The organism is Jannaschia sp. Os4 (genome assembly GCF_016820245.1).
In the GTDB taxonomy this organism is placed as follows: Bacteria; Pseudomonadota; Alphaproteobacteria; order Rhodobacterales; family Rhodobacteraceae; genus Jannaschia.
Genome location: NZ_JAFCAR010000003.1, coordinates 370,998 through 800,196, shown reverse-complemented (window position 1 = coordinate 800,196; position 429,199 = coordinate 370,998). Strand labels below are relative to the sequence as shown.

Annotated in this window: 416 protein-coding genes and 3 pseudogenes (1 of these 419 running past the window's edge); 182 read left to right on the top strand and 237 right to left on the bottom strand. The window is 72.2% G+C overall.

The features are described 5' to 3' along the window. Positions 1–89 precede the first annotated feature (89 nt). Complete coding sequence (locus JQC91_RS08885; RefSeq protein WP_203286485.1) at positions 90–392, bottom strand: hypothetical protein; 303 nt, start codon at positions 390–392, stop codon at positions 90–92. A 513-nt stretch (positions 393–905) separates the two neighbouring features. Continuing rightward, entirely contained in the window at positions 906–2,270 is a 1,365-nt protein-coding gene (locus JQC91_RS08875; RefSeq protein ID WP_203286439.1) for a hypothetical protein, read from the bottom strand. A 628-nt stretch (positions 2,271–2,898) separates the two neighbouring features. Here JQC91_RS08875 and JQC91_RS08870 point away from each other — a divergent pair. Together JQC91_RS08870 and JQC91_RS08865 are read left to right on the top strand one after the other, a co-directional pair. Continuing rightward, positions 2,899–5,226 carry an AAA family ATPase gene (locus tag JQC91_RS08870; protein ID WP_203286438.1) on the top strand — a complete coding sequence of 776 codons (2,328 nt, stop codon included), beginning with the start codon at positions 2,899–2,901 and terminating at the stop codon, positions 5,224–5,226. Next, a complete protein-coding gene (locus tag JQC91_RS08865; protein WP_203286437.1) occupies positions 5,223–7,076 on the top strand; it encodes a UvrD-helicase domain-containing protein in 1,854 nt (617 codons plus the stop codon). Before JQC91_RS08870 ends, JQC91_RS08865 begins: the two co-directional genes overlap by 4 nt. A gap of 152 nt (positions 7,077–7,228) precedes the next feature. Here the strand turns inward: JQC91_RS08865 and JQC91_RS08860 are convergent. Beyond that, positions 7,229–7,531, bottom strand: a pseudogene (locus JQC91_RS08860) (transposase); the annotation flags it as partial. Here JQC91_RS08860 and JQC91_RS18125 point away from each other — a divergent pair. Further along, positions 7,482–7,607 carry a hypothetical protein gene (locus JQC91_RS18125; RefSeq protein ID WP_275296986.1) on the top strand — a complete coding sequence of 42 codons (126 nt, stop codon included), beginning with the start codon at positions 7,482–7,484 and terminating at the stop codon, positions 7,605–7,607. The pseudogene JQC91_RS08860 and the gene JQC91_RS18125 overlap by 50 nt on opposite strands. A 757-nt stretch (positions 7,608–8,364) precedes the next feature. Next, a complete protein-coding gene (locus tag JQC91_RS08855; RefSeq protein WP_203286436.1) occupies positions 8,365–8,709 on the top strand; it encodes a hypothetical protein in 345 nt (114 codons plus the stop codon). Positions 8,710–8,773: 64 nt separating this feature from the next. On the opposite strand, the gene JQC91_RS08850 is transcribed toward JQC91_RS08855, so the two are convergent. Beyond that, positions 8,774–9,964 carry a Fic family protein gene (locus tag JQC91_RS08850; RefSeq protein WP_203286435.1) on the bottom strand — a complete coding sequence of 397 codons (1,191 nt, stop codon included), beginning with the start codon at positions 9,962–9,964 and terminating at the stop codon, positions 8,774–8,776. A gap of 408 nt (positions 9,965–10,372) precedes the next feature. Between JQC91_RS08850 and JQC91_RS18120 the strand changes: the two genes are divergently transcribed. Then, positions 10,373–10,651 (top strand): AlpA family phage regulatory protein, encoded by a 279-nt coding sequence (locus tag JQC91_RS18120; protein ID WP_275296985.1) that lies wholly within the window; start codon positions 10,373–10,375, stop codon positions 10,649–10,651. A gap of 71 nt (positions 10,652–10,722) precedes the next feature. Here the strand turns inward: JQC91_RS18120 and JQC91_RS08840 are convergent, their stop codons facing one another. Beyond that, positions 10,723–11,970 (bottom strand): site-specific integrase, encoded by a 1,248-nt coding sequence (locus JQC91_RS08840; RefSeq protein ID WP_203286433.1) that lies wholly within the window; start codon positions 11,968–11,970, stop codon positions 10,723–10,725. A 329-nt stretch (positions 11,971–12,299) separates the two neighbouring features. On the opposite strand from JQC91_RS08840, the gene JQC91_RS08835 reads away from it, so the two are divergent. Continuing rightward, positions 12,300–13,616, top strand: coding sequence for a DUF6538 domain-containing protein (locus tag JQC91_RS08835; RefSeq protein WP_203286432.1), 1,317 nt, complete (start codon positions 12,300–12,302; stop codon positions 13,614–13,616). Here JQC91_RS08835 and JQC91_RS08830 read toward each other — a convergent pair whose 3' ends face one another. The 5 genes from JQC91_RS08830 to JQC91_RS08810 all read right to left on the bottom strand — a co-directional run bounded on the left by JQC91_RS08830 (position 13,617) and on the right by JQC91_RS08810 (position 18,362). Beyond that, on the bottom strand, positions 13,617–13,826 hold the full coding sequence (locus tag JQC91_RS08830; RefSeq protein ID WP_203286431.1) for a hypothetical protein: 210 nt from the start codon (positions 13,824–13,826) through the stop codon (positions 13,617–13,619). It abuts the gene before it with no gap. A gap of 553 nt (positions 13,827–14,379) precedes the next feature. Continuing rightward, on the bottom strand, positions 14,380–14,847 hold the full coding sequence (locus tag JQC91_RS08825) for a hypothetical protein (protein ID WP_203286430.1): 468 nt from the start codon (positions 14,845–14,847) through the stop codon (positions 14,380–14,382). Continuing rightward, the gene (locus tag JQC91_RS08820; RefSeq protein ID WP_203286429.1) at positions 14,844–15,971 is read right to left on the bottom strand and encodes a hypothetical protein; all 1,128 of its coding nucleotides are present in this window, start codon (positions 15,969–15,971) and stop codon (positions 14,844–14,846) included. The genes JQC91_RS08825 and JQC91_RS08820 overlap by 4 nt, the downstream gene beginning before the upstream one ends. Beyond that, positions 15,968–17,038, bottom strand: coding sequence for a DUF4123 domain-containing protein (locus JQC91_RS08815; protein WP_203286428.1), 1,071 nt, complete (start codon positions 17,036–17,038; stop codon positions 15,968–15,970). The genes JQC91_RS08820 and JQC91_RS08815 overlap by 4 nt, the downstream gene beginning before the upstream one ends. 421 nt (positions 17,039–17,459) lie before the next feature. Beyond that, the gene (locus JQC91_RS08810; RefSeq protein WP_203286427.1) at positions 17,460–18,362 is read right to left on the bottom strand and encodes a LysR family transcriptional regulator; all 903 of its coding nucleotides are present in this window, start codon (positions 18,360–18,362) and stop codon (positions 17,460–17,462) included. A 215-nt stretch (positions 18,363–18,577) separates the two neighbouring features. On the opposite strand from JQC91_RS08810, the gene JQC91_RS08805 reads away from it, so the two are divergent. The 5 genes from JQC91_RS08805 to JQC91_RS18255 all read left to right on the top strand — a co-directional run bounded on the left by JQC91_RS08805 (position 18,578) and on the right by JQC91_RS18255 (position 23,597). Next, complete coding sequence (locus tag JQC91_RS08805; protein ID WP_203286426.1) at positions 18,578–19,552, top strand: SDR family NAD(P)-dependent oxidoreductase; 975 nt, start codon at positions 18,578–18,580, stop codon at positions 19,550–19,552. Between the two features lie 74 nt (positions 19,553–19,626). Further along, positions 19,627–20,664, top strand: coding sequence for an aldo/keto reductase (locus JQC91_RS08800; RefSeq protein ID WP_203286425.1), 1,038 nt, complete (start codon positions 19,627–19,629; stop codon positions 20,662–20,664). 85 nt (positions 20,665–20,749) lie between these two features. Next, the gene (locus JQC91_RS08795; RefSeq protein WP_203286424.1) at positions 20,750–20,944 is read left to right on the top strand and encodes a hypothetical protein; all 195 of its coding nucleotides are present in this window, start codon (positions 20,750–20,752) and stop codon (positions 20,942–20,944) included. A 76-nt stretch (positions 20,945–21,020) separates the two neighbouring features. Continuing rightward, entirely contained in the window at positions 21,021–22,196 is a 1,176-nt protein-coding gene (locus JQC91_RS08790; RefSeq protein WP_203286423.1) for an ester cyclase, read from the top strand. A 288-nt stretch (positions 22,197–22,484) separates the two neighbouring features. Beyond that, on the top strand, positions 22,485–23,597 hold the full coding sequence (locus JQC91_RS18255) for a recombinase family protein (RefSeq protein WP_203286422.1): 1,113 nt from the start codon (positions 22,485–22,487) through the stop codon (positions 23,595–23,597). Positions 23,598–23,619: 22 nt separating this feature from the next. On the opposite strand, the gene JQC91_RS08780 is transcribed toward JQC91_RS18255, so the two are convergent. From JQC91_RS08780 to JQC91_RS08770, 3 genes are all read right to left on the bottom strand, one after another. Beyond that, complete coding sequence (locus JQC91_RS08780; protein WP_203286421.1) at positions 23,620–25,788, bottom strand: AAA family ATPase; 2,169 nt, start codon at positions 25,786–25,788, stop codon at positions 23,620–23,622. Next, positions 25,785–26,384, bottom strand: a complete 600-nt coding sequence (locus JQC91_RS08775) for a hypothetical protein (protein WP_203286420.1) — start codon at positions 26,382–26,384, stop codon at positions 25,785–25,787. The genes JQC91_RS08780 and JQC91_RS08775 overlap by 4 nt, the downstream gene beginning before the upstream one ends. A gap of 66 nt (positions 26,385–26,450) precedes the next feature. Then, complete coding sequence (locus JQC91_RS08770) at positions 26,451–26,921, bottom strand: hypothetical protein (RefSeq protein ID WP_203286419.1); 471 nt, start codon at positions 26,919–26,921, stop codon at positions 26,451–26,453. 185 nt (positions 26,922–27,106) lie between these two features. Here JQC91_RS08770 and JQC91_RS18115 point away from each other — a divergent pair, with 185 nt between their 5' ends. Continuing rightward, a complete protein-coding gene (locus JQC91_RS18115) occupies positions 27,107–27,283 on the top strand; it encodes a CopG family transcriptional regulator (RefSeq protein WP_203286418.1) in 177 nt (58 codons plus the stop codon). A 62-nt stretch (positions 27,284–27,345) separates the two neighbouring features. Here JQC91_RS18115 and JQC91_RS08760 read toward each other — a convergent pair whose 3' ends face one another. After that, a complete protein-coding gene (locus JQC91_RS08760) occupies positions 27,346–27,639 on the bottom strand; it encodes a hypothetical protein (protein ID WP_203286417.1) in 294 nt (97 codons plus the stop codon). A gap of 308 nt (positions 27,640–27,947) precedes the next feature. On the opposite strand from JQC91_RS08760, the gene JQC91_RS08755 reads away from it, so the two are divergent. Then, positions 27,948–28,262: a hypothetical protein gene (locus JQC91_RS08755; RefSeq protein ID WP_203286416.1), complete on the top strand. Its 315-nt coding sequence runs from the start codon at positions 27,948–27,950 to the stop codon at positions 28,260–28,262. Then, entirely contained in the window at positions 28,259–29,095 is an 837-nt protein-coding gene (locus tag JQC91_RS08750) for a hypothetical protein (RefSeq protein ID WP_203286415.1), read from the top strand. Before JQC91_RS08755 ends, JQC91_RS08750 begins: the two co-directional genes overlap by 4 nt. Before the next feature lie 378 nt (positions 29,096–29,473). Here JQC91_RS08750 and JQC91_RS08745 read toward each other — a convergent pair whose 3' ends face one another. Continuing rightward, entirely contained in the window at positions 29,474–29,689 is a 216-nt protein-coding gene (locus JQC91_RS08745) for a helix-turn-helix transcriptional regulator (RefSeq protein ID WP_275296997.1), read from the bottom strand. Positions 29,690–29,842: 153 nt separating this feature from the next. On the opposite strand from JQC91_RS08745, the gene JQC91_RS08740 reads away from it, so the two are divergent. Both JQC91_RS08740 and JQC91_RS08735 read left to right on the top strand, forming a co-directional pair. After that, positions 29,843–31,075 (top strand): hypothetical protein, encoded by a 1,233-nt coding sequence (locus JQC91_RS08740; protein WP_203286413.1) that lies wholly within the window; start codon positions 29,843–29,845, stop codon positions 31,073–31,075. Positions 31,076–31,090: 15 nt separating this feature from the next. Continuing rightward, positions 31,091–31,591, top strand: a complete 501-nt coding sequence (locus JQC91_RS08735) for a hypothetical protein (protein WP_203286412.1) — start codon at positions 31,091–31,093, stop codon at positions 31,589–31,591. A gap of 500 nt (positions 31,592–32,091) precedes the next feature. On the opposite strand, the gene JQC91_RS08730 is transcribed toward JQC91_RS08735, so the two are convergent. Both JQC91_RS08730 and JQC91_RS08725 read right to left on the bottom strand, forming a co-directional pair. After that, positions 32,092–32,337, bottom strand: coding sequence for a hypothetical protein (locus tag JQC91_RS08730; protein WP_203286411.1), 246 nt, complete (start codon positions 32,335–32,337; stop codon positions 32,092–32,094). Further along, positions 32,334–33,767, bottom strand: coding sequence for a DUF262 domain-containing protein (locus tag JQC91_RS08725; protein WP_203286410.1), 1,434 nt, complete (start codon positions 33,765–33,767; stop codon positions 32,334–32,336). Before JQC91_RS08725 ends, JQC91_RS08730 begins: the two co-directional genes overlap by 4 nt. Positions 33,768–34,005: 238 nt before the next feature. On the opposite strand from JQC91_RS08725, the gene JQC91_RS08720 reads away from it, so the two are divergent. Further along, a complete protein-coding gene (locus tag JQC91_RS08720) occupies positions 34,006–35,802 on the top strand; it encodes a site-specific DNA-methyltransferase (protein ID WP_203286409.1) in 1,797 nt (598 codons plus the stop codon). Further along, positions 35,802–38,432 carry a DEAD/DEAH box helicase family protein gene (locus JQC91_RS08715; RefSeq protein ID WP_203286408.1) on the top strand — a complete coding sequence of 877 codons (2,631 nt, stop codon included), beginning with the start codon at positions 35,802–35,804 and terminating at the stop codon, positions 38,430–38,432. Before JQC91_RS08720 ends, JQC91_RS08715 begins: the two co-directional genes overlap by 1 nt. A 565-nt stretch (positions 38,433–38,997) precedes the next feature. Here the strand turns inward: JQC91_RS08715 and JQC91_RS08710 are convergent. Both JQC91_RS08710 and JQC91_RS08705 read right to left on the bottom strand, forming a co-directional pair. After that, positions 38,998–39,729 carry a transglutaminase family protein gene (locus JQC91_RS08710; RefSeq protein WP_203286407.1) on the bottom strand — a complete coding sequence of 244 codons (732 nt, stop codon included), beginning with the start codon at positions 39,727–39,729 and terminating at the stop codon, positions 38,998–39,000. Positions 39,730–39,745: 16 nt separating this feature from the next. Further along, positions 39,746–40,408 carry a cation transporter gene (locus tag JQC91_RS08705; protein ID WP_238941381.1) on the bottom strand — a complete coding sequence of 221 codons (663 nt, stop codon included), beginning with the start codon at positions 40,406–40,408 and terminating at the stop codon, positions 39,746–39,748. Positions 40,409–40,499: 91 nt separating this feature from the next. Here JQC91_RS08705 and JQC91_RS08700 point away from each other — a divergent pair, with 91 nt between their 5' ends. Continuing rightward, positions 40,500–40,970, top strand: coding sequence for a helix-turn-helix domain-containing protein (locus JQC91_RS08700; RefSeq protein ID WP_203286406.1), 471 nt, complete (start codon positions 40,500–40,502; stop codon positions 40,968–40,970). A gap of 260 nt (positions 40,971–41,230) precedes the next feature. On the opposite strand, the gene JQC91_RS08695 is transcribed toward JQC91_RS08700, so the two are convergent. Next, entirely contained in the window at positions 41,231–42,187 is a 957-nt protein-coding gene (locus tag JQC91_RS08695; protein ID WP_203286405.1) for a LysR family transcriptional regulator, read from the bottom strand. Positions 42,188–42,314: 127 nt separating this feature from the next. Here JQC91_RS08695 and JQC91_RS08690 point away from each other — a divergent pair, with 127 nt between their 5' ends. The 12 genes from JQC91_RS08690 (at position 42,315) to JQC91_RS08635 (ending at position 58,368) form a co-directional block, all read left to right on the top strand. Beyond that, positions 42,315–44,000 (top strand): glutaredoxin domain-containing protein, encoded by a 1,686-nt coding sequence (locus JQC91_RS08690; RefSeq protein ID WP_203286404.1) that lies wholly within the window; start codon positions 42,315–42,317, stop codon positions 43,998–44,000. Positions 44,001–44,072: 72 nt separating this feature from the next. Then, entirely contained in the window at positions 44,073–45,476 is a 1,404-nt protein-coding gene (locus JQC91_RS08685) for an NAD(P)/FAD-dependent oxidoreductase (protein ID WP_203286403.1), read from the top strand. A gap of 22 nt (positions 45,477–45,498) precedes the next feature. Beyond that, positions 45,499–45,888 carry a DoxX family protein gene (locus JQC91_RS08680; protein WP_203286402.1) on the top strand — a complete coding sequence of 130 codons (390 nt, stop codon included), beginning with the start codon at positions 45,499–45,501 and terminating at the stop codon, positions 45,886–45,888. After that, complete coding sequence (locus JQC91_RS08675; RefSeq protein ID WP_275296984.1) at positions 45,885–47,408, top strand: CvpA family protein; 1,524 nt, start codon at positions 45,885–45,887, stop codon at positions 47,406–47,408. Before JQC91_RS08680 ends, JQC91_RS08675 begins: the two co-directional genes overlap by 4 nt. 4 nt (positions 47,409–47,412) lie before the next feature. After that, positions 47,413–50,493, top strand: a complete 3,081-nt coding sequence (locus tag JQC91_RS08670) for an efflux RND transporter permease subunit (RefSeq protein WP_203286400.1) — start codon at positions 47,413–47,415, stop codon at positions 50,491–50,493. Continuing rightward, positions 50,490–50,969: a hypothetical protein gene (locus JQC91_RS08665; RefSeq protein WP_203286399.1), complete on the top strand. Its 480-nt coding sequence runs from the start codon at positions 50,490–50,492 to the stop codon at positions 50,967–50,969. Before JQC91_RS08670 ends, JQC91_RS08665 begins: the two co-directional genes overlap by 4 nt. A gap of 12 nt (positions 50,970–50,981) precedes the next feature. Further along, a complete protein-coding gene (locus tag JQC91_RS08660; RefSeq protein ID WP_203286398.1) occupies positions 50,982–52,124 on the top strand; it encodes an ester cyclase in 1,143 nt (380 codons plus the stop codon). A gap of 387 nt (positions 52,125–52,511) precedes the next feature. Next, positions 52,512–53,897 (top strand): mechanosensitive ion channel family protein, encoded by a 1,386-nt coding sequence (locus JQC91_RS08655; protein WP_203286397.1) that lies wholly within the window; start codon positions 52,512–52,514, stop codon positions 53,895–53,897. Between the two features lie 116 nt (positions 53,898–54,013). Further along, positions 54,014–54,955 (top strand): alpha/beta fold hydrolase, encoded by a 942-nt coding sequence (locus JQC91_RS08650; RefSeq protein WP_203286396.1) that lies wholly within the window; start codon positions 54,014–54,016, stop codon positions 54,953–54,955. Positions 54,956–55,296: 341 nt separating this feature from the next. Further along, a complete protein-coding gene (locus tag JQC91_RS08645; RefSeq protein ID WP_203286395.1) occupies positions 55,297–56,535 on the top strand; it encodes an extracellular solute-binding protein in 1,239 nt (412 codons plus the stop codon). A gap of 13 nt (positions 56,536–56,548) precedes the next feature. Beyond that, positions 56,549–57,433 carry a sugar ABC transporter permease gene (locus JQC91_RS08640; protein ID WP_203286394.1) on the top strand — a complete coding sequence of 295 codons (885 nt, stop codon included), beginning with the start codon at positions 56,549–56,551 and terminating at the stop codon, positions 57,431–57,433. Next, entirely contained in the window at positions 57,430–58,368 is a 939-nt protein-coding gene (locus tag JQC91_RS08635) for a carbohydrate ABC transporter permease (protein ID WP_203286393.1), read from the top strand. The genes JQC91_RS08640 and JQC91_RS08635 overlap by 4 nt, the downstream gene beginning before the upstream one ends. A 102-nt stretch (positions 58,369–58,470) precedes the next feature. On the opposite strand, the gene JQC91_RS08630 is transcribed toward JQC91_RS08635, so the two are convergent. Then, the gene (locus JQC91_RS08630; RefSeq protein WP_203286392.1) at positions 58,471–60,117 is read right to left on the bottom strand and encodes a sulfatase-like hydrolase/transferase; all 1,647 of its coding nucleotides are present in this window, start codon (positions 60,115–60,117) and stop codon (positions 58,471–58,473) included. Beyond that, complete coding sequence (locus JQC91_RS08625) at positions 60,117–60,623, bottom strand: MarR family transcriptional regulator (protein ID WP_203286391.1); 507 nt, start codon at positions 60,621–60,623, stop codon at positions 60,117–60,119. Before JQC91_RS08625 ends, JQC91_RS08630 begins: the two co-directional genes overlap by 1 nt. A gap of 133 nt (positions 60,624–60,756) precedes the next feature. Between JQC91_RS08625 and JQC91_RS08620 the strand changes: the two genes are divergently transcribed. Both JQC91_RS08620 and JQC91_RS08615 read left to right on the top strand, forming a co-directional pair. Further along, positions 60,757–61,812, top strand: a complete 1,056-nt coding sequence (locus JQC91_RS08620; RefSeq protein ID WP_203286390.1) for a TAXI family TRAP transporter solute-binding subunit — start codon at positions 60,757–60,759, stop codon at positions 61,810–61,812. A gap of 29 nt (positions 61,813–61,841) precedes the next feature. Beyond that, positions 61,842–64,127 carry a TRAP transporter fused permease subunit gene (locus JQC91_RS08615; RefSeq protein ID WP_203286389.1) on the top strand — a complete coding sequence of 762 codons (2,286 nt, stop codon included), beginning with the start codon at positions 61,842–61,844 and terminating at the stop codon, positions 64,125–64,127. 135 nt (positions 64,128–64,262) lie between these two features. Here the strand turns inward: JQC91_RS08615 and cysG are convergent, their stop codons facing one another. From cysG to JQC91_RS08550, 13 genes are all read right to left on the bottom strand, one after another. After that, complete coding sequence (gene cysG / locus JQC91_RS08610) at positions 64,263–65,684, bottom strand: siroheme synthase CysG (protein WP_203286388.1); 1,422 nt, start codon at positions 65,682–65,684, stop codon at positions 64,263–64,265. Continuing rightward, complete coding sequence (locus JQC91_RS08605; protein WP_203286387.1) at positions 65,681–66,643, bottom strand: glycosyl transferase family protein; 963 nt, start codon at positions 66,641–66,643, stop codon at positions 65,681–65,683. Before JQC91_RS08605 ends, cysG begins: the two co-directional genes overlap by 4 nt. After that, positions 66,640–69,234 carry a nitrate reductase gene (locus tag JQC91_RS08600; protein WP_203286386.1) on the bottom strand — a complete coding sequence of 865 codons (2,595 nt, stop codon included), beginning with the start codon at positions 69,232–69,234 and terminating at the stop codon, positions 66,640–66,642. Before JQC91_RS08600 ends, JQC91_RS08605 begins: the two co-directional genes overlap by 4 nt. Continuing rightward, positions 69,231–69,569, bottom strand: coding sequence for a nitrite reductase small subunit NirD (gene nirD / locus JQC91_RS08595; RefSeq protein ID WP_203286385.1), 339 nt, complete (start codon positions 69,567–69,569; stop codon positions 69,231–69,233). The genes JQC91_RS08600 and nirD overlap by 4 nt, the downstream gene beginning before the upstream one ends. After that, positions 69,566–71,989, bottom strand: a complete 2,424-nt coding sequence (gene nirB / locus JQC91_RS08590) for a nitrite reductase large subunit NirB (RefSeq protein WP_203286384.1) — start codon at positions 71,987–71,989, stop codon at positions 69,566–69,568. Before nirB ends, nirD begins: the two co-directional genes overlap by 4 nt. Then, positions 71,986–73,650 (bottom strand): nitrate ABC transporter ATP-binding protein, encoded by a 1,665-nt coding sequence (locus JQC91_RS08585; protein WP_203286383.1) that lies wholly within the window; start codon positions 73,648–73,650, stop codon positions 71,986–71,988. Before JQC91_RS08585 ends, nirB begins: the two co-directional genes overlap by 4 nt. Position 73,651: 1 nt before the next feature. Beyond that, positions 73,652–74,728 (bottom strand): ABC transporter permease, encoded by a 1,077-nt coding sequence (locus JQC91_RS08580; RefSeq protein ID WP_203286382.1) that lies wholly within the window; start codon positions 74,726–74,728, stop codon positions 73,652–73,654. 134 nt (positions 74,729–74,862) lie between these two features. Beyond that, positions 74,863–76,230, bottom strand: a complete 1,368-nt coding sequence (locus JQC91_RS08575; RefSeq protein ID WP_203286482.1) for a CmpA/NrtA family ABC transporter substrate-binding protein — start codon at positions 76,228–76,230, stop codon at positions 74,863–74,865. 275 nt (positions 76,231–76,505) lie between these two features. Then, a complete protein-coding gene (locus JQC91_RS08570) occupies positions 76,506–77,669 on the bottom strand; it encodes an ABC transporter substrate-binding protein (RefSeq protein WP_203286381.1) in 1,164 nt (387 codons plus the stop codon). After that, positions 77,666–78,268: an ANTAR domain-containing protein gene (locus JQC91_RS08565; protein ID WP_238941378.1), complete on the bottom strand. Its 603-nt coding sequence runs from the start codon at positions 78,266–78,268 to the stop codon at positions 77,666–77,668. Before JQC91_RS08565 ends, JQC91_RS08570 begins: the two co-directional genes overlap by 4 nt. 281 nt (positions 78,269–78,549) lie before the next feature. After that, on the bottom strand, positions 78,550–79,758 hold the full coding sequence (locus JQC91_RS08560) for an acyltransferase (protein WP_203286380.1): 1,209 nt from the start codon (positions 79,756–79,758) through the stop codon (positions 78,550–78,552). Between the two features lie 100 nt (positions 79,759–79,858). Further along, the gene (locus JQC91_RS08555; protein WP_203286379.1) at positions 79,859–81,175 is read right to left on the bottom strand and encodes an ATP-binding protein; all 1,317 of its coding nucleotides are present in this window, start codon (positions 81,173–81,175) and stop codon (positions 79,859–79,861) included. Continuing rightward, complete coding sequence (locus JQC91_RS08550; protein WP_203286378.1) at positions 81,172–81,912, bottom strand: response regulator transcription factor; 741 nt, start codon at positions 81,910–81,912, stop codon at positions 81,172–81,174. Before JQC91_RS08550 ends, JQC91_RS08555 begins: the two co-directional genes overlap by 4 nt. Before the next feature lie 203 nt (positions 81,913–82,115). Here JQC91_RS08550 and JQC91_RS08545 point away from each other — a divergent pair, with 203 nt between their 5' ends. After that, positions 82,116–82,679, top strand: a complete 564-nt coding sequence (locus tag JQC91_RS08545) for a hypothetical protein (protein ID WP_203286377.1) — start codon at positions 82,116–82,118, stop codon at positions 82,677–82,679. A 244-nt stretch (positions 82,680–82,923) separates the two neighbouring features. On the opposite strand, the gene JQC91_RS08540 is transcribed toward JQC91_RS08545, so the two are convergent. Beyond that, positions 82,924–83,676 carry a hypothetical protein gene (locus JQC91_RS08540; RefSeq protein WP_203286376.1) on the bottom strand — a complete coding sequence of 251 codons (753 nt, stop codon included), beginning with the start codon at positions 83,674–83,676 and terminating at the stop codon, positions 82,924–82,926. A gap of 54 nt (positions 83,677–83,730) precedes the next feature. Between JQC91_RS08540 and JQC91_RS08535 the strand changes: the two genes are divergently transcribed. Then, positions 83,731–84,189 carry a MarR family transcriptional regulator gene (locus JQC91_RS08535; RefSeq protein ID WP_203286375.1) on the top strand — a complete coding sequence of 153 codons (459 nt, stop codon included), beginning with the start codon at positions 83,731–83,733 and terminating at the stop codon, positions 84,187–84,189. Between the two features lie 35 nt (positions 84,190–84,224). Continuing rightward, on the top strand, positions 84,225–84,713 hold the full coding sequence (locus JQC91_RS08530) for an EF-hand domain-containing protein (protein WP_203286374.1): 489 nt from the start codon (positions 84,225–84,227) through the stop codon (positions 84,711–84,713). A 257-nt stretch (positions 84,714–84,970) separates the two neighbouring features. On the opposite strand, the gene JQC91_RS08525 is transcribed toward JQC91_RS08530, so the two are convergent. Beyond that, positions 84,971–85,921 carry an SDR family oxidoreductase gene (locus JQC91_RS08525; RefSeq protein WP_203286373.1) on the bottom strand — a complete coding sequence of 317 codons (951 nt, stop codon included), beginning with the start codon at positions 85,919–85,921 and terminating at the stop codon, positions 84,971–84,973. 170 nt (positions 85,922–86,091) lie between these two features. Between JQC91_RS08525 and JQC91_RS08520 the strand changes: the two genes are divergently transcribed. Further along, positions 86,092–86,976 carry an AraC family transcriptional regulator gene (locus tag JQC91_RS08520; protein WP_203286372.1) on the top strand — a complete coding sequence of 295 codons (885 nt, stop codon included), beginning with the start codon at positions 86,092–86,094 and terminating at the stop codon, positions 86,974–86,976. Positions 86,977–87,093: 117 nt separating this feature from the next. Here the strand turns inward: JQC91_RS08520 and JQC91_RS08515 are convergent, their stop codons facing one another. From JQC91_RS08515 to JQC91_RS08505, 3 genes are all read right to left on the bottom strand, one after another. Continuing rightward, positions 87,094–87,807 (bottom strand): nitroreductase, encoded by a 714-nt coding sequence (locus JQC91_RS08515; protein ID WP_203286371.1) that lies wholly within the window; start codon positions 87,805–87,807, stop codon positions 87,094–87,096. Beyond that, positions 87,797–88,459 carry a hypothetical protein gene (locus JQC91_RS08510; protein WP_203286370.1) on the bottom strand — a complete coding sequence of 221 codons (663 nt, stop codon included), beginning with the start codon at positions 88,457–88,459 and terminating at the stop codon, positions 87,797–87,799. The genes JQC91_RS08515 and JQC91_RS08510 overlap by 11 nt, the downstream gene beginning before the upstream one ends. Before the next feature lie 102 nt (positions 88,460–88,561). Further along, positions 88,562–89,236, bottom strand: coding sequence for a Crp/Fnr family transcriptional regulator (locus JQC91_RS08505; protein ID WP_203286369.1), 675 nt, complete (start codon positions 89,234–89,236; stop codon positions 88,562–88,564). 82 nt (positions 89,237–89,318) lie between these two features. Between JQC91_RS08505 and JQC91_RS08500 the strand changes: the two genes are divergently transcribed. From JQC91_RS08500 to JQC91_RS08490, 3 genes are read left to right on the top strand one after another with little or no spacing between them, the layout of a single operon-like run. Beyond that, on the top strand, positions 89,319–90,683 hold the full coding sequence (locus JQC91_RS08500) for a hypothetical protein (protein ID WP_203286368.1): 1,365 nt from the start codon (positions 89,319–89,321) through the stop codon (positions 90,681–90,683). Continuing rightward, on the top strand, positions 90,680–94,771 hold the full coding sequence (locus JQC91_RS08495) for an alpha/beta fold hydrolase (protein ID WP_203286367.1): 4,092 nt from the start codon (positions 90,680–90,682) through the stop codon (positions 94,769–94,771). Before JQC91_RS08500 ends, JQC91_RS08495 begins: the two co-directional genes overlap by 4 nt. After that, on the top strand, positions 94,768–97,842 hold the full coding sequence (locus JQC91_RS08490; RefSeq protein WP_203286366.1) for an adenylate/guanylate cyclase domain-containing protein: 3,075 nt from the start codon (positions 94,768–94,770) through the stop codon (positions 97,840–97,842). The genes JQC91_RS08495 and JQC91_RS08490 overlap by 4 nt, the downstream gene beginning before the upstream one ends. A 343-nt stretch (positions 97,843–98,185) precedes the next feature. On the opposite strand, the gene JQC91_RS08485 is transcribed toward JQC91_RS08490, so the two are convergent. Together JQC91_RS08485 and JQC91_RS18250 are read right to left on the bottom strand one after the other, a co-directional pair. Next, entirely contained in the window at positions 98,186–98,668 is a 483-nt protein-coding gene (locus tag JQC91_RS08485; RefSeq protein WP_238941376.1) for a DUF2267 domain-containing protein, read from the bottom strand. A 57-nt stretch (positions 98,669–98,725) separates the two neighbouring features. Then, positions 98,726–99,541: a hypothetical protein gene (locus tag JQC91_RS18250; RefSeq protein WP_343069935.1), complete on the bottom strand. Its 816-nt coding sequence runs from the start codon at positions 99,539–99,541 to the stop codon at positions 98,726–98,728. Here JQC91_RS18250 and JQC91_RS18245 point away from each other — a divergent pair. After that, positions 99,449–100,147 carry an endonuclease/exonuclease/phosphatase family protein gene (locus JQC91_RS18245; RefSeq protein WP_343069934.1) on the top strand — a complete coding sequence of 233 codons (699 nt, stop codon included), beginning with the start codon at positions 99,449–99,451 and terminating at the stop codon, positions 100,145–100,147. The genes JQC91_RS18250 and JQC91_RS18245 overlap by 93 nt on opposite strands. Here the strand turns inward: JQC91_RS18245 and JQC91_RS08475 are convergent. Both JQC91_RS08475 and JQC91_RS08470 read right to left on the bottom strand, forming a co-directional pair. Next, on the bottom strand, positions 100,072–100,908 hold the full coding sequence (locus JQC91_RS08475; protein WP_203286364.1) for a universal stress protein: 837 nt from the start codon (positions 100,906–100,908) through the stop codon (positions 100,072–100,074). The two genes, JQC91_RS18245 and JQC91_RS08475, sit on opposite strands and share 76 nt — an antisense overlap. A gap of 68 nt (positions 100,909–100,976) precedes the next feature. Continuing rightward, complete coding sequence (locus JQC91_RS08470) at positions 100,977–101,372, bottom strand: DUF3775 domain-containing protein (protein ID WP_203286363.1); 396 nt, start codon at positions 101,370–101,372, stop codon at positions 100,977–100,979. Between the two features lie 327 nt (positions 101,373–101,699). On the opposite strand from JQC91_RS08470, the gene JQC91_RS18240 reads away from it, so the two are divergent. From JQC91_RS18240 to JQC91_RS08450, 4 genes are read left to right on the top strand one after another with little or no spacing between them, the layout of a single operon-like run. Next, a complete protein-coding gene (locus JQC91_RS18240; protein ID WP_203286362.1) occupies positions 101,700–102,542 on the top strand; it encodes a universal stress protein in 843 nt (280 codons plus the stop codon). Between the two features lie 9 nt (positions 102,543–102,551). After that, complete coding sequence (locus JQC91_RS08460) at positions 102,552–103,589, top strand: ABC transporter permease (protein ID WP_203286361.1); 1,038 nt, start codon at positions 102,552–102,554, stop codon at positions 103,587–103,589. Beyond that, entirely contained in the window at positions 103,586–104,344 is a 759-nt protein-coding gene (locus JQC91_RS08455; RefSeq protein ID WP_203286360.1) for an ATP-binding cassette domain-containing protein, read from the top strand. The genes JQC91_RS08460 and JQC91_RS08455 overlap by 4 nt, the downstream gene beginning before the upstream one ends. A gap of 1 nt (position 104,345) precedes the next feature. Further along, entirely contained in the window at positions 104,346–105,785 is a 1,440-nt protein-coding gene (locus JQC91_RS08450; RefSeq protein WP_203286359.1) for an MlaD family protein, read from the top strand. Here the strand turns inward: JQC91_RS08450 and JQC91_RS08445 are convergent. Together JQC91_RS08445 and JQC91_RS08440 are read right to left on the bottom strand one after the other, a co-directional pair. Continuing rightward, positions 105,782–105,976: a DUF2892 domain-containing protein gene (locus tag JQC91_RS08445; RefSeq protein ID WP_203286358.1), complete on the bottom strand. Its 195-nt coding sequence runs from the start codon at positions 105,974–105,976 to the stop codon at positions 105,782–105,784. The two genes, JQC91_RS08450 and JQC91_RS08445, sit on opposite strands and share 4 nt — an antisense overlap. Positions 105,977–106,075: 99 nt before the next feature. Next, positions 106,076–106,540: a hypothetical protein gene (locus JQC91_RS08440; RefSeq protein WP_203286357.1), complete on the bottom strand. Its 465-nt coding sequence runs from the start codon at positions 106,538–106,540 to the stop codon at positions 106,076–106,078. Positions 106,541–106,716: 176 nt separating this feature from the next. On the opposite strand from JQC91_RS08440, the gene JQC91_RS08435 reads away from it, so the two are divergent. Further along, the gene (locus JQC91_RS08435; protein ID WP_203286356.1) at positions 106,717–109,398 is read left to right on the top strand and encodes an HAD-IC family P-type ATPase; all 2,682 of its coding nucleotides are present in this window, start codon (positions 106,717–106,719) and stop codon (positions 109,396–109,398) included. Here the strand turns inward: JQC91_RS08435 and JQC91_RS08430 are convergent. The 3 genes from JQC91_RS08430 to JQC91_RS08420 all read right to left on the bottom strand — a co-directional run bounded on the left by JQC91_RS08430 (position 109,395) and on the right by JQC91_RS08420 (position 112,446). After that, positions 109,395–110,801, bottom strand: a complete 1,407-nt coding sequence (locus JQC91_RS08430; protein ID WP_203286355.1) for an amidohydrolase family protein — start codon at positions 110,799–110,801, stop codon at positions 109,395–109,397. The genes JQC91_RS08435 and JQC91_RS08430 overlap by 4 nt on opposite strands. Before the next feature lie 65 nt (positions 110,802–110,866). Further along, complete coding sequence (locus tag JQC91_RS08425) at positions 110,867–111,706, bottom strand: DUF6544 family protein (RefSeq protein WP_203286354.1); 840 nt, start codon at positions 111,704–111,706, stop codon at positions 110,867–110,869. A gap of 59 nt (positions 111,707–111,765) precedes the next feature. Then, the gene (locus tag JQC91_RS08420; protein WP_203286353.1) at positions 111,766–112,446 is read right to left on the bottom strand and encodes a VIT1/CCC1 transporter family protein; all 681 of its coding nucleotides are present in this window, start codon (positions 112,444–112,446) and stop codon (positions 111,766–111,768) included. A 140-nt stretch (positions 112,447–112,586) separates the two neighbouring features. Between JQC91_RS08420 and JQC91_RS08415 the strand changes: the two genes are divergently transcribed. The 4 genes from JQC91_RS08415 (at position 112,587) to sulP (ending at position 116,511) form a co-directional block, all read left to right on the top strand. After that, positions 112,587–113,258, top strand: a complete 672-nt coding sequence (locus JQC91_RS08415) for a Crp/Fnr family transcriptional regulator (RefSeq protein WP_203286352.1) — start codon at positions 112,587–112,589, stop codon at positions 113,256–113,258. Positions 113,259–113,466: 208 nt separating this feature from the next. Then, positions 113,467–114,345: an MBL fold metallo-hydrolase gene (locus tag JQC91_RS08410; protein WP_203286351.1), complete on the top strand. Its 879-nt coding sequence runs from the start codon at positions 113,467–113,469 to the stop codon at positions 114,343–114,345. Then, positions 114,335–114,769, top strand: a complete 435-nt coding sequence (locus tag JQC91_RS08405; RefSeq protein WP_203286350.1) for a TIGR01244 family sulfur transferase — start codon at positions 114,335–114,337, stop codon at positions 114,767–114,769. The genes JQC91_RS08410 and JQC91_RS08405 overlap by 11 nt, the downstream gene beginning before the upstream one ends. A 5-nt stretch (positions 114,770–114,774) precedes the next feature. Then, positions 114,775–116,511: a sulfate permease gene (gene sulP, locus JQC91_RS08400; protein ID WP_203286479.1), complete on the top strand. Its 1,737-nt coding sequence runs from the start codon at positions 114,775–114,777 to the stop codon at positions 116,509–116,511. A gap of 24 nt (positions 116,512–116,535) precedes the next feature. Here sulP and JQC91_RS08395 read toward each other — a convergent pair whose 3' ends face one another. From JQC91_RS08395 to JQC91_RS08385, 3 genes are all read right to left on the bottom strand, one after another. Next, positions 116,536–117,546: a YeeE/YedE family protein gene (locus tag JQC91_RS08395; protein ID WP_203286349.1), complete on the bottom strand. Its 1,011-nt coding sequence runs from the start codon at positions 117,544–117,546 to the stop codon at positions 116,536–116,538. A gap of 67 nt (positions 117,547–117,613) precedes the next feature. Then, complete coding sequence (locus JQC91_RS08390) at positions 117,614–117,907, bottom strand: metalloregulator ArsR/SmtB family transcription factor (protein ID WP_238941452.1); 294 nt, start codon at positions 117,905–117,907, stop codon at positions 117,614–117,616. A gap of 143 nt (positions 117,908–118,050) precedes the next feature. After that, on the bottom strand, positions 118,051–118,401 hold the full coding sequence (locus tag JQC91_RS08385) for a hypothetical protein (RefSeq protein WP_343069932.1): 351 nt from the start codon (positions 118,399–118,401) through the stop codon (positions 118,051–118,053). A gap of 94 nt (positions 118,402–118,495) precedes the next feature. On the opposite strand from JQC91_RS08385, the gene JQC91_RS08380 reads away from it, so the two are divergent. The 13 genes from JQC91_RS08380 to hemA all read left to right on the top strand — a co-directional run bounded on the left by JQC91_RS08380 (position 118,496) and on the right by hemA (position 129,984). Beyond that, positions 118,496–119,236 carry a cytochrome c biogenesis protein CcdA gene (locus JQC91_RS08380; RefSeq protein ID WP_203286347.1) on the top strand — a complete coding sequence of 247 codons (741 nt, stop codon included), beginning with the start codon at positions 118,496–118,498 and terminating at the stop codon, positions 119,234–119,236. 11 nt (positions 119,237–119,247) lie between these two features. Continuing rightward, the gene (locus JQC91_RS08375; RefSeq protein ID WP_203286346.1) at positions 119,248–119,835 is read left to right on the top strand and encodes a thioredoxin family protein; all 588 of its coding nucleotides are present in this window, start codon (positions 119,248–119,250) and stop codon (positions 119,833–119,835) included. Positions 119,836–119,937: 102 nt separating this feature from the next. Continuing rightward, positions 119,938–120,417 carry a sulfur oxidation c-type cytochrome SoxX gene (soxX, locus tag JQC91_RS08370; protein ID WP_203286345.1) on the top strand — a complete coding sequence of 160 codons (480 nt, stop codon included), beginning with the start codon at positions 119,938–119,940 and terminating at the stop codon, positions 120,415–120,417. Between the two features lie 2 nt (positions 120,418–120,419). Beyond that, positions 120,420–120,842: a thiosulfate oxidation carrier protein SoxY gene (soxY, locus tag JQC91_RS08365; RefSeq protein ID WP_203286344.1), complete on the top strand. Its 423-nt coding sequence runs from the start codon at positions 120,420–120,422 to the stop codon at positions 120,840–120,842. 13 nt (positions 120,843–120,855) lie between these two features. Beyond that, a complete protein-coding gene (gene soxZ, locus JQC91_RS08360; RefSeq protein WP_203286343.1) occupies positions 120,856–121,185 on the top strand; it encodes a thiosulfate oxidation carrier complex protein SoxZ in 330 nt (109 codons plus the stop codon). 85 nt (positions 121,186–121,270) lie between these two features. Continuing rightward, the gene (soxA, locus tag JQC91_RS08355; protein WP_238941375.1) at positions 121,271–122,122 is read left to right on the top strand and encodes a sulfur oxidation c-type cytochrome SoxA; all 852 of its coding nucleotides are present in this window, start codon (positions 121,271–121,273) and stop codon (positions 122,120–122,122) included. Positions 122,123–122,203: 81 nt separating this feature from the next. Continuing rightward, positions 122,204–123,907: a thiosulfohydrolase SoxB gene (gene soxB / locus JQC91_RS08350; protein ID WP_203286342.1), complete on the top strand. Its 1,704-nt coding sequence runs from the start codon at positions 122,204–122,206 to the stop codon at positions 123,905–123,907. Between the two features lie 3 nt (positions 123,908–123,910). Beyond that, complete coding sequence (gene soxC, locus JQC91_RS08345) at positions 123,911–125,227, top strand: sulfite dehydrogenase (RefSeq protein ID WP_203286341.1); 1,317 nt, start codon at positions 123,911–123,913, stop codon at positions 125,225–125,227. Then, a complete protein-coding gene (locus JQC91_RS08340) occupies positions 125,211–126,596 on the top strand; it encodes a c-type cytochrome (RefSeq protein WP_203286340.1) in 1,386 nt (461 codons plus the stop codon). Before soxC ends, JQC91_RS08340 begins: the two co-directional genes overlap by 17 nt. Then, positions 126,593–126,916 (top strand): c-type cytochrome, encoded by a 324-nt coding sequence (locus tag JQC91_RS08335; protein ID WP_203286339.1) that lies wholly within the window; start codon positions 126,593–126,595, stop codon positions 126,914–126,916. The genes JQC91_RS08340 and JQC91_RS08335 overlap by 4 nt, the downstream gene beginning before the upstream one ends. A gap of 40 nt (positions 126,917–126,956) precedes the next feature. Then, the gene (locus JQC91_RS08330; protein WP_203286338.1) at positions 126,957–128,234 is read left to right on the top strand and encodes an NAD(P)/FAD-dependent oxidoreductase; all 1,278 of its coding nucleotides are present in this window, start codon (positions 126,957–126,959) and stop codon (positions 128,232–128,234) included. A gap of 98 nt (positions 128,235–128,332) precedes the next feature. After that, positions 128,333–128,758 (top strand): DUF302 domain-containing protein, encoded by a 426-nt coding sequence (locus tag JQC91_RS08325; RefSeq protein ID WP_203286337.1) that lies wholly within the window; start codon positions 128,333–128,335, stop codon positions 128,756–128,758. Positions 128,759–128,760: 2 nt separating this feature from the next. After that, on the top strand, positions 128,761–129,984 hold the full coding sequence (hemA, locus tag JQC91_RS08320; RefSeq protein ID WP_203286336.1) for a 5-aminolevulinate synthase: 1,224 nt from the start codon (positions 128,761–128,763) through the stop codon (positions 129,982–129,984). 15 nt (positions 129,985–129,999) lie between these two features. Here the strand turns inward: hemA and JQC91_RS08315 are convergent, their stop codons facing one another. After that, positions 130,000–130,881 (bottom strand): MBL fold metallo-hydrolase, encoded by an 882-nt coding sequence (locus JQC91_RS08315; RefSeq protein WP_203286335.1) that lies wholly within the window; start codon positions 130,879–130,881, stop codon positions 130,000–130,002. A gap of 278 nt (positions 130,882–131,159) precedes the next feature. Next, positions 131,160–132,689 carry an FAD-dependent monooxygenase gene (locus JQC91_RS08310; protein WP_203286334.1) on the bottom strand — a complete coding sequence of 510 codons (1,530 nt, stop codon included), beginning with the start codon at positions 132,687–132,689 and terminating at the stop codon, positions 131,160–131,162. Positions 132,690–132,820: 131 nt separating this feature from the next. Here JQC91_RS08310 and JQC91_RS08305 point away from each other — a divergent pair, with 131 nt between their 5' ends. Beyond that, on the top strand, positions 132,821–133,471 hold the full coding sequence (locus JQC91_RS08305) for a TetR/AcrR family transcriptional regulator (RefSeq protein WP_203286333.1): 651 nt from the start codon (positions 132,821–132,823) through the stop codon (positions 133,469–133,471). 134 nt (positions 133,472–133,605) lie between these two features. Here JQC91_RS08305 and JQC91_RS08300 read toward each other — a convergent pair whose 3' ends face one another. The 5 genes from JQC91_RS08300 to JQC91_RS08280 form a co-directional block, all read right to left on the bottom strand. Continuing rightward, a complete protein-coding gene (locus JQC91_RS08300; RefSeq protein ID WP_203286332.1) occupies positions 133,606–133,917 on the bottom strand; it encodes a hypothetical protein in 312 nt (103 codons plus the stop codon). Further along, positions 133,904–134,986: a glycosyltransferase family 4 protein gene (locus JQC91_RS08295; protein WP_203286331.1), complete on the bottom strand. Its 1,083-nt coding sequence runs from the start codon at positions 134,984–134,986 to the stop codon at positions 133,904–133,906. The genes JQC91_RS08300 and JQC91_RS08295 overlap by 14 nt, the downstream gene beginning before the upstream one ends. Positions 134,987–135,031: 45 nt before the next feature. Continuing rightward, positions 135,032–136,195 carry a hypothetical protein gene (locus tag JQC91_RS08290; RefSeq protein ID WP_203286330.1) on the bottom strand — a complete coding sequence of 388 codons (1,164 nt, stop codon included), beginning with the start codon at positions 136,193–136,195 and terminating at the stop codon, positions 135,032–135,034. 113 nt (positions 136,196–136,308) lie between these two features. Next, a complete protein-coding gene (locus tag JQC91_RS08285) occupies positions 136,309–137,934 on the bottom strand; it encodes a hypothetical protein (protein ID WP_203286329.1) in 1,626 nt (541 codons plus the stop codon). Between the two features lie 61 nt (positions 137,935–137,995). Continuing rightward, positions 137,996–138,991, bottom strand: a complete 996-nt coding sequence (locus JQC91_RS08280; protein ID WP_203286328.1) for an NAD-dependent epimerase/dehydratase family protein — start codon at positions 138,989–138,991, stop codon at positions 137,996–137,998. A 731-nt stretch (positions 138,992–139,722) separates the two neighbouring features. Here JQC91_RS08280 and JQC91_RS08275 point away from each other — a divergent pair. Further along, the gene (locus tag JQC91_RS08275) at positions 139,723–141,099 is read left to right on the top strand and encodes a glycosyltransferase (protein WP_203286327.1); all 1,377 of its coding nucleotides are present in this window, start codon (positions 139,723–139,725) and stop codon (positions 141,097–141,099) included. Between the two features lie 53 nt (positions 141,100–141,152). Here JQC91_RS08275 and JQC91_RS08270 read toward each other — a convergent pair whose 3' ends face one another. The 9 genes from JQC91_RS08270 to JQC91_RS08230 all read right to left on the bottom strand — a co-directional run bounded on the left by JQC91_RS08270 (position 141,153) and on the right by JQC91_RS08230 (position 150,287). Next, positions 141,153–142,181 carry an ABC transporter ATP-binding protein gene (locus tag JQC91_RS08270; protein WP_203286326.1) on the bottom strand — a complete coding sequence of 343 codons (1,029 nt, stop codon included), beginning with the start codon at positions 142,179–142,181 and terminating at the stop codon, positions 141,153–141,155. Beyond that, the gene (locus JQC91_RS08265; protein ID WP_203286325.1) at positions 142,178–143,407 is read right to left on the bottom strand and encodes a hypothetical protein; all 1,230 of its coding nucleotides are present in this window, start codon (positions 143,405–143,407) and stop codon (positions 142,178–142,180) included. The genes JQC91_RS08270 and JQC91_RS08265 overlap by 4 nt, the downstream gene beginning before the upstream one ends. After that, complete coding sequence (locus JQC91_RS08260) at positions 143,404–144,615, bottom strand: carbohydrate ABC transporter permease (RefSeq protein ID WP_203286324.1); 1,212 nt, start codon at positions 144,613–144,615, stop codon at positions 143,404–143,406. The genes JQC91_RS08265 and JQC91_RS08260 overlap by 4 nt, the downstream gene beginning before the upstream one ends. Next, a complete protein-coding gene (locus tag JQC91_RS08255; protein ID WP_203286323.1) occupies positions 144,612–145,901 on the bottom strand; it encodes a sugar ABC transporter permease in 1,290 nt (429 codons plus the stop codon). Before JQC91_RS08255 ends, JQC91_RS08260 begins: the two co-directional genes overlap by 4 nt. Before the next feature lie 53 nt (positions 145,902–145,954). Continuing rightward, positions 145,955–147,289: an extracellular solute-binding protein gene (locus JQC91_RS08250; RefSeq protein WP_203286322.1), complete on the bottom strand. Its 1,335-nt coding sequence runs from the start codon at positions 147,287–147,289 to the stop codon at positions 145,955–145,957. Then, positions 147,286–148,353, bottom strand: a complete 1,068-nt coding sequence (locus tag JQC91_RS08245) for a LacI family DNA-binding transcriptional regulator (RefSeq protein WP_203286321.1) — start codon at positions 148,351–148,353, stop codon at positions 147,286–147,288. Before JQC91_RS08245 ends, JQC91_RS08250 begins: the two co-directional genes overlap by 4 nt. Before the next feature lie 93 nt (positions 148,354–148,446). Beyond that, positions 148,447–149,355 (bottom strand): MBL fold metallo-hydrolase, encoded by a 909-nt coding sequence (locus tag JQC91_RS08240; RefSeq protein ID WP_203286320.1) that lies wholly within the window; start codon positions 149,353–149,355, stop codon positions 148,447–148,449. A 19-nt stretch (positions 149,356–149,374) separates the two neighbouring features. Then, positions 149,375–149,833: a DUF6691 family protein gene (locus JQC91_RS08235; protein WP_203286319.1), complete on the bottom strand. Its 459-nt coding sequence runs from the start codon at positions 149,831–149,833 to the stop codon at positions 149,375–149,377. A gap of 7 nt (positions 149,834–149,840) precedes the next feature. Then, positions 149,841–150,287, bottom strand: a complete 447-nt coding sequence (locus JQC91_RS08230) for a YeeE/YedE family protein (protein ID WP_203286318.1) — start codon at positions 150,285–150,287, stop codon at positions 149,841–149,843. 70 nt (positions 150,288–150,357) lie between these two features. Here JQC91_RS08230 and JQC91_RS08225 point away from each other — a divergent pair, with 70 nt between their 5' ends. Beyond that, on the top strand, positions 150,358–150,726 hold the full coding sequence (locus JQC91_RS08225; protein ID WP_203286317.1) for a metalloregulator ArsR/SmtB family transcription factor: 369 nt from the start codon (positions 150,358–150,360) through the stop codon (positions 150,724–150,726). 36 nt (positions 150,727–150,762) lie between these two features. On the opposite strand, the gene JQC91_RS08220 is transcribed toward JQC91_RS08225, so the two are convergent. From JQC91_RS08220 to JQC91_RS08210, 3 genes are read right to left on the bottom strand one after another with little or no spacing between them, the layout of a single operon-like run. Further along, complete coding sequence (locus JQC91_RS08220) at positions 150,763–153,060, bottom strand: xanthine dehydrogenase family protein molybdopterin-binding subunit (protein ID WP_203286316.1); 2,298 nt, start codon at positions 153,058–153,060, stop codon at positions 150,763–150,765. A gap of 3 nt (positions 153,061–153,063) precedes the next feature. Beyond that, entirely contained in the window at positions 153,064–154,101 is a 1,038-nt protein-coding gene (locus JQC91_RS08215; RefSeq protein ID WP_203286315.1) for an FAD binding domain-containing protein, read from the bottom strand. Then, on the bottom strand, positions 154,098–154,820 hold the full coding sequence (locus tag JQC91_RS08210) for a (2Fe-2S)-binding protein (RefSeq protein WP_203286314.1): 723 nt from the start codon (positions 154,818–154,820) through the stop codon (positions 154,098–154,100). The genes JQC91_RS08215 and JQC91_RS08210 overlap by 4 nt, the downstream gene beginning before the upstream one ends. A gap of 212 nt (positions 154,821–155,032) precedes the next feature. On the opposite strand from JQC91_RS08210, the gene JQC91_RS08205 reads away from it, so the two are divergent. Next, the gene (locus tag JQC91_RS08205; protein ID WP_203286313.1) at positions 155,033–156,001 is read left to right on the top strand and encodes an alpha/beta hydrolase; all 969 of its coding nucleotides are present in this window, start codon (positions 155,033–155,035) and stop codon (positions 155,999–156,001) included. Here JQC91_RS08205 and JQC91_RS08200 read toward each other — a convergent pair. From JQC91_RS08200 to JQC91_RS08185, 4 genes are read right to left on the bottom strand one after another with little or no spacing between them, the layout of a single operon-like run. Further along, a complete protein-coding gene (locus JQC91_RS08200; RefSeq protein ID WP_203286312.1) occupies positions 155,998–157,107 on the bottom strand; it encodes a CoA transferase in 1,110 nt (369 codons plus the stop codon). The genes JQC91_RS08205 and JQC91_RS08200 overlap by 4 nt on opposite strands. Next, positions 157,104–158,597: a tripartite tricarboxylate transporter permease gene (locus tag JQC91_RS08195; RefSeq protein ID WP_203286311.1), complete on the bottom strand. Its 1,494-nt coding sequence runs from the start codon at positions 158,595–158,597 to the stop codon at positions 157,104–157,106. The genes JQC91_RS08200 and JQC91_RS08195 overlap by 4 nt, the downstream gene beginning before the upstream one ends. Continuing rightward, positions 158,597–159,052: a tripartite tricarboxylate transporter TctB family protein gene (locus JQC91_RS08190; RefSeq protein WP_203286310.1), complete on the bottom strand. Its 456-nt coding sequence runs from the start codon at positions 159,050–159,052 to the stop codon at positions 158,597–158,599. Before JQC91_RS08190 ends, JQC91_RS08195 begins: the two co-directional genes overlap by 1 nt. Before the next feature lie 10 nt (positions 159,053–159,062). Then, complete coding sequence (locus JQC91_RS08185) at positions 159,063–160,025, bottom strand: tripartite tricarboxylate transporter substrate binding protein (RefSeq protein ID WP_203286309.1); 963 nt, start codon at positions 160,023–160,025, stop codon at positions 159,063–159,065. A 124-nt stretch (positions 160,026–160,149) separates the two neighbouring features. On the opposite strand from JQC91_RS08185, the gene JQC91_RS08180 reads away from it, so the two are divergent. After that, positions 160,150–161,022, top strand: a complete 873-nt coding sequence (locus tag JQC91_RS08180) for a LysR family transcriptional regulator (protein WP_203286308.1) — start codon at positions 160,150–160,152, stop codon at positions 161,020–161,022. A 12-nt stretch (positions 161,023–161,034) separates the two neighbouring features. Here the strand turns inward: JQC91_RS08180 and JQC91_RS08175 are convergent, their stop codons facing one another. The 3 genes from JQC91_RS08175 to JQC91_RS08165 form a co-directional block, all read right to left on the bottom strand. Continuing rightward, complete coding sequence (locus JQC91_RS08175) at positions 161,035–161,718, bottom strand: GntR family transcriptional regulator (RefSeq protein ID WP_203286307.1); 684 nt, start codon at positions 161,716–161,718, stop codon at positions 161,035–161,037. A gap of 362 nt (positions 161,719–162,080) precedes the next feature. Beyond that, entirely contained in the window at positions 162,081–163,766 is a 1,686-nt protein-coding gene (locus JQC91_RS08170; protein ID WP_203286306.1) for a hydantoinase B/oxoprolinase family protein, read from the bottom strand. Next, a complete protein-coding gene (locus JQC91_RS08165; RefSeq protein WP_203286305.1) occupies positions 163,763–165,844 on the bottom strand; it encodes a hydantoinase/oxoprolinase family protein in 2,082 nt (693 codons plus the stop codon). Before JQC91_RS08165 ends, JQC91_RS08170 begins: the two co-directional genes overlap by 4 nt. 219 nt (positions 165,845–166,063) lie before the next feature. Here JQC91_RS08165 and JQC91_RS08160 point away from each other — a divergent pair, with 219 nt between their 5' ends. Continuing rightward, the gene (locus JQC91_RS08160; RefSeq protein WP_203286304.1) at positions 166,064–167,122 is read left to right on the top strand and encodes an ornithine cyclodeaminase; all 1,059 of its coding nucleotides are present in this window, start codon (positions 166,064–166,066) and stop codon (positions 167,120–167,122) included. Here the strand turns inward: JQC91_RS08160 and JQC91_RS08155 are convergent. The 7 genes from JQC91_RS08155 to JQC91_RS08125 all read right to left on the bottom strand — a co-directional run bounded on the left by JQC91_RS08155 (position 167,119) and on the right by JQC91_RS08125 (position 174,662). Then, complete coding sequence (locus JQC91_RS08155; RefSeq protein WP_203286303.1) at positions 167,119–167,601, bottom strand: sarcosine oxidase subunit gamma; 483 nt, start codon at positions 167,599–167,601, stop codon at positions 167,119–167,121. The genes JQC91_RS08160 and JQC91_RS08155 overlap by 4 nt on opposite strands. Continuing rightward, positions 167,594–170,542: a sarcosine oxidase subunit alpha family protein gene (locus JQC91_RS08150; RefSeq protein ID WP_203286302.1), complete on the bottom strand. Its 2,949-nt coding sequence runs from the start codon at positions 170,540–170,542 to the stop codon at positions 167,594–167,596. Before JQC91_RS08150 ends, JQC91_RS08155 begins: the two co-directional genes overlap by 8 nt. Next, complete coding sequence (locus JQC91_RS08145; protein ID WP_203286301.1) at positions 170,539–170,814, bottom strand: sarcosine oxidase subunit delta; 276 nt, start codon at positions 170,812–170,814, stop codon at positions 170,539–170,541. The genes JQC91_RS08150 and JQC91_RS08145 overlap by 4 nt, the downstream gene beginning before the upstream one ends. A 4-nt stretch (positions 170,815–170,818) precedes the next feature. Then, the gene (locus tag JQC91_RS08140) at positions 170,819–172,090 is read right to left on the bottom strand and encodes a sarcosine oxidase subunit beta family protein (protein ID WP_203286300.1); all 1,272 of its coding nucleotides are present in this window, start codon (positions 172,088–172,090) and stop codon (positions 170,819–170,821) included. A 110-nt stretch (positions 172,091–172,200) separates the two neighbouring features. Continuing rightward, a complete protein-coding gene (locus JQC91_RS08135) occupies positions 172,201–172,977 on the bottom strand; it encodes a hypothetical protein (protein ID WP_203286299.1) in 777 nt (258 codons plus the stop codon). Then, positions 172,974–173,741: a hypothetical protein gene (locus tag JQC91_RS08130; protein ID WP_203286298.1), complete on the bottom strand. Its 768-nt coding sequence runs from the start codon at positions 173,739–173,741 to the stop codon at positions 172,974–172,976. The genes JQC91_RS08135 and JQC91_RS08130 overlap by 4 nt, the downstream gene beginning before the upstream one ends. A 105-nt stretch (positions 173,742–173,846) precedes the next feature. Further along, complete coding sequence (locus JQC91_RS08125) at positions 173,847–174,662, bottom strand: IclR family transcriptional regulator (protein ID WP_203286297.1); 816 nt, start codon at positions 174,660–174,662, stop codon at positions 173,847–173,849. A 148-nt stretch (positions 174,663–174,810) separates the two neighbouring features. Here JQC91_RS08125 and JQC91_RS08120 point away from each other — a divergent pair, with 148 nt between their 5' ends. The 10 genes and pseudogenes from JQC91_RS08120 (at position 174,811) to JQC91_RS18230 (ending at position 185,588) form a co-directional block, all read left to right on the top strand. Further along, positions 174,811–176,409: a GMC family oxidoreductase N-terminal domain-containing protein gene (locus tag JQC91_RS08120; protein WP_203286296.1), complete on the top strand. Its 1,599-nt coding sequence runs from the start codon at positions 174,811–174,813 to the stop codon at positions 176,407–176,409. A 177-nt stretch (positions 176,410–176,586) separates the two neighbouring features. Beyond that, positions 176,587–177,687, top strand: a complete 1,101-nt coding sequence (locus tag JQC91_RS08115; RefSeq protein WP_203286295.1) for a TRAP transporter substrate-binding protein — start codon at positions 176,587–176,589, stop codon at positions 177,685–177,687. Between the two features lie 84 nt (positions 177,688–177,771). Beyond that, the gene (locus JQC91_RS08110; RefSeq protein WP_203286294.1) at positions 177,772–178,599 is read left to right on the top strand and encodes a hypothetical protein; all 828 of its coding nucleotides are present in this window, start codon (positions 177,772–177,774) and stop codon (positions 178,597–178,599) included. Then, positions 178,599–180,911, top strand: a complete 2,313-nt coding sequence (locus JQC91_RS08105; protein WP_203286293.1) for a TRAP transporter large permease subunit — start codon at positions 178,599–178,601, stop codon at positions 180,909–180,911. Before JQC91_RS08110 ends, JQC91_RS08105 begins: the two co-directional genes overlap by 1 nt. Then, positions 180,908–182,206 (top strand): histidinol dehydrogenase, encoded by a 1,299-nt coding sequence (gene hisD / locus JQC91_RS08100; protein WP_203286292.1) that lies wholly within the window; start codon positions 180,908–180,910, stop codon positions 182,204–182,206. The genes JQC91_RS08105 and hisD overlap by 4 nt, the downstream gene beginning before the upstream one ends. Further along, positions 182,203–183,135, top strand: coding sequence for an alcohol dehydrogenase catalytic domain-containing protein (locus tag JQC91_RS08095; RefSeq protein WP_203286291.1), 933 nt, complete (start codon positions 182,203–182,205; stop codon positions 183,133–183,135). Before hisD ends, JQC91_RS08095 begins: the two co-directional genes overlap by 4 nt. 220 nt (positions 183,136–183,355) lie before the next feature. Then, positions 183,356–183,853: a sulfopyruvate decarboxylase subunit alpha gene (gene comD / locus JQC91_RS08090; protein WP_203286290.1), complete on the top strand. Its 498-nt coding sequence runs from the start codon at positions 183,356–183,358 to the stop codon at positions 183,851–183,853. Continuing rightward, positions 183,853–184,407: a sulfopyruvate decarboxylase subunit beta gene (gene comE / locus JQC91_RS08085; RefSeq protein WP_203286289.1), complete on the top strand. Its 555-nt coding sequence runs from the start codon at positions 183,853–183,855 to the stop codon at positions 184,405–184,407. The genes comD and comE overlap by 1 nt, the downstream gene beginning before the upstream one ends. 82 nt (positions 184,408–184,489) lie before the next feature. Further along, positions 184,490–185,200: pseudogene (locus JQC91_RS18235) on the top strand (acetate kinase); the annotation flags it as partial. A gap of 145 nt (positions 185,201–185,345) precedes the next feature. Further along, a complete protein-coding gene (locus JQC91_RS18230; RefSeq protein WP_343069930.1) occupies positions 185,346–185,588 on the top strand; it encodes a hypothetical protein in 243 nt (80 codons plus the stop codon). On the opposite strand, the gene glpD is transcribed toward JQC91_RS18230, so the two are convergent. Together glpD and JQC91_RS08070 are read right to left on the bottom strand one after the other, a co-directional pair. Continuing rightward, positions 185,585–187,135 carry a glycerol-3-phosphate dehydrogenase gene (glpD, locus tag JQC91_RS08075; protein ID WP_203286288.1) on the bottom strand — a complete coding sequence of 517 codons (1,551 nt, stop codon included), beginning with the start codon at positions 187,133–187,135 and terminating at the stop codon, positions 185,585–185,587. The two genes, JQC91_RS18230 and glpD, sit on opposite strands and share 4 nt — an antisense overlap. Positions 187,136–187,188: 53 nt before the next feature. Continuing rightward, entirely contained in the window at positions 187,189–187,608 is a 420-nt protein-coding gene (locus JQC91_RS08070; protein WP_203286484.1) for a hypothetical protein, read from the bottom strand. Between the two features lie 111 nt (positions 187,609–187,719). Between JQC91_RS08070 and JQC91_RS08065 the strand changes: the two genes are divergently transcribed. From JQC91_RS08065 to JQC91_RS08045, 5 genes are all read left to right on the top strand, one after another. Beyond that, positions 187,720–188,166, top strand: a complete 447-nt coding sequence (locus JQC91_RS08065) for a (2Fe-2S)-binding protein (protein ID WP_238941374.1) — start codon at positions 187,720–187,722, stop codon at positions 188,164–188,166. Continuing rightward, complete coding sequence (locus tag JQC91_RS08060) at positions 188,166–190,391, top strand: molybdopterin cofactor-binding domain-containing protein (RefSeq protein ID WP_203286287.1); 2,226 nt, start codon at positions 188,166–188,168, stop codon at positions 190,389–190,391. The genes JQC91_RS08065 and JQC91_RS08060 overlap by 1 nt, the downstream gene beginning before the upstream one ends. Further along, positions 190,388–190,891: a hypothetical protein gene (locus tag JQC91_RS08055; RefSeq protein WP_203286286.1), complete on the top strand. Its 504-nt coding sequence runs from the start codon at positions 190,388–190,390 to the stop codon at positions 190,889–190,891. The genes JQC91_RS08060 and JQC91_RS08055 overlap by 4 nt, the downstream gene beginning before the upstream one ends. After that, entirely contained in the window at positions 190,888–191,532 is a 645-nt protein-coding gene (gph, locus tag JQC91_RS08050; protein WP_203286285.1) for a phosphoglycolate phosphatase, read from the top strand. The genes JQC91_RS08055 and gph overlap by 4 nt, the downstream gene beginning before the upstream one ends. A 66-nt stretch (positions 191,533–191,598) precedes the next feature. Continuing rightward, a complete protein-coding gene (locus JQC91_RS08045) occupies positions 191,599–192,063 on the top strand; it encodes an NUDIX hydrolase (RefSeq protein WP_203286284.1) in 465 nt (154 codons plus the stop codon). Between the two features lie 173 nt (positions 192,064–192,236). On the opposite strand, the gene JQC91_RS08040 is transcribed toward JQC91_RS08045, so the two are convergent. From JQC91_RS08040 to JQC91_RS08010, 7 genes are all read right to left on the bottom strand, one after another. Beyond that, positions 192,237–192,377 carry a hypothetical protein gene (locus JQC91_RS08040; RefSeq protein ID WP_203286283.1) on the bottom strand — a complete coding sequence of 47 codons (141 nt, stop codon included), beginning with the start codon at positions 192,375–192,377 and terminating at the stop codon, positions 192,237–192,239. A gap of 95 nt (positions 192,378–192,472) precedes the next feature. Beyond that, positions 192,473–193,642: a methionine adenosyltransferase gene (metK, locus tag JQC91_RS08035; RefSeq protein WP_203286282.1), complete on the bottom strand. Its 1,170-nt coding sequence runs from the start codon at positions 193,640–193,642 to the stop codon at positions 192,473–192,475. Between the two features lie 35 nt (positions 193,643–193,677). Continuing rightward, complete coding sequence (gene lnt / locus JQC91_RS08030; protein WP_203286281.1) at positions 193,678–195,159, bottom strand: apolipoprotein N-acyltransferase; 1,482 nt, start codon at positions 195,157–195,159, stop codon at positions 193,678–193,680. Between the two features lie 18 nt (positions 195,160–195,177). Further along, positions 195,178–195,930: a hemolysin family protein gene (locus JQC91_RS08025; RefSeq protein WP_343069929.1), complete on the bottom strand. Its 753-nt coding sequence runs from the start codon at positions 195,928–195,930 to the stop codon at positions 195,178–195,180. A 164-nt stretch (positions 195,931–196,094) separates the two neighbouring features. Continuing rightward, positions 196,095–196,553: an rRNA maturation RNase YbeY gene (gene ybeY, locus JQC91_RS08020; protein WP_203286279.1), complete on the bottom strand. Its 459-nt coding sequence runs from the start codon at positions 196,551–196,553 to the stop codon at positions 196,095–196,097. Next, positions 196,550–196,870 carry a hypothetical protein gene (locus JQC91_RS08015; protein WP_203286278.1) on the bottom strand — a complete coding sequence of 107 codons (321 nt, stop codon included), beginning with the start codon at positions 196,868–196,870 and terminating at the stop codon, positions 196,550–196,552. Before JQC91_RS08015 ends, ybeY begins: the two co-directional genes overlap by 4 nt. Then, a complete protein-coding gene (locus tag JQC91_RS08010) occupies positions 196,867–197,889 on the bottom strand; it encodes a PhoH family protein (protein WP_238941372.1) in 1,023 nt (340 codons plus the stop codon). The genes JQC91_RS08015 and JQC91_RS08010 overlap by 4 nt, the downstream gene beginning before the upstream one ends. Before the next feature lie 325 nt (positions 197,890–198,214). Here JQC91_RS08010 and JQC91_RS08005 point away from each other — a divergent pair, with 325 nt between their 5' ends. Then, on the top strand, positions 198,215–198,574 hold the full coding sequence (locus JQC91_RS08005) for a hypothetical protein (RefSeq protein ID WP_203286276.1): 360 nt from the start codon (positions 198,215–198,217) through the stop codon (positions 198,572–198,574). Between the two features lie 25 nt (positions 198,575–198,599). On the opposite strand, the gene miaB is transcribed toward JQC91_RS08005, so the two are convergent. Continuing rightward, complete coding sequence (miaB, locus tag JQC91_RS08000; RefSeq protein WP_203286275.1) at positions 198,600–199,925, bottom strand: tRNA (N6-isopentenyl adenosine(37)-C2)-methylthiotransferase MiaB; 1,326 nt, start codon at positions 199,923–199,925, stop codon at positions 198,600–198,602. 111 nt (positions 199,926–200,036) lie between these two features. Between miaB and JQC91_RS07995 the strand changes: the two genes are divergently transcribed. Beyond that, positions 200,037–200,900, top strand: a complete 864-nt coding sequence (locus JQC91_RS07995) for a hypothetical protein (RefSeq protein ID WP_203286274.1) — start codon at positions 200,037–200,039, stop codon at positions 200,898–200,900. A gap of 132 nt (positions 200,901–201,032) precedes the next feature. Next, positions 201,033–201,593 (top strand): L,D-transpeptidase, encoded by a 561-nt coding sequence (locus JQC91_RS07990; protein WP_203286273.1) that lies wholly within the window; start codon positions 201,033–201,035, stop codon positions 201,591–201,593. Positions 201,594–201,669: 76 nt separating this feature from the next. Here JQC91_RS07990 and JQC91_RS07985 read toward each other — a convergent pair whose 3' ends face one another. Beyond that, entirely contained in the window at positions 201,670–202,137 is a 468-nt protein-coding gene (locus JQC91_RS07985) for an Hsp20 family protein (RefSeq protein ID WP_203286272.1), read from the bottom strand. Between the two features lie 496 nt (positions 202,138–202,633). Between JQC91_RS07985 and JQC91_RS07980 the strand changes: the two genes are divergently transcribed. The 6 genes from JQC91_RS07980 to JQC91_RS07955 all read left to right on the top strand — a co-directional run bounded on the left by JQC91_RS07980 (position 202,634) and on the right by JQC91_RS07955 (position 207,769). Further along, positions 202,634–203,548: an NAD(P)-dependent oxidoreductase gene (locus JQC91_RS07980; RefSeq protein ID WP_203286271.1), complete on the top strand. Its 915-nt coding sequence runs from the start codon at positions 202,634–202,636 to the stop codon at positions 203,546–203,548. Continuing rightward, entirely contained in the window at positions 203,545–204,645 is a 1,101-nt protein-coding gene (locus tag JQC91_RS07975; RefSeq protein WP_203286270.1) for a class II histone deacetylase, read from the top strand. Before JQC91_RS07980 ends, JQC91_RS07975 begins: the two co-directional genes overlap by 4 nt. Before the next feature lie 91 nt (positions 204,646–204,736). Further along, complete coding sequence (locus JQC91_RS07970; protein ID WP_203286269.1) at positions 204,737–205,474, top strand: CoA transferase subunit A; 738 nt, start codon at positions 204,737–204,739, stop codon at positions 205,472–205,474. 1 nt (position 205,475) lies between these two features. Next, positions 205,476–206,498: a PAS domain-containing protein gene (locus tag JQC91_RS07965; RefSeq protein ID WP_203286268.1), complete on the top strand. Its 1,023-nt coding sequence runs from the start codon at positions 205,476–205,478 to the stop codon at positions 206,496–206,498. A gap of 10 nt (positions 206,499–206,508) precedes the next feature. Next, positions 206,509–207,138, top strand: coding sequence for a 3-oxoacid CoA-transferase subunit B (locus JQC91_RS07960; protein ID WP_203286267.1), 630 nt, complete (start codon positions 206,509–206,511; stop codon positions 207,136–207,138). Continuing rightward, positions 207,131–207,769: a DUF1684 domain-containing protein gene (locus tag JQC91_RS07955; RefSeq protein ID WP_238941371.1), complete on the top strand. Its 639-nt coding sequence runs from the start codon at positions 207,131–207,133 to the stop codon at positions 207,767–207,769. The genes JQC91_RS07960 and JQC91_RS07955 overlap by 8 nt, the downstream gene beginning before the upstream one ends. A gap of 40 nt (positions 207,770–207,809) precedes the next feature. Here the strand turns inward: JQC91_RS07955 and JQC91_RS07950 are convergent, their stop codons facing one another. Next, positions 207,810–208,664: a bile acid:sodium symporter gene (locus tag JQC91_RS07950; RefSeq protein ID WP_203286266.1), complete on the bottom strand. Its 855-nt coding sequence runs from the start codon at positions 208,662–208,664 to the stop codon at positions 207,810–207,812. Positions 208,665–208,729: 65 nt separating this feature from the next. On the opposite strand from JQC91_RS07950, the gene JQC91_RS07945 reads away from it, so the two are divergent. Next, positions 208,730–209,005, top strand: coding sequence for a GNAT family N-acetyltransferase (locus JQC91_RS07945; protein WP_203286265.1), 276 nt, complete (start codon positions 208,730–208,732; stop codon positions 209,003–209,005). Positions 209,006–209,329: 324 nt separating this feature from the next. Here the strand turns inward: JQC91_RS07945 and JQC91_RS07940 are convergent, their stop codons facing one another. Further along, positions 209,330–210,049, bottom strand: coding sequence for an alpha/beta hydrolase (locus JQC91_RS07940; protein WP_203286264.1), 720 nt, complete (start codon positions 210,047–210,049; stop codon positions 209,330–209,332). 46 nt (positions 210,050–210,095) lie between these two features. Between JQC91_RS07940 and JQC91_RS07935 the strand changes: the two genes are divergently transcribed. Then, entirely contained in the window at positions 210,096–210,539 is a 444-nt protein-coding gene (locus JQC91_RS07935) for an NUDIX hydrolase (RefSeq protein WP_203286263.1), read from the top strand. On the opposite strand, the gene JQC91_RS07930 is transcribed toward JQC91_RS07935, so the two are convergent. Both JQC91_RS07930 and JQC91_RS07925 read right to left on the bottom strand, forming a co-directional pair. Then, positions 210,509–211,342, bottom strand: a complete 834-nt coding sequence (locus JQC91_RS07930) for a DMT family transporter (RefSeq protein ID WP_343069928.1) — start codon at positions 211,340–211,342, stop codon at positions 210,509–210,511. The genes JQC91_RS07935 and JQC91_RS07930 overlap by 31 nt on opposite strands. Then, the gene (locus JQC91_RS07925; protein ID WP_203286261.1) at positions 211,339–211,989 is read right to left on the bottom strand and encodes a DUF2161 family putative PD-(D/E)XK-type phosphodiesterase; all 651 of its coding nucleotides are present in this window, start codon (positions 211,987–211,989) and stop codon (positions 211,339–211,341) included. The genes JQC91_RS07930 and JQC91_RS07925 overlap by 4 nt, the downstream gene beginning before the upstream one ends. Before the next feature lie 141 nt (positions 211,990–212,130). Here JQC91_RS07925 and JQC91_RS07920 point away from each other — a divergent pair, with 141 nt between their 5' ends. The 6 genes from JQC91_RS07920 (at position 212,131) to JQC91_RS07895 (ending at position 216,255) form a co-directional block, all read left to right on the top strand. Beyond that, positions 212,131–212,286 carry a hypothetical protein gene (locus tag JQC91_RS07920; protein WP_203286260.1) on the top strand — a complete coding sequence of 52 codons (156 nt, stop codon included), beginning with the start codon at positions 212,131–212,133 and terminating at the stop codon, positions 212,284–212,286. Positions 212,287–212,379: 93 nt separating this feature from the next. Next, entirely contained in the window at positions 212,380–213,297 is a 918-nt protein-coding gene (locus JQC91_RS07915) for a manganese-dependent inorganic pyrophosphatase (protein ID WP_203286259.1), read from the top strand. A 7-nt stretch (positions 213,298–213,304) separates the two neighbouring features. Continuing rightward, a complete protein-coding gene (locus tag JQC91_RS07910) occupies positions 213,305–214,189 on the top strand; it encodes a TIGR01459 family HAD-type hydrolase (protein WP_203286258.1) in 885 nt (294 codons plus the stop codon). A 108-nt stretch (positions 214,190–214,297) separates the two neighbouring features. After that, entirely contained in the window at positions 214,298–214,750 is a 453-nt protein-coding gene (locus tag JQC91_RS07905; protein WP_203286257.1) for a MaoC family dehydratase, read from the top strand. 109 nt (positions 214,751–214,859) lie between these two features. Then, entirely contained in the window at positions 214,860–215,780 is a 921-nt protein-coding gene (locus tag JQC91_RS07900; protein ID WP_203286256.1) for a bifunctional riboflavin kinase/FAD synthetase, read from the top strand. Next, a complete protein-coding gene (locus tag JQC91_RS07895) occupies positions 215,770–216,255 on the top strand; it encodes a YcgN family cysteine cluster protein (protein ID WP_203286255.1) in 486 nt (161 codons plus the stop codon). Before JQC91_RS07900 ends, JQC91_RS07895 begins: the two co-directional genes overlap by 11 nt. A 281-nt stretch (positions 216,256–216,536) precedes the next feature. Here JQC91_RS07895 and JQC91_RS07890 read toward each other — a convergent pair whose 3' ends face one another. After that, positions 216,537–217,229: a pyridoxamine 5'-phosphate oxidase family protein gene (locus JQC91_RS07890; protein WP_203286254.1), complete on the bottom strand. Its 693-nt coding sequence runs from the start codon at positions 217,227–217,229 to the stop codon at positions 216,537–216,539. 98 nt (positions 217,230–217,327) lie between these two features. Between JQC91_RS07890 and JQC91_RS07885 the strand changes: the two genes are divergently transcribed. The 4 genes from JQC91_RS07885 (at position 217,328) to JQC91_RS07870 (ending at position 222,229) form a co-directional block, all read left to right on the top strand. Further along, positions 217,328–218,266 carry an ABC transporter permease gene (locus JQC91_RS07885; RefSeq protein WP_203286253.1) on the top strand — a complete coding sequence of 313 codons (939 nt, stop codon included), beginning with the start codon at positions 217,328–217,330 and terminating at the stop codon, positions 218,264–218,266. Further along, positions 218,263–219,075 (top strand): ABC transporter permease, encoded by an 813-nt coding sequence (locus JQC91_RS07880; protein ID WP_203286252.1) that lies wholly within the window; start codon positions 218,263–218,265, stop codon positions 219,073–219,075. The genes JQC91_RS07885 and JQC91_RS07880 overlap by 4 nt, the downstream gene beginning before the upstream one ends. 173 nt (positions 219,076–219,248) lie before the next feature. Next, positions 219,249–220,796: an ABC transporter ATP-binding protein gene (locus tag JQC91_RS07875; RefSeq protein ID WP_203286251.1), complete on the top strand. Its 1,548-nt coding sequence runs from the start codon at positions 219,249–219,251 to the stop codon at positions 220,794–220,796. Beyond that, a complete protein-coding gene (locus JQC91_RS07870) occupies positions 220,793–222,229 on the top strand; it encodes an aldehyde dehydrogenase family protein (RefSeq protein ID WP_203286250.1) in 1,437 nt (478 codons plus the stop codon). The genes JQC91_RS07875 and JQC91_RS07870 overlap by 4 nt, the downstream gene beginning before the upstream one ends. A gap of 181 nt (positions 222,230–222,410) precedes the next feature. Here JQC91_RS07870 and JQC91_RS07865 read toward each other — a convergent pair whose 3' ends face one another. Both JQC91_RS07865 and JQC91_RS07860 read right to left on the bottom strand, forming a co-directional pair. Beyond that, complete coding sequence (locus JQC91_RS07865; RefSeq protein WP_203286249.1) at positions 222,411–223,061, bottom strand: phosphatidate cytidylyltransferase; 651 nt, start codon at positions 223,059–223,061, stop codon at positions 222,411–222,413. 1 nt (position 223,062) lies between these two features. After that, the gene (locus JQC91_RS07860) at positions 223,063–223,431 is read right to left on the bottom strand and encodes a nuclear transport factor 2 family protein (protein WP_203286248.1); all 369 of its coding nucleotides are present in this window, start codon (positions 223,429–223,431) and stop codon (positions 223,063–223,065) included. A gap of 75 nt (positions 223,432–223,506) precedes the next feature. Here JQC91_RS07860 and JQC91_RS07855 point away from each other — a divergent pair, with 75 nt between their 5' ends. From JQC91_RS07855 to JQC91_RS07830, 6 genes are all read left to right on the top strand, one after another. Then, entirely contained in the window at positions 223,507–225,129 is a 1,623-nt protein-coding gene (locus JQC91_RS07855) for a peptide chain release factor 3 (protein ID WP_203286247.1), read from the top strand. Further along, complete coding sequence (locus JQC91_RS07850; protein WP_203286246.1) at positions 225,126–225,737, top strand: hypothetical protein; 612 nt, start codon at positions 225,126–225,128, stop codon at positions 225,735–225,737. The genes JQC91_RS07855 and JQC91_RS07850 overlap by 4 nt, the downstream gene beginning before the upstream one ends. Positions 225,738–225,844: 107 nt before the next feature. Further along, positions 225,845–226,291: a hypothetical protein gene (locus tag JQC91_RS07845; protein ID WP_203286245.1), complete on the top strand. Its 447-nt coding sequence runs from the start codon at positions 225,845–225,847 to the stop codon at positions 226,289–226,291. 101 nt (positions 226,292–226,392) lie between these two features. Further along, positions 226,393–226,893, top strand: a complete 501-nt coding sequence (locus JQC91_RS07840; RefSeq protein WP_203286244.1) for a hypothetical protein — start codon at positions 226,393–226,395, stop codon at positions 226,891–226,893. Positions 226,894–226,953: 60 nt separating this feature from the next. Continuing rightward, the gene (locus JQC91_RS07835) at positions 226,954–227,568 is read left to right on the top strand and encodes an exopolysaccharide biosynthesis protein (RefSeq protein ID WP_203286243.1); all 615 of its coding nucleotides are present in this window, start codon (positions 226,954–226,956) and stop codon (positions 227,566–227,568) included. A 204-nt stretch (positions 227,569–227,772) separates the two neighbouring features. Continuing rightward, positions 227,773–229,287 (top strand): DEAD/DEAH box helicase, encoded by a 1,515-nt coding sequence (locus tag JQC91_RS07830; RefSeq protein ID WP_203286242.1) that lies wholly within the window; start codon positions 227,773–227,775, stop codon positions 229,285–229,287. A gap of 93 nt (positions 229,288–229,380) precedes the next feature. On the opposite strand, the gene JQC91_RS07825 is transcribed toward JQC91_RS07830, so the two are convergent. The 31 genes from JQC91_RS07825 to JQC91_RS07675 form a co-directional block, all read right to left on the bottom strand. Then, entirely contained in the window at positions 229,381–231,051 is a 1,671-nt protein-coding gene (locus JQC91_RS07825; RefSeq protein WP_203286241.1) for a ribonuclease J, read from the bottom strand. After that, positions 231,044–231,853: a type III pantothenate kinase gene (locus JQC91_RS07820; protein WP_203286240.1), complete on the bottom strand. Its 810-nt coding sequence runs from the start codon at positions 231,851–231,853 to the stop codon at positions 231,044–231,046. Before JQC91_RS07820 ends, JQC91_RS07825 begins: the two co-directional genes overlap by 8 nt. Before the next feature lies 1 nt (position 231,854). Beyond that, positions 231,855–232,550 (bottom strand): biotin--[acetyl-CoA-carboxylase] ligase, encoded by a 696-nt coding sequence (locus tag JQC91_RS07815; RefSeq protein ID WP_203286239.1) that lies wholly within the window; start codon positions 232,548–232,550, stop codon positions 231,855–231,857. After that, the gene (nuoN, locus tag JQC91_RS07810; protein ID WP_203286238.1) at positions 232,540–233,973 is read right to left on the bottom strand and encodes an NADH-quinone oxidoreductase subunit NuoN; all 1,434 of its coding nucleotides are present in this window, start codon (positions 233,971–233,973) and stop codon (positions 232,540–232,542) included. The genes JQC91_RS07815 and nuoN overlap by 11 nt, the downstream gene beginning before the upstream one ends. A 4-nt stretch (positions 233,974–233,977) precedes the next feature. Next, the gene (locus JQC91_RS07805; protein ID WP_203286237.1) at positions 233,978–235,525 is read right to left on the bottom strand and encodes an NADH-quinone oxidoreductase subunit M; all 1,548 of its coding nucleotides are present in this window, start codon (positions 235,523–235,525) and stop codon (positions 233,978–233,980) included. Positions 235,526–235,529: 4 nt separating this feature from the next. Then, positions 235,530–237,620 carry an NADH-quinone oxidoreductase subunit L gene (nuoL, locus tag JQC91_RS07800; protein WP_203286236.1) on the bottom strand — a complete coding sequence of 697 codons (2,091 nt, stop codon included), beginning with the start codon at positions 237,618–237,620 and terminating at the stop codon, positions 235,530–235,532. Between the two features lie 6 nt (positions 237,621–237,626). Beyond that, complete coding sequence (gene nuoK / locus JQC91_RS07795; RefSeq protein ID WP_203286235.1) at positions 237,627–237,932, bottom strand: NADH-quinone oxidoreductase subunit NuoK; 306 nt, start codon at positions 237,930–237,932, stop codon at positions 237,627–237,629. A 205-nt stretch (positions 237,933–238,137) separates the two neighbouring features. Next, positions 238,138–238,752, bottom strand: a complete 615-nt coding sequence (locus tag JQC91_RS07790; protein ID WP_203286234.1) for an NADH-quinone oxidoreductase subunit J — start codon at positions 238,750–238,752, stop codon at positions 238,138–238,140. Further along, positions 238,749–239,144: a carboxymuconolactone decarboxylase family protein gene (locus tag JQC91_RS07785; RefSeq protein ID WP_203286233.1), complete on the bottom strand. Its 396-nt coding sequence runs from the start codon at positions 239,142–239,144 to the stop codon at positions 238,749–238,751. Before JQC91_RS07785 ends, JQC91_RS07790 begins: the two co-directional genes overlap by 4 nt. Next, positions 239,141–239,647, bottom strand: a complete 507-nt coding sequence (gene nuoI / locus JQC91_RS07780; RefSeq protein WP_203286232.1) for an NADH-quinone oxidoreductase subunit NuoI — start codon at positions 239,645–239,647, stop codon at positions 239,141–239,143. Before nuoI ends, JQC91_RS07785 begins: the two co-directional genes overlap by 4 nt. Before the next feature lies 1 nt (position 239,648). Then, a complete protein-coding gene (gene nuoH, locus JQC91_RS07775; protein WP_238941370.1) occupies positions 239,649–240,725 on the bottom strand; it encodes an NADH-quinone oxidoreductase subunit NuoH in 1,077 nt (358 codons plus the stop codon). 31 nt (positions 240,726–240,756) lie between these two features. Next, positions 240,757–241,125, bottom strand: a complete 369-nt coding sequence (locus JQC91_RS07770; protein WP_238941444.1) for a hypothetical protein — start codon at positions 241,123–241,125, stop codon at positions 240,757–240,759. 11 nt (positions 241,126–241,136) lie between these two features. Continuing rightward, positions 241,137–243,119 (bottom strand): NADH-quinone oxidoreductase subunit NuoG, encoded by a 1,983-nt coding sequence (gene nuoG / locus JQC91_RS07765; protein ID WP_203286229.1) that lies wholly within the window; start codon positions 243,117–243,119, stop codon positions 241,137–241,139. Between the two features lie 100 nt (positions 243,120–243,219). Then, entirely contained in the window at positions 243,220–243,618 is a 399-nt protein-coding gene (locus JQC91_RS07760; protein WP_203286228.1) for a DUF5333 domain-containing protein, read from the bottom strand. A gap of 116 nt (positions 243,619–243,734) precedes the next feature. After that, positions 243,735–244,109: a hypothetical protein gene (locus JQC91_RS07755; protein ID WP_203286227.1), complete on the bottom strand. Its 375-nt coding sequence runs from the start codon at positions 244,107–244,109 to the stop codon at positions 243,735–243,737. Further along, positions 244,106–244,495 carry a DUF5333 family protein gene (locus JQC91_RS07750; RefSeq protein WP_203286226.1) on the bottom strand — a complete coding sequence of 130 codons (390 nt, stop codon included), beginning with the start codon at positions 244,493–244,495 and terminating at the stop codon, positions 244,106–244,108. The genes JQC91_RS07755 and JQC91_RS07750 overlap by 4 nt, the downstream gene beginning before the upstream one ends. Beyond that, a complete protein-coding gene (locus JQC91_RS07745) occupies positions 244,492–244,932 on the bottom strand; it encodes a DUF5333 family protein (RefSeq protein ID WP_203286225.1) in 441 nt (146 codons plus the stop codon). The genes JQC91_RS07750 and JQC91_RS07745 overlap by 4 nt, the downstream gene beginning before the upstream one ends. Before the next feature lie 48 nt (positions 244,933–244,980). Further along, positions 244,981–245,481, bottom strand: a complete 501-nt coding sequence (locus JQC91_RS17970) for an MAPEG family protein (protein ID WP_203286224.1) — start codon at positions 245,479–245,481, stop codon at positions 244,981–244,983. Next, a complete protein-coding gene (gene nuoF, locus JQC91_RS07735) occupies positions 245,478–246,773 on the bottom strand; it encodes an NADH-quinone oxidoreductase subunit NuoF (protein WP_203286223.1) in 1,296 nt (431 codons plus the stop codon). Before nuoF ends, JQC91_RS17970 begins: the two co-directional genes overlap by 4 nt. Beyond that, the gene (locus tag JQC91_RS07730; protein WP_203286222.1) at positions 246,773–246,997 is read right to left on the bottom strand and encodes a DUF5337 family protein; all 225 of its coding nucleotides are present in this window, start codon (positions 246,995–246,997) and stop codon (positions 246,773–246,775) included. The genes nuoF and JQC91_RS07730 overlap by 1 nt, the downstream gene beginning before the upstream one ends. 102 nt (positions 246,998–247,099) lie before the next feature. Next, on the bottom strand, positions 247,100–248,476 hold the full coding sequence (locus JQC91_RS17965; protein WP_238941369.1) for a hypothetical protein: 1,377 nt from the start codon (positions 248,474–248,476) through the stop codon (positions 247,100–247,102). Positions 248,477–248,506: 30 nt separating this feature from the next. Next, positions 248,507–250,078, bottom strand: coding sequence for an NADH-quinone oxidoreductase subunit NuoE (nuoE, locus tag JQC91_RS07720; RefSeq protein ID WP_203286221.1), 1,572 nt, complete (start codon positions 250,076–250,078; stop codon positions 248,507–248,509). An 81-nt stretch (positions 250,079–250,159) separates the two neighbouring features. Then, entirely contained in the window at positions 250,160–251,317 is a 1,158-nt protein-coding gene (locus JQC91_RS07715; protein ID WP_203286220.1) for a hypothetical protein, read from the bottom strand. A 40-nt stretch (positions 251,318–251,357) separates the two neighbouring features. Continuing rightward, positions 251,358–252,587, bottom strand: coding sequence for an NADH-quinone oxidoreductase subunit D (locus JQC91_RS07710; RefSeq protein WP_203286219.1), 1,230 nt, complete (start codon positions 252,585–252,587; stop codon positions 251,358–251,360). Positions 252,588–252,668: 81 nt separating this feature from the next. Then, entirely contained in the window at positions 252,669–253,550 is an 882-nt protein-coding gene (locus tag JQC91_RS07705) for a sulfotransferase (protein ID WP_203286218.1), read from the bottom strand. Between the two features lie 79 nt (positions 253,551–253,629). Then, positions 253,630–254,268 (bottom strand): NADH-quinone oxidoreductase subunit C, encoded by a 639-nt coding sequence (locus JQC91_RS07700; RefSeq protein WP_203286217.1) that lies wholly within the window; start codon positions 254,266–254,268, stop codon positions 253,630–253,632. Further along, on the bottom strand, positions 254,268–254,801 hold the full coding sequence (locus JQC91_RS07695) for an NADH-quinone oxidoreductase subunit B (RefSeq protein ID WP_203286216.1): 534 nt from the start codon (positions 254,799–254,801) through the stop codon (positions 254,268–254,270). The genes JQC91_RS07700 and JQC91_RS07695 overlap by 1 nt, the downstream gene beginning before the upstream one ends. Before the next feature lie 232 nt (positions 254,802–255,033). Then, entirely contained in the window at positions 255,034–255,528 is a 495-nt protein-coding gene (locus JQC91_RS07690) for a hypothetical protein (protein ID WP_238941368.1), read from the bottom strand. A gap of 175 nt (positions 255,529–255,703) precedes the next feature. Continuing rightward, positions 255,704–257,323, bottom strand: a complete 1,620-nt coding sequence (locus tag JQC91_RS07685; RefSeq protein WP_203286215.1) for a thiamine pyrophosphate-binding protein — start codon at positions 257,321–257,323, stop codon at positions 255,704–255,706. Between the two features lie 58 nt (positions 257,324–257,381). Then, complete coding sequence (locus JQC91_RS07680) at positions 257,382–258,107, bottom strand: TSUP family transporter (RefSeq protein ID WP_203286214.1); 726 nt, start codon at positions 258,105–258,107, stop codon at positions 257,382–257,384. Next, positions 258,104–258,484, bottom strand: coding sequence for a VOC family protein (locus JQC91_RS07675; protein ID WP_238941367.1), 381 nt, complete (start codon positions 258,482–258,484; stop codon positions 258,104–258,106). Before JQC91_RS07675 ends, JQC91_RS07680 begins: the two co-directional genes overlap by 4 nt. A gap of 45 nt (positions 258,485–258,529) precedes the next feature. Here JQC91_RS07675 and JQC91_RS07670 point away from each other — a divergent pair, with 45 nt between their 5' ends. Then, positions 258,530–259,321, top strand: coding sequence for an acyl dehydratase (locus JQC91_RS07670; RefSeq protein WP_203286212.1), 792 nt, complete (start codon positions 258,530–258,532; stop codon positions 259,319–259,321). On the opposite strand, the gene JQC91_RS07665 is transcribed toward JQC91_RS07670, so the two are convergent. The 10 genes from JQC91_RS07665 to JQC91_RS07620 form a co-directional block, all read right to left on the bottom strand. Then, positions 259,318–260,298, bottom strand: a complete 981-nt coding sequence (locus JQC91_RS07665) for a glyceraldehyde 3-phosphate dehydrogenase NAD-binding domain-containing protein (protein WP_203286211.1) — start codon at positions 260,296–260,298, stop codon at positions 259,318–259,320. The genes JQC91_RS07670 and JQC91_RS07665 overlap by 4 nt on opposite strands. After that, a complete protein-coding gene (locus tag JQC91_RS07660) occupies positions 260,295–261,638 on the bottom strand; it encodes an aminotransferase class III-fold pyridoxal phosphate-dependent enzyme (RefSeq protein WP_203286210.1) in 1,344 nt (447 codons plus the stop codon). Before JQC91_RS07660 ends, JQC91_RS07665 begins: the two co-directional genes overlap by 4 nt. A gap of 118 nt (positions 261,639–261,756) precedes the next feature. Continuing rightward, complete coding sequence (locus JQC91_RS07655) at positions 261,757–262,104, bottom strand: H-type lectin domain-containing protein (RefSeq protein ID WP_203286209.1); 348 nt, start codon at positions 262,102–262,104, stop codon at positions 261,757–261,759. A 92-nt stretch (positions 262,105–262,196) separates the two neighbouring features. Next, positions 262,197–262,637: a F0F1 ATP synthase subunit epsilon gene (locus JQC91_RS07650; protein WP_203286208.1), complete on the bottom strand. Its 441-nt coding sequence runs from the start codon at positions 262,635–262,637 to the stop codon at positions 262,197–262,199. Beyond that, positions 262,637–264,055: a F0F1 ATP synthase subunit beta gene (gene atpD, locus JQC91_RS07645; RefSeq protein WP_203286207.1), complete on the bottom strand. Its 1,419-nt coding sequence runs from the start codon at positions 264,053–264,055 to the stop codon at positions 262,637–262,639. The genes JQC91_RS07650 and atpD overlap by 1 nt, the downstream gene beginning before the upstream one ends. 23 nt (positions 264,056–264,078) lie before the next feature. After that, a complete protein-coding gene (locus tag JQC91_RS07640; protein WP_203286206.1) occupies positions 264,079–264,954 on the bottom strand; it encodes a F0F1 ATP synthase subunit gamma in 876 nt (291 codons plus the stop codon). A gap of 16 nt (positions 264,955–264,970) precedes the next feature. Next, positions 264,971–266,512 (bottom strand): F0F1 ATP synthase subunit alpha, encoded by a 1,542-nt coding sequence (gene atpA, locus JQC91_RS07635; protein ID WP_203286205.1) that lies wholly within the window; start codon positions 266,510–266,512, stop codon positions 264,971–264,973. Between the two features lies 1 nt (position 266,513). Then, entirely contained in the window at positions 266,514–267,074 is a 561-nt protein-coding gene (locus JQC91_RS07630) for a F0F1 ATP synthase subunit delta (protein WP_203286204.1), read from the bottom strand. 660 nt (positions 267,075–267,734) lie between these two features. Then, on the bottom strand, positions 267,735–268,490 hold the full coding sequence (locus tag JQC91_RS07625) for a methyltransferase domain-containing protein (RefSeq protein WP_203286203.1): 756 nt from the start codon (positions 268,488–268,490) through the stop codon (positions 267,735–267,737). Positions 268,491–268,546: 56 nt separating this feature from the next. Continuing rightward, complete coding sequence (locus JQC91_RS07620; RefSeq protein WP_203286202.1) at positions 268,547–269,023, bottom strand: GNAT family N-acetyltransferase; 477 nt, start codon at positions 269,021–269,023, stop codon at positions 268,547–268,549. 225 nt (positions 269,024–269,248) lie between these two features. Between JQC91_RS07620 and gloB the strand changes: the two genes are divergently transcribed. The 3 genes from gloB to JQC91_RS07605 all read left to right on the top strand — a co-directional run bounded on the left by gloB (position 269,249) and on the right by JQC91_RS07605 (position 273,577). Further along, positions 269,249–270,016 carry a hydroxyacylglutathione hydrolase gene (gloB, locus tag JQC91_RS07615; RefSeq protein WP_203286201.1) on the top strand — a complete coding sequence of 256 codons (768 nt, stop codon included), beginning with the start codon at positions 269,249–269,251 and terminating at the stop codon, positions 270,014–270,016. A 140-nt stretch (positions 270,017–270,156) separates the two neighbouring features. Then, positions 270,157–272,490, top strand: coding sequence for an ATP-dependent Clp protease ATP-binding subunit ClpA (gene clpA, locus JQC91_RS07610; protein ID WP_203286200.1), 2,334 nt, complete (start codon positions 270,157–270,159; stop codon positions 272,488–272,490). A gap of 154 nt (positions 272,491–272,644) precedes the next feature. Further along, entirely contained in the window at positions 272,645–273,577 is a 933-nt protein-coding gene (locus JQC91_RS07605) for a M23 family metallopeptidase (protein WP_203286199.1), read from the top strand. On the opposite strand, the gene JQC91_RS07600 is transcribed toward JQC91_RS07605, so the two are convergent. Beyond that, positions 273,574–274,545, bottom strand: a complete 972-nt coding sequence (locus tag JQC91_RS07600; protein WP_203286198.1) for a DUF2125 domain-containing protein — start codon at positions 274,543–274,545, stop codon at positions 273,574–273,576. The two genes, JQC91_RS07605 and JQC91_RS07600, sit on opposite strands and share 4 nt — an antisense overlap. 70 nt (positions 274,546–274,615) lie before the next feature. On the opposite strand from JQC91_RS07600, the gene JQC91_RS07595 reads away from it, so the two are divergent. From JQC91_RS07595 to JQC91_RS07580, 4 genes are all read left to right on the top strand, one after another. Beyond that, on the top strand, positions 274,616–275,149 hold the full coding sequence (locus JQC91_RS07595; RefSeq protein ID WP_203286197.1) for a gamma-glutamylcyclotransferase: 534 nt from the start codon (positions 274,616–274,618) through the stop codon (positions 275,147–275,149). 79 nt (positions 275,150–275,228) lie between these two features. Next, on the top strand, positions 275,229–276,440 hold the full coding sequence (locus JQC91_RS07590; protein WP_203286196.1) for a biopolymer transporter ExbB: 1,212 nt from the start codon (positions 275,229–275,231) through the stop codon (positions 276,438–276,440). Between the two features lies 1 nt (position 276,441). Continuing rightward, positions 276,442–278,814 (top strand): peptidoglycan -binding protein, encoded by a 2,373-nt coding sequence (locus JQC91_RS07585; RefSeq protein WP_203286195.1) that lies wholly within the window; start codon positions 276,442–276,444, stop codon positions 278,812–278,814. After that, a complete protein-coding gene (locus JQC91_RS07580; RefSeq protein WP_203286194.1) occupies positions 278,811–279,428 on the top strand; it encodes a pyridoxamine 5'-phosphate oxidase family protein in 618 nt (205 codons plus the stop codon). Before JQC91_RS07585 ends, JQC91_RS07580 begins: the two co-directional genes overlap by 4 nt. On the opposite strand, the gene JQC91_RS07575 is transcribed toward JQC91_RS07580, so the two are convergent. The 3 genes from JQC91_RS07575 to pgsA form a co-directional block, all read right to left on the bottom strand. Beyond that, a complete protein-coding gene (locus JQC91_RS07575) occupies positions 279,425–279,874 on the bottom strand; it encodes a molybdenum cofactor biosynthesis protein MoaE (protein WP_203286193.1) in 450 nt (149 codons plus the stop codon). The genes JQC91_RS07580 and JQC91_RS07575 overlap by 4 nt on opposite strands. 80 nt (positions 279,875–279,954) lie before the next feature. Beyond that, positions 279,955–280,200 carry a molybdopterin converting factor subunit 1 gene (gene moaD, locus JQC91_RS07570; protein ID WP_203286192.1) on the bottom strand — a complete coding sequence of 82 codons (246 nt, stop codon included), beginning with the start codon at positions 280,198–280,200 and terminating at the stop codon, positions 279,955–279,957. Next, positions 280,197–280,865: a CDP-diacylglycerol--glycerol-3-phosphate 3-phosphatidyltransferase gene (gene pgsA, locus JQC91_RS07565; RefSeq protein ID WP_203286191.1), complete on the bottom strand. Its 669-nt coding sequence runs from the start codon at positions 280,863–280,865 to the stop codon at positions 280,197–280,199. Before pgsA ends, moaD begins: the two co-directional genes overlap by 4 nt. A gap of 99 nt (positions 280,866–280,964) precedes the next feature. Here pgsA and JQC91_RS07560 point away from each other — a divergent pair, with 99 nt between their 5' ends. After that, positions 280,965–281,555: a hypothetical protein gene (locus tag JQC91_RS07560; protein ID WP_203286190.1), complete on the top strand. Its 591-nt coding sequence runs from the start codon at positions 280,965–280,967 to the stop codon at positions 281,553–281,555. Between the two features lie 3 nt (positions 281,556–281,558). Here JQC91_RS07560 and msrB read toward each other — a convergent pair whose 3' ends face one another. The 12 genes from msrB to JQC91_RS07500 form a co-directional block, all read right to left on the bottom strand. Further along, positions 281,559–282,062 (bottom strand): peptide-methionine (R)-S-oxide reductase MsrB, encoded by a 504-nt coding sequence (gene msrB, locus JQC91_RS07555; RefSeq protein WP_203286189.1) that lies wholly within the window; start codon positions 282,060–282,062, stop codon positions 281,559–281,561. Between the two features lie 77 nt (positions 282,063–282,139). Then, positions 282,140–284,008: an excinuclease ABC subunit UvrC gene (gene uvrC, locus JQC91_RS07550; protein WP_203286188.1), complete on the bottom strand. Its 1,869-nt coding sequence runs from the start codon at positions 284,006–284,008 to the stop codon at positions 282,140–282,142. Positions 284,009–284,321: 313 nt separating this feature from the next. Then, on the bottom strand, positions 284,322–285,092 hold the full coding sequence (locus tag JQC91_RS07545; protein WP_203286187.1) for an SDR family oxidoreductase: 771 nt from the start codon (positions 285,090–285,092) through the stop codon (positions 284,322–284,324). Further along, positions 285,089–286,015 (bottom strand): calcium/sodium antiporter, encoded by a 927-nt coding sequence (locus JQC91_RS07540; protein ID WP_203286186.1) that lies wholly within the window; start codon positions 286,013–286,015, stop codon positions 285,089–285,091. Before JQC91_RS07540 ends, JQC91_RS07545 begins: the two co-directional genes overlap by 4 nt. Beyond that, complete coding sequence (locus JQC91_RS07535) at positions 286,012–286,173, bottom strand: hypothetical protein (RefSeq protein ID WP_203286185.1); 162 nt, start codon at positions 286,171–286,173, stop codon at positions 286,012–286,014. Before JQC91_RS07535 ends, JQC91_RS07540 begins: the two co-directional genes overlap by 4 nt. Position 286,174: 1 nt before the next feature. Continuing rightward, complete coding sequence (locus JQC91_RS07530; protein WP_203286184.1) at positions 286,175–286,984, bottom strand: S49 family peptidase; 810 nt, start codon at positions 286,982–286,984, stop codon at positions 286,175–286,177. Between the two features lie 94 nt (positions 286,985–287,078). Continuing rightward, positions 287,079–289,094, bottom strand: coding sequence for a molybdopterin-binding protein (locus tag JQC91_RS07525; protein WP_203286183.1), 2,016 nt, complete (start codon positions 289,092–289,094; stop codon positions 287,079–287,081). Further along, positions 289,079–289,561 (bottom strand): molybdopterin-guanine dinucleotide biosynthesis protein B, encoded by a 483-nt coding sequence (gene mobB / locus JQC91_RS07520; RefSeq protein ID WP_203286182.1) that lies wholly within the window; start codon positions 289,559–289,561, stop codon positions 289,079–289,081. Before mobB ends, JQC91_RS07525 begins: the two co-directional genes overlap by 16 nt. Continuing rightward, positions 289,558–290,133, bottom strand: a complete 576-nt coding sequence (gene mobA, locus JQC91_RS07515; RefSeq protein WP_343069927.1) for a molybdenum cofactor guanylyltransferase MobA — start codon at positions 290,131–290,133, stop codon at positions 289,558–289,560. The genes mobB and mobA overlap by 4 nt, the downstream gene beginning before the upstream one ends. Continuing rightward, entirely contained in the window at positions 290,130–290,393 is a 264-nt protein-coding gene (locus tag JQC91_RS07510) for a hypothetical protein (RefSeq protein ID WP_203286181.1), read from the bottom strand. Before JQC91_RS07510 ends, mobA begins: the two co-directional genes overlap by 4 nt. Then, the gene (locus JQC91_RS07505) at positions 290,390–291,214 is read right to left on the bottom strand and encodes a formate dehydrogenase accessory sulfurtransferase FdhD (RefSeq protein WP_203286180.1); all 825 of its coding nucleotides are present in this window, start codon (positions 291,212–291,214) and stop codon (positions 290,390–290,392) included. The genes JQC91_RS07510 and JQC91_RS07505 overlap by 4 nt, the downstream gene beginning before the upstream one ends. A gap of 41 nt (positions 291,215–291,255) precedes the next feature. After that, the gene (locus tag JQC91_RS07500) at positions 291,256–291,720 is read right to left on the bottom strand and encodes an Lrp/AsnC family transcriptional regulator (protein WP_203286179.1); all 465 of its coding nucleotides are present in this window, start codon (positions 291,718–291,720) and stop codon (positions 291,256–291,258) included. 128 nt (positions 291,721–291,848) lie between these two features. On the opposite strand from JQC91_RS07500, the gene ald reads away from it, so the two are divergent. Genes ald through JQC91_RS07485 form a run of 3 tightly spaced genes read left to right on the top strand, consistent with a single transcriptional unit; the run spans position 291,849 to position 293,994 of the window. Further along, positions 291,849–292,967: an alanine dehydrogenase gene (ald, locus tag JQC91_RS07495; RefSeq protein WP_203286178.1), complete on the top strand. Its 1,119-nt coding sequence runs from the start codon at positions 291,849–291,851 to the stop codon at positions 292,965–292,967. 50 nt (positions 292,968–293,017) lie between these two features. Continuing rightward, positions 293,018–293,698 carry an AzlC family ABC transporter permease gene (locus JQC91_RS07490; RefSeq protein ID WP_203286177.1) on the top strand — a complete coding sequence of 227 codons (681 nt, stop codon included), beginning with the start codon at positions 293,018–293,020 and terminating at the stop codon, positions 293,696–293,698. Further along, positions 293,695–293,994 (top strand): AzlD domain-containing protein, encoded by a 300-nt coding sequence (locus JQC91_RS07485; protein ID WP_203286176.1) that lies wholly within the window; start codon positions 293,695–293,697, stop codon positions 293,992–293,994. Before JQC91_RS07490 ends, JQC91_RS07485 begins: the two co-directional genes overlap by 4 nt. Before the next feature lies 1 nt (position 293,995). On the opposite strand, the gene mscL is transcribed toward JQC91_RS07485, so the two are convergent. After that, a complete protein-coding gene (mscL, locus tag JQC91_RS07480) occupies positions 293,996–294,436 on the bottom strand; it encodes a large conductance mechanosensitive channel protein MscL (protein ID WP_203286175.1) in 441 nt (146 codons plus the stop codon). Between the two features lie 145 nt (positions 294,437–294,581). Between mscL and JQC91_RS07475 the strand changes: the two genes are divergently transcribed. Beyond that, positions 294,582–295,283, top strand: coding sequence for a glutathione binding-like protein (locus JQC91_RS07475; protein WP_203286174.1), 702 nt, complete (start codon positions 294,582–294,584; stop codon positions 295,281–295,283). A gap of 120 nt (positions 295,284–295,403) precedes the next feature. On the opposite strand, the gene JQC91_RS07470 is transcribed toward JQC91_RS07475, so the two are convergent. From JQC91_RS07470 to JQC91_RS07450, 5 genes are all read right to left on the bottom strand, one after another. Then, complete coding sequence (locus tag JQC91_RS07470; RefSeq protein ID WP_203286173.1) at positions 295,404–295,865, bottom strand: YtoQ family protein; 462 nt, start codon at positions 295,863–295,865, stop codon at positions 295,404–295,406. Further along, entirely contained in the window at positions 295,862–296,923 is a 1,062-nt protein-coding gene (locus JQC91_RS07465) for a Stealth CR1 domain-containing protein (protein WP_203286172.1), read from the bottom strand. Before JQC91_RS07465 ends, JQC91_RS07470 begins: the two co-directional genes overlap by 4 nt. A gap of 115 nt (positions 296,924–297,038) precedes the next feature. Then, the gene (pnp, locus tag JQC91_RS07460) at positions 297,039–299,174 is read right to left on the bottom strand and encodes a polyribonucleotide nucleotidyltransferase (protein ID WP_203286171.1); all 2,136 of its coding nucleotides are present in this window, start codon (positions 299,172–299,174) and stop codon (positions 297,039–297,041) included. A gap of 163 nt (positions 299,175–299,337) precedes the next feature. Then, positions 299,338–300,051, bottom strand: coding sequence for a sterol desaturase family protein (locus tag JQC91_RS07455; protein ID WP_203286170.1), 714 nt, complete (start codon positions 300,049–300,051; stop codon positions 299,338–299,340). Positions 300,052–300,061: 10 nt separating this feature from the next. Continuing rightward, a complete protein-coding gene (locus tag JQC91_RS07450; RefSeq protein WP_203286169.1) occupies positions 300,062–300,979 on the bottom strand; it encodes a LysR family transcriptional regulator in 918 nt (305 codons plus the stop codon). Positions 300,980–301,075: 96 nt separating this feature from the next. On the opposite strand from JQC91_RS07450, the gene JQC91_RS07445 reads away from it, so the two are divergent. Further along, the gene (locus JQC91_RS07445; RefSeq protein ID WP_203286168.1) at positions 301,076–302,131 is read left to right on the top strand and encodes a sodium-dependent bicarbonate transport family permease; all 1,056 of its coding nucleotides are present in this window, start codon (positions 301,076–301,078) and stop codon (positions 302,129–302,131) included. Positions 302,132–302,393: 262 nt separating this feature from the next. Here the strand turns inward: JQC91_RS07445 and rpsO are convergent, their stop codons facing one another. Continuing rightward, the gene (gene rpsO / locus JQC91_RS07440) at positions 302,394–302,663 is read right to left on the bottom strand and encodes a 30S ribosomal protein S15 (protein ID WP_203286472.1); all 270 of its coding nucleotides are present in this window, start codon (positions 302,661–302,663) and stop codon (positions 302,394–302,396) included. A 197-nt stretch (positions 302,664–302,860) separates the two neighbouring features. Between rpsO and JQC91_RS07435 the strand changes: the two genes are divergently transcribed. Continuing rightward, positions 302,861–304,081 (top strand): hypothetical protein, encoded by a 1,221-nt coding sequence (locus tag JQC91_RS07435; RefSeq protein ID WP_203286167.1) that lies wholly within the window; start codon positions 302,861–302,863, stop codon positions 304,079–304,081. A 72-nt stretch (positions 304,082–304,153) separates the two neighbouring features. On the opposite strand, the gene JQC91_RS07430 is transcribed toward JQC91_RS07435, so the two are convergent. From JQC91_RS07430 to JQC91_RS07365, 14 genes are all read right to left on the bottom strand, one after another. Continuing rightward, positions 304,154–305,035 carry an alpha/beta hydrolase gene (locus JQC91_RS07430; protein ID WP_203286166.1) on the bottom strand — a complete coding sequence of 294 codons (882 nt, stop codon included), beginning with the start codon at positions 305,033–305,035 and terminating at the stop codon, positions 304,154–304,156. Beyond that, positions 305,032–305,541: a DUF1643 domain-containing protein gene (locus JQC91_RS07425; protein WP_203286471.1), complete on the bottom strand. Its 510-nt coding sequence runs from the start codon at positions 305,539–305,541 to the stop codon at positions 305,032–305,034. Before JQC91_RS07425 ends, JQC91_RS07430 begins: the two co-directional genes overlap by 4 nt. Positions 305,542–305,545: 4 nt before the next feature. Further along, on the bottom strand, positions 305,546–305,911 hold the full coding sequence (locus JQC91_RS07420; RefSeq protein WP_203286165.1) for an NADH-quinone oxidoreductase subunit A: 366 nt from the start codon (positions 305,909–305,911) through the stop codon (positions 305,546–305,548). Positions 305,912–305,971: 60 nt separating this feature from the next. Continuing rightward, positions 305,972–306,370: a hypothetical protein gene (locus JQC91_RS07415; RefSeq protein WP_203286164.1), complete on the bottom strand. Its 399-nt coding sequence runs from the start codon at positions 306,368–306,370 to the stop codon at positions 305,972–305,974. Between the two features lie 135 nt (positions 306,371–306,505). Next, positions 306,506–307,720 (bottom strand): lytic murein transglycosylase, encoded by a 1,215-nt coding sequence (locus tag JQC91_RS07410; protein ID WP_203286163.1) that lies wholly within the window; start codon positions 307,718–307,720, stop codon positions 306,506–306,508. Positions 307,721–307,789: 69 nt separating this feature from the next. Further along, positions 307,790–308,563 carry a crotonase/enoyl-CoA hydratase family protein gene (locus JQC91_RS07405; RefSeq protein ID WP_203286162.1) on the bottom strand — a complete coding sequence of 258 codons (774 nt, stop codon included), beginning with the start codon at positions 308,561–308,563 and terminating at the stop codon, positions 307,790–307,792. Then, positions 308,560–309,429 carry a hydroxymethylglutaryl-CoA lyase gene (locus JQC91_RS07400; RefSeq protein WP_203286161.1) on the bottom strand — a complete coding sequence of 290 codons (870 nt, stop codon included), beginning with the start codon at positions 309,427–309,429 and terminating at the stop codon, positions 308,560–308,562. Before JQC91_RS07400 ends, JQC91_RS07405 begins: the two co-directional genes overlap by 4 nt. Further along, positions 309,426–311,366 carry a biotin carboxylase N-terminal domain-containing protein gene (locus JQC91_RS07395; protein ID WP_203286160.1) on the bottom strand — a complete coding sequence of 647 codons (1,941 nt, stop codon included), beginning with the start codon at positions 311,364–311,366 and terminating at the stop codon, positions 309,426–309,428. Before JQC91_RS07395 ends, JQC91_RS07400 begins: the two co-directional genes overlap by 4 nt. Then, the gene (locus JQC91_RS07390) at positions 311,366–311,983 is read right to left on the bottom strand and encodes a hypothetical protein (protein WP_203286159.1); all 618 of its coding nucleotides are present in this window, start codon (positions 311,981–311,983) and stop codon (positions 311,366–311,368) included. The genes JQC91_RS07395 and JQC91_RS07390 overlap by 1 nt, the downstream gene beginning before the upstream one ends. A 16-nt stretch (positions 311,984–311,999) precedes the next feature. Next, positions 312,000–312,173 carry a hypothetical protein gene (locus tag JQC91_RS07385; protein WP_203286158.1) on the bottom strand — a complete coding sequence of 58 codons (174 nt, stop codon included), beginning with the start codon at positions 312,171–312,173 and terminating at the stop codon, positions 312,000–312,002. A 234-nt stretch (positions 312,174–312,407) separates the two neighbouring features. Continuing rightward, the gene (locus JQC91_RS07380; protein ID WP_203286157.1) at positions 312,408–314,015 is read right to left on the bottom strand and encodes a carboxyl transferase domain-containing protein; all 1,608 of its coding nucleotides are present in this window, start codon (positions 314,013–314,015) and stop codon (positions 312,408–312,410) included. Further along, positions 314,012–314,479, bottom strand: coding sequence for a lysozyme inhibitor LprI family protein (locus tag JQC91_RS07375; protein WP_203286156.1), 468 nt, complete (start codon positions 314,477–314,479; stop codon positions 314,012–314,014). Before JQC91_RS07375 ends, JQC91_RS07380 begins: the two co-directional genes overlap by 4 nt. Before the next feature lie 255 nt (positions 314,480–314,734). Continuing rightward, entirely contained in the window at positions 314,735–315,196 is a 462-nt protein-coding gene (locus JQC91_RS07370; protein WP_238941366.1) for a DUF1622 domain-containing protein, read from the bottom strand. A 62-nt stretch (positions 315,197–315,258) separates the two neighbouring features. Continuing rightward, on the bottom strand, positions 315,259–316,422 hold the full coding sequence (locus JQC91_RS07365) for an isovaleryl-CoA dehydrogenase (protein ID WP_203286469.1): 1,164 nt from the start codon (positions 316,420–316,422) through the stop codon (positions 315,259–315,261). Between the two features lie 108 nt (positions 316,423–316,530). On the opposite strand from JQC91_RS07365, the gene JQC91_RS07360 reads away from it, so the two are divergent. Then, on the top strand, positions 316,531–317,370 hold the full coding sequence (locus tag JQC91_RS07360) for a hypothetical protein (RefSeq protein WP_203286155.1): 840 nt from the start codon (positions 316,531–316,533) through the stop codon (positions 317,368–317,370). Positions 317,371–317,373: 3 nt separating this feature from the next. Here JQC91_RS07360 and JQC91_RS07355 read toward each other — a convergent pair whose 3' ends face one another. The 6 genes from JQC91_RS07355 to glmU form a co-directional block, all read right to left on the bottom strand. Beyond that, complete coding sequence (locus JQC91_RS07355) at positions 317,374–318,543, bottom strand: DegT/DnrJ/EryC1/StrS family aminotransferase (protein ID WP_203286154.1); 1,170 nt, start codon at positions 318,541–318,543, stop codon at positions 317,374–317,376. Between the two features lie 257 nt (positions 318,544–318,800). Further along, positions 318,801–320,051 carry an aspartate kinase gene (locus JQC91_RS07350; protein WP_203286153.1) on the bottom strand — a complete coding sequence of 417 codons (1,251 nt, stop codon included), beginning with the start codon at positions 320,049–320,051 and terminating at the stop codon, positions 318,801–318,803. Positions 320,052–320,158: 107 nt separating this feature from the next. After that, positions 320,159–320,743, bottom strand: a complete 585-nt coding sequence (locus tag JQC91_RS07345) for a hypothetical protein (protein ID WP_203286152.1) — start codon at positions 320,741–320,743, stop codon at positions 320,159–320,161. Between the two features lie 116 nt (positions 320,744–320,859). Then, entirely contained in the window at positions 320,860–321,540 is a 681-nt protein-coding gene (locus JQC91_RS07340; RefSeq protein ID WP_203286151.1) for a DNA alkylation repair protein, read from the bottom strand. 22 nt (positions 321,541–321,562) lie between these two features. Further along, on the bottom strand, positions 321,563–323,368 hold the full coding sequence (glmS, locus tag JQC91_RS07335; RefSeq protein WP_203286150.1) for a glutamine--fructose-6-phosphate transaminase (isomerizing): 1,806 nt from the start codon (positions 323,366–323,368) through the stop codon (positions 321,563–321,565). Next, complete coding sequence (gene glmU / locus JQC91_RS07330; protein ID WP_203286149.1) at positions 323,368–324,720, bottom strand: bifunctional UDP-N-acetylglucosamine diphosphorylase/glucosamine-1-phosphate N-acetyltransferase GlmU; 1,353 nt, start codon at positions 324,718–324,720, stop codon at positions 323,368–323,370. The genes glmS and glmU overlap by 1 nt, the downstream gene beginning before the upstream one ends. A gap of 96 nt (positions 324,721–324,816) precedes the next feature. Here glmU and JQC91_RS07325 point away from each other — a divergent pair, with 96 nt between their 5' ends. Beyond that, positions 324,817–325,482, top strand: a complete 666-nt coding sequence (locus JQC91_RS07325) for an HAD family hydrolase (RefSeq protein WP_238941365.1) — start codon at positions 324,817–324,819, stop codon at positions 325,480–325,482. Positions 325,483–325,665: 183 nt separating this feature from the next. Here JQC91_RS07325 and JQC91_RS07320 read toward each other — a convergent pair whose 3' ends face one another. Further along, positions 325,666–326,430 (bottom strand): MauE/DoxX family redox-associated membrane protein, encoded by a 765-nt coding sequence (locus JQC91_RS07320; protein WP_203286147.1) that lies wholly within the window; start codon positions 326,428–326,430, stop codon positions 325,666–325,668. 64 nt (positions 326,431–326,494) lie between these two features. Here JQC91_RS07320 and JQC91_RS07315 point away from each other — a divergent pair, with 64 nt between their 5' ends. After that, on the top strand, positions 326,495–326,767 hold the full coding sequence (locus JQC91_RS07315) for a metal-sensitive transcriptional regulator (protein ID WP_203286146.1): 273 nt from the start codon (positions 326,495–326,497) through the stop codon (positions 326,765–326,767). A 7-nt stretch (positions 326,768–326,774) separates the two neighbouring features. On the opposite strand, the gene JQC91_RS07310 is transcribed toward JQC91_RS07315, so the two are convergent. From JQC91_RS07310 to JQC91_RS07300, 3 genes are all read right to left on the bottom strand, one after another. Then, positions 326,775–328,121: a glutamine synthetase family protein gene (locus JQC91_RS07310; protein ID WP_203286145.1), complete on the bottom strand. Its 1,347-nt coding sequence runs from the start codon at positions 328,119–328,121 to the stop codon at positions 326,775–326,777. Between the two features lie 116 nt (positions 328,122–328,237). Beyond that, entirely contained in the window at positions 328,238–329,044 is an 807-nt protein-coding gene (locus JQC91_RS07305) for an ABC transporter permease subunit (RefSeq protein WP_203286144.1), read from the bottom strand. Then, a complete protein-coding gene (locus JQC91_RS07300) occupies positions 329,041–329,907 on the bottom strand; it encodes an ABC transporter permease subunit (protein WP_203286143.1) in 867 nt (288 codons plus the stop codon). The genes JQC91_RS07305 and JQC91_RS07300 overlap by 4 nt, the downstream gene beginning before the upstream one ends. Before the next feature lie 62 nt (positions 329,908–329,969). On the opposite strand from JQC91_RS07300, the gene JQC91_RS07295 reads away from it, so the two are divergent. Further along, positions 329,970–330,983 carry an FAD-dependent oxidoreductase gene (locus JQC91_RS07295; protein WP_203286142.1) on the top strand — a complete coding sequence of 338 codons (1,014 nt, stop codon included), beginning with the start codon at positions 329,970–329,972 and terminating at the stop codon, positions 330,981–330,983. Between the two features lie 60 nt (positions 330,984–331,043). On the opposite strand, the gene JQC91_RS07290 is transcribed toward JQC91_RS07295, so the two are convergent. The 5 genes from JQC91_RS07290 to JQC91_RS07270 all read right to left on the bottom strand — a co-directional run bounded on the left by JQC91_RS07290 (position 331,044) and on the right by JQC91_RS07270 (position 334,272). Further along, on the bottom strand, positions 331,044–331,775 hold the full coding sequence (locus tag JQC91_RS07290; protein WP_203286141.1) for a transporter substrate-binding domain-containing protein: 732 nt from the start codon (positions 331,773–331,775) through the stop codon (positions 331,044–331,046). A 27-nt stretch (positions 331,776–331,802) separates the two neighbouring features. Next, positions 331,803–332,576, bottom strand: a complete 774-nt coding sequence (locus tag JQC91_RS07285; protein ID WP_203286140.1) for an ATP-binding cassette domain-containing protein — start codon at positions 332,574–332,576, stop codon at positions 331,803–331,805. Positions 332,577–332,634: 58 nt separating this feature from the next. Next, entirely contained in the window at positions 332,635–333,336 is a 702-nt protein-coding gene (locus JQC91_RS07280; RefSeq protein WP_203286139.1) for a hypothetical protein, read from the bottom strand. Beyond that, complete coding sequence (locus JQC91_RS07275; protein WP_203286138.1) at positions 333,333–333,773, bottom strand: TerB family tellurite resistance protein; 441 nt, start codon at positions 333,771–333,773, stop codon at positions 333,333–333,335. Before JQC91_RS07275 ends, JQC91_RS07280 begins: the two co-directional genes overlap by 4 nt. Positions 333,774–333,840: 67 nt before the next feature. Next, a complete protein-coding gene (locus tag JQC91_RS07270) occupies positions 333,841–334,272 on the bottom strand; it encodes a CAP domain-containing protein (protein ID WP_203286137.1) in 432 nt (143 codons plus the stop codon). A 106-nt stretch (positions 334,273–334,378) separates the two neighbouring features. On the opposite strand from JQC91_RS07270, the gene JQC91_RS07265 reads away from it, so the two are divergent. From JQC91_RS07265 to JQC91_RS07250, 4 genes are all read left to right on the top strand, one after another. Next, on the top strand, positions 334,379–335,086 hold the full coding sequence (locus JQC91_RS07265; protein ID WP_203286136.1) for a type 1 glutamine amidotransferase: 708 nt from the start codon (positions 334,379–334,381) through the stop codon (positions 335,084–335,086). Then, positions 335,076–336,437 carry a glutamine synthetase family protein gene (locus JQC91_RS07260; protein ID WP_203286135.1) on the top strand — a complete coding sequence of 454 codons (1,362 nt, stop codon included), beginning with the start codon at positions 335,076–335,078 and terminating at the stop codon, positions 336,435–336,437. The genes JQC91_RS07265 and JQC91_RS07260 overlap by 11 nt, the downstream gene beginning before the upstream one ends. Continuing rightward, positions 336,437–336,751 carry a DUF1272 domain-containing protein gene (locus JQC91_RS07255; protein WP_203286134.1) on the top strand — a complete coding sequence of 105 codons (315 nt, stop codon included), beginning with the start codon at positions 336,437–336,439 and terminating at the stop codon, positions 336,749–336,751. The genes JQC91_RS07260 and JQC91_RS07255 overlap by 1 nt, the downstream gene beginning before the upstream one ends. 208 nt (positions 336,752–336,959) lie before the next feature. Continuing rightward, positions 336,960–338,228: an FAD-binding oxidoreductase gene (locus JQC91_RS07250; protein WP_203286133.1), complete on the top strand. Its 1,269-nt coding sequence runs from the start codon at positions 336,960–336,962 to the stop codon at positions 338,226–338,228. A 26-nt stretch (positions 338,229–338,254) separates the two neighbouring features. Here the strand turns inward: JQC91_RS07250 and JQC91_RS07245 are convergent, their stop codons facing one another. The 3 genes from JQC91_RS07245 to thyX form a co-directional block, all read right to left on the bottom strand. Then, positions 338,255–338,770, bottom strand: coding sequence for a hypothetical protein (locus tag JQC91_RS07245; protein ID WP_203286132.1), 516 nt, complete (start codon positions 338,768–338,770; stop codon positions 338,255–338,257). Positions 338,771–338,925: 155 nt separating this feature from the next. Further along, positions 338,926–339,102 (bottom strand): hypothetical protein, encoded by a 177-nt coding sequence (locus JQC91_RS07240; RefSeq protein WP_203286131.1) that lies wholly within the window; start codon positions 339,100–339,102, stop codon positions 338,926–338,928. Between the two features lie 185 nt (positions 339,103–339,287). Then, positions 339,288–340,232: an FAD-dependent thymidylate synthase gene (gene thyX, locus JQC91_RS07235; protein ID WP_203286130.1), complete on the bottom strand. Its 945-nt coding sequence runs from the start codon at positions 340,230–340,232 to the stop codon at positions 339,288–339,290. Positions 340,233–340,453: 221 nt separating this feature from the next. Between thyX and JQC91_RS07230 the strand changes: the two genes are divergently transcribed. From JQC91_RS07230 to JQC91_RS07215, 4 genes are all read left to right on the top strand, one after another. Beyond that, positions 340,454–341,335, top strand: a complete 882-nt coding sequence (locus tag JQC91_RS07230; RefSeq protein ID WP_238941364.1) for a DUF817 domain-containing protein — start codon at positions 340,454–340,456, stop codon at positions 341,333–341,335. Positions 341,336–341,485: 150 nt separating this feature from the next. Then, positions 341,486–343,210: a calcium-binding protein gene (locus tag JQC91_RS07225; RefSeq protein WP_203286129.1), complete on the top strand. Its 1,725-nt coding sequence runs from the start codon at positions 341,486–341,488 to the stop codon at positions 343,208–343,210. Positions 343,211–343,313: 103 nt separating this feature from the next. After that, complete coding sequence (locus tag JQC91_RS07220; protein ID WP_203286128.1) at positions 343,314–343,748, top strand: VOC family protein; 435 nt, start codon at positions 343,314–343,316, stop codon at positions 343,746–343,748. Between the two features lie 140 nt (positions 343,749–343,888). Beyond that, positions 343,889–344,338 carry a hypothetical protein gene (locus JQC91_RS07215; protein ID WP_203286127.1) on the top strand — a complete coding sequence of 150 codons (450 nt, stop codon included), beginning with the start codon at positions 343,889–343,891 and terminating at the stop codon, positions 344,336–344,338. 1 nt (position 344,339) lies between these two features. On the opposite strand, the gene JQC91_RS07210 is transcribed toward JQC91_RS07215, so the two are convergent. The 3 genes from JQC91_RS07210 to JQC91_RS07200 all read right to left on the bottom strand — a co-directional run bounded on the left by JQC91_RS07210 (position 344,340) and on the right by JQC91_RS07200 (position 346,587). Then, positions 344,340–344,696, bottom strand: a complete 357-nt coding sequence (locus tag JQC91_RS07210) for an Mth938-like domain-containing protein (protein WP_203286126.1) — start codon at positions 344,694–344,696, stop codon at positions 344,340–344,342. Between the two features lie 18 nt (positions 344,697–344,714). After that, complete coding sequence (locus JQC91_RS07205; protein ID WP_203286125.1) at positions 344,715–345,701, bottom strand: threonine/serine dehydratase; 987 nt, start codon at positions 345,699–345,701, stop codon at positions 344,715–344,717. Positions 345,702–345,765: 64 nt separating this feature from the next. Continuing rightward, positions 345,766–346,587, bottom strand: coding sequence for an alpha/beta hydrolase (locus tag JQC91_RS07200; RefSeq protein ID WP_203286124.1), 822 nt, complete (start codon positions 346,585–346,587; stop codon positions 345,766–345,768). Between the two features lie 119 nt (positions 346,588–346,706). On the opposite strand from JQC91_RS07200, the gene JQC91_RS07195 reads away from it, so the two are divergent. Next, a complete protein-coding gene (locus tag JQC91_RS07195; RefSeq protein ID WP_203286123.1) occupies positions 346,707–347,765 on the top strand; it encodes a serine hydrolase domain-containing protein in 1,059 nt (352 codons plus the stop codon). Here the strand turns inward: JQC91_RS07195 and JQC91_RS07190 are convergent. From JQC91_RS07190 to JQC91_RS07180, 3 genes are all read right to left on the bottom strand, one after another. Beyond that, positions 347,762–348,451, bottom strand: coding sequence for a haloacid dehalogenase type II (locus tag JQC91_RS07190; RefSeq protein WP_203286122.1), 690 nt, complete (start codon positions 348,449–348,451; stop codon positions 347,762–347,764). The two genes, JQC91_RS07195 and JQC91_RS07190, sit on opposite strands and share 4 nt — an antisense overlap. Positions 348,452–348,519: 68 nt before the next feature. After that, the gene (locus JQC91_RS07185) at positions 348,520–348,963 is read right to left on the bottom strand and encodes a hypothetical protein (protein ID WP_203286121.1); all 444 of its coding nucleotides are present in this window, start codon (positions 348,961–348,963) and stop codon (positions 348,520–348,522) included. Between the two features lie 148 nt (positions 348,964–349,111). Next, positions 349,112–349,807, bottom strand: a complete 696-nt coding sequence (locus JQC91_RS07180) for a COQ9 family protein (RefSeq protein ID WP_203286120.1) — start codon at positions 349,805–349,807, stop codon at positions 349,112–349,114. A 107-nt stretch (positions 349,808–349,914) separates the two neighbouring features. On the opposite strand from JQC91_RS07180, the gene rpsU reads away from it, so the two are divergent. Continuing rightward, on the top strand, positions 349,915–350,121 hold the full coding sequence (rpsU, locus tag JQC91_RS07175; RefSeq protein ID WP_203286119.1) for a 30S ribosomal protein S21: 207 nt from the start codon (positions 349,915–349,917) through the stop codon (positions 350,119–350,121). A 174-nt stretch (positions 350,122–350,295) separates the two neighbouring features. Here the strand turns inward: rpsU and JQC91_RS07170 are convergent, their stop codons facing one another. Next, positions 350,296–351,273, bottom strand: coding sequence for an aspartate carbamoyltransferase catalytic subunit (locus tag JQC91_RS07170; protein ID WP_203286118.1), 978 nt, complete (start codon positions 351,271–351,273; stop codon positions 350,296–350,298). A gap of 76 nt (positions 351,274–351,349) precedes the next feature. Here JQC91_RS07170 and JQC91_RS07165 point away from each other — a divergent pair, with 76 nt between their 5' ends. The 3 genes from JQC91_RS07165 to yghU are packed head-to-tail and all read left to right on the top strand — an operon-like array spanning position 351,350 to position 353,428. Then, positions 351,350–352,147 (top strand): uracil-DNA glycosylase, encoded by a 798-nt coding sequence (locus JQC91_RS07165; protein ID WP_203286117.1) that lies wholly within the window; start codon positions 351,350–351,352, stop codon positions 352,145–352,147. Continuing rightward, complete coding sequence (locus JQC91_RS07160) at positions 352,144–352,557, top strand: VOC family protein (protein ID WP_203286116.1); 414 nt, start codon at positions 352,144–352,146, stop codon at positions 352,555–352,557. The genes JQC91_RS07165 and JQC91_RS07160 overlap by 4 nt, the downstream gene beginning before the upstream one ends. Positions 352,558–352,612: 55 nt before the next feature. After that, on the top strand, positions 352,613–353,428 hold the full coding sequence (gene yghU, locus JQC91_RS07155) for a glutathione-dependent disulfide-bond oxidoreductase (RefSeq protein WP_203286115.1): 816 nt from the start codon (positions 352,613–352,615) through the stop codon (positions 353,426–353,428). Here yghU and JQC91_RS07150 read toward each other — a convergent pair. Then, on the bottom strand, positions 353,425–354,291 hold the full coding sequence (locus JQC91_RS07150; RefSeq protein WP_203286114.1) for a LysR family transcriptional regulator: 867 nt from the start codon (positions 354,289–354,291) through the stop codon (positions 353,425–353,427). The two genes, yghU and JQC91_RS07150, sit on opposite strands and share 4 nt — an antisense overlap. Before the next feature lie 137 nt (positions 354,292–354,428). On the opposite strand from JQC91_RS07150, the gene JQC91_RS07145 reads away from it, so the two are divergent. The 5 genes from JQC91_RS07145 to JQC91_RS07125 all read left to right on the top strand — a co-directional run bounded on the left by JQC91_RS07145 (position 354,429) and on the right by JQC91_RS07125 (position 361,317). Then, entirely contained in the window at positions 354,429–355,397 is a 969-nt protein-coding gene (locus tag JQC91_RS07145) for a haloalkane dehalogenase (RefSeq protein WP_203286113.1), read from the top strand. Then, positions 355,394–355,783 (top strand): MAPEG family protein, encoded by a 390-nt coding sequence (locus JQC91_RS07140; protein ID WP_203286112.1) that lies wholly within the window; start codon positions 355,394–355,396, stop codon positions 355,781–355,783. Before JQC91_RS07145 ends, JQC91_RS07140 begins: the two co-directional genes overlap by 4 nt. A 75-nt stretch (positions 355,784–355,858) precedes the next feature. After that, positions 355,859–356,386 carry a molybdenum cofactor biosynthesis protein B gene (gene moaB, locus JQC91_RS07135; protein WP_203286111.1) on the top strand — a complete coding sequence of 176 codons (528 nt, stop codon included), beginning with the start codon at positions 355,859–355,861 and terminating at the stop codon, positions 356,384–356,386. Between the two features lie 87 nt (positions 356,387–356,473). After that, the gene (locus tag JQC91_RS07130) at positions 356,474–357,928 is read left to right on the top strand and encodes an HlyD family efflux transporter periplasmic adaptor subunit (RefSeq protein ID WP_203286110.1); all 1,455 of its coding nucleotides are present in this window, start codon (positions 356,474–356,476) and stop codon (positions 357,926–357,928) included. Beyond that, positions 357,925–361,317, top strand: coding sequence for an efflux RND transporter permease subunit (locus JQC91_RS07125; RefSeq protein ID WP_203286109.1), 3,393 nt, complete (start codon positions 357,925–357,927; stop codon positions 361,315–361,317). Before JQC91_RS07130 ends, JQC91_RS07125 begins: the two co-directional genes overlap by 4 nt. On the opposite strand, the gene JQC91_RS07120 is transcribed toward JQC91_RS07125, so the two are convergent. The 4 genes from JQC91_RS07120 to clpS form a co-directional block, all read right to left on the bottom strand. After that, positions 361,314–361,826, bottom strand: coding sequence for a hypothetical protein (locus JQC91_RS07120; protein WP_203286108.1), 513 nt, complete (start codon positions 361,824–361,826; stop codon positions 361,314–361,316). The genes JQC91_RS07125 and JQC91_RS07120 overlap by 4 nt on opposite strands. A 173-nt stretch (positions 361,827–361,999) precedes the next feature. Next, a complete protein-coding gene (locus tag JQC91_RS07115) occupies positions 362,000–362,809 on the bottom strand; it encodes an SDR family oxidoreductase (RefSeq protein WP_203286107.1) in 810 nt (269 codons plus the stop codon). Next, complete coding sequence (locus JQC91_RS07110) at positions 362,806–363,780, bottom strand: class I SAM-dependent methyltransferase (RefSeq protein ID WP_238941363.1); 975 nt, start codon at positions 363,778–363,780, stop codon at positions 362,806–362,808. Before JQC91_RS07110 ends, JQC91_RS07115 begins: the two co-directional genes overlap by 4 nt. A gap of 2 nt (positions 363,781–363,782) precedes the next feature. After that, on the bottom strand, positions 363,783–364,133 hold the full coding sequence (gene clpS / locus JQC91_RS07105) for an ATP-dependent Clp protease adapter ClpS (protein WP_203286105.1): 351 nt from the start codon (positions 364,131–364,133) through the stop codon (positions 363,783–363,785). Between the two features lie 80 nt (positions 364,134–364,213). Between clpS and JQC91_RS07100 the strand changes: the two genes are divergently transcribed. Then, positions 364,214–364,894 carry an HAD family hydrolase gene (locus tag JQC91_RS07100; RefSeq protein WP_343069925.1) on the top strand — a complete coding sequence of 227 codons (681 nt, stop codon included), beginning with the start codon at positions 364,214–364,216 and terminating at the stop codon, positions 364,892–364,894. A 200-nt stretch (positions 364,895–365,094) separates the two neighbouring features. On the opposite strand, the gene JQC91_RS07095 is transcribed toward JQC91_RS07100, so the two are convergent. After that, the gene (locus tag JQC91_RS07095) at positions 365,095–366,123 is read right to left on the bottom strand and encodes an FAD-dependent oxidoreductase (RefSeq protein ID WP_203286103.1); all 1,029 of its coding nucleotides are present in this window, start codon (positions 366,121–366,123) and stop codon (positions 365,095–365,097) included. Positions 366,124–366,168: 45 nt separating this feature from the next. Between JQC91_RS07095 and mnmD the strand changes: the two genes are divergently transcribed. Both mnmD and JQC91_RS07085 read left to right on the top strand, forming a co-directional pair. Further along, entirely contained in the window at positions 366,169–366,801 is a 633-nt protein-coding gene (gene mnmD / locus JQC91_RS07090) for a tRNA (5-methylaminomethyl-2-thiouridine)(34)-methyltransferase MnmD (protein WP_203286102.1), read from the top strand. Continuing rightward, a complete protein-coding gene (locus JQC91_RS07085; RefSeq protein WP_203286101.1) occupies positions 366,798–367,670 on the top strand; it encodes a DMT family transporter in 873 nt (290 codons plus the stop codon). The genes mnmD and JQC91_RS07085 overlap by 4 nt, the downstream gene beginning before the upstream one ends. Before the next feature lie 21 nt (positions 367,671–367,691). Here JQC91_RS07085 and JQC91_RS07080 read toward each other — a convergent pair whose 3' ends face one another. Continuing rightward, positions 367,692–369,647 carry a lytic transglycosylase domain-containing protein gene (locus tag JQC91_RS07080; protein ID WP_238941362.1) on the bottom strand — a complete coding sequence of 652 codons (1,956 nt, stop codon included), beginning with the start codon at positions 369,645–369,647 and terminating at the stop codon, positions 367,692–367,694. 164 nt (positions 369,648–369,811) lie between these two features. On the opposite strand from JQC91_RS07080, the gene dapA reads away from it, so the two are divergent. The 3 genes from dapA to smpB all read left to right on the top strand — a co-directional run bounded on the left by dapA (position 369,812) and on the right by smpB (position 372,047). Then, positions 369,812–370,684 carry a 4-hydroxy-tetrahydrodipicolinate synthase gene (gene dapA / locus JQC91_RS07075; RefSeq protein ID WP_203286099.1) on the top strand — a complete coding sequence of 291 codons (873 nt, stop codon included), beginning with the start codon at positions 369,812–369,814 and terminating at the stop codon, positions 370,682–370,684. Between the two features lie 61 nt (positions 370,685–370,745). Then, the gene (locus JQC91_RS07070) at positions 370,746–371,504 is read left to right on the top strand and encodes a hypothetical protein (RefSeq protein ID WP_203286098.1); all 759 of its coding nucleotides are present in this window, start codon (positions 370,746–370,748) and stop codon (positions 371,502–371,504) included. Between the two features lie 69 nt (positions 371,505–371,573). Next, complete coding sequence (gene smpB / locus JQC91_RS07065) at positions 371,574–372,047, top strand: SsrA-binding protein SmpB (protein ID WP_203286097.1); 474 nt, start codon at positions 371,574–371,576, stop codon at positions 372,045–372,047. A gap of 33 nt (positions 372,048–372,080) precedes the next feature. Here the strand turns inward: smpB and JQC91_RS07060 are convergent, their stop codons facing one another. Continuing rightward, positions 372,081–372,230 (bottom strand): hypothetical protein, encoded by a 150-nt coding sequence (locus JQC91_RS07060; protein ID WP_203286096.1) that lies wholly within the window; start codon positions 372,228–372,230, stop codon positions 372,081–372,083. A gap of 131 nt (positions 372,231–372,361) precedes the next feature. Here JQC91_RS07060 and JQC91_RS07055 point away from each other — a divergent pair, with 131 nt between their 5' ends. The 6 genes from JQC91_RS07055 to JQC91_RS07030 all read left to right on the top strand — a co-directional run bounded on the left by JQC91_RS07055 (position 372,362) and on the right by JQC91_RS07030 (position 378,492). Continuing rightward, entirely contained in the window at positions 372,362–373,270 is a 909-nt protein-coding gene (locus tag JQC91_RS07055; protein WP_203286095.1) for a LysR family transcriptional regulator, read from the top strand. A gap of 67 nt (positions 373,271–373,337) precedes the next feature. Next, a complete protein-coding gene (locus tag JQC91_RS07050) occupies positions 373,338–373,544 on the top strand; it encodes a dodecin family protein (RefSeq protein WP_203286094.1) in 207 nt (68 codons plus the stop codon). Positions 373,545–373,598: 54 nt separating this feature from the next. After that, positions 373,599–374,456, top strand: coding sequence for a sulfurtransferase (locus tag JQC91_RS07045; protein ID WP_203286093.1), 858 nt, complete (start codon positions 373,599–373,601; stop codon positions 374,454–374,456). Positions 374,457–374,469: 13 nt separating this feature from the next. Beyond that, a complete protein-coding gene (locus JQC91_RS07040) occupies positions 374,470–375,654 on the top strand; it encodes an amino acid aminotransferase (protein ID WP_203286092.1) in 1,185 nt (394 codons plus the stop codon). Positions 375,655–375,758: 104 nt separating this feature from the next. Continuing rightward, complete coding sequence (locus tag JQC91_RS07035; protein ID WP_203286091.1) at positions 375,759–376,343, top strand: queuosine precursor transporter; 585 nt, start codon at positions 375,759–375,761, stop codon at positions 376,341–376,343. Between the two features lie 1,129 nt (positions 376,344–377,472). Further along, on the top strand, positions 377,473–378,492 hold the full coding sequence (locus JQC91_RS07030) for a hypothetical protein (RefSeq protein ID WP_203286090.1): 1,020 nt from the start codon (positions 377,473–377,475) through the stop codon (positions 378,490–378,492). On the opposite strand, the gene pncB is transcribed toward JQC91_RS07030, so the two are convergent. From pncB to choX, 9 genes are all read right to left on the bottom strand, one after another. Beyond that, positions 378,489–379,775 (bottom strand): nicotinate phosphoribosyltransferase, encoded by a 1,287-nt coding sequence (pncB, locus tag JQC91_RS07025; protein ID WP_203286089.1) that lies wholly within the window; start codon positions 379,773–379,775, stop codon positions 378,489–378,491. The two genes, JQC91_RS07030 and pncB, sit on opposite strands and share 4 nt — an antisense overlap. A 144-nt stretch (positions 379,776–379,919) precedes the next feature. Next, on the bottom strand, positions 379,920–380,096 hold the full coding sequence (locus JQC91_RS07020) for a hypothetical protein (protein WP_203286088.1): 177 nt from the start codon (positions 380,094–380,096) through the stop codon (positions 379,920–379,922). 115 nt (positions 380,097–380,211) lie between these two features. Next, positions 380,212–381,435: a S8 family serine peptidase gene (locus JQC91_RS07015; protein ID WP_203286087.1), complete on the bottom strand. Its 1,224-nt coding sequence runs from the start codon at positions 381,433–381,435 to the stop codon at positions 380,212–380,214. A 4-nt stretch (positions 381,436–381,439) separates the two neighbouring features. Further along, the gene (locus tag JQC91_RS07010; RefSeq protein WP_203286086.1) at positions 381,440–382,024 is read right to left on the bottom strand and encodes a hypothetical protein; all 585 of its coding nucleotides are present in this window, start codon (positions 382,022–382,024) and stop codon (positions 381,440–381,442) included. Continuing rightward, the gene (locus tag JQC91_RS07005; protein WP_203286085.1) at positions 382,021–382,578 is read right to left on the bottom strand and encodes a sigma-70 family RNA polymerase sigma factor; all 558 of its coding nucleotides are present in this window, start codon (positions 382,576–382,578) and stop codon (positions 382,021–382,023) included. Before JQC91_RS07005 ends, JQC91_RS07010 begins: the two co-directional genes overlap by 4 nt. 4 nt (positions 382,579–382,582) lie before the next feature. After that, a complete protein-coding gene (gene pncA / locus JQC91_RS07000; protein WP_203286084.1) occupies positions 382,583–383,179 on the bottom strand; it encodes a bifunctional nicotinamidase/pyrazinamidase in 597 nt (198 codons plus the stop codon). Between the two features lie 73 nt (positions 383,180–383,252). Further along, the gene (locus tag JQC91_RS06995) at positions 383,253–384,260 is read right to left on the bottom strand and encodes an ATP-binding cassette domain-containing protein (RefSeq protein ID WP_203286083.1); all 1,008 of its coding nucleotides are present in this window, start codon (positions 384,258–384,260) and stop codon (positions 383,253–383,255) included. Beyond that, positions 384,257–385,156 (bottom strand): choline ABC transporter permease subunit, encoded by a 900-nt coding sequence (choW, locus tag JQC91_RS06990; protein WP_343069933.1) that lies wholly within the window; start codon positions 385,154–385,156, stop codon positions 384,257–384,259. The genes JQC91_RS06995 and choW overlap by 4 nt, the downstream gene beginning before the upstream one ends. A 103-nt stretch (positions 385,157–385,259) precedes the next feature. Beyond that, complete coding sequence (gene choX / locus JQC91_RS06985; protein WP_203286081.1) at positions 385,260–386,192, bottom strand: choline ABC transporter substrate-binding protein; 933 nt, start codon at positions 386,190–386,192, stop codon at positions 385,260–385,262. A gap of 101 nt (positions 386,193–386,293) precedes the next feature. Between choX and betI the strand changes: the two genes are divergently transcribed. The 5 genes from betI to JQC91_RS06960 all read left to right on the top strand — a co-directional run bounded on the left by betI (position 386,294) and on the right by JQC91_RS06960 (position 391,866). Then, entirely contained in the window at positions 386,294–386,866 is a 573-nt protein-coding gene (betI, locus tag JQC91_RS06980) for a transcriptional regulator BetI (protein ID WP_203286080.1), read from the top strand. Beyond that, on the top strand, positions 386,863–388,365 hold the full coding sequence (betC, locus tag JQC91_RS06975; protein WP_203286079.1) for a choline-sulfatase: 1,503 nt from the start codon (positions 386,863–386,865) through the stop codon (positions 388,363–388,365). The genes betI and betC overlap by 4 nt, the downstream gene beginning before the upstream one ends. Before the next feature lie 58 nt (positions 388,366–388,423). Continuing rightward, positions 388,424–390,073, top strand: coding sequence for a choline dehydrogenase (gene betA, locus JQC91_RS06970; protein ID WP_203286078.1), 1,650 nt, complete (start codon positions 388,424–388,426; stop codon positions 390,071–390,073). 61 nt (positions 390,074–390,134) lie between these two features. Next, a complete protein-coding gene (locus JQC91_RS06965; protein ID WP_203286077.1) occupies positions 390,135–391,178 on the top strand; it encodes an ester cyclase in 1,044 nt (347 codons plus the stop codon). Then, positions 391,165–391,866: an alpha/beta hydrolase gene (locus tag JQC91_RS06960; protein WP_203286076.1), complete on the top strand. Its 702-nt coding sequence runs from the start codon at positions 391,165–391,167 to the stop codon at positions 391,864–391,866. The genes JQC91_RS06965 and JQC91_RS06960 overlap by 14 nt, the downstream gene beginning before the upstream one ends. On the opposite strand, the gene JQC91_RS06955 is transcribed toward JQC91_RS06960, so the two are convergent. From JQC91_RS06955 to JQC91_RS06940, 4 genes are all read right to left on the bottom strand, one after another. Further along, positions 391,863–393,092, bottom strand: a complete 1,230-nt coding sequence (locus JQC91_RS06955) for a calcium-binding protein (protein WP_203286075.1) — start codon at positions 393,090–393,092, stop codon at positions 391,863–391,865. The two genes, JQC91_RS06960 and JQC91_RS06955, sit on opposite strands and share 4 nt — an antisense overlap. Before the next feature lie 96 nt (positions 393,093–393,188). Then, positions 393,189–394,604, bottom strand: a complete 1,416-nt coding sequence (gene gndA, locus JQC91_RS06950) for an NADP-dependent phosphogluconate dehydrogenase (RefSeq protein WP_343069924.1) — start codon at positions 394,602–394,604, stop codon at positions 393,189–393,191. Positions 394,605–394,628: 24 nt separating this feature from the next. Continuing rightward, a complete protein-coding gene (locus JQC91_RS06945) occupies positions 394,629–397,187 on the bottom strand; it encodes an HWE histidine kinase domain-containing protein (RefSeq protein ID WP_203286074.1) in 2,559 nt (852 codons plus the stop codon). Further along, the gene (locus tag JQC91_RS06940) at positions 397,180–397,701 is read right to left on the bottom strand and encodes a hypothetical protein (RefSeq protein ID WP_203286073.1); all 522 of its coding nucleotides are present in this window, start codon (positions 397,699–397,701) and stop codon (positions 397,180–397,182) included. The genes JQC91_RS06945 and JQC91_RS06940 overlap by 8 nt, the downstream gene beginning before the upstream one ends. Positions 397,702–397,882: 181 nt before the next feature. Here JQC91_RS06940 and JQC91_RS06935 point away from each other — a divergent pair, with 181 nt between their 5' ends. From JQC91_RS06935 to JQC91_RS06920, 3 genes are all read left to right on the top strand, one after another. Beyond that, positions 397,883–398,734, top strand: a complete 852-nt coding sequence (locus JQC91_RS06935; protein ID WP_203286072.1) for an SDR family oxidoreductase — start codon at positions 397,883–397,885, stop codon at positions 398,732–398,734. A gap of 644 nt (positions 398,735–399,378) precedes the next feature. Further along, positions 399,379–400,944 (top strand): alpha-amylase family glycosyl hydrolase, encoded by a 1,566-nt coding sequence (locus tag JQC91_RS06925; RefSeq protein ID WP_203286070.1) that lies wholly within the window; start codon positions 399,379–399,381, stop codon positions 400,942–400,944. Further along, positions 400,941–401,300, top strand: coding sequence for a DUF2007 domain-containing protein (locus JQC91_RS06920; RefSeq protein WP_203286069.1), 360 nt, complete (start codon positions 400,941–400,943; stop codon positions 401,298–401,300). The genes JQC91_RS06925 and JQC91_RS06920 overlap by 4 nt, the downstream gene beginning before the upstream one ends. Here the strand turns inward: JQC91_RS06920 and JQC91_RS06915 are convergent, their stop codons facing one another. The 3 genes from JQC91_RS06915 to JQC91_RS06905 form a co-directional block, all read right to left on the bottom strand. Next, on the bottom strand, positions 401,301–401,576 hold the full coding sequence (locus tag JQC91_RS06915) for a hypothetical protein (protein WP_203286068.1): 276 nt from the start codon (positions 401,574–401,576) through the stop codon (positions 401,301–401,303). A gap of 6 nt (positions 401,577–401,582) precedes the next feature. Then, a complete protein-coding gene (locus tag JQC91_RS06910; protein WP_203286067.1) occupies positions 401,583–402,680 on the bottom strand; it encodes an SDR family oxidoreductase in 1,098 nt (365 codons plus the stop codon). Between the two features lie 111 nt (positions 402,681–402,791). After that, positions 402,792–403,238, bottom strand: a complete 447-nt coding sequence (locus JQC91_RS06905; protein WP_203286066.1) for a PA2169 family four-helix-bundle protein — start codon at positions 403,236–403,238, stop codon at positions 402,792–402,794. A gap of 168 nt (positions 403,239–403,406) precedes the next feature. Between JQC91_RS06905 and JQC91_RS06900 the strand changes: the two genes are divergently transcribed. Then, the gene (locus JQC91_RS06900) at positions 403,407–403,898 is read left to right on the top strand and encodes a DUF892 family protein (RefSeq protein ID WP_203286065.1); all 492 of its coding nucleotides are present in this window, start codon (positions 403,407–403,409) and stop codon (positions 403,896–403,898) included. Positions 403,899–404,506: 608 nt separating this feature from the next. Here the strand turns inward: JQC91_RS06900 and JQC91_RS06895 are convergent. Genes JQC91_RS06895 through JQC91_RS06885 form a run of 3 tightly spaced genes read right to left on the bottom strand, consistent with a single transcriptional unit; the run spans position 404,507 to position 407,375 of the window. Further along, a complete protein-coding gene (locus JQC91_RS06895) occupies positions 404,507–406,096 on the bottom strand; it encodes a DUF3618 domain-containing protein (RefSeq protein ID WP_203286064.1) in 1,590 nt (529 codons plus the stop codon). Continuing rightward, positions 406,096–406,518, bottom strand: coding sequence for a phage holin family protein (locus JQC91_RS06890; RefSeq protein WP_203286063.1), 423 nt, complete (start codon positions 406,516–406,518; stop codon positions 406,096–406,098). The genes JQC91_RS06895 and JQC91_RS06890 overlap by 1 nt, the downstream gene beginning before the upstream one ends. Beyond that, entirely contained in the window at positions 406,515–407,375 is an 861-nt protein-coding gene (locus tag JQC91_RS06885) for a hypothetical protein (protein ID WP_203286062.1), read from the bottom strand. The genes JQC91_RS06890 and JQC91_RS06885 overlap by 4 nt, the downstream gene beginning before the upstream one ends. 357 nt (positions 407,376–407,732) lie before the next feature. Here JQC91_RS06885 and JQC91_RS06880 point away from each other — a divergent pair, with 357 nt between their 5' ends. From JQC91_RS06880 to JQC91_RS06830, 11 genes are all read left to right on the top strand, one after another. Then, entirely contained in the window at positions 407,733–408,962 is a 1,230-nt protein-coding gene (locus JQC91_RS06880; RefSeq protein WP_203286061.1) for a putative DNA modification/repair radical SAM protein, read from the top strand. Beyond that, positions 408,959–410,416, top strand: a complete 1,458-nt coding sequence (locus JQC91_RS06875; protein WP_203286060.1) for a UdgX family uracil-DNA binding protein — start codon at positions 408,959–408,961, stop codon at positions 410,414–410,416. Before JQC91_RS06880 ends, JQC91_RS06875 begins: the two co-directional genes overlap by 4 nt. A 157-nt stretch (positions 410,417–410,573) precedes the next feature. Then, a complete protein-coding gene (locus tag JQC91_RS06870; RefSeq protein ID WP_203286059.1) occupies positions 410,574–411,443 on the top strand; it encodes a UTP--glucose-1-phosphate uridylyltransferase in 870 nt (289 codons plus the stop codon). A 70-nt stretch (positions 411,444–411,513) separates the two neighbouring features. Further along, on the top strand, positions 411,514–412,296 hold the full coding sequence (otsB, locus tag JQC91_RS06865) for a trehalose-phosphatase (protein ID WP_203286058.1): 783 nt from the start codon (positions 411,514–411,516) through the stop codon (positions 412,294–412,296). Beyond that, on the top strand, positions 412,289–413,710 hold the full coding sequence (locus JQC91_RS06860) for a trehalose-6-phosphate synthase (RefSeq protein ID WP_203286057.1): 1,422 nt from the start codon (positions 412,289–412,291) through the stop codon (positions 413,708–413,710). Before otsB ends, JQC91_RS06860 begins: the two co-directional genes overlap by 8 nt. A 166-nt stretch (positions 413,711–413,876) precedes the next feature. Then, positions 413,877–415,958, top strand: a complete 2,082-nt coding sequence (locus JQC91_RS06855; RefSeq protein ID WP_203286056.1) for an HAD-IIB family hydrolase — start codon at positions 413,877–413,879, stop codon at positions 415,956–415,958. Then, the gene (locus tag JQC91_RS06850) at positions 415,955–417,103 is read left to right on the top strand and encodes a glycosyltransferase (RefSeq protein WP_203286055.1); all 1,149 of its coding nucleotides are present in this window, start codon (positions 415,955–415,957) and stop codon (positions 417,101–417,103) included. Before JQC91_RS06855 ends, JQC91_RS06850 begins: the two co-directional genes overlap by 4 nt. Next, positions 417,100–418,131, top strand: coding sequence for a galactosyltransferase-related protein (locus JQC91_RS06845; protein WP_238941361.1), 1,032 nt, complete (start codon positions 417,100–417,102; stop codon positions 418,129–418,131). Before JQC91_RS06850 ends, JQC91_RS06845 begins: the two co-directional genes overlap by 4 nt. An 11-nt stretch (positions 418,132–418,142) precedes the next feature. Then, a complete protein-coding gene (locus JQC91_RS06840; protein WP_203286054.1) occupies positions 418,143–419,306 on the top strand; it encodes a glycosyltransferase in 1,164 nt (387 codons plus the stop codon). 83 nt (positions 419,307–419,389) lie between these two features. Further along, positions 419,390–420,778, top strand: a complete 1,389-nt coding sequence (locus JQC91_RS06835) for an FAD-binding oxidoreductase (protein ID WP_203286053.1) — start codon at positions 419,390–419,392, stop codon at positions 420,776–420,778. Positions 420,779–420,841: 63 nt separating this feature from the next. Continuing rightward, the gene (locus JQC91_RS06830) at positions 420,842–421,984 is read left to right on the top strand and encodes an alpha-hydroxy acid oxidase (protein WP_343069923.1); all 1,143 of its coding nucleotides are present in this window, start codon (positions 420,842–420,844) and stop codon (positions 421,982–421,984) included. On the opposite strand, the gene JQC91_RS06825 is transcribed toward JQC91_RS06830, so the two are convergent. The 3 genes from JQC91_RS06825 to ileS all read right to left on the bottom strand — a co-directional run bounded on the left by JQC91_RS06825 (position 421,981) and on the right by ileS (position 426,475). Continuing rightward, positions 421,981–422,199, bottom strand: coding sequence for a DUF3253 domain-containing protein (locus JQC91_RS06825; RefSeq protein ID WP_203286052.1), 219 nt, complete (start codon positions 422,197–422,199; stop codon positions 421,981–421,983). The genes JQC91_RS06830 and JQC91_RS06825 overlap by 4 nt on opposite strands. Beyond that, positions 422,196–423,026, bottom strand: coding sequence for a DMT family transporter (locus JQC91_RS06820; protein ID WP_203286051.1), 831 nt, complete (start codon positions 423,024–423,026; stop codon positions 422,196–422,198). The genes JQC91_RS06825 and JQC91_RS06820 overlap by 4 nt, the downstream gene beginning before the upstream one ends. 539 nt (positions 423,027–423,565) lie before the next feature. Next, positions 423,566–426,475, bottom strand: a complete 2,910-nt coding sequence (gene ileS / locus JQC91_RS06815) for an isoleucine--tRNA ligase (RefSeq protein ID WP_203286050.1) — start codon at positions 426,473–426,475, stop codon at positions 423,566–423,568. A gap of 285 nt (positions 426,476–426,760) precedes the next feature. On the opposite strand from ileS, the pseudogene JQC91_RS18225 reads away from it, so the two are divergent. Both JQC91_RS18225 and JQC91_RS18220 read left to right on the top strand, forming a co-directional pair. Continuing rightward, positions 426,761–427,069 (top strand): annotated as a pseudogene (locus JQC91_RS18225) (NAD(P)-binding protein); the annotation flags it as partial. Between the two features lie 134 nt (positions 427,070–427,203). Then, positions 427,204–427,947, top strand: a complete 744-nt coding sequence (locus tag JQC91_RS18220) for an FAD-dependent monooxygenase (protein ID WP_343069922.1) — start codon at positions 427,204–427,206, stop codon at positions 427,945–427,947. Here the strand turns inward: JQC91_RS18220 and JQC91_RS06805 are convergent. Beyond that, on the bottom strand, positions 427,840–429,199 hold the 3' portion of the coding sequence (locus tag JQC91_RS06805) for a DUF2339 domain-containing protein (RefSeq protein ID WP_203286049.1). Its footprint extends 1,409 nt past the window's final position; the window shows 1,360 of its 2,769 coding nt (coding positions 1,410–2,769); its start codon lies off the right edge, out of view; its stop codon occupies positions 427,840–427,842. The genes JQC91_RS18220 and JQC91_RS06805 overlap by 108 nt on opposite strands.

The window sequence follows — 429,199 nt, the reverse complement described above, 5'->3', positions numbered from 1 at the left end:
CCTGCTCGGACCTATCGGGAACATCCCGCCCGCAGAGGCCGAAGCCACCTACTACGACCGGATCGACATGCAGCAGCGAGCCGCGTAACTCAAACCAACCAGCCTCCGGGAAACTCGGGGCGCTTCACCCCGCCGGAAAACTCGCTTAGACTCTCGAAGTCAACCATCGCTCGTGTCAACGGTGCGACGTGGATCGACCATCCGACGGCCCACCGGGGCATCTCATCGGGACCGTCTAGGGCTCTGAGGCGCTGGCTGTGAGGAGGGTCAAGCGGTCCGCTCCGGAACTCAAGTATCCGCGCCTCAAAGGCTTGCCGGGCATCGTGAAACATTCGCTCGAACCGCTCGATCCCGCTTTCGCGTCGGAGGACGATGTCGTGCACCTCGCGCATGGTCGCCTCCACGGTCTGATCCTCCCGCCGAATGTATACCCCGAAGCCGTCCTTGAGCCGTACCCGAATGAGGCGCGTTCAACGACGGAGGTGTTCGGATGACGAGGGCACCGGCATCTCCGTCGGTCACGATCCCAGCCACTTCGACGCGGTCGAGCGGGGGGTCTATGCGATCGAGAAGCGACCGGCGAACCCTGTCCGCCAGTTCGGCGACGGCTGGCAAGGGGTCGATAACCTCGGCGCGGGAAGGGTGGTCTTCCGTCTCCCGTATCCCCACGACTAACGTTCCGCCGTCGGTGTTCGCAAACCCAACCGTCATGCGGCACAGCTCCCGTATGGCTTTCTCCGAGACGTTCCGCTCGCCACGTCGCCATCCGCTTAGACCACCACTCTTCTCCGAGAGATCCTGATTAAAATCGACCTGCGCACCCTCCGGGATCCCATCATAGACGAGCCGATCTATGTCGGCACCGGTGAGATCGGAGATCGGAACGATGAATGGTCCGTTCGGCATTACAACTTTGCCTTCTCGACGACTGCGTCGTCATCCGTGATCCTGAGGATCATCGTCATTGAGCTGAGGACGGCGTCGGCGGGGCATAGGGATTCGAAACGTCCATCCACAAGCCGATGATGGGTTGCGCCAAGCATCGCTTCTTCTAGAAGCGGGATTTCGGCGTTCGGGTTGTGAAACACCTGGATTTCTTGCGTCCAATACTCCTCATACCCCTCCGCGCTGACCTCGACGGCGAAGAATCTCCCCATGGCCGCGTTGGGGTCGGGGTCTTGTTTGAAGCCTCGACGGAAATACCGATGATCAGGGGCGCCATAGCCTGCCGCTACCCCCATCCGATCGAACTTCGATAGCGTGCCGGCGTTGGAGAACATGACTGCCGACACATTCTGTGCATTCGGGAGCGCAAAAAAGTTTGAGGGAATCGTCTTGGTCCCGTATACATGCTCCTCGACCGGGTGGTTCTCGATCATCAGACTGCCGCCGGAGTCGCGGCTGTGCTCGGTCCTCAGGCCATAGAGGTACTCCCATAGCGCAGATTGCGTGTAGACCATGGAACCCGGACCCTCCTCCGTAGCGGGCGCGTGGAAATCCGCCAGCGCGATCACAAACGGTTTTTCTTTGCTTTCGTCACGATCCCAGTACGGGTCTCCTGCAGCGTTGCGCTTGTTCAGTTTCGCCGTCAGCGCGCTTCCGAACTTGATTGCCATGTAGTCGCGTAGAAATGCTTGGAGCTCTTCAGGCGTCCGCGGGTCCGGGTGGTCGGCGAGCGGACCCTGAGCGGACGGCGCAACCGTCGTGGCCTCGACTGTGAAGGCGATGCCCGGCCTGGCGCAGTGGAAATCGGGGGCCTCCAACTGGCGTACCTCTAGCATGAACTCCCTAAACGAAGCCCATAGGAAGAGCTCCCATAGGCGTTGATCGAAACCGTTGGTCTGGAACTCGCGGACGAAGTGCGGGTCCTTCGGCGCCAGCCACAAGGCGAGTTCGGTGATGACCTTTCGCGCCGGAGCGTTGCCCGCGTTGTTGGAGAGCTGAACGAAGTAAGGATGCAGCTTGGCTCGATCGAACGTCGCCGGAACGTGGAACGGGTCAAGCGGGCTGTTTGTCTCGTCGCCCTGCTCGCCGAACTTAGAAACTTCGCCTTGGTCGATGACCTTCGTCATCTCGAGCCACAGCCGACGTTCAGCGACGTCTTTACGTGTCAGGTCAGTACCTAACGCGGCGCAACGGAATCGGCCTATCCGGTCACGGGCGAGGACCATCCAGAGGTAATCTTCATCGATACGGTCGCGTCCGACCATGCCGATTAGGGCCTCGCCATCGATCGACCACCACGACAACTCTTCGCATAGGATCGCCATTGGCGCCCTTGTTCCCATTGATAGGAGGTTGAATCGGGCTCTGCTTATGGGCGCGCAGCGTCTGCCGGCCGTTTTCTCGCGCTCGCGTCGTTGTTTCGCTTCGCCCATCTGGTCCCTTTCTACGCTTCAAAAGAAATTCGTGGACATGACTAAATTTCGGAAATCCAGATGTTGCTCAACATATATGTATTCCCATTAAGCTTGATCGATATGCCCATCGGTAAGCAGAGGATTCATTTGTCCAATGGCCATTCTGCCTCCTTTTCTGAGAATTCTTGCGGCTGCTAGATCGCACCATGTATATTTAACTGCCCTACCTACGGGTTGAATCGTTCAGCAAAACTCCGTCAGCGAACCTCAAGTAGCGAGAAACTCTGCGCAGCGCCACAGCGAAGGTCAGCTTCTCTGCCCGATCGCGCGCCCGGCATGATGTTCAGGGCGGACTACCCAAATCTTGAACAGGAAACGGGGCTGAGGGCACGTTGTATCGCTAGACAGGTGGGTCAGTCTTCGAGCGCTGACAGTTTCTGGTTGCCACCTGGACTTTCTGCATGACAACCATACACCCCAGTGGACCCGCCTGTGAGCGCCCTTCGACGTTCCAGGAAACTGACGCGAGAGAACACCTTTGCAGATCAAATTCGTGGAGGTCGCGAACTTCCGAAAACTCCTTTCCGTCCGGGTCGATTTTGATGCGAAGCAGACCCTCTTCGTCGGCGCCAACAACAGCGGAAAGAGTTCGGCGATGCTCGCGCTGCGCCGGTTCCTAGTGCCGAACCACTGCCCATTCGAGATCCACGACTTTACCCTATGTCACTGGCCCGGCATCAACCGGATTGGCCAATCATGGCTCGAGGCGAATGAACGGGGTGAGACGGTCGATCTGGTGCTCGACCGTTGGGTTTCGTTCCTACCAACCCTCGACCTCTGGCTTGAGGTGGATGCCGGAGAGATGCACCACGTCCGCGACCTGATCCCGACGCTCGACTGGAACGGCGGTCTGTTGGGTGTGCGCCTGCGCTACGAGCCGTCCGACCTGGAAGGCCTGTACAAAGACTTCGTCGAGACCGTGACGGAGGCGGAATCGCTTCGCGCGATAGCGTCGAAGAAGCACGACGTTGCGGGCAACGACCTTCCCCCTCTCAAACTCACGCTCTGGCCGACAGCACTCAACGACTACCTCGCGCGGCGCCTGTCGCGCAGCTTCGGCATCAGAGCCTACATCCTCGATCCCGACGGCCTGCAGGGCGTGTCCGACACAGGCGAAGTGAAGCCGCAGCCTTTGCCGCCGACGTCGCAACCCCTTGATGGGGAGCCGCTGCGGGGCCTCATCAAAGTCCACGACATTCCCGCACAGCGCGGGTTCGGCGGCGACGGGTCGCATGAGGACGACGAGGATATGCCGGTCCCGACATCGGCGCGCCGCCTGTCCGACCAATTGCGGAGTTACTACACCAAACATCTCGATCCGACGAGAGGTCCGACCGAAGGCGACCTCGGTGCATTGCAGGCGCTTGAGACGGCGCAGGATCAGTTCGACGCGCAGCTGACCGAGGCATTTACCGCCGCCTTCGATGAGGTGGCTAGCATGGGTTACCCCGGCGTCGCCGACCCCAGACCGAAGGTTTCGACCCGGCTCCGGGCGGTCGACGGCCTCAACCATGCCTCCGCCGTCACGTTCGAAGTCGACGTCAGCGCGCAAGGCGACGGAGTGGCTCCGGTGCTGCGGCTGCCGGAGACCAACAACGGGTTGGGCTACCAGAACCTGATCTCGATGATCTTCCGGCTCATGGGGTTCCGCGACGCGTGGATGCGGGTGGGGAAGGTCGCGCTGTCCGAACCGACTGCGGTCCTCGAGCCGCTTCACCTCGTCCTCATTGAGGAGCCCGAAGCGCATCTTCACGCACAGGTCCAGCAGGTCTTCATCAACAAGGCATACGAGGTCCTTCGTGCCCACGACGATCTCGGCGATAACTGGCGCCTACACACGCAACTCATCGTGAGCACCCATTCGAGCCACGTCGCGCACGAGGTCCCGTTTGCCTGCCTGCGTTACTTCCGCAGACTGCCGGCCGGCATGCGCGCGCCCATACCAGTCTCGGCGGTGGTAAACCTATCGAGTGTCTTTGGCGACGAGGCGGAGACCGCAAGGTTCGTGACGCGCTATCTCCGCGCTCAGCACAGCGACCTCTTCTTCGCCGACGCCGCTATTCTCGTCGAAGGACCCGCCGAGCGGATGCTGATGCCGAACTTCATCCGGATGCGCTATCCTGATCTCTCCCGTGCCTACGTGACCCTCCTGGAGATCGGCGGCAGCCACGCCCATCGGCTGCGCCCTCTCATCGAGCATTTGGGGCTGCTCACGCTCGTCATTACGGACCTGGACAGCCAGGACGGTACGTCCGGCAAGGCGGCGCCTCCAATTCCCGGCGCGGGCCAGACGACGAACAATGCGACTTTAAGGCAGTGGGTTCCCGAAATCGACGCAATCGACGATTTGCTCATGATCGATGCGCATAGACGTGTGCGAGCACCCGACCATGATCCCCTATTCGCAGTCCGTGTTGCCTATCAGACTCCCGTGGCGGTGGTCCTGCCGGGCGATACGGTTCCAACGACCGCCCATCCCTATACGTTCGAGGACGCCCTCGTCTTCGAGAACCTCGCCATCTTCGCCGCCATGAATGGCTCCGGCCTCGTCGGGCGCTTCCGCGACGCCATCGAGGCCGGCGGAACCGCCACGCAACTCGGAGAGGCCTCCTTCGATGCCCTGCGCAACGGGAAAAAGGCTGAGTTCGCCCTCGACGTCCTGGATGCGATCGCATTCGAGCATCTGGAGGTGCCGGGATACATCGCAGAAGGTCTCGTTTGGCTGCAAGAAAGGGTGAGGAAGAAGCAGATCGAGGTTCTACCGGCGCAGGCGGACGCGGCGTCGGATGGGCATGCCGGGTCATGACGAATATGGTCCCAGATGATCGACACGATGCCGCGGCAGACGAGACGATCCGCGCCTGCCTCGATCTGACGGCGCCGCAGAGCTTCTTCCTCTATGCCGGTGCGGGATCAGGCAAGACCCGCTCGCTCGTCGGCGCCATCGCGGAGTTGCTGGAACGGCAAGGCAGACGGCTTAGCCTCACCAGCCAGAAGATCGCCGTGATTACATATACGAACGCTGCGACGGATGAGATCCGACAGCGTTTGGCATTCGATCCCCGGGTCGAGGTCTCCACCATCCACGCCTTCGCATGGTCGCTGATACGTGGCTATGACCAGGATATCCGGGAATGGGTGCGAGCCGAGCTCGGAGAAAGAATTGGAGCCCTTGAAGATCAGATTCGTAAGGGACGTGCGGGTACCGATACCGCACGGCGACGGGAGCGTGACCTGGAGCGGAGGCGTGCGCGTCTCGCGGGCTTGGGAGTTATTGAGCGGTTCATCTATAGTCCAACCGGCGACAACCGAACGCGTGACGCCTTGAACCACGCGGAGGTGATCGCGATGACCTCGGCGTTCCTCACTGAACGGGCGGGGCTACGTCGTCAGGTCGTTTGCCGCTATCCGGTTCTGCTCGTCGATGAGAGCCAGGACACCGCTGCCCGGCTCATGGACGGTTTGCTCACACTTCAGCGGCATCACCCCCGAGAGATCAGCCTCGGCCTCTTCGGCGACACGATGCAGCGCATTTACATGGACGGCAAACCCGACCTCGCCGACGCGATCCCCGAAGACTGGCAGCGCCCGCGCAAGGCGATGAACCACCGTTGCCCGGCGCGGATCGTCCGGCTCGTCAACGCCGTGCGGGCCGACGACGATGGGCAAGTTCAAGTTGCGCGATCGGACGCAGCGACGGGCCATGTCCGGGTGTTCCTCGTTCCTCCAAACGGCGCAGACGCATCTTCCACGGAGGACGCGATACGGGTTCGAATGGCGGAGGTGACGGGGGACCGGAACTGGCAGGCGGACGGGCGGGCGGTGAAAACACTGGCCCTCGAGCATCTGATGTCGGCGCGGCGGCTCGGTTTCGCCTCGCTTTTCGAGCCGCTCAACCGCATCAATGCAAGTCGAACCAGCCTGCTTAACGGGACGGATCCTAGTCTGCGGTTCTTCACGGGCGACGTGCTGCCGCTCGTCCGAGCGCTTCGCGATGGGGACCGGTTCGCCGTCGCGGCCTGTGTTCGCCGCCATTCTCCGCTTCTGGCACACGAGCGTCTTGTGACGGCGGGCGATCAACAGCGCGACATCCTCTCCGAGGCCAAGGCGGCGTGCGACGGCCTTGGCGCGCTCGTCTCCGGAGCAACTTCCCCAAGCCTTCGCGCTGTGCTGCACCACGTAGCCGCGACCAACCTTCTCACGATCCCCGATGCGCTGCAGCCATTCGCTGATGCCGAGGCCGCCGAACCGGACGAATGGGGTGAGGCGCTCGATGCCTCGCTCGCAGAGGTCGAGGCCTACGATGATTATATCCGGGGCCTTTCGCGGTTCGACACACACCAAGGGGTGAAGGGGTTAGAGTTTCCACGGGTCATGGTCGTACTGAGCGATGACGAAGCCCGAGGTTTCCTGTTTAGCTATGATAAGTTCTTCGGCGTGACGGCGAAAACCGCTGCTGATCTGAAAAAGGAGGCAGAAGGTTCCGAAACCGGCATCGACCGAACGCGGCGCCTTTTCTACGTTGTCTGCAGTCGTGCCCGTAAAAGCCTTGCAATCGTCTACTATACCACCGACTGCGAAGCAGCTCGACGCATGCTGATTGAGCGGGCATGGTTTGAGGCAGAGGAAATCGAGACCTGGCCGCCGAAGTCGTAGGCGACCTGAAACCTCCCGCTTGTGCAGTTTGGTTATCTAGTTTGGCCATCCCGCACCCGCAGCGAACGACCGCTTTCCGCCCATTCTGTCAAAGAAGAAGTGTTCGCAAGCGCGGCAAGTCGTTGGTGATGCTGGCTGATCAGCCCTCCTGCTCAGGGTGTTGCCGAGTCGGGCGGGAAGGGGAAGGTCTTGGCCAGCTTCCGTAGGTTCTGGGCAGTGGCTGCGAGAACAAAATTATCGCTGGCGCCGCATGGTCCGCGTAGTCGGAGCCGTCCGAGCCCGAGGATCCGCTTGAGGTGGGCGAAGAGCATCTCGACCTTCTTCCTGAGCCGCATGGAGATGACGTAGGCGTCGGTCTTGGCGATAGCGCGGGCGACGTCTCGCGCGCCCTCGTGTTCCTAGCGGGTGATCTTGCGGGCATCGGCGTTCGGGCAGCACCTCGCCTTCGACGGACAGCCGCCGAACGTGGTCTACCGCACCGGCACGACGATCATGCAACCCAACCAGCAGCAGACCCGGAGAGTAGCTTAGATCACGTCAGATCCTCTCCAAGGATCGGGGAGCACCTCAGCGCAGTGCGATGCTGGCGTGCGGACTGCGGCGAGGGAGGCGCAGCAAGGAGCCCCGATGTCGTGGCAGGATGCGGAGGCCGACGATCTTCCGCGAAAGACAGTCAGCCCCCCCGCCCCCTGCCCGATCTCTTTACGCAAGCTTAGCAATCCGGTGCGCAACTGCGAAGATCACGCAACCACCGCGGACTGTAACGACCCAACATAGTCTAGGACCGCGTGATGGGTCGGCCAAGCAGCTAGGCCCCACATAGATCTTGCTGCAAAAGATGATTCTGGCCCATTTCGGGCCAGCATTGCGGCCCGACACGACCACCCGTCAGCCCGTCCTTTTCGACCATTGTCCTCGTCAGCAAAATGGCACTGACAGGATGGACAATATGGTCGACAACCGGACGACGACGCCTCCCAAGGATCAGACCGGAGGTTCGGCAGACGACGAATGCTGCACCCATACAGTAGCGGAAGATCAGGAGGACGGCGACTGTCATGCCGAAGCAGCAGTGCGCGAAGAGGTTCGCCGGGCTCTGAGACGAGGCTAAGCGACGCGGGCAGACCTGCTTGAGTTGGCCGACTGGACCGCGGTGGCCGCAGACTGGCATTGGCTGGACGCAGACCGCATCGTGGAGGCCGAGATCGCGCGGGCTCGTCGGATAGCCGAGACAGGGCCAAAGGTGACGGATGACCTCCGCCTGAAACTCGCTCTTGGCTTCTGTAGGATGAAGGGCCTCTTCGTCGGCGAGGACTTCTGCTGCTGCATGGGCTGCGCCCAAGCCGAGCTTCGATCAATCTGGGAAGGGCGATCATCGTGGGAGGACGGACCGATGCCGTACGTCTACTTCCACGAGCAGGACGTCGACCACGTGATCGAAGGCGGCCCGCTCAATCTGGCCTTCGGCGCGATCGGCACGGTGGGCAACGTGTCCGATGCTCTCCGGTTTCTCGGAAGGGACCTGACCTCGACGTTGCGGCAATGCGGGCTGGAGGTGGACTGGTTCGGCGACATCGACCGGCGGATCGCGGTCAGGATGGCTTGGGACCGGCGGGCCCCGGCGCTCGACTGAGGTTCACGACTGGATCGGGCTTAGCCCGATCCAGTCGACTCCGGACGTGGGACGACCGGTCGAACTACTCGGCGGTGGTGATCGATTGGGACTCGAAGAGCTCGGGAAACAGACGCGCCCTCTGCCCGAGCGGGAACGCGATGCGCACGTCAGCCTCCGGACGGATGGAATTGACGATCCCAGCCACTTCGACCGATCGCAGGACGGTCCTCGCCTCCGCCTCCGCTGTCCCGATGACGGACGGCACGGTCCCTCGGGACAAGCCTCCACAACGGAGCAGGTGCGAGACAAGAACTCCCGCCCGTGGGTCTCCCACGGTGTCCTCCACGAGTGCGACGTATCGGTCGTGGAGCGCCTCGCCGTCGAAGACGACGGTCGCATACCTCACCTCGCCCAGCATCACGCGGAGGAACCAGGCACTGAACCGGGTGAGGCGATCGAGAGACAGGTTGCCCCGGCCATCTCTGTCGCCCTGGCGTGGCGTGTCGGCCATATCCATCCGGGCCATGTACTCGCGTGGGTCTTCCAAGCCCCGCGCGAGACCACGCGAGATCGACCAGAGGCTATTTCCACCGATCCCCGCCCTACGGATCATCGCGTGGGTCATGAGGCGTCCCACCCTTCCATTGCCGTCCAAGAACGGGTGGAGGTAGGCGAAGCGATGATGCGCGGCGGGGATCGAGAGAACCTGTCCCACGCGACCAGCGGTCAGGCCGCGGTAGCGCAGAGCGAAGTGGTTCAGAAACGCATGGAGTCGATCCGCCGAGGGTGGGTGATGTCGACCGACGGCAACCTCCTCGCTGCGCAGTTCGCCGGGGACGATCTCGAGAGGATCTTCCCGGTGCGAGACGAAGCGGAACTCAGCAGGCATGGCCTCGTAGAGAAGTCGGTGGAGTTCAAGGACGAACTCGACGGACGTCGGCTCCGGTAGATCGTCCCGATCCGCAAGATCGTCGATCCACTGCTGCACCCGGACATGGGCGGCGCCCTCCTCCGCGAGTGATCTATGCCCGGCGACCTCGCCGACGAGCGCGGCTTCGATGTCCTCGGCAAACGCCTCGTGACCTTCGATTAGGTTCGAGTGGTATGCGTTCGCGATCCGGACGACCCGCTGAAGCTCTGCATGGACACGAGGGTGGACGCCGCGCCCTACCTCGCTCGCCTCCTGACGGATCGCCGACACGAGATCGATGAGGTCCGTCGGGACGTACTCCTCGATGCCGCAGGGCTCGATGCGCGCAGGGGTCTCCATCATGTCGCTGATCCCGCCTCGGTCCGAGCACGTACTATAGTACTCAACTGCGCGTCGATGAAGAGCGTCGGGCGGCGTCTTTGGCCAGTTCTCGCATCGGGATTACAATGACCAGATATCTAGATTTGCGGTGCGACATGGGCGCGAAGTCTCGACGTCACCCAGGCGGCCTGATCGGGATGCGCACGGTGGCCCGCTCACCGATCCGGCATCCTTCCTGAGCGGGATTTGTCGCGCATATTCGAAGCGAGGGAAATAGAGTTAGTCCAGAAGAAATGACCCTACAAGGGACTGGCCGTGCCCACCAAAAAAGATCGAGGTTGCCTCGAAAAACATGGTGGATTTCCTTCCTTCTCAAGTACTCGAGGAATACGTCGAAGTGTACGCAAACCACTATAAGGCTGACGTACGATGTCTCACTGCTCCAATCCTGATGAACTTACACCTGATGGGCTCCCGCGCAGGAACCCTCGTGAGAGTTCAAGTTCACGCTCCAAGATCCGTCTGATCGATCGGTGGAGTGTAATCGACATGCTCGGCATCAGCGAGTCTACGCTCGAACGCCGGATGGTCGATGACGAACTCTTTCCGCGACCACGGCGGATCGGCACGCGCACGATCCGCTGGATCGAAGCCGACGTCGAAGACTACATCCTGAACTTGGAAACCGTGGATCCGTTCGCAGCGTGACGGGCTCACGCCGACCCCGAGAGAGCTTTCGACGATCTCCCGGGGTCAGGCTCCATCTGAACGCCAGAAGCCTACCGCTGAGACATGATCGCCATCGTATCGGCGAGACGTGCAGGCTCCTCACCACCCGTCACGTAGTCGGCCCAAGCCTGCATCATCGGCCGGCGCTCCTCCAGTAGATCGTCACGGAAGTAGGCGTCGACGATCTTATCCTTCTCGTGGGACAGCGCGTACTCCATCACGTCTTGGGAGTAGACGCCTTGCTTGCGTGCCCAAGTCCGGAACGTCGACCGCATGCCATGCCCGGTGATCTCAGGATCAAACTTCTTGATCTCGATCAGCGCCCTGTTTTCGTCGATCACCCCTCCCTTGTTCTTCGGGCGCGGAAAGACCGGGCCGTCGGGATCGTCATGGTGACCTCCCAGCAACGCGAGGTTGTCGAATACAACCGCAAGCTGCGCGCAGATCGGCACACGATGCGGTCGACGCTTCTTCATCCGCTCCCTGGTCGTCGTCCATGTAGCTGTCTCCAAGCAGAGGTCGGACCACTTGGCGGTTCTCACCTCAGACGTTCGCTTGCCGGTCAGGACCATAGCCATGATCATCTGACGAACGTCCTCATTGCAATCATGCGTCGTCAGCCACCGCCAGAACTCCGGAGCCCGCTCCCATGGGAGGGCCGCCATGTGCTTGGTCTGACGTTGAACGGGCCCGAACGCCATTTGCTGATTGAAGACCGCAGGGTTCACCTCCAGGAGTTCGTGGAGGATGGCTAACTCGAAGATCTCGCGCAGACGTCCAAGGGTGCGTCGCGCGGTCTCGTGCTTCGTCCGCCAGATAGGATCGAGCACGCGGATCACGTCACGGCTCTTGATCTCTGACGGGCGGAGGTTCCCGAGGGCCGGTAGGACATAGTCGTTGATCGTCGTCCAGTTCTGGAGGGCATGCTTGCCGTTCGAGAGCCCGCGACGCTTTCGTTCGAACCACACCTTTGCGACATCGCGGAGGGTCGTGTGGTCGGCATCGACAGGTCGGACGGCACTGAACGCAGCTCCCTCGTCAGGGCTGCGGACAACGCTCTCATCAGCAGTTTCGCCTCCACCTAACTTTTCCAGAACCGCCTTCAGCCGAGCATCACGAAGGGAGAGTTCAGGGAACCGCCCGATGGTCTTCCATCGGCTACGCCCATCGACGGTCATGCGGACCTGGAAGGTCTTCGATCCGCCCTTGTTCAAGCGAAGATACAGACCGTTCAGATCGGCGATCCGGTCCGGCCCCGTTCCATAGCTTGCAGCCTCGATCTGCTTCACTGTCAACATGTCTGAACTCCTTCCGCTTGCCCGGAGGAAGGTACAGAACGGGGTTGGCCTGCACTAAGGTCACCTGGCCGCCCGTCGGGGCAGCAGGCGGAAAAAACATATGTAGGATAGACTGTTGTAGGATCCGTGTGAGGGCGGATGACGGCAGCTGCGGTGGATCGCCGGGCTCCTTCGTCTCCGCCACTTTCCTTCTGCGGCGGATGGGAATGTTCCTCCAAATATCAATGAGATGTGGGCGCCGCCAGCTCGGAATCCGGTCGTCAGCCTAGCCATTAGAGCCCAAGTTCGCTACACAATCTGCTACACAGCAGCAGATCACGGCTCCACCCATGCCCAACGCGTCCGTCCCTGGTCTTCACCTCCGGGGGAGCACCTGGCACCTCCGCCGTCGGGTGCCCAAGCGCTTCTTCGACGTCGAGGATCGGCGCGACCTGTGGCTGTCCCTGCACACGGATTCGCGTAGCGAGGCCGAGCGGAAGGCTCGCGAGGTCTGGAACGAGCTGGTGGTTACCTGGGAAGCGCGCCTCTCCGGTGCGCATGGCGATGCTGCGGGCCGCCTTGCCGCCGCGCAGGCGCTCGCCGGGCGGAAGGGGATCGTCTACCGCCCTGCCGCGGACGTCGCTACCCTGCCCCTCGAAGATCTGCTCGGCCGCGTCGAGGGCGTTCGGACGAAGAACGGCATACCCGACCAAGTCGATGCGGACGCCCTTCTCGGCGGCGCTGGCGAGGACGCGCTTTCCGTCTCCGGCGTGCTCGAGGCGTTCTGGCCGATCGCGCGCGACCGGATCATGGGCAAGTCCGGCGACCAGGTCCGCCGGTGGAAGAACCCCCGGGTGCGCGCCTTCGCGGACCTGCAGGCGGTGGTGGGGGACGTCCGGATCGATGCTCTTAGCCGTGACGACGTGCTGCGCTACCGGGATTGGTGGATCGCCCGGATAGAGCGGCAGGAGGTGACGCCGCAGACCGCGGAGAAGGCGTTCGCGGCGATCAAGGGCGTCCTGCGCGCGGTGGTGGACGATCGGCGACTGAAGGCGGACCTGCCGCTGGAGCACCTCCGGCTCGTGGGGGTGCGGAAGCGCGCCGCCGAACGCCTTCCCTTCTCCGCCGCGTGGATCCGCGATCGCCTGCTCGCGTTGGACGCATTCCGGACGGGAAGGCGCGGTGGTCTCAATGACGAAGCGCGAGCGATCTTCCTCGCGATGGTGAACACGGGCGCGCGACCGAGCGAACTCGCGGGCCTCGATGCGGATGCGATCCGGCTCAATGCGGACGTGCCGCATATTTCGATCGAGCCACGCCCGTGGCGGCAGCTGAAGAACCGCGACAGCGAGCGGGTCATTCCCCTCGTGGGCGCCTCCCTCGAGGCGATCCGGCACTTCCCCGATGGGTTCCCCCGCTACCGCGACGATCCCACCTCGCTCAGCGCCGCGGTGAACAAGTCCCTGCGCGCCAACGGGCTCGCGGAGACGGACAAGCACACGATGTACGGACTACGCCATGCGTTCGAGGATCGCCTCCTCGACGCGGACGTGGACGAGCGCATCCGCCGCGACCTGATGGGCCATTCGCTCGGCGGGCGGCAGCGCTACGGCAAGGGTGCCTCTCTTCCGAAGCTTCGGGACGCGGTGGTCCGGATCGCGCTGTGATCACTCCGCGGCCCAACGCGCGACCTCAGCGAGCTGATCCTCGCGGGCCTTCGCCTGCGCATGTTCCCGCTGGAGCCGCTCGAATATCGGCAGGTAGGTCTCGTCGGTAATCACGAGGCGCGCGACCGTCCGCAGCGCCGCCTCGATCCGCACGACATCCGACGCGCGGGACGCGCGGGGGATGGCGGTGGCGATCGAGGTGGACGGCACGGAGGAAGACCGAAGGCAGCGCTGATCCCGGCGTCAGCCTTCAGTCTCTATGACGATGAGTCCGGAATGGAAGGCGAACCGGGGGAGGATGGCGATCTTTCCTTCGGCGCAAGGATTGCGTCCGTCTTTGGAAGAGCGTGCCGCCCCCGGATGTCGGCGCACGTGACCGGTTCTCCGTGCCATGGACTGGGTGCGGCGATCCCCTTTTTGAATGGGATCGAAGGCGCATCATCAAGATCACATGGAGGATGCTGACGGTGAGCCTGTGAACAGATCGGAGGCCACTCGCGTCGAGAACGGAAGCGAACCGCAGTCTCTCCAGCTGGGACATCAAAAGGTGTTCCTTTCGGATCTAGACCCGCCCAGGGATCGTTCCAAGGGGCAGCCAAGCACCCTTGGGGAACATCGGAACCGTTCCAAGCCCCCGTATTGTTGGGCTGCAACCATTTGGAACGGCTACGAGCGCGTCCCCGATGTGCAACCGTCAGTTCCTAGTTATGAATTCGAGCCCTGGTTCTTCGGTGACGGATGTTTGGGCCCGACGCTTCGTATTCTAGTCGGACGATTCGTAGCCTGGCCCCAACACGAGCCGCCCTGCCTCCAGCCGCCCAAGCTGCGTCCATCTCTGCCGCTTGTGCGCCTCCGCCACGGTCTCAGGCAGCGGCGCGTCGCCCCACAGGTAGCCGTCCGTGATGCCTTGTTCGGCAGCGAACGCTTCAATCCGTTCCACCCCGATCGGCCATGGCAGGCCGAAGAGCAGCCCGTCCGGGCGCACTCCAATGACGACGCCGGACGCGGTGGGGGCGTGAAGATAGACGTCGTAACGTTCCTCCGGCGATGCACGCAGCCGTGCCTGCAACACGTCGTGGGTCAGTTCGTCGGCTCCGTCCGTGAACTGTGGCAGTTCGTAGCTCTCCTGCGCGGGCCGAAGATCAAACACCGCCACCGCGGCATCGTAGATGACCCAATCGCGGGGGGCGATCAGCACGGCCATCAGATCCTCGTCGGTGTGTTCGCTCATCGCACTCGGCCCGCGCTGATAAATCGGCCTACATCCAGCAGTTCGTAATAGTAGAACCGCTGCCCGTCCAAGGTGGCCTCGAAGTAGCGCATCCGCGCGGACACCCCGTCGACGGGCTTATAGCGGATGCGAACCATGTCCGCCGACGATCGAACCCGCCCCACGGCAGCGTTAAACTGCGCCTGCAAATCGGCGGCTTGGCTGCCCTTCCAGGACGGTAGGCCGAACTCGCGGGCGTGCCGCGAATAGCTGTGCTGGAACTTCTTCTTGGCGACCGCGGACATCTCGCTCCACGGGCGGGCGTGGCCCACGCCCATGAAGCCATGCATCATGCCGGCCTCTTCGTCGATCATCTCGCGAGGCGTGGGCCGCTGAAGCCGGCGCGGCGGCGGCACCTTCTTTGGCGGCGTGCGTCGGGCGAGGTTCGCCAAGCGCTGCGCCTGCCCGCGCGCGATCCGCATCAGCCCGCGCGGGGTGCTGCGTGCGAGACGCGTGAGCGCGGAGCGCCAGACGAAGACCAGCCCAGCAAGGCTTGCAATCAGCTCGGCCCTCGCCCACCGCGCGGAGACGACCTGATAACCGACATCCTCCCACGTGGCGCGGTCGATCCAGCCGATCTCGAACAGAGCGTCCCAGACGTCGTCGTCGACCTTGTCCGGGTCGAGAGTGCAGAAGTAGTCGAGAACCGGGTCGGCGTCTTGCCCGGTGTAGTCCGGATCGCCCCCGCAGTGGGACAGCCCCCGCTCGGCGATGCGTCGCGCCGCCTGCGCGCGCTCGCGGATCACCGACGTCAAGCCGGGTTGCGCCGCTGCATCGTTCAGCATGACCGGAGTGAGGTCTTCGGCGAAGATGGCTTCGGTCGGCAACTCCGTCATGTGCTGAATGACGGCCGCTTGGTTGACGTGCGGCACAGTGGGGTCGCGGTAGCCGCTCACGCCGATCTTGGCGTATTCGGACTCCCAGCCGTTCTCGATGATGTCGGCTTTGACGTCGATGTAGAACGCGCGGTCCTGCTCGATCCGCACGGCGATCTCGTCCAACTCGTCGGCCCAGATCCGCAACTCTTCGTAGCGCGGGCAGCATGCACAGGGGCAGCCTTGCGAGATGGCGGTCAGGTCGTTCATGCGCGCGCTCCTGCCACGGGCGGCGCGCGAACGCGATGCTCCAACTCTGGCAGCAGCCGGCCCGGATCGTGGCCCTCGCTAAACAGTGCGGCCACGTCAGGTCGCAGCTGCCACGAAGGATCGGCGGCCTCCGCTGTCAGCGCCACACGGACGAACCGGGCCAGGTGCCGTGTGTCCGTCATCAGATGGTCGAGACCTAGCCGCAGCGCTCGCCGCACAACCTCCAGCAGCCGGCAACGGTCCATTTCGGCCCAACTCTCCTTCAGCAATTCGCTCCCAAGGCGCCGCGCGAAGCTCTCAATCCGCTGCTCGCGCATCGCCGCGCGCATTGGGCCGTCGATGACGAAAGGCAGCCGCGCTGCCCCCCGTTCCACCTCGAGCCGGATCAGCTGCGCCCGCCGCAGAAACGGGTCCGTGACGACGATCGACCCTGCAAATGCAAACGCTTCCCAAAACTGCCCCACCGCCGCGGCGCGCGCAGCGAAAACCGTGAGAAGTGTCGGCTCCCAAAATCGCAGATATACCCATGCTGCGCCGCCGGCCCGGTCGTCTTGGACGCGGGTGAACTTGCGCAGGTGCCTGCGCAGTTCGTCCAGCGTCCCCTGCGACCTCAGGAAGATACCAAGCCCCGCGTCCCACATCTCCCACGGCGCGTCGCCCTGGCTGAACAGCTTGCGGGTGAAGCCGTGCCCCTCCTGCAATCGCACTAGGTAGGGGGCCACGTCACGGTAGTCTTCGGCTGCGATACCCAGGAACAGGCAGGCGTAGTCCAGCCCGGACGCCTCCAGCATCTCGGGGAGGCCGGGCACCTTGGCGGCGTCGAGGACGGCGTAGGTGTGGAGCGGCAGGACGGCGCGGCCATCGATGATGCCGGGCTGGCCGAACAGCGCTTCGTGCAGGGAGGGCGGGACGGTGAGCGGCTCGGCCACGCCGAGTTGAGTGCCGAGCGGCTCCACGCCGTCGATGGTCTCGACGCTTAGCGCGGGTGCAGGCGGACCGTCTCGGTCCTCGACCGAGGCACCGGAGAGGTTGGTCCAGTAATCGCCATCCTCAGGGCTGATCGTCATGATGCGTGCTTCACCCGTCTTCTTGCCTCATCCCTGCTCCTGGGATGCGGCAATAGCATGGTGGAGGCCAAACCGAAGGGCCGGGGCGTGCCCCTGAACGGCGGTTCCGCATGCGGAACGTTTCATCAAGTATGGGTCGGTGACGACGGGGATACGTTCCATGAGGGTCGGTTCCGCCCCCGTCACCCGATGACACCCGTCCGGAACTGCTGTGAGCGCGCTCCAGACCTGCACCTGACCGAAACGATCCCGATGCATCCTGCATAAGTGCTCATGCGGAGAGGGACCGTCGGCAATCGAAGCCCGCCCGGCAGAGAGACTTAGTCACAGGAACGATTGCCGCTCCCCCTATCCGTCGATCTTCGGTGTCCACAGGGCGCTAGGCCAAAGTAGCACTAACCTCACATCGTGCTGCAGGCCTCTACGCGCCAGACAATGACGGATCTGCCTTTGCCTGCGCCGCCATCGCTTCGAGGAAGACGCGTAGCTTCGCCGGGCGGAAGGGGCCTGGCAGGAAGACGCCGTGCAATGGAAAGGCCGGACTTTTCCAGTCCGGCAGCACCCGCACGAGCCGACCGTCCGCCAGTGCGTCCTCGCAGGCCCACAGCGGAGAGAGCACCATTCCACGGCCCGATAGCATGAATTCCCGAAAGGCCGACATGCTGTTCACTGCGACGCGGTACCGGCTCAAGGCTACCGTGACCCGCTCCTCGCCCCGGGCGAGGTGTAGCGTCATCTCCGGGGCAGGGCGGTAGAAGACGAAGGGGTGGCGGACGAGGTCTTCGGGGCGCCTCGGCGGGTCGGCCGCCTCTAGGTAGGACGGCGCGACGACGATGGCGCGCGGCACCTCGCCGAACCGGCGGGCGATCAGCGCGCTGTCCGTCAACGAGCCGATCCGCACCGCGACGTCGATGTTGGCCTCGCGCAGGTCGGCGAAGTCGCTGCCGAGGTTCAACTCGACCGACAAGTCCGGATGCTCCGACAGGAGGCGATCGACCACGGGTGTCACGAAGCGCGCGCCGAAATCCGCGGGCGCGGTGACCCGCAGGAGACCCTGCGGCGTGTCGGCGAGGCCGGCTATCTCGGCCTCGAGCGCGACCTGCTCGTCCGCGATGCGGCGGATCCCGTCGTAGTAGGCCTGCCCCGCCTCCGTGGGCCGCGACCGTCGGCTGGAGCGGATCAGAAGCTTGGCCCCCAGACGCTCCTCCAGCTTGGCGATCCGGCGGGTGACCGAGGAGGGGTCCGCCTTCGCCTCCGCCGCGGCGGTCCTGAAGCTGCCGGTTTCCACAACGCGGAGAAAGAGTTGGATGTCGGGGTCGGCCATTCGTTGCAGATATCGCAACGCCAAATTGCCCGGCAAGGTGTCATCCCGCGTAGAACCAATCTCACGACGTGGCCGTTGCTGGGACACTTCGATCGACCCGGCGCGGCGACCGCCATGCCGACGATCCTCGCCCTCCCCGCCGCGTACGACGCGGCCCCAGTCGCCGCTCGGTCGCCGATCCCGGCGCGACCTATCTCGGCTCAAGGAGTCCCCCGATGACCCACGACCTCCCGCAAGACGGCCCCGCCGACCCCGCCCGCCGCCTCGCCCTCGGCGGGGCGCTCGCGGCCACTGCCGCCACTGCGGCCGCGGTCGGCGCGGGCGCGGCCCGCGCGCAGGACGCCGCCCCGTCGGGCCATCTGTCCGGCAAGACCGCCTTCGTCACCGGCGGGGCGCGCGGCATCGGCCTCGCCTCCGCCGAGGCGATGGCGCGGGCCGGCGCGAACGTCGTCCTGTTCGACATCGCGACGCCGAACCTGCCGCACGTGGACTACGCCCTGTCCGGCCCATCGGACCTCGCCGCCGCGCAGGCCTGGATCGAGGGCCTCGGCGCCCAGTGCATGACCTACCAAGGCGACGTGCGGAACCTGTCGGACCTGCAGGACGCCATGAGCCAAGCCGTCGACCTCTTCGGCAGCCTCGACATCGTGCTCGCCAATGCGGGCGTGGGCCACGCGGGCCCCATCGAGGACGTCGCCGCCGAGCGGATCTCGACCCTCTACGAGACCAACGTGGGCGGCTACATGAAGACAACCCAAGCCGCCCTGCCCCATCTGCGGGACGCCGGCGGCGGCCGGATCATCTACATCTCGTCGGGCCTGTCGCGCACGGGCAACCCCATATTCGGCAGCTACGGCGCGACCAAGTGGGCCGTGAACGGCTTCGCCAAAAGCGCGGCCATGGCCTACGGACCCGAGGGCATCCTGTGCAACGTCGTGGCCCCGGGCCTCGTGCGGACGCCCTTCGCCGACAACGCGGCGACGCTGTCCCAGATGATGCCGGGCGTCGAGAACCCCACCTTCGACGCGGTGTCGGAGATGATCGCGCAGGGCAGCACGCTCGGCATCGGCCACCACGAGCCCGAGGACATCGCCGAGGCCGTCCTCTTCTTCACCACCGACGCCGCCCGGCACCTCGCGGGCGAGGTGATGGACGTCTCCTACGGCGACGCGGCCCGCAACGTCGCCTGACGACGGCCACCCAACGCCGCGCGCCGACCGGACCGGTCGGCGCGCACCCCCGCTACCATCCAAGGACATTCCATATGCGCCAACGCCGCCTCGGTCGATCCGGCCTCTTCGTTTCCGAGTTGTGCCTCGGCACCATGACCTTCGGTGGCTCCGAAGGAATGTGGGGCCAGATCGGCCAGTTGGGTCAGGAGGAGGCCGACGCCATCGTCGGCGCCGCCTTCGACGCCGGGATCACCTTCATCGACACCGCCAACGTCTACGCCGAGGGCCGGTGCGAGGAGATCGTCGGGCAAGCGCTCCGCAACGCGGATGTCCGCCGCGACGAGATCGTCGTCGCCACGAAGGTCCATGGGGCGATGGGAGACGGCCCGAACACCCGTGGCGCCTCGCGCGGGCATATCCTCGACCAGGCCCAAGCCAGCCTGAAGCGCCTGCAACTCGACCACATCGACCTCTACCAGATCCATGGCTTTGACCCCGCCACGCCCATCGAGGAGACCTTGGAGGCGCTCGACACGCTCGTGCGGCGCGGCGACGTGCGCTACCTCGGCCTGTCCAACTGGGCCGCGTGGCAGGTCGCCCGCGCCGTGGGCATCGCCGAAGCCCGCCGCCTCGCGCCCATCGTGTCGCTGCAAGCCTACTACTCTCTCGCCGGACGTGACGTGGAGCGCGAGATCGTGCCTATGCTCGCCTCCGAGGGGATCGGCCTGATGACGTGGAGCCCGCTGGCGGGCGGCTTCCTGTCGGGGAAGTATCGCCGCGACGGCGGCGCGGGCGAGGGACGCCGCGCGGACTTTGACTTCCCACCCGTCGACAAGGAGCGCGCCTACGACATCATCGACGCCTTGGAGAAGGTCGCCACACGCCGCGACTGCACGGTCGCGCAGGCCGCGCTCGCCTGGCTCCTCCACCAGCCAGTGGTGACCAGCGTGCTCGTGGGGGCGAAGCGGGTCGAGCAGTTGGAGGATAATGTCGGCGCCACGCGGGTGACGTTGGAGCGGGAGGACCTCGACGACCTCGACGCCGTCAGCGAGCTCAAACCCGAATATCCCGGCTGGATGTTCGAGACGCAGAACGCGAGCCGCATGGCCGAGATCGAGGCGGAGCGTTGAGCCCGCGCTGCCATGGGTCGGGCCCGCACCCCCTTGGTCGATGCTGTCCGGCGGCGGAGGTCCCCTCCAAGGAAGGAGACGACCGATGACCCGATCCGCCCACCTGGGGCTCCTGCTGATGACGATCCTTTGGCTTGGTGCCTGCGGGCCCACGACCCGACCTCCCATCGCCGATCCGGACCGCGCGACCCTCGGTTGCCTCGACCGCGCCACGCAGATCGCGATCCGGATCGAGAACGGCAGCCGCGACGCCGATCGCCTGCAGCCCTGCGCGGACTAGAACCCGAACCACCGCACGTCAGACCGACCACCGCCCTAGCGCTACGATATAACCCGGCATACGAAAGGACCCGCAGATGACCCTTCGCACCACCTTCCTCGCGCTCGCCTGCGCGGCGCTGCCGATCGCAGCGGCGGCGCAGGAGATCACCGGCCCCAACGTCAGCCAGATCAGGACGCACATGGGCGAGATGGCGGTTTCCGTCCGAGTGGCGGAGGGCATGGACCGCGAGGTCACCGACCGCCTGCGCTTCGAGCCTTACCAGCAGCTGATCGACATCTTTACGCGTGGCGACCTCGTGTTCCTGATGCGCCACGGTCCCACGGACTGGTCCAAGCTCGACGAGCCGAACGTCGCCCCGACCGACTGCGCCAATCAGCGCGTCATGTCTCCCGAGGGGCGGGCGAACATGCGCGACATGGGGACCCTGCTGGCGTCGAACGATATCGTGCCCGCGCGCATCGTGGTCTCGGAATGGTGCCGCAACCAGCAGACCGTGGACAGCCTGCTGCGCGGCATGGCGGACGTGGAGCCCGCCATCGCCGAGGCGATACCAGTGGAGACGACGTCGGACCTCAACCTGCTTCTGAGCCTGCAAGGCAGCCCTGACGTGTCCCCGCTGGAGGCTCGCATCTCCGCGTGGGAGGGCGATCCCGAGCGGGACGGCCCGTTGCTCATCGTGTCGCATTACACCAGCATCGAGGAGCTCACCCAATTCCGCGTCTTCGAGGGCGAGGTGCTGATCCTCGACCCGAAGCGTGACAACCTCGTGCTGGGCTACCTGCGCCTGCGTTCGGCGGCGCCCGACGTCGGCCACTTCGCCGATGCGTTGGCCTCTCCGCTGCTGAGCGAACGACAGGCCTTCGACATGGTGGAGCGCTACTACGCGGCGCTGAACGCGGAGGACGAGGCGCAGATGTCGGACATGCTGGCGGAGGACTGGATCGGCTACGGTCTGGCGGCCGGCCCGGACGGCATAGATGCGGGGCAGCTCTTCAATGTGATCGACAGCAACCGCGCGGGCATGAGCGACATGGCCTACGTCGTCGACGACGTCCATGTCTCAGGCGACGTCGTCACAGTGATCGGACAGGTGACGGGCACCCATACCGGCGAGCTGCTCGGCATTCCCGCCACGGGGCGAGAGGTAGCGTTCAAGTCCATCGCGGTGCATCGCGTCGAAAATGGCCAGATCGCGGAGTCGTGGATCACGTCTGACCGCCTCGAGTTACTCGAACAGATCGGGGGGTGATGAAAACCGCTCGGGAACGCTGGCCAATCGCGTTCGACCGACCGGATGTCGTCACGGCTGGCATCAGGCAGTCCATGAAATCTCGTATATCCTAGCACCGACGGTGTGCAGCGTTTCGCGGGTAGTGTCCCAATGGGTATACCTTTGTGGAACCGACAGCTTTCACCGACCGGCCTGAGTCGAATTCCGACCTATAGCCATCATCACTTCGCGGACGAGGCAGTTGTGAGCACTCTCGGATATCTCTGCCCCCTGGACCGAACGTGTGATGGAAGCCGACAGCGGGCCGTGCTTCTCGCCGCCGGGGTGGATCTAATCACCGAGGATCCGTTTGGCCCCGTCTCGGGACGCAAGGGGTGGGCTGACCTCTTGGATCGTCTCGGCGTCGGCGACATGGTGACCGTCGAGAGTGTGCTCGTGCTCGGGCATCGCGGGCGGCTCGACGTCGCGCTTGGCTCAATCGCGCGCGTCCTCGGACGGGGCGCGGGTATCCGGTCGATCGTCGAGGGCATCGATGCTCCGCCCGGCTCGGATGCGGCGGCGGGGCTGGTCGCCTTGGCCCGGTTCGTGGCTCGCCGGCGGACGGACGCGATCACCGCGGGTCAGGTCGAGAGCCGCGCGGAGGGACGGGCGCCGGGTCGTCCCGCCGCCTTGGACACGGAGGACGTGGCGGCGATCCGCGCGGCGCGGTCGCAGCGACCGCCAGTCCCCGTGAAGACGCTTGCCTATGACTACGGCGTCCACCCCAGCACGATCAGCCGCATGGCGGTTGAGGCGGACGAAGCGCCCTTCGCCCCGCGTGGGGCAGGCGCGCCAACCCCGATCGACGTGAAGGGCGCCATCGGCTACGCTTGGACACTGGCAGATGCGGAGACCGCCCATGCGATACGGGCCGCCTTGAGGCGGGCGGGGACGGGGCGTGTCGTGATCGAGCGCCTGCAGCACACCGCCTCCCCGGCCCCGCAGCTCGCCGAGTTGGTCGCATGCCTGCGCCCCGGCGACGTCATTACCGTTCCGGACCTCGCACGCCTCGCACCCCGCCTCCGAGGCTTACTGAATACCGTCGCCGCGATTGAGGACGCCGGCGCTGCCCTCGTCAGCCTTGGTGACGGAATCGACGGACGCACTGCGGCGAGCGCAGGGGCGATCCGCGCGATGCTCGCGCTGCGCCGCCATGCCCCTGCGGCGCCGCGCGGGTCGCGGTCCCGCGGCTTGTCAGACAAGGGTGAGACGGAACTGCTGGACGCCGTCCGGGCCGATCCACTCATCCCCACGGCGACCTTGGCGATGACGTTCGGCATCTCGCCATCCACGGTTCGACGTCTCCTCAAGCGCGCGGGATACAATCGGAGCCCGGGACGCATCCCTGGTGTGCAAGGCTTCGACCAATCGGCGAACTAGTGGCGTCGGCGCTCGGTGGCACCTACCCACACGTAACGACTCCCATGGTGAGGCTGGCGATCCGGTCCGCGTCCAGCTCTCGCTCGCAGCGTAGAGCACCTGCGACACGCCCCAGGAGGTCGAGGTTGTCTTCGAGCACCATCCGCGCCGTCGCCATGCCCCGTGCGAGGGTCGCATCGACCCGCGCCCGGACCTCGGTCGGGAGGGCGCCTCGTTCGTGACGGGCAACCGGCGCGTGGAACAGTCCGCTCTTGCCCAGCCCATATTCCGTCTCGATCCGGATGGCCTCCACCGTGGCGCGTTCCAGATCGGACGACGGCCCGTCCCCGGCCTCGGCGGATCCCCCGAAGCCTATCATCTCCTCCGCCGCGCGACCGGCGAGCAGCATCGCGATGACGGCCTCCACGTCCGCGAGCGTCCGGCGCGGCGGCAGGGGCGCGTCCACGTATCCGCCGTGCGGGTGGAGGCGCGCGAGACGGGACGTGGGAAGGCCGAGCGCCGCGATGGCCACGAGGTGGCCCGCCTCGTGCGCAGCGACGGCGGCCTCCTCGGCGGCGAGGTCGTCGGGCACGACCGCGCGGACGGCCGCGTCGAGATGCTCGACCGCGACCGAGACTCGGTCCCGCCGCGCGCGTCCGAGGGCATCCTTCGCGACGGTCGCCGCGTCGGCGCCAAACAGGCCGGTGAGCCGCGCAGCCGCCGCGTCGATGGCGGACCCCGGGAGGATGCCGAGGCTAACACTCAGGATGGCCGCGAGCCCGTCCCGCGTCGGCAGGCCGATCTCGACGTGGCGGTCGAGCCGCCCGGCCCGCGTCACCGCCGGATCGACGCGGGACCGATCGTTCGTCGCGGCGAGCACGATCACGCCGGGGGTGGCCGCAAGCTTGGTAAGGTCCGTCAGCAACCCGTTGACCACCGCCGTCGAGTAGCGCCGATCGTTGGTGCCCCCGCCCCGCACCGAATAGCTGTCGATCTCGTCGAGGAAGAAGACCGAGGGCGCGTCGCGGATCGCTTCCCAGACCCGACGCCCCATCGCGGCGAGGTAGTCGCCCATATGCCCGGCGGACTGGCACTCCGCGTAGCTCGTGGCGATCAGCGGCAGTCCCGCGCTCCCGGCCACGGCGGCAGCGATCATCGTCTTGCCGCATCCCGGGGGGCCGTGGAGCAGACGCGAGGCCGACACCTCGCCCCAGTCGAGCCGCCCTGCCCTCCAGTCGCGGACGTCCTCCAGCAGCCCGCGCAGGTCCGCGACCGCCTCCGGCTGGCCGTGGACATCGTCCAGTGTCACAAGATCCGTCGGACGAGCCTCCATGGACTTCGTCCGTTCGGCGAAGTCGTGCAGACGGTCGGCCACTTCGAGCGTCGTCGTCGAGCCCGCGAACGCCGCGGCGATCGTCGGGATCGGAAGGCGTCCGAGCGCGTCGTCGGACGGCAGGGCGGCTTCCACCGCGTCCTCGGCCATGCGGCCTGTCAGCGAACATGTCGTTCGGATGACGCCCATCACCGACGCGACCGTCGATGCGGACCAGTCGCTCACCTCTTCCACCAAGGGACGAGCGAAGAAAGGCAGAGCCTCGGCGTCCGGACCGATCACCACGACGGCCTTTCCGAGCTCCAATGCCTCCTCGATGACGGTGTCGAGCCGATGCAGTCGTTTCGGGGACGCATGAACCACCTCGACCTCTTTCGGGTGGGCGACTTCTTCCCATCCCGGCACGCTCCGCAGGGCGCGCAGCGCGAGTTCGACGGCTCCTACCTCGCGATCTGCCGTCTCCTTCGTGTCGAGGTCCTGCCGCAGCAGCGTGATCGTCCCGGGGCGCAGCACCTCGGATGGCAAGCGCCGCCCGAAGAGGTCGCACAATATACCGGCGGCGAGCATGGCGCCCACGGGCACGGCACGTCGCGTCTCGGGATGGCCGCCGACCGGGACAGCGTGGGGGTCGACCCGCCGTTCGACCATCGACGCAATCCGGTCCGTCGACAGGCCTGCGGCGAGGGGCAACGTCTCTTCCCGCTCCGCGTCCGCGTCGAGCAGCGCGGCGGGATCGATGTGGGTGCCGCCCCGCCCGGAGCGCCATGATAGCTTGTCGTCTTCCGTCATCGACCCGAGGTGAAGCGCGAGCAGCCACAGGCGCCGCCAGTCGGCGGGCGAGAGCGCGGGCTGGTCGAGCAGGGGCGACGCCTCAATCATCGGCTTGCCCTCCGGCACCTTTCTTCGAACCGCGCGAACCGCGCCGCTTCCGTGGCCGCCTCGTCGGGCAGGCGCATGTCGAGCTCATCGAAGCAGCGGTCGAGCGTCGCACGAGGGTTTGCGAGCGCGGCCTCCACCGTCTCGTGCCGAACGGTGTAGCGGGAGCGCCACTGCGCCGAGAAGACCACCGCGCCTCGGTCGAGGATGGCGATCGCGAAGATGTCGTAGTCGCCGACCGTATAGGCTCGACGGCCTTGGGGGCTGCCGCGATAGCCGCGCGTGGCGTGGACGGTGTAGCCCCACTTGCCGGGCGAGCAGGTCGTCTTCACCTGCACGGGGATCAGCCGGTCCGGATGCGCGACCAGCCGGTCGCAGGGGAGGCAGTCCGGCACGTCGAGGGGCATGAGGCCGTAGCGCAGGAACACGCTGTCGACGAGCGCCTCCCCTGCCCTGCCGATGACCGAGGCGTTCGCGGAGACGACCTTCGAGGGAATGTCCGGGAAGCGCCAGAGAGGTGCGGCGTCCGGGAACTCCGGGTTGAGGGGATCGTCGAGTTCGGGAAAGTCGAGCCCGCGCGCGGAGAGACGGATCGCCATGGGCAATCCTCCTTGTTCTCGAAAGATGGAGATGCGGAGCAGCGGCCACGCCGCCGCCCCTTGCGATCAGTTCACGACAGCCAGCGCAGGCCGGACAGGCGTTCGCTCGAGATCGTTCGGAACCGCGAACAGGTCGATCACCGTGTCGGCGCGGCGGAGCGCCTGATGGATCAGATGGCCGCCCGGGTAGTCGGCAGCCTCCTTAAGGACCCTCAGCCGCGCTTCCGCCTCGGCCCGCGAGGGCGGCGTCGGCTGCAGAAGCGACCAGAGCCACTTCGCGTAATGACGGAACACCTCGTCGCGGGGGTCCTCACCGCCGACCGGATCGCCGAACAGGTCGAGGAACTGTTCCACTTCTTCGGCGAACGCGCTCCACGCCGGGAGGACGGCGTCGAGGCCCTCGGCCTCCGTCCGGCTCGACAAGAAGAAGAGCCGTGCGGGCACAAGCGCCTGCGCGTGCATACGGCTGCTCCAGCGGATGTCCGAGATACGAGCTTGGCCGCCCGCGCAGGCGGGCGTAGGGCTGATGTCAGCCATGGTCGATCCTCCAGTGATCGAGTTGTGGTCAGGGCGGCGTGGAAGGTCAGAGCTCCGCGTCGTCCGCCTATAGTGATACCATGTTCATTCAATAATGCAACCGAATAGTTGCACTGAGTTCGTCTCGATGGTTTGATCGGTCGTCGGCACCGGTGACCGGGAGCCGTTCTCATGAAGAAGAGCGTATGGCCCCTCCGAAGCGGAACACCCAAGGCATCCAAGTCCGCCTCCACCAAGCAACGCTCAGCGCCCTCGATGAGATGGCCGCGAAGGACCCGGCAGCACCATCCCGACAAGAGTTGATCCGGCGAATCCTAAGGGAGCATCTTGCTACGCACGGGTTCGACGTTTCCGAGCATTAGGCCATTGGTTCTCATTATCGAGGGGGCCGGCCGCGCCGCCCCCCTCGTTCTCTAGACGACGATCACGACGCCAGCCGCGCTTGGAACCCCTCCACGAGGCCCTCGAAGTCCTGCGTGGTGAACTTCACGTCGGGCTCAGCAAGCCGCGCCTGCAGCTGCGTGAGCACGTGCTTCGCGAGCGGCAGGTTCGTCACATGCACCTTGCACGCGGCCCGCACGATGCCCGCCTCCTTCTCCCGCTCCCGCGACGCCCTCGCCGAGGCGGCCGTCTTCGCCTTCTTCGCTACCAACTCGCGCGCGGCGGCCTCCAGGGACACCGCCTGCGCCTCGGCGAAGGTCATCTTCTTGTCCGACATAGTCGTCTCCAAGGTTATCGAGAGCGGGACATCCGCCCTCTAAACACTCAGGTAGACAAACGGTCAGACCGTAGAGGGTTTACGCACCACAAAGTTCGACAGCGACATGAAACGCTTCTCGTCTCGCTGTTCTTCGGTGGCCGTTCCACCATGGTGGTGCCGACCGATCTCCGTTCACCGCGCATTACGCATCGCCCCTGCATAGGTCGTCCGAGCAAGGGCACGCATCGCCCCGGGATCGGGAGGTGCGTGCGGACACGACGGGTAGGACGATGAAGGAGACGACGATGCCGGCACCCACGGGACGAATGAGATGGGAGATCACCGCGACGCCCGCCGAGCGCGCCGCGATCACGCAGGCCGCCTACCATGCGGGGCTGCCGATCGGCGCGGCGATGGCGCAGCTCGCCGAGGGGGTCCGACCGAACCAGCGCGCGGACTGGCGTATCGGGATCGACGCTCTCATGCGCTGCGCGGGGCTTCTCGAGGAGATCGCGGACGCGGTCGCTGCGGCAGAGGACGAGAGCGCTGGCGCGGACCTGGCAGCATCCTTGGATAGGATCGGGATGGAGATCGCCCTCATCGCGCGCCCATGGCTTCGGCGCGAGAAGAATGCCTCATGATCATCACCTTCGCCGACGCGGGCCGCGATCCGCAGGACGATGGCCGCGCCCTCATCCGCTACCTGTGCGACGCCCGGACGACGAAGCGCATCGGCGATGGGACTGTCCCCCTGCTGCGCGACCCGGCGCCCGAGATCCTCCACGGCGATCCGCGCCTCCTTCAGCTCGACGTCGCGTCCGCCCGACACATGCGGAAATACGCCTCCCTCGTGATGTCTTTCGAGACAGATGACATCGACGTCGAAGCCTTCAACGACCGAGCCCCTGCCCCGCGTCGCGCCGTCGATCTGGCGCTCCGGTTCGTGATGGACACGCTCTGGCCCGGCTTCCCGAAGCGCCGGCGCGGTCCGGTCTTGGCCACGACGCACACCCATACCGGGCGGCTGGAGGTCAACGTCGCCTCCGGCTGCACCTTGCCCACGATCCTCGGGATCAAGCGGTGGTGGTCCTACAACCCCCATCCGCCCGGGGCGCTTGCCCGGACCCTCTGGGGCCGCCTGCAGGATCTTCTCAACACAAGGTTCGGATGGGCCGACCCGCTCGATCCCGCCCGCGTCCGCCCCGTCCGCGCGCCGGACTGGATCGAGAAGCAGCGCGCCGAGGCGAGACGCGCCGGCACGACGGCGAATGCCGCCCGCGCGGTTAGATGGTGGGACGCGCTCCTCGACGCCGATGGGCGCGCACCGGCCCATCGAGGGGCGTTCGTGAACCGGGTCTACGCCCTTGTGGCGGCGGAGAACCTCGAAATGAAGGAGGGCCGCGAATGCCTTGGTCCTCCGCGCGCCTGGGGCGGACGACGCGGAGCAGCTCGTCCTCACCGGCCCGCTCGTTGACCCTGCGCCAAGCGCTCCCTCAGCCCTCGCCCTCCGACGAAACGTCGACCGGGACAGGGCCGACTGCTCCGAGGCGGCGTTCCGTGCGATCTGGACACGGATCGCGTGGGCCAACGCGACCCGCTACCGGATCCCCGACGATCATCTGGAACATGCGCGCGGTCGCATGGACGCGCTGATCGACAGACTGCCCGCCGCAGGGCGTGCGATCGAACAGGCTGGTCCGGCTTCCGTGCGGTCCCCTACCTCATCCGAAACGTCGAACGTGCCCACGGAAGGAAGGCTCATACCGCGCACCGACCCCGAGGGTCCAGCCTAACGATCGGGGGACAAATGCCGCTTTCCGGTAGCTCCCGACCCGCCTTACGATTTAGGGCGTCAGTCGGAGGCCCCATCCATCGCCTCCAGAACAGGCTGCAACACCGTCATCGGCGCGACCTCGAGCTCCCGAACCCATGCGCAGAACTCCACGACGTCGAGCCGTCGCTCCCCACCCTCGCACTTCGCGACGTAGCTCTGCGGACGTCCGAGCCTGTCGGCCAAGCCCGCCTGCGTCATCCCGGCCCCGTGCCGCGCATTCCGCAGCGCATCCATCAAAGCCCAGTGCCCCGGCGACCTGAGACTCTTTCCCATTTCCACCCCCATGCGACGTCGGGGGTTGCGATGATCCCATGATCGGATAATCCCATTTCAGGATCACAGGTCGGGAGCGACCGGAGGAGGGACACGATGCGAACTTGGACGGCCTTGGCGGCCCTGCTGCTTTCCACGACGGCGGTTGCGGCGGAGGACTACTATTCGGGTCACTACCACTGCGGCGACGGACCCGAACATGCCTATGTCATCGCGTCGGACGAGGCGTTCAGCATCTATCGCCGCAGCCCCGGCGAACGCGACTACCGGGGGATGGGTTATTCCGGCCCGTTGGCGGCGGGAGAGATCATCTCGGCGACGCGCAACGGCTTCGACGGGACGATCGAGGCGTTCGCGCCGGACGGGTTCGCGATCCGCTGGACGTCGCCGGTCCGGATCGCCGAGGCATGCGACCCGTTCACGGTGTCCGAGCAGCCTGCGCCCCTCGCAACCTATGAAGAGTTGCGCGATTACGCTGCGGTCGCGAAGCCATCCCCCGACGCGGCCCGCGAGATCGACAGCCGCGCCGAGAACCTCGCTCCCGTCGGGCTTCTCCCGCGGCTGGACCAAGCTTCCCTGCCCCGGGCGACATACGATGCGGTCGCGGGCTACTGGGATCGCCATCTTGACCACTACGCCGAAGTCGCACGAACGGCGGACGTCGCCGACGGCGAAGCGGCGGAGACCTTGATGGTGTCCCTACGGGATGCATTCCCCATCGACGCTGGCCCCGGCGGGAACCTTGCGGCCACCCAGCCCTTCCTCGACGCCTTCGGCAGGATCGTCGAGGTCGCCGCGAACAGGATCGAGGCGGCGGGTCATGCCGTCGCGCCCATGACGTCCGTGGATGACGACACGCTCTGCCAGATCGTGGACGACGGTCGGAACCGGACCCGCACGGACGACCTACAGCACCTCTTCGGCCTGCCTTACGTTCACTGGGACCGACAACTGGTCGAGGCGACCATCGCCAAGCTCGAGACCTGCGAGCGCTTCGGGCACCGCAAGGCCGATGCGCTCGCCGACCACTATCCCCGCATCCTCGCCCTCAAGGAGGCGCGCGTCGCCCAAGTCGCTGCGCGGACCGCCGCGGACGACAAGGTGCAGCAGATCGAGGACCGCATCGCGGAGATCGAGGCGCTTCCGCCGACGGCGGAAAGCCACTTCGAGACGCGCGGCTACGCGAACGAGTTCGGACGCCCCCCGCGCGACCCCGCGATCCGCGAAGCGATGGCCCGGTATCGCGAGGTTCTGCACGACCGCCAGCTCGCCTCGATCTCGATCCTGTCCCGGTTCTATGCCGACAACCTCGGCTTCGAGGACGCGGAGATCCTCGCGGACGACTGAGACAGCGCCGCCGTTGTGCGGAACCGTTGCGGCATCCCGGCGGCCTACCGGATCGACCGCCTCACCAACCTGGAAGCGCGTCTAGCCTGCGAGGCCGCCATCAAGGCGGCCGTCGCGCGGCGAAACGAACTTCGATGCGACGCAGCGGTCGCGCCGATGATCGAAGCCGGTGCTCCGGTCGACGAGATGCTGCGCGTCGAGAACCTCGACGGCTCGGACGCCGGGGCTTGGCGGGACTCAACGCTGCGGGAGAAGCTTTGCTTCGCAGTTGAGGAAGGCGGCACGGTCACCTATGAGATGGAGGGCTTTTTCGGCACCAACCATACGTTCACCGTCACGAGTGATCGGCGAGCGGAGGCTTGGACGAAGGTCACACTCAACGAGGCGCCCGATGGAAACGGGTTCGTCATCGACGAGGTCGAGCATGGCGTGGGTGGCAGCCTCGACGACGAAACGCTAGACTTCCGACTGCGGTGCATCGCCAGGCCGGGGAAGCGCGACTGCGAGGGCGGCTGATTGGTAGCACGCATTGCTAGGTTGGAGAGGCGGACAAAGGTCCGCTCCCCTTCCCCTTCGGTCCTGCCATTGAAACCCATATGGTCTGGGTGACTGTTTGGAGGTCCTCGTTCGGCTGTTGTACGTATTTCCCTTATCAACCTACATTCGAGAAGTTGGTCGCCCTGCCTCATCTGCTCGGTACACTGGCCCGAGTGCGACCGGCCTTACCGCCAGAGATGCCCCTTGAACACCATCTCACGTTCCATGGTTGAACAGGAGCGGTTCGAACTAACCGAAGGCTGCTTCCGGCCCTTAGCGGACATTCACCGCCGCACTGCGGCGCCTTCACGACCAGGGTTACTCCAGCAATAACTGCCATGCCTAGATTAGCTGTCCAATATATCCGGAGCAGCATGGAGAATGCGAGGGTAAGCAGCGGCAAGACACTTTGGCGGAGGAGATGGTGCGGAACGCGAATCCCGGAGTGGGCTACGAGAGGGCCGTCGACATCTTAGGCCTTAGACTACGTCCTGTATGCCGACGTCCTGACCCTCGCACAGCTTCGTCATGACCGCGTGGACCATGGTGGCACGCTCGTTGAGGAAGTGGTCGTAGTCATCGCTGCGCAGCGCGTCGGGTGGAACGCAATGTGATCGGAGCCGTCGATCGACCTCATCTACCGGCAGCCCAACCTCTTCGGCACGCTCGGCGACATAGGTGGACGGCGGCTTGCTGGAAATTGTTCGGTTGGTCCGCCAGCTCACCAGGGCACAGTTGAGCGCGCAGAATACCTGGCGCCGAGGTCGCCCTTCAGCCTCCAGCCGCGCCTTTGGGAAAAGGTGGTGGTACTCTCGCCCCTCCAGGCTTGCCGCGGAGAAGCGTTGCTCGTCGGCGAAGTCGTAGCCGCCCGTCCGCAGGGAGGCAGCGAGGATGGCCCGTCCCAGTCGGTCCTTCGTCTTCGGCCAGCCCCCCGTGTGCAGGGCGCTGGCCTCCGGCAGCGGCGTCTGCGCGTCATTAAACAGTGCCGGCAAGGCGTCGTCCCCGTCGCGATGGCGGACAAGCTCCCGATAGTCTGAATCGTGCGCGTGGCCGAGGTCTTGGCGTAGCGCTCGCTGAACGCGCCTCGCCAAAGCGCCCGACGAGCGAGGCGGCGGGCAGCGCCCTCGGCGTCCTTGCCCTCCGGCGCGTCCGCCCAAAAGGCGCCCATAAGCGTCACCAGTGGGTCGGCAGGGACGATCATGTGGTTTACCATCGCTTCGTCAGCGAGGAACCCGACGGCACGCCTCAACCCGCGTTCGACGCGGTCCCAGACATCCACGAGATCCTGCCCGAAGCGCGGCTGCAAGTAGGTCGCTCGGTTCGGTGCGCGGCCCGACAGAACCGCGCCGACGGCCAGCGCGACCTCGGCGGGCTCACCATAACGCGACAGCGTGGCGACGCGCGATACCAGCCGTTCGACGCGCTCGTGCAGGGACGTGCCGGTATCGGCCTCGACCTGGGCCACGACGATGTCGAAGGCTGTCAGCGCCGTGCCTTGGGTGTTCATGCGGATGAACACGTCGAGAGCCGTCTCGCGATTGGTGACCGTGGGCAGAGACAAGAATGGTAGCGAGTAGGTCGAGACGCGCGAGCGTAGATCGGTGATGGCCTCGTTCATTGCCATAGCCCGGTCCATGTCGCCCCCCGACGTCGCCTTGACCCAGGTCTTTGCCTTGTCCGCCCCCGCCTGGCCCGGGCGCAGCAAGTGGACGGGGAAGAGGTCCCGCGCCGCGACGGCATCGTCGTCGTCGCACCAGACCGGGTAACGCTGCTGACCCTTCATGTAGCGTCGGACGGTCTGCACGTCGGGCGCCGCCGGGGCGGTGAGCGAGACGAAATAGGAGACGTCGTCGTAGTCGTCCGAGAGGCTACGCCAGAGCGCCGTCATGCGCTGCTGCCCGTCGAGTAGGTGGTAGGACGCCTTGCCACCCTCGGGCGCACCGACGATGGGACGGGCGTGGAAGGGTGGCGTGTCGCCTACCTCCAGCATCAGCAAGGCGCCGACCGGCAAGGAGGGTCGGCGCAGCACGCTCTCCAGCAGCCCCTCCACCTGCGACCAGCCCCACGCCTCGTAGCGCTGGAAGCGTGGCAGGACGACGGCCCCGTCGGCGATCCAGCCGAACCATTCCTCGATCGTGCGGTTGCGAGCTTCCATGGCGCCGAGATCCTCCGTGGTGTCGACAGGACCTATCGCCAGCGGACGGGCGCATGTCGACCACGGTAGGGGTTCGAAAAGCTATGGCGTCCAACCTGCGGGTGGTCGAAGAATGGCCACGCCGGATTCATGGATGCGTAAGGTCATCCAGTGATACTGGTCGCCGACTCCGGAGAGGGGGTCGAGTAGGGTGGAGCGCAGGCGCCGTGCCCTGGACTTGCGCGGAAGGGAACACACGATGACCGAGCTGAACTTCAAGGGCAAGGAGTTCGTCTACAACCACCACCTCTCCGTGCCCTTCCGTCCGCTGGAGCCGCAGGCGGAGAAGGGGATCGGGCCGGTCGATCTGGACGGCAACCTGATCGTGCAGGGGGACAACCTGCACGCGCTTAAGGCGCTGCTGCCGCGCTATGCGGGCAAGGTCGACTGCATCTTCATCGATCCGCCCTACAACACTGGGAACGAGGGCTGGGCCTACAACGACAACGTCAACGCGCCGATGATCCGGGAATGGCTGGAGGCCAACCCGATCGGGATCGAGGACGGGCTACGCCACGACAGGTGGTGCGCGATGATGTGGCCGCGTCTGCGGTTACTACATGAACTTCTTTCAGAAGGAGGAAGCATTTGGATCACAATTGATGATCACGAACTTCATCGGCTGAAGCTCATAATGGATGAAATTTTCGGGCATGACGCATTTGTAGAGCAAGTGTCATGGCAAAAGAGGTACACGCGAAGTAATAACACAAATGACTTCACCTCCGTAGTTGATTATATCGTTATATATCAGAAATCGCCTGACTTTCAGGTAAACCTTACAAGGCGTGACGATACGACAGACGGGCGTTATGGGAACCCGGACAATGATCACCGGGGGCCTTGGAAGGCTACACCATTCCTGAATCAGGTATCCCCGGAGAAGCGGCCTAACTTGTGCTATCCTATTACAAATCCACACACTGGAGAGACTACAAACCCAACAAAGAAGGCTTGGCGAAACGATCAAGAAACGTATAATCGGCTGTTAGCTGAAGATCGCTTTTGGTGGGGTGCTGATAGAAGGAAACCCATTCCAGACATCAAATCATTCCTCAACGAAGTAAAAGACGGAATGGCCCCTATCAATCTATGGTCTCACGAATTTGCAGGTAATACAGATGCTGCGAACAACGAAATCAAAGCAATATTTGGGGAAAAGGTATTTGATACCCCGAAGCCTGTAAAGTTGATTGAACGAGTGCTTGAACATGCAATATCTCACGACGGAATCGTTCTCGACTCCTTCGCCGGCTCCGGCACCACCGCCCATGCCGTCCTCGAAGCCAACAAGCGCGACAGCGGCAATCGGCGCTTCATCCTGGTCGAGATGGAGGACTATGCCGATCGCCTGACCGCCGAGCGGGTCCGGCGCGTGATCGAGGGCTACGATTTCACTGGCACGCAGCGCACCGAGTTGCTGCGCGAGAAGCTTACTTGGACCAAGCTCAAGAAGGCCGACAAGCTGACCGACGCGGTCGAGAAGATCGAGAATCTGCACGGCCACGAGTACGACGCCGTCAAGAAAACGGTGAAGGACGGCGAGCTTATCGTCACCGGCGAGAAGAAGGTCGAGGAACGGGCCGAGGGGTTGGGCGGGACCTTCACCTACTGCACCCTGGGCGAGCCGGTGGACCTGAACGCGGTGCTGGAGGGCACGGACTTGCCTGCCTGGGACGCGCTCGGCGGCGTTCTGTTCCACATGGCGACGGCCCGAGCCTTTGACGCCTCCACTGCGCGGGAGGCGGACGGGTATCTGGGTGAGGCGGACGGTCGCCACGTCTGGTTGATCTACAAGCCTGACCTCGATTGGCTGAAATCGCCCGAAGCGGCGCTGACGCTGGCCCGCTCCCGTGGTTTCGCCGAGACCGCGCCGGACGCGCGGCATCTGGTCTTCGCACCTGCCCGGTTCGTCAGTCAGGCAATGCTTGATGCCGAAGGGCTGCCGGTGGAGTTCGCGCCCCTGCCCTTCGCGCTCTACCGGATCGAGCGCTGATGTTCCGCGACCTCGCCTACCAGGGCCGCGTGCTGACCGCGCTGGACGCCCATCTCGACGCGCTGACGGTGACGAAGGCGAAGGCGGATAAGGTGGCGGCGCTGGCCGCTGCCGATCCCGATCTGGGCATCGAGGTGCCCGACTACGCCAAGCAGGCGTGGGATACGCTGAAGGCGAACGGCATCCTGCCTCCGTCGCGTGCAGGGATCGACTATTCTCCGCGCCACGATGGTACCGGCCGCCCGGTGCCGAACGCAGTGCTGAAGGTGCCCACGGGTGGCGGCAAGACTTACCTCGCCGTCGCGGGCGTATCGCGGATCCTGAACCGCTATCTGGGGCGCAATACGGGCTTCGTGCTGTGGATTGTGCCTAACGAGGCGATCTACACGCAGACGCTGAAGAACCTGAAAGACCGCCAGCACCCCTACCGCCAGGCGCTCGACGTCGCCGCGGCGAACCGGGTGAAGGTGCTGGAGAAAGGCGACCGCCTCGACCGACGCGACGTCGACGCGAACCTCTGCGTGATGCTGCTGATGCTCCAGTCCTCGAACCGGCAGGACCAGGCGACCTTGAAGATGTTCAAGGACCGCGGCGACGTTCACGGCTTCTTCCCGCCCGAGGGCAACCAGTCCGCCCACAAGGCAGCGCTGGAGGCCACGCCGAACCTCGATGCCTACGATGGGCTGTGGCCGATGGTGAAGGACTCGCTGGGCAACGCCCTACGGGTCCTGCGTCCCGTCGTGGTGATGGACGAGGGGCACCGGGCCGTGTCCGACCTCGCCTACCGGACGCTCTACGGCTTCAACCCTTGCTACGTGCTGGAGCTGACGGCGACGCCGCAGGACGTGAAAGCGCGAGGCGGTGCGAACCCTCAGGGCGCCCGCTATGCGAACCTTCTGGTGGAGGTGACGGGACGCGAGCTGGACCGCGAGGGCATGATCAAGATGCCCCTCAACCTCGATCCCCGGCAGGGCACCGACTGGAAGGCCACGCTGAACGCCTCGCTCGACACGCTGAACCGGCTCCAGAGCGAGGCCGACCGACTACGAGCCGAGACGGACCGCTACATCCGTCCCATCATGCTGATCCAAGTCGAGCGCACGGGCGCCGACCAGCGGTCGAGCGGCCATATCCATGCCGAGGACGTGCGAGAGTGGCTGCTGTCCGCCGGGTTCGACGCTGCCGAGATTGCGGTGAAGACGGCCGAGCAGAACGACCTGAACGCGCCGGAGAACCAGGACCTCTTAGCCCCGACCAACCGAATCCGAGCGATCATCACCAAGCAGGCGTTGCAGGAAGGCTGGGACTGTCCCTTCGCCTATGTGCTGTGCAGCCTCGCGGCGAACTCGAACCTCAAGGCGATGACGCAGCTCATCGGGCGCATCCTGCGTCAGCCTGGCGCGACGAAGACTGGGATTGATGCGCTGGACGAGTGCCATATCGTCACCCACCACGCGACGACCCGGGACGTGGTGGCCGCAATCAGGGACGGGTTGGAAAGAGATGGCCTAGGTGACTTGGTCCTCCAGGTCTCGACCGACGACACGAGCGGGACGGGCAAGGTCTCGCGACGAGTCGACCGGCGCGATACGTTCAAGAGCCAAGCCATCTACCTGCCTCGGGTGCTTTGGGTCGATGGCGGAACGGCGCGGCCATTGGATTACGAGACCGACATCCTGGCCGCGCTCGACTGGCGCGGGTTCGATCCCACCCCGATTGCCGACCGCGTCCCCGACAACCCGCAGGCGGCAGAGAGCCAGTTGCAGCGGATCACGCTGTCTGACGCTGACGGCGAGCTGGTCGACAACCGGCCCGTTGCCGAAAGTACCGAGGTCATGGCCTTCGATCCGGCCTACGCTGTCCGCATGATCTCGGACGTGGTGATCAATCCGTTCGTCGGTCGGGAGGTCGTCAGTAAGCTTCTGATCTCGCTCGAAAGTAGAGGGTTTGACCAGGCAAAGATGGGTAAGTTCTCCGGGCTGATCGTGGAAATCCTGCGCGATGGTCTGATTGCCGCGCGCGACGAGAAGGCCGAGGCGTTCTTCCGGGCTGAGGTTCATGCGGGGCGCATCCAGTTCCGCCTCCGCGCTGACGGCAACAACTGGAAGATGCCCGATACGATCCTGACAACCGAACCCGTAGGCGCACGCCAGCTTATGAGCAATGCAGGCACGGCGCTCCAGAAGAGCCTCTTCGTGCCAATCTACGAGGCCGATCTGAACTCCGATGAGCAGGCCGTCGCAGCTTACCTCGATGGTGAGGACGCTCTGGTTTGGTGGCACCGCAACGAGGCGCGTTCGCAATACGGGCTCCAGGGCTGGAGGAAGAACCAGGTCTACCCAGACTTCGTATTCTCGATCTGCAAGGCCGATGATGCCGACAAGGCGTCCGGAACAACCGGACGGGTCACTGCGCTGGAGACGAAAGGCGACCAGCTCGCCGGCAACCTCGACACGGAGTATAAGCGCAAGCTGCTAGCTTTCCTGTCAAAGCATTTCGCATGGGATGGCACTGCGCCGTCCGGACAGTTCACACTTGTTCCGAACACCGGCGAAACCGTCGATGCGGCCTTGGTGCAGATCAAGGATTGGAAGGTAGAGCTACCAAAGCTTCTCGCCTCCCCCGACTAGACCCCCCACACATGGCCAATTTTGGACACCCCAGAGCGTGCGCGTCTAAGCTGTTATCACACCCGCAGCGAACGACCGCTTCCCGCCCTACCAACAACGGGATTGACCTCTCCTAAGACATTTTTTGCTCCTCGCTGAAGCTCTCGCGAAGGTTCGACGGAAACGTCGAGAAAACCCTAGGCCGCTCAAGACTGTGCTACACAGAATGCTACACAGCCTTCACTGAAGCGGCCCTTCAAACCCATATATATCAAGTTGTTACAGTCTTGCTGCCGTTCCGCCAGCGGATTCGTCTCCGCCACCATCCGTCTGCCTAGATGTATGCGAGCTGCCCTTTGCGTTACGTTATTGTGCGTGCACGCGTGTTCGCGTCGGCTTTGCTAGACATTTCGCTACACGTCTCTGTCTGAAGTTCGCCAACGCCGCATCGCTCGCAGGCACCAGGGTTCCACGCGACAGGCATGTGGATGTGCCCAGCAGGTCCGCTCGATGTGCGTCGGAGGTTCGAGCAGCCCATTCCTGAGCGGCCGCGAGCAAGGTCTCTTGGGACATGGACTTCGCCCTCTCATCCAGCAGTCGCTCGAAAATCGGGAGGTAGACTGGATCGTTCACGGCCAGACGTCCGACGACCCGCAGCCCGGCCTCGATCTCTGCGATCGAGGGCTCGGTCGGTCCATGTTGCGATCGGGGTCGGCCTCGGAAGGCGTGAGGTCTTTGCGGTGGCCGTTGTGCCGAGGCCGAGGTCGCGGGCAATGCCGGTGCGCTGGATATAGGTGTCCCCGCCCGACCAGATAACGTCCGGCGCTTGGAGGCAGGCCGTCCCCGCCCCATAGGCGCAGAGCGAGGACCGCCCGGCGAACTTCCTCTGGAGCACGCCGAGGAACGCCGCGTCGAGGGTGAACCCTTCAAGGTTCACCCAACGGCCGTCCCATTCGATCTCGACCCAGAAGTGCAGGATCTCCTCGGGCGCGATGCGGTAGGCAACCTCGGGCACCACGCCGCGCTGGAGGGCCTTGTGGATGGTGAAGCCGTGCAGGCGGCACGGGACGCCTAATGCCCGCAGCAGCGCCATCAGCAGCGTCGCCTTGGTGTTGGACTGCCCGAAGCCGTCCGTGAGCACGGTCGATGCCGGGATCGCGTCGTCGCGGTTGTAGCCGAAGGCGACTTCGTCGGGCACGACGTCGTAGGCCGCGCCGACCCGATCGAAGCGCGGCAGGTCGGCCCAGCCCCGCGCGGCGATCAGGTCGCGGATCGACGGGTGGTCGTAGTCCAGAAGCGGGGTCGGGCGGAGGAGCACGTGGTTCTCTTGCGCGTCATGAGTGTTGCTCCGCTGTATGTGCCTCGTGGCCGCCAGCAGCGTTGCTCGCCTCTTTCAGCTCGCCCAAGGCCTGCCGCAGGATCGAGACGGAGGCCGACAGAAACAGCACCGACATGACGCCCGCGACTGCGAGGTCAGGCCAGGCCGTGCCGGTGCCGAACACGCCGAGGGCGGCAGCCACGACGGCCACGTTGCCGATGGCGTCGTTGCGCGAGCACAGCCACACCGAGCGCACGTTCGCGTCGCCGTCGCGGAAGCGCAGGAGTAGCAGGACCGAGGCGAGGTTCGCCGCGAGCGCCAGCAGCCCCACCACGCCCATCACCGGGGCGTCCGGCAGGCCCGGCCCGAGCGCGGCCCAGATGGTCGACCCGAACACCCACAAGCCCATCAGCGCGAGGCTCGTGCCCTTGGCCAGCGCCGCCGTGGCGCGCACGCGCAACGACGCTCCCAGCACCGCGAGGCTGATCGCGTAGGTCGCGGTGTCGGCGGCGAAGTCGAGCGCGTCGGCCTTGAGCGCCTGGCTGCCCGCCAGCGCGCCGGCCGTCATCTCGACGGCGAACATGGTGGCGTTGATCGCGATCACCGCCCAGAGCGCGCGCCGGAACGGGGCCGAGGCGTCCTTCATCTCGGGCCCGTGCCCGCAGCATCCACCGCTCATGATCGTCTCCCGAATCTTGTTCGGGACCACAGGTAGGGGCTACAACGGTTGTAGCTTCAAGCCCCGATGTGGACGTGGAGGGAGAAAGACGATGACGGAGCGCTTCACCGTGGGCCAACTCGCCCGCGAGACTGGGATCGCCGTGGGCACCGTGCGGCACTACGAGAAGATCGGCCTCCTGCCGCCCGCCGCGCGCAGCGAGGGCAACCAGCGCCTCTTCGACGCGGCTGCCCGGCGGCGGCTGGGCTTCCTGCGCCACGCACGCGACCTCGGCTTCTCGCTCGACGCCACGCGCGAACTTCTGGACCTCGCCGACCATCCCGACCGGCCCTGCGACCGGGCCGACGTCATAGCGCGGCGGCACCTCGCGGACGTCGAGAGCCGGATCGCCCGGCTGGAGGGGCTGCGCCGCGAGCTGGTCCGCATGGTCGAGGGCTGCGTTCAGGCGAACGAGGGCGGAGCCGTCGCGGAATGCCGCGTGATCGAGACGCTGGCCGATCACGCGCATTGCGCAAGCGATCATGAGGGCAGGGAGGATGATGTCGTCCGGAAGGGGCGCTAGGCGGTTCTCCCCAGCTATACTGGTGCAACGGTTTCATCTGACCAATTCGTCCGACGTGAACGTCCCGCGGTCAACGAGGGCAGTCGGGCTTGGTGGAAGGACTGTTCGTCGGCATGGGAAGCCTCCGTACAGGTCGGGACTTCGTAGAAGATGGACGGGCCATGGCGTCCCAACACGCCCCGATTACGAACGCCTCGTTCCCGTAGGGGACCGGAATCAGCAAGACTGCGCGTGAGCACTGACGCAACTTGGGCGACGCGCTACGGCCGAACCAGGTCTTCCGCGAGCGCTCGTCCGTGCTCCATCAGGATATCGAGGAAGACGGCGACCGCGGGGATCGCCGCGCGACGCGGCGGCATCACGGCCCGGATCTCCATCTGGGGGCCGATCCAATTCGGGAGGGCCCGCACCAGCACCCCCGCGCGGACGAGAGGACCACCATAGACCTCGGGAATGAGGGCCACGCCCGAGCCCGCGGTAAGGATCCCGAGCGCGACGGTCGGATCTCCCACCTTCACCAGCGCTCTGCTTCGGAGGATGCGGATGTTTCCGTGCTCGTCCGAGAGTTCCCAGTCGGCGGAGACACCTTCGACGGCGATGACGATCCGTCCCATTCCTTCGACCGCAGCCACGTCATTCAGGTCGATGCGAGCGGCGGCCGTGCGGTGGACGTAGGGAACGAGCCGCGAGGCGATCAGCTTTCGGGAGACAAGGTAGGGCTGCGGTGGCGAGCCGATCCGTAGGACGAGGTCGAGATCGCCCTCCATCGGATCAGGGCCGTGCCCGGTCACGACGAGCGTCGTGGCGACCTGCGGGTGGAGCTGCGCCATGCGCGCGATCGCGGGCGCAACGATCTTCTGGCCCGACAAGGCCGAGGCGGCGATGCGCAGGGTGCCCTGAGGCGTTCCCTGCGCGGAACGCATCGCCTCCTGCGCGTCCCTCGCGACCTCCAGCGCCCGGTTCGCCACCGGCAGGAGGCCGCGCCCGAGGCTGGTCGGGACCATGCCGCCATGGGTGCGGTCGAAGAGCGGCCCGCCCGCCGCGCCCTCCATCTTGCCGACCGCGCGGGAAAGGACGGATTTCGCGATCCCGTGCCGCCGCGCCGCCGCGCTCATGGACCCTGCATCCGCCACCAAGGCGAAGAGCCGGAGATCGTCAATCGAATAGCTCGACGCGACGTCCGGGTCCGTTCCGGGTGATGAGGCCGATGGGTTCAATGCACGGCTCGCCGTATCCGTTCCTCTCGGGTCGTTCCGCTTCGAGAACGGCCCGTTCGGGTTCCGTCACTATCCGGGGACGGCTTACATCGCAATGTTTGGGCAACCCTGAAACGCGGAGCCCGACATGACCGACCGAGCCGACGAACCGATCCAGATCTTCACGAAGCCCGACTGCCCCTACTGCGCCAAGGTGAAGGACGTCCTCGCGGAGGCGAGCCTCCCCTACGGCGAGGTCGACGTCACGGCCTCCGACCGCAACGCGAACCTCGCGGTCTTTCTCTCCGGCGTCTCAACCGTGCCGCAGACCTTCGTCGGAGACACGCATGTGAACGGCTCCGGCGACGTCTCGGCGCTCCGCGCGGCGGAACGGCTGATCCCGTTGGCGGCCCGCGCGGACGGGCCGATGGATCTGTCGATCCCGTCGGACGCGGCGGTCGGCGAGGGGGCGGAAGACCTCAAGCTGCGCGACGTCATCCCCGAGGTCGACGGGTCGACCTCCGACGTGCCGGAGGACCAGCCGATCCTGCGGATGTACAAGGAGTTCTTCGGCTTCTGGCCGAACTGCTTCTACTACCAGTACCATTGGCCGGAGGTCGCCTACCGCCAGTTCGTCTACTGCCACAACGCCGGCGCCATCGGCGGTGGCAAGAAGGTGACGGGCAGCGAAGTGATGAACGCGCTCGGCTACGCCACGTCGAACGCCCAAGGGTGCAATTATTGCCAGGTCCACTCCGCCTCGGTGGGCGAGGACGATTCCGCCGGCTATGCGAAGGCGATCGACCGGGCCCGGAGGGGCGACCACTCGGGAACCTTCGGGCCCTTCGAGGCCGCCTTGGCCGAACTCGTGGCCCATTCGTCGACAAACGAGGTGACGGAGGACGACCTCGCCCTCGTGCACGGCTATGCCGACGAGGCGCGCTTCACGAAGCTCGGCGCCGACGCCAACGTCGAGGCCGCCTCGATGATCGCCGCCGCGTTCGGCTTCCTCAACGTGTTCAACGACCTTACCGGCGTGAAGGTCGAGGCGGAATGGGCCGAGAAGGCCGAGTCCGGGGCGGGCATCGAGACCGGGCGCCACGGCGCGGACGATGGCCCCAAGGGCAACCTCGACCACGACATCCCCGAGGGCGGCCCCTCCATGGCGCGTATGCTGGCCCATTACGGCAAGGATGCGATCACCGCGGGCGGCCCCGCGCGCTACGCCGAGGCGAAGCTCGGGATGGAGCCCGCATGGATGGCCGAGTGGCCCCTGCCGCTCCGTCCGCTGCACGCGCGCTTCTACGTCGGCGTGATGACCGACGAGGACGCGGGCGACGTGTCCATCGCGCCGGAGCTCAAGCATCTGATGGCGCGGGTCTCCCATGTGGCCAAGGGCAACGACTACCTCGCCGCCTCCGAGGGCTGGCTCGCGTGGCATGCCGCGGGTCGCACCGAGCGTGCCGTCGAGCGCGTGCGTCACGCCTTCGACGCCGCGAAGGATCGACCCGACGCGGAGGATCTCTTCGACGAGGCCGAGCGCGCCGCACTCAAGCTCGCATGGCTTTCGGCGCAGGTTCCGCTGACGACGCCGCGCGCATGGGTCCAGCCCGCCGTCGACGCCTACGACCCGACCGAGCTGGTCCATCTCATCACGGTCTGCGCGATGGCCTCGATGATCCAGCGCTTCTCGGCCATCGCGATGCCGAAGGTGGAGCCGCAGGTCGATGCGTTCCTGCGCGAGCATCGGCTCCCGCTCGACACCTTGGCCATCCGCTATCCGCTGCGCGGCGATCGCGCGGCGGCGGGCGGCGACCTGTCCCAGGTCGCCTGACCCCCGCGCGACCGCCGACGTCCCCTCTCCCCCCGGCGGTCGCGCCTCTCCCTTTCATCCGGAGGTTCCACCATGACCCGTTCGACCCCATTCGACCTCGCCGTGATCGGTGCCGGCTCCGGCGGAATGGCGGCGGCCCGGCGTGCCGCCGAGGCGGGCCTGTCCGTCGTCGTCTTCGAGGGCACCCATGTCGGGGGCACCTGCGTGAACGCCGGCTGCGTCCCGAAGAAGCTGCTCGTCCATGCCGCCCGCATGTCGGACGCCGCCGCCGAGATGCGGCAACTCGGCTGGCGGCACGACGGGGTCACGTTCGACTGGCCCGCGCTGCGGGACGCGGTGATCGGCGAGGTCGATCGGCTCTCGGGCTTCCACGCCGACAGGCTGCGAAAGGCCGGCATCGCGCTCGTCCAGTCCGCCGCCCGCCCGATCGGGCCCGACGCGGTCTGCACCGGTGACAGCGACATATTCAGGACTAACGCGATCCTGATCGCGACGGGTGCACGCCCGATGATTCCGGATCTTCCAGGGGCGGAGCACTGCATCACCTCGGACGATCTCTTCACGCTGACCGCGCTTCCGGAGCGCATGGCGATCGTCGGCGGGGGTTACATCGCCGTGGAGTTCGCCTGCATGCTGGCGCGCTTCGGGGTCGACGTCACGATCCTCGAGCGCGGCGATCGCCTCATCAAGCCCTTCGACGCCGAGGTGTCCGGCCTTCTGCTCGACGCGATGCGCAAGCAGGGCATCACCGTTCGGCTCGGTGCCTCCGTCGATGCGGTCGACCGAAACGCCGAGGGCCTGCGCCTCGATGGCGAGGGAACGGGCGACGATGCCTACGGCGAGGTGCTGATGGCCGTCGGTCGCGCGCCGAACACGGACGCGCTGCATCTCGGGACCGTGGGCATCGAGACCACCGAGCGCGGCCACATCGTCGTCGACGACGACGGCCGGACCTCCGTCCCCTCGATCCGCGCGGTCGGCGACGTCTGCGAGCCCATCGCCCTCACCCCCGTGGCCGTTCGTGGCGCGCGTCGGGTCGTCGATCTTCTCACGGGCGAGGACGATCCGCTGCCGCGTCCCGATCTCGTTCCGACGGCCGCCTTCACCACGCCGGAATGCGCGAGCGTCGGGCTGACGGCCGACGAGGCGCGAGACCAAGGGCACGACGTCGTCGAGCGGCGCACGTCGTTCCGTCCGCTCGCAGCCCTCGTGTCCGGCTCCGACATGGACGTCTTCATGAAGGCGGTGGTCGCGCGCGGCGACGGGCGGCTCCTCGGCTTCCACTTCTTCGGCCCGCACGCCTCCGAGGCCGCGCAGCTCGGCGCGATGGCGCTCCATGCGGGCCTCACCGCGAACGAGCTGCACCTGACCATGCCGCTCCATCCCTCCATCGCCGAGGAGATGATCGGCCTCGGCATGGCCGACGAGCCGCTGCACCAGCGCGTCGAGGACGACGCCGCGGCAAAGGCCGCCTGATCCCGCAGAGAGGAGACTTCCGATGACCACCTTCGAACCCGCCGCCCGGCCCGCGACGTCCAAATGGCAGAACCTTACCCTCTGGGCGTTCCAAGTCCTCGCGGCCCTCGCCTTCCTCGCCGCCGGTGGTTCAAAGCTGATCGGTGCCGAGAGCATGGTGGCCCTGTTCGACCAGATCGGCATGGGACAGTGGTTCCGTTACCTCACCGGCCTGCTCGAGGTCGGGGGCGCGATCCTTCTGCTGATCCCCGCCACGGCCTGGATCGGCGGCGCGCTGCTCGCGACCGTGATGGTCGGGGCGATCTACACGCATGTCGCCCTAATCGGCGGGTCGTTCGTTCCGGCACTCGTCCTCCTTCTCGTCACGGGGACGGTCTGGTGGGCGCGCCGCCCCCGAGGCCCGTCCGCATGAGCCCGTCGGACCTCACCCCCGTCGATGCCGTCCTCTTGGGCGGCATCGCGACGCTCGCGCTGCTCGGGCTGTCCCGTGGCGCGATCCGGAGCTTGGTCGCTCTCGTCGCGACGGCGGGCGTGGCCGCGTTTGTGCTCGTCTTCGGTCCGCGTCTCGCACCACTCGATCCGCCCGCGCCATGGCCCTTGATCGCGCTCGGCCTCTTGGTCTTCGGCGCGTTCCTCCTCAGCCGGATCGGACGGAGCGCGGTCGAGCGCGGCGTCTCCCCAGCGAAGGGGTGGGTCTCGCGCTTGGCCGGCGGTGCGCTCGGCGTCGGCCAAGGCCTCGTTCTGGCCCTCACGTCCGTCACGTTGCTCTTCGCGGGACCGATCCCCGGCGCGATGAGCCAGTTGGATCGCGTCCGGATGGCGACGGCCTATTCCGTCATCCAACAGGTCGCCGTCGAGACGGACCGGATCGAGCTTCCCGCTCCCCTCGCCCGCCCCGAACCGGACTCGGTCGAACCTCCCGCGCGCCCGGTCGTCTGGACCCGGATCGAAGCGGTGGACGGCCAAGCCGAACGTCGCCTGTCGGGCTCCGTCGAAGCGGCTCGGCGCGCGCCGCTGTCCTTCGAGGAATCGGGCCGCGTCGTCGAGGTCGAGGTCTCGACCGGCGACCGCTTCGAATATAGCGATGTCCTCGCCCGTCTCGACGACACCGCGCTGCGCCAGTCTCTCGATCAGGCCGAGGCGAACCGCGTCGAGGCCCAGGCCGCGCTGGCAGAAGCCGAGGCCGACTTCGTCCGCCAATCGACCCTCTTCGACCGCGACGTCGTAGCCGCGGCGGCCGTCGAGAACGAGCGCCTGCGCCGCGACGCCGCCCGTGCCCGTCTCGACGTAGCGATCTCGGCGGTCGAGCGGGCCGAGGATCGCCTGGAGGACGTCGTGCTGCGCGCGCCCTATGCGGGGCGCGTGGCCGAGCGGCGCGTCGAACCCTCGCAGATCGTGACCGCTGGTGAGCCGGTCTTCGACATCCAAGGCCAGGAGGACGGGTTCGAAATCTCGTTCGACGTGCCCGAAACCCTTCTCGGCCAGATGGAGATCGGCGCGCGCGAAGATGTCGAGATCACCGCCCTGCGCGGGCCCGTCACCGGCGTCGTCGATCAGATCGGTGCCCGGGCATCCGGCTCGTCCCTCTTTCCGGTGACGCTACGAATCGAGGATGCCCCCGATGCGCTGCGCGCGGGGATGAGCGCGGAGGTCCGGCTTTCCGTCAACGCCGAAGGCGGGGCGGGCCTCCGCATCCCTGCCACCGCCGTCCTGCCCGGCGAGGGCGACGAGACCCATGTCTTCGTCCACGACGACGCGACCGGGCGGCTGAGCAGAGTCCCCATCGAAATCCTGTCCTTCGAGGGATCCGACCTGCTCGTGGCCGGGGACGGTCTGGACGGATCGGTCATCGTCACCCGCGGAGTCGCCTTCCTCGAGGACGGGGAGCGCGTCGAACTCTTGGGGCGGGACTATGCCCGCTACGACGGGTGACGCGATGCTGACCCGCCCCGCCTCCCGCTATCCCCGCCTCGTCTTCTTCCTCGTCGCCATCCTGATGGCGTTCGGCGCCTATTCCTACCTGACGCTGCCCGCGCAGGAGGACCCCGCGATCACGATCCGCGAGGCCATCGTCACGACACGCTATCCCGGCCTGTCGCCCGAACGGATGGAGCAACTGGTCACGAAGCCCCTCGAAGTGGCGATCAACACGATGCCGGAGGTCGAGGAGATCCGGTCCTCGTCGACCAACGGCTTGTCGATCATCCACGTCGAGGTGGCCGACCGCTTCTTCGAACTGGACCAGATCTGGGACGATCTGCGGGTTCTCGTCGAACGAGCGGCCCCGGATCTCCCCGACGGCGCCACGCCGCCCGTGGTGACGGACGACGTGGGCGACGTGGCGGTCATGACCGTGGCCCTGCGAGGCCCGGACTACACGCTGGCCGAGCTTGAGGAACTCTCCGACCACGTCCGCGACATGCTGGTCGCCGTGCCCGGCGCCAAGAGGGTCGAGGTCAGCGGCCTTCGCCCCGAGCGCATCTACGTCGAGACGCGCAACACGCAACTGGCCGAGCTGGGCATCTCGACGGAGGCGATCATCGGCGCTTTGCGCGCCCAGAACGTCATCCGCCCGGGCGGAGAGATCGACACCGGGGACAAGGCCTTCCTGATCGAGCCCACCGGCGATTTCCGGACCTTGGACGATCTGCGCGATGCGCTGATCCGCACCCCGGATGGCGGCACGATCGCGCTGCGCGACGTGGCCGAGGTGCGCCGGGACTATGCCGATCCGATCCCGCAGGCCGCGTTCTACCAAGGGGAGCCCGCGATCGTGCTCGCCGTGTCGATGCAGGAGGGCCAGAACGTCCTCGCCTTCATCCCCCTTCTCGAGGAGCGGCTGGAGGCCTTGCGCGCCGACCTGCCCGTCGGCACGGCGCTGGACGCGATCACTGACCAATCCGTCCCCGTCGAGCGTGCGGTCTACGGCGTCACGATCAGCGTCCTCCAGACGCTCGGCATCGTGCTGGCCGTGGTCGTGCTGCTGCTCGGCTTCCGCACCGGCTTCATCGTGGGCGCGATCGTCCCGATCGTGATGTTGGCGACCTTGGCGGTCATGGGCTTCCTCGGCCTGCCGCTCGAGCGGATGAGCCTCGCCACGCTGGTGATCGCGCTCGGCCTTCTCGTGGATGGCGGGGTCGTGGTCGCCGAGGACTTCAAGACCCGTCTCGCGCAGGGCGACGATCGCGACGCCGCGTTGGACGGCGTCGGCAAGGAACTGTCGCTCCCGCTCCTCTCGTCGACGGCCACGACGGTCCTCGTGTTCCTGCCGCTCATGCTCGCGGAGCACGTGGCTGGCGAATACACCCGGTCGATCTCCATCGTGATCGCGATCGCGCTGAGCCTTTCTTGGCTGGTGGCGATGACCGTCACCCCGATCCTCTGCCACCGCTTCGCGACGGCACCGGACCCGGACGCCAAGAGGCCGTGGAACGAGCGCATGTTCGACCCGCTGATCGCGAGCTACCGACGCCTCCTCGGCTGGGTCCTGTCGCACCGGCTGATCTCCGGCCTCGTGGTCGTGGCCTGCTTCATTGGAGGCGCGGCAGGCGTCGCGACCGCGCCGAGCCGGTTCTTTCCCGGGTCGGACCGCGCGCAGATCATCACCTATCTCGACCTTCCGGCGGGCGTCACCGCGGACGCGACCGAGGCGCAGGTGCGTGACCTCCTTCCCAGCCTCACGGCCGACCGCTTCGACTGGCTGGAGGACCAGGTCGCCTATGTCGGCTACGGCGGTCCCCGCTTCGTCCTCTCGCTCACCCCAATCGACCCCGCGCCGAACCGCGCGGTGCTGATCGCCAACGTGGATGCCCCCGAGAACGTCGGGCGGGCGGTCGAGGAGCTGCGCGACCACCTGACCCGGGCCCTGCCGGACGTCCAGGCCAGGGTCACGACGATGTTCCTCGGCCCCTCCGACAGCTCGATCCTCGAGGTCCAAGTCAAGGGACCGGATCGCGACCTCCTCTACGCCATGGCCGGCCGGATCGAGATGGCCTTGGCCGAGATCCCGGGGGCCATCGACATTCGCCAGGACTGGGAGAACCGCATCCAACGCCTAGTGGTCGAGGTGGACCAGAACCGGGCCCGGCGCGCAGGCGTGACCTCGGCCGACGTCGCCCGGTCCATGTCGTCCTTCTACTCCGGCCGCGCCGTCACCGAGTACCGCGAGGGCGACGACGTAATCCCGGTGATCGCGCGTGCCTCGGAGGCCGAGCGCACCGATCTCGACCGCATCCGAACGCTCGCCGTCTTCGGCGCGGACGGCACTGCCGTTCCGCTCGCGCAGGTGGCCGACGTGCGGCTCGCCAACGGATATGCCCGGATCGAGCGGGAGAACCTGATGCGGACCGTAACGGTCCAAGCCCGTTCGACCGAGGCCGCCGCCGAGGACATGGCGCCGCAGATCGAGGGCGCGCTCGACGAGCTGCGCGCCGAGCTTCCGCCGAACCACTCCATCGAGTTCGACGGGATTATCACGCAATCCGCGGAAGGGCGCGCGTCGCTCCTCGTGAACATGCCGCTTTGCTTCGGGATCATGGTCGTGCTGCTGGTGGCGCAGTTCAACTCGTTTCGCCGGCCGCTCGTCATCCTCGCGACCGTTCCGCTGATCGTCACAGGCGTGGCCCTCGGTCTGCGTCTCTTCGGGGCCAACTTCGGGTTCATGCCGATACTTGGCATGCTGTCCCTGGCGGGGATCATCCTCAACAACGCGATCGTCCTGATCGACCGGATCGACATCGAGCGGGCCGACGGAAAATCGGGCCATGACGCGATCATCGACGCGGCGGCCCGCCGCCTGCGCCCCATCGTCATGACCACGCTCACGACGGTGCTGGGACTCCTGCCTCTGATCCTGTCGAACGACCCGCTCTTCTACGGCATGGCGGCCGTGATGGCCGCCGGCCTCTTCGTCGGCACGGCGCTCACCCTAGGGGTCGTCCCGTTGCTCTACGCGGCGCTCTTCGCCCGCGACGTCCGCGCCGACTCCACGCCTGAACCGGAAGGAGCCCCGGCATGATGCGCCTTATCGCCCTGATCCTGCTCGCCGCCCCCGTCGCCGCGCAAGAGAGCTACGACGGCACCCCTGATTACGGGAGGGCCATGGTCGAGCGCATGGCCGAAACCGCCGATGCGGATGGGGATGGGAGGATTTCGTATCCGGAGGTCGACGCGTTGGCGAAAGCGGTCTTCCCATCGATCGACGCGGACGGAGACGGCGCCGTGACGCGCGACGAGATGGTCGGCTGGGAATACGGCTTCGCGGACCTCGCCGCATTCCGCGGGCGGGACGAGGCGTTCCGCGCGACGGTCAACGTGGTCTTCGACATCTTCGACCGCGATGACGACGGACGCGTCACTCCATCGGAGCATGTCGCCGCTGCCGCCCATTCCGCCCGCTACGCCGACCGCGACGGCGACGGGACGCTGAGCCGGGAGGAGTACCTCTCTGGCTTCATCTTCAACATCGCGATGCGCAACGCGCTCGTCCGCTGACTGGAGGGTACGATGACACGTCTTCCCACGATGATCGCCGCCACGTTGCTGGCCACGGCCGCGCCAGCGCAGGAGGTGCGCCAGATCTCGACCCACATGGGGGAGATGACCGTCGAGGCGGGCGGGCCGGTCGAGGTCGACGACGCGCTCCGCTTCGAGCCCTACCAGCAGCTCGAAGAGATGTTCATGCGCGACGACGTGGTCTTCCTCATGCGGCATGGGCCGACGGACTGGTCCAAGCTCGACGAGAAGGGCGTGGCGCCCGACGACTGCGCCAATCAGCGGATCCTCAGCCCCGACGGCACGCGCAACATGCGCGACCTCGGCGCGCTGATGGCCGTCAACGACATCCTGCCCGCCGAGATCGTCGTCAGCCAGTGGTGCCGCAACCAGCAGACGCTCTCGGCCCTGCTCGAGGGGATGGAACGGATCGATGCATCCCTGCCCGAGGCGATCCCCCACCGCACGGAGCCCGGGCTGAACCTGCTCCTGTCACTGCGCGGCTCGACGGACGTGTCGCCGCTCCGCGCACTCGTCTCGGGCTGGGAGGGTAGCGCGACCAGGCCAGGCCCTCTGCTCGTCGTGAGCCATTACACCAACATCGAGGAGTTGACGCAGTTCAGGGTCTTCGAAGGCGAATTCCTCGTCCTCGACCCTAAGCGCGACAACTACGTGCTCGGCTACGTTCGCTTGAAGTCGGCCCAGCCCGACGTGGGCCACTTCGCCGACGCGCTGGCCTCGCCCCTCCTGGAGCGCGATCGCGCGACCGACATGGTCGAGCGCTACTACGCCGCCCTCGTCGAGGGGGACGCCGATACGCTGCGTGGCATCCTCTCACCCGAGTGGGTCGATCGCGGTCCCTCACCATCCGTCCCGGACGGAGACACGAGCGGATTCCTGGACGAGATCGCGCGGATCACCGCAGGGCTCTCGGACGCCGACTTCTCGATCGACGACCTCCAGATGTCCGACGACACGATCACCGTGAGGGGGACCGTGACCGGACGCCATACGGGCGACCTCTTCGGCGTGCCCGCGACGGGGCGCGACGTCGCGTTCGGGGGCATCGCGCTGCACCGGATCGAGGACGGCGCCATCGCCGAGAGTTGGCAGATGGTCGACTGGACCACCTTGATGTCCCTCATCCGAGATTGAGCCGGCACGCAGACGTCGAAGATGCCCGCCGAGGTCTGCGAGGTCGGGCCGGGCCGCATCGAACCTTACCGAGGAACCGGCATGAGACCATCCATCCTCCACCGGCGATCGGGGCACTCGAGCTCCGCGGTCCGCAAGACCTTTTGGAGGGTCGCGACGCTGCTCATGATCCTCGCTCCCGCGTTGATTACGACGCCGGTCTCGACGCAGATCCCGGGATTGCCTGGCGCGGCAGGCGAGGAGGCTGTGCAGGCCCCGATCGACCCGCACGGCAGGGAGACGCCGCGCGGTCTCGTCGAGGGCTTCCTCGGCGCGCTTGCGGCAGGCGATCCGAGCAGGTCCGAGCCATACGTCGCCGCGCCCGAAGGGGTTGAGGGTCTCAACGTCTTGCAGCTGCGGCGCGTCCAGGCGGCCTTGGACGTGGCCGGGCATCTCACGGCGACCTCCGAATTGAGCATGGCCGCAAGTGGACGTCTCGACGACGGGCTCGCGCCGAACCTCGAACGCATCGGGAGCCTCGCGGCCCCCGACGGGGAAGACGTGCCCATGCTCGCGGCGCGAGGGCTCACGCCCGAAGGCGGCGAAACGGAGGTCTGGCGGATCTCGGACGAGAGCATCGCGGCGATGCTCGCGCTCGACACGCGCGATCTCATCGACAGCTCACTGGGGGACTGGATCGCCGATTTCCCAGAAGGCCCGACGCTGTTCGGCGCACCGACGCGGGACTGGCTCGTCCTCTTGGGATATGCTGCCTTCGCCTACGGGGCAGCGTGGCTGCTCGTGGCCTTCCGGGGGATCGTCGGACGCTACACCACCGGCGGCGACGGTCGTCTCGGACGCTTCGTCGCCCTGTCAAGCGCGCCGCTTCGTCTCCTTCTGGCCGTGCTGATCTTCACGGCCGGGGCACGCTTCCTCGGCGTCTCCGTCGTCGCCCGCGCCCAGCTCGATTGGCTCGCGGGCCTCGCGCTCTGGCTATCGGTGGCGTGGATCCTCTGGCGCGCGGTCGATGCAGGGGCAGGCGCGCTTCTGGACGGCATGTCCCGACGTGGCCAGGTCACGGCCTTCTCCGCCGTCACCTTCTTCTCGCGGGTCGTGAAGGCCCTGCTCGTGGCGATTTTCGCGGCCATCGCCCTGCGCGCGCTCGGCATCGACATCACCGCGGGGCTCGCGGCGTTGGGCGTAGGCGGCCTCGCCCTCGCCCTCGGCGCGCAGAAGCTCATGGAGAACCTCATCGGCTCGGTGACGCTGATCGCCGACCGCCCGGTCCGGGTGGGCGAATTCTGTCGCTTCGGACCGACCCTCGGAACCGTCGAGGCCATCGGCATCCGCTCCACGCGCATTCGGACGCTGGGCCGGACCGTGGTCACCGTGCCCAACGGAGAGTTCTCGAACCTCCATCTCGAGGACTTCACCCACCGGGACCAGTTCCTCTTCCACCATACGATCAATCTCACCTACGACACCGACGGCCGAACCCTGCGGATGGTCCTCTCCGCGCTTCGCACGATCCTGCATGATGATCCGGACGTCCTGCCCGATCCGGCGCGCGTCCGGCTCACCGCGCTCGGCGCACATAGCAAGGACGTCGAACTCTTCGCCTATGTCCAGGCGGAGGACTGGAACGCCTATCTCGCGATCCAGGAGGAGCTGTTCCTTCGGATCGTGGACGCCGTCGAAGGAGCGGGGGCGGAGTTCGCGTTCCCGACCCAGAACCTCCACCTCGACGGACGCCTCCGGACGGCCGACGACCGTCCCGTCGAGGAGGCGGCGTGATGGCGACGCGGATACGGCACCGGTCCGTCACGTTCGGACCCGGTCAGCTCCGACCGGCCCGCCGGGCCGTCCTCCTCGGCGGCCTCGCAACGTCGGTGACGGCTTGCGGCGGCCGAATGCACTTCGTCGCACCGATCTCCGCATCATCGAACGATGTCACTCCCGTCATGCAGCGCATCCACCTCCTTGCCGCCGATCGCGCGATCGCCGGATTGCGGACCTCGGGAGGACATGGGTTGAGCGCCGCGCTGGTGGACGTCTCGATCCCACCGAACCATCGTCCCGGTCGGATCGAACATGCCCCCGGCGGTGACCCGAACCGCAGCTTCACGATCGCTGCGGCGCGCGATCTCGGCTCGGCAGACGCCTTGGCCGATGCCGCCATCGCCTCCCTCGGACCGGGCGAGGAGGTCCATGTCTTCGTCCACGGCTACAACAACACGGCCGCCGAGTCCGTCTTCCGTCACGCCCAGATCGCCCATGACTACGTCGATGCCGGTGCGGGTGGCGGGCCGCAGATCACCTTCCATTGGCCCTCCGTCGCACGCGCGACCGGATACGTGGCCGATCGCGATGCTGCGCTCGCGGCGCGGACCGATCTCGAAGCGCTCCTGCTCTATCTGATCGACCGCGTACCCGGCCGCGTCACGCTCGTCGGGCACTCCATGGGGGCCTTCCTGTCGATGGAGACACTGGCGCGGATGTCGGCGGCGCGCCCGGGCATCGCCCTGCGGCTCAACGGGATCGTTCTCGTATCGCCCGACATCGGGATCGAGCTGTTTCGGTCCGAGTTGGACCGGGTCGGGCCCCGACCCGACCGGTTCGTCCTGACCGTCAGCCAAGCCGATCGTGCGCTCGGCCTCTCGGCCTTCCTGACGCGACAGACCGAGCGGCTCGGCTCGACCGACGACGTTGGACGCCTCCGCGCCCAAGGGATCACCGTGATCGACCTTACCGACCATGGCGAGGGCGGGAACAACCATTCGACCTTCGCCGCATCCCCTTCTGCGATCCGGCTCATCGGCGGGCTGATCGAGTCTGGGGGGATAGGTCGGTGATCTACTGGAGCAGGTTCGCCCTCCGACGTGAGGTTACGCGACGCATCTGGATCGCGATAGCTGAGGCCCTTCCGATGCGCTGCTTGCGGCCGTCCCACTGACGCGTTGCGCCTGCGTAGTGGACGAGCGGGGAAGACGCGGATCGCGCCCTCCCGAGGAGGCCCTGCGATCCCGTCGCGACGGGGGACGCCGCCGACGACGGCGCCGCGGACAGATGGGCCGGGTGACCGCCGATCCCGGGCCCGCTGCGGCGTCGTTTGTTCTTTCTGCATCAAATCAGCGCGCTATGGTGCCGGGGATGCCCCGCCGCGGAAGCGGCGACCCACGGAAGGAGCCCTGCCATGTCCCGACGCACGATCCCCCTCGCCATCGGTGCCGCGATGGCGGCCTCCGCCGCGTCCGCGCAGGACGCGCCGCTCCAGGTCGCCATGCACTACACGCAGGAGCAGGCGGCCCCCCTGATCGCCTGCATCGAGGCGTGGGACGGCGGCGCGGCGGAGTACCAGCAGATCAGCTATGGCGACTACCTCCAGACGGTGCTGACCGGGCGCCTCGCGGGGCAGTCGCCGGACATCTACAACGTCTACGGCGCGGTCTGGGGCGCGCAGATGGTCGAGAACGGGGTGCTCGCGCCCGTGCCGGACGACCTCGAGGCGTTCGTGCGCGACGGCTACGCGGGCGGCACGGTCGAGGCGGCGACCATCGGCGGGACGCTCTACGGCGTGCCGACGGAGGTGTCGGTCTACATGCTGGTCTCGAACATGGCGCTGCTGCGCGAGACGGGCTTCGACGCGCCGCCCGCGACGTGGGACGAGCTGCGCGAGATGGCCGAGGCCGTGCAGACCACCAACGAGCAAGGCCGCACGGACACGGCGGGCTTCGCCTTCTTCCAGTCCGGGTCGGGCGCGGGGATGGTCCATCCGTGGTATGCCCTGACCGCCTCCGAGGGCGGCGCGCCCTATGGCGCGGACGGCGAGGTCCAGCTATCGTCCGAGGCCGGGCAGGCCGCCTTGGAGCGGATGGCGGGCCTCGTGCGCGACGGGATCGTGGACCCGACCGTGGACGCCTACGACGCCTTCCCCGCCGGGGGCGCGGCGATGATGATCATGGCCAACTGGTACGAGAGCGCGATCGAGGACGGCCTCGGCTCGCTCGACGACGTGGTGGTGTCGGCCATCCCGATGGGCGAGGACTGGCGGACGCTGCAATACGCGTTCTTCATGGGCGTCGACAGCGGGTCCGACCGCCAGGACGACGCGTGGGCCTTGGTGCGCCATCTCAACGAGCCGCGCGACGGCGAGCCGTCCTGCGTGGCGCAGATGCTCGACGGGCTTGGTGCGCTGACGGCCTCCGCCGCCGACACCGCCGCCCTGCCCACGCCGGACGCCTTCACGCAGCCCTACGTGGACGCCTTGGCCGAGGACCGTGTCGTCAGCCAGCCCAACGTGATGCAGGCCTCCGAGATCGAGCGCACGATGGCCCGCACCTTCGAGGAGGTGCTCGCGGGCGAGGCCGAGGTCGGCGCCGCGCTGGAGGACCTCAACGGCGAGGTCGAGGACATCCTGTTCGAGTTCCAGTGACGCCGCCCGTCCGATGAGCGGACGCGACCCAGAGCCGGGGGCCGAGGTCCCCGGCCCCGCCCCTTGGCTGTTCCTCGCGCCGCTGCTGGTCTTCGCGGCGGTCTTCCTGATCCTGCCCTTGGGCTTCTCGGTCTACCTCGCCTTCACGCGGTGGAACCCGCTCGGCACGCCGTCATGGGTGGGGATGCGGCAGTTCGAGTTCCTGCTCACCCGCGACGATGACTTTCTGCGCTCGCTCGCGAACACGTTCGTCTTCGCGGTGGGCTTCGTCGTCCTCGTCGTCCCGATCTCGCTGGGCCTCGCCTTCGTCTTCTCGCGCGCGCGGGGCAAGGCGGTCTGGCGGTCGATCTACTACCTGCCCCAACTGACCAACATCGTGGCCATCGCCTACCTGTGGCAGTTCGTGCTCGACGACAGATACGGGCTGATCAACCGGATGCTGGGCGCGGTCGGCCTGCGCGGGCCGGACTGGCTGACCGACCCCGTGATGGCGATGGTCAGCGTGATCCTCGTGATGGTCTGGTACGACGCGGGCAAGAACATGCTGGTGTTCTCCGCCGCCTTGGAGGGCGTGGACCGGGAGATCTACGAGGCGGCGGAGCTCGACGGGGCGTCGGCGTGGCGGACGCTGCGCTCGATCACGCTGCCGATCATCCGTCCGGCGGCGATCTTCGTGACGATCACCTCCTTCATCACCGGGATGGGCTTCTTCGCCCTGATCCTCGCCATGACCGGGGGCGGGCCGCGCGGGGCCACGGACGTGACCGCGCTCTACGCCTACCGCATGGCGTTCGAGGACCTGCGCATGGGGCGCGCCTCGGCCGCCGCGCTGATCCTCTTCGCCCTGATCGCGGTGCTCAGCCTCGTGCAGTTCCGCCTCCTGCGGGAGCGGGCATGACGATCGCCGAGGGGCAGCGGGCGGGCGCCGCCGCGCAGGCGCGGGTCGTCCGTCCGCGCCGCCACCCGCTGCGGGGCCTCGGCGGCGCCCTGAAGTACGTGGCGCTGGCGCTGGGGGCGCTCGTCACGGTGCTGCCCTTCGCGGACATGTTCGTCGGCGCGCTGCGCTCGCCCGCGGACGTGTTCGCCAACCCGCCGCGCTACTTCCCCTCGGATCCGCAATGGGGGGTCTACGCCCGCGTGTTCCGCGAACTGCCGATCGGGACGTGGCTCCTCAACTCGGTGGTGGTCACGGCGACGATCACGGGGTGCCAAGTCGCCACCTCGACGATGGCCGGCTACGCGCTGGCCCGCTACCGCTTCGCGGGGCGCGCCTCGATCTTCCGCATGGTCGTGGGCGCGCAGATGTTCCCGTTCTTCCTCTTCATCATCCCGATCTTCTTCATCCTGCGCTTCGTGCCGCTGATGGGCGGCAACGACATGGCCGGACAGGGCGGCGCGGGACTGCTCGGGACCTACGCCGCGCTCGTGCTGCCCTTCGTGGTGACGTGGTACGGCGTGTTCCTGATGCGGCAGTTCTTCCTCACGATCCCCGAGGACCTCGCCGAGGCGGCGCGGCTCGACGGGGCGTCGGAATGGGCGATCTTCCGGCGGATCATGCTGCCCTTGGTCAAGCCCGCCATCGCGACGCTGACGCTGTTCTCCTTCGTCTACCACTGGAACGAGTTCATCTGGACGATGACGGTGACCCGCACCGCGCCCGACCTCCAGACGCTGCCCGTGGGCATCTACCTGCTGCAGGGCGCCTTCGAGGATCTCGACCAGAAGTCGCTCCAGCAGGCGGCGCTGGCGATCTCGATCCTGCCGGTGGTCGTCGTCTTCGCCCTGCTCCAGCGCCTGTTCGTGAGCGCGGACATCGCGACGGGCGTGAAGTGACGCAGGTCCAGTGACAAGCTCCGTCGGTGAGGTCGACGACCGGCGCGCGACGGTGGACACGGGCACAGCGGACGCACCGAGGCATACCGAATGCCCCCTCCCCTACCCCTTCCCCCGGGGCTTCAGGTCGGAGAAGGCCTGGCCGACGGCGCGCTCGTACTCGTCCTCGTCCCAGAAGCCGATCAGGATGCCGTCCTTCGCCGCCGTCTTCTGGCGGGCCAGCACGGCGGGGGTCGCGGTGATCCGGGTGTGGTGGCGCGTGGCCCAGTCCAGCAGGGCGGCCTCCATCCGGGCGCGGACGGCGGCGTGCTCCGGCGCCTCGGACCGTCCGATGTCGACCACCTCGTCCGGGTCGGCCTCCAGGTCGAAGAGGATGGGCGCGAAGCCCTCGCAGCGGACATACTTCCAGCGGCCGTCGAAGATCATCGTGGTGCGGGCATCCTCCTGCGGGACGTCCAGCGTCGCCGCCATCTCGGACCAGTGGTAGTCGTGCTCGCTGATCGCGTAGCGGCGGGAGAAGCCGTCCCGCCCATGCAGGATCGGCGTCAGGTCGCGCCCCTCGATCACGTGCGGCTTCGCCTCGCAGCCCAAGGCGGCCATGAAGGTCGGCGCGAGGTCGATCATCTCGACCAGCGCGTCCGAGACCGTGCCGCGGGTCGCGTCGGCCTCGGGCCGGGGGTCGGCCACGATCAGCGGCACCTTCACCGCCATCTCGTGGTAGAAATCCTTATCCCCCATCCAGTGGTCGCCCATGTAGTCGCCGTGGTCGGAGGTGAAGGCGACGATCGTGTCCTCGCTCCGCCCCGTCTCGTCCATCCACGCGAAGAGGCGCCCGAGGTTGTCGTCGAGCTGCTTGATGAGGCCCATGTAGGCCGGGATCACGTGGCGGCGGACATGGTCGCGCGAGAAGCTGCGGCAGACGCGGGCGTCGAGATAGGCGCGCATCAGCGGATGGTCGGTGTCGCGCTCGGCCCGGCTGCGGACCGGGTCCACGATGTGCCGCTCGTCGTACATGTCGTGGTAGGGCGCGGGCACGATGTAGGGCCAGTGCGGCTTGATGTAGCTGAGGTGGCACATCCACGGGCGCCCGTCCCGCTCGGCCTCCTCCATGAAGGCGATGGCCCGGTCCGTCATGTAGGCGGTCTCGGAATGCTCTTCCGGCACGTTCGCCGGCAGGCGGGAGTTCTTGAGCAGCCACGCCGAGAGCAGCTCGCCGTCGTCGTCCAGCCCGGAGTTGGCGAAGTCCTCCCACGGGTTCTCGCTCTCGTAGCCGTGCGCCACGAGGTAGTCGTCGTAGGCGGACCAGTTCTGGCGCTGGCTGTCGGGGTGCAGGCCGTCGTCGCGCTCGAAGGGCTCGAACCCGCATTCGGAGCGGCGCACGCCGATCTCGCTGGCCGGGTCGATGCCGAGCCACGCCATCCCCTCGCGGTCCGCGATCATGTGCGTCTTGCCGACGAGGACGGCGCGGGCGCCCGCGTCGCGAAGGTGGTCGCCCAGCGTCGGCTCCCCCACCCGCAGCGGCATCCCGTTCCACGTCGAGCCGTGGCTGCGCACGTAGCGGCCCGTGTAGGCGGACATGCGCGACGGCCCGCAGACCGGCGACTGGACGTAGGCCCGGTCGAAGCGGACGCCCCGCGCCGCCAAGGCGTCGATATGCGGCGTGTGGAGATGGGGATGCCCGGTGCAGCTGAGGTAGTCGAACCGGAGCTGGTCCGCCATGATCCACAGGACGTTGGGGGTGCGGGCCATCACGCGCCTCCGGTCTCGGCGAGCGGCGGCACGGGGCCTTCGACGAACCGCTCGAAGCGGCCGATCAGGTCGAGGAACGTGTCCATCTCGGCCTGCGAGAAGGTGGCCGCCAGCGCGGCGCGGCGCGCGGACATGGTCCCCGCGGTCGCCTCGAAGGCGGACCGGCCCGCCGGGGTCAGCGCGACGGAGGACGTGCGGCGGTCGTCCGCGCCGGTCGTGGTTGTCACGAGGCCCTTCTTGGCAAGGGACGGGACGGCGCGGCTGACGAGCGCGTGGTCCGTGCGCTGGATCGAGGCCATCTCGGTCACGGTCAGGGGGCCGGCCTCGGCGAGGTCCCAGAGCACGCGCCACTCGGTGATCGAGAGGTCGCCTTTGGCCCGCAGCAGCCGCTGGGCCTGCGTCCGGGACGCCGAGGCGGCCGCCTGCACACGCCCGAAGAGGTTGCGCCGCTGCGCGCGGCGCCGGGCCTCGCACCGTTCGGCGCGGTCTAGCTGATCTGCGGTCATGGGACCTCCCGCCGCCGATAAGAGCAGCCGGAATTTTGCGTGACAAGTCACATAATTTCTGGAACCTTGACGATGGGAGCCCCGGGGGAGCGGGGTGTCCCCGCGCGCCGTCGCGCCGCCAAGGGAGAGAGACATGTTCAAGACAACCATCGCCGGGGCGGTGCTGGCCCTTCTGCCGGCCGCGAGCATCGCGCAGGTCACGCTGACGGCCGAGACGACCTCGCCGGGCTCCACGCCGCACTACATCGACACCACGCTGGCCGCGATCCTCGACGCGGAAGGCGTCGCGGCGATGCAGATCACCGAGGGCGCCACGCTGACCAACTCGGTCCAAGCGGTCGCCGAGGGGCAGCTCGACATGGCGCCCGCGCCGCTGATCCTGCCCTTCCTGCTGTCGCGCGGCGTCGGCCCCTATTCCGCCGTCGGCGCGGAGCGGGGCGCCGAACTGGCGGGCAACCTGCGGGCGCTGTTCTTCTCGGCCCCCTCGGCGCAGCTCTTCGGCCATTACGACAGCGGCGCGATCCAAGGCCTGGGCGACATCGAGGGCAAGCGCATCTACAACGGCCCGCCCCGCGGCGCCGCGTTGACGACCGGCCGGGCCGCCATCCAGCTCCTGTCCGGCCTGCAGGACGGCGAGGGCTACGAGGGCGTGCAGTCGCCGTGGCCCGACACCGTGTCCACGATCACCGGCGGCGCGGTGGACGGCTGGACGCTGCCCGAGGGCCTGCCCTCCGGGCGACAGATCGCCATCGCGGCGGCGGGGGCGACGACGCTCTACGACATGCCGTCCGAACTGCTGGAGAGCGAGCTGGGCCAGCAGATCCTCGCCGCACCCGGCAACGCGCCCTACTCCATCCCCGTGGACGAGTATCGCGCCGCCTACGCGGGCAACGACATCACGATCGTCACGGACGACGACACGTTCGACACCTTCGCCTTGGCCTTCGCCCAGATCGTGCCCGCCACGATGGACGAGAAGCTCGCCTACGAGATCACCAAGGCCTACCTCGCGGGGCAGGAGCGGTTCGAGACCGGCTCGCCCCGCGGCCCCTACCTGTTCCTCAGCTTCGGGGACATCGACGGCCCGAGCCAAGGCGTCTGCGGCGCGGTGACGGTGAAGCTGCACGCGGGCGCGGTGCGCGCCTACGAGGAGGCGGGCCACACGATCGCCGACTGCGTGAAGCCGTGAGCGCCTAGGCGTCCGCGGAGGGTCCGCGCGTGACCGAACCGGCCGAGACGACGTCGACGGGGCAGCGCATCGCGCTGTCCCTCGCGTTCGTGCTGGTGGTGGTGGGCATGGCCAACACCTTGCCGGAGATCGCGGGCCTGCAGGACTGGGCCCGCGGCGCCACCGGCATCCGCTTCCTCCGCGTCTCCGGCTTCCCGACGGAGTATCTCTTCCCGGCGCTCTTCGTGCTGATGATGGTGATCGTCGCCCTCGACGCGAGCCTCTATCGCGCATGGCGCGTCACCCGCCCGGAGCGCGCGTGGCTCGGGGCCGTGCTGGACGCGGGCCTCGTCCTCGCCGCCCTCGCGGGGGCGCTCGGCTACTGGATCGAGATCGACTCGGTCTGCCTGATCGACCAGGTGACCGGCGAGCGCGCGCGCCTCATCGCGGACGCGGCCGAGCGGTCGGTCGGCCTGATCCCCGGCATCACGCTGGAGGCCGAGGTTCCCGCTTGCCGAGCCCGGCTGGGCGTCTGGAGCCTGCCGCTGCTCTTCGGGATCATCGCGCTGTTCTTCGCCTACAACGTCCGGGTCTGGGGCCTGCCGCTGGTGATCGTGGCCAGCACCGTCGTCCTCTACACCGTCGTGACGGCGCTGATCTGGGTCCTCGACCTGAGCGACAACAGCTTCCTGCTGACCAAGCTGGGCGCCGACGGCGGCGACGCGCTGGCCGCCGCCGTCCAGAAGGCGACGAACGTGTTCATCACGCCCGACGGGTTCATGGGCCGGTTCATGGACATCATCATCAACCAGGTCTTCCCCTACGTGGTGCTCGGCGCGCTCTTCGGCTCGTCGGCGGGGGGGACCTCGCTGATCAAGCTGGCGGTGCGGTGGACGCGGGGCCTGCGCGGCGGCCCGGCGCACGCGGCGATCGTGTCCTCGGCCATGTTCGGGACGATCACGGGCGGGCCGGTGACGAACGTGCTGTCAACGGGGCGCCTGACCATTCCGATGATGCGCCGCAACGGGTTCTCGCCCCAGTTCGCGGGCGGGGTCGAGGCGGCGGCGTCGTCGGGCGGGCAGATCATGCCGCCGGTGATGGGCATCGCGGCCTTCGTCCTCGTGGCGCTGACGGCGGTGCCCTACACCAAGGTCATCACCGCCGCCTTCATCCCGGCCATCGCGTTCTTCCTCTCGATCTTCCTCGCCGTGATGTTCCAAGCGCGCCGCGAGGCCGTCGAGCCCATGCGCGACATCCCCGAGGATCTCGTCATGGACCGCCAGGACTGGCGGAACCTGTGGATCATCTTCCTGCCGATCGCGGTGATCCTGTTCCTGCTGCTCGGCAACAAGGACGCCATCGCGGGCGGATGGCTCGCGGCCATCCTGCCGGACCCGGTCGTGCAGACCATCGTCAACGCGGCGGGCGACGCGGTCTCGGCGGGCTGGTGGGCGGTCGCGCTGCTCCTGCCGCTGATGCTGCTGGACCCCGGCACGCGGGCGCGGCCCTCCCGGATCGCCGTCGCCTTGGCCGAGGGCGGCCTGCTGATCTCGCGCCTCTTCCTGCTGCTCTTCGCGGTGTCGATCATCGCCGCCTTCCTCAACGAGAGCGGCCTGACCGGCGAGCTGACCCGCGCGGTGACGTCGTGGCTGGCCCAAGTCACGTCCCTGACGGTCCTTGGCCTCCAGATCCCGATCACCGGCGGCGTCTACCTGATGCTGGCGCTCACCTGCGCGATGCTCTGCGCCATCCTGCTGGGCATGGGGATGCCGACCGTGCCCGCCTACGTGAACGTGGCGCTGCTGCTGGGGCCGTTGCTGGCGCAGTTGGGCGTCAGCTTCTTCACCGCGAACATGTTCGTCTTCTACTTCGCGGTCGCCTCGGCCATCACGCCGCCCGTGGCCGTGGCCGCCTTCGCCGCCGCCTCCATCACCCGGACCGAGCCGATGCGAACGGCCCTCTCGGCCGTCCGGGTCGGCATCGTGATGTTCACCATCCCCTTCGTCTTCGCGTGGTATCCCGAACTCCTGCTGATCCCCGAGGCCGTCACCGTCACCGACGCGACGGGGCGCCGCGTGCTGCTCGACGGCTACACGGGGGAGACCGAGGTCGGCGCCCTGCTCCTGCTGCTCGTGCGGCTGGCGGGGGCCCTCTACCTGATCGCCTCCGCCTTGGCCGGCTTCGACCGGTCCGCCCTCGCCCGCTGGGAGGTCCTCCTCCGATTGGCGGCCGCGATCCTCGTGCTCTGGAAGGTGCCGCTGGTGGTCGCGGTCGGCGGCGCCCTCGCCGTGGGCCTCGTGGCCTTCGACCACCTCGCGAAATCCCGTCGCGCCTAGGGGCCGCCGCCCGGAGGTCGTGCGCCTGAGCTTCGGCCCGACGGTGGGGCCCCTCGACCGAAGGCGCGGATCGCGCGTCCGCCGCCGCTCCAGCCTGTCGAGGGACGGGGGCGGACGCCCCGCACCGCCCCGCTCCTACGCCTCCGCGGCGGCCCGTCGCGCCCGCGCGCATGCGGGCCCGCGCGCGGCCTCGACGTCGGGGGGCGCCGCGACCCGTGGCCCTCGCTTTGGATGGCGCAGCAGCAGCACGGCCGGCGCCTCGACCGGCTCGGCGCCGAGCGAGGCGAGGTCGCAGCGGCGCAGGGTCTCCCGCGGGGTGGAGACGGAGGCCGCGATCTCGACCTCCGTGCCCGCCGGCACGCCCGCCGCCCGCAGGCGCGCCGCGATCTCGCCGGCGCGGCCGGCCGCCATGTAGAGCGCCAGCGTGGTGCCGGGGGTCAGCATCGCGGCCCAGTCCGGATCCGCGTCGCCGGGACGGCTGGTCCCGGTCGCCATCACGAGGCGATCGGTCCGGCCCCGCTCGGTGAGGGGACGCCCGAGGGCCGACGCTGCGGCGGAGGCGGCGGTGACGCCGGGGATGATCTCGCTGGGGATGCCCGCGGCCCGCGCGGCCTCCATCTCCTCGGCGGCGCGCCCGAAGACGGACGGGTCGCCCGACTTCAGGCGCACGACGCGGCGGCCCTTGCGCGCCTCCGCGACGATGGCCGCGTCGATCCGCGCCTGCGGCCACGAATGGGCGCCCGCCGCCTTGCCCGAGAGGACGCGCTCGGCGTCGCGGCGGGCGAGCTCCAGCACGGCCGGATCGACGAGCCGGTCGTAGAAGATAACGTCCGCCTCCTGCAGGCGCCGCACCGCGCGCAGCGTCAGCAGGTCGCGCGCGCCGGGGCCTGCGCCCACGAGGTCGATGCGCCCGCCCGCCTCGGCGCCGGGCCCGCCCGCGCGGATCGCCGCCTTCAGCGCGGCCGCCGCCTCCCGCTCCGCGCCCGCGCGGAAGCGATGCCACGGCCCGTCGAGCGCCCAAGCCCACAGGGCGCGGCGGCGGGCGGGGGCCACATGGCGCGCGGCGGCGCCCCGCAGCCGTCCCATGAGGGCGGCGAAGGGGCCGAGCCGCGGGTCGAGCATCGCCTCGATCTCTGTCTTGATGCGCCGCGCCAGCACGGGGGCCGTCCCTTCGGTGCCGATGGCGACGACCACCGGGTCGCGGTCCACGAGGCTCGGCGTGGTCGCGTCGCAGAGCGCGGGGCGGTCCACGACGTTGACGAGCGCCCCGGCCTCCTTGGCGAGCGCGTGCAGGCAGGCGTCGGCGGCCGCCGAGCCCGTGGCGATGAAGACGAGCGCGGCCCCCGCGAAGGTGGCGGGGGAGACGGGCCCCAGCACGTGCCGGACGCGGCCCGCGGCGACCTCGCCCGCGATCTCCTCGTCGAGGCCGGGGGCCGCGACGACGATCTCCGCCTCGGTCTTGAGCATCAGGCGCATCTTCTGCGCCGCCCCCTCGCCGCCGCCCGCGATCACCACGCGGCGGCCCAAGAGGGTCAGGAACATCGGGAAGGACTTCACGCGGCCTCCGTCCGGGTGCGGCGCGCCCACAGCGCGACCGGGTCCGCGTCGATGCCCGCCGCGTCCAGCGCGAGCGCGGCGGTTCCGAGGACCACCGCCTCGGCGAAGGGGTCGGCGAGGGCGCCGGACCAGAGCGCCGCGAGCGCGTCCGGGCCGTGGTCGTCCTCCGCGAGGCGACGGTGCGCCTCCGCCAGCGGCGGCAGCTCGGCGGCGAAGGGCGCGCCGTCGCGCCGCCCGTCGATTTGCGTGGGCTTGCCGGGATGGCGCTCGAACTCGCCGCCCCCGCCCTTGAGGACGGCGAGGCGCGGCAGCCCGAGGAGGGCCGCCGCCTCGGCGGCGAGCGCGCGGTAGGGCGGGTGGAACACGCCCTGCACCGAGGCGGGCGCGCCGCCCGGGTTGAGCGCGCGCGCCGCCGTGTTGAGCGGCGAGCGCAGGCCCAGAACCGAGCGCAGGCGCAGCAGGTCCACGAGCTGCGGCAGCGCCGCCTCCGCGGGCAGGTAGGCGATGCGGTCGCGGGCGAGGATCGCGCCCGCCTCCGCCACGCCGCGGGCCACGCGGATGCCGGCGTGGGGCAAGGCCGCCCGCACGTCCGCCCGCGCGCCCTGGTGGCTGTTCCAGCCGTGGAGCAGGACCGGCCCGCCGGCCATGGCCACGAGCCGCGCGGCCAGCAGGAACCACGGAGCGCCGCGCGTTCGTCCCGCGGCATAGCTCGGCCAGTCCAGCGCGGGGGCCGGGCCGGGCCATCGGGGCAGCGCGGCGCGCAGCCCCCGCACGAGGCCCGCCACCTCCTCGGCGCTCTCGCCGCGGTAGCGCATCAGCATCAGCAGCGCGCCGACGGCTTCCGGCTCCGCATCCCCGGCGAGGACGAGCCGCATGGCCTCCTCCGCCTCCGCCATCGTCAGATGGCGCGAGCGGCCCGGCCCCCGCGCGAGGGCCGCCACCATGGGCGCGAGGCTCATTCCGCCGCCTCCAGCCGGACCTGCGCGGCGAGGATGGCGGCGATCTCCGGTCGGCAGGAGCCGCAGGACGTCCCGGCGCCCGTCGCCGCACCCGCCGCCTCCACGGTGCGGGCACCGCAGGCGGCGATGGCGACCGACCCGACGCCGAGGCAGGCGCACACCGTCGGACCGGGGTCGGGCACGTCCCCCGCAGGCCGCCCCGCGAGCGGGCTGCCGGCCTCTCCGAGGAGCGCGGCCACGTGGGCGCGCTGGAGCGCGACCGGCTCGGGCGAGACGAACAGCGCGCCGGCGAGCGCGCCGTCCCGCCGGAAGGCGAGGCGGTGGCGCCCCCGCGCCGCGTCGCCGACCGCCGAGAGTTCGGCGTCGGGCAGGCCGAGGAGCGCCCGCGCGGCCCCCTCCCAATCCCCGACCGGATCGAGGCCCGCCAGCTCGGTCTGCCAGCCCGCGCCGACGCGCGCCCGCGCCCAGTAGGCGCCGGGAAGCGCCTCGGGGTCAGGGCGGGCCATCGACACCGCGAAGGCGAACCAGCGGGCGGGCCACGCGCGCGCCTCCACGCGGGCGGACTTCGAGGCGGGCTGGCCGGAGACCGGGTCGGTCACCGGCGGCACCAGCGCCGACACGCAGGCCCGCGCGGAGGTCTCGCCCGACCAGTGGATCGGCGCGAAGGCGTCGCCGGGGCGCACGCGGTCCGTCACGAGGGCCCGCAGGAGCGCCGTTCCTCCGGCCCCGGACACCTCCACGATGGAGGCGGGCGCGATGTCGCGCGCGGCCGCGTCGGCGGGGTGGATCTCGAGGAAGGGCTCCGCCGTGTGGGCCGACAGCCGCGCGGCCGCGCCGGAGCGGGTCATCGTGTGCCACTGGTCGCGCACCCGGCCCGTGTTGAGGCGCAGCGGAGCGCCCGCGGGGGCCGCCGCCCCGGCGCGCACCGGGTGCATCCGCGCGCGCCCGTCGGGCGTGAGGAAGCGCCCGTCCCCGAAGAAGCGGCCCCCGCTGCGCGCGCCCGTCACCGGCCAGTGGACGGGCGCCAGCGCGTCGTAGGCGGCGTCCGTCAGGGCGGCGAGCGCGGATATGTCGAAATCCGAGCCGAGCGCGGCCGCCACGCCCGACAGCGCCGCGTGCTCGCGGAAGACCTGGGCGGGACCGCGGTAGTCGAAGGCCGGGCCGTGGCCGAGCCGCGCCGCGAGCTCCGCGAAGATCGCCCAGTCGGCGCGGGCCTCGCCCGGGGGCGGCAGCACGGCGCGCTGGCGCGAGATGCAGCGGTCGGAGTTCGTCACCGTCCCGTCCTTCTCGCCCCACGCGAGGGCGGGCAGCAGGACATGCGCGAGGCGCGCGGTGTCGGTGCGGGCGGTGACGTCCTGCACGACGACCAGCGGACAGGCCTCGAGCGCCGCGCGCACCGCGCCCGATCCGGGCAGGCTGACGGCCGGGTTGGTGCAGGCGATCCAGATCGCGCGGATCGTGCCGTCCGCCACCCGCTCGAACATCTCCACCGCCTTCGGCCCGTCCGCCTCGGGCATTGCCGGCGCGTCCCAGAACGCGCGCACGGCGTAGCGGTGGGCCGGCTCGGTGAGCGACAGGTGACAGGCGAGCGTGTTTGAGAGCCCGCCCACCTCGCGCCCGCCCATCGCGTTGGGCTGGCCCGTCACCGAGAGCGGGCCCATGCCGGGGCGCCCGATGCGGCCGGTGGCCAAGTGGCAGTTGATGATCGCGCTCACCGTGTCGGTGCCCCGCGCGCTCTGGTTCACGCCTTGGCCGAAGACGGTCACCACCTTCTCCGTGCGGGTCCACAGCGAGAGGAAGGCGCCGAGGTCGGCCGCCGAAAGGCCGGTCTCGCCGGGGGCGGCCCGCGCGGCGTCGAGCGCGGCGTCGAAGCCCGCGACGTGGCCCAGCACCCATCCGGCGTCGACCGCGCCCGCCTCGTGCAGATGGGCGAGGAGCCGCGCGAAGAGCGCCGCGTCGCCTCCGGGCGCGACCCGCAGGTCGAGGTCCGCGATCTCCGAGGTCGCCGTCCGGCGCGGATCGACGTTGACCACGCGCATCCCCGGTCGGGCATCCTTGGCCGCGCGGAGCCTCTGGAACAGGACCGGGTGGCACCACGCGAGGTTGGAGCCGACGAGGACCACGACGTCCGCCTCCTCGAGGTCCGCGTAGAGCCCCGGGACCGTGTCCGCGCCGAAGGCCCGGCGGTGGCCCGCCACGGTGGAGGCCATGCAGAGGCGGCTGTTGGTGTCGATGTTCGCGGTGCCGACGAAGCCCTTCGCGAGCTTGTTCACCACGTAGTAGTCCTCGGTCAGCAGCTGGCCGGAGACGTAGAAGGCGACCGAGTCCGGCCCGTGCGCCGCGATCGTGTCCGCGAACCCGCCCGCCGCCCGCCCCATCGCCTCGTCCCACGTGGCGCGCGCGCCCTCGACCATGGGGTGCAGCAGCCGGTCCTCCAGCCCCACCGTCTCGCCGAGCGCCGCGCCCTTCGAGCAGAGGCGCCCGAAGTTGGCCGGGTGGTCGGGGTCGCCCTCGATCCGCAGGCCGTCCGCCGCGGGCGTCGCGACCACGCCGCAGCCCACGCCGCAATAGGCGCAGGTCGTCCGGGTCATCGCCGCACCAGACGGGCCGCGTCGATCAGGACGCGGCCCCCTTCGACGCGGCAGGGATGGGTGGCGACCCGCCCCTCGTCGGCGCCCCGCGCGGCGCCGGTCTCGAGGTCGAACACCCAGTTGTGGAGCGGGCAGGTCACCGACCGCCCGTGCACGATCCCCTCGGAGAGCGGCCCGCCCGCATGGGGGCAGCGGTCGTCCAGCGCGAAGACCTCGTCCGCCCCGGTGCGGAAGACCGCGACGCAGCCATGTTCGGTCCGCAGCGTGCGCGCGCCCCGCGCGGGGAAGGCGTCGAGCGGGCCGAGGTCGATCCAAGCGGCGTCCTGCACGGTCATTCCGCCGCCTCCAGCGTCAGGTCGGCGGCGGGCGCGTACTTGGCCGCCTTCTCCACCTCCCGCGCCCACGGGTCATGGCGGTAGACCGACTGCGAGACCTCGAACCGCTCGACCAGCGCCGCGCGCTCGACCTCGTCCGCGATGCGCGCGCGCACCCAGTCCATCCCGACCTTGGCCACCCACTTGTAGATGCGGTCCAGGTACTTGGCCTGCTCGCGGTAGAGTTGGGTCACCGCCTTGACGACCGCGATGGCCTCCTCCGCCGTGGCGACGTCGGCCAATCGCTCGGTCTCCTTCACGTCCATCCCCGCCGCGCCGCCGATGCCGACCTGGTAGCCCGAGTCGACGCACACGATGCCGATGTCCTTGCAGGTCGCCTCGGCGCAGTTGCGCGGGCAGCCCGACACCGCGAGCTTCAGCTTGTGGGGCGTCCACGACCCGTGGAGTACCTTCTCCAGCTCGATCCCCAGCCCCGTGCTGTCCTGCGTCCCGAAGCGGCAATGGTCCGTGCCCACGCAGGTCTTCACCGTCCGCAGCCCCTTGGAGTAGGCATAGCCCGAAACCATCCCGGCCGCGTTCAGGTCGCGCCAGATCGCGGGCAGGTTCTCGCCGCGCACGCCCAGCAGGTCGATGCGCTGGCCGCCGGTAACCTTGATCGTGGGCACGGCGAACTTGTCCGCCGCGTCCGCGATGGCGCGCAGCTCGTCCGCCGTCGTCACGCCGCCCCACATGCGGGGCACGACGCTGAACGTGCCGTCCTTCTGGATGTTGGCGTGGCGGCGCTCGTTGACGAAGCGGCTCTGCGGGTCGTCCGCGTAGTCCAAGGGCCAGTCCGCCAGCAGGTAGTAGTTCAGCGCCGGGCGGCAGACGTGGCAGCCATCCACGGTGCGCCAACCCAGTTCCTGCCAGACGGCGGGCATGGTCTTGAGGGACTGCGACTTGATCAGGCGCCGCACCTCCTCGTGGGACAGGTCCGAGCAGCCGCAGATGGACTGCCGCGCCTCCACCTCCGCGCCCGTCGTCAGCGCGATCAGCTGGCTCACCAGCCCCGTGCAGGTCCCGCAGGACGCCGACGCCTTGGTCGCCGCGCGCACCGCGTCCAGATCGGTGGCGCCCCCCTCCACGGAGGCCACGATGGCCCCCTTGCACACGCCGTTGCAGCCGCAGATCTCCGCGTCATCCGGCAAGGCTGCAACGGCCGCCATAGGGTCCGCTTGCGCCCCCCCTTGGTAGGCGGGCCCGAAGATGAGCGTGTCGCGCATCCCCGACACGTCCGCGCGGTCCTTGATGAGGCCGAAGAACCACGCGCTGTCCGACGTGTCGCCGTACATCACCGCGCCGACCACCCGGTCCCCCTCCAGCAGGAGGCGGCGATAGACCCCCCGCGCGGGGTCGCGCAGCACGATGTCCTCGCGCCCCTCGCCCTCGGCGAAGTCGCCAGCCGAGAACAGGTCGCAGCCCGTCACCTTCAGCTTGGTCGACAGGTCGCGCTGCACGAAGCGGGCCTCCTCGCCCGCCAGCGTCGCCGCCACCACCTTCGCTTGGTCGTAGAGCGGCGCCACGAGGCCGAAGACCGCGCCGTCGTGCTCCACGCACTCGCCCACGGCCAGCACGTCCGGGTCCGAGGTGACCATGTGGTCGTCCACGTGGATGCCCCGCCCCACCGCCAGCCCCGCCGCCTTGGCCAGCGCGACGTTGGGTCGGATGCCCACCGCCATCACCAGCAGGTCGCAGGGCAGTTCAGCCCCGTCGTCGAGGCGCAGCGCGCGGACCTGCCCGTCCCGCCCGAGGATCTCCTTCGAGTTGGCCCCGCAGCGCACCGCGATGCCCTTCTCCGTCAGCGCCCGGCGCAGCAGGTAGCCCGCCGCCTCGTCCAACTGCCGCTCCATTAGGTGCGGCATGAGGTGCACCACGGTGACGTCCGCCCCCCGCGCGGCCATCCCGGCGGCGGCCTCCAGCCCGAGCAGGCCGCCGCCGATCACGACGACCTTCCGGCCTTCGCCCATCGCCATCATCCGCTCCGTGTCCTCGAGGTCGCGGTAGGCGATGACGCCGCCGAGGTCGTGGCCCGGCAGGGGGATCATGAACGGGTCCGACCCCGTGCCGATCAACAGCTTGTCGTAGGCGACGGTCTCCCCCGCCTCGGAGGTGACGGTGCGCGCCGCGCGGTCGATCGCGGCCACACGCGTGCCGAAGCGGTAGTCGACGCCGTGGGCCTCGTACCACGCGGCGTCGTGGATCACGATCTCCTCGAAGGCCTTCTCGCCCGACAGAACGGGCGACAGCATGATCCGGTCGTAGTTGCCGCGCGGCTCCGCGTTGAAGAGCGTGACCGCCCATTCACCCGGCTCGCGCTCGAACAGGTGCTCCAAGGCCCGGCCCGTGGCCATGCCCGCCCCGATCACGACGAGGCGCTTCATGCCGCGTCCTCCAGCTCGGCCTTGGGCTTCGGCGTGGCGCCGTGCTCGTACTCCTCGAGGAAGTCGAGAACCTCCTGCCGGTAGGCGTAGTAGGCGGGATGCGCGAGCAGCGCCTTGCGCGAGCGCGGGCGCGGCAGGTCCACGTCCACGACCTTGCCGATCGTCGCCTGCGGCCCGTTGGTCATCATTACCACCCGGTCCGCCAAGAGGATCGCCTCGTCCACGTCGTGCGTGACGCAGATGGCCGTGACCCGCGTCGCGGCCCACACCTCCATCAGCACCTCCTGCAGCTCCCACCGCGTGAGCGAGTCGAGCATCCCGAACGGCTCGTCGAGCAGCAGCAGCTTGGGCGACAGCGCGAAGGCCCGCGCGATGCCCACCCGCTGCCTCATGCCGTTCGACAGCTCGGCCGCGGGCTTGTCCATTGCCGAGCCGAGGCCCACCCGCTCGAGGTAGTACTCCACCACCTCCTGCCGCTCGGCGCGGCTGGCGCAGGGATAGACGCGGTCCACGCCCACCGCCACGTTCTCCTTGGCCGTCAGCCACGGGAAGAGGCTCGGGCTCTGGAACACCACCGCCCGCTCGGGGTCGGCGCCCATCACGTGCCGCCCGTCCAGCTTGATCGCCCCCTTGGAGATCTCGTTCAGCCCCGCCGCCATCGTCAGCACCGTGGACTTGCCGCAGCCCGAATGCCCGATCAGCGAGATGAACTCGCCGCGGTCCATCCGCAGGTCGAAGTCCTCGACCACCGTCAGCGGCCCCTTGGGCGTCGGATACACCTTGTGGAGCTGGCTGAAGGTCAGGAACCGCTCGTCCAAGAGGCCCTCGGTCGCCGCCTTCTGCGCGGCGGGCACGCCGTGGATCGGCGTGACGTTCGGCAGGCTGCGCGTGGCCTCCGCCTTGGCCTCGATCCCGAGGTCCATCAGGTAGCGCGTGACCTCCGCGCGCAGGCGCTTGAACCCCTCGTGGTGGTTCATCGCGCCGCGCTCGCGGGGGCGCGGGATGTCCACCTCGAACGCATCGCCCAAGGTGCCGTCGGGGCGCAGGGCGATGATCCGGTCGGCCAGCACGATGGCCTCGTCCACGTCGTTGGTGATTAGGACGCAGGTCTGGCGCTCGGCGGCCCAGATGCGCTCGATCTCGTCGGCGAGGTTGGCGCGGGTCAGCGCGTCGAGCGCCGAGAGCGGCTCGTCCAGCAGCAGCACCTCGGGCCGCATCGCCAAGGCGCGGGCCACGTTGACCCGCTGGCGCATCCCCCCCGACAGCTCGGCCGGGCGGCGCGCGGCGGCGTGGGACAGGCCCACCATGCCGACGTAATGCGCCGTGCGCGCGTCCACCTCGGCGCGCGGCAGGTCCGGGAAGACCGACTCGACCGCGAGGCGGACGTTCCCCGACACCGTCAGCCACGGCATCAGGCTGTAGGACTGGAAGATCACCCCGCGCTCGGGGCCGGGGCCGGTGATCGGGGCACCGCGGAACGTCGCCTCGCCGGACGTGGGCGCCTGGAGCCCGGCCAGCAGGTTGATCAGCGTCGTCTTGCCGGTCCCCGAGAAGCCCAGCAGGACGACGAACTCGCCCTCCGCGACGTCGAGGTCGATGGCGCGCAGCACGGGGGTCTCGCCGTGGCTGACGCTCGCGCCCTTCAGGGTGAGGATGCCCATCTCAGCGGTCCTTCGTGAAGGTGAAGGCGGCCTGCGCCGCGAACATCAGGCGGTCCAGCAGGAAGCCGATGATGCCGATGGTCAGCACGGCCACCATGATCCGCGCCAGCGACTGGCTGGAGCCGTTCTGGAACTCGTGCCAGACGAACTTCCCCAGCCCCGGGTTCTGCGCCAGCATCTCGGCAGCGATCAGCACCATCCAGCCCACGCCCAAGGACAGCCGCAGCCCCGTGAAGATCAGCGGCAGGGCCGAGGGCAGGATCAGCTTCCGGATCTTGGCCCACGTCCCCATCTTCAGCACCTTGGAGACGTTCACGAGGTCGGGATCGACCTGGGCCACGCCGAGCGCCGTGTTGATCAGCGTCGGCCAGAGCGAGCAGAGCGTGACCGTGATCGCCGAGACGAGGAACGACTTGGCGAAGAGGCCGTCGTTCGTGACGTAGACCGCCGAGACGACCATCGTGACGATCGGCAGCCACGCCAGCGGCGAGACTGGCTTGAAGATCTGGATCAGCGGGTTGAGCGCCGCGTTCGCCGTCCGCGACAGCCCCGCGAGGATGCCCAAGGGCACCGCGATCACCGTGGCGATCAGGAAGCCGAAGAAGACCGTGCCGATGCTCGTCCCGATCTGGTCGTAGTAGGAGGGCGCGCCCGTGTAGGCCCGCTCGACCGGGGCCTCGCCGTTGGCCGCACGCCGCTCGTTGAGCGCGGCCACCTGCTCTTGGAACCGCGCCTCCGACGCGGCCTTGCGCGCGGCGTCCTCGTGCAGGCTCACCGCCTGCTCCCAGACCTGCGCCGGGCCGGGCACCGCGCCCAGCGACGTCTGCACCTGCGGGGCAAGCACCCCCCACGCCACGAGGAAGCCCACGATCGCCAAGAGCGGCACCCCGGCGAGGCGCCAGATCTCGCGCGCCTGCGCCTTAGGGTCGTCGCCCGCGGCGGCGCGCAGCATCGGCGTCAGCCAGCCGAGGCCGGCCACCGTGAGCCATGCGTCGGCGCGGTTGATGCGGGTGAACCACCGGGCGCGGCGCGCCTCGCGGTGCTCGGCTTCGAGGTGGTCGGGATCGACGGCGGTCATGGTCTCTCTCCGGGATTGCTGCGCTGCGGCGGCGGCCGCGCGTATGAACGGGCGTATGTACGGGGGGTGCACGGGGGGCGCCCTCTGCGAACGGTGGTCCGGCGGGGCTTGACCGCCCCGCCGCTCCGCGTCCCTCAGCCTTGGATCTGGTCGCCCACGACAACCTGCTCGCCCTTGAGGCCGATGGTCAGGCTCTCGAGGTAGGCGTTGGGCGCCCGCCCGTCGTAGGCGAGCCCGTCGATGATGTCCTCGGCCGGCGTCGGCGCCTTGTAGCCGTCAGTCTCCCAAGGGAAATCCGCCTCGTCCGCGAGGCCTTGGTCGACCAGCATCCGGGCCGCCTCGAGATAGACGTCGGGGCGATAGACGCGCTCGGCGGTCTCGAAGAACCACTCGTCCGACTTCGGCTCCGCGATCTGCCCCCAGCGGCGCATCTGCGTCAGGTACCAGACCGCGTCCGAGTAGAACGGGTAGGTCGCGTTGTAGCGGAAGAAGACATTGAAGTCGGGCACGTCCCGCACGTCGCCCTTCTCGTACTCGAAGGTCCCCGTCATCGAGTTGGCGATCACCTCGGCGTCGGCGCCGACGTATTCCGGCCGTGACAGCATCTCGACGGCCTCCATCCGATTCGCGTTGTCGTTCTCGTCCAGCCAGATCGCCGCCCGGATCAGCGCCTTGGTCACGGCCAGCGCGGTGTTCGGGTTCTCCTCCACGAATTCGGCGGTCATCCCGAACACCTTCTCCGGGTTGTTCTTCCAGATTTCGTAGTCGGTGATGACCGGCACCCCGATGCCCTTGAACACCGCCTGCTGGTTCCACGGCTCGCCCACGCAGTAGCCGTGGATCGTCCCCGCCTCGAGCGTCGCGGGCATCTGCGGCGGCGGCGTCACCGACAGCAGCACGTCCGCCCCGATCTGCCCCGTGGCGTCCCCGTCGCCGTAGAAGCCGGGGTTCAGGCCCCCGGCGGCCAGCCAGTAGCGCAGCTCGTAGTTGTGGGTGGAGACGGGGAAGACCATGCCCATCTTGAACGGCTCGCCGCGGTCGTTGAACTCCTCGACCACGGGGGCGAGGTACTCGGCCCCGATGGGGTGCTGCGGCAGGCCGTCGGCGTTCTCGGGGATGTTCGGCTTCATCATCTCCCAGACCTCGTTCGACACGGTGATGCCGTTGCCGTTGAGGTCCATGGAGAAGGGCGTGACGATGTGCGCCTCGGTGCCGTAGCCGATGGTCGCGGCCAAGGGCTGGCCGGCGAGCATGTGCGCGCCCTGCAGCTCGCCCGAGATGACGCCGTCGAGCAGCACCTTCCAGTTGGCCTGCGCTTCGAGGGTCACGAACAGCCCCTCGTCGAGGAAGTAGCCCTGCTCGTAGGCGACCGCGAGCGGGGCCATGTCGGTGAGCTTGATGAAGCCCAGCTTCAGCTCGTCGACCTCGAGGTCGAGCATCTGCGCGAAGGCGGGGGAGGCGATGGCGGTGGCCGAGAGCAGGCCGGCGGCGACGTGGCGGATCATGACGGTCCTCGGATTTGGCCCCCCTCGGACTGGCGACGGGGGAAGACGGAAAAGGCCGCGCGACGGCTCCGGCCCGGTCCCTTCGGGACAGGCGAAGCATCGAGCGGCCATGCTCTGGAGAGGCCCGCGTCATGGGACCGGACGCCCCGGCTGGCTCCGTTGCCCGCCCGGCGATGCCCTTCGCTGGCACGCCCCGTGGCTGTGCCGCAAGCAGGGGGCGGCGGACTTTCTGCGCTGCGGCATCGGTCGCGCCGCAAATGCACAATTTCGCGTCACTCTCCCGGCAACGGCTCGAAGACGCGGCCATCGAAGAACGCGTCCGGGCGCAGCGTCAGCATTCCGCGGCGCGAGGCGACGGCCGTGGGCACCGCGAGCGCGCCCTCCACCTTGCTCGACGCGCCGGGCATGTCGGCGGCGAGGTCGCCCACGAGGCGGCGGTAGAGGTCCGAGCGGAACACCCGCCGCCCCGCCGCCTGCGCCGCCTTCCGGTCCAGCCCGTGCCGCCGCGCGAGCCGGTCCGCGATCCACGCCCCTTGGCTGCGCCACGGGAAGGCGGCGGCCCCGGCGTGGAACTCGAGGAAGCCGGGGACGTGCGCCTCGCCCGAGGATCCCGCACGCAGACGTCCCGTGAGGGCGGGCTCGACCATCTCCACCGACAGGCCGAGCGCGCCGTCGCGCGCCATCATCTCGGCCGCCAGCGGCAGGTTGGCCGGCGCCGACAGCCAGCGGGCGGCGCGGTGCAGCGCCCGCATGAGCGCGCTCGCCCGCGCGGGCTGCGCCTCGGCCCAGCCGGTGCGCGCGGCGAGGACCTTCTCCGGCGAGAAGGCCCAGATCGCGCGTCCCGGCAGGATCAGCGCGCCCGCCCCGCGCTCCACCGCGTCCGAGCCCCACGGCTCGCCCACGCAGAAGGCGTCGACCTCGCCGGCCCCGAGCGCGTCGGCCATGAGCGGCGGCGGGACGGTGCGGATGACGATCTCGCCGGGCGCGGGAGGACCGCATCTCTCCAGCAGGTAGTGAACGAGCTCCGCATGCATGGAGAAGGGGAACGGAACACCGATCCGCACCGGCGCGCGCCGCGCCGCGGCCAGCAGCGCGGCGCCGGCCCCGCCCGCGTCGCCGAAGCGGACCGGCCCCATGCGGGCGGCGAGGGCCGGAGACACCCCGATCACGTCGCCGTTGACCGACAGCACCTGGAGCGCCTCGACGGCGCCGGGCACCCCGCCGAGGCCGAGCGCCATGGCCACCGGCATCGGCGAGAGCATCTGCGCGGCCTCCGCCTGCCCCGTGCCGAGCATGTCGCGCAGGGCCGACCAGCTCGGCGCGGCGACGAGTTCGAGCGTGAGCCCCTCGGCCTCGGCCAGCCCGAGGTCCCGAGCCACGACGAGGGGGGCGGCGTCCACGAGGGGGAGATGCGCGATCCGGAGCGGCCGCCTCATCCCAAGAGGTCCGCCGCCGTCACGAGCGCCTGCGCCACCTCGGCGAGCCTCTTGTTCTGGCTCATCGCGGTGCGGCGCAGCAGGGCGTAGGCCTCGTCCTCCGGTATGCCCCGCGCCTTCATCAGCACACCCTTGGCGCGGTCGATCACCTTGCGCTCCTCGAGGGCGCGGCGGGTGGCCTCCAGTTCGGCCCGCATCCGCTGGATCATCCCGAAGCGCGCGATGGCGGCGTCCAGCACCGGCTTGATGCGCTCGCCCGTCAGCCCCGCCACCACGTAGGCCGACAACCCCGCATCGATCGCCGCAGCGGCGAGGCCCTCCTCGCTCTCGTCCACGAAGAGCGCGACGGGCCGCTCCATCGGCGAGGAGGCGAGGGCAAGCTCCTCGATCACGTCGCGCGACGGACTGGCGAGGTCGATCAGGACGAGGTCCGGCGCCGCCTCGGCCACGCGCCGCGCGAGGCCGGAGGTCTGGCCGACGACCACCGCCTCGTAGGATCCGGCCGCGCGCAGGGCGTCGACGATCATCAGGGCGCGGTCCCGGTCGGGCTCGACCACGACGATCCTGAGGTCTCGGGAGGGATCCGGCCGGTCCATCATCCGCTCGGGGGATCATCGGGCGCGCGCGGGGACAAGCCTGCGGCGCGCCGCCCGCGCCCCAAGGCGCGATGGTCCCGCGGCCTGCCCGGCCCTGCAGCGACCTGCCAGCCGTTTCAGCATGGACGGAACAGCCCAGCGCCCGCGTCCGGGCCGAGCCGGCCAGGGTCGGACGAACCGTTGCTTCCCTCGGGGATGCGACGCGGTCCGGCTCGGCGGGGCGCGCGCGTGCGCCGGCCGATGCGAACGGCGCCATGCGAAGCGGACCGCCGCGCCGCGCGGCGTCACCGCCCCCCGTGCCGCATCGCCCGTCCCACCGCCCGCCGCATCCCGGGCAGCGTCCGCTCGAAGACCTGCGCGAAGGCCAGCCCCGCCGCAATGGGGAGCGCGACGAAGAGGACGGCCTTCGCCGGCACGTCCTCGGGCAGGACCGCGTCCATCAGGTGCATCACCGGGTAGTGGACGACGTAGATCGAGAAGCTCGCCCCCGCCCACCAGCGCACGGCGCGGGCGGCGGCGGTGCCGAGGCGCGGCGCGACGCGGGCCATGCCGACGAGGTGCAGCGCGAGCCCTGCGGCCAGCAGGGCGTTCCATGCGGCCTCCTGGGCGAAGTCGAAGGCCTGCCGGTGCCGGACGGGGCCGAGCCAGTGCGGGGTGGCCTGCAGGAGCGCCTCGTCGAGATGGGCCAGCTTGGCCGCGACGAGGGCCGCGACGGGGAGGACGGCGAGGAGGATGGCCGTGGCGCGCCGCGCCGGGATCCGCCCGGCGCGGATGAGGTGCCAGACGCCGAGCCCCGCCAGCCATGTCGGGAGCAGGAGCAGGATCGAGAGGCCGAAAAGCCATCCGAGCGCCGCGAGGAGCGCCGTCCGCACCCGCCACCCCCGGACGAAGAGCGCGATGCCGAGGAGGAGATAGTAGGCCGCCTCGAAGCTCAGCGACCACAGGGGCGCGTTCGAGCCGAGCTGCACCGGCGGCCCCACCCCGCGCCACTGCTGCGAGAAGGTCAGGCCGCGGGCGAGGAGCTCACCCGGGCCGAGGTCGCCGAAATGCGCGGGCCGGTACGCCCCCGGATCGATCGCGCGGCCCGCGGCGTCCAGCGCGAGCGTGAGGACCAGCGCCGGCCCCACGACGCCGAGGAGGCGCGTGAGGCGGTTGAAGGCATACGTTCGCCCCGTGCCGTCGCGCGCCGCCGCCCGCCCGACGACGAGCCCCGAGACCACGAAGAAGGCGATCACCGCGTCGGGGGCGAGCGTCCAGTCCCGGACCCAGAAGAGGGCGCCGTCCGTGAAGCGCCTGTTCCCCGCATGTCCCAGCACCACGACGAGGGCGGCGAGCACGCGCAGGACGTCGAGCCATAAGGACAGGGCGGGCGAGAGGTCGGCGGGCCGCCGCGACGCGCCTCCTCCATCCGGTCCGGCCACGGGGGGCGCGTTCCAAGCGCCGGCGCGCCCCCGTGCCTCCGGGCCGTCGTGCTGTTCCGTCGCGCCCGCCATCAGGGGAGCCTAGGGCACGGACGCGACGCGCGCATGACGGGTGCCGCCGCGCGCCCCTCCTCGGCCGCTCCACGCCGCTGCGGGACGGGATCGTGCCGCCCTAGGCGCCGTCCGCCTCGGCCGGCAGCCTGATCTCCGCCGCCAGCCCGCCGCCCGCGCGGTTGCGCAGCCGCAGGGCGCCGCCATGGGCCTCCGCCACGGCACGGGCGATGGCGAGGCCGAGGCCCGCGCCGCCGGTGTCCCTCCCGCGCGAGGCCTCGCCGCGGCGGAAGGGCTCGGTCATCTCGCCCAAGCGCTCGGGCGGGATACCGGGGCCGTCGTCCTCGACGGCGATCACCGCCTCGGCCCCCTCGCGGTCCAGCCGCAGCGTCGCGCCGCCCGCGTAGCGCAGGGCGTTGTCGACGAGGTTGCCCACCGCACGCCCGAGGGCGACGGGGCGGGCCTGCGCCGCCACGGCAGCCATGTCGCCCACCGCCGCGCCCCGCGCGGCGGCCAGCCGTCCGAGCCACGGCGCGAGGTCGATCCGCTCGGGGGCCTCCGCCTCCCCCTCGCCGCGGGCGAAGGCCAGCAGGCCGTCGGCCATCACCTCCATCTCGCGCAGGGTATCGCCCATCGCGGCGGCCTCCGCGCCGGTCTCCCCGCCCGCCTCCTCCAGCATCTCGGCGCGGATGCGCAGGGACGTGATCGGGGTGCGGAGGTCGTGGCCGAGGGCCGCGACGAGGCGCATCCGCTCGGCGTCCGCGCGGGCGATGCGGGCCTGCATGTCGTTGAAGGCCGCCGCCGCCTCGCGCAGTTCGCGCGCGCCGTCCTCGGGCACGCGGACGGCGCGGTCGCCCCGCCCCGCAGCGCGCGCGGCGGCGGCGAGCGCGCCGAGCGGCCGCGTCAGCTGCCGGACGAACGCGAGGCCGACCGCCAACGTGGCGGCGAGGCCGAGCGCGAGCAGCAGCACCACCGGCCACGCCTCCCCGCGCCGCGGCGGCGGGCCGCCGCGCCACGTCGCGTTGAGCCAGCCCGGCGGGTCCGACAGCGCGAGCGACGCCGCCGGCCCGCCCCGGGCGGACGCGGGGGCGAGGCGCAGGGCGCGCCCTTCGAGGGCCGCCTCGACGCGCGTGCGCAGGCGCCGTGTCCGCCGGTCGCCCGCGTCCGGGGCGACGGCCGGGCGGTCGTCGATGCGCACGCGCAGGCCGCGGCGCGACAGCCCCTCCGCTAGCCGCGCGCGGGTCGCGTCCGCCGCGCCGTCCATGAGCGGGGCCACGGCCAGCAGGCGGGCCAGCACCGCCTCGTCGCGCGCGCGGCCCTCCAGCCGGTCGCGCTCCAAGGCCAGCAGCCCCAGCGCCGCGAGGTTGGCCGCCAGCAGCGCCGCCGTCAGCAGCAGGGCGAAGCGGGCCGCCAGCCGGTCGGGGCGCCACCGCCTCATGCGTCGTCCTCCACGTCGGCGGCCAGCGCGTAGCCGCCGCCCCATTCGGTCACCAGCAGCCGGGGCCGCGCGGGGTCGTCCTCCAGCTTGCGGCGCAGGCGGGCCACGGCGTTGTCGACGGCGCGGTCGTAGGGCTTGGCCTCGCGGCCCTGCGTGACGTCCAGGAGGCGCGCGCGCGACAGCACCTCGCGCGGGTGGGCGAGGAAGACGTCCAGCAGGCGGCCCTCGTGGGAGGTGAGCGCCGCGCGCCGCCCGTCGTCGTGCGCGGCCTCGCGCGCGGCCCCGTCATAGGTCCAGCCCGCGAAGCGCCGCCGCCCGGCCGGGATGGTCGGGGCCGGAGGCGGGGCGCGCCGCAGCACGGCGCGGATGCGGGCCAGCAGTTCGCGGGGGCTGAACGGCTTGACCACGTAGTCGTCGGCCCCGAGTTCCAGCCCGAGGATGCGGTCGGCCTCCTCGGCCATCGCGGTCAGCAGGATCACCGGCACCCCACGCCCCGCCAGCCAGCGCGTCAGCGACAGCCCGTCCTCGCCCGGCATCATCACGTCCACCAGCGCGAGGTCGATCGCGCCCGCCTCGGCCGCCGCGCGCGCGCGGGCCGCGTCGGCGGCGAGCGTCACGCGCATCCCGTGGCCGCGCAGGTAGCGCGCCAGCGGCTCGCGGATGTCGCGCGCGTCGTCGACCAGCAGCAGGTGGGGCCCGGTCTCGGGCGGGGGCGTCCGGGGTGGGGCATCGGTCATCGCGGCTCCTCTCGTCGGGGCCTTCCTAGCCCCTCGGGCGGGGCGCCGCGCGCCCCGTTTGTCGCAGGATGTGTCAGCGCGGATCGCTGCGACAGGTGGCGACACGGCCGTCCTCGCATGGCGGCTCCCGGTGCCGCATCCCGCTCCCACGTCATCCCCGAGCCGGCACCGAGGCCGGCCGCAGACAAGGATCGGAGACAGGAATGAACACCCTCAGCAAGACGATGATCGCCGCCGCGCTGCTCGCCACGGGCGGCGGGGCGCTGGCCCACGCCCAAGGCGCCCCGGCCCCCGGCCCGGCGCCGGAGGCGGCCCGATCCGCCGAGGAGCGGCCCATGCGGGCGGACTTCCGCGGCGACCGGGACGGGCGCGGCGGGCGCGGCGACCACGGCCACCGCCGGGGCGGCGGGCGCGGCGCGATGCTCGGCGCCTTCGGCCCGGCGGGCGGCGCGCAGCTCTTCGAGGCGGTCGACGCCGATGCCGACGGCAGCGTCACCCAAGCGGAGATCGACGCCTACGTGGCCGCGCAGGTGGCGGAGGCGGACACGGACGCCGACGGCGCGCTGGCGCTGGAGGAGTTCGCGCCCGTGTTCTTCGAGCAGATGCGCCCGCGCATGGTCGACGCCTTCCAGCGGCTCGACGCGGACGGGTCGGGCACGGTCACGCAGGACGAACTGGACGACCGGTTCGGGCGGGTGGTCGAGCGGCTGGACCGCGACGGCGACGACGCGCTGACGCTCCAGGACGGCCGCCGCGGCCGGAACTGACGCGGCGGGGGCCGGGCACGCCGCCCGGCCCCTTCCCCCCTCCCCTTCGATTGCGACGCGACCATGACCGGCGCATCCTTCGACGCCCCCGCCCCCCGCCCGTCCGCCCACGGCCCGACTCGCGCGCGCTGCACTGGGCGGCGGCCGCGGCGTTCCTCGGCGCGCTCAAGCACCGATTCCGGGACCGGGACGCGACGCTCGTGCGGATGACCTGCGGACGGGCGGAGCGGAAAGGCCGCGCCCCTCACATCGCCCATGGCGGCACGGCCAGCACGAGGTGGGTGATCGTGGCGTCCAGCGCGTACCACCCCCAGTGCAGGCCGTAGGCCCAGCGGAAGCCGTGGCGGGTCCGCAGGTAGAGGCGGGGGACCACCACGCCGAACAGGGCCGCGGCGAGCGTGAAGCGCGCGACGTAGAGCGGGGTGAAGCCGTCCAACGCCAGCGTCAGGTGGAAGCCCCCGAAGAGCAGCGCCATCAGCAGCGAGATCGCGCGCAGCCGCAGCCTGGCCGCGTCGCAGCGCCGGACCATCGCGGCGATCAGCACCTGCTGGAACAGGATGTCGGCGGACTTGGGCAGGTAGTACCACGCGGAGGCGAACATGAACTCGGGCGGGTCGCGCGGCGCGCGCAGCATCGAGACGTCCGGCAGGAGCGGCAGCACGAAGGTGACGAAGGCCCCGTAGGCCAAAAGGATCGGCGCGAGCGCCCGCGTCTGCGCCGCCGCGTTCGCCCGCGTGAGGCGGTCCGGGAAGGCCCCGCGCAGCAGCGCCAGCGCCGCGCCCGCCCACGCGAGGTAGTAGGCGGCGAAGAGGACCGGCGCCTCGTCGTAGCCGTTGGAGAGGTCCAGCCCGTCCGCCAGCGCGTAGTAGCCCCACGACGAGGCTGACCAGAGCATCGCCACGAGCGCGAAGGTCGGCGCGAGGCGGCGCAGGGACCCCGTCGGTGCGGTGGTGACCGTCGCGTCGCCCATCCCGCCGCCTTCGCCCTTGCCTGCCATCGGACCAATAGTATACGAACTGTCAGCATGGCAACTAACGCGTTCGCGCTTCACATGCTCCTGCACGCCGCGGATCTCGTGGACGACCGCCTGCGGGAGAGGCTCGGGGCGCTGGGCCTGCGCCCCCGGCAGGCCCGCGTCCTCGCCGCCCTGTCGCGGATGGAGCCGATCAGCCAAGTCCGCCTCGCGCGCGAGTTCGACGTCACCCCCGCCTCCATGAGCACGATGACCGCCCGGCTGATCGACGGCGGCTTCGTCGCGCGCGAGGTCGATCCGGCGGAGGCCCGCGCGCACCTCCTGCGGCTGACGGATCGCGGGCGGGGCCTCGTGGACGACATCCACGCCGCGTGGCGCGACGTCGACCGGCTGATCGAGGAGAGGATCGGCGCCGAGGAGGCCGCCCGCCTGACCGCCGCCGCGCGGGCGCTGCGCGACGCCTTGGGCGGCCGGGCGCCGGGGTCGGACGCCCCGCGAGAGGACGACACCACCCTCCACCGCCTCGCCACCGAATGAGGCGGCCCGTCCCGCAACCTACGAAAGGACACGGCATGCTCCGCTTCCTCGCCTCGACCCTCCTGCTCGCCGCCGCGCCCGCCTCCGGCCAGGAAACGGACGCCGCCGCCTCCGTCGATGCCGCCCGCGCGGCCGTGGAGGCGCAAGCGCTCGACCTCGACGCGGACGGCGACGGCCTGATCGGGCGGGCCGAGGTCGCCGCGGCCGTCGCCGCGAGCTTCCCGACCTTCGACGCGGACGGGTCGGGCGACATCGACCCGCGCGAGTGGGAGGAATGGCCCTTCGGCTTCTACGACATGGCCCTCCACCGCGACCGCGCGCAGGCCTATCACGCGGCCTTCGGTCTGGTCTTCGACCTCTTCGACCGCTCGGGCGACGGGCGGCTCGACGAGGCGGAGTTCGCGGGCGCCATGGACCGCGCGCTCGACTTCGCCGACCGGGACGGCGACGGCGCGATGAGCCACGAGGAGTTCCTGCGCGGCTTCGTCCCCAACGTCGCCCTGCGCCACGCCATGCGGGACTGACCCTCGCCCTCGCTGGCGCGGCCGGGCGTCGCCTCGGACGCGGGCCGCCGCCGCTTCGAGGCGACCGCGCGCGCGTCCTCTGCTTCGCGGTCGACGTGGTGGTCGTGACGCCGCAGATCGACGGGAGCCGCGCGGACATGCGCGGCGTCTCCGGGGTCGGGCGCCTCGGCGACTTCCAATGCCGGCTCTGCACGTCAACGCGGGGCCTCGGCCGGGGGCCGTCCCCCGCCCGGGCCGGACGCGGCGGATCGCCCGCCTCAGAGTTGCCAGACGAACCCCGTCTCCTTCTCCGACCGCTCCCACAGCCGCGCCATGACGTCCTTGTCGGTGGCATGCGGCTGGAGCGTGCCCCGACCCACGGGGCCGCCGGTCTCCATGCGTCCCGTGGGCCCATACAGGGCGCGCAGCTCCAGCCCGTCCTCGGTCGCGCACATCACCTCCGGCCAGGCGCCGCGCTCGGCAGACTGGACCAGCGGCGTCTTGGTCATCAGCCACCAGACGGCCCGCGTCAGCCGTCCGCCGCTGGTGGCGATGAGGGACGTGGCGGACGATCCGGGGTGGCAGACATAGACCCCGACGCCCGTCCGGCCCGCCGCCGCCAGCCGATCCTGCAACTCGTAGGCGAACATCATCTGCGCGAGCTTGGACTGCGAGTAGGCGGTGTTGGCCGCATAGCCCTCCTCCCAGTTCATGTCCGCGAAGTTGATCGTCCTCAGACCCATCCGGTAGCCGAGGCTCGCCACCACGACGATCCGGCCCCGCGACGCCTCGATCCGGTCGAACAGCATCCCGGCCAGCACGAAGTGGCCGTAATGGTTCGTGCCGAGCTGGCTCTCGAACCCGTCGGGCGTGAGGCGGCGCTCGGGCACCTGCGCGATGGCCGCGTTGCAGATCAGCGCGTCGATGCGCGGCACGGTGGCCAGCACCTCGGCGGCGGCCGACCGGACCGAGGCGAGGTCGGCGAGGTCCATCCGCACGAAGGACGCCGCGGCGTCCGCGCCGAACTCGGCCTTCAGGTCGGCCACGGCGGCGGCGGACCTCTCGGCGCTGCGGTTGAGCATGACGACGCCCGCGCCCTTCGACAGCAGGATGCGCGCCGCTTGGAAGCCCGCGCCCGCATTGGCGCCGGTGATCAGGTAGGTCCGGCCCGCGCGCGAGCCGAGGCGGTCGGGGGTCCAGCCCTCGGGGCCGAACGGGGTGGTGGTCATCGGGGCGTCCTTTCCGGAGCGAGGGTGCCGCGGGCGGGGCCGATCCCCCTCGCGTCGGACTTGCAGATTTCGCTTAGGTGGATGCCGAAGGAGACGCGATCCTCTCGATCGCTTGCCCATTCGTCTCGGTCGCCTTGATCGGCGCAGCGAGGCGGTCCAGTCTCGCCAGCATGAGCCAGACCGAGATCAAGCGCCTCGTCGAGGCCCGCCTCCCCGAGCCCGGCATGGTCGAGACCGGCGTGCCCGGGATGCGCCTCTTCCGCGTCGAGGAGCCGGTGCGCTGCGCCCCGGCGGTCTACGAGCCGACCGTGGTGGCGATCGTCGGCGGCACCAAGGAGGCCGTGCTGGACGGGACGCGCCACGTCTATGGCGCCGACCGCTACCTCGTCTGCCCACTGCCCCTGCCGGTGGAGGCGGGCACGCCGCTCGCCTCGCCCGACGCCCCGCTCCTGGGGGTGCAGATCATGCTGGATGCGCGGGTGATGACGGACCTCGTGCTGGCCATGGACCGCGCGGGCGGCGGAGCGCCGTCCGGCCCGGCCGCCACGTCGGGCCTCGCCCTCGCGCCCTGGGACGACGCCTTCGCCGAGGCGCTGCTGCGCCTCGTCCGGCTTGCGGACCGCCCGGCCGAGGCCGCCGTGCTGGGCGAGGGCCGGGTGCGCGAACTGTGCCACGCCGTCCTCATGGGCGGGGCCGGAACGGCCGCGCGGCGCGCCTACGGGATCGGCAACGGCATCGCGCGGGCGATCGAGCATCTGGCGTCGCGCTTGGACGAGCCGGTCACCATCGACGACATGGCCGCCCGCGCCCACATGAGCCGCGCCGTGTTCCACCGCCGCTTCAAGGAGGCGACGCGCCAGTCGCCGATCCAGTTCGCCAAGGCCATGCGCCTCAACGCCGCCGCCATGCGGATCGCCTCCGGCACCACCGTGAGCGCGGCGGCGGCGGACGTGGGCTACGCCAGCCCCTCCCAGTTCAGCCGGGAGTTCCGCCGCGCCTACGGGCGCTCGCCACGGGACTGGCGGGGCGCGGGGCAGCCGGGCGCGGTGATGTAGCGCGGCCCCGCGGGTGGCGAACCGGGGCCCGGGCCCGGCGCGCAGGCGGGGCGGCGCCGAGGAGGCAGAAGACGGCGACCGACGCAGGGGCCGCGCCGATCCCTCCGGTCGCCACCGCTATCCGACCAGCCGGAGCCACTCCGCGTTCGGGGCCCGCTCCGTGCGGAGGTCGTTGACCGGATCGTGGCGGTCCGGATGGCCGATGGCGATGCCGCAGACGAGCACCTCGTCCGGCCCGATGCCGACGAGGGGGCGGATCGCGCGGTGATACGGCGCGAAGGCCGCTTGCACGCAACTGCCCCAACCCCGCTCCTGCGCCAACAGGGTCACGTTCTGCACGAACATCCCGAGGTCGATCCACGACCCCTTCTCCAGCCCGCGGTCGATCGTGAGCAGGACGCCGATCGGAGCGCCAAAGAAGTCGAAGTTCCGATCGAACTGGGCGCGCATCCGGCGGACCTCGCGCCGTTCGATGCCGAGCAGCGCGTAGAGCGCCCGCCCGAGGGCCTTCCGCCGCTGGTCGTAGGCGCCGAAGAACCGCTCGGGGTAGTAGCGGTAGTCGTCCCACTCGGCCTTGTGCGGCGCCACGCCCGTGGCGCGGATCGCGGTCGCAACGCGCTCGATGGCGGGCCGCCCGAGGAGGTAGGCCTGCCACGGCTGCATGTTGCCGCCCGACGGCGCGCGGGCCGCGAGGCGCAGGACCTCGATCGCCTCGGCCGTCTCGATCCCGGACCGCGCGAAGGCGCGGGTCGAGCAGCGGGCGGCCACGGCCTCGGCCACGCCGCCGATGCCGCGGGGATCGGCGAGATAGGGGACGGGGTCACAGCGCATTGGAATGACCCACGGCCCGATCGGCCGCCGCCTCCGCGCCGCCGCCGAGGCGGGAGGCCTCCTCGGCCTGCTGCCGCAGGTGCCCGGCGAACACCGCGTAGCCCACCTGCCGATCGACGTAGGACAGCGCCGCGAGGAGCCGACCGGGAAAGTGCGTCCGCCCGCCGAGGCCCACGCGATGGAGGAAGCCTTGGATCCCGAGCTCGCACAGCCCGGCCCGCCGGGCGTCGTCCACGGTGATCGTCAGCCTCCGCCCCCCGAGGAAGATGCGGCGGCGCAGCGCGCGATACTCGTCCCACCGCGAGGCGATGGCCTTGCGCGCCCGCCGCGCCTCCGAGGCCTGTCGAAAGGCGTCGTCCACGCCCTCCCGGTCCGAGTGGAAGGCGAAGCGGTTCCCCTGCAGCCGGACCATCCAGATCAGGAGGCCGGAGTCGGTGATCGCCCGCGTCGCCACGACCCGCTTGGAGCGGTGGGTGACGACATGCTCGGTGTCGATCCAGCTCCGGACCCAGTTGTCGGTGTTGCGCTCCAGCGCCGCGCTTCCGAGGAGGGCCTCGCGGTCGAGGGCCGACAGGCCCGGGCGCTCCGCGAGGAGCTTGGCCTTGAGGGTCTCGACCGGCAGGCGGCGGGCGTCGAAGGGTTGGTCTTGCATCGGATGGCTCCCGGCGTTCGGGGTCCTCCGTGGGCCCCGTCGCGGCCGGAATGGCGTGATGGCCCGGCGGGCGATGTGACGTGCGTCACACCCCCGGACCGTTCATTCGGTGCGTCTGGCCAGCGCCGCCGCGTCGTGGATGCGGATGCGCCGCGCGGCCCCGTCCAACTCGACCAGCCCCTCGGCGGCCCAGCCCCGCAGGATGCGGTTGACGCTCTCGCGCGTCAGGCCGGCATGGGCGCCGAGCGCGCTTTGGCTCAGCCCCTCCAGCACCGCGCCGCTCCGGTCGTCCGGGCGATCGGCCAGTTGTAGCAAGCACCGCGCCAGCCGTGCCCTGCCGGACGGACGGGCGCGCGTCTCGGCGATGGCCGAGGCGTGGCGCAGCTTGGCGCAGAGTTCGGCGATCAGGGCGAGCGCGCCGTCGGGATCGCGCGCGAGGAACGCGCGGAGCGCGCTGCGCTCGATCACCACCCCCGTCACCTCGGTCGAGGCGACCGCGCTCGCGCTGCGCGTCCCCCCGTCCAGCAGGGCGACCTCCCCCACGAGGTCGCCGGGCCCCATCAGGTTGAGCGCGGAGGGCCGGCCCTCCGCGTCCACGACGGTGATCTCCACGCGGCCGGTCCGGACGAGGAGCATCGAGTGGCCGGGCGAGCCTTGGGGATAGATGGTCGCGCCCCGCGCCCAGTGGCGGGGGCGTCCCTCCGCGACGAGCCTGCGCCACGCCTGCGGCGGCATCGTCGCGGCCAGCGTGCTGGCGGTATCGAGGGTCGACGCCATAGGGCCCGGACCATTCGCGCGATGCCCGCGGGGCGCAAGGCTTGACTCGTTGGGGGCGAGATGTGCCCCTTGCGCGGGGGCCTTGGTTTCAGTGATCGCCTACGTTTGTCTGTCGGACCTGCATGCCGGCGCTCCGGCGGGCCTGTTCTCGCCGCGCGACGGCCTGCCCGACGTCGCGGGCGCCCTCGCGCGGGCGCTCGGGGCGCTCCTCTCCGACGGGCGGGGCGAGCCGCGGCTCGTGCTGCTCGGCGACACGATGGACCTCCAGTTCTCCGAATGGGGCACGGCCGCCGGCGAGGCCGCGCGGATCCTGGCCGCGCTCCGGGACGCGGCGGCTTGGCGGGGCGACATCCTCGCGACGGCGGGCAACCACGACCACGCGCTGTGGACCGACGCCCGCCACGGCCTCGAGGTCGAGCCGAAGGCACGGCTCCAGACCCATCCCGTCCACGGCACCCCCGCCTTCGACGCGCGCGGGGCCGGCCGCGCCCGTCTCCTGGACCGCGCCGCGCGGGAGGCCGGCTTCGCGGGGGCGGAACTGCGATACCCCAACGTCGGGCTGCGCGCGGGCGGACGCGCGGTCCTCCTGCATCACGGGCACTTCCACGAGGCCGCCTACCGCGCCGTCACCCGGCTCCGGGACGTGCTGGCCGAGGGTCCGCGACCGCCGCCGACCGCCGCGACCTTGGCGGCCGAGAACGCGGGCTGGATCGACTTCGCGTGGTCCGGATTGGGCGACGCCGCCGGGCTGGGGCGCGAGGCCGAGGACCTGTACCAGCGGCTCCTGACGCCCACGGGCTTCCGCCGTGCGCTGACGCGTTGGTCGGACATCGCGACCGACGCCATCGCGGACCGCGTCCCCGGCGGCGCCCTTCCAGAGCCGCGCGCCGCGATCGGCGCCGCCACCCGCGCGATCCTCGGTGCCACCCTCGGCCGGATGCGCGAGGACGAGCGCCATCACGAGGTCGATGCCCTGCCCCCGGACGGGCGACGGGGGCTGACGTGGTACCTCGGCGCCCCCGTCGCGGCGCAGGTCGCGGAAGAGCTCGACGCCCCGCCCGCAGCGCTGACCTACGTCTGCGGCCACACCCACAAGCCCTATGCCGAGCGCATCGCCGCGCCGGGCCTGCCCGTCCCGGTGGAGGTTCTGAACTCCGGGGGATGGACCCTCAACGGGCCGCGGCTCGACAACGCGGAGGGCGCGGGCGTGGTGCTGATCGACGACGCGATGAACGCCGTGCTGCTCCGCGCGGTCGGCACGCCCCGGAACGGCGTGGCGCCCGAGCCCCGGGTCGAGGGGTTCGGGTCCGGCGACGGGGGGGCGTTCCGAAGGGACGTGGAGGCGCGCCTCGAAGGATCGCGCGCGGCTTGGACCGCCCTCTCGGAGGCGGCGGCGGCCCACTATGCCGCGATCCAAGCCGACCTGCTCGGGCGGACGGACGCGTGAGGGCGGGGTGGCGCCCCCTGTCGCGGCCCTTCGCGGAGATTGGACCGGATCTGGCGGGGCCGTTCGATGCGATCGTGGTCGGCTCCGGCTACGGCGGCGGCGTCGCGGCCTGCCGCCTCGCGCAGGCGAACCGCCGCGTGCTGGTGCTGGAGCGGGGGCGCGAGATCGGGCCGGGCGGCTACCCGGACGATGGCCCCTCGGCGGCGGCCGAGTTCCAGACCCACCTGCACGACCATCCCGAAACGCTGGGACGGGCGGACGGCCTCTACGACGTCCGGCTCGGGCCGGGCATGGCGGCGCTCGTGGGATGCGGGCTGGGGGGGACGTCGCTCATCAACGCGGGGGTGGTCGAGCCGCCGGCCGAGGCGGTGCTCGACGCGCTGCCGGGCGCCCTGTCGGCGGAGGCGCTGACGCCGTGGATGGAGGAAGCGCGGCGAATGCTCGGCGCCGCGCCCTATCCCGAGGGGCGGACGCGGCCGAAGCTCGAGGCGCTCGAGCGCGCAGCCAAGGGGATGGGGCGGGAGGTCCGGCGTCCCGCCATCGCCGTCACCTTCGAGGACGGATGGAACGCCGCGGGCCAGTGGCAGGCCGCCTGCACCGATTGCGGCGACTGCGTCTCGGGCTGCAACTACGGCGCCAAGAACACGGTCCTGATGACCTACCTCGTCGCCGCAGAGGCCGCCGGGGCGGTGATCGCCACCGGCGCGGAGGTGGACCGCCTCGCGCCAGGTCCGGGCGGCGGCTGGCGGGTCGTGGTCGGCCGGGGCGCGGAGGCCCGAACCGTCGAGGCCCCCGAGGTCGTGCTCGCGGCGGGCACCCTCGGCAGCACGGCGATCCTCCTGCGGAGCCGCTCGGACACGCTGCGCTTCGGCGCGCGCCTAGGCGCGGACGTGTCGGGCAACGGCGACATCTGGGCCTTCGCCTACGATGCGGGCCACGCGGGCGCGGGCGATGCGCCCGCCCCGGTCCACCCAGTCGGCGCCGGCTCCCGGTCCTTGCCCACCGGCCCCGAGCGCGAGGGGGAGGCGCCGTGGCGCCCCGGCCCGACGATCACCGGCATGATCGACCTGCGCGACCCGCAGGAGCCCGGACGCGGCGTCGTGCTGGAGGACGGTGCCATGCCCGGCGCGCTGGCGGCGGGCTACGCGATCGCGCTGCCCGCGCTGGCAGCGCTGACGGGCGACCCGTTCCGCCACGGCGACGCCGCGCGTCGGCTGGAGGGCTTGGCCGGGATCGCCGACGCGGCCCGGACCCGTGCCGATCGGATCGCGCGGACGGTGCGCTCCGGTCCCGTCTCCCGCACGCTCCCGCTCCTCGGGATGGCGCATGACGCGGCCCGCGGGCGCGTCGTGCTGGGCGCCGACGGGGCCGCGATCCTCGACTGGGACCGCGCGGGCGCAGACGACGGTGTGGTGCGTTGCAACGCGGCCGCCGCGCGCGCCGCCGACGGCATCGGGGCGGAGTTCCTTGCCAATCCGCTCTGGCAGGACTCGCTGGGACGGCGCGCGCTGACGGTCCATCCCCTCGGTGGCTGCCGCATGGGCGAGGACGGGGCACGCGACGTCACCGACACGGAGGGTCGCGTCAGGGACGGCGCGGGTGGCCTGCACGCAGGGCTCCGGGTGATGGACGGCTCGCTGCTGCCCGGCTCGGTGGGGATCAACCCGCTGCTCACCATCGCGGCGCTGGCCGAGCGGGCGGTCGACGCGATGATTGCCGAGACGCCGGGCCGGATGGCCGCCACGCCGCCCGTGGCGGGCCGGCGCGACCTCCTCCGGGCCGCTCCGCCTCCAGATCCGGCCGCCCTGCTGCGCGCGACGGACTCGGCGCTCGGCCAGATCGGGACCGCCATCCAAGGGCGCATGTACGAACTGGCGGGAATGCTCGTGAAGGGCGCCCTCCGCATGGCGGCGGGGTCGGACATGAACCTCGTCGAGGTGGCCGCCGAGAAACTGAGCGACCCCGCGGCGCTGCGCGATGCGGTCGCGCCCATCACGGCGCATCTGCGTGCCGTCCTCCGTCCCGTCTTGGCAGCCGTGGACGCGGGCGACTGGCCCGAGGCGCTCCGCGCGGCCGAGGCGGGGCTGGGGGACTTCTCGCCGCCCGCCACCCTCGACGAGGTCATGCGGGGCCACCTCGCGCTCATGGTCCCGGGCGACCCGCCCGGCGCCGACCCGTTCGTCCCGCCCCGTACCTTCGAGACCGAGGCGACGCTGAGAGTGCGGCTGCACGCCGACCGCCTCCTCGGGGCGCTCACCCCGCCGGACGGCACGGTCGCGCTGTCGGGCCGCCTCGCCGCGCTGGGTCGAGAGATGGACATCCACGAGGGGGAGATGCGGATCCTGATGCCGGTCCCCGACCGTGTCGACAGGTGGGAGATGACCTACCGGGGCCGCCTCCGCCCGACCGACGGCCCGGACCTCTGGCTGGACGGGCGCAAGACCATCGCCCGCCGCGACGGGGGCGATCCTTGGACCGATCTGACGGACATGGCGGTCACGCTGCGGACCGGCCCGGAGGCGGATGCCCCCGCCCATGCCCGCGGACGGCTGCGGGTGACGCTGCAGGAGGCGATCCGCCAAGCCTCTGCCCTCGAGGTCGCCTACGACCGCGCCGCGCTCGGGCGGCGGGCGGACGAGACCGCCTTCGAGCTGCTGGAACTGGCGCTGTCCGACCACGGCGCGCTCACGGACAGGATCCGCGATCCACGGTTCGGCCCGAGGCTCGCGGCGGTCGCGCTTCATGCGGCCAACGAAGCGGTCGCGGCGACGGACGCGGGCGGCGCCCCATCCGCCATGCTCGCCGCCGCCTACAGGTCGCGCCTGTTCGCCCGCATGGCCGAGGTGGTCGCGGGCGCGCATGGGGGCTTCCACGCCTATATGGCCGAGGTCGTCGCGCCCCGCGCCCCCGCCGCGACGGCGAGCCCGTCCGAGGGCGGGCTGGGGCTGCCCCGCAGCCCGGGCCTCGACCCGCCCGAGATCCACTGGACGCAGGTCGGCCCCGACCGGCACGTGCGCCTGCTGCGCCACGCCCCGCGCCCGTCGCCCGGGGACCGGCCGCCGGTGATCCTCGCCGGGCGCTTCGGCACCAACGCGGCCGCCTTCGCCGCCGACGTCCGAGGGTCCAGCCTCGCCGGCGCGCTGGCGGCGGAGGGACGCGACGTCTGGTTGCTGGACTATCGCGGCTGCGGCGGCATCCCGGCCAGCCTGCTGCCCTTCGACCTCGACGACGTCGCGACGAAGGACTGGCCCGCCGCCATCTCCCGCGTCCTCGCGGTCACCGGGGCCGCGCAGGTGGACGTCTTCGCCCATTGCGTCGGCGGCATGACGGCCGCGATGGCGGTCCTCGCGGGCGAGGCCCGCATCCGCCGCCTCGTCCTGTCGCAGTTGGGGCTCCACGCGATCACGTCGTGGAGCAACCATGCCAAGGCCGATGCCGGCGTGGCGCGGATGATCGCCGAAGGCGCGCCGCCCGAGGTTCTGGCCCTCGCCGCCCGGATGGGCCTGCCGCCCGCGCTGTCGGAGGCCCTGCGGGACGGCCTGGAGGTCGTCGACCCCCGGTCCGGCACCGGCGGCACGTCGCCATCCGGCCTCTCGCAGGAGGCCGACGCGGCGCTGGACGCCCTGCTGTGGACGATGCCCGGGCTGGTCGCGCCGCGCTGCCACAGCCCGACCTGCCGCCGGATCGACGCCCTCTTCGGCCCGAGCTACCGGCACGCGGTGCTGGATGCGCCCACGCACGACCGCATCCGCGAGATGTTCTCGCCGCTCTCCTCCGCGCCCTTCGCCCACGTCGCCCGCATCTTCGAGACGGGGCACGCCGTCGCCGCCGACGGCTCCGAGCGGTATCTCCATGCCGCCGCGCCGGGTCGCTCCGCCCTGCGCGACATGCCGATCCTGCTCCTCGCCGGCGCCCGGAACCGCGAGATGCTGCCCGAGGCGACCCTCAGGACGAGGGCATGGCTGGAGGGGATCGGGAACCGCGCGACGACGCGCCTCGTGCTCCCGGAGCACGGACACATGGACACGATCATCGGCCGCGAGTCGGCCGAGACGGTGTTCCCGCACGTGGCCGGCTTCCTACGATGAGGGATGGGTCCATCCCAGACCTCCGCAGGGCGGCTATCCTCGCGCTCGACGCCGTCGGGTCCACGGCCCTCGCGCGCCGGCTCGGACCCGAGGAGGCGCATGCCCGCCTCAGCGCCCTGCGCGATGCCGCCCGCGCCGCGGTCGAGGCGGCGGGCGGATGGGTCGTGGACGAGGCCGGCGACGGCATCCTCGCCGCGTTCGGGGCCCATGCCGGGGTCGAGAGCGCCGCACTCCTCGCCTGCCGGGCGGCGCTCGACGCGCGCGGGCGGATGGACGGCGCGGCCGGGCTCCAGATACGCATCGGCCTCGCCGAGGGCCCGGTCATGGTCGCGCGCGAGGGTCGTGGCATCGCGGTCGTCGGCGACGCGGTCGTGCTCGCCGCCCGCCTCGAGGCCGCCGCCGCGCCGGGCGAGATCCTGCTCGACCCCGCCCTGGCGTCGGAGGCCGGGGCCGCGATCCGGGTCGAGGCGCGCCAGCCGCTCGACCTGAAGGGGTTCGACGCCCCCGTCTCGCCCGCCGCGCTCTTGGACCTCGCGGGGCCGGACCTGCGCTTCGGTCCCGACAGGGGCGCGCCGCCCCTCGCCGAGCGCGGAACCGAGCTGGCGGAGGGCGTCGCGGCGTTCGCGGGGGCCGCGCGCGGGCGGACCGTGTGGATCGAGGGGGAGGCCGGGATCGGCAAGTCCCGCCTCGCCCACGAGATCGGGCGGCAGCTTGCGGATGGCCGCGCGGTCCTCGTCGGCCGATGCGCGCCGGACGACCTCGGCGCGGACCTCGCGCCTGTCTTCGACCTGCTGCGCGACGCCGCCGGGGCCGCGCGCGGGTTGCCGCGCGCCGTCCTGCTCGAGCGCCTCCTCGCCGAGGAGCCACGCTCCGGCGACGCGGCGGCGCTCGCGGCCTTCCACGAGGCGGGCGGGCGCGCCGCGACCGACCCCGTCGGACGGGCCGAGGCGACGCGCGACCTCCTGTCGGACCTCCTGCGCCGGGTCGCCGCGCGGCGGGACGCCGTCCTCTGGGTCGAGGACGTCCACTGGATCGACGGTGCCAGCCGGACGATCCTGCGCGACCTCGCTGCCGAGCCGATCGACCTGCTCCTGACCGCGCGGCCCGGGACGACCGCGCAGGCGTTCGCCCGGACCGCCGTGGAGATCGCCCTCCACCCGTTGGGCGAGGCGGGCGTGCGCCGGATCGCCGAGGCCGCGGCGGATGGGCCCATCTCCGCCGGGCTCGCCGCCTTCGTCGCCGCCCGCGCCGAGGGGCTCCCCTTCGCCGCGGAGGAGATCGTCCGCGCCCTGCGCGAGGATGGCCGGCTCGCTGTGCGCGACGGCGCGGTCGAGCTCGTCGGCGACCCCGGCCCGGCGCTGACCGGCAACGTGCAGCAACTCGTCCTGTCCCGTCTCGATCGCCTGCCGGACCCCCTGCGCGAGGCGCTGCGCCTCGCCGCCCTCGTCGGGCGGGAGGTCGACGAGGGGGTCGTCTCGGCGGCGCTCGGCTACCCGGCCGGCCTCCGTGGGGCGATGGCGGCGCCGGGCCTCGTGGAACCGACGGGCGACGGTCGGTGGCGCTTCGCCCACGCGCTCGTGCGCGACGCCATCGCCGAAAGCGTCCTGCCCTCGCGGCTGCGCGAGGCGCACGGGCGCATCCTCGACACGCTCACGGCGGTCGAGGGCGGGGACGCGGGCGAGCACGCCGGCCGCCTCGCCGGCCACGCCTTGGCCGCAGGGCGCGAGGCCGAGGGCGCGGGCCATCTCGTCCGGGCCGCCGCGCACCGCCTGGCCGGCTACGCGGTGCGCGAAGCCGTCCGCGACTGCGAGCGCGCCGCCGAGATCGCGGAGGGCGCGGTCGGGGCCCCGGCCATGCTGGACGACGCGCTCTACCGCAGCCTCGCGGCGACATGGCTGCGCGGGCTCGACCACCTCGGGAACTACGCCGCGCTCAACCGCGTCGCCGAGGCGCTCCTGCCCCGCCTCCAGTCCATGGGCCACAGTCCCGAGCTGACGCTCGCGCGCACGCTCGACGCGATCGCCCTCTGCCATCTGCGCGACTATGCCGGCGCCGAGGCCCTCGCACAGCGCAGCCTCTCCGAGTCCGAGGCGGCCGCTGACGCGCACGGCGCGGCTTGGGCCCGCGCCGCGCTCATGCGCCATCACGACGAGACCGGCCGCCCCACAGAGGAGATCGAGCGCCTCGCCGCGCTGATCGCCCCGGTCGCGCGCGCCACCGGCGACATCCATCTCGAGATGACCGCGCTCTACCTCCTCAGCTCGGCGCTGCGGTCGGCGGGGCGGAGGCTGGAGTCCTTGGACGCGATCGCGCGGCTGGAGGCGGTCGAGGCGCGGTGCGGGGACCGGCGCGCGGGTGCCTACGCGGCGTGGGCGCGCGCCCTGCTCCACGCGATCGAGGACGATCCCCAGCGGGTCCGGGCCACAGTCGCCCCGGCGCTGGAGCGCGCGATCCCCGGGTCGGGCGACGAGCGGGTCGGACGGGCCATGGACCTCTACGCGCGCGTCATGCTCGAGGCCCCGGACCGCGTCCTGCCGGAGGTGGACGCCCTTCTCGCCGAGGCCGAGGCGGTCGGGGACATCAACATCGCCCACGCGGTGCTGTGGCTCCGCGCCGTGGTGGACCTGCGCTCCGGACGCCTCCGGGCCGCGTGGCGGCGCATCGCCAAGCTGGCCCGTCTCGTCGAGGCGGCCGGCAACGTGAACCTGATCCGTCAGGTCCTCCTCCTGCGCGGCGAGGTGCTGCTCGCGATCGGCGGCCTTCCCGCGCCGGGGCGGCGCCCGAGCGTGGGACGGCCGGGCCTGCCCGACCTCCTGACCGCCGCGCGGCTGCGGATCGGAGCCCGGCGCCGTGCGGCCGCCGATCTCCGGCGCTGCCTCGCGCTCGACCTCTCGGGCCGGGGCAGCCACGTCGCGCGGTGCGAGATGGGCCTCGCCCGCATCGCCGCAGCCGCCCGCCGGGAGGCAGAGGCCCGGGCGCACCTGCAGCGCGCGCGCGGCGCGGCCGCGACCGAAGGGCTGGACGCGCTCGAGACCGCCGCGACGCGGGCCCTGCGCGATCTGGAGCGGTGATGGAGTCGCGGGGGCGGACGGGCCTCGCCCGTGCCGGTTCGTCGCTCCAAGCGCATCGGCGGGAGGACAAGACCTCCCCAAGGGCAGGTCGTGACGGCGGTGCGCCCCGTCCCTGCTCGACCGCGCATGGCGGCACGGCACGCGGGGGCCGGAGCGGATGCGCGACGGCACCGAGATGCCGTGCACGGACACCTCGGACCATCCCTGCCCGACGACGGACGCGGTCAGCCTGACGCAGACGCGGACATGCCGCGCGGGGCCTCCGCGCCGTGACGGGCCGACCGCGCGCGTCCTGCTGGACGGCGCAAGAACGCGTCGGGACCACCCCCGAGCGAGACGGCGCCTAGCCTCCCGTCCACGTCAGGTCCGCGTCCCACAGGTCGCGCACCCCGCGCGGCAGGGCCGCGCGGGCCTGCCGGAGCTCCCCCTCGGTCATCCGGTTGGCGAGCGTGGCGAAGACGGCGGCGATGTCGGCGTGGCCCCGGTAGCCCTCGACCCGCCCGAGCCGGGCCGCGACCGCCGCCTCGAAGGCGTCCGCCGAGCGGTCATGGACCGGCGTCCGCGCGGGCTGCCAGCCCTCGTAGTACATGCCCCGGATGAGCAGCGGCATCTGCGCCGCGAGGTCGGCCACCTCCGCGTGGGGAAGGCGGTCGCGCAGCTCGGACAGGACGGTGCGCATCAGGCGCATCGCGTCGCGGCTGCTGGGCCATCCCAGCCGCTCGCGCAGCTCGTTCACCCATTCGTGGGTCAGCTGGACGGTGTGGTCGATCACTTCTAGATCCTGCGCGCTCATGGGGTCCTCCATCGGGACGATGGGTCCAGACATACACGCCGCGCGGCGTCCCCTATTGAGCGCGATCAAGGACATGCGCGCGGCGGCGCGTCACCGACGGCGGAAGCGCCGGGCGTTCAGCCGGACGAACTGCACGATCAGCCACGTCGCGGGATGGCGTCCCCGGCCGCGCAGGTAGCCCCAGCCCGCCGCCGCCCCGAGGGCCGCCCCCGCAAGGTTCACGGCGAGGTCGCCCATCGTGTCCGGCAGGCCGGACTTCTGCATCGAGAGGCCGAACCCGTGATCCATCGCGTACTCGAACAGCTCCCACGCCGTGCCCGCCGTGACCGCGAGGCAGGCGGCGATGGCGGCGAGAGCCCAAGGCGGCGCGGCGTAGCGGTCCCCCTCGAAGAGCATGAGGACGAACAGGAACCCCGCGAGGCCCAGCCCCGTGGCCGAGGCCCCGTGGAGGGCGAGGTCCCACCACCAGACGCGCTCGTAGGCGTCGAAGGCCTCGCCCGCGACGAGCGACAGGGCGAGGAAGGCGGCGAAGGCCAGCACGAAGGGCAGCGGCAGGACGATCCGCAACCGGCTCGCGAGGGCGACGGGAGCGGCGGACAGCGCGGCTGCGAGGGCCGCGACCGCCGCCAGCTCGTCCCGGCGCAGCCCCGCGGCGACGGCGGCGAGGAGGACGAAGGCCGCGACCGTCCCGGCGATGACCCGGCGGCGGAGGACGGGGCGCAGGACGGGGCGCGGCCCGCCGGGCTGCTCCGGGTCGCCTCCTACAACATCCGCAAGGCCGTCGGCCTCGATTGGCGGCGCGACCCCGCCCGCATCCTCCGGGTCCTCGGCGGCCTCGGCGCCCATGTCGTCGCTCTGCAGGAGGCCGACCTCCGGCTCGGGGACCGCCCCGCCGCCCTGCCCCACGCCCTCTTGGAGCGGGCGGGCTGGCGCGTCGTCCCCGCGGGCACGGGCGGCAGCCTCGGGCGGCACGGCAACGCCGTCCTGCTCGCGCCGGGCGTGGACGTCGTCGGTTGGGAGGGGATCGACCTGCCGGGGCTGGAGCTGCGGGGCGCGGTCCTCGCCCATCTGCGCGCGGGCGGGCGCGACCTCGCCGTCGCCGCCACCCATCTCGGGCTGCGCCGCCGGGACCGGCGTGCGCAGGCCACCGCCCTGATGCGTCGAATGGAGGGAAGCGGGGCCGTCCTCGTCGCGGGGGACCTCAACGAATGGTCGGCGCGCCGGGGGCTGGAGCCGCTCGACGAGGGGCTGGACCTCGTCTCGCCGGGCCGGTCCTTCCATGCGGCCCGCCCGATCGCCGCGCTGGACCGGATCGGGCTGGGCGGCGGCCTCGCGCTGCGCGGCGGCGGCGTCGGGCGGTCGCCGGAGGCGCGGCGCGCCTCCGACCACCTGCCCGTCTGGGTGGACCTCGACTGGCCCCCGCGGACCGGCCCCGGTCACGTCGAGAACAGGACCGGCACCTCGCTCTCGCGCATCAGCGCGCCGGTCGTCGCGCCCACGAAGAAGTCGTAGGTCCGCGAATGCCCGAAGGCGCCCGCCGCGATCAGGTCGGCGCCTACCTCTGGGGCCTCGCGCATGAGGACGTCCGCCACGCCGTCGCCGTGGCGGGCGCGGTGGGTCATGGTCACGCCGTGGCCGTGCCGGCTGAGCGCGCTGCTGAGCTCCGTCATCGCGGCGTCCCGCAACTCGTCGCGCTCGTCGCCCACGTGGACCACGTGGACGTCGCAGCCGGGCCGGAGCAGCGGCAGCATGTCGAAGGCCGCGCGCGCGGACTCGCGCGTCGCCGCATGGGCGAGGACCACCCGCTTGCCGATCCCGTCCCCCAAGCCCCCCGGCGGGACCAGCAGCACGGGGCGCCCGCCCTCGCGAACCACGCGCCCGAAGGCGTGCCGCTGGTTCGGCCGGTCCACGACCGAGTCCGGACGTGCCATCAGGACGAGGTCCGCCGCCCGCGCGCTCTCGATCATCCGCTCGGAGGCGTCCGCCGCGCCGGAATGGACCTCGCGCCACTCGCCGGTGACGGCGGCCCGGCGGACCGCCTCGTCGAAGACCTTGCGGATCGCCGCGCCCTCGGCCTTCTGGGCCTCGTTGAACAGCTCGAAGGTCGGGCCGGGGACGTACATGCCGATCCCCGGATAGACGATCACCGCCTCCAGCGTGTGGAGGCCGGTCAGATGGGCCCCGAAGCGGTCCGCCAGCGCCGTGCCGGCGGCGGCGAGGGTCGCTCCCCCGGACTGGTCCAGCATGCAGGCGAGAAGGGTCTTGATGGTCATGGCTCGGCCCTCGTCATCGGTTGCCCCGTGAGGGTGGACCCGCGTGCGGATCCGGGCCTTGACCCCCGTCAATAGGCGCCATCCGCCACGAGGTGGTCGTGACCCAACTCCTCCAGCCCGGCGGCGATCAGGTCCGCCGCCTCCGGCTGGCCCAGCACGTAGTCGGCGGTGGGGCCGACGTCGCGCTCGGCGGCCAGTGCCACGGCCTCGGGCCACTCGCCCTCCGCGAAGTCGCCCCGTCCCGTCCATAGGAGCGCGACCAGTTCGTGCCGGTGGTCGGCGTCGAGCGCGTCGATCTCGGCGCGCAGCTCCGCCTCGCGCAGGTCGCCGGGGCCGGTCTCGAACAGGGCCATCGCCTCCGCCTCGCCGCCGCGGGCGCCGGTCCGTCCGGCGCGGGCGCCCCGCGCACGGAGCTGGTCGATGAGCATCCTCAGGAAAGGGGCGGGGATCTCGAGTTCGGTCATGGTCGGGCCTCCGGGCCGGGACCCCGCATGTCCACGCCCCGCGCGGGGTCCGCGCGCGGGACGAGGGCGGCCGAGGCCGCGTCGGCGAAGGCGCCCGCGCCAAGGGAGGCGAGGGCGAGGTTCGCGGTCCGTCCCGGCACCGGGACGAAGGTCGGGTGCGCCGCTGCGACGGCGGCCGCCGCGCGCGGGACGGGAAGGCCCTCGGAACCCTCCGACCGCGGGGCGCCCCCCCATCGCACATGCGCGCCGCGTCCGCGTTGACGCCCGTCAAACGCCCCGCGCGGTGCGGACCCTATCGGTGGGACGACATCCGCGGAGGATCCCGTCGTGACCCCTAAGACCATCCTCGCCTGCCTCACCGACGAGGGCGGCGCCGCCGCCGTCTGCGAGGCCGCCGCCGCGCTGGCCAGGACCGCGGACGCCCATCTGACGGGGCTGCACGCGACGGAGGGGCTCATCCACTACCCGAGCTTCCGCGTGGAGTTGCCGAAATCGGTCTATCGGAAGATCGAGGCCGAGCAGACCGATGCGGCCGGGCGGCTGGAGGCGGCCTTCCGCGCGGCGACCGGCGACCTCGGGCCGCGCGCCGAGTGGCGGCTGCTCTCGGCGATGGGGGAGCAGTCGGCGGACCGCTATGTCGACGCGGCGCGCACCTCCGACCTCGTGGTCATGGGCGCGGCCGAGGACGCGCGCGACGAATATCAGCGCCGCTTCGTGCAGGAGGAGGTGATCCGCCACGGCGGGCGTCCCGTGCTGGTCGTGCCGGAGGGCGCGCGGATGGGCGCGGTCGGACGGGCAGTGGTCGGCTGGCGCGACACGGCGCAGGCGGCGCGCGTGCTGCACGACCTGCGCCGCCTCCTCGCCCCCGGCGCGGCGGTGCAGCTCGTGGCCTATGGCCCCGTCGCCCCGCCCGGACGCATCGCCCGCCCCGACGAGCCGATGGAGGACGTGGCCGCCGCCCTGTCCCGCCACGGCCATGCGGTTGAGATCGCGCGCCATGACGACGTGCCCTCTGTCGCCGCCGCCCTGGAGGAGGCGGCGCACGACTTCGACGCGGACCTCCTTGCGGTCGGGGCCTACGGCCATTCGCGCGCCTACGACCTGCTGCTCGGCGCGGTGTCGCGTGACCTGCTGCGGCAGACGCGCATGCCCGTGCTGTTCTCCCGGTGAGGCCGGCCGATGCCCCCACCCCGCCTGCGCGACCTAATCGGGGACGACGTGCTGACGCTGGATCGGATCGACGCCCTGCGGGACGCGCTGGGGCCGGAGGCGGGGCCGCTGGACCTTTCCGGCCTCGTGCGTGTGGACATGGCGGGGGCGTGGTTCCTCGCCACGCTGGGGCCCGCGCGGCTGACCGGCGCGGCGCCGGGGGTGGCGGCGCTGATCGACCTCGCCGCGGAGGCGATGCCGCCGCCCGCCCCGCCCGCGCCCCGGCGCCCCGCCCTGCCGGACCTGCGCGACGCGTGGCGCCGCGCGGTGGCGGGCCTCGCCTTCTTCGGGCGCGTGCTGGTGCTGGCCGCCACGCTTCCGCGCCATCCGCAGGCGCTGCGCCTTACCTCCACCGTCCACCACCTGCGCGAGACGGGGCTCAGCGCGATCCCCATCGTGGCGCTGATGGCCTTCCTGATCGGCGTGGTCCTCGCCTTCCAAGGCGCGGCGCAACTGCGCCAGTTCGGGGCGCAGGTCTTCGTGGTGGACCTGATCGCCATCTCCGTGCTGCGCGAACTGGGCGTCCTGCTGACGGCGATCATCGTCGCGGGCCGGTCGGGCGCGGCCTTCACCGCCGCGATCGGGTCCATGAAAATGCGCGAGGAGGTGGACGCGCTGCGCACGCTGGGCCTCGACCCGGTCGCCGTCCTCGCCCTGCCCCGCATCCTCGCCCTCGTCCTCGCGCTGCCGCTCCTGACGGTGGCGGCGGACGTGGCGGGCCTCGTGGGGGGCGCGGCGATGGCTTGGGCGGAGCTGGGCGTCACGCCCGGCGTCTTCGCCGCGCGGATGGAGGCGTCGATCGGCGTGGGGCACTACCTCGTGGGGCTGGTCAAGGCGCCCGCCTTCGCGCTGATCGTGGGGCTGACGGGCTGCTGGTTCGGGCTGCAGGTCGGCTCGGACGCCGAGAGCCTCGGGCGCATGACCTCGCGCGCCGTGGTGGTGGCGATCTTCCTCGTGATCGTGGCGGACGCGGCCTTCTCGATCCTCTTCGCGGTGCTGGGCGTATGAGCGTCCTGTCCATCGACGGCCTCGTGACCGGCTTCGGCGACCGTACGGTCCACGAGAACCTGTCGCTGGAGATGCGGCGCGGCGAGATCCTCGGCGTGGTCGGCGGCTCGGGGACGGGCAAGTCGGTGCTGATGCGCGCCGTCATCGGCCTCGTCGCGCCGCGCGCGGGGCGGATCGACCTGCTGGGGACGCGGATGGATGCCGCGTCCGAGGCGGAGCGCCGTGCCGCGCTGCGGCGAACCGGGATCATGTTCCAGGACGGCGCGCTCTTCTCCTCCCTGACGCTGCGCCAGAACGTCGAGGCCCCCATGCGCGAGCGCCTCCCCCATCTCGACCCGCGCACCAGCTCGGGCGCGGCCGAGCTGAAGCTCGCGCTCGCCGGGCTGCCGCCCGAGGCGGCGGACCTGCGCCCCTCGGAGATCTCGGGCGGGATGCGCAAGCGCGCGGGGCTCGCCCGCGCGCTCGCATTGGACCCTGAGCTCGTGTTCCTCGACGAGCCGACGGCGGGGCTGGACCCGATCGGGGCGTCGGCCTTCGACCGGCTGATCCTCGACCTGCGGGCGGCGCTCGACCTGTCGGTGTTCTTCGTGACCCACGACCTCGACAGCCTCGCGGCGATCTGCGACCGCGTCGCGGTGCTGGCCGACAAGCGCGTCGTCGCCGTGGGCACCGTGCCGGAGCTGCGCGCCATCGGGCACCCGTGGATCGAGCGCTACTTCGGGGGGCCGCGCGGGCGCGCGGCCTTCGGCGCCTGAGATGGAGCGCAGCGCCCCCTACGCCCTGATCGCCGCCTTCGTGCTCGCGGGCCTCGCCTTGGGCGCGGCGCTGCTGGTCTGGCTGACGGACTACGACCCCGGGCGTCGCACCGCGCGCTACGCGGTCGTGTTCCCCGACGTGTCCGGCCTCGGGACCGCGTCGGAGGTGCGCTACAACGGCCTGCCGGTGGGCGAGGTGGCGACGATGGCGCTGGACCCCGCGGGCACGGGGCTTATCCGCGTGGAGATCGACGTGCTGGAGGAGGTGCCGCTGCGGACGGACGCGGTGGCGCGCCTGTCGACGCAGGGCGTGACCGGCGTGGCGGTGGTGGCGCTCGAGGGAGGCGACCCCCGCGCCCCGCCGCTGCCCGAGGGGCCGGACGGCGTGCCGGTGCTGACGGCGGCGCGCGGGGCGGTGGAGACCTTGGCCGACGAGGCCCCGGCGCTCTTGGAGGAGGCGCGCGCGCTGGTGGGCGACCTGCGCGCCTTCGCGACGCCCGCGAACGCCGAGCGGGTGGCGCGGGTGCTGGCCGATCTGGAGCGGGCGGCGGAGCGGTTGGGCGAGGTGGGGGCGCTGGCCGCTGACCTCGGCGGGATCGGGCGCGATCTCGCACCCGCGTTGCAGGGATTGCCCGATGCGGTGGCGGAGGTCGAGGCGGCTGCGGCGGAGGCCGGGGCCTTGGCGACATCGCTTCGCAGCACGACCGAGGCGACCCTCCCCGCCCTCGCGGCGCGGGCGGAGGACACGCTGCTCGAGGTGTCCGCCGCCGCCGCGCGGGGCCACGCCGCGCTGGACGGTGCGGAGGACGCGATCGCGGCGGTGGCGGCGGCGGGCCGCACGGTCGCCGACGCTGCGCCGGCCGTGGCCGCCGCGCGGGAGGTCGTGGCCGTCCTGCGCGCCGACCTGCCCTCCGCCCTCTCCGACCTGCGCGGCGCGGCGGGCGTCGTCGAGGATCTCGCCGCCACGCGCTTGCCCGAACTCGCCGACCGCGGCGCCGCGGCCCTCGACGCGGTCGCGGGCGCGGGGGAGGCGGCGCGGGCGACGCTGGACCAAGGCGGCCCGGCCGTGGACGCCGTCGCGGCGGCGGCGCGCTCCGTGGGGACGGCCTCGGACGCGGTGGCCGGCGTCGCGGCGGAGGTGGCGCCCGCCGCCGCGGCCTTGGGCGCGGCGGGCACGCAACTGGCGGGCTCGGTGGAGGAGGTGGCCGCCCAGGCCGCCCCCCTCGCCGGGGAGGCCGCCGCGCTCTTGGGCGAGGCGCGCGCGGCCGCGCGGGCGGCGGGCGCCGCGATCGGGCGGGCCGACGCGGCCATCGACCGCGCGGACCGGACCCTGCCCAACCTCGACCGCGCGCTGCGCGACATGGCCGAGGCCGCCGAGGCCGCGCGCCGCCTCGCCCAGAGGATCGCGCGCGACCCGTCGGTCCTGCTGCTCGGGCGCTAGCGCGTGTCGATCCCGAACGGCTTGTAGAGCAGGCAGCGCGCCGCCGTGCCCGTGGCGAGGAGCACGATGCCCGCGCAGATCGCCAGCACCGCCCACGGGCCGCCCTCCATCGCGAAGCCCCCCGCGTAGATCAGCGCGACCCCCAGCAGGATCCGGACCCAGCGGTCGATCCTTCCAACGTTCGCATCCATGGTCGTCTCCTTCTCGAAAGGCCCCTCCGTAGGGGCGGTCGGGCGGCGGCGCGGCATCCCGGCGGCCTGCCCGGAGCCCGAGGTCTCGACCGCCCGCGCTCAGAGGGGGGTCGCGTGACGCTCGCCCTCCGGGGCGGGCGGCGGCGGGACCGGCTGGCCCAGCGCGCAACGCATGCCGTAGCCCACGAGCCGCATCCACTCGTCGGCATAGTCCTCCGAGAGCCCCGCCACGTAGGCGCGGCGGGCCTCGAGGAGATCGGCCGGCGTCCGGCATCTCTGGAACGCCGCCTGCGCCTCCAAGGCGCGGTGCATGCGCCGGGCGCCGAAGCGGGCCATCTCGGCCTGCATCTGGGCTAGCGAGTCCAGCGTCGTGCCCATGCCCTCCGCGACGGGACGATGCCGCCATCCGGCCGAGGCCGGGGCCACCGCGCTGTCGGGCACCGGCCATGCCGCCGCGCGAAACCAGTCCAGCATGCTCGGCAGGCCGTCCTTCGCGTCGGCCCCGTGGGCCGTCTCTCCGGCTCGGTCGCCGGCTTGGGCGTCGGTCGTCGTCTTCTTGGCCATGTCATGTCCTCCAAGACCGCACCGAACCCTGCGCCGATCTCCGCGGGGTCCGCCTTGACGTCCGTCAAGCGCGCCGCGCGGCGGCCACTTGCGCCGGGTCAAGGCGGCGGCGCGGCGCCCGTGGCTGGGTGCGCCGGATGGCCCGCGACGAGCGGACCGCGACGGAGGGACCGGCGATGCTCGACGATCGGCAGACGGATCCGGCGGCGGCCGCCGGGACGCCCCCGGTCCACGCCCTGCCCCCGGCCGCGGTGCTGGACCGCCTCGACGCGCGGGCCGGGGGCCTGACGTCGGTCGAGGCGGAACCCCGCCTCGCGCGTCACGGGCCGAACGCCGTCGCGCGGACCCGCGGGCGGTCTTGGGTCGCCCGTCTGGCGGCGCAGTTCCACCATGCCCTGATCTACGTGCTCCTCGGCGCGGCGGCGGTGACGCTCGCCATCGGCCACCTCGTCGATGCGGGGGTGATCGTCGCCGTCGTGCTGGCCAACGCCGTCATCGGTCTCGTACAGGAGGGGAGGGCCGAGCGCGCGATGGCCTCGATCCGCGCCCTCCTCGCGCCCCGCGCCGCCGTGCTGCGCGATGGTAGGCGCACGGATCTCGACGCCGCCGCCATCGTCCCCGGCGACGTCGTCCTGCTGGAGGCGGGCGACCGCGTCCCCGCCGATCTGCGCCTGCTGGATGCCCACGGCCTGACCGTGCAGGAGGCGCTGCTGACCGGCGAGTCCGTCCCCGCCGACAAGTCGGTCGCCCCCGCCGCCGCCGACGCGCCCTTGGGCGACCGCTGCAGCATGGCCCATGCCGGCACGCTGGTGGCGGCCGGACAGGGGCGCGGCGTGGTGGTCGCCACGGGGGCCGCGACCGAGTTGGGGCGGATCGGCGCGATGCTGGCAGGCGTCGAGGCGATGCGCACGCCGCTCCTGCGCCAGATGGATCGCTTCTCACGGCGCCTGACGGCGGTGATCCTTGGGCTCGCGGCGGCGCTCATGGCGTTCGGCCTGTGGGTGCGGGGCTACCCGGCCGATGAGCTGCTGATGGCCGTGGTGGGCCTCTCGGTCGCCGCCATCCCCGAGGGCCTGCCGGCGGTGCTGACGATCACGCTGGCCATCGGCGTGCAGGCGATGGCGCGGCGGAACGCCATCGTGCGCCGCCTGCCGGCGATCGAGACGCTCGGCTCCGTGTCGGTCATCTGCACCGACAAGACCGGCACCCTGACCCGCAACGAGATGGTGGCCGCCGCCGTCCGCGTCCCCGGCCATGCCTACGAGGTGGAGGGTGAGGGCTACCGCCCCGAGGGCGCGCTGCGCGAGGACGGGCGCGCCTTGGACGCCGCCGGGCGCGCGCCGCTCGCCGCCCTCGCGCGGGTCGCGGCGCGGTGCAACGACGCCGAGTTGCGGCAGGTCGACGGCACGTGGGAGACGGCGGGCGACCCGATGGAGGGCGCGCTGCTCGCGCTCGCCGCGAAGGCGCTGGGCGGGATCGACCGCATCCGGGGCGGCGGGACGCGCGTGGCGGCGATCCCCTTCGACGCGGCGCACCGCTACATGGCCGTGCTGGAGCGCGAGGGCGCGTGCGCGGAGATCCTCGTGAAGGGCGCGCCGGAGGCGGTGCTGACGCTCTGCCGCGACGCGGGGCCGGGCTGGGACCGCGCGGCCGAGGACCTCGCCGCGCGGGGCCTGCGGGTGCTGGCCTTCGCGCGGGCCGACGCGGCGGCGGACGCGGCGACCCTCGCCCCGGAGGACGTGGAGGGGACGCTCACGTTCCTCGGGCTCGTCGGGCTGATCGACCCGCCCTCCCCGGCCGCCGTCGCGGCGGTGGCGGAGTGCCGGGCGGCGGGCATCGACGTCAAGATGATCACGGGCGATCACGCGGGCACCGCCGCCGCCATCGGCCGGCAGGTCGGCCTCGCCCGGCCCGACGCGGTGGTCACCGGCGCCGAGATCGACGCGATGGACGATGCCGCGATGGCCCGCGCCGTGCGCGGGGCGGACGTGTTCGCGCGGACCTCGCCGGCGCACAAGCTGCGCCTCGTCGCCGCACTGCAGCATGAAGGGCTCGTCGTCGCCATGACCGGCGACGGCGTCAACGACGCGCCCGCGCTCAAGCGGGCGGACGCGGGCGTGGCGATGGGGCGCAAGGGCTCGGACGCGGCCAAGGAGGCGGCCGACATCGTGCTGGCCGACGACGACTTCGCCTCCATCGCCGCCGCCGTCCGCGAGGGGCGGACGGTCTACGACAACCTGCGCAAGGTGATCGCGTGGCTTCTGCCCACCTCGGGGGGCGAGGCGCTGGTCGTGACGGCGGCCCTGCTGGCGGGGACGGCGCTGCCGATCACGCCGGTCCAGATCCTGTGGATCAACCTCGTGACGGCGGTGACGCTGGGCCTCGCCCTCGCGTTCGAGCCGACCGAGGCGGGCACCATGCGCCGCCCGCCCCGTCCCCGCGACGCCCCGATCCTCGACCGCACGCTCGTCTGGCACGTCGTGCTGGTCTCCCTGCTGATGCTCGCGGGGATCGCGGCGGTGTTCGCGTGGTCGCAGGCGCGTGGAGACTCGATGGCGCTGTCGCGCACGCTGGCAATGAACGCGCTGGTCGTCATGGAGATCTTCCAGCTCTTCTACGTCCGCAACGCGCACGGCACCTCGCTGACGTGGCGCATGGTCCGGGGCACCCCGGTGGTCTGGGCCTGCGTCGCGGGCGTGACGGCGGCGCAGGTGGCGGCGACCTACCTGCCGCCCGTGCAGGCGGTGCTGGGGACCGTGCCGGTCGCGCCCGCCGACGGCGCGGTGCTGGTGGGCCTCGGGGCGGCGCTCTTCCTCGTGCTGGAGGTCGAGAAGCAGGTTCGCCTGCGGCTGCGCTAGGGCCGCCCCTCCAGCCCGGCGCGCATCCGGTTCAGCGCCGGACGGTCGAGCAGTTGTCCGCGCAGCACCACCGCCCGCACGTCGCGCACCGCGCCGATGTCCGACAGCGGGTCGCCGCCCAGCAGCACGAGGTCCGCCCGCCGCCCCGGCGCGATGCGCCCATCCTGGTCCGCCAGCCCGAGGAAGCGCGGCGCCGCCGCGGTGGCCGCGAAGAGGGCTTGGCGGGGCGTCATGCCCGCCGCCACGTAGCGCGCCAGCTCGTCGGGCAGCGAGGCGCCGTGGAAGATCCACGGGTTGGCGAACGAGGCGTCCGTCCCCGCGAGGATCGGGACGCCCGCCTCGACCGCGAGCGCGAAGGTCCGCCGGTCCAGCGCGATCGCGGCGTCGGCCGAGGCGCGCAAGTCGTCGGTCATTGCCTCCAGCCGGAAGTCGGGCTCCTCCCATGCGGCGCGCACCGCCGCGGGCAGCGTCCGCATCCGGGGCGCGTCGGGCAGCGGGCGGCGCCCGAGGTAGAAGTCGGCCACCACGAAGGTGGGCGTCACGTGCATCCCCGCCGCCGCCATGTCGGCCAGCAGCGCACGGCAGCGCGCCGCGTCCCACGTGGCCCGCACGGGCGCGTCCTGCCGGGCCATCGCGGCGAGCAGGGCAGGCATGGGATCGTCGGAGGCCAGCGCCGCGCGGGCATCGGCCACGGTCGCCGCCTCGGCGGTCGCACAGCCGCGCGTGACCCGGCCCCAATGCGCGACGCCCGCCTGCCCGGCCGCGAGCGCGTCGCGGATCGTCACCGTCTCGGGAACGTGGCCCACCAGCGGGAGGTCGTGTGCGTCGGCCGCTTCGGCCAAGGCTCGGTAGGTCGCGGGGGCGAGCATCGAGTAGGCCTTCACCGCCGTCCAGCCCTCGGCGGCGATGCGGTCCACGGCGGCCCGCGCCTCGACCGGCGTGGCGGCGAGGAACATGCCCGGCCACGAGCCCGGCGGCGCGTCGACCCATGCGCCCGACACCACGAGGCGGGGCCCCGCGCGGGTGCCGTCCTCCAGGTCCGCCGCGAGGGCCAGCTGATCCTCGACCGGCCAGAGCGCGCCCATGTCGCGGATGCCGGTGACGCCGTGCAGGACGTGCAGGGGCAGCGCGACGTCCGGCTCGTCCGGGGAGCTGAAGACGTGGACATGCGCGTCCCACAGGCCGGGGATCAGCCAGAGGCCCTCCGCGTCGAACGGCTCCGCGCCTTCGGCGGGGAGCCCGGGGCCGACGGCCGCGATGGTCCCGTCCTCGACGCGGACGTCGAGGCGCGCGGCGGTGCCGGCCTCCACGTCCACCACGCGCGCCCCGCGTATCAGCAGGTCGGCCGCGGCGGGCGAGGAGAGCGCGAGGAGCGTCGCGGCGGCGAGGGACGGAAGTCTCATGGGGCAGCTCCGGTCGGGGGAGCCCCGATCGTCCATCGCCGCGTCCGCCGCCGCCTTGACGGGCCTCAATCCGGAGGAAAGCGCAGCGCGGTCACGTCCGCGACGAAGAACGTGAAGTGCTCCGGCGTCCCGAACATGTTCGCCGCCTCCACGTGGGTGGGCACCGTGACGCCGCCGAAGGTCCGAAAGGCCGACAGGGTCGCGCCGAAGGGCTGATGCCGCCAGACGCGCTCGGGGTTCGCGTCGGTCCAGCGCCGGAAGGTCACCCTCCGGGGCCGCCCCGCGGCGGAGAGGGCGAGGTCGACCGACTGCGACAGGGCGCCCGCGCGCATCGTGACTCGGGCGACGTCCGGGGCGGGCGCGCTCCACTCGACGCTCGGGCCGGGCAGGACGGCGGCGGGGGTCCAGATCGCGGCCTCCGCCACCATCCGCCCGAAAGCGGCGCGCGCGTGGTCCGCGTCGCCACCGCGACGGGCCACCGGCACGACGCCGCCCATCCAGAACCGGGTCCACGTGGCCGAGTCCGAGCCCGACAGGACGTAGGGCCCGCCGCGTGCGCGCATGGCCCAGACGAAGCCGTGCGGCGCGGCGTGGGTCTGGGTGGCGCGCATCGCGAGGATCTTCGGCGCGGCCCCGTCGCCCATCGCGAAGGTGCCCGCCATCTCGATCTCCGCGACGGGCCGCAGTGGCGTGCCCGGCGCGATCGCGGCGCGGAGGAACCGCCGCGCGGGCTCGGGGAGGCCGTCGACCATGGCGGGGTCGAAGCGCGACGGCAGGCGCGGCTGGCGCGCGCGCAGGCGCGCGGCCTCGGCGCGGTCGGCGCGGCGGTCCGATGCGCGCCACGCGAGGAGCGCGCCGCCCCCCGCGAGGGCGAGGGAGGCGAGGAGAGGGACGGCCCGTCGCATCCGGTCCTCCCCCGGTCGGCGATCGCCGGGGGCGCGGGGCCCCGGCGCCTTGCGCGCGGTCAATGTCCCCATAACCGGGCGACCCCGTGGGCGATGCCCGCCGCGGCCCCTCCGATCAGCAGGGTCTCGGCGGCAGAGGACCACGCGCGGCGGGGGGACCACCGGCTTCGGAGCGCCCCGATGGCGAGGAAGGTCGCGGCGGTCGCGGCGGCGGAGACCGCGAAGGGGCGCCCCGTCCCGAGGGCGAACGGCACGAGCGGCAGCATCCCGCAGGCGACGAAGGCCGCGAAGACGGCCGCCGCGTCGCGCAGGGGCGCGGTCGCCTGCGGCGCGCCCGCCCCGTCCACGAGGAGGCCGATCCACGCCGCGCGGCTACGCGCGACGGCCTCCGTCGCGGCGGCGAGCGGCTCGCCCGAGAGGCCTCGCGCGGCGAGCGTCTCGGCCAAGCGGGCGCGGGCCGCCGCGGGTCGGTCGTCCACGAGGTCGGCGCAGCGGGCGCGCCGCCGCGCGCCGTCCTCCGCCGCGGCCTTGCCGCCCACGTAGACGCCCGCGGCCATCGAGAACCCGTCCGCGACCACGTTCGCCGTCCCCAGCGCGAGCACGGCCGCCACCGGCAGCCCCGCGCCGGCCACGCCCGCGACGATGGCGAAGGTGGTGACGGTGCCGTCGATGGCGCCCAGCACCGCCTCGCGGAGGTGCGGCGCGGCGGAGGAGGGGCGGTCGGGATCGGTTCGGGCCATCCCCCCGGGCCTAGGCCCACGTCCCGCCCGAAGGTTTGACCGCGGTCAACGCCGCCGCGGCGGGGCGCGCGGGCGCCCTTCGCGTTGACGCCCCGGCGGGACGCGCCGATCGTGACGCATGCCGCCGCAGGAGCGCCTCGATGCCCCAATGGACCGACCGCTTCCCCGGCCTCGCGGGGCTGGACGCCGCGACCCGCGACCGCTTGGTGTCCGACGCCCGGGTGCGCCGCCACCCGGCGGGCACCGTCCTGTTCGGGCCGGGGCGCCCGCCCGAGGACCTGCTGCTGCTGCTCGACGGGCGGCTGCGGGTGCAGCAGGCGACGGAGGGCGGGCGCGAGATCGTCCTCTACCGGGTGCACGCGGGCGAGAGTTGCGTGCTCACGACGGCCTGCCTGCTGGCCTACGAGGACAACGCCGCCGAAGCGGTGGCCGAGACGGACGTGGAGGCCGTGGCGATCCCCCAGGCCGCGTTCGACGCGGCGATGGGCGCCTCGCCCGCCTTCCGCCGCTTCGTGCTGGAGGCCTACTCGCAGCGGCTCACGGACCTGTTCCTCACCGTGGAGGAGATCGCCTTCGGGCGGATGGACGCCCGGCTGGCCGCCAAGCTCCTCGAGCTGTCCGACGACGCGGGCGGCCCGCGGCTGCGCGCGACCCACGCCACGCTCGCCACCGAGCTGGGCACCGCGCGCGAGGTGGTCTCGCGGCAGATGGCGGAGTTCGCCCGGCGCGGGTGGGTGGAGCAGCGGCGCGGCGCGGTGGACCTGCTCGACGCGGACGCGATGCGCGCCTTCGCCGCTCGGAACCCGGTCTGACCGATCGCGCGCGAAGGTGACGAAGTCACCGATCCGGACGACGGGATGCGCTAGGATCGCGGCAGAATCGGAGGAAGCGCCGCATGGCCGATCGACCCCGCCCCGATGCCAGACGGGGCGCCCAGTGACATAGACCGCGTCCGCTTCCTCGCCGCACGGGGCGGCGGCCCGCTGACCGCATGACCGCATGACCGCAAGGAGACCCCCCATGACGCCGTCCATCGACATGACCGTCCACCCGATCGTCGAAGGGTTCTTCGACGAGGCGACGAACACCATCAGCTACATCGTCCGCGATCCCGGCTCGGACGCATGCGCGGTCGTGGATTCGGTGATGGACATCGACTACGCCGCCGGGCGCATCACCCACGACCACGCCGACGCGCTGATCGCCCGCGTGCGGGAACTGGGCTGCAGGCTGGAGTGGATCATCGAGACCCATGTCCATGCCGACCACCTATCCGCGGCGCCCTACATCCAAGGCGCGCTCGGCGGGCGGATCGGGATCGGGGCGGGCATCGTCGCGGTGCAGGAGACCTTCGGCAAGGTCTTCAACGAGGGCACCGAGTTCCAGCGTGACGGCTCGCAGTTCGACCGGCTGTTCGAGGACGGGGACACCTACGAGATCGGGACGATGACGGCGGTGGCGCTGCACACGCCGGGCCACACGCCCGCCTGCATGACCCACGTGGTGGGCGACGCGGCCTTCGTAGGCGACACGCTGTTCATGCCCGACGGGGGCTCGGCGCGCGCCGACTTCCCCGGCGGCGACGCGGGCCAGCTCTACGATTCAATCCAGCGCATCCTCGCACTGCCCGGCGAGATGCGGCTGTTCATGTGCCACGACTACGGGCCGGGCGGGCGCGATATCGCGTGGGAGACGACCGTGGCCGAGGAGCGGGCGCACAACATCCACGTGGCGGGCCGGACCCGCGCCGAGTTCGTCGAGATGCGCCAGGCGCGCGACGCCACGCTCAAGGTGCCCTCGCTCATCATCCCGTCGCTGCAGGTGAACATGCGCGCGGGCGAGGTGCCGACGGACCAGCACGGCAACCCGATGATGAAGGTGCCGGTCAATGGGCTCTGATCCGCAGGGGGTGGCCGCCGCGCGGCTGGACGACCACGTCTCCGTCGGCGCCCAGATCGCGCCCGCCGACGTGGCCGCACTTGCGCGGATGGGGTTCCGCGCGATCCTCTCGAACCGGCCCGACGGCGAGGCGCCGGACCAGCCGCCCTTCGCCGAGATCGCCGCGGCGGCGCGCAAGCACGGCATGGAGGCCGTCCACCAGCCCGTGACGAGCCCCGTGACCGAGGCCGATGCCGACGCCTTCGCCGCCGAGCTGGCGCGCCTTCCGGGCCCGGTCTTCGCGCATTGCCGGTCTGGCACGCGCTCGGCCACGCTCTGGGCGCTGTCCCAGCGCGGCACCCGCCCCGCCGACGAGATCGTGGCAGGCGCGCGAGCGGCGGGCTACGACCTGTCGGGGCTCGCGGACCGGCTCGACAGGGCGTGACGCCCGTGTCCCGCGCCGCGCGCCTCCTGCCCGTGCTCGACTGGGGACGGCGCTACGACCGCGCCACGCTGGCGCAGGATCTCGTGGCCGCCGCCGTGGTGACGATCATGCTCGTGCCGCAGTCGCTGGCCTACGCGCTGATCGCCGGGATGCCGCCCGAGGCGGGCATCTATGCGTCGATCGTCCCGATCCTGCTCTACGCCCTGTTCGGCACCTCGCGCAGCCTCGCCGTCGGGCCGGTGGCGGTGGTGTCGCTGCTCACCGCCTCGGCGGTGGGCGAGGTCGCCGCCCAAGGCACGGCGGGCTACGCCACCGCCGCCCTGACGCTGGCGGCCCTGTCGGGGGCGATGCTGCTGGCGATGGGGCTGCTGCGGATGGGCGCACTGGCGGACCTGCTGAGCCACCCGGTGATCGCGGGCTTCGTCACCGCGTCTGCGGTGCTGATCGCGGCGGGGCAGATGGGCCACCTGCTGGGCATCGGCGGAGGCGGCCATGCCCTGCCCGACATCCTCGCGTCCCTCGCCTCGGGGCTGGAACGCGCCAACGGCCCCACCCTGCTGCTGGGTGGGACGGCGACGGCCTTCCTGTGGTGGGTGCGCGGAGGGCTGGCCCCGCTGCTGGTGCGCGCGGGACTGCGGCCCGCGGCGGCCGCCCTGCTCGCGCGGACCGGGCCGGTGCTGGCGGTCGCGGCGACCACGCTGGCGGCATGGGGGCTGGACCTGCCCGCGCGCGGCGTCGCGGTGGTGGGCGACGTGCCGCGCGGCCTGCCGCCCTTCACCCTGCCCTCGGCGGCGCCGGACCTCGTGGCCGCGCTGCTGCTTCCCGCCGCGCTGATCGCGCTGATCGGCTTCGTCGAGTCGGTCTCGGTCGCACGCACGCTGGCCGCCAAGCGGGGCGAGCGGATCGATCCGGACCAAGAACTGATCGGCCTCGGCGCGGCCAACCTCGGGGCCTCCTTGTCGGGGGGCTTCCCGGTGACGGGGGGCTTCGCCCGTTCGGTGGTCAACCACGACGCCGGCGCGGCCACGCCCGCCGCGGGCGCCTTCACGGCGCTGGCGCTCGCGGGGGCGGGGATGACCCTGACGCCGCTGCTGTTCTTCCTGCCCAAGGCCACGCTGGCCGCGACCATCGTGGTGGCGGTGCTGTCGCTGATCGACCTGTCCGTCCTGCGGCGGACGTGGGCCTACGCCAAGGGCGACTTCGCCGCCGTGGCCGCGACCATCGCGGCGACCCTGATGCTGGGGGTCGAGATCGGGGTGGCCACCGGCGTGGCGCTGTCGCTCGCGCTGCTGCTGGCGCGCACGGCCCGGCCCCACGTGGCCGAGGTGGGCCGCGTGCCGGGGACCGAGCATTTCCGCAACGTGCTCCGTCGCGCGGTCGAGACCGACCCCCGCGTCCTGACCCTGCGGGTGGACGAGAGCCTGACCTTCGCCAACGCCCGGATGCTGGAGGATCTGGTGCTGGCCCGGATGGCCGAGCGACCCGGCCTGCGCGACGTCGTGCTGATGCTGTCGGCGGTGAACGCGATCGACTTCTCGGCGCTGGAGACCTTGGAGGCGCTGAACCGGAGGGTGGCGGAGGCGGGCCTGCGTCTGCACCTCAGCGAGGTGAAGGGGCCGGTGATGGACCGGCTGCGGCGCGGGCACCTGCTGCGCGACCTGTCGGGCGGGGTGTTCCTGAGCCAGCACGACGCGGCGAGGACCCTGTCCGCCCCGGAGCCGCCCACCCTTCGGCGCGCATGACGGAGCCCGGGCCTGCGCGTTGCCTCAGGGGACGGCGTATCCCCCGACCAGCTGCCGCAGGCCGACCCACGCCCCGGCCACGATCGCGCCGAGCGTGACCGGCGCGGACCATGCGAGGACCGAGAACGCGGTGAGGCCCTGCCCCACGCTGCAGCCCATCGCCACGACCGCGCCGACGCCCATCAGGACCGCGCCGCCCATCTGGCGGCGCAGCTCGCGCGGATCCTCGCAGGCCTCCCAGCGGAAATGGCCCTTGATCAGGCTGCCCGCGAAGGCGCCGACGAGGACGCCCGCCACGGAGCCGACGGCGAAGCCCGCCTCGCGGCCCGTGGAGGACATCAGCCACGTCAGCGTCTCGCCCAAGGGGGCGGCGAAGGTGTGGGAGGCGGGCGTGGTCGCCGCGAAGCCCTCGTGCGCGACCCATGCGGTGCCCGCCCAGCCCGTCACGATGCCCGCGGCCACGAGCGTCCCCCAGCCCAGCACGCGCAGCCGCGCGCCGCCCAGCAACGCGGTCGCGGCCAAGGCGAGGCCGAGCCCGAGGCCCAGCGCCGGCGCGGCGAGGCCTTGGGGGGACGCGCCCGCGCCCGCGGCGAAGAGGGTCACGCGCAGCGGCGCGAGGGGCCCCGCGATGGTGGCGTAGGCCGCGACCCCCATGACCAGGACGATCACCAGCGAGCGCAGGTCTCCGCCGCCCACCCGCGCCAAGGCGCCGAAGCCGCAGTTGCCGGCCAGCGCCATGCCGTAGCCGAAGGCGAGGCCCCCGGCGACGGAGGCGAGCGGCATCCACGCGGTCGTGAGGTAGAAGACCTTGCCCGGCGCGAGGACGCCGCCGAGCATCAGGCCCTGCGTGCCCGCCACCGACAGGCCCAGCGCGGCGAGCCACATGCGGGCCCGCGTGCCGTCGCGGCCGTAGAACAGATCCTCGAGCGCGCCCAGCGTGCAGAAGCGCCCGAGCCGCGCGGCGAGGCCCAAGGCCACGCCACCGACGAGGCCCACGATCACGAGCGCGGTCCCCTCCCCCAGCCATTCCAGCATGACGCTCCTCCCAAAGCGGCCGTTCGGCGCAGGATGGGACCTAGGGCGCGGTCCGCGCAAGGGGGTGTCAGGTGCGGGCGCAGTAGAGTTGGTAGACCAGCTCCATCACCTGCCGGGCGCGGCTGTCGGTCAGGGAGTAGAAGATCGCCTTGCCCTCGCGGCGGGGCTGGACCAGCCCCTCGTGGCGCAGGCGCGCGAGCTGCTGGCTCACGGCCGCTTGGCGCGACGACAGCAGGCGCTCCAGTTCGGTCACGGACTTCTCACCGGTGGCGAGGTGGCACAGGATCATCAGCCGCCCCTCGTGGCCCAGCGCCTTGAGGAGCGTCGCGGCCTCGGTGGCGCTGGCGGCCATCCGGTCCATGTCCTCCGCGGTCGCGTCGGGCGTGAGTGTCGGCAGGCTGGTCAGGATCTCGATCCTCGGGTGCGCGCCGGGGCGAGTCCCGGCGGGACGGGACATAGCGCCCCCCACCCCCCCTTCCAAGCCGCCGCCCGGACGCCCCCCGATCATCCGTCGCCGTCCCGCGCGTCGGTGACAAGGCGCTCGGCCATCGGCCAGAAGAACTGGGGGTCGTAGCCCTCGACCCGCCCGATTTCGGCCCCGTCGCGCACGAGGACGAAGGTCGGCGTGAAGACGAGCGTGCTGGCGAACGCCACGTCGTCCGGCAAGGCCGTGATGTCGACGCGGCGGAGCGGCGCGGCGCGGCCCACCTCCGTGTTGGGCCAGCCCGGCGCGGCCTCGGCGTCCCAGCGCTGGCAGTAGATGCAGCCCGCCTGCTCGACCATGACCATTGTCAGGTCCTGCGCGGCGGCAGGGGCCGCGAGGGCCAGTGTGGCGGCGAGGAGGATGGGGCGCACGGGCGGGTCCTTCGGAAGGCGCTGGACAGGACACATCATATGATCTGAATATGTGGCGCGGCAAGCGTCCCGATGCGGGCGCGCGGGAGGTGCCATGTTCGAGATATCCGTCCTGTCGGCCGCATTGGGCGGGCTGATCGTGTTCTTCAGCCCCTGCGTGCTGCCGATCGTGCCGTTCTACCTGTCCTACATGGCGGGGGTCGGCATGGGCGAGCTGCAGGGCGGCGCGCTGGCGCCGGGCGCGCGGCGCCGGGCGGTGGGCGCGGCGGTCATGTTCTCGCTGGGCATCGTGACGGTGTTCGTGCTGCTCGGCGCCGCCGCCTTCGGCCTGAGCCAAGCGTTCCGCGCCGTGCAGACGGAGTTCCGCATCGTCGCCGCGCTGATCGTCGGGATCATGGGGTTGCACTTCCTCGGGCTGATCCGGGTGCCGTTCCTCAACCGCAGCTTCAGCCTCGGCGAGGGCGGCGACGTGCGGCAGATGTCGGTGGGCGGCGCCTACCTCGTGGGGCTCGCCTTCGCTGCCGGGTGGACGCCCTGCGTCGGCGGCGTCCTGACCGGCGTGATCTTCACCGCGAGCCAAGAGGCCAGCGCGTGGGAGGGCCTCGGGCTGATGCTCGTCTTCGGGCTGGCCATGACCGCGCCCTTCGTGGTGGCCGCGCTGTTCGTCGAGCCGTTCCTGCGCTTCGTCGCGCGCTTCCGCCGGTTCCTGCCGTGGGTCGAGAAGGCGATGGGCGCGCTGCTGCTGGTCTTCGCGGCCCTGATCGCGACCGACCAGGTGAACGCCATCGCCAACTGGATGCTCACGACCTTCCCCATCTTCCTCGAAATCGGCTGAAGGAGACTGCCATGATCCGTCGAACCCTGATCGCCGCCGCGCTGGCATTCGCCGCCGCCCCCGTCCCCGCCGCCACGGTGGGCGACGACGGGCTGCACGACGCGCCGTGGATCCGCGAGACGTTCCTCGACCTGCGCGAGGACCTCGCGGAGGCCAACGCCGAGGGGAAGCGGATGCTCGTCGTCTTCGAGCAGCGTGGCTGCATCTACTGCACCAGGATGCACGAGGAGGTGTTCCCCCACCCGCGCATCGAATCGCTGCTCTCGGAGGACTTCTTCGTCGTGCAGCTGAACCTGCATGGCGACCTCGAGGTCGTGGACTTCGACGGCGAATCCCTGTCGGAGAAGGAGATGGCCCGGAAGTGGGGCATCCTCTTCACGCCGACGATGATGTTCCTGCCGCAGGAGGTGGGCGAGGTGCCGGCCCCCCAGGCGGCGGTCGCCTCGATGCCCGGCGCGTTCGGGCGGGAGACCACGTTCGACCTGCTGCACTGGGTGCTGGAGGAGGGCTACGCCGACACGTCGGAGGAGGACTTCCAGCGCTACCACGCGCGCCGCTTCCTCGCGCGGGAGGAGGCGGGCGACCGCCTGTCGGACTAAACATTCAAATACCTGCATTCACGGTTGCGTCATATGCAGACCTTCGCATACCGTGGTGGGCGACGACCGGTTGGGAGGCCGGGCACTGGGAGGAACGACTCGATGAAGGCAATGGTGCTGACGGCTGCGGCCGCGATCCTGTCGACGGCCGCGACGGCCGAGACGATCGCGCCGCTCGACGTGACCTACGGGGAGTATGGCGAGGTCGAGACCTCGCTGACGGGCGTGCCGGGCGACCCGGCGAACGGCGAGGTGGTGATGACCTCGCGCGGCAAGGGCAACTGCATCGCCTGCCACGGCGTGACCGCGCTGGAGGACCATCCGTTCCACGGCGAGGTCGGGCCAGTGCTCGACGGCGCGGCGGACCGCTGGACCGAGGCGGACCTGCGCGGGATCGTGGCGAACGCCAAGATGGTGTTCCCCGAATCCGTGATGCCCTCGTTCTACAAGACGAATGGCTACGTGCGGCCCGGCGACGCCTACACCGGCAAGGCCGCGACCACCGACGAACTGCCCCCGCTCCTGACGGCCCAAGAGGTCGAGGACGTGGTGGCCTACCTGATGACCCTCAAGGAGGAGTGAGCATGCAACTGGACCGCAGGACCTTCCTGGTCTCGGGCCTCGCGGCGGGCGGCGCCCTGCTGCTGGCACCGGGCGCGGCGCAGGCCATGGTCGACGAGGCCGTGGCCGCCTTCACCGGCGGTGCCGATGTCGCAGAGGCGACCGACCTGACGCTGACCGCGCCCGAGATCGCCGAGAACGGCAACACCGTGCCGATCGAGGTGTCCGCTCCCGGCGCGACCGCGATCATGGTGCTCGCCGCCGGCAACCCGAACCCCGCCGTGGGCACGTTCAAGTTCGGCCCGCTCGCGGCGTCGCAGTTCGCGTCCACGCGCATCCGGCTCGCCGGGACCCAGGACGTCGTCGCTATCGCGCAGATGGCCGACGGCTCGTTCCAGCGGGTCTCGCGCGAGGTGAAGGTCACCATCGGCGGCTGCGGCGGCTGAGGGAGGAAGAGACATGGCAGACAACGTCAAACCCCGCGTCCGCGTCCCGCGACAGGCCTCCGCCGGCGAGACGATCACGATCAAGACGCTGATCTCGCACCCGATGGAATCGGGCCAGCGCAAGGACAGCGACGGCAACGTGATCCCGCGGTCGATCATCAACCGCTTCGTGGTCGACTTCAACGGCGAGAACGTGATCGACTTCGCGCTCGACCCGGCGATCTCGACCAACCCGTTCTTCGAGTTCGAGTCGGTGGTGCCCGAGTCCGGCACCTTCACCTTCACGTGGTACGACGACGACGGGTCCGTCTACACCGACGAGAAGGAGATCGCCGTCTCCTGACGGCGGTCCGCGCGCCGGCCCGCCTGCCGCGGGCCGGACGGCTTGGCCTCCGGGAGGGGGGCCGAACGACCAGGGAGGAAGCCACATGACGCGCAAGGCGTTCGTGATGCCAATGCTAACCGTGGCCGCCGCGATGGCCGCCGCCCCCGCCCTCGCGGACGAGACGGCGGACCTCGTCGTCAACGGCGAGATCGAGATGGTCACCCGCACGGCGGCGCCCGCGCATGTCGACGGGCTGAACGAGGTCATCTCGGGCTGGGTGTTCCGCTCGGACGAGACCCAGGACCTGCAGACGGACGACTTCGACAACCCGGGCATGATCTTCGTGGATCAGGCGCGGGACGACTTCGAGACGGCGATGGGGACCGAGGGCCAGTCCTGCGCAGACTGCCACGAGAGCCCCGAGGAATTGGCCGGCGTGCGCGCGACCTACCCCAAGTGGGACGAGGAGCGCGGGCTCGTGCAGACGGTCGAGATGCAGGTCAACGAGTGCGTGACCGAGCGCATGGGCGCCGAGCCCCTGAAGTACGACGGCGGCGACATGACCAACATGGTCGCGCTGATCTCGTCGGTGTCGCGCGGCATGCCCGTGGACGTGGCGATCGAGGGCCCAGCGCAGTCCGTGTGGGAGCAGGGGCGCGACCTCTACTACACCCGCACCGGCCAGCTGGAGCTGTCCTGCGCGTCCTGCCACGAGGACAACTACGGCAACATGATCCGCGCCGACCACCTGTCCCAAGGCCACATCAACGGCTTCCCGGCCTACCGGCTGAAGAACGCCAAGCTCAACTCGGTCCACGCGCGCTTCAAGGGCTGCGTCCGCGACACGCGGGCCGAGACCTACGCGCCCGGCTCCGAGGAGTTCGTGGCGCTGGAGCTCTACCTCGCCTCACGCGGGAACGGCCTGTCGGTCGAAGGCCCCTCCGTCCGCAACTGATCCATCGAAGGCCCGCGTCCCCCAGGGGCGCGGGCCTTTTCGCACCCGGACATATGCAACTTTGAGAATGCGAGGCCCCCGATGATCTCCCGGCGCGACTTCCTCCAGACGGCGATGGCCACGGCGGCCATCTACGGGGCCTCGTCCTACGGCCGGTGGGGCCGCCTCGCCGCGCAGCAGCGCATCACGCAGGACGACCTGCTGGGCGTCTCCCCCTTCGGGAACGTCACGCTGATCCACCTCACGGACCTGCATGCGCAGCTGAAGCCCGTCTTCTTCCGCGAGCCGGAGGTGAACATCGGCGTGGGCGCCAACCGCGGGCAGGTGCCGCACATCACCGGCGACGCCTTCCGCCAAGCCTACGGGATCGCGGACGGCTCGGCCGACCACTATGCGCTGACCTACGACGACTTCTCGGCGCTCGCGGGCACCTACGGGCGCATGGGCGGGCTGGACCGGGTCGCGACGGTCGTGAACGCGATCCGGGCCGACAACCCCGAGGCGCTGTTCCTCGACGGGGGCGACACGTGGCACGGCTCGCTCGTCTGCCACCGCACGCAGGGGCAGGACGTCGTGGACGCGATGGCGCTGCTCAAGCCGGACGCGATGACCTTCCACTGGGAGTTCACGCTGGGCTCCGACCGGGTGCGCGACCTCGTGGGGCAGATCGGCTTCCCGGCGCTCGGGGCCAACATCTACGACGCCGAATGGGACGAGCCGGACGAGGATTTCGCCCCCTACACGACCTTCGAGCGCGGCGGCACCAAGATCGCCGTCATCGGCCAGGCCTTCCCCTACCTGCCCATCGCCAACCCTAACTGGATGTTCCCCGAACTGTCCTTCGGCATCCGCGAGGAGCGGATGCAGGAGGTCGTGGACGAGGCGCGCGCGGGCGGGGCCGAACTGGTCGTGCTGCTGTCGCACAACGGCTTCGACGTGGACAAGAAGATGGCGGGCCAAGTGCGCGGCCTCGACGTCATCCTGTCGGGCCACACCCACGACGCCCTGCCCGAGCCGGTGCAGGTGGGCCAGACCCACGTCATCGCGTCCGGCTCCAACGGCAAGTTCGTCAGCCGCGTGGACCTCGACGTGCGCGATGGACGGATGCAGGGCCTCCGCCACCGCCTGATCCCCGTCTTCTCGGACGTGATCGCGCCCGACCCGGCGGTGACGGCGGCGATCGACGCCAGCCGCGCGCCGTTCCTCGACGAACTGACCCGCGTCGTCGGGCGGACCGAGGTGCCGCTCTACCGGCGGGGCAACTTCAACGGCTCGTGGGACGACCTGATCTGCGACGCGCTGCTGTCCGAGCGGGACGCCGAGATCGCGCTGTCGCCCGGCGTCCGCTGGGGGCCGAGCCTGATCCCCGGCCAGGAGATCACGGTCGAGGACATCCACGGCGTCACCTCGATGTCCTACCCCGAGGCCTACCGCACCGAGATGACGGGCGAGTTCCTCCACACCGTGCTGGAGGACGTGGCCGACAACATCTTCAACCCCGACCCCTACTACCAGCAGGGCGGCGACATGGTCCGCACCGGGGGCCTCGCCTACCGGATCGACGTCACCAAGCCGCAGGGCAGCCGCATCTCCGAGATGACGCTGTCGCGCACCGGCGAGGCGATCGACCCCGCGCGCAGCTATCAGGTCGCGGGCTGGGCGAGCGTGAACGAAGGCACCGAAGGCCCGCCCATCTGGGACGTGGTCGAGGCCCATATCGCCAAGGTCGGCACCGTCACGGACGTGCCGAACGCATCCGAGAACGTCCAAGTCACGGGAGGATAAGGAATGTCCGACCTCATCAAGGCGAAGGGCCTTAAGCCCGCGCCGAAGAACGGGGGCACGCCGCCCGACGCGTCGCGCCGCGCTTTCCTCGGCGCTGCGGCCACGGGCGCCGCGGCCACGGTCGCGGCGACGGCGGCGCGCGCGGCCTCGCCGGACCCGCTGATCACCGACCTCGAGCAGCAGCCGTGGACGCAGTATCTGGGCGACGGCGTCGATGCCGCCCCCTACGGGATGCCGTCCGAGCACGAGGCGCATGTGGTGCGCCGGAACGTAGAATGGCTTACCGCCGACCCCGTGTCCTCGGTCAACTTCACGCCGCTGCACGAGCTGGATGGGATCATCACGCCCAACGGGCTGTGCTTCGAGCGCCACCACGCTGGCGTGGCCGAGATGGACAAGGGCTCCTACCGACTGATGATTAACGGGCTGGTCGACACGCCCATGGTCTTCACCATGGACGACCTGATGCGCTTTCCGCGCGAGAACCACGCCTACTTCCTCGAATGCGCGGCCAACTCGGGGATGGAGTGGCGGGGCGCGCAGCTCAACGGCTGCCAGTTCACCCACGGCATGATCCACAACGTCATATACACGGGCGTGCCGCTGCGCCTGATCCTCGAGGAGGCGGGCATCAAGACCGCCGGCAAATGGATCCTGCCCGAGGGCGCGGACGCGTCGGGCATGACCCGCTCGATCCCGATGGAGAAGGCGCTCGACGACTGCCTCGTGGCCTTCAAGATGAACGGCGAGGCGCTGCGTCCCGAGCAGGGCTATCCCGTCCGCCTCGTGGTGCCGGGCTGGGAAGGCAACATGTGGGTCAAGTGGCTCCGCCGGATCGAGGTGGGCGACCAGCCGTGGCACCACCGCGAGGAGACGTCGAAGTACACCGACCTCTTGGAGGACGGACGCGCCCGCCGCTTCACGTGGGAGATGGACGCCAAGTCCGTGATCACGTCGCCCAGCCCGCAGGCCCCGATCACCCACGGCCCCGGGCCGACCGTGATCACGGGCGTCGCGTGGTCCGGGCGCGGCACGATCCCCCGCGTCGACGTCACCCTCGACGGCGGCCGCAACTGGGTGCAGGCGCGCATGTCCGGCCCGTCGCTGAACAAGTCGATGCACCGCTTCTACCACGAGTTCGACTGGGACGGGTCGCCGCTGCTGCTGCAGTCCCGCGCGCACGACAGCACCGGCTACGTGCAGCCGACCAAGGAACAGCTGCGCGAGGTCCGGGGCGAGAACTCGATCTACCACAACAACGGCATCCAGACTTGGGCCGTCAACGAACGGGGGATCGCCGAGAATGTCGAAGTTGGGTGACTACCTGCTCCCGGCGCTGGGGGGCACCGCGATCGTCCTTTCGGCCGGCTACTGGCAGATGGAATTGGTCCGCAACGCCGCGTGGGAGGGGCCGGTCTACGACAGCACCGCCTACGCGCGGGCGCGTGCCGCGCTGATCGCCAAGGAGCGGGAGGCCGAAGCGTTGCGCGCCGAGGCGACCGCCGCCCGCGCCGAGGCGACGGCGCTGGCCGAGAAGGCCGCGATCCTGACCACCGGGACCGCGGGCCTCGTGCTCGCCGCCGCCGCGCCGCCCGCGCCGGAGGCGGGCTTCGGCCTCGGGCGGCCCGCGCTGGAGGAGGAGGTCGCCGCGTGGGACATCGACATCCGTCCCGACGGCCAAGGCCTGCCCGTAGGCTCGGGCGACGTGTTCACCGGCGAGGAGGTCTGGGTGGAGCGCTGCGCGGTCTGCCACGGCGACTTCGGCGAGGCGGTGGGCCGCTGGCCGGTCATCGCGGGCGGGTTCGGCACGCTGGACGGCGAGGATCCGGTCAAGACGACCGGCTCCTATTGGCCCTATCTCTCGACGGTCTGGGACTACGTCCACCGCGCGATGCCGTTCGGCGAGGCGCAGTCCTTGACCGACGACGAGGTCTACGCGCTGACGGCCTACATCCTCTACTCGAACGACCTCGTGGACGACGACTTCGAGCTGTCGGACGAGAACTTCGCCGAGGTGTCCCTTCCCAACGAGGACGGGTTCTTCATGGACGATCGCCCGGACACCGAACTCTCGGTCTTCACCGGCGAGCCGTGCATGTCGGACTGCACCGACGGGCCGGTCGAGATCACGATGCGGTCGATGGTGCTGGACGTGACGCCCGACAGCGGCGTCGTGACCGAGGCCGCGGCCGCGCTGGACGACGGCAACGGGATCACCGAGAGCGACGCCTCCGCCGAGGTCGCGGCCGTGGTGAACGCGGACGCCGACGAGGTCGCCGCGGAGGCGACGGGCGAGGCCGGAGAGGCCGTCGTCGAGGCGAGCCAAGAGGCGTCCGACGGCGACGCGACGGCGACGGTCCCGCTCGACCCCGAACTGGTCGCCGCGGGCGAGAAGGCGTTCCGCCAGTGCTCGTCGTGCCACCAGGTCGGCGAGGGCGCCACGAACCGCTCGGGCCCCGCCCTGACCGGCATCGTCGGCGCGCCGATGGGCGCGGTCGAGGGCTTCCGCTACTCGAACGCCTTGGTCGAGAAGGGCGAGGCGGGCGAGGTCTGGAGCCACGAGAACCTCACGGCCTTCCTCGCCGCGCCGAAGGACTGGCTCCCGGGCACGAAGATGTCCTTCCGCGGCCTGCGCGACGCCTCGGACGCGGACGCCATCATCGCCTACCTCGAGAGCGTCGCCCCGTGAGGGCGGCCCTCCTCGCCACGCTTCTCGCGCTTCCGGCCACGGCCGGGGGCGCGGAAGGGGGCGACCCGGTCGCGGCGATCCTCGCGATCGAGGGCGACGCCGCCTACGGCGCGTATCTCGGCGCGGAATGCACCGGCTGCCACCGCGAGGGGGCCGAGGACATTCCCGCGATCGACTGGATGACGGGCGAGGACATCGTCTTCGCGCTCGAGTCGTACCGCAGCGGCGCGCGCGAGCATCAGGTGATGAACATGATCGCCGCCCGGCTGGGCGACGAGGAGATCGCGGCGCTGGCCGCGTATCTGGGCGCCGCCGACTGAGGAGGGGGCGGCCCCGGATCACCGGAAGGGAGGAAAGACGATGGACTTCAACCGCAGGGCCTTCATCGGCACGGCCGCCGCGCTCGGCGCCACGCTGGCCGCGCCCCACGTGCGCGCCGACGGCCACGGACGCCCCCGCGTCGTGGTGGTGGGCGGCGGCGCGGGCGGCGCCACGGCCGCGCGCTACATCGCCAAGGACAGCGAGGGCGCCATCGACGTCACGCTGATCGAGCCCACGCGCAAGTACTACACCTGCTTCTTCTCGAACCTCGCGCTCGGCGGGTTCTGGGACATGGAGGACCTCGCGCATTCCTACGGCAAGCTTGCGGCGGACAACGGCATCAACGTCCTCCACGACTGGGCCGTGGGCGTCGATCGCGACGCCAAGACGGTGAGCACCGCGGGCGGGCACGTCCTGCCCTACGACAAGCTGGTGCTGTCGCCCGGCATCGATTTCGTCGAGGGCGCGGTCCCCGGATGGGACGTCTCCGCGCAGAACGCGATGCCGCACGCCTACAAGGCCGGGTCGCAGACGGAGCTGCTCAAGGCACAGGTCCTCGCCATGCCCGAGGGCGGCGTCTTCGCGATGGTCGCGCCGCCCAACCCCTACCGCTGCCCGCCGGGGCCCTACGAGCGGGTCTCGATGGTCGCGCACATGCTGCGCGAGGTGAACCCGACGGCCAAGATCCTGATCGCCGACCCCAAGGAGACCTTCTCCAAGCAGGGCCTGTTCGAGCAGGGCTGGGGCCTCGCCTACCCCGGCATGATCGAGCGCGTCGGCCCCGACTTCGGCGGGGAGAACGTCGAGGTCGATCCCGCTGCCATGACCGTCAGCATCGACGGCGACGTGCAGCAGGTCGACGTCTGCAACGTGATCCCGGCGATGCAGGCGGGCAAGATCGCCCACGACGCGGGCGTCACGGACGGCCGCTGGGCCCCGGTGCGGGGCACCGACCTCGCCTCGCGCATGGACGAGGACGTCTACGTCCTCGGCGATGCGGCGGCGCAGGGCGACATGCCCAAGTCCGGCTATTCGGCCAACAGCCAAGCCAAGGTCGTGGCCAACGCCGTGCGCGGCGCGTTGACGGACGCCCGGGTCTTCCCGGCGCGCTACTCCAACACCTGCTGGTCGCTGATCGACGACGAGAACGGGGTGAAGGTCGGCGCGACCTACGAGGGCACCGAGGAGAAGATCGCCAAGGTGGACGGCTTCGTCAGCCAGACCGACGAGACCCCGCAGACCCGCGCCGAGACCTTCCGCGAGTCCCTCGGCTGGTACGCCGCCATCACGGCGGACATGTTCGGCGCCACGTCGTGACCGCGGTCTGACGCCGATCAAGGACGGGGCCACCCGGCCCCGCCACGCTCGCCCCGGCGCCCTCCCCGCCGGGGCGGGCGAAGCACAGGAGAGACGCCATGCGCCATGCCTTCCTCGCCCTCGCCCTGCTGGCCGCGCCCGCCGCGGCCGACGAGATCGTCACGATCCCCTTCGACGGGACGGCCGACGACGCCGACTTCGTCGTCGCCTCGGCCATCGAGGCGGAAGGGCTGGTGATCGACTACGTCTCGAACGTCGGAGAGATGATGGAGCGCACGGGCGCCGATCTCGGCCTCGGCCCCTCGCCGGTGGGCGCGGGTGCGCGGTCCTACCTGTTCTGCTCCGCCACCGTCAGCCGCGCGGTGATGGAGGCGGACCCGATGAACATGGCGCACTGCCCCTATGCGATCTTCGTCGCCGAGATCGGGGGCGAGACCGTGGTGGGCCACAAGCGCTACGCCGACCAGAGCATGGCGCCCGTCAACGACCTGCTGGCCCGCATCGCGGCCGGCGCGGCGGAGTGAGCATGGACTACGACGCCCTCTTCGCCGGACCGCTCGACGCCCTGAAGGCCGAGGGCAACCACCGTGTCTTCGCCGACCTCGAACGCCATCGCGGGGCCTTTCCGGCCGCCACGCGGCGCGTCGGCGACCGCGCGGGCGAGGTGACGGTCTGGTGCTCCAACGACTACCTCGGGATGGGGCAGCACCCGGACGTGCTGGGCGCGATGCACGACGCGCTCGACCGCTACGGCGCGGGCGCGGGCGGGACGCGCAACATCTCGGGCACGACCCACGCCCATGTGGAGCTGGAGGCCGAGCTGGCCGCGCTGCACGGCAAGGAGGCGGCGCTCGTGATGACCTCGGGCTACGTCGCCAACTGGGCCGCGCTCGGCACGCTGGCCGCACGCCTGCCCGGCTGCGTGGTGCTGTCGGACGCGCTCAACCACGCCTCCATGATCGAGGGGATGCGCCATTCCCGCGCGGCCAAGGTCATCTGGAGGCACAACGACGTGGCCGACCTGCGCGCGCATCTGGAGGCCCTGCCCCGCGACGTGCCCAAGATCGTCGCCTTCGAGAGCGTCTACTCCATGGACGGCGACATCGCCCCCATCGCCGAGATCCTCGACCTCTGCGAGGAGTTCGGCGCGCTGTCCTACCTCGACGAGGTCCACGCGGTCGGCATGTACGGTCCCACCGGCGCGGGCGTGGCCGAGCGCGACGGCGTGGCCCACCGGGTCGACGTGATCCAAGGCACGCTGGGCAAGGCGTTCGGCGTGGTCGGCGGCTACGTGGCCGGGTCGGCGCGAATGGTCGACTTCGTCAGCAGCTTCGCCAGCGGGTTCATCTTCACCACCGCCCTGCCCCCGGCCATCGCGGCGGGGGCCGTCGCCTCCATCCGCCACCTGCGCGCCTCAGAGGCGGAGCGCGCGGGCCAGCGCGCCGCCGTCGCCGCCGTGCGCGCGGCGCTGGATGCGGCGGGCATCCCGCATATCGAGAACCCGTCCCATATCGTCCCAGTCATGGTCGGCGATCCGCACCACTGCCGCTGGATCGCGGACCGGCTGCTGGACGACTGGGGCGTCTACATCCAGCCCATCGTCTATCCGACCGTGCCGAAGGGGACCGAGCGGCTGCGCATCACGCCGTCCCCGGTCCACGGACCGGCCGAGATCGCGCGCCTCGCCACCGCGCTCGGCGCGCTGTGGGAGGAATGCGAGCTGGCCCGCAGGCCGATGGCGGCCCAGTAGGGCCGCCGCCGCGGGTCAGGCGGGGCGCCAGAGGAAGGCGTCGCCGTCCCGCGCCACCGTGCCGAGGCCGCCGGGCAGGTGGAACCCCACCGCCGCCGCCCCATCCGAGGCCAGCCGCGTCAGCAGGTCGACCCGCGACCGGGCGGCGCGCTCCGGGTCTTGGTCGTTGGCGTGCGACCCGCCCGGATCGCGCATGGCGAGGTGGGGGTTCGCCACCGCGTCGCCGATCACCACCGCGCCGTCGGGCAGCAGGTAGGAGACGTGCCCCGGCGTGTGCCCGAAGGTCGGCAGCGCGCGCACGCCCGGCACCGGCTCCCCGTCGTCGGCGAAGACGGCGACGCGGTCCCCCATCTCGGCCAGCCGCCGCGCAGCGCCCACCGCGAAGGCCTGGCGCAGCTCGCCGATCGTCTCGACGGTCGCCGGGTCCGTCCAGTAGGCCATCTCCGTCGCGGGCATGTGGATGGTGGCCTCCGGGAAGGTCGGGTCGCCGAAGTCGTCCAGCACCCCCCAGAGGTGGTCGGGATGGCCGTGGGTCATCACCACGTCCGTCACCTCGTCCAGCCGGACGCCCGCCTCCTTCAAGGCGTAGGGCACCTCGCCCGTGGTCGCCATGAACTCGGGACCCGCGCCCGCGTCGAACAGCACCACGCGGTCGTCGGTCCGAAGCAGGGTCAGGTTGCAGGGCGGCGCGAGGGGGTCGAGGTCGAACCCGCTCGCCGCCATCGCGGCGTCCAGCGCAGCGCGGTCGCCGCCGCCGGTCAGCATCGCCTCCGGCAGGGTCAGGCGACCATCGGACACGACCGTCAGCTCGCCCCCGGCCGCGTGGCCCCGTCCGGCCAGCCCGAGGCTCGTCACGACCAGCCCCCCCGCCAGCGCCTCGCGTCTCGTGATCTCCATGCCATCCTCCCGCATTCACCTTTGTGAATACGTCGCACGGGGACAGCGGGAAAGCCATGCAGAACCGCATGGGACCGTTCCATGCCACCGGACGCGCCCGTCGGTGCAGGATCGGACGGCCTTGCGGGCGACCGAAGCGTTCGCCGTCGGTCGCACCTCCATGGGGATCGCCCTCCTCGCCCTCGTTGCCCGTGACACCGTCAGGCTTCGCGCGGCGCGCGTCCTCACACCGTCCAGCAGCGCAAGGCGCGGTTCCGGAGTGAGGCCGCGCCCGTGCCTCACGCGGCATCGCGGAGGGTGGCGGGCCCGAAGCGCAGCCCGTGCCGGTCCACGAAGGCCCGCAGAGAGATCGCGGTCGCGCCCGCGAGGGCGACGTGCCCGTCCGGGCGGACGAGATGCGCGGCATCCCGCGCCAGGCCCGCCGCATGCATCTCGGGACTCCAGTCGAAGACGTGGACGGCGAGGCCAAGCCTCCGGGCTTCGGCGAGGAGGCCCGCGTCCGCCGTTCCGTGGACGTGAAGCTGCCACGTCCGACCATCGAGGGGCGCGTGGGTGTCGACGCCCTCGACCCATGGCAGCCGGTCGCCGCCTCGCATGCTGCCGGCCCGTCCCTCGCTCAAGGCGCTCCGTGGGTAGGCGATCCGGGTCTGGCTGACCGTTCGGAACAGCGCCCGCCTCGTCAGCCCCATCCCGGCCAGCGCCGGCGCGACGCGCGGCGCGACCTGCACGCGCAGGAACCGTCCCAAGGCGGAGCGCGCCACGATCTTCTGGAACGCCGCGTCGGTGGTCTCGATCAAGGCTTTCGCGAAGGCGTGGCGCTCGGCGTGGTAGGTCTCGAGAAGAGCCTCGTGCGCCCGCCCCTCGAGCACGTCCGCCAGCTTCCAAGCGAGGTTCACGGCGTCTCCCAGCCCGGTGTTCATCCCCTGCCCGCCCACGGGCGAGTGGATGTGGCATGCATCCCCCGCGAGGAAGACGCGCCCCACCCGGAAGCGGTCCGCGACGCGGTGATGGACGCGGTAGGTCGAGAACCAGTTCACCTCCCGCGTGCGCACGCCCAAGAGGCCTTCGGCGCGGCTCCCGAGGTCCTCGAAGGTCAGGCCGTGCCGGTCCGCCAGTTCGGGCGGCACGATGCCGATCAGTCGTTTCGTGCCGCTCGTGCGCACGGGCATCATCAGGCTCAGGGTGTCGGGGCCGAGGCCGACCGTCAGGTCGCCCGCGGGCTCGGCTTCGAGCGTCGCGTCGGCGACGTAGAACAGCCCGCTCGAGGTTCCGCCACCGAAGCCCACGCCGAGCGCCTTGCGTGCCGCCGATCCCGCCCCGTCCGCACCGATCACGTACGGCGCGCGGGCCGTGACCTCGGCACCGTCCGGGCCGCGCAGGGTCGCGGTGACGCCCATCGCGTCCTGGGCGAGCGCCAGCAACTCGGTGCGGCGCTCGACCGAGACCCCGATCCCTTCCAAAGCACCGATCAGCATCCGCTCGTGGACGTCCTGCGCGAGGGTCAGCAGATAGGGATAGGGCGAGAGCCCGGCGCCCATCTCGGCGAGGGAGAAGCTTCCGGAGGGTCGGCCGTTCCGGCGGATGCGGACCTCGCGCGTCGGGGTGCCGAGCGACACCGCCTCCTCGGCGAGGCCGATCATCCGGTAGAACTCCAGCGTGCGCGCCTGCACGCCCATGGCGCGGCTGGTCTCCACGGGACCGGGCGCAGCATCGACGATGCGGACGGGCACGCCCCGCCGCCCGAGCAGGAGGGCGGCAAGCATGCCGGTGGGGCCGGCGCCGACGACGAGGACGGGATCTGCGGGCATGGCGGGTCTCCGTGGGTTGGGGAACTGGGGCGATCCATCGGGCGTGGATGCTGACCAGTTGGTCATATATGACCTGCGGGACGATGAGAAGACATTAATGACCTATTGGTCATAATAACGCTGGAGAAGCCATGAACGACGATACGAGGAAGGCCGAGGGCGCCGTCGAGCCTGCGCCCCGGCGGCGACGGCGCGGCCCCAGTCCGGCGAAGACCGCCCAGACCCGCGCGGCCATCGTGGACGCGGCGCTCGCCACCTTCCTGCGCGACGGCTTCGAGGGCACGCGCATGATCGACGTGGCGCGTTCGGCCGGCGTCGCGAAGGGCACGATCTACCTCTACTTCCCGACGAAGGAGGCACTGTTCGAGGGCGTGCTGACGGATGCGCTCGGCTCCCCGCTCGGCGCCATCGACGCCATGCCGGAGGAGGACGAGAGCGTCCGCGCCTTCCTTCTCGCCACGGCCCTGCCGATCCTGCGCGACCTGGAGGAGAGCGGGAAGGCCGACCTGCTGCGGCTGATCCTCCGCGAGGGCGGGCGCTTCCCCGAGATCGCCGCCGCCTACCGGCGGATCGTCCTCGATCCCGGCTGGCGGGAGGTCGCGGCCCTCGCCGCCCGCGCCCGCGCACGCGGGGAACTGCGCACGGACGCGCTGGAGCGGCTGCCCCTCCTGCTGGTGGCACCGGCGGTGACGGCGACGGTCTGGAACGGCCTCTTCCCCGAGGAACCTCTCGCGGCCTCGGAGGCGTTCGAGCGTTTCGTGGAGGCGGTCTTCGTCGAATGACGATCCGGCCCCGCGACCGGGGCGGCCACCGCGTCGCCGGGCGGCCCACGGCTAGGCAGGTTCGAGGAGGCCTCTTGCGATGCGGCTCGGTCCGTCGACATGTCCACCACGCGTGCTCGCCCGCCGCGGCGGCATCACTCCGGGGTTCCGTCGAGGGCGGCGCGGTCGCGGCGATACTGCTCGACGAGGGCGTCGACGTCGCAGGTGCCCGCCTCGTGCTGCGCGATCAGGGTCCGGGCCAGCCGGCGCTCGGGGCTCGCGCGCTCGCGGAGCAGGGCCGACTCGGCGATGGCCCTGGCCCGGCGGAGCTGGGTCCGCAAGGCCGCGGTCCGGTCCGTCTCGGGACGGGGCGGGGCCTTGGGGCGCAGCGCCTCGAGGAAGCGGTCGAGCGGACCTTGGTCGAACCGGGCCGCGCGGGCGGCGATCTGGCGGTCAGCCGCGGACATGGCGGTCCTCCTTCGTGCCCTCGTCAAGAAGCGACCTGTAGAGCGGCAGGTAGCGTTCCGCGACGATCGTTCCCCAGTCGAGGCGGCGGGCCGCCTCGAAGTTCCGCTCGCGCACCTGCGGGTCCGCCACGGTGTCGACCTGCGGCAGCACGGTCGCGCGGAACGACGCCGGATCGTTCGCGAAGAAGGTCGCCGCGATGCCACTGTCGGCGGCGCTGCGGCGCAGGCCCTCGGTGTCGCTGGCGAAGATCCGCAGCCCGCTCGCGCCCGCCTCCAGCAGCTTGAGGGCGGGGGCGGTCTCGTACTGGCCGCCCGGGACGTAGCACAGCGCGCCTTGGTACTGGCCCATCCGGCCCATCAGGCGCCGTTGCGGGACCAGCCCGAGGAAGCGGATGCGATCGCCCGCCCTCTCCTGCGCGAGGCGCTCGAGGGTGGCGACGTAGTCGGCGGGGCCCGCGCCGAAGACGTCGAGGGACACCGGTACGTCCGACGCGGCCACGAGCGCGCCGAACGCCTCGATCAGACCCTCGAGCTGGCGGCGCGGATTGAGGGAGCCGACGTAGACGAAGCGGCGCAATGGCAGCAGCCGCCGGGCCGCGCCCTCGCGCGCCAGTCCCGCGTCGAGCCCGGGCGGGACCACGACATGCGGAAGGTCGCCCGGTCCGAAATGCGTGGGAAGGCTGTCGGACACGTGGGTGCATAGGGCATCCCAGTAAGCGATCATGCGGCGCGCAGACGCCTGCTCGGCCGGGTCGATCGGCACGTCGGAGAGCCGGGGCGTCCGGACGTCCATGACCCAGCGGGGCCGTTCGTCGCTGAGCATGCGGTGGCGGTACGCCATCTCCGCCATCCGGGTCGAGAAGGTGTGCACGATGTCCGGTCGCCAGTCCGCGATCATGTCGAAGACCTTAGCCAGTTGGGCCTCGCGGGGGAGGTCCGCGACCGTGTAGATCGGCACGTCGGGGTTGCGGAACACGACCTGCGGGGGCGTGGACGTCTCGATGAACTGGAGGACGCGGACGGACGCGTGCGACGTCGCCGCGCTCGGGACGCGGTAGGACGAGTTCATCCCAAGCGTGCCGAACCGATCACGGAGGAGATAGAGCGCCCGCATCTAGACGCCGATCAACGCCACCGGGGCGCGGCTCCCTAGCTGTCGTGCCCGGTCGATGAGCGTACGGGCATAGACCCTCGGTGCTTCGGTCTTGTCCGGGCGCGGTCCCCGTGCGCCGACCGCGACGACCCGTGCGAAGACGTCGACGTTCACAGTCCGAGGATTGGCGAGATGGAAGCGCGGAGCCGGCGCGCCGGTGGAGTAGAAGAACGTGCACGCCACACCCGAAATACGGTGGAGATTGGCGGCCTCGGTGCGGTTGATCTTGGCGTCGAACTCGGCGTTCGCGACGAGATGCTCGGGCGCGGGGCCTCCACCGGACGGATCGGACGCGACGACATGGTCCGGATCGAGATGCACGGCCGCCTCGGGGAACGCCTTCGCCAAGGCATGCCGAGGATCGTGCGCGAGGAGCGCACGGGCCGTTCGCAACGCGCCCGGCGCCGTCGCCCCGTGGGCAGTGGCGCGGATCTCCCCCTCGGGCACGACGGTCGCGAGCCCCGCCAGCGGGTTGGAGGAGAGTAGCCGTTCGCCGAGCCGCCTCGACGTGACGACGGGGAGCCCGGTCGCGGCCATGCGCGCCCGCTGCGTCGCGACGACGATCTCATCAGTGCCCAACGGTAGTTCAGCGACGGTCGCGTGGCGGTGGGCGAGCGGCTGGAGGAGGTCGAGCGGAAGTAGCCCGATCGCGCCGCGCCGGACTCCCTCGGGCGCCTTCGACACGGTCGCCGGCAGCATCTCGTAGCGCGTGTCGACCAAGGTGGGCATCCTGTCCGGATCGGTGAACCCGGCCCTGTCCAGCACGTCCGGGTCGCGAAGGACCGCAGTCATCTCGTTGCAGATCACGCCCTCGGGCGGGCGCGCCTTCGCCAAGGCGAAGGGGTTGGTGCCTTCCGGCGCAAGGAGCACCGGAACGGTCTGCACCTCCGCTTCCGGAAGGTCGCGCCGGACCCGCTCCGCGACCGTCGGGTCCGTGCAGAGGATCCGGCCGAACAAGCCGAGGACCGGGGCGAACGCCTCGTAGTGACGCATCGACAGCGTGAAGAGGAAGACCCGCCGATGGTCCGGAAAGGTCTGGACGAGCCGCGTCAGGGCCGCGCGCTTTTCGGGATCCTGCGCGTACCAGCGCCAGCGGTCCTCCGTCGGTCGGTAGCAGCTTTCCACGATTACACCGAATGGGTTCGACCCCTGAAACTCGACGCACCACGACAGTTCGCGCCGAGTTCGGTCCCCGAGGATCCCGCAGAGGGAGAGGGACGGAAGTCGCAGGGGCGGCTTCATAGCATCGCGTCCCGCAGGACGGGCTCGAGGTTCCCGACCGAGATCGACTTCGACTGGATCATGTTCGAGGGCTGGCGCCACGTGTGCTTGGTGAGGTCCGCGGACCGACGGACGACCATGTCGAACACGTCGTGGATCAGGACGCGCGCATCCGGATCGCCCGCGGCGGCCCGGTGATAGAACGCGGTGTCGGCCGAACCGATGTTCGTTCCGCTCAGGCCATGCCTCAGCCAGAACTCGCGTGTCCCCGAATGCGTATTCCCGGTGATCCGGATCGTCCCGTCCGCGACCTCCGCGGCCGTGCCGACGGAATACTCTTGACCAAAGGTCGCGTTCCTGAGGTGGACCGAGTCGTCCTCCTCGAACCAGTAGAAGCCCGGCGGCTTGCCGAAGATGTCCGCCCCGACGTATTGGACGAGGCCCATCATCCGCGACACGTAGCGCGGGCCATAGAGGTCGTCGTCGTCCACCTTGACGAAGTAGGGCGTCCGCGCGTCGAGGATCGCCCGCTCGATCACGTCGCCGACCGTCTGCTCGCGCGGCAGCCACGTGATCGCGCCGCCCGCGCCCTCCACCCTGTCCCGCACCTCCGCGGATGGCGGCACGTCCGAGTGCAGGCAGATCGAGAGGGACAGGTCGGGATAGTCCTGGGACTCGAAGGTGCGCACGATCGTCTCGACCAGCTCCGCGCGGTGCGTGGGCGAGACGAGGGTGACGGCGAAGCCCCCGGGCCAGCGGTCGCCGCCGTCGACCAACTCCGCCGCGCGACCGAGCGCCGTGACCGCGCAGTGCGCGGCGACCACGCGGTCCCATGCCTCGCCGACCGCGCGGCGGACGCGATGGTCTCCGCCCGCGACGGCCGCCAGCCATACGGCCAGCTCCCCGTCCCCCTCCATGTCCGCGGCCCGCGCGACCGGCAGCCCCAACGCGCGCGCGGTCGCGACGGCTCGCGGCGGCGCGTCCGCGGCGGCGAGCACCGCCCGCCCGAGCGCAAGGCGCGCCTCCCCGGACGACACGCGCCAGCCAAGCGGCACCGCGCCGTCCACGCCGTCGGAACCCGTTCCGAGCACGATCAGGACGGCCTCGCTCTCCGGATGGACCACGCGCCGCGTAGGATTGATGTCGACCAAGTCCAAGAGCACGTCGCCGACGACGAGGCCACGCCCTCCGTCCTCCTCCGCCGCCGCCGCAGGCGGTGCCCCGTCCCGCGAGAGGGTCATGCGGACCCATCCCTCCGGCACGTCCGCGACCGGCGCGTCGGCGTGCTCGACGACGATGCCCCTGGAGCATCCGGCGACGGCCGCGCGGAGGCGCTCCGGCGCGGGGTCCGTCGCGAGCACGACGCGCAGGGCGGGCGCTTCGTCCGCGGCGCCCTCTCGATGCTGCCGTGCAGCGATCGTGCGGAACGCGTCCGCCCAGCCGGGCGCGGCTCCCTCCTCGTCCCCGACGATGCGCACGTCCAGCGGCGGGAGCAGCATGTCGAGCCGCGGCGGCCGTCTCCGTGTGCCCTCCCTCGGCGCGAGATCCGCCGCCGCGACGGGGCGCAGGCGGTCGGGCACCGGCGCGTCGGCGTCGCGGTCGGCGCGCCCGAATGCGCGCTTGAGACGTTCGAGGATCGACATCGCGTCAGGCCCTCGCCTTCGCGAGGCACCAGCGGGAAGACGGCTGCGTCATGGGGCCCTCCTAGTCCGCATGTGCGACGAACCAGTCGAACGTGCGGGCGAGCCCGTCCTCGAGCGACGTCCGCGGGGTCCAGCCCAGCCGCTCCCGCGCCTTGCGGGTGTCCGAGAAGTTGCGGAGGACGTCGCCCTGCCGCGGCGGCTCGCGCTCGATGCCGACCACGGCGTGTCCGCGCGACTCGACGACCGCCGCGAACGCGTCGGCCAGTTCGTTGACGGTGGTCTCCTTGGCGCTCGCGATCTGGAAGATCTCCCCGCCGATGTCCGGCGTCTCCGCCGCCGCGAACAGGGCGTCGAGCAGGTCGCCGAGGTAGATGAAGTCGCGGGTCTGGGTCCCCGCCCCGAAGATGCGGACGGGGCGGCCTTCGATCACGGCGCCGCAGAACTGCGCCACCACGCTCGTCTTGTGACCCGACCCCGGCCCGTAGACGTTCCCGAACCGCAGGGCGACGGTGTCGATCCCGAACGTCCTCGCATACGCGGAGCAGTAGCCTTCGCCGGCCAGCTTGCTCGCCCCGTAGGGCGAGACCGGGCGGGGCGCCATCTCCTCGTGGATCGGGGGCGTCACCTCTCCCGCCGGCGCGCCGGAGGACGCCATCACGAACCGCGGGACGCCGCCGCTGCGGGCCGCCTCCAGCATGTTGAGGGTGCCGACGACGTTCGTCAGGCAGTCCATCATCGGATCCGCGACCGACGGCGCGACCCCCGTGTTCGCGGCGAGGTGGACGATCACGTCCGCCCCCTCGCACGCGGCGCGGCAGGCCGCGGCATCCCGGATGTCGCCGCGCGCGAGACGGATCCCGGGCGCCCACCCGCCGGACGCCACGTCCTCCGGGGTGGCCGCGTCCGACCCGTCCAAGCCGATCGCGCCGGGCTTCCCGACGGACAGGTCGTCGAGCACCCGGACGCAGACGTCCGGATCCCTGCGGAGAAGCTCCCCGATCAGCGCGGCGCCGATGAAGCCGCATCCACCTGTGACGAGCCAACGGCAACCGTCCATGATCTACACCCCGTCGTCCCTGCCCTCCCCGCGCGTCGGCGAGGTCGGCGTGGGACTTGCCTCTGACCGGATGGGCACCATCGACACGCGGGCCCTGACCTTTACGTACCTGCGCCCCCAAGGGGGTGGGACACGCCGGTGCGCTCGAAGGAAGGCACCCGTCACGTGTTCGCCCGCAGCCCGCTATCGCACGGCATCCTCGAGCGGAAGGGCCGTCGATGCGCTGCGAAATCGATGGTGACCGGGGCGCATCGTGACCTCCGCCTTGGCCTCGGCGTCGACGGACCGCCTCTCTGGCCGGCGGATGCCGTCGACCGCCACAAGGCCGTGCGGATACCGAGGACGAGGCCTGCCGGACGACGCGACGCCATCGTCTCCGCCAGCCACAAGCCTCTTGCGGCAGGCCCGTTCCCCGAGCGTCCACCCGGTCGCTAGGGCCCCGCCGCTCACCTTCGTCGACAGGCCGAGATGGGCGAGGGCGTCCGACCGTGACCCGTCGGCTGCGATCGCACGGTCGGCGCTCGGCGATCGGGGCCGACCCGCCCCTCGTGGCCTTGCGGCCTTGGCGGCGGGACAGTATTCGACCACACGATCTTTCCGGCACCGTCGGGATGCAGTCGAGCCCCCAACGGCCGGGCTTGCGGCGATCGAGGCCTCCGATGCACGCTCAGGGAGGCGGGAGCGCCGCGCGTGCGGCGCCAACGTCCGGATCGAGACAGGATGCCTTCTCCATGAAAGATGAGCCCCGCGCGAAGGCGGTGCGGACCGGGCAAGGCGATCCGGCCGATCAGCTGTTCGAGATGCGGGAGCGGATCCGAAGGAAGGACCGGCTCATCGGGGATTTGCGGGACCGTCTCCAAGTCATCAAGACGCGGAACGCCCGCCTCGACGAGAAGGCGCGGCAAGCGGACGGGCAGCCGAGGCCGCCTGCGGACGATGCGCTGGACTTCTTCTCGAGGTCGATGATCGAGAACGCGGCGCGGCTGCTCGCGGCGCACGAGCGGGCCGGGAGCCCCGGATACGACCTCGTGATCGCCCACGAGCTTCGCCTGAGCGGCTACGCCGGCCTGCGGCTCGCCTCGCTCTCGGACGCGCGCATGACGATGCTGGACTCGGTGGAGCACCTCCGCATGTCGGAGAAGTCGTCGATCCGCCTGCGCGAGCGGGCGACGGCCGACCCGCTCGGCACCTCGCTGCTCGAGAACATGCTGGTCGACATCGCCGGCCGGTACGACCGGGTGTTCACGACGAGCCCGGGGCAGTCGGCGACGCTGAGGCAGGCCGGGATCGCGCGGGACGTCGGCGAGCTGCTGAACTGCCGCACGGACGTCGCGGACCGCCCCTCCGACGATCTCCGGTCGGCCGTGGACGCACGCGACGGGGACGTCGTGATCGTCTACAACAACAACGCCTACGAGGGGGCCGGCCTTCCGGAGTGCATCCGCGCCCTCGGGCACCTGCCGGATCACGTGAAGCTCGTGGTGCTCGGCAACGTCTACGCCGACATCGAGGACGCCTTGGACCAGCTCGACGGGTCGGCTTGGCGGGACCGGTTCGCCACCGTCGATCCCGTGCCGCAGTCGCGACTGCTGGACGTCTTGGCGGGAGCGGACGTCGCGATCATCCCCTTCGACGGGGCGAACGCGAACCTTCGGACCTCGCTGCCGAACCGGGTCTTCGAGAACATCGCGGCCGGGAACAGCATGGTGGCGGTCAGCGGGACCGAGACGGGGACGTTCGTGGGCTCGAACGTCGTCGGCACGCTCTCGCCCTCGCTGGACCCGCGGGACCTCGCCGAGGCGATCGGGAAGGAGCTCGCGATCGTCGGCGCGGGCGGGCGGGCGGACGCGCTCGCAGATGCCCGGTCGCGGTTCACGTGGGAGCGGGAGTTCGAGAAGGTCCGGTCGGCGATGGACGGCCGCGGCCTGAAGCGCGTCGCCTACGTCGCGTGCAAGGACATCTCGCGGAACGATCGGATCCGTCGCTCGCTGGCCTCCTTGCGGAACGACGGGATGGAGGTGACCCTCTATTCCTACTCCCCGTCCGACGCGCAGATCCTGTCAGGCATCGACGGCCTGAGGCGCCTGCAGCTCCTGCGGGGCGAGTAGGCCCGTCTCCGGCCGGACCGCGTCGGGGCCCGTGCGTCCGGGCGTGGCGCGCCTCACCCCGGGCCGGACACCGCCAAGCCGGCGGCGTCGAACGCGTGCAGCGCCGACCGGGGCGCGTCGAGCGAGACCGCCGCGCCGGGCGCGAGATCGACCTCGCCGGGCACCCGCGCGGTGATCCGCCCCGCCGCGCCGCAATCCACGATGACGAAGGTGTCGGCGCCGAGATACTCGACGAGGTCGACCTCCCCCGCCAAGGGTCCGTCGCCTCGCGCCACGAGGCGAAGGTGCTCGGGCCGCACGCCGAGCGTGGTCGCGCCGGCGGGCGCGGGCAGGTCCGGCGCGGCGCCCGCGGGAAGGACGTTCATCTTGGGCGAGCCGATGAACTGCGCCACGAAGAGCGAGCGCGGGTTGGCGTAGAGCTCGCGCGGCGTCCCGACCTGCGCGATGCGGCCGGCCTCCAGCACGACGATCCGGTCGGCCAGCGTCATCGCCTCGATTTGGTCATGGGTGACGTAGATCATCGCCGTGCCGAGCTGCCGGTGCAGCTTCGCGATCTCGTAGCGCATCTCCACGCGCAGGGCGGCATCGAGGTTGGACAGCGGCTCGTCGAACAGGAACGCCACCGGCTCGCGCACGATGGAGCGCCCGATGGCGACCCGTTGGCGCTGTCCGCCCGAAAGGTCCTTGGGCCGCCGGTCGAGCAGCTCCTCGAGGCGCAGGGCGCGGGCCGCCTCGTCCACGCGCCGCGCGATCTCCTCCTTGGGCAGGCCGGCGGCGCGGAGCGGGAAGCCGACGTTCTCGCGGACGGACAGGTGGGGGTAGAGGGCGTAGGACTGGAACACCATCGCGAGGCCGCGCCTGGACGGCGGCTCGGCCGTGGCGTCGCGCCCCTCCACGAGGATCTGGCCCCGCGACGTCTCCTCGAGCCCCGCGATCATCCGCAGCAGCGTGGACTTGCCGCAGCCGGAGGGGCCGACGAAGACGCAGAACTCGCCGGGCTGGACCGCGAGGTCCACGCCCTTGATCACCTGCGCCTCGCCGAACCACTTCTCGACGCCGACCAGCTCCACCTGCGCGGTCATGCCGTCCCTCCCCGTCCCGCCCAAGTCAGCCAGATCGCCGCCGTCCACGTGAAGTGTTGGCCGCCGCAGGGCGTGCCGTCGACGGGGTCGAAATACTCGTTGAACCCGCCCCGCTCGATCAGAGCGGCCGTGTCGGTCCGCAGACGCTCGGCCCGCGCCTCGTCCAGCCCCATCGCGATGAGCGCGTTGAGGAACGGCCACGCCGGCCCGCGCCAGTAGCGGCGCGGCTCGAAGCCCTGCGCCTCGGGGTCCGAGGAGGGGATGCCGTAGCGCACGGCGTCCCACACCCGGTCCAGATGCGCCTCGAGCTCCGGGCGTCCGGCACCGGCGAGGAAGGCCAGCATCGCGCCGGACCCCAGGATGCCCGCGAAGGTCCCGGTGCGCATGTCACGCGCGTCGTAGGCGCCGAGCGTCTCGTTCCAGATGACGTCGCATCCGGCGCGGAGGCCGGGCGCCCAGCCGTCGATCTCGGACACGTCCTCGCCCAAGGTCCGGCCGAGCGCGGCGAGGTCCGCGTTCGCCCGCATCAGGATGAAATGCGTCCCCGGGTCGGCCATCAGGAAGGGCCCCTCGTCGACGATGGCGCGGTGGTCCCACCCGCTCGCCCGCCCCCATTCCACCAAGGCCATGTAGCGGTCGTACTCTGCCTCGGTCGGTCGCATGGAAGCGTCCACGTGGCCCGTGTCCCGCCGCTCGTAGGGCGCGACCCCCGAGCCGTCCACGTTCGCAAGCCCCACGTCCCAGTCCGGGCAGTTGTCGCGTCCCGACTCCCACGGGTGGGTCACGCAAGCCACGCCGTCCCGGACCCGGTGCGCCATGAACCAGCGGTGCCAGTCCCGCAGCTTGGGCCAGAGCGCCGCGAGGCGGTCCCGGTCGGGCGCGAGTTCGTGAACCCGGCGCGCCATGGTCGCCGCCACGGGCGGCTGGGTGATGCCGGAGGAGGCGGGCGTGGTCCCGGAGCCCCACATGTCGGGGCCGGGGAAGTAGCCCGGATCGGGCCGGTGGAACAGGATGTGCGGCACCATCCCGTCGGCCCATTGTCCCGCGCAGAGGGTCTCCAGCTCCGTCCACGCGCGCGGCCCGTCGAAGGTGGCGAACCCCCACGCCGCGAAGGCCGAGTCCCAGTTCCACTGGAACGGATACAGCCCCTCCGTCGGCACCGTGTAGCCGCCCCGGTCGTTGCCGCGCAGGATCGCGCGGGCGCGCTCGTCTAGGTCCATCGTCATCCCTTCACCGACCCGGCCGCGAGGCCCTTGGTCATGAACCGCTCCAGCCCGAGGAACAGCGCCATGATCGGCACCGTGGCGATCACCGATCCCGCCATCAGGTGCTGGCGCGGGATCTCGGAGGAGTTGAGCGCCGCGATCCCCCGCGTCAGCGTGAACTTCGACGGGTCGTCGAGCAGCATGAAGGCCAGCAGGAACTCGTTCCACGCGATCATGAACACGTAGAGCGAGACGCTCGCCAGCGCGGGCAGCGACAGCGGCAGGGTGATCTTCCAGATCACCGCGAGCCGAGAGAGGCCGTCCATCAGCCCCGCCTCCTCCACCTCGGCGGGCAGGCCGCGGAAGTAGCCCTGCAGCATGTAGAGCGCGACGGGGATCGTCGTGACCGGGTAGATCAGGAGGATGCCCACGTAGGTGTTGCGCAGCCCCGTGACCGAGAAGGCGATGTAGATCGGCAGGGCCAAGACGATCATCGGCACCATGTAGATCAGCAGGATGCCCCGCGAGAACGCCGCCTGCCCTTTGAATCGCAGGCGCGCGACCGCGTAGGCGCCGGGGATCGCGAAGAGCAGCGTGACCAGCACCGTGACCACGCTGATCCCGAAGCTGTTGAGGAGGTAGAGGCCGAAGTCGAACTGCGTGAACAGCTCCTCGTAGGAGCGGAACAGGTCGCGGCCCTTCGACAGGTCGATCCCGAAGTCGAGCGGGTTCGCCACCTGCTCGGCCCGCGTCTTGAACGAGGTCATCAGCATCACCCAGAACGGGATCGCGACGATGGCCGTGAAGAAGATGTAGCCGAAGCCCGTCAGGAAGCGGATCACGCTCGCCTCGAAGGGGTGGCGGTCGTTCGGGCCGGGCGCGAGGCCGCGCAGCGTCGGCGCGAGCGCGGCCCACGCGGCGACGGCCACCACGACCCCGACAATGGTGCGTGCGATCGGCCCCACCTCCGGCCCGGGCGCCACGGGGCCGAGGCCGAGGACCGTGAGCAGCCCGATGGGGAGGCCCACGGCGAAGGACGGCCAGAACCCCGTCCCCCGCAGCAGGACCGGCCCTGCGGCCGCGCCGATCAGCAGCGCGAGCCACAGCACCGGGCGGCAGGCCGCCCCGGTCGCGAAGGACAGCGCGACGGCGACCGTCACCGCGAGGACCGCCATCCACGCGGCCCCCAAGAGGGCGGCCGCCACGTCGCCGCGCCGCAGCACGCTCACAGCCCCTCCTCCCGGCTGATGAAGCGGAAGAACAGCGCCGAGAACGCCAAGAGGCAGGCGAAGATCACGACGGCCACCGCCGCCCCCGCCCCGATGTTCGAGATCGCGAAGGCCTGCTCGTAGACGTTGACGGTCAGCGTCCGGGTGCCCGCGCTGCCCCCGGTCAGCAGGAAGATGTCGTCGAACTTGTTGAAGGTCCAGATGAACCGCAGCAGGAACAGGACCGACAGGATGCCGAGGAGCTGCGGCAGGCTGAGCCACGCGAACTGCTGGAACGGGGACGCCCCGTCCATGTCGGCGGCCTCGTACATGTCCTGCGGGATCGACTGCATCCGCGCGAGGATGAACAGGAACGACAGCGGGAAGTAGCGCCAGATCTCGAACACGGTCACCATGATCAGCGCTAGCGGCCGCTCCCCGAAGAAGTTGATCGCCTCCGTGGTCACGCCCATCCGGATCAGCAGCGCGTTGGCCGAGCCGGAGAACGGGTCGAACAGGATGATCCACGCGAAGGCCACCGCGATCACCGGCGCCACGTAGGGGAAGAGGTAGAGCCCGCGCAGGAGGCCCTGCCCCCGGAACGACTTGTCCAGCAGCAGGGCGGCGAAGAGGCCCATCGCAATGGCGCCCACGGTGCCCACCACGGTGTAGAACGCCGTCGCGTAGAGCACGTCCAAGAACTCCCGCCCATCGAAGATGCGCGCGAAGTTGGCGAGCGTGAACGTCCCGTCGGTCAGCACCGAGGAGGCGGAGGCGGTCGTCGCGGGCGCGCTGTCCTGCACGCGCAGGCCGAGGACGAAGGCGTCCGTGGCCGTCGCCGGTATCTCCAGCGTCTCGCGCCACCCGCCCGGCACGTCCCCGAAGGCGCAGGACAGGCGGCCGGCCTCGACCGCGCAGGGCTCGGGCAGGTCGCCCAGCGCCAGCCCCGGCGGCAGCACGTCGGTCAGGGAGACGTCGCGCAGTTCCCGGTCCGGGGAGGAGTTGCGCAGGCGGAACCGCCACGTGCCCGCGTCCCCCGGCGCATCGATCCGGCGGAGGTCCTCGCGCAGCACCAGTTCCGGCGCGCGCAGGTCGGACAGCTGCACGGGCTTCACGCTGATCCAGAAGATCGCGAGCAGCGGCAGGATCACGACGCCCGAGACGATCAGGATCGTCGGCAGCAGCAGCCCCCACGCCAGCCGCGCCTCGCCCCGCGCGAGCGGGCCGCGCCCCGTGGGCGCGGCAGGCGGCGCCACGTCCGCCGGGGTGGCGGAGACGGGCGCGTCGGGGGCGGATCGGTCGGTCATATCGGCATGCCGTCATCCCCGGGCTCGACCCGGGGATGACGTCCCTCAGGAGATCACTCGACCCCGGCGATCGCCTCGTTGAGCGCGGCCACGGCCGCCGCGCCCTCGATCTCCCCATCGATGTACTGGCGCACGACGCGGTTGATCACTTGGCTGTTGATGACCTTGGACGCGGTGGCCAGCTGTCCCTCGGACACGCCCCAGCGCTGCGCCACGTCGAGGCCGCCGACGATGTCCTCGATCACCGCCGCGTCGTAGAGGTCGCCCAGCGGCGCCCGCCGGTCGACGCCCACGTCCAGCGTGGCCCAGAGGTCGGTGAAGGCCGTCGCGCTCTCGCCGTCGCCGCGGCGGACGGGGAACTTGCCCTCGGGCGCGATGGACAGCGTCGCCTCGTAGCCTTCGGACATGGAGTACTCGACGAACTCCATCGCCGCTTCGGTCGAGGCGTCCGACGTGATGCCAAAGTAGCGGATGTCGCCCCACGCGGCCCCGTCCGGGTTCGAGGGCCCGGCGAAGTTGGTGACGATGCCGGTCCGCGACGCGAGGTCCGACGAGGTCGGATCGTCGTTGATCGTGGGCGGCGCCGAGTCCCGCAGGCCCGCCAGCTCGTCGAGGATGAAGGGCGACCAGATGATCATCGCCGCGTTGCCCGAGAAGTAGAGCGTGCGCGACTGGTCCCAGTAGAGCTCGCCCTCGGGCGAGGCGTCGGCGATGGCCTTGTAGAAGTCGAGCACCTCCAGCGTCGGGCCCTCCTCCAGCGTGGCGACGCCGTCAGCGTCCACGATGCTCACGCCGTTGGCGAGGAACACGTGCTCCAGCACCTGTGACATGAAGTTCTCGTCGACCTTCGTGGCGGCGACGAAGCCGTACATCTCCGGCGGGTTGTGCAGCGCCTCGATGGCGGCCAGCACGTCGGCGTAGCTGTCGGGCGCCTCCAGACCGGCCTCCTCGAACAGGTCCTTGCGGTAGACAATCATCTGCGTCCATCCGTCCACCGGGACCGACGCGTAGCCCCCGTCCACGGCCGCCAGCGACAGCGCGCCCTCCGAGAAGGTGTCCGCCCCGAGGTTCTCGATCACGTCCGTGGCTGCGTCCGTGTCGAGGATGCCCGCCTCGGCCCAAGGCAGCGCATACTGGAGCGTGTGGTAGATCACGTCCGGCAGGTCGCCCGCGGCGAAGGCGGCGGTGGCGCGGGTGCCGAGGTCCGACTCGGTCACCGGGATCACCTCGACCGTGTGGCCCGACGCCTCGGCGAAGGCGGCCGCCATCTCCTCCTGCTTGGCGAGGCGCTCCGGCTGCTCCTCCGTGGTCCAGAAGCGCAGGGATTCGGCCTGCGCCGCCCCCATCGTCAGCGCCAGCGCGGTGCCGGCCATCAACAAGGTTCTCATGAGTCGCTCCTCCCAGTGGACTCGGTTGGCCCCGACCCGGCGGAGCCGCGGTCGAGGAATGTCGCGGGCGCGATCTCGCGGAGGGCCTCGGGGGCCTCCCCGCGCACGCGCCGGATCAGAAGGGCCGCGAGGCGCCGCCCGGCGGCGGCGTAGTCCACCGCCCACGTCGCCAGGGGCGGCTCGGCCCGCGCGCCGTCCGGGGCGCCGTCGTAGCCGATCACCGCGAGGTCGCGCCCCACGACGAGGCCACGGTCCGCCGCCGCCCGCCACAGCCCGAGGGCGGCGGCGTCGATGGCGCAGACGAACGCCGTGGGCGGCGACGGCCCGTCCAGCATCTTGGCGAAGGCCGCCTCCCCGCTCTCCCGGTCGATCGCCCCGTGGTGCACGTGCCCCTCCGCGACCGCCAGTCCGGCCTCCGCCATGCCGGCGCGGTAGCCGGCCTCGCGCAGGGCCTCGTAGGTGTGGGCGCGGCTGCCGCCGACGAAGGCGATCCGCCCGTGCCCGCGCGCGGCGAGGCGCAGGACGCTGCCCCGCATCGCCGCCTCCATGTCGATGTCGAACCACGCGCATCCATCGGGGTCGCCATGCCGCCCGAACAGCACGAAGGGCACGTCCGCCGCGCGCAGCGTCGCGACGCGCGGGTCCGTGACCCGCGTGCGCGGCAGCACGAACCCGTCCGCCTTCCGGTCCGACAGCAGGCGCTCGTAGGTCGCGACCGCGTCCCCCTCCGGCGCGCTGGCCACGGTCAGGGTCCATCCCTCCGCCGCCGCCCCGTCCGACAGGCCCGCGAGGAACTCCGCGAGGAAGGGACGATAGGCGTCGTGCGTGCCGGTCTCGATCACGAGGCCCAAGGCGCGGCACCGTCCGGTCCGGATCGCCTGCGCCGAGCCCAGCGGACGATAGCCCAGCCGCTCGGCGGTCCGCATCGCGCGCAGGCGCGTCGCCTCGGCGATGTCCGGATAGCCGTTCAGCGCGCGGCTCACCGTTCCTTTGGAGACCCCCATGACGGCGGCCACCTCCGCGATGGTCGCACGCCTCGGTCGAACTGATTCATGGGGCCCCATGCCCTGAGCCTTGTTGCCGAAACCGGTTTCGGCAAGCCTCTTGAAGGCGGGGGCCCGCCTCCCGTCGGGCGGGCGGCAGGGCGCGGCCGGCGATCAGAAGCGGTCGGCCGGGATCTTGAGGTAGCGGTTCCCGTCCGCCTCGGGCTCTGGCAGGGCGCCGCCGCGCAGGTTGACCTGCAGCGCATGCAGCATCCGGTCCGGCAGGCCGAGCGTGGCGTCGCGCTCCTCGCGGGTGGCGATGAAGGCGGCGCGGTCGGTGCCTTTCCGGACGTGCCTGTTGCGCTCGAGGTGCTCGGCCACCGTCGCCTCCCACATCGGCGCGTCGCGGTCCTTCGTCCCGTAGTCGTGGCCGACGAAGACGCGCGTCCGCGGCGGCAGGGCGAGGATGGCTTGGATCGAATCCCACAGGTCCGCCGCGCTGCCGCCAGGGAAGTCGGCCCGGCTGGAGCCCATGTCGGGATACATCAGCGTGTCGTGCGCGAAGGCCGCGTCGCCCATGACGTAGGTGACCGATCCCAGCGTGTGGCCGGGCGAGAGCATCACGCGGACGCGCAGCGTGCCGACCTCGAAGGTGTCGCCGTCGGCCAAGAGCGCGTCGAACCGCGCGTCGACGTCGAAGGCGTCGGGCTCGTTGTAGTAGCCCCGCCAGAGCGCCGCGATGTCGCGGACCTTCTCGCCGATGGCGCAGGGCAGGCCGGTGCGTTCCTTCAGCCACGCCGCGGCCATCAGGTGGTCGGCGTGGGGATGGGTGTCGAGGATGCGCGCGAGCGCGAGGCCCTCGCGCTCCGCCAAGGCCAAGAGCGCCTCCGCGCTCTCCGTGGAGGTCCGCGCGGCGGCGGGGTCGAAGTTCAGCACCGCGTCGATCACCACCGCCTGCTTGGTCTCGGGGCAGGCGGCGACGTACTGGACCGAGCCGGTGTCCGCCTCGTAGACGCCCCACACGTCGGGCGAGCCGGGCCCGGACGAGGGCGAGTGACGGGTCAGGTGCTGGTGGTCGGCCACGGGCGGATCCTCCGGTCGGTCAGGGTCGGGACGGGGCGGCGTGGAACGCGGGCAGCCCCTTCGCCCGCCCGCCCAGCCAGAGGCCGAGCAGCATCGCGGGTAGGAAGGCGAGCGTGCCCGGCGCCATCAGCGGCAGCGCGGTCCACGCGGGGCCGGGGCAGAACCCGCCGATCCCCCAGCCCATGCCGAAGAGCGCCGCCCCGGAGAGCAGGGGCGCGTCGATCGCCTGCGTGCGCGGCACGTCGAACGCGGGCATCGCGAGGGGACGGGCCCGCCGCCACGCGAGGCGGTAGCCGACGAAGGTCGTCGCCGCCGCCCCGCCCATGACGAAGGCGAGGCTCGGATCCCATGCGCCCAGCACGTCGAGGAAGTTCAGCACCTTCGCGGGATCGCTCATGCCGGACACGACGAGGCCGATGCCGAAGACGAGGCCCGCGAGGGCGCCGAGCAGCGGGCGGAGGAGGACGAGGAGGGTCATGCGGGCCTCACAGGACGTGGCGCAAGACGAGCACGGTGGCGGCGGCGAAGGCCATGAAGGTCAGAACCGCGGCGAGCGAGCGGACCGACAGCCGCGCAAGCCCGCAGACACCGTGCCCCGAGGTGCACCCCGACCCGAGCGCGGTCCCCACCCCCACGAGCAGGCCCGCGACGGCCATGCCCGGAAGGTTGCCCGACACCGTCTGCTGGACCGACGCGCCGGTCGCGGCGGTCACCGCGAGCGGCGCGGCGAGGAGGCCCGCCACGAAGGCGATCCGCCAGCCCCAGTCCCCTGCCCCGTCCACCGGCGTCATCCCGAGCGCGCCGCGCGACACGCCCGCGATCCCGGCGATCCGGCCGAACAGGGCCATCACCATCACGGCGCTCAGGCCGATCAGCACCCCGCCGGCCAAGGAGGCGAAGGGGGTGAACTCGGTCGGGACGACGGGCGGCATGGGGCATCCTCGCGGAAGAGGGGGGCGCCGATGGCTTGGCACCGACGGATCGCGGCCCTAAATGTTAGAGATGACTGATTTAGTCAATGCTAATGTTTTCGCCGGCTCCGACGCCGGCCCGATGGCGGCGCTGGAGCAGCGCGCGCAGCACGTCGCCTCCCGCCTCGCCGAGGCGGCGAACCCGAAGCGGCTGCTGATCCTGTGCCACCTCGCGAAGCGGCAGGCGGACGCCCCGGAGGGCGCCGACGGCGAGGCGTCCGTGGGCGAGCTGCAGGCCGTCGTCGGGCTGTCGCAGTCCGCGCTGTCGCAGCACCTCGCGCGGCTGCGGGCCGCCGGGATGGTCGCCACGCGGCGCGACGGCCTCGTGATCCACTACCGCCTCGCCGACGACGAGACCCGCGCCCTGATGCGCGCCCTCTACGAGACGTTCTGCGCCTAGCGGACCTCCCGCGCGCCGCACGACGCCGCCCGCCGCTCAGGAGGCGAGCACGTGCTCCATCCGGATGGGCGCCTCGCGCAGGCGGATGCCGGTCGCGTGGTGGACGGCGTTGGCGATGGCGGCGGCCATGCCGGTGATCCCCAGCTCGCCCACGCCCTTGGCGCCGAGCGGGTTGATGTGGCGGTCCTCCTCCTCGACGATGATCGCCTCGACCGACGCGATGTCCGCGTTGACCGGCATGAAGTACTCGCCGAGGTCGCTGTTGACGTGGCGCGCGTAGCGGTGGTCGAGCTCGGTCGCCTCGTGCAGAACGGAGCCCACGCCCCAGATCATCCCGCCCGTCAGCTGGCTGCGCGCCGTCCGCTCGTTCATCACGCGCCCGAAGGCGAAGGCGCCGACCATGCGGGGGACGCGGATCTCGCCGGTCAGCGCGTGCACCGCCACCTCGACGAAGTTCGCGCCGAAGGCCGCGCGGGCGAAGTCCTCGGTCAGGAAGCCCAACTGCGTGGCCGCGCCCGAGCGGTAGAACTCGCGCGTCTCCGACAGGGCCACGCCGCTGGGCACCCACTGGCCCCGCATCTCGATGATGCCGAAGGGCACGGTCGCCATCGCCTCGCGCAGCGGAACGGCGCGGTCGCCCGCGACCGCTCGCCCGTCGGTCAGTCGAACCGATGCCGCATCCGCGCCCTCGAGGGCGCCGCCGGGCCGGGTCACGACGCGGGCCACCTCCTCGCGCACGCGGCGGCAAGCCTCCAGCACCGCCGAGCCGATCCCCGCCGTCTGCGTCGAGCCGCCCGCCACCCCGTTCACCGGCAGGTCCGACGACCCGACCTCGACGCGCACCGACTCCATCGGCACGCCCAGCTCGTTCGCCGCGATCTGCTGGAAGATGGTGTACGTGCCGCCGCCCAGCTCGCAGGCCGCCGCCGACACCCGCACCGACAGGTCCGAGCCGAACCGCACCTCGGCGGTCGCGGGCTTGGTGTAGGTCGGGTAGATCGCCGAGGCGACGCCCTGCCCGAAGAGCCAGTCGCCCCGCCGCTGCGCGCGCGCCTCCGCCGGGCGGTCGGCCCAGCCGAAGGCGTCGGCCCCGCGCCGCAGGCACTCGGCCAGCCCGTGGGAGGTCCAAGGCAGCCCATCGACCGGCTCGCCGCCCGCCGCGTCCGACGCGAGCCGCAGCTCGACCGGGTCCACCCCCGCCGCGACCGCCAGCTCGTCCACCGCCGACTCGAGCCCGAACAGCGCGGGCACCTCGGCGGGCGCGCGCATGAAGCCCGGCGTGTTGACGTCCGTGCGAACGACGCCCTCCAGCCCGCGCAGGGCGGACCAGTCGTACATCCGCGTCGTCTGTTCGGTGCCGGGCAGGAAGAACGTGTCGAAGCGCGAGGTCTGGCTGTCCTGCCGGTGGTCCAAGGCGCTCAGGCGCCCGTCCTTCAGGCCCACGGCGATGGTCTGCGTGGTCTGGCCGCGGAACGATCCCACCGTGAACATCTGGTCCCGCCCGACATAGAGCTTCACCGGGGCCCCGAGGTCGCGCGCCGCCGCGGCCGCGAGGACCGTCTGGTGCAGCATCGTGCCCTTGGACCCGAACCCGCCGCCGACGTAGCGCGACACCACGCGGACCATCTCCGTCGGCACCCCGAACGCCTCGGCCAGCCCGGCCCGGAAGCCCGATACCCACTGTGACGGCACGTAGGCCGTCAGGATCCCGTTCCGCCACTCGGCGCCGGTGAAGTAGAGCTCGATCGGGTTGTGATGCTGCATCGGCGTCCGATACTCGGCGCGCACCACCGCGTCCGCCTCCGCCAGCGCCGCCTCGACGTCGCCCTTCAGGATCGGGACATGGGCGTCCTCGGGCAGCAGTTCCGGCGCCGGCGCGTCCGCCGCATGCATGCTCGCCACGGGCGACCCGGACGGCGCCACCTCTACGACGAGGCGGTCGGCGGCGAGGCGCGCGGCCTCGGGGGTCTCCGCGACCACCAAGCCAACGGTCTGCCCGGCGTAGGCGATCTCGTCGGTCTCCATCGGATCGCGGCTGCTCTGCATCGCGCCGCCGGCGAAGTAGGCCTTCGCCGCCCCGAGGCCCGGCATGTTGCGGTGGGTCAGCACCAGTCTGACCCCGGCCACCGCCAGCGCGGCCACGTCGTCGATCGCGGTGACGCGCCCGGTGGCGTGGGGCGTGGTGACGAGGCGGGCGAAGAGCGCGCCGGGCATCGGCTCGTCGGCGGCGTAGCGCGCGGTTCCGGTCACCTTGGCGCGGGCCTCGTAGCGGGGACGCCCCTCGCCGATCAGCGGGAGGTTCACGTCCGTGACGACGTCGTAGGTCTCGGCCATCTCTCAGCCCTCCAGCTTCGACAGGGTGGTCAGCGCGTGCACGATCACGTTGCGCCCCAGCGGCACCTTGAACGCGTTCGCCTCGTGGGTGACGGCGTCCGCGAAGGCCGCCTCGGCGGCGGCGCGCATCGTCTCCTCGGTCAGGGGGCCGCCGCGCAGGGCGTCCTCGGCCTCGCGCGCGCGCCACGGCACGGTGGCCACGCCGCCCAGCCCGATGCGGACGTCCGCGACCGTCCCGCCCTCCATCTCCAGCCCCACGGCGGCGGAGGCGTTGGCGAAGGCGTAGCTCTCTCGGTCGCGCGCCTTGATGTAGATCGACCGCGCCAAGGCGGGGGTCAGCGGCACGCGGAACCCCGTGATGACCTCGCCCGCGTCCAGCCGCGCGTAGTCGCCTTCGTTCGCCTTGTCGGCGGGCCGGACGTGCAGGTCGCCGAAGGGCATCTCGCGCGCGCCCTGCGGCCCGACGACCTCGACCACGGTGTCGAACGCCACGAGCCCTTGGGCGAAGTCGCCCGGATAGCTCGCCGTGTCCGCCTCCGTCGTGCCCAGCACCGCCGACAGGCGGGTGGGCTGCCGCACTGCGGTCAGGCGCCCGTCGCCGTAGGGGGTATTGCCGTAGGTCGGCACGTCGGCGGCCTCGCCCTCCACGAGCTCCAGCCAGTCGGGATGCCGGAAGTAGGTGTCGCGCGTCCGCTGCATGACGTTTCCGCCGAGGGTGGCCATGTGGCGCAATTGCTGCGTTGCGGCGAGCCAAAGGCTCTCCGACAGGACCGGCGCGCGCTCTTTCACGGCGGCGTCCTCGGCGGCTTGGCTCATAGTCGCGAGCGCGCCGAGCCGGAGCGTGTCGCCCTCCACCGCGATCTCCCGCAGGGCGGGATCCTCGAGGAAGGTGAGGTCGACGACGCGCTTGGGCCGGTAGACGCCCAGCTTCATCAGGTCGAGCATCGTGGTGCCGCCCGCATAGAGCATTGCGCCCTCCTCGGCGGCCATCGCCACGGCGTCGGACAGGGTGCGGGGGCGGTCGTAGGCGAAGGGGGTCATGCCTCGTCCTCCACCTGCTCGACGAGGCCGAGATGGTAGTCGGCGCGCGCGCCGCCCCCGTCCTGCGGGGTGCCTATCTCGGCCGTCGCGTCCATCACGGCGGCGACGATCTGCGGATAGGCGGCGCAGCGGCAGAGGTTGCCGGACATGTACTCGCGCACCTCCGCCTCCGAGGACGCGTGACCCTCGGCGATCACGGCGGCCGCGGACATGATCTGGCCGGGGGTGCAGTAGCCGCACTGGAACCCGTCCCGCTCGATGAAGGCGCGCTGCACCGGGTGGAGCCCGTCGGCCGTGGCGATGCCCTCGGCGGCGGCGGCGTCCGCGAGGCCCTCGATGGTCGTGACCTCGGCCCCCTCGAGCTGCGCGGCGAGGGTCAGGCAGGACAGGACCGGGCGCCCGTCGACATGCAGCGTGCAGGCGCCGCACTGTCCATGGCGGCAGCCGACCTTCGTCCCCGTGAGCCCCTCGCCCTCGCGCAGCAGGTCGAGCGCCGTGCGGCGGGGATCGACGGCGCGGGTGACCTCCGCGCCGTTGAGGGTGAAGGTGACCTCGACGAGGTCGCCCGGCGCCGCCCGCGGGGCCTCCTGCGCCGCGGCCTCCCCGGCGGCGAACTGCGCGGTCAGGCCGCCCGCCGCGGCCGCGGTCCCCGTCAGGAACCCCCGGCGGGACGGGGCGAGGCCCCGCTGTCCGTCATCGGATGCTCTTCTGCGCGTCATCGCGACCTCCTCGGCTGTTCGTCGGAGCGGCGCGCCGATGCCTTCGGGCACACGCGCCGGTTGATCTCGCCGACCGCTACGTAGGGTGCGCCCATCCCTCGTCCACGCGCCGCGGGGGGCGGGCGGCGGGACGGCGCCGAGGCCGGACGGCGGGTCCGGCCGGACGAGCGTTCGCGGGTGATCGCGCGGCGCGGACGTGGCATCGGGGACGCATGGACGTCGACCCCGCCGCGATACGCGCCGCAGCCCGCCCCGCCCCGGACTTCTTCGCGGGGTTCGAGGAGCGCGTGCATCCCCTCCCCGAAGGCCATGTCCGCTACCGCATCGGGGGGTCCGGGCCGCCGCTCCTGCTGCTGCACGGGCATCCCCAGACCTCCGCGATGTGGCACCGGGTGGCGCCCGCGCTGGCGCGCGGCCACACGGTGATCTGCCCCGACCTCCGGGGCTACGGGCGGTCGTGGGCGCCGCCGCCGCAGGAGGACCACGCGCAGATGTCGAAGCGCGCGATGGCCGGGGACCTGCTGGCGCTGATGGACGCGCTGGGAGCCGACCGCTTCGCCGTCGGCGCCCACGACCGCGGCGCGCGGGTCGGCCATCGCATGGCCGCCGACCACCCCGGGCGGGTGCGGATTCTGCTGACGCTCGACATCGCGCCCACGCGCGAGATGTACGCCGAGGGCGGGGCGGGCTTCGCGGCGGACTACTGGTGGTGGTTCTGGCTGATCCAGCCTTCGCCCCTCCCCGAGCGGATGATCTCGGCGGACCCCGACTGGTACTGGTGCCGCAAGTGCTGCACCTTCCCCCGGGGCGCGCCGTTCGCGGCGGAGGCGCTGGAGGAGTACCTCGCCTGCTGGCGCGAGCCGGCCACGGTGGCGGCGGCCTGCGAGGACTACCGGGCGGCGTGGACGGTGGACATCGCCCACGACGACGCCGAGCCGGGGCCGATGGACGTGCCGGTCCACGCGCTGTGGGCGGAGGAGGGCGCGGTCGGGCGCCATTTCGACCCCTTGGCGCTCTGGCGGCGGCGGGCGCGGACGGTGACGGGCCGGGCGATCCCCGGCGGCCACTTCCTCGCCGAGACGAACCCCGGCGCGGTCCTGTCGGAATGGGAGCCGATCCTGTCCGGCCTGCGCGCCCCGCCCCGGGCGCCGCGGACGCCGCCGCCCGCCGGTCCCGCCTAGGAGGCGTCGTCCGCCCCGCGCAGCACGAACGGGCGTCCGCCGCCCGGCCCGTCCGGGGTGCCGACCGGATGGGGGCGCCCGCCCGCCGCCTGCGCGGCCAGCGCCTCGGGCAAGGTGGCGACCCGCGCCGCCGGGACGCCCGCCGCGAGGAGGCGGTCCTCCCACGCGGCGGCGGACCGCGCGGCGAGGGCGGTCGTGATCGCGTCCGACAGGTCGGCGCGGTGCGCGTCGCGGGCCGCGGGGTCGGCGAAGCGCGGATCCTCCAGCCAGCCCGGCCGGTCGAGCGCGCGGGCCAAGCGGGCGAACTGCGCGGCCTCGTTGACCCCGAGGCTCAGCAGCCCGTCCGCCGTCGGGAACGTCCCCGCCGAAGGCGAGCGCGAGTTGGCCGCGTTCCCGCGCGGGCGCGGGGCGTTGCCGGTCAGCGCGTAGTCGACGACCGTCGAGCTCATCAGCGCCAGCGCCACGTCCATCATCGCGACGTCGACCTGCGTTCCCTTTCCGGTGCCCGCACGCCCGACGAGCGCGGCGCAGACCCCGAACGCGGCGGCGATGGCCGTGGCGTAGTCGATCACCGGGGCGCCCACGCGGGTCGGCCCCGTCTCGGCGGTGCCGGTCAGCGCCATGAGGCCCGAGGCGGCTTGGATGTTGACGTCGTAGGCCGGGGCGTCCGCCCGCGCGTGCCCCCGCCCGTAGCCCGTCATGGCGCAGTGGATGAGGCGGGGGTGGCGCGCGTGGAGCGCGGGCCAGTCGAGGCCGAGGCGGCGAAGGGTCGAGGGGCGGTGGTTCTCGACCAGCACGTCGGCCCCGGCCAAGAGGTCCTCCAGCGCGGCGCGTCCCGCCTCCGCCCCGAGGTCGAGGGCCACGTGCCGCTTGTGGGCGCTCTGGGTCAGGAAGGCGGTGGAGCGTCCGCGCGCGGCGCGGTCGGGATCGGTGCCGCCGCGATGGCGCATCGCGTCGCCGCGCCCGGGCCGCTCGACCTTGATCACGTCGGCGCCGAGGAGCGCGAGGTGGTAGGCGCAGGCCGGCCCCGCGAGGACGTGGGTGAAGTCCACGACCCGGACGCCCCGCAGCGGGCCGGGCCGCGTCTCGCCGCCCCACGCGGTCACGTCGGCCTCCCGTCCGGGAGGGACCGCCGCGCGCCCCGTGCCCGCAGCGCCAGCACCGCCGCCCCGAGCAGCAGGAAGCCCAGCGCGACGGGCCGCTGCAGGAAGATCGCCGCGCCGGCGTCCGAAAGCAGGAGCGACTGGCGCAGCGCCTGCTCCGCCCCGCCGGTCAGGACGAAGGCGATCACGAAGGCCGCCGGGTTCAGGCCCCAGCGCCGCATCGCCCAGCCCAGCGCCCCGGCCCCGATCGCGACCCACACGTCGAAGAGCGAGCCGCGCGCCGCGTAGGCCGCGACGATGCCGATCAGGAACACCACCGGGTAGAGGCCGCGCGCCGGGACGCGCGCGATGACGCGGCCCACGGCGGCGGCCCCGAAGTAGCCCATCAGCCCGTACATCGCGATGCCGACCAGCCCGGCGGCGAAGAGCGCGTAGACGAGGTCCCGGTTGGTGAGGAACAGGGTCGGGCCGATCTGGATGCCGTGGACGAGGAACACGCCCACGAGGATCGCCCCGATGGTCGAGCCGGGGATCCCCAGCGTCAGGAGGGGCGCCATGGACGGGCCGGAGACCGCGTTGTTCGCCGCCTCGGGGGCGGCCACGCCCTCGAGCGCGCCGTGGCCCCATTCCTCGGGGTTGGCCGCGCGGCGCTTGCCCTCGCCATAGGCCACGAAGGCCGCGATGGCGCTGCCCAGCCCCGGCAGCATCCCGATGAACGCGCCGATGACCGAGGAGCGGGCGACGTGCGGGAGGCAGGGGCGGTAGTCGGCCCATGTCAGCGTGTCGCGCGCGCCCCCGCCCTCCGCCACGCGGGGCGGGTCGGCGGGGCGCACCACCTGGGTCAGCACCTCGCCCAGCACGAACACCCCGATCATCAGCGGCACGAGGCCGAGGCCCCCGGTCAGGTCGTAGACGCCGAAGGTCAGGCGCGGGGTGCCGGTGATCGGGTCGAACCCCACCGTCGCCAGGAGGACGCCGAGCGCCGCCGACGCGAGCCCCTTCGCCGGGCTGTCCCCGATGACCGAGCCGATCACCACGAAGGCCGCCACGTAGATGCCGAACAGTTCCGGCGGCCCCAGCCGCAGCGCGACCCACGCGATCCCGCCCACGAAGGCGATCAGGAGGATGTCGCCCGTGTAGTCCCCGATCACCGACGACACCGTCGCGGTCTTCATCGCCTTCCCCGCGAGGCCGCGCCGCGCGAGCGGGTGCCCGTCGATCTGGGTCGCCGTGCTCGCGGCCGTGCCCGGCGTGTTGAACAGGATCGCGGCGATGGAGCCACCGTAGCGCCCCGACTTGCCGATCACGTAGAGGAAGGCGAGCGCCGCCAGCGGCTCCATTTGGAAGGTCAGCGGCAGCAGCATCGCGATCGCCGCCGAGGCGGTCAGGCCGGGGATCGCGCCCACGACCATGCCCACGAGCGCGGCGAGCGCGATCCAGCCCAAGAGGACGGGCGAGCCGAGGACCGTGGCGAGGCCGCCGACGATCTCCATCAGAGGGGCACCCAGTCGAGCAGGTCGAACCACGACCCCAAGGGCGGGAACACACCCAGCAGCCGGAAGAACGCGAGGTGCAGGGCGAGCGGCACGGCCACCGCCGTCGCGACCAGCCGCAGCGGCTTGCGCACGCCGAACAGCGCGAAGGCGGCGGGCGCGGCGAGCCCAGTGGCCAGCAGGTAGCCGATCCGGTCGATCCCGAGGACGTAGAGCACCGCCAGCGCGAGGAGCAGGACGACGCGCGCCTCCCCCGCCGCGCGGGGAGGGCGCGCGGCGGGGGAGGCGGCGATGGCGACCCCGGCGAGCGCGAGGGTCGCGGCGGCGAGCAGCGGGACGGTGCGGGGGCCCCACTCGCCGCCGGTCCAGCCTCCGATGGAGAGGGCGGCGAGCCCCCCCGCGACGCCCGCCGCGACGAGGGCGAGGCCGACGGGCCGGTTGGCGTCCTCCCCCATCGGACGGGCCTCAGCGCAGGCCGTCGATCACGCCGGAGGTCGCGTCGCGCATCGCCTCGAGCCGCGCGCGGGCCTCGGCGCCGGGGAGGAACTCGGGGACGTTGCCCCGCTCCCGCATGGCGGCGGCGAAGGCCTCCGAGGTGGCCACCCCCTCGAGCATCGCCTGCATGTCCGCGACGGTCTCCGGGTCCGTGCCCTTCGGCGCGAAGGCGACGATGGGCGAGGACACCTCGACGTAGTCGAACCCTTGCTCGGCGACGGTGGGCACGTCGCCCGCGATCCCGTCCCGCTCGGGGGCCAGCAGGCCGAGGACGCGCAGCTCGTTCTCGAAGCCCGCCGCCTGCTGGATGCCGACGACCGCGAAGTCGACCTGCGCGCCGATGACGGCCGCGCGGGTCGGGCCGCCCCCCTTGAAGGGGACGCCCGTCGCCGCGAGGTCGTTGGCGTTCAGGAAGGCCTGCCCCGCCACGTTGTGCGCGCCGCCCACGCCGTTGTGCGCCCAGCGCAGCGCGCCGGGGTCCGCCTCCATCGCCGCGACGAGGTCGGCGAGCGTCTGGTGGGGCGAGCCCGCCGGCACGAGGATCGCGGGGTCGAGGTCGCCGATCTGCGCCACGATCTCGTAGTCGTCGAGCGGCGAGACCGGCGTGTCCTTGAGCATGGAGGTCAGCAGGAACGACCCGGCCGAGGTGATCATCATCGTGCCCCCGTCGGGCCGGGCGCCGGCCGCCTCGGTCGCGCCGGTGATGCCGCCGGCGCCGGGGCGGTTGTTCACCACGAGCGGCACGTCGAGCAGGCCCTCGGACTGGGCCGCCGCGGCGACGGCGCGGGCGAAGGCGTCGGTCCCGCCGCCCGCCGCGTAGGGCAGGATCACGTTCACGGGGCGGCGCGGGGCCCATTCGGCCAGCGCGAGGGTCGGGGTCAGGGCGGCGCAGCCCAAGAGCAGGGCGCGCGTCATCGCGGTGCGTCGGTTCATCTCGGTCCTCCCATCGCCCCGTCTCCCGCCGGGGCCTCCGCCCGACGCCTAGCGCGTTCCACTTGATCGGGATAACGCAATTGTTCGATAGGATGATCTACTATTTGCATGGACCGGCCCCGGCATGAACCTCCGCGCCCTCCGCGTCTTCGTCGGCCTGATGGACGGCCTCGCCGATGGCGGGACGCTGACGCGCGTGGCCGAGCGGATGCACCTGTCGCAGTCGGCGGCGTCGCGGCTGCTGTCGCTGCTGGAGGCGGAGCTGGGCACGCCGCTCTTCGCGCGGGAGCGGCGGCGGATGGTCCCCCTGCCCGCCGCCGAGCGCCTCCACCCCGAGGCCGCGCGCCTGCTCGCGCAGGCCGACGCGCTGGCCGGGTTCGCCGCGAGTGCCCGGCCCACGCCCCTGCGGGTGCTGTGCCAGACCCGGCTCATTCCCGGCATGGCGGTCCCCGCCCTCGCCGCCGCGACGCGGGAGGTCGCGCGGCCCGTCCGCCTCGAGACCGCGCCGCGCCGCGAACTCGCGCGTCGAATGATGGCCGGGCGCCACGACGTGGTCGTCTCGACCCTCCCCGCGCCGGTCGAGGGTCGCCGCACCCTCACCTTGGCCGAGGTGCCGCTGGGCCTCCTGGTCCCGCGAGGGCATCCCGCCGCCGGGGCGGGGGCGCTGGACGTCGCGGACCTCGCCGGCACGCCCTACATCGCGCTCGACGAGACGACGGTGATCCGCCGCATGGTCGATGCCGCCGCCGCGCCCCTGCCCGCGCCCTTGGCCGAGGTCTCGTCGGGAAGCGCGGCCTACCGGCTCGTCGCGGAGGGGGTGGGCTTCACCTTCGCCGACCGCTTGGCGGTGGACCCGGACCTGTGGCCGCGGGTCGCGCTGGTGCCGTGGCGGCGCGACGTCTCCGTGCGGATCGGCGCGACCCTCGCGGGCGAGGCGGGCGGCGCGGCGGCGGCCTTCGTCGACTGCCTGCGCCACGCGGTCGAGGCGGCGGGCTAGCCCCTCGGCGCGCTACGGCTCGAAATACGCCCGATGGCGCTCGGAGATCGCCGCGAGCGTCGGCTCGATCCGCTCGAGGTGACGGCGCAGCACGGCCCGCGCGCCCTCCGGATCGCCCCGGTCCATGGCGGCCAGCAGGTCCTCGTGGTCGCCGATCAGCACGCGCATCCCGTCCGCCTCCTTGAGCGACAGCATGCAGATGCGGTCCACCTGCCCCTTCTTCTCCATCACGAGGCCGAAGGAGAACGCGGCCCCCGCCGCCTCCGACAGGAGGCCGTGGAAGGCGTTGTCGTGCTCGACGAACGCGGCGGGATCCTCCGACGCCACGGCGGCCCGCTGCGCGGCGATGCAGTCGGCGAAGCGATCGACCATCGCCCCGTCCCACCGCGCCGTCGCGCGGCCCACGGTCTCCAGCTCCAGCGCGAGCCGGACGAAGCGCGCGGCCGCGATCCCGGCATGGGAGAAGCGGCGCACCCGCGTCGCGCGCTGCGGCCGGACGAGGAGCAGGTCGAGCTTGCCCAACCGCGCGAAGGCGTCGCGGACCGGCTGGCGCGAGACGCCGAACCGCTCGGCCACCTCAACCTCGGACATCTTGGCGCCCGGCATAAGGCGCAGGGACATGATGTCGGCGTAGAGACGCTCGAACACGATGTCGGCGCTGGTCCTCCGGCGCGTCAGTTCCTCGATCATCGCCATCGCGTCCCCTCCTGACGGGCTGACTTAGTGTGGCGGGCCGGGGAACGCGACTCCGCGATCCCGGCGCGCCGCATCTGGAATGCCGGCATGCCGATGCTTCGGCACGAGGGTCGGCGGCGAGCCGGGAGGAGACGGATGCGGGACGTCATGCTCGCCGGCATCGCGAGGCGGCGCGGTCGCGCTGCGCGCCGCCGTTCCGGGCCTGTCCGCCCGCGCCGACATCGCCCCGCCCTCAGACGACGACGCGGCGCGCTGGTTCGGCGACGCTGACGCCGCCGCCACGACGTCCGGCGAAGGCTCCGACGCGGGCGTCGCGTCGGCCTTGGCGGGGGCGGGCGCTCCGGTGCGCCCGGGGCGGTCGCCTAGGGGTCCTCGCCCCGCCGCGCGGCCGCCAGCGCCGCCGCGGCCTCCGCCTCGGACAGCCCGTAGGTCGCGCGCGCCTCCTCCGCCGAGACGTAGCCCCGCGCCACGTCGCGCATGACCGCCGCCCGCTCCCGCACGGCCGGGTCGCCGTAGCCGCCGCCCCCCGGGAAGGCCATCACCACCCGCGCGCCCTCGGGCACGGCTTGGCGGCCCTTCACCCGCATCGCCGCCCCGTCGGACCGCGCGATCTCCGTCGCCGCCCCCGGCCCGCCGCCGCGCCGCCCCCGCGCGGGATGGTCCCGCCTGTCGAGCATGGCCGAGATGTGGAAGGCGTGCCCCTCCCGCGCGCCCACCTCCATGTGCTGCCCCAGCCCGCCGCGCCGCGCCCCCGCGCCGCCGGACCCCTCGCGCAGCTCCTTGCGCCAGATCACCACCGGCCCCGCATGCTCCGTCGCCTCGACCGGCATGGTCATCACGCCGGACGGGAAGGCCGTCGCGTTCAGCCCGTCCACCTCCGGGCGCGCGCCCGAGCCGCCCGAGTTGAAGGTCAGCACCTCGGCCCGCCGCCCCTCCGGCGTGGTCGGCCGCACGGAGAGCTGGAAGTTGCACAGGCACCCGGCCCCCTCGGCGGGCACCACGCCCGGCACGATCCGGTCGAACGCGTCGAACACCACGTCCGGGACGAAATGGCCCACGATGTGGCGCAGGGCCACGGGCGCCGGATGCACGGCGTTGACGATCGTGCCCTCCGGCGCCGTGACGACGAAGGGCTCCAGCGAGGCGTGGTTGTTCGGGATGTCCGGCGCGATCGCGACCTTGAGCGCGTAGCACGCATAGGCCTTCGTGTAGACCATGGGGCAGTTGATCCCCTTGGCGTCCACGCCCGAGGTGCCCGCGAAGTCCGTGACGATCCGGTCCGCCTCCACCGTGACCGTCGCGCGCAGCGTGATCGGGCGGTCGAACCCGTCCACCGTCATCTCGCCGACCGCCGTCTCGCGCGGCAGGGCCGCGATCCGCGCCAGCGTCGCCCTGCGCGACGCCCCGAGGATGAACGCAGAGACCGAGGCGAGGTCCGCCAGCCCGAACTCCCGCATCGTGTCCACCAGCCGCCGGTGGCCGATCTCGTTGCAGGTCGCCAGCGCGTGCAGGTCGCCCACCAGCTGGTCCGGCTCGCGGACGTTCGCCCGCACCAAGGCGATCAGCGTCCGGTCCACCGCGCCCCGCGCGGCGAAGCGCATGATCGGCAGGCGCAGCCCCTCCTCGTAGACGCTGTCCGCGTCCGCCCCGAAGCCGCGCCCGCCGATGTCCACGACATGCGCGGTGCAGGCGAAGAACCCCACCAGCGCCCCGTCGAGGAAGGAGGGCGTGACGACGGTGATGTCGTGCAGGTGCCCCGTCCCCATCCACGGGTCGTTGGTCAGGTAGACGTCCCCCTCGGCCATCGTCCCGACGCCGATCTCGCGCATGAAGTGCGCCACCGCGTCGGCCATCGCGTTAACGTGGCCCGGCGTCCCCGTCACCGCCTGCGCGAGCATCCGGCCCTCGGCGTCGTAGACCCCCGCGGACAGGTCCCCCGCCTCCCGCACGGAGGTCGAGAAGGCCGTGCGGACCAGCGCCTGCGCCTGCTCCTCCACGACGGAGATCAGCCGCGTCCAGATCACCTGGTGCATCACGTCCGTGGTCATGCGCCCTCCTCCCGCGTCAGGTCGAGGCAGCCGTCGGTCGCGGCCCGCGCGGCGTAGCCCGGCGGCACGATCACCGTCGTCTCCGCCTCCACGATGGCCGCCGGGCCCGGCACACGGTCCCCCGGCGAGAGCGCGGCGCGCGCGACCTCCCGCCCGTCGACCGGCGCCCCCGCCGCCTGGTCGAAGAGCCGCCGCGCGGCCCCCTCCGGCGTCGCGCCCCCGCCCGGCGCGGCCCCCGCGGGCACGACCGGCGCGGGCGGCGTGGCGGCGTTCACGGCCCAGACCGTGATCTCCACGTCCAGCCCCTCGACCGTGCGCCCGAACAGGCGCGCGTAGTCGGCTTCGAACGCGGCGAGGATGGCCCCGGCCTCGGGCGCCGCCGCCAAGGCGGGCGTCAACTCCACCGGGATCTCCCACCCCTGCCCCACGTAGCGCATGAACAGCTTGGCCTCCGTCCCGATCCGCGCGTCCCCGTCGCAGGTCCGCACGAAGCCCGCCGCCTCGTCGGACAGCGCCCGCAGCACCTCCCGCGCCGCCGCCGCGTCGAACTCCGACATCCGCATGTAGGCCGAGCGCGTCGCCTCGAAGGAGAACGGCGCGCGCAGGAAGCCGATGGCGCTCCCCACCCCCGCCCCCGGCGGCACGAGCACCCGGTCGATCCCCAGCTTCTGCGCCAGCCGCCCGGCGTGGAGGGGCGCCGCCCCGCCGAAGGCGATCATGGTGTAGCCCGACAAATCCTCGCCGTTCTCGACCGCGTGGACGCGGGCGGCGTTGGCCATCGTCTCGTCCACCACCTCGGCCACCCCATGCGCGGCGGCGAGGGGATCGAGGTCCAGCGCGTCGCCGACATGCGCCGCCAGCGCGGCCTCGGACGCGGCGGGGTCGAGCGCGATGGTCCCGCCCGCGAAGTTCGCCGGGTCGAGCTTGCCCAGCACGAGGTCCGCGTCCGTCACGCCGGGCCGCGTCCCCCCGCGCCCGTAGCAGGCCGGTCCCGGCTCCGACCCGGCGCTCTCCGGCCCCACCTGAATGCGCCCCATCGCGTCCACCGAGGCGAGCGAGCCGCCCCCCGCCCCGATCTCCACCATGTCGATCACCGGGATGCTGATCGGCATCCCGGACCCCTTCTTGAAGCGGTAGGAGCGCGCCACCTCGAACACCCGCGCCGTCTTGGGCGCGCCGTCGCGGATCAGGCAGATCTTGGCGGTCGTCCCGCCCATGTCGAAGCTGAGCACCCGGTCCAGCCCGTGCCGCGCGGCGACGTCCGCCGCGAACACCGCGCCCCCCGCCGGGCCGCTCTCGACGAGCCGCACCGGATAGGCGGCCGCGTCGTCCAGCGACATGATCCCCCCGCCGGAATGCATCAGGAAGACCGGGCAGTCCGCGCCCTCCCCCGCCAGCCGCGCCCGCAGCCGTCCAAGATAGGAGGCCATCAGCGGCTTCACGTAGGCGTTGGCGATGGTCGTGTTGAACCGCTCATACTCGCGCATCTGCGGCGAGACGTCCGAGGACAGCGAGACCGACACCTCCGGAAGGCGCGCGGCCAGCACGTCGCGCACCATCCGCTCGTGGTCGGGCCGCAGGTAGGCGTGCAGCAGGCCCACCGCCACGCTCTCCACCCCCGCCTCGGCCAGCCGGTCGGCGACCGCCTCGACCTCCGCCACGTCGAGCGGGACCAGCACGCCGCCGCCCGCGTCCACCCGCTCGGCCACCGTGAAGCGCAACTGGCGCGGCAGCAGCGGCTCGGGGAGGCGGAGGTTCAGGTCGTACTGCTCGAAGCGCGACTCCGTGCGCATCTCGATCACGTCGCGGAAGCCCAGCGTGGTCACCAGCGCCGTCTTGGCCCCCCGCCGCTCGATCAGCGCGTTTGTGGCGAGCGTCGTGCCGTGGATCACCTGCGCGAGGTCGGATGCCGGCAGGCCCGCCTCCGCGAGCACCCGCCCCATCCCCGCGACGATCGCGTCCTCCGGCGCGGCGTAGGTGGTGAGCACCTTGGTCGACCAGCGGTCCCCGCCCGCCTCCAAGACGACGTCGGTGAACGTGCCCCCGATGTCGACCCCCAGCCGTGCCCGTCCGTCCATTCCGCGCCCTCCCTCGGGCAGGGTGGATCACGGGCGGGGGGTGGAGGGCAATCCGTCCGTGGGCCCCGCGGGGGCTGCATCGACCCGCCGGCGCACCGCGCATCGGCGAAACGTCCCGCCCCGACCGTCGATCCGCCCCGTTCACCGCGCATCCTGCTCCTTATCGGCCCTCCACTCCGGCGCGCATCGACGCCATCCTGCCCGCGAAGGAGATCCGCGATGAACGCCCAGACCCCCGCCCCCGGCCCGCTCAGCCTCGTCCCGTTCGTGTCCGTGGACGACATGATGCGCCTGATCGCCCGCATCGGCCTGCGCCCGGCGCTGCGGGAGCTGGCGGACTACGTCGAGCGGGACTTCCGCCGCTGGGACGACTTCGACAAGACGCCCCGCGTCGCGGCCCACTCGCCCGGCGGGGTGATCGAGCTGATGCCCACCTCCGACGGCGAGACCTACGCGTTTAAGTACGTGAACGGCCATCCGAGGAACGGGCGCACCGGGCACCAGACCGTCACCGCCTTCGGCGTGCTCTCGGACGTGGCGACGGGCTACCCACTCCTGGTGTCCGAGATGACGATCCTCACCGCGCTGCGCACCGCCGCCACCTCCGCCATGGCCGCCCGCCACCTCGCCCCGAAGGGGGCGAGGACGATGGCGATGATCGGCAACGGCGCGCAATGCGCGTTCCAAGCCCTCGCCTTCGCCGAGGTCGCGGGCATCACGTCCGTCCGCCTCTTCGACGTCGACGCCGCCGCCACCCGGGCCGCCGCCCGCCACCTCCGGGACGCCGGGCTGGACGTGGCGGAATGCACGACGCCCGAGGCCGCCATCGAGGGTGCGCGCATCGTGACCACCTGCACCGCCGACAAGCGCAACGCCACGATCCTCACCGACAACATGGTCGGCCCCGGCGTCCACCTGAACGCCATCGGCGGCGACTGCCCCGGCAAGACCGAGCTGCACCGCGACGTCGTGGCCCGCGCGTCGATGTTCGTCGAGTATCCGCCCCAGACCCGGATCGAGGGCGAGCTGCAGCAGATGCCCGAGGATCACCCCTTCACCGAACTTCACCGCGTGGTGCGGGGCGAGGCGCCGGGCCGGACCTCGGACGACCAGATCACGCTCTTCGACAGCGTGGGCTTCGCGGTCGAGGACTTCTCCGCGCTTTGCTGGGTCCGCGACAAGGTCGGCGGCGACGCCCCGGCGCTCGACCTGCTGGCCGATCCGGACGATCCGCGGGACCTGTTCGGGATGCTGCGGCGCGGCGGAGTGGCGGTCTAGCTCCCGACCCTCACCGTGGCGGCGGTCGCGTCGATCATGGCGCGGTAGTCGGCAGCGTAGGAGCGCGGCACGATCAGGCGCCACGCCTCCGGGGCGCGCCAGAGCGTGACGGAGGTGTGGTGGGACAGGGTCGAGGCGACCGCGCCCTCGGCCATCCCGTCGACGTCGAGGGGCACGAGGCGGGCGAGGACGTCGCGCGCGCCCGGCCCCGACAACGCGACGTGCACGCGGGCCGCCGAGAGGTCGACCACGGCGAGGCCGTCCGGTGCCGCCGTGCCGTCGTGCAGCCACCACCACTTGAGCGGCTCGACGCGCAGAAGCGTGCCGCCCGGTCCGGTGGCCGACAGGCCCGGTCCCGGCGCGGCCTCCACGCCGGCGAGGGCCGCGACCGCCGATCCGGCCTCGGCCAGCGCGTCGGGCCATGCCGCGATCTGCGTCAGGCGCGGCGCGGCGATCTCGGAGACGGTCACCTCAGCCACGCATCCGCCCTCCGTCCGCGTCGAACATGTGGGGCGAGACGACCTCCACCTCGCAGGAGCCGCCGCGCGTCGGGTCGTCCGCCACCGCGGGGCGGCCGTCCCATGCGGCCGCCCCGCCCGAGATGAACCCGAGCCCGATCCAGTGGCCCAGCGCGGGCGAATGCGTCACCGCCGTGACCCATCCGGCGCCCATCCCCTCGGCCTCGCCCGGCGCGTGGAGGATGGAGCCCGCCTTGAAGGTCGCGCTCCGGTCCTTGGGGAAGAGGCCGACGAGCCGGGGGCGGTCGTCCCGCTCCAGCTCGGACCGCCGCCGCAGCGCGTCGCCGACGAAGGCCTTCTTCGTCGAGGCCATGCGGCCCAGGCCCGCGTCGTCCAGCGTCACCCGCCCGTCCAGCTCCGCGCCCGTGACGTGCCCCTTCTCGATCCGCAGCGTGCCCAGCGCCTCCAGCCCGTAGAGGCAGCCGCCCCGCCGCTCGGCCTCGGGCCAGAGCAGGTCCATCATCCCCGGCCCGTCGAGAGCGGGCACGAACAGCTCGAACGCCCGCTCGCCGGAGAAGCTGATCCGCGCGATCCAGCCCTCGGTCCCGTTCGCGAGCCGCATCCGCGCGACCCCCATGAAGGGCAGCGCCGCGTCGGAGATGTCGGAGCCGTCGGCGAGGCAGGCCTCGATCGTCTCGCGCGATCGCGGCCCCGCGACGGAGACCGAGGCCCATGCATCGGTGGTGGAGGCGACGTGGACCCGCAACTCCGGCCACCGGGTCTGGAGCAGCTCCTCCAGCCAGACCATCACCCGGCCCGCGCCGGTGGTCGTGGTGGTCATCAGGAACTCTTCCTCGCCCAGCCGCCACGTCGTGCCGTCGTCCATGACGAAGCCGTCGTCGCGCAGCATCACCCCGTAACGCGCCTTGCCGATTGGCAATTTTAAGAACCCGTTAACGTATACCCGGTTGAGGAACTCCGCCGCGTCCGGCCCCTGCACGGCGATCTTGCCCAAGGAGGACACGTCGCAGATGCCGACCGCCTCGCGCACGGTGGCGGCCTCGCGGACGTAGGCCTCGGCGATGCCCTCGCCCGCGCGCGGATAGAACCACGGACGGCGCCACAGCCCCGCGTCGGTCATCGTCGCGCCGTGGGCGAGGTTCCAGTCGTGCAGCGGCGTGCGGCGGGTGGGCCGGAAGTGCGTGCCGACCGACCGCCCCGCCAGCGCGCCGATGGAGACGGGGGTGTAGGGCGGGCGGAAGCGCGTCGTGCCGACGGCGGGGATCTCGCGGCCCAGCGCCTCGGCCATCAGGGCGAGGCCGATCACGTTGCCGACCTTGCCTTGGTCCGTGGCCATGCCGAGCGTGGTGTAGCGCTTGAGGTGCTCGACGGAGACGAACCCCTCGCGGTGCGCCAGCCGCACGTCCGATGCGGTGACGTCGTGCTGCGGGTCCACGAAGGACTTGCGCGTCACGTCGGGCACCCGGACCTCGTAGAGCGGCGCGATGGGGCGCTCCCACCCCCCCGGCTCGGGCGCGGGGGCCGCCTCGCCCATCGCGCGCTTGGCGGCGGCCTCGCCGGAGGCCGCGCAGCGGGCACGGTCCCACACCCCGGCGGCGGCCCCGGCGAAGTGCAGCGCCTCGCGCGACGGCCCCGGCAGGAAGGTGGCGAGCCCGGCGTCCCACGTCGCCCGCACGTCCCGGTGCGAGCCGAGGTTGACGACCGGCGTCCAGCCCGCGGCCATGCAGAGCAGGTCGCAGTCCAGCCACCCCGCCCCCGCGAACCCGTCGCGCACGGGCCGCGCCATCCGGACCCGCGTCACCCCGCGCGCGCCGTGCGCCTCGGCCACGGTGCGGCCCGCGCGCACGGTCACGCCGTCGGGCGCGTCGGGGGGCGCATCGCGCAGGTCCAGCACCGTCACCTCCGCGCCCGCCCCGGCCAGCACGGCGGCGGGCCCGTAGGCGGAGTCGTTGTTCGCCGCGATCACCACCCGCTCGCCCGGCAGCACGCCGAAGCGGGTCGCGTAGGTCGCCGCCGCCTGCGCCGTCATCACGCCGGGCCGGTCGTTTCCCGCGAAGGCGACCGTGCGCTCCAGCGCGCCCGTGGCCACCACCGTCGCGCCCGCGCGCACCGTCCAGACGCGCTGGCGCGGGAGGGCGGGGTCGGGTGCCGCGAGGTGGTCCGTCACCCGCTCCACCAGCCCCGCGACGCCGTGGTCGTAGAGGCCGAAGGCCGTGGTGCGGAGCATCACCCGCACGCCCGCCTTCTCCAACGCAGCCACCATCTCGTCCCGCGCAGCCCACTCGGAGGGGTCCGACAACAGGTCGCCGCCCAACTCGAAGTCCTGCTCCACGAGGATCACGTCGCGCCCCGCCTCGGCCGCCGTCAGCGCCGCGCGCAGGCCTGCGGGGCCGGAGCCCACCACCAGCACGTCGCACCGGGCGTGGGCCGTCTCGTAGGCGTCCGGGTCCGGCTCCCGCGAGGCGGCGCCCATCCCGGCGGCCCGGCGGATCAGCGCCTCGTAGCGCATCCACAGCCCCGTCCCGCGCCCCCACTCGAAGGGCGGCAGGCCCATGAAGGTCTTGTAGTAGAACCCGGCCGCGAAGAACCGCCCGAAGAGGCCGGAGACGCTTCCTGCGTCCCACCGCACGTTGGGCCATGCGTTCTGTCCCCGCGCCGACAGCCCCTCGTATAGTTCCTGCGCGGTCGCCTTCACGTTCGGCTCGGCGCGCGCGCCCTCGCCCACGGTGACGATGGCGCCGGATTCCTCGACCCCCGCCGACATGATCCCGCGCGGGCGGTGGTACTTGAACGAGCGGCCCACGACCGGATGGCCGGACGCCATGAGCGCCGAGGCCAGCGTGTCGCCCGCGAAGCCCCGCGCCTCCGCCCCGTCCCACGCGAAGCGGATGCGGCGGGTGCGGTCGATGCGACCGCCCGCGTCGAGCCGACGCGCGGTCATTCCAGCGCCTCCGCCAAGCCGGGATGGGCGGGCCGGACGGAGAACACCTCGTGGGTCACGGTGTCCCGCTCGACCCGCAGCCACATGCGGCAGCCGTGCAGGTGGTGCCACGTCTCGACCACGCGGCCCTTGGGGTTGTCGCGCAGGAACACGGCGTCGTGCCACGCCCCGGTCGGCGCATCGAGCGGCGGATACGTCACGGACCCGTCGCCGCCATAGGCGAACTCGGCGTGGTCGCGCGTCCCGCAGAAGGGGCAGTCGAGGCGGATCATCGCGTCACCCGTGCAGCTTGGCGTCGGCGCCCGCGCCGCGCTCGTCGATCTGGAGGCCCCGCGCGAAGCGGTCGAGCGTGTAGTCCGCGACCATCGGGTCGGGCCGCTCGTTGGCGATGAGGTCGGCGAACCACCAGCCCGAGGCGGGCGTCGCCTTGAAGCCCCCGTAGTTCCAGCCCGCGTTGAGGTAGAGGTTCCGCAGCGGCGTGCGGCAGATGAACGGCGAGCCGTCCATGCTCATGTCCATCACCCCGCCCCAGTGGCGCAGCAGCTTGACGCGCCCGAGGCAGGGCAGGATCGACATCGCCGCCTCGGAGACGTCGTGCACGATGGGCAGGTTGCCGCGCTGCGAGAAGGACTTGTACCAGTCGAGGTCGCCGCCGAAGACCATGCCGCCCTTGTCGGACTGGCTGATGTAGAAATGCGCGCCGCCGACGCCGAACACGACCACTTGGTCGAGGAGCGGCTTGAGGGGCTCGGACACGAAGGCCTGCAGCAGGTGGCTCTCGATCGGCAGCCCGCCGAGGCCCGCCATCTGCCAGAGCTGCGAGGTGTGGCCCGCGACGGCGAAGCCCACCCGGCCGGCCTCGATCCGGCCGCGGGTGGTCTCGAGGGCGGTGATCCGGTCGCCGTCGCGCGCCACGCCCGTGACCTCGCAGTTCTGGAGGATGTCGACGCCGCGGCCGTCCGCGCCGCGCGCGTAGCCCCACGCCACCGCGTCGTGGCGCGCGGTGCCCGCGCGGGTCTGCACGGCGGCGCCCACGATGGGGAAGCGCGCGTCCGGGCCGTAGTTCAGGTGCGGCACCTCGGCCCGGAGCCGGTCGAGGCCCCAGATCTCCGCGTCCGGCGTGCCGGTGCGGCGCATGAGGTTGTAGTTGCGTGCCGCCCGGTCCATCGCGCCGGGGGAGTGCTGCAGGGCAATGTGGGATCGCTGGGAGAACATGACGTTGTAGTTCAGCTCGTGGGACAGGTCCTCCCACAGCCGCAGCGAATGCTCGTAGAAGCGCCGGTTCGCGGGCTGGGCGTAGTTGGACCGCACGATGGTCGTGTTGCGCCCGCCGTTGCCCCCGCCGATCCACCCCTTCTCGAGCACCGCGACGTTCGTGATCCCGTGGTTCTCGGCGAGGTAGAAGGCGGTCGCCAGCCCGTGCAGGCCGCCGCCGACGATGACGACGTCGTAGCGCGCCTTAGGCTCCGGGTCGCGCCACTGGCGCGACCAGCCGGTCTGGCCCCGGAGGCCTTGGCGGAACACCTCCCAAGCGGAGAAGCGGGTCATGGCTGCAGGTCCCCCGGTGGTCCCGCGCATGGGACGGGACCGGCCGCCAAACGTCCAGAGGGTCCGCGACGCGACCTATCCCGTCCGCGACACCGGGGCGCCGCCGACGCCTACTCGCCGAGGACCGCCGCCCGCCGCGCGACCACGTCCGCCGGGTAGCGCACCGCGTCGGGCCGCGCGCTGGCCAGACGCAGGTAGCCCAGCACCCGCCCCTCGCGCTTGGGGTCGAGGATGAGCATCTCGCCCTCGTAGACGCGGAAGCGGGTCGCGGCCTCGATGTTGGAGAAGTGCGTGATCAGCAGCAGCGGCCCGTCGCCGTCGCCGCCGTCCCACTCCATCACGGCGTCCATGAGCGCATCGCCCCCCGCCCCGAGCGTCAGGCGCGGGTCGAGGTCGGTCTGCATCCCGTCCATCGTGTCGATGCCGAGCCCGGCCATCCCGCGCTCCATGGCGGCCCACGTGGCCTGCGCGCGGCACCGCTCGGAGGCGAGGACCTTGCCGGGCCGGAGGTCGTTGACGACGACCAGCGCGCCGAACTGGCGCATCTCGTCGGTGCCCGTGTCGGACAGGGGCCGCTGGGCCGCGCAGTCCATCGGGGCGGACGCCTCGTCCTCGGCCGCGTCCCAGTCCGAGGGGCCCGCGCGCATCACGAACACGAGGTCATCGCGGAACAGCTCGTCGAGGATCTGCCACGGCTCGAAGCGGATGACCTCGGTGACGGCCATGTCCTCGGGGGCGGTGACCTCCATCGTCATGGACATCTCGCCGGTGAAGCCGGAGACGGGCGCGATCACCGCGGACCAGTCCGGCCCCTCGATCACGCGCGCCTCCTGGGCGGCGGCAGGCGCGGCGGCGACGGCGGCGGCGAGCAGGGCGGCGCGGATCATTCGGAGGCCTCCGGGAAGTGGCCCACGTCCGGCGCGGCCGAGGCGAGGCGCAGCATCCCCAGCACGCGGTTGCCGCGATCGGGGTCGAGCAGCAGCATTTGCCCCTCGAACACCGTCTCGTCGGTGAGCTCCTGGATGTTGGTGAAGTGCGAGATCACGAGGAGCGGCCCGTCGGCGTCGCCCGCGGCGGGCCCGTCCCACGCGGCGATAAAGTCGCGCATCGCGGCCACGTCCGGCGCGCCCTGCAGCGAGAGCAGCAGGTTCAGCTCGCTCATCGTCTCGATCGGCACGCCGTCGAGGGCGGCGGCGTCCGCATCGAGCATGCCGGCGCGCATCGCCTCCAGCGTCTCCTGGTTGCGGCACCAGTCCGAGACGACGATCCGCCCCGGCACGAGGTCGTTGGCGACCATGAGCGCGCCGAGCTCGTACATCTGGCGCTTGCCCGCGTCGGTCATGATCCGCTGGTTGGCGCAGTCGGTCGGCGCCACGTTCGACGCGTCGCGCATCGACCAGTCCGTCGGGCCGTGGCGCATCAGAAGGACCACGTCGTCGCGGGCCAGATCGCCCAGCGTGGCCCACGGGGCGAAGGTGAGCTCCTCCGTCACGGCGCGGTCCGGGTCGGTCTCGGAGCCGGGCATGACCATCGTCATGCGCCCGCCATCCCCGTCGCGCACGACGGCGCCCGACATCGACTGGGCGGCGGCGGCGACCGGGAGGAGCGCGCAGGCGAGCGCGAGGACTGTGGAGCGGAGCGGTGGGGTCATGGCGGCGGTCTCTTCGGGGCGTCTGGTCCTGAACGCGCAACTTAGCGCAACGATCCCCCCCTTCCTCCCCCGCCGCCGCACATCGTGACCGCGGGGCCGCACCGATCAGTCGCCGAAGAGCGCCGCCCCGAGCCGGGCCGCCCCGTCCGCCATCGCGGGGCGGCGGGCCTCGGCGGCGGCGAGGTCGAGCCGCTGGGCCGGGCCATGCGCCGCGAGCGCGGCGGCGAAGCGGCCCTGCGCGTCGAGGACCGGGACCGCGATGGCGATCATGCCCTCCATGAACTCGCCGTCGTCCGTGGCGTGCCCGCGCCGCGCGACGTCCTCCAGTTCCGCCAGCAGCGCGGCCGGTTCGGTGATCGTGCGGTCGGTGTGCGCCTCCAGCTCCAGCGCGCCGACGAGCGCGCGCCGCCGCGCGGGGGGCAGCGAGGCGAGGTAGCACTTGCCCGAGGCGGTGCAGTGGAACGGCACCTCCGTGCCGACGGGCAGCTGCACGCGGAAGGCCCAGTCGGTCTCGACCCGGTCGAGGTAGCGCATCCCGGCCTCGCCGGGGACGACGTAGTTGACCGTCTCGCCGGTGGTCCGCGCGAGGTCCGACATCACCACCCGCCGCGCCGCCGCCCGGTCGCGCCCCACGAGCGACAGCCCGGCCCCCAGCCGCCGCGCGCGCGGGGCCGAGACGTAGCGCCCGTGCGCATCCTCGCGCATCAGCCAGCCCTCCTCCTCCAAGGTGCGGCACAGGCGGTTCGCGGTCTGCTTGGCGAGGCCCACGCCGCGCCCGAGCTCGGTCGCGGTCATCGGGCGCCCGGCTTGGGTCAGGGCCTCGAGGATCAGCAGCAGCCGCAGGTTCGTCGGGATGCGCCCGGCCCCGTCGCCGGCATCCGCCGCGCCGGCCCCGCCCGGCCTGTCGCCCACCGTCGCCATCCCGCCGATCACCCCCGTCGTCGCGCCCGGCCCGAAACCGGCGCTTGCGAATCCCCGCGGCCACGTTACCGTCATCGGCGACAAAAGCGAGACCATCGGTCTCATTTTTTGCGCGCTTGGCGGGGAGGCCGGGCGTGGGGAGGACAGGGTGGAGTACGACTTCGTCGTCGTAGGGGCCGGATCGGCCGGCTGCGCGCTCGCCGCGCGGCTGTCCGAGAGCGGGCGGCACAGCGTGTGCCTGCTCGAGGCCGGCCCGCGCGACACGAACCCGTGGATCCACATCCCCGTCGGCTACTTCCGCACCATGGGCGACCCGCGCAGCGACTGGCGCTACGTGACCCGGTCCGACCCCGGCCTCGCGGGGCGGTCCATCCCGTGGCCCCGCGGGCGGGTGCTGGGGGGGTCCTCCTCGATCAACGGCCTGCTCTACGTCCGCGGCCAGCCCGAGGACTACGACGGCTGGGCGCAGATGGGCTGCACCGGGTGGGGCTGGGACGAGGTGCTGCCGCTGTTCCGCCGCGCGGAGACGTGGGAGGGCGGCGATCCGGACGGACTCCGGGGCTCGGACGGGCCGCTGTCGGTCCAGAACTCCCGCCTGAGCCGCGAGGTCGTCGACCTCTGGCTCGAGGCGGCGGTGGCCGCGGGCTTCCGGCGCAACCCCGACTACAACGGGGTCGAGCAGGAGGGTGTCGGCCACTTCCAGATGACCATGCGCGGCGGGCGCCGCTGCTCGGCGGCGGCGGCCTACCTCCGGCCCGCGAAGGGCCGTCCGAACCTGCACGTCGTGACCGAGGCGCAGGCCGAGCGCGTGCTCTTCGAGGGGGGCCGCGCCGTGGGCGCGTCCTTCCGGCGGGGCGACGCGACCGAGACGGTCCGCGCGCGGCGGGAGGTGATCCTGTCGGCGGGGGCGATCGGGTCGCCGCAGCTCCTGATGCTGTCGGGGCTCGGCCCAGGGGCGCAGCTGAGGGCGAACGGGATCGAGGTGCGGCGCGACGTCGGGCAGGTGGGCCGCAACCTCCAGGACCACCTCCAGGCGCGTCCCGTGTACCGGACCAGGCTGCCGACCATCAACTCCGAGACCTCCAGCCTCGTGAAGCAGGCGGGCATCGCGCTGCGCTACGCGCTCACGCAGAGGGGGCCGATGACGATGGCGGCCTCCTTGGGGACGGGCTTCCTCAAGACCGACCCGCGCATGGCGACGCCGGACATCCAGTTCCACATCCAGCCGTGGTCCGCCGACAGGCCCGCCGACGGCCCGCACCGCTTCGACGCCTTCACCGCGAGCGTGCTGCAGTTGCGTCCCGAGAGCGCGGGGCATCTGGAACTGACCGGGCCGTCGATGGACGACCACCCCGCGATCCATCCCAACTACCTGTCGACGGAGACCGACCGCCGCACGCTCGTCGAGGGCATCCGCATCGCCCGCCGCATCAGCCGCGCGACCCCGCTGGCCGAGCACGTCACGGTCGAGCACGCGCCGGGGCCGGAGGTGCCGGACGACGACTACGAGGGGCTGCTCGACTGGGCGCGCCGCACCGCCGTCACGATCTACCACCCCACGGGGACCTGCCGCATGGGCCCCGACGACGCCGCGCCGACCGACCCGCGCCTCCGGGTGCGCGGTGTGGACGGGCTGCGGGTGGCCGACTGCTCGATCATGCCGCGCATCGTCTCGGCCAACACCAACGCCCCCGCGATCATGATCGGGGAGAAGGCGGCGGACCTGATCCTGGAGGACGCGCGATGAGACCGGCCGGCCGGGAGGAGGACGGACATTCCGATTGACCGTTCCGGCCCCGGCGTCGGACGGTCGAGACGAAGCGCGGAGGGTTGGGAGGCCCGCGGACGCGCCGATGCCGGGGCAGAGGCCCCTCCCCGGCGGGACGACACGGAAGCGGGGCTTCGGACCAACGGGAGGACGTCCATGTTCAAATCCATCCTGAAGCCCCTCGCGACGGGCGCATGCGCGCTGGCGCTCATGACGGGGGCGGCGCTCGCGCAGACCACCATCCGCGTGCAGTCGGTGCTGCCCGCCACCGCCGACGAGGTGACCATGCTGCAGGAGTTCGCCGACGACGTGTCGGCGCTCACCGACGGCTCGGTGCAATTCGAGATCCTGCCGGCCGGCTCGGTCGTCGGCGTGCAGGAGACGCTCGACGCGGTCGACGCGGGCCTGATCGACGGTGGGTTCGCGTGGACCCACTACTGGGGCGGCAAGCACCCGGCGGCGAACCTCTTCGGCGCGCCCATCGCGGGCGCGGGCGTCGGCCTCGACAACCTCGCCTTCCTGTCGTGGTTCCAGTACGGCGGCGGCAAGGAGCTCTACGACCGCCTCTGGGACGAGATGGGCGTCAACGTGAAGGGCTTCATGCTCCAGCCCGTCGGCCCCGAGGCCTTGGGCTGGTTCCCCGAGCCGATCGAGTCGATGGCCGACTTCCGCGAACTGCGCTTCCGCGCCCCTCCGGGCATGGTCGGCGCGGCCTACTCGGACATCGGCGTGGCCGCCGTGGCGATGGGCGGGGGCGACATCCTGCCCGCGCTGGAGAAGGGCACGATCGACGCCGCCGAGTGGTGCTGCCCCAAGCCCGACAGCGTGTTCGGCTTCCAGAAGGTGCTCAAGCACTACTACCTGCAGGGCCTGCACCAAGTGGTCGTCAACGCGGACCTCTACATCAATGGCGACGTCTACGACGGGCTGACCGAGCTGGAGCAGAAGGCCATCGAGGTCGCGGCCAACGCCTCGCTGTCCAAGTCGATGTCCTACCGCATCTGGGAGAACGGCAAGGCCCTCAAGGACCTGACCGAGAACCACGGCGTGCAGTTGCACGACACGCCGGAGGACTACTTCACGGAGTACATGGCCGCCGCCCGCGCCTCGCTGGAGGCCGCCGCCGCCGAGAACGAGTTCTTCGCGGAGGTGTGGCAGTCGCAGAAGGACTTCGCGGAGGTGGCCGTGCCCTTCTGGGCCGGCGCGCAGACGTCCAACGCCAACCTCGGCAAAGCCTTCGTGGATTCGATGGAGTGATCCGCCCGCGGCGCCCCTCCGGGGGCGCCGCTTCCTTCCGCGAGCGCCCCCGGAGGGGCGCTTCCGCAAGGGAGAGGGGATCTCGTGGGCGACGCCACCGACAGCGCGACCGGCCTCGCCCGGTCCACGGCCCGCATGGCGCTGGTCGCGGCCGCCGCGAGCGTGCCCGTGCAGGCCGAGATGCTGCGCCCGGACCTTCATCTCGTCGACCCGCCGCTCGACCCGCTGATATGGGCCGAGGCCGCCGCCCGCGCGGCGTGGCTGGCCACGGGGGCGCTGGCCCTCGGGACGGCGGCGGCGATGCTCTCGGGCCGGGTGCGCGCCGGCTGGATCGTGGCGGCCTGCGCGGGGGTGGCCGCGACCGCCGCCGCCGGATGGGCGGTCCGCTGGGTCGTCCCGCTCGTGCCGGAGCTGCTGCCCGTCGCGCCCCCGCTCCTGGGCGCCGGAGCCCTCGCGGGGGCCACGGTGCCGCCGCTCGCGGCGCTGGCCGTCCTGCGTCGGGCGGCGCCATGGCGCCTCGTCGGCGTGGCCCTCTGCGCGGTCGGGGCGGCCGCGCTCGCGGGGATGCCGCGCGCCCTGTCCCCGGACACGACGGTCTTCGCGGACCTGTTCGCCGCCGACGCATGGGACCGTCTCGCCCTCCTGCCGCTCGTGGCGGGCACCCTGATCGCCGCCGCCCCGGGCCGGGGCGGGCCGGCCTGCGCCCTCGCGGGCCTCGCCGCCGCGGGCCTCGCCGCCGGAGCCGGGCTGACGGCGGGCTTCCTCGGGATGATGGGGATGCCGGCCCTCTACCTCGACTACCCGCGCGCCTTCGCGGCGTGGGCCACGCCCCACGCGGCCCTGACGCTCGGCCTCGCGGCCCTGATCGCGGCGCTCGCCGCCCACACGCTCTCCCGAGGAGGACGACCCTGATGGCCACGACCCAGTCCGAGATCGGCGAACTCGAGATCGCCGACGAGCTGATCGCGGAGCGGCGCGCCGAGGCCCCGGGGCAGACCCCCGAGGACATGGCCCCGTGGATGAGGCCGTGGGTCGCCGCCATCGACATCGTCAACCTCTGGGCGGGGCGGATCATCTGCCTGCTGATGATCCCGCTGATCCTCGCCATCGTGTTCGAGGTCGTCTCGCGCAACGCCTTCGCCATCCTGACGCAGAACGGCATGAACGACGTGGCCGTCGCGTGGGGGCTCGGTCCGACGCTCTGGGTCTACGACGTCAGCCGCATGATCGGCGGCGTGCTCTTCATGGGGGCGGCGGGCTACGCGCTGATGCGGGGCGTGCACATCCGGGCGGACTTCCTCTACCGGACGTGGTCGTCCAAGACCCAGGCGACCGTCGACGCGGTGCTCTACCTGATCCTCTACATCCCCGCGATGCTGTTCTTCACGTGGGTGTCGGCGGAGTACTGGTGGAAGGCCTTCTCCGTCGGGGAGACCGCCGCCGACAGCACGTGGGCCCCGATCCTCTGGCCGGCGCGCCTCGCGATGCCGGTGGGGGCGTTCCTGCTGCTGATCCAAGGCATCCCAGAACTCTTCCGGGCCCTCCACCAGATGGGCCCGCAGCGCGCGCGGGGCTTCGTGCGCCTGCTGCCCCTCTATCTCGCGGCCCTCGCCGCCATCACGGCCAGCGTGTTCTTTCCGGACGCCGTGCCCTTCGACGAATGGGCCGAGGCGGCATTCGCGGGCGGCCCGGACGTCTCCAAGCCGACCATCGGGCTGTGGATGCTGGGCGCGATGCTGTTCGCGATCTTCGTGGGCTTCCCGATCTCCTTCACGCTGATCTTCCTCGGGTTCGTGTTCGGGACGTGGGGCGCGTCGTTCAAGCTCGCCACCTTCCTGATGACGCTCCAGACCAACTCGGTCATGCTGTCGGACCAGCTCGTCGCGGTGCCGCTGTTCATCTTCATGGGCATCGTGATGGAGCAGGCGGGCCTGATGGAGCGGCTGTTCCAAGCCGTGCAGATGATGATGTCGCGCACGCGCGGCGCGCTCTACGTGGCCGTGCTCTTCGTCTCGACCATCTTCGCGGCGGCCACCGGCATCGTCGGCGCCTCCGTCACGATCCTCGGGATCATGGCGGCGCGGACCATGAACAAGTCGGGCTACGACGTGAGGCTGGCGGCGGGCACCATCACCGCGGGGGGCACGCTGGGCATCCTGATCCCGCCCTCGATCATGCTGATCGTCATGGGGCCGGTGCTGGAGGTGCCCGTGACCGACCTCTTCCGCGCGGCGATCTTGCCCGGCGTGATGCTGGCCGGGCTCTACCTCCTCTACGCGCTGGGGCGCTGCTGGCTGAACCCGTCGCTGGGACCGATCCTGCCGCCCGAGGAGCAGCCCGTCACCTCGCGCTTCTACCTGCTGGAGATGATCCTCGTCTTCGCCGCGCTCATCGTCTTCGTCTGGCTGATCGGGCGCGGGATCTCGCAGGGCTTCGGCTTTCCCATGGGCGCGGTCGTCGTCCCGCTCGCATGGGTCGGCATCATGTACGCCGCCTACACGTGGACGAACCGCGCGCGGCCCGGCGGCTTCTTCTTCTCGGACCTCTGGTACGAGTTCTTCATGGGCCTCGTGCCGCCCACGGTCCTAATCGCCTTTGCGCTGGGGTCGATCCTCGCGGGCTGGGCCACACCGGCCGAGGCGTCGGCCTGCGGCGCGTTCGGCGCGGTGCTGCTGAGCGTGCTCTACCGAAAGTTCACGATCCCCGGCCTCTACGACGCGCTGATCAAGTCGCTGGAGATCACGGTCCTGATCATGTTCCTCGTGGCGGCCTCCAACTTCTTCGGCGCGGTCTTCTCGAACCTCGGCACGCCGAAGATGCTGACCGAGCTGCTGCTGGCCATCGACCTCAGCCCCGTCCTCGTCCTGATCCTCATCATGGCGCTGATCTTCCTGCTGGGCTGGCCACTGGAATGGGTGCCGATCGTGCTCATCATCGTTCCGATCCTCGTCCCCACGGTCCTGTCGCTGGACCTCGGGTTCGAGGACACGAACGACCTGCTCGTGTGGTTCGCAATCCTCGTGGCGGTAAACCTTCAGACCGCGTGGCTCAGTCCGCCGGTCGCCTTGTCGGCCTACTTCCTCAAGGGGGTGGTGCCGGAATGGGATCTCAAGGACATCTACCTCGGGATGATGCAGTTCATGGTGATCCAGCTGATCGGCCTGATCCTCATCTTCACGTTCCCCCAGATCGCCCTCTGGCTGCCGGAGTATCTCTCGCGATGATCAAGCTGAAGGAAGCCGCCCGCACCGCCCGCACCGGTGCCGCCGACGTGTCGCAGACGGTGCGCGACATCCTCGCCGACATCGAGGCGCGGGGCGACGAGGGGGCGCGGGACTACGCCGCCCGGTTCGACGCCTACGACGGCCCCGTGGTCATGGACGCGGACGCCATCGCCGCCGCGAGCGCCCGGGTGCCGCAGAAGCTGCGCGACGACATCGCCTTCGCCCACGACAACGTCCGCCGCTTCGCCGAGGCGCAGAAGACGTCGATGCGGGCCTTCGACATGGAGTTGCGCCCCGGCCTGACGACCGGCCAGCGCCTGATCCCCGTCTCCGCCGCCGGCTGCTACGTGCCGGGCGGGCGCTACTCCCACGTGGCCTCCGCCATCATGACCGTCACGACGGCATCGGTCGCGGGTGTCCCCCACATCGCCGTCGCCTCGCCGCCCGGCCCGGAGGGTATCGCCCCCGCCATCGTCCACGCCGCGCATCTCTGCGGCGCGGACGCCATCCTCGCGATGGGCGGCGTGCAGGGCGTGGCGGCGATGACCTACGGCCTGTTCGGCCTGCCGCAGGCCGACATCCTCGTAGGCCCCGGCAACCAGTTCGTGGCCGAGGCCAAGCGCCAACTGTTCGGGCGCGTCGGCATCGACATGATCGCGGGACCCACGGACTCGCTCATCCTCGCCGATGCGACCGCCGACCCCGAGATCGTGGCCGTCGACTTGGTCAGCCAAGCCGAGCACGGCTACAACTCCCCCGTCTGGCTCGTCACGGACGACCGCGCGCTGGCCGAGGCGGTCATGGACCGCGTGCCCGCGCTGATCGCCGACCTGCCGGGCACCAACGGCGAGAACGCGGCCAAGGCATGGGCCGACTACGCCGAGGTCATCCTCTGCGACGGGCGCGAGGAGATGGCGCGCGAATCCGACCGCATCGCGCCCGAGCACCTGACCGTGCTGGCGGAGGACCTCGACTGGTGGCTCTCGACGCTCACCGCCTACGGCTCGCTCTTCCTCGGCGAGGAGACGACGGTGTCCTTCGGCGACAAGGCGTCGGGGCCGAACCACGTCCTGCCCACGAGCGGAGCGGCGCGCTACACGGGCGGGCTGTCGGTGCACAAGTACATGAAGGTCGTCACGTGGCAGCGCGCCACCCGCGAGGGCGCCCGCCCGGTCGCCGAGGCCACCGCCCGCATCTCCCGGCTGGAGGGGATGGAGGGCCACGCCCGCGCCGCCGACGTGCGGCTGGCTAAGTGGTTCCCGGGCGAGAACTTCGACTTGAGCGCCGCGGAGTGAAGGCCCTCGTCTACACCGGCCCCGAGGTGCTGGAGGTCCGCGACGTGCCGGAGCCCGACGCCCCCACGGTCGTCGCCGTCGACCGCGCCGGCATCTGCGGCAGCGACATGCACGCCTATCTCGGCCACGACGACCGCCGCCCCGCGCCGCTGATCCTCGGCCATGAGGCGGCGGGCACGGTGGGCGACCGCCGCGTGACGATCAACCCGCTCGTCACCTGCGGCCAGTGCCCCGCCTGCCTGCGCGGCGCGACCAACCTCTGCCCCACGCGCCAGATCATCTCGATGCCGCCGCGCGAGGGGGCCTTCGCCGAGCGCGTCGCCATCCCCGAGGGCAACCTGATCGACACCGCCCTGCCCTTCGCCAAGGCCGCCTTGGCCGAGCCGCTGGCCGTCTGCTGGCACGCCGCCCGGCTGGGCCTGCGCCTGTCGGAGGTGGAGCGCGCCATCGTGCTGGGCGGCGGGGCCATCGGGGTGGGCTCCGCGCTGGCGCTGGCCGCGATGGGGGTGGAGGACGTCACCGTGGTGGAGCCGAACCCCCTGCGTCGCGCAACGCTGGGCGCGATGGGCCTGCGCGCGGTGGAGGCGGGCGATGGCCCCACCGACCTCGTGGTCGACGCGGTGGGCTACGGCGCGACGCGGGCGACCGCGAGCGGCCTCGTGCGCCCCGGCGGGGCCATCGTGCATGTCGGGCTGGGGGACGCTGCGCCCGGCCTCGACGTGCGGCGCCTGACCCTGCAGGAGATCGCCTTCCTCGGCACCTACGCCTACACGGCGGACGACTTCCGAGACACGGTCGCGGCGATGGAGGACGGGCGGCTAGGCGCGCTCGACTGGACCGAGGAGCGCCCCCTCTCCGAGGGCGCGCGCGCCTTCGCCGACATCCGCGCGGGCAAGGTCGCGGCGCCCAAGGTGCTGCTGGTGCCATGACACGAAACGACGGAGCGCATCGACGGGCCGCGGCGCGGCGATCCTTCCTCTCCGGGATGCGCCTGATCCATCACCCCCGTACGACGCTCCGGCGTCGCACCGCCTCATCAGTATCGCCGGGCCGGGGGGCGGCCCGGCGATGCGCGGGCCGCTTCGCGGCTGTTAACCGCGCCGGGTCCTCAGCTATGCCCGCGCAAGAGCTAGAGTCGGGAAGGACCGCATGAGCATCCACAAACGCATCGCAGACGACATGGCCGGGGCCGGCATCGGCTTCGTCACCACCGTCCCCTGCAAGCAATTGGCCGGCGTCATCGCCGAGCTGGAGACGCGCGACGACATGCGCCATGTCCCCTGCAACAAGGAGGACGAGGGCATGGGCCTGTGCGCCGGCGCCTTCATGGGCGGCACGAAGCCCGCGATCATCATGCAGAACACCGCGCTGGGCGTGACCGTCAACACGCTGGCCACGCTGACGCAGTTCTACCGCATGCCCCTGCCCATGCTGATCTCCTACCGGGGCGAGCTGGGCGAGCCCATCGCGTGCCAAGTGGAGATGGCGGTCCACACCAAGCCGCTGCTGCAGATGATGGGCATCCCGACCTACCACCTCCACAAGCAGTCGGACGTCGAGGAGCTGCCCGCGATCCTCAAGTACTGCTTCATGTCCAACAAGCCGGTCGCCATCCTGACCGACGCGACCTTCTGGGGGGGCTACTGATGCGCCGCGCCGACATCCTGCGCGAGATCGCGCCCGTCATCCGCGACCACCTCGTGGTCTGCAACATCGGCATCCCCAGCCAAGAGCTGCACGGCATCGACGACCAGCCGACCAACTTCTACATGCTGGGCACGATGGGGCTCTGCTCCTCCATCGGCCTGGGACTCGTGCTGGTGCAGGACAAGCCCGTCATCGCCATCGACGGCGACGGCTCGATCCTGACCAACATGGGCACGCTCGCGACCATCGGGAACAACGGGTCGGGGAACCTGATCCTGCTGGTGGTCGACAACGGCGCCTACGGCTCGACGGGGGACCAGCCGACCTACACGGGGATGCGCACCGACCTCGCGGGCGTGGCGCGGGCCTCGGGCTGCGAGAACGTGCACGACGTGCCGGGCGCCGAGGCTGGGAAGGCCATCGAGGCAGCGTTGGCCGCCGGCGGCACCCACGTCATCGTCGCCCATTGCGAGTCCGGGTCCGAGAAGCACCCGCCGATCACCCTCGATCCCGTCGTCATCCGTCACCGCTTCATGGAGGCGGTGAAGGCCTGAACGGAGCGCCGCGCCGGGGGCATCGAGCCCCCGGCGCGGCGGCCTCCGTCGGGAGTATTTCGGGACCATCGAAGGGGGCCCCATGGCCGAAGGTCCGATCCTCGTGCTCAACGCAGGATCCTCCTCGATCAAGTTCGCGGTGTTCGAGCGGAGCGCGGCGCTGGCCCAGCGCCATTCCGGCCTGACCGCCGAGATCGGCTTGGCCGAACGAACGGGTGGCTTCCTCGACGCGCTGGCGGAGCGCGGCCTGCCGCCCACCGCCTTCCGCGCCGCCGCCCACCGCGTCGTCCACGGCGGCGCCAAGCTGTCCCAGCCCGTCCGCATCACGGACGACACGATCCGCGAGATCGCCGACTGCACGCCGCTGGCCCCGCTCCACAACCCGCACAACCTCGCGGCCATCGAGGCGCTCCGCGCGGCCGCCCCCGACCTGCCGCAGACGGCCAGCTTCGACACCGCCTTCCACGCCACCATGCCCGAGGTGGCCTATCGCTACGCCATCCCCCGGACCGCCGAGACCGAGGGCATCCGCCGCTACGGCTTCCACGGGCTGTCCTACGCCTCGCTCGTCCGCCGCCTGCCCGAGGTGTCGGGCCAGCCGCTCCCGTCGCGCCTGCTCGCCTTCCACCTCGGCAACGGCGCGTCCCTCTGCGCCATCCTCAACGGGCGGTCGGAGGCGACGACGATGGGCTACTCGCCCCTCGACGGATTGACGATGGGCACCCGCTCGGGCGGCATCGACGCCAACGCCGTGCTGCGGCTGGTGGACGCGCACGGGACCGACCGGACGCGCAAGATCCTCAACACCGAATCCGGCCTCCTCGGCCTCTCGGGCGGCAAGTCCGACATGCGCCCGCCTGATCCTCGACCCCTCCGCCGACTCGGCCTTTGCGGTCGAGCATTTCTGCTACCAGTCCGCCCGCCACGCGGGCAGCCTCATGGCGGCGATGGGCGGGGTGGACGCCATCGCCTTCACCGGCGGCATCGGCGGGAACGCGGGCGCGGTGCGCGCCGACGTGCTGCGCCGCCTCGAATGGGCGGGGGTGCGCATGGACCCGGACGCCAACCACCGCCGCGGGCCGCGCCTGCACGGCGAGACGTCGAAGGTCGCGGTCTGGATCGTCCCCGCCGAAGAGGAGCGCATGATCGCCCTCGACGCGGTGGAGGTGCTCGGCGGCTAGGCGGCCTCGGCCGTCGCCTCCGCGAGGAAGCGCTCCAGCCGTGCGCGGCCGTCGTCGTCGATCCGAAGGCCCAGCTTGGTGCGCCGCCACAGGACGTCCTCCGCGGTGCGCGCCCATTCCCGCTCGACCTGCCACTCGACCTCGCGCGCGGTCAGGCCCGCGCCGAATGCCTCGCCCAGGTCGGCCCACGACGCCGCCTCGCCCAGCACGTCCGCCACCTCCGTCCCGTAGGCCCGCACGAGGCGCAACGCCTCGGCGTCGGACAGGAAGCCGTAACGCGCCCGCGTCCGGGCCACGAGCGCGGCCACCCCGTCCACGGGGAAGTCCCCGCCCGGCAGCGGCGCGTCCTTGGTCCACGGCCCGCCCGACGCGGGAAGCACGTTGACGATCTTGCCCACCGCGGCCTCGGCGAGCTTGCGGTAGGTCGTGATCTTGCCCCCGAACACGTTGAGCACCGGCGCGCCGGTCGAGCGGTCCACCTTCAGCACGTAGTCCCGCGTCGCCGCCGTCGCCGAGGACGCCCCGTCGTCGTAGAGCGGGCGCACCCCGGAGTAGGTGTGCACGATGTCGTCCACCGACACGTCGCGCTTCAGGTAGCGGTTGACGAAGGCGATGAGGTAGTCGCGCTCGGCCTCCGAGATTACGGGCTTCTGATCGGCGTCCTCGTGCTCGGCATCGGTCGTCCCGATCAGGGTGAAGTCCGTCTCGTAGGGGATGGCGAAGATGATCCGCCCGTCCTCGCCTTGGAAGAAGTAGCACTTACCGTGGTCGAACAGCGACTTGGTGACGATGTGCGACCCCCGCACCAAGCGCACGCTGTCCTGCGTGTTGGCCCGCACCACGCCCCGGATCACGTCGCCCACCCACGGCCCGGCCGCGTTGACGAGCATCCGCGCGGTGACGACCCGTCCGCCCTCCAAGGTCACGGCCCACCCGCCGTCCTTGGCCTCGGCGGACACGACCTTCGTCCGGACCATCACGTCCGCGCCCCGGTCCGCCGCGTCCCGCGCGTTCAGCACCACGAGCCGCGAATCCTCGACCCACGCATCCGAGTACTCGAACGCCTTCTCGAACCGGTCCTCCAGGGGCGCCCCCTCGGGCGTGCCGCGGAGCGGGACCGTCGCCGTGCCCGGCAGGTACTTCGAGCGGGCGAGGTTGTCGTACATCGCCAGCCCCGTGCGGATCAGCCAGTCGGGACGGCGCCCGCGCATCCACGGCATGACCGCCGAGAGCAGCTTGGACGTGGGCGTGTCCCCCTCGAACCGCATGTCACGGTGCAGCGGCAGGACGAAGCGCATCGGCCACGCGATGTGCGGCATGTTCCGGAGCAGCACGTCGCGCTCGCGCAGGGCCTCCCTGACCAGCCGCACCTCCCAGTACTCGAGGTAGCGCAGCCCGCCGTGGAACAGCTTGGTGGACGCGGAGGACGTCGCCCCCGCGAGGTCGCCCATCTCCGCCAGCCCGACCTTGAGCCCCCGGCCCACCGCGTCCCGCGCGATGCCGCAGCCGTTGATGCCGCCGCCGATGACGAAGAGGTCGTAGTCCATGGGTCGCTCCGTGGTCCGGTCGCCTCCGGGCCTACGAGGTGGCGGCCCATCGCTCAAGGGCCGCGACGCCGCGGCCCGGGTCCATCGCCTCGGGGGATGGCCGCCCGCCGCAGCGCCTCGAACCGGTGCAGCCACCAAGCGAGCCCCGCCATCCGCGCCACGTAGGGCGCGGGCGCGAGGCAGTCGGCCATCGCGACCAGCTCGGCGGCGCCCGCGGCCCCGATCAGGCGCCCGGCGGGGTCGAGCGGCGTCGGCTGGCACCGCGCGTCGAGCCGCGCGGGGTCGGCGAGGACGAGCACCGTCTCGGCGGCGCCCCGAGGCGTGCCGCCGGGGGGCAGCACCTCGGTCCATCCGTCGGACGGGCGCAGCAGGCAGATCAGGGCGCGGGGCTCCCAATGCGGCCCGCGCGCGAGCGCGTCCGCCCGCCCCCGGAGCAGGCGCGCGGGGTCGAGGACGGGCCGGCGCGGCGACATGCGCCGTCGTCGCCCGGCCCGTCGGCGCGATCAAGCCCCGCCCGCCGGGACGCCGCGATACCCTCGACCCGCCGCCCGCGGGGGCATAGGTCCGGAGCAGGAGGCCGGATCATGCGGATGACGATCAACGGGGCCGAGGTCGAACTCGACGTCGAGCCGGACATGCCCCTGCTCTGGGCGCTGCGGGACGAGCTGGGCCTGACGGGCACGAAGTACGGCTGCGGCATCGCGCAGTGCGGGGCCTGCACCGTGCATCTCGACGGGCTCGCCGTGCGCTCGTGCCAAGTCCGCGCGTCCGAGGCCGAAGGGGCCGAGGTCACCACCATCGAGGGCCTCCCCCGCGATCACCCCGTGGTGGACGCGTGGATCGAGGAGCAGGTGGCCCAGTGCGGCTACTGCCAGTCGGGCCAGATCATGCAGGCGGCCTCGCTGCTGGCGGGGAACCCGGCGCCGTCGGACGCGGAGATCGACGCCGTGATGGGCGGCAACCTCTGCCGCTGCGCGACCTACCCCCGCATCCGGGCCGCCATCCGGCGGGCCGCGCAGGAGACCGCGTGATGGGCATCGGCAAGATCGTCCGCCGCACGCTGCTCATCGGCTCCGCCGCGGTCGCGGGGGGCGTGGCCTTCGGGGTCTGGCGCTACCGCGCGGACCCGGAGAACCCGCTGCTCGCCGACCTGCCCGAGGGCGCGGCGAGCCTCACGCCCTTCGTGGTGGTCGATGCCGAGGGGGTCACCTTCGTCGCCCCGCGCGCGGATGTCGGGCAGGGGGCCGCCTCGATCCAGGCCCACCTGATCGCCGAGGAGATGGACGTCGATCCCCACGCAGTCCGCATCGTCGCGGGGCCGGCGTCGAAGGCCTACTACAACGGCGAGATCACCGGCCACGGCATCCCCGTCGCGGCGTGGGACGACGGGCGGATGGGCGCGGTGGCCCGGCTCGGGTCGGACGTGGCGGGCAAGCTGGTCGGCCTGAACATCACGGGCGGGTCCACCACGGTGCCCGACCTGTTCGAACGCCTGCGCGAGGCGGGGGCCGTCGCACGCGAGACGCTGAAGGCGGCCGCCGCGGCCCGCTTGGGCGTCGACGTCGCGACCCTCGCCACCGAAGGCGGCGCGGTCGTCGCGGCGGATGGGACGCGCCTGCCCTACGCGGACCTCGCCGCGGCGGCCGCGGCGACCGACCTCGTCCGCGAGGTCACGCTCCGCGACCCGTCCGAGTGGCGCGTCCTCGGCAGGGCGCACCGCCGGACCGACGTCGAGGCCAAGTCCACCGGCGCCGTCACCTATGGCGTCGACGTGGACCTCCCCGGGATGCTCCGGGCCACCGCCGTCACCAACCCCGTGCGGGGCGGCGGCGTGGCCTCGCTCGACACCGCCGCCGCGGCGGCCATGCGCGGGATCGAGGCCGTGATCCCGATCCCCGACGGCTTCGCCGTGATCGCCGACAACGACTGGCGCGCCATGCGGGCCGCGCGGGCCGTGGCCGTGGAATGGGGCGACGTCGCGCCGAAGCCGGACACGGCGACCCTCTGGGCCGAGCATGCCGCCGTCATCGAGGGCGAGGAGACCGACAGCCGCTTCGCCGACGAGGGCGACGTGGCGGGCGCGCCGGGCGAGCTCGTCGAGGCGGAGTACCGCGTCCCCTTCCTCCATCACGCGCCCTTGGAGCCGACCAACGCGACCGTCCGCTACACTCCCGAGCGCACCGACCTGTGGTGCGGCACGCAGGTGCCGACCTTCGCCTGCGAGGCGGTGGCGCGGATCACGGGGCAGGACGTCGAGCAGGTCCACCTCACCAACCTGCCCTCCGGCGGCTCCTTCGGGCACCGGCTGGAGATGGAGTGGATCGAGCAGGCCGCCCACGCCGCGATGGCCGTGCCGGGCCGCCCCGTGCGCCTGACCTTGGGCCGCGAGCAGGACATGACCCACGGCTTCCTGCGCCCCATGGCACTGGCGCGGGGGCGGGCCACCCACGAGGGGGGGCGGGTGCGGTCCTTCGACCTCGACGTCGCGGCCCTGTCCGTCACCGAGAGCCAGATGCAGCGCCTCGGCTACCCGCCCGTCGGGCCCGACCTGATGACGGTGCAGGCGCTGTGGGACGCGCCCTACGCGATCCCCGACCGCCGGGTGACGGGCTACCGCGTGCCCGCCTCGGTGCCGGTGTCGTCGTGGCGCTCCGTCGGGGCGTCGTTCAACGGCTTCTTCGGCGAGTCGCTGTTGGACGAGGTCATCCTCGCCGCCGGGGCCGACCCGGTGGAAGAGCGTCTGCGCCTGCTGCGGGACCCCGCCTCCCGGACGGTGCTGGAGACGGTGGCCGGGATGGCCGGCTGGGACGGGCCGGGCAAGGGCAAGGGCGTGGCCTTCACCTACTCCTTCGGCGTCCCCGTGGCGGAGGTTGTCGAGGTCGAGGAGACCGACGCGGGCTTGGCGCTGAGGGGCCTGTGGATCGCCGCAGACCTCGGCACCGTGCTCGACCCCGTCAACGCCGAGGCGCAACTCTCGGGCGGTGCGCTCTTCGGCCTCGGGCACGCGATGCACGCCGCCGTGGAGTTCGCGGAGGGGCGCAGCCTACAGTCCAACTTCCACGACTACGCCTCGCTCCGCCTGTGGGAGGTCCCGCCGACCCTTGAGGTCCGCGCGCTCGGCCTCGGGGGGCGCATCTCCGGCGCGGGCGAGCCCGGCCTGCCGCCGGCCGCGCCCGCACTCGCCAACGCGATCTTCGCCGCCACCGGCACCCGCCTGCGCGAGATGCCCTTCGACCGCACGGTGCGCTTCGCATGAGGTGGCTCGCGCTGGTCCTCCTCGCCGCCCCCGCCGCCGCGCAGGAGTTCGCGCCCGTCCACGAGGTCCTGTCCCACCCGCGCTGCGCCAACTGCCACGTGGAGACCGACGTGCCGCTCTGGCGGACGGGCGTGCCGCATGGGCTGGGCGTCGTGGCGGGCGAGAGCCGGATGGGAATCGAGACCCTGCCCTGCGGCACCTGCCACCGCGCCGAGAACGGCGGTTTCCCCCATGCCGCGCCGGGCGTGGAGGGCTGGGCCCTCGCCCCGCCGGAGATGGCATGGGCCGCCCGCACCCCGCGCGAGATCTGCGAGCAGCTGAAGGACCCCGAGCGGAACGGCGGGCGCACCATGGCCGAGGTGGCGGACCACGTGTCGCACGATCCGCTGGTGGTCTGGGGCTGGGCGCCCGGCCTAGGCCGCGACCCCGCGCCCGGCTCGCCGGAGGAGGCCGCGCGGGCCATCCTCGCATGGGACGCGGCGGGCGCGCCCTGTCCGTGAAGGCGGTCATCTTCGACCTCGACGGCACGCTGGTGGACAGCCTCGGCGGCATCCACCGCGCCGCTGCCGCCGCCATGCGCGAAGCGGGCCTGACCGCCCCCGGCGAGGCGACCGTGCGCGGCTTCATCGGCCACGGCGTCCCCACCCTCGTCCGCCGCCTCACGACGTGGGCCGACGCGCCCGAACGGGCCGCGGAGGTGGAGGCGGCCTTCCACGCGATCTACGACCGCGATCCCGTCTCCGGGACGGTGCCCCTTCCCGGAGCGCGCAACCTGCTCGCGGGGCTCGCGGCGCGGGGCCTGCCCCTCGCCCTCGTGACCAACAAGCCCGAGGCCCCGACCCGCACCATCATCGCGGCGCTGGACCTCGGGCCGTTCGCCGTCGTGGTGGGCGGCGACACCCTCGCCGCGCGCAAGCCGGACCCCGCCCCGCTCCGCCACGCCCTCGCGGCGATGGGCGTCGCGCCCCGCGATGCGGTCATGGTCGGGGACAGCGCGGTCGACCTCGACGCCGCCCGCGCCGTGCCGATGCGCTGCGTCATCCTGCGGGGCGGCTACGGCGAGGCACCGTTGGGCGCGGACCTCGTCGCGGACACGCTGCGGGATGTCGCCGACCTGCTCGACGGTCCGGATTTGCAATAATCCGTCGCTTCGGGCAGATTCCCCTCAAAACAGGGTGCCGCGAGCGCCTGAGAGGGTCACGGGCAGATGAAGCACGACCGGCAGCAGATCGCCGCCCTTCCCTTGCGGATGGGACCGCGCGGGACCGTGGAGGTCCTGATGATCACCTCCCGCGACACGGGCCGTTGGGTCGTGCCGAAGGGCTGGACCATGCCGGGCCGACAGCCGTGGGACGCCGCGGCCATCGAGGCGCTGGAGGAAGCCGGCGTCGAGGGATCCATCGGGCAGGAGCCGTTCGGGGCCTACAAGTATCGCAAGCGGTTCGACGACGGCACCTCGCGCAAGGTCCGGGTCGAGGTCTACCCGCTGATCGTCGAGACCCTCCTTCCGCGCTGGAAGGAGAAGGACGAGCGCACGCGCGAGTGGTTCCCGACCCGCGAGGCGGCCAAGCTGGTGGACGAGGCGGACCTCGCGGACCTGCTCACGCAGATCAGGCGCAAGCCCAAGAAGCTGCGCCCGCAGCTGAAGTTCCTCAAGCGCGCGACGGCCTGACGGCCCCTCGGGTCGGAGGCACCTGCACCCGCGTCCCGGCCCCGTCGGCCCGGACGCGGTGCGGCCCGCCGACAGATCGCATCGCACCGCGACGGGCCACGACGCCACCATCCGGCGGCGGGACGATCAGTGCGAGGGCTGGAGAGCGGAGCGCGCCCGCGGATCGGGGGGCGTCAGCGCCGCGGGTCGGGACGGCGGTCGGGCCGCACGGGGACCGGGATCGCGTCGGGCTGCGGGGCGAGCGCGCCCATCAGACCCTCAAGACGATCCTTCAGATCGTCGACGAGCTTCCCGATGGTGGTCCGTCCGGCCATGGCGATTCCTCCGTCCTCGGTGCCCAACGTGGAGCGAAGCCTAGGGTTCATCAAGGAAACACTTCGTCAGGTGCGGGAATCCGCCGCACGTCCCCTCACACGGCCCGCGCGATCCGGTCCGCCAAGTCCGTCCGTTCCCACGAGAAGCCGCCATCGGCGTCCGGCGCGCGCCCGAAATGCCCGTAGGCGGCGGTGCGCTCGTAGATCGGCCGGGCGAGGTCCAGCTGCTCCCGGATGCCCGTGGGCGTGAGGTCCATCGCTCCCGCCACCGCGGCCTCGATGGCCGCGTCCTCCGCCGTGCCGGTCCCATGCGTGTCCACGTAGATCGACAGCGGCTCGGCCACGCCGATGGCGTAGGACAGCTGCAGGGTGCAGCGCTTGGCGAGCCCCGCCGCGACCACGTTCTTGGCGAGGTAGCGCGCCGCGTAGGCCGCCGAGCGGTCGACCTTCGTGGGATCCTTGCCCGAGAAGGCACCGCCCCCGTGCGGCGCCGCGCCGCCGTAGGTGTCGACGATGATCTTGCGCCCCGTGAGCCCCGCGTCCCCGTCCGGCCCGCCGATCACGAACTTTCCGGTCGGGTTCACGTGCCACGCGGTCGCGTCCGTCAGCCACCCGTCGGGCAGGACGGCGCGGATGTGCGGCTCCACGATGGCCCGGACGTCCGAGGAGGTGAGGTCCGGATCGAGATGCTGGGTCGACAGCACCAGCGACGTGACCTCCACCGGCACCCCGTCCTCGTAGCGCACCGAGAGCTGCGACTTCGCGTCCGGCCCGAGGGCGGGCTCGGTCCCCGATTTCCGGGCCTCGGCCAGCCGCCGCAGCACGGCATGCGCATACTGGATCGGCGCGGGCATGAGCGCCTCGGTCTCGTCGGTCGCGTAGCCGAACATGATGCCTTGGTCGCCGGCACCCTCGTTGCCGACGACGCCCTGCGCGATATGCGCCGACTGCTCGTGCAGGAGGTTGGTGATCCGGCAGGTCTCCCAGTGGAACTTGTCCTGCTCGTAGCCGATGTCGCGGATGCAGCGCCGCGCGATCTCCTCGACCCGCTCGCGCATCCGGGCGAGGTTCTGCGGGTCCGCCAGGCCGACCTCGCCGCCGACGACGACCCGGTTGGTGGTCGCGAAGGTCTCGCAGGCGACGCGGGCCAGCGGCTCCTCGGCGAGGAAGGCGTCCAGCACGGCGTCGGAGATGCGGTCGCACACCTTGTCCGGATGGCCCTCCGACACGGACTCGGAGGTGAAGACGTAGTTCTTGCGGGCCATCGGGGGCGCTCCATTGGTCGCGTTCGCGCGCCCCGTCAGGAAGCCGTTGGGGCGTGGCGCCCCGTCTGCGCCCCGCGCGGGGGGAGGTCAACCGGACGCGACAGCAGCCACAGCAGCGCCAGCGCGAGGAGCAGGAGCGCAACAGGGAGGTCGCCCAGCCGGGCGTAGGGCGTCGGCGGCAGGGCGGGGGGCAGCGCGGCGTCGAGCGCCCCCGCCTCGCCCAGCGGGAGCGCGTCGAGGACGCGGCCGCGCGCGTCGATCACGGCGCTCACGCCGGTGTTCGCCGCGCGCAGCAGCGGCAGGCCCTGCTCGGCGGCGCGCAGCCGGGCGAGGGCCAGATGCTGGAACGGGCCGACGCGGGTTCCGAACCACGCGTCGTTCGTCAGGTGCAGGATCGCGCGCGGACGCGCGACGCGGCGCAGGTCCTGCGGGAAGATCGCCTCGTAGCAGATCATCGGCATCATCCGCCCGACCGGCGTCTCGAGGAGGCGCGGCCCCGGCCCGGGCGCGAACACGCCCGCCATCTGCGCCGCCAAGGGCCCGAGGCCGAGCGCGTCGGCCACGCGCGGCAGCGGCAGGTACTCCCCGAACGGCACGAGCCGGTGCTTGTCGATCGTGTCGAGCACCCGGCCCGTTCCCCGCTCCAAGAGGACCAAGGCGTTGCGCGGCGCGTCCTGCCGGTCGATCCGCAGCGTGCCGACGACGGCCGGGGCGCGCGCCGCGATCTCGGGGCGCACCCCGTCGGTGAAGGACAGGCGGCTCGGCATCGACGTCTCGGGCCAGACCACGAGGTCCGGGGGCGGCCCCGCCTCGGTCAGGTCGACCGCGCGCGCGTAGAAGATCGGGCGCCAGTCGGGATCCCACTTGAGGTGCTGCGGCGCGTTGGGCTGCACGAGCCGGACCGTCGGCGCGTCCGCCGCGGGGGGCGGCGCGGCAGGCCGCGCGGCGCCCAGCGCCAGCGGCACCGCCAGCACCACCAGGCCCGCCCCCGTCGGCAGGGGGCGGGCGCAGGCCACGAGCCCGGCGCCCAGCAGAACCGCCAAGGTCATCCCGTGCTGCCCAGCATAGGCGGCGGCGGGGAGCGCGGGCGACCCGATCAGCACGTGCCCCGGCAGCGCCCACGGGAAGCCCGTCAGCACGTAGGACCGCGCGAGCTCCGCCGCCGCCATCCCCAGACCCGCGCCGACCGGACCGCCCAAGGCGCGTGCGCCGACCCCCGCGCCGACCGCCCAGAAGGCACCGAACCCCACCGCCGCCGCGCCCAGCGCGGGCCATGCCAGCCAGCCGGTGAGCGAGGGATCGACGCGGAACGGCTCCGTCAGCCAGAGCAGCGCCACCGCGAAGTGCGCCGTGCCCATGACCCACGCCGCGAGGACGGGGCGCCGGGCCCGCGCGACCGACCCGAGGCCCAGCGCGAAGGCCGCCAGCGCAAGCCACCACAGGCCCCACGGCGCATGCCCGAGGGCCGCCGCGCCACCGGCCAGCCCGGCGGCGATCCATGCCGGCACGCGCGGCATCTCAGGCGGCCGTCACGGTCAGGCGGGCAGGCGCACGCGGACGCGCTTGATCCGCCGGGGGTCGGCGTCGACCACCTCCAGCGTGGCGCCCGAGGGGTGCTCCAGCACCTCGCCCCGCTCGGGCACCCGGCCCGCCAGCGAGAACACGAGGCCGCCCAGCGTGTCGTACTCCTCCTCGTCGCCCTCCTCGGCGAGGCGCATCCCGATCTCGGCCTCGAACTCCGGCAGCGGCGTGCGGGCCAGCGCGAGGAAGCAGCCCGCCCGCTCCTGCCGCCACGGCTTGCCCTCGACCTCGTCGTGCTCGTCGGCGATCTCGCCGATGACCTGCTCGATCAGGTCCTCCAGCGTCACCAGCCCGTCCACGCCGCCATACTCGTCGATCACGAGCGCCATGTGGGTCCGCTGCGTCTGCATCTTCGCCAGCAGCACCCCGATGGGCATCGAGGGCGGCGCGTAGATCAGCGTCCGTAGGATCGCGCGCAGGTCGAAGTCCTTGGCCGACCCGTTGAACCCGTGCTGCAGGGCGACGTCCTTGAGGTGGACCATGCCCAGCGGCTGGTCGAGCGTCTCCTCGAACACCGGCAGGCGGGTGTTCCCCGACTCCCGGAAGGTCTGCACGAGGTCCGTCAGCGCCGTGTCCACGGGGACCGCGACCACCTCGGCGCGGGGGATCAGCACGTCGTCCAGCCGCTTGGACCGCAGGGCCACGAGGCCGGGCGGCGCGACGGTCGGGGCGTCGGGCGATGGAGCGTCGGGCGCGGTGCGGCCCATCAGCCGGGCCAAAAGGCCGGGGCGGGGTTCGGACCGCGCGTCGGGACTCTCGGGGTCGGCCCCGGTCGTCGTGTCTTCGCTCGGGGCGGGCGCGGCGTCCGCGCGCTGACCGTCAGGTGCCATCGGACCCGGAGGGCCTCCATGTGGTGTCGTCGGGGATCAATCTAGCCGTAGGGATCGGGAATCCCAAGCCCGGCGAGGACGCGGATCTCCGCCGCCTCCATTCCCGCGCGCTCGGCCTCCTCCATGTGGTCGTGGCCCAGCAGGTGCAACGTCGCGTGCACCATCAGGTGCGTGACATGGTCGGCGAGCGTCAGCCCCCGCTCGGCGGCCTGCCGCGCGCAGGTGTCGTAGCTGATCGCCACGTCGCCCATCTCCGCCTCCGGCACGTCCCCCGGCGCGAGGTCCGAGGCGGGCCACGACAGCACGTCCGTGGGCGTGGGCTTGCCGCGGAACGCCGCGTTCAGCCCCGCGATCCGCTCGTCGCCGCAGCCCAGCACGGCCGCCTCGTGCGCCTCCGGGTCCAGCCCCGCGTCGCGCAGCGTGGCGGGCACCGCGCGGGCGGACGCCGCCTCCAGCACCCCCGCCCAGCGCCCGTCCTCCAAGACGACGTCGACGCTCACCCGGCGAAGCCCCACCCGTCGGGCGCGAAGCCGTAGCCCTTGGCGCCCTCGGCCAACTCACCCTCCAGATCGGCGATCGCCTCCGCCGAGAGGTCCATCTCCTCGGTCGTGGCCCGCAGGGCGGTCGCGTCTCCCTCCGCCGTCAGCCCGCGCATCCGAAGCCACATCGTGAAGGGCATCGGCTGCGCCTCGTCCGTGCCGACGAACTCGAAATCCACCGCCGCCCGGTCGGGCAGCGGCCCCTCCGCCTCCAGCTGCGCCCACGTGTAGAGCGTCCCGAGCCGCAGGGTCTCGGCGTCCCAAGAATCGTCGCTCATTCCCCGCGCTCGGCGCGCGCCGCCTCGCGGCGGGCATCGTCCGCGTCGTAGGCGCCGATGATCTTGGCCACCAAGGGGTGCCGCACCACGTCCGTCGCGTCGAAGTAGTTGAAGCTGATCCCGTCCACCCCGGCGAGGATCGCCTCGGCGTCCCGCAGCCCCGAGCGGACGCCGCGCGGCAGGTCCACTTGGCTCCGGTCGCCGGTGATCGCCATGCGCGACCCCTGCCCCAGCCGGGTCAGGAACATCTTCATCTGCATCGTCGTCGCGTTCTGCGCCTCGTCGAGGATGACGTAGGCGTTCGACAGCGTGCGCCCCCGCATGAAGGCGAGCGGCGCGATCTCGACCTTCTTCTCCTCGCGCAGCTTGCCCAGCTGCTTGGAGGGCAGGAAGTCGTTCAGCGCGTCGTAGAGCGGCTGCATGTAGGGATCGACCTTCTCGTCCTGCGTGCCGGGCAGGAAGCCCAGCTTCTCGCCCGCCTCGACGGCCGGACGGGTCAGGATGATGCGGTCCACCTCGCCGGTGATGAACTTCGACACGGCGACGGCCACCGCGATGTAGGTCTTGCCCGTCCCCGCCGGTCCGATCCCGAAGGTCAGCTCGTTGTCGAGGAGCGCGCGGGTGTAGCGCTTCTGCGCCTCGGTGCGCGGCTCCATCGTCTTCTTGCGGGTGCGGATCTCGATCTGCTCGACGCCGCCCGGCGCGAACATCTCCTGCTGGTCGCCGTCGCGCGTCTCCTCGTCGTCGGCCCGCAGGCGGATGGTCGCGTCGATCGCGCCCATGTCCACCGCGCGCCCCGCCTCGAGGCGCGCGTAGAGCCCGCGCAGCACCCGCTCGGCCTCCGCCGCCGCCTCGCCGTGCACGGCCAGCGCGTTGCCCCGCTGGGCGATCTGGACGCCCATCAGCTGCTCCACCTGCGCCAAGTGGGCGCCCGCCGGCCCCACGAGGTCGATCAGCAGGCGGTTGTCGGGGAACTCGATCTGGACGCCCGCGGTCGGGGCGGCGAGGGTGTCGGCCAAACGTCTCTCCTTGTTGCGGTCCGGCGGCCCGGACGGCGCGGCGAACGGCTTCCGAGGGTGGGGTCGCGGACGATCCGGCGCAAGGGCCGGCGCGCCGCACAGCCTAGCGCGACGCCCGACCGCCGCAACGCCGGCGCGCGCCACTGTTTCCAAGTGGGCGGCCCGACTGTTTCCGCAGCCGATCCCCAATCGTGGCGAAACCGTGGTATCGGCGGGGCGGGGACGTGCGTCCCGACGGGCCGACTCACCCGCGTCCGGGCGCGCCGACAACGAGACGACGACCTGCCTTCCCGGCCCGCGCCGGGGTGAAACCGAAGGACCCGCCATGAAGACCACCGCCCTTGCCGCGACGGCCCTCGCCGTCCTCGCCTCCGCAAGCGTCGCGCCCACGCCCGCCGACGCGTGGGGCAACCGGGCCATGCCCGAGCCGCGCGAGATCCGCATCTCCTGCGACCGCTCGCTGCTCAAGAACAAGGTCGTTTTCGACCGCGCGATGGGCGTGTTCCTCGACGACCTCGCCAGCTTGGGCTACTCGAACGCCGAGGCCGTGGCGATCGGCGAGCGCGTCTGCCGCGACGAGCGCCTCGTCGGCAACCCGGAGGCCATGGCCGCCCAGGTCCGCAACATCATCCGCACCCAGCCGCCCTGCAACTGCAACCGGGCGCGCGCGCGGCGCCACCACTGACGCCGACCGCGCGCGGCGGATTCCCCTAGGCCAGCTCGCCCTTCAGCGAGTTGGCCGCCGCCTCGACGATCCGCACCTTCGCCACCCGTCCCATCAGGTCGGCGGGCGCCTCGACGTGGCAGGCCTGCAGGTGCTCGGTCTTGCCGACCAGCTGCCCCGGCAGACGGCCCACCTTCTCGAACAGCACCGTCGTCTCCCGCCCGACGGCGGCCTCCTGCGCCGCGCGCTGCTGCGCGCCCAGCAGGGCCTGCAGGCGCGCCAGCCGCTCCGACGCGACCTCCGGGCCGACCCCTTCCTTCTCGGCGGCGGGCGTTCCCGGCCGGGCGGAGTACTTGAACGAGTAGGCCTGCCCGTAGCCCACCGCCTCGACGAGGCGCAGCGTGTCCTCGAACTCGGCCTCGGTCTCGCCGGGGAAGCCCACGATGAAGTCGCCGGACAGCAGCAGGTCGGGCCGCGCGGCGCGGATGCGCCCGATCAGCTCGACGTACTCCGCCGCCGTGTGCTTGCGGTTCATCGCCTTGAGCACCCGGTCCGACCCCGCCTGCACCGGCAGGTGGAGATAGGGCATCAGCTTGGGCAGGTCGCCATGCGCGGCGATCAGGTCGTCGGTGAAGTCGTTCGGATGCGAGGTGGTGTAGCGGATGCGCGCCAGCCCCTCGACCGCGTGCAGCCGCCGGATCAGGTCCGCGAGGCTCCACGTCCCGCCGTCCGGCCCGTCCCCGTGATAGGCGTTCACGTTCTGCCCGAGCAGCGTGATCTCCTTCACGCCGCGCGCCACCAAGGCCTCGGCCTCCGCGACCAAGCGGGCGGCGGGGCGCGAGACCTCGGCCCCGCGCGTGTAGGGCACCACGCAGAAGGCGCAGAACTTGTCGCAGCCCTCCTGCACCGTGAGGAACGCCGTGGGACGCTTGGCGGGGGTTCGGGCGACGGGCAGGTGGTCGAACTTGTCCTCCGGCGGCATGTCCGTGTCGACCGCCGCCCCTCGATCCGACCGGGCCACCAGGTCGGGCAGCCGGTGATAGGCCTGCGGCCCCACCACGAGGTCCACCAGCGGCTGGCGCGCGACGATCTCGGCCCCCTCCGCCTGCGCCACGCATCCCGCCACGCCGATCTTGAGGTCGGGGTTGCGGGCCTTCAGCGGCTTCAGGCGCCCCAGTTCCGAATACACCTTCTCGGCCGCCTTCTCGCGGATGTGGCAGGTGTTGAGCAGGATCAGGTCCGCCTCGCCCGCGTCCTCCGTCGCCTCGTAGCCTTGCGCGGCCATCGCCTCGGCCATGCGCTCGCTGTCGTAGACGTTCATCTGGCAGCCCCACGTCTTGACGTGCAGCTTCTTCTTGGCGGCCTCGGTCATAGGGCGAACCTCGTCAAATCGGGCGCCCGCGCCTACCGCGCCCGGCGCCCGCCCGCAACGCGCCACCCGCGCGGCTTGCCCCCGCCGCAGCCGCGCGGCACCAACCCGCGCATGGAGTTCCGCGACCTCGACGACCTGCGCGCGCGCGGCGCCGCCCTGCCGGGGCCGGTCCTGATGCTGCTGTGCGAGGACGAGACCGAGATCGCCTCGACCCTCGACCACCACGTCCGCGCCGGGTTCGCCTCCATCGTCGTCGCCGCCCCGCCCGGCGTGACCCTCCCGCCCCTGCCCGGCGCGGCCCATGCGCTCCGCCTGCCCGAGCGGCCCGAGCGGATGGCCCCGCCCTGCGTCAACGCCCTGATCGACGCGCTCCCCGAAGGCCGGTGGATCGCATGGCTGCACAACGCGGAGTACCTCTTCACGCCCTTCGGGGAGAGCCGGACCGTCGGCGAGGCGACGGCCTTCTGCGCCGAGGAGCGGCGCGACGCGCTGCTGACCTTCGTGATCGACCTCTACGCCGGCGACCTGGGCGCCGCCCCCGACGGCGTCGATCCGGAGGACGCATGGTTCGACGCGACCGGCTACTACGCCCTCGCCCGGCCCGGCGACCCGAGCGCCCCCGGCCCCAAGGAGCGGCAGCTCGACATGTTCGGCGGCCTGCGCTGGCGCCACGAGGAGCACGTCCCCGAGGACCGCCGCCGCATCGACCGCGTCTCCCTGTTCCGCGTCCGTCCGGGCCTGCGCCTGCGCGACGACAACACGCTGTCGATCGAGGAGATGAACACCTACGCCTGCCCGTGGCACCACTCGATGACCTGCGCGGTGGCCTCGTTCCGCGCGGCCAAGGCGCTGGCCACCAACCCCGGCTCGCGCGGCACGATCCCAACCTTCCGGTGGAGCGGTTCGACCCGGTTCGAATGGCGCGCGCAGCAGCTGATGGACGGCGGCTTCATGGAGCCCGGCCAGTGGTTCTGATCCCCCCCGGCCTGTGACGCCGAGGTCACTGCGCCGCCCCCCCGCCCCCCCTCACACCGTCGTGAGAAACCAATCCCCCTCCGAATCGCGTTAGGACAACGTCAGTTCGCTGCCACGAACGGAGATATTGGTATGCTCGACCGCCGCACATTCCTGTCCACCGCATTGGCCGGGACGGCCGCCGCCGCACTTCCGGGCGCGGCCTCGGCCCTCCCCCGACAGTTCCAGCCCCGCATGGTCCGCACCGGATCGCAGGTCCCCGCCGGGGAGCTGCACCTCGATCCCAACGCCTACGCGCTCTACTGGGGCACGGGCGACGGCCTCGCGATCCGCTACGCCGTCGGCGTCGCGCGCCGCGACCTGTGGAGCCCCGGCGTGTTCCGCGTCGGCGCCAAGAAGGTCTGGCCCTCGTGGACGCCCACGCCGAACATGATCCGCCGCGAGCCGGAGATCTACGCGCAGTGGGCCGGCGGGATGGAGGGCGGGCCGAACAACCCGCTGGGCGCGCGCGCGCTCTACCTGTTCCGCGGCGGGCGCGACACGTTCCTGCGCATCCACGGGACCAACGCGCCCAACACGATCGGCACGCGCGTCTCGAACGGCTGCGCCCGGCTGGTCAACGACCACGTGGTCGACCTCTACCAGCGCGTCCCGCAGGGCACGCGCGTCGTGCTCTACGACATGTTCTCCTGACCGCGGCCCCGGTCCGGGAACGAGGAAGGGGCGCGCCCGTCGCCGGGCGCGCCCCTCTGCCATCCTCCGGGGCCGATCAGGCCTCGACGGTCTCGCCTTCGATGGCCTGCGCGGCGTCGGCGCGGGTCGCCTCGATGGCGATGGTCCGGGGCTTCAGCGCCTCCGGCACCTGACGCTCGAGGTCGATGTGCAGCATGCCGTCGGCGGCGCGTGCACCCGTCACGTGGACGTGGTCGGCCAGCTGGAAGGTCTTCTCGAAGGCCCGGGTCGCGATTCCGCGGTGCAGGTAGGTCCGCTTCTGCTCGTCCTTGGCCTTGCGGGCCGTGACGACGAGCGACTGCTCGCGCACCTCGACGTTCAGCTCGTCCGAGCCGAAACCCGCGACGGCGATCGAGATGCGGTAGGCATCCTCATCGGTCTTCTCGATGTTGTAGGGCGGGTAGGTCGTCGCCGTGTCGGCCGTCATGACGCGGTCGAGCAGGTCGGCCATCCGGTCGAAGCCGACGGTGGCGCGGTAGAGCGGCGCGAGATCGTAGGTTCGCATGTCGTGCATCCTCTTCAGAGCTATGCTTGGCGAGCGCCCCCTCCGGTCGGACGAGGGCGTCTGGTTCTAGGGTCCCGGACCCGCTCGGCGGCGTCCGGTGAGGGGGATTTGGGGACGGTGCGAACGCGGTTCAAGGGGGTGCTTGGGGCGTTGTTTCATTGGGTTCGGGGCGCGGCACCGGGGGAAGGTGCGTGCGCTTCCCGCCACCCTGAGGAGAGGCGGAGCCGCCGGGGGATCGGGAGGCGACGGAAGCGCGTCGCAGGGCCGTGGCGCGGCGATGCGACCTCGCCGCGATGCGCTTTATCCCTCACCCCCGCACGACGCTTGACCGGCGTGCCAGCGGAGAAGGATCGCCGTGCCGTGGGGCGGCCCGGCGATGCGCGGCTCGGCTGCGCCTCGCGTTCCGCGCAGGTGCGCCGCTCGGACCATCCTGTGTCGCAACGGGGATAGACGGCTCGGTCCGCCGCCCTCTGCCTGCCCCTCGGGAGGGACCACCATGCACTACGCCTTCATCGGCCTCGGCGAACTGGGAGGCGCGCTCGCCGCCCGCCTGCTCGACGCGGGGCTGGCCGTCACCGTCCACGACCGCGACCGCGCCGCCGCCGACCCGCTGCTGGCGCGGGGCGCGCGGTGGGCCGACGGCCCCGCCGCAGCCGCGGCGGCGGCCGACCACGCGATCACCTGCCTGCCGCACCCCGACGCCTCGACCGCCGTGCTGACGGCGATGCTCCCCCACCTGCGCGGCAAGGACTGGATTGAACTCTCCACCCTCTCCCGCGACGACGTCCTCCGCCTCGCCGCGCTGGCCCGCGACGCGGGCGCGACCTCGCTGGAACTGCCCGTCACCGGCGGCGTCCACCTCGCCGCGTCGGGGGAACTGGCGCTCTTGGCGGGGGGCGACGCGGAGACCTTGGCCCGCCACGGCACCGCGCTCGCCGCGATGGGGCGCGAAATCCACCACATCGGCGCGGTGGGCGACGCCGCCTTGGTCAAGGTCGTCACCAACATGCTGGCCTTCATCCACCTCAAGGCGACGGGAGAGGCGCTGATGCTCTGCAGGCGCGGCGGCGTGGACCTCGGGACGGCGTGGCGGGCGATCCGGGCGTCCTCGGGCAACTCCTTCGTGCACGAGACCGAGGGCGCGCTGGTGCTGAACGGCTCCTGCGACGTGGGCTTCTCCATCGACCTCGCGCTCAAGGATCTCGGCTTCGCCCGCGCCTTCGCCGCCGAGCTCGGAGTCCCCCTCGACCTCGCCGAGGCGACGGCCAAGACCTACGAGCGCGCCCGCGACGCCTATGGCGGCGCGGCCCAGTCCCCCATGATCGTCCGCCTCTTGGAGGAGGCGCTGGGAACCGACCTGCGGGCCGAGGGCTTCCCCGCGCGGCTGGAGGCGGGCACGGTGATCTCATGACCACGCTCTTCCTCCACGACGAACGCACCCTCTGGCACGGCGGGGGCCAGTATGCGGGCCTCTTCCCCGTGGGCGACCTCGTCCAGCCCCTCGTCGGCGGCCTTCCCGAGAACCCCGAGACCAAGCGCCGCCTCGTCAACCTGATGCGCGTCACCGGCCTGATGGACGAGCTGGCCGAGCGCTCCGCGCCGCCGCTCACCCACGAGGACCTGCTGCGCGTCCACCCGGCGAGCTACCTCGACGCGTTCAAGGCCAAGTCCGACGACGGCGGCGGCGAACTGGGGATGCGGACGCCCTTCCTGCCCGGCGGCTACGAGATCGCGGCCCTCTCGGCGGGACTGGTGGCGGACGGCCTGACGGCGGTGCTGCGCGGCGAGGCGGGCAACGCCTACGCGCTGAGCCGACCGCCCGGCCACCACTGCCTGCCCGACTGGCCCAACGGGTTCTGCCTGATGGCGAACGTCGCGCTGGCGGTGGAGCGGGCGCGGGCGCACGGCCTCTGCCACCGGGTCGCCATCGTCGACTGGGACGTCCACCACGGCAACGGGACCGAGGCGATCTACCTCTCCGACCCCGACACGCTGGCCGTCTCCCTGCACCAGGAGAACAACTACCCCGTCGACACCGGCGGGTTCGACGTGCGCGGCGAGGGTAAGGGCGAGGGCGCGAACCTCAACCTCCCCCTGCCCCCCGGCACCGGACACGCGGGCTACCTCGCCGCGTGGGACCGTCTGGTGCGGCCCGCGCTGGACCGCTTCCGCCCCGACGTGCTGGTGATCGCCTGCGGCTTCGACGCCGCCGTCGTGGACCCGCTGGGCCGGATGCTCGCCACGGCCGAAACCTTCGACGCCCTGACCCGCCGCGCGATGGGGGCGGCCGCCGACCTCTGCGGCGGGCGCCTGCTGCTGGCCCACGAGGGCGGCTACTCCGAGGCCTACGTGCCGTTCTGCGGCTACGCCGCGATCGCCGCACTGGCCGGGTCCGGCACCGCCGCCCCCGACCCCTTCGCCGCGGTCTTCGCCCAGCGCCAGCCGGGTCCGGAGATGGCCCGTTTCGTCGAGTCGCGGATCGACGCGATGGCCGCCGCCCTGCCGTGACCAAACGGCGCAGGGACGGGCCGGCGCGTCGATTGACACCCCCCCTCCCCTGCGCCATCCCAATCACGCGCATGACGACCGGAGCGACACGATGAAGAAGGTCTACCCCGACGCGGCCTCCGCGCTGGACGGTCTATTGTCCGACGGCATGCTCATCGCCGCCGGGGGCTTCGGCCTGTGCGGCATCCCCGAGCTGCTGCTCTCGGCCATCCGCGACGCGGGCACCCGCGACCTGACCTTCGCCTCCAACAACGCGGGCGTGGACGACTTCGGCATCGGCATCCTGCTGCAGACCCGCCAGGTGACGAAGATGCTGTCGTCCTACGTGGGCGAGAACGCCGAGTTCATGCGCCAGTACCTCGCCGGCGAGCTGGAGATCGAGTTCAACCCGCAGGGCACCCTGGCCGAGCGGATGCGCGCGGGCGGCGCCGGCATCCCCGGCTTCTACACCAAGACGGGCGTCGGCACGCAGGTGGCCGAGGGCAAGGAGCACAAGGACTTCCCCACCGGCCCGAATGGGGCCGACGAGACCTACATCATGGAGCGCGGCATCTTCGCGGACCTCGCCATCGTGAAGGCGTGGAAGGCCGACACCACCGGCAACGCGATCTTCCGCAAGACGGCGCGCAACTTCAACGTCCCCGCCGCGATGTGCGGGCGCACATGCGTCATGGAGGTCGAGGAGATCGTCGAGCCGGGCGCGCTGGACGGCGACGCGATCCACCTGCCCGGCATCTACGTCCACCGCCTGATCCAAGGCGAGCACGAGAAGCGCATCGAGCAGCGGACCGTGCGCCCGGCCAAAGGCGCGGCGGCGGGATCGACCTGAGATGCCCGACGACGTGGACGAGCGCGTGAACGTGGAGGGCCTTTCGGGCCAAGGCCTGCTGCAGGGCTTCAGCCGCGTGCGCGTGGCGATGGTCCTCACGGACCCGCGCGCCGACGACAACCCCATCGTCTACGTCAACGACGCCTTCGAGCGGACGACGGGCTACCAGCGGTCGGCGGTGATCGGGCGGAACTGCCGCTTCCTGCAGGGCGAGGAGACGGCCAAGCGCGACGTCGACCGCATCCGCGACGCGGTGGAGAACCACGAGGACGTCTCCGTCGACATCCTGAACTACCGGGCCGACGGGCGGCCCTTCAACAACCGCCTCGTGATCGCGCCGATCACCGACGGCGACGACAACATCATCTACTTCCTCGGCATCCAGAAGGAGCTGGGGGAGAACGACCCCAAGGCCCACGGCGACGACATCCTCGTCAAGATCGGCGAGCGGGTCCGCACGGACCTCGCCATGGTCCTCGAGACGATCGGCGACTTCTCCGACGAGGGCGAGGAGCCCGACTTCGAGGCGATGTCGCGGCGCCTCGAGACGATGCAGCTCGCCTACGAGTCGATGAAGCTCTCGGACGAGCAGGAGGAGGCGGGCATCGACCTCGGATCGCTCCTGTCCCGCGTCGGCGCCGCCATCGCGCACGAGATGTCCAAGCCCGGCGTGCGCTTCGTGCAGCACATCGAGGCGACCGAGGTGAACCTCGACGCGGCGGTGCGCGCCGCGCTGATCGTGTCGGAGGTGCTGGCCAACGCCTTCGAGCACGCGTTCGACCGCATGGACGAGGGCTTCGTCGAGATGCGCGTCGCCCGGCTCGCCGCCGGGGGGCTCCGGATAACGGTGACGGACGACGGCGTGGGCATGGGGCGGAACACCGTGTTCCCCGACCCCGAGACCATCGGCGGTCGCCTGCTGGCCAAGATGTGCGACGGGCTGGACGCGACGCTGACCCCGGTGCGGGGCGCGGCGGGAACCGTGGTCGTGGTCGACGTCCCCGTCGGCCCGACCGAACTCTAGGAGGACCGCGATGCCTTGGGACCGCGACCAGATGGCCGCCCGCGCCGCAGCGGAGCTGGAGGACGGCACCTACGTCAACCTCGGGATCGGCATCCCGACCCTCGTGTCGAACCACATCCCCGACGGGGTGTCCGTCACCCTCCAGTCCGAGAACGGGATGCTCGGCATGGGCCCCTTCCCCCACGAGGGCGAGGAGGACGCCGACCTCATCAACGCGGGCAAGCAGACGATCACCGAGCTGCAGCACACCGCCTACTTCGATTCCGCCACCTCCTTCGGCATGATCCGGGGCGGCAAGATCGCCATGGCCATCCTCGGCGCGATGGAGGTGGCCGAGAACGGCGACCTCGCCAACTGGATGATCCCCGGCAAGCTGGTGAAGGGCATGGGCGGCGCGATGGACCTCGTCGCGGGCGTGGGCCGCGTGGTGGTGGTCATGGACCACGCCAACAAGCATGGGCAGTCCAAGGTCCTTAAGGAATGCACCCTGCCGCTGACCGGCACGGGCGTGGTGGACCGCATCATCACCAACCTTTGCGTGATGGATGTGGTCGAGGGTGGCCTGCGGCTGGTCGAGCTGGCCCCCGGCGTGACCGAGGACGAGGTGCGCGGGCTGACCGAGGCCACGCTCGTTGGCTGACCCGCTGGCGGACCTTCCGCCATCGGCCGACCATCCGCTCGCCCTGCCCGACTGGCGCCGCCGGGTGCAGGACCTGCACGCCCGCGTCCGCGCGACGCCAGACCCGCAGGCGGCGTGGCGCGACTGGCACGCCACCCGCTCCCGCCTGTTCCACGAGCACCCCCTCTCGCCCCTGCCCGCCGACTCCCGCCGCCCCGGCGCGGCGATTCCGGTCTTTCCCTACGACCCCGCGCTCCGCTTCGCCGTCGCCCTCGACCCGCGGGACGGCCCGGCGGAGCCGGTCGAGCTGGGCGCCGACGGCACCCTCGTCCGGCGCCCCGTGGGCCGCACGCGGGGCCTGTCGGACGCACTCGGCGCCGAGATCGCCGTCTGGTGGATCGGCGGCTACGGCGGGGGTCTGTTCGTGCCCCTCCGGGACGGCACGTCGGGGACGGAGACCTACGGCGCGGGCCGCTACCTGATCGACGCGATCAAGGGCGCGGATCTCGGCACGCGGGACGGACGCCTGATCCTCGACCTCAACTTCGCCTACCACCCGTCCTGCGCTTGGAACCCGGCCTACACCTGCCCGCTCGCGCCGCCGGAGAACGCCGTCCCCGCCCGCGTCGAGGCCGGAGAGCGGATGACCTAATGCGCGCGCGGCCGCAGGGCGGGGCTCGACCCGCCCACGCTCACATCCGCCGCAGCGCCGCCACCGCCGGCAGGCCGACCACGTACATCGTGATCCCGTACAGTGCCGCGGGCAGCGTCAGCGGCCCGAACCCCTCGCCCCCGGTCAGCAGCCCCGCCACCGCGATGCCGAGCGTCCCGTTCTGTATGCCCGCCTCGATGGCCACGGTGCGCGCCGTCGCCCGCCCCAGCCCGAGGAGGCGGGGCAGCGCCCAGCCGAGGCCCACGAGCAGCATCGGCAGCAGCAGGAGCGCCGGACCGAGGCGGGCCACGTTCGCCAAGAGCACGTCGAGGTTCGCGGCCACCGCCGCCACGAGGATCAGCGCGAACAGCCCCGCCGACACGCGCACGAGCCATGGCTCCGCCCGCGCCATCGCCGCCGGGAGCGCGGCCCGCAGCGCCATCCCGATCCCGATCGGCACCGCCGTCAGCCCGAACATCGTCAGCGCCGTCCCCGTCAGGTCCAGCCCCCCCGCCCCGCGCTCGGTGAACGCCGCGAAGGCGATCCCCAGCACCACGGGCACCGTGACCACCGACAGCAGCGACACCACCGCCGTCAGCGACACCGACAGCGCCACGTCGCCCCGCGCCAGCCGGGTCAGGAGGTTCGTCGTCACGCCGCCGGGGCAGGCCGCGAGGATCATGAACCCGACCGCCAGCTCGCCGGAGAATCCGAACGCCCGCACCACGAGGTAGGTCACCACCGGCACGAGCAGCACCTGCATCGCCGCGCCGACCGCGAAGGCCGCCGGCCGCGTCGCGACCCGCGCGAAATCGCGCGGGCGCAGCCCCACCCCCAGCGACAGCATGATGACCACCAGCGCGAGGGGCAGGCCCACGCTCACCAAGACGTCCATGGTCCCCTCCCCCCGGCACCCGTGCTAGCACCATAGCATCCCACCGCGGCGCGAGGAGGCCGATCATGGACATACGCTTCGAGGACACCGGCTCCGGCGGGCGCTACGCGGTCGCGGGCGACGGCGGCGAGGCCGAGATGACCTATAGCCGCGCGGGCAGCCAGTGGATCGCCGACCACACGGTCGTGCCCGAGGCGATGCGCGGCCAAGGCGTCGGCGAGGCGATGGCGCTCCGGCTGGTGGAGGACGCCCGCGCCGCGGGCGCCCGCATCGTCGCCCTCTGCCCCTTCGTGAAGGCGCAAGCGCGGCGCCATCCGGAGTGGGCGGACGTGGTGATGTAGCCGCGGGGCCGTCGCGTCCCGCGACCGTCTCCCCCCCGGGAGCGCGTGCCGCCGCGCCGTCGCTCGGTGATCCCGTGCGGCGTCGACCGGACGAGGGGGTCTCCGTCCGCGACCGCCGGGCCGCCCCTCGCCGTCCCGGCCCACCCCCCGCCGCCGCCGCCTTAAGCGTCCGTCCATGCTTCGCATGCGATCGACTGAATCGGGGGCGCGAGCGTCTCGAAACTGGATCGAATTCGCCGCATCCGGTCCGGCACCCCGCGTATGCACGGGGGACGCCTCCTCCGGACGGTGCCATCGCTCGCCTCGACCGCGCGCCGCTCGCCGTCAGTCGACGAGCCCCTCCAGCACCTCGTAGGTGCCCAGCTCCGGATCGAACGCCCCCGTCCGCAGGAAGGCCAGCACCTCCCCGATCACCACCGGCGCGTTGGCCATGAACGTGTGCGTCACCGGCAGCACGATGTGGTCCGCCATCCCCTCGACGCGCGTCGCCTCCACGGACACCTTGCCGTCGTCCGGCCCCGGCAGCACCGCGGAGTAGACCGGGTTCAGCGACCGGTCCCCCGCGATCACGCCCACCTCCCCCACCACCGGCGGCAGGCCGGCGGGCAGCCCGTCGGTCCCCAGCTGCGACCCGGCCGGCCCGTTGATCCACTCGAACGGCGGCAGGTCCGACAGCGCGTCGACCAGTTCCGACCCGCCGTTCGGCGGCGCCAGCATGACCACGCGCCCGTCCACCGGCCCCTCGGTCGCGGCGTGGACGCGGTAGAGGATGCCGCCCATGGAATGCGTGACGACGTGGGTGCGCGCGTCCCCGCAGGTCTCGAGGGCGGGCGGGATCGCGCGGGCGGCCAGCGCGTCGATCGGCGCGCCGGTGCTGTCGTAGTTCGCGACCACCGCCCGGTAGCCCTCCAGCGCCAGCGCCTCGGCCATCACCGCCATCGACGCCCCCGACCGCGCCAGCCCGTGCAGCAGCACGACGCAGTCCGGCTGCGGCTGGGCGGCGGCCGGGGCCGCGAGGAGGGACAGGAGGGCGAGCCGGCGCATCCCGCCCACCTAGGCCCCCGCCGCCCCGCGCGCTAGGCGGGGGGCCATGCCGATCCGCCTCGCCGCCCGCGCCGTCCTCGTCCACCGCGACCGCCTGCTCCTCGTCAACGCCTACCCGCCCGCGGCGGGCTCGGACCTGTGGTGCTGCCCCGGCGGCGGGGCCGCGCCGCACGAGGCCCTGCCCGACACCCTGATCCGCGAGGTCCACGAGGAGACGGGCCTCGCCGTCCGCGTCGATGCCCCCTGCCTCGTCAACGAGTTCCACGACCCCGACCGCGGCTTCCATCAGGTGGAGGTGTTCTTCCGCTGCCGCCTCCGCGCGGGCGCCTTGGACGACGGCTGGCGGGATCCCGAGGGCGTCGTCACCCGGCGTCGCTGGGCCGCCCGCGCCGACCTCGCCGCGCTGCGCCACAAGCCGTCCGCCCTCGCCGACGTCGCATGGGACGGCGCGACGGTCCCCTACGACCCCTTGGAGCGGATCGTCCCCTGAACGGCCAGCGCGATGCCCGCCAGCACGAGCGCCCCCGCCCCCAGCATCCGCCCCGTCACGTCCTCGCCCAGCAGCGCCGCCCCGCCCACCACCGCAATCACCGGCGCCGAGAGCTGCATCACCCCCGCCGCCGCCACGCCCATCCGCGGCAGCACGCGGTAGAGCAGCGCGTAGCCCAGCCCGCTCGTCACCGCGCCCGACAGGACGGCCCAGCCCGCGCCCAGCGGCGTCACCGGCGCCCCCCACCACAGCGGCAGGGTCAGGGCCATCAGCCCCGCCCCCAGCACGAAGTTCGCCGCCGTGGCGCCCAAGGGGGACGGCTCGTCCCGCCCGGCATAGGTGTAGGCCGCCCAGCCCAGCCCCGCCGCGACCATCAGGGCCACGTCCACGGGCGCGCCCGCCGCCTCGTCCGGCCAGAGCAGCCAGCCGAGGCCGAGGCCGGCCACGGCCATCCCCGCCCAGCGGAGCGCGGTGAAACGCTCGCCCAGCCCCAGCCCCATGCCCAGCAGCGCCACTTGGACCGTCCCGAACAGGATCAACGCGCCCAGCCCCGCGTCGAGCGTCCGGTAGGCCAGCGAGAAGCCCAGCAGGTAGACCACGAGCGCCGCCGCCGCCCCGAGCCGCGATGCCGCCACCGGCACGCGCCCCCGGACCAGCAGCGCGAGGACCGCCGCCCCCGCGCCCACCCGGATCGCCGCGAAGGACAGCGGATCGGTGCCGTCCAGCACGCCCGCGCGGGTCAGCAGCGAGTTGGCCGCCAGCATCGCCATCGCGAGCGCGGCCAGCACGAGGGTGCGGCTCACTCGGCGGCCACCCGCGGCAGCGCCGCGCGCCCCGCCTCGGACAGCGCGTAGGTCCCGAGGCCGACCTTCTCGAACCATCCGTAGTGGTTGTCCCGCATGATCGTGGTCGCCCGCGCCACGCCCGTGGCCGCCTTGGCCGCGGACCCCTTGCACGGCCCCGCCACGCTGAGGTGGCGCGCCAGCGCCTGCGCGTCCTGCCGGTAGGCCGTCACCACCCCGCCGCGCGTGCCCCCGGGGGTCGTGTCCCCCCGCCGCGCCGCGAACTCCCGCAGCAGCCGCTCGCGCGGACGCGCCAGCAGGCGCGGCTGGAACGGCCCCGGATCGCAGAGCGGCTCCACCGTCGCGCCCCGCACCGTGAGCACCCCGATCCCGAGGCGGCGGGCGAGCTTCAGGTTCGCCTTCAGCGCCGACCAGCCGCGCTTCCCCGCGGGCCGCGGCACCGCGACGTAGACGTGGGGGGTCGCCGCCTGCCGGTCGATGGCCTGATGGACCAGCGCGAGCGAGAACGCCGCCTTGAGCTCCACGATCACCGGCGGCTCGTCGCCGCGCACCGCGACCACGTCGGCGGGGCCGATCTCGCCCTTCACGGCGTAGCCTTGGCCCTCGAGGAAGGCCTTGATCGGCGGATAGAGGTCGGTCTCGGGCATCCCGTCCGGCGGTAGACCACCGAGCCGGGGCGTGAACAGGCCATGGCCCTCCCCGCGCCATCACATCGCCCCAATTCGACGTGGATATGACACGAAGGCGCCGAAGGAGGCGCATTGGTTCCAGATTGCGGAGGGATCGGCATGACCATCACGTTCCAGCACCTGCTCGCCGCGACGCTCCTCGGGGTCGGGCTCCTGTCCGGCGTCCTCGCGGGCGTGCCCGACGAGCGGGCGGCGCGCGCCTCCGAGATCGAGGCGCTGCTCGCCGCCGCGGAGGCCACCTCCTCCGACGGGTGACGCGGCGGGGCGCCCGGCGCGCCTCGTGACATCCTCCGGGGACGGGTCTATGGGCGCGCCCAACGCCCGACCCGTCCGACCGGAGGACCCCCGATGACCACGCTCGTCCTTGGCCATAAGGCTCCCGACACCGACTCCACCGGCGCGCCCATCGTGTGGGCGTGGTGGCTGGGCCGGCAGGGCACCGAGGCCCGCCCGGTGCTGCTCGGCGAGCCGAACACCGAGGCCGCCTTCGTGCTCGACCGGTGGTCCTTGGAGAAGCCCGAGATCGTCGCCGACGTCGAGGCGGGCCAGCCGGTCGTCATCGTCGACACCAACAACCCGGCCGAGCTGCCCGCCTCCATCGGCGAGGCGGACGTCCGGCAGATCATCGACCACCACAAGCTCTTCGGCGGGATCGAGACCAAGGCCCCGATCGACGTGGTGATGCGGCCCTACGCCTGCACCGTGACCGTGATGGCGGAGATCATGGGCGACGCGCTGCACGAGGCGCCCGAGGGCGTCCGCGGCGCCGCCCTCTCGTGCATCCTGTCGGACACGCTGGAGTTCCGCTCCCCCACCACCACCGACGCGGACCGCGCGCTGGCCGAGCGGCTGGCCGAAGGTCTGGGCGTCTCGATCCCCGACTACGCCGCCGAGATGTTCGCCGCGAAGTCCGACGTGTCGGCCTTCTCCGAGGCGGAGCTGCTCAGGATGGACAGCAAGGCGTTCGAGGTGGACGGCGTGACCTTCCGCGTCTCCGTGCTCGAGACCACCTCGCCGGGGCAGGTGCTGTCGCGCAAGGACGCGCTGATGGCGGCGATGCCGGAGGTGGCCGAGGAGGACGGCGTGCAGCAGGTGCTGCTCTTCGTGGTCGACATCCTCCGCGAGGAGGCGACGATGCTGATCCCGAACCCCTTGGTGAAGGACGTGGCGCAGAACTCCTTCGACGTGACGGTCGGGGGGGACACGGTGGTCCTGCCGGGCGTCATGAGCCGCAAGAAGCAGATCATCCCGGCGCTCAAGCTGTGAGGCGCGCATGACCCGGATCGTCTCGTCGCTCGCCGAGGTCGCGTCGAACTACGACGCCCTCTTCGTCGACCTCTGGGGCTGCGTCCACGACGGGGTGCGGCCCTATCCCGGCGCGGTCGAGGCGTTGCGCGCCTACCGCGCGGGCGGGGGCATCGTGGTCTTCGTCACCAACTCGCCCCGCCCCCGCGCGGGCGTGCTCCGCCAACTCGACGGGATCGGCGTCCCCGCCGATGCCTGCGACACCATCGCCACCTCGGGCGACACCGCCCGCGTCGCGCTGTTCAACGGCGCGGTGGGGACCAAGGTCTACGAGATGGGACAGGCCGTCATGGATGCCGACGCGGGCTTCTTCGACCCGCCCGCCATCGTGACCGACCCGCTGCCCGTCGAGCGCGTGCCGCTGGCGCAAGCCGAGGGCATCGTCTGCCTCGGCCCCGAGGATCCCTACGCCGACCCCGCGACCCTCCGGCCCCAACTGCTGGACGCCAAGATCCGGGGCCTGAAGCTGCTCTGCGCGAACCCCGACATCGTCGTGGATCGCGGCGGGCGGCGCGAGTGGTGCGCCGGCGCCGTGGCCGCGCTCTACACCGAGATGGGCGGCGAGAGCCTCTACTTCGGCAAGCCCCACCCCCCGATCTACGACCTCGCCCGCCGCCGCCTCGCCGCGATCCGCGACGTGCCGGACTCGCGCATCCTCGCCATCGGCGACGGCCCCGCCACGGACGCGCGCGGCGCGATGGGGGAGGACCTGGACCTGCTGTTCCTGTCCGGCGGCCTCGGCGCGGAGGAGACGGGCACGGCGGTGGGCGGCGATCCCGACCCGGCGAAGCTGGAGGCGTATCTCGCCGCGGAGGGGCTGTCGCCGACCTTCGTGATGGGGACGCTCCGGTAACGAAAGCGCCCCGACCGCTATCCTCGCGCATCTTTGTTGCGCGAAGGCTTGCCGCGTCGCGGCAATCGCGCTACCTCTCCGGAAGGCCGGATTCCGGAGGGCGCAGCCATGCTCGACACGACCCACAACCTGCCGCGCGGCACGATCACCATTGAGGAGATCGCAATCGGAATGGAGCGGCGGCTCGCCAAGGTCGTGACGGACCGCGACATCGAGCTGTTCGCCGAGGTGTCCACCGACCGGAACCCCGTGCATCTCGACGACGACTACGCGCGCGACACGATCTTCGAGGGGCGGATCGCCCACGGGATGCTGACCGCCGCGCTGATCTCCGCCGTGATCGGCGAGCAGCTTCCTGGCCACGGCACCGTCTACCTGGGCCAGTCGCTCAAGTTCCTCGCCCCCGTCCGGCCCGGCGACCGGGTCGAGGCGGTGGTGAAGGTGGTCGACGTCGACCACCGCCGCCGCCGCGCGTCGCTCGAGACGTGGTGCGAGGTGGGCGGCAAGACCGTGCTCAAGGGCGACGCGACCGTGCTCGTGCCGTCGGCCAAGTTCGACTGACCGGGGCGCCAAGCTTCACGTTCTTCACGCCGCCGCGCCGCCGGTCTTCACGTAATTCACGGACCCCCGCGCGGTTGCGCGCCCCCCGGCGCGCCGCTACGCCGCCGCCATGCGCGTGCACCGCTCCCTCGACCCCCTCCCCGAGCCGATGCGCGGCGCCTCCGCCGCGATCGGCAACTTCGACGGGGTGCATCTGGGCCACCGCCACGTGATCGATCTCGCCCGCATCGGTGCCCCGCTCGGCGTCCTCACCTTCGAGCCGCATCCGCGCGAGGTCTTCCAGCCCGACGCCCCGCCCTTCCGCCTGATGTCGCCCGCCGCCAAGGCCTCGCGGCTGCAGAAGATCGGCGTGGATCACCTGTTCGAGCTGCCCTTCGACGCGATCCGCCCGCTGACGGCGGAGGCGTTCATGGAGGACGTGATCGCGGGGGGCCTCGGGCTGTCGCACGTGGTCGTCGGGGCGGACTTCCGCTTCGGCGCGAGGCGGGCGGGCGACGCCGACACGCTGCGCGAGGGGGGCGCCCGGCTGGGCTTCGGCGTCACCGTCGCCGACCTCGTGGACGGGCCGGTGGGCGAGGTGTCCTCGACCGCGATCCGCGCCGCGCTCTCGGAGGGGCGGCCCCGCGACGCCGCCGCGATGCTGGGCCACTGGCACCGGATCGAGGGGCCGGTGATCCACGGCGAGAAGCGAGGCCGGACGCTGGGCTGGCCCACCGCCAACATGGACCTGAGCGGGCTGCACCTGCCGAAGCTGGGGGTCTACGCCGTGCTCGTCGACGTGCTGGACGGGCCGCATCGGGGCAGGCACCGGGGCGTCGCCTCGCTGGGCGTGCGCCCGATGTTCGGGGACAATCTGCCCAACCTCGAGACCTTCCTCTTCGACTTCGCCGGCGACCTCTACGGCGCGCCCCTGTCGGTGGCGCTGGTCGAGTTCCTGCGCCCCGAGCTCGCGTTCGACGGCGTGGACGCGCTGGTCGCGCGGATGGAGGGGGACGGGCGCGAGGCCCGCGCCGTGCTCGATGCGCTCTGAGGACGACCCGATCCCGCGGGGCGGCCTGCGGGACCGCTTCTGGGAGAAGCCGCTCAGGTCGATGACCCAGCGGGAGTGGGAGGCGCTGTGCGACGGGTGCGGCAAGTGCTGCCTCAACAAGCTGGAGGACGACGAGACCGGCGAGGTCGCTCTGACCGACATCGCCTGCCGCCTGCTGGACGACGCGACCTGCCGCTGCGCGCATTACGAGAACCGCCGCGCCTTCGTGCCGGACTGCGTGGTGCTGACGCCCGCGAGCCTGCCCGACGTGGTCTACTTCTTCCCCGAGACCTGCGCCTACCGCCGCCTGCACGAGGGGCGGGCGCTGCCGTGGTGGCACCCGCTCCTGACCGGCGACCCCGGCAGCCCCCACGCGGCGGGCGCGAGCCTGCGGGGCCGTACCGTGTCCGAGTTCGACGTGCCCGACGAGGAGTGGGAGGACCACGTCATCGAGGAGCCGACGGGCGGGGCGTGACCCCGTGGGCGAATTGACCCCGGCGGAGACCGCCGGGGCCAGCAGATCCTGAAATTTCCCCCCTCGAATGGGGCCGGGCGCACGGTCCCGTGGGCGGCGCATCGCGTCCGCCCCGTCGTCCGCCCCGTACGTGCGGGATGCGATCCGCGCGGCCCGGGCCTGCGCGGATCGCGAACCCCTCTCCCCGGCGAGGGCATAGCCGTGCCGCGCGCGCGAGTCAGCGGAAAGGGTGCGGACGGTCTGTTTCGCCCGGACGGCGGGCGTACCGGCGGTGGCCGCGCTCAGTCGTCCCCCGCTCCGGCGCAGCCCTCCGTCGACCACGAGCGGCCCGCGGCCACGCGGGCGTCGGCCTCCGACATCCGGGCATCGGCCTCGAGGCGCGCGACCTTCGCCTCCAGCTCCGCGATCCGCGACTCGCGCTCGGCCACGGCGGCGGCGACGTCCCCGGCCTCGAAGCGCTGCGGGATGTGCTGGGGGCAGTTCAGGTCCCACGCGGTCACGGTCACCACCACCGCGCGGTCGGCGGAGGCGTCGTCCGGCGACAGGCGGGCGAGGAGGGCCGGGTCGGCGGACATCTCCGCCGTGCCCCAGATCTTCACGCGGCGGCGGCGCATGTAGTCGATGGCGAGGATCTGGACGCGGGGGTTCTCGGATAGGTTGCCCGCGGTGACGTACTGCCCGTTCCCCGCGAGGTCGGCGAAGCCGATGCGGTCGTCGTCGAGCACCCGGAGGAAGCCCGGCGGCCCGCCCCGGTGCTGGACGTAGGGCTGGCCGTCGGCGGAGGCGCTGGCCAGCACGACGGACCGGGATTCGGCGAGGAAGGCGCGCAGCCGCTCCGTGCCGGTGCGGAAGCCGCCATGCGCCTCGAGCCGCTCCATCGCGGGGCGGGTGCCGCGGCGGGCCTGCTCGGCCTTCACGGCGGGGGAGAAGGCGACGTCCGAGGTCGGGGCGGATGCGGGGGCTGCGTGGTCCATGCCCTCCTGTGCGCCGCCGGGCCCGCGCCGCGCAATCCGCCTCGCGGGGACGTGACGCGGCTTGCCCCGGCGTGAGGGACGCGGCAGCGTCGCGGGCGATGCTCCGCGCCCTCGCCTTCCGTGCCCTCTCGCTCGGCCTTTCGCTGGTCGTGGCGAGCGTGGTGATCTTCGGGATGCTGCAGGGCGTGCCGGGCGACCCGGCGGCGTTCATGCTGGGCACCGGCGCGCGACCCGACACGGTGGCCGCGCTGCGCGCCGAGCTGGGGCTGGAGGGGGGGCTCGTGGCCCGCTACCTCGACTGGGTCGGCGGGCTGCTGCGGGGCGACCTGGGCGTGTCCTACACCTACCGCGTGCCGGTGTCGGGCCTCGTGCTGGACCGGATCGGGGTGAGCGCGCCGCTGGCCCTGTATGCCCTGCTCCTGACGGTGGTGGTGGCGATCCCCGTGGGGCTGGTGGCCGCCGCGAACCGGGGCGGCGCGGCGGACTGGGGCGTGATGGGCGCGACGCAGCTGGGCATCGCGGTGCCGAACTTCTGGTTCGCGATGCTGCTGGTGCTGCTCTTCGCGGTGACGCTGCAATGGTTCTCGGCCGGGGGGTTCCCAGGCTGGGGCGACCCGCTCGCGGCGATCAAGGCGCTGACGCTGCCGGCGGTGGCCTTGGCGCTGCCGCAGGCGTCGATCCTCGCCCGCGTCCTGCGCTCGGCGCTGCTCGACACGCTGGACGCGGACTACGTGCGGACGGCGCGGGCCAAGGGGCTGTCGCGGCGCGGCGTGCTGCTGCGCCACGCGCTGCGCAACGCGCTGATCCCGGTGCTGACGATCCTCGGGCTGCAGTTCTCGTTCCTCTTGGCGGGCGCGATCATCATCGAGAACGTGTTCTTCCTGCCGGGCCTCGGGCGGCTGATCTTCCAAGGGATCACCCAGCGCGACCTGATCGTGGTGCAGTCGGTGACGATGCTGCTGGTGGCGGCGGTGATCTGCGTCACGTTCCTCGTGGAGGTCGCCTATGCGTGGGCAGACCCGAGGCTGCGGCGATGAGGGCGCTGTGGATCGGGGCGCTGCTGGCGGGGGCGGCGGGGCTGGCCGCGCTGGTCTCGCTCGTCTGGCTGCCGGGCGAGGTGGCGCGGGTGGACGTCGGGTCCAGGCTGCAGGGGATGTCGGCGTCGCACTGGCTGGGGACGGACCACCTCGGGCGGGACTTGGCGGCGATGCTGATGGCGGGCGCGCGGACGTCGATCGCCGTGGCGCTTCTAGCCGTGGGGATCGGGATGGCGTTCGGGGTGCCCTTGGGGTTGCTGGCCGCCGCGCGGCGGGGGTCGTGGCTGGACGAGGTGGTGATGCGGGGCAACGACCTGATCTTCGCCTTCCCCTCGCTGGTGATCGCCATCCTCATCACCGCCGTGTTCGGGCCGTCGGCGGTGAACGCGATCCTCGCCATCGGGCTCTTCAACGTGCCGGTCTTCGCGCGGGTGGCGCGGGGCGGCGCGCTGCCGCTCTGGACGCTCGACTTCGTGGCCGCCGCGCGGGTGGCGGGCAAGGGGGCGGGGCTGATCTCGGTGCAGCACGTCCTGCCCAACGTCGCCAACCTGCTGATCGTGCAGGCGACGATTCAGTTCTCGCTGGGGATCTTGGCGGAGGCGGCGCTGTCCTACGTGGGCCTCGGGGCGCAGCCCCCGACGGTGTCGTGGGGCCGGATGCTCGCGGAGGCGCAGACGATGATCTACGTGGCGCCGATGCTGGCCGTGCTGCCGGGGGTGGCGATCGTGGGGACGGTGCTGGGGCTGAACCTCCTGGGGGACGGGCTGCGGGATTTGCTGGATCCACGGCTGCGGCGGGGGCGGGCGTGAGCGACGTGACGAGGGCAGCGCCCGACCCTGGGGGGGCGCATAGGACGCTGCGGCAAGGCACAGTACGTGCAAGCATCCGTGTCGTGCAGGCTGGGAACGACATCGCCACAGCGCCCTCCCGGGGGGAGGGTCGGGCGCTGCCCGGCGTGGCCGCCGGGCGGTAGGTGCGAGCGATGCGTGACACGTCCGAACACCTGCTCGCCGTCGAGGGACTGAACCTCTCGATCCATCGCATCCCCATCCTCCACGACGTCGCCCTCGCGGTCGCGCCGGGCGAGGTGCTGGGCCTCGTGGGCGAATCCGGCTCGGGCAAGTCGATGACGGCGCTGGCGCTGATGGGCCTGCTGCCGCGCGGCTGCCGCACCGAGGGCCATGCCACGTTCGACGGCACCGATCTCCTCGCCCTGCCCGAGCGGGAGATGCGCCGCGTCCGGGGCGACGACGTCTCGATGATCTTCCAAGAGCCGATGACCGCGCTCAACCCCGTCCACCCAATCGGCGCGCAGGTGGCCGAAACGCTGCGCCTGCGCAGCACCCCCCGGGCCGAGGCGATGCGGGTCGCGCGCGACCGGCTGGACCGGGTGGGCCTGACCGCCATCGGCCTCGACCGCTACCCGCACGAGCTGTCCGGCGGGCAGCGGCAGCGGGTCTGCATCGCCATGGCCATCGCGCGCCACCCCCGCCTGCTGATCGCCGACGAGCCGACGACGGCGCTGGACGTGACGACGCAGGCCACGATCCTCGACCTGCTGCGCGGGCTGGTGGCGGAGGAGGGGATGGCGATGATCCTCGTGACCCACGACCTCGGGGTGGTGGCGGGCATGGCGGACCGGGTGGCGGTGATGAAGGCGGGGCGCGTGGTGGAGACCGGGGCCACGCGGGACGTTCTCTCCGCCCCGGCGGAGCCCTACACAAGCGACCTGCTCGCCGCCTCGCGCCCCCCGCCGCGCGCGCCCCGCCCCGTCGCGGAGGCCCCCGTGCTGGAGGTGCGCGACCTGCGCCGGACCTACGGGGCGACGCGGGCCGTGGACGGGGTGTCGCTGGTGCTGCACCGGGGCGAGAGCCTCGGGCTGGTGGGCGAGTCCGGCTGCGGGAAGTCGACGCTGACGCGGCTGCTGCTGGGGCTGGAGCGCCCGGACGGGGGGACGGTCGCGCTGATGGGCCGACCCGGCGGGGCGGCGATGACGCGCGCGGACCGGGCGAAGATCAGCGTCGTGTTCCAAGACCCCTACGGCAGCTTCGACCCGCGCTGGACCGTCGCGCGCCTCGTGGCCGAGCCGTTCCACCTGACGGGCCGGCCCTCGGACTGGCGCGACCGCGTGGCCCGCGCGCTGGTGGCGGTTGGGCTGCACGCTGACGACGCGGCGAAATATCCGCACGAGTTCTCCGGCGGCCAGCGCCAGCGCATCGCCATCGCCCGCGCGCTCATCACGGAGCCGGAGGTGCTGGTGCTGGACGAGGCGGTCTCGGCGCTGGACGTGCGCGTCCGGGCGCAGGTGCTGGACCTGCTGGACGACCTGCAGGGGCGGCTGGGCCTGTCCTACCTGTTCATCTCCCACGACCTGACGGTGGTGCGGGCCATCGCGGACCGGGTGCTGGTGATGCGCGCGGGGCGGATCGTGGAGCGGGGCGAGGCGGGCGCGGTGTTCGACGCGCCGCAGGACGACTACACGAGGCAACTCATCGCGGCGGCGCCGCGCATCCCGGAGGAGTGGGCATGAAGGTCACGGATTGGTTCGACCCGACCGAGATGTGGATCGGGGGCCGCTGGGTGCGGGCCACGACGACGCTGCCGGTCGAGGACCCGTCGACGGGCGAGACCGTGGGCGCCATCGCCAAGGGCGGGGCGGCGGAGATCGACGCCGCCGTGGCCGCCGCAACCGCCGCCGCGCCGGGCTGGGCGCGCACGCCCGCCGCCGAGCGGGGGCGGCTGCTGTCCCGCCTCGGGCGGCTGGTGGAGGCGCGGGTGGACGACCTCGCCGCCTTGGAGGCGATGGACGTGGGCAAGCCGCTGGCGCAGGCGCGTGCCGATGCGGTGGCCTTGGCCCGCTACTGCGAGTTCTACGGCGGCGCCGCCGACAAGGTGCACGGCCAGACCATCCCCTATCTCGACGGCTACACCGTCTACACCCTGCGCCAGCCGCACGGGGTCACGGGGCACATCGTGCCGTGGAACTACCCGATGCAGATCATAGGGCGCTCGGTCGGCGCGGCGCTCGCGATGGGCAACGCCTGCGTCCTCAAGCCCGCCGAGGAGGCGTGCCTGACCGCGCTGGCCTTCGCCCGGCTGGCGGAGGAGGCGGGCCTGCCGCCGGGCGTGCTGAACGTCGTGCCGGGGCTGGGGGCCGAGGCGGGCGCGGCCTTGGCGGGGCATCCGGGCGTCCACCACGTCTCCTTCACCGGGTCGGTGGCGACGGGCGAGGCGGTGCAGGCCGCCGCCGCGCGCAACGTCGTGCCCGTGACGCTGGAGCTGGGCGGCAAGTCCCCGCAGGTCGTGTTCGACGACGCCGACCTCGACGCCGCCCTGCCCTTCCTCGTGCGGGCGGGCATCCAGAACGCGGGGCAGACCTGCTCGGCCGCCTCGCGGATCGTGGTGCAGCGCGGCGTGCTGGACGAGGTGACGGACCGCATGGCCCACGCCTACCGCGCGCTGCGGGTGGGGCGCGCGGTGGACGACCTCGACGTCGGGCCGCTGATCTCCGCCCGGCAGAAGGGGATCGTCGAGGGATTCCTCGCGAGGGGCGCCGACCTAGAGATCGCGGCGCGGGGCGAGGTCGTGACGGACGCGCCCGGCCATTACGTCGCGCCGACGCTGCTCGCCGGGGTCGCGCCGGGCCACGTGCTCGCGCGCGACGAGATCTTCGGCCCGGTCCAGGCGATCATCCCGTTCGAGGACGAGGCGGAGGCCGTCGCGGTGGCCAACGGCACCGACTATGGCCTCGTGGCGGGCGTCTGGACCCGCGACGGGGCGCGGCAGATGCGGATGGCGCGGGACCTGCGCTGCGGGCAGGTCTTCGTGAACAACTACGGCGCGGGCGGGGGCGTGGAGCTGCCCTTCGGCGGGATGGGCAAGTCCGGCCACGGGCGGGAGAAGGGGTTCGAGGCGCTCTACGGCTTCTCGACGGTCAAGACGGTGGCGGCGCTGCATGGGTGATCCTTGCCCGTGACGGGAGCGCATCGCAGGGCCGCGGCGCGGCGATCCGACCCCGCCGTGGGGCGCTTTTTCCCTCACCCCCGCACTACGCCTTGGCGTTGCACCAACTGAGAAAGATCGCCGGGCCGGGGGACGGCCCGGCGATGCGCGGGCCGCTGGCGCGGCCGTATCGCGCTGGCGTCTAGATCAGCAGGACCAGAGGCGCGGCCGCCGCGACCCCGTCCAGCCGGTCCAGCAGCCCCCCATGCCCCGGCAATGCGCGGCCCCAGTCCTTCGCGCCCGCGCTCCGCTTGAGCGCCGAGGCGGCCAGCCCGCCCGCGATGCCCGCGACGGCGCAGGCAAGGCCGAGCCACGGCGCACCCAGCGCCCACCCCGCCAGCGTCCCCGCGGCGAGCCCGGCGCCCGTCCCCTCCCACGTCTTGTTCGGCGACAGGCGCGGCGCGAAGGGGGTGCGCCCCGCGAGCTTGCCCACGGCGTGCTGCGCCACGTCGGAGACCCAGACGGCGGCAAGGACGAAGGCGATGCGCTCGGGCGGCAGCCACGCGAGCGAGGCGACCCCCGCACCGAAGCCGAGGCTCCCGACCGCCGCGAGGCCGGGCCGCGCGCGCAGCACCCGCGCCGCCTCGCCCGCGCACCATGCGGCGGCGGACAAGGCGAGCAGCGGCAGGAACAGGAGCGCCCCCGCCACGCCCAGCGCGGCGGCGATGCCCCACCACGAGGCGATCCGCGCCCGGAGCTCCCGCCGGGTGCCCTCGGACGCCCGGCCCCCGAGGAGGACGAGCCCCACGCTCGCCGCCGCGAGCAGCCCGAGACCCGCGATGTAGGCGTCCATCTCAGCCTTGGGCGTAGAAGAACTCCTCGCGCACGATGCGGCCGTCCGCGACGTGGTAGACGCCCACCTCCTTCATCTGCCAGCGCTGGCCGGAGGCCTTCTCCGTGGCGTCCATCTCGAAGATGACGGCGAAGCGGTCGTCCCCGTGCGGCATCGGGTCGGACACCTGGGCCGAGTGCACCTCGAAGTTCGCGTCCCACCACGCGTGTTTGCCCCGGATGCCGTCCAGCCCCTCCGTCACCCGCCCGCCGCCATTGTCGGCGGCCTCCACGCTGACGGCGTCCTCCGCATAGAGGCGCCCGAGGTTCTCGCCCTCGCGCCCCTCCCGGCAGCCCTTCACCAGCTCGTCCGCGATCTCGCGCATCTCCATGGCACCCTCCTGAGTCGGCGCGCCATTCTAGCACATGCCTTCCGCATCCCCGGCCGATCCCCTATCTGCCCGCCCATGCCCGACGGACAGACCAACCGCCCCGCCCTGCCGCCCGAGATCGGGCGGCGCCGGACCTTCGCGATCATCAGCCACCCGGACGCGGGCAAGACGACGCTGACGGAGAAGTTCCTCCTCTACGGGGGCGCGATCCAGATGGCGGGACAGGTGCGCGCCAAGGGCGAGGCGCGGCGCACGCGCTCGGACTTCATGCAGATGGAGAAGGACCGCGGCATCTCGGTCTCGGCCTCGGCCATGTCCTTCGACTTCGCGCGCGGGGACGAGCAATACCGCTTCAACCTCGTGGACACGCCGGGCCACTCCGACTTCTCCGAGGACACCTACCGCACCATCACCGCCGTGGACGCCGCCGTCATGGTGATCGACGGGGCCAAGGGGGTGGAGAGCCAGACGCAGAAGCTGTTCGAGGTGTGCCGCCTGCGCGACCTGCCGATCCTGACCTTCTGCAACAAGATGGACCGCGAGAGCCGGGACACCTTCGAGATCGTCGACGAGATCCAGGAGAACCTCGCCATCGACGTCACCCCGGCCTCGTGGCCGATCGGGCGCGGGCGGGAGTTCGTTGGCACCTACGACCTGCTGCACGACCGGCTGGAGCTGATGGACCGGGCGGACCGGAACACCGTCGCCGAGACCGTCGAGATCAGCGGGCTGGACGACCCCAAGCTGGCCGAGCACGTGCCCGCCGACCTGCTCGACACCTTCCTCGAGGAGGTCGAGATGGCGCGGGAGTTGATGCCCGCCTTCGACCGGCAGGCCTTCCTCGACGGGACGCTGACGCCGATCTGGTTCGGCTCGGCCATCAACAGCTTCGGCGTGCGCGAGCTGATGCGCGGCATCGCGGAGTTCGGCCCCCCGCCGCAGCCGCAGCGCGCCGAGCCGCGGCAGGTCGCGCCCGAGGAGGGCAAGGTCTCGGGCTTCGTGTTCAAGGTGCAGGCCAACATGGACCCCAAGCACCGCGACCGCGTGGCCTTCGTCCGCCTCGCGTCGGGGCATTTCGAGCGGGGCATGAAGCTGACCCACGTGCGGTCCAAGAAGCCGATGGCGATCTCGTCGCCGGTGCTGTTCCTCGCCTCCGACCGGGAGCTGGCCGAGGAGGCGTGGGCGGGCGACATCATCGGCATCCCGAACCACGGGCAGCTGCGGATCGGCGACGCCCTGACCGAGGGGGAGGCCCTGCGCTTCACCGGCATCCCCTCCTTCGCGCCGGAGCTTCTGCAGACCTGCCGCGCGGGCGACCCGATGAAGGCCAAGCATCTCGACAAGGCGCTCGACCAGTTCGCCGAGGAGGGCGCGGCCAAGGTGTTCAAGCCGACCTTCGGCTCGGGCCACATCGTCGGCGTCGTCGGCGCGCTGCAGTTCGAGGTGCTCGCCTCGCGCATCGAGGGGGAGTACGGCCTGCCCGTCCGGTTCGAGCCGTCGCAGTTCACCTCGGCCCGCTGGGTCCACGGCCCCAAGGACGCGGTCGACGCGCTGATCGAGAAGAACAAGCAGCACATCGCCACCGACAACGACGGGGACCCGGTGTTCCTCACGCGCCTGCAATGGGACATCGACCGGGTCGAGCGCGACTTTCCGGAGGTGCGGCTGTCGGCGACCAAGGAGATGATGGCCGGTTGAAGGACGACCCCCTCGCGGACCTGCTGCGGTTGCGGGAGGCGGCGCTCGCCCGGATGGCGGCGGACCGGGCCGCGATGCGCGCGAACTACGCCCTGCCCCTGCCCTCCGGCGAGCGGTGGAGCCTCCTGCGCCGCCTTCCCGCCGATGCCGCCACGCTCGTGCGCTCCCACGTCGCGGGAGGCGCCGTGCTCGCGGGGGCCGCGCTGGGCATTCCGCTGGCCCGCCATGCGGCCCGGAACTCGGACGCCCCCCGCGTCGGGGAGGCCTTAGCGCGCCGGGTCGCGGACCGCCTCGTCGCGGACGCACGGGGGCGCGAGACCCCCGATGGCAGCGCGCTGGCCTACCTCCACCGATACCACTGCGGCCAAGGGCTGTTCTACGGGTGGACCGGGACGACGGAGTTCTGGGTCGCCGAGGTGGAGGACGGCTGGCCGACCTATCCTCCGCTTCGGCGGTTCGACACGGCGGACGCCTTCGTCGGGTGGCTCGCCCTCCAGACGGACCGAAGCCTGTCGGGCGCGACCGACCCGACGATCACCGCGTTCAAGCTGGACAACCAGAGGCTCACCTTGGCGCGGCTCCGGGCCTATGCGGACGGGGAGCCATGACGCGCGGATCGACGGCGTTCCTTCGCCGATCCGGACCGCCGCGCTTGCCCTTTCCGCCCGGCGCGGCATTGTCCGGCCGACCGCGATCCAATCGGACGGAGATCCCCATGCGCGCCCTCACCGCCCTCGTCACCATCGGTGCCGCCACCACGACCCCCGCCTGGGCCGAGGAGGTCCACCCGGCGTGGAGCCTGATCGAGGGGATCGAGCGCGAGGAGGTGATCTCCGGCGACGACTATGCCGTCATCAAGCGCTTCCCCGCGGAGATCGCGGGCGGCGTCGACGAGTTCGAGATCGCGGGCTACCTCGTCCCCCTCGGCTTCGGCGCGGAGACGGCGGACTGGATGCTCGTCCCCGAGGCGGGGATGTGCCCGTTCTGCGGCTCGTCCGAGCACGGCACCGCGATCGAGGTGTCGATGGCCGAGCCCATCGCCGTCGACGAGATCGGCGAGGACGCGACCAAGCGCGTCGTGCTGCGCGGGTCGCTGCACGCGCTGAAGGATCCGCAGACCTTCCAAGCCCTCTACATGACTGGCGCGGTGGTGAAGGGCTGACGCTCCGCAACCGGGTCCGCCCGGACGGGACGATCCATGCCGACGCCGCGCGCGGGACGCTGACGGGCAACCGCGGCATCCTGCACGTCGCCGACCGAACGATGGGTCCGGCGCTCTGGCGGCACCGCGCTTGGATCGCGTGCACCCTCGACTGGCAGGGACGGCGGCGCGCGGTGATGACCGGGCGGCGGTGGACCGAGCTCTTCTTCCACGACGAGGCCGTGGCGCTGGCCGCCGGGCACCGGCCCTGCGCCTATTGCCGCCGGTCGGACTGGCTGCGCTGGCGCGCGGCGTGGGCGCGGGCCCACGGGGCGGCGAAGGCCCCGGAGATGGACGCGATGCTGCACGCCGCGCGGGCCGTGCCGGGCGCGCGACGGCTGCGGCGCGACGCGGCGGGGGCGGCGGACCTCCCGGACGGCACCTTCGTGGACGTGGACGGCCCCGCGCTGGTCCACGGGGGCGCGCTCCGCCCGTGGCGCCCGGGCGGCTACGCCCCGCCCCGCCTCCTGCCCCGCGGGCGGGTCGCCGTGCTGACCAACCCCGTCACCCGCGCGGTGATCGCGGCGGGCTATCGTCCGGTCGTGGCGCTGCCGGGCGCCTAGGGGGGATCGGAACCCGCGCGAATCGGCGCACGTTCACTCCCGGTACCGGAGGTGCGAGCGATGGCGAGCAACGAGGTCGAAGGGGTCGTCGAGCAGATCGACGCCGTGGTCGAGGAAAACGAGCAGGTCTCGGTGCGCGACGTCGTGCAGGGCTTGGGCGAGCGGAGCTTCGGCCCGATCCTCCTCGTGACGGCCGTCGCCATGATCCTCCCCGTCGGCATGATCCCGGGCGTCCCCGCCGTGATCGGCGCGATCCTCGCGGTCGTGGGCTGGCAGGTGCTGAACGGACGCGACGGCATCCGCCTGCCCGACTTCATCGCCAAGCGCTGCGTGCCCGCCGACAAGCTGGAGGCGAGCGTCGAGAAAGCGAAGCCGTGGGCGCGCAAGCTGGGCGACCTCGCAGGCCACCGTTGGGAGGGCCTGACCCAATCGGGCGCCGTGCTCCACGCGAGCGGGGTCGTGCTGATGGTCATCGGGGCGACGATGGTGGCGCTCGGCGCGATCCCCGGCCTGCCCGCCGCCTTGGCCGTGCCGGTCGCCGTGTACGGGCTGGGACTGACGGCGAACAACGGCGTGCTGGTCGCCACCGCCGCCGCGATGCTGGTCCCTGCGGTCGGCGTGATCGTCTGGCTGATGCCGTGGCCGCCTTGGGCGTTCCTGCCGGGCCTCGGCTGATGCGGCGGCGCGGCGATCCCCCTTGCAAGAATGATGCGCGATGCCGATCTGCCATGAGGGCCGGCCCCTCGTTTGACGGGTTCGCGGCCCTCTGCTAGCGGTGCCGCGCCCGCGAAGGCGCGGGCCACGACCGATATGGGGCGCGAAGGAACCGGGCGCTCCTCCACAGGGCCGGACCGATCCGGACCTCACATCAGGACGCCAATGACCGACGAGACCACGACCGACGCCCCGCAGGTGGCGTTCAAGGACCTCAACCTCTCCCCCAAGGTGCTCAAGGCCGTCGAGGCTACGGGCTACACCACCCCCACGCCGATCCAAGCGGGCGCCATCGGCCCCGCGCTGGAGGGACGCGACGTGCTGGGCATCGCCCAGACCGGGACGGGCAAGACGGCGGCCTTCACGCTGCCGATGATCACCATGCTGTCGAAGGGCCGCGCCCGCGCGCGGATGCCGCGCAGCCTCGTGCTCGCGCCGACGCGGGAGCTGGCCGCGCAGGTGGCCGAGAACTTCGACCAGTACGCCGAAGGCTCAAAGCTGACGAAGGCGCTGCTGATCGGCGGCGTCTCGTTCAAGGAGCAGGACCAGCTGATCGACCGGGGCGTGGACGTGCTGATCGCCACGCCGGGCCGCCTGCTGGACCACTTCGAGCGCGGCAAGCTGCTGCTGACCGGCGTGCAGGTCATGGTCGTCGACGAGGCGGACCGGATGCTCGACATGGGGTTCATCCCCGACATCGAGCGCATCTTCGAGCTGACGCCCTTCACGCGCCAGACGCTGTTCTTCTCGGCCACGATGGCCCCGGAGATCGAGCGGATCACCAACAAGTTCCTGTCGAACCCCGTGAAGATCGAGGTCGCACGGCAGAACACCACCTCCGAGACGATCACGCAGGTGCTGGTGCAGCACTCCGCCCGCCGCCGGGACGTGGCGTTCAAGGACAAGCGCGCGATCCTGCGCAGCCTGATCGACCGCGACGGCGAGGACTGCCGGAACGGGATCATCTTCTGCAACCGCAAGGTCGACGTCGACGTGGTGGCCAAGTCGCTGAAGGGCCACGGCTACAACGCCTCGCCGATCCACGGCGACCTCGACCAGTCGGTGCGGATGCGGACCCTCGACGGCTTCCGCGACGGGTCGGTCCGGTTCCTCGTGGCCTCCGACGTGGCGGCGCGGGGCCTCGACATCCCGAACGTGAGCCACGTGTTCAACTTCGACGTGCCGAGCCACGCCGAGGACTACGTGCACCGGATCGGACGGACGGGCCGGGCGGGCAAGACGGGCGTGGCCTACACGATCGCGGTGCCGGCGGACGACAAGTACGTGGACGCGATCGAGGCGCTGATCGGCCAGCCGATCCCGCGAGGCGAGAACCCGTGGGACGGGGCGAAGGGCAAGCCCGAGGCGGCGCCGGAGCCGTCGGACGACGCGGCGCCCGAGGAGGGCAAGCGTTCCCGCAGCCGGACGCGCTCCCGCCGCAAGAAGGACGACGACGCGCCGAAGGCCGACGTGGACGCCCCCGCCGAGGCGCAGGACGCGCCCGTGGAGGCGAAGGCCGAGGAGCCGCAGCGCGAGGAGCCCCGCGAGGAGCGATCGCGCCGCTCGCGCGGGGGCCGCGGGCGCTCCGGTGGGGGAGGCGGCGACCGGGTCATGGGCTTGGGCGACCACGTGCCGGACTTCATCGGGATGAGCTTCGACGAGCGGCGGGAGGCGAGCTGACCCGCTCGGACCGCCGCCCCGCGATCGGCCCGGGACGGCGCCGCCGGAACGAGAAAGCCCCCGCCTCGGCGGGGGCTTCTTCGTTCGCGGGCGTCAGTCCGCCATCAGCCGCGTGATCAGGACGGCCACCTCGGGGCGCTTGCCCGTCAGGTCCTGCACCACCTGGCGCACGCGCTTGGTGACCATCGCCTCCAGCTTCTCGTCGTCGTCGGCCGTCTTGCGGTCCACGCGCGCGAGGTTCTGGGCCAGCGCGGCCTCGACGGCCTCGGACACCGCCTCGTTGCCGGACCCGACCTCAGGCAGGCCGCGCAGTTCGACCCACGCGTCCTCCATCACCTCGTCGCCCTCGTCGACCATGACCGAGACGACCACGAGGCCGTTGAGCGCCATGCGGATGCGGTCGCGGACGACGCCGTCGAACTGCCCCACGAGGACGTTGCCGTCCATGTAGACGCGGCCCGTCTCGACCTGCTCGACGACCTGCGGGCGGTTGCCCGACAGGTCCACCATGCTGCCGTTGGGGGCGACGACGCCCGCGCGGCCCAGCTCCTCGGCCAGCTTGGCGTGGGCGCGCAGATGCCGGTGCTCCCCGTGCATGGGGATGACCATCTGCGCGTCGACGAGGTTGTGCATCGTCACGAGGTCGGGCCGGTTGGCGTGGCCCGAGACGTGGTAGAGTCCGTCCTCCTCGGTCACGACGTCGACGCCCATCTCCGAGAAGTTGTTGATGATGCGCCCGACCTCCACCTCGTTGCCGGGGATGGTCTTGGAGGAGAAGAGGAAGGTGTCGCCCTCGGCCATCTCCATGCCGAAGTACTTGCCTTGGGAGAGTTGGGCCGAGGCGGCGCGCCGCTCGCCTTGGCTGCCGGTGACGATCAGCATGAGGTTGCCGCGCGGCACGTCGGCCGCCTCCTCGGGCGAGATGGTGGCGGGGAAGTCGGTCAGCACCCCGGTCTCGACGGCGGCCTCGGTCATGCGGCGCATGGCGCGGCCCATCAGGCAGATGGAGCGGCCCGCGTCGCGCCCCGCCTCGGCCAGCGACTGCAGGCGCGCGACGTTGGAGGCGAAGGTGGTGGCGACGACCATGCCCTCGCAGGACTTCACCAGCTCGCGGATCTCGGGGCCGACGAGGGCCTCGGACCGGCCCTCCTGCTTGGAGAACACGTTGGTCGAGTCGCAGACGAGGGCGCGGACCCCGTCCTTCGCGGCCTCGCGGATGAGGTCGGCGTCGAAGGGCTCGCCCACGCCGGGGGTGAGGTCGACCTTGAAGTCGCCCGTGTGGATGACGCGGCCGGCGGGCGTGTCGATCACCAGCGCCGAGTTCTCGGGGATGGAGTGGGAGACGGGCAGGAAGCCCACCTTGAACGGCCCCGCCTCGACCATCGCGGGAAAGGGCTCGGCCACGTGGAGCGCGTCGGTGTCGGCGCCCGCGTCGTCCATCTTGCGCGCCGCGATGTTGGCGGTGAACTTGCGGCAGTGGACCGGCTTCTTGAGCAGGTGCCACAGGCGACCCACGCCGCCGACGTGGTCCTCGTGGGCGTGGGTGACGAAGATTGCCTCCAGCCGGTCGAGGTTGTCGGTCAGGTAGTCGAGGTTGGGCAGGATCACGTCGACGCCGGGCGTGGTGTCCATGTCGGAGAAGCCGATGCCCAGATCCACGAGGATCAGGCGCTCCTTCCCCGGCTTGCCGTAGCCGTAGACGTAGGCGTTCATGCCGATTTCGCCGGCGCCCCCCAGCGGGAGGTAGATGAGGCGGTCAGCCATTCGATAGTCCTTCGTTGTATCGGTGGATCACGGTCAGGCCGTGGATCGTCAGGTCGTCCTCGATCGCATCGAAGAGGTCCTCGGCGGCGGCGAAGAGCGGCGCGAGGCCCCCCGTCGCCACCACCTTCATCGGCGCGCCCTTCAGGAGATCGGCGCGTTCACCCCGGATGCGGGCGGTGATTTCCTTGATGAGGCCGACGTAGCCCCAGAAGATGCCGGACTGCATGCAGGCCACCGTGTTAGTGCCCACCACGGCCTGCGGCTTGGTGATGTCGACATGCGGCAGGGCGGCGGCGGCCATGTGCAGCGCCTCCAGCGAGAGGTTCACGCCGGGCGCGATGACCCCGCCGACATAGGCGCCGTCGTGGTCCACCACGTCGAAGGTGGTGGCGGTGCCGAAGTCCACGACGATGGCGTCGCCCCCGTGCCGGTCGTAGGCCGCGGCCGTGTTCACGAGGCGGTCGGGGCCGACAGTCGTGCCGGCGTCGACGCGCGGCTCGGCCGGGAGGGCGCAGTCGGGCTTGCCCACCACGCGGGGCCGGAGGTCGAAGTAGCGGTCGCACAGGACGCGCAGGTTGAAGACGACACGCGGCACCGTGGAGGACACGATGCAGGCGGTGATCGTCGCCTCCACGCCTTCGAGGTTCATCATGTTACGCAGCCAGCCATAGTACTGGTCGGCTGTCCGGGCGTGGTCGGTCTTCATCCGGTAGGAGGCGACGGTGCGGTCGCCCCCGTTCCGTCCGAGGTCGAGGATGGCGAAGACGGTGTTCGTGTTGCCGCAGTCGATGGCGAGCAACATGTCAGGCCCCCTCGAAGTACAGGTCGGCGGCGGCAATGGGGACCGGACCCGCGGGCGTCTTCAGGATCAGATGGCCCGACGCGTCGATGTCGTCGAAGGTTCCGTGGAGGGTGTCGCGCATCGTGCGTGCGACGACCGGCTGGCCGATGCGGGCCGCGCGGGCCAGCCACGCCGCGCGGATCGGGGCGAAGCCGCCTTCGGCCAGTTCGGCCTCGCGCGCGGCGAAGGCGGGGACCAGCGCGTCGAGCAGCGTCTCCGGGGCGATGGTCCCGTCCAATGCGGCGGGGAGCGTTCCGCCCGCCTCCACGGCGTCGGGCGCGGCGGCGAGGTTCACGCCCCAGCCGATCACCAGCACGCCGTCGCCGGGGGACTCGAGCAGGATGCCCGCGAGCTTGCCGCCGTCGCGTAGGACGTCGTTGGGCCACTTCAGCGACAGGCCCGCGACGGCGAGGTCGGCGAGCGCGTCGTGGAGGGCCAGCGCGGCGGAGAAGGAGCGCAGCGCCCAATCGGCGGGACCACCCGGCGGGCGGAAGGCGTGGGACGCGGCGAAGTTGCCGGGCGGCATGGACCATGCACGGCCCCGGCGGCCCCGCGCGGCGGTCTGGCGGCGGGCCATCACCCACACCGGGGGCGCGTGGCGCTTGGCTTCCTCCGAGGTCGAGTCGACCTCGTCGAGGATCAGGATCTCAGAGGACAAGCGTCGCCGCCGCCGCCGCCGCCACGCCCTCGAGGCCGAAGAGGTTCACGACGCCCGCGACCATGACGATCGCGGCGACCGCGAGGGCGGCCCATTGCACGGCGCCCATCGGCGTCTCGACCTCGCCCTCGGACTCGCCGAAGTAGATGAAGTAGACGAGGCGCAGGTAGTAGAACGCGCCGATCACGGTGGCAATCACGCCGAGGATGGCGAGCCAGAGCAGGCCTGCGTCGATCGCCGCCTGCAGCACGTAGAGCTTGGCGAAGAAGCCCACCATCGGCGGGATGCCCGCGAGGCTGAACAGCAGGACCAGCATGGCGAGCGCCTGTCCGGGGCGGCGGGTGCCCAGCTGGTTCAGGGCGGCGATGTCGGTGTCCTCGCGCCCGTCGCGGGTCATCGCGAGGATGAAGGCGAAGGTGCCGATGTTCATCACCACGTAGATCGCCATGTAGAGCAGCATCGCCTGCACCCCGAAGGCGGTGCCGGCGGCCAGACCCATCAGCGCGAAGCCCATGTGGTTGATCGAGGAGTAGGCCATCAGCCGCTTGAGGTCGCGCTGGCCGATGGCGGCGATGGCGCCGACGAACATCGACAGGACCGAAAGGAGGGCCACGATCTGCTGCCAGTCGTTCACCGCGCCGCCGAAGGCGTCGTGGGTGACGCGGGCGAACATGCCCATCGCCGCGACCTTGGGCGCGGTTGCCATGAAGGCGGTGACGGGGGTGGGCGAGCCCTCGTAGACGTCGGGCGTCCACATGTGGAACGGCGCCGCCGAGACCTTGAAGGCCAGCCCCGACAGCATGAACACGAGGCCGAAGAGCAGGCCCAGCGCCATCTCGCCATCGGCGGCGGCCACGATCACGCCCGCGAAGTCGAGCGTCCCGGTGTAGCCGTAGGTCAGCGAGATGCCGTAGAGCAGCAGTCCGCTCGAGATCGCGCCGAGGACGAAGTACTTGAGCCCCGCCTCGGTCGAGCGGACGGAGTCACGCTGCATCGCAGCCAGCACGTAGAGCGACAGCGACTGCAGCTCGAGGCCCATGTAGAGGGTCAGGAGGTTGCCCGCGCCGACCATCACCATCATGCCGATGACGGCGAGGACGACGATCAGCGGATACTCGAACTTCATCAGCCCGTTCCGGGCCATGTAGTCCTGCCCCATCACCAGCACGGTCGCGGCGGAGAAGAGGATCGTGCACTGCGCGAAGCGCGCGAAGCCGTCTCGGACGAGGAAGCCGTCGAAGGCGACGACAGGGTCGCCGGCCAGCGCGATCCAGAGGCCGACGAGGAACAGCACGGCGGAGGTGATCCAGATCATCCCCTTCGCGGTGGCGTCCTTGCCCGTGTAGACCGCCCAGAGCAGCCCGCCCATCGCGTAGACGGCGAGGACGATCTCGGGGAGGATGGCTTCGAGGTTCGCGGTCATGGGATCACTCGGCGCTGGCGACGGCGTTCGCGGTCTCGAACGCGGCGGTGGCCACCTCGTACTCGCCCACGAGGGCAGCGACGGAGGGGCCGATGATGTCGGTGACGAGGGACGGGTAGACCCCCAGGAGGATGGTGAAGAACACCAGCGGCGCGAAGGTCATCCGCTCGCGCGCGGTCATGTCGGTGATGGAGCGGAGCGACTCCTTGATGAGGTCCCCGAACACCACCCGGCGGAACAGCCACAGCGCGTAGGCCGCCGACAGGATGACGCCCGTGCACATCACCAGTGCCACCCACGTGTTGGCTTGGAAGATGCCCATCAGCGACAGGAACTCGCCCACGAAGCCGGACGTGCCCGGCAGGCCGACGTTCGCCATCGTGAAGAGCAGGAAGATCAGCGCGTAGGCCGGCATCCGGTTCACGAGGCCGCCATAGGCGTCGATGTCGCGCGTGTGCATCCGGTCGTAGATCACGCCGACGCAGAGGAACAGCGCGCCCGAGATGAACCCGTGGCTGATCATCTGGAAGATGGCGCCGTCGATCCCCTGCTGATTGGCGGCGAAGATGCCCGCCGTGACGTAGGCCATGTGCGCGACCGACGAGTAGGCGATGAGCTTCTTCATGTCCTCCTGCACGAGCGCCACGAGCGAGGCCCAGACCACGGCGATGGCCGACATCCACAGGACCAGCGGCCCCATCACTTCACTGCCCACGGGGAACATCGGCAGCGAGAAGCGCAGGAAGCCGTAGCCCCCCATCTTGAGCAGGATGGCCGCCAGCACGACCGATCCGGCGGTCGGCGCCTGCACGTGCGCGTCGGGCAGCCACGTATGGACCGGCCACATCGGCATCTTGACCGCGAAGGAGGCAAAGAAGGCCAGCCAGAGCAGCGTCTGGAGGCCGCCGACGATCTGGACGCCCAGCACCTCGACCGTGCCGAAGTCGAAGGCGTGGTCCAGCAGGAGCGCGATGTCGGTGGTGCCCGCGTCGAGATACATCGCGATCATCGCGATCAGCATCAGGACCGAGCCGAACAGCGTGTAGAGGAAGAACTTGAACGCCGCGTAGATGCGGTTGGCCCCGCCCCAGATGCCGATGATCAGGAACATCGGGATCAGGCCCGCCTCGAAGAAGAGGTAGAACAGGATCAGGTCCAGCGCGCAGAACACGCCGAGCATCAGCGTCTCCAGCAGGAGGAACGCGATCATGTACTCCTTGATGCGGTCCTCGACATCCCAGCAGGACAGGATCACGAGCGGCATCAGGAAGGTCGTCAGCATCACGAACAGGATCGAGATGCCGTCCACGCCCAGCTTGTAGGTCAGGCCGAGCAGCCACGCACGCTCCTCGACGAACTGGAACTCCGTGTTCGCCGGCTCGAACCCCGCGAGCACGAAGAGCGAGATGACGAAGGTGAGCGAGGTGGCGGCCAGCGCCAGCCACTTGGCGTTGCGGCGCCCGGCCTCGTCGTCGGCGCGCAAGAGGACGGCCATGATCAGCGCCGCCACGGCGGGGGTGAAGATCGTCAGGCTGAGGAGCGAGGAGGCCATGTCGTCAGGATCCTTGGGCGATCGTCATCCACGTGATCAGGACCACGAGGCCCAGCACCATCGCGAAGGCGTAGGTGAACACGTATCCGGACTGCGCGCGGTTCACGGCGCGCGTCAGAAGCGGGATGAAGCCCATCGCCGTGCCGTTGAGCGTGCCGTCGATGGCCGCCCCGTCCCCGCCCTTCCAGAGCCAGCGGCCCAAGGTCTTGGCGGGCCGGACGAAGACGGCGTCGTAGATCTCGTCGAAGTACCACTTGTTGAGCAGGAATCGGTAGAGCGGCTGGACCGTGCGCGCCCAGTCGCCCGGCAGGGTCGAGCCGCGCTTCATGTAGAAGAGCCACGCCATCCCCAGCCCCGCGAGCATCGCGAGGAAGGGCGAGAGCCTCACCCACACGGGCACGAGATGCGCCTCGTGGATGATGTGGTTGTCGGGGGCGACGTAGATGCCGCCCTGCCCCGGCTCCTGCAGCGGGCGCTCGGACGGCTCCGCCTCGCCGGCGGCGAAGGCCGCGCCGGACCACGGGGTCGGGTCCAGCGTGGCGGCGTAGCCCTCGACGGGCACGGTGCCGAAGAACCTGTCCACGCTTTCCTGCGACTTGAAGAAGCCGCCGTACCACACCATCCCCGCCAGCACCGAGCCGACGGCGAGGACGCCCAGCGGGATCGTCATCACGAGCGGGGACTCGTGGGCGTGGTCGTGGGTGTGCTTGTCGCCGCGCGGATCGCCGTAGAAGGTCAGGAACATCAGGCGCCACGAGTAGAACGACGTCAGCGCCGCCGAGACCACCAGCACCCAGAAGGCCAAGGGCGCGCCGGCCCACGCGCTCTCGATGATGGCGTCCTTCGAGACGAAGCCCGCGAAGCCCACCGGGAAGCCGATGTAGAGGAGCGGGATGCCGACGCCGGTGATGGCCAGCGTGCCGATCATCATGGCCCAGAAGGTGTAAGGGATCTTCTTCCGCAGCCCGCCGTAGTTCCGCATGTCCTGCTCGTGGTGCATCGCGTGGATGACCGAGCCCGCGCCGAGGAACAGCATCGCCTTGAAGAAGGCGTGGGTCAGCAGGTGGAACATCGCGACCGAGTAGGCGCCCAGCCCCGCCGCCACGAACATGTAGCCCAGCTGCGACATGGTGGAGTAGGCGATGACGCGCTTGATGTCGGTCTGCACCAGCCCGATCGTCGCCGCGACGAAGGCCGTCGCCGCGCCCACGATCACGACGAAGCCCATGGCCGCGTCCGCGAACTCCATGACGGGCGACATGCGGCAGACGAGGAACACGCCCGCCGTGACCATCGTCGCCGCGTGGATCAGCGCCGAGACGGGGGTCGGCCCCTCCATCGCGTCGGGCAGCCACGTGTGCAGGCCCAGCTGCGCCGACTTGCCCATCGCGCCGACGAACAGCAGCACCGCGACCAGCTCGGCCGCGTTCCAGTCGCGCCAGAGGAAGTGGATCGACGTCTCGGCGATCTGCGGGGCCAGCGGGAAGATGACCGAGAACTGGATCGAGTCGGTCAGCAGGAAGATGGCGAAGATGCCGAGCAGGAAGGCGAAGTCGCCGACGCGGTTGACGATGAACGCCTTCATCGCGGCCGCGCCCGCCGAGGGCTTGCGCCAGTAGAACCCGATCAGGAGGTAGGAGGCGACGCCCACGCCCTCCCAGCCGAAGAAGAGCTGGAGCAGGTTGTCCGCCGTGACCAGCGACAGCATCGCGAAGGTGAAGAAGGACAGGTAGGCGAAGAAGCGGGGCTTGTAGGTCTCGCCCTCGCGCCACTGCGGGTCGTGGTCCATGTAGCCGAAGCTGTAGAGGTGGACGAGCGCCGAGACGGTCGTCACCACGATCAGCATCACCGAGGTCAGGCGGTCCAGCCGGATGGCCCACTCGGTGGCCAGCGACCCGCTCTCGATCCACGACAGCAGTACGACGCGCTCCACCACGTAGGGGTCGTGGGTCAGGAACACGATCCACGACAGGATCGCCGACAGGAACACGCCCACGGTCGCGAAGATCATCGCGGGCCGCTCGCCAATCAGCTTCCACATGAAGCCGCAGACGAGGGCGCCGAGCAGGGGCGCGGTGAGGATCGTTCCGAGCATCTGCCGTCAGCCCTTCATGACGTTGACGTCTTCGACGTCGATGGTGCCGCGGTTGCGGAAGAAGCAGACGAGGATCGCCAGCCCGATCGCCGCCTCGGCCGCCGCGACGGTCAGGACGAAGAGCGTGAACACCTGCCCCGAGAGGTCCCCGAGGAAGCCCGAGAAGGCGACGAAGTTGATGTTCACCGCCAGCAGGATCAGCTCGATCGACATCAGGATGATGATGACGTTCTTGCGGTTCAGGAAGATGCCGAACACGCCGATGACGAACAGCGCCGCCGCGACGGTGAGGTAGTGCTCCAGTCCGATCATGTCGGCCCTTTCCGGTCGTCGGGGGCGGGTCGGGCGGCCCGCCGTCGTTCGTGTGCCCCTCTGCCCCGTGGGGCGGCGGGCTTCAAGGCGCGCGGTCAGCCGATGAAGCTGAATCCACCGAAGATGAGGATCACGAGGACCACGATGATGATGATGAGCGTCGTGCGGGACATGGCGGTCTCCTCCGGTTGAACCTCTGCTCGGCCTAGAGCCCCTGCCCCGGCTGCACGTCCGAGACGTTCATCGCCTTGGCCGGGTCGCGCAGCACCTGCTGCACGATGTTCTGCCGCTTGACGTCCGCCCGGTGGCGCAGCGTCAGGGCGATGGCCCCGATCATGGCGACCAAGAGGATCAGCCCCGAGAGCTGGAACATCAGGAAGTAGTCGTCGTAGAGGATCAGGCCCAGCGCGGCCGTGTTCGCCTCGGCCACCGGGGGAAGTGCGTCCAGTCCGCTCGCCACGACCACGCCCTCCGCCGCCTCCCAGACGCCGAAGGCCAGCGCCAGCTGCATCAGGAGGACGACGCCGATCAGGAGGGCGAGCGGCATGTAGCGCGCCATCTCGGCCTTCAGTTCGGCGAAGTCGACGTCCAGCATCATCACCACGAAGAGGAAGAGCACCGCGACCGCGCCCACGTAGACGATCACGAGCAGCATCGCGACGAACTCGGCCCCCACGAGGACGAAGAGCCCCGCGGTCGAGAGGAAGGCAAGGATCAGCCACAGCACCGAGTGCACCGGGTTGCGGCTGACGACGGTCATCAGGCCGCCGGTCACCGTGGACAGCGCGAAGAGGTAGAAGGCGAGGGCGGCGACGGTCATTCGTCGGTCTCCAGTGCGTCGGTGGCCAGCGTCATGGCCTTGTTCATGGCGGGCATCCCGCCGAAGAGGCCCATCATCCCGATGGTCTCCATGATCTCCTGCTTGGTCGCCCCGGCCTCTACGGCGTGGCGCACCGTCATGCGGATCTGCGCCTCGGCCTGCGCGCCCGTCACGGTCAGGCCCGCGAGGGTCAGCAGCAGCTTGGACTTGGCGTCCAGCCCCTCGCCGGTCGGCCCCTTGCCCATGAAGGTCTCCATGACCTCCTTGGGCATCGTCGGCCACAGCTTCTCGAACCCCTGCGGCGTGAACGACTCCAGCGCGGGGTTCATGGCGCGGGCCATGTCCTGCGCGGAGGAGAGCCACGCGGCGAAGGGGTTCGGGGCGTCGGTCATCGGTAGGGCGCGTCCAGCTCGATGTTCTTGGCGATCAGCGCCTCCCACCGTTCCCCGTTCGCGAGCAGCTTCTCCTTGTCGTAGAACAGCTCCTCGCGGGTCTCGGTGGCGAACTCGAAGTTCGGCCCCTCGACGATCGCGTCCACCGGACAGGCCTCTTGGCAGAAGCCGCAGTAGATGCACTTCGTCATGTCGATGTCGTAGCGCGTGGTCCGGCGCGAGCCGTCCTCGCGCGGCTCGGCGTCGATGGTGATGGCCTGCGCGGGGCAGATCGCCTCGCAGAGCTTGCAGGCGATGCACCGCTCCTCGCCGTTGGGATAGCGGCGCAGCGCGTGCTCGCCGCGGAAGCGGGGCGAGAGCGGCCCCTTCTCGTGCGGGTAGTTCACGGTAGCCTTGGGGGCGAAGAAGTACTTCAGACCCAGCCGGAACCCCTCCCAGATGTCGGCCAGCAGGAAGTACTTGCCGGCCCGCTTCCAGTCGATGCTCGTGTCGGTGGTGGTCATGTCAGATCACTCCGGGGATTTCCCACCGGGCCCAGAAGGCACCGGCGACTTGGAACTTGGCGAGGAAGGCCACGATCACGACCCAAGCGAGCGACATCGGCAGGAACACCTTCCAGCCCAGCCGCATCAGCTGGTCGTAGCGGTAGCGGGGCACGATCGCCTTCACCATCGCGAAGAGGAAGAAGAAGAACGCCATCTTCAGGATCATCCAGTGCGCCCCGTCGCCCAGCAGCGGGATCTCCCCCAGCTCGCCGAAGCCGAAGGGCGACAGCCAGCCGCCGAAGAACAGCAGCGAGGTGAGCGCGCACATCAGGAAGATCGCCGTGTACTCGCCCGCCATGAACAGCAGGAAGGGCGTGGAGGAGTATTCCACCTGGTAGCCCGCGACCAGCTCCGACTCGGCCTCGGGCAGGTCGAAGGGCGGGCGGTTCGTCTCGGCCAGCGCCGAGATGAAGAACAGGAACACCATCGGCAGGTGCGGCAGCCAGTACCAGCCGAAGAAGCCCGCGCCGGTTTCCTGCGCCGCGACGATGGCGCCGAAGTTCATCGACCCCGTCGACAGGATCACCCCGATGATGATCAGGCCGATCGACACCTCGTAGGAGATCATCTGCGCCGCCGAGCGGAGCGAGCCGAGGAACGGATACTTCGAGTTGGACGCCCAGCCGCCCATGATCACGCCGTAGACCTCCAGCGAGGAGACCGCGAAGACGTAGAGGATCGCCACGTTGATGTCCGAGACGACCCAGCCCTCGTTGAACGGGATCACCGCCCACGCGACGAGGGCGAGGACGAAGGACACCAGCGGGGCCAGCATGAAGACCGCGCGGTCGGCCCCCGCCGGGACGACGACCTCCTTGACCACGTATTTCAGCGCGTCGGCCACCGTCTGCAGCAGGCCGAAGGCGCCGACGACGTTCGGCCCCTTCCGCATCTGAACGGCGGCCCAGATCTTGCGGTCGCCATAGACGAGGAACAGCATCGACAGCATCACGAAGGCGACGACGGCCAGCACCTGCGCGAGGATCGTCAGGCCGATCCCCGTGGGCGTGCCTAGGAAAACGATGAAGGTGTCCAAGGTCGTTCTCTTCCCGTCGTCGGGCGGTGGTCTAGACCGCCGGTATGCCTTGCGCCGCGCATTCCGAGAGCGCGACCTCCGCCTCGATGGTCCGCAAACCGCCGGGGATCGATTGCGAGACGGTGTAGACACCATCGCCCCGCCAGATTCCACCCTGCCGCTCGACGTTCGTCCGCACGTGGCGCGCGAAGCCGAAGCCCCGGATCAGGGCGTACTGCGCTGCGGCACAGTCGCCATAGGCGATGACGTCCTGGTTGTCCCGCGCGCCCCGCATCTCGGTGCGGAACTGCACGAGGTCGTCCTCCAGCAGCCGCGTCGTGACGCCGAGATACTCGGGCCGGAACACGCTGATGTCGCCCCCGTCGGGGACGGCTTGGCACCCGGCCAGCGCCAAGGCCAAGACCACGATCCTCACTCGGCGGCGATGGGCTGCGGCTCGCGGCCCCGCGCCAGTTCCGACAGCTCGGCCATCAGGCGCGAGGCGCGGGCGATTGGGTTCGACAGGTAGAAGTCGGCGATCGCGGTGCCGAACGCCCCCTGCCCCAGCGATCCCCCCTCGCCGTCGGTCCAGTCGTTCTCGGCCAGCTCGTCCACCTGCCCCAGCACCGGCGCCGCCTTGACCAGCGCGCGGCGGCAGTCGGCCAGCGTGTCCCACGGCAGTTGCTGCCCGGCCTCCGCCGAGAGCGCACGCAGGATGGCCCAGTTCTCCTTGGCCTCGCCCGGCGCGAAGGAGGCGCGCAGCGCCAGTTGCGGGCGCCCTTCCGTGTTGACGTAGAGGCCCTGCTCCTCGGTCCACGCGGCGGCGGGCAAGATCACGTCCGCCTGGTGCGCGCCCCGGTCCCCGTGGGAGCCTTGGTAGATCACGAACGCCCCTTCCGGCACGTCCACCTCGTCGGCGCCGAGGTTGTAGATCACGTCCGCCGACAGGGCGGCCTCGATCCCGTCGCCCATCGCGCCCGCGTCCAGCGCGCCGACGCGGCCCGCTGCGGTATGGAGGATCAGGACGCCCTCGCCCAAGCCCTTCGCCGCCTCCAGCACGGCGGCCCCGTCGTCGCCCGTAAGCGCGCCCATGCCCACGATCACGAGGTCATGGCCGCCCTCGGCCCCCGACAGCGCCGCCCGGTCCGTGCCGAGGTGGTCGTAGTCGTAGGTCAGGTCCACGTTCTCGCCGATCAGCGACACGTCCGCGCCCCGGATCCACGCCTGCCGGATACGCGCGTTCAGCACGGGCGCCTCGACGCGCGGGTCCGCGCCCACGATCAGGATGCGGCGCGCGCCGTCGATGTCCTCGATGGCCGCCGTGCCCGCGTAGGACGCGCGGCCCGCATGGCCGACCTTCGCCCCGTCGGTCCGCGCCTCGGTCGTGCCGCCGAGCGAGTCCATCAACTGAACCAGCGAGAACGCGGCCTCGGCGGGCGCGAGGTCGCCCACGATCCCGGCCTTGCGCCCTTCGCCGGTCAGCGCCTTCGCAGCGGCCTCCAGCGCCTCCGGCCACGTCGCCGGGCGCAGCTTGCCGCCCTCGCGGATGTAGGGCCGGTCCAGCCGCTGGCGGCGCAGCCCGTCCCAGACGAAGCGCGTCTTGTCGTCCAGCCATTCCTCGTTGATGCCGTCGTGGTTGCGCGGCAGCACCCGCATCACCTCGCGGCCCTTGGTGTCCACCCGCACGGCGGCGCCCAAGGCATCCATCAGCCCGATCGTCTCGTGCTTCGTCAGCTCCCACGGGCGGGCCGTGAAGGCGTAGGGCTTGGAGACCAGCGCGCCCACCGGGCACAGGTCGATGATGTTGCCCTGCAGGTTCGACTTCAGCGTCTCGCCCAGATAGCTGGTGATCTCGCTGTCCTCGCCGCGCCCGACCTGACCCATCTGGGTGATGCCCGCGACCTCGGTCGTGAAGCGCACGCAGCGAGTGCAGGAGATGCAGCGCGTCATGTGCGTCTCGACCAGCGGCCCGAGGTCGAGGTCGACGGCCGCGCGCTTGGGCTCGCGGTAGCGCGAGAAGTCCACGCCGTAGGCCATCGCCTGGTCCTGCAGGTCGCACTCGCCGCCTTGGTCGCAGATCGGGCAGTCCAGCGGATGGTTGATGAGCAGGAACTCCATCACCCCCTCGCGGGCCTTCTTGACCATGGGCGAGTTGGTCTTGACCTGCGGGGCCGCGCCGTCCTTTCCGGGGCGCAGGTCGCGCACCTGCATGGCGCAGCTCGCCGCCGGCTTGGGCGGGCCGCCGACCACCTCCACGAGGCACATCCGGCAGTTGCCCGCGATGGACAGCCGCTCGTGGTAGCAGAAGCGCGGGATCTCGATCCCGGCCTCCTCGCAGGCTTGGATCAACGTCATCGCGGCGGGAACCTCGATCTCCCGCCCGTCGATCACGATGGTTCGAAGGTCGTCGCTCATGGTCGTCCCCGTCCGTCCGGTCGGGTCCGGTCCTAGACGAGCCGCGCGCCCGATGCCAGCGGGGGAACGCCGTCATTCCGTCGCGGCGGGCGACCGGCCGTCAGTCGCTCAGGAACGACCCGATGTAGCTGTCCTTCGCGATCTCCGCCCGGCCCACCTCGCAATGCGCCGCCTCGTTCCCCTCCGGCGCGCCCATCGCGGCCAGCCGCTCCCGCGCGACCGCCTCGAGGCGGTCCTTCTCGGCGTCGTCGTCGATCCACGCGTCGATCTCGGACTTCGAGTAGCCGAGGTCGCTCGCCCGGCCCCGGATCGACATCAGCTGCGTCACGCCCCGTACCCGACGCGCCGAGATCGAGTCGCACCGCTTCGAGATCTCGTAGGCGATCCCGATGGCGATCAACGGCTCGACCACGTTGGGCTCGTCGCCGAGATCGGCGGCGGCCGGCAGCGGCGCGGCGAGGGCGGCGGCGAGGAAGGCGGCGGCGATCGGTCGGGTCATCGGATCCTCCGGGTGTGCGGTGACGTCCCCCCGAATGTCGGACCCCGCCCCCGGCGTGGCAAGGGACGCCCCCGGCGCACCCGCTGTCGGGCGGAGGTCATCCGATGACGCGGGCCTCAGCGGGTGGTGCAGGTCCCGGTCAGGATCAGCGCCCCCTCGCTCAGGACGAGGGCGTCGGCCTCGCGGTCCGGGCCGGCGTCCCACAGGATGTCGCTGCCGCCGAAGCGGTTCAGGCAGTATCCGATCGCGCGGTGCCGCCCCGCCTCCAAGGCGCCCGCCACGCTGCGCGAGGGCTGCCCCACCGACACGGCGAAGCCGCGGCGGTCCGGCGTGGTGGCGGAGATCCGCGTGCGGAAGCGCTGGCCGTCGAACTCGACGCGGTTGGTGCCGCCGTCGGGCGTGCGGAACGGAACCGGGATGGAGGCCAGCCGCGCGCAGCCCGCCACGGCGGCCAGCGCCAGCACACACGCGATCACCCTCGTCGCCGTCATCCGTCCACCTCCAGCAGCAGCGCACCGATCGCGCTGCCCTCCTCCAGTTCCGTGCGCCCGGCGGCGCAGGCCACCTCCGAGGGCGCCCCCTCGGCCAGACCATGCCGCGCGAGGAAGGCGTCCTGCAAGGCCGCGATGGCGGGCTGCGGATCCTCCATGCGGGCGAGCAGGTTCTGCGGGTCGAACCCGTCCGCCGTCAACCGGGCGAGCACGTCCTCGGACAACCGCGCCGCGGCGCCGAGATCGACGCTCAGGGTCGGGCAGGCCAAGGCCACCGCCTGCGCCGCCGCGGAGGCGACGACGCCCTCGACGAAGTAGTCGGGCGAGGGCGCCGGTTCCTGCGCCATCGCGGGCGTGGCGCAGAGCAGCAGAGCGACCGCCCTCATCGCGCGAGCAGCCGACCAAGGGAGGTGCCCTGCGCGAGCTCGCTGCGCCCGACGAGGCACAGCCGGTCCTTGTCGCCGGGCGACACGCCCCGCGCCTGCAGGTAGCGGATGGCGGCTCGGCCCCCGTCGTCCTGGTCCAGCCGGAGGATCGCGTCCCGCGTCTGCTCGTCCGAATAGCCCAAGGCCTGCATCTTGCGGACGAAGGCGAAGAGCTGCGCCCGCGGCGACCCGCCCCTCAGCCGCAGCCCCTCGTCGGCGCAGACGTCCGCGATTACCTGCGCGACGGCGGAGTCGCGGGCGAACTGGAACGCCGCGGCCCGGAGCGACCGCGTGTCCGCGTTGGTCGAGGTCAGCTTGCGCGGCGGCTCGACGGGCTCCGCCGGGGTGCAGGCGGCGAGCCCGGCGAGGCCGAGCGCGGCGAGGCTTCTGCGGATCATGGCGGTCCTCCTGTCGACGTCCGGCATAGGCCGAACCCCGGCGCGGCGCTAGGCCAGCGCCGCCCACAGGCCGAGCAGCGCGAGGCCCAGCGTGGCCAGCGCCCCGACCGTCCACGTCGCGGAGCGCGCCATCTGGTTCTCCGTGAACACGTGCACCGCGGCGGTGGCGACCCGCGCGACCACGAACGCGGAGGCGAGAAGGTTCGTCAGCAGCGGCGACGCCCCCGCGAGGATGCAGGCCACCGTGGCCGCGACGAACATCCCGTTCGCCTCGATCGCGTTGCGGAACGCCCGGTCCCGGCGGTAGGCCGGATCGGAATAGTCGCGCACGATCATCCCGCTCTCGGTCCGGGCGCGCGCCTTGCCCATCGTCGAGCCGACCAGCAGCGCCGCCATCAGCAGTGCCCACAGCGCGAGCGACGCGACCGCGTGGGCATAGGGGGCGAAGAGGTCCAGATCGGCGAGCCGCTCGGCGACGAACGCGCCCTCGATCCCCTGCGCCGCCGCCGGGGCGGCCACGAGCGACAGCACGAGGGCCGCGCGGATCACTCCGCCGCCACCGCCGCCGCCGGGGCCACGCGCTTGTGGCGGATGCGGTCCTCGATCTCGTCGCGGAAGTGCCGGATCAGGCCTTGGATCGGCCACGCGGCGGCGTCGCCCAAGGCGCAGATCGTGTGCCCCTCCACCTGCTTGGTGACGTCGAGCAGCATGTCGATCTCCTCGACCTCCGCCTCGCCGCGCACCAGCCGGTCCATGACCCGCATCATCCAGCCCGTCCCCTCGCGGCAGGGCGTGCACTGGCCGCACGACTCGTGCTTGTAGAAGGCCGAGAGACGCCAGATCGCCTTCACGATATCCGTCGACTGGTCCATCACGATCACGGCGGCCGTCCCGAGGCCCGACTTCTGCTCGCGCAGCCAGTCGAAGTCCATGATGGCCTCCTTGGCCGTGGCCGAGGGCAGCAGCGGCACCGATGATCCACCGGGGATCACCGCCTTGAGGTTGTCCCACCCGCCCCGGATGCCGCCGCAATGCTTGTCGATCAGCTCCTGGAACGGGATCGACATCGCCTCCTCGACGACGCAGGGCCGGTTCACGTGGCCCGAGATTGCGAAGAGCTTGGTGCCCTTGTTGTTGTCCCGCCCGAACTGACTGAACCACGAGGCGCCGCGCCGCAGGATGGTCGGCACGACCGCGATGCTCTCGACGTTGTTGACCGTGGTGGGGCAGCCGTAGAGGCCCGCGCCCGCCGGGAAGGGCGGCTTCATGCGCGGCATGCCCTTCTTGCCCTCGAGGCTCTCCAGCAGCGCCGTCTCCTCGCCGCAGATGTAGGCCCCCGCGCCGTGGTGGACGTAGAGGTCGAAGTCCCAGCCCGACCCGGCCGCGTTCGCGCCCAGGAGGCCCGCGTCGTAGCACTCGTCGATGGCGGCCTGCAGGGCCTCGCGCTCGCGGATGTATTCGCCGCGGATGTAGATGTAGCAGGCGTTCGCATTCATCGCGAAGCTCGCGATCAGGCACCCCTCGATCAGCGTGTGCGGATCGTGGCGCATGATCTCGCGGTCCTTGCAGGTGCCCGGCTCGGACTCGTCGGCGTTGACCACGAGGTAGGCGGGGCGCCCGTCGCTCTCCTTGGGCATGAAGGACCACTTGAGCCCCGTCGGGAAGCCCGCGCCGCCACGCCCGCGCAGGCCGCTGTCCTTCATCTCCTGCACGATCCAGTCGCGGCCCTTCTGGATCAGGCCGGCCGTCCCGTCCCAGTGGCCCCGCGCCTTCGCGCCCGCGAGCGACCGGTCCAGCCGCCCGTAGATGTTGGTGAAGATCCGGTCCTCGTCCTTGAGCATCACTCGTCTCCGGTCCGGCGCGCGCGCCACATCAGGATCCCCGCCACCACCGCCCATCCGAGGACGGCCAGCGCGGCGAGGTCGAACAGGGCCACCCACCGCGCGGGCCACCCGTAGGTCGCGCCCAAGGCCTGCACGATCATCCAAGCCGCGAACGTGCCCACGATGGTCAGGGCGAGGGTTCGGGCGCGGCGAGCGCGGGTCAGGTCGTCGGGCGCGGTCATTCGCGCCCTATCAATCCCCCCGGCCCCTTCGCGTCAAGGAGACGCGGACGCGAAAGGGGGCGCTAGATCGACGCCCCCCTCCCGGTCCGGAACTGGCGGCGCTCAGTACACGCCGCCCTTGTCCACCTTGTTCGAGAAGGCCGTGTCCTCGCCCCGTGCCAGCTGCCCGGCCTGCGCGACCCAGTTGTCCCGGCTGACCCGGCCCTTGAACCCCTCGAGGTTGCTGTCGACCCACGCGACCTCCTCCGGCGTCCAGGAGGCGATCTGGTCGTAGTGCCAGAAGCCCAGACGGTTGCAGAGCTGCTCCATCTTGGGACCCACGCCCTTGATCCGCTTGAGGTCGTCCGCGGAGCCGCCGCGCGGGGCGTCGAGCGTCGCGGGCTTCACGCCGGGCGAGGCGTCGGCGGCGCGGGCCGCCGCGTCGTCGGCCCCCTCGTCGAACACCTCCGCCGCCTCGTCGGCGGGCTGCACGGGCTCCCCGTCCGGCGTCCAGATGTCCGATCCCGACGCGCCCGCGTCCTCCTTGACCTCGTCGCGCGCGGCGAGGTGGCCCTCGACGCCCCCGCCCGGGGCGGCCTCGCCCATCGCGCCCATGTCGGCGGCGGTCCCGGCGGGGGTCGATGCGGCGTAGGCCGCCGTCCCCGCGGCGGTCTCCGCCGCCGTCCCGCCCACGTGCGAGCCGGTGAACTGGTCCCCGCCCTCGCGCGCGGTGACCGGATTGTCCGGATACCCGCCATCCACGTGGGTCGCGCCGTCGCCCACGCCGCGGGCGGGCTGGGCGGGATCGACCTCGTTGTAGCTCTGCGCCGCGGTGGTCGCGGTGGGCGCGGGCATCGTCGTGATCCCCGCCGCCATCGCCGCCTCGTTGCGGCTCACGCGCGGACGGGCCGCGTCGAACGGCGTCGCGGGTTGCGGGGCCTCCGGCGAGATGATCGCCCCGTTCAGGGGGGCGGGCTGGGCCTGCGGGATCGGGTTGGCCGTCGCGCCCACGGGCCGGGCCACGCCCGGGTCGGCGGCGTTGATCGGCGCGGGGCTCGGGACGCGGGTCGCGGGCGCGGCCTCGGCGGCGAAGCTGCCGCCGGGCCCCGGCGAGATCGCGCGGTCCGTGGCGGCGTCGCCCAGCCCGGTCGACCGCGCCGTCGAGGCCCCGGAGTGACCCGGCGCCGTCCGGTGCGGGGATGGCGCGACCGGCGCGCGGGCCGGGGCGGGGACGGCCGCCTCGCCGGGCCGCCCGCGCGCGACGGCGTCTGCGTTCGGCGTCAGCACCCCGTGCGCGCCCACCGGAGCGGCGACGGGCCGTCCGACCGTGAGCGTGAGGAGCACGCCAAGCGCGGCGGCGACGACCGCCCCGCCGAAGATCGCCTGCAGCAGGCTCCAGTCACCGAGGATCAAGAGCAGCGCGAAGGCCCCCGCCCCCGCGAGGGCGGCCACGCCCCAGCAGATCGCGAGGCTCTCGAGCGTTCCAGAGGGTCTGTCCATGCCGTGTCTCCCGATACGGGGAGGGTCGGCTCAGTAGACCTCCCCCTTGGTCACGCGGCTGGAGAACGCCGTCTCGCCGCCTTCGGACAGGATTTTAGCCTGTTTCACCCATTCGTCACGCGTGACGCGGCCCTTGAACCCCTCGAGGTTCGAGTCGACCCACGCGACCTCCTCCGCGGACCAGTTGGCGATCTGGTCGAAATGCCAGAAGCCCAGACGGTTGCAGAGCACCTCCAGCTTCGGCCCAATCCCGCGGATCGCCTTGAGGTCGTCGGCCTCGCCGCGCGGGGCGTCGAGCGTCTCGGGCTTGGTGCCGATCGAATCACCGCCGCCGGACGGGGCCGGGGCGCTGCCACCCCGCGCGCCGGCGCCCAAGGCCTGCGCGGTCTGCGCGTCACCGCCAGCCGCCGACCCGGCGGGCGGGCTGATCGAGGGGTCGAACGCCCGCGACCCGGCTCCGACCGGCGCCTGCTGCGCGTCCGCCCGCGGCGTGCCGGACGCGTCGCCGGCATTGCCCGACGGCGTGGCCGACCCGGTGGATCCGGCGGGCGTGGACGTCGCCTCGGCGGCGGTCTTGGTGCCCTTCGGCTCCCCGTCGTCGTCGGTGGTGCCGCTCACCTGCGGCCCCGGCGCGGCGCCGCGCGCGGCCGCGGTGGCGTCCCCGCCGAGTCCCGCGCCCGGTTTGCCCGCCGGCTCGTCGGCCACGGCGTCGATGTCGGGGCGGCCCTTCGCCTTCGCGTCCGACCCCCGCACGTTGGCGTAGCCGTCCGACGAGTCGCCGCGCGCCCGGTCCGGCTCCGGCGCGCCGGGCATGCGCCCGCCCTGCCGCCCATCCGGCCCGTCGGGGTGCATCAGCGGGTCGCGCGCCGCCGCCTCGGGCCGCTCGTCCGCCTGCGCCGCGTCGCGCCACGGCGCGCGCAGCGGCACCTCGGTGCCGTCGATGCGCTTCACCGTGTCGCCGATGGAGGCCGCCAGCGCCTTCGAGGCGTTCGCGTCCTCCGCAGTGTCGCCCTCGGTCAGCGAGGTGAACCCGCCTTCCGGCTCCGAGGCCCAGCGCCCGTTCTGCGGACCCGGCGCGGGCACGTCGCCGGCCCGGAACTCCTCCAGCATGACCTCCAGCCGCTCCGGCGTGAGATCCTCGTAGTAGTCCTTGCCGATCTGGGCCATGGGCGCGTTGGAGCAGGCCCCGAGGCACTCGACCTCCTCCCACGACAGCGCCCCGTCCTCCGAGATCTGGTGCGGCTTGCCCGCGATCACGCGGCGGCACACCCCCACGAGGTCCTCGGCCCCCATGATCATGCACGACGTCGTCCCGCAGATCTGGACGTGAGCCTTGGCGCCGACGGGCTGGAGCTGGAACATGAAGTAGAAGGTCGCGACCTCGAGGCCGCGGATGTAGGCCATGTCGAGCATCTTGCAGACGTGCTCGATCGCGGGCCGGGTCAGCCAGCCCTCCTGCTCCTGCGCCCGCCACAGCAGCGGGATGATCGCGGAGGCCTGCCGCCCCTCGGGATACTTCGTGATCTGCGCCTCGGCCCACGCTTGGTTGGCGGGGGTGAAGGCGAAGGCGTCGGGCTGGTCGGCATGGAGGCGGCGGAGCATGGTCTCTCCCGAAGATCTGGCAGGGGCGTCCTTGCCGCAGGCCCGCCGGGCGGACAAGGGGGCGGGCCCCCGCCCCGGACGTCAGGTCGCGGGTCCGGGACGCCCCGGATCGGCCGCGATCCACCCGCCGAGCAGCCCGACGCGCCCCGCGATCCGCGCCCGCGCGTCCCCCGCGCGGGCCACCGCGTCGAGCGCCCTGCGCCGATCCGCGTCGGTCGCCCAGCCTACGCAGAGGTCGTGCAGCCGCCCTTCCGCGCCGCGGGCGATGCCGTCCAGTTCGCCCAGCGCCGCGATGGCGCCCGGCGGGTCCGCCTCGGGCACGGCGACGAAGCCCGCCCCCATCCGGGCCGCGACCCAGTCGAGGTCCGCCCGTCGCGCGGGCGTCGCGCGGAGCACCCGTTCCGTCGTCGCGCGCGTCACGCGAAGCGGCGCGTCCCCCAGCGCGGCCAGCGCCTCGCCCAGCCGCGCATGGCCCCCCGCCGCGTCCGGGCCGGCCACCGGCGGCCCCGCGTGGAGCGCATGGACGTGCAGCACCGCGATCGCCTCCACGGGCAGCGCGGCGTTGACCGCCTCGTTGGGCGCGTCCGGCGGCGGGACGCCCAGCCGATGGGCGAAGTCCGCGACCACGTCGCCGCCCGACAGGTCCGCGCGGCGGTAGGGCAGCAGCGTCACCGCCTCCGCGCCGAATACCCGCTCCAACGCCTCCAGCCCGGCGCGGTAGTCCTGCACCATGAAGGCGTCCACGACCCGCCGCCCCATCCGGATCTGCTGCTGCGTCTTGCTGGCGACCGCCTCGGCGGGGGGGCGTAGGTAGGCGATCACCTCCCACGAGGCGACGCGCGGGCGCACCGCCTCGGCGAAGGCGCGCAGCGCCGCCTCGGGCGCGGCTCCCATGTCCTCGGCGGAGATCAGCGCGCGCGCGGTCCGGACCTGCGCCAGCCCCGCGTCCAGATCGGCCCGTGCCGCCGCGGCGGACGTGTCGGGATCGGCCCCGCCGCGCAGGAAGGCCGTCCGCCGGTCGCCCGGATCGAAGGCGAGCCGGAACGGGCGGGAATGGTTCCGCTCCCGCCACGGGACGTGGGTGACGTCGCCCACGGGGCCGCGCGCGAATGCGGCTTGGATCGCGGTGGAGCCGGTCTTGTGCATCCCCGCATGGATCACGAGATGCGGGCGCCGCCCCGCCAAGGCCCGCCACGCGGCGCGCAGGCGTACGGGGAGCGGGGGCGGCGTGGGGATCATGCGGCGCGGGACGGCGCCGGGGCGGCCCGGAGCGGCCGCCTCAGCGGTCGATCTCTCCGAACACCACGTCCAGCGTGCCGATGATCGCCGCCACGTCCGCCAGCTGGTGCCCCTTGGACAGGTGGTCCATCGCCTGCAGGTGCGCGTAGCCCGGCGCGCGGAGCTTGGCGCGGTACGGCTTGTTCGACCCGTCCGAGACCATGTAGACCCCGAACTCGCCCTTCGGCGCCTCGACGGCGGCATAGACCTCGCCCGCCGGCACCTTGAAGCCCTCGGTGTAGAGCTTGAAGTGGTGGATCAGGCTCTCCATCGACGTCTTCATGTCGCCGCGCTTGGGCGGGGTCAGCTTGCCGCGCGCCAGCACGTCGCCCTTGCCCGCCGGGTCGCGCAGCTTGGCGATGCACTGCTGCATGATCCGCAAGGACTGCCGCATCTCCTCCATCCGGCAGAGGTAGCGGTCGTAGCAGTCGCCGTTCGTGCCCGTCGGGATCAGGAACTCGAACTCGTCGTACAATTCGTACGGTTGCGCGCGGCGCAGGTCCCACGCGAGGCCGGAGCCCCGTGCCATCACGCCCGACATGCCCCAGTCCAGCACCTCCTGCTCGGACACGACGCAGATGTCGACGTTGCGCTGCTTGAAGATGCGGTTCTCGGTGATCAGCCCGTCGATATCGTCGAGCGCGGCGGGGAACTGCTCGCACCACTGCTCGATGTCGTCGATCAGGTCGTCGGGCAGGTCCTGGTGCACGCCGCCGGGCCGGAAGTAGGCCGCGTGGAGCCGCCCGCCGGAGGCGCGCTCGTAGAACACCATCAGCTTCTCGCGCTCCTCGAAGCCCCAGAGCGGCGGCGTCAGCGCGCCCACGTCCATGGCCTGCGTCGTCACGTTCAGCAGGTGCGACAGGATGCGCCCGATCTCGCAGTAGAGCACCCGGATAAGGCTAGCCCTGCGCGGGATCTCGATCCCCGTCAGCTTCTCGATGGCGAGGCACCACGCGTGCTCCTGGTTCATCGGCGCGACGTAGTCGAGCCGGTCGAGGTAGGGCAGGTTCTGGAGATAGGTGCGGCTCTCCATCAGCTTCTCGGTGCCGCGGTGCAGCAATCCGATATGCGGGTCGCACCGCTCCACGATCTCGCCGTCGAGCTCCAGCACGAGGCGCAGCACGCCGTGCGCCGCCGGGTGCTGGGGGCCGAAGTTGAGGTTGAAGTTGCGGATCTTCTGCTCGCCCGTGAGGGCGTCCTCGAAGCCGCGCGGATTCAGGTCGCCGTCCATCTCAAGCACTCTCCGTGTTCACGTGGCCCGCCGACATGCGATGCGCGTCGCCGGGGGCGCCACTCGTCCTCGTTGCGCGTCTCATCGAAGGGCACCGGCACGCGCAGACCAGCGCGCCGGAAGGTGCCCCATGATGCCTTCGACGGCCGCATACTCGTCCTCGAACAGCCGCGCGAGCCGACGGCCGAGGTCCGGATCGATCTTCGCGTCGAAGCTGTTGGCGAAGCGCTTCGACGGGTTCGCCGGCTCGTAGGGAAGGCCGAGGAACGCGCAGATCGCCCGGACGCCCTCCTCCGAGAACATCTCCTCGAAGAAGACGAGATGCGTCCGTTCCGGCCCGAACGTCCGCAGCAGCCGTTCCGCGACGACCGAATAGCGCGAGTACTGCACGAGCCGCTTCGTCTCGCCGGACAGCGCGGCCTCGGCGATCGCGTGCGCCCGCGCCCGCATCGCCTCGACCTGATCCGCGGTCGTGCGGCCCGCCTTGACGGCCTTCGGATCGAGCCCGGACTGGTTCCGCGCCTGCATCCGGGCGTGCGACCACAGCCGGTCCACCGGGTCGCGCATGATGTAGATCGCCCGGACGTCCGGCGTCAGCCGCGCGATCCGGGAGACCTCGTCGTCGCCCAACGTCCCGTAGGACGGCGTGATGTCGTAGCAGAGCGCCCCTTCCGGCGCGCCGTCGCAGACGAGGGAGAGGTAGGCCTCGTCCGTCATGCGGCCCTCGTCGACGATCCGCTTGTAGCGTTCGAGCCTCGCGCGCCGCGCGTCGGCGGCGGAGCGCGAGGAGAGGTGCTCGGCGATGCGCTTGCTCAGGCGCGGCCGATCCTTCGGGCGGACCCGGTTGAAGAAGTGCATCTCCTTCGAGGGCGGCGCGAAGGTGTCGTCGCGCCCGACAAGGTAGCGCGACAGCCATGTGGTGCCCGCCTTCGGGGCCCCGAAGCCGACGAGCAGCGGGTTCATGCCGCACCGCCCCGACCCGCGCCGGCGGCTCCGTCGGGCCAGCGCGCACCGCCCGCGGGGGACCTGCGAGGGGCGCGCCTCACCCCTGCCCCCCGGCCTTCTCGTCGCCCGGCATCACGTACTCCGCCCCCTCCCACGGGGACATGAAGTCGAACTGCCGGTATTCCTGCGTCAGCTTCACCGGCTCGTAGACCACCCGCTTGAGCACCTCGTCGTAGCGCACCTCGGTGTAGCCCGTCGTCGGGAAGTCCTTGCGCAGCGGATGCCCCCGGAAGCCGTAGTCCGTCAGGATGCGGCGCAGGTCCGGATGGCCCGAGAAGAGGATGCCGAACATGTCGAACACCTCCCGCTCGAACCAGTTGGCGCCGGGATGGAGGTCGATGATCGAGGGCACGATCTCCTCCTCGCGGACCCGCGCGCGGACCCGGATGCGCGCGTTCCGCCGCATCGAGAGGAAATGGTAGACCACCGCGAAGCGGCGGTCGTCGCCGGGATGGTCCACCGCCGTGATGTCGATCAGCGTGGTGAAGAGCAGCTGCTCGTCGGCCTGCAGGAACTCCACCAAGGCGGGGATGTCCGACACCGTCACGTCGAGCGTCAGCTCGCCCCGGTCGATGGAACGTCCGGCCACGAGGTCGGGCTGGCGCAGCTCGATATGCGCGGCCATCTCCTCCAAGGCGTCGGAGGGGGCGATGTGGGGCGTCGTCACGAGGGCCATCAGCGCACCAGCGTCCCAGTGCGGCGGATCTTCCGCTGCAGCTGCAGCAGCCCGTAGAGCAGCGCCTCCGCCGTCGGCGGGCAGCCCGGCACGTAGAGGTCCACCGGCACGATCCGGTCGCAGCCGCGCACCACGGAGTAGCTGTAGTGGTAGTAGCCGCCGCCGTTCGCGCAGGACCCCATCGACAGGACGTAGCGCGGCTCGGGCATCTGGTCGTAGACCTTGCGCAGCGCGGGCGCCATCTTGTTGGTCAGCGTGCCCGCCACGATCATCAGGTCCGACTGGCGCGGGGAGGCGCGGGGCGCCGTGCCGAACCGCTCCATGTCGTAGCGCGGCATGGCGGTGTGCATCATCTCGACCGCGCAGCAGGCCAGCCCGAACGTCATCCAGTGCAGCGAGCCGGTGCGCGCCCAGTTGATGACGTCCTCCGTCGAGGTCAGCAGGAAGCCCTTGTCCTGCAGCTCCCGGTTGAGGAGCTGCGTGGCATGCTCCTTGTCGGCCTCGGCCGTGTTCAGTCCGGTCTGGACGCCCATCGGTGCCCCCTGCTTTCGGGATCGGGACGGCCCCCGGTCCGGGCCCGTCCACGTCGTGTCGGGGCCTAGCCCACGCCCCGTGGGGGGTCAACGCGGCCCACCCCCGATATGGGGGCGGCGCGGCGACGCGGGGAGGGGTGCGGGTGCGGGACGGGGAGAAGCCCCCGGCGCGGGGAGGGGCGCGCCGGGGGCTTCGGGACGCGGCGGGGGGAGGGGCCGCCGGTTCGGGGGATCAGGCGTCGCGCAGGCCGCGCTCGATCAGGGGGACGGCGACGAGGGTGTAGAGCACGTGCCCCCACAGCGCGACCCACGTGATCCCCGTGAAGCCGAGGAAGGCGGGCGCGCCGGTCACGAGATGCGCCATCACGTAGAGGGCGAAGATCCACAGCGCGACGCCGTAGGCGGCGGCGGGCACGGACCAGTGCAGGCCGGGCGCGACCTTCCGCCAGACCGGGCGGGCGACGAGCAGCCAGCCGAAGGAGTAGGCCACGAGGCCCGTCAGGATGTGCAGCAGGTCCGCCATCCCCTTCGGCACGTCGCCGAGGACCGTCTTGAGCGTCGACTGGGCGAGGCCCACGGGCGCCAGCTTGGCGTAGCCGAGCATCGGCGCGAGACCCTGCCCGAAGGCGTCGAAGGCGAGGGTCGCGAAGGCACCGGCGGTCAGCGTGACGACCGCGGCGCGTGGCAGGTCGGCGGGGAGGAGCGGGGTCTCGGTGGCGAGGGTCATGGGATGTCTCCGTGTCTGGTGTTGGAGACGTTCTCGCATGTCCGGGACCGGTCCGTCCTCCGCCGCGGCCCCGCCTCACGCGTCGGTCACGCGGGCGGAGCGGGACGCGGGGATTCCGTGATCGGCTGAAACATTCGGCGCGCCGAGAGGCGCCGGGGGCCGCGGATGTTTCGGCTCAGGCGAGGTCCGCGCCGGTCGATAGCATCCGGGCGTCGAGCTTGAGGTGGATCAGCGCGAGCCGCCCGCAGCCCAGCGCCGCGTCCAGCGCGGGGGCGAACGCGGACTGGTCCTCGACCGTCCAGCCCGCGCCCCCGTAGCTGCGCGCCAGCGCGGCGAAGTCCGGGTTGGCGAGGTCGGTGCCCGACACGCGGCCGGGATAGTGCTTCTCCTGATGCATGCGGATCGTGCCGTAGCGGCCGTTGTCGCAGGCGATGACGATGGGCTTGGCCCCGTGCTGCACCGCCGTGGACATCTCGTTGAGCGTCATCTGCAGGCAGCCGTCCCCCGCGAGGCAGACCACCGGGCGGTCGGGATGGCGGAGCGAGGCCGCGATGGCGGCGGGGAAGCCGTAGCCCATGGACCCGCTCGTCGGGGCCAGCTGGGTGCCCTCGCGCCGCCAGCGGTAGTAGCGGTGGAGGAAGGCGGCGTAGTTGCCCGCGCCGTTGGTGAGGATGGCATCGTCGGGGAGGACCGCGTCGAGGTGGAGGACGACGTCCTCCATCCGCACCGCGCCGGGCGTCGCGCGGGGGACGCGCCATGCCTCGTAGGCGGCCCGCGCCTCCGCCGTGGACGCGTGCCACCCCGGCAGCGCGTCGTCCCGCAGCGCGAGCGCGGTGCCGACATCCTCGGCCCGCGCGACGATGGGGTCGGCGGCGGTCCAGACCCGGTTCAACTCGTCGGGATCGGGATGGACGTGGATCAGGTGGGGCGCGTCGCGGACGGGGTCGAGCGCGGCGTACCCCCCTGTCGAGATGTCGCCCAGACGCGTGCCGAGCGCGAGGATCAGGTCGGCGTCCCGCAGGCGCGCCATGAGCGCGGGGTTCGGGCCGACGTTGAGGTCGCCCACGTAGGAGGGCGAGCGGTTGTCGAAGCGGTCCTGCCGCCGGAACGAGACCGCGACCGGGAGGCCGTGCCGCTCGGCCCATTCGCGGAACAGGTCCGCCCGGCCCTGCGCCCAGCGCGGGCCGCCGAGGACGACGAGCGGACGCGCGGCGGCGGCGAGGCGCCCGATCACCTCGTCGAGTTCGGGGACGGCGGCGGCGGGCACCTCCACCTCCGGGCGGTCGCGCACGTCCGCCTCGGCCGAGAGCATGTCCTCCGGCAGCGCGAGGACGACGGGGCCGGGGCGGCCCGACATCGACAGCGAGACGGCACGGGCGAGGTATTCCGGCAGCCGCGCGGTGTCGTCCACCTCGGCCACCCACTTCACGAGGGGGCCGAACATCGCGCGGTAGTCGACCTCCTGGAACGCCTCGCGGTCGCGGTGGCCGCGCGCGATCTGGCCGACGAGCGCGATGAGCGGGGTGCTGTCCTGCATCGCGACGTGGAGGCCGGCGCTGGCGTTCGTCGCCCCCGGGCCGCGCGTGACGGCGACCACGGCGGGCCGACGGGTCAGCTTGCCCCACGCCTCGGCCATCATCGCGGCGCCCCCCTCGTGGCGGCAGACGGTGTTGGGGATGCCCGCGTCGTGCAGCCCGTCCAGCAGGGCGAGGAAGGATTCACCGGGGACGGAGAAGACCCGCTCGATGCCTTGGATGCGGAGCTGGTCCGCGAGGATACGTCCGCCGTGGCGCATGGGGGTCTCCGGGTCGTGGTGGGGGGACCTGACGGGGATGGGGCGCGGTTGTCCAGCGTCAGGCCAGCGTCCGCACGATCAGGACCGTGGCGGCGAGGGTCGCCAAGCCCAGCGCCCATGGGCGGATCGCGCCCTTCTCCACCCGCGCGGCGAAGGGCCGGCTCGCCCAGAGCGTGAGCGGGACCAAGGGCGCGAGGGACGCGGCGAAGGCGAGGTGGCGCAGGCCGATCAGCCCCGCTGCCGCCAAGGCCGCCAGCGAGACGATCATGCCGAAGCCGAAGAACGCGTTCTGCGTGGCCGCCGCGCGCCGGGCCTCGACATCGGCGTAGAGCAGCGCCATCGGCGGGGCCCCGATCCCGGTGAGCGTGCCCATGACGCCCGCCGTGGTGCCGGCGCCGAAGAGCGTGGCGCCGGTGATCGGGACGCGCAGCCCCGCCACGGAGAGGGCGACGCCCAGCAGCACGACGATCCCGACCACGAGCGGGAGCGCCTCCGTCCCGACCACCGCCGTCGCCACGACCGCCGCGACCCCGGCGCCCAACGTCCGCCCCGCCATGCCGGGCGGCAGGTCCCCGCGCGCCACCGCGTCCCAGCCCTGCGCCGCGCTGCCGATCCCCACGGCCACCCCCAGCAGCAGCACCGTCGCGGGCATCCACTCGGGCGCGACCAACACCATGACGGGGGACGCCATCATCCCGAACCCCGCCCCCGACAGCCGCTGCAACGCGCAGCCCACGGCCACCGCCGCCGCGCAGGCGAGCCATGCGAGCGGGTCGGGGATCATCGCAGGGGGACCGAGACCTCGATCAGGTTGCCGTCGGGATCGCGGACGTAGAGCGACTCGATGGGGCCGGTCGCGCCGGTCCGCCGGACGGGGCCATCCACGACCGCGACCTCCTCGCGCGCGAAGCGGATCGCCCAGTCGGTGAGCGATCCCGCGACGAGGAAGCACAGGTCCGCGCTGCCCGGCGTGGGGCGGTCGGCCTTGGGGTCGTAGCCGCGGGGCGCGGGGTGGAGGTTGATCTTCTGGCGCCCGAAGGCGAGCGCCATGCGGGTCGTCCCATCCGCCACGGTGAACGGCTCGGGCGCCATGCCGAGGCAACGCCCGTACCAGTCCGCCGTCGCCTCGACGTCGGCGACCGTCAAGACCAGGTGGTCCAAGCTCTCGACCTTCACGGGCGCGTCCCTTCCTGCGATGACCGGCTCATGTCGTCCCCCGCCCCTCCCGCCGTCAACCGCGTCGACGTGATGGACCCGGCCCGCGCGTCCGCCTTCGCCGCGACGCTGGGCCGGGCCGATCCGGGCGACGGCCCCCTGCCCCCGTTCTGGCACTGGCTCTACCACTGGGACGCGCGCCCGCCCGAACGGCTCGGGCGCGATGGGCACCCGGCGGTGGGCGACGCGCTGATCCCCGACATGGGCCTGCCGCGCCGGATGTGGGCGGGCGGTGCGCTGGAGGTGCGGGGGCCGCTGCGGACGGGGAAGCCCGCGACGAAGGCCAGCCGCCAGCTTTCGGCGGAGCGGAAGGCGGGGCGGACGGGGCCCTTGGCGCTCGTGACGCTCGAGCACGAGGTGGCGCAGGACGGCGCGGTGGTGCTGCGGGAGCGGCAGGATCTCGTCTACCGGGCGGCCCCGTCGCCGGACGATCCGCTCCCTGCGGTGCGAATGGCGGAGCGGGCGCCGGTGGAGGAGGCGCGCGTCTTCGACGAGGTGGCGCTGTTCCGCGCCTCGGCGCTGACGTTCAACGGGCATCGCATCCACTACGACCGGCTCTACGCGACGGAGGTGGAGGGCCATGCGGGGGTCGTCGTGCATGGCCCGCTGCTGGCCGAGGCGATGGCGGACCTCGCCGCGCGGGCCGGGCCGGTGCGGCGCATGTCCTACCGGCTGACCGCCCCGGCGGTGGCGGGCGAGGCGCTGACGGTGTGCCGCGACGGCGCGCGGCTCTGGATGCGGGGCGCGGACGGGCGGCTCTGCGCGGAGGGCGCGTGGGGCTAGGCCATCCGCTCGGCCAGATCCAGCATCCGGCAGGCGAAGCCCCATTCGTTGTCGTACCAGCCGAACACCCGGACCATGCCGCCCCGTGTGCCGGAGCCGGCCACGCGGGTCTCGGCGGGCAGGTGGACGTAGCTCTCGGGGCGCATCCGCATGTCGGCGCTGACGACCTCGTCGGTCTCCGCGCCGATTACGGGCGAGGCGAGGATGGCGTCGTCCACCTCCGCCGCCGTCGCGGGCGCGCGCAGCATGACGGAGAGGTCCACCGCCGAGACGCTCGCCGTGGGCACACGCACCGACTGGCAGGGGACGCGGCCGGCGAGGTGGGGCAGCACCTCGTCCACCAGCCGCCCGGCGGATGTGGTCGTGGGCACCATCGACAGGGCCGCCGCACGGGAGCGGGCGAGGTGGGGGCCGTGGGCCGTGTCCACCGTGGGCTGGGAGCCGGTGTAGCAGTGGATCGTGGTCATCGACCCGGTCTCGACCCCGAAGGCGTCGTCGAGCGCCTTGAGCAGCGGGGCGACCGCGTTTGTGGTGCAGGACGCGTTGGACACGACGCGCTGGTCGGCCAGCAGGTGGTCGTTGGCGCCGATCACGATCGTCGCGTCGGCGACGGTCGAGGGGCCGGACATGAGGATGCGCCTGGCGCCCGCGCGCAGGCCCCGCTCGACCTCGTCGCGGGTGTCGGCATGGCCCGTGCATTCGAGGACGAGGTCGATGTCCGACAGGTCCAGCGTCGAGAGGTCGTCCGTCGAATGGAACGGGATGCGGTGGCGGCCGACGCGCAAGGCCCCCGGCTCGGCGGCAACCTCCTCGGGCCACGGGCCGAACACGCTGTCCCAGCGCATGAGGTAGGCGCAGGTCTCGGGTGGGGCGATGTCGTTGATCCCCGCCACCACGAGGTTCCCCCTGCCCCGCAGGTGCGCGCGCAGGATCGACCGGCCGATGCGGCCGAACCCGTTGATCAGGACGCGGGTCATCCGGCCTCGGACAAGCCTTGGTCGAGCGCGGCGACGATGGCGTCCCCCTCGGCGGGGGTCAGCGTCAGCGGCGGCGAGACGACGAGGTTCGCGCCCGACCACCGCACCATCGCGCCCGCGCGGTAGGCGGCCTCGAAGATGCGGCCCGCGCGCGCGGGATCGGCGGTCTTGGCGTCGCGGTCCGACACGATCTCCAGCGCGCACATCAGGCCGATCCCGCGCACGTCGCCGACGCACGCGTGGCGCCGCAGACCCTCCAGCCCCGCGAGGACGCGCGCCCCGGTCGAGGCGGCGTTCTCCCAGACCTTCAGCCGCTCCGTCTCGGCGAGGCAGGCCAAGGCGGCGGCGCAGCCGACCGGGTGGCCGGAATAGGTATAGCCCGTGGGGATCATGCCCCCCGTCTCCTCGTGCTCGAAGGCGTCGGCGAGGCGTTCGGACACCATCACCGCGCCCATCGGGAAGTAGCCGGAGGTCAGCGCCTTGGCCAAGGTCATCAGGTCGGGCCTCACCCCCGACCGCCGCGACGCGCAGACATGGCCCGTGCGCCCGAAGCCGGAGATGACCTCGTCGGCGATGAGCAGGACGCCGTGGCGGTCGCAGATCTCGCGCGCGCCCCTCAGGAAGCTCTCGGGCGGGACGATCACGCCCCCCGCCCCCTGCACCGGCTCGAGGATGAAGGCGGCGACCGTGGCCGGGTCTTGGAAGACGATCTGCTCCTCCAGCATCCGCAGGCACAGCGCCGAGAGCCGCTCGGGGTCGGTCTCGTCCCAAGGGTTGCGGTAGGCGTAGGGGCTGGGGACGTGGAACGTGCCGGACAGGTGCGGCTCGTAGGGCGCGCGGAAGAGCGGGTTGCCGTTCACCGCCGCCCCGCCCCAGTGGGTGCCGTGATACGCCTTGGTCAGCGCGACGAACTTGGTGCGCCCCGGCTCGCCGTTCAGCTTGTGATACTGGCGCGCGAGCTTGAGGGCCGTGTCCACGGCGTCCGAGCCACCGGAGGTCAGGAAGGCGCGGGTCAGCCCCTCGGGCCCGAACCAGCGCGCCAGCTCGACCGACAGCTCGATCGCGGGGCCGTTGGTCGTGCCCTTGAAGGCCGAGTAGTAGGGCAGTTCCGCCAGTTGCGCGGCCACCGCGTCCTTGATGGGCTGGCAGGAGTAGCCGAGGTTCACGCACCACAGCCCCCCGACCCCGTCGATGGTCGTGTGGCCCGCCTCGTCGGTGATGCGCACGCCCTCGGCCCTGCGGATGATCTTGGGCGGGTTCGCGCGCGCCTCGCCCGGGTGGCCGAAGGGGTGCCACAGGTGGCGGGCGTTCATCTCGGAGAGGAAGTTGTCGTCGCGCATGGGAGCACCTCCGCCTCCGTGATGGGGGAGGTGCGGGGCGGAGGGCAAGCGGAGGATTGTGCGGATACGGTCGCCCTCTGCGGGGCGGGCGCGGGGCACCGCGACGGGCGACCCGCGCCTACACGTCCCAGTCGTCCTCGGACGCCACCGCCCCCATCGCCGTCCACTCCGCCCGCACGCGCGCCACCTTGGTGTCGCCCCACGTGCGGAACACCAGCTCGCAGCCCTCGCAGGTGACCTCGCCCACCGACAGGTCGGCGCGGTGGTTCGAGCCGGCGTCGATGTCGATCATCGCCACCACCGCCTGCACGACGGGCGCCTCGCGGAACGGCGCGCCGAAGGTCACGGCACGCCGCGCCTCGCGCGGGCCGGTGCCGACCCACATCTCGCCGTCGTCCTCGAAGTCGGAGAACATCTGCACCGAGCCTTGGTCGATGCCGAGCGTGTGGCAGGCGATGCGCTTCATCGGGGGGGACGATACCCCGAGGCCCGAAAAGGAAAACGCCCCGGCCGAAGCGACCGGGGCGTCCGTTGCATGCTATCCTCAGGCGGCGTGCGCTAGAGGTTCGGCTGGTTCGGGTCGAGGCCGATATGGCCGCCCATCGCCACCATGTCCTCGACGAGCTTCTCGGCGCTGTCGAGCAGCCCCTCGGTGTCCTCGCCGCGGTCATGCCGCTCCTTGGCCGCATCGCGCGAGGCGCGCGCCTCGCCGACCCAGTCGTCGAACGTGCCCTGATCCACCTCCTCGGCGGGGAGCGCGCGCTCGGCCAGGACGGTCGTGCTGTCGGCGCCGACCTCGGCGAAGCCGCCGGTGACGGCGTAGCGGGTCTCGGACCCGCCGCTCTCGACGATCAGGACGCCCGGCCGCAGGGACGTGACCACGGCGGTGTGCCCCTCGGCAGCGGTCATGTCGCCGTCGGCGCCGGGGATGCGGACGGCGTCCACCTCTTCCGAGGCGAGCCGCCGCTCCGGCGAGACCAGTTCGAAGCGATACGCCATCAGGCGGCCTCGGCGGCCATGCGCTCGGCCTTGGCGATCACCTCGTCGATGCCGCCGACCATGTAGAACGCGGCCTCCGGCAGGTGGTCGTACTCGCCCGCGACGACGGCCTTGAAGGACGAAATCGTGTCCTCCAGCGGCACCTGCTTGCCGTCCGCGCCGGTGAAGACCTTCGCCACGTCGAACGGCTGGGACAGGAAGCGCTGGATCTTCCGGGCGCGCGCCACGGTCAGCTTGTCCTCCTCCGAGAGCTCGTCCATCCCGAGGATCGCGATGATGTCCTGGAGCGACTTGTAGCGCTGCAGGATGCCCTGCACGTCGCGCGCCACTTGGTAGTGCTCCTGGCCCAGGATCTGCGGGTCCATCAGGCGCGAGGTCGAGTCGAGCGGGTCCACCGCCGGGTAGATACCCAGCTCCGAGATGGCGCGGTTGAGAACCGTCGTCGCGTCGAGGTGCGCGAAGGTCGTGGCCGGCGCCGGGTCGGTCAGGTCGTCCGCGGGCACATACACGGCCTGGATCGAGGTGATCGAGCCGTTCTTGGTCGAGGTGATCCGCTCCTGCATGGCGCCCATGTCGGTGGCCAGCGTCGGCTGGTAGCCCACCGCCGAGGGGATGCGGCCCAGAAGCGCCGACATCTCCGAGCCCGCCTGCGTGAAGCGGAAGATGTTGTCGACGAAGAACAGCACGTCCGCGCCGGTGGCGTCACGGAACTGCTCGGCCATGGTCAGGCCGGTCAGCGCGATGCGGGCACGGGCGCCCGGCGGCTCGTTCATCTGGCCGAACACCAGCGCGATCTTGGAGTCGGGCAGGTTGTCGGGCGTCAGCACGCCGGACTCGATCATCTCGTGGTAGAGGTCGTTGCCCTCGCGGGTCCGCTCGCCCACGCCGGCGAACACGGACAGGCCCGAGTGCACCTTGGCGATGTTGTTGATCAGCTCCTGAATCAGGACCGTCTTGCCCACGCCCGCGCCGCCGAAGAGGCCGATCTTGCCGCCCTTCGAGTAGGGGGCGAGCAGGTCGATGACCTTGATGCCCGTCACGAGGATCTCGGCCTCGGTCGCCTGGTCGGCGAAGTCGGGCGCCTCGGCGTGGATGGGGCGGTACTCGTCCGCCTCGACCGGGCCCTTCTCGTCGATCGGGTCGCCGGTGACGTTGAGGATGCGGCCCAGCGTGGCGGTGCCCACGGGCACCTTGATCGCCGACCCGGTGTCGGTGACCGCCTGCCCGCGCACGAGGCCCTCGGTCGCGTCCATCGCGATGGTGCGGACCGTGTTCTCGCCGAGGTGCTGCGCGACCTCGAGCACGAGGCGCTTGCCATTGTTGTCGGTCTCGAGCGCGTTGAGGATCTCGGGCAGATCGCCGTCGAACTGCACGTCGACGACGGCGCCGATGACCTGCGTGACCTTGCCGTTTGCCATTGGGGTGTCTCCGGTTGTTCGGGTCAGAGCGCCTCGGCGCCCGAAATGATTTCGATCAGCTCGTTGGTGATGACCGCCTGCCGCGAGCGGTTGTACTCGATGGTCAACGCGTCGATCATCTCGCCGGCGTTGCGCGTCGCGTTGTCCATCGCGGACATGCGCGCGCCCTGCTCGCCGGCCGAGTTCTCCAAGAGCGCGGAGAAGATCGCCGTGGCGACCCCGCGCGGCAGCAGGTCGGCGAGGATCGCCTCCTCCGACGGCTCGTAGTCGTAGAGCGCGACGTCCGCGTCGCCCTCCGCCTCGGGCGGCTGGAACGGGATGATCTGCTGGGCGACGGGCCGCTGCGCGATGACCGACTCGAACTCCGAGTAGAACATCGTGCAGACGTCGAACTCGCCGTCGTCGAACATCTTGAGCACGTCGGCCGCGATGGACGACGCGTTCGCGTAGCCCAGCCGCTTCACGCTCGACAGGTCCACGTGCTTCACCATGTGGTCCGCGAAGTCGCGCTTGAGCGCCTCGCGGCCCTTCTTGCCGACGGTGACGATCTTCACCGTCTTGCCCTCGGCCACGAGCTTCTGGGCGTGGGTCCGGGCCAGCTTGGCGATGTTGGCGTTGAACCCGCCGCAGAGCCCCCGCTCGGCCGTGAGGACGAGCAGGAGATGCGTCTGGTCCGAGCCCGTGCCGCGCAGGAGGCGCGGCACGCCGTCGCCGTCGCCCGCCCCCGCCGCGAGGGCCGAGAGCACGGCGTTGAACCGCTTCGCGTAGGGGCGGGACGCCTCGGCGGCGTCCTGCGCCCGGCGCAGCTTGGCGGCGGCGACCATCTGCATGGCCTTGGTGATCTTGCGCGTCGACTTGACGCTCTCGATCCGGTTCTTGAGGTCCTTCAGGGAAGGCATGTCGTCTCCCTCCGGATCAACCGGCGTAGGTGTCGGCGTAGGCTTGGATCGCGGCCTTCAGCTTGTCCTCGGCATCGCCCTTGATCTTGGGGTCCTCCGACGTGATCCAGTCCAGCACGTCCTTCTTCTGGCCGCGCATGAACTTCAGCAGGCCCTCCTCCCACTTGCCGACCTCGGCCACCGGCACCTCGTCGAGGAAGCCGTTGGTGCCCGCGTAGATCACGGCCACGATCTCGGCGTTGGTCAGCGGCGAGTACTGCGGCTGCTTCATCAGCTCGGTCAGGCGCGCGCCGCGGGCCAGCAGGCGCTGGGTCGAGGCGTCGAGGTCCGAGCCGAACTGCGCGAAGGCCGCCATCTCGCGATACTGCGCGAGCGAGAGCTTCACGGGGCCGGCGACCGACTTCATCGCGTTGGTCTGGGCCGAGGAGCCCACCCGCGACACCGACAGGCCGGTGTTCACCGCCGGGCGGATACCCTGGTAGAACAGCTCCGTCTCGAGGAAGATCTGGCCGTCGGTGATCGAGATCACGTTGGTCGGGATGAACGCCGATACGTCGCCGCCCTGCGTCTCGATGATCGGCAGCGCCGTCAGCGAGCCGTTGCCCGAGTCGTCGCCCAGCTTGGCCGAGCGCTCCAGCAGTCGGGAGTGCAGGTAGAACACGTCGCCCGGATAGGCCTCGCGCCCGGGCGGGCGGCGCAGCAGCAGGGACATCTGGCGGTAGGCCACGGCCTGCTTGGAAAGGTCGTCGTACACGATCAGCGCGTGCTTGCCGTTGTCGCGGAAGTACTCGGCCATCGCGGTCGCGGCGTAGGGCGCGAGGAACTGCATCGGGGCGGGGTCCGAGGCGGTCGCGGCGACCACGATCGAGTAGTCGATCGCGCCCGACTCCTCGAGGCGCTTCACCAGCTGCGCCACCGTCGAGCGCTTCTGGCCCACGGCGACGTAGACGCAGTAGAGCTTCTGGCTCTCGTCGTCGCCGGCGGCGTCGTTGTAGGACTTCTGGTTGAGGATCGCGTCGAGCGCCACGGCGGTCTTGCCGGTCTGGCGGTCGCCGATGATCAGCTCGCGCTGGCCGCGCCCGATCGGGATCATGGCGTCCACGGCCTTGAGGCCGGTGGCCATCGGCTCGTGGACGGACTTGCGGGGGATGATGCCCGGCGCCTTGACGTCCGCAACCCGGCGCTCGGTCGCGGTGATCGGGCCCTTGCCGTCCAGCGGGTTGCCGAGGCCGTCCACGACGCGGCCAAGCAGCTCGGGGCCGGCCGGCACGTCCACGATGGAGTTGGTGCGCTTGACCGTGTCGCCCTCGGCGATGTCGCGGTCGGAGCCGAAGATCACGACGCCGACGTTGTCGGATTCGAGGTTCAGCGCCATGCCCTGGATGCCGCCGGGGAACTCGACCATCTCGCCGGCCTGGACGTTGTCGAGGCCGTAGACGCGGGCGATGCCGTCGCCCACGGACAGCACGCGGCCGACCTCGGCGACTTCGGCCTCTTGCCCGAAGTTCTGGATCTGATCCTTCAGGATCGCGGAAATCTCGGAGGCTTGGATAGCCATCTCAGCGGACCTCTTTCATCGTGTTCTGCAGCGCGGCGAGCTTCGCGCGGATGGACGTATCGATCATCTGGGAGCCGACCTTGACCACGAGGCCGCCGATCAGCGCCTCGTCCACCGTCACCTCGACGGCGACGTCCTTGCCGGTCGACGCCTTCAGCGCCTCGGACAGCTTCTTCTGCTGGGTGTCGGTCAGCTTCTTCGCGGACCGGACCTCAGCGGTGAGCTGGCCCCTGTCGTCGGCCAGCCGCTCCTTGAGCGCCTCGACCAGCGCGGGGGCCACGAAGAGCCGCCGCTTGGAAGCCATCAGGCGCAGCGTGTTGGTCAGCGTCGCCCCGAGGCCGAGCTTCGCGGCGACGGCCGCGATGGCCCCCTCCTGCTCGGCGCGGGTCAGGACCGGGGACGCCATCGCGTCGCGCAGGTCGGACGACTCGCGGATCGCCGCGTCCAGCGTGGAGACGTCCGCCTCCAGCGCCGCGAGGTCGCCCGCATCGCGGGCCAAGTCGAAGACCGCCTGCGCGTAGCGCTCGGCAATCCCCATCGAGATCGAAGCAGGTTCGGCCACGTCGCCCCTTTCGCCGTGTTCGTCGCGGGCCGGGACGGCAGTGCCCCGGCGCGTCTCGGGGGCCGCATGTCCCATGCCGGACAAGCCGCCCCCGCGAAATCGCGGCCCCTCTAGCAGCACGGGTTTCGCCCCGCAACGGGGTGGCGGGCGCGATCCGTCGCATCCCGGGTCCACGCGGACCGCGACCCGGCCGCGCAGGGCGCCCGCGCGGGGGACATGCGGATATCCTCAGGGCTGCGGCTATCCGCAGCACCGCGTGGCCGCACCGCCGCCTAGGACCGGCCCATCGGTCGACGGGACCGGGCGAGGGCGTGACGATGGCAGACGAGGGCGTGACGATGGCACAGGACTTCGCGACGTGGATGGCGGGGACGGGCCCGCTCGAGGCGATCGGGCTGATCGGGGCCGGCGTCTACATAGCGACCTACGTGTCCCTGACCCTCGGCTGGCTCGACGTGCGGCGCCCGCGCTACTTCATGTGCAACATGCTGGCCGCGTCCCTCGTGCTCGCCGGCTTGGTCCAAGCGTTCAACCCGGCCTCGGCGGTGATCCAGATCTTCTTCATCGGCGTCAGCTGCGTCGGCCTGCTGCGCTGCCGCCGGCGCGCACGGTTCGGCCCCGCCCGGGCCGCCGGACGCGGCGCCCCCGTCGGGCCCGCCTTCAGGTCCGCCCCGCGACTCCCGGTTCCGGCACAGGGTCCAGCACGCGCAGCGGTCGGCGGACGCGTTCGGCGAGTCCGGGTCGCGGACGCGCCGGCACCTGCTTGGCGAGCTCCAGGAGGATCACGCCCCCACCGTTCGACCGGCTGATCCGCGGCCCCATCCGCTCTAGCATGCCGTGGGCGCGCAGCCAGAAGTCGCGCTCGGACGGCGGGCCGTAGAGGGCGGCGGAGTGGCGGGCCGGCTTGAACCCGGCCGCCTGCGCGAGCGCCTCGAGCTGGCTGAGGGAGTAGGGCCGCCCGAAGCCGAACGGCGTCGCGTCGCGCCGCGCCCAGAGGCCGGAGCGGTTCGGCACGATCAGCATCGCCCGCCCGCCCGGGCCGAGCACGCGCTCGCACTCGTCCAGCAGCGCGCCGGGCGACTCGGAGGTCTCGAGCCCGTGCAGCAGCACGAGCCGGTCGACGCTGCCGGTCTCGACCGGCCACAGCGTCTCCTCCACCAGGACGGACACGTTCGGCCGACCGGGGGGCCACGGCATGACCCCCTGCTGCGCGGGCATCAGCGCGGTCACGCGGCGGGCGTCGGCGAGGTAGGGACGCAGCAGCGGCGCCGCGAACCCGAACCCCGCCACCGTCTGCCCCCGCGCGCCGTCGGGCGGCCAGAGCGCGGTCAGCCTGTCGCGGATCGCCTTCTGCGCCGCGCGGCCCAGCCGGGTCCGGTAGTAGAAGCGGCGCAGGTCGACGACGTCGAGATGCAAGCGGGGTCCCTCCGCCGGACAGGCCCGGCGGAGGGGAGGTAGCATGGGCGCCCCCGTCAGGCGAGGCGGCGCAGGTAGGTCACCTTGTCCACCCCGTCGGCATAGTAGCCGGGGATCGTCGCGACATGGTCGCACCCGCTTGCGGCATAGAAGACGCGGGCCGGCGCCTGATCCTCGTCGGACGACGTATCAATCAGGAGCAGGCGACCGCCCTGCCCCCTCGCCGTCTCCGCCGCCGCGGCGAGCAGCGCGCGGGCGACGCCCCGCCTGCGCGCCCCGGGCCGGGTCGCGAGGAAGAGCATGTTCCATGCGTCGCCCGACATGGGCTCGGGCGCGAGCATCGCGGCCCCCTGCGGGTCGGGGCCGTCATGGATCAGCCAGCGGCGGTCGCTGCCGCCCCCGGCCCATGCGGCGAGGTCGGCCTCCATGTAGTCGAGTTCGTCCGGGCCGAAGAGGCCGGACTCGCGGACGACGGCCATCAGGGCCGACAGGTCGGTGGGGGTGGCCCGGCGGATGGGCTGTGCATTGGTCAATGGTCTGGTCTCGGTGCTGTCGGCGACTGCCGATGCGGAATGGGTTCCGCGGGGTGCGGGCGCGGCGCGGGGGCCGGATCACGAAACCGCCCGCCGAATGGCATGCCGCGGCATGCGCGATCAACGGCAAATTCACTCCACTTTGACGGGAACGAGGGGAGTCGCCGGGGGTTGCCCTCCCGGAGCCGGCGCGCTCCGCTGCGACGACCCCGACCGGAGGACCCAATGACCGTCGCGGACACCCTCGTCACGATCCCCTGCCTCGAGGACAATTACGCCTTCCTGTTCCGCGCGGGCGACCGGACCGTGCTCGTCGACGTCCCGAAGGCCGCGCCGATCGCGGCCGCCTTGGACGAGCGGGGATGGCGCCTGACGGACGTGCTGCTGACGCACCACCACTGGGACCACGTCGACGCGCTGCCCGACCTGCTGGCGATGCGGGACGGCGGCGTCGCCGTCTGGGGGGCGGAGGCCGACGCCCACCGCCTGCCCCCCTTGGACGAGCGCGTCGTGCCGGGCACCGGCATCGAGATCGGCGGCGCGCGGGCGGAGGTCTGGGACGTGTCGGGCCACACGATGGGCCACGTGGCCTTCGTCTTCGACGGGGTGGCCTTCACCGGCGACAGCCTGATGGCGGGCGGCTGCGGGCGCCTGTTCGAGGGCACGCCCGAACGGATGCACGAGAGCCTGTCGCAGTTCGACGCCCTGCCCGACGAGACCCTGATCGCCTCGGGCCACGAGTACACGACGACCAACCTGCGCTTCGCCCTCTCGCTTGAACCGGGCCGCGCGGCGCTTACCTCCCGTCTAGCCGAGGCCGAGGCGGCGCGCGCCGCGGGACGCCCCACCGTCCCCTCGACCCTCGGGCTGGAACGCCGCACCAACCCGTTCCTTCGCAGCCACGATCCCGCGCTCAAGGCCGCGACGGACACCGCCGACAGACCGGACGTCGAGACGTTCGCCGCCACCCGCCGGGCGCGGGACCGTTTCTGATGCCTGCGGAATGGGCACGGTCGGTCACGCGACCGCGAGTCAGCCGATGAAAAGGGTTGAAGGCCGCCCGCCGACACCCAAAACTTAATCTAAGGCCGGCCCCCTATCCCGGGGGCCGCGCACAGACAGGAGAGAACACCATGCCCTCGTTCTCGAACACCCTCGAGCAGGCCATCCACGCCGCCCTCGCGCAGGCCAACGAGCGTCACCACGAGCTGGCGACGCTGGAGCACCTGCTCCTCGTGCTGATCGACGAGCCCGATGCCGCGCGCGTGATGCGCGCCTGCGGCGTCGACCTCGACGAACTCCGCCAGACCTTGGAGGAGTTCATCGAGGACGATCTCAGCACCCTCGTCACGGACGTCGAAGGCTCCGAGGCCGTGCCCACCGCCGCCTTCCAGCGCGTGATCCAGCGCGCCGCCATCCACGTGCAGTCCTCGGGCCGCTCGGAGGTGACGGGCGCCAACGTGCTGGTCGCCATCTTCGCCGAGCGCGAGTCGAACGCCGCCTACTTCCTGCAGGAGCAGGACATGACCCGCTACGACGCGGTCAACTTCATCGCCCACGGCGTCGCCAAGGACCCGTCCTTCGGCGAGGCGCGGCCCGTCGAGGGCACCGAGGACGAGGGCGAGATGCCCGTCGAGGGGTCCGAGGGCGGGCCCAACCCGTCCGAGAACCGCGAGAGCGCGCTGGCCAAGTACACGGTCGACCTCAACAAGAAGTCGGCCAAGGGCGACGTCGATCCGCTGATCGGGCGCGAGCACGAGGTGGAGCGCTGCATCCAAGTGCTGTGCCGCCGCCGCAAGAACAACCCGCTGCTGGTGGGCGACCCCGGCGTGGGCAAGACCGCCATCGCGGAAGGCCTCGCCTTCAAGATCGTGCAGGGCGAGGTGCCCGAGGTGCTGTCCGGCGCCACGATCTATTCGCTCGACATGGGCGCGCTGCTGGCCGGCACCCGCTACCGCGGCGACTTCGAGGAGCGGCTCAAGGCCGTCGTCACCGAGATGGAGGAGCATCCCGACGCGGTGCTCTTCATCGACGAGATCCACACGGTGATCGGCGCGGGCGCGACGTCCGGCGGCGCGATGGACGCCTCCAACCTGCTCAAGCCCGCCCTTCAAGGGGGCAAGCTGCGCACGATGGGCTCCACGACCTACAAGGAGTTCCGCCAGCACTTCGAGAAGGACCGCGCGTTGTCGCGGCGCTTCCAGAAGATCGACGTCAACGAGCCGACGGTCGAGGACACGATCAAGATCCTCAAGGGCCTCAAGGACCGCTTCGAGGACCACCACTCGATCAAGTACACGGCCGACGCCATCAAGTCGGCGGTCGAGCTGTCCGCGCGCTACGTCAACGACCGCAAGCTGCCCGACAAGGCGATCGATGTGATCGACGAGGCGGGCGCGGCGCAGGCGCTGGTGACCGAGTCCAAGCGGCGCAAGACCATCGGCGTGAAGGAGATCGAGGCGGTCGTCGCCAAGATCGCCCGCATCCCGCCCAAGAACGTCTCCAAGGACGACCAGGAGGTGCTGCGCGACCTCGAGGGCGCGCTCAAGCGCGTGGTCTTCGGGCAGGACAACGCCATCGAGGCGCTGGCCTCGGCGATCAAGCTGTCCCGCGCGGGCCTGCGCGAGCCGGAGAAGCCCATCGGCAACTACCTGTTCGCGGGCCCCACCGGCGTCGGCAAGACCGAGGTCGCCAAGCAGTTGGCCGACACGCTGGGCATCGAGATGCTGCGCTTCGACATGTCCGAGTACATGGAGAAGCACGCCGTCAGCCGCCTGATCGGCGCGCCGCCGGGCTACGTGGGCTTCGACCAAGGGGGCCTCTTGACCGACGGCGTGGACCAGCATCCGCATTGCGTCCTGCTGCTCGACGAGATCGAGAAGGCGCACCCGGACGTCTACAACATCCTGCTGCAGGTGATGGACCACGGGAAGCTGACCGACCACAACGGCCGGACCGTCGACTTCCGCAACGTGATCCTGATCATGACGTCCAACGCGGGCGCCTCGGACGCCGCGCGCGCGCCGCTCGGCTTCGGCCGCGACCGCCGCGAGGGCGAGGACACGGAGGCCATCGAGCGGACCTTCACGCCGGAGTTCCGCAACCGCCTCGACGCGGTGATCGCCTTCGCGCCCCTGCCCAAGGACACGATCCTGCAGGTGGTCGAGAAGTTCGTGCTGCAGCTCGAGGCCCAGCTGCTGGACCGCGGCGTGACGATCGAGCTGACCAAGCCGGCGGCCGAATGGATCGCCGACAAGGGCTACGACGACCGTATGGGCGCGCGCCCCTTGGCGCGGGTCATCCAAGAGCACGTCAAGAAGCCGCTGGCCGAGGAGCTGCTCTTCGGCAAGCTGGCCAAGGGCGGGCTCGTCAAGGTCGGCGTCAAGGACGGCAAGCTGGACCTGCGCATCGAGGAGCCGAAGAAGGCCATCTCGGACAAGCGCCCGCCGATGCTCACGGCGGACTGATCCGACGGATCATCTGGAAGGCCCGGCCCCGCGCCGGGCCTTCCTCGTTTCGGCCCGCGGCGCGACCGGAAGGCGGCCCCGCCCCGGACCGACGGGGAACCTAGAGCAGGACGGGGACGGTGCAGTGGCAGGACCGACATGGCATGCTCCGGGGATGCATCTCGTCCATGCCGCCCTCCTGACGCTCGCGCTCCCCGCCGCGGCGCAGGACCTCCTCCTCGTCCCGCCGCTCGACTGCACGCTCGGGGAAGACTGCGACATCCAGCAATACGTCGATGCCGATCCCGGTCCCGGTGCCGCGGACTTCACGGGCGGGCCGCTCTCCTACGACGGGCACGCGGGCACGGACTTCCGCGTCGCGGATCTCGAGGCGATGGCGGCGGGCATCCCCGTCCGCGCCCCCGCCGACGGGGTGGTCCGGGGCGCGCGCGACGGGATGGCCGACCGTGCCATCGCGGACCGCGCCGAGGTGGAGGGCCGCGAATGCGGCAACGGCGTCGCGCTCGACCACGGCGGCGGCTGGGTCACGCAGCTGTGCCACATGGCGGAGGGATCGGTGACCGTCGCGCCCGGCGACCGGGTCGCGGCGGGCGACGTGCTGGGCGAGGTCGGCCTGTCCGGCGCGACCCAGTTCCCCCACGTCCACCTGCAGGTGACCCGCGACGGCGAGACGGTGGACCCGTTCGTCCCCGGCACGGGCGCGGCGTGGGCCGAGCCGGTGCCCTACGCGCCCGGCGGGCTCCTGGGCGCGGGCTTCGCCGATGCGGTGCCGGAGTACGACGCGGTCAAGGCGGGCACTGCGGACGCTTCCGCGCTTCCCCTCGACGCGCCCGCGCTGGTGCTTTGGGGCCATGCGTTCGGCGGGCGGGCGGGCGACGAGATGCGGCTCACCGTCATCGGCCCGACAGGCCGGGAGGTGCTGGCCACCACCGTCGCGCTGGAACGAACCCAAGCGGAGCTGTTCCGTGCCGTCGGGCGCCGTTTGCGCGCCGCGCGCTGGCGGGGCGGCGACTACGTCGGCACCGTCGAGCTGCTCCGCGACGGCACGGTGATCGACCGGGTCGAGGCGCGCGTGACGCTCGGCTAGAGCAGGACCGGCAGGCGTCCGAGCTCGAAGGGCCCGAACCGCACCACCCCGTCCCGAACGGCGAGGGGCACCTCCACCACGCCGTCGTCCCCGGCCACGCCGCGCAGCGCCGCCTCGACCAAGGCGCGCCGCGACCGGGGCAGCATGTTCTGCGATTCCGCGAGGTCCAGAAGGCGCTCCCACCCCTCGGCCCGAACGGTCACGAGGCCCTGCGCCCGCCCCGCCCGGTCGACGTCGAGCGTCCCCTCGCCCGACAGCCGCACCTCGCCCCAGACGACCGCCACGTCGCGGAGGTCCAGCCCGGCCACCTGCGGCGGCGCCCCCGGCCCGAGCGCGACGGGGGCCGCCATGCGGGCCGTCGCGTCGAGCCGGACGATGCCGATCGCGGCGGGCATCCCGCCCTCGGCCAGCATCCCGGCGGCGGGGTCGGGGATCGTCACGTCGGACAGGGCGAGCGCCACGTCGTAGCCGCTGCCGTCCTCGGCCCACCGGGTCGCCGCCCGCGCCGCCGCCACGGTGGAGACCGCGCCCAGCGTCTCGACCGCCAGCGCCTCGCCCTCCAGCGTCGCGCGGTCCAGCACCGGCGGCAGCGCCGGCCCCGCCACCACGGAGGCGCGCATCCGCCCGGAGCGGACGACGACGGGCAGGCCCATCACCGTCACCGTCTGCTCGGGCGGGAAGGCGACGATGGCATGGTTGGGCCGGTAGGACAGCATGAGGATGTCGAGGAACGGGGCCGTCCACTCGACCTCGCCCGTGGGGTCCACCGCGCGCGGCGCCTCCAGCCGGGTGTCGAAGCGGTTGGGGAAGCCGCCGGTCGAGGCGTCGGTCCAAGACACCTCCCAGCCCTGCGTCGCCGCCGCGGCGGGCGCGCGGTCGAGCGCCGCCTGCACGCCCGCCCGCCCCACCAGCCACCAGCCGGACCACAGCGCGGCCAGCACCGCCACGAGGATCGTCAATGCGCGCATGTCGGGCCGCTCCTTGCCGTTCGGGCCCCAATCCCCCTACACGCCCCCCGGTTCAACCGGGAGCGACATCATGGACCTGTGGGTGTTCGGCTACGGCTCGCTGATCTGGAACCCCGGAATCGAGGTCGCCGAGACCGTGCGCGCGACGCTCGACGGCTACCATCGCAGCTACTGCATGTGGTCGATCCACCACCGCGGCTCGGAGGCGGAGCCGGGCCTCGTCCTCGCGCTGGAGCCCGCGCCCGGCGCGGCCTGCGAGGGGGTGGCCATCCGCGCCGCCGACCCGGAGCCCGCCTTGGCCGCCCTGCGCGAGCGGGAGCTGATCTCCTCCGCCTACAGGGAGGAGCAGGTCCGCCTGCGCGCGGCGGACGGGCGCGCCATCGAGGCGATCACCTACGTGATGGACACGTCGCACCCGCAATACGCGGCGGGGCTGAGCCTCGAGCGGCAGGCGGAGATCATCGCCCACGCGACGGGCGGGCGGGGGCCGAACCACGAGTACCTCTCCGCCTCGGTCGAGGCGCTCGAGGGGATCGGCGTCCGCGACCCCGACCTCGCCCGGCTCGACGCGATGGTGCGGCGCATCCGCGACAGGCCCGCCTGACACCCGCGCCGTCTCCTTGTGGCGGCCCGTCCCCCGCGCGTAACCTCCCGCGCAACCACGAGGGCGGGCAGGCTCCGACATGACGACGACCCAGATCGACGCGGGGACGCAGTTCTCGCAGCCGGTCCGCCAGATCGCATGGATGCTGGCGGTCCTCGTCGCCGTCGGCGTGGGCGTGTGGCTGATCTACCCGACCGTCGCGCCGGTCTTCGCCGCGAACCCGTGGCTCAACGGGGTCATCCTAGGGGTGTTCGTGATCGGCGTGATCGCCTGCTTCGCGCAGGTGCTGCAGCTGTTCTCCTCCGTGGCTTGGATCGAGGGCTTCGCCGAGACGCGGGCGGGCCACGATGTGACGCGCCCGCCCTCGCTCCTGATCCCGCTGGCCGCGCTGCTGCGCGCCCGCTCCAAGCGCAGCCAGATCTCCGCCACCTCCTCGCGCTCGATCCTCGACTCGGTCGCGCAGCGGATGGAGGAGGCGCGCGACATCACCCGCTACATCGTCAACACGCTCATCTTCCTCGGGCTGCTCGGCACGTTCTGGGGCCTCGCCACCACCGTCCCCGCCGTCGTCGACACGATCCGCTCGCTGGACCCCGGCGCCGGGGGCGGGATCGACGTGTTCTCGCGGCTGATCGACGGGCTGGACGACCAGCTCGAGGGAATGGGCGTCGCCTTCGCCTCCTCGCTCCTCGGCCTCGCCGGGTCGCTGGTCGTCGGCCTGCTGGAGCTGTTCGCGGGCCACGGCCAGAACCGCTTCTACAACGAGCTGGAGGACTGGCTGTCCTCCATCACCCGCGTGGGCCTCGTGGGCGACTCGGGCGAGGAGACGATCGACCAGTACTCGCTGGCCGCCGTGCTGGACCACATGAACACCCAGATGGAATCGCTGGAGGACATGTTCCAGAAGGCCGAGGCCGGGCGCCTCGCGGCGGATGCCCGGCTCGCCACGCTAGCCGACGCGATCACCGCGATGTCGCAGCGCGACGACAGGGCCAGCGTCTCCGCCGCGCTCGACCGGGTGGCCGAGGGGCAGGGCCAGATCGTCGAGGTCCTGCGCGGCTCGGCGGGCGCCGACGGCGGGCTCGACGCCGAGAGCCGGATGCGCCTGCGCTCCATCGACGTGCAGCTGCTCAAGGTCTTCGAGGAGATGTCGACCGCCCGCACCGCCGCCGTGGACGACCTGCGCGGCGACCTGACCGCCCTGACCCGCGCCATCCGCCAGCTGAACCGCCTCGCCTCGGCGACCCAAGCCCAGTCGCAAGGCGGCTCCGCCCAGCCGCAGGACGGCTGACGTGGCGCTGTCGCGCCGCTCCGGGTCGCGCCTGTCGGCCAACGCGTGGCCCGGCTTCGTGGACGCCATGACGGCGCTGCTCCTGGTGCTGATGTTCGTGCTGTCGATCTTCATGATCGTGCAGTTCATCCTGTCGCAGCGCATCGGCGAGCAGGACGCGGAACTGGGCGAGCTGAGCGATCAGGTCGCCCAGCTCGCGGACGCGCTCGGGCTCGAGCGGGTCCGCGCCGAGGCCGCCGAGGGCGAGGCCGCGCGGCTGGGCTCCGAGCGCGACGCCCAGGCCCGGCTCGTCGCCACGCTGACGGCGCAGGCCGAGGGGCTGGAGGCGCGGGTCGCCTCCTTCGAGGATCAGGTCGCCACCCTGCTCGCGCAGCGCGACGACCTCGCCGCCCGGCTTGAGACGACCGAGGGAGAGCTCCTCCGGGAAGTGGACGAGCGCGAGGCGCTGCAGCTTGCCCTCGCCGCCGCGCGCGACGAGATCGACGAGGGGGTGGAGGCCGCCCGCCTCGCCGCCGCGCGGCGCGAGGCGCTGCAGGCGCTGGTCGAGGGACTGCGCGCGGAGGCCCGCGCCGACGCGGCCGCCCTTTCGGAGGAGGAGGCCGCCCGCCTGACCGAGGCCGCCGCGGCCGAGGCCCTGCGCGCCCGCCTCGCCGAGGCCGACGCCGAACTCACCGCCCTCTCCCTCTCGCTGGAGGCGGAGCGCCGCGAGGCCGAGGAGACGCTGACCCTGCTCGCCGCCGCCCGCGACGCGGAGGCCGACCTCGACGCCGCCTTGGCCGACGCCCTGACCGCGCGCGACGCCGAGGCCGCGCGGGGCGACGACCTCGACGCGCGCCTGACGGAGACCTTGGCCGCCTTGGCGGTGGCCCGCGGCGAGGTCGAGACCGCCGCCCGCAGCGAGGCCGAGCTCCGCGCGGAACTCGACGGGCTGCGCGACGCGCTCGCCACGGCCTCCGCCTCGCTGGAGCGGGAGGCCGCGTCCGAGGCGGAGCTGCGCGCGGAACTGGGACGCGCGCTGGCCGACCTCGCCCGCGCGGAGGCGGCGTCGACCGCCCTGCCCGACCTGCGCGCCGAACTCGACGCCACGCTCGCCACCCTCGCGGCCGTCCGCGCCGAGGCCGCGGAGGCGCAGACGGACGGGCAGGCCGCCGCCCGCCGCATCGCCGCGCTGGAGGCCGAACTCGCGGCCGCGCAGGGCGGCACCGAGGCGGCGGAGCTGACCGTCGACGCCTTGGAGGCGCAGTTGCGCGCCGCCCGCTCGGCGCTGGCCGCCGCGCGCGGCGCCGCCGATCAGGAGAGCGCGACGCGCGCCGAGCTGGAGAGCCAGTTGGCCGACGCCCGCGCCCGGCTGGAGCGGACCCGCGCCGAGGCCGAGACCGCCGAGATGGACCGCGATGCCCTGCAGCGCGAGATCGACGAGGTGCGCGCCGCCCTCGCCGCGGCCACCGGGGCCGCCGCCGCGACCGAGGCCACGCGCGAGGAGTTGGAGGCCCGCCTCGCCGCCGCCTTGGTCGAGGTGCAGGGTGCGCGCATCGGGGCCGAGGAGCTGGACGCCCGCCTGCGCCAAGCCGCGGCCGCGCGCATCGCGCTGCGGCAGGAGGCCGACGCCGCCCAGTCCGAGGCCGACCGCCGCGCGGCCCTGCTCGCGACGGCGGAGGCCCGCCTGTCCGAGGTGGACGCCGAGAAGGTCGAGGCGCAGCGCGAGGCCGCCGCCTTCTCGCAGGAGATCCGCCAGCTGCGCGCCCAGCTCGGGAGCCTGCAGGCCATCCTCGACGACGCGCAGGCGCGGGACGAGCAGGCGCAGGTGCAGCTCACCAACCTCGGCTCGCAGCTCAACGCCGCGCTGGCGCAGGTCGCCGCGCAGGAGCGCGCCGAGGCGCGGCGCCTGGCCGAGGAGGCGCAGCGGCTGGAGCGGTTCCGCTCCGACTTCCTCGGGGTGCTGCGCGACGTGCTGGGCGGGCGCGAGGGCGTCGAGATCGTAGGCGACCGCTTCGTGTTCTCCTCGGAGGTGCTGTTCGACGTGAACGCGGTGGAGCTGTCGCCCGAGGGGCAGGCCCAGATCGCGCGCGTGGGCGACCTGCTGCTCGACGCGGCCGCCGAGTTCCCCGACGGCATCGACTGGGTGCTGCGGATCGACGGGCACACGGACGCCCTTCCCCTGATCCCCCGACCCGGCTCCAAGTACGAGAACAACTTCGAGCTGTCGCAAGGCCGCGCCCTCTCCGTCGCCGAGTACCTGATCGACGCGCGCGGCTTCCCGCCCGAGCGGGTCGCGCCGACGGGCTTCGGGGAGTATCGTCCCATCGCGACCAACGAGACGGTGGAGGGCCGGGCGGCCAACCGGCGGATCGAGTTGAAGCTGACCGAGCGATGACCGGCCGCATCGAGGACGTGGCCGAGCTGGAGGCCCTCTACGGCCGCCCCGGCCGCGCCTCGCTGGCCAAGGTCGCCGACCGCCTGACCCCGCTCTACCGCCGCTGGATCGAGGCGTCGCGCTTCTGCGTCCTGACCACCGTAGGACCCGACGGCACCGACGGCTCGCCGCGCGGGGACGACGGGCCGGTGGTGACGGAGTTGGACGAGCGCACGCTCCTGATGCCCGACTGGCGGGGCAACAACCGCATGGATTCGCTGCGGAACATCGTGGCGGACGGGCGCGCCTCGCTGATGTTCATGGTGCCCGGCTCGCCCACGGTGGTGCGGGTGAACGGGACGGCGGTGGTGTCGGTGGACGCGGACCTGATCGCCCGGTTCGAGGACCGGGGGCGGCGGCCCCGATCGGTCATCGTACTGACGATAAAGGAAATCTACACCCAATGCGCCCGCGCCGTGATGCGCGCCGAGCTCTGGGGCGGCGTCCCGGCGCCGGACCTGCCGACGCCGGGCGACATCCTGTCGGAGATGACCGAGGGGGACATCGACGGGGCGGCCTACGACGCGGCGTGGCCGGCGCGGGCGGCCATGACGATGTGGAGCGCGGACGACTAGGACCAGCGGTCCAGCGCGGCCTCGTCCTCGTCGGTGGCGGCGACCCATCCGGCGCCCTGCCCCGTCACTTCGCGCTTCCAGAAGGGAGCGCGGGACTTCAGGTAGTCCATCAGGAAATCAGCGGCTTGGAACGCGGCAGCCCGGTGGCGCGAGGCGGTCGCGACCATCATGATGCGCGCGCCCGGCGCGAGGCGGCCATGGCGGTGGATCACGGTCACGGCGTCGAGCGGCCAGCGTTCCGCGGCCTCGGCGGCGATGGCGGCGAGCGCCTTCTCCGTCATGCCGGGATAGTGCTCCAGCTCCATGTGGCGCAGGCCGCCCGCGACGTCGCGCACGAGGCCCGTGAAGGTCACGACGGCGCCCGCGCCGGTCGCCTCCAGCCGGGCGGCCTCGGCGGCGAGGTCGAAGTCGTGCGCCTGCACCGAGACGCGAAGATCGCTGTGCATCCCCCGTACACCCCCCGTGCATACACCGTACATACGCGCGTATGTACGCGAATGTCCGATAATCCCGATCGCCCCCCCGATCAGCCCCCCGTCATCGGGGGGAAGAACGCCACCTCGCGGACCCCGGCCAGCGGCGCGTCGAGATCGGCCAGCTCCTGGTCCACCGCGACGCGCACCGCCCCCATGTCGGAGAGGGCGAGGTCGTAGCGCGCCTCGCGGGCGCGCAGCTCGGCCACGAGGTCGCGGACGGTGGCGGCGGCGGTCTCCACCTCCTCCGAGCCCTCGCCGATCCGCTCCCGGACCCACGCGAAGTAGAGGACCCTCACGTCTTCGGTCCGCGCAGGTAGGGCATCGCCTTGGAGAAGTAGTCCCAGCCGGTGACGGCGGTCAGCAGGGACGCGATCCAGAGCAGGATCACCCCGCCCCACCACGTCGCGGCCTCGGCGGCGACGAGGAAGTTGAGGCCCACCTCGTCCGGCGCCTCGCCCATCAGGATCGCGCCGATGGTCGCGTCGTCCATGCCGACCGTCCGGTCCAGCACCTCGTGCTGGAACACGCCGGTGGCGAAGAGCACCGCGATGGCGATCATCTGGGCCGTGGTCTTCCACTTGGCGAGCTTCGTGACCTTGAGCGTGCCCGCCTGCGCGCCGAGGAACTCCCGCAGGCCGGACACGAACACCTCGCGGAAGAGGATCACGGTGGCGGGCAGCAGGATCCACGGGGTCATGCCTTGGAACCCGGTGATGACGCAGAGCGCGATGACCACCATCGCCTTGTCGGCGATGGGGTCCAGCATGGCGCCGAACCGGCTCTCCTGGTTCCACTCGCGCGCGAGGTAGCCGTCGATCCAGTCGGTCACGGCGGCGAGCACGAACAGGACCAGCGCGATCCAGTCCGCCCACGGGCGGGCGAAGAACAGGAACATGATCGCCACGCCGGGCGCCGCGAAGAGACGGATGACCGTCAGGATGTTGGGAACCGTCCACGTCATGGGGCGCGGTGTAGCGCGAGGGTGGGGGCGGGGCCAGTGGGGGCGGTTGCCACGGCGGCGGCGTGCGCCATGTCGCGGGCGGATGCGGCGGAGGACGCGATGCGGACCCTGATCTACGGCTACGACCCGATCTGCGGCTGGTGCTACGGCGCGGCCCCCGCCGTGCGGCGGGTGGCCGCGGAGATGCCGGTGGAGCTGGCGATGGCGGGGCTCGTGGTGGGCGCGCGCGTGGGGCCTGCGGCGGCGATGGAGGGCAACGTCCGCCAAGCCTCCGAGCGCCTGCGCGCGGTGACGGGCCGGGCGCCGTCCGAGGCGTTCTACGCATGGATGCGCGCGCCCGGCGCGGTGGCGGCCTCGGCGCCCCCGGCGGTGGCGGTGGACGCGGTGCGGCGCGCCCGGCCCGACGCGGCGCTGGCCTTCGCCCACGCGGTGACCGAGGCGCATTACGAGCAGGGCATGGACCCCAACGACCGCGACGCCTACGCGGCGCTCCTCGCCGCGCACGCGCCGCGGATCGACCTGCCGGACCTGCACGACCCCGCGCTGGCCGAGGCGGCGTTCGCGGACGGGCGGGCGCTGGGCGTGCAGGCCTTCCCGACGTTCCTCGTGCGGCGGGACGACGGATCGGTGGCGCCGGTGCCGACGCTCTACGACGGGGCCGCGCTCGCGGCGGCGGCGCGGGCGGCCTGACCGTCAGGCGGCGGCGAAGTCGAGGGCGATGCCGTTGATGCAGTGGCGCTGGCCCGTGGGCTCCGGCCCGTCGTCGAAGACGTGGCCGAGATGGCCGCCGCAGCGGGCGCAGAACGCCTCCGTCGCGAGCCCGAGGATCTTCGGGTCCGGACGCACGCCCACCACGTCGCCTGCGGTGGCCTGCCAGAACGAGGGCCAGCCCGTCCCGCTGTCGAACTTGTGCGCCGCGTCGTAGACCACGTTGCCGCAGCCCGCGCAGGCGTAGCTGCCCGCCCGGGTCTCGTCGTTGAGGGGCGAGGAGAAGGGCTCCTCGGTCGCGGACAGGCGCAGGACGGCGTATTCCGCCTCGGACAGGCGCGCCTCCCATTCCGCATCCGACAGCTCGAACTCGAACAGGCCGGCGGGCCGGTCGCGTCCGGCCCACCACCATGCCGCGCCGCCTGCGACGGCGGCGAGGCCCACGCCGCCGAGGAGGAGGGCGCGGCGGGACGAGGGGGCATCGGGCATTGGCTGGCCTTTCGCTGGTCGCGGCCCAACGCGGCGGCAGGGGGTTCCGATCCCCCGACCCCGGCCCGCCCTCCCCCTCAGGCCCTCTCGTGGAAGTGCCGGTGGATCGTCTCGGCCATCGCCGCGCTGATCCCGTCCACCGCCTTGAGGTCCGCCAGCGAGGCGCGGCTGACGGCCTTGGCCGAGCCGAAATGCGTGAGCAGCGCGCGCTTGCGGGTGGGGCCGATGCCCGCGACCTCGTCGAGGGGGTTGGCGACCAGCGCCTTGGCCCGCTTGGCGCGGTGGGTGCCGATGGCGAATCGGTGGGCCTCGTCGCGCATCCGCTGGACGAAGTAGAGGACCGGGTCGTTGCGCTTGAGCGCGAAGGGGCGCCCGCCCCCCTGCTCGCGCGGGCGGTGGAACTCCTCCTTGCCGTGGTCGCGGTCCACGCCCTTGGCGACGCCCACCACGGGGATGTCCTGCACGCCGAGGTCGCCCATGATCTGCCACACGGCGCTGATCTGCCCCGCGCCGCCGTCGATCAGCAGCAGGTCGGGCCACGTGTCGGACTTGCGGTCGGGGTCCTCCTTCAGCAGGCGCTGGAAGCGCCGCGTCAGCACCTCCTTCATCATGCCGAAGTCGTCGCCCGCGGTGATCTCGTCGCCCTTGATGTTGTACTTGCGGTACTGGCTCTTCTCGAACCCGTCGGGGGTGGCGACGATCATCGCGCCGACCGCGTGGGCGCCTTGGATGTGGGAGTTGTCGTAGACCTCCACGCGGCGCGGCGCGGCGGGCAGGTCGAACGCCTCCTGCAGGCCGCGCAGCAGCTTCGCCTGCGTGGCGCTCTCGGACATCTTGCGGCCCAAGGACTCGCGCGCGTTGCGGGTGGCGGACTGCACGAGGTCGAACTTCTCGCCCCGCTTGGGGTGCAGCAGCACGACCTTGCGGCGGGCCTTCTCGGACAGGGCCTCGGCGATCAGGTCGCCCTCCTCCACGCCGTGGGACAGCAGGATCTGCCTCGGCGGCTCGCGCCCGTCGTAGAACTGGCCGAGGAACGCCTCCATCACCTCGGCCGCGGACATGTCGTCGGCCACCTTGGGATAGACGTCCGTGTTGCCCCAGTTCTGGCCCGCGCGGATGAAGAACACCTGGATGCAGGCCTGCCCGCCCTCCATGTGCAGGCCCACCACGTCGGCCTCGGGCGTGGACTGCGGGTTCACGCCTTGGGTCGATTGGACGTTGGTCATCGCCTTGATGCGGTCGCGCAGGGCTGCGGCGCGCTCGAACTCCATCTCGGCGGAGGCCTGCTCCATCTCCTCGGCGAGGCGCTTCTGGATCTCGGTCGTCTCGCCGCGCAGGAAGCGGGCGCTGTCGCGGACGGCGGCCTCGTAGTCGCGCTCCGAGACGTAGCCCACGCAGGGCGCCGAGCAGCGCTTGATCTGGTAGTTGAGGCAGGGCCGCGTGCGCCCCTCGAACTGCGCGTCGGTGCAGTTGCGCAGCAAGAAGACCCGCTGGAGCTGGTTGAGGACGCGGTTCACCGCGCCCGCGCTGGCGAAGGGACCGAAATAGGTGCCCTTGCCCTTGCGGCCGCGGTGCTTGCGGACCTGCGGGAAGCGGTGGGCGGTGGTGATCTCGATGTTGGGGAACGACTTGTCGTCGCGCAGCAGCACGTTGTAGCGCGGCTTGAGCTGCTTGATGAGGTTCTGCTCCAAGAGCAGCGCCTCCAGCTCCGTCTCCGTGGTCAGCACCATCATCGACGCCGTCTCGGAGATCATCCGGCGGATGCGCGCGGAGTGGCCGTTGAGGCGGGTGTAGCTGCTGACCCGGTTCTTCAGCGACCGCGCCTTGCCGACGTAGAGCACGCGCTGCTGGGCATCGAGCATCCGGTAGACGCCGGGGCTGCCGTCGAGCGTCTTGAGGAAGCGCTTGATGACCTCGGGGCCGGTCTGCTTCGGGCTGTCGCTCATGGTCCTCGATTCCCTCGGTCGGCTGCCTCCGCCCCGCGCGGACCGCAAGGGGGATGCCCGCCGATATAGGGGGATGCCGCTGTGGATAAACCTGGGGGGAGATTGCCCAGCGCCTTGCCGCCCAAGGGTTTGTTAAGAATTTGCGACATGACGATTGACGTGACGGAATTTAATAAGTGCCTGTTTTTACTGGGGCAGACGAATCGCACTCTACCTGAAGTTGTGAAGCGGGCCGCCGGCGTCGATCGCAGGGCGTCCGAATCGCCTCGGTGGACAACTCGCGCGGACGCGACGTCCACGTCCGACGCGGACGTCACTCCACCCCGAGCACGTCCGGCGTCCGCCAGCCGAGGTGCTGCCCCCCGTCGACGCAGATCAGCTGCCCCGTCACGGCGGGCGCCGACAGCAGGTAGCGGAGCGCCTCGCGGATGCCGCACGGGTCCGCCCCGCGCCCGAGGACGGTCGCCGCGCGCTGCGCCGCGAAGTGGGCCTCGGACTGCCGATGGCCCCGCAAGGTCGGCCCCGGCCCGATCGCGTTGACCCGGACCTCGGGCGCGAGCGCTTGGGCCGCGGTACGCGTCAGCGTCCAGAGCGCCGACTTCGCCAAGGTGTAGGTCATGAACTCCGGCGTCAGCTTGAGGACGCGCTGGTCGATCATGTTGACGATGGACGCGCGGGCGCGCGGCTCGGGATCGCGATCCGCATCGGGCGCCTGCGCCGCGAAGGCTTGGGTCAGCAGGAACGGCGCGTGGAGGTTCGAGCGCATGTGCCGGTCCCACGACTCCCGCGTCGCGGTGCGGATGTCGTCGTGCTCGAAGATGCTCGCGTTGTTCACCAGCACGTCGAGCGGGCCGCCCAGCGCCGCCGCCGCGCGGGGGACGAGCGCCTCGGCGGCGTCGAGGTCGAGGAGGTCGGCCCCGAGCGTCGCGGCCGCCCGCCCGTGCCCGCGCACGGCGTCCGCCGTCCTCTCGGCCCCGTCGGCGGAGGCGGCGTAGTGGATCGCGACGTCGTGGCCGAGCGCCGCCAGTTCCTCGGCCATCGCCGCCCCGAGCCGCCCGCCGGCCCCGGTGACCAGCGCCCTCACGAGAGGACCAGCGCCATGTACGCCACGTAGGCCCCGGTCAGCGCCACGCCCCACGCCCGGTTGATGTCAGACCAGCGCAGCACGAACGGGATCATCAGCAGCGAGGCCCCCACCATCACCCACAGGTCGAGGTCGAGGACCTCCGCCGTCGGGATCGGGCCGACCAGCGACGCGATGCCCATGATGGCCAGCAGGTTGAACAGGTTCGACCCGATCACGTTGCCCAGCGCCACGTCGGCGTGGCGGCGCAGGGCGGCCATGACCGTGGTCGCGAGCTCCGGCAGCGACGTGCCGATGGCCACGAGGGTGAGGCCGATCACCGCGTCGGACAGCCCGTAGGTCTTGGCGACGTAGCTCGCCCCGTCCACGAGGAGGTGCGCGCCCACCGGCAGGCCCACGAGGCCCGCGGCGAGATAGGCGGCGATCCTCCACCCGCCCATCCGGTCGTCGGCGCCCTCCACCTCCTCGGGCTCGGTCCCCCGCGAGAGCAGGAAGGTCGTCACGAGGATCGCGGCGAGGACGGCCAGCATCGCGGCGCCGTTCCATCCCGCGATCGCCCCGGTCCACGCGAAGCCCACGAACAGCGCCGTCCCCGCGAGCATGAAGGCGTAGTCGCGCCGGGTGTCGTGGGTCTTCGTCGCCAGCCCGGAGATCAGGGCGGGTACGCCGAGCACGAGCAGCACGTTGGCCGTGTTGCTGCCCACCACGTTGCCCAGCGCGAGGCCCGGCGCGTCGTCCAGCACCGCCTCGATCGACACGAGGAGCTCGGGCGCGGAGGTGCCGAAGGCCACCACGGTCAGGCTGACCACGAGGGCCGAGATGCCCAGGCGCAGCGCGAGGTTCACGGCGCCCCGAACCAGCGCGTCCCCCGCGAGGATCAGCAGGATCAAGCCGCCCACGACCTGCGCGAGTGCGATCGTCATGCGCGTCCTCCGCAGGGGCAGGTCTTGCCGACCATGGGCCGCTTGCAGCGGCGGCACCGCCGCGTGGCCTTCATCCGGGGGTCGAGCCAGCGCAGCTTGCCGAACATGCCGACCACGCCGATGAACACGAGGAAGAGGAGGACGGTCTTGAGGATCATCTCAGAGGCCGTAGCGCGCCCAGTGGGTCCGCTCCTCGACCGCCCCGAGGGCCGCGTCGAGGATCCCCGGCGCGAGGCGGCGCAGGAACGGGCGGCGCGGCGCGTAGGCGACGAAGCGCACGTCCTCGCCGTACTTCGCCTTGAGCACGTCCGTGGCGTGGCCCACCCCGTCGGCGAGGCCCGCCTCGACCGCCTCCATGCCGACGAAGACCGCGCCGGTGAAGAGATCCTCGTTCGTCAGGTCCAGCCGCTCGCCCCGCCGCGCCTTGACGTGGGCGATGAAGGCGTCGTGCACGCGCGACTGGATCTGCTTGAGCCGGTCGATGTCCTCGTCCCGCTCGGGGCGGAACGGGTCGAGCAGGGACTTGTCCTTGCCCGCCGTGTGGACGCGCCGCTCGACGCCCAGCTTCTCCAGCGCGCCGGTGAAGCCGAAGCCCGCCGAGATCACGCCGATCGAGCCGGTGACGGAGCTGTCGTCCACGTGGATGTCGTCGGCGGCCGCCGCGAGCCAGTAGCCGCCAGAGGCCGCCACGTCCTCCACGAAGGCGTGGACCGGCGTCTTCGTCTCCTCGGCCAGCCGCCGGATGTGGCGCCCGATCAGCGCGGACTGCACCGGCGAGCCGCCGGGCGAGTTCACGATAAGCGCCACGGCGGCGGGCTTCTTGGCCTTGAAGGCGCGGGCGAGGATCGGGCCGATGCCCGCCGAGTTCAGCGTCGCGCCCCGGCCTTGGGCCGCGATGACCCCCTGCAGGCGGACGACGGCGACGCGCGGTCCCGGTTTCTTGCGGCGGAGGAAGGCGGGGAGGTCCATGCGAGCGGACCTATGGCGGGGGGCCGGGCGGGGCAATGGCGCTGCGGAAAACTTGGACGTCCGGTCCCAGTTTCGGCAGTCCGCGCCGTCTCCGCTACAGCCCCAGCTCCGCGAACGGCACGTAGTCCACGAGGTCGCCCGGCCCCACGTCGCCGCCCTCGGGCGGCAGGTGCACGAGGCCCCGTGCCCACGACAATCCGCTCGTCCGCCCCGACCCCTCCGAGGCGAACACCTCCGCACGGCCCCGCGCGTCCAGCCGCGCACGCAGCAGTTCCGTCCGTCCCGGCTTGCGCCGCTTGGCGAAGGCGGCGGGCACGTGCAGCGGGCGCGGCTCCGCCCACCCCGCCCCGGCCATCGCGCGCAGGGCGGGCCGGGCGAACCACGCCGCGCAGGTGAAGGCCGCCACCGGGTTGCCCGGCAGGCCGAACACCCGCGTCCCGCCCCAGTCGGCCAGCATCAGCGGACGCCCCGGCTTGAGCGCCACGCGCCACGTCCGCACCGTCCCCCGCGCGCGCATCAGCCGCGACAGGTGGTCCTCGTCCCCGTCCGACGCGCCCCCCGTCGTCAGGATCGCGGGCAGGCCGCCCGTCAGCGCGGCGGCCAACGCGTCCGGGTCGTCCGGCACGTGGCCCAGATCGACGGGCGCCAGCCCCCACGCCGCCAGCATCGCCAGCAGCATCGGCCGGTTCGCGTCCGCCGTGCCGTGGTCCGCGCCGGGTGGCGTCACCTCGTCCCCAGTCGACAGCACGCCCACCCGCAGCCGCTCGCGCACCTCCAAGGCGCCGTGCCCGGCGGCGGCGGCCAGCGCGAGGTCCTGCGGGCGCAGCACGGCCCCCCCGGGCAGCACCGCGTCGCCCGCCGCCACGTCCTCGCCCGCCGGTCGGGTGTTGGCGCCCCGCTTGGGCACCCCGCGCAGCACGAGGTGGCCCTCCGCCTCCGTCGCGTCCTCCTGCAGCGCGACGGTGTCCACGCCCTCGGGCAGCGCGGCCCCCGTCAGGATGCGCAGCGCGCGGCCCGGTGCCACCGCCCCCTCGAACGGCCGCCCCGCCGCCGCCCGCCCCGGCTGCACCGGGATCGGGCCGGGGGCGAGCGTGGCATGGGCGAAGCCCCAGCCGTCCACCGCGCTGTTGGGATGCGGCGGGTTGGCGCGCCGCGCCGCCACCGGCCCCGCGAGGACGCGCCCCGCCGCGTCGAGCAGGCCGACGGTCTCGCTCCCCGTCGCCGGCGCGGCCCCCGCCCGCAGGTCGGCCAGCACCTCGGCCACCGGCGTCCAGTCCCGCCCGGCGGGCAGCGCGAGACACGACGACGGCGGCAGCACGCCCAAGATCCACCCCTCCTCCCGCGCGACCGCCTCCGACGCGACCTGCCTCGGCTCGGTGAACCACGTGTCCGGCGCCGCGCGCAGGGCGGCCGCCGTCGCCATCACCTGCCCCGCGTCGCGGATCGCATGCGGCGCGGGCGGGAAGAGGGACGGATAGATCTCCGCCACCGTGACCCGCGCGTCCGGCACCGCGAACCCCGTCTCCTGCGGCCAGACCGTCACCGCCCGCCGCGCCCGCAGCCGCGCCAGCGCAGCCGTCCCCATCAGCGCCTGCGACCCCACCGCCCCCGCATAGGCCAGTTGCCAGACCGGCGTGGCCGAGGGCGCGTGCGCCTCCACCAGCCGCCGCTCCGGCAGGCCGTGACCGTCGCGCAGGTCCCTCTGCGGCAGCCCCTCCAGCGGCCTTGGCGCCCCCCAGAACGGCCCCGTGCCTGGGAAGCGCGCGTTCAGCGCGGCCGCCACGGCGAAGCGGTCGTTGGAATTGTCCGGCGCGTCCTCTATCCGCGCGGCGAGGTGGTCCCACACCGCCAGCGCCTCCGCCCGCCCCGTCAGCCGCTCCGCAAAGCCCGCGGGCCAGCCGAAGGCGAAGTCGAACCCCAGGAGCGTCCGCAGCCCCTCGTCCAGCAGCGCGTCGATCCACCCCCACGCCGCGTGGCGGGTGCGGAAGTAGCGCACCTCCTGCGCCCCCCGCCGGTCCGCGCAGACCCAGATCGCGTCCTTCGAAGGTTTGGCCGGGGTGGGCTGCGCGGCGGCGGACCAGTCCGCGACGACGATCAGGTCGTGGTCCATGCCAGCATCCAGTCCGCGACCGCACCCACGTCGTCGAGGTCCAGCACCACCCCCTCCACCGGGGCCCGCGCCCCGGGCGCCGCGACCACCGCGATGCTTGGGTCCCCTGCCGCCAAGGGCGCCGCCCCGCCGGGCCGCCAGACCTCGATGCGCCGGTGGCGCCCCGCCTTCCACCCCTCGGCCAGCACCACGTCGCAGGGCGACAGCCGCGTCAGCGCGTGGAGCAGCGAGGGCTCCGCCACCTCCTCCATCACCGTGATCCGCGCGTCGCTCACCAGCATCGTCTGCGCCGCCCCCGCGGCGCGGTGGCGGTGGCTGTCCGTGCCCGGCGTCTCGAGGTCCAGCGCGTGATGCGTCCGCTTCAGCGTGCTCACCACCAGACCCCGCGCCGTCAGTTCCTCCACCAGCGCCACCGTCAGGGTCGTCTTGCCCATGTCCTTGCGCCCGACGATCCCCCACAGGCTCATGGCGCGGCCTCCAAGGCGGCGAGGTCGTCCGGCGTGTTCACGTTGGTGAAGCTCCCCTCCGGGAACCGCGCCGTCGCCGCCCCGTGCCGGTCGGTCCAATGCGTCACCTTCCGCAGCCCCCCCTCCAGCGCCGCGCGCAGGTCGTCGGCCAGCCGCACGGGCCACAGCCCGAAGGTCGGCTGCGGCCGGTCCGTCGCCGCCAGCACGAGGTCGCCCCCCGCCCGCAGCCGCTCGACCAGATCGACGGGCGGGAACGGCGTGTCGGCGGCCGCCGAGACCACATGGGTGGCCCCCTGCCCCGCCGCCCACTCCATCCCCGCCAGCACGCCCGCCAAGGGGCCGGGCCGGCCGGGAACCGTGTCGGGCAGCACCGGCAGCCCTAGATCGGCCCACCGCGCCGGATCGCCGTTGGCGTTCAGCGCCACGGCCCCCACCTGCGGGCGCAGCCGGACCAACAGGTGGTCGATCAGCGGGCGCCCCCGCAGCACCAGCCGCGCCTTGTCCACCACATGCGCGTCCCCGCCGCCCATGCGCCGCGCCGCCCCGCCCGCGAGGATCACGGCGGGGGTCACATGCGGCTCCACAGCCACATCGCGGCGAGCAGCCACGCCAGCGGCCACGCCGCGTTCGCCGCCGCCCACAGCCGCGCGCGCAGCAGCAGGGGCGCGGGCGCGTCCGGGTCGCCGGTCAGCAGCACCCGGCGCAGCGCCCGCTGGTCCATCGGGCGGCCCAGCGCGACCGCCAGCGCCCCCATCGCCCGCGTCGCGCCCACCGCCACGAGGATGCCCCCGACCAAGCCGCCGAGCAGCAGGACGATCCACGCGGCGATCATGCGTCCCGCACCAGCCGCGCGTCGCCCGCCACGCAGAGGAAGCGCTTTCCCTTCAGCCGCCCGATCACCGTCAGGCCGACCTGCCGCGCGATCTCCACCCCCCACGCCGTGAAGCCCGAGCGCGACGCCACCGCCGGGATGCCCATCAGCGCGCACTTGATAACCATCTCCGAGGTCAGCCGCCCCGTCGTGTAGAGCAGCTTGTCGCCCGGCGCGGTGCCCGTGTCGCGCATCCAGCCCGCCAGCTTGTCCACCGCGTTGTGGCGTCCCACGTCCTCGAAATAGGCCAGCGGCTCCGCCCCCCGGCACAGGCACGTCCCGTGGATCGCGCCCGCGGCGAGGTAGAGCGACGGCACCCGGTTGATCGCGTGGCTCAGCGCGTGGAGGTCCGACACCCGCACCTCCGTCGGCGGCAGGACCAGCCCCTCCAGCCCCTCCATCATGTCCCCGAACACCGTCCCCACCGCGCAGCCCGAGGTGCGCGTGGCGCGCGCCAGCTTGGCCTCGTGGTCGGTCTCCACGGCGGTCCGCACCACGACGACGCCCAGCTCCGCGTCGTGCTCCACCCCCGTCACCTCGTCCGACGCCGACAGCATCCCCTGGTTCGTGAGGAACCCCAGCGCCAGCCATTCCGGATGGTCCCCCAAGGTCATCGCCGTGACGATCTCCCGCGCGTTCAGGTAGATCGTCAGCGGGCGCTCCTCGACCGCGCGCAGGTCCACGGCCGCGCCGGTCTCGTCCACGGCCCGGACGTCCCGCGTCAGGCGGGGGTCGTCGGGGTCGGGGGCGACCGCGAGGGTGTCGGGCAGGAGCGTGGCCATGCGGAAGGGATGATCCCGAGCAGACCGCGACGCAAGCGTCCTCACACCGGCAGCGCGGTCGTCTCCCGCACGGTCTTGAGCGCGAAGGACGACTGGATCTTCGCCACCCCCGGCAGCGAGGCGAGGTGGCGGCGGTGCAGCCGCGCGAAGTCGTCCGTGTCCCGCGCCACCACCTTCAGCAGGTAGTCGTAGGCCCCGGTCATCAGGTGGCATTCCAGCACCTCCGGGATGCGCGCCACCGTCGCCTCGAACGCGTCCAGCACCTCGTCCGCTTGGCTGGAAAGGCTGATCTCCACGAAGGCCGTCGTCGCACGGCCCAGCGCCCGCGCGTCCACCAGCGCGACCGTCCCGCGCAGCACCCCGTCCCGCTCCAGCCGCTGCAGCCGCCGGTGGCAGGCCGAGGGCGAGAGGCCCAGCCGCTCCGACATCTGCGCCACGGTCAGGCGTGCGTCCCGCTGGACGAGGCGCAGCAGCCGGGCATCCATGTCATCGATCCGATCGGTCATGCGAAATCCTCCCGTCGCGGATGCTATGCTGCGGGACCACCCGCCGCAAACCGTGCATCCCGGCGGGAAACGAGGGACCGTTCCCCGCGCCCCTCGGGCTAGGCTTCGCCGGAACGCAGGAGGACCCCATGCGCATCGGCTGCCCCACCGAGATCAAGCCCCAGGAGTTCCGGGTGGGCCTCACCCCCGCCGCCGCCCACGAGGCCGTGGCCCACGGCCACGAGGTCGTCGTGCAGCGCGGCGCGGGCATCGGCTCCGGCTTCTCCGACGACGACTACGCCGCCGCCGGCGCCACCCTCTTGCCCGACGCGGCCGCCGTGTTCGAGCAGGCCGACCTGATCGTGAAGGTGAAGGAGCCGCAGGCCCCCGAGCGCGCCATGCTCCGCGAGGGGCAGGTGCTGTTCACCTACCTCCACCTCGCCCCCGACCCCGAGCAGACCCGCGACCTGCTGCGCTCCGGCGCGACCTGCATCGCCTACGAGACCGTCACCGACGCCCGCGGCGGTCTGCCCCTGCTCGCGCCGATGTCCGAGGTCGCGGGACGGCTGGCCCCGCAGATGGGGGCTTGGACCCTGCAGAAGGCCAATGGCGGGCGGGGCGTCCTGATGGGCGGCGTGCCCGGCGTCGGCCCCGCCAAGGTCGCCGTCATCGGCGGCGGCGTCGTCGGCACCCACGCGGCGCGCATCGCCGCCGGGATGGGCGCGGACGTCACCGTGCTCGACCGCTCGCTCGTCCGCCTGCGCCAGCTGGACGAGACGTTCGGCGCCACCTTCGGCACCCGCTACGCCAGCGCCGCCGCCACCGCCGAGATGGTGGCCGGGGCCGACCTCGTGATCGGCGCGGTGCTGGTGCCCGGCGCCGCCGCGCCCAAGCTGGTGACGCGCGCGCAGCTGGCGGACATGAAGCCCGGCGCGGCCATCGTGGACGTGGCGATCGACCAAGGCGGCTGCTTCGAGACCTCGCGCGCCACCACCCATCAGGACCCGATCTACGAGGTGGACGGGATCATGCACTACTGCGTGGCCAACATGCCCGGCGCGGTGGCGCGCACCTCCACCATCGCCTTGGGCAACGCGACGCTGCCCTTCCTCATGGCGCTCGCCGACCACGGCTGGCGCGAGGCCTGCCTCGCCGATCCGCACCTGCGCGCGGGGCTCAACGTGCACGGGGGCCGGCTGACCCAAGCGGCGGTGGGCGAGGCGCTGGGCCTGCCCGCCATCGCCCCGGAGGACGCCCTCGCCGCCTGAGCGCCCCCGCCCGCTTGCCCCCCGGCGGGCGGCGGCGTAGCGCGGCGCCCATGTCGCCCTTCGCCCGCGGCGCCCGCGACGGCGCGCCCTTCCTGTTCATCATGGTCCCGTTCGGCGCCCTCTTCGGCGTCATCGGGACCGAGGCCGGGCTCTCCTTCGAGAAGGTCGTCGCCTTCTCCGCCATCGTCGTCGCCGGGGCCTCGCAGCTGACCACGCTGGGGCTCGCGCAGGAGGGCGCGCCCCTCGCCGTCGCGGTCCTGTCGGGGCTCGCGGTGAACCTGCGGATGATGATGTACTCCGCCGCCCTCGTCCCGCATCTGGGCGACGCGCCCCCGTGGCAGCGCGCGGTGATCGGCTACCTGCTCGTGGACCAGACCTACGCCCTCGCGCAGGCCCGGTTCGAGGACGCGCCCGGCTGGTCGACCCGCGACAAGGTCGCCTACTTCGCGGGCACCGCCTCCTACGTGTTCCCCGCATGGGTCGGCGCCACCGCGGCGGGCGCCCTGCTCGGCGCGGCGCTGCCCGACTGGCTCCCGCTCGGGTTCGCGGTGCCGCTCGCCTTCGTGGCCCTCGTGGCCCCCATGCTCAGGACCGCCGCCCACGCCGCCGCCGCCGTTACCTCCGTCGTCCTGACGCTCGCGCTCGCGGGGGTGCCGTGGAACGGCGGCCTGCTGATCGCGGCGCTGATCGCCATTGCGGTCGGCGCCGAGGTGGAGCGCCGCACGACATGACGTGGCTCGCCATAGGGATCATGGGCCTCGCCACGTGGGCCATCCGCTGGAGCTTCCTCGGCCTGATCGGGGACCGCCCCCTGCCCGACTGGATCCGGCGGCACCTGCGCTACACGGGCGTCGCGGTGATGCCCGGCCTCGTCGCGCCCCTCGTCCTGACGCCCGCCGAGGGGGGCGTGGAGGTCGCGGCCCTCGCGGGCTGCGCGGCGGCGCTGGCGGTGGGGGCGTGGCGGCGCGACGCGATGTGGGCCGTCGCCGCGGGGGCCGCCGCCTACGCGGCGGCGGCCCTGCTCTAGCTCACTCGGCCGGGGTCGCGCTCGACCGCAGCGAGTCGCGGATCTCGAGGAGCACGTCCAGCTCCGAGGGGCCTGTGACGACCTCGGGCGCGACCTCGTCGGGCTTCTCGGCGGCGGCCTTGATGCGGTTCACCATCTTGACCAGCATGAACACGACGAAGGCGACGATCAGGAAGTTGATCACGGCCATGATGAACTTGCCCACAGCGAACACCGGCACGCCCGCCTCGGTCGCGGCCTCGATCGAGGCGAACTCGCCCTCGCCCAGTACGTAGAACCAGCCCGAGAAATCGATCCCGCCGGTGAACAGCGCGATGATCGGGTTGATGATGTCGCCCACCAGCGACGTCACGATCGCGGTGAACGCCGCGCCGATGATGATGCCGACGGCCATGTCCATGACATTGCCCTTGGCGATGAAATCCTTGAACTCGTTGATCATCCGGTCGTCCCTTTGCCTGATCTCGTCCCGAATCCGGGGCTGGACCCGGTCGGATGCGGACAGCCTGCGGAAAAACGCACACAAGTCACGCCATATTCTCGCCGCGATTGAGTTAGGCCGGGGACCGCAACCGAAGGAACACCCCATGGCCGACCTCTCCGCCTTCCCGATCACCCGGAGATGGGTCCCGCAGGACCCCTCCGTGATCCAGCTGTTCAGCTTCCCGACCCCAAACGGCGTCAAGGCGTCGATCATGCTGGAGGAGACGGGCTTCCCCTACGAGGCGCATCGCGTCACCCTTTCGGACGCCGACGTGAAGTCGCCCGAGTTCCTGTCCCTCAACCCGAACAACAAGATACCCGCGATCATCGACCCCGACGGGCCGGGGGGCGCGCCGCTCGGCCTGTTCGAGAGCGGGGCGATCCTGATTTACCTCGCCGACAAGGCGGGGACGCTGATCGGCTCGGGCGGGGCCAAGCGCGCCGAGGCGATCCAGTGGCTCATGTGGCAGATGGGCGGCCTCGGCCCGATGTTCGGCCAGATGGGCTACTTCTCCAAGTTCGCCGGCAAGGAGATCGAGGATCCCCGCCCGCGCGAGCGCTACGTGGACGAGTCGAGGCGCCTCCTCGGCGTGATCGCGGGCCGGCTGGAGGGGCGCGACTGGGTGACGGGCGAGTACTCCATCGCCGACATCGCCATCGCCCCGTGGCTGAACGCCCTGAACTTCTACGAGACGAAGGACGCCGTCGGCTGGGACGACCACCCGCACCTGCAGGCCTATCTCGACCGCTTCATGGCGCGCGACGCGGTGGCCAAGGGGATGCGGACCCCCCCGCGCGAGGGCTGAGCCTCACAGCGGCCCGATCATCAGGACCGCCGCCCCGCAGAGCGCGAGGGCGGCGATCATCACGGCGGTCTGGAAGCGTTCGGACATGCCGTCCAATCCCCGATCGGGGTGAACGATCCGTTAACGCACCGTTTCGTCCGGCAGCGCCCCCGTCAGCACGTAGCGCAGCACCTGCGCCACCTGCGCGGGCGTCTCGCAGACGGCGTCCGCCGCCGCCGCGATCTCCTTGAGGGCGTGGGCGTGGTCCGGCCCGTGCTGGAGGATCACCGGCTTGCCCCGCGCCACCGCCAGCCCCGCGTCGAAGGCCGCGTTCCACTGCTTGTACTTGTCCCCGAACCGCACGACGACGACGTCCGTCCCCTGCATCGCGTGCCGGGTGCGGATCCCGTTGATCCCCGCGCCCAGCCGGTCGTGCCAGACCTTCTTCTCCTCCGCCCCGAGGATCGCCACCCCGCAGTCGTCCGAGGCGGCGTGGTCGGTCACGGGCGCGGTGAAGCGGATGTCCAGCCCCTCGCAGCGGCGCGCGATCTCGTCGCGCCAGTCGGTGTGGATCTCTCCGGCGAGATAGACGGTCAGGGTCATCGAATGGTCTCCTCGGACCGGGAAAGGACGGGCGGCAGCGCGGGCGCGAACCGCTCGGTCATGATGCGGATCAGCCGGGCGCGGGTCGCGGGGTCGGCCTCGTCGAGGCTCTGCAGGCAGCCGAACGGCACCTTGCCGCCCATTACGGCCGCCTCGAACGCGTCGACATCGGGCGCGCCCCCGAACTTGCGGTCGCTGGCCTTCAGGTAGGCCACCTCCACGTCCTCGGCCCGCGGCGCCCCGAAGCGCGCCACCTCCAGATGGTTGGCGAGGCTGACGGGCAGGTACTGGTCGCGGTGCCTGAACCGATAGGACGCCTGCCGCGCGAGCACCTCCGGGCGCCCGGCGTGGAAGGCCTCCAGCGTCGAGCGCCGCATCGGGTGCGGATGGTGCTCCTGCAGGATGTAGTCCCCCGTGACCCCCGCCAGCCGCGCGCCCTCCCAATGCGCGACCCGGTAGCTCGGCCGCATGTTGGGCGGGCGGAAGGTCAGGCGGCGCAGCCACCTGCGGATCTGCACCTTCGCGCGGCGGTCCTCCGGCGGCTCCCAGCGCCCGTGGAGGACGGGCCGTCCCTCGGCGTCGAACCACGCCGCGGCGGGGATGTCCCGGCACAGGAAGAAGTCGTCGTTGAAGTAGACGAACCGCTCCGCGAGGCCAGGGATGCGGTGGAGCACCGCCTCGATGGTGAGCGAGTTGAACGTGGGCAGCGCGGCGGGCACGCCCGCGAACACCTCCGCGTGGTCCACCACCCGCAGCCGGCCCGGCGCGACCAGCCCCGCCTCCGCGAAGGCGGCGAGGTGCGCGGGCGTCTGCTCGTCCGTGACCACCCAGATCGTGCGGACGTAGGGCGCGTGCATCAGGATCGAGGCGATGCACCAGTAGATCTCGTGGCTCGCGGCCCAGCGGGTGGGGCGGTCGGCCTCGGAATGGCTGGCGCGGTCCTCGACGGCGGCGCGCTTGGCGGCGTGGGCGGGGTCGTCGCCATCGACCCAAGCGATTACGGCGTCGATGGGTCCGCCGTCGGGGGAGGTGGCGGGCGTCGGGTAGCGGATCGTCATCGCGCCGTCATACGCGATGGGCGCGCGAAGCAAAGGCCCGGCGGCACCGCCCCGGAACGCGAAAGGCCCCCGGCGTCTCCGCCGGGGGCCTCCGCTCACGAGTGGGGAGCGCGGATCAGTCCTCCGCCTTCTCCTCCTTCTTCACTTCCTCGCCGGTCTCCTGGTCGACCATCTTCATGGCGAGGCGCACCTTGCCGCGGTCGTCGAAGCCCAAGAGCTTCACGAAGACCTCCTGGCCCTCCTTCAGCACGTCGGAGGGGTGGTTCAGGCGCTTGTTCTCGATCTGGGAGACGTGCACGAGGCCGTCCCGCTTGCCGAAGAAGTTCACGAAGGCGCCGAAGTCGACGATCTTCACGACCTTGCCCTTGTAGACCTTGCCCTCCTCGGGCTCCGCCACGATCGAGTGGATCATGTCGTAGGCCTTCTGGATGGCGTCGCCGTTGGGCGACGCGATCTTGATGATGCCGTCGTCGTTAATGTCGACCTTGGCGCCCGACGTCTCGACGATCTCGCGGATCACCTTGCCGCCCGAGCCGATGACCTCCCGGATCTTGTCCGTGGGGATCTGCATCGTCTCGATGCGCGGCGCGTGCTCCGAGAAGCCGCCCGCCGAGGACAGCGTCTTGGCCATCTCGCCGAGGATGTGCTGACGGCCCCGCTTGGCCTGCTCCAGCGCGGTCTCCATGATCTCGGGCGTGATGCCCGCGACCTTGATGTCCATCTGGAGCGAGGTGATGCCGTCCTCGGTGCCCGCGACCTTGAAGTCCATGTCGCCGAGATGATCCTCGTCGCCGAGGATGTCGGTCAGCACCGCGTACTCGCCGTCGTCCTCCAGCACGAGGCCCATCGCCACGCCGGCCACCGGCGCCTTGAGGGGCACGCCCGCGTCCATCATCGACAGCGAGCCGCCGCAGACCGAGGCCATGGACGACGAGCCGTTGGACTCGGTGATCTCCGACACCAGCCGGATCGTGTAGGGGAAGTCCGTCGCCGCCGGCAGCACCGCCTGCAGCGCGCGCCATGCCAGCTTGCCGTGGCCGATCTCACGCCGCCCCGGAGGGCCGAAGCGCCCGACCTCGCCGACCGAGTAGGGCGGGAAGTTGTAGTGCAGCATGAAGTTGGACTTGAAGTTGCCGTGCAGCGCGTCGATGAACTGCTCGTCGTCGCCCGTGCCGAGCGTCGTCACGACCAGACCTTGGGTCTCGCCGCGCGTGAACAGCGCCGAGCCGTGGGTCCGCGGCAGGATGCCCGTGGCGCAGTCGATCGCCCGCACCTCGTCCAGCGCGCGCCCGTCGATGCGGCGCTTGTTCTTCACCACGTCGCCGCGCAGCACCGTCGATTCCAGCTTCTTGAGGGCCGTCCCGAGGTTCGGGTCCTCCAGCTGCTCGTCCGACAGCCCGTCCTTGATCGCCTGCTTGGCGGCGGACACGGCGGCCACGCGCTCCTGCTTGTCGGTGATCGCGTAGGCGTCGCGCATCTGCTGCTCGCCCGCCGCCTTCACCGCGTCGAACAGGGCCGAGTAGTCCGGCGCCTGGTAGTCGAACGGCTCCTTGGCGGCCTGCTCGGCGAGATCGACGATCATGTCGATCACCGGCTGCATCTGCTCGTGGCCGAACTTCACCGCGCCCAGCATCTCGGCCTCGGACAGCTCGTAGGCCTCCGACTCGACCATCATCACGGCGTCCTTCGTGCCCGCGACGACGAGGTCCAGCCGGTTCTCCGGGTCGGACTTCAGGTCCTGCATGTCGTCCACGGCGGGGTTCAGCACGTACTCCCCGTCGACGAAGCCCACGCGCGCGCCCGCGATCGGGCCCATGAACGGCGCGCCCGAGATCGTCAGGGCCGCCGAGGCGGCGATCATCGCGACGATGTCGGGGTCGTTCTCGAGGTCGTGGCTCAGCACGGTGCAGATCACCAGCACCTCGTTCTTGAACCCGTCCACGAAGAGCGGGCGGATCGGACGGTCGATGAGGCGCGACGTCAGCGTCTCCTTCTCCGTCGGGCGCCCCTCGCGCTTGAAGAAGCCGCCGGGCACCTTGCCCGCCGCGTAGAACTTCTCCTGATAGTGGACCGTGAGCGGGAAGAAGTCCTGCCCCGGCTTCGGCTGCTTGGCGTAGGTGACGGCGGCCATGACGCTGGTCTCGCCGTAGGTCGCGATCACGCAGCCATCGGCCTGGCGCGCCACGCGGCCCGTTTCGAGCGTCAGGGTGTCATGCCCCCACTCGAGCTCTTTCTTCACGATGTCGAACATTCTGTCTCCCGGAGGCGGGCCCCTGCCCGGCCTCTCGCGTATATGGCGGCCCCATTGCCGCCGGATCCTCTCATCCAAGCGCCGGACCCGTGGCGCGTCTCGTCGGATAGGGGCCACATAGGCGGTTTGCCCGCCCATGTGAAGCGGGCGCTCCGCCGCGCCCCTAGGCCCGCGCCCGCGGCGCCCGCGCGATCCCGTAGGCCTTGCGCGCCGTCACCAGCCGCAGGTCCTCGGGGTCCATCCCCATCGACAGGATCGTCTCGGGGTCGAACCGCGCGCGCGCGGCGTCCCGGTCGTAGGCCGTGCCGAACAGCCGGTCGATCCACCCCATCCCCGCCGAGACGTGGAACGTGGCCGCGTGGTCGTTGAAGTGGTGGCGCAGGTGGCTCTGCGTCACCGCCCGCCCCATCCGCCCCTTGGGCACGTCCAGATGCGCCAGCGTGTGGCAGTACTCGTAGAATGCGAAGGCCGTCACCGAGCCGCCGAACAACGCGACCCACGCCACCGCCAGCGCCGCCGGCAGCCCCAGCAGCGGCCAGAGCAGGAGCGCGTGGAGGGCCACCGACCCCAGACCGAAGCGCACCGGATACCAATGGTCGTCCCCGGTGAAGAACTCCGGCTCGCCCGGGAACTCGTGATGCCCGATATGGGACCGCCACAGTGCGGTGAACGGCCCCTGCTCCCGCGGCGCCGCGCGGTGCAGCAGGAAGCGGTGCATCGCGTACTCCACGAGGAACTGCAGCACGATCCCGTAGGGCACCGCCAGCAGCATCCACGGCGACCACGCCCATGCGGCGACGGCCCATGCCGACAGCCAGAACGGCAGCAGCCGCTGCAGGCTGCCCATGTGCATCAGGACGCGCAGGGTCGGGATCATGCGCCGCAGCCTAGCCCCCGCCCCCCGCGCCGGGCAATCCGGACGTCGCGGCGGGCCGGGGCGGGGTCGAGGGCGCGTCCCGCGCCGCCCCCAGCAGCCGCGCCACCGCCGGATGCGGATGCGCCCGCGCGACCGTCAGCGCATGGAACCGCTCCGCCAGCCCCGTCTCGAACGGCGCCGTCGCCAAGCGCCCGGCCGCCAGCTCGTCCGCAACCACCACCGCCGGGGCGACCGCGATCCCCGCGCCCTCCCGCGCGAGCAGGCGCACCATCGCCATGTCGTCCGCCTCCGCCGCCAGCCGCGGCGCCACGCCCAGCCGGTCCCCCAGCCCGAGGAACGCCGCCCGCAGCCCCGAGGGCACAACGAACCGCCCCTCCGCCAGCAGCGCGCGCAGGTCCGGCGCCCCCAGCATCTCCGCCCGCCCGTGCAGCCCCACCGCCTGCTCGGCCAAGAGATGCGCCAGCACCTCCGCCCCGTGCGGCGGCTCCGTCACCAGCGCCACGTCCAGCTCCAGCGTGGCCAGCCCCGCCGCCAGCGCCTCCGCCGTCCCCGAGCGCAGCACCACCGGCGCGGCGCCCCCCAGCACGGGGGCGAGGAAGCGCGCTTGGAAGTTGCGCGACAGCGTGGCCTCCGCGCCCACCCGCAGCGGTGCCGTCTCCGACCCCCGCCCGCCCAGCACCGCCAACAGGTCGTCCCCGGCGGCGAAGGCGCGGTCCGCATGGGCCAGCGCGATGCGCCCCGCCTCGGTCAGGTGCAGGCCCCGCCCCCGCCGCTCGAACAGGTCGACGCCCAGCCGCGCCTCCAGCGTGCGGATCTGCGAGGACAGCGCCGACTGCGACAGGTTCAGCCGCCCCGCCGCCTCCGTCAGCGACGCGGCCCGCGCGACCGCCCGGAAGTAGCGCAGGTGCTTGTAGTTCAGGTCGGCCATCGTTCGTCCACATAGAACGATCCATCCCAAACGTTGTATTTTTCTGGAACGCCCGTCTCGCCTACCTCCGCGTGGACGCAAACGACGGAGGCGGGCATGGACCTCGTTCTCGATATCCTCGGCACCGTGGCGACCCAGTTCCAGTCGCCCACCCTCGCCTTCCTCATGGGGGGCATGCTGATCGCCGCGATGGGCTCCAAGCTGGAGATCCCCGCGCCGGTCTACTCGATGGTCGTCACGCTCCTGCTGCTCAAGGTGGGCCTCTCGGCGGGCATCTCCGTGCGCGAGGCGGACCTCGGCGACCTCCTGCTCCCGGCGCTGGGCGCGATGGGGCTCGGCATCGGCATCGTGCTGCTCGGCGGGGCGACGCTGGCGCGGATGCGCGGCGTCCCCCATGCGGACGGGATGGCGACCGTCGGCCTCTTCGGCGCGGTCTCGGCCTCCACTCTCGCCGCCGGCATGGTCATGCTGGAGGACGCGGGCGTGGCCTACGAGGGCTTCATCGGCGCGCTCTACCCCTTCATGGACGTGGCTGCCCTCGTCACCGCCATCGTGCTGGGCCGCATGGCGCTGGCCCGCTCGGCCCACGGCGCGGGCGGCGGCACGATGGTGCTCGGCGGAAGCGGCGGCGGCGGCGGCGGCGCGGGGGAGCCCGGCCTGATCCGGAGGATCCTCGTCGACACGCTGCGCTCGCCCGCCATCTCGGCGCTGGTCCTCGGCCTGGTCCTCGGCCTGCTCGCCCGGCCCGACCCGGTCTACGAGACCTTCTACGAGCCGATCTTCCGCGGCCTCCTGTCCATCCTGATGCTCATCATGGGGATGGAGGCGTGGGCCCGGCTGTCGGAGCTGAGCAAGGTGGCCCACGCCTACCTCGCCTACGGGCTGCTCGCGCCGGTCTTGCACGGGCTGATGGGCCTCGCGGTGGGGGTCGGCCTGCACCACGCGACGGGCTTCTCGGGCGGCGGCGTGGTCCTGCTCGCGGTGATGGCGGCCTCGTCCTCGGACATCTCCGGCCCGCCCACGATGCGCGGCGCCCTGCCCGAGGCGAACCCCTCCGCCTACGTGGGCACATCGACCGGCATCGGCACGCCCGTGGCGATCCTCTGCATCCCGCTCTTCATGGCGATCGTGGACGCGTGGATCGGCCTCTGAGGGCTTGACGCGGCCCCCGCGCGGGGCCGCGTGATCCGCTGAAACGGTGGTTAACGCCCCACCCCGTATGGACGCCGTATGTACGGGGGGTGTACAGGGGGTGCACGGGGGGCGCCCCCCACCGTACGGTGGGTGCGAATCGGCCTAGGACCTTGGGATCGCGTCGGAAAACCATTCGACCCCCGCCGCCGTTAACCTCTGCCCCCGAAAACGCGAAAGGGCGCCCCGCGGGACGCCCTTCCGTGATCCGGTGGACCGGCGGTCAGCGGCGGATGCCGAGCCGCTTGATGAGGTCCTGATACCGCTGCTCGGACTTGCCGCGGGTGTAGTCCAGCAGCTTACGGCGCTGGGCCACCATCATCAGCAGCCCCCGGCGGGAGTGGTTGTCCTTCTTGTGGGTCTTGAAGTGCTCGGTCAGCGTCGCGATGCGCGACGTCAGGATGGCGACCTGCACCTCCGGAGAGCCGGTGTCGCCCTCCTTCGTCCCGAATTCCTTGATGAGGCGGTTCTTCTCTTCGACCGTGATCGACATCGGGGTCTCCTTGGCTTGGGTGATGGCCACGGCCGGGATGTCGTCCAGCGCGCGCCCTTGGAGCGAGCGGCCTCCTAGCGCCCCCCGCGCCGCTTGGAAAGCCCCCGCGCCCCGCGAACCCCGCGTTAACCTCGTTCACCGAATGTTCTGGAGACGGCCCGCCGCGCGGCGTAGCCACGACCGGGAAAGGATCGCCCATGCTCCTCATCGCCAGCCTCATGAGCATCGCCCTCGCGGGGGCCTTCCTGCTGGGCGGGCCGGGCGACGACGCGGACGACCCCGCGACCGCCGCCCCCGACGCCGCCCCCCCCGAGGAGGCGGGGGCGGAGGCCGAGGACGGCCCCGACCTCCTCGACGAACCGTCCGAGGCGGCGGCCACCACGGCGGAGGGCGCGCCCGCCGACGGCCTCGCCGCGGCGCCGCACGTCGCGGCCGACGCCGCCCCGCCCGACCCCGACCCCGATCCCGCGCGTCCGGACCCGGTGGACGCGGTGCCCGGCGACCATCTGGGCGACGGCGCGGGCCTCTCGCTCTTCGAACGGCTCGTCCTCCCGCGGGATGGGCTGCTGGGGGGCTCCGGCGGCGACGCGATGGCGGGCGGCGCCTCGGGCGACCTGATGGAGGGGAACGACGGCGACGACACGATCTCCGGCGGGCGGGGGGCCGACCATCTCGACGGCGGGCACGGGGACGACGTGCTCGCGGGGGGCGTCGGCGGCGACGTCCTGCGGGGCCGGGACGGCGACGACGCTGCGGCGGGGGGCGCGGGCGACGACCTACTGATCGGGGACGCGGGCGACGACCGGCTCCACGGCGGGACCGGCGACGACCGGCTCTTCGGGCAGGAGGGGCGCGACACCCTGTCCGGCGGGGCCGGCGACGATTCGATCGACGGCACGTGGCTTGAGGACGGGCGCGACATCGACGACGCCGACCGCATCGACGGCGGGGCCGGCGACGACGTCCTCGCCCTCGGGCGCGGGGACGTCGCCAGCGGGGGGACGGGCGCGGACCGGTTCATCGTCGCCGCCCCCGGAGGCGACGCCCCCCCGGACGCGGCGGAGGATGCCTCGCACGCCATCACCGAGGGGGCCGTCGACGGGGCCGATGACGGGGCGGACGACCCGAACGGGACCGCCGCCCTGCCCCGTGGCGACGGGTCCGGCGCAGCGGATGGGGCCGACGCCCCGCCCGACGGGACGCCGCTCGACGCCGCCACGATCGCGGACCTGCCGCGGATCCTCGATTACGAGCCGGGGCTCGACCTGCTGGAGATCGACGCGCCCGGTGCCTCCGAGGATGTGACGGTCACGGTCGCGGATGTCCCGGAGGGATCGGTCCTCCTGCTCGGCGGGGTGCCGGTCGCCCTCTCGTCCGTCCCGATCGACCCGGCCTCGGTGGTCGTGGTGCGCGGCTAGGTGCGGGACGCACGTCCGGCGGGGACAGGCCATCGCCGGGCGCGGCCCGCGCGGCGGGCGCGCCCGGCGTCCTTAGGCCGGCGCGCCGAAGAACGCCGCGAGGGCGTCCCCCACCACGCCGGGCGCCTCCTCGGGCGCGAAGTGGCCCGAGGGGACGGGCACGTCCGACACGCGCTCCGCCCAGCGCCGCCATTCCCCCGCCGGGTCGCCGGACCGGGCCGGGAAGCCGTCCTCGGCCCAGACGAACAGCATCTCCGCCGCGATCCGCCGCCCGGCCGCGCGGTCCTTCGCGTCGATCCTGCGATCGACGTGATAGCCCGCGCGGTAGTCCGCGCACATCGCGGCCAGCCGGGCCGGGTCCGCGGCCTGCGCGCGGTAGCTCTCCAGCGCGTCGGGGGCGAAGGCGGCGAGCGACTTGGCGCGCGTCCACGAGGCGAGCGTGTGGTCGATCCATCCCGACGGATCCCCGCCGATCAGCCGTTCGGGCATCGGCGCGGGCTGGGCGAGGAAGTTCCAGTGATACGCCGCCTGCGCGAGGTCGGCGTCCCAAGCGTCCCAGAACGCGACGGTGGGGATCACCTCGAGGATGGCGAGCCGGTCCAGCCGCTCGGGGTGATCGAGGGCGAACCGGTAGGCCACCCGCGCGCCCCGGTCGTGCCCCGCGACATGCGCCCGCGCGTGCCCCAGCGCGTCGAGCACCGCGACCACGTCCCCCGCCATGCGCCGCTTGGCGTAGGTCTCGTGGGCCGGGTCGTCGGGGGGCGCGTCGCTGTCGCCGTAGCCCCGCAGGTCCGGGAGGATGCAGGTGAACCGCTCGGCCAGCCGGGGCAGGACGGGCATCCAGCAGCGGTGGTTCTGCGGGAAGCCGTGGAGCAGCACGAGCGGCGGCCCCTCTCCCGTCACGCGCACCGCGATCCGGGTGCCGTCGGGCGCGGCGACGTCGCGGCGCCTCATCCCCACGGCTCCGGCTGGACGGCGTAGCCGATGTAGAGCGGATGGCGCGGATGGCCGTCCTTGGACAGGCCCAGCGCCAAGGGCCGCACCCCCGCGCCGCGCAGCAGGCGCTCGACGGCGGGGCCGCGCGCCAGATGCGCCCCATGCGCGCCCCATGCGCAGACCACGTCGTCCGCCCAGTCCGCCGCGGCGGCGATGGCGCGGTCGTTGGCCGCCCCGCCGACCGGCTCGGGGTGGGCGCGCATGTCCTTGGGGTCGGTGGCGCGGTAGGCGAAGATGTTGGCCACCCGCATCGCCCCGTAGCCTAAGGCGCGCGCGCGCCGCTCGCACCGCTCGACCGTGGGATCGTTGGCCACCTCCGTCGCGGTCGAGGGGTTCAGCATCACGAACGCCACGCGGGGGCCGTCCGGGTCCCAGACGCGCGTCAGCTCGTAGCGATAGGCCTCGTCGTCGGAATAGGTGGCGACCGACTCGGCGTCGCCCTTCCGGTGCCGCCGGACGATCAGCGGCTCACTCCCAATCGAGCGCGCCCTTCTTCCACTCGTAGGCGAAGCCCACGGTCAGCACGCCGAGGAACGCCATCATCGACCAGAACGCCGCGTCCGACAGCCCCGCGAAGCTGACCGCCCACGGGAACAGGAACGCGATCTCGAGGTCGAAGATGATGAACAGGATCGCCACGAGGTAGAAGCGCACGTCGAACTTCATCCGCGCGTCGTCGAAGGCGTTGAACCCGCACTCGTAGGCCGAGACCTTCTCGGGGTCGGGGTTGCGCACCGCCAGCACGACGGCGGCGAGGATCAGGACCAGCCCCAGCCCGATCGCCACCCCGAGGAAGATCAGGATGGGCAGGTATTCGAGCAGCATCTCGTCCATGGCGGCCTCCGGGTCCGGTCGGTGGCCGGAATAGGACGGTGGCGCGCGGCGGTCCAGCCCTCAGGCGGCCAAGGGCGCGCCGTCGAGGATGACCCGGCCCAGCGGCCAGATCCCGTCGGCCGCCAGCGCCTCCATCCGCGCGTCCGCGAGCAGCAGGTCCACCTCGTGGAGGCGCAGGTCGATCGGCCCGAGGGCCACGCGCAGCGCATCGAGGTCGCCGGGATCGCCGACCACCACCACGTAGTCCGCCATGCGGGCCGCCGTCGCGACCAGCCCCGTCCGGTTCACGGACGAGGAGACGAGGGAGTTGTCGACCCACGCCGTCTTGAGCCCGAGGCGGGACAGCAGCTCGTAGAGCGCCGCCGCGTTGGGGGACGGGTTGGCGGACAGGGGCGCGCGGACCGTCAGGAGCCGAAGGCGGCGGGCCGGGCGGCGCGGGTTGCCGTCGAGGGGGGGCATGATGTCTTGCCTTATGGCCGCGACGCCGAGCGGCGCGGGGGGTGACGGGCGTTCTGGTCCCAAGGTGGCCCCGACGGCGCGGGCCGCAAGGCCCTGTCGTGCAAAGCCGCATCCGCTCCGCGCGCGGGCGGCGCCTCAGCGCAGCGCCGCCAGCAGGTCCGGCGACGGGAGGCCCGTGACCGCGAGGCCCCGGTCGCGCTGGAAGGCCTCGATCGCCGCCGTGGTCTTGGCGCCGATCACCCCGTCGGGCGTGCCGACGTCGTAGCCCGCGCGGTTCAGCCCGGCCTGCAGCGTGCGGCGCTGGTCGATCGTCAGGCCGGTCGCGTCCGCGCCGAAGCCCGCGACGAAATTCCCCTGCCCCGCCACGCGGTCGCCGAGGTGGCCCACCGCGATGGCGTAGCTGTCGGACGGGTTGTAGCGCCGCAGCACGCGGAAGTTGGGGGTCACCAGCAGGAGCGGCCCGCCCGCCTGCGGGCGCAGCAGCGTGCCCGACCCGCCGGGCAGCGATCCGCCCTGCGCGGGACGGGCGCCGGCGGCGGCCCATGCGGACATCGCCCGCGTCTGGCCCACGCCGCCCGACACGCCCGTCACTTCCAGCCCCCACGGCAGGCCGCGCCGCCAGCCCGCGCGGGCGAGGAAGTTCGCCGCCGAGGCCAGCGCGTCCGTGGGGTCGTCCGCCCAGATGTCGCGCCGTCCGTCGCCGTCGAAGTCGACCGCCCGCTCGAGGTAGGAGGACGGCATGAACTGCGTGTGGCCCGACGCCCCCGCCCACGACCCGCGCATCCGCGCCGCCGTGGTGTCGCCCGCCGCGAGGATGCGGAGCGCGTTGGTCAGCTCGCTCTCGAAATAGGCCCCGCGCCGCCCGTCGAAGGCCAGCGTCGACAGGGCGGAGATCACGGGGATCTCGCCCCGCTTCGTGCCGAAGTCGCTCTCGACGCCCCACAGGCCCGCGATGGTGCGGGCGGGGACGCCGTAGCGCCCCTCGATGGCCGAGAGGGTGGAGGCCATGCGGCGGAACGCGGGGCGGCCCCGCGCGACCTTCGCCTCGTTGGCCGTCAGCGCGAGGTAGTCCTCCAGCGAGCGCCGCCGCTCCGCCTGGTTGCGGTCGAGGCGCACGACCTCGGGGACGAAGCCCGCCTCGCGGAACGCCGCGTCGAGCACGCCCGCCGGGATGCCCCGCGCCTGCGCGCGGCCCCGGTAGGCGGCGACCCATGCGTCGTAGCCCGCGTTCGGCACCGCGCGGAAGCGCGACGAGGGCGCGGCCGTCTGCGCGCTCGCGTTGCATCCCGCCAGCACGGCCGCCCCGCCCATCGCGGCCATCCCGCGCATCATGTCCCGTCTGGTGGCCATCCGCCCGCTCCCCCGTTTTCCGCTCCGATACCGCGCCGTCCCGCCGGGGTCAGCGGGGGATGGGCGGGGTCAGCGTTTCGCCGCCCATGCCGGGCGCCGCTTGTCGAAGAAGGCGCCCACCCCCTCGCGCGCCTCCGCGTCCCGCCACCGTGCGGCCAGCGCCTCGACCGACAGGTCCACCTCCGCCGCGGTCGCCGCCCCCGACAGGCGGCGGGCCAGCGCCTTCGCGTCCGCCACCGCGCCCGGCGCGCAGGAAAGGTAGGGCGCGACCTCCGTCTCGACGGCATCGTCCAGCCCGTCCGCGGGCACCGCGCGCGCGAGCAGGCCGAGCCGCACCGCCTCCGCCGCGTCGAAGCGGCGCGACGACATGAACACCCGCCGCGTCATCGGCCCCATCCGCGCCGCCACGTAGGGCCCGATCGTCGCGGGGATCAGGCCCAGCCGCGTCTCGGTCAGGCCGAACAGCGCGTCCTCCACGCCCACCGCCACGTCGCAGACGGCCATCAGCCCCACGCCCCCGCCGAAGGCCTGGCCCTGCACCCGCCCGATCAGCGGCACGGGCATCGCATCCAGCGCGCCCAGCATCCCCGCCAGCCGCCGCGCCTCCCGATCGCGGGCGTCGGGCGCGGCGTCGAACTGCGCCCGCATCCAGTTGAGGTCGCCCCCCGCGCAGAAGGACGCCCCCGCCCCGGTCAGGACGACCGCGCGGGTCTCGCCCACGACCACCCCGCCGGCGAAGTCGGTCAGCGCGTCCATCGTCGCGGCGTCCAGCGCGTTGTGCATCTCCGGCCGCGCCAGCGTGACGGTCGTCACGCCCCGGTCGTCGGTCGCCGTCTCGATCATCCGCGCATCCCCTTCGCCATCCCGGCCGCCTCGGCCACCAAGGCCCGGTCCAGGCCGGTGGCGAACCCGGCGCGCTCCAGATGGTCCAGCACCGCCTCCGTCGCCACGTTCCCCGCCGCGCCCGGCGCATAGGGGCAGCCCCCCAAGCCGCCCACGGCGGCGTCGAACACCCGGAGGCCCCGCGCGAGCGCGACGTCCACGTTTTCGAGCGCCCGCCCGGCCGTGTCGTGGAAATGCCCCGCCAGCCGCGGGGCCTCCATCTCCTCCAGCACCGCGCCCAGCATCGCATCCACGGCCTCGGGCCGCCCCCGCCCGATCGTGTCGCCCAGCGAGACCTCCCGGCACCCCATGTCCCGCAGGGCCGCCACGGCCCGCGCCACCGCCCCCGGCGCCACCGCGCCGTCGAACGGGCACTCCACCACGCAGGAGACGTAGCCCCGCAGCGGCATCCCGTCGGCCCGCGCCGCCTCGGCCACGGGCGCGAACCGCTCCAGCGACTCCTCGACCGACGCGTTCAGGTTCGCCCGGCTGAACCCCTCGGAGGCCGAGGCGAAGATCGCCACCTCGTCCACGCCGGCCGCACGAGCGCCCTCGTAGCCGCGCAGGTTCGGCGCCAGCGCCGCGTAGGCCACGCCCGGCACCCGCGCGATCCCCGCCATCACCTCCGCCGCGTCGCCCATCTGCGGCACCCATTTGGGCGACACGAAGGACGCCGCCTCCACGTGCCGGAACCCCGCCCGCGACAGCAGGTCGATCAGCGCGACCTTCTCCGCCGTCGGAATGGCCCGCGCCTCGTTCTGCAGCCCGTCGCGCGGCCCGACCTCGTAGATCTCGACCGCGTCCCTCGATGGTCCGGAGACACTCATGGCGCGCCGTCCGCCGCGCCGTCCTCCAGCCGCACCAGCGCGGCCCCCGCCTCCACCTGGTCCCCGGCGGCGACCAGCACCTCGGCCACGGTCCCGTCCACCGCGGCACGCAGGCTATGCTCCATCTTCATCGCCTCCAGCACGGCCAGCCGGTCGCCCGCCGCCACCGTCTGCCCGACCTCGACGTCCACCGCCTTGACCAGCCCCGGCATCGGCGCCTCGACGACGCCCGCCCCCGCCCCGGCGGCGGCGGCCACGTCCAGCGGGTCGGGCACCGCGAAGGAATAGGCGTTGCCCCAGAACACGTCGACCCGCCCCGGCCCCGGCACGACCTCCGCGCCCACCCGGTCGCCATCGACGCGCCAGCCGCGCGCGACCGCGTGGGGGACGCCGTCCACCTCGACCTCGAACGCGCCCGCCCCCCGCACGGTCACACGCGCCTCGACCGGCTCGCCCGAGTGGATCATGCGCGCGGTCCACGTCAGCGGCGTCCACAGGTGCGCCCCCTCGTGCGGCCCGCCCTCTTGCAGCCCCAGCGCGCCCAGCGCCGCCAGCGCCTTGGTGCGGGTGCAGGGCACCGGCGTGGGCGTCAGCGCGTCGCCGTCCCGCCCGATCAACCCCGTGTCCACCTCTCCGGCAGCGAAGCCCGCGTGACGGCACAGCCGCCGCAGGAAGGCGAGGTTCGTCGCCACCCCCGCCACCTGCGTGCCCGCCAAGGCCCGCTCCAGCGCGTTCAGCGCCGCGCCCCGGGTCGGCCCGTGCGTGACCACCTTGGCGATCATCGGGTCGTACCACGGGCTCACCGCGTCCCCCTCGCGCACGCCCGTCTCGATGCGCGCGTCACCGAAGCGCAGCCGGTGCAACGTGCCGGTCTGTGGCAGGAACCCCGCCGCCGGATCCTCCGCGTAGAGCCGCGCCTCGAAGGAATGCCCGGTGATGGACAGGTGGTCCTGCGCCACCCACAGCGCCTCGCCCGAGGCAACGCGCAGCATCCACTCCACGAGGTCCACGCCCGTTACCGCCTCGGTCACGGGGTGCTCCACTTGGAGCCGCGTGTTCATCTCCATAAAGTAGAAGCGGTCGGGCCGGAGCCCCTCGGACGCGTCCACGATGAACTCCACCGTCCCCGCGCCCGCGTAGCCGATGGCCTCCGCCGCGCGCACGGCGGCCGCGCCCATCGCCTCCCGCATCTCGGCGGTCATGCCCGGCGCGGGGGCCTCCTCGATCACCTTCTGGTGGCGCCGCTGGAGCGAGCAGTCCCGCTCGAACAGGTGCACCGCCCGCGTCCCGTCGCCGAAGACCTGCACCTCGATGTGGCGCGGCGTGGCGACGAGCTTCTCGATCAGCACGCGGTCGTCCCCGAACGCCTTGGCCGCCTCGGACCGCGCCGCCTCCAGCGCGTCGGCGAACTCGCCCTCGCGCTCCACCGCGCGCATCCCCTTGCCGCCGCCGCCCGCGACGGCCTTGATCAGCACGGGCCAGCCGATCCCCTTCGCCTCAGCCAAGAGCGTCGCGTCGTCCTGATCCTCGCCTTGGTAGCCCGGCACGACGGGCACGCCCGCCTCGATCATCGCGCGCTTGGCGGCGTCCTTCAGGCCCATCGCCCGGATGGCCTCCGCCGACGGCCCGATGAAGACCAGCCCCGCCGCCTCGACCGCCTCCACGAAGCCCGGGTTCTCGGACAGGAAGCCGTAGCCCGGATGGATCGCCTCGGCCCCCGTCGCCTTCGCCGCCGCAATCACCGCGTCGCCGCGCAGGTAGCTGTCGGCGGGCGCCGCACCGCCCAAGCCGACCGCCTCGTCGGCCATCTCGACGTGCCGCGCCCCCGCGTCGACGTCCGAATGCACCGCGACCGTCGCCACCCCCATCCGGCGGCAGGTGTCGATGACCCGGCACGCGATCTCGCCCCGGTTGGCGATCAGGATCTTGCGGAACATCAAACCTCCCCCATCGCGCGCCGCACCGGTAGCGGCACCGGCCACGCGTCGTAGTCCATCCCCGTCAGCCGCCCGCCCTCGGACCCGGCCCACGCGTGGGCGTAGAGGTCGCGGTGCAGGCGCAGCTCGAGCCCCGGCAGCGCCGCCTCGGTCGCGGCCTGCACGCGGGCGATGCGCTTCTCGAGGCGGGCGGCGTCCGGCTCCGGCGGGCGGCGGCGACCGAGCGCGAGGCTGCCCACCGTGATCGCCGTCCCGACCACGAGGCCCACCGGATTGGTCCGCAGCAGCACCGACGCGCCTTGGACCGCGAGGCCCGCGAGGGCGCCCAAGGCCGAGACCGGCACCGTGTCGGCGTCGGCCTCCAAGGCCAAGCGGGCGGCGTCGAACTCGGAGGCGACGGCACGGCGCAGGGACTGGGCCAGCCCGCGGCGATCCATCTCGGCCACGCCCGCCCATGCCACGAGGCGGGGCGCCGGGCCGCGCCGCCCGATGGCCTCGACCCAAGCGGCGAAGTCGAACACCAGCTCGTATCGGTCCGGCGACGGGCCGCCGCCGCGCGGGTGGACGATCCAGACGGGCACCTCCGGCCCCCGGCGCCGCGGGATGCGGGGGATCATGCCGTCCTCCGGGGGGTCAGCAGGTCGGCGGCGCCTCGAAGCGGATGGCGCCGCGCATCGTGCGCCGCGGGCCGCATCCGGGGACGGGCGGCGCGACCGCGACCGAGGGGGCCGGAAGGGCGCCCGCGGCGGGGACGGGCGCCTTGGAGGCGGCCACCGCATGGGCGCCGCCGAGCATCAGGAGCGCCACGATGAGGTGCAGGGGCCATGCGGGCGGACGCCACGCGCGGGACGGGGCCGGGCGCGCCGGTTCCGCTGCGGGGCCGGGGCGCGAGAGGCGGCGGCGCGCCTCGTCCCCGCCATGGGGCCGGATGCGCCGGGGTCGGATGGGGGCGGCTTCGGTCATAGGACCGTGCTGCCGGACCGGGGTGGCCGGCGCGGGGCCGGATCGGGGCGGGCCGGCGGCGCGGGGCGGACAGGCGCCTCACATCCGGAACACGCCGAAGCGCGTCTCCTCGACGGGGGCGTTGAGCGCCGCGCGCAGGCTGAGGGCCAAGACCTCCCGCGACCGGCGCGGGTCCACGATCCCGTCGTCCCAGAGCCGCGCGGAGGCGTAGAGCGGGTGGGACTGGCGCTCGAACTGGTCGATGGTGGGCCGCTTGAACGCGGCCTCGTCCTCGGCGGACCAAGATTCCCCTTTGCGTTCAAGGGCATCTCGGCGGACGGTGGCGAGCACACCGGCGGCCTGCGCGCCGCCCATGACGGAGATGCGCGAGTTGGGCCACGTCCACAGGAAGCGCGGGTCGTAGGCGCGGCCCGCCATGCCGTAGTTGCCCGCCCCGAAGGAGCCGCCGACCAGCATCGTGACCTTGGGCACCTCCGTGCAGGCCACCGCCGTCACCATCTTGGCGCCGTGGCGGGCGATCCCCTCGTTCTCGTACTTGCGGCCCACCATGAAGCCGGTGATGTTCTGCAGGAATATCAAAGGGATGCCCCGCTGCGAGCAGAGCTGGACGAAGTGCGCGCCCTTCTGGGCGGCCTCGCTGAACAGCACGCCGTTGTTGGCCACGATGCCCACGGGGATGCCGTCGAGATGGGCGAAGCCCGTGACCAACGTCTCGCCGAAGCGGGCCTTGAACTCGTCGAAGCGGGAGCCGTCGACGATCCGCGCGATGACCTCGCGGATGTCGTAGGGCCGCGTATGCTGCACCGGCACGATGTCGAGCAGTTCGTCGGGGTCGTAGGCCGGCAATTCGGGAGTCTCGTACGAAACGTACGGACCTCCGAGGTCGGTCTTCACGTTCCGTACGGCCTCCCGCGCCAGCGCCAGGGCGTGCGCGTCGTCCTCGGCGAGGTAGTCGGCCACCCCACTGAGCCGCGTGTGCACGTCGCCCCCGCCGAGATCCTCGGCGGACACGACCTCACCCGTCGCGGCCTTCACCAAGGGCGGCCCGGCGAGGAAGATCGTCCCCTGCTCCCGGACGATGATCGAGACGTCCGACATGGCGGGGACGTAGGCGCCGCCCGCCGTGCACGAGCCCATCACCACGGCGATCTGGGCGATGCCCTTCGCCGACATCCGCGCTTGGTTGAAGAAGATGCGCCCGAAGTGGTCGCGGTCGGGGAACACCTCGTCCTGGTTGGGCAGGTTCGCCCCGCCCGAGTCGACGAGGTAGACGCAGGGAAGGCGGCACGCCTCGGCGATCTCCTGCGCCCGCAGGTGCTTCTTGACCGTGACGGGATAGTAGGTGCCGCCCTTCACCGTCGCGTCGTTGCACACGACCATGACGTCGCGCCCGTGCACCCGGCCAACGCCCGCTATGGCGCCCCCGCCGGGCGCCGCGCCGTCGTACATCCCGTGCCCTGCAAAGAGCCCCACCTCAAGGAAGGGCGAGCCGGGGTCGAGCAGGTTCGCCACCCGCTCCCGCGGGAGCATCTTGCCGCGGGACACGTGGCGCTCCCGCGCCGCCTCGCCGCCCCCGGCGGCGGCCCATGCGGCGGCGTCCGCGATCTCGGCCAGCGCGGCCTCGTGGGCGGCGCGGTTGGCGCGGGCCTCGTCAGAGGCGGGGGACAGGGTGGAGGTAAGCTTCATCGGGCCATTCGGTTGATCGCGTCCCAGTGGTGGAGCGTGCGCTCGGCGGTCATCTCCAGATCGCACCCTGCATGAGCGTTCCCCGTTCCGCTACCACCAAGGAACGACGCTCCGACGTGATCGCAACGGGCGGCCTTGTAGGCGTGCCATGCGACTTCTTCTTGCCGCAGCGTGCGAACGGCCGCCGCTCCCGCAGGACCGCTGCCGTGGCGTTGCTCGAACAGGCCTAGGTGCCGGGCGAAGGCCGGGGTCAGCTGCTTCGTCCACCACTCACCCTCGCCCGCCAGACAATGGCCCCGGGTGGCCTGAGACGCATCACGCGCGCAGAGCTCGGCGCCAAGGCCCACGCAGCCCCGCGTGCCGCCCGCGTTGAGGCATGCGAGGATCGGCTGCGGCGTGAATCCGTCCGCGAGCACGGGGGTTGCGGAGGCGGCGAGGAGGACGAGAACGCGGAGAAGGGTCATCTGGTCGATCTAGCAGCCGGAGCGGGCGCCAACCACCGCGCACCCGCCTTCGCGGTCCGTCCCCCTTGTCACGGGTTTTCCGGTCCCGGCCCCTCGACGCCCGCCTCCGCGCGCCGGGGCGACGCCGCCCTTCCCCGGCCGGTCCGTCGAGGGGATCGCGGCGCCGCGGGCCGTCCGTGTGCGCCGCGCGCCCGCGACCGCAAAGGAGAACGCGCGGGGCATCCTCAGCTTGTCGTGCCCTCCCCACGCCGCCGCCTACTCCCGAAGCTCCGCCTTCACCTCCTTCAGCTCCCGGTCGAGGAAGAAGGAGATCAGCGAGCGGATCACCACCAGCAGCCCGAGGAACACGAGGTCGGCCATCGCGAGGCTCAGCGCCGTGTGGATGATGTCCGACACGATCAGCAGCTCCAGCCCGGCGAGGATGTAGCGGCCCAGCTCGACCCGCTCCATGTTGACGCCCTTCACGCGCCGCTCGGCGTCGCGGCTGACCTCGGCCCGCACGAAGCCCGCGACGAACCGGAGCCCCCCGAGCAGCAGGACGAGGCAGGCGAAGATGTCGATGCCGGCGGCGGCATACTCCATCCCGTGCACCAGCCAGTCGACCTGCCCGTGCAGCACGGAGTCCTCGCGCACGTAGTCGAGGAAGCGGATCGGCCCCTCGCCCTCGACCTCGGCGGCCATGACGTCCGGATCGGCCGCGTCCCCGTCGTGCTCCATGGAACCTCCTCGCGCTGGTCCGCCCGCGACCTAGCGCGCGGGCCGCGGCCTGCGAGGCGGCCTCAGCCCATCGCCGCCATCATCTCCCGGCCCACCAGCATCCGGCGGATCTCGGACGTGCCCGCCCCGATCTCCATCAGCTTGGCGTCGCGGAAGATGCGGGAGACGGGGCTGTCGGAGAGGAAGCCCGCGCCGCCCATCGCCTGCACCGCCTGGTGCGCCTGCTTCATCGCCTCCTCGGAGGAATAGAGCACGCAGGCGGCCGCGTCGGCCCGCGTCACCCGCCCCGCGTCGCAGGCCTTCGCCACCTCGTAGACGTAGGCGCGGGCCGAGTTCATCGCGGTGTACATGTCCGCGATCTTGCCCTGCATCAGCTGGAAGTCCCCGATCCGCTGCCCGAACTGCCTGCGCTCCGACATGTAGGGCATGACGTGGTCGAGGCAGGCGGCCATGATGCCGGTGCCGATGCCCGCGAGGACCACGCGCTCGTAGTCAAGGCCGGACATCAGGACGCGGACGCCGCGCCCCTCCTCGCCCAGCACGTTCTCGAACGGCACCTCGACGTCCTCGAACACCAGCTCGGCGGTGTTGGAGCCGCGCATCCCCAGCTTGTCGAAGTGCTTGGAGGTGGAGAAGCCCGCCATCGCCCGCTCGATCAGGAAGGCCGTGATCCCCTTGGACCCGGCATCCGGGTCCGTCTTGGCGTAGACCACCAGCACGTCCGCGTCCGGCCCGTTGGTGATCCAGTACTTCGTCCCGTTCAGCACGTAGCGGTCGTTGCGCTTCTCGGCCGACAGCCTCATCGACACCACGTCCGAGCCGGACCCCGCCTCGGACATGGCCAGCGCGCCGACATGCTCGCCCGAGATCAGCCCCGGCAGGTACTTGGCCTTCTGCTCCGCCGTCCCGTTCAGCGCGATCTGGTTCACGCAGAGGTTGGAGTGCGCCCCGTAGGACAGGCTGACGGAGGCCGAGGCGCGCGCGATCTCCTCGACCGCGATCACGTGGGCGAGGTAGCCCATCCCCGCGCCGCCATCCGCCTCGGGCACCGTGATGCCCAGCAGGCCCAACTCCCCCATCTCGGCCCACAGGTCGTGGGGGAAGGCGTTGTCGCGGTCCACGTCCGCCGCGATCGGCGCGACCCGCTCCTGCGCCCAGCGGTGCACCATCTCGCGCAGGGCGTTCACGTCCTCCCCCAGATCGAACGTCATCGTCGCGTTGAACATCGGCGTCACCTCCGCCTCCGGGGATAGGACGCCGCCGCCCGCATGGTCCAGCGTTGCCGCACGCCCGGTCCCACGGCATCGTGCCCCGGCATTCGAGTGGGACCCGCGATGATTCAGCCCGACCTCCTCCATCTGTCGTTCTACTACGGCCCGCCCTCGATGGTGCATCGCTTCATCCGGATGTGGTCCAACTCGCGGGTCAGCCACGTCGAGATCGTCCGCCCCGGCGACCGGCCCGGCGACGGGGCGCGGTGCGAGTGCATCGCGGCGACCATCGCCGAGGGGTTCGAGGTGCGGCGGCGCGAGGTGCGCTTCGAGCCGGGCCAATGGTTCCACGTCGCCGTGGAGTGGGTCGATCCCGAGGAGGCGTGGGCCCGCGCGCTGGCGGAGACCGACAAGGGCTACGACCTGCGCGGCCTGATCCTCAGCCACATGTTCAACGCCCGCCGCGAGACGCCGGGCAAGTGGTTCTGCTCGGAGCTCGCCGCCCATGCCGCCAAGCTCGGGTCTCCGCAGGACTACTCGCCCGGCCAGCTGCTCCTGCGGGTGCGGGAGCGCAACGCGGCGTGGCGGGCGGCCAAGGCGGGGCAGCGGTTCATGGGCGGACCGGCGGTGACCCCGTTCGGCACGGGCGAGATGCCCATGTCCTCGGCCCCGCCGCCCCCGGCCCCGCCCCGCCCGAGGCCCGCGCCGCCCCGGGCGCCCGCCCCCCCGCCCGAGGGCGGGGGCAGCCTCCTGTCGCGGCTGCGGGGGCGCGTGGGCGCGCCGCTGCCGCGGCCGGTGGACATCCTCGCCCACCGGCTCCCCCTGCCCGGCGCCATCGACGCGCCGCCCGAACTGCCCGTGGAGGCGACGCAGCCCATCGACGTGCCGGCCGATCCCGGCTCGGCGGAGAGCCTGTATCGCCGCCTCTCGGACGCCCCGCCGGGCGAGGGCGCCGCGTCCTGACCGTCAGGCCAGCGTGCGCGCCGCCTCCTCGCGCACGATCCGCCCGATCGCGGCGCAGTCGGCCGCGTCGAAGGTCAGCGGCACCCGCATGTCGAGCAGCCGCGCCAGCACCGCGTCCGTGCGCGGCAAATCCTGCGGCGCCACGTAGCCCCAGTGCCGGTGCGCCGAGGTGAAGCCCACCGCGCGGTCCCCGCCGAACCACTTCCACTCGACCCCCCGCGCCGCGCAGCCCGCGACGAAGCCGGGGACGCGGGCCGGGTCGTCCGCCAGCACTTGGATCGAGGAGCCGACGTAGCCCTCCGCCTGCGGGCGCGGCACGACGGCGAGGCCCGGCGCGTCGCGCAACCCGTCCTCCAGCAGCCGGTAGCGCAGGTTCCAGGCCTCGCGCCGCGCGGGCAGCGCCGCCACCTGCGGGCGCAGGATCGCCGCGCGCAGTTCGTCCATGCGGCCCGACACGTTGGGGACGACGTCGCGGTGGCGCTCGAACACGGACGCGTCGGGCGCCGCGCCGTGCCGCTCGTAGAGCATGTAGGATCCCGACAGCAGCACCATCTTCGCCGCGAGGTCCGCGTCGTCCGTGACCGCCAGCCCCCCCTCGCCCGCGTTCACGTGCTTGTAGGTCTGGGTCGAGTAGCAGCCCACCGCGCCCCACGTCCCCGAGGGCCGCCCGTCCCAGTCGGCCCCCATCGTGTGCGCGCAGTCCTCGACCACCGCGACGCCCGCGTCGTCGCACAGCCGCGTCAGCGCGGGCATGTCCGCGAGGTGGCCGCGCATGTGCGACAGCAGCAGCACCTTGGCCCGGTCGAGCTTCCCCGCGAGGTCGCGCAGGTCGATCACCAGCCGCCCGGTCGTCTCGACCAGCACGGGCCGCGCGCCCAGCGCGGCGATGGCGCCCGGCACGGGCGCCAAGGTCCAGCCGTTCGTCAGCACCGGGTCGCCCGGCCCCACCCCCAGCGCGGCCAGCGCGGCGCGCATGGCGTAGCCGCCGGACGCGACCGCGACGCAGTAGCGCGACCCAACCGAGGCCGCGAACTCCGACTCGAGGGCCGCGACCTGCGACGGGTCCGCCCCGTACCGGTGCAGGGCGCCCGAGCGCATCACCTCGACGGCGGCCGCGATGGCGTCGTCGGGGATCGGCTCCTGCCGGGTGAAGGACTTGTCGAACCGCTCCATCCGCCCATCAGGGCGCGGCGGCGCGCGACGTCAAGCGGCGCGTCGGGTCAGGGCGACCAGCGCCCAGACCGCCACGCCCAGCTTGGCCGCCACGATCGCGGTCCATCCCCACGAGAGGGCGAAGGGGACGAGGGTGGGCAGGTCGACCATGCCCCACAACGCGCGGGCGCGGGGATCGGACGCAGGCGATCCGCGCAACGCCGCCTGCCGCATGGGGGCGAGGGAGGGGCCGAAGGCGCCCCCCCCCCGGCGCGGGGTCAGGCCTTCTCCAGCCCGAACGCGTCGTGGAGCGCCTGCACCGCCAGCTCCATGAACTTCCGGTCGATCAGGACGCTGATCTTGATCTCGGAGGTGGTGATCACCTTGATGTTCACCCCGAAGTCCCGCAGCGCCGCGAACATCGTGGCCGCCACGCCCGCATGGGAGCGCATCCCGATGCCCACCACCGAGACCTTGGCCACCTCGGTGTCGGCCACGATCTCCGCGAACTCGAGGTCGCCCGAGCCCTTCGCCCCCTCCATCGCCTTGGTCGCCAGCGGGACCTGCGCGACGGGGACCGAGAAGGTCATGTCCGTGCGCCCGTCCTCGGCGATGTTCTGGACGATCATGTCGACCACGACGCCCGCCTGCGCCAAGGGGCCGAAGATCGCCGCCGACACGCCGGGCCGGTCCTGCACCCCGATCAGGGTCATCTGCGCCTCGTCGCGGCTGTAGGCCACGCCGCTCACCACGTTGCTCTCCACGATGTCCTCCTCGGGGCAGACCAGCGTCCCGGCGCCCTCGCCCATCTCCTCGAACGACGACAGGACGCGCAGCGTCACGTCGTAGCGCATCGCAAGCTCGACCGACCGCGTTTGGAGCACCTTGGCCCCCAGCGAGGCCAGCTCCAGCATCTCCTCGAAGGCGATGCGGTCGAGCTTGCGCGCCTTAGACGTGATCCGGGGGTCGGTCGTGTAGACCCCGTCCACGTCCGTGTAGATGTCGCAGCGCACCGCGTCGAACGCGGCGGCGAAGGCCACGGCGGTCGTGTCCGAGCCGCCGCGCCCCAGCGTCGTGATCCGGCCCTCGGGGCTGATCCCCTGGAAGCCCGCGACCACGGCCACGCGCATCCCGTCTGCGAACTTGGCGTCGAGGTTGGCGGTCGGGATCTCCTCGATCCGCGCCGAGCCGTGCGCCGACGTGGTCTTGAGCGGCACCTGCCAGCCCTGCCACGAGCGCGCGTCGATCCCGTTCTCCTGCAGCACCAAGGCCAGCAGCCCGGCGGTCACGTTCTCGCCCGACGAGACCACCGCGTCGTACTCGCGCGCGTCGTAGAAGCCCTGCCCGCCCGACGCCTCGTCGACCCAGCCCACCAGCTCGTTGGTCTTGCCCGACATGGCCGACACGACGACGATCACGTCGTGGCCCGCGCCCACCTCGCGGCCCACGCGCTTGGCGACCCGGCGGATGCGGTCGAGGTTGGCGACGGACGTGCCGCCGAACTTCATCACGAGACGGGTGCGCGCCATCGGCGGAGGCTCCGGGTGCGGGGCACGCCGGAGGGTCGGGCGCGCGGACGGGGCGCCTGTTAGGCGAGGGGCCGGGGGGGCGCAACCCGCCCTGCCCGGCGCTCCGGTCAGAACGCGATGTAGCCGGCCTCGGCCAAGGTCTCGACGATCTCGGCGTGGTTCTCGACGTTCGGCTCGCCCCGCTCGTCGAGGACGGTCAGCGTCGCGGCGACCGCGTCGACCCAGAAGTCGGCATAGTCGCTGCCGGGGTAGTTGCCGATGGCCGAGACCGCCGCATCGTAGATCTCCTGGACGTCGTAGAGGATGGACGCGGTCGAGTACCCCTCGATCAGCGGGATCAGCTCGGTGCTGTAGCTGGTGGGGTTGAGGTAGCTCGGCTGATAGGCGGCGAAGTTGTATCCGCCGTAGTCCGGCCCCGTCTCCTCCACGGGCGGGAGCGGCGCCTCCGGGAGGACGGTGGGGGCCGACGTCTCCTCGACCCGGACCGGGCGCGGCGGGATGGACGGGCCGTTCCCGTTCGGCGACGGGCCCATGTAGCTGTCGAACTGGGCGTCCGCGCGATCGGTCGGGGAGGTGCCGTTGCCGAACTGCGTCCACGCGACGACGGCGGTCCCGATCCCCGCGACGGCGACGGTCATCACCACCCAGTCGACGGTGACCGCCCCCGCCTCGCCCTTCAGGAACCCGAACATGACATCTCCTCGCTCACGCGCTTCGAGGAGCGGTCCTGCCCGCGCGGCGCGGCGCCGGTGTGCAGCGGATGTGGCGCCGGTGTGGTCGGCGCCGCGCATGGGGAAACAGGCCGTCCTCAGCCCGGCAACAGCCGCGCCGCCTCGCGCCGGGCGAAGGGGGCCATCGCGTCGCCATGCCGGTCGAGGAACGCGGCCACCCGCGCCGGATCCCGCCGCGACAGGTCGCGCAGCCACCATGCGACGGCCTTCTGGACGAACCAGCGGTCGTCGGAGACGCAGGTCGCCGCCCAGCCCAGCACCCTCTCGCGCGTGGCCCGCTCCGCCTCGGAGGGGTGGCGCCGCTTGGTCCACGGCAGGGTCGCCACCAGCGCCGCGCGCTTGGTCCAGAGATGCTCCGCCCCGACCCAGCCCTCCACCACGTCGAGCCGCGACGGCTCGGCCACCAGCCGCTTGGCGATGGCCCCGCAGACGGTGTCCGCGACGGCCCAGCCGTCGAAGTCGGGCACCCACGAGGCCAGCAGGGCCCACACCTCCGCGTCCTCGCGGATGCGGGCCTGCGCGAGGAGCTTGGGCGCGGCGATCCGAGCGTCGTGCGCCCCGTCGGCCCACAGCGCCCGGGCCACCGCGAGCCGCTCCTCCAGCGGCAGCGACCGCCGCCACGCCGTCGTCATCTCCGCCAGCGCGTCGCCCGGCACCCCCCAGGTCGGGCGCTCGGTCCTGTGGTAGGCCGCGTCCTTCGCGGCCTTCGCCGGGTCGCCCGCCGCGCGCAGGGCCGCGAGGGCCTCGTCGCCGGTCATCGCGGGCGGGCCGGCGCGCGGCTCACTCGACCGTCACCGACTTGGCGAGGTTGCGCGGCTGGTCCACGTCCGTCCCCTTGTGCACGGCCGTGTGGTAGGCGAGCAGCTGCGCGGGCAGGGCGTAGAGGATGGGCGCGACCATCGGGTCGCAGGCGGGCATGACCAGCGTGTCGCGCACCCCGTGCCCGCCCTGCTTGGCCCCCTGCGGGTCCGTCACGAGCAGCACCTGCCCCTCCCGCGCCATGACCTCCTGCATGTTGCTGACGGTCTTGTCGAAGAGCGGATCCATCGGGGCGAGCACGACCACGGGCAGGGTGCGGTCCACCAGCGCGATGGGGCCGTGCTTCAGCTCGCCCGCCGCGTAGGCTTCCGCGTGGATGTAGCTGATCTCCTTGAGCTTCAGCGCGCCCTCGTGGGCCATCGGGTACATCGGCCCGCGCCCGAGGAAGAGGATGTCCTCCGCCTCGGCCAGCCCCGCGGACAGGTCGCGGCAGCGGTCCTCCACCGCGAGCGCCTGGCTGATCAGCGCGGGCAGGCGGCGCAGCTCCGCCACGGCCTTCGCCTCGCCCGCCGCGTCCAGCACGCCGCGCTGCCGCCCCGCTTGGATCGCGAGGGCCAGCAGCACCGCCAGCTGGTTCACGAAGGCCTTGGTGGAGGCCACGCCCACCTCGACGCCCGCGAGGATCGGGAAGGCCACGTCGCACTCGCGCGCAATGGACGACTCGGGCACGTTCACCACCGAGAGCACCGCCTTCGCCGTGCCCTGCGCGTGGCGCATCGCAGCCAGCGTGTCCGCGGTCTCGCCCGACTGCGAGATCACCATCACCGCGCCCGCCGGGTCGATGACCGGATCGCGGTAGCGATACTCGCTGGCGATGTCGCACTCGACCGGGAGCCGGGCGATCTGCTCGAACCAGTACTTGGCGACCGTGCCCGCGATGTAGGCCGTCCCGCAGGCCACGAGGGCGAGGCGGGAGACGGAGGAGAAGTCGAACTCGGCGGGCGGCGCCACGCGGTCGTCGTCGAGATAGGCCGAGAGGCAGTCGGCAAGCGTCTGCGGCTGCTCGTGGATCTCCTTGGCCATGAAGTGCTTGTGGCCCGCCTTCTCGATCGCCCCCATGTCGAGCCGCACCTCCCGCGCCTCGCGATTGGCGCGGTTGCCGTGCACGTCCGTGATCGTCGCGCCCGCGCGGGTCACCACGGCGCGGTCGCCCTCCTCCAGGTAGGTGATCCGCGTCGTCAGCGGCGCGAGCGCGATGGCGTCGGAGCCCACGAACATCTCCCCGTCCCCGTGCCCGATCGCCAAGGGCGAGCCTTGGCGGGCCGCGACGATGAGGTCGTCCTGCCCCTCGAACAGGAAGCACAGCGCGTAGGCCCCCTCCAGCCGGTCGATGGTGGCGAAGGCCGCGTCGACCGGGGCCATCCCCTCGTCGAGATGCTTGGCGCAGAGGCGCACGATCGTCTCGGTGTCGGTCTCGGTCCGCCACTCGCCGCCCAGCTCCTCGCGCAGCTCGCGGAAGTTCTCGATGATCCCGTTGTGGACGACCGCCACGGGCCCCGCGCGGTGCGGGTGCGCGTTGGCGGTGGTCGGCGCGCCGTGGGTGGCCCAGCGGGTGTGGCCGATCCCCGCGAACCCCTCGAGCGGCTCGGTCACGAGCAGGTCGGACAGGTTCACGAGCTTGCCGACCGCGCGGCGCCGGTCCAGCCGCCCGCCCTTGACCGTGGCGATGCCCGCCGAGTCGTAGCCGCGGTATTCGAGGCGCTTGAGCGCGTCGACCATGATCGGGGCCGCTTGGTGGTTCCCCAGAATGCCGATGATGCCGCACATCAGTTCGTCCTCCGCGCCTTGGCCGCGCGCAGCTTGGCCATCAGCCGCCGCGCCAGCCCGTCCTTGTTCTGCTGCTTGGCCCGCGCCACCGCGAGCGCGCCGTCGGGCACGTCCTCCGTGACGACCGATCCCGACGCGGTCAGCGCCTCGGCCCCCACCCGCACGGGCGCCACGAGCATGGTGTTCGACCCCACGAAGGCGTCCGCCCCGATGGTCGTGCGGTGCTTGAACACCCCGTCGTAGTTGCAGGTGATCGTCCCGGCCCCGAGGTTGGCGCGCGCGCCCACCTCGGCGTCGCCCACGTAGGAGAGGTGGTTCACCTTCGCCCCCTCGTGGACCTGCGCGTTCTTGATCTCGACGAAGTTACCGACCTTCACCGCGCGGTCCAGCTCCGCCCCCGGCCGCAGCCGCGCGTAGGGGCCGACGACGCAGCCGTCGGAGACGTGGCAGCCCTCCAGGTGGGAGAAGGCACGGATCACCGCCCCGCTCTCGACCGTCACGCCGGGGCCGAAGACCACGTTCGGCTCCAGCGTCACGTCGCGACCCAGCACCGTGTCGTGGGCGAGGTGGACCGTGGAAGGGTCGTGCATCGTCACGCCGTCCGCCAGCGCCTGCGCGCGCGCGCGGCCCTGCCACGCGGCCTCGGCGCCGGCCAGCTCGGCGCGGGTGTTGATCCCCAGCGTCTCCGCCTCGTCGCAGGTGACGACGTGGCTCGACAGCCCCTCGGCGGCGGCCAGCGCGGGCACGTCGGTCAGGTAGAACTCGCCGCCCGCGTTGTCGTCGGACACCTTCCCGATCAGGCGGAACAGGGTGGCGGCGTCGCCCATCATCACGCCCGAGTTGCACAGGGTGATCGCCCGCTCCGCCTCCGTGGCGTCCTTGAACTCCACGATCCGCTCCAGCCGGTCGCCGTCCACCACCAGCCGTCCGTAGCGACCCGGATCGGCGGCCTCGAAGCCCAGCACCACGATCCCCGCGCCCGTCTCGCGCGCCTCGCGCATCCGCGCGAGGGTGGCGGGCGTGATGAAGGGCGTGTCGCCGTAGAGGACGACCACGTCGCCCCCCGCGCCCTCCAGCGCGTCCCGCGCCTGCGCCACCGCGTGCGCGGTGCCCTTCTGCTCGGCCTGGCGCGCGATGCGGACGTCCTCGCCCCAGAGGCGGGCCGACCGCTCCACGCGGTCGCCGCCATGGCCCACCACCACGACGATCCGCGCGGGCTCCAAGGTCGCGCCCGCGTTCAGCGCATGGTGCAGGAGCGGCGCATGGGCCACCTCGTGGAGCACCTTCGGCCGGTCGGACTGCATCCGGCTCCCCTGCCCTGCGGCCAGAACGACGAGGGAGACGGTGGGCATGGACGGCACTCCGGGCTAGGTCGCGCCCTACCTACACCGGGGGGACTCCCCCGCAAGACCGCCCCGTGGCGGTCTCTTGCCGGAGGCGCGCCCGAGTTGAAACGAACCGTCATCTTCGACCTCGACGGCACGCTCGCCGACACCTCCGCCGACCTGATCCGCGCCGCGAACGTCGCGCTGGCGGGGCTGGGCACGACCGGGCGGCTGGACCACGGCGTGCCGGAGGACCGGGCGACGGCGCTCAAGGGCGGGCGGGCGATGCTGCGGCTCGGGCTGTCGAAGGCGGGCGCGGTGGACGAGGCGGTGGTGGACCGCGGCTACCGCCCGCTCCTCGACGCCTACGACCGGGACGTGGCCTCAGAGACGCGGTTCTACCCCGGCGCGCTGGACGCGGTGGAGCGGCTGCTGGGCCGGGGCGACCGGGTGGGCATCTGCACCAACAAGCCCGAGGGGCTGGCCGAGAAGCTGCTGGCCGCGCTCGGCGTGCGCGACCGGTTCCATTCGCTCGTCGGCGCCGACACGCTGCCCGTCCGCAAGCCCGACCCGCTGCACTACACCGAGACGGTGGCGCGCGCGGGCGGCGACGTGGGCCGCTCGGTGCTGATCGGGGACACCAAGACCGACCGCGACACGGCGACGGCGGTCGGCGTGCCCTGCGTGCTGGTGACCTTCGCGGGGCACGACCTGTCGGGGCTGGCGGCGGAGGCGATGCTAGACGACTACGCCGATCTGGAGCAGGTGGTGGACGGGCTGCTCGGGTAGCGCATCGACGGGCCGTGGCGCGGCGACGCGACTTCGCCACGAGGCGCTTTATCCCTCACCCCCGCACGACGCCTCCGCGTCGCGGAACCTGAGACCAATCGCCGTGCCTTGGGGACGGCCCGGCGATGCGCGGGCCGCTGCGCGGCTGTTAACCGCGCAGGCGCGCCGCTCCGTGGTCGTTCGTCAGATCAGCAGCACGAGCATGACGATGGCCATCCCCATCATCATCAGGTTCTCGGTCAGCGACACGAAGCCCAGCGGCACGTTGGAGTTGCCGCCCACGCAGGCGCATTTCAGTTCGCGCTTGTCGAGGTAGACGGCCTTGAACACGCTCCACGCGCCCACCGTCGAGATGAACAGCGCCACCGGCGCCGAGAGCCACGTCGCGATCATACCCGTCATCAAGATGCCCGCCCCCGTCTCGGCGAAGGGATAGATGTAGGCGTAGGGCACCCAGCGCCGCGCCAGCACGTCGTAGTTGAGGAACATCGTCGAGAACCCCTCCACGTCGCGCAGCTTCTGCATCCCCAGCAGGATCATGGAGACGGAGATGAACCAGCCCAGCGTCTGCCACGTGATCGCGCCGAGGACCCCCACCGACAGCGCCAGCGCCGTGAGCGCGGCGACCGCGAAGAGGTAGAGTACAGGGCGGTAGGTCGTGGCCTTCGGATCCCAGTCGGTCAGCCGCGCGCGCAGGTCGGTGTAGCCGCCGACCCGCTCCCCCTCGATCCACGCCTGCGGGGTGGTGGCCACGCCGTGCTCGGCCTTGAAGGCGTCCACCTCGGCCCGCGTGCGGAACAGGCGGTCGTCGACGGCGTAGCCCTTCCGCTCCAAGAGGAACTTGGCCTTCTGCCCGGAGGGGCACAGGTGGTCGGGCAGCGCCATGCGGTAGAGCACGGCGGTCCGGCCGGACGCGGCCTCGGCGGGGGTGACGGTGTCCTTGGGCATGGCAATCTCCTGTTCCGCACCATATACCCCTATAGGGTATCCGTTCAAGCCGGGGAGGCCGGGCATGAGGACGAACAAGGACGCCGCGCTCAAGCGGCTCGGCCGTCTCGAGGGGCAGGTCCGCGGCATCGCCCGCATGGTCGAGGAGGACCGCTACTGCGTCGACGTCCTGACGCAGGTCGCCGCCGTGCGCGCCGCGCTGAAGGGCGTCGAGAAGCTGGTGATCGAGGACCACGCCGCCCATTGCATCGAGGCGACGCTCGCCTCGGGGGACCGCGAGGACCAGCGGGCGAAGTTCACGGAGCTGCTGGCGCTCTTGGACAAGGCGCGGGGCTGACCGCGCCCTAGACCGTGTCGAGATACAGCTCCGTCACCTCGCGCGGGCTCAGCTCGGCCACCCAGTGCAGTTCCTGCCGCTTGGTCAGGACCATGTTCCGCACCAGCTCCTCCGGGAACAGGCGCGGCGTCCACGGGTCCGCCTCGAACCGGTCGATCGCCCCCGCCCAGTCCGACGGCCCGCGCGGCAGGTCCAGCGCGTAGGCGTTGCCCGCGACCGCGTCGGGCGGCGCCACCCCGTCCTCCATCCCCGCCAAGGCCGCCCCGAGGATCGCGGCCAGCAGCAGGTAGGGGTTCACGTCGCCCCCCGCGATGCGGTGCTCGATCCGCCGCGCGGCGCCCGGCCCCGCGGGGATGCGCACGGCGGTCGTCCGGTTCTCGTAGCCCCATGCCAGCCCCGTGGGGCAATGCGAGTCCGGCACCATGCGGTCGAAGCTGTTGGCGTGCGGCGCGCAGATCAGCGTCATGGCCGGCCCGGCCGCCAGCAGGCCCGCCACCGCGTGCCGCATCGCGTCCGAGCCCCCGGGCGTGCCGTCGTCGAACACGTTGCGCCCCTCGGCATCCAGCACCGAGAAGTGGACGTGCATCCCGTTGCCCGGCTGGTCGTCGTAGGGCTTGGCCATGAAGGAGGCGGCGAACCCGCGCGAGCGCGCGAGCCCCCGCGTCGCCATCTTGAACAGCCACGCGTCGTCGGCCGCCTTCAGCGCGTCGGGCTGGTGGGCGATGTCGATCTCGAACTGGCCCAGCCCCGCCTCGGAGATGGCGGCCTGCGCGGGCACGTCCATCGCCTCGCAGGCGTCGTAGAGCTGGGTGAAGAACTGGTCGAAGGCGTCCAGCTGGCGCAGGCCCAGCGTCTCCGCCCCCGGGCGCCGCTTGCCCGACCGCTCGGACGGCGGGGGGCGCAGGCGGGCGGTGGCGTCGTCGATCAGGTAGAACTCCATCTCGGTCGCCACCACGGGCGTCAGCCCCTTCGCCGCATAGCGGTCCAGCACGGCGCGCAGCGCGTGGCGCGGATCGCCGGCGTAGGGCGCGCCGTCCCCATCCTCGGAATCGTGGAACATCCACAGCGGCAAGAGCGCCGTCGGCGTGTCCAGCCACGGGACGGGGACGTAGCCGCGCTCGGTCGGATGCAGGCTGCCGTCCCGGTCGCCGCTGTCGAACACCAAGGGCGAGTCGTCGATGTCCTCCCCCCAGATGTCGAGGTTGAGCACCGAGAAGGGGAACTTCGTCCCCGTCTCCTCCAGCCCCCGCGCGAAGCGGCGGGGGTAGCGCTTGCCCCGCGCCTGCCCGTTCAGGTCGCAGGCGACGGCGCGCACGGAGTGGATGTCGGGATGGGCGTCGAGCCAGTCGCTCATGGGGTCCTCGCAGGGTCGCTCCGGTATGCGCCGGGCCCGCCCTCCGCGCCAGCGCCCTCCCTCATCTTGCCGCTGATATTCCGGGGCAGACCGCGGGGCGGCGGGGGCGGAGCCGCTCAGCGGATCAGCTGGAACCGCGGGCGCCGGGGGCGCGGCGCGTCGCCGGGCAGGTGCCGGTTCAGCCGCCGCCCCGCCCAGCCGAAGGCTGCGATGATCCCCAGCGTCAGCACGATGAAGTAGGCCGCGAGGATCGGGTAGGGCAGGAACGGGTTGAAGGTCTTGTCCGCGAAGTAGCTCGCGTAATAGAGCGCGTCGCCCTGCTGGCGGCTGGCCGGGAAGCCGGTGAAGAACACCAGCGTCGTGGCGTGGAACAGGAAGATCGCCTCGTTGGTGTAGGCGGGCCACGCCAGCCGCAGCATCGTCGGGAAGGTGATCCGCCGGAACTTCCGCCACCCGGTCAGCCCGTAGGCGTCCGCCGCCTCCAGATCGCCGCGCGGCACCTGCCGCAGCGCCCCGTGGAAGATCTCGCCCGCGTAGGCCGACGTGTTGAGGAACAGCGTGATCGCCGCCCCGTAGACCGCCGACGAGAGCGGCGAGAACCCGGCCCACACGTCCTTGAGCGACAGGAACAGGAAGTAGGCGAAGAAGAACTGGATGAAGAGCGGGGAGCCGCGGAAGAGGTAGACGAACCATTCGGCGGGCACGCGCGCCCACGCGTGGGGCGAGGCCTTGCCGACCGCCACCGTCACCGACAGGAGGAACCCGAAGGCCAGCGCGACGAGGCCGAAATAGACGTTCCAGATCAGGCCCGATCCGATCAGCACCACATGCTCGCAGACGGTGAAGCCCTCGCGCGGGAGCAGCCGCTCGCCGATGCCCACGGACCGCAGCGCGTAGGCCTGCACCGTCTCCCAGCAGCTCACGTCGTGCCCCCCGCCGTCGCCTGCCCGCGCGCGAACCGGGCCACGAGCCGCGCGAGCACCCGTTCCGACACGCTCGTCATGGCGAGGTAGAAGACCAGCAGGGCGGCGAAGTACCACATCCGCCAGTCGGGATGCGGGTAGTCCGAGAAGCGCGGCGTCTTGGCCGCCCCCAGCTCCCGCGCCCAGTAGACGATGTCCTCGACGCCCAGCAGGAACAGCAGCGGCGTCGCCTTGATGAGGATCATCCAGAGGTTCCCCAGCCCCGGCAGCGCGTAGCTCCACATCTGGCGGAAGGTGATGCGCCGGAACGCCTGCCGGGGGGTCATGCCGTAGGCCAGCGCCGTCTCGACCTGCCCGCGCGGCACCGCCTTCATCGCGCCCAGCAGGACGTTGGCCGCGAAGGCCCCGAACACCAGCGCGAAGGTGAAGACGGCGAGCGAGAAGCCGTAGGCCTCGTGCACCCACTGGGGCGAGGTGCCCAGCGGCACCTTCGCCTGCGGGCAGACGAGGAAGTTCGCCCCCTGCCGGATCGGCTCGGACCAGTCCGGGCAGACGGCCTGGTGCTTGATCCACTCGATGCCCTGGTCCAGCGCGATGACGAAGAAGAGGAACAACGCGATGTCCGGCACGCCACGGACGAGGGCCACGTAGCCCTGCCCCAGCCAGCGCAGCGGCGCGAACCCCGCGCGCGTGGCCATCGCCCCGGCGAGCCCGAAGAGCAGCGCGAGCGGCGCCGTCACAGCGAGCAGCAGCAGCACGGTGCCGAACGCCCCGTAGAAGGCGAAGTGCTTGCCGGTCGTCAGGTAGCAGGCCAGCCACGCGAGGCCGTCGAGGGCCTCGGGGTCGGCGCAGGATTCGAACATGCGGGCGGCTCCGGGGTCGTGCTACCGCGTATCAAGCCGGAATCGGGGCGGAGGGCAAACGGATGCGCGTGGCGGTGATCGGCGCCGGGATCGTGGGCGCTGCCTGCGCGTGGCACCTCGCGCGGCGCGGGGCCGACGTCGTGGTGGTCGACGACGGCGGGGCGGCGGCCAGCGGGGCGTCCTTCGCATGGATCAACGCGGCATGGGGCAACCGCGAGGACTACGCCCACCTCCGCATGGCCGGCATGGAGGGATGGCATGCCCTCGCCCCGGCCTTGGGCGACGCCGCCGCGCGCCGCACCGGCAGCCTGTCGTGGGACTTGCCGGACGACGCATTGGCGGAGGCCGCGCGCGTCCAGCCGGGCTGGGGCTACGACGTCCGGCTCGTGTCGCGCGCCGAGGCCCGCGCCCGCGAGCCCCTGCTCCGCGACCCGCCGCCCCATGCCCTGCTCGCCCCCGCCGAGGGAAGCGTCGAGCCGGAGGCGGCCGCCGCCGCGCTGCTGGGCGGGATCGAGCGGGTGCGGGGCCGCGCCGTCGCGGTGGAGCGCGGCGTGCGCCTCGACCGCGGGCACGTCGCCGCCGATCACGTCGTCCTAGCCTGCGGCGCGGGCGTCCCCGCCTTGGCCGCGACCGCGGGGGTCGACCTGCCGTGGAGCGCGCCGTCGGGCCTGATCGCCAGGACCCGCCCGGTCGCCGCCCGCCTCTCGGGGCTCGTGATCGCGCCCGACTGCCACGTCCGCCAGCGGCCCGACGGGGCGCTGCTGATCGGCTCCGACTTCGGCGGCTCCGATCCCGGCGCGGACCCGGCGGCGGTGGCGGGCGACCTCGTGGACCGGGCGCGCCGCCTGCTGGCGGTGGAGGCGGCGCTGGACGGCTGGACCGTCGGTCGACGCCCCACGCCGGGCGACGGGCACGCCGTGGTCGGACCGCTGGCCGAGGACGTCTCGGTCGCGTTCACCCATTCCGGCGTCACCCTCGCGCCCGCGCTGGGGCGCATGGTGGCGGCGTGGGCGGTGGACGGGCGGCTGGACCCGGTCGCCGTGCCGTTCGGCGCGGCCCGGTTCGCCGCCGCCTGACCCCGGAACGACGGACGCCCGCCCCCGGAGGGACGGGCGCCGTTCAGGCCGGGGCCCGGATCAGTATTGCGGCGCGTCGTCGCCGAACCACTTCACGATCAGCTCGTTGAGGGAGCCGTCCTCCTTCATCGCGGTGATCGCCGCGTCGAACTTCTCGCGCATCTCGCCGTCCGTCTCGCGCACGCCCATGCCGACGCCGCCGCCCAGCGGCACGCCCTCGCCCACGATCATCAGCTCGCCGCCCGACTCCTCGACCGTCGGCATCAGCGCGTCCGCGTCGGCGAACACGGCGTCCGCCTCGCCGTTGCGCACGGCGGCCACGGTCTCGTCGTAGGTCGCGAACTCGAGGAGCGTCGCGCCCGACTCGGCGACGTAGCCGGCTTGGATCGTGTTCACCTGCGCCGCGATCACGCCGTTCTCGAGATCCGCGTCCTCGGACAGGGCCACGTAGTTGGACTCGGTCGGCGGGAAGTAGTTCTGCGTGAAGTCGATCACCTCGTCGCGCTCGTCGGTGATGCTCATGCCGGCCATGATGGTGTCGTAGTTGCCGGACGTGAGGTTGGGGATGATCGAATCCCACTCGTTGGTCACCCACTCGCAGGTGTAGCCGGCGGCCTCGCAGAGCATGTTGCCGAGCTCGATCTCGAACCCGTCCACGTCGCCCGCGTCGTTGATGAAGTTGTAGGGGGCGTAGGCGCCCTCGGTGCCCATGCGGATGGTCTGGGCGTGGCCGTCGGCCAAGGCGGCCCCGGCGGTCAGCGCGGCGGCGGCCGCGAGGATGATGGTCTTCATTGGGGTCTCTCCCGGTTGTGTTGGACGTCAGGCCGCCGTCGCGGACAGGAATCCGCGCAGCCGCTCGCTCTTGGGTTGCCCGAAGAGGGCGGCGGGCGCCCCCTCCTCCTCGATCTTGCCCTTGTGCAGGAAGATCACGTGGTCGCTGCAGTCGCGCGCCATGTTCATGTCGTGGGTCACCAGCAGCATGGTGCGCCCCTCCTCGGCCAGCGCGCGGATCACGCGCACGACCTCCTGCTCCAGTTCGGGGTCCAGCGCGCTCGTCGGCTCGTCGAACAGGAGGGCGCGGGGCTCCATGCACAGGGCGCGCGCGATGGCCGCGCGCTGCTGCTGCCCGCCCGACAGCTCCGAGGGCCAGCGGTCCGCCTTGTCGCCGATGCCCACCTTGTCGAGGTAGTCGCGGGCCTTCGCCTCCACCTCCGCCGGCTCGCGCCCAAGCACCTGCACCGGGGCCTCCATCACGTTCTGGAGCACGGTGAGGTGGGACCACAGGTTGAACTGCTGGAACACCATCGAGAGGTTGGTGCGGATGCGGACCACCTGCCTGGGGTCCGCCGGATGCCGCCCGAGACCCTCGCCGCGCCAGCGCACGGGGTCGCCCTCGAACACCACGTCGCCCGCCTGCGAATCTTCCAGCAGGTTGCAGCACCTGAGCAGGGTCGACTTCCCCGACCCGGACGACCCGATCAGCGAGATCACCTGCCCCTGCCGCGCGGACAGGTCGACGCCCTTCAGGACCTCCAAGGACCCATAGGCCTTGTGGAGGTCGCGGATCTCGAGGACGGGCGTGGGATCGGGCAAGTCGGGGTCCGGTCGCGGTTTGAGCGGTTGGAGCGCAAATGCGGGGGGATTGCAACGTTCACGCGGCGTTGCGCGACGGCGGGGCCGGCAAGCTGCACGCGCGGTAGGTGCCCGCGTCCACGGCGACGACGCCGCGCAGCCCGCTCGCGCGGCGCAGGGCCGCGGGCAGGCGCGCCAAGCCCCCGGCCAGCGCCGCGCGCAGGGCGGCGGCCCGGTCGGGGAACGCGGTCACCAGCGGCGGCGCGGGCGTGGGCGCCGTCACGCGCCGCACCGACAGGCGCGGATGCGGCGCGAGGCGCCACGTCACCATGTCGATGGCCGCGACATGCGCCGCCCCCCCGGCCACCGCCGCCATGCTCGCCGCATGGCTCCCGGTGAAGCGGACGGGCCGCTCGCCCCACCCCTGATCGGCCAGTGCGCCCCAGCCCGACTGGCTGTCCGGGGCGTTGGCCGCCATGCCCGCGGCGGCGGCCGCGTCGGGGGCCCGGCGGTCGTCGAGCCGCTGCACGATCACCGACCGGTAGGCCCCCGGCGCCGTGTCCGGCAGCCCGAAGTCGAACGCCCCCACGAGGGCGAGGCGGTCGCGCCACCGCATCCCCCACATCGGCGCGCAGCACTGCGACAGCAGGAGGTCGGCGCGGTCCAGCAGCCCCGTGCCCGGCCACGTCAGCGCCTCGGGCCAGCCGTCCCGCCGGGCCGCGGCCCAGAGCGCGTCGAGCGCGGGCCGCGCGCCGGGATACCACGGCAGCGCGGCGATCATCCGCGCGCTTCGGCCCTTTGCCGCGCCAGCGCCGAGTCCCGGTCCGCGATCCCCAGCAGGTTGGCGAGCAGCCGCATCAGCCCGTCCTCCTCCTCGTCGCGCGCGCCATCGGCCAGCGCCACGGACCACAGCGACTCGAGCAGCGCCGTGCGCTCCTCCAGCGGCACCGCGTCCTTGAGCGCGCGGGTGAAGCGCACCGTGTCGGGCGCCTCGGCCTCCAAGGTCTCCGCCTCGCCCCGCAGGCGGCCCGCCTCGGACGGGGAGAGGCCGTGGCGGTCCGTCAGGACGCGGTCGATGCGGTCCCGCTCGACGGCGGCGTAGTCGCCGTCGGCCCGCGCGAGCCGCACGAGCAGCGCGGCGAGCGCGAGGCGCTCGTCCGGTTCGGGGAGGCGGGCGGGCTGGGGCGCGGCGAGGGAGCGGAGGAGGTCGGCGAACATGGGGCGGAGATAGGGGCGACGGGCGCCGGTGGCAAAGGTGGGGGCCCGGCGACCCCGCGCGCCCCGCTCAGCAGGGCCCCGACAGCACCATCGCCCACCAGCGCCGCCCGCCGCCATCGGCCCACGCCACCGCGCCGCGCGTCATCGCGGGCGACATCAGGTTCGCCCGGTGCCCGCGCGACCCCATCCACGCCCGCACCGCATGGCGCGGGTCGTGCATCCCCATCCCGACGTTCTCCGCGCCCCGGCAGCCGCCCGCCCCCGCCGCGCGCAGCCGCGCCCCGAGGCCGCCCGCGCCGTCGTGACCGAGCCGCCCGCGCCGCGCCATCCGCGCCGCTTGGTCCAGCGCCGCGCGGGCCAGCGCGGGATCGGCGGCCAAGGGCGGCAGGCCCGCCGCCGCCCGCTCCCGCGAGGCGAGGGCGAGCGCCTCCGCCGAGACGTCCCGCGCGGCGGCGGGGAGGGCGAGGAGGCACAGCAGGAGGGACAGGACGAATCGCATGGACCCCGGATGCCACGCGACCCGTGAAGAAACCGTTGCCGGCCGCCATTGCGGGGGCGATGGGCGAGGCATAGCCTATCCCGCACCAACCCCTCCGAGGTGATCCATGCATATCGGCATCCTCCAAGCCGGTCACACGCCCCCCGAGCTCGTGGAGGCGCGGGGCGACTTCGACGCGATGTTCGCCGACCTGCTCGCGGGCCACGGCTTCCGCTTCACCTCGTGGGACGTGGAGCGCATGGACTTCCCCGAGGGCGTCCACGCCGCCGAGGGCTGGCTCATCACCGGCTCGAAGCACGGCGCCTACGAGGACCACCCGTTCATCCCGCCGCTGGAGGCGTTCGTCCGCCGGGCGCACGCCGCGCGCGTCCCCCTCGCGGGCATCTGCTTCGGCCACCAGATCGTGGCGCAGGCGATGGGCGGGCGCGTGGTGAAGTTCCCCGGCGGCTGGTCCGTGGGCCGCCGCGACTACGTCACCGCGGACGGCGCGCCGATGGCGCTCAACGCGTGGCACCAGGACCAGGTGGTCGAGCCGCCCGAGACCGCGCGCACCATCCTCTCCAACGCGTTCTGCACCCACGCCGCCCTCGCCTACCCCCACGCGCTCACGGTCCAGCCGCACCCCGAGTTCGGCAACGACCTGATCGGCGACTACGTGGCCACCCGGCGCGGCACCGGCACCTACCCCGACGCGCTGATGGAGCAGGCGGCGCGCGACGTGGGCCGACCCACCGACCGCCGCGCCTTCGGCGACGCCATCGCGCGCTTCTTCCTCACCGGCGAGGTCCGCTTGGAGGCGCCCCATGCCGCGTGACGCCGACTGGCAGGATCGCATCCCCGACCACGCCCGCGCCTACCTCTCGGGCCGCACGCTGGACGAGGTGGAGTGCGTCGTGGCCGACCTGTCGGGCATCGCGCGCGGCAAGGCGATGCCCGCGACGAAGTTCGCCAAGCAGGAGCGGTTCTTCCTGCCCGCCTCCATCTTCCAGCAGACCATCGCGGGCGACTGGGCCGACGACGGCGACGCCGCCTTCACCGAGCCGGACATGATCCTGCGGCCCGACCTGTCGACCACGCGCGCGCTGCCGTGGACGGCCGACTGGACCGTGCAGGTCATCCACGACATGGAGGGGCAGGACGGCACGCCCATGCCGGTCGCCCCCCGCAACGTGCTCAAGCGCGTGGTCTCGCTCTACGAGGCGCGCGGCTGGACGCCCGTCGTCGCCCCGGAGATGGAGTTCTACCTCGTCGCCCGGAACACCGACCCCGCGCAGGCCGTCGTGCCGCCCATGGGCCGCTCGGGGCGGCGCGCGGCGGCGCGGCAGGCCTACTCCATGTCCGCCGTCGACGAGTACGGCCCCGTCATCGACGATATCTACGACTTCGCCGAGGCGATGGGCCTCGAGATCGACGGCATCCTGCAGGAGGGCGGCTCGGGCCAGGTGGAGCTGAACCTCGCGCATGGCGACCCGGTCGCGCTCGCCGACGACCTGTTCTGCTTCAAGCGCATGATCCGCGAGGCGGCGCTGCGCCACGACATGCACGCGACCTTCATGGCCAAGCCCATTCAGGACGAGCCCGGCAGCGCCATGCACCTCCACCACTCCGTCGTGGACGCGGACGGGCGCAACATCTTCACCGCCCCCGACGGCACCGAGACGCCGCAGTTCCTCCACTTCATCGGGGGGATGCAGCGCCACCTGCCGCAGGTGATCGCGATCCTGGCCCCTTACGTGAACTCCTACCGGCGCTACGTCCGCGACTTCGCCGCGCCGGTGAACCTGCAATGGGGCCGCGACAACCGGACGACGGGGCTGCGCGTCCCCGTCTCGGACGCCGCCGCCAAGCGGATCGAGAACCGCATCGCGGGCATGGACGTGAACCCCTACCTCGCCATCGCGGCCTCCTTGGCGACGGGCTACCTCGGGCTGGTGAACGAGACCCCGCCCGCGCCGCAGTTCACCGGCGACGCCTATTCCAGCGAGGAGGACCTGCCCCGCGAGCTCGGGGCCGCGCTCGACCTGTTCGAGGCGGCGACCGAGATCCACGAGGTGCTCCACCCCCACTTCGCGTCCATCTACGCCGCGGTGAAGCGGATGGAGTACGGGGCCTTCCTGCAGGAGATCTCGCCGTGGGAGCGCGAGCACCTGCTCCTCAACGTGTGATGCTGGACCTGCGCCCCAACTGCGAATGGTGCGACCGGGACCTGCCGCCCGACAGCCCCCACGCCATGATTTGCACCTACGAGTGCACCTATTGCGCCGACTGCGTCCGGGACGTGCTGCACGGCGTCTGCGCGACCTGCGGGGGCAACCTCGTGCCGCGCCCGATCCGGCCTCGCGTCAGGCACCGCGACGGCGTGGGCACGGGGCTGGCGAACACGCCCGCCTCGACCGAGCGGGTGCGCTCCCGCTGGACGGCGGAGGAGGTGGCCGCGCTCGCCGCCAAGCTGCGCGACGTGCCGCCGGGGGAGCGGTGAGGGCCGGCATGGTCCGTCGCTCCTGTTCCAAGCGCCCCGCGCGATACGGCCGCGCCAGCGGCCCGCGCATCGCCGGGCCGCCCCCCGGCCCGGCGATTGGTCCGAGGTGCCGCAACGCCGGAGCGTCGTGCGGGGGGGCAGCCATAAATCGCGGAGCACCGGCCTCGGCTCGCCGCGCCGCGGCCCTTCGATGCGCTCCCGCCACCCCATGACCTCCCCCCTCCACGCCAACGGCGAGCGGCACGCCTACCCCGCCTCGCTCTACGCCGCGACAAATGAGGCCCTGCCCCCGTTCCCCCGCCTCGAGACCCGGCGCGAAGCCGACCTCTGCGTCATCGGCGGCGGCATCACCGGCCTGTCCTGCGCGCTGCACGCCGCCCAAGCGGGCCTGTCGGTGGTGCTCTTGGAGGCGCACCGCCTCGGCTGGGGCGCGTCGGGGCGCAACGGGGGGCAGGTGCAGTCGGGGTTCAATTGGGCGCACGCGCGGCTGGCCCGCACGCTCGGCCCCAAGACCGCCGCCGCCCTCGCCGCCCTCGCCGCCGAGGCCGTGGCCCTCACCCGCGACCTCGCCCACGCCCACGCGGACGGGGCGGGCTGGGCCCCCGGCATCGTCCACGCCTGCCGCACGGAGGCCGCGCTCCATCGCGCCGCCGCCGCAGAGCCCGACGCCCCCCGCCTCGACCGCGCCGCCCTCGCCGCCCGCATCGGCACGGACCACTACGCGGGCGGCCTGCTGGACGAGGGCGCCGCCTGCATGGACCCGCTCGCCTACACGCTGGGCCTCGCCCGCGCCTGCCGAGCGGCGGGCGTCGCGCTCCACGAGCGCTCGGAGGTCCACCGCATCCGCCCCGACAAACCGCACGAGGCCGCGACGGGCCAAGGCGCCGTGCGCGCCCGCACGCTCGTCCACGCGACCAACGGCTATTCCCCGTGGCTCGTGCCGCAGGCGGCGGCGCGGGTCCTGCCGCTCAACAACTACATCGCCGCCACGCCGCCGGGGGTCTGGGCCATGCCGCGCGAGGGGGCGGTAGGCTTCTCCGACGACCGCACGGTGGTCCACTACGTGAGGCAGGACGCCGAGGGCCGCCTGATCTTCGGCGGCGGCGAGTCCTACGGCCGCCGCTTCCCCCGCGACATCCGCGCGCTGGTCCGCCGCAACCTCGCCCGCACCTACCCGCATCTACGGGACGTCGACCTCCCCCACGCCTGGGGCGGCACGCTCGCCGTCACCGCCTCCCGCCTCCCGTGGGTGGCCGAGCCCGCTCCCGGCCTCTGGTCCGTCGGCGGCTACTCCGGCCACGGCCTCGCGTTGGCGGGGCTGGTCGGGAAGGCCCTCGCCGCCGCCGCCACCGGAGACCGCACCGCCGCCGACACCCTCGCCCGTCTGCCGGTGCCCGCGCTGCCGGGAGGGCGGTGGCTGGGGGCACTGGCGGTGAACGTGGGGATGGCGTGGGGGGCGGTGCGGGATCGGGTGTAAGGGGGGTCTCACCCACCCTACAGTCGCTAGAGCGACCCGTTCTTACGCCGATGCATAACGTCCACCCTGCAAATTTCGTGAACGATATCAGGATGTAGATTGTGGCGGAAGGCGATCTGGTTGAGATCTTGGCCTACCGCAAGCAACGACTCGACAGTCGAGTGTGGAAGGATGACCTCAGCTGCGGCGAAGATGCCAGCGTCGTCCGCAGCTACATTGAGCGTATACCGTCCGCCACGTTCAACGAGTGTTGAGAGTACGCCTCGCGCCGAAGCCGGAGTAGGGCTGTAGCGGTCCATAGGCGTGAAGCAGTGCATCATCTCCTTGATAATGATGAAGTCTCGCCAATGCTGCTCAAGCCGACTGTCGACGTAGATGTATGCGAGTTCACGGCTAGGCGCGCTATCCGTGCTAGGGACCATCAGACGAGCAAACGTTCCTTCAACAGGATCTGGTAAGGGCCTGTCGATGTGGACGAAAAGCTCGTCGACACTCGTAAGATTAGACTCGAGTATCCCCTTCCAAACCTCGGTCACGTTCATTCCGTTACCTATGGCACGTCCTGATCGCTTGTGACGTAGTTCGTGAAGGTGCTGGGCTACCTTGGTATGTTCCAACGAAAAATCCCCCCAAAGCTCGGAGCTAGGGGGGACTCAAATGTGCAAGTCCGCGTTTGTTCTCCTAGCGTTCGGCCGACCTAGGCCAACGCTTCGGGACCCGCAAGAGGTTGAGCTTCGCGAACCACCTCTGCAAGCCCCTCGTCGAGGGCATCGAGGTCCTGATCATCAACCTTGCTCGGGTTGACGATGAACTTCACGTCACGGACCTCTGCGTTCGGGTGCTTATCACGAAGCGCAGCGTATAGCTTTTCCATGTCTGCACTCCTTCCAAGATGTAGACGAACCACTCTCCCATGTGGTTCCCCATCCACACCAAAACAATGAATGCTCCGTGAAGACGGAGCGTCATTTTCTTGGCGCTTCGGCAAAACGCTGTGCCCACTAAACCGCAGCGGACGGGCGAGGCAAGCAGGTTTCTTCGCCCGCCTGTAGTTGGCGGTCACCCCCACTCCCCCTCGAACTCCCGCCACTCGCCCTTGCTCATCCCGCTCTCCTCGAACCCCACCGTCTCCCCGGCCAGCCGCCGCCGGAGCACCTCGGCGCCCTTGGCCGAGACCTGCACCGCGCCGAGCCGGTAGTCCTCGAACGCGCCGTAGGCGGCGGGCACCCAGTCGGCGACGACCTTGCACAGCGCCTCGGCGTAGACCCGGATCTCCCACTGGGCGTGGGGGTCGGCGCGCAGGCGCAGGAAGTGGAACAGGTTGTGGAGGTCCGCCTTCCAGTACCACTGCGTGTAGACGTTGGCGGGGAGGTTCATGCGCGCCAGCTCGCGCGCCAGCCCCTGCTGGGGCGAGCCGTCGGGCGCGGTGTCGCCGATCATCGCCTCGTAGTGGTCGTAGGCCCGCTCGCTGTCGTCGCGCAGCCAGTCGAGGACGCGGGCGGCCTCCTCGCCGCCGAGGCTCTCGCCGCGGCCTTGGTTGTTGACGGCGGACTGGGCGGCGAGGTGCTCCGGCGCGGGCACGTAGAACTCCCGGTCGAGGATGGAGTAGCGCGCCGAGTACTCGTTCACGTTGGCCGTGCGGTGGCGGATCCACTGGCGGGCCACGAAGACGGGCAGCTTCACGTGGAGCTTCACCTCGCACATCTCGAAGGGCGTCGAGTGCCAGTGCCGCATGAGGTAGCGGATCAGCCCCGCGTCGTTCTGCACCGACTTGGTGCCCTTGCCGTAGGAGACGCGGGCAGCCTGACAGATGGCGGCATCATCGCCCATGTAATCGACGACGCGGACGAAGCCGTGGTCGAGGCAGGGAATGGCGGAGTAGAGATGCTTCTCCATTCCTTCCGCAGTCGCCCGCAGGGTCTGCCGTGTCGTCGCACGCGCGGTGTCGATTTCGGTCTGCTGCTCCGGGGAGATGCGACCTGTCTGCTTGGTGATCTCGTTCATGTGCCTGCCTCCAGCCCAGCGCGCTTTCCGCGCGTCTCCAAGGCGGGGGAAGCGGGAAACAGGGCAAGGATGCGGCGACCCCGGAGGGAGAGTCCAAATCGGGGCACGTGATGTGGAGCCGCCGTCACGGACCGCAACATGTGCCCCAGAACCGCCACAATCGTTGAGACCGATTCGAACCTCGCCTATCGGATCGGTAGGCAGGGGTTCGAGGGGCAAGGATGCAGGGCACGGATCGCGGCACGGCGTGGCTGGAGCGGCGCATGGGCGACTGGGCGCGGCGGCGCCTGCCGCCCGCGGCGGCGGAGTTCGCGATGTTCGTGCTCAAGCAGGGCTGGGCCGCGCTGTTCGGCGGGCTGTTCCTCGCGGCGATCGTCGTGACGCGGCTGACGTGGCAGGCGGACTGGCCGGTGACGCGCTACGACGGGCTGTTCGTGTTCGCGCTGGCCACGCAGGCGGCGTTCCTCGCGCTGCGGCTCGAATCGTGGGCGGAGGCCAAGGTCATCGCGCTGTTCCACGTCACGGGGACCGCGATGGAGGTGTTCAAGCTGCGCATGGGGTCGTGGGACTATCCCGACCACGGGGTCTTCGAGATCGGCGGCGTGCCCCTGTTCTCGGGCTTCATGTACGCCGCCGTGGGCAGCTACATCGCCCGCGTGATCCGCGTCCACGACATGCGGTTCAGCCCCTACCCGCCGCTCTGGGCGGCCTTCGCGCTGGCGGGGGCGATCTACCTCAACTTCTTCTGGCACCATTTCGGGCCCGACCTGCGCTACGCGCTGATGGCGGGGACGCTCGTGCTGTTCGCCCGCACCCGCGTCTGGTTCCGCGTGTCGGGGTGGCACTGGATGCCGATGCCGCTGGCCGCCCTGCTCGCCGCGCTCGCGCTCTGGATCGCGGAGAACGTGGGCACGTTCACCCGGACGTGGGTCTATGCCGGGCAGGGGGCGCTCGACCTCGTGTCCTTGGGCAAGCTGGGGTCGTGGTACCTGCTGCTGTGGGTGGCGTTCGGGACGGTGACGCTGGTGTCGCGGGGGGCGCTGGTGCGGGGGGCGTGGACGCCGCCCGCGCGGTCGGGCACCGGGGCCGCGCGGGCCGCCTGACGCGCGCGTCAAGGGGCGGCTTCCCGCCGACCGCCGCCCCGCGCGGCCCGCCCCCGATTGCGGACCGGGGGCCCCGCCCCCACCCTCGCGCCGCCCGGAGCCGGACGGGACGACCTCCGCCGGACGGGCCGCCCGAGGGACACGGACGCCATGACGCAGATCACCCTGACCGCCGGCGCGCGGTTCGACCAGTCGACCTTCGACCCCGAGGGGACCGGGACCGTCCTCGCCGCGACGGCGACGCGGTTCGAGTACCAGACCACCAGCGGCCACGTCGTGACGCTGCGCGGCGCGGGCCTGACCTACGGGGCCGATCCCGACGCGGGCCCGACCGGCGGCGCGCTCGACCGCGTCGACGTGATCGCGCCGTCGGGCGGCGGGACCGCCCGCCTCGCCGTGGACCTCCCGGCCGCAGGGCTGCCGGTCGGCTTCTACACGGAGGCGGACGCCTTCTGGGCCGCGCTTCTCGCGGGGGACGACGCCGTGGACCTGTCGCGCGGCTCCCCCGAGATCGACCTGTTCGGGCGCACCCTGCTCGCCGGGGACGGGCTGGGCCTGCGCGAGGGGGCCCGCACGGGGGGCGACGACACGTTCGACCTCGGCGGCGCGGGGGTGCAGGTCTATGGCGACCTCGTGAGCATGGGGAACACAGGCGGCGTCCGCGCGGTGCTCGACGGCGGCGACGACACCATCACGGGCGGGGCCGGGGCCGAGCGCCAGACGGTGCACGGCGACGTCGGCGTCGTGACGTGGCGCGAGATCGTCCGCGGAGGGGACGACCGGATCGCCCTCGCCTCGGACGCGACCGTCTACGGCGACGTCTACCGCCAGCTCTACGGCGGCGCGCTGACGGGCGGGGACGACGTGATCACCCTCCTCGGGGGGAGCGGCTCGCGGGTCTTCGGCGACGCCTTCGAGATCGACGACTTCGGCAGCGCGATCGTCTTCCGCGGCGGGGACGACACCATCGACGCAGGCGGGGCCGACGGGGGCGTCGTCGTCCGGGGCGACATCGACAAGATGATCCTCGGCCTCTCCACGGTCACGGACGGGCGCCAGATCGAGTTCGGCGACGACGTCGTCGTCGGCTCCGCCGGGAACGACACCATCGCGGGCGACGCGGAATACGCCTCGACCACCGTGCGCGTCCGGGCCGGGTCGGACCGGATCGACGGCGGGGACGGCGACGACCTGATCCACGGCGACGTGGCGGCCTTCGGCTCGAACACGAACCTCCGGCTCTTCGCGGGCGGCCACGACACGATCGACGGCGGCGCCGGCGCGGACACGATCCACGGCGGGTTCGGCGAGGACCTGCTGCGCGGCGACGACGGCGACGACCTGCTCTCGGGCGGGGCGCGGCAGGACACGCTGAGCGGCGGGGCGGGCGACGACACGCTGGACGGCGGCGACCGGGACGACGTCCTCTACGGGCGCAGCGGCGCGGACCGCCTCGAGGGCGGCGCGGGGCGCGACGCGCTGCGCGGCGGCACCGGGGCGGACACGATCGACGGGGACAAGGGGAACGACGTCCTCGACGGCGAGGCCGGCGACGACCGGATGAACGGCGGCGGCGGGGCCGACACGATCGAGGGCGGCAAGGGGAACGACCGCCTCCGGGGCGGCGGCGGGGCCGACACCTTCGTGTTCGCCCCCGGCGAGGGGCGGGACCGCGTGACCGACTTCACCGACGGGGCGGACCGCATCGACATCTCCGCGTTCTTCCCCGGCCCGTCGATCGCGACGTGGCGCGACGCGACCGACTCGGTGCGCGAGCGCGACGGCGACGTCGTGATCGAATGGGCGGGCGGCGGGCGCCTCGTCCTCGACGACGTGCGGCTCGTCCAGCTCACGGACGCCGACTTCCTGTTCTGACGCGAGCCGGCCCGGCGCGGGCGCGGACGCGCCCGCCGGGGGTGCCCTCGGGGGGCGGGGGCGGTGTATCAGCGTCCGCGAACCAACCGGAGGCTGACCGCCCATGTCGATCGAATACCTGCACACCATGGTCCGCGTGCTGGACCTCGAGAAGTCCATCGCCTTCTACGAGATGCTGGGCCTGACCGAGCGCCGCCGCACGGAGAACGAGAAGGGCCGCTTCACCCTCGTGTTCATGTGCCCGCCCGACCAGGCCGACGGGCGCGCCGACGTCGAGCTGACCTACAACTGGGACGGCGACGACGGGCTGCCCAGCGACTCGCGCCACTTCGGCCACCTCGCCTACCGCGTCGACGACATCTACGCGCTCTGCCAGACGCTGATGGACAACGGCGTCACCATCAACCGCCCGCCCCGCGACGGGCACATGGCCTTCGTCCGCTCGCCCGACAACGTCTCGGTGGAGTTGCTCCAGAAGGGGGACGCCAAGCCCCCGCAGGAGCCGTGGGCCAGCATGGAGAACACCGGGCACTGGTGACGTTAAGGACCGGGGCGAGAATGTGGCGAGGAGGGGGAGCTTGCCCCCAAATCGCCTAGACTTGTCCCCGGTCCCGGCCCGAATCCCGTCGCATCCCTGCCCCCGACCCGGAAACCGGGCGGAGAAGAGGGGACGCGACCATGGGACTGAACTTCCTGAAGGGCATCGACGGCAACGCGACCGTCGAGTTCGGAATCCTCGCCGCCGCCGTGGGCACCGTGGGCCTCGTGGCCGCGACGCTCATGGCCGCGCCCGGCCCGTCCGGGACGGCCACCGCCCAGCAGGTCCAGCTGACGGACATCGAGGCCACCTCCTTCGCGCCGCCCTCCTACCGCGACAGCGGCTCCTACCGCTCGTTCCGCGTGATGATCGACGGGATGGAGGAGGCCGACGTGCTGCGCCTCTACGACGGGCTGCCCGCCTCCTTCGAGGTCCGGCTCGGCCAAGGCGACATCGACGGCGCGGCCGAGGTGATCGACGCGCTTCAGGCGCTCGACGACACGATGCGCGCCCGCGACATCGAGCGGCCCGAGCACGTCCGCGACACGACCGAGGCGCTGATCGAGCGCCTCGCCGCAGCGAAGGGCTGAGCTACCCGGCCACCGCGCGCACGGCCGCCGCGACCCGGCGGCCCTCGTTCACGAGGACGTTGTAGGTGCGGCAGGCGGCGGGGGTCGACATGACCTCCAGCCCCAGCCCGGCGCCCTCCACGGCGGCCCGCAGGTCGCCGGAGGCGTGCGCGATCTCGGCGCCGGTCCCGAGCAGCACCACGTCCACCGCGTCCCGCAGCGCCACGAGCGGCGCGGGGTCGGCCCCGTCCCACGCGGACAGGCCGCCCGCGTGGAGCACCACGCCGCCGCGCACGACCTCCCCGCCGATGCGGAAGAAGCCGGGGCCGTAGCCGTCGAAGGGGCGGGCGTCGTCGAAGGAGAGTTCGGTCAGGTCCATGCCCGCGCAGCTAGGCCGTCAGGCCCCGCGCGGAAAGGGGGCCTCGAGGCCGAGACGGAACACGGCCTCGTCCACGTTCCCGCCGGAGGCGACGACGCAGACGTCCGGCCCGGCCCGGAACAGCGCGGCGGCCAGCGCCACGGCGCCCCCCGGCTCGAGCACGACGCGCAGGTGCTCCCACGCGGCCCGCATGGCCGACAGGGCCTCGGCGTCGGTCACGACGATCCCCGCGCCGCAGACGTCGCGCAGCACGGGGAAGGTGAGCCGCCCCGGCGCGGGCGTGATGATCGCGTCGCACAGCCCGCCGGATTCCCGCGCGTTGCGCTCGATCCGGCCCGAGGCCTGCGAGCGGCAGACGTCGTCGAACCCCTCCGGCTCGACGGGCCGCACCCGCGCGCGGCCCTCCAGCGCCAAGGCCGTCCCGGCGGTCAGGCCGCCGCCGCCGCAGCAGACCAGCACCTCCTCGACGTCGTCGGGCATCTCCTCGCCGATCTCCAGCCCGCAGGTCCCCTGCCCCGCCATGACGCGGGCGTCGTCGTAGGGCTTCACCACGGTCATGCCCCGCGCCTCCGCCTCGCGCGCGAGCACCGCGTCGCGGTCCTCGACGCCCCGCTCGTAGGTCACGACCTCGGCCCCGTAGGCGCGCGTCCGCTCCAGCTTCACGGCGGGCGCGTCGTGCGGCATCACGATCGCCGACGGGCAGCCGAGCAGCGCCGCCGAATGCGCCACCGCCTGCGCGTGGTTGCCCGAGGACATCGCGATCACGCCGCGCGCGCGCTCCTCCGGCGCGAGGCCCGACAGGGTGGCGTAGGCGCCGCGGAACTTGAACGAGCCGGTCACCTGCAGGCACTCCGCCTTGACCCAGACCCGGCGCTTGGCGGCGCGGTCCAGCAGCGGCGCGTTCAGCAGCGGCGTGCGCCGGGCCGCGCCGTCGAGGCGGCGGGCGGCGGCGCGGATGTCGTCCAGCGTGGGGGCGGCGGCGAAGGGGTCGGTCCAGATGCTCATGGGGCATGGGATAGGACGGTCCCACGCCCCGATCCACCGAAGCTTTGTACCCGACACGATGCGCTCAGAGCAGCATCGTCCACTCGTTGAGCGCCTCCAGCGCCTCCGGCTCGTCGAGGAACGGCACGTGGCCGCGGCCGGGAACGTGGGCGACCACCATGTCGGGGCGGCGGCGGGCCATCTCGTCGGCGGTGACGCGCGACAGCAGGTCCGACTCCGCGCCCCGGATCAGCGCCAGCGGCAGCCCTGCCAGCGCGTCGAACAGCGGCCAGAGGTCGGCGGCGGGCGCCGCGCCCGCCTTGATCGCCTCGCCCAGCCGCGCGTCGTAGCGCAGCTCCAGCCCGTCGCCCGTGTCGCGGTAGCGCCGCGCCGCCTCCTCGCGCCAGCGCTCGGCCGGGACGTCGCGGAACCCCTCCATCTGCGTGGCGAGCATCAGCGCCGCCTCGTCGAGGGTGCGCGCCTCCGGCGGCCGGCCCACGTAGTCCACGATCGCGTCCAGCCCCGCCGCGTCCAGCTCCGGCCCGATGTCCACGAGGCAGACGCCCGTGAGCCGCGCCTTGTGCGTCAGCGCCAGCGCCATCGCGATCAGCCCGCCGCGCGACGTGCCGAGGATCGCCGCCTGCGGCAGCCCCAGATGGTCCAGCAGCTCCACCACGTCCCGCGCCTCGGTCGGCACGGTGTAGTCCCGCCAGTCCGGCGCCCGCTGCGACCGCCCGCGCCCGCGGTAGTCCAGCCGGATCACCCGGTGCTCGCCCAAGAGGTAGGGCAGCACCGGCTCGAAGTCCTCGGCGTTGCGGGTCAGGCCCGACAGGCACAGGATCGGCGTGCCGTCCCCGTCGTCGTCGTAGACGAGGCGCAGTCCGTCGGAGGTCTTGAACTCGGGCATGGCGGGTCTCCTCGGGGGCCTCCATGCGCCATTCCGCGCCGGTTCGGAAGCGGCGGGCGAAAGGGCTGGCCCTCCCCGGCCCACGCGGCTGACCTAGGGTCAGCCAGCTGGAGCCGCCCGTGATCCGATCCGCCCTCGCCGCCCTCGCGCTCGCCCTGCCCGCCGCCGCGCAGGAGCCGCCGCCCTTCCCCACCGCCGGCGACCTCGCCGCCGCCATCGCCGCCCACGACGTGCCGGGGGTGGCGATGGCGACGCTGACCGGCTGCACGCCGGGGGGGACCGTGACGGCGGGCCTCGCGGACGTCGCGGCCGGCGCGCCGGTCACCGCCGACACCGCCTTCGAGGCCGCGTCGCTGACGAAGGCCGTGTTCGCGACGATCGTGATGCAGCTGGTGGACGAGGGGGTGATCGACCTCGACGCGCCCTTCGCCGAGACCTTCGCCTACCCCCGCATCCCCGACCCCCGCTACGCGCGGCTCACCCCGCGCCTCGTGCTGACGCACCGCACCGGACTGCCCAACTGGGTGGACGAGGGGACGGACTTCCACGACCGCACCGCGCCCATCCCGTTCGAGGCCGAGCCCGGCACCGCGTTCACCTATTCCGGCGAGGGGTTCCAGCTGCTGCAGGCCTTCGTCGAGGACCGCACCGGCGCCACCTTCGAGGCGCTCTTCGCCGCCCGCCTCGGCGCCGTCATGCCGCGCTCGGCGGTGGCCCGGCCCGTCCCGGCGGGCGTCGTCCCCGCGACCGCCTATGCCGATGCGTCCGGGGCCGAGCCGCGCGGCCTCGACAACCTCGCCGACCGCGCGATGGCGGCCAGCTCGCTGGTGACGACGGCGGACGACTACGCCCGCTTCCTCGCCTTCGTCTGCGACGGCGCGGGGCTGGAACCCGCGACGTGGGCCGAGATGACGCGGCCCCAGTCCCCCGTCCCGCCCGAGGTGCTGCGGATCGGCGAGGACGGGATCGAGCCGCCGCCGGGCTCGTGGGGCTTGGGCTGGATGATCCTCGACGTCGGCACCCCGATGGTCGGGCACGGCGGCAGCAACGACGAGTTCAACGCCTTCGCGGGCTTCCTGCCCGCCACGGGCGAGGGGATCGTGCTGCTCACCAACGGGCGCAACGGCGAGAAGATGGTCGAGACGGTGATGGCGGGGCTGACGCCGCCCCCCGGCTAGAGCGAGGCGGCGAGGTCCGGGATCGTCGCGAGGTCCGGCAGCACGTGGTGCGGGCGGTGCGGCAGCCGGTCCATCGGCAGGCCCGCGCGGTTCACCCACACGGTCTGGAAGCCGTAGCCCGCCGCCGCCGCCGCGTCCCAGCCGTTGGAGGAGACGAACATCACGTCGCCCACGTCGCACCCGTAGGCTGCGGTCACGAGGTCGTAGACCTCGCGCGCGGGCTTGAACCGGCCCACGCTCTCGACGGACAGGACGTGGTCCAGCAGCCGCGCGATCCCCGCCGACTGGACGGCGGCCGACAGCATCTCGGGCGAGCCGTTCGACAGGATGCCCGTGCCGCGCTCGGCGTCCTTGAGCGCGCCGAGCATGTCGGGCACCTCGGGGTAGGGGCTCAACTCACGGTAGAGCTGCATCAGCCGCTCGCGCAGGTCCGCGCGCTCGCCGAGGCCCGCCTTCTCCAGCGCCCAGTCGAGCCCGTCGCCCGTCACCTCCCAGAAGTCCGCGTGCTCGCCCGTGACGGCGCGCAGCCACGTGTACTGCAACTGCTTGTCGCGCCAGTCGGCGGCGAGGCCGGGCCATGCGTCGGCGAGCGCCTCGAACCCCTCCTCCCCGGCGGCGAGGCGGGCGGCGGCGGTGACGTCGAACAGCGTCCCGTAGGCGTCGAAGATGCAGGTGGTGACGGGCATGGGCGCTCCTCGCGGGGGGTCGCCGGGCTTGTCGCACGGGTCCCCCCGTGCGGCAACGGCGCGCGGCCTCAGGCGGGGTCGAGGCCCCGCGCCACCAGCGCGCATCCGGCGGCCGCGAAGAGCGTGCGGTCCCGCGTCCAGTCGAGGGTCGCGCGGGTCGCGACGGCGGAGCGGAGCGCCTCGCGCTCGGCGCGCAGGTCCGCGTCGGTGCGGTAGGCCGCGATGCCGATCCACGCGGCGACGTCCACCGGATCCTCGCCCCCGGCGGCCACGCGCGCGGTCTCCATCACCTGCACGGCGGCGACGCCGTCGGGGCAGTGGGGGGAGGCGAAGGCGCGCTGCACCGCCAAGCCGCGCATCGCGGCGGACTCGGGGTCGGGGAGGCCGTCCTCCAAGCCGCCGCGCACGGTGGCGCCCATGGCCAGCGCCGTGCCGAGCATCATCGCGGTGAGGACGACCCAGTCGATGGAGATCGTTCCGCGCTCGGATCTGATGAAGCGGCGGGCGGGCATCGGGCGGTCCTCGGCTCCTCCGTTGGGGGACGGGGCCGGAATGCCGTCGAGGTGGGGCATTTCTGGGGCAAGAAGGTGCAGATCGCGCCTCCGGCCGGGACCGGCCGTTTCCCGCCGATCAACCGTCGGAGCCGGTCCCGCCGACCGTTTACTCGCGCTCCGGTTGCGTGGACCAGTAACCCGGCAGGTCCCCCCGCGGCATGCGCGGCGGGGCCTTCACCCGGCCCAGCAGCGCCCCCACCGGCGCGGTGAGTCGCGACAGCACGGGGGACTTCCGGATCGCGGCCTTGGCCTTCTCGATCCGCATCACGTCCTCGATCCGGCGGTCGAGGAAGGCCCACGTCTCCGTCCTGTCCTCGCTCTCGTCGCCCAGCCAGTAGAGCACCGTGGACGCGTAGACGCCCGAAAGGGTCATCCGCTTGGTGTACCAGTTCGAATCCCGCGACGTGTCGCCCAGCGCGTCCCAGATCGCGTCCGCCGTGCCCCACATCGCCCGCGTCCCGTCGGCGGCGTGCATCGGCAGCGCGAACAGCGTGACGCCCCGGCGCACCGCCTCGCGGTCGGGCTCGGCGATCTCGAGGCGCGTGCGGACGGCGTGGGCCACCCGGTCCGCGTAGCGCATCTCGGTCAGGTCCTCGGCCGCGAGCCGCGCGCGCATCTCCTCGTCGCCGCGCCTGTGGAACGCCACCGCGAGGTCCAGCGCGCCCCGCGGCGCGGCCGCCCGCGCCTGCGCCGGGGTCAGGCCGGCGTCGGCCACGGCGGCGCGGAACGCCGCCTCGGACCAGCCGTCGAAGGGGACGTGGGGCAGGATCGCGTCGAGCAGCTTGTCGCGGGCGTCGGGCATGGGCGGACCTCCGGTCGGGTGCTGGACAAGGTAGGGTGCGGCGGGCTAGGGGGCCACCTCCTGCATCCTTGATGTGAACTCGAACCTAGAAAGGTGGTGAAAACCACATGCAGGTCAGCGTCCGCGACAACAATGTCGACCAAGCTCTGCGAGCCCTGAAGAAGAAGCTCCAGCGCGAAGGCGTCTTTCGCGAGATGAAGCTGCGTCAGCACTTCGAGAAGCCCTCGGAGAAGAAGGCGCGGCAGAAGGCCGAGGCCGTGCGCCGCGCGCGCAAGCTCGCCCGCAAGAAGGCCCAGCGCGAAGGGATGCTCTGAGCAGCCCGACCGCGACGGTCACGATTTCAGGACGCCCCCGTGTCGAGAGACGCGGGGGCGTCCGCCATTTCCGCACCTGCGAGATGGACGGGGCCGCGCGGGGCCGGACGCGGCGTGAATCGGATGTGAATTTCGTGAAGACCGGCCCGGATCGGGTGTACGAAACCGGCCCCGTCAGACCAGCGTGCCCTGCCCCATCGCCTCGACCGCGGCGCGCCCGCGCTCGGCCCGCAGGTTGCGCGCCAGCAGGTCCATCGCCGCCATCCGCACCGCCACGCCCATCTCCACCTGCTCTTGGATCACGGAGCGGTTGATGTCGTCGGCCAAGGTCCCGTCGATCTCCACGCCCCGGTTCATCGGGCCGGGATGCATGACGATGGCCTCCGGCTTGGCGTGGGAGAGCTTCTCGGAATCGAGGCCGAAGCGGTGGTAGTACTCGCGCTCCGACGGGATGAACCCGCCGTCCATCCGCTCCTTCTGCAGCCGCAGCATCATCACCACGTCCGCGTCGGCCAAACCGGCGGCCATGTCGTCGGTGACCTCGACGCCGAACTCGCCGATGCCGCTGGGCATCAGCGTGGGCGGGCCGACGAGGCGCACGCGGTTCTCCATCTTTCCCAAGAGGATGAGGTTCGACCGCGCCACCCGGCTGTGGGCCACGTCGCCGCAGATCGCGATGGTCAGGCGGTGCAGCCGCCCCTTCTCGCGCCGGATGGTCAGCGCGTCGAGCAGGGCCTGCGTCGGATGCTCGTGCCGCCCGTCGCCCGCGTTGAGGACGGCGCAGTCCACCTTCTGCGCCAGCAGGTCCACCGCGCCGGAATGGGGGTGGCGGACGACGAGGAGGTCGGGCCGCATGGCGTTGAGCGTGAGCGCCGTGTCGATCAGCGTCTCGCCCTTCTTCACGCTGCTGGCCTGCATGGCCATCGACATCACGTCCATGCCCAGCCGCTTGCCCGCCAGCTCGAACGACGCCTGCGTCCGGGTCGAGTTCTCGAAGAACATGTTGACCTGCGTCATGCCCGACAGCGCGTCGGTCCGCTGCCGTCCCTGCCGGCCGCGCTCGGCGTAGCGGTCGGCGGCGTCGAGCAGCGTGACGATCTCGTCGGGGGCGAGCGGCTCGATGCCGAGGAGGTGGCGCTGGCGGAACGGCATGGCCCCAGATGCGCCGCCCGCCGCCCCCGAGGCAAGCCCCCTCCCGGACGGGGGGCGCCCGCGCTACATGCCGGGGATGGACCTCGACGACCTCTCCCCCGACGCCCTGCGCGCGCTGCTGGAATGGCAGCGCGAGATGGGCGTGGACGAGGCCTTGACCGAGACCCCCGTCGACCGCTTCGCGCTGCCCGAGAAGATGCCGCAGCCCGCCGCCGCCGCGCCGCTGACCCCCGCCGCCGTGCAGGCCGCCCCCGCGGACGAGGCGGTCGATCCGGTGACGGAGGCCGAGCGCGCCGCCGCCGCCGCCGCCACGCTGGAGGATCTGCGCGCGGCCATCGAGCGCTATCCGCACTGCGACCTGCGCCTCGGGGCCAAGCAGGTGGTGTTCTCCGACGGCGACCCGCGCGCGCGCGTGATGCTGATCGGCGAGGCGCCGGGCCGCGACGAGGACCGGCAGGGCAAGCCGTTCGTCGGGCAGGCGGGGCAGCTGCTCGACAAGATGCTCGACGCCATCGGGATGTCGCGCCACGCCGACGATCCGGGCCGCTCGCTCTACATCACCAACCTGCTGCCGTGGCGCCCCGAGGGGAACCGCGACCCCACGGTGGAGGAGACGGCGATGATGCTGCCCTTCCTGCGCCGCCACGTGGAGCTGGCGGACCCCGAGGTGCTGATCCTGATGGGCAACCACGCCTGCTTCGCGCTGCTCGGGCGGCGGGGGATCACCAAGATGCGGGGCCAGTGGCTGGAGGCGATGGGCAAGCCCGCGATGCCGATGCTGCACACCGCCTACCTGCTGCGCCAGCCGCACGCCAAGCGGCAGGCGTGGGAGGACCTGCTCCGCCTGCAGGACCGGCTGGAGGCGAAGGCGTGATCGCCTACGTGACCGTCGGCGCCGACGACATGGAGGCGGCGGAGCGGTTCTACGCGACGCTGCTCCCGCCGCTCGGCTACCGGCTGGAGCGGTATCGCGGCGACCTCAGCTACATCCCCGACCGGGGGACGGAGTTCTACGTGAAGCGGCCCTTCGACGGCGCGCCCGCCACGGCGGGCAACGGCGTCATGGTCGCCTTCGAGGCGCGGGGGCAGGCCGAGGTGCGCGCGCTCCACGCCGCCGCCCTCGCGGCGGGCGGGACGGACGAGGGGGCGCCGGGCTTCCGCGACGCGTATGGCCCCTCCTTCTACGTGGGCTACCTGCGCGACCCGCAGGGCAACAAGCTGGCCCTCTACTCCAGCGATCCGGACGAGCCGGGGCGGGACGGTCGACGCGGCACGATCCCGTGACCGGCCTTGCCCGCCCCCGGCCCGGCGGGCAGGACGGCCCCAAAGGAGCCGCGCCATGACCTACACGCCCCCCACCGTCTGGGAACCCAAGGAATCGGGCGGCAAGTTCGCCTCGATCAACCGCCCCGTCTCGGGGGCGACCCACGACAAGCCGCTGCCGCAGGGCGAGCATCCCTACCAGCTCCACAGCCTCGCCACGCCCAACGGGGTGAAGGTGACGGTCCTGTTCGAGGAGCTGATCGAGGCCGGGCACGACTTCGACTACGACGCGTGGCTGATCGACATCTCGGAGGGCGAGCAGTTCGGGTCCGGCTTCGTGGAGGTGAACCCCAACTCCAAGATCCCCGCGCTCTGGGACCTGACCGGCCCCGAGCCGGTGCGCGTGTTCGAGTCCGCCGCCATCATGCTGCACGTGGCCGAGCGCCACGACGCCTTCCTCGGGTCGCCCCGGACGGAAGTGCTGTCGTGGCTCTTCTGGCAGATGGGCAGCGCGCCGTTCCTCGGGGGCGGCTTCGGCCATTTCTACGCCTACGCGCCGGAGAAGTACGAATACCCGATCGACCGCTACGCGATGGAGTCGAAGCGCCAGCTCCACGTGCTCGACACCCATCTCGGGCGGCACGAGTGGATGGCGGGCGACTACTCCATCGCCGACATGGCGATCTGGGCGTGGTACGGCCAGCTCGTCCTCGGGCGCCTCTACGGCGCGGCGGAGTTCCTGTCGGTGGACGAGTACGCGAACGTGAAGCGGTGGGCCGAGGCCGTCGACGCGCGGCCCGCCGTGCGGCGGGGCCGGATGGTGAACCGGGCCTTCGGGGACGACGAGTCGCTGAAGCTGCCCGAGCGGCACTCGCGCGACGACTTCCGCTAGGGCGCGCCCTCGATCGCGGGGCGGGCGTCGCGGATCGCGCGCTCGAGGAACCCCATCGCCGCCCGCACGCGGGCGGTGGCCCGCAGGTCCGGATGGGTCAGCAGCCAGATGTCGCGCGACGGGCGCGGCGGGCGGTCCGTCGCGCGCGCCAGCCCCTCCGCCGCGTCCCCGATCAGGCAGGGCAGCAGCGCGACGCCCAGCCCGGCCCGCGCGGCGGCGACCTGCGCGCCGAGGGTCGGGAACGCCCCCCAGACCGGCAGGCGCGGCAGGTCCGTCCCCGCGACCCAGCCGTCGTCGCCCGGCGCCCAGCCGAGCCAGCGGGGCGCCGGCCCGTCGAGATGGCCCGGCGCCGCGTAGGCGGCCTCGCGGTAGGGGAACAGCCGCTTGCCCACGAGCGCGTCGGGCGGGTTGTTGTCCATCCGCACGGCCACGTCCGCCTCGCGCCGGGCGAGGTCGCGCAGGTCGAAGGCTGTGTCGAAGCGCAGGTCGAGGCCGGGATGCGCGGTCGCCATCTCGGGCAGGCGGGGCGCGATGGCGTGGACGAAGAGCGGCTCGGCCACGGTGATCGTCACCGTACCCGCAGGCGCGGCGTCCCGCCCCTCGACCCGGCGCCGCGCCGCCGTGAGCGCATCGTCGAAGCCCCGCCCGGCGGCGGCGACCTCCTCGCCCGCGGCGGTCAGCGCCCAGCCGTCGGGACGGCGGTCGAAGAGCCGCGCGCCGATCCGCGCCTCCAGCGCGTCGATTCGGCGGCCCACGGTGGTGTGGTGGACGCCCAGCGCCCCCGCCGCCCCCCGCACGGAGCGGGCGCGGGCCACGGCGATCAGCGTCTGCACGCCGTCCCAGTCGAGCGGTCGGTCGGTCATGCGATGCCCTCCCCCGCCGAGGGTCGCACGATCGGGCGGACGCATCAACGCACCGCGAAGGCGCGAAATCGCGCCTCGCCGCCGCATCCGCGCGCGACCTAGCGTGGGGGCGCTCGATCCCCATCTGGAGACCCCCCATGCGCCCGATCCCCGCCGCCCTCGCCGCCCTGCTCGCCTCCGCCGCGCCCGTCTGGGCGCAGGCCGCGTTCCCCTACGAGAAACGGGTCGCGGAGGTGCTGGGCACCACCATGGCCTACGTGGACACCGGCCCGGACGGGGGCGACGGCCCCGCCGTCCTCATGCTCCACGGCAACCCGACCTCGTCCTACCTGTGGCGCAACGTGATCCCCCACGTCGCCGACGACCACCGCGTCATCGCGCCGGACCTGATCGGGATGGGGGACTCGGGCAAGCCCGACATCGCCTACACCTACGCCGACCATGCGATGCATCTCGACGCGCTGCTGGCCGAACTCGACTTGGACGAGGTCGTGCTTGTGGTCCACGACTGGGGGTCGGTGCTCGGCATGGAGATCGCGCGCGGCGAGGAGGGGTCCGGCCGCGTCCGGGGCCTCGCCTTCATGGAGGCGATCATTCCGCCCGCCCTGCCCGCCCCGTCCCTCGAGGCGATGGGCGAGCGGAACGGCGAGCTCTTCGCCTTCCTGCGCTCGGACGAGGGACAGGAGGCGATCCTGCAGGGCAACTTCTTCGTCGAGGAGATCCTCGGCAAGGTCGCCGTCGCCACGCCATTGCCCGAGGACGTGATGGACGCCTACCGCGCGCCCTTCCCCACCCCCGAGAGCCGCCGCCCCACCGCCGAATGGCCCCGGCAGGTGCCCATCGCGGGCGAGCCGGCCGAGACGGCGGCGGTCATCGCGGCGAACGGCGACTGGCTCTACTCGACCGACCTGCCCAAGCTGATGCTCTCGGTCGTGCCCGGCGCGCTTATGCCGCCCCCGGTGGTGGCGCATGTCGAGGCCAACGCGTCCAACCTCACCCATGTCGCGCTCGGCGCGGGCGTCCACTTCGTGCAGGAGGATCACCCGGACGCCATCGGGCGGGCGCTGTCGGACTGGCTGGCGACGCTGCCGGAGGCGGGCGAATGACCGCGACGACCGCGCTGATCCTGTACGCGCTCATCTCGATGACGGCGCTGACGGTCGAGATCGTCTACGCCTACGCGACCCAAGGCTTCGGCTACGGCTTCTCGTCCAACCGCCCCGCGATCGAGCGCACGCCGCTCGGCCTGCGTCTGGAGCGGGCGTGGCGCAACCAGGTCGAGAGCGCGGCCTACGTCCTGGCGGTCCTCGCGGCTGCGGCGGTGACGGGCCTCTCCGGTCCCGGCCCCGCCCTCGCGCTGGCGCTCGTGGTCGCGGGTCGGGCCCTGTTCGTGCTGCTCTACTACACGGGGCTGCCCTTCGCGCGGATCATCGGCTTCTCGACGGCCTCGCTGGGTTCGCTCTACCTCGCGGTGACGATGCTCTTGGGCTGAGTCCCGGTTCCGCGCGCCCGGGCGACGGGATAGGACGGGGGCCACGGCCCCCGTTTCCGCCCGAGGAGAACCGCGATGGAGCCCCAGTTCCTGCCCTGCCGCATCGCGGTGCTGACCGTGTCGGACACCCGCACGCCCGCCGACGACCGCTCCGGCGACACGCTGGTCGAGCGGCTGGAGGCGGCGGGCCACGTCCTCGCCGACCGCGCGATCACCCCGGACGACCGGGTGGGCATCGCCGAGCACCTGACCCGCTGGATCGGCGAGGACGGGATCGACGTCGTGATCTCCACAGGGGGCACGGGGCTGACGGGGCGGGACGTGACCGTGGAGGCGCACCGCGACGTCTACGAGAAGGAGATCGACGCCTTCGGCACCATGTTCACCATCCTGAGCATCGAGAAGATCGGCACCTCCGCCGTGCAGTCGCGCGCCTGCGCGGGCGTGGCGGGGGGCACCTACCTCTTCGCCCTGCCCGGCTCGCCCTCGGCCTGCCGGGACGCGTGGGACGGCATCCTCGTGCATCAGCTCGACTACCGGCACCGCCCCTGCAACTTCGTCGAGATCATGCCACGCCTCGACGAGCACCTGCGACGGAAATGACGGCGCCGCGCGTGTAAGGCGATAACGCTTCCGCTGCGGCGGCCCCGTCCTATCTACTGGGACGGACAAGGGGACATCCTCGACACCATGCGCTTCCTCGGACGCAGCCTCTCCGCCCTGTTCCTCGCCGCGCTCACGGTGGGGCTCTTGGGATGGGCGGTGACGATCACGCTCGCCGCCTTGGAGGACCGCCGCGCCCGCGACGCCGGCGGCCCGCCCGCGCGCGAGCAGGTCCTCGCGGCCACCGTCGTGACGGCGCGGCCCGCGACCGTGACGCCCGTGCTGACCGCCTTCGGGGAGGTGCGCGCGCGCCGGGTGCTCGAGCTGCGGGCGCCCGTCGGGGGCCGCGTCGTCGAGCTGGCCGACGGCTTCGAGGAGGGCGGCGCGGTCGAGGCCGGTCAGGTGCTGCTGCGCATCGACCCGGCGGATGCGGAGACGGCGCTCGCGCTCGCGCGGGCCGACGCGGCCGGGGCGCGGGCCGAGGCGGCGGAGGCGCGGCGCGGCGTGGCCTTGGCGCAGGCCGAGCTCGACGGGGCGCGCGGCCAGGTGGCGTTGCAGGAGCAGGCGCTGGACCGGCAGCGCGACCTGCTCGCGCGCGGCGTGGGCGCGGCCGCCGCGGTGGAGGCGGCGGAATTGGCGCTGTCCAACGTGGCGCAGCAGGTGCTCGCCCGGGAGCAGGCCCTCGCCGCCGCGGAGGCGCGGATCGACACCGCCGACCTCGCCGTCGAGCGTGCGGGGCTGGCCGTCGCGGAGGCCGAGCGCGGCCTCGCGGACCGGACGCTGCGGGCCGAGTTCGACGGGGTGCTGTCGGACGTCTCCGTCGTCCGGGGCGGGCTGCTCTCGCCCAACGAGCAGGTGGCCTCGCTGATCGACCCGTCCGACCTCGAGGTCTCGTTCCGCCTCTCCGTGGCGCAGCAGGCGCGGCTGCTCGACGGGAACGGCGACCTGACCGGCGCGCCGGTCCGGGCGGTGCTGGACGTCCTCGGGCTTGACGTGACCGCCGCCGGCACCGTCACCCGCGAGGCGGCCGCCGTGGGCGAGGGGCAGACCGGACGGCTCGTCTTCGCGGCGCTGGAAGGCGCGCGCGGCTTCCGGCCCGGCGACTTCGTCCGCGTCGAGGTGGAGGAGCCCGCCTTGGAGCGGGTCGTGCGCCTGCCGGCCTCCGCGCTCTCCTCGCAGGACACGGTGCTGCTCGTCGGGGCGGAGGAGCGGCTGGAGGAGGCGCCCGTCACGGTCCTGCGCCGCCAAGGGGACGACGTGCTGGTCGCGGCCGACGGCCTCGCCGGGCGCGACGTGGTGGCGGCGCGGACCGCCGCCCTCGGCGCGGGGATCCGGGTGCGGCCCGTCCGCCCCGAGGGCGCGGCGGCGCCGCTGCCCACCACCGTCGCCCTCGATCCCGAGCGGCGCGCCCGGCTGATCGCCTTCGTCGAGGGCAACGACCGGATGCCGCCGGAGGTGCGCGACCGCCTCCTCGCCCGCCTGCAGGAGCCGGAGGTGCCCATCGCCGTGGTCGAGCGGATCGAGGGGCGCATGGGCGGATGATCGCGTACTTCGCCCGCCACCGGACCGTCGCGAACCTGCTGATGGTGCTGCTCCTGGTGGCGGGGGGCATGGCCCTGCCGCAGATGCGGGCCCAGTTCTTCCCCGACGTGATCCTCGACGGCGTGACCGTCTCCGTGACGTGGGAGGGCGCGGGCGCCGAGGACGTGGACGAGGGGATCGTCGACGTGATCGAGCCCGCGCTGCTCGCCGTCGACGGCGTGACCTCGGCGGACTCGGTCAGCCGGGAGGGGCGCGCGACCGTCAACCTCGAGTTCGAGCCGGGCCGCGACCCCGCCCGCGCCGCCGACGACGTCGAGGCCGCGCTGGACGCGGTCACGGGCCTGCCCGACGGCATCGACGACCCCGAGGTGCGGCAGGACCGCTGGCGGGACCGCGTGACCGACGTGGTGATCGCGGGGCCGGTCGGCGTGGACCAGCTGGCGCGGATCGCCGACGCGATGGTCGGGCGGCTGTTCCAGGAGGGGGTGACCTCGGCCACGATCCAAGGCGTCGCCGCCCCGGAGGTCGTGGTGGAGGTGCCGACCGCCGCGCTGCTGCGCGAGGGCGTGACCTTGGCCGAGATCGCCGCCGCCATCGGGGCGGAGGCGCAGGCCGACCCCGCGGGCGAGGTGTCCAACGCGGGCGCGCGGGTCCGGACGGGCGTGGCCCGGCGCTCGGCGGCGGAGGTGCGCGCGGTGGTCATCCGGCGCGGCGGCGACGGCACCGCGCTGACCGTGGGCGACGTGGCGACCGTGACCGCCGAGGGAATCGACCGGAACCGCGCCTACTTCGTGGGCGGCGACCCGGCGGTGTCGCTGACGGTCCAGCGGTCCGCGGAGGGCGACGCCATCGCCCTGCAGGCCGAGGTGGAGGCCGTGGCCGCCGAGTTGCTGCTGGCGACGCCCGAGGGCGTCACCATCGACCTGATCCGCACCCGCACCGAGGCGATCCAAGGCCGGATCGACGTGCTCTTGGACAACGCGCTGCTGGGACTCGCGCTGGTGGTGGGGCTGCTGTTCCTGTTCCTGTCGGCGCGCACCGCCTTCTGGGTGGCCGCCGGCATCCCCGTGGCGATGATGGGCGCCATCGCGCTGATGTGGGCGGCGGGCCTGACGATCAACATGGTCTCGCTCTTCGCGCTGATCATCACGCTGGGCATCGTCGTGGACGACGCCATCGTGGTGGGCGAGCACACCGACTACCGCCACCGCAAGCTGGGCGAGCCGCCCTTGGAGGCCGCGACCAACGCGGCGCGGCGCATGGCCCTGCCCGTCTTCTCGGCCACCGTGACCACGGTGATCGCCTTCTTCGGCCTCGTGGTGATCGGCGGGCGGTTCGGCGACCTGATCGCGGACATCCCCTTCACCGTGATCGTCGTGCTGATCGCGTCGCTGGCGGAGTGCTTCCTGATCCTGCCGCACCACATGGCGATGGCGCTGAGGGGGGCCGCCAAGGGCGGGGCGATGGCGGTGCTGGACCTGCCGTCCAAGGGCGTGAACTGGGTGTTCGACCGGGTGCGCGACCGCCTGTTCCGCCCGCTCGTGCGGCTCGCCATCTGGGCGCGCTACCCGGTGCTCGCGGGCGCCGTCGTGCTGCTCTCGACGCAGGCGGCGCTGTTCCTGACGGGCGAGGTGCAGTGGCGGTTCTTCAACGCGCCGGAGCGGGGGTCGGTGACGGGCAACTTCGCGATGTCCGACGGGGCCACCCGGGCCGACGCACTGGCGCAGCTCTCCGAGATGCAGGCGGCGGTGGACCGGCTCGCCGCCCGCTACGCCGAGGAGCACGGCGCGAACCCCGTTTCCTACGTCCTCGGCGAGATCGGCGGCAACGCGGGCCGGGGCCTGTCGAGCGCGGACGACAAGGATCCCGACCAGCTCGGCGCGATCTCCATCGAGCTGATCGACGCAGACCTGCGGCCCTACTCCTCCTTCGCCTTCGTGGGCGACCTCCAGGACGAGGTGGCCAAGCTGCCGCTGACCGAGGAGATCAGCTTCCGGGGCTGGCGCTCCGGCCCCGGCGGCGACGCGCTGTCGGTCGAGTTCTCGGGCGCCGACGCCGTCACGCTCAAGGCCGCCGCCGAGGACCTGAAGGCGGCGGTGGCCGCGATCCCCGAGATCTCGGCGGTCGAGGACTCGCTGCCCTACGACAAGGACGAGCTGGTGCTGACGCTGACCCCGCAGGGCGAGGCGCTCGGCTTCGGGATCGACGCGCTCGGGCGGACCCTGCGCGACCGTCTCGGGGGGATCGAGGCGGCGACATTCCCCGTGGGGCCGCGGACCGGGTCGATCCGCGTCGAGGTGCCGGAAAGCGAGCTGTCGGCGGACTTCCTCGACGGCCTACGGCTGACCGCGCCGGGGGGCGAGGTCGTCGCGCTCGCCGACATCGTGGACGTGGACGTGCGGTCCGGCTTCGCGAGCGTGCGGCGGGTGGACGGGGTGCGTGTGGTCACCGTCTCGGGCGACATCGACCAGGACGACGCGGCGCGCGCCGCCGAGATCCGGACGCGCCTCGCCGAGGAGATCCTGCCCCGCATCGCCTCGGACCGCGCGGTCGCCTTCGAGTTGGGCGGGCTGGCCGAGCAGGAGAGGGAGTTCCTGTCGGACGCGCTGCTCGGCCTGATCCTCTGCCTCACGGGCATCTACCTGACGCTCGCATGGATCTTCGGGTCGTGGGCGCGGCCCGTGGTGATCATGGCCGTCATCCCCTTCGGCCTGATCGGCGCGGTCTGGGGGCACTGGTGGTGGGAGGTGCCCCTGTCGATGTTCTCGGTCGTCGGCCTGATCGGGATGGTCGGGATCATCATCAACGACTCCATCGTGCTGGTGACGACCGTGGACGAGTATGCCGAGCGGCGCGGCCTGATCCCGGCCATCGTGGACGGCGCGGCGGACAGGCTCCGGCCGGTCCTGCTGACGACGCTGACGACGGTGCTGGGGCTTGCCCCGCTGCTCTACGAGACGTCCTCGCAGGCCCAGTTCCTGCGGCCCACGGTGATCACCTTGGCCTACGGGCTGGGCTTCGGGATGGTGCTGGTGCTCATCCTCGTGCCCGCCTTCCTCGCCATGGGCCACGACCTCGGCAAGCGGGGGCGCGCGCTGCGCCGCTTCGCTCGGCTGCCCGCGCGGCGGCGGGGACGCGGGATCGGGATCGGCGGAATCGCGGTCTCTGCGGCGGTCGCGGCATGGGGCGTGGCGACGCTGGGCCATGCGCTGGCCTTCGGGACGATGTGGCCGCCGGTCGCGGAGGCCGTCGCCGATGCCGGTGCCGCGCTGCCCGACGGCGTCCCCGGCGCGTTCGCGCTCTTCGCGGGCGGGCTCGCGGTCGGTCTGCTCGCGGTCTGGCTGGGCGCCGCCATCGCGCTCGGGGCGGGGCGGCGCCGGACGGCCTAGATGCCCCTGCGGGCCATCTCGAGCTCGATCACGTCCAGCGTCACGTCCATGACGGCCACCTCGCCCGCCATCCGGGCATGGGCGGCACGGAGGGCGTCGGACGCCTCCGCGCGACCGGACCGGCGGGCCAGCGTGGCGAGCGGTTCGGCGGCGGCGCGGCGATCCGCGATCAAGGCGGCGCGGCGCGTCACCAGCCCCGCCGCCGTCTCGCGGTGGACGCTCCCGAGGAAGGCGTCCGCCTCGGGCGACAGGTGGCGCAACGCGGCCTCCGCCGAGCGCCGCGCGAACTCCAGCCGCAGGGCGCGCGCGCGGAGGTCGGGGGCGTCCGCCCGGGCCGAGGTGTCGACGATGGCGGTGACGGGCATCGGCTCGGCGGACAGGATCAGGTCGGCCCCCGCCGTGGCGGTGGCCACCGAGAGCGCGAGCGTGCCCGTGATCGTGCACAGGCCCGCGGCGCGGTAGGCCATCCGTCGCGCCTTCGCGCGCAGGGCCTTCGTGTCCATACCCATCGTCGTCCCCTTCGCGCTCCCTTGGCGCCGGAGGATGGGATGCAGGCGGGGTGCGGCGCCTGCGGGACCGGTGCGGGACGCGGTCGGGGTGTCTTCTGGGCGGGCCGGGCCAACCCCGGCGGGATCGGGGCGGACCGGTTCGATTGTCGACGCATTCGCCCCGAATGCGACGTTCAGTGGGCGGCGCCGGCCACCGGGTCGATCAGGGACCGCCCCCCGTCCACGGTCAGGATCTGGCCCGTCACGAAGCTCGCGGCGTCCGAGGCGAGGTAGAGCGCGGTCTCCGCCAGCTCGTTCGGCTGCGCGATCCGGCCCATCGGGGTCGATTCGATGATCGCGTCGCGCAGGCGCCCGTCCTCGCGCAGGCGGGTCTGGAGCGCGGTGGACATGACCGACCCGACGGCGAGCCCGTTCACCCGGATGCGGTGCGGCGCGAGGCTGACCGCGAGCGAGCGCGTCGCTTGGTCGAGCGCCGCGGCGCAGATCGAGTAGGCCAGCAGGTCCGGCTGCGTGCGGCGCCCCGCGATGGAGCCGACGTTGACGATCGACCCGGCGGCCGCGTCGCCGCCCTCCTCCTCGGCCTGCTGGATCATCCGGTTGGCGATGCTCTGCGACAGGCGGAGCGGCGTCATCAGGTTCTGGTCCCAGAGCGTCCCGAGCGACGTGTCCTTCGGATCGAGCGGGTCCGTCACGTCCAGCTGCCGCGACGCGTTCACGAGGATGTCGACCCGGTCGAACGCGTCGATCGTGGCCGAGAGCAGGTTGGCCACCGTCAGCCGCTCGCGCAGGTCGCCCGCGAAGTAGCGGACCTGATCGGATTCGGCGGCCTGCGCCTCGCCCACCTCCTCCTCGAGCCGGGCCTCGTCGCGGTCGGCGAACATCACGTTGGCCCCGGCCTCGGCGAAGTGCCGCGCGATGGCGAGGCCCACGCCGTTGGCCGCGCCCGTGACGATGGCGGTCTTGCCTTGGATCGACAGGCTCATCGCCGGCTCCTCTTGGGTCGCGCGAGTTCGACCACCTTGTATCCCTTCGCCTCGGCCCGGACGTCCACCTGCGCGAACGCCTCGCCGAGCGCGGCCTCGTAGGGGAGGTGCCGGTTGGCCACCACCCATGCCCGGCCCCGCGGCGCGAGGACGTTGCGTATCGTCCGGATGAACGCGCGCCCGAGGGCGGGATCCGCCTTGCGCGAGGGGTGGAAGGGCGGGTTGCAGACGACCGCGTCGTAGGTGCCCCCCCACGCGGTCGCGTCGGCCCAGTGGAAGGCCGCGCGCGGGTCGGGGACGTTGGCGCGCGCGCAGGACAGCGCGTCGGCGTCCGCCTCGACCAGGTCGCAGGCGGTCACGGCGGGCGAGGCTTCGAGAAGGCGGGCCGACAGGTAGCCCCACCCCGCCCCGAGGTCGCAGACCGCGCCCTTGAGCGGCGGCAGCGTGTCGGCCAGCAGGACCGATCCGGGGTCGGGCCCGTCCGCCGAGAAGATGCCCGCCCGCGTCGTCCAGCCGTCCGCGTCCTCCGCCTCGACCGTCCAGCCGGACGGCATCGGCGCGGCGGCCAGCGCGAAGGTCTTGCCGTGCGCCTTGGAGAAGGCCCCGCCCACCTCGGCCGCGCGGCGCACGTCCTTCAGGAGCGACTCGATCCCGTCCGTCTTGTCGCCGTCCACGATCACCGGCGCGCCCGGCGGCACGGCGGCGCAGGCCCGGGCCACGAGGTCGCGGGCGAGGCGCTTGGCGCGGGGCAGGAAGACGACCGCGGCGGCGAACGCGCCCTCGGGCCAGTCCGGCGTCACCGCCATGCGGGGGGCGAGCGCGTCGTGGTCCGGCCTGAACGGCTGGACCGCGACGCAGCGGTCCAAGGGGAGCGCGGACAGGTCGGCGTAGGCGGGGGGCCGGAGGAGCAGGACGCGCCCCTCGTCGGGCAGCGCGACCGCGCCGTCCTCCAGCGCGAGGGAGAGGCGCAAGCCTACTCCTCCTTCTCCATCGTGCACTGGAGCGGGTGCTGGTTGCGCCGGGCGAAGTCCATCACCTGCGCCACCTTCGTCTCGGCGATCTCGTGGGAGAAGACGCCGACCACGGCCATGCCCTTCTTGTGGACGGTCAGCATGATCTCGACCGCCTGCGCGTGGTTGATGCCGAAGAACCGCTCCAGCACGTGCACGACGAACTCCATGGGCGTGTAGTCGTCGTTGAGCAGCAGCACCTTGTAGAGCGGCGGGCGCTGGGTCTTGGGCTTCGGCTTGGCGGCGATGGTCGTCAGGTCGCCGTCCCCGTCGTCGGGGCGGTCTTGGTCGGCCATGGCGAAGGGCGTCAGCATGTCGGATCGGTCCGGTCGGGTCTGGCAGGGTCAGGCGGTGACATATAGCGATGGCCCCGCGTGGGCCAAGGGGGCGGATCGTGACCATTCGGGAGATCGGCTTCGACGCGGACGACACGCTTTGGCACACGGAGCGGCTGTTCCGGCTGACGCAGGAGCGGTTCGCGGACCTGCTCGCGGAGCATGTCGAGGCGGGGCACCTGATGGAGCGGCTGCTGGCCGCCGAGCGGCGCAACCTCGGGGCCTACGGGTTCGGGGTGAAGGGGTTCGTGCTGTCGATGATCGAGACGGCCATCGAGGCGACGGACGGGCGCGTCCCCGCCCCCGTGATCGCCGAGCTGCTGGCCGCGGGGCGGGAGATGCTGGCCCATCCGATCGAGCTGAAGCCCCATGCGGGCGAGGTGGTCGAGCGTCTGGCGCGGGACCACCGGCTGGTGCTGATCACCAAGGGCGACCTCTTAGATCAGGAGCGGAAGCTGGCGCAGTCGGGGCTGGGCGAGGCGTTCGACGCGGTGGAGATCGTGTCGGACAAGGTGGCGAGCGTGTACGCGCGGGCCTTCTCGGAGCCGGAGCGCGCGGTGATGGTGGGCGATTCGATGAAGTCGGACATCGTGCCCGCCATCGCGGCGGGGGCGTGGGCGCTGCACGTCCCGTCGGACATCGTCTGGGAGGTGGAGCGGGCGGACGACCCGCGGTCTGAGCGGTTCCGACGGGTGGCCCATCTGGGCGAGGTGCCGGAGGCGGTGGAGGGGTTGAGATAATCGCGGTTTAGGCAGCGTACCCTGCGCGGTACGCGAGCGCCAGCGAGCCGCGCATCGCCGGGCCGTTCCCACGGCACGGCGATCCTGCGCCGACGGTGCTCCGGTCGAGCGTCGCGCGGGGGTGAGGGATAAAACGCCTCGCGGAGGGGTCGGATCGCCGCGCCACGGCCCTACGATGCGCTACCGGAGCGCCGTCGCTGCTAGAGCGAGTCCTCCACCCGGAACCCGTCCGGCACCGCGTCCCGTCCCTCCAGCACGAGGTCGGCCACCACCTCGCCGACCTTCGGGGCCATGCCGAAGCCGATCTTGAACCCCCCGTTCGCCACCCAGTGCCCGGCCCGCCCCGGCCACGCCCCCAGCATCGGCGCGCGGGACCGGGCGCGGGGGCGCAGCCCGGCCCAGCGCTCGACCACCTCGGCGCCCGCGAGGGCGGGCACGGCGGCGACGGCGCGGGCCACCACGTCGTCGAGCTGGGCGTCGGGCTCCCCGTGGTCGAAGTCCCGCTCCGAGGTGGACCCGACCGCGACCGTCCCGTCCGCGTGGGGGATGACGTGGAGGGCAGCGGCGAAGAGCTGCGGCGCGTCCCGGGGCGGCGCGTCGGCCAACCGCAGGAGCGCCGCCTGCCCCTTCACGGGCACACCCGCCGGGCGGCCCGCGCCGATCTCCGCCAGCCCCCGCCAGCCGGTCGCGTGCACCACCGCGCCCGCGTCGGGGGCCTCCGCGGCGATCGCGCCGCCGCGCGCCCGGATCGCGTCGGCCAAGGCCGCGCAGGCCCGCCGCGGGTGCAGCCGCGCCGAGAGCGTGTCGCGGATCACGAGGCCGGTGGGCGTCGCCGGGGACCACCCCGCGGGCGCGTCCTCGACGGCCCACGTCGCCACGTCGCCCCACAGGTCCGCCGCCGTCGCCGCCCGCGCCCGCGCGAGCGCCTCGCCGCCCTCGGCCACGGGCTGCAGCCGCCCCGTCCGCCCGTATCCCGGATCGCCGCCCCCGGTGGCGGCCACCTCCGCCCACCAACCCTCGGCCATCGACAGGCTCTCCAGCTGGAAGGCCTTCTTCGCGTTCCACCGCTCCGGGACGTGCGGCGCGAGCGCGCCCACGATCCCGCCCGAGGCCCCCGCCGCCACACCGCGGGGGTCGACCACCCGCACCCGCGCCCCGCGCCGGACGCAGGCCCACGCGACCGACAGCCCGAAGATGCCCGCGCCGCGCACGGTTACGTCGATGGACATGGGCAGGGCCTCCGCGTTAGCGCGCGGGGCGGAATAGGACGCGCGATGCCCCCCGACCACCCCGACCTGACCTGGCGCGACGGCGTCCCGGTCTCGGCGCGCTACGGCGACGCCTACTACCAAGCCGACGGCTGGGCCGAGGCGTCCCACGTCTTCATGGAGGGCAACGGCCTCCCCGCGCGGCTGACGCCGGGGTTCCACGTGGGGGAGCTGGGCTTCGGGACGGGGCTGAACGCGCTCGTCCTGTCGGACGCCGCCCCCTGCCCCGTGGCGATGACCTCCTTCGAGGCGCATCCCATGACCCGCGACGACATGGCGCGCGCGCTGACCCCCTTCGGCGGGGGCGCGGCGCTGGTGGACCAGTGGCCCGCCGAGCGGATCGCGCTGCCGAACCTCGACCTGCGGGTCGTGTTCGGCGACGCGCGCGAGACCCTGCCCGCATGGGACGGGCAGGCCGACGCGTGGTTCCTCGACGGCTTCGCCCCGGCGCGGAACCCGGAGATGTGGGGGGCGGACCTCCTCGCCGCCGTGGGCCGCGCGACCCCGCCAGGCGGCACGAGCGCGACCTTCACCGCCGCCGGCCACGTGCGGCGCGCCTTGGACGCCGCCGGGTTCGACGTCGCGCGGGTGCCGGGCTTCGGGCGCAAGCGGCACATGACCGTGGGGCGCCGGAGATGAGCGCCGAGCAGCGGGTGGGCCTCGGCATCGCGCTGATGGCGACGACGATGTTCGTGCTGGCGGTGCAGGACGGCTTCTCGCGCCACCTCGCGGGGGAATATTCCGTCTGGATGGTGGTGGCGCTGCGCTACTGGTTCTTCGCGGCCCTCGCCGTTGCGCTGGCGCTGCGCCGGCCCGGCGGCCTGCGCGCCGCCTTCGCGAGCCGCCGCCCGAGGCTGCAGCTGTTCCGCGGCCTGATCATGGCCGCCGAGATCTGCGTGCTCGTCGGCGCCTTCGTGGTGGTCGGCCTGACCGAGGCGCACGCCATCTTCGCGGTCTGCCCGCTGATCGTCGTAGCCCTCTCCGGTCCCGTGCTGGGGGAGCGGGTCGGACCGGCCCGCTGGGCGGCGGTGGCGGTGGGCTTCGCGGGCGTGCTGGTGATGCTGGGGCCCGGGGGCGAGGGCTTCGGCTGGGGGGCGCTGATCCCGGTGCTGGCGGCGGCGATGTTCGCCACCTACGCGGTGACGACCCGGCTCGTGGCGCGCGACGACGCGGCCTTCACCTCGTTCCTCTGGACGGGCGTCGTCGGGGCGGTCGCGATGACGCCGCTGGGGATCTGGGCGTGGGAGCCGATGACGGGCCGCGACTGGGCGCTGATGGGCGGGCTCTGCGCGGTGGCCGCCTTGGCGCAGTATCTCTTCATCCGCACCTACGAGGTCGCGGAGGCGAGCCTGCTCCAGCCCTTCGCCTACCTGCAGCTGGTGTTCGCCAGCGCCATCGGCCTCGCCCTGTTCGACGAGCGCCTGCGCCCGGAGGTGGCCCTCGGCGCGGCCATCGTGGTCGGCGCGGGCGTGTTCGCCGCGCTCCGGGCGCGGCGGCGGCCCCGCTGACGGGGGCCGCCGCCGGCGCGGTCAGCCGCCTTGCGTCCCGTCCGGCAGGCCGGCCAGCTCGCCGTAGCCCTGCTTGAGCAGGTCCGTCAGGTTGATTCGCTCGACGGTCCCGCCGAGGCGGGCGTTGTAGGGGATCAGGCTCTCGGAGACGCGCATGATGTAGTTGCGCGTCTCGTTGAAGGGCACGTCCTCGATCCAGTCGACCACGTCCACGGCCCGCGCCCGCGGGTCGCCGTTGTTGGCCGACCAGCGCCGCGCCCGCGAGGGGCCCGCGTTGTAGGCGGCGGGGACGAGGACGGGGGAGTAGCCGAACTCCTCCTCCAGCTCGTCGAGATAGGCCACGCCGAGCCGCGCGTTGTAGAGCGGGTCGGAGGTCAGGCGGCCCAGCGCGTAGGGCACGCCCACCTTGCCCGCCATCTCCCGCGCGGTGCCGGGCATCAGCTGCATCAGGCCGCGCGCCCCCGCGCCGGACATGACCACCGGGTCGAACTCCGACTCGCGCCGCGCGATGGAGAGCGACAGTTCGGGCCGCACGCCCACCGACGACTGCACGAGGTCGGTCACGGGGAAGTAGCCCTCGTGCAGCTCGTGCCCCGCCTGCGCGGCGCGCTTGGCGATCATGAGGGCCACGTGCGGCTCCTCCATCTCGTCGAGGGCGAGGTCGATCAGCGCGCCGACCTCGTCGCGCTCCAGCCCCTCGGCGAGGTGGGTCAGCCACCGCTCCGCGAGGTTCAGCTCGCCGATCTCGTGCAGTTCCAGCGCGGCGGCGAGCACGCTGCTGTCGGCGGCGCCGGTCTCCTCGAGCGGCGGGAAGGCCTCCGTCCCCGCGAGCAGCAGGTCGGCGGGCGCGCCGATCTTCTCGGCGGCCAGCTGGCCGTAGAACGACGTCTGGTAGCGCGCGCCCATCCCGTAGGCGGCCTGCGCCCCGGCCTCGTCGCCCGCCGCCTCCAGCGCGCGGCCCAGCCAGTAGCCCGCCCGCCCCTTGGAGATGGGCGAGGCGACCGCCGTGTCGAAGCGGCGGAAGTGCTCGGCCGCGTCCTCCGGCCGGTCGAGATGGCGCAGCGCAACGTAGCCCGCCATCCACTCCGTCTTGGCGAAGTTCCGGTCCGTCACGTCCATGTGGTGGTTCGCGGCGACGCGGTAGGCGTCCTCGACGCGCCCGTCGGTCATCAGGTCGCGGGCGATCCGCTCGCGCCGGACGCCCCAGACGGACGGGTCGCCGAGGCTGTCGGCGCTCTCGTCGTGGGCGAAGAGCAGGTCCAGCGCGTCGGCGCGGCGCCCCTTCTCCAGCCGCCAGCGGTAGCGCTCGAAGGCGAGGCCGGGGTGGGCGCGGAGATCCTCCGGCACCGCCTCGATCAGCGCGTCGACGCCGTTGCGCTCCTCGCGGAGCGCGATGCGCGCGCGGGCGAGCGCCGCCTCGCGCGGGTCGACGAGGTCGAGCATCCGCTCGGCCGACGCCGTCTCCCCCTCCCATGCCATGCGGTCGAGCCGGGCGCCGTGGAACGGGGCCAAGGCCTCCCCGAAGAGCGACAGGAAGCCCGACTGCGACGAGGCGGCCATCGGGATGGTCGTCCACGCCTCGATCGCGGCGGCCTCCGCCTCCTCGGTGCGGCCGAGTGACTTGAGCGCTGTGGCGTGCAGCAGCGCCCCGCGCGGCGTGCGGGGGCCGTCGCCCTCGAACCACGCGACGATGCGCGCGGGGTCGGTGGTCGCGGGGATCGTCGCCTCCACCCGTGCGCGGAGGTAGGGCATCCCCGGCCAGTCGGGGTTGCGGGCGACGAAGGACTCGGCGGCGGCGAAGTCGGCTTGGCGGGCGCGCAGCAGGTGCCACGTCACGACGTCGCGCCCCGCAGCGGTGTCGATGCGCGGCAGCACGGCGCGGGCCGCGTCCGCGTTGCCGGCCCGGACATGGGCCAGCGCGGCCGCGAGGTCGGGATCGGCAGCGGCGGGTCCCGCCACGGCGACGGACAAAGTCATCGCGGCGGCGGCCGCGGCAGCAAAACGAATCATGTCGAAACCCCTAGCACCCCTCAGGTGGACGCTTTCTGAACAGGCCGTGACATGGATGCAACGCGCGGCTTGTGGGAGGGGGGAGGCCCGGCTAGTTCCCGCCCAACTTTGCCCCCGGAAGGAGACGCCCGATGCTGCACGGTTCGATGCCCGCCTTGGTGACGCCCTTCAAGGACGGGGCGGTGGACTTCGACGCGCTGGACGCGCTGGTCGACTGGCAGATGGCGGAGGGATCGAACGGCCTCGTCCCCGTGGGCACCACGGGCGAGTCGCCTACCCTCTCCCACGACGAGCACGAGGCGGTGGTCGAGGCGGTGGTCTCCCGCGCGGCCGGGCGCGTCCCGGTGATCGCGGGCGCGGGGTCCAACAACACCGCCGAGGCGCTGCGCTTCGTCGAGCACGCGAAGGACTGCGGCGCGGACGCCGCGCTGGTGGTGACGCCCTACTACAACAAGCCGACGCAGGCGGGGCTGATCGCCCATTTCTCCGCGCTGGCCGAGGTCGGCCTGCCGATCGTCATCTACAACATCCCCGGCCGCTCGGTGATCGACATGAGCCCCGCCACGATGGGCGAGCTGGCCAAGCTGGACATGATCGTGGGCGTGAAGGACGCGACCGGCGACCTCGCCCGGGTCTCGGCCCAGCGGATCGCGTGCGGGGCGGACTTCGTGCAGCTCTCGGGCGAGGACGCCACCGCGCACGGGTTCAACGCGCAGGGCGGCGTGGGCTGCATCTCGGTGACGTGCAACGTGGCACCGCGGCTGCTGTCGGAGATGCACGCGGCCTGCGCGGCCAACGACTACGCCCGGGCGCTGGAGATACAGGACCGGCTGATGCCGCTGCACCAGGCGATCTTCCTCGAGCCGGGGCTGGCCGGGGCCAAGTACGCGCTGTCGAGGCTCGGGAAGTGCTCGGAGGAGACCCGCCTGCCGATCCTGCCGCCCTCGGACGGGACCAAGACCCGGATCGACGACGCGATGCGCCATGCGGGGCTGCTGAATTGAGCCGCGAGGGAGGCCGTCCCCCTCGCCGAGGTTTCCCGCCGATCCGGAGAGCAAAGGGAGAATGATGGAGGACTTCGTTTTCGTCGCCGGAGCGAACCATACGGGCTCGACGCTCGCGGGGTGCATTCTCGGACACGACCCGACCGGGCAGGTCTTCCACGCAGGCGAGCTCCATGCGTTCGTGCAGCCGGGCGGACGGCGCCACGGCGACGAAGCAGCGGCGGGACGCATGCCGGGCGGCGATGTCTGGGCCCGAGTGCGGGGCGCAAATGGGTACTGGGAGACCCTCGATCGCCTATCCGACGTCCTGCCGGCCCGTACGCTCGTCGATAGCTCGAAGCTCGTCGAGAAGCTCCTCCTCACCTACACCTACTGCGCGAGCCGTGGGATCCCGTTCACCACCCTGGTGACGTACCGCCCCTTTTCGCAGATCTGGAACTCCGACGAGAGGCGCGGCCGGTCTGTCGCCCAGATGCGCGCGGGCCTCTACGCCTATGCCGAACTCCTGAACTTGACTGAGGATCTCGGCACGAGGGCGGTTTGGATCGACACTCGGAAGCTGATCGCGGAGCCCGCAGCCTACGGACAGCGTATGTGCAAGGCGTGCGACGTGGAATGGTTCGACGGGAAAGAACGATATTGGGACCACCCCAACGCCCACCTCTACGGCAGCGGAACCCAAAGGAAGCACATGGGGAACCCCGCCGCGGCGGGCTACGATCCAAGTCGCGTGAGCAGGTCCGCCGGGTCTGACAGCTATCCTGCCGATGCGGAACTCGAGCGGATCGAGGCCCAGATACAGGAACGTCTGCTCGACTGAAGGCGCGGCGACGAGGAGGATCATCCGGCACCCGTGGACGCCGCGCCCGCGCGTCCCTAGGTGGGCCGCATGGCCAAGGACGACAAAGACAAGAACTACAAGGTCGTCGCCGAGAACCGGCGCGCCCGCTACGACTACGCCATCGAGGACGACCTCGAGGTCGGGATCGTGCTGCAGGGCTCGGAGGTGAAGTCGCTCCGCGAGGGGCAGGCCAACATCGCCGAGAGCTACGTCGAGGTGAAGGACGCCGAACTGTGGCTCGTGAACGCCTACGTCGCGCCCTACGCGCCCGCCGTGACGTGGGGCCACGAGGAGACGCGGCGCCGCAAGCTGCTCGCCTCCAAGCGCGAGATCAGCCGCCTGTGGAACGCCACCCAGCGCGAGGGCTACACCGCCGTGCCGCTGGTCCTCTACTTCAACCACCGCGGGCGGGTGAAGATGAAGGTCGGCATCGGCAAGGGCAAGAAGGCCCACGACAAGCGCGAGACGGCGGCCAAGCGCGACTGGCAGCGGCAGAAGGCGCGGCTGCTCCGCGAGGGGTGACGCCCGGGCCGCCGCGCGGCCGCGCCGCCGGGGTCAGCCCCCCACCTCGGCCCGCGCGCGCGGCAGGCGCACCGGCTCGTCGGGGAACTCCACCGTCGGCAGCAGGGTGGAGAAGGTCGGCATGGCCGCGGCCGGCGCGGCGAGGGGCAGCGCGAGCAGGGCGAGAATCAAGACGGGGCGCATTGGAGGTCTCCTTTCGGGTCTGACCCCGCCGACCTGCGCCCGCCCCCGCCCCCGGAGAAGCAGCGTCGCCGCCGACCCGCTCTGCGAAATCGCAGACCCCCTCCCCCGGCGGATGCGCTACACCCGCGCGCATGGACTGGTCCGACCTCCCCGTGTTCCTCGCCGTGATGCGCGAGGGGTCCGCCTTGGGCGCCGCCCGCCGCCTCGGCACGGACCAAGCGACCGTGGGCCGCCGCCTCAAGCGGCTGGAGGACGCGCTCGGCCTGACGCTGTTCGAGCGCGGCCCCCGCGGCGCGCGCCCCACCGCGAACGCCCGCGCCCTCCTCGCCGACGCGGAGGGGATGGAGGCGGCGGCCACCGCGCTGCACGGGCGGGCCGACGGGCTGCGCCGCAACATCACCGGGACGATACGCCTGACCATGTCGCCGGGCGTGGTCGGGCACCTGACCGAAGTGATCCGCGCCTTCCGCGCCGACCATCCCGGCATCCGCTTCGAGATCGACGAATCCGAGGTGCTCCGCCGCCTCGAGGACGGCGAGGCCGACATCGCGGTGCGCGCCATCGCGCGGCCCGTGGGCGACACGCTGGTGGCCCGCAAGCTGACCGACCACCGCTGGGCGGTCTACGCCTCGACCGACTACGTCGCGCGCCGGGGCCGCCCCGCGGACGCGGGCGCGATGTCCCGCCACGACGCCGTCCTCTACGAGGGGATCGCCCCCGGCCACCTGCCCTTCCTGGCCGACCTGCAGGACCGCGTGGGCCCCGGCGGCCCGGACGCGGCGCGCGCCACCGTCGTTGGCATGGGCGCGATGCAGAGTCTGCTGGCGGCAGGACAGGGCGCGGGCCTGCTGCCCCGCTCGACCGGCGACGCGGACCCGCGCCTCGCCTTCTGCTTCGAGGAGCCGGGCATGTCCCAGCCCTTCTGGATGCTCTGGTCCCGGCAGGCCGCCGACGCGCCCCACGTGGCCGCCTTCCTCGCCCATTGCGCCACAGCCGTGGAGCGGACCCTCGCCGCGATGCCGGCGGAATGGCGCGCCTGACGGACGCCGGGGGTTCGCAGGGGCCCGGTCTTGGCGCAGGCTGGCCCCCTCAACAGGGAGGACCGCCATGTCCGTCGCACGCGTCACCGAGATCTCCGCCACCTCGACCGAGTCGTTCGAGCACGCCATCCGCGAGGGGGTGTCCCGCGCCAACGCCACCTTGCGGAACGTGAAGTCCGCATGGGTCAAGGAGCAATACGTCCGCGTCTCCGACGGCGGCATCTCCGAGTTCCAGGTCAACATGATGGTCACCTTCGTCCTCGACGACGACTGAGCCCGCGTTGCGCCCGGCCCCGCCGGGCGCTAGCCCCCTCCCCGGAGGGCCCGCATGACCGACGATCCCGAAACGCTCGTCTCGACCGCTTGGCTGGCGCAGCGCCTGCCCGCGCCGGACACCCGCGTCATCGACGCGTCGTGGTACCTGCCCGCGATGGGCCGGGACCCGGTGGCGGAGTACGGGTCGGCGCACATCCCCGGCGCGCGACTCGTGGCGCTCGACGACGTCTCCGACGCCCGCTCCGCCCTGCCCCACACCGCCCCTCCGGTCGAGAAGTTCCTCTCGCGCATGCGCCGCATCGGCGTGGGCGACGGGCACACCGTGGTGATCTACGACGGCTGGGGCGAGGGCGTGTTCTCCGCCGCCCGCCTCTGGTGGCTGTTCCGCTTGTTCGGCCAACGCGCCGCCGTGCTGGACGGCGGCTTGGCCAAGTGGCGGGCGGAGGGCCGCGAGGTCACGTCCGAGCCGCCGACGATCAAGGACCGCCACATGACCCCCGCGCCGCAGCCCGGGCTGATGCGCGACGTCACCGAGGTGTCCCGCGCGCTCAAGCTGGGCGAGGCGCAGGTGCTCGACGCCCGCGCCGCCGCCCGCTTCCGCGGCGATGCGCCCGAGCCGCGCAAGGGCCTGCGCGCGGGCCACATGCCCGGCGCGCTCAACCTCCCCTTCCCCGCGCTGTTCGAGGCGGACGGGACGATGAAGCGGGGCGCGAAGCTGCGCGCCGCGTATCAGGACGCGGGCGTGGACCTGTCGCGTCCCGTGATCACGACCTGCGGCTCCGGCGTGACGGCGGCGGTGCTGAACCTCGGCCTCGCGGTGCTGGGCCACGACGACCATGCGCTCTACGACGGCTCGTGGGCCGAGTGGGGCATGTATCCCGACCTGCCCGTCGCCACCGGCGACGCCTAGAGGAGACCGGCCGATGCTCGAGACCCTGCAGCCCGCCAAGCCCGACGCCATCCTCGCGCTGATGGAGGCGTTCAAGGCCGACCCGCGCGACACCAAGATCGACCTCGGCGTCGGCGTCTACCGCGACGCGGACGGGCGGACCCCCGTGATGCGCGCCGTCAAGGCCGCCGAGGCGCGGCTGGTCGAGCGGCAGGACACCAAGTCCTACGTGGGCCTCGCGGGCGATCCGGCCTTCTCGGACGCGCTCTCCGCGCTGGTGCTGGGCGATGCGCGGCCCGCGGGCCGCCTCGCCATGGTCGCCACGCCCGGCGGGACGGGCGCGGTGCGGCAGGGGCTGGACCTCATCCTGCAGGCCGCGCCGGGGGCGACGCTCTGGCTGCCCGACCCGACATGGCCCAACCACCCGGCCATCGCGTCCCACATCGGGATGCCGGTGAGGCGCTACCGCTACTTCGACGACGCGACGGGCGGCGTGGACTTCGACGGGATGATGGCCGACCTGCGCGGGGTGCCCGCCGGGGACGTCGTGCTGCTGCACGGCTGCTGCCACAACCCGTCGGGCGCGGACCTGTCGCTGCCGCAGTGGCGGGAGGTGGCGGCACTGTTGGGCGAGACGGGGGCGACGCCCTTCGTGGACATCGCCTATCAGGGCTTCGGGGACGGCTTGGAGGAGGACGCCGCCGGGCTGCGTCACCTGATCGGCGCGGTGCCGGAGGCCATCGTGGCCGCGTCGTGCTCCAAGAACTTCGGCATCTACCGGGAGCGGACGGGGCTGCTGATGGCGATGGCGCCGTCGGCGGACCGGCTGAAGGTGACGCAGGGGGCGCTCGCCGCGCTGAACCGGCTCAACTACTCCTTCCCGCCCGACCACGGGGCGCGGGTGGTGACGGAGATCCTGTCGGACGCGGAGCTGCGCGCCGACTGGGAGGGGGAATTGTCGAGCATCCGCAACGGCATGCTCGACCTGCGGCGGCAACTGGCCGAGGCGCTGCGGACGCGGACGGGGAGCGACCGCTTCGGGTTCCTCGCAGCGCACCGGGGGATGTTCTCGCGGCTGGGGGCCTCGCCGGAGCAGGTGGAGACGATGCGGCGGGACCATGGGGTGTACATGGTGGGCGACAGCCGCCTGAACATCGCGGGGCTGAACGCGAGGACGGTGCCGGTGCTGGCGGACGCCATCGTGGCGGCGGGGGTCTAGACCCGGCCCGGCGCGTGGCCTAGGAGGCGCGGCCCGTCATTCCGGCGGGCCATGTCCCCGCGTCCCGGATCCCCGGGCACCATGTGAAAAACGGGAAAGACCAGATGCTCCTCCCCATCCTCGCGATGGCCGCCGTGGTGGTGGCCTCCAATGTCGGCGTGCAGTTCCTGCTGGCTGACGGCTACCTGACATGGGGGGCGTTCACCTATCCGCTGGCCTTCCTCGTGACCGACCTGACCAACCGGCGGAGGGGGGCGCGCGCGGCGAAAACCGTTGTGCTGTGGGGGTTTGCGGTCGGGCTGGCCTGCTCGGTCGTGGGCTCGCAGATCGTGGGCGAGTTCGGGCCGCTGGTGCCGCTGCGGATCGCGCTGGCCTCCGGGGTGGCGTTCCTGTGCGCGCAACTCGTTGACGTCGCGGTCTTTTCCCGGATCGCGCACCGCCCGTGGTGGAAGGCGCCGCTGGCCTCGACGCTGATCGGCTCGACGCTGGACACGGCGCTGTTCTTCACGATCGCCTTCGCCGGTTTCGTCGCGTTTCCAACGGCTTGGGGCGACATGGGCTGGGCGCAGGCCGAGACGGCGGTGGGGCCGCTCTGGGTGGGCATGGCGCTGGCGGACTGGGCGGTGAAGCTGGGCGTGGCGCTCTGCGCGCTGGTGCCGTTCCGGATCGCCACGCGAAATCTGGCGTGACAGGGCTTGACCGACACGAGATGTGGTCCAATCTGCCCCCTATCTGAAACATGCAGAAAGGAGGTGATCCAGTGTCGAAGACGATGGTGGAGAATGGTGTCGGGACAGCTGCGGAGGTCCGCGCCTGAGGCAGCCCTCGGGCGGGAAACCGTCGCAGGTGAGGGTGACTTCTAACCGACCCCACCTCCTGATCTTCTGGGAAGGCCGCCTCTCGGGGCGGCCTTCTTCACGTTTCGTACAGAGCGCGGAGGGGGTTTCGTACGGTTCGTACGGAGGATGTACGGAAATATCGGGGCTCCGGCGGGGCCGGATGCTGCGGGTGCGAAGGATTCGCGCGGGCGGGACGCCATGGAGCGGCGGGCGGCGCAAGCGGGGATGGTCCGGGGCCGGGCGGGTGCGTTCGCAGGGGGGCGCCCCCCGTGCATCCCCTGTACATACACCGTGCATACGTACGGACATACGGGGGGCGGTAAGGTTTGGTTAGGATTTGGGTTGGGGATGTGCCGACCCTTGGTCGAGAACGCCGTCGGGTGGGCGGCTGCTACCATCGACGACCAGTTGGGCGCGATGCCTCGACGGTTTGGGTAAGCAGTCGGGTCCATCTGCCCTGTGCTTGCTGGCGCAGGCTCAGCGATCCGACAGCATTTTGATCAATAGACTGGACGCCCGGCTCAGCAGTAGTTTAGGTGCCCGACACTATGGACGAACTGCCCTCCGACGATACCAGCCGACACTCGCCCGCTGAGGAAGTCCACTATCCACCCGAAGTACCTCCAAGTTGCCCTCCAGGATCAGCGGTTGACGCGGCATATCCTCAGGCTGTGAGGATTGTCCCCGTAAAGACTGTTCCCGAAGTCACGGAGCAGCATTTTGCGTCCCTCGCAGAGCTTGGTGAAGAACGAAGGAACGCTGATCCTTGCACCCTGGCGGCATGTTCGTTGTTTATGAACGATTCATGCCCGGGCCTTTTGATTGCCCGGCAGTACCCGCGCCTTCGAGGGAAGAAGCTCGCACGCGTTGATGTACCTGTGGGGGCAGGGCGCTCTGAACTTAACCGTGAAGGTCACATCAAGTTTTGGCGATACTCCGAAACCTGTATGACTGACTACGTCTATGAGGTTGTCGACTGATGGCTAAACGACGGACACGGGCAAAATACCTTGATACTCTTACCTTCATTGACGAGCCGCAGCTGATCGCTCTCGAGATTGGAAGGACTAAAGGCCTTGGACTTGCGATTGATCCCGGAACAATTGAGGGTTCAGATTTTCTCGTTGTATCTTTGACCGAAGAAAACTGGAATAGATATTTCCGTGATCACGTCGATCTGGAGTATTTATTCAGCTATCCGACTAATCGCCGACTTTTCCACTTCGCATCAAGCGATTGGGAAGGTGATACTGTCATGATGAACAAGTTGGAAGGCAATCCGCCGGCCGACGCGCTTCCTGGGAAAGGTATCTTCGCTCGATCGCACACATCTGACGCCTTTCGAGATAGCTCATCTCAAAGCACGCAGACGATGTATATCGACGGGGATTGGGAGTTGGATGAGTTCGGAGCGTTCTACAAGAAATATGCCGAGGTCTACGCCTTCTTGGCCACGGTGAGAAACCATGCCGACGGCGGAATCTCGCAGGCCTACAAGGGACGAGCAATTTCAGCGTTCCAGGAATACCCCCTCCGCGGTGGATCAAGCTATCTACACCTCTTCAGCAGCCTTCCAAACTGTATTCCAAATGAGCAACGCCTTGGTCTTGAGGGGATCGATTATCATTCCCCGGGAGCGGTAGAGATGCGCGGTCAGGACGATAAGCTTGATCAGACTTCGGTGTTGGTCAAGCGACACCTTAACAATCGACCTTCGACCAAACTTGCCCATGATATACTAAAAGCCTACCTACAGAAGACAAAACTACTCACGCAGTCGGCACGTGATTTCTCGTCAGAGAACGCTCACAGCAATACTATCCTTAAGTATACCGCTGAGCTAAACGAGGAGATGGGCATTATTGCACACAGAACAGTCCTGTCTATGTGCGGGGATAATGTTCTTGCCTTCGCAAAGATTTCTCTTGGCCTTTATCGACGACTTGATGTAGCTGCCGCATTCTTCGCTGAAGGCAGAATGGATTATAGAAGCGACTAAACCACCACCCCCATATCCTCGCTCACCCCCACCCCGAACACGCGCCTATACCGCTCCACCTCGGCCTCCGGCCCCATCGCCTTCGCCGCGTTGTCCGAGAGCTTGACCGTGGGGCGGCCGTCCGCCGCCACGGCCTTGCAGACCAAGGAGAAGGGGGCCAGCCGGTCGCCGACCAAACCCCTAAAGTCGTTGGTCAGCATCGTGCCCCAGCCGAAGGACACCCGGACGCGGCCCGAGAAGCGGGCGTGGAGGGACTCGATCACCTCGACGTCGAGGCCGTCGGAGAAGATCAGGAGCTTCCCCGACGGGTCCTCGCCGCGCGCGCGCCACCACGCGATGGCGGCCTCGGCGGCGGCCGCCGGGTCGCCCGAGTCGACGCGGATGCCGGTCCACGACGCGAGCCAGTCGGGCGCGCGCTCGAGGAAGCGCTCGGTGCCGTAGGTGTCGGGGAGGATGATGCGGAGGTTGCCGTCATGCTCCTCGTGCCAGTCGGCGAGCACGTCGTAGGGGGCGCGGGCCAGTTCCGTGTCGTCGCGGGCCAGCGCGGCGTAGACCATCGGCAGCTCGTGGGCGTTGGTGCCGATCGCCTCGAGGTCGCGGGTCTTGGCGATGAGGCAGTTGGAGGTGCCGATGAAGCGGTCGCCCAGCCCCTCGGACATGGCCTGCACGCACCAGTCCTGCCACAGGAAGCCGTGGCGGCGGCGGGTGCCGAAGTCGGCGATGCGCAGCCCGTCGAGGCGGCGCAGGCGCTCGATCTTCTCCCAGACGCGGGTCATGGCGCGGGCGTAGAGCACCTGCAGCTCGAACCGGCCCATGTCGAGGAGGACGGCGCGGGCGCGCAGCTCCATGATGGTGGCGAGCGCCGGGATCTCCCAGAGCATGACCTCGGGCCACGCGCCCTCGAAGGTGAGCTCGTACTGGTCGCCCACGCGCTCGAGGTGGTAGGGCGGCAGGCGCAGCCCCTCGAGCCAGTCCATGAAGTCGGGGCGGAAGATGCTGCGCTTGCCGTAGAAGGTGTTGCCGCGCATCCACGTCGACTCGCCGCGGGTGAGGGAGAGGGTGCGGATGTGGTCGAGCTGCTCGCGCAGCTCGCCCTCGTCGATGAGGTGGGCGAGGGGGACGGCGGTGGTGCGGTTGATGAGCGAGAAGGTGACCGTGACGTCGGGACGGTTGCGGAACACCGACTGGCACATCAGCAGTTTGTAGAAGTCGGTGTCGATGAGGGAGCGGACGATGGGGTCCAGCTTCCACTTGTGGCTCCAGACGCGCGTGGCGATGTCCATGGTCGTCCCCCCGGGTCCCTCGGGGGCGTTGAAAGCATGGGGGCGGCGCGAAAGGAAGCGGGCGCCGCGCCCGATCGCGCGGGCGGGGCGGAGGTGCCCCCGCCGCGCGGAATGCCGCGGCGGGGGCGGTGAGGCGCCTGAAAGCTAACGGGACACGCGCGCCTCGGTTACGCGACCCCCCGCGTCGTCGACCGGGGCCGTGACGGCCTCGGCCCGGTAATCGCCGGGCGGCACGGCCGCGACGCGGAGCGGGAGCGCGGCGGTCAGGGTCGCGAGGCCCATCCCGGCGGCGAGGCCGGCGAGAAACATGATCCTGACCATCGCGCGGCTCCCATCTTGCGGGACGGGCGGACAATCCCGCGCCCCTTCGTATCCATGGGTCGGACGGGCGCGGGAGGGGGTTCAAAGAATGCGAGGCATTTCCTCGGGCGCACGGTCAGCAGCCGCCGCGCACGAGGCCCCAGCCGGTCGCGGGGTCGCGCCCCGGGGCGGCGAGGTCGCGCACGCCCGCGCGCAACGCCGCGCGCAGGACCTCCGCGCCGGAGACGCCGCGCCGCGCCGCGAGGGCCGAGACGACGGGGGCCGCGTAGGAGGTGCCGCTGGCATAGCCGCCCCGGCCCGGCCCCGCGACGTAGACGTCCACGCCCGGCGCGGCGAACTCGGCGCCGCGGTTGGCGCGGGGCCACGGCCGGGCGGCGGCGTCGACGGCGGTGACGGAGACCACCTCGGGCGCGGCGGCGGGCCAGCCGGGGGCGGCGCGCCCGGCGTTGCCGGAGGCGGCCACCAGCGTCAGGCCGCGCGCGGCGGCGGCGGCGATCACTTGGGCGAGGACGGCGTTCTCCGGTCCAGCGAAGGACAGGTTCACCACCCCCGCGCCCCGTGCGGCCACGAGGTCCAGCGCGCCCGCGATGCGGTCCACGTCGGCCGCCGCGCCGCCGGTCTCGCGGGCGAAGGCGTCCACGGCGAGGAGCGCCGCCCCGGCGGCGAAGCCGGAGAGCGCGCCGCCCGCGTCCTCGCCGACCAGCAGCGCGGCGACGGCGGTGCCGTGGTCGGCGGAGGCCGCGCGGTCGTGCGGCAGGCGGGTCGTGGCGGTCGCCACGGCGGCCCCGGCGAGGGCGGCGTGGCCGGTGTCGACCGGCCCGTCGATCATTGCCAGCCGCGCCCCCGGCGCGCGGCATCCGCCGGGCCGCGCGTCGCCGATCATCGCCGCCGCGTAGAGGCGGGGCGCGGCGGGCCGGTAGAGCGCGTTCACCGCGACCGTGCCGCCCGACGCCTCCTCCAGCGCGGCGAGGCCGAGGCCGCGCGGGTCCACCGTCAGCAGGACGGAGCCGAGCGCGGCGAGCGGGCGGCGCACGAGGACGCGGACGCCCCGCGCGGCCAAGGCGGCCTCGCCCGCGGCGGCGCGGGCGGCGGGCAGCGCGACCACGACCTGCGCCCGCCCCCCGCGCAGGCGCGCCACGTCGGTCGAGGGCGCGGGCCGGTCCTCGCCCTCGCCGCGACCGCGCGCGACGGGCGGCGGGGCGGGCGCGGGATCGGCGGGGGCGGAGACCTCCTCCTCGAAGACCTCCTCCTCCTCGACCGTCTGGGCGGCGAGGGCGGCGGGCATCAGCGCCACGGCGAGGCACAGGGCGAGCAGGCGGGTCGGGGCGCGGCGGGTCATCGGGTCAGCGTATGCGATCCGCGCTCTCGGTGAAGGGAAAGCCGCGCAGGAGGTCGAGCGCCGTGTCCACGTCGCCATCCCCGACCGGCGCGAGCGTCCAGAGGCCCAGCGCGGAGGGGCCGCCCACCACCTCGAGCCCCGCCGAGCGCAGGACGGCGCGGAGGTCGGCCTCATCGAGATCCGGCGCGAAGGCGACGCGGATCGCGCCCTCGGGGGGGCCGCCCGCGAGGGTGTAGCCGTCCGTCTCGGGCGCGGGGCGGGTGGCGATCCACGCGGCTTGGCCCAACGCGACCGCCGCGAGGATCGCGGCGGCGGCGCGCCAGACCGGGGCGCGGTCGAGGTTGGCCGGAGGCGCCGCGGCGGGCCGCGCCGCCTCGGCGTCGATCGCGGCGAGCAGGCGTTCCAGCCCCGCCTCGCCCGGCGCGGGCGGGGCCTCGGCGCGCAGGGTGGCGCGGGCGCGGCGCAGCGCCTCGGCCTCGCGGGCGAGCGCGGGGTCGGCGGCGAGGGCGGCCTCGACGGCGGCCCGCTCCTGCGGGTCGAGCGTGCCGTTCGCGTGGAACGGCAGCAGGGCGCGGACGTCGCCGCTCATGCCTTGGCCCCCCGCGCGACGCGGCCCTCGAGGCAGCGCAGCAGCAGCCTCTTGGCGTGGAACACCCGCGTCTTGACCGTGCCCTCGGGCGCGCCCGTCACCTCGGCGATCTCGCGGTAGGACAGGTCCTCCCAGAAGGCGAGGCCGATGGCCGTGCGGTGGTCGGGCTTGAGCGTGCCCATGCAGTGGCGGACGTGCTCAGATTCCTGCGCGGCCAGCAGGCACGCCTCGCCCGCGGGCGCGTCGTCCGCCGTCTCGGGGACGTCGTCGGTCGGGGCCATGCGGGCGCGGCTCCGATGCCGGTCCGCCGCGCGGCGCCACGCGATACCGAAGAGCCATGTCGTCACCTTGGATCTCCCTTCGAAGCGGTCGGCCACGCGCCAGACCTCGAGGAACACGTCATGGAGTAGGTCGGACGCCTCGGTGGGATCGTTCAATCTCGAAAGGATGAAGCGGTAGAGGCCACGCTCGTGGCGGCGGTAGAAGGCCGCGAGCGCGTCGCGGTCGCCCGTGGCGATGCGGGCGAGGAGGGCCGTGTCGTCGGGGCCGGTCATCGCGTCAGGCGAGGGCCACCCCCGCCCCGCGCATGGCGTCGCGGGCGGCGGCGAGGCTGCCGTCGAGGTCGATGGCGCGGGTCAGGTCCTCGCGCACCGTGGTCGCGAAGCCGAGGCGGGCGGCGTCGAGGGCGGAGTAGTTGACGCAGAAGTCGGTGGCGAGGCCGACGAGGGTGAGGTCGGTGACGCCCAGCGTGCGGAGCAGCCCCTCCAGCCCCGTGGGCGTGGTGCGGTCGTTCTCGAAGAAGGCGGAGTAGCTGTCGATGGCGGGGTTCATGCCCTTGCGGACGATGGCCCGCGCCCGGTCCGTGCGGAGGTCGGGGTGGAAGGCGGCGTCGGCGGTGCCCTGCACGCAGTGGTCCGGCCAGAGCACCTGCGGGCCGTAGGGCATCGCGACGACGTCGTAGGGCGCCCGGCCGTCGTGGGCCGAGGCGAAGGAGGAGTGGCCCGCCGGGTGCCAGTCCTGGGTCAGGACGACGTGGGCGAAGCCGTCCATGAGGGCGTTGATGCCCGGCACGACGGCGTCGCCATCGGGCACGGCGAGGTTGCCGCCGGGGCAGAAGCCGGTCTGGACGTCGATGACGACGAGGGCGTGGGTCATGGGGCGGTCCTCCGGGGGGCGGTGTCCCGCGCGGGGCGCGCGAGGTCAACGTGGGCGGCGCGCCGTGCCGCGCCTATCGCGACAGGCGCTCGAGCAGCGAGGCCGGCGTGACCGCCCCCACCACCGCGCCGTCGCGCTCCACGGGCACCGGCCCCGCGAGGCAGAGGTGCATCGCCTCGCGGATGGGGGTGTCGTGGGGGATCGGCGCGCCCTCGGCGCGGCGGTCGACCAAGGCGTCGGCGGCGGTCAGCACGCCGAGCGGGTTCATGTGGGCGACGAAGTCGGCGACGTAGGCGTTGGCGGGGTCGGCGGCGATCTGGGCGGGGGTGCCGACCTGCACGATGCGCCCGCCCTCCATGATGGCGATGCGGGAGCCCAGCTTGAACGCCTCGTCGAGGTCGTGGCTGACGAAGACGATGGTCTTCCTGAGCCGCGACTGGAGGTCGAGCAGCTCGTCCTGCAGGCGGGTGCGGATGAGCGGGTCGAGGGCCGAGAACGGCTCGTCCATCAGCAGGATCGGCGCCTCGGTGGCGAAGGCGCGGGCGAGGCCCACGCGCTGCTGCATCCCGCCCGACAGCTCGCCCACGGGGCGGTCGGCGGCGTCCGCGAGACCCACGAGGTCGAGCTGGCGGGCGACCCGCTCGGCGCGGGCCTTGGCGCCCATCCCCGCGAGCTCGAGCCCCAGCCCGACGTTCTCGGCCACGGTGCGCCACGGCAGGAGGCCGAACTGCTGGAACACCATGGCCACGCCGCCTTGGCGCAGGCGCCGCAGCCGGTGGCCCCGCGTCTGCGCGACGTCCACCATGGCGCCGCCCGAGCGGACGCGGAGCGCGCCGCGGGTGACGGGGTTCAGGGCGTTGATCGCGCGGAGCAGCGTGGACTTGCCCGACCCCGACAGGCCCATCAGGACGAGCGTCTCGCCCTCGGACACCGAGAGGGTGCAGTCGTGCACGCCCAGCACCTGCCCGGTCTCGGCGGCGACGGTCGCGCGGTCCTTGCCCTCGTCCATCGCGGGGAGCGCGCGGGCGGGCTTGGGGCCGAACACGACCGAGACGCGGTCGATCTCGATGACGGCGGTCATGCAGACGGCCGCCGCAGGAGCCGGTCGAGGACGATGGCCACGACCACGATGACGAGCCCCGCCTCGAAGCCCAGCGCGGTGTTCACCTGGTTCAGCGCCCGGACCACGGGCACGCCGAGGCCGTCGGCGCCCACGAGGGCGGCGATGACGACCATGGAGAGCGACAGCATGATGGTCTGGTTGAGGCCCGTCATGATCTGGGGCGTGGCGTAGGGGAGTTCGGCCTTCCACAGCACGTCCCCCTTGGTGCCGCCGAAGGACTGGACCGCCTCGATCAGGGGCGCGGGCGTCGAGGAGACGCCCAGGTGGGTGAGGCGGATCGGGGCGGGCAGGACGAAGATGACCGTGGCGATGAGGCCCGGCACCATGCCGATGCCGAAGAACACGATGGCGGGGATGAGGTAGACAAAGGTGGGCAGCGTCTGCATCAGGTCGAGGATCGGCCTGAGCGCGCGGTAGAGGCGGGGCCGGTGCGCGGCGGCGATGCCGACGGGGACGCCGATCGCCATGCACGCCGCGCAGGCGAAGAGGACCAGCGTCAGGCTCTCGGTCGTCTCCTCCCAATAGCCTTGGTTGACGACGAAGAGCAGGCCGAGGAGCACGAGCAGCGTCACCCCGGCCCGGCGGTGCAGCGCGAAGGCCAGCGCGGTCAGCAGGCCGATCACCAAGAAGGGATGCCAGTCCTGCGGGTAGAGGTACTCGACCTCGCGGCGGGGCACGTCGCGGATCCATCCGGTGTTCGGCGGGTCCTGCAGCACCGCCACCACGCCCTCGATCGCGGCCTCCATCACGTCGCGGAAGGCGTCGACCGCGGTGGCGAGGTTCTCGCGGGCCCATTCGAACGCAGCCTCGGCACCGTCGCCGACGCGCAGCTTGCATTCGGTCAGGAAGCCGATGGGCGAGCGCGCCTCGGCCTCCAGCGGGTGCCCGCAGTCGGTCAGTGTGTCGAGTACGCCCATGCGATCGCGGGCCCGGCGCCGGGGCGCCGGGCCCCTTCCGTCACATCTCGAGGGCGGAGGAGACGGCCGCCGCCGCGTCGCCGCCGTCGAAGGTCGTCACGCCGTCCAACCAAGCCTGCCAGACCTCGGGGTTGGCCGACAGCCAGACCTCGGCCGCCTCGCGCGGGTCCTCGCCGTCGTTCAGGATCGCGCCCATGATCTCGTTCTCCATCGGCAGGGAGAACTCGAGGTTGTTGAGGAACGCGCCGAGGTTCGCGCATTCGTCCACCAGCCCGGCGCGGGTGTTGGTGAAGACGGTCGCTCCCCCGAGGTCCGGGCCGAACCAGTCGTCCCCGCCCTCGAGATAGGTCAGCTCGAAGTTGGCGTTCATCGGGTGCGGCTCCCATCCGAGGAAGACGATCGGCTCGTCCGCGCCCGACAGCCGCTCGACCTGCGCGAGCATCCCCTGCTCGGAGCTCTCGACGACCTCGAACTCCCCGAGCCCGAACGCGTCGGCGTCGATCATGTCCTGGATCAGGCGGTTGCCGTCGTTGCCCGGCTCGATGCCGTAGATCTCGGCGTCCAGCGCGTCGGCGTTCGCCGCGATGTCCGCGAACGAGGCGATGCCCGCCGCCGCGCCGGCCGCGTTCGTCGCGAGGGTGTACTTCGCCCCCTCGAGGTTGGCGCGCACCGTCTCGACCGTGCCGGCCTCGCGGTAGGGGGCGATGTCGGCCTCCATCGTGGGCATCCAGTTGCCGAGGAACACGTCCACGTCGCCCTCGGCCAGCGCGGTGTAGGTGACGGGCACCGACAGGACGCGCGTCTCGGTCTCGTAGCCCAGCGCCTCCAGCACGGCGGTGGTCGCGGCGGTGGTCGCGGTGATGTCGGTCCAGCCCACGTCCGAGAAGGTGACGGTGTCGCAGGAATGGGCGTCGGCGAGGGCGCCGCTCGCGGAAAGGGCCAGCGCGGAGGCGGCGAGGGTGAGGCGGGTCATTCGGGTCTCCCTGTGGTCCCCGTGGGCGGGGACTCGGTTCGTTGATTGACGAGTCAATCAAGACGGGGGATGGTCCCGCCGTCAACTTCGAGGACCCTACGATGCCCCGCGCCAATGTCGAACCCCTGCGCCGCGCCGCCCTCGTGGAGGCGACGATCGCCGAGGTGGCCGAGGCCGGACAGGGCACCACCGTCGCCGCCATCGCGCGGCGGGCGGGGGTCTCCTCGGCCTTGGCGCACCACTACTTCGGGTCGAAGGACCGCATCCTGATCGCCGCGATGCGCCACGTGCTGGCCACGTTCGGGGCGGAGGTGCGCGGCGCGCTGGCGATGGCCGACACGCCGCGCCGCCGGGTCGAGGCGGTGGTGCGCGCGTCCTTCACCGCCGGCAACTTCCGCGACGAGGTCGTGGCGGCGTGGCTGTCCTTCTACGTCCAGGCCCAGCGCGACCCCGAGGCGCGGCGCCTACTGCACATCTACCACCGGCGCCTGCGCTCGAACCTGCTGCACGGGCTGCGGGGCACGGTGGCGGCGCCCGAGGAGGCCGCCGAGGCGCTCGCCGCGCTGATCGACGGTCTCTACGTCCGGCAGGCCCTGCGGGCCGAGCGGCTGGCGCCTGCGGACTGCGCCGCGCTCGTCCTCGCCCATCTCGACCGACTGGAGGCCGCCGCGTGACCCGGAACATCCTGATCCTGATGGTCGACCAGCTGAACGGGACGCTGTTCCCGGACGGCCCGGCGGGGTGGCTGCACGCGCCGAACCTCAAGCGCCTCGCCGAACGGTCCACGCGCTTCGCCAACTGCTACACCGCCTCGCCGCTCTGCGCGCCGGCGCGGGCGTCCTACATGTCGGGCCTGCTGCCCTCGCGCACGCGGGTCTACGACAACGCGGCCGAGTTCGCCTCGGACATCCCGACCTACGCCCACCACCTGCGCCGCGCGGGCTGGCGCACCTGCCTGTCGGGCAAGATGCACTTCGTGGGCCCCGACCAGCTGCACGGGCTGGAGGAGCGCCTGACGACGGACATCTACCCGGCCGACTTCGGCTGGACCCCGGACTACCGCCGTCCGGGCGAGCGGATCGACTGGTGGTATCACAACATGGGGTCGGTGACGGGCGCGGGCGTGGCCGAGATCACCAACCAGATGGAGTATGACGACGAGGTCGCGCACCACGCGAAGATGTGGCTCTACGACGCCGCGCGGGGCCACGACCCGCGCCCGTGGTGCCTGACGGTCTCGTTCACCCACCCGCACGACCCCTACGTGGCGCGCAGGCGGCTGTGGGACCTCTACGAGGGCTGCGACCATCTCGATCCGGAGGTGGGGCCGCTGCCCTTCGAGGACCACGACCCGCATTCGCGGCGCATCCTCGAGGCGAACGACTTCGGCAACTACGACGTGACGCCCGAGGACGTGCGCCGCGCGCGGCGGGCCTACTTCGCCAACATCAGCTATCTCGACGAGAAGGTGGGCGAACTGCTGCAGGTGCTCGAGGACACGCGGCAGGAGGCGACCGTGATCTTCGTCTCCGACCACGGCGACATGCTGGGCGAGCGGGGGCTGTGGTACAAGATGTCCTTCCTCGAAGGCTCGGCCCGCGTGCCGCTGATGATCTGCGACCCGTCGATGGAGCCGGGGGTCGTGACCGAGCCGGTGTCCACGATCGACGTGTGCCCCACGCTCTGCGACCTCGCGGGGGTGTCGATGGAGGAGATGGCCCCGTGGACGACGGGCGAGACGCTGGTGCCACTTGGACAGGGGGCGGTGCGGGAGAGCCCGGTGGCGATGGAGTATGCCGCCGAGGGGTCCTACGCGCCGCTGGTCGCGCTGCGCGCGGGGCGGTGGAAGTACACGCGCTGCGCGCTGGACCCCGAGCAGCTGTTCGACCTGTTGGCGGATCCCCACGAGAGGGTGAACTTGGCGGACGACCCCGCCCATGCCGAGGCGCTGGCGGGGTTCCGCGCCGAGGCGGACGCGCGCTGGGACCTCGCCCTGTTCGACGCCCAGGTGCGCGAGAGCCAAGCCCGGCGCTGGGTGGTCTACGAGGCGCTCCGCCAAGGCGGCTACTACCCGTGGGACTGGCAGCCGATGCGCGTCGCCTCGGAGCGGTACATGCGCAACCACATGGACCTCAACGTGCTGGAGGCCGCCCAGCGCGCGCCGAAGGATTGAGGGCGCCGGGGGCGCTGCCCCCGGACCCCCGGGATACTTGTACCAAGAAAGGGGAGGCATGGCCGAGGCGGACTACGTGATCGTCGGCGCGGGGTCGGCGGGCTGCGCGGCGGCCTACCGACTGGCCGAGGCGGGGCGGTCGGTGATCGTGGTGGAGCATGGCGGGACCGACGCGGGGCCGCTGATCCAGATGCCGGGCGCGCTGTCCTTCCCGATGAACATGGCGCGCTACGACTGGGGCTACGAGACCGAGCCGGAGCCGCATCTGGGCGGGCGCCGCTTGGTGGCGCCGCGGGGCAAGGTGCTGGGCGGGTCGTCCTCGATCAACGGGATGGTCTACGTGCGCGGGCACGCGATGGACTACGACCACTGGCGCGACGCGGGCGCGGAGGGCTGGGGCTTCGCGGACGTCGCCCCCTACTTCCGGCGGATGGAGGACTGGGACCCGGCGGGGCACGGGGGCGACCCGGCGTGGCGGGGCGCGGGCGGGCCGCTGCACGTGACGCGGGGGCTGCGGGACAACCCGCTGCATGCGGCCTTCGTCGCGGCGGGCGCGCAGGCGGGCTACGGCGTGACCGACGACTACAACGGCGCGCGGCAGGAGGGGTTCGGCCCGTTCGAGATGACGGTGAAGGGCGGCGTGCGGTGGTCGGCGGCCCACGCCTACCTGCGGCCCGCGCAGGCGACGGGGCGCTGCACGGTGGTGCGCGGCCATGCCGACCGGCTGGAGATGGACGGGACGCGCGCCACGGGCGTGGTGCTGCGCGGGGGCCGCGTGGTGCGCGCGCGGGCCGAGCTGCTGGTCGCGGCGAGCGCGTTCAACTCGCCCAAGCTCTTGATGCTGTCGGGGATCGGACCGGGCGCGCATCTGGCCGGGCACGGGATCGAGGTGGTGGCCGACCGCCCCGGCGTGGGCGCGAACCTGCAGGACCATCTGGAGATCTACGTCCAGTACGCGTCCAAGCAGCCGGTCACGCTCTACCGCTACTGGTCCCTCGCCGGAAAGGCGTGGGTGGGGCTACAATGGCTCTTGGCCCGGCGGGGGCCGGGGGCGTCGAACCAGTTCGAGTCCTGCGCCTTCCTGCGGACGCGGGCGGGGGTGCCCTATCCGGACATGCAGGTGCACTTCCTGCCCATCGCCGTGCGCTACGACGGGCAGGCGGCGGCCGAGGGCCACGGGTTCCAAGCCCATGTGGGGCCGATGCGCTCGCCCTCGCGCGGCGCGGTCACGCTGCGGAGCGCGGACCCGGCGGACGCCCCGCGCATCTTCTTCGACTACATGAGCCATGCGGAGGACTGGGCCGACTTCCGCCGCTGCATCCGGCTGATCCGCGAGGTGTTCGCCCAAGCCCCGATGGCGCCCTTCGCCGACCGGGAGATCGGGGCGACGGCGGGGGCCGGGACGGACGAGCAGCTGGACGCGGCCATCCGCGACCACGCCGAGAGCGCCTACCACCCCTGCGGCACCTGCCGGATGGGGCGGGCGGACGACCCGATGTCCGTGGTGGACCCGGAGGGGCGGGTGATCGGGGTGGAGCGCCTGCGCGTGATCGACAGCTCGGTCTTCCCGCGGATCACGAACGGCAACCTCAACGCGCCGTCGATCATGACGGGCGAGAAGATGGCGGATCACGTGCTGGGGCGGCGCCTGCCGGCGTCGAACCTCGAGCCGTGGGTGCACCCGGACTGGCGGACGGCGCAGCGCTGACCCCGTTGCATACGCTTGCAATCCCCCGCATCACTCGGGCGATCCAAGGGAGGAGACGGTCGTGAAGGGGTTCTCGCAGCGGTGGGGCAGCCTGCCCGACTACATCATCGGCATCACCAAGGAGATCTGGGAGGAGCGCGGCCTTCACACGCTCCACGAGACCTATGCCGAGGATCTGCCGATGCGCTTCCCGTCCGGCCTGCTGCGCGGGCGCCGGGCGGTGATCGACGGGACGCGGGCGACGCTGGTGGAGTTCCCGGACCGCCAACTGCTGGCCGAGGACGTGATCTGGTCGGGCGACGAGGCGACGGGGTTCCTGTCGTCGCACCGCCTGATGACGACGGGCACGCATATGGGCCACGGCTTCTTCGGCGCGCCGACGGGCAAGCGGTTCGAGGTGCGGGCCATCGCGGACTGCGCGGCGAAGGACAACCTGATCTACGACGAGTGGCTGTGCCGGGACACGAGCGGGGTCGTGATCCAGCTGGGGATGGAGCCGGTCGCCTTCACACGCGACCTGATCGCGCGCGAGGGCGGGCCGGAGCGGGCGGTGAAGCCCTTCCACCCCGACCATGACGAGCCCGGCGGCTACGCCTCGAAGGGCAACGATCACGAGGTGGGCGTCGCCTATGCCGACCTGCTGACGCGGATGATGGCGGGCGACGAGATGTCGGCCATCGCCCAGCACTACGACCGCGCCTGCCGGACGGAGTTCCCCGGCGCGCGGCGCGGCTGGTCCCACCCCTTCGCCGAGCAGCACTGGATGGCGCTGCGCGCGGCCTTCCCGTCGGCCAAGTGGTCCATCGACCACCGGATCGGGCGCGAGGACCCGCGCATGGCGCCCCGCGCCGCCGTGCGCTGGTCGCTGACCGGCAAGCACGCCGGCCGCGGCCCGTTCGGGGAGCCCACGGGGGCGGAGGTGCACGTGATGGGCTTCACCCATGCGGAGCTGGGGCCGTGGGGCTGGCGGCGCGAGTGGACGGTCTACGACGAGATCAGCATCTGGAAGCAGATCCTGCTGCACACGGGCATGGCGGACGGGCCGCGCGCGGGGGCCAAGATCGACGGCCATGACGGGACGGCCCTGCCCTATGCCGCATCCTGAGCCGCTCGTCCTGCTGCCGGGCATGATGTGCGATGCCCGGCTGTTCGCGCCGCAGGTGGCGGCGCTGTCGGCCGAGCGCGCCGTGATGGTGGCGCCGATCCACCACCACGACACGACGGCCGCCCTCGCCGACGCGGTGCTGGCAGCGGCGCCCGCGCGGTTCGCCTTGGCCGGGCTGTCGATGGGCGGGATCGTGGCGATGGAGGTGGTGGCGCGGGCCCCCGGGCGGGTGACGCGGCTGGCCTGCCTCGACACCAACAGCGAGGCGGAGCGCGCGGAGGTCGCGGCGCGGCGCGGGCCGCAGATGGAGAAGGTCGCGGCGGGCGGGCTGCGCGCGGTGATGCGCGACGAGATGAAGCCCAACTACCTCGCCGACGGACCGGACCGGGGCGCGATCCTCGACCTGTGCATGGCGATGGCGGAGGCGCTGGGGCCGGAGGCCTTCGCCCGGCAGTCCCGCGCGCTGATCGCGCGGCCCGACCGGCGGGCCACGCTACGCGCCTTCCCGCGCCCGGTGCTCGCGCTCTGCGGGGCGGAGGACGCGCTCTGCCCGGTGCACCGGCACGAGACCATCGCGGGGCTGGCGCCGGATGCGGAGCTGGTGGTGATCGAAGGCGCGGGCCACCTGCCGACGCTGGAGCGCCCCGAGGAGACGACGGCCGCGCTGCGGGGCTGGCTGGCGCGCTAGGCGGAGCCGAGCAGCGGCGCCTCCGCCACCTCGATGGCGGCGAGGTCCAGGACCGGGACGCCCGTCACGCGCAGCAGGGCCACCCCGTCGACCGAGAGGATCGCGTCGCCGCCTTCCTGCGTCTGGGAAAGCTGGCCCGGCGTGCCGGGGACGATCTCCACGCGGATGCGGTCGCCCGCGTCCGCGTCGAAGTCCGCGGCGGTCGAGATCGCGCCCGCGCCGCCCGCGGGCAGGCCCACGGTGAAGGTGTCGGCGCCTTCGCCGCCGATCAGCGTGTCGCCCGAGCCGCCCTCGACGGTGTCGTCCCCCGCCCCCCCGTCGAGGGTGCTGCCGTTCTCGCCCTCGTAGTTCAACCGTCCCTCCACCTCGCCGAGGACGAGGCCGGAGAGCAGGTCGTCGCCCTGCCCGCCCAGCGCGAGGTCGTCGCGGCCCACGAGGATCGTGTCGTCGCCCGCCCCGCCGAAGGCCGTGTCCGCGCCGCTGTCGCCGAGGCTGTCCTGCCCGATGGGCAGGAGCAGGTCGTCGCCGAAGCCGCCGGTCAGCACGTCTTGGCCGGAATTGCCGTTGAGCACGTCGTCGCCTGCGTCCCCGCGCAGCGTATCGTCGTCCGGCCCCCCGAAAAGCGTGTCGTCCTGATCCCCGCCCTCGAGGCTGTCGTCGCCCTCCTCGCCGAAGAGGCTGTCCGCGCCGAAGCCGCCGAGGAGCGTGTCGTCGCCTTCGTCGCCGTCCACGATGTCCGCGCCCGCCCCGCCCTCGACGAGGTCGCCCCCCGCGCCCCCGAAGAGCAGGTCGTCCCCGCCGTCGCCGCGCAGCGTGTCCGTGCCGCCGAACCCGGCCAGCTCGTCCGCGCCCGGCCCGCCGTTCAGGTCGTCCGCGCCGAAGCCCCCCGAGAGGCTGTCGTCACCGAGGTTGCCGAACAGGATGTCGTCGCCGCCCTCGCCGTAGAGCTCGTCCCCGTCGTCGCCGCCGTAGATCGTGTCCGTGCCGTCGAAGCCGCTCACCGTGTCCGCGCCGCCGCGGCCGCGCACGACGTCGTCGCCTTCGCCGGCGAGGATCAGGTCGTCCGCGTCCCCGCCGCGCAGGTCGTCGTCCCCTTCCGTCCCGCGGATCACGCCGTCCGCGTCGTCCTGGTCCTCCGCCCGGTCGCTGCCCCCATCGTCGTCGTCGTCGTCCAGCAGGAACACGAGGCCGAGCAGGCCGAGGATACCGAGAAGGGCGAGGGGCATGGCAGCAGACTCCGAAGGACGTGGGGGCAGGTTAACGCACCCCCGCGCCCCGTCCGAGTCCGAATCCCGTGCCGGATCGGCGGAGATGGGAAACGATCAGGTCCGGGGGTCCGGTTCGTTTCCGGCCCAAGGACCATGCACGTCGGTCCGCCCGTCCGCGTGGACGAAGCCGTGCAGCCCGAAGTAGTCGCGCTGGCCTTGGATCATGTTGGCCGTGCCCCGCGCGGTGCGCATGGAGTCGAAGTAGAACAGGCCCGACCCGAGGGCGGGCACCGGGTGCCCGGCGCGGGCCGCCTCGGCCACGGTCTCGCGCAGCGCGGCGTGCGCGTCCTTCAGGATCGCGGCGAAGTGGGGCGTGCGCATCAGGTTCTCGCCCGGATGGTCGGCGAGGGCCGAGGCCATGTCGTCCAGCATCGCCGAGCGGATGATGCACCCCTCGCGCCAGAGCCGGGCGACCTGCGGCAGGTCGATGTCCCAGCCGTTCGCCTCGCAGGTGGCCGCGATCATCACGAAGCCCTGCGCGTAGCACATGACCTTGCCCGCGATCAGCGCGCGCTCAAGCGTTGCGTGGTCGAGCGAGTCGAACCGTTGGGGCGCGGCGCCGAACACGTCCTCCCCCGCCGCCCGCTCGTCGCGGCGCGCCGACACGTTGCGCGCGACGACCGCCGCCTCGATGGCGGGGATGGGGGTCAGGAGGTGCTGGCTCTCGATCGCGGTCCAGCGCCCGGTGCCCTTCTGGCCGGCGGCGTCGACGATCACCTGCAGGAGCGGCTTGCCCGTCGAGACGTCCTTGGCCCGCGCGACCTTGCCCGTGATCTCGATCAGGTAGGACTTGAGCGGGCCCTCGTTCCAGCCCTCGAACACGGCGGCGATGGCGTCCTCGTCCATGCCGTTCCCGTCGCGCAGGATGCCGTAGACCTCGGCGATCATCTGCATGTCGGCGTATTCGATGCCGTTGTGGACCATCTTCACGAAATGGCCCGCGCCGCCGGGGCCCAGCAGGCCCGCGCAGGGCTCCCCCTCGTGCTTGGCGGCGATGGCGAGGAGGATGTCCTCCACCATGTCCCACGACTCCCGCGGGCCGCCCGCCATCATCGACGGGCCGTGGCGCGCGCCCTCCTCGCCGCCGGAGACGCCAAGGCCGAGGAAGCGCCACGGCTCGCCCTCGGCGCGGGCGGCGCGGCGGTCGGTGTCGTGGAAGTTGGCGTTGCCCGCGTCGACGATCAGGTCGCCCTCGTCCAGCAGCGGGGCCAGCGCGTCGATCTGGTCGTCCACGATGGACCCGGCGGGGACCATCAGCACGATCGCGCGGGGCCGGTCGATGGCACCGACGAACGCCTCCAGCGTCTCGTGGCCCGAGATGCGGGGGGCGAGGTCGCCCGCCTCCGCCACGAACCGCTCGGTCACGGAATGGGTGCGGTTGTGCACCGCGATGTCGAAGCCCTTCTCGGCGATGTTGGAGGCCAGCGCCGCCCCCATCGTCCCCAACCCGATCAGTCCGATGCGCGCCACGTTCGTCCTCCCGCCGAGGCGGCCCTACCCCAGCACCTCCGCGATCCGCGCCCGGAACTCGTCCGGAGCGTAGGGCTTCCGCAGGACCGGCGCCGGGGGGTAGGCCGCCGTGATCTCCCCGTCTCCGTAGCCGGTCACCAGGACGAAGGGAACGCCGCGCTCGGCCAAGGCCTCGGCCACGGGCAGCGAGTTCGTGTCGCCGAGGTTCACGTCGAGCACCGCGAGGCCGATCGCGTCGGCCTCGAGGACGGCCATCGCCTCGGCCACGGTTCCCGCCATGCGCACGGTGGCACCCATGTCCTCGAGCATGTCGGACGTGTCGAGCGCGATGATCATGTTGTCCTCGACCACCAGCGCGAGGCCGTCCCACTCCAGCGGTCCCGCCGCCTCGGAAGCGGCGGGCGACGGCGCGGACGCGCCCTCGTCCGGGGCGGCGCGCACGAAGCGCGCCGGCACCACGAAGCGCCCCTCCACGCCGGTCGGCGCGAAGGACAGCTCGGCCTCGCCCTTGAGCTCGTAGGGGATGGACCGCTCGATCAGGGTGGTCCCGAAGCCGCGCCGGGTGGGCGCGCGCACGACGGGGCCGAAGCGGTCGCGCCACCGGATCGTCAGCGCGCCGTCCTCCTCCCGGTCGAGCGAGACCTCGACGCGGCCCTCGGGCACCGAGAGCGCGCCGTACTTGCACGAGTTGGTCATCATCTCGTGGATCACCAGCGCCACGGCGGTGTAGCCGGTCGGCTCGAGCGCGGCGTCCGCCCCCTCGACCGCCACGCGCTGGCGCAGGTCGGCGTCGGCGAAGGCCTCCGCCTCGGTCCGCAGCATCTCCTTGACCGAGGCCGCCGACCACGCCCCGTCGGTCAGCATGTCGTGCGCCCGCGCCAAGGCCGCGATGCGCCCGTCGAGCTCGCGGGTGTAGCCCTCCAGCGTCGCCGCCTCGGCCCGCCCCTGCGAGACGAGGCCGCGGATCAGGTTGAGGATGTTGCGGACGCGGTGGTTCAGCTCCGCGATCAGCAGGTCCTGCTTCTCCTCGGCGAGCTTGCGGGCGCGGTTGGCCTCGTCGGCGATCTTGAGGACGACCTCGAGCAGCGTGACGCGCAGCGCCTCGGCGGTCGCGATCTCCGCGCGGCTCCAGCGGCGGGACTGCCCGTGGACCGTCTGGCGCCACGCCTCGAAGGACTTGCGCGGGGTCAGTCGGACGCCGTTCGGGCCGCTCGCCTCGACCGGCTTGTCGGGGTTGCCGGCCCACACCACCTCGGAGGCGACCTCGTCGCGGAACAGCACGATGTAGTCGCGCGGCGTCCGGCTGATCGGCAGCGCCATGAGCCCCGCCACCGGCTTGGAGAACTCGGCCGCCGCCGGATAGCGGGCCTGCGCCTCGTGGGTGGCGAAGACCTGCGCGGTGGGCGTGGTGTTGAGGTAGCGCGCGAGGCCGAGGAACTCCTCCCGCGTGGGGGCGTGGCCCCGCGCGACGTACTCGCCGCCCGAGTAGATCGCGATCCCGTCGAAGGGCAGCGCCCGCCCGATCTCCTCGGCCACGAGGTCGAGGCTCTCGGTCAGGTCGCCGCCCATCGAGACGCGCGCGATCAGCGCGTCGTGCAGGGCGCGGGCCTCCTCGGCCTGCGCGCGCTCGGCGTCCGATTCCTTCTGCGCGAGCTCGTAGGAGAAGAGCTGCCCGAACAGCTCCACCGCCGTGCGCCGCTCGAAGCCCACGCTCATCGGCCCGTAGTGGTGGCAGGCGAACAGCCCCCACAGCTCGCCCTTCCGCAGGATCGAGACGGACATGGAGGCGCGCACCCCCATGTTGCGCAGGTACTCGAGGTGGATCGGCGAGACGGCCCGCGTCACCGACAGGCTGAGGTCCGGGGCGTGGCCGTCCGGGTTGGTCTCCGGGACGATCGGGTAGGTCTCGCCGTCGACGTCGGCGATCAGGCGCAGGAGGCTGCGCTTGTACAGAGCGCGGGCCTGCTTGGGGATGTCCGAGGCGGGGTAGCGCAGGCCGAGGAAGCTCTCGATCCTCGGGGCGGCGGACTCCGCGATCACCGTGCCCGACCCGTCCGGGTCGAAGCGGTACACCATCACCCGGTCGAACCCCGTCAGGGCCCGCAGCCCGCGCGCCGCCTCGGCGGAGACCTCCTCGACGGTATCGCGGCGCCGGACGCGCCCGATCAGCGGATGCACGAGGCTGACCTCGTCGCCCGCGCGCGGCGCATGGCGCGGCTCGAGCTCGAGGACGACGTCCCGCCCCGACAGGTGGATCGACACGTCGCAGTCGCGGTCGCGCACCTCCAGCCCGAAGAGGCGCACCTGCTCGAGGTCGCGACCGAGCCCCTGCATCCGGGACTGGAGCGCGCGGATCGCGTCGGCGGACACGTGGTCGGAGAGCGGCGTGCCGACCATCTCGTCCGGCGACAGCCCGAGCAGGTCCGCCACGTTGGTCGACACGTGGCGCACGATCCAGTCGGAGGAAATGGCGATCAGGACGCCGTAGGCCTGCACCCGGCCGAGCTGGTGGATCGGCTCGCGGTCGCAGTTGGTGAGGTCGACCGTCTCCTCGGTCCAGCGGGAGCCGTCGGAATCACGCATGGGCCACCTCCCGCAGGGCGGCGGCCTCGAAGAGGGCGAACCACGCGAGGGCGGCTGCGACGATCCGGTCCGCCTCCGCGCCAGTGGCGGGGCGGGCCGAGAGGTCCTCGACCAGCGCGGGCCACGCGCCCTGCGGGGCGGGCCGGGCGAGCCAGCGGCCCGCGCGGGCGGCGCGCGGGTCGGCGCCGCGATGGGCTTTGGCCATCATCCGCGCGCCGAGGCGGGAGCCGAGCCAGAGGTAGCGGCGGGCGAGCGGGTGGTCCACGGCGGGCGGGGCCATCGGCGCCGGCATCTCCGCGCCCAGCGCGGCGAGGTCGGCGCGCAGGTCGCGCAGCCCCTCGTCGAGGTCGCCGAGCCCCGCGCCGCCCATCGCCCCGAAGGCCGCCGCCTGCCCGCGCAGCATCGCGCGCAGGTCGTCCGCCCGGCGCAGGTCCAGGTCGGCGACCGCCGCGTCCACCGCGTCATGCGCCGCGCGCGTCTCCACGCGCAGCCGTGCTCTCAGGCTTTCGGCCATGTCCAACCCCTGCAACCCCGGGTGGTATATGCGGCCGTGCAGTCGCCGGATCAAGCGTTCCGCATGGTTATCAACCCATTGCGCCCCGGACCGGCGCCGCGGGGGAAACCGGACGACCCGACGGAACGCCCCCGCCCCCCGGGCGCGTTGTGCCGCGACCCAACCCATAAAGGAGCGCGCCATGAACGCCCCCCACATCCCGCCCCAGTCGCAGGACGCGATGCCCGCCCACGAGTACAAGATGGACCCGGCCCCCGATTACGCCCCGCGCCACCCCGGCTCTGGCAAGCTCGAGGGCAAGGTCGCCTTGGTCGCCGGCGGCGATTCGGGAATCGGCCGCGCCGTCTCGGTCCTGTTCGCCCGCGAGGGCGCGAAGGTCGCCATCGCCTACCTCGAGGAGGACCGCGACGCCGAGGAGACCAAGCGGCTGGTCGAGGCGGAGGGCGGCGAGGCGCTGCTCCTGCCGGGCGACCTCGGGATCAAGCGCAACTGCGAGGCGGCGGTCGAGAAGACCGTCTCGGAGTTCGGCCAGCTCGACATCCTGATCAACAACGGCGCGCAGCAGTGGATCGACGAGGAGTTCACCGAACTCTCCGAGGAGAAGATGCGCCAGATGATCGGCTCGAACATCATGGCCTACATGTTCCTGACGCAGGTGGCGCTGCCGCATCTCAAGAAGGGCGCGCGGATCATCAACACCTCGTCCGTGAACGCCTTCGCGGGCCACGGCACGCTGGTCACCTACTCCATGACGCGCGGCGCCTCGCTCGCCTTCACGCGGTCGATGGCGTCGAACCTCGTGGACAAGGGGATCACCGTGAACGCGGTCGCGCCCGGCCCGATCTGGACGCCCTTCATCCCCGGCACCATGCCCGCCGAGGAGGTCGAGGACTTCGGCTCCGGCACGCCGATGGGCCGCCCCGGCCAGCCGTGGGAGGTGGCGACCGCCTACCTGTTCTTCGCGTCCTCGGACGGGGAGTACTACACCGGCCAGACGATGCACCCGAACGGCGGCATGGTCGTCGGCGCCTGACGGTCGGGGGGCGCCTATGGGCGCCCCCCTCTTCACGGACGTCGCAGCGCTCCCCAGCGCCTCGCGTCGGGGCCATGCCATCGGCCCCGTGCCATCCGGGCCGCCACGCGGCGTTTGAACGCGGCGGGCGCGCGGGGGACCTTCGCGCGGTGCCGGGTCCGATTGCAGTGGAGACAAGCGGCGACGATGTTGTCCGGCGCGCTCGTCCCTCCCTCCGAGCGGGGGAGCAGATGCTCGGCGGTGCACTGCAGGCCCGGCGGACATCCCGTGGGGGCGGGCGATCCACCCTCCCACATTGGCAGGCCACAGTAGTGGCAGAGGCCACCTTGCGCGCGAAACTTCGCGCGACGCGTTTCGACGAGGTTCGGCATGATGCCAGCCTCCATTGTGTATATGGAAGCGATCGCGCGATGCCGTTCGGCATTCCCCGGTCGGAAGCTGGTGCCCGCGCGAGCCCGGTAAGCCGTGGCATCGCCATCCGGCCCGGAGGACCTAGGGGCGCCGCCGGGGGCGCCCGCAAGCGCCTGCGCACAAGCTAGCGGTAGGACATCCGCGTCGTCGACCCCCATTCCCACTGCTTCGAAGCGCGCGCTCGCTTGCGAAAGGGCGCGCCCTACCTGCGGGACACACCGTCCGGAGACCCCATGTCCAACCCCCATCGCGTCTGGCCCAAGTCGCCGGTCATCTACCAGATCTACCCCCGCAGCTTCCGCGACACGACCGGCAACGGGATCGGCGACCTCGACGGCATCCGGCACAAGCTGCACCACGTGGCGAAGCTGGGCGTCGACGCGGTGTGGCTCTCGCCCTTCTACCCCTCGCCTCTGGCGGACGGGGGCTACGACGTGGCCGACCACGTCGACGTGCATCCGGCGATGGGCAAGATGGACGACTTCGACCGGCTCGTGGACCGCGCCCACGAGCTCGGGCTCAAGGTGCTGATCGACCAGGTGTTCAACCACACCTCCGACGCCTCCCCGTGGTTCCAGCGCTCGATCCTCGGCGACCCGGACTACGCCGACTACTATGTCTGGCGCGATCCCAAGCCCGACGGCACCCAGCCGAACAACTGGCTGTCGCAGTTCGGTCCGCCCGCATGGACGTGGAACCACAAGCGGCGGCAATACTACTTCCACAACTTCACCAAGCAGCAGCCGTCGTTGAACCTCCGCAACCCGCGCGTTCAAGAGGAGCTGTCGGAGATCATGCGCTTCTGGCTCGACCGGGGCGTCGATGGCTTCCGCCTCGATGCGGTGACCTCGTTCCTGTTCGACCCCGAGATGCGGGACAACCCGCCGGCCACCCCGGCCGTGCGGGAGAAGGTCTCGGGCGAGAACTTCGTGCCCTACACCTACCAGGACCACGCCCACGACATCCTGCCCGGCGACGGGACGGACTTCATGGAGCGGGTGCGCCGGTGGGCGGGCGAGGACACGTTCCTGTTCGGCGAGGTCACCTCCGGCAACCAGTCGATCGAGCTGGCCTGCCTCCTGTCCGCGCCCGGACGCCTCGACGCCGCCTACACCACCGACTTCCCCGAGAACGGCGGCACCGCCGCCGCCTATGCCGACTGCCTCGAGCGGGCCGAGGATCCGCGCCGCCTCGGCTGGTGGCTGTCCTCCCACGACCAGCCGCGCCATGCCGACAAGTCCGGCGACGGCTCGGACCGGGACGTCCGCTTCCTCGCCACCGTGCTCATGGCCTCGCCCGGCCCGGTCATCGTCTACCAAGGCGAGGAGCTGGGCCTCTCCCAGCCCGAGCTCCCCAAGTCCGCCGTGACGGACCCGCTCGACCTGCTCTACTGGCCCGACGGGCCGGGGCGCGAGGGCGCGCGCGTGCCGATCCCGTGGGCCGAAGGCGAGGATCGCGGCTTCAGCACGGGGCGCCCGTGGCTGCCGATGGACTGGCCGGACGGGATCAGCATCGCGGTCCAGGAGATCGGGGACAGCAACCTCGCGTTCTACCGCCGCGCCTTCGCCTTCCGGCGCGCGGCGGGGCTGTCGAACATGGAGCTGACGGACTGGTCCCGCGACGGCGACGTGATCCGCCTCTCCTACGCGATGCCCGGCGCGAGCGGGGAGGGCGGGGCGGAGGCGGTGCTGAACTTCGGCGAGACCTCCTGCCGGACCAAGGCCGCGCCGGACTTCGCCTCGCAGGCGTTCGACGGCACGCACATGCCCGGACGCTGCGGCGCGGTCTGGCTCACGTGAGCGGCTATCCCGGCTTCGTGCAGGTGGCGGCGCATCCGGACGCCACAGGCCTCGCGCTCGACCGCGCGGCGCTGGAGGCCGCTGACATCCCCGTCGTGGTGAACGGCGCCCTCACCGGCGCCCTGCCAATGCGGGCGCGATGGGTGGCGCCCGCGACGGTCTGGGTGCCCGAAGCCCGCGCCGCCGAGGCCCGGCGCCTCCTCGACGCGATCCGCGAAGGCACCGTGTCGGCCGAGGATCCGGACGCCTATGCCGACCACCCTGCCCCGGACTGGACCCCGCCCGACCCGCACGCGCCCCGCCCGACATGGGCGCAGCAAGCGTGCGCGCTGCTCGCGTGGATCAGGCGGCGATAGTCACTCGGCGGGCACCGCGCCCGCGGACTCCTCGGCCTCGGCCCGCTGCTTCCACCGCGCGAGGCCCCACAGGTTGATGCACAGCAGCACCGCGTTCTGCGCCAAGAGCGCGGGCATCCCGTTGACGAACCCCGTCCAGACCCAAGCGGCGGACGCGACGACGTAGAGGACGAAGGCCCACACCACGAGCCATTTCGGACGGCCCACCGACACCATGATCGTGGCGGCGATCACGCAGACCGCCGCCACCCATTGAAGCACGTCGCCGAGATCCACGGGCCGTCAGTGACCGGCGGCGCGGTCGTGGCGGGCCAGCGTCTCGCGGGCGTGGTCCGTGTAGCCCCAGCGCGCGCCGGTCTCCTCTACGGCGACCGGGGCCTCGCGGCGCGCGACCCGGCGGCGCGGCGACGGGGCCGCGCTGCGGCCCACCAAGGCGCCCAAGCCGAACAGGAGGGCGGCGCCGCCGATGGCCAGCGCCTTGCGCGTGGCATCGGCGTCCACCGCCATGCCTTGGACCTCGGCCTTGTGGTCGAACGAGCCGTGCGCCCGCGACGGGTAGTCCGACAGCGGCGTCTCGAGGTTGTCGCCCCGCCCCCAGTCGGTCTGGTCCGAACGCTGCATCTCGACGCCGTTCTCGGCCAGCATCCGGTCGAAGTAGTCCGGTGCCAGCATGTTGCCGAACACCAACTGCACGGCGGCGCGGCCCACCAGCACCTCGCGGCAGTCGTCGTCGATGGCCTTCATCACCCCCCGCGCGGCGACCTCGGGCTGGTAGATCGGCTCGGCGGGCTGGGGCTTGTTGTCCATGCGGTTGCGCGCCCAGTCGAACTGCGGCGTGTTCACCGCCGGCAGCTGCACGAGGCCGATCTCGATGGGCCGCCCCTGCCGGATCAGCTCGGAGCGGACGGACTGCGTGAACCCGTTCACCGCATGCTTGGCGCCGACATAGGCCGACTGCCACGGCAGGCCCCGGTAGGAGAGCGCGGAGCCCACGTTGACGACGTTGCCGCGCTCCATGTGCTGCAGCGCTGCGCGCACCCCGTTCACGGTGCCGAGATAGGTGCCCTCGGTCACGCGGCGGAACTCGGCGTCGGTCATGTCCTTGAAGGGCGAGATCACGGTCAGCATGGCCGAGTTCACCCAGACGTCCGGCTTGCCCCAATGGGCCACGAGGTCGGACGCGGCCTTCTCGACCTGCGGCCACTCCGCGACGTCGCAGGCGCGGGTCCAGACCCGGTCGCCGTACTGCGCCTCGATCTCGTCCAGCCGCTCCTTGCCGCGGGCGAGCACGGCGACGCGCCAGCCCCGGTCCAGCATCATGTCCACGACGGCGCGGCCCACTCCGGCCGAACCCCCTGCGACGACGGCGATCTTGCTCATGGCGTGTCTCCTGTTGGGCGGTGGGATCGGATGGCGCGGGGACGGCCCCCGGACGATCCGGTCCCGGACGGCGAGGGGGCGCGCCCGGACGGCACGCCCCCGTGGGCGGGATCACTCGGCGGCGAGGTCCTGTCGCGTCTCCAGCTGCGCGATGGCCGACTGGAGCGAGGCGTGCTGCTCCTTGAGGAACCCGTATTCCGGGTCCATCCCGCCCGCCGCCTCGAGGGCTTGGTCGTAGGCGTCGAGCAGGACGTTCTCGCCGCGCACGACCTCGGCCAAGGTGGCGGCGTCGTCCGAGCCGGTCACGGCGTCCTTCAGCCCCACGAAGGTGCGGTGCGCCGAGGCCAGCAGCGAGCCGTCCTCGTCCACCGTGTGGCCCTCGCGCACGAGGTACTGGCGCACCTCCGAGGCGTTGCGGTCGCGGCGCGCCATGAACTCCTCGAAGATCGACTTGATGTGCGGGGATTCCACGTGGTCGATCGACTCGCGGTAGCCCTCGCGGCTGTCGACCAGGCGCGTCAGCAGGGTCTTCATGGCGTCGATTCGGTCGGTGGTCATGGGGGGTCTCCAGATCTGTTTGCAGGTTGGTCTCGGCGATGGAAACGCGGGCGACCGGGGGCGCTGTTCCGCCCCGATTCGGGTTTCTTTCGCGGGGCTTCCTAGGAACGGGGGGCGGGGGGGGCGCGTTGGGCGGCGAACCCAACCTGCAAACGGGAGACCCCTGCGATGGACACCCTCAAGGACCTCTATCTCGACCAGCTCGACGACCTCTACTCGGCCTGCAAGCAGTCGCGGGACGTCACGATCGAACTGGAGAAGGCGGCCACGAACGCCGACCTGAAGGAGGCGCTGCACAAGGGCCACAACGGCATCTCGGCGGGCATGGACGTGATGGCGGGCCTGATCCGCGAGCACGGCAAGGAGCCGGGCGACGAGCATTGCAAGGGCATGGAGGGGCTCGTGAAGGAGGCCCGCGCCCACGCGCTGGAGGAGACGTTCGGCGACGACGACGTGCGCGACGCGATGATCATCACGCAGTATCAGCGCATGGCCCACTACGCGATCGCGGGCTACGGCTGCGTCAAGGCCTTCGCCGAGCGCCTCGGCCTCGACGAGGCGGCGCAGCACTTGGACAAGCACCTGTCCAACACCTACGACGGCGACGAGAAGATGACCGACCTCGCCAAGGGCGGGATCAACAAGGCCGCCGCGGCCTGATCCGCCCGACGCCCCGACGACCGAAGGGCGGCCCGCGGGCCGCCCTTTCTTCGTGGCAAGCCCAAGTCCCGCCGAAGGGCACTCGCCGCCGCCACCCTCCCCGAAATCCCCGGCCCCATGCTTGGGAATGACGGCGCGGAGGCCCCGTAGGGTGGGCGAAAGCCCACGCGTCGGCGCCCTTCGAGGCGGTGGGTCAGCCCGGTGTTGGTAGAGAGATCCACGGGACGCGTGGGCTGTCGCCCACCCTACGCCATCCCTCCGCACGCCCCGCGGCGTTAACCCATTGTTAGCTGCTCGCCCCGATCACCCTTCCTGCGCGCACCGGGGGAGACCCTGGACAGGATCATGACGGACCCCGACGGGCTCCCACGGGAGTCGCCTCGTCGGCCGGCCTCGAAGACGACCAGGCCACCCGAGCGTGGCAGGGCAGCAAGGTTCGTCCGTCCCTCCCGGGGAAAACCCGACGGGACGCGGCGCCGATCTTCCTTCCCCCACGGGGGACCACGAACCGCCCCGACGACGGGGCCAGCAAGAGACCCCCGCACGCGAAGAGCGCGCCCCCCTTCCGGAGGACGCGCCCACTGCTCGTGCCTAAACTGGCGGTCGGATCAGCTGCGGAGCGAGCCGCCCAGATCCTGCTTCTTCGCCTCGGCCTTGGCGGCGTCGGCCACGCGCTCGGCGGCCCCCGTCACCTTGGCCTCGGCCGCGTCGACCGCGGCCTTGCCGGTCGGCACGGAGGACTTCGCGTCCTTCGCGGCGCCCTTCGCCTCCGACACGGCGCTCTCGGCTTGGGTCTTTGCCGCGTCGAGCGCGCCCTCGGCCTTCGCCTTCGCCTCGTCCAAGGCCCCTTCAGCCTTGGCCTTCACGCCCTGAACCGTCTCGTCGGCGATGTCCTTCGCCTCGGCGACGGCTGCGGCGGCGACGGCCTTCGCCTTGGCGGTCTCCTCGTCGAAGATGGCCTGCGCCTCGTCGAAGAGGTGGTCGCGGTAGGCGCCGAAGGCGTCGTCCTCGGTCTCGGTCCGCGGCAGGCCGGCCCCGATAAGGGCGCCCACGGCCAGCGCGATGCCCCCGAAGGCGAGCGGCTGGCTGTCGTAGGCGCGGCCGGTCTTGCGCGAGGCTTGGCGCAGCTTCGCCTCGGCGGAGGACTGCGCCTCCATCGCGGCGGCGCGGGCGCGCATGACGCGCGCGCGGGCTTGCTCGGACAGGCTCTCGGTGCCGTCGCTCAGCCGGGCCCGGAGGTCCGCCGACGAGGCGTAGGCGCGGGCGCGGTAGCCCTGCGCGCGGGCCTTGGCCGTGTAGTAGCGGCCCTTGGCCGAGCTCTGCCAGTCGCGGAAGGCCGAGGAGGTCGAGTCCGCCGCCGACGAGATGCGGTTGCCCGCCGCGTCGTAGAGGTGGCGGGCCCCGCCGCGGGTGCCGTCATAGGCCGAATGCGCGCCGCTCGCGGTCGCGTCCCAGCCGTCGCGTGCGCCATGCTTGGTCGAGTCCCAAGCACCCTCGGCCCCGCCCTTGGTCGAGTCCCAAGCGGCGCCGGCGCCGTCCTTGGTGGAGCCCCACGCGGAGCCGGCGGCGCCCTTCGTCGAGTCCCACGCGCCCTCGGCGCCGTCCTTCGTGGCGTCCCACGCGCCCTCGGCCTTCGCCTTGGTCGCGTCCCACGCCTCGCCGGCCTCGGCCTTCGCCTTGTCCCACGCGGACGGATCGTCGGACCCGACGCGCTCGAGGCGGTCGTCGTAGCCCGCGTAGGCGCCCGCCATCGGACGGCCGCGCGAGGACAGGCCCGGCGCCGACGGATAGCTGCGGTCGTCCCACGAGGGGTTGGCCTGCGGCGATTCGTAGTCCGACGGGTCGTCGGGCCGCAGGTCGCGGCGCGTCGCGAACTCCGGCTGGGCCGAGTTGTCGCGCGGGTCGTAGCCGTGGCGCGTCGAATAGGCGTCGTGCCGGGCGTAGGAGGGCTTGCGCGCCCCCGCCACCAGCCACGCGATGCCGACCCCCGCCAGCGCGGCGGCGACCGGGTTGCGCTTGACCTGCTCCACGAGGCCGTTGGCGATGTCGCCGCCGTTGTCCTTCGCGTAGCCGGTCACTTGGTTGAGGATGCGCTCGGGCGAGAAGGTCGCCTGGAGCTCCTCCAGCGAACGGGCCAGCGCGGTGCGCTCGGCCTCGATCTCCCGCTCGATCTCGGCGGGGCTGCGGTCGTCGGACATCACACGTGCTCCTTGATGGTCTCGGCGTCGCGCTTGACGTTCTTGGCCGTGCGGCTCGGCGCGAGCGAGGAAAGTTTCAGGTCGGAGGTGCCCTTGGCCACCATCGCGAAGGCGACGAGCGCGAGCAGGCCGCCCACGATCAGCGCGGCCCAGCCGGCGTCGATGCCGAGCTCGGCCACGGCCACCACGAGGGCGCCGGCGAGGACGTTCAGCGCCACGAGCGCGACGATGAGCGCCCCGGCGATCAGGCCGATGGCCACGCCCGCCTTGGTGATGTTGTCGCTGACCTCCGTGCGCGCGAGGTCGAACTCCTTGCGCACGAGGTTCGACACGTGGGTCAGCACCTCGGAGATGATGCCGGGGGCGGCCTTCAGCCCGCCGGGCTCGACGTCGGGGTCGCGGAACTTGCTCTGATCGTTCATTTCGCCGCTCCGTTCACGCGGCCCGTCGACGTGGTCGCCGAGCCGATGGTGGCCGTGTCGGCCGTCGTGGGGGCGGAGCCGCCCACGCGGGTGTCGTAGGCCGTGTTGCGCACGCCCGGGGTCGGCGGCTCCATCCGCGCGTAGTCCCGGTCGTCGTAGTCGTAGCGCGGGCCGCGGTCGGACGCCTTGAGCAGGCGCGCGCCGACGAAGCCCAGCAGGGCCGCGCCGCCGAGGAACAGCGCCGGGTTGCGGCGGGCGAAGCCCTCCACGTCGTCCATCATCGTCGAGAAGTCGCGGTCGCGGATCACCGTGGCCGCCTCGGATAGGCCGTCGGCGAGGTAGTCCGCCGCGCGGGCCTGGTAGCTGTCCTCGCCGAACTCGCGCCCGGCGGAGCGCAGCGCGCTCGCCTGCTCGTCGACGACGGAGGCCGCCTGGTCCTTGTAGCCGTGCGCCGTCTCGGACGCGGTCGACTTGGCCCGGTCGGCCAGCGCGGCCGCCTCGGCCTTGGCCTTCTCCGACAGCTCGGAGGCGCGCGCCTTGGCGGCGGCGCCGGTCTCGGCGGCGGCCTGCTTGGCGTCTGCGGCGACCGAGGTGGCGGCGGCCTTCGCGTCGGCTGCGATCTCCTTCGCGTCCTTCTGCGCGTCGGCCTTCACCGCCTTCGCGTCGGACTTGGCCTCGGACGCCATCTCGGCGGCGGCCTTCTCGGAGGACTGCTGCCCGCCGGTGGCCGTGGACGACGTCTCGAGCGACGCCTTCGCCGCCGGGGACGAGGTCGACGCGGCGGTCATCGTGGTGTGGGAGTTGGGAGCGGGCGTCTCGATCTTGGAGCCGCCCTTCCCTTCGGTCTTGTCGGACATGGAACGTCCTCCTGTCTCGTGGGGGATGGGGTCGGTCGGTCGGCGAACCGTCAGGCGACGAAGCTGATGACGGCCAGGACGACGACGACGACGCCGATGATGTAGAAGATGCTGTTCATGCTCTCGCTCCGTGCAGGCATCCGGGACGCGGCGCCCCGGCGGGTCTTGAAGGCGTGACGGTCCGCAGGCCGTCATCGCCCCCCCAACGTCGCCGTGGGGGGGGATTGTTCCACGATGACGTGCGCGCCCGCCCCGGACGCTCGCCCGATGCGGGCATGGCGACAGGGGCGCGCGGACGACCGCCGGCGGCGATCGTTCCGCTTGCAGCGGAACCACCGTGAACATAGTATGAACACCATGGGAAAGATGACGCTGCAGCAAAAGCTTGGCATCCTGTCGGACGCGGCCAAGTACGACGCCTCCTGCTCCTCGTCGGGGGGCGCGAAGCGCGACTCGCGCGACGGCGCGGGGCTCGGCTCGACCACCGGGTCGGGCATCTGCCACGCCTACGCGCCGGACGGGCGGTGCATCTCGCTGCTGAAGATCCTGATGACCAACCAGTGCATCTTCGACTGCGCCTACTGCATCAACCGGCGCTCCTCGAACGTGCGCCGCGCGCGGTTCACCGTGGACGAGGTCGTGCATCTCACGACCGAGTTCTACCGCCGCAACTACATCGAGGGGCTGTTCCTCTCGTCGGGCATCATCCGGTCGTCGGACTACACGATGGAGCAGATGGTCCTCATCGTGGAGAAGCTGCGCGCGGACGGCTTCCGCGGCTACGTCCACCTCAAGACGATCCCCGACGCCTCGCCCGAGCTGATCGAGCGGGCGGGCCGCTGCGCCGACCGGCTGTCGATCAACATCGAGCTGCCGCAGGACCGCTCCATCGCGGAGCTGGCGCCCGAGAAGGACGGTGCCGACATCCGCAAGGCCATGGCGGGGGTGCGGCTGCTGAAGGACTCGGCCGACGAGCCGACCTTCCGCGGGCGCCGCGACCGCTTCGCCCCCGCCGGGCAGTCGACGCAGATGATCGTGGGCGCCGACGACAGCACCGACGCCGACGTGCTGGGCCAGTCGACGCGCCTCTACGGCGCCTACGGGCTGAAGCGGGTCTACTACTCCGCCTTCTCGCCGATCCCCGACGCCTCCGCCGTGCTGCCGCTGAAGGACCCGCCCCTGATGCGGGAGCACCGGCTGTACCAAGCCGACTGGCTCCTGCGCTACTACGAGTTCGGGCTGGACGAGATCACGTCTGCGGCGCCGGACGGCAACCTCGACCTCGACGTGGACCCCAAGCTGGCGTGGGCGCTGTCGAACCGCGACCGCTTCCCCGTGGACGTGAACCGCGCCGACCGCGAGGCGCTGCTGCGCGTGCCGGGCTTCGGGTCCAAGATCGTGGACCGGATCGTGAAGGCGCGCCGCCAGGTGACGCTGGGGCTGGAGGACATCCGCCGCATGGGGGGCCGGGTGAAGGCCGCCCTGCCCTTCGTCACGGCGCGCGACCACCACCCGTCGGGGTCGCTCGACGCGGTGGACCTGCGCGCCCGCTACGTGAAGCCCAAGCAGATGGAGCTGTTCGCATGATCGCCCCCCGCCTGCCCCGCGTCGGCACCCTCGACGCATGGCGCGCCGCCGCCAAGCGGCTGGCCGCCGCGCGCGTCGATCCCGCCGAGGTGGAGTGGGGGCTGGAGGGCGAGGCGGCCCCGCTCTTCGCCGCGCCCTTGGACGACCTGCCCGAGCCCACCCGCGCGCTGCGGGTGCCACGCGCCTTCCCGGACCTCGCGCGCACGCTCATCCCCGAGCGGACGCATCTGGGCCTGTCCACTGCCTACGAGCTTGTGCTGCGCCTCCAGTCCGAGCCGCGCTTCTTGGAGAACCGCGCCGACCCGGCCGTCGCGCGCGCCGAGCGCATCGCCAAGGCGATCCGGCGCGACATCCACAAGATGCACGCCTTTGTCCGCTTCAAGGAGCAGCACGGGCGCGCCGACCGGCGCATGTTCACCGCATGGTTCGAGCCGGACCACCGGATCGAGGAGGCGGCGGCCCCGTTCTTCGCCGACCGCTTCGGCGACATGGACTGGACCATCCGCACGCCCGAGGTGGCGATCCGCTTCCGCGAGGGGGCCTTGGAACTCGTGGCGCAGGACGGGTCGCGCCCCGACGAGGGCGACGAGATGGAGGGGCTCTGGACGACCTACTACGGGTCGATCTTCAACCCCGCGCGGCTGAAGCCCGACGCGATGCGGGCGGAGATGCCCAAGAAGTATTGGCGGAACCTTCCGGAGGCGGCGGCGATTCCCGACCTGATCGCCAACGCCCGGTCCCGGGTGGCCGAGATGCACGAGGCGGGCCTGACGCCCGCCGCTCCGGCCATCGCCCGCGGCCCCGCCCCGGAGGACACGACCATGAAGATGCCCGCCCAGCACGACCTCTTCGGCTCCCAGACGCTGGACGAGGTGGCCGAGTCCGCCTCGGCCTGCACCCGCTGCCCGCTCTACTCCGACGCCACGCAGGTGGTGTTCGGCGAGGGGCCGAGATCGGCCTCGGTGATGTTCGTGGGCGAGCAGCCGGGCGACAAGGAGGACCTCGCCGGGCGGCCCTTCGTCGGCCCCGCCGGCCAGATGTTCACCGACTGCGCCGAGCGGGTCGGCATCGACCGCGACGACTACTACGTCACGAACGCGGTGAAGCACTTCAAGTTCGTGCTGCGCGGGCGCCGCCGCATCCACCAGCGGCCCGCCGCCTCGGAGGTGAACGCCTGCAACTGGTGGCTGCAGCAGGAGCTGCAGATGGTCGACCCCAAGCTGGTCGTCGCGATGGGCGCGACCGCGCTCCACGCGCTGACGGGCAACGGGGCGGGCATCCTCAAGCGGCGCGGCGGCGTCGAGCAGACCCGCGACGGTCGCCCCTGCCTCGTGACGGTGCATCCCTCCTACCTGCTGCGCCTGCCCGACGAGGACCTGAGGATGGCCGAGATCGAGAAGTTCGAGGCCGACCTCCGTCGGGTCCACGACCTCGTGCGCGAGGCGGCGGCCTGAGCGGAAAAACCGTTCCGCTGTAGTGCGTTCCGCGAATGCGGCAATGCAGCATTTTTCCGCCGCCCCGCAAGGAACCCCCTCCCGCGGTCCGACGTTTCATGTCAAATGACGCCCACAACCCCAGGTTGTGGTGCGCTGAGGCATCGAGGAGAACGTCATGCCCCGTCTGGACACGGTTATCTTTCCCGTCGCGGGGATGGGGACGCGGATGCTGCCGGCCACCAAGGTGACGCCGAAGGAGCTCCTGCCCGTCTACGACACGCCGCTGCTGCACTTCGCCGTCGAGGAGGCGCTGGCCGCCGGGGCGCGCCGCCTCGTGATGGTGTCGCACCCCGACAAGGCGGCCATCGAGGACTGGTTCGCGCCCCAGCCCGAACTCGAGGCGTCGCTGGCCGCGAAGGGGAAGGCCGACCTGCTGGAGGTCGTCCGCTCCTCCCGCCTGCCCGACGGCGTGGAGGTCACGTTCGTGATGCAGGACGAGCCGCTGGGCCTCGGCCACGCGGTCCTGTGCGGCGCCGAGGCGGTGGTCGGCGGCGGGCCGGTTGGCGTCATCCTGCCCGACGACCTGATCCTCGGGTCGCCTGCGCTGGCCGAGATGGCGGAGGCGTGGACCGGGGCCATGCGCAGCCTCGTGGCCGCGCAGGAGGTGCCGCGCGAGCGCGTCTCCTCCTACGGCATCTTCGACTGCGGCGAAGGCACCCCCGAGCGGGGACCCGTCCGCGCCGCCACCGGGTTCGTGGAGAAGCCGGATCCCGACGACGCGCCCTCTCGACTGGCGGCCGTCGGGCGCTATGTCCTTGGTTCGGCTATCTTCGACGTGCTCCGCGGCACCGGGACCGGCGCGGGGGGCGAGGTGCAGCTGACCGACGCCATCGCGGCGATGGGCGGCATCCACGCCTTCCGCTTCTCCGGGACGCGGCACGATTGCGGCAGCAAGGACGGCATGGTCGAGGCGACGCTCGCCGTCCAGGCGATGCGGCACGGGAGCGCGCGCGCGGCGCCGCACCTGCGGGTCGCCGCCGAGTGAATCCCCGCCTTCGCGGCGGGGGGAGGGAACGGCCCGGCGGATGCCGGGTTGCCTTAGGGAGGTCCGAGGGATGCAGTACTATCAGATGACCGGCTTCATGCAGCAGGACGCCGCCGTGGCGGCCTCCGACGGCATCGCCCTGCCCGACCCGGCGGAGGCGGCGCTGTTCCTCGACTTCGACGGCAGCCTCGTGGAGATCGCGGCGCGCCCGCAGGACGTGGTGGTGGATCCGCGCGTCCCGAACCTGCTGTCGCGGGCGATGGACCGGCTGGACGGGCGCGTGGGCCTCGTGTCGGGGCGGTCGATCGAGGCGCTGGAGCACTTCCTCCCCGGATTCCGCGGGCACATGATCGGCACCCACGGCGCGGAGTTCCGCGTCGACATGGAGTGGAGCCAGGTCCAGGACTTCGACCTCGACACCGTGGCCCGGCTCCAGCGGCTGGTGGGCGACTTCGGTGCCCTGCGGCCCGAGTTCCTCGTCGAGCCGAAGCCCTCGGGCGTGGTCCTGCACTACCGGCAGGCCGAGGAACTGGGCGGCGTGGCGCTGAAGTTCATGGAGGCGCTGGCCTGCGCCGCCGACGGCTTCAAGCTGCAGCCCGCGCTGATGGCCTACGAGCTCAAGCCCGACTGCGTGGGCAAGGACGTCGCGCTCAAGCGTCTCCTCGCGCGGCCCGACCTGATGGACACGGTGCCGATCTACGCCGGCGACGACCTCACCGACGAGCCCGCGCTGGACCTCGTCCAAGGGCGCGGCGGGGCGGCGATCAAGGTCGGCGCGGCGGAGACGGTCGCGAACCACCGCCTTGGCGGCCCGGACGACCTGCTCGACCTCTTGGAGGACTGGCTTGCCTGACGGATCCTCACCGCGCGGCCGGTCGCGGGGGCGCCTCGTCGTCGTCTCGAACCGCGTGCCCAAGGGCGACGTGCCGGCGGGCGGGCTGATCTACGCGCTCGACGAGGCGCTGCGCGGCACGGGCGGGTCTTGGATCGGCGCGGACGAGCCGGGCGGCGACACCTCGGGCGGGCTGCGCGACCTCGGCCCCGACCCGACCGGCGCCTACCAGCGCTTCGCCTTCCCGCTGAGCCATGCGGAGCAGGAGGGCTACTACCTCGGCTACTCCAACTCGGTCCTCTGGCCGCTCTTCCACCACCGTCCGGACCTCGTGGCCGTGTCGGAGGGGGACTTCGACCACTACGTCGCGGTGAACCGCCGCGTCGCGCGCGCCCTGCGCGACCGGCTGGAGCCGGACGACATGATCTGGATCCACGACTACCACTTCCTCATGCTCGCCCACGAGCTGCGGCAGATGGGCGTCGAGAACCGGATCGGCCTGTTCCTGCACATCCCCTTCCCCGGCCCGACCGACGCCATGGCGCTGCCGCAGGTGGCGATGCTGCCGGCGTGGCTCGCGGCGCACGACCTCCTCGGCCTCCAGACCGAGCGGGACGTGATCGCGGCGCTGGAGCTGCTGCGCCATGACCCTCACACCGAACTCCTCAACAACGGGATGCTGTCGCGGCAGGGGCGGACCTTCTCGGTTCGGCGCTTCCCGATCGGGATCGACGCGGAGGGCTTCGCGCGCACGGCCGAGGCGGGGGTGCTGCCGCGCCTCACGCTGCCGACGCGGGATTCCCCCCTGCTGCTGGGGGTGGACCGACTCGACTACTCCAAGGGGCTGGTGAAGCGGTTCGACGCGTTCGGCACCTACCTCGCCGAGCACCGCGACCCGGACGTGAAGCCGACCTACCTGCAGATCGCGCCCGTGAGCCGCGGCGACGTGGTGGCGTATCAGGATATCCGCGAGGATCTCGAGCGCACGGCGGGCTCGATCAACGGCGCGCATTCGACGCTGGACTGGACGCCGATCCGCTACGTGCGCTCCCATGTCGACCGCGACCGCCTCGCCGCGCTCTACAGGCGCGCCGACGTCGCGCTGGTGACGCCCTTGGCCGACGGGATGAACCTCGTGGCCAAGGAGTACGTGGCCGCCCAGGATCCCGACGACCCGGGCGTGCTGATCCTGTCCCACTTCGCCGGCGCGGCGGAGCAAATGACCGAGGCGCTGCTCGTGAACCCCTACGACGAGGCGGGGTTCGCCGCCGCCATCGACCGGGCGCTGCGGATGCCCGCCGCGGAGCGGCGCGCGCGGCACGCGGCCCTGCGCGAGGGGGTGTTCCGCGACGACGTGGGCCACTGGGCGGAGACCTTCCTCGACCGCTTGGCCGAGGCGCCGGCGAGCCTGCCGCTGCGGATGCGCGCCGGATGACGCCCGCCCCGCGGGGTCGGGATTTTCCTGTGGAAAAACAGATGAATGGACCGCGCATCTAGGGGGGGCGGGTTCTACGTCAAGGGTGATTTTTCCGTCGTCCGGGGCGGAACCGGGGGGGAGGGGGTGGGTTGGAAGGGCACAACCTGCAAGCGAGCGAAATCCGATGTATGTCATGCACGTCGCCCTCGGCGGCTGCCTGAAGGCGCCGCCCATCCGCCTAGGAGTGACCGAGGACACCGGCGGCCACATCGCCTACGTCCTCGGCGCCGCCGCCGCGCAGGCGCGGCGGGGCGACGTGGCCCGCATCGACATCGTCACCCGCGCCTTCTCGGACCCCGCCCTCGACAGCGCGCATGCCCGCGCCGTCGAGCCGGTGGACGGCGTCACGCGCATCCGCCGCATCGCGGGGGGCGGGCCGGGCTACCTCGACAAGGACGACCTCGAGGCCGCGCTGCCGGACCTGCGCGCGAGCTTCCTGCGGATGCTGGCGCGCGGGCCGAGGCCCGACGCGATCCACGCCCACTTCGCCGACGCCGCCGAGCTCGCGCTGGCGGCGCGCGACCGATGGGGCATCCCCGTGATTTACACGCCGCATTCGCTGGGGATCGACAAGCGGGGCTGCATGGGCGCCGACCCGGCCTTGGCGCGCCGCATCGCGCGGGAGCGGGACGCCATCGCCCGCGCCGACGCCGTGGTGGTCTCGTCGCGCGACGAGGCGGAGCGGCAGGTGACGGCCTACGGCACGGACGCGGAGGGGCGGACGCACCGCGCCTCGCCCGGCGTCTGGATGGCCGAACGGGACGGCACGGCGGGGGCGGAGGCGCTGCTCGCGCGGTTCCTGCGCGACCCGGGCAAGCCGCTGATCCTGACCATCGCGCGGCCCGTCGCCAAGAAGAATCTCCCCGCGCTCGTGGAGGCCTACGCCACAACGCCCGGCCTGCGCGAGCGCGCCAACCTCGCCATCGTGGCGGGCCTGCGCGACGGGCCGGAGAGCGGCGGCGCCGAGCAGCGCGCCACGCTCCGCGCCCTGATGGAGGGGATGGACCGGTACGACCTCTACGGGCGCCTCGCCCTGCCCCAGCGGCACGTCGCCTCGGACGTGCCGCAGCTCTACCGGCTCGCGGCGCGCTCGGGCGGGGTGTTCGTGAACCCGGCCCTGCACGAGCCGTTCGGCCTCACGCTCCTCGAGGCCGCGACCCACCGCCTGCCGGTGGTGGCGACCGACCGGGGCGGGCCGCGCGACATCCTCTCGGACATCGGGCACGGCGTCCTCGTCGATCCCACGGACGTGCGTGCGATGGGCGAGGCGATCCGCGCCGTCGTCTCCGATCCCGCCCGCCACGCCGCCCATGCCGCGGCGGCGGAGCGGAACCTCTCCCGCTACTCGTGGGACGACTACGCCACCCGCACGACCTCGATCTACGCCAAGCTCGCCGAGGCGCCCCGCCGTCCGGCAGGGCGCCCCCACCGGGGAGCGCGCCGCCTGCTGGTCAGCGACATCGACGGCACCCTCACCGGGAGCCGCGCGGGCGCGCGACGGCTGCGGCGCTGGCTGGCCTCGGCGGGGATGCCGTGGGCCGTGGCGACGGGCCGCTCGCTGACCGAGGCGCGGCGCATCCTCGCCCGGTGGGACCTGCCCGAGCCGGACGCCTTCGTCACGGCGGTGGGCACCGAGCTGCACCTGCCCGACGTAGGCGGGCGCGCGACGCTCGACGAGACCTATGCCGCGCGCATCTCGCAAGGCTGGGACGCGGAGGCCGCCCGCACCGCCCTGTCGGGTGCGGGCGCGACGTTCCAGGACGAGGTGGAGCAGCGGCGGTGGAAGCTGGGCCTGACCGGCGACCGCGTCGAGGCGGTGCGCGTCGTGCGCGTGCTCCGCAACGCGGGCGTGGACGCCACGGTGATCCACAGCCACGAGAACCTGATCGACGTGCTCGCCCCCCGCGCCGACAAGGCGAGCGCGATGGCCCGGGTCGCGGAGATCTGGGGGCTGTCGGTCAACGACTGCATCGCCTGCGGGGACAGCGGCAACGACGCGTCGATGCTGCGCGCGGCGGGCGCCGCGATCCTGGTGGGCAACGCGCTGCCGGAACTGGACCTGCCGCCCCGGCCCGGCCTGATCCGCGCGGTCGCGCCCTACGCGGACGGGGTGCTGGAGGGGCTCGCCAGCCTCGGCCTCGCCGCGGCCCCCGCGGCGGCGGTGCCCGCGCGCCGCGTGGCCTTCGCCCCGGCGGTCCGCCCATGAGCGGCGACCGGCCCCTCGGGTGGTTCGTCCACCATCAGGGCCGCGGCCACGCCGAGCGGACGGCCGACCTGCTGCACGCCCTGCCGCCGGACCGGCCCGTCACCGTGTTCTGCGCCAAGCCCGCGATCTTCCCGCCCCTGCCGCCGCGCGTCTCGGTCGTGCCCATCCCCTCGCTGTTCGAGGCGCGCGGCGACGAGACGCCGATCGACCTGCCGGAGCCCGACACGGTGCACTGCGCCCCGCTGGGCTGGCCCGCCATCCGCGAGGCGATGGGGACGATGGCCGACTGGATGCGCCGGGCCGATCCCGCCTTGGTCGTCTCGGACGTGAGCGCCGAGGTCGCGCAGCTCGCGCGGCTCATGTCGGTCCCCCACGTGGTCTCGCTCCAGCACGGGCGGCGCACCGATCCCGGCCACCGCGCGGCGCTGGACGGCGCGGCGGGCGTGCTCGCCCCCTTCGACGCGGCCCTCTCGCAGCCCGACTGGGACGAGGCGTGGCTCGCGCGGACCTGCTTCGCGGGGGGCTTGGGCGTGCGCACGGAGATGCCCGACCGCGCCGCCGCGCGCGAGCGGATCGGCGTCGGCGCGGACGAGGAGATGATCCTCGTCCTCTCGGGCGGCGGCGGCAGCGGCGTGCACGCGGCGCCCTTGGGCGTGGGCGCCCGCGCGGTGCCCTCGGCCCGCTGGATCACCATCGGCACCGTCGAGCGCAACTGGCACGCGACCGAGCCGCCCAACCTCGAGCATCGCGGCTGGGTCGACGACGCGCCGGACCACATCGCGAGCGCCGACATGATCGTCGCCTCGACGGGCAACACGACGTGCCAGCAGGTGCTCGCGGCGGGCGTGCCGTGGCTCGCCGTTCCGGAATGGCGCTATTTCGACGAGCAGGTGGAGAAGGCCTGCGCGCTCCACCGCGCGGGCGCCGCCCACCACCTGCCCCATCTTCCCTCCTCCGCGCCCGCGTGGCGCGAGGCGCTGGCCGAGGCGCGCGCGTCCCACGACGCGGCCCGCCAGCGCGCGATGATCCGTCCCGACGCGGCCGCCCACGCGGCGCGCTGGCTGGACGGCCTCGCCACGTCGCTGTGGTCGGGGGGCCGGACCGCCCCGACCGCTCCCGTTCCCTTCAAACTAGCCGGAGAATGACCGAGATGACCGACACGTCCGCCCTGCAACGGACCTCGGTGCTGACCCTCGCCAAGGGCCGCGCCGAACACCTCTCGAACGTCGTGCGGGGCCTGACCCGCCAGACGGTGATGCCGCATGAACTCGTCGTCGGCGTGATGCAGGCGGACGACTACGCCCTGCCCGACGCGCCCTTCCCGATCCGGCAGGTCAAGGTGCGGACCGGCCACGAACTCCCGCTCGCGGCCGCGCGCAACGCCGTGGCACGGGCCGCGTCGGGCGACGTGCTGGCCTTCGTGGACGTCGACTGCATCCCCGGGCCCACCCTCGTGAAGGACTACGCCCGCCGCGCCGCCGAGGAGGGCGGCGTGATGATGGGCGAGGTGATGTACCTGCCCTCGGGCCAGAACGCGCCCGGCTGGAAGTACGAGTCCTTCGACAAGGTGGCCGAGAAGCATTCCGACCGGCAGGGCCCGCCCGCGGGCCCGCGCGAACTGTGCCGCGACTACCGCTGCTTCTGGTCGCTGAACTTCGCGATGCGGCGCGCCGACTGGGACATCGTGGGCGGCTTCGACGAGCGGTTCGAGGGCTACGGCGGCGAGGACACCGACTTCGGCAAGACGCTCGACCATCTCGGCCTGCCGATCTGGTGGGTGCGCGGCGCGCGGGTCTACCACCAGTACCACCCCCACGCGATGCCGCCGATCCACCACATGGACACGGTGATCCGCAACTCGACGCTGTTCGCCGAGAAGTGGGGCTACCGGACGATGGAGCACTGGCTCTACGCCTTCGAGCTGATGGGCCTGATCGAGCGGCAGGGCGACGTCATCGAGGTCGTGCGCCGCCCCAACGACGAGGACGACCGCCTCTGCCGCCAGCAGAGCCACGAGCCCTACGCCAACACGACCCGCGTGATCCGCCTGCTCCAAGAGCGGCGCGCGCGGCGCAAGCTCGCCGACGACGAGGCCGTGGCGGCGATGCGGGCCGCGCAGGCGGAAATGCGGGACATCCCGGCCCGCAGCGCTACCTCAGTGGCAGCCGAATAAGGAACGAAACCATGCGGATCGCCGTCCTCGCCCATGTGCGCCACCCCGTGCGCCCCCCCTTCATGGGGGGCATGGAGGGCCACGCATGGCACCTGACCCGCGCGCTCACCGCGAAGGGGCACGACGTCACCCTCTTCGCGTCGGGCGACTCGGACGCGGGCGACGCGAAGCTCGTGCCGGTCCTCGACGTCCACTACGACCGCGACTTCCCGTGGCACGACAACCACGGGACGGAGGCGCTCAACCGGCACGTCGACGCGGGCTTCGCCAGCACGATGCGCGAGCTGCTCGATGGCGGGTTCGACGTGGTCCACAACAACTCGCTGCATCGCTACCCGCCCCGGCTGTCGCGGCAGCACCGGATCCCGATGGTCACGTCGCTGCACGTCCCGCCCTTCGACGCCCTGCGCCGCGCCGTCCACGAGAGCCCGGCCCCGTGGTCGCGCTTCACCGTGACGTCGCAGACGCAGGTCGGCTCGTGGTGGCCGGTGGACGAGGAGGGCAACGGCGGCGCGCCCGATCCGCTGCACGTGGTGCACAACGGGATCGACCTGCGCGCATGGCCGCTCCAGCCCAAGGGCGACGGCACGGCCGTCTGGGCGGGGCGCATCGCGCCCAACAAGGGCACCCACTTCGCGGTCACGGCGGCCGAGTTCGCCCGCGTCCCGCTGACGATCTACGGCCCGATCGAGCGGCAGGACTATTTCGACCGCATGATCCGGCCCTACCTGTCGGACACGATCCGCTACGGCGGTCACCTGCCCCAGCCCGAGCTGGCCGAGGCGATGGGGAAGGCCTCCGTCGCGGTGTTCACGCCGATGTGGGACGAGCCGTTCGGCCTCGCCGCCGTCGAGGCGATGTCCTGCGGCCTGCCGGTGGCGTCCATCGACAACGGCGCCGCGCGCGAGGTGATCGGCGAGGAGGCGGGCCGCTTCGCCCGGCCCAACGAGCCGGCGGCCTTGGGACTCGCCATCAAGAAGGCGATGAAGATCCCCCGCTCCACCCCGCGCCTTCGGGTGCAGGAGATGTTCACCGTCGAGCGCATGGTGCAGTCCTACGAGCGCGCCTACCGCGCCGCCCGGGAGGGCCTGTCGGGCATCGCGCCGAAGGTCGAGTTCCCAGAGATCGAACTGGCGGTGGCCGATCCCGCGCCGGTCGGGGTGGCGGCGGAGTAGCCCGCCCCTCCGGGCCCGCCGCCGAGCGGGGCGCTTCCCTTCCCCTCGGGCCGCATGGCATCCCTCCCTCCGGAGGACCTGCCATGCTCGACACCGCCGACGCCGCCCTCGCGGACTTGCGCGCCCTCGTGGGGGACGCGCAGGTGCTGACGGGGGAGGACACCGCGCGCTTCGCCAAGGACTGGACGGGCAAGTGGCGCGCCGATCCCTTGGCCGTGGTGCGCCCGGCCTCGACCGCCGAGGTCTCCGACGTCGTCAGGTGCGCCGCGCGGCATGGCCTCGCCATCGTGCCGGTGGGTGGCAACACGGGCCTCGTGGGGGGGACGGCCAACCAAGGCGCCGTCATGGTCTCGCTGGAGCGCATGGCCGCCATCCGGGAGGTGCGGCCCGCCGCCCGCCTCGCGGTGGTCGAGGGGGGCGCGATCCTGTCGGACATCCACGACGCGGTGGAGGCGGAGGGTCTCGTCTTCCCGCTGACCTTCGGCGCGCGGCAGTCGGCGCGGGTGGGGGGCTTCCTTTCGACCAACGCGGGCGGGTCCAACGTGGTGCGGCACGGGCCGACGCGGGGCCTCGTGCTGGGGCTGGAGGTGGTGCTGGCCGACGGGCGCGTGCTCGACCTGATGAGCGAGCTGCACAAGGACAACTCCGGCTACGACCTCAAGGATCTGTTCATCGGGGCCGAGGGGACGCTGGGACTGATCACGGCCGCCGTGGTGCGCCTGCATCCCAAGCCCCGGCACCACGCCACCGCGCTGGCCGCCGTGGCCGGCCTGCCCGCCGCGCTGGATCTGCTCAACCGCCTCCAGACCGCCAGCGACGGCGCGGTGGAGGCGTTCGAGTACATGCCGCGCACCTACATGGGCGAGCTGGCCCGCCTGCGCCCCGACCTGCGCCAGCCCTTCCCGGTGGGCGACCACGCGGTGATGATCGAGCTGGGCGGCCTGTCGCGCCCGCTGGACGACGTGCTGGAGGAGGTGCTGGGCGACGCGCTGGAGCGGGGCGAGGTGCTGGACGCCATGGTCGCGCAGGACGAGGCGCAGCGCCGCCTGATCTGGGAGATGCGCGAGGCCGCCGCCGAGATCACCTTCACGCGGCTGCCCATCGTGGACAACGACGTGTGCCTGCCGGTGGACCGGGTGGAGGCGTTCATCGACCGGATGCACGACGAGCTGGAGCGGCTGTCGCCGGGGGCGGAAACGCTGATCGTCAGTCACTTAGGCGACGGGAACGTGCATCTCACGGTCTATCCCAAGGACGACGATCCGGCCCATCTCGACGCGATCCGGGAGATGGTGGAGGGGATCGTGGTCGACCTGCGCGGGTCGATCAGCGCGGAGCACGGGATCGGGCTGTCCAAGCTGGCGACGATGACGCGGCGCAAGGACCCCGTCGCGCTGGACGTGATGCGCGCGGTGAAGCGGGCGCTGGATCCGGACGGGGTGATGAACCCCGGCAAGGTGGTCCCCGATTGAGGGCGCCGGGGGCGCTGCCCCCGGACCCCCGAGGTATTTGAGCTGAGATGAGGGAGCGGGGCCGTGTCCCAACTCGATCTGAAGTATCCCGCGATCTCCGATCTCCGCGCCAAGGCTCGGCGGCGGATGCCGAAGTTCGCGTTCGAGTACGTGGACTCGGGGACCGGCACGGAGGCCGGGGTGCGGAGCAACCGGGCGGGGCTGGACGCGGTGCGGTTCATGCCCGCGATCCTGCGGGGCGAGGTGGAGCCGGACCTGTCCTGCACGCTGCTGGGGCGGGACTACGCGCAGCCCTTCGGCATCGCGCCGGTGGGGATGGCGGGGCTGATCTGGCCGGGGGCCGAGGCGACGATGGCCGAGGGGGCCAAGCGCAACGGGCTGATCTACGGGCAGTCCACCGTGGCCGCCGCGCGCCCCGAGGAAACGGGGCCGATCGTGGGCGATCTGGGGTGGTATCAGCACTATCCGGTCAACGATCCCGCCATCCGGAAGGACATGCTGGGGCGGATCAAGGCGGCCGGGTGGGGCGCGCTGGTGGTCACGGTGGACGTGCCGGGCGAGAGTAGGCGGGAGCGGCAGCGGCGGGCCAACATCTCGATGCCGCCCGTGATCACGCCGGGCATGGTGGCGGACATGGTGATGCATCCCGAATGGTCCTTGGGCCATGCCAAGCGGGGGATGCCGCGGATGCGGTTCGTCGAGGACTACACCGCCGCGCTGAACGAGGACGGGTTCACCCATGCGGGCAAGATCATCCGGGGCTCGCCGGGCTGGGACTACATCGAGGGGTGCCGGGTTGAGTGGGACGGGCCGCTGATCGTCAAGGGCGTGGCGGAGGCTGAGGACGCGGACCGGCTGCTGGGGATGGGGGTCGACGCGATCTGGGTGAGCAACCATTCGGGGCGGCAGTTCGAGGGGGGACCCGCCGCCATCGACACGCTGCCGCCGGTCGTGGAGGCCGTGGCGGGGCGGGCGCCGGTCCTCTTTTGCTCAGGGATTTCAGGGGGGTTGGACATCCTGCGGGCCATCGCGCTGGGGGCGGACCACGTGTTCCTCGGGAAGGCGTGGTACTTCGCGCTGGGGGCGCTGGGGGGGAAGGGGATCGACCATCTCGCCTACGTGCTGCGGGCCGACATGACGTCCTGCATGACGCAGATCGGGGCGGGGTCGCTGGCGGAGGTTAAGGGACGGTTAATGGAGCGTTAGCGTTTCGTTAACCGGATCGGGCCGCGGGCCGTGACCGGATCGACCTCCGTTCCGCCTTGGGTGGCGCGGAGGTCCATGTCGCGCGCCACCTCGCGCACGAGCGGCATGAGCGGGCGCCAGTCGTCGGCCACCCGCCGCGCCGCCTCGGAGGGGCAGAAGGTGGCCGTGCGCGTCTCGGCCAGATGGCGCAGGGCGCGCTCGACCTCGGCCCTCACAGCCGCACCATCAGCACGCCCGCGACGATGATGGCGGCGGCGACCGCCTTGGTCATGTCCATCCGCTCCCCCATCGCCCAGCCGATCCCCACCGCGAAGAGGATCGAGGTCTCGCGGAGAGCGGCCACCAAGGCAATGGGCGCCTGCGTCATGGCCCAGACGGCGATGGCGTAGGCCCCGAAGGAGGCGACGGCGCCCAGCGCGCCGCCCTTCCACGTGCGCGCGTCGGGGACGATGGCGCGGCCCCGGAGCAGGTAGGCCACCGGCAGGAAGGTGAACGCGGTGCCCGCGAGGATCCAGCCGACATAGGCGACGGGCGCGCCCGACGCGCGGGCGCCGAGGCCGTCGGTGAGCGTGTAGGCCGCCGTCATGCAAGCCGTCGCCAGCGCGTAGGGAATCAGGCGCCGGGCCTCGCGGGCCCGGAGCGCGCCGAAGGCGATGAGGGCGATGCCGGAGGCGAGGATGGCGACGGCGAGGAGGTCGCCGCGCGAGAGCGGCTCGATGGCGAAGGCGAGGGTGACGAGGGTGACCAGCAGCGGGGCCGTGCCGCGGGCGATGGGATAGACGCGGGAGAGGTCGCCCTGCTCGTAGGCCAGCACGAGGAAGGTCTGGTAGCCGCCGTGGACGAGGACGGACAGGGCGAGCCAAGCCGCCGCCTCGCCGGTGGGGAAGCCGTTCCAGAGGCCGAGCGCAAGGCCGATGCCGCCTTGGCAGACGGTCATCGCGGTCATGGCGGCGACCTTGGACCCGCCCGACCGGATGACCGCGTTCCACGCCGCGTGGAGCGCGGCGGCGAGCAGGACCGCGAGGAGGATCGGAAGCGTCATGGGGGCGGTGTGGACGGGTGCGGCGGGGGAGGGAAGCGGGGAAAGGTTAATGCCGCCTTGGATCGAACGGGTTTTGCGTGTGGGCGGAGGGGGTTGAGGCGATTCGGCGCGTGCGTGCGGTGCGGGGCACCCCCCGTGCACCCCCCGTACACCCCCCGTGCATACGGGGGGGTCCGGGGCGGGGGCGTTAAGGAGTGTTTCGGGGGATCACGGGGTGGGGAGCGGGAGGCAGGTCAAGGGGCGTTGGGCCGGAGCGGGACGGGAGCGCATCGCAGGGCCGTGGCGCGGCGATCCGCCCCTTCCACGAAGCGATTTATCCCTCACACCTGCGCGACGCCCGAGCGGGGTGCCGTCGGCACGGGATCGCCGGGCCGGGGGGCGGCCCGGCGATGCGCGGGCCGCTGGCGCGGCCGTATCGCGCGGGTGCGTAGCAGTGGGGGGTGCGCGCGAACGACGGCCACCGGGGTCGCCCGTGGAGGCGGAGGCCCCCGCGCGAGGCGGGGGCTTGGGGGGCGAGGGCCCGGATCGGGTCCGGGGCGTCAGCCGTCCGAGAGCGCCTGATCGCAGCGGGCGCAGACGCCGTCATGGCCGTGGTGGCCGACGTCGGGGAGGACCTTCCAGCAACGCTGGCACTTGCCGCCCTCGGCATGGGCGAAGGCGACGGCCACGCCGGGCACCTCGTCCAGCACGAACGCGTCCGAGGGCGCGGCGTCGGTCGTCACCGTGATCGCGGAGACGATGCAGACGTCGTCGAAGGCGACCCCGTCGAGCACGGCCTTGGTGGCGGCGTCGACGTGGACGGTGGGGGCGGCCTCCAAGCTGCTACCGATCACCTTGTCGCGGCGGGCCACCTCCAGCGCGCCGGTGACGACCCGGCGGACGCGGCGGACGGTGTCCCACTGCGCGGCAAGGCCGTCGTCGACCCATTGGGGCTTCGGCGCGGGCATGTCCTGCATGTGGACGGAGGCGTCGTCGCCCGCGTGGCGCTCCAGCCAGACCTCCTCCATCGTGAAGGTCAGGATCGGGGCGAGCCACGTGGTCAGGCGGTGGTAGAGCAGGTCCAGCACCGTGCGCGCGGCCCGGCGGCGGAGCGTTTCGCCGTCGCAGTAGAGCGCGTCCTTGCGGACGTCGAAGTAGAAGGCCGACAGCTCCACGGTGCAGAAGTCGAACACCGCGCGCCACACGCCGGGGAAGTCGTAGGCGGCGTAGCCGTCGCGGACCTGTGCGTCGAGCTGGCCCATGCGGTGGAGGACCCACTTCTCGAGGTCGGGCATCTCCAAGGGGTCGGTGCGGTCGGCCTCGGAGAAGTCCGAGAGCGAGCCCAACAGGAAGCGCATCGTGTTGCGCAGGCGGCGGTAGGAGTCCGCCGTGCCCTTGAGGATCTCCGGCCCGATGCGGAGGTCGGCGGTATAGTCGGCCTGCGCCACCCAGAGGCGGAGGATGTCGGCGCCATACTGGTCCACCACCTCCTGCGGGGCGATGGTGTTGCCGATCGACTTCGACATCTTCTGGCCCTTCTGGTCCAGCGTGAAGCCGTGGGTCAGCACCGCGCGGTAGGGCGCGCGCCCGATCGTGCCGCAGCCCTGCAGCATGGAGGAGTGGAACCAGCCGCGGTGCTGGTCCGTGCCCTCGAGGTAGAGGTCGGCGAGGCCGTCCTCGGAGCCGTCGTCCCGGTCGCGGAGCGTGAAGGCGTGGGTCGAGCCGGAGTCGAACCAGACGTCGAGGATGTCCATCACCTGATCGTAGGCGTCCGGGTCGTGGAGGCCGTCGAGGAAGCGGTGCTTGGCGCCCTCGGCATACCACGCATCGGCGCCCTCCGCCTCGAAGGCTGCGGTGATGCGGGCGTTCACCTGCTCGTCCATGAGGAGGAAGTCGGCGTCGCCGGGCTTGGCGCCCTTCTTCGTGAAGCAGGTGAGGGGGACGCCCCACGCGCGCTGGCGCGACAGCACCCAATCGGGGCGGGCCTCGATCATGGAGTGCAGACGGTTGCGGCCCGAGCGGGGGGTCCATTCGACGAGCGTGTCGATGGAGGTCAGCGCGCGCTGGCGGACGGTCTCGCCGTGGTCGTCCTTGCCGTCGCCCACGGGTTTGTCGATGGCGGCGAACCATTGCGGGCGGTTGAGGCGGATGACGGGGGCCTTGGAGCGCCACGAGTGGGCGTCGGAGATGGTGAGGCGGCGGCGGGCCAGCAGGGCGCCGACCTCGACCATCTTGTCGATGACCGCCTTGTTCGCGCCGCCGGGCTTGCCGTTGGGCTTCAGGATCGCCTCGCCGCCGAAGAGGGGGAGGTCGGCGCGGTAGGAGCCATCGGCCTCGACGTTGTGGGTCATGGGCAGGCCGTGGGTCAGCCCGAGCTGGTAGTCGTCGTCGCCGTGGGACGGCGCGGTGTGGACGAAGCCGGTGCCCGCGTCGTCGGTGACGTGGTCGCCGGGGAGGAGGGGGACGTCGTAGTCCCATTCGCCGTCCGCGCCCCCGGCCCCGCGGAGGGGGTGGGCGAGGGTGAGGGCGTTCAGTTCCTCGGGCATCACGTCGCGGAGGCGGCGGTGCATGGAGGGCTCCAGCCGCATGGCGGCCAGCGCGTCCTCGGCCAGCGCGTCGGCGAGGAGGTAGCGGTCGCCGATGCGCGCCCAGCATTCCTCGGGGCGACCGGTGACCTCGTAGAGCCCATAGGAGATGGCGGGGCCGTAGGCGACGGCGCGGTTGGACGGCAGGGTCCACGGGGTGGTGGTCCAGATGACGAGCTTCGCACCGTCCATCCCGGACGCCACGTCGAACGCCACCCACACCGCGTCCACCTGGCGGTCGTGATACTCCACCTCGGCCTCGGCCAGCGCGGTCTTCTCGATGGGGGACCACATCACGGGCTTGGAGCCTTGGTAGATGAGGCCGTTCATCAGGAAGGTCTGGAACTCGGCTGCGATGACCGCCTCGGCGTGGTGGCCCATCGTGAGGTAGGGCGCGTCCCAGCGGCCGGTGATGCCGAGGCGCTGGAACTCGCCGCGCTGCACGTCGACCCAGCCGGCGGCGAAGTCGCGGCACTCCTGCCGGAACTCGACGACGGGGACGGCGTCCTTGTCGCGGCCCTTCTGGCGGTACTTCTCCTCGATCTTCCACTCGATCGGCAGGCCGTGGCAGTCCCAGCCGGGGATGTAGCGGGCATCGAAGCCCATCATCTGCCGGGAGCGGACGACCATGTCCTTGAGGATCTTGTTGAGCGCGTGGCCGATGTGGAGGTGGCCGTTGGCGTAGGGCGGGCCGTCGTGGAGGACGAAGGGCGGGCGGCCCTCCTTCTCGCGGAGGCGGTCGTAGACGCCGATGCGCGCCCAGCGGGCGAGCCAGTCGGGCTCGCGCTTGGGCAGGCCCGCGCGCATCGGGAAGTCCGTGCGGGGCAGGTTGAGCGTGGCCTTGTAGTCGGGGGCGGGGGTCGCGGAGGTGGTCTTGCCGTCCATCGGGGTCGTCCTGAATCTGAGGTAGCGGGGCGCGCGAAGGATCCCGGTCGCCCCTGCCGGTCAGGCTCGGGGCGCCGGGCGGCGAATTCGGCGCGGTATGACGTGGCGCGTGGGCATCGGGGCGGTCTGTAGCGGGCGGGTGGGGAGGGGACAAGCGAGGGGCCGCTCCGCGGCGTCCACCGCGCCGGTGCATCGCCCGGACGGGAAAGCGGGAACGCGGCGGCGTGTCCGCTGGAACGCGCGGGGCGGCGGGGGTAGCCCGTCCCCGCGAAAGGGGAATCCACCATGCGGATCGGGATCGCGGGAGCGGGCATCGCGGGGCTGGCGGCGGCGGCGGGGCTGGCGGCGGACGGGCACGACGTGACGGTGCTGGAGCGGTTCGAGGCGGCGCGGCCCGTGGGGTCGGGGCTGGTGGTGCAGCCGGTCGGGCAGGCGGTGCTGGACGCGCTGGGCGCGGGCGGCGCGGCGCGCCGGCTGGGCCAGCGGATCGCGCGGATGCGGGGGATGTCGGGCGGGCGCGTCGCCCTGGACGTGACCTACGACCCGGCGGGGCGGGGGCGCGAGGGGCTGGCGATGCACCGCGCCGCGCTGCACGGGGTGCTGTGGGACGCCGCCGTCGCGGCGGGCGCCCGGATCGAGCTGGGCGCGGAGGTCGGACCGGGCTTCGCGTCGGACGGGCGGTTCGACCTGCGGGTGGACGCGCGGGGGCGGGCTCGCCGCTGTCGCCGATGCGGGCGGCCCCGCTGCCCTACGGCGCGATCTGGGGAACGGTGCGCTGGCCCGAGGGAACGGACCTGCCCCGCGACGAGCTGCGGCAGCGGTATCGGCGGGCGGACCGGATGGCGGGCGTCCTGCCGATCGGGCGGACGGAGGCCGGGGGGCCGGAGCTGGCGGCGGTGTTCTGGTCGCTGCCGCGGGACGGGCATGCGGACTGGCTGGCGCGGCCCTTGGCCGATTGGCGGGAGGAGGCGGAGGCGCTGTGGCCCGCCATCGCGCCCTTCGTGGCGCAGGTCGAGGATCACGGGCAGATGACGATGGCCCGCTACGCGCATGGGACGCTGTGGCGCCCGTGGTCGGAGGGGGTGATCCATCTGGGCGACGCGTGGCACCGCACCTCGCCGCAACTGGGCCAAGGGGCGAACATGGCGCTCTTGGACGCGCACGCGCTGTGCTTGGCGCTGCGGGCCGGACCGGCGGAGGAGGCGGGACGACGGATGCTGAACGCGCGGCGCCTGCACGTGCTGGCGTATCAGGGGATGAGCCGCCTGTTCACGCCGCAATACCAGAGCGACTCGCGCCTGCTGCCGTGGCTGCGCGACCGGGTGCTGATGCCCCTGAGCCGGGTGCCCCCGCTGCCGCCGGTGCTAGGCGCCCTCGTCCGGGGGGGCGTCGTCCCGCCCCTCCTCGCCGGCCTCTCGGACGGGCGCCCCGGCGGCGCGGCGGTCGAGCCACGCGAGCCCCGCGAGGCTTAGGCCCAGCGCCACGAAGGCGCCGACGCGGGCGAGGCCCTGCAGCGCGGCGGCGTCGACAAGGAACACCTTGGCCGCCGTGAGCGCCAGGAGGCCGGTGCCGACGCGGCGGACGGTCGGCTCGCCTCGCGTGAGGCCGCGGAAGAACGCGGCGGCGCCCGCGATCAGCAGGACGGCGGTGTAGGTGAGCATCTCGCCGCGTCCGATGCCTTCCACCCACGGCATCTCACTCGGGCCTTGCCACGCGTGGCGGATGGCGAGGACCGCCCAGAGCCCGGCGAGCGCGCCCGCGCCCCAGAGCGGCCAGCGCCAGCCGAGGCGGCGGTGGGCGAGCCAGAGGATCGCGGCGGGCGCGAGGTAGGCGAGGACGAGGGAGTTGAGGAGCGGCGGGCCGAGGACCGTCACCTCGCCCTTGGGCCGGAGGCCGAGGACGGGGTTGAACTCGGTGAGGGCCAAGGCCAGCGCCCCGGCGGCGGGCAGCGCGAGGAGCGCGGCGAGGGCTTGGCGCAGGCGGGGGAGGCCGCCCTCGGCGCGGATGAGCTGGCCCAGCGCGGCGGTGCCCCAGACGGCGGCGATCAGGCCCATCGTGGCGCCGCCGGCCTCGTTCTCCGCCCCGTCGATCCAGCGCAGCAGCGGGACCGAGATCGCGGTGGCGGTGGCCGTCAGCGCGCCGGACTCGGCGGCAAGGCGCGGGGCGGGGGCGGCCCCGCGTAGGAGCCACGCGGCGAGGAGCAGCGCGGCGGCGGTGCCCGCGTAGGCGGCGGCGACGGGTCCGGCGGGGCCTTGGATCGCCCACGACAGGCCGGGATCGGCGATCAGTCGGAAGCCGAGGACCGGCACGGCGATCACCAGCGTCCACCCGAGGCGCGGCAGGTCGAGCGCGCGGGCCATCCATGCCGCGCCCGCCGCCAGCCCCGCGAAGGCGAGGGTGAGGGCCGCCTTGTCGAGGACTTGGGCCGCCGCGTAGCCGATGGTCACGAAACCCATGAGGGCGGCCATGGCGGCCATCTCGCGGCCCCCGTCGCCTTGGACCGCGCGCGCCCACCACGCGGCGACGCCCGTCAGCAGCGCGGCCACGGCGATGGCGTGCCACGCCCACGCCGCCCTGCCGAGCACGGCGGGCGCGTCCCAGCCGACGTCGAGCGCGAGGCCCGTGGCGGGGGCGAGGCCCGCGGCGGCGAGGGTCCAGAGCAGGCGCCATGTCGGCGCGGGGCGCGCGGCCCGCCATGCGAGCGGAAGCGCGAGCGCGGCGGCG

Coding starts and splice junctions, on each gene's coding strand:
- JQC91_RS08720 (WP_203286409.1), top strand. CDS start 34,006: ATGACCGAGCTGAACTTCAAGGGCAAGGAGTTCGTCTACAACCACCAC.
- JQC91_RS08190 (WP_203286310.1), bottom strand. CDS start 159,052: ATGGGGGAGGACGCCAACCGGCCCGTCGGCCTCGCCCTCGTCGCGGCG.
- JQC91_RS07840 (WP_203286244.1), top strand. CDS start 226,393: ATGGGTCCGGCGCTCTGGCGGCACCGCGCTTGGATCGCGTGCACCCTC.
- JQC91_RS07250 (WP_203286133.1), top strand. CDS start 336,960: ATGACCTCCCCCCTCCACGCCAACGGCGAGCGGCACGCCTACCCCGCC.
- JQC91_RS08795 (WP_203286424.1), top strand. CDS start 20,750: ATGACCCGATCCGCCCACCTGGGGCTCCTGCTGATGACGATCCTTTGG.
- JQC91_RS07860 (WP_203286248.1), bottom strand. CDS start 223,431: ATGGAGATGCGCGAGATCGCGGACGAGCTGGTGAAGGGCTGCCGGGAG.
- JQC91_RS08835 (WP_203286432.1), top strand. CDS start 12,300: ATGCCCAACGCGTCCGTCCCTGGTCTTCACCTCCGGGGGAGCACCTGG.
- JQC91_RS07085 (WP_203286101.1), top strand. CDS start 366,798: ATGAGCGCCGAGCAGCGGGTGGGCCTCGGCATCGCGCTGATGGCGACG.
- clpS (WP_203286105.1), bottom strand. CDS start 364,133: ATGCTGACGCCCTTCGCCATGGCCGACCAAGACCGCCCCGACGACGGG.
- JQC91_RS08005 (WP_203286276.1), top strand. CDS start 198,215: ATGAAGACCACCGCCCTTGCCGCGACGGCCCTCGCCGTCCTCGCCTCC.
- JQC91_RS07050 (WP_203286094.1), top strand. CDS start 373,338: ATGTCCGTCGCACGCGTCACCGAGATCTCCGCCACCTCGACCGAGTCG.
- JQC91_RS07115 (WP_203286107.1), bottom strand. CDS start 362,809: ATGAGCCTGTCGATCCAAGGCAAGACCGCCATCGTCACGGGCGCGGCC.
- JQC91_RS08745 (WP_275296997.1), bottom strand. CDS start 29,689: ATGGATGCGCTGCGGAATGCGCGGCACGGGGCCGGGATGACGCAGGCG.
- JQC91_RS08150 (WP_203286302.1), bottom strand. CDS start 170,542: ATGACCGCGCGTCGGCTCGACGCGGGCGGTCGCATCGACCGCACCCGC.
- lnt (WP_203286281.1), bottom strand. CDS start 195,159: ATGCCGCGCGTGCCGGCATGGATCGCCGCCGGGCTGGCCGGTGGCGCG.
- JQC91_RS08715 (WP_203286408.1), top strand. CDS start 35,802: ATGTTCCGCGACCTCGCCTACCAGGGCCGCGTGCTGACCGCGCTGGAC.
- JQC91_RS08280 (WP_203286328.1), bottom strand. CDS start 138,991: ATGGACGGTTGCCGTTGGCTCGTCACAGGTGGATGCGGCTTCATCGGC.
- JQC91_RS07315 (WP_203286146.1), top strand. CDS start 326,495: ATGAGGACGAACAAGGACGCCGCGCTCAAGCGGCTCGGCCGTCTCGAG.
- JQC91_RS17965 (WP_238941369.1), bottom strand. CDS start 248,476: ATGGACAGACCCTCTGGAACGCTCGAGAGCCTCGCGATCTGCTGGGGC.
- JQC91_RS08215 (WP_203286315.1), bottom strand. CDS start 154,101: ATGACCCCCTTCGCCTACGACCGCCCCCGCACCCTGTCCGACGCCGTG.
- JQC91_RS18220 (WP_343069922.1), top strand. CDS start 427,204: ATGCGGGCGGCCCCGCTGCCCTACGGCGCGATCTGGGGAACGGTGCGC.
- JQC91_RS08525 (WP_203286373.1), bottom strand. CDS start 85,921: ATGACCACCACCCCGTTCGGCCCCGAGGGCTGGACCCCCGACCGCCTC.
- JQC91_RS08685 (WP_203286403.1), top strand. CDS start 44,073: ATGACCCGTTCGACCCCATTCGACCTCGCCGTGATCGGTGCCGGCTCC.
- mscL (WP_203286175.1), bottom strand. CDS start 294,436: ATGATCAACGAGTTCAAGGATTTCATCGCCAAGGGCAATGTCATGGAC.
- JQC91_RS07530 (WP_203286184.1), bottom strand. CDS start 286,984: ATGGACCTCCCCGCCTTCCTCCGCCGCAAGAAACCGGGACCGCGCGTC.
- JQC91_RS07540 (WP_203286186.1), bottom strand. CDS start 286,015: ATGACGATCGCACTCGCGCAGGTCGTGGGCGGCTTGATCCTGCTGATC.
- nuoG (WP_203286229.1), bottom strand. CDS start 243,119: ATGAGCGACGACCTTCGAACCATCGTGATCGACGGGCGGGAGATCGAG.
- JQC91_RS08585 (WP_203286383.1), bottom strand. CDS start 73,650: ATGGGCATCCTCACCCTGAAGGGCGCGAGCGTCAGCCACGGCGAGACC.
- JQC91_RS07730 (WP_203286222.1), bottom strand. CDS start 246,997: ATGACCGCGCCCGACGACCTGACCCGCGCTCGCCGCGCCCGAACCCTC.
- JQC91_RS08825 (WP_203286430.1), bottom strand. CDS start 14,847: ATGAGCGAACACACCGACGAGGATCTGATGGCCGTGCTGATCGCCCCC.
- JQC91_RS06955 (WP_203286075.1), bottom strand. CDS start 393,092: ATGCCCCTCGCCCTTCTCGGTATCCTCGGCCTGCTCGGCCTCGTGTTC.
- nuoL (WP_203286236.1), bottom strand. CDS start 237,620: ATGCTCGGAACGATCCTCACCGCGCCCCTGCTCGGCGCCCTCGTCTGC.
- JQC91_RS07180 (WP_203286120.1), bottom strand. CDS start 349,807: ATGCCCGACGCCCGCGACAAGCTGCTCGACGCGATCCTGCCCCACGTC.
- JQC91_RS08755 (WP_203286416.1), top strand. CDS start 27,948: ATGAGATGGGAGATCACCGCGACGCCCGCCGAGCGCGCCGCGATCACG.
- JQC91_RS06895 (WP_203286064.1), bottom strand. CDS start 406,096: ATGTCCGACGACCGCAGCCCCGCCGAGATCGAGCGGGAGATCGAGGCC.
- JQC91_RS07560 (WP_203286190.1), top strand. CDS start 280,965: ATGCGGACCCTGATCTACGGCTACGACCCGATCTGCGGCTGGTGCTAC.
- JQC91_RS08270 (WP_203286326.1), bottom strand. CDS start 142,181: ATGACCGCGCAGGTGGAGCTGGTCGGCGTCGAGAAGTGGTTCGGCGAG.
- JQC91_RS07095 (WP_203286103.1), bottom strand. CDS start 366,123: ATGTCCATCGACGTAACCGTGCGCGGCGCGGGCATCTTCGGGCTGTCG.
- JQC91_RS07390 (WP_203286159.1), bottom strand. CDS start 311,983: ATGATCCCCCGCATCCCGCGGCGCCGGGGGCCGGAGGTGCCCGTCTGG.
- JQC91_RS07925 (WP_203286261.1), bottom strand. CDS start 211,989: ATGCCCGAGACCGACCTCTATCCGCCGATCAAGGCCTTCCTCGAGGGC.
- betI (WP_203286080.1), top strand. CDS start 386,294: ATGCCCCGCGCCAATGTCGAACCCCTGCGCCGCGCCGCCCTCGTGGAG.
- JQC91_RS07345 (WP_203286152.1), bottom strand. CDS start 320,743: ATGTTCGGGTTCCTGAAGGGCGAGGCGGGGGCGGTCACCGTCGACTGG.
- JQC91_RS07200 (WP_203286124.1), bottom strand. CDS start 346,587: ATGCCCGAGTTCAAGACCTCCGACGGACTGCGCCTCGTCTACGACGAC.
- JQC91_RS07255 (WP_203286134.1), top strand. CDS start 336,437: ATGCTGGACCTGCGCCCCAACTGCGAATGGTGCGACCGGGACCTGCCG.
- JQC91_RS07185 (WP_203286121.1), bottom strand. CDS start 348,963: ATGCCCGCCCGCCGCTTCATCAGATCCGAGCGCGGAACGATCTCCATC.
- JQC91_RS07660 (WP_203286210.1), bottom strand. CDS start 261,638: ATGCGCGACGACAACTTCCTCTCCGAGATGAACGCCCGCCACCTGTGG.
- nuoE (WP_203286221.1), bottom strand. CDS start 250,078: ATGCTCCGCCGCCTCCATGCCGACCAGCCCGACGCCTTCGCCTTCACC.
- JQC91_RS08340 (WP_203286340.1), top strand. CDS start 125,211: ATGTCGAAGTTGGGTGACTACCTGCTCCCGGCGCTGGGGGGCACCGCG.
- JQC91_RS08225 (WP_203286317.1), top strand. CDS start 150,358: ATGACTGATTTAGTCAATGCTAATGTTTTCGCCGGCTCCGACGCCGGC.
- JQC91_RS08445 (WP_203286358.1), bottom strand. CDS start 105,976: ATGGATGCGAACGTTGGAAGGATCGACCGCTGGGTCCGGATCCTGCTG.
- JQC91_RS08800 (WP_203286425.1), top strand. CDS start 19,627: ATGCGCCAACGCCGCCTCGGTCGATCCGGCCTCTTCGTTTCCGAGTTG.
- JQC91_RS07670 (WP_203286212.1), top strand. CDS start 258,530: ATGTCGTCCCCCGCCCCTCCCGCCGTCAACCGCGTCGACGTGATGGAC.
- JQC91_RS07405 (WP_203286162.1), bottom strand. CDS start 308,563: ATGATCGAGACGGCGACCGACGACCGGGGCGTGACGACCGTCACGCTG.
- JQC91_RS08775 (WP_203286420.1), bottom strand. CDS start 26,384: ATGGCGATCCGTCTCTCCGCGCGCGGGCTCGACTTTCCCGAACTCGAC.
- JQC91_RS07320 (WP_203286147.1), bottom strand. CDS start 326,430: ATGCCCAAGGACACCGTCACCCCCGCCGAGGCCGCGTCCGGCCGGACC.
- JQC91_RS07430 (WP_203286166.1), bottom strand. CDS start 305,035: ATGAGGCGCCGCGACGTCGCCGCGCCCGACGGCACCCGGATCGCGGTG.
- JQC91_RS08640 (WP_203286394.1), top strand. CDS start 56,549: ATGAGCGGACGCGACCCAGAGCCGGGGGCCGAGGTCCCCGGCCCCGCC.
- JQC91_RS08275 (WP_203286327.1), top strand. CDS start 139,723: ATGAAAGATGAGCCCCGCGCGAAGGCGGTGCGGACCGGGCAAGGCGAT.
- JQC91_RS08230 (WP_203286318.1), bottom strand. CDS start 150,287: ATGCCGCCCGTCGTCCCGACCGAGTTCACCCCCTTCGCCTCCTTGGCC.
- JQC91_RS07370 (WP_238941366.1), bottom strand. CDS start 315,196: ATGGAGCACGACGGGGACGCGGCCGATCCGGACGTCATGGCCGCCGAG.
- JQC91_RS08135 (WP_203286299.1), bottom strand. CDS start 172,977: ATGATCCGCGCCGCCCTGCTCGCCGCCGCCGTCGCCGCCGCGCCTGCC.
- JQC91_RS08535 (WP_203286375.1), top strand. CDS start 83,731: ATGCTCCTGCACGCCGCGGATCTCGTGGACGACCGCCTGCGGGAGAGG.
- JQC91_RS07900 (WP_203286256.1), top strand. CDS start 214,860: ATGCGCGTGCACCGCTCCCTCGACCCCCTCCCCGAGCCGATGCGCGGC.
- JQC91_RS07355 (WP_203286154.1), bottom strand. CDS start 318,543: ATGGAGCGGTTCGACAAGTCCTTCACCCGGCAGGAGCCGATCCCCGAC.
- JQC91_RS08435 (WP_203286356.1), top strand. CDS start 106,717: ATGCTCGACGATCGGCAGACGGATCCGGCGGCGGCCGCCGGGACGCCC.
- JQC91_RS06935 (WP_203286072.1), top strand. CDS start 397,883: ATGAACGCCCCCCACATCCCGCCCCAGTCGCAGGACGCGATGCCCGCC.
- dapA (WP_203286099.1), top strand. CDS start 369,812: ATGCTGCACGGTTCGATGCCCGCCTTGGTGACGCCCTTCAAGGACGGG.
- JQC91_RS08315 (WP_203286335.1), bottom strand. CDS start 130,881: ATGGAGATCACGAGACGCGAGGCGCTGGCGGGGGGGCTGGTCGTGACG.
- JQC91_RS07210 (WP_203286126.1), bottom strand. CDS start 344,696: ATGGACCTGACCGAACTCTCCTTCGACGACGCCCGCCCCTTCGACGGC.
- JQC91_RS07920 (WP_203286260.1), top strand. CDS start 212,131: ATGACCATCACGTTCCAGCACCTGCTCGCCGCGACGCTCCTCGGGGTC.
- atpA (WP_203286205.1), bottom strand. CDS start 266,512: ATGGCTATCCAAGCCTCCGAGATTTCCGCGATCCTGAAGGATCAGATC.
- JQC91_RS08025 (WP_343069929.1), bottom strand. CDS start 195,930: ATGGGCCGCACCGCGCCCGACGCTCCATCGCCCGACGCCCCGACCGTC.
- JQC91_RS08790 (WP_203286423.1), top strand. CDS start 21,021: ATGACCCTTCGCACCACCTTCCTCGCGCTCGCCTGCGCGGCGCTGCCG.
- JQC91_RS07270 (WP_203286137.1), bottom strand. CDS start 334,272: ATGCGATTCGTCCTGTCCCTCCTGCTGTGCCTCCTCGCCCTCCCCGCC.
- JQC91_RS07685 (WP_203286215.1), bottom strand. CDS start 257,323: ATGCGCCACGGCGGACGTATCCTCGCGGACCAGCTCCGCATCCAAGGC.
- JQC91_RS07435 (WP_203286167.1), top strand. CDS start 302,861: ATGCTCCTCATCGCCAGCCTCATGAGCATCGCCCTCGCGGGGGCCTTC.
- gloB (WP_203286201.1), top strand. CDS start 269,249: ATGACCGTCGCGGACACCCTCGTCACGATCCCCTGCCTCGAGGACAAT.
- JQC91_RS07465 (WP_203286172.1), bottom strand. CDS start 296,923: ATGACGATCCGCTACCCGACGCCCGCCACCTCCCCCGACGGCGGACCC.
- JQC91_RS07010 (WP_203286086.1), bottom strand. CDS start 382,024: ATGAGCGGCGACGTCCGCGCCCTGCTGCCGTTCCACGCGAACGGCACG.
- JQC91_RS08815 (WP_203286428.1), bottom strand. CDS start 17,038: ATGACGATCAGCCCTGAGGATGGCGATTACTGGACCAACCTCTCCGGT.
- JQC91_RS18230 (WP_343069930.1), top strand. CDS start 185,346: ATGGCGGCGATGGGCGGGGTGGACGCCATCGCCTTCACCGGCGGCATC.
- JQC91_RS08810 (WP_203286427.1), bottom strand. CDS start 18,362: ATGGCCGACCCCGACATCCAACTCTTTCTCCGCGTTGTGGAAACCGGC.
- JQC91_RS08780 (WP_203286421.1), bottom strand. CDS start 25,788: ATGATTGAGGCGTCGCCCCTGCTCGACCAGCCCGCGCTCTCGCCCGCC.
- pgsA (WP_203286191.1), bottom strand. CDS start 280,865: ATGACGTGGACGGTTCCCAACATCCTGACGGTCATCCGTCTCTTCGCG.
- JQC91_RS08245 (WP_203286321.1), bottom strand. CDS start 148,353: ATGGGGCCCCATGAATCAGTTCGACCGAGGCGTGCGACCATCGCGGAG.
- JQC91_RS07575 (WP_203286193.1), bottom strand. CDS start 279,874: ATGCACAGCGATCTTCGCGTCTCGGTGCAGGCGCACGACTTCGACCTC.
- JQC91_RS08850 (WP_203286435.1), bottom strand. CDS start 9,964: ATGATGGAGACCCCTGCGCGCATCGAGCCCTGCGGCATCGAGGAGTAC.
- JQC91_RS08560 (WP_203286380.1), bottom strand. CDS start 79,758: ATGGCGGGCGCGACGGAACAGCACGACGGCCCGGAGGCACGGGGGCGC.
- JQC91_RS07300 (WP_203286143.1), bottom strand. CDS start 329,907: ATGTTCGAATCCTGCGCCGACCCCGAGGCCCTCGACGGCCTCGCGTGG.
- glmU (WP_203286149.1), bottom strand. CDS start 324,720: ATGCCCACCGTCTCCCTCGTCGTTCTGGCCGCAGGGCAGGGGAGCCGG.
- JQC91_RS08395 (WP_203286349.1), bottom strand. CDS start 117,546: ATGCTGGAATGGCTGGGGGAGGGGACCGCGCTCGTGATCGTGGGCCTC.
- JQC91_RS07295 (WP_203286142.1), top strand. CDS start 329,970: ATGCGCGTGGCGGTGATCGGCGCCGGGATCGTGGGCGCTGCCTGCGCG.
- glpD (WP_203286288.1), bottom strand. CDS start 187,135: ATGGACTACGACCTCTTCGTCATCGGCGGCGGCATCAACGGCTGCGGC.
- JQC91_RS08570 (WP_203286381.1), bottom strand. CDS start 77,669: ATGAGGCGGCCGCTCCGGATCGCGCATCTCCCCCTCGTGGACGCCGCC.
- JQC91_RS08265 (WP_203286325.1), bottom strand. CDS start 143,407: ATGACGATGGACCTAGACGAGCGCGCCCGCGCGATCCTGCGCGGCAAC.
- JQC91_RS07015 (WP_203286087.1), bottom strand. CDS start 381,435: ATGACCCGCCGCGCCCCGACCCGCCTGCTCGCCCTGTGCCTCGCCGTG.
- JQC91_RS07410 (WP_203286163.1), bottom strand. CDS start 307,720: ATGGCCACCAGACGGGACATGATGCGCGGGATGGCCGCGATGGGCGGG.
- JQC91_RS08470 (WP_203286363.1), bottom strand. CDS start 101,372: ATGACCGAACTCGAGATCCCCGCCCCTTTCCTGAGGATGCTCATCGAC.
- JQC91_RS08650 (WP_203286396.1), top strand. CDS start 54,014: ATGCACTTCGTCGCACCGATCTCCGCATCATCGAACGATGTCACTCCC.
- JQC91_RS08475 (WP_203286364.1), bottom strand. CDS start 100,908: ATGACCATCAAGACCCTTCTCGCCTGCATGCTGGACCAGTCCGGGGGA.
- JQC91_RS08760 (WP_203286417.1), bottom strand. CDS start 27,639: ATGTCGGACAAGAAGATGACCTTCGCCGAGGCGCAGGCGGTGTCCCTG.
- JQC91_RS08690 (WP_203286404.1), top strand. CDS start 42,315: ATGACCGACCGAGCCGACGAACCGATCCAGATCTTCACGAAGCCCGAC.
- JQC91_RS07215 (WP_203286127.1), top strand. CDS start 343,889: ATGGGACTGAACTTCCTGAAGGGCATCGACGGCAACGCGACCGTCGAG.
- JQC91_RS08195 (WP_203286311.1), bottom strand. CDS start 158,597: ATGGAGATCGTCGGCGGCCTCGCCACGGTCCTCGGCTCGCCCGTCCTC.
- smpB (WP_203286097.1), top strand. CDS start 371,574: ATGGCCAAGGACGACAAAGACAAGAACTACAAGGTCGTCGCCGAGAAC.
- pnp (WP_203286171.1), bottom strand. CDS start 299,174: ATGTTCGACATCGTGAAGAAAGAGCTCGAGTGGGGGCATGACACCCTG.
- JQC91_RS07805 (WP_203286237.1), bottom strand. CDS start 235,525: ATGGCCTCCTCGCTCCTCAGCCTGACGATCTTCACCCCCGCCGTGGCG.
- JQC91_RS07365 (WP_203286469.1), bottom strand. CDS start 316,422: ATGTTCAACGCGACGATGACGTTCGATCTGGGGGAGGACGTGAACGCC.
- JQC91_RS08865 (WP_203286437.1), top strand. CDS start 5,223: ATGACGAATATGGTCCCAGATGATCGACACGATGCCGCGGCAGACGAG.
- JQC91_RS08700 (WP_203286406.1), top strand. CDS start 40,500: ATGACGGAGCGCTTCACCGTGGGCCAACTCGCCCGCGAGACTGGGATC.
- JQC91_RS07145 (WP_203286113.1), top strand. CDS start 354,429: ATGCGCCCGATCCCCGCCGCCCTCGCCGCCCTGCTCGCCTCCGCCGCG.
- JQC91_RS08565 (WP_238941378.1), bottom strand. CDS start 78,268: ATGATGGACCGGCCGGATCCCTCCCGAGACCTCAGGATCGTCGTGGTC.
- JQC91_RS07700 (WP_203286217.1), bottom strand. CDS start 254,268: ATGGCCCTCGTGACGACGCCCCACATCGCCCCCTCCGACGCCTTGGAG.
- JQC91_RS08205 (WP_203286313.1), top strand. CDS start 155,033: ATGGACGTCGACCCCGCCGCGATACGCGCCGCAGCCCGCCCCGCCCCG.
- JQC91_RS08105 (WP_203286293.1), top strand. CDS start 178,599: ATGGCCACGACCCAGTCCGAGATCGGCGAACTCGAGATCGCCGACGAG.
- JQC91_RS08325 (WP_203286337.1), top strand. CDS start 128,333: ATGCGCCATGCCTTCCTCGCCCTCGCCCTGCTGGCCGCGCCCGCCGCG.
- JQC91_RS08550 (WP_203286378.1), bottom strand. CDS start 81,912: ATGACCGATGCCCCACCCCGGACGCCCCCGCCCGAGACCGGGCCCCAC.
- JQC91_RS07395 (WP_203286160.1), bottom strand. CDS start 311,366: ATGTTCCGCAAGATCCTGATCGCCAACCGGGGCGAGATCGCGTGCCGG.
- JQC91_RS07715 (WP_203286220.1), bottom strand. CDS start 251,317: ATGATCCCCACGCCGCCCCCGCTCCCCGTACGCCTGCGCGCCGCGTGG.
- JQC91_RS07755 (WP_203286227.1), bottom strand. CDS start 244,109: ATGACGGCGACGAGGGTGATCGCGTGTGTGCTGGCGCTGGCCGCCGTG.
- JQC91_RS07820 (WP_203286240.1), bottom strand. CDS start 231,853: ATGTTGCTCGCCATCGACTGCGGCAACACGAACACCGTCTTCGCCATC.
- JQC91_RS08220 (WP_203286316.1), bottom strand. CDS start 153,060: ATGGCCGAGACCTACGACGTCGTCACGGACGTGAACCTCCCGCTGATC.
- JQC91_RS08875 (WP_203286439.1), bottom strand. CDS start 2,270: ATGGCGATCCTATGCGAAGAGTTGTCGTGGTGGTCGATCGATGGCGAG.
- JQC91_RS08115 (WP_203286295.1), top strand. CDS start 176,587: ATGTTCAAATCCATCCTGAAGCCCCTCGCGACGGGCGCATGCGCGCTG.
- JQC91_RS08235 (WP_203286319.1), bottom strand. CDS start 149,833: ATGACCCTCCTCGTCCTCCTCCGCCCGCTGCTCGGCGCCCTCGCGGGC.
- JQC91_RS06890 (WP_203286063.1), bottom strand. CDS start 406,518: ATGAACGATCAGAGCAAGTTCCGCGACCCCGACGTCGAGCCCGGCGGG.
- JQC91_RS07455 (WP_203286170.1), bottom strand. CDS start 300,051: ATGATCCCGACCCTGCGCGTCCTGATGCACATGGGCAGCCTGCAGCGG.
- JQC91_RS08140 (WP_203286300.1), bottom strand. CDS start 172,090: ATGACCCGCTTCTCCGCTTGGGAGGTGTTCCGCCAAGGCCTCCGGGGC.
- JQC91_RS07150 (WP_203286114.1), bottom strand. CDS start 354,291: ATGACCGACCGACCGCTCGACTGGGACGGCGTGCAGACGCTGATCGCC.
- msrB (WP_203286189.1), bottom strand. CDS start 282,062: ATGCCCGATGCCCCCTCGTCCCGCCGCGCCCTCCTCCTCGGCGGCGTG.
- JQC91_RS08820 (WP_203286429.1), bottom strand. CDS start 15,971: ATGAACGACCTGACCGCCATCTCGCAAGGCTGCCCCTGTGCATGCTGC.
- JQC91_RS08705 (WP_238941381.1), bottom strand. CDS start 40,408: ATGAGCGGTGGATGCTGCGGGCACGGGCCCGAGATGAAGGACGCCTCG.
- JQC91_RS07005 (WP_203286085.1), bottom strand. CDS start 382,578: ATGACCGGCCCCGACGACACGGCCCTCCTCGCCCGCATCGCCACGGGC.
- JQC91_RS08450 (WP_203286359.1), top strand. CDS start 104,346: ATGGAGCGCAGCGCCCCCTACGCCCTGATCGCCGCCTTCGTGCTCGCG.
- nuoF (WP_203286223.1), bottom strand. CDS start 246,773: ATGCTCAAGGACGAGGACCGGATCTTCACCAACATCTACGGGCGGCTG.
- JQC91_RS18115 (WP_203286418.1), top strand. CDS start 27,107: ATGGCCCCTCCGAAGCGGAACACCCAAGGCATCCAAGTCCGCCTCCAC.
- JQC91_RS08620 (WP_203286390.1), top strand. CDS start 60,757: ATGTTCAAGACAACCATCGCCGGGGCGGTGCTGGCCCTTCTGCCGGCC.
- comE (WP_203286289.1), top strand. CDS start 183,853: ATGCGCCGCGCCGACATCCTGCGCGAGATCGCGCCCGTCATCCGCGAC.
- clpA (WP_203286200.1), top strand. CDS start 270,157: ATGCCCTCGTTCTCGAACACCCTCGAGCAGGCCATCCACGCCGCCCTC.
- JQC91_RS07875 (WP_203286251.1), top strand. CDS start 219,249: ATGCGTGACACGTCCGAACACCTGCTCGCCGTCGAGGGACTGAACCTC.
- JQC91_RS08530 (WP_203286374.1), top strand. CDS start 84,225: ATGCTCCGCTTCCTCGCCTCGACCCTCCTGCTCGCCGCCGCGCCCGCC.
- JQC91_RS07230 (WP_238941364.1), top strand. CDS start 340,454: ATGCAGGGCACGGATCGCGGCACGGCGTGGCTGGAGCGGCGCATGGGC.
- JQC91_RS07070 (WP_203286098.1), top strand. CDS start 370,746: ATGATGGAGGACTTCGTTTTCGTCGCCGGAGCGAACCATACGGGCTCG.
- JQC91_RS07350 (WP_203286153.1), bottom strand. CDS start 320,051: ATGGCGCGCACCCGTCTCGTGATGAAGTTCGGCGGCACGTCCGTCGCC.
- pncA (WP_203286084.1), bottom strand. CDS start 383,179: ATGACCCACGCCCTCGTCGTCATCGACGTCCAGACCGGCTTCTGCCCC.
- JQC91_RS06855 (WP_203286056.1), top strand. CDS start 413,877: ATGTATGTCATGCACGTCGCCCTCGGCGGCTGCCTGAAGGCGCCGCCC.
- JQC91_RS07640 (WP_203286206.1), bottom strand. CDS start 264,954: ATGCCTTCCCTGAAGGACCTCAAGAACCGGATCGAGAGCGTCAAGTCG.
- JQC91_RS07590 (WP_203286196.1), top strand. CDS start 275,229: ATGACGACGACCCAGATCGACGCGGGGACGCAGTTCTCGCAGCCGGTC.
- JQC91_RS07710 (WP_203286219.1), bottom strand. CDS start 252,587: ATGGACGGCGACCTGAATCCGCGCGGCTTCGAGGACGCCCTCACGGGC.
- nuoN (WP_203286238.1), bottom strand. CDS start 233,973: ATGACCGCGAACCTCGAAGCCATCCTCCCCGAGATCGTCCTCGCCGTC.
- betA (WP_203286078.1), top strand. CDS start 388,424: ATGGCCGAGGCGGACTACGTGATCGTCGGCGCGGGGTCGGCGGGCTGC.
- JQC91_RS07905 (WP_203286257.1), top strand. CDS start 214,298: ATGCTCGACACGACCCACAACCTGCCGCGCGGCACGATCACCATTGAG.
- JQC91_RS08255 (WP_203286323.1), bottom strand. CDS start 145,901: ATGACCGACCGATCCGCCCCCGACGCGCCCGTCTCCGCCACCCCGGCG.
- JQC91_RS07505 (WP_203286180.1), bottom strand. CDS start 291,214: ATGGCCACGCTCCTGCCCGACACCCTCGCGGTCGCCCCCGACCCCGAC.
- JQC91_RS08285 (WP_203286329.1), bottom strand. CDS start 137,934: ATGTCGATCCTCGAACGTCTCAAGCGCGCATTCGGGCGCGCCGACCGC.
- JQC91_RS06905 (WP_203286066.1), bottom strand. CDS start 403,238: ATGACCACCGACCGAATCGACGCCATGAAGACCCTGCTGACGCGCCTG.
- JQC91_RS07995 (WP_203286274.1), top strand. CDS start 200,037: ATGGAGTTCCGCGACCTCGACGACCTGCGCGCGCGCGGCGCCGCCCTG.
- JQC91_RS07965 (WP_203286268.1), top strand. CDS start 205,476: ATGCCCGACGACGTGGACGAGCGCGTGAACGTGGAGGGCCTTTCGGGC.
- JQC91_RS08330 (WP_203286338.1), top strand. CDS start 126,957: ATGGACTTCAACCGCAGGGCCTTCATCGGCACGGCCGCCGCGCTCGGC.
- JQC91_RS07265 (WP_203286136.1), top strand. CDS start 334,379: ATGCATATCGGCATCCTCCAAGCCGGTCACACGCCCCCCGAGCTCGTG.
- JQC91_RS07910 (WP_203286258.1), top strand. CDS start 213,305: ATGACCCGGATCGTCTCGTCGCTCGCCGAGGTCGCGTCGAACTACGAC.
- ileS (WP_203286050.1), bottom strand. CDS start 426,475: ATGGACGGCAAGACCACCTCCGCGACCCCCGCCCCCGACTACAAGGCC.
- JQC91_RS07125 (WP_203286109.1), top strand. CDS start 357,925: ATGATCGCGTACTTCGCCCGCCACCGGACCGTCGCGAACCTGCTGATG.
- JQC91_RS06940 (WP_203286073.1), bottom strand. CDS start 397,701: ATGGCCGAAAGCCTGAGAGCACGGCTGCGCGTGGAGACGCGCGCGGCG.
- JQC91_RS08375 (WP_203286346.1), top strand. CDS start 119,248: ATGATCCGTCGAACCCTGATCGCCGCCGCGCTGGCATTCGCCGCCGCC.
- JQC91_RS08670 (WP_203286400.1), top strand. CDS start 47,413: ATGCTGACCCGCCCCGCCTCCCGCTATCCCCGCCTCGTCTTCTTCCTC.
- JQC91_RS07525 (WP_203286183.1), bottom strand. CDS start 289,094: ATGGACCACGACCTGATCGTCGTCGCGGACTGGTCCGCCGCCGCGCAG.
- JQC91_RS07855 (WP_203286247.1), top strand. CDS start 223,507: ATGCCCGACGGACAGACCAACCGCCCCGCCCTGCCGCCCGAGATCGGG.
- JQC91_RS07595 (WP_203286197.1), top strand. CDS start 274,616: ATGGACCTGTGGGTGTTCGGCTACGGCTCGCTGATCTGGAACCCCGGA.
- JQC91_RS08170 (WP_203286306.1), bottom strand. CDS start 163,766: ATGACCACGGACGTGATGCACCAGGTGATCTGGACGCGGCTGATCTCC.
- JQC91_RS08485 (WP_238941376.1), bottom strand. CDS start 98,668: ATGTCTGGACCCATCGTCCCGATGGAGGACCCCATGAGCGCGCAGGAT.
- mnmD (WP_203286102.1), top strand. CDS start 366,169: ATGCCCCCCGACCACCCCGACCTGACCTGGCGCGACGGCGTCCCGGTC.
- JQC91_RS06910 (WP_203286067.1), bottom strand. CDS start 402,680: ATGAGCAAGATCGCCGTCGTCGCAGGGGGTTCGGCCGGAGTGGGCCGC.
- JQC91_RS07690 (WP_238941368.1), bottom strand. CDS start 255,528: ATGACCCTCGCCACCGAGACCCCGCTCCTCCCCGCCGACCTGCCACGC.
- JQC91_RS08210 (WP_203286314.1), bottom strand. CDS start 154,820: ATGACGCGCAGAAGAGCATCCGATGACGGACAGCGGGGCCTCGCCCCG.
- JQC91_RS07240 (WP_203286131.1), bottom strand. CDS start 339,102: ATGGAAAAGCTATACGCTGCGCTTCGTGATAAGCACCCGAACGCAGAG.
- JQC91_RS07655 (WP_203286209.1), bottom strand. CDS start 262,104: ATGAAGCGCATCGCCTGCCACACGCTCGGCATCGACCAAGGCTCGGTG.
- JQC91_RS07890 (WP_203286254.1), bottom strand. CDS start 217,229: ATGGACCACGCAGCCCCCGCATCCGCCCCGACCTCGGACGTCGCCTTC.
- JQC91_RS07165 (WP_203286117.1), top strand. CDS start 351,350: ATGGACCTCGACGACCTCTCCCCCGACGCCCTGCGCGCGCTGCTGGAA.
- JQC91_RS08185 (WP_203286309.1), bottom strand. CDS start 160,025: ATGAACCGACGCACCGCGATGACGCGCGCCCTGCTCTTGGGCTGCGCC.
- JQC91_RS08300 (WP_203286332.1), bottom strand. CDS start 133,917: ATGTCCGCGGCTGACCGCCAGATCGCCGCCCGCGCGGCCCGGTTCGAC.
- JQC91_RS08175 (WP_203286307.1), bottom strand. CDS start 161,718: ATGGCGATGATCGAGGAACTGACGCGCCGGAGGACCAGCGCCGACATC.
- JQC91_RS07695 (WP_203286216.1), bottom strand. CDS start 254,801: ATGGGCGTCCAGACCGGACTGAACACGGCCGAGGCCGACAAGGAGCAT.
- JQC91_RS07580 (WP_203286194.1), top strand. CDS start 278,811: ATGACCGGCCGCATCGAGGACGTGGCCGAGCTGGAGGCCCTCTACGGC.
- JQC91_RS08415 (WP_203286352.1), top strand. CDS start 112,587: ATGCCCCAATGGACCGACCGCTTCCCCGGCCTCGCGGGGCTGGACGCC.
- JQC91_RS07915 (WP_203286259.1), top strand. CDS start 212,380: ATGACCACGCTCGTCCTTGGCCATAAGGCTCCCGACACCGACTCCACC.
- JQC91_RS07040 (WP_203286092.1), top strand. CDS start 374,470: ATGCTCGAGACCCTGCAGCCCGCCAAGCCCGACGCCATCCTCGCGCTG.
- JQC91_RS07980 (WP_203286271.1), top strand. CDS start 202,634: ATGCACTACGCCTTCATCGGCCTCGGCGAACTGGGAGGCGCGCTCGCC.
- JQC91_RS08130 (WP_203286298.1), bottom strand. CDS start 173,741: ATGACCCCACCGCTCCGCTCCACAGTCCTCGCGCTCGCCTGCGCGCTC.
- JQC91_RS08125 (WP_203286297.1), bottom strand. CDS start 174,662: ATGGCGACGGTGGGCGACAGGCCGGGCGGGGCCGGCGCGGCGGATGCC.
- hisD (WP_203286292.1), top strand. CDS start 180,908: ATGATCAAGCTGAAGGAAGCCGCCCGCACCGCCCGCACCGGTGCCGCC.
- JQC91_RS07260 (WP_203286135.1), top strand. CDS start 335,076: ATGCCGCGTGACGCCGACTGGCAGGATCGCATCCCCGACCACGCCCGC.
- JQC91_RS07130 (WP_203286110.1), top strand. CDS start 356,474: ATGCGCTTCCTCGGACGCAGCCTCTCCGCCCTGTTCCTCGCCGCGCTC.
- JQC91_RS07950 (WP_203286266.1), bottom strand. CDS start 208,664: ATGGACGTCTTGGTGAGCGTGGGCCTGCCCCTCGCGCTGGTGGTCATC.
- JQC91_RS07400 (WP_203286161.1), bottom strand. CDS start 309,429: ATGAGTGTCTCCGGACCATCGAGGGACGCGGTCGAGATCTACGAGGTC.
- JQC91_RS08555 (WP_203286379.1), bottom strand. CDS start 81,175: ATGAGGCGGTGGCGCCCCGACCGGCTGGCGGCCCGCTTCGCCCTGCTG.
- JQC91_RS06845 (WP_238941361.1), top strand. CDS start 417,100: ATGACCGAGATGACCGACACGTCCGCCCTGCAACGGACCTCGGTGCTG.
- JQC91_RS08440 (WP_203286357.1), bottom strand. CDS start 106,540: ATGGCCAAGAAGACGACGACCGACGCCCAAGCCGGCGACCGAGCCGGA.
- soxC (WP_203286341.1), top strand. CDS start 123,911: ATGTCCGACCTCATCAAGGCGAAGGGCCTTAAGCCCGCGCCGAAGAAC.
- JQC91_RS08600 (WP_203286386.1), bottom strand. CDS start 69,234: ATGACCCGGACGACCTGCGCCTATTGCGGCGTGGGCTGCGGCGTGGTC.
- JQC91_RS06840 (WP_203286054.1), top strand. CDS start 418,143: ATGCGGATCGCCGTCCTCGCCCATGTGCGCCACCCCGTGCGCCCCCCC.
- ald (WP_203286178.1), top strand. CDS start 291,849: ATGCGCATCGGCTGCCCCACCGAGATCAAGCCCCAGGAGTTCCGGGTG.
- JQC91_RS08015 (WP_203286278.1), bottom strand. CDS start 196,870: ATGAGCGACGATTCTTGGGACGCCGAGACCCTGCGGCTCGGGACGCTC.
- JQC91_RS07450 (WP_203286169.1), bottom strand. CDS start 300,979: ATGGCCGACCTGAACTACAAGCACCTGCGCTACTTCCGGGCGGTCGCG.
- JQC91_RS07140 (WP_203286112.1), top strand. CDS start 355,394: ATGACCGCGACGACCGCGCTGATCCTGTACGCGCTCATCTCGATGACG.
- JQC91_RS08425 (WP_203286354.1), bottom strand. CDS start 111,706: ATGCGACGGGCCGTCCCTCTCCTCGCCTCCCTCGCCCTCGCGGGGGGC.
- JQC91_RS08770 (WP_203286419.1), bottom strand. CDS start 26,921: ATGGCTGACATCAGCCCTACGCCCGCCTGCGCGGGCGGCCAAGCTCGT.
- JQC91_RS07280 (WP_203286139.1), bottom strand. CDS start 333,336: ATGATCGCCGCGCTGCCGTGGTATCCCGGCGCGCGGCCCGCGCTCGAC.
- JQC91_RS07290 (WP_203286141.1), bottom strand. CDS start 331,775: ATGAAGACCATCATCCTCGCGGCCGCCGCCGCGCTGACCGCCGGGGCC.
- JQC91_RS07170 (WP_203286118.1), bottom strand. CDS start 351,273: ATGCCGTTCCGCCAGCGCCACCTCCTCGGCATCGAGCCGCTCGCCCCC.
- JQC91_RS06820 (WP_203286051.1), bottom strand. CDS start 423,026: ATGACGCTTCCGATCCTCCTCGCGGTCCTGCTCGCCGCCGCGCTCCAC.
- JQC91_RS08305 (WP_203286333.1), top strand. CDS start 132,821: ATGAACGACGATACGAGGAAGGCCGAGGGCGCCGTCGAGCCTGCGCCC.
- JQC91_RS08380 (WP_203286347.1), top strand. CDS start 118,496: ATGTTCGAGATATCCGTCCTGTCGGCCGCATTGGGCGGGCTGATCGTG.
- JQC91_RS08580 (WP_203286382.1), bottom strand. CDS start 74,728: ATGACCGCCGTCGATCCCGACCACCTCGAAGCCGAGCACCGCGAGGCG.
- miaB (WP_203286275.1), bottom strand. CDS start 199,925: ATGACCGAGGCCGCCAAGAAGAAGCTGCACGTCAAGACGTGGGGCTGC.
- nuoI (WP_203286232.1), bottom strand. CDS start 239,647: ATGACCACCACCGACACGAGCATCGACTGGAAGCGGGCCGGCAAGTAC.
- JQC91_RS07360 (WP_203286155.1), top strand. CDS start 316,531: ATGATTCAGCCCGACCTCCTCCATCTGTCGTTCTACTACGGCCCGCCC.
- JQC91_RS08410 (WP_203286351.1), top strand. CDS start 113,467: ATGACGCCGTCCATCGACATGACCGTCCACCCGATCGTCGAAGGGTTC.
- JQC91_RS08840 (WP_203286433.1), bottom strand. CDS start 11,970: ATGTTGACAGTGAAGCAGATCGAGGCTGCAAGCTATGGAACGGGGCCG.
- JQC91_RS08605 (WP_203286387.1), bottom strand. CDS start 66,643: ATGAGCCTCGCGCCCATGGTGGCGGCCCTCGCGCGGGGGCCGGGCCGC.
- JQC91_RS06875 (WP_203286060.1), top strand. CDS start 408,959: ATGATCGCCCCCCGCCTGCCCCGCGTCGGCACCCTCGACGCATGGCGC.
- moaB (WP_203286111.1), top strand. CDS start 355,859: ATGGAGCCCCAGTTCCTGCCCTGCCGCATCGCGGTGCTGACCGTGTCG.
- soxX (WP_203286345.1), top strand. CDS start 119,938: ATGAAGGCAATGGTGCTGACGGCTGCGGCCGCGATCCTGTCGACGGCC.
- JQC91_RS08310 (WP_203286334.1), bottom strand. CDS start 132,689: ATGCCCGCAGATCCCGTCCTCGTCGTCGGCGCCGGCCCCACCGGCATG.
- JQC91_RS07225 (WP_203286129.1), top strand. CDS start 341,486: ATGACGCAGATCACCCTGACCGCCGGCGCGCGGTTCGACCAGTCGACC.
- JQC91_RS07045 (WP_203286093.1), top strand. CDS start 373,599: ATGACCGACGATCCCGAAACGCTCGTCTCGACCGCTTGGCTGGCGCAG.
- JQC91_RS08750 (WP_203286415.1), top strand. CDS start 28,259: ATGATCATCACCTTCGCCGACGCGGGCCGCGATCCGCAGGACGATGGC.
- JQC91_RS07870 (WP_203286250.1), top strand. CDS start 220,793: ATGAAGGTCACGGATTGGTTCGACCCGACCGAGATGTGGATCGGGGGC.
- glmS (WP_203286150.1), bottom strand. CDS start 323,368: ATGTGCGGCATCATCGGCATTCTGGGGAACCACCAAGCGGCCCCGATC.
- JQC91_RS07935 (WP_203286263.1), top strand. CDS start 210,096: ATGCCGATCCGCCTCGCCGCCCGCGCCGTCCTCGTCCACCGCGACCGC.
- JQC91_RS07310 (WP_203286145.1), bottom strand. CDS start 328,121: ATGAGCGACTGGCTCGACGCCCATCCCGACATCCACTCCGTGCGCGCC.
- JQC91_RS08545 (WP_203286377.1), top strand. CDS start 82,116: ATGAACACCCTCAGCAAGACGATGATCGCCGCCGCGCTGCTCGCCACG.
- thyX (WP_203286130.1), bottom strand. CDS start 340,232: ATGAACGAGATCACCAAGCAGACAGGTCGCATCTCCCCGGAGCAGCAG.
- JQC91_RS06880 (WP_203286061.1), top strand. CDS start 407,733: ATGGGAAAGATGACGCTGCAGCAAAAGCTTGGCATCCTGTCGGACGCG.
- pncB (WP_203286089.1), bottom strand. CDS start 379,775: ATGGACATCGCCACGCGCGTCTGGAGCCACAAGTGGAAGCTGGACCCC.
- JQC91_RS07535 (WP_203286185.1), bottom strand. CDS start 286,173: ATGATCCTCAAGACCGTCCTCCTCTTCCTCGTGTTCATCGGCGTGGTC.
- JQC91_RS07470 (WP_203286173.1), bottom strand. CDS start 295,865: ATGACCCTGACCGTCTATCTCGCCGGAGAGATCCACACCGACTGGCGC.
- JQC91_RS06850 (WP_203286055.1), top strand. CDS start 415,955: ATGAGCGGCGACCGGCCCCTCGGGTGGTTCGTCCACCATCAGGGCCGC.
- JQC91_RS08885 (WP_203286485.1), bottom strand. CDS start 392: ATGCGCGAGGTGCACGACATCGTCCTCCGACGCGAAAGCGGGATCGAG.
- JQC91_RS08070 (WP_203286484.1), bottom strand. CDS start 187,608: ATGTCGCCGCGCCGGCCCGTCCTCGACCCCGCGCGCCTGCTCCGGGGG.
- JQC91_RS07865 (WP_203286249.1), bottom strand. CDS start 223,061: ATGGACGCCTACATCGCGGGTCTCGGGCTGCTCGCGGCGGCGAGCGTG.
- JQC91_RS08660 (WP_203286398.1), top strand. CDS start 50,982: ATGACACGTCTTCCCACGATGATCGCCGCCACGTTGCTGGCCACGGCC.
- JQC91_RS08855 (WP_203286436.1), top strand. CDS start 8,365: ATGAAGGGCCTCTTCGTCGGCGAGGACTTCTGCTGCTGCATGGGCTGC.
- JQC91_RS07490 (WP_203286177.1), top strand. CDS start 293,018: ATGTCGCCCTTCGCCCGCGGCGCCCGCGACGGCGCGCCCTTCCTGTTC.
- JQC91_RS07665 (WP_203286211.1), bottom strand. CDS start 260,298: ATGACCCGCGTCCTGATCAACGGGTTCGGCCGCATCGGCCGGTCGATC.
- atpD (WP_203286207.1), bottom strand. CDS start 264,055: ATGGCAAACGGCAAGGTCACGCAGGTCATCGGCGCCGTCGTCGACGTG.
- JQC91_RS07830 (WP_203286242.1), top strand. CDS start 227,773: ATGACCGACGAGACCACGACCGACGCCCCGCAGGTGGCGTTCAAGGAC.
- JQC91_RS08520 (WP_203286372.1), top strand. CDS start 86,092: ATGAGCCAGACCGAGATCAAGCGCCTCGTCGAGGCCCGCCTCCCCGAG.
- JQC91_RS08040 (WP_203286283.1), bottom strand. CDS start 192,377: ATGGCCGGACGGACCACCATCGGGAAGCTCGTCGACGATCTGAAGGAT.
- otsB (WP_203286058.1), top strand. CDS start 411,514: ATGCAGTACTATCAGATGACCGGCTTCATGCAGCAGGACGCCGCCGTG.
- JQC91_RS07760 (WP_203286228.1), bottom strand. CDS start 243,618: ATGACCCGACCGATCGCCGCCGCCTTCCTCGCCGCCGCCCTCGCCGCG.
- JQC91_RS08420 (WP_203286353.1), bottom strand. CDS start 112,446: ATGGCCCGAACCGATCCCGACCGCCCCTCCTCCGCCGCGCCGCACCTC.
- JQC91_RS08160 (WP_203286304.1), top strand. CDS start 166,064: ATGAACGCCCAGACCCCCGCCCCCGGCCCGCTCAGCCTCGTCCCGTTC.
- JQC91_RS07415 (WP_203286164.1), bottom strand. CDS start 306,370: ATGCCCCCCCTCGACGGCAACCCGCGCCGCCCGGCCCGCCGCCTTCGG.
- JQC91_RS06945 (WP_203286074.1), bottom strand. CDS start 397,187: ATGCGTGATTCCGACGGCTCCCGCTGGACCGAGGAGACGGTCGACCTC.
- JQC91_RS07650 (WP_203286208.1), bottom strand. CDS start 262,637: ATGGCGTATCGCTTCGAACTGGTCTCGCCGGAGCGGCGGCTCGCCTCG.
- JQC91_RS08065 (WP_238941374.1), top strand. CDS start 187,720: ATGCGGATGACGATCAACGGGGCCGAGGTCGAACTCGACGTCGAGCCG.
- JQC91_RS07880 (WP_203286252.1), top strand. CDS start 218,263: ATGAGGGCGCTGTGGATCGGGGCGCTGCTGGCGGGGGCGGCGGGGCTG.
- JQC91_RS07445 (WP_203286168.1), top strand. CDS start 301,076: ATGGACCTCGTTCTCGATATCCTCGGCACCGTGGCGACCCAGTTCCAG.
- JQC91_RS07020 (WP_203286088.1), bottom strand. CDS start 380,096: ATGGTCAGGATCATGTTTCTCGCCGGCCTCGCCGCCGGGATGGGCCTC.
- JQC91_RS07705 (WP_203286218.1), bottom strand. CDS start 253,550: ATGAACCCGCTGCTCGTCGGCTTCGGGGCCCCGAAGGCGGGCACCACA.
- JQC91_RS08510 (WP_203286370.1), bottom strand. CDS start 88,459: ATGCAAGACCAACCCTTCGACGCCCGCCGCCTGCCGGTCGAGACCCTC.
- JQC91_RS07485 (WP_203286176.1), top strand. CDS start 293,695: ATGACGTGGCTCGCCATAGGGATCATGGGCCTCGCCACGTGGGCCATC.
- JQC91_RS08805 (WP_203286426.1), top strand. CDS start 18,578: ATGACCCACGACCTCCCGCAAGACGGCCCCGCCGACCCCGCCCGCCGC.
- JQC91_RS08390 (WP_238941452.1), bottom strand. CDS start 117,907: ATGGACCGGATGGCCGCCAGCGCCACCGAGGCCGCGACGCTCCTCAAG.
- uvrC (WP_203286188.1), bottom strand. CDS start 284,008: ATGAGCGACAGCCCGAAGCAGACCGGCCCCGAGGTCATCAAGCGCTTC.
- JQC91_RS06960 (WP_203286076.1), top strand. CDS start 391,165: ATGCCGCATCCTGAGCCGCTCGTCCTGCTGCCGGGCATGATGTGCGAT.
- JQC91_RS08455 (WP_203286360.1), top strand. CDS start 103,586: ATGAGCGTCCTGTCCATCGACGGCCTCGTGACCGGCTTCGGCGACCGT.
- JQC91_RS08145 (WP_203286301.1), bottom strand. CDS start 170,814: ATGATCCGCCTCGACTGCCCCTTCTGCGGGACGCGCGACCACGCCGAG.
- JQC91_RS07340 (WP_203286151.1), bottom strand. CDS start 321,540: ATGACCGGCGACGAGGCCCTCGCGGCCCTGCGCGCGGCGGGCGACCCG.
- JQC91_RS07970 (WP_203286269.1), top strand. CDS start 204,737: ATGAAGAAGGTCTACCCCGACGCGGCCTCCGCGCTGGACGGTCTATTG.
- JQC91_RS18120 (WP_275296985.1), top strand. CDS start 10,373: ATGTCTCACTGCTCCAATCCTGATGAACTTACACCTGATGGGCTCCCG.
- metK (WP_203286282.1), bottom strand. CDS start 193,642: ATGGCCCGCAAGAACTACGTCTTCACCTCCGAGTCCGTGTCGGAGGGC.
- JQC91_RS07600 (WP_203286198.1), bottom strand. CDS start 274,545: ATGCGCGCATTGACGATCCTCGTGGCGGTGCTGGCCGCGCTGTGGTCC.
- soxB (WP_203286342.1), top strand. CDS start 122,204: ATGATCTCCCGGCGCGACTTCCTCCAGACGGCGATGGCCACGGCGGCC.
- JQC91_RS08180 (WP_203286308.1), top strand. CDS start 160,150: ATGAACCTCCGCGCCCTCCGCGTCTTCGTCGGCCTGATGGACGGCCTC.
- JQC91_RS08725 (WP_203286410.1), bottom strand. CDS start 33,767: ATGGAAGCTCGCAACCGCACGATCGAGGAATGGTTCGGCTGGATCGCC.
- JQC91_RS06835 (WP_203286053.1), top strand. CDS start 419,390: ATGCTCGACACCGCCGACGCCGCCCTCGCGGACTTGCGCGCCCTCGTG.
- nuoK (WP_203286235.1), bottom strand. CDS start 237,932: ATGATCGGACTGGAGCACTACCTCACCGTCGCGGCGGCGCTGTTCGTC.
- JQC91_RS07035 (WP_203286091.1), top strand. CDS start 375,759: ATGCTCCTCCCCATCCTCGCGATGGCCGCCGTGGTGGTGGCCTCCAAT.
- nirB (WP_203286384.1), bottom strand. CDS start 71,989: ATGAAGCGCCTCGTCGTGATCGGGGCGGGCATGGCCACGGGCCGGGCC.
- JQC91_RS07960 (WP_203286267.1), top strand. CDS start 206,509: ATGCCTTGGGACCGCGACCAGATGGCCGCCCGCGCCGCAGCGGAGCTG.
- JQC91_RS08665 (WP_203286399.1), top strand. CDS start 50,490: ATGATGCGCCTTATCGCCCTGATCCTGCTCGCCGCCCCCGTCGCCGCG.
- soxY (WP_203286344.1), top strand. CDS start 120,420: ATGCAACTGGACCGCAGGACCTTCCTGGTCTCGGGCCTCGCGGCGGGC.
- JQC91_RS08045 (WP_203286284.1), top strand. CDS start 191,599: ATGAAGCACGACCGGCAGCAGATCGCCGCCCTTCCCTTGCGGATGGGA.
- hemA (WP_203286336.1), top strand. CDS start 128,761: ATGGACTACGACGCCCTCTTCGCCGGACCGCTCGACGCCCTGAAGGCC.
- JQC91_RS07510 (WP_203286181.1), bottom strand. CDS start 290,393: ATGATCGCCGCGTGGATCGTCCTGCTGCTCGGCGGCTTGGTCGGGGGC.
- comD (WP_203286290.1), top strand. CDS start 183,356: ATGAGCATCCACAAACGCATCGCAGACGACATGGCCGGGGCCGGCATC.
- JQC91_RS06900 (WP_203286065.1), top strand. CDS start 403,407: ATGGACACCCTCAAGGACCTCTATCTCGACCAGCTCGACGACCTCTAC.
- JQC91_RS08055 (WP_203286286.1), top strand. CDS start 190,388: ATGAGGTGGCTCGCGCTGGTCCTCCTCGCCGCCCCCGCCGCCGCGCAG.
- JQC91_RS08625 (WP_203286391.1), bottom strand. CDS start 60,623: ATGACCGCAGATCAGCTAGACCGCGCCGAACGGTGCGAGGCCCGGCGC.
- JQC91_RS07500 (WP_203286179.1), bottom strand. CDS start 291,720: ATGACCGATCGGATCGATGACATGGATGCCCGGCTGCTGCGCCTCGTC.
- JQC91_RS07835 (WP_203286243.1), top strand. CDS start 226,954: ATGGCGAGCAACGAGGTCGAAGGGGTCGTCGAGCAGATCGACGCCGTG.
- JQC91_RS07680 (WP_203286214.1), bottom strand. CDS start 258,107: ATGATCCCCGACCCGCTCGCATGGCTCGCCTGCGCGGCGGCGGTGGCC.
- JQC91_RS08645 (WP_203286395.1), top strand. CDS start 55,297: ATGTCCCGACGCACGATCCCCCTCGCCATCGGTGCCGCGATGGCGGCC.
- JQC91_RS07245 (WP_203286132.1), bottom strand. CDS start 338,770: ATGAACGTGACCGAGGTTTGGAAGGGGATACTCGAGTCTAATCTTACG.
- JQC91_RS08165 (WP_203286305.1), bottom strand. CDS start 165,844: ATGGACGGACGGGCACGGCTGGGGGTCGACATCGGGGGCACGTTCACC.
- soxA (WP_238941375.1), top strand. CDS start 121,271: ATGACGCGCAAGGCGTTCGTGATGCCAATGCTAACCGTGGCCGCCGCG.
- JQC91_RS07940 (WP_203286264.1), bottom strand. CDS start 210,049: ATGCGCCGGCTCGCCCTCCTGTCCCTCCTCGCGGCCCCGGCCGCCGCC.
- JQC91_RS08630 (WP_203286392.1), bottom strand. CDS start 60,117: ATGGCCCGCACCCCCAACGTCCTGTGGATCATGGCGGACCAGCTCCGG.
- soxZ (WP_203286343.1), top strand. CDS start 120,856: ATGGCAGACAACGTCAAACCCCGCGTCCGCGTCCCGCGACAGGCCTCC.
- JQC91_RS06995 (WP_203286083.1), bottom strand. CDS start 384,260: ATGACCGCCGTCATCGAGATCGACCGCGTCTCGGTCGTGTTCGGCCCC.
- JQC91_RS07120 (WP_203286108.1), bottom strand. CDS start 361,826: ATGGGTATGGACACGAAGGCCCTGCGCGCGAAGGCGCGACGGATGGCC.
- JQC91_RS07420 (WP_203286165.1), bottom strand. CDS start 305,911: ATGGACGAGATGCTGCTCGAATACCTGCCCATCCTGATCTTCCTCGGG.
- choX (WP_203286081.1), bottom strand. CDS start 386,192: ATGACCCGCCTCACCCTCGCCGCCTCCGCGCTGGCCCTTTCCGCGAGC.
- JQC91_RS07375 (WP_203286156.1), bottom strand. CDS start 314,479: ATGACCCTTCTCCGCGTTCTCGTCCTCCTCGCCGCCTCCGCAACCCCC.
- JQC91_RS07475 (WP_203286174.1), top strand. CDS start 294,582: ATGGCCGACCTCTCCGCCTTCCCGATCACCCGGAGATGGGTCCCGCAG.
- nirD (WP_203286385.1), bottom strand. CDS start 69,569: ATGACCGTGCAGGACGCCGCTTGGATCGACCTCGGCCCGCTCGACGCC.
- mobB (WP_203286182.1), bottom strand. CDS start 289,561: ATGAGCCTGTGGGGGATCGTCGGGCGCAAGGACATGGGCAAGACGACC.
- rpsO (WP_203286472.1), bottom strand. CDS start 302,663: ATGTCGATCACGGTCGAAGAGAAGAACCGCCTCATCAAGGAATTCGGG.
- JQC91_RS08540 (WP_203286376.1), bottom strand. CDS start 83,676: ATGGCAGGCAAGGGCGAAGGCGGCGGGATGGGCGACGCGACGGTCACC.
- JQC91_RS07055 (WP_203286095.1), top strand. CDS start 372,362: ATGGACTGGTCCGACCTCCCCGTGTTCCTCGCCGTGATGCGCGAGGGG.
- JQC91_RS08060 (WP_203286287.1), top strand. CDS start 188,166: ATGGGCATCGGCAAGATCGTCCGCCGCACGCTGCTCATCGGCTCCGCC.
- JQC91_RS07790 (WP_203286234.1), bottom strand. CDS start 238,752: ATGACCGTCGCCGCCCTCGCCTTCTACCTCTTCGCGCTGTCCACGGTG.
- JQC91_RS07885 (WP_203286253.1), top strand. CDS start 217,328: ATGCTCCGCGCCCTCGCCTTCCGTGCCCTCTCGCTCGGCCTTTCGCTG.
- JQC91_RS07845 (WP_203286245.1), top strand. CDS start 225,845: ATGCGCGCCCTCACCGCCCTCGTCACCATCGGTGCCGCCACCACGACC.
- JQC91_RS08295 (WP_203286331.1), bottom strand. CDS start 134,986: ATGAACTCGTCCTACCGCGTCCCGAGCGCGGCGACGTCGCACGCGTCC.
- JQC91_RS08430 (WP_203286355.1), bottom strand. CDS start 110,801: ATGAGACTTCCGTCCCTCGCCGCCGCGACGCTCCTCGCGCTCTCCTCG.
- JQC91_RS08405 (WP_203286350.1), top strand. CDS start 114,335: ATGGGCTCTGATCCGCAGGGGGTGGCCGCCGCGCGGCTGGACGACCAC.
- JQC91_RS08490 (WP_203286366.1), top strand. CDS start 94,768: ATGAGGGATGGGTCCATCCCAGACCTCCGCAGGGCGGCTATCCTCGCG.
- yghU (WP_203286115.1), top strand. CDS start 352,613: ATGACCTACACGCCCCCCACCGTCTGGGAACCCAAGGAATCGGGCGGC.
- JQC91_RS08515 (WP_203286371.1), bottom strand. CDS start 87,807: ATGCGCTGTGACCCCGTCCCCTATCTCGCCGATCCCCGCGGCATCGGC.
- JQC91_RS08505 (WP_203286369.1), bottom strand. CDS start 89,236: ATGGCGTCGACCCTCGATACCGCCAGCACGCTGGCCGCGACGATGCCG.
- JQC91_RS06925 (WP_203286070.1), top strand. CDS start 399,379: ATGTCCAACCCCCATCGCGTCTGGCCCAAGTCGCCGGTCATCTACCAG.
- JQC91_RS07275 (WP_203286138.1), bottom strand. CDS start 333,773: ATGTTCGCCGACCTCCTCCGCTCCCTCGCCGCGCCCCAGCCCGCCCGC.
- JQC91_RS07080 (WP_238941362.1), bottom strand. CDS start 369,647: ATGACTTTGTCCGTCGCCGTGGCGGGACCCGCCGCTGCCGATCCCGAC.
- JQC91_RS08680 (WP_203286402.1), top strand. CDS start 45,499: ATGACCACCTTCGAACCCGCCGCCCGGCCCGCGACGTCCAAATGGCAG.
- JQC91_RS07945 (WP_203286265.1), top strand. CDS start 208,730: ATGGACATACGCTTCGAGGACACCGGCTCCGGCGGGCGCTACGCGGTC.
- JQC91_RS08460 (WP_203286361.1), top strand. CDS start 102,552: ATGCCCCCACCCCGCCTGCGCGACCTAATCGGGGACGACGTGCTGACG.
- JQC91_RS06870 (WP_203286059.1), top strand. CDS start 410,574: ATGCCCCGTCTGGACACGGTTATCTTTCCCGTCGCGGGGATGGGGACG.
- JQC91_RS07785 (WP_203286233.1), bottom strand. CDS start 239,144: ATGACCGACGCCCCGAACCCCTTCGCCGCGTGGCTCTCCTCCGCGCAG.
- JQC91_RS08635 (WP_203286393.1), top strand. CDS start 57,430: ATGACGATCGCCGAGGGGCAGCGGGCGGGCGCCGCCGCGCAGGCGCGG.
- JQC91_RS07750 (WP_203286226.1), bottom strand. CDS start 244,495: ATGAGGGCGGTCGCTCTGCTGCTCTGCGCCACGCCCGCGATGGCGCAG.
- JQC91_RS07380 (WP_203286157.1), bottom strand. CDS start 314,015: ATGAAGCTTACCTCCACCCTGTCCCCCGCCTCTGACGAGGCCCGCGCC.
- JQC91_RS07030 (WP_203286090.1), top strand. CDS start 377,473: ATGGCTAAACGACGGACACGGGCAAAATACCTTGATACTCTTACCTTC.
- JQC91_RS06885 (WP_203286062.1), bottom strand. CDS start 407,375: ATGTCCGACAAGACCGAAGGGAAGGGCGGCTCCAAGATCGAGACGCCC.
- JQC91_RS07975 (WP_203286270.1), top strand. CDS start 203,545: ATGACCACGCTCTTCCTCCACGACGAACGCACCCTCTGGCACGGCGGG.
- JQC91_RS07605 (WP_203286199.1), top strand. CDS start 272,645: ATGCATCTCGTCCATGCCGCCCTCCTGACGCTCGCGCTCCCCGCCGCG.
- JQC91_RS07220 (WP_203286128.1), top strand. CDS start 343,314: ATGTCGATCGAATACCTGCACACCATGGTCCGCGTGCTGGACCTCGAG.
- JQC91_RS07745 (WP_203286225.1), bottom strand. CDS start 244,932: ATGATCCGCAGAAGCCTCGCCGCGCTCGGCCTCGCCGGGCTCGCCGCC.
- JQC91_RS08675 (WP_275296984.1), top strand. CDS start 45,885: ATGAGCCCGTCGGACCTCACCCCCGTCGATGCCGTCCTCTTGGGCGGC.
- JQC91_RS07895 (WP_203286255.1), top strand. CDS start 215,770: ATGCGCTCTGAGGACGACCCGATCCCGCGGGGCGGCCTGCGGGACCGC.
- JQC91_RS07990 (WP_203286273.1), top strand. CDS start 201,033: ATGCTCGACCGCCGCACATTCCTGTCCACCGCATTGGCCGGGACGGCC.
- JQC91_RS07190 (WP_203286122.1), bottom strand. CDS start 348,451: ATGCCCGTCACCACCTGCATCTTCGACGCCTACGGGACGCTGTTCGAC.
- JQC91_RS07985 (WP_203286272.1), bottom strand. CDS start 202,137: ATGCGAACCTACGATCTCGCGCCGCTCTACCGCGCCACCGTCGGCTTC.
- JQC91_RS08250 (WP_203286322.1), bottom strand. CDS start 147,289: ATGAGAACCTTGTTGATGGCCGGCACCGCGCTGGCGCTGACGATGGGG.
- rpsU (WP_203286119.1), top strand. CDS start 349,915: ATGCAGGTCAGCGTCCGCGACAACAATGTCGACCAAGCTCTGCGAGCC.
- JQC91_RS07205 (WP_203286125.1), bottom strand. CDS start 345,701: ATGAGCATCTGGACCGACCCCTTCGCCGCCGCCCCCACGCTGGACGAC.
- JQC91_RS07825 (WP_203286241.1), bottom strand. CDS start 231,051: ATGGCTGACCGCCTCATCTACCTCCCGCTGGGGGGCGCCGGCGAAATC.
- JQC91_RS07060 (WP_203286096.1), bottom strand. CDS start 372,230: ATGCGCCCCGTCTTGATTCTCGCCCTGCTCGCGCTGCCCCTCGCCGCG.